This is a genomic window from Staphylococcus shinii (assembly GCF_017583065.1).
In the GTDB taxonomy this organism is placed as follows: Bacteria; Bacillota; Bacilli; order Staphylococcales; family Staphylococcaceae; genus Staphylococcus; species Staphylococcus shinii.
On the sequence record NZ_JAGEVL010000001.1, the window covers coordinates 115,343 to 576,715 of the forward strand.

The 461,373-nt window shown below is 32.3% G+C and carries 428 protein-coding genes, 2 other RNA genes, 6 pseudogenes, 4 riboswitches and 3 other annotated features (2 of these 443 only partly in view); of the genes and pseudogenes, 301 read left to right on the forward strand and 135 right to left on the reverse strand.

Features of this window, described 5'->3' with window-relative positions:
• Positions 1 to 496 carry the 5' end (the start) of a S1C family serine protease gene (locus tag J5E45_RS00595; RefSeq protein ID WP_069792213.1) on the reverse strand. Its footprint begins 803 nt before the window's first position, so 496 of the gene's 1,299 nt are visible here — the first part of the coding sequence; it begins with the start codon at positions 494 to 496; its stop codon lies off the left edge, out of view.
• Between the two features lie 166 nt (positions 497 to 662).
• Between J5E45_RS00595 and J5E45_RS00600 the strand changes: the two genes are divergently transcribed.
• From J5E45_RS00600 to J5E45_RS00610, 3 genes are all read left to right on the forward strand, one after another.
• Positions 663 to 1,283 carry a lysophospholipid acyltransferase family protein gene (locus tag J5E45_RS00600; RefSeq protein WP_069792251.1) on the forward strand — a complete coding sequence of 207 codons (621 nt, stop codon included), beginning with the start codon at positions 663 to 665 and terminating at the stop codon, positions 1,281 to 1,283.
• Between the two features lie 177 nt (positions 1,284 to 1,460).
• The gene (nagE, locus tag J5E45_RS00605) at positions 1,461 to 2,951 is read left to right on the forward strand and encodes an N-acetylglucosamine-specific PTS transporter subunit IIBC (protein ID WP_069792212.1); all 1,491 of its coding nucleotides are present in this window, start codon (positions 1,461 to 1,463) and stop codon (positions 2,949 to 2,951) included.
• A gap of 198 nt (positions 2,952 to 3,149) precedes the next feature.
• Positions 3,150 to 4,271 (forward strand): HAD family hydrolase, encoded by a 1,122-nt coding sequence (locus tag J5E45_RS00610; protein ID WP_069792211.1) that lies wholly within the window; start codon positions 3,150 to 3,152, stop codon positions 4,269 to 4,271.
• A 276-nt stretch (positions 4,272 to 4,547) separates the two neighbouring features.
• On the opposite strand, the gene serA is transcribed toward J5E45_RS00610, so the two are convergent.
• From serA to J5E45_RS00625, 3 genes are all read right to left on the reverse strand, one after another.
• Positions 4,548 to 6,164: a phosphoglycerate dehydrogenase gene (gene serA / locus J5E45_RS00615; protein WP_039067092.1), complete on the reverse strand. Its 1,617-nt coding sequence runs from the start codon at positions 6,162 to 6,164 to the stop codon at positions 4,548 to 4,550.
• Positions 6,157 to 7,317 (reverse strand): pyridoxal-phosphate-dependent aminotransferase family protein, encoded by a 1,161-nt coding sequence (locus J5E45_RS00620; RefSeq protein ID WP_107549626.1) that lies wholly within the window; start codon positions 7,315 to 7,317, stop codon positions 6,157 to 6,159. Before J5E45_RS00620 ends, serA begins: the two co-directional genes overlap by 8 nt.
• Positions 7,318 to 7,483: 166 nt before the next feature.
• Positions 7,484 to 7,924 (reverse strand): SACOL1771 family peroxiredoxin, encoded by a 441-nt coding sequence (locus J5E45_RS00625; protein WP_101049569.1) that lies wholly within the window; start codon positions 7,922 to 7,924, stop codon positions 7,484 to 7,486.
• Positions 7,925 to 8,003: 79 nt separating this feature from the next.
• On the opposite strand from J5E45_RS00625, the gene J5E45_RS00630 reads away from it, so the two are divergent.
• The gene (locus J5E45_RS00630) at positions 8,004 to 8,744 is read left to right on the forward strand and encodes a glycerophosphodiester phosphodiesterase (RefSeq protein WP_107549627.1); all 741 of its coding nucleotides are present in this window, start codon (positions 8,004 to 8,006) and stop codon (positions 8,742 to 8,744) included.
• Positions 8,745 to 8,833: 89 nt separating this feature from the next.
• Here J5E45_RS00630 and J5E45_RS00635 read toward each other — a convergent pair whose 3' ends face one another.
• The 3 genes from J5E45_RS00635 to J5E45_RS00645 all read right to left on the reverse strand — a co-directional run bounded on the left by J5E45_RS00635 (position 8,834) and on the right by J5E45_RS00645 (position 10,877).
• On the reverse strand, positions 8,834 to 9,346 hold the full coding sequence (locus J5E45_RS00635) for a GNAT family N-acetyltransferase (RefSeq protein ID WP_107549628.1): 513 nt from the start codon (positions 9,344 to 9,346) through the stop codon (positions 8,834 to 8,836).
• 208 nt (positions 9,347 to 9,554) lie between these two features.
• Positions 9,555 to 10,157 carry a 30S ribosomal protein S4 gene (gene rpsD, locus J5E45_RS00640; RefSeq protein WP_002483023.1) on the reverse strand — a complete coding sequence of 201 codons (603 nt, stop codon included), beginning with the start codon at positions 10,155 to 10,157 and terminating at the stop codon, positions 9,555 to 9,557.
• A gap of 255 nt (positions 10,158 to 10,412) precedes the next feature.
• On the reverse strand, positions 10,413 to 10,877 hold the full coding sequence (locus J5E45_RS00645) for a GAF domain-containing protein (RefSeq protein ID WP_107549629.1): 465 nt from the start codon (positions 10,875 to 10,877) through the stop codon (positions 10,413 to 10,415).
• Between the two features lie 224 nt (positions 10,878 to 11,101).
• On the opposite strand from J5E45_RS00645, the gene ezrA reads away from it, so the two are divergent.
• The 9 genes from ezrA to J5E45_RS00690 all read left to right on the forward strand — a co-directional run bounded on the left by ezrA (position 11,102) and on the right by J5E45_RS00690 (position 20,953).
• A complete protein-coding gene (gene ezrA / locus J5E45_RS00650) occupies positions 11,102 to 12,793 on the forward strand; it encodes a septation ring formation regulator EzrA (RefSeq protein WP_039067102.1) in 1,692 nt (563 codons plus the stop codon).
• Between the two features lie 170 nt (positions 12,794 to 12,963).
• Positions 12,964 to 14,100, forward strand: coding sequence for a cysteine desulfurase family protein (locus J5E45_RS00655; protein ID WP_039067123.1), 1,137 nt, complete (start codon positions 12,964 to 12,966; stop codon positions 14,098 to 14,100).
• Complete coding sequence (gene thiI, locus J5E45_RS00660) at positions 14,097 to 15,320, forward strand: tRNA uracil 4-sulfurtransferase ThiI (protein WP_069792207.1); 1,224 nt, start codon at positions 14,097 to 14,099, stop codon at positions 15,318 to 15,320. Before J5E45_RS00655 ends, thiI begins: the two co-directional genes overlap by 4 nt.
• Before the next feature lie 46 nt (positions 15,321 to 15,366).
• Positions 15,367 to 16,140 carry a sulfite exporter TauE/SafE family protein gene (locus J5E45_RS00665; RefSeq protein WP_039067105.1) on the forward strand — a complete coding sequence of 258 codons (774 nt, stop codon included), beginning with the start codon at positions 15,367 to 15,369 and terminating at the stop codon, positions 16,138 to 16,140.
• 281 nt (positions 16,141 to 16,421) lie between these two features.
• A complete protein-coding gene (sppA, locus tag J5E45_RS00670) occupies positions 16,422 to 17,414 on the forward strand; it encodes a signal peptide peptidase SppA (protein WP_039067106.1) in 993 nt (330 codons plus the stop codon).
• A gap of 8 nt (positions 17,415 to 17,422) precedes the next feature.
• Positions 17,423 to 17,965, forward strand: a complete 543-nt coding sequence (locus J5E45_RS00675; RefSeq protein WP_069792206.1) for an RDD family protein — start codon at positions 17,423 to 17,425, stop codon at positions 17,963 to 17,965.
• Positions 17,966 to 18,056: 91 nt separating this feature from the next.
• Positions 18,057 to 18,551 carry a thiol peroxidase gene (gene tpx, locus J5E45_RS00680; RefSeq protein ID WP_039067108.1) on the forward strand — a complete coding sequence of 165 codons (495 nt, stop codon included), beginning with the start codon at positions 18,057 to 18,059 and terminating at the stop codon, positions 18,549 to 18,551.
• A 169-nt stretch (positions 18,552 to 18,720) separates the two neighbouring features.
• Positions 18,721 to 19,668 (forward strand): class I SAM-dependent methyltransferase, encoded by a 948-nt coding sequence (locus tag J5E45_RS00685; RefSeq protein WP_039067109.1) that lies wholly within the window; start codon positions 18,721 to 18,723, stop codon positions 19,666 to 19,668.
• Between the two features lie 85 nt (positions 19,669 to 19,753).
• Positions 19,754 to 20,953 (forward strand): acetate kinase, encoded by a 1,200-nt coding sequence (locus J5E45_RS00690; protein ID WP_039067111.1) that lies wholly within the window; start codon positions 19,754 to 19,756, stop codon positions 20,951 to 20,953.
• Between the two features lie 200 nt (positions 20,954 to 21,153).
• Here J5E45_RS00690 and J5E45_RS00695 read toward each other — a convergent pair whose 3' ends face one another.
• Together J5E45_RS00695 and J5E45_RS00700 are read right to left on the reverse strand one after the other, a co-directional pair.
• Positions 21,154 to 22,332: an esterase-like activity of phytase family protein gene (locus J5E45_RS00695; protein ID WP_208181454.1), complete on the reverse strand. Its 1,179-nt coding sequence runs from the start codon at positions 22,330 to 22,332 to the stop codon at positions 21,154 to 21,156.
• Between the two features lie 246 nt (positions 22,333 to 22,578).
• Positions 22,579 to 23,082 (reverse strand): universal stress protein, encoded by a 504-nt coding sequence (locus J5E45_RS00700; protein WP_017722132.1) that lies wholly within the window; start codon positions 23,080 to 23,082, stop codon positions 22,579 to 22,581.
• Positions 23,083 to 23,224: 142 nt separating this feature from the next.
• On the opposite strand from J5E45_RS00700, the gene ald reads away from it, so the two are divergent.
• On the forward strand, positions 23,225 to 24,340 hold the full coding sequence (gene ald, locus J5E45_RS00705) for an alanine dehydrogenase (RefSeq protein WP_101049556.1): 1,116 nt from the start codon (positions 23,225 to 23,227) through the stop codon (positions 24,338 to 24,340).
• A 119-nt stretch (positions 24,341 to 24,459) separates the two neighbouring features.
• Here the strand turns inward: ald and J5E45_RS00710 are convergent, their stop codons facing one another.
• Both J5E45_RS00710 and J5E45_RS00715 read right to left on the reverse strand, forming a co-directional pair.
• Positions 24,460 to 25,089, reverse strand: a complete 630-nt coding sequence (locus J5E45_RS00710; protein WP_208181455.1) for a copper homeostasis protein CutC — start codon at positions 25,087 to 25,089, stop codon at positions 24,460 to 24,462.
• Complete coding sequence (locus tag J5E45_RS00715) at positions 25,086 to 26,138, reverse strand: M24 family metallopeptidase (protein WP_101049552.1); 1,053 nt, start codon at positions 26,136 to 26,138, stop codon at positions 25,086 to 25,088. Before J5E45_RS00715 ends, J5E45_RS00710 begins: the two co-directional genes overlap by 4 nt.
• Positions 26,139 to 26,346: 208 nt before the next feature.
• Here J5E45_RS00715 and J5E45_RS00720 point away from each other — a divergent pair, with 208 nt between their 5' ends.
• A complete protein-coding gene (locus J5E45_RS00720) occupies positions 26,347 to 27,036 on the forward strand; it encodes a metal-dependent hydrolase (protein WP_208181457.1) in 690 nt (229 codons plus the stop codon).
• 73 nt (positions 27,037 to 27,109) lie between these two features.
• Here J5E45_RS00720 and J5E45_RS00725 read toward each other — a convergent pair whose 3' ends face one another.
• Entirely contained in the window at positions 27,110 to 27,523 is a 414-nt protein-coding gene (locus tag J5E45_RS00725; protein WP_039069880.1) for a universal stress protein, read from the reverse strand.
• A gap of 226 nt (positions 27,524 to 27,749) precedes the next feature.
• On the opposite strand from J5E45_RS00725, the gene J5E45_RS00730 reads away from it, so the two are divergent.
• The 8 genes from J5E45_RS00730 (at position 27,750) to pyk (ending at position 39,618) form a co-directional block, all read left to right on the forward strand.
• Positions 27,750 to 29,042 (forward strand): DRTGG domain-containing protein, encoded by a 1,293-nt coding sequence (locus tag J5E45_RS00730; RefSeq protein WP_119585857.1) that lies wholly within the window; start codon positions 27,750 to 27,752, stop codon positions 29,040 to 29,042.
• A gap of 26 nt (positions 29,043 to 29,068) precedes the next feature.
• Positions 29,069 to 30,004: a DHH family phosphoesterase gene (locus J5E45_RS00735; protein ID WP_101093724.1), complete on the forward strand. Its 936-nt coding sequence runs from the start codon at positions 29,069 to 29,071 to the stop codon at positions 30,002 to 30,004.
• Between the two features lie 21 nt (positions 30,005 to 30,025).
• Positions 30,026 to 33,229 (forward strand): DNA polymerase III subunit alpha, encoded by a 3,204-nt coding sequence (locus J5E45_RS00740; RefSeq protein WP_208181458.1) that lies wholly within the window; start codon positions 30,026 to 30,028, stop codon positions 33,227 to 33,229.
• 256 nt (positions 33,230 to 33,485) lie between these two features.
• Positions 33,486 to 34,718, forward strand: a complete 1,233-nt coding sequence (gene ystJ, locus J5E45_RS00745) for an NADP-dependent malic enzyme (protein ID WP_208181459.1) — start codon at positions 33,486 to 33,488, stop codon at positions 34,716 to 34,718.
• 78 nt (positions 34,719 to 34,796) lie between these two features.
• The gene (gene accD / locus J5E45_RS00750) at positions 34,797 to 35,663 is read left to right on the forward strand and encodes an acetyl-CoA carboxylase, carboxyltransferase subunit beta (protein ID WP_039069843.1); all 867 of its coding nucleotides are present in this window, start codon (positions 34,797 to 34,799) and stop codon (positions 35,661 to 35,663) included.
• Complete coding sequence (locus J5E45_RS00755) at positions 35,656 to 36,600, forward strand: acetyl-CoA carboxylase carboxyltransferase subunit alpha (protein WP_039069845.1); 945 nt, start codon at positions 35,656 to 35,658, stop codon at positions 36,598 to 36,600. Before accD ends, J5E45_RS00755 begins: the two co-directional genes overlap by 8 nt.
• 268 nt (positions 36,601 to 36,868) lie before the next feature.
• Positions 36,869 to 37,837 carry a 6-phosphofructokinase gene (gene pfkA / locus J5E45_RS00760; RefSeq protein ID WP_101049544.1) on the forward strand — a complete coding sequence of 323 codons (969 nt, stop codon included), beginning with the start codon at positions 36,869 to 36,871 and terminating at the stop codon, positions 37,835 to 37,837.
• 20 nt (positions 37,838 to 37,857) lie between these two features.
• Positions 37,858 to 39,618 carry a pyruvate kinase gene (pyk, locus tag J5E45_RS00765; protein ID WP_069792196.1) on the forward strand — a complete coding sequence of 587 codons (1,761 nt, stop codon included), beginning with the start codon at positions 37,858 to 37,860 and terminating at the stop codon, positions 39,616 to 39,618.
• A 257-nt stretch (positions 39,619 to 39,875) separates the two neighbouring features.
• Here the strand turns inward: pyk and J5E45_RS00770 are convergent, their stop codons facing one another.
• Complete coding sequence (locus J5E45_RS00770) at positions 39,876 to 41,234, reverse strand: amino acid permease (protein WP_039069395.1); 1,359 nt, start codon at positions 41,232 to 41,234, stop codon at positions 39,876 to 39,878.
• A gap of 353 nt (positions 41,235 to 41,587) precedes the next feature.
• Here J5E45_RS00770 and J5E45_RS00775 point away from each other — a divergent pair, with 353 nt between their 5' ends.
• The 28 genes from J5E45_RS00775 (at position 41,588) to J5E45_RS00910 (ending at position 74,578) form a co-directional block, all read left to right on the forward strand.
• Entirely contained in the window at positions 41,588 to 42,706 is a 1,119-nt protein-coding gene (locus J5E45_RS00775) for a citrate synthase (protein ID WP_039069394.1), read from the forward strand.
• A gap of 113 nt (positions 42,707 to 42,819) precedes the next feature.
• Positions 42,820 to 44,085 (forward strand): NADP-dependent isocitrate dehydrogenase, encoded by a 1,266-nt coding sequence (gene icd / locus J5E45_RS00780; protein WP_039069393.1) that lies wholly within the window; start codon positions 42,820 to 42,822, stop codon positions 44,083 to 44,085.
• Between the two features lie 510 nt (positions 44,086 to 44,595).
• Positions 44,596 to 45,306 carry a response regulator transcription factor gene (locus tag J5E45_RS00785; RefSeq protein WP_039069392.1) on the forward strand — a complete coding sequence of 237 codons (711 nt, stop codon included), beginning with the start codon at positions 44,596 to 44,598 and terminating at the stop codon, positions 45,304 to 45,306.
• Complete coding sequence (gene pnpS / locus J5E45_RS00790) at positions 45,306 to 46,994, forward strand: two-component system histidine kinase PnpS (RefSeq protein ID WP_039069391.1); 1,689 nt, start codon at positions 45,306 to 45,308, stop codon at positions 46,992 to 46,994. The genes J5E45_RS00785 and pnpS overlap by 1 nt, the downstream gene beginning before the upstream one ends.
• A gap of 403 nt (positions 46,995 to 47,397) precedes the next feature.
• Positions 47,398 to 50,028, forward strand: a complete 2,631-nt coding sequence (polA, locus tag J5E45_RS00795) for a DNA polymerase I (RefSeq protein ID WP_039069390.1) — start codon at positions 47,398 to 47,400, stop codon at positions 50,026 to 50,028.
• Positions 50,029 to 50,043: 15 nt separating this feature from the next.
• On the forward strand, positions 50,044 to 50,916 hold the full coding sequence (mutM, locus tag J5E45_RS00800) for a bifunctional DNA-formamidopyrimidine glycosylase/DNA-(apurinic or apyrimidinic site) lyase (RefSeq protein WP_069792194.1): 873 nt from the start codon (positions 50,044 to 50,046) through the stop codon (positions 50,914 to 50,916).
• Between the two features lie 15 nt (positions 50,917 to 50,931).
• The gene (gene coaE / locus J5E45_RS00805; protein WP_039069388.1) at positions 50,932 to 51,552 is read left to right on the forward strand and encodes a dephospho-CoA kinase; all 621 of its coding nucleotides are present in this window, start codon (positions 50,932 to 50,934) and stop codon (positions 51,550 to 51,552) included.
• A gap of 280 nt (positions 51,553 to 51,832) precedes the next feature.
• Entirely contained in the window at positions 51,833 to 52,858 is a 1,026-nt protein-coding gene (gap, locus tag J5E45_RS00810) for a type I glyceraldehyde-3-phosphate dehydrogenase (RefSeq protein ID WP_208181462.1), read from the forward strand.
• Between the two features lie 336 nt (positions 52,859 to 53,194).
• A complete protein-coding gene (gene nrdR / locus J5E45_RS00815; protein WP_017724710.1) occupies positions 53,195 to 53,665 on the forward strand; it encodes a transcriptional regulator NrdR in 471 nt (156 codons plus the stop codon).
• Complete coding sequence (locus tag J5E45_RS00820; protein WP_039069386.1) at positions 53,666 to 55,045, forward strand: replication initiation and membrane attachment family protein; 1,380 nt, start codon at positions 53,666 to 53,668, stop codon at positions 55,043 to 55,045.
• Positions 55,046 to 55,969 carry a primosomal protein DnaI gene (dnaI, locus tag J5E45_RS00825; protein WP_039069385.1) on the forward strand — a complete coding sequence of 308 codons (924 nt, stop codon included), beginning with the start codon at positions 55,046 to 55,048 and terminating at the stop codon, positions 55,967 to 55,969.
• A gap of 350 nt (positions 55,970 to 56,319) precedes the next feature.
• Positions 56,320 to 58,257: a threonine--tRNA ligase gene (gene thrS, locus J5E45_RS00830; protein ID WP_039069384.1), complete on the forward strand. Its 1,938-nt coding sequence runs from the start codon at positions 56,320 to 56,322 to the stop codon at positions 58,255 to 58,257.
• A gap of 60 nt (positions 58,258 to 58,317) precedes the next feature.
• A riboswitch (Lysine riboswitch) is annotated at positions 58,318 to 58,492 on the forward strand.
• A 215-nt stretch (positions 58,493 to 58,707) separates the two neighbouring features.
• Complete coding sequence (locus tag J5E45_RS00835) at positions 58,708 to 60,198, forward strand: amino acid permease (protein WP_039069383.1); 1,491 nt, start codon at positions 58,708 to 58,710, stop codon at positions 60,196 to 60,198.
• 61 nt (positions 60,199 to 60,259) lie between these two features.
• Positions 60,260 to 60,388 (forward strand) — a sequence feature (ribosomal protein L20 leader region).
• 23 nt (positions 60,389 to 60,411) lie between these two features.
• Positions 60,412 to 60,939 (forward strand): translation initiation factor IF-3, encoded by a 528-nt coding sequence (gene infC / locus J5E45_RS00840; RefSeq protein WP_039069398.1) that lies wholly within the window; start codon positions 60,412 to 60,414, stop codon positions 60,937 to 60,939.
• A 29-nt stretch (positions 60,940 to 60,968) separates the two neighbouring features.
• A complete protein-coding gene (gene rpmI, locus J5E45_RS00845) occupies positions 60,969 to 61,169 on the forward strand; it encodes a 50S ribosomal protein L35 (protein ID WP_002507378.1) in 201 nt (66 codons plus the stop codon).
• Between the two features lie 61 nt (positions 61,170 to 61,230).
• Positions 61,231 to 61,587 (forward strand): 50S ribosomal protein L20, encoded by a 357-nt coding sequence (rplT, locus tag J5E45_RS00850; protein ID WP_039069382.1) that lies wholly within the window; start codon positions 61,231 to 61,233, stop codon positions 61,585 to 61,587.
• Between the two features lie 199 nt (positions 61,588 to 61,786).
• Positions 61,787 to 62,398 carry an NUDIX domain-containing protein gene (locus J5E45_RS00855; RefSeq protein WP_039069381.1) on the forward strand — a complete coding sequence of 204 codons (612 nt, stop codon included), beginning with the start codon at positions 61,787 to 61,789 and terminating at the stop codon, positions 62,396 to 62,398.
• Positions 62,399 to 62,410: 12 nt separating this feature from the next.
• Entirely contained in the window at positions 62,411 to 63,331 is a 921-nt protein-coding gene (locus tag J5E45_RS00860; protein WP_208181464.1) for a hypothetical protein, read from the forward strand.
• Between the two features lie 170 nt (positions 63,332 to 63,501).
• Positions 63,502 to 64,812: a trigger factor gene (tig, locus tag J5E45_RS00865; RefSeq protein WP_039069379.1), complete on the forward strand. Its 1,311-nt coding sequence runs from the start codon at positions 63,502 to 63,504 to the stop codon at positions 64,810 to 64,812.
• A 185-nt stretch (positions 64,813 to 64,997) separates the two neighbouring features.
• Complete coding sequence (gene clpX / locus J5E45_RS00870) at positions 64,998 to 66,260, forward strand: ATP-dependent Clp protease ATP-binding subunit ClpX (protein ID WP_039069378.1); 1,263 nt, start codon at positions 64,998 to 65,000, stop codon at positions 66,258 to 66,260.
• Positions 66,261 to 66,489: 229 nt separating this feature from the next.
• Positions 66,490 to 67,077, forward strand: a complete 588-nt coding sequence (yihA, locus tag J5E45_RS00875) for a ribosome biogenesis GTP-binding protein YihA/YsxC (RefSeq protein ID WP_039069377.1) — start codon at positions 66,490 to 66,492, stop codon at positions 67,075 to 67,077.
• 174 nt (positions 67,078 to 67,251) lie between these two features.
• Positions 67,252 to 68,586, forward strand: a complete 1,335-nt coding sequence (gene hemA, locus J5E45_RS00880) for a glutamyl-tRNA reductase (protein WP_069792193.1) — start codon at positions 67,252 to 67,254, stop codon at positions 68,584 to 68,586.
• 21 nt (positions 68,587 to 68,607) lie between these two features.
• Positions 68,608 to 69,444 carry a cytochrome C assembly family protein gene (locus J5E45_RS00885; protein ID WP_039069375.1) on the forward strand — a complete coding sequence of 279 codons (837 nt, stop codon included), beginning with the start codon at positions 68,608 to 68,610 and terminating at the stop codon, positions 69,442 to 69,444.
• A 49-nt stretch (positions 69,445 to 69,493) separates the two neighbouring features.
• A complete protein-coding gene (gene hemC / locus J5E45_RS00890; protein ID WP_208181617.1) occupies positions 69,494 to 70,426 on the forward strand; it encodes a hydroxymethylbilane synthase in 933 nt (310 codons plus the stop codon).
• Between the two features lie 18 nt (positions 70,427 to 70,444).
• Positions 70,445 to 71,131 carry a uroporphyrinogen-III synthase gene (locus J5E45_RS00895; RefSeq protein WP_039069374.1) on the forward strand — a complete coding sequence of 229 codons (687 nt, stop codon included), beginning with the start codon at positions 70,445 to 70,447 and terminating at the stop codon, positions 71,129 to 71,131.
• Positions 71,121 to 72,101 (forward strand): porphobilinogen synthase, encoded by a 981-nt coding sequence (hemB, locus tag J5E45_RS00900; protein WP_039069373.1) that lies wholly within the window; start codon positions 71,121 to 71,123, stop codon positions 72,099 to 72,101. The genes J5E45_RS00895 and hemB overlap by 11 nt, the downstream gene beginning before the upstream one ends.
• A 13-nt stretch (positions 72,102 to 72,114) precedes the next feature.
• Positions 72,115 to 73,398, forward strand: a complete 1,284-nt coding sequence (gene hemL / locus J5E45_RS00905; RefSeq protein WP_039069372.1) for a glutamate-1-semialdehyde 2,1-aminomutase — start codon at positions 72,115 to 72,117, stop codon at positions 73,396 to 73,398.
• Positions 73,399 to 73,492: 94 nt separating this feature from the next.
• A complete protein-coding gene (locus J5E45_RS00910) occupies positions 73,493 to 74,578 on the forward strand; it encodes an AbrB family transcriptional regulator (protein ID WP_039069396.1) in 1,086 nt (361 codons plus the stop codon).
• Positions 74,579 to 74,696: 118 nt separating this feature from the next.
• Here J5E45_RS00910 and J5E45_RS00915 read toward each other — a convergent pair whose 3' ends face one another.
• On the reverse strand, positions 74,697 to 75,275 hold the full coding sequence (locus tag J5E45_RS00915) for a DNA-3-methyladenine glycosylase I (protein WP_039069371.1): 579 nt from the start codon (positions 75,273 to 75,275) through the stop codon (positions 74,697 to 74,699).
• Positions 75,276 to 75,333: 58 nt separating this feature from the next.
• Positions 75,334 to 75,574: a binding site (T-box leader), on the forward strand.
• Positions 75,575 to 75,616: 42 nt separating this feature from the next.
• Between J5E45_RS00915 and J5E45_RS00920 the strand changes: the two genes are divergently transcribed.
• The 6 genes from J5E45_RS00920 (at position 75,617) to J5E45_RS00945 (ending at position 82,679) form a co-directional block, all read left to right on the forward strand.
• Positions 75,617 to 78,247 (forward strand): valine--tRNA ligase, encoded by a 2,631-nt coding sequence (locus tag J5E45_RS00920; protein ID WP_107549581.1) that lies wholly within the window; start codon positions 75,617 to 75,619, stop codon positions 78,245 to 78,247.
• A gap of 11 nt (positions 78,248 to 78,258) precedes the next feature.
• Entirely contained in the window at positions 78,259 to 79,524 is a 1,266-nt protein-coding gene (locus J5E45_RS00925; RefSeq protein ID WP_039068324.1) for a bifunctional folylpolyglutamate synthase/dihydrofolate synthase, read from the forward strand.
• A gap of 247 nt (positions 79,525 to 79,771) precedes the next feature.
• Positions 79,772 to 80,590, forward strand: coding sequence for a squalene/phytoene synthase family protein (locus J5E45_RS00930; RefSeq protein ID WP_039068323.1), 819 nt, complete (start codon positions 79,772 to 79,774; stop codon positions 80,588 to 80,590).
• Between the two features lie 279 nt (positions 80,591 to 80,869).
• Positions 80,870 to 81,571 carry a prepilin peptidase gene (locus tag J5E45_RS00935; RefSeq protein WP_208181465.1) on the forward strand — a complete coding sequence of 234 codons (702 nt, stop codon included), beginning with the start codon at positions 80,870 to 80,872 and terminating at the stop codon, positions 81,569 to 81,571.
• Between the two features lie 2 nt (positions 81,572 to 81,573).
• Positions 81,574 to 82,251 (forward strand): RadC family protein, encoded by a 678-nt coding sequence (gene radC / locus J5E45_RS00940; RefSeq protein ID WP_039068321.1) that lies wholly within the window; start codon positions 81,574 to 81,576, stop codon positions 82,249 to 82,251.
• A gap of 146 nt (positions 82,252 to 82,397) precedes the next feature.
• The gene (locus J5E45_RS00945; RefSeq protein WP_039068320.1) at positions 82,398 to 82,679 is read left to right on the forward strand and encodes a hypothetical protein; all 282 of its coding nucleotides are present in this window, start codon (positions 82,398 to 82,400) and stop codon (positions 82,677 to 82,679) included.
• Between the two features lie 243 nt (positions 82,680 to 82,922).
• Here J5E45_RS00945 and J5E45_RS00950 read toward each other — a convergent pair whose 3' ends face one another.
• Positions 82,923 to 83,099, reverse strand: a complete 177-nt coding sequence (locus tag J5E45_RS00950; protein WP_101049511.1) for a hypothetical protein — start codon at positions 83,097 to 83,099, stop codon at positions 82,923 to 82,925.
• 149 nt (positions 83,100 to 83,248) lie between these two features.
• On the opposite strand from J5E45_RS00950, the gene J5E45_RS00955 reads away from it, so the two are divergent.
• From J5E45_RS00955 to J5E45_RS01070, 24 genes are all read left to right on the forward strand, one after another.
• Entirely contained in the window at positions 83,249 to 83,707 is a 459-nt protein-coding gene (locus J5E45_RS00955) for a DUF4930 family protein (RefSeq protein WP_039068319.1), read from the forward strand.
• A gap of 70 nt (positions 83,708 to 83,777) precedes the next feature.
• Positions 83,778 to 83,939, forward strand: coding sequence for a hypothetical protein (locus J5E45_RS00960; protein ID WP_172643883.1), 162 nt, complete (start codon positions 83,778 to 83,780; stop codon positions 83,937 to 83,939).
• Between the two features lie 978 nt (positions 83,940 to 84,917).
• Positions 84,918 to 85,760, forward strand: a complete 843-nt coding sequence (mreC, locus tag J5E45_RS00965) for a rod shape-determining protein MreC (protein ID WP_039068318.1) — start codon at positions 84,918 to 84,920, stop codon at positions 85,758 to 85,760.
• Entirely contained in the window at positions 85,760 to 86,284 is a 525-nt protein-coding gene (mreD, locus tag J5E45_RS00970) for a rod shape-determining protein MreD (protein WP_208181467.1), read from the forward strand. Before mreC ends, mreD begins: the two co-directional genes overlap by 1 nt.
• 29 nt (positions 86,285 to 86,313) lie before the next feature.
• Positions 86,314 to 86,387: a sequence feature (ribosomal protein L21 leader region), on the forward strand.
• A gap of 12 nt (positions 86,388 to 86,399) precedes the next feature.
• Entirely contained in the window at positions 86,400 to 86,708 is a 309-nt protein-coding gene (rplU, locus tag J5E45_RS00975; RefSeq protein WP_017724677.1) for a 50S ribosomal protein L21, read from the forward strand.
• 2 nt (positions 86,709 to 86,710) lie between these two features.
• Entirely contained in the window at positions 86,711 to 87,031 is a 321-nt protein-coding gene (locus J5E45_RS00980; protein ID WP_039068316.1) for a ribosomal-processing cysteine protease Prp, read from the forward strand.
• Positions 87,032 to 87,043: 12 nt separating this feature from the next.
• On the forward strand, positions 87,044 to 87,328 hold the full coding sequence (rpmA, locus tag J5E45_RS00985; protein ID WP_017724675.1) for a 50S ribosomal protein L27: 285 nt from the start codon (positions 87,044 to 87,046) through the stop codon (positions 87,326 to 87,328).
• Positions 87,329 to 87,459: 131 nt separating this feature from the next.
• Entirely contained in the window at positions 87,460 to 88,755 is a 1,296-nt protein-coding gene (gene obgE, locus J5E45_RS00990) for a GTPase ObgE (protein ID WP_208181468.1), read from the forward strand.
• 12 nt (positions 88,756 to 88,767) lie between these two features.
• Positions 88,768 to 89,223, forward strand: a complete 456-nt coding sequence (locus tag J5E45_RS00995; RefSeq protein WP_017724673.1) for an ACT domain-containing protein — start codon at positions 88,768 to 88,770, stop codon at positions 89,221 to 89,223.
• A 12-nt stretch (positions 89,224 to 89,235) separates the two neighbouring features.
• On the forward strand, positions 89,236 to 89,838 hold the full coding sequence (ruvA, locus tag J5E45_RS01000; RefSeq protein ID WP_208181470.1) for a Holliday junction branch migration protein RuvA: 603 nt from the start codon (positions 89,236 to 89,238) through the stop codon (positions 89,836 to 89,838).
• A gap of 31 nt (positions 89,839 to 89,869) precedes the next feature.
• Positions 89,870 to 90,874, forward strand: coding sequence for a Holliday junction branch migration DNA helicase RuvB (gene ruvB / locus J5E45_RS01005; protein ID WP_039068313.1), 1,005 nt, complete (start codon positions 89,870 to 89,872; stop codon positions 90,872 to 90,874).
• A gap of 2 nt (positions 90,875 to 90,876) precedes the next feature.
• Positions 90,877 to 91,902: a tRNA preQ1(34) S-adenosylmethionine ribosyltransferase-isomerase QueA gene (gene queA / locus J5E45_RS01010; RefSeq protein ID WP_039068312.1), complete on the forward strand. Its 1,026-nt coding sequence runs from the start codon at positions 90,877 to 90,879 to the stop codon at positions 91,900 to 91,902.
• 20 nt (positions 91,903 to 91,922) lie between these two features.
• Positions 91,923 to 93,062: a tRNA guanosine(34) transglycosylase Tgt gene (gene tgt, locus J5E45_RS01015; RefSeq protein ID WP_039068311.1), complete on the forward strand. Its 1,140-nt coding sequence runs from the start codon at positions 91,923 to 91,925 to the stop codon at positions 93,060 to 93,062.
• A gap of 18 nt (positions 93,063 to 93,080) precedes the next feature.
• Complete coding sequence (yajC, locus tag J5E45_RS01020; RefSeq protein WP_039068310.1) at positions 93,081 to 93,341, forward strand: preprotein translocase subunit YajC; 261 nt, start codon at positions 93,081 to 93,083, stop codon at positions 93,339 to 93,341.
• A gap of 413 nt (positions 93,342 to 93,754) precedes the next feature.
• Entirely contained in the window at positions 93,755 to 96,031 is a 2,277-nt protein-coding gene (secDF, locus tag J5E45_RS01025; RefSeq protein ID WP_208181471.1) for a protein translocase subunit SecDF, read from the forward strand.
• A 234-nt stretch (positions 96,032 to 96,265) separates the two neighbouring features.
• On the forward strand, positions 96,266 to 98,545 hold the full coding sequence (gene recJ, locus J5E45_RS01030) for a single-stranded-DNA-specific exonuclease RecJ (protein ID WP_107548665.1): 2,280 nt from the start codon (positions 96,266 to 96,268) through the stop codon (positions 98,543 to 98,545).
• A 12-nt stretch (positions 98,546 to 98,557) separates the two neighbouring features.
• A complete protein-coding gene (locus tag J5E45_RS01035; protein ID WP_039068307.1) occupies positions 98,558 to 99,076 on the forward strand; it encodes an adenine phosphoribosyltransferase in 519 nt (172 codons plus the stop codon).
• Positions 99,077 to 99,535: 459 nt separating this feature from the next.
• A complete protein-coding gene (locus J5E45_RS01040; protein ID WP_039068306.1) occupies positions 99,536 to 101,725 on the forward strand; it encodes a RelA/SpoT family protein in 2,190 nt (729 codons plus the stop codon).
• Between the two features lie 12 nt (positions 101,726 to 101,737).
• A complete protein-coding gene (dtd, locus tag J5E45_RS01045; protein ID WP_039068305.1) occupies positions 101,738 to 102,190 on the forward strand; it encodes a D-aminoacyl-tRNA deacylase in 453 nt (150 codons plus the stop codon).
• Positions 102,187 to 103,062, forward strand: coding sequence for an N-acetylmuramoyl-L-alanine amidase family protein (locus J5E45_RS01050; protein ID WP_039068304.1), 876 nt, complete (start codon positions 102,187 to 102,189; stop codon positions 103,060 to 103,062). The genes dtd and J5E45_RS01050 overlap by 4 nt, the downstream gene beginning before the upstream one ends.
• A 326-nt stretch (positions 103,063 to 103,388) precedes the next feature.
• Positions 103,389 to 104,651 (forward strand): histidine--tRNA ligase, encoded by a 1,263-nt coding sequence (gene hisS, locus J5E45_RS01055; RefSeq protein WP_101049497.1) that lies wholly within the window; start codon positions 103,389 to 103,391, stop codon positions 104,649 to 104,651.
• A 12-nt stretch (positions 104,652 to 104,663) separates the two neighbouring features.
• On the forward strand, positions 104,664 to 106,430 hold the full coding sequence (gene aspS, locus J5E45_RS01060; RefSeq protein WP_039068302.1) for an aspartate--tRNA ligase: 1,767 nt from the start codon (positions 104,664 to 104,666) through the stop codon (positions 106,428 to 106,430).
• 64 nt (positions 106,431 to 106,494) lie between these two features.
• Positions 106,495 to 106,685, forward strand: a non-coding RNA gene (ssrS, locus tag J5E45_RS01065) — 6S RNA.
• Between the two features lie 162 nt (positions 106,686 to 106,847).
• Positions 106,848 to 107,618, forward strand: a complete 771-nt coding sequence (locus tag J5E45_RS01070; protein ID WP_039068301.1) for a tRNA threonylcarbamoyladenosine dehydratase — start codon at positions 106,848 to 106,850, stop codon at positions 107,616 to 107,618.
• Positions 107,619 to 107,720: 102 nt separating this feature from the next.
• Here J5E45_RS01070 and J5E45_RS01075 read toward each other — a convergent pair whose 3' ends face one another.
• The gene (locus J5E45_RS01075; protein ID WP_039068300.1) at positions 107,721 to 108,998 is read right to left on the reverse strand and encodes a replication-associated recombination protein A; all 1,278 of its coding nucleotides are present in this window, start codon (positions 108,996 to 108,998) and stop codon (positions 107,721 to 107,723) included.
• An 86-nt stretch (positions 108,999 to 109,084) separates the two neighbouring features.
• Between J5E45_RS01075 and cymR the strand changes: the two genes are divergently transcribed.
• From cymR to J5E45_RS01090, 3 genes are all read left to right on the forward strand, one after another.
• Entirely contained in the window at positions 109,085 to 109,504 is a 420-nt protein-coding gene (gene cymR, locus J5E45_RS01080; RefSeq protein ID WP_017724657.1) for a cysteine metabolism transcriptional regulator CymR, read from the forward strand.
• A 134-nt stretch (positions 109,505 to 109,638) separates the two neighbouring features.
• A complete protein-coding gene (locus tag J5E45_RS01085; RefSeq protein WP_017724656.1) occupies positions 109,639 to 109,821 on the forward strand; it encodes a CsbD family protein in 183 nt (60 codons plus the stop codon).
• A gap of 35 nt (positions 109,822 to 109,856) precedes the next feature.
• Positions 109,857 to 110,024 (forward strand): hypothetical protein, encoded by a 168-nt coding sequence (locus tag J5E45_RS01090; protein ID WP_172643882.1) that lies wholly within the window; start codon positions 109,857 to 109,859, stop codon positions 110,022 to 110,024.
• Positions 110,025 to 110,404: 380 nt separating this feature from the next.
• On the opposite strand, the gene J5E45_RS01095 is transcribed toward J5E45_RS01090, so the two are convergent.
• A complete protein-coding gene (locus J5E45_RS01095) occupies positions 110,405 to 111,403 on the reverse strand; it encodes an LLM class flavin-dependent oxidoreductase (protein ID WP_039068299.1) in 999 nt (332 codons plus the stop codon).
• 288 nt (positions 111,404 to 111,691) lie between these two features.
• Between J5E45_RS01095 and sal the strand changes: the two genes are divergently transcribed.
• From sal to holA, 33 genes are all read left to right on the forward strand, one after another.
• On the forward strand, positions 111,692 to 113,323 hold the full coding sequence (sal, locus tag J5E45_RS01100; protein ID WP_208181472.1) for a Sal family ABC-F type ribosomal protection protein: 1,632 nt from the start codon (positions 111,692 to 111,694) through the stop codon (positions 113,321 to 113,323).
• Between the two features lie 60 nt (positions 113,324 to 113,383).
• Entirely contained in the window at positions 113,384 to 114,529 is a 1,146-nt protein-coding gene (locus J5E45_RS01105) for a cysteine desulfurase family protein (protein WP_069792182.1), read from the forward strand.
• Positions 114,530 to 115,642, forward strand: a complete 1,113-nt coding sequence (gene mnmA, locus J5E45_RS01110) for a tRNA 2-thiouridine(34) synthase MnmA (protein ID WP_069792181.1) — start codon at positions 114,530 to 114,532, stop codon at positions 115,640 to 115,642.
• Between the two features lie 135 nt (positions 115,643 to 115,777).
• A complete protein-coding gene (locus J5E45_RS01115; protein ID WP_208181473.1) occupies positions 115,778 to 116,443 on the forward strand; it encodes a tetratricopeptide repeat protein in 666 nt (221 codons plus the stop codon).
• A 3-nt stretch (positions 116,444 to 116,446) separates the two neighbouring features.
• Positions 116,447 to 118,834: an SF1B family DNA helicase RecD2 gene (gene recD2 / locus J5E45_RS01120; RefSeq protein ID WP_039068295.1), complete on the forward strand. Its 2,388-nt coding sequence runs from the start codon at positions 116,447 to 116,449 to the stop codon at positions 118,832 to 118,834.
• A gap of 348 nt (positions 118,835 to 119,182) precedes the next feature.
• On the forward strand, positions 119,183 to 121,813 hold the full coding sequence (alaS, locus tag J5E45_RS01125) for an alanine--tRNA ligase (RefSeq protein WP_069792179.1): 2,631 nt from the start codon (positions 119,183 to 119,185) through the stop codon (positions 121,811 to 121,813).
• A gap of 68 nt (positions 121,814 to 121,881) precedes the next feature.
• Positions 121,882 to 122,142 (forward strand): IreB family regulatory phosphoprotein, encoded by a 261-nt coding sequence (locus J5E45_RS01130; protein WP_208181474.1) that lies wholly within the window; start codon positions 121,882 to 121,884, stop codon positions 122,140 to 122,142.
• Positions 122,143 to 122,145: 3 nt separating this feature from the next.
• Positions 122,146 to 122,574, forward strand: a complete 429-nt coding sequence (gene ruvX, locus J5E45_RS01135) for a Holliday junction resolvase RuvX (protein ID WP_039068293.1) — start codon at positions 122,146 to 122,148, stop codon at positions 122,572 to 122,574.
• A gap of 16 nt (positions 122,575 to 122,590) precedes the next feature.
• Positions 122,591 to 122,917, forward strand: a complete 327-nt coding sequence (locus J5E45_RS01140) for a DUF1292 domain-containing protein (RefSeq protein WP_017724645.1) — start codon at positions 122,591 to 122,593, stop codon at positions 122,915 to 122,917.
• A 651-nt stretch (positions 122,918 to 123,568) separates the two neighbouring features.
• Complete coding sequence (locus J5E45_RS01145; RefSeq protein ID WP_039068292.1) at positions 123,569 to 124,207, forward strand: O-methyltransferase; 639 nt, start codon at positions 123,569 to 123,571, stop codon at positions 124,205 to 124,207.
• Positions 124,207 to 125,130 (forward strand): peptidase U32 family protein, encoded by a 924-nt coding sequence (locus J5E45_RS01150; protein WP_039068291.1) that lies wholly within the window; start codon positions 124,207 to 124,209, stop codon positions 125,128 to 125,130. The genes J5E45_RS01145 and J5E45_RS01150 overlap by 1 nt, the downstream gene beginning before the upstream one ends.
• 13 nt (positions 125,131 to 125,143) lie before the next feature.
• On the forward strand, positions 125,144 to 126,412 hold the full coding sequence (locus tag J5E45_RS01155) for a peptidase U32 family protein (RefSeq protein ID WP_069792178.1): 1,269 nt from the start codon (positions 125,144 to 125,146) through the stop codon (positions 126,410 to 126,412).
• Entirely contained in the window at positions 126,412 to 127,035 is a 624-nt protein-coding gene (gene udk / locus J5E45_RS01160) for a uridine kinase (RefSeq protein ID WP_039068289.1), read from the forward strand. The genes J5E45_RS01155 and udk overlap by 1 nt, the downstream gene beginning before the upstream one ends.
• Before the next feature lie 27 nt (positions 127,036 to 127,062).
• Positions 127,063 to 127,539, forward strand: a complete 477-nt coding sequence (greA, locus tag J5E45_RS01165; protein WP_017724640.1) for a transcription elongation factor GreA — start codon at positions 127,063 to 127,065, stop codon at positions 127,537 to 127,539.
• A 296-nt stretch (positions 127,540 to 127,835) separates the two neighbouring features.
• Positions 127,836 to 128,558: a 5-oxoprolinase subunit PxpB gene (pxpB, locus tag J5E45_RS01170; RefSeq protein WP_080750291.1), complete on the forward strand. Its 723-nt coding sequence runs from the start codon at positions 127,836 to 127,838 to the stop codon at positions 128,556 to 128,558.
• 1 nt (position 128,559) lies between these two features.
• Positions 128,560 to 129,558: a 5-oxoprolinase subunit C family protein gene (locus J5E45_RS01175; protein ID WP_101049485.1), complete on the forward strand. Its 999-nt coding sequence runs from the start codon at positions 128,560 to 128,562 to the stop codon at positions 129,556 to 129,558.
• 2 nt (positions 129,559 to 129,560) lie between these two features.
• Complete coding sequence (locus tag J5E45_RS01180) at positions 129,561 to 130,001, forward strand: acetyl-CoA carboxylase biotin carboxyl carrier protein (protein ID WP_069792176.1); 441 nt, start codon at positions 129,561 to 129,563, stop codon at positions 129,999 to 130,001.
• Positions 130,002 to 130,024: 23 nt separating this feature from the next.
• Positions 130,025 to 131,383: an acetyl-CoA carboxylase biotin carboxylase subunit gene (locus J5E45_RS01185; protein WP_039068285.1), complete on the forward strand. Its 1,359-nt coding sequence runs from the start codon at positions 130,025 to 130,027 to the stop codon at positions 131,381 to 131,383.
• Positions 131,383 to 132,141, forward strand: a complete 759-nt coding sequence (gene pxpA / locus J5E45_RS01190) for a 5-oxoprolinase subunit PxpA (protein ID WP_208181475.1) — start codon at positions 131,383 to 131,385, stop codon at positions 132,139 to 132,141. Before J5E45_RS01185 ends, pxpA begins: the two co-directional genes overlap by 1 nt.
• Positions 132,142 to 132,144: 3 nt before the next feature.
• Positions 132,145 to 133,377: an NRAMP family divalent metal transporter gene (locus tag J5E45_RS01195; protein WP_069792174.1), complete on the forward strand. Its 1,233-nt coding sequence runs from the start codon at positions 132,145 to 132,147 to the stop codon at positions 133,375 to 133,377.
• A gap of 229 nt (positions 133,378 to 133,606) precedes the next feature.
• On the forward strand, positions 133,607 to 134,293 hold the full coding sequence (gene mtnN, locus J5E45_RS01200; protein WP_069792173.1) for a 5'-methylthioadenosine/S-adenosylhomocysteine nucleosidase: 687 nt from the start codon (positions 133,607 to 133,609) through the stop codon (positions 134,291 to 134,293).
• A 15-nt stretch (positions 134,294 to 134,308) separates the two neighbouring features.
• A complete protein-coding gene (locus J5E45_RS01205; RefSeq protein ID WP_069792172.1) occupies positions 134,309 to 134,836 on the forward strand; it encodes a YqeG family HAD IIIA-type phosphatase in 528 nt (175 codons plus the stop codon).
• Positions 134,837 to 135,943 (forward strand): ribosome biogenesis GTPase YqeH, encoded by a 1,107-nt coding sequence (gene yqeH, locus J5E45_RS01210; RefSeq protein ID WP_069792171.1) that lies wholly within the window; start codon positions 134,837 to 134,839, stop codon positions 135,941 to 135,943.
• 12 nt (positions 135,944 to 135,955) lie between these two features.
• Positions 135,956 to 136,753: a shikimate dehydrogenase gene (aroE, locus tag J5E45_RS01215; RefSeq protein ID WP_069792170.1), complete on the forward strand. Its 798-nt coding sequence runs from the start codon at positions 135,956 to 135,958 to the stop codon at positions 136,751 to 136,753.
• A gap of 11 nt (positions 136,754 to 136,764) precedes the next feature.
• The gene (yhbY, locus tag J5E45_RS01220; protein WP_039069611.1) at positions 136,765 to 137,055 is read left to right on the forward strand and encodes a ribosome assembly RNA-binding protein YhbY; all 291 of its coding nucleotides are present in this window, start codon (positions 136,765 to 136,767) and stop codon (positions 137,053 to 137,055) included.
• On the forward strand, positions 137,055 to 137,627 hold the full coding sequence (gene nadD, locus J5E45_RS01225; protein WP_039069610.1) for a nicotinate (nicotinamide) nucleotide adenylyltransferase: 573 nt from the start codon (positions 137,055 to 137,057) through the stop codon (positions 137,625 to 137,627). The genes yhbY and nadD overlap by 1 nt, the downstream gene beginning before the upstream one ends.
• Positions 137,617 to 138,201 (forward strand): bis(5'-nucleosyl)-tetraphosphatase (symmetrical) YqeK, encoded by a 585-nt coding sequence (yqeK, locus tag J5E45_RS01230; protein ID WP_101049476.1) that lies wholly within the window; start codon positions 137,617 to 137,619, stop codon positions 138,199 to 138,201. The genes nadD and yqeK overlap by 11 nt, the downstream gene beginning before the upstream one ends.
• Entirely contained in the window at positions 138,202 to 138,555 is a 354-nt protein-coding gene (gene rsfS / locus J5E45_RS01235; protein WP_039069608.1) for a ribosome silencing factor, read from the forward strand.
• Positions 138,556 to 138,557: 2 nt separating this feature from the next.
• Positions 138,558 to 139,274: a class I SAM-dependent DNA methyltransferase gene (locus J5E45_RS01240; RefSeq protein WP_107549095.1), complete on the forward strand. Its 717-nt coding sequence runs from the start codon at positions 138,558 to 138,560 to the stop codon at positions 139,272 to 139,274.
• A gap of 48 nt (positions 139,275 to 139,322) precedes the next feature.
• Positions 139,323 to 140,045, forward strand: coding sequence for a helix-hairpin-helix domain-containing protein (locus J5E45_RS01245; protein ID WP_237282753.1), 723 nt, complete (start codon positions 139,323 to 139,325; stop codon positions 140,043 to 140,045).
• An 85-nt stretch (positions 140,046 to 140,130) separates the two neighbouring features.
• Entirely contained in the window at positions 140,131 to 140,592 is a 462-nt protein-coding gene (locus tag J5E45_RS01250; RefSeq protein WP_017724623.1) for a ComE operon protein 2, read from the forward strand.
• 154 nt (positions 140,593 to 140,746) lie between these two features.
• Positions 140,747 to 142,807, forward strand: a complete 2,061-nt coding sequence (locus tag J5E45_RS01255) for a DNA internalization-related competence protein ComEC/Rec2 (protein WP_232785865.1) — start codon at positions 140,747 to 140,749, stop codon at positions 142,805 to 142,807.
• A 72-nt stretch (positions 142,808 to 142,879) separates the two neighbouring features.
• Entirely contained in the window at positions 142,880 to 143,854 is a 975-nt protein-coding gene (gene holA / locus J5E45_RS01260; RefSeq protein ID WP_208181476.1) for a DNA polymerase III subunit delta, read from the forward strand.
• A 359-nt stretch (positions 143,855 to 144,213) separates the two neighbouring features.
• Here holA and rpsT read toward each other — a convergent pair whose 3' ends face one another.
• Positions 144,214 to 144,465: a 30S ribosomal protein S20 gene (gene rpsT / locus J5E45_RS01265; protein WP_017724620.1), complete on the reverse strand. Its 252-nt coding sequence runs from the start codon at positions 144,463 to 144,465 to the stop codon at positions 144,214 to 144,216.
• A gap of 320 nt (positions 144,466 to 144,785) precedes the next feature.
• Between rpsT and lepA the strand changes: the two genes are divergently transcribed.
• The 18 genes from lepA (at position 144,786) to recO (ending at position 161,861) form a co-directional block, all read left to right on the forward strand.
• A complete protein-coding gene (gene lepA, locus J5E45_RS01270) occupies positions 144,786 to 146,609 on the forward strand; it encodes a translation elongation factor 4 (RefSeq protein WP_107548912.1) in 1,824 nt (607 codons plus the stop codon).
• A 98-nt stretch (positions 146,610 to 146,707) separates the two neighbouring features.
• The gene (gene hemW / locus J5E45_RS01275; RefSeq protein WP_101093747.1) at positions 146,708 to 147,832 is read left to right on the forward strand and encodes a radical SAM family heme chaperone HemW; all 1,125 of its coding nucleotides are present in this window, start codon (positions 146,708 to 146,710) and stop codon (positions 147,830 to 147,832) included.
• A gap of 100 nt (positions 147,833 to 147,932) precedes the next feature.
• Entirely contained in the window at positions 147,933 to 148,913 is a 981-nt protein-coding gene (gene hrcA, locus J5E45_RS01280; protein WP_039069601.1) for a heat-inducible transcriptional repressor HrcA, read from the forward strand.
• A 26-nt stretch (positions 148,914 to 148,939) separates the two neighbouring features.
• Entirely contained in the window at positions 148,940 to 149,551 is a 612-nt protein-coding gene (gene grpE / locus J5E45_RS01285; protein ID WP_208181477.1) for a nucleotide exchange factor GrpE, read from the forward strand.
• Positions 149,552 to 149,606: 55 nt separating this feature from the next.
• Positions 149,607 to 151,451 carry a molecular chaperone DnaK gene (dnaK, locus tag J5E45_RS01290; RefSeq protein WP_039069599.1) on the forward strand — a complete coding sequence of 615 codons (1,845 nt, stop codon included), beginning with the start codon at positions 149,607 to 149,609 and terminating at the stop codon, positions 151,449 to 151,451.
• Positions 151,452 to 151,597: 146 nt separating this feature from the next.
• Positions 151,598 to 152,734 (forward strand): molecular chaperone DnaJ, encoded by a 1,137-nt coding sequence (dnaJ, locus tag J5E45_RS01295; RefSeq protein ID WP_069792164.1) that lies wholly within the window; start codon positions 151,598 to 151,600, stop codon positions 152,732 to 152,734.
• A 3-nt stretch (positions 152,735 to 152,737) separates the two neighbouring features.
• Positions 152,738 to 153,676 carry a 50S ribosomal protein L11 methyltransferase gene (gene prmA, locus J5E45_RS01300; RefSeq protein WP_039069597.1) on the forward strand — a complete coding sequence of 313 codons (939 nt, stop codon included), beginning with the start codon at positions 152,738 to 152,740 and terminating at the stop codon, positions 153,674 to 153,676.
• Between the two features lies 1 nt (position 153,677).
• Positions 153,678 to 154,430, forward strand: a complete 753-nt coding sequence (locus tag J5E45_RS01305) for a 16S rRNA (uracil(1498)-N(3))-methyltransferase (protein ID WP_208181479.1) — start codon at positions 153,678 to 153,680, stop codon at positions 154,428 to 154,430.
• A 246-nt stretch (positions 154,431 to 154,676) separates the two neighbouring features.
• Positions 154,677 to 154,853, forward strand: coding sequence for a 30S ribosomal protein S21 (gene rpsU / locus J5E45_RS01310; protein WP_002483157.1), 177 nt, complete (start codon positions 154,677 to 154,679; stop codon positions 154,851 to 154,853).
• A gap of 304 nt (positions 154,854 to 155,157) precedes the next feature.
• Entirely contained in the window at positions 155,158 to 155,841 is a 684-nt protein-coding gene (locus tag J5E45_RS01315; RefSeq protein ID WP_039069615.1) for an NfeD family protein, read from the forward strand.
• A 12-nt stretch (positions 155,842 to 155,853) separates the two neighbouring features.
• Complete coding sequence (floA, locus tag J5E45_RS01320) at positions 155,854 to 156,837, forward strand: flotillin-like protein FloA (protein ID WP_069792163.1); 984 nt, start codon at positions 155,854 to 155,856, stop codon at positions 156,835 to 156,837.
• Between the two features lie 16 nt (positions 156,838 to 156,853).
• Complete coding sequence (locus tag J5E45_RS01325) at positions 156,854 to 157,522, forward strand: hypothetical protein (RefSeq protein ID WP_069792162.1); 669 nt, start codon at positions 156,854 to 156,856, stop codon at positions 157,520 to 157,522.
• Between the two features lie 386 nt (positions 157,523 to 157,908).
• Positions 157,909 to 158,856 carry a PhoH family protein gene (locus J5E45_RS01330; protein ID WP_039069594.1) on the forward strand — a complete coding sequence of 316 codons (948 nt, stop codon included), beginning with the start codon at positions 157,909 to 157,911 and terminating at the stop codon, positions 158,854 to 158,856.
• Positions 158,857 to 159,318 (forward strand): rRNA maturation RNase YbeY, encoded by a 462-nt coding sequence (gene ybeY / locus J5E45_RS01335; protein WP_039069593.1) that lies wholly within the window; start codon positions 158,857 to 158,859, stop codon positions 159,316 to 159,318.
• Positions 159,319 to 159,326: 8 nt separating this feature from the next.
• Positions 159,327 to 159,665: a diacylglycerol kinase family protein gene (locus tag J5E45_RS01340; protein WP_069792161.1), complete on the forward strand. Its 339-nt coding sequence runs from the start codon at positions 159,327 to 159,329 to the stop codon at positions 159,663 to 159,665.
• A 100-nt stretch (positions 159,666 to 159,765) separates the two neighbouring features.
• Positions 159,766 to 160,170: a cytidine deaminase gene (cdd, locus tag J5E45_RS01345; RefSeq protein ID WP_069792160.1), complete on the forward strand. Its 405-nt coding sequence runs from the start codon at positions 159,766 to 159,768 to the stop codon at positions 160,168 to 160,170.
• Entirely contained in the window at positions 160,170 to 161,069 is a 900-nt protein-coding gene (gene era, locus J5E45_RS01350; protein ID WP_208181481.1) for a GTPase Era, read from the forward strand. Before cdd ends, era begins: the two co-directional genes overlap by 1 nt.
• A 33-nt stretch (positions 161,070 to 161,102) precedes the next feature.
• Positions 161,103 to 161,861, forward strand: a complete 759-nt coding sequence (gene recO, locus J5E45_RS01355; protein WP_039069589.1) for a DNA repair protein RecO — start codon at positions 161,103 to 161,105, stop codon at positions 161,859 to 161,861.
• Between the two features lie 608 nt (positions 161,862 to 162,469).
• Here recO and J5E45_RS01360 read toward each other — a convergent pair.
• On the reverse strand, positions 162,470 to 163,861 hold the full coding sequence (locus J5E45_RS01360; RefSeq protein ID WP_039068423.1) for a glycine--tRNA ligase: 1,392 nt from the start codon (positions 163,859 to 163,861) through the stop codon (positions 162,470 to 162,472).
• Between the two features lie 330 nt (positions 163,862 to 164,191).
• Between J5E45_RS01360 and ccpN the strand changes: the two genes are divergently transcribed.
• The 30 genes from ccpN (at position 164,192) to gcvPB (ending at position 191,825) form a co-directional block, all read left to right on the forward strand.
• Positions 164,192 to 164,824 (forward strand): transcriptional regulator CcpN, encoded by a 633-nt coding sequence (gene ccpN / locus J5E45_RS01365; RefSeq protein ID WP_101049455.1) that lies wholly within the window; start codon positions 164,192 to 164,194, stop codon positions 164,822 to 164,824.
• A 14-nt stretch (positions 164,825 to 164,838) separates the two neighbouring features.
• Entirely contained in the window at positions 164,839 to 165,660 is an 822-nt protein-coding gene (locus J5E45_RS01370) for a pyruvate, water dikinase regulatory protein (RefSeq protein ID WP_039068422.1), read from the forward strand.
• Positions 165,661 to 165,706: 46 nt separating this feature from the next.
• Positions 165,707 to 167,491: a DNA primase gene (dnaG, locus tag J5E45_RS01375; protein ID WP_208181483.1), complete on the forward strand. Its 1,785-nt coding sequence runs from the start codon at positions 165,707 to 165,709 to the stop codon at positions 167,489 to 167,491.
• Between the two features lie 131 nt (positions 167,492 to 167,622).
• The gene (rpoD, locus tag J5E45_RS01380) at positions 167,623 to 168,729 is read left to right on the forward strand and encodes an RNA polymerase sigma factor RpoD (protein WP_017724596.1); all 1,107 of its coding nucleotides are present in this window, start codon (positions 167,623 to 167,625) and stop codon (positions 168,727 to 168,729) included.
• Between the two features lie 210 nt (positions 168,730 to 168,939).
• Positions 168,940 to 169,617 carry a tRNA (adenine(22)-N(1))-methyltransferase gene (locus tag J5E45_RS01385; RefSeq protein ID WP_039068419.1) on the forward strand — a complete coding sequence of 226 codons (678 nt, stop codon included), beginning with the start codon at positions 168,940 to 168,942 and terminating at the stop codon, positions 169,615 to 169,617.
• Entirely contained in the window at positions 169,618 to 170,721 is a 1,104-nt protein-coding gene (locus J5E45_RS01390; protein ID WP_101049453.1) for a Nif3-like dinuclear metal center hexameric protein, read from the forward strand.
• A gap of 276 nt (positions 170,722 to 170,997) precedes the next feature.
• The gene (locus J5E45_RS01395; RefSeq protein WP_039068417.1) at positions 170,998 to 172,338 is read left to right on the forward strand and encodes a DEAD/DEAH box helicase; all 1,341 of its coding nucleotides are present in this window, start codon (positions 170,998 to 171,000) and stop codon (positions 172,336 to 172,338) included.
• 9 nt (positions 172,339 to 172,347) lie between these two features.
• On the forward strand, positions 172,348 to 173,238 hold the full coding sequence (locus tag J5E45_RS01400; protein WP_069792157.1) for a deoxyribonuclease IV: 891 nt from the start codon (positions 172,348 to 172,350) through the stop codon (positions 173,236 to 173,238).
• A 225-nt stretch (positions 173,239 to 173,463) separates the two neighbouring features.
• On the forward strand, positions 173,464 to 174,237 hold the full coding sequence (locus J5E45_RS01405) for a metal ABC transporter ATP-binding protein (protein ID WP_039068415.1): 774 nt from the start codon (positions 173,464 to 173,466) through the stop codon (positions 174,235 to 174,237).
• The gene (locus J5E45_RS01410) at positions 174,234 to 175,094 is read left to right on the forward strand and encodes a metal ABC transporter permease (RefSeq protein WP_039068414.1); all 861 of its coding nucleotides are present in this window, start codon (positions 174,234 to 174,236) and stop codon (positions 175,092 to 175,094) included. Before J5E45_RS01405 ends, J5E45_RS01410 begins: the two co-directional genes overlap by 4 nt.
• On the forward strand, positions 175,084 to 175,497 hold the full coding sequence (locus tag J5E45_RS01415; RefSeq protein WP_208181485.1) for a Fur family transcriptional regulator: 414 nt from the start codon (positions 175,084 to 175,086) through the stop codon (positions 175,495 to 175,497). Before J5E45_RS01410 ends, J5E45_RS01415 begins: the two co-directional genes overlap by 11 nt.
• A 258-nt stretch (positions 175,498 to 175,755) precedes the next feature.
• Complete coding sequence (locus J5E45_RS01420; RefSeq protein WP_017724588.1) at positions 175,756 to 176,355, forward strand: superoxide dismutase; 600 nt, start codon at positions 175,756 to 175,758, stop codon at positions 176,353 to 176,355.
• A 121-nt stretch (positions 176,356 to 176,476) separates the two neighbouring features.
• Positions 176,477 to 178,528 (forward strand): peptidoglycan D,D-transpeptidase FtsI family protein, encoded by a 2,052-nt coding sequence (locus J5E45_RS01425; protein ID WP_039068412.1) that lies wholly within the window; start codon positions 176,477 to 176,479, stop codon positions 178,526 to 178,528.
• Positions 178,529 to 178,650: 122 nt separating this feature from the next.
• Positions 178,651 to 178,800 (forward strand): 50S ribosomal protein L33, encoded by a 150-nt coding sequence (gene rpmG / locus J5E45_RS01430; RefSeq protein WP_002483181.1) that lies wholly within the window; start codon positions 178,651 to 178,653, stop codon positions 178,798 to 178,800.
• A gap of 128 nt (positions 178,801 to 178,928) precedes the next feature.
• Complete coding sequence (locus J5E45_RS01435) at positions 178,929 to 179,471, forward strand: 5-formyltetrahydrofolate cyclo-ligase (RefSeq protein WP_039068411.1); 543 nt, start codon at positions 178,929 to 178,931, stop codon at positions 179,469 to 179,471.
• Between the two features lie 11 nt (positions 179,472 to 179,482).
• Positions 179,483 to 180,940 carry a rhomboid family intramembrane serine protease gene (locus J5E45_RS01440; protein WP_039068410.1) on the forward strand — a complete coding sequence of 486 codons (1,458 nt, stop codon included), beginning with the start codon at positions 179,483 to 179,485 and terminating at the stop codon, positions 180,938 to 180,940.
• Positions 180,918 to 181,118, forward strand: a complete 201-nt coding sequence (locus tag J5E45_RS01445) for a YqgQ family protein (RefSeq protein ID WP_237282755.1) — start codon at positions 180,918 to 180,920, stop codon at positions 181,116 to 181,118. The genes J5E45_RS01440 and J5E45_RS01445 overlap by 23 nt, the downstream gene beginning before the upstream one ends.
• 407 nt (positions 181,119 to 181,525) lie before the next feature.
• On the forward strand, positions 181,526 to 182,512 hold the full coding sequence (locus J5E45_RS01450; RefSeq protein WP_039068409.1) for a glucokinase: 987 nt from the start codon (positions 181,526 to 181,528) through the stop codon (positions 182,510 to 182,512).
• Positions 182,512 to 182,835, forward strand: a complete 324-nt coding sequence (locus tag J5E45_RS01455) for an MTH1187 family thiamine-binding protein (protein ID WP_039068408.1) — start codon at positions 182,512 to 182,514, stop codon at positions 182,833 to 182,835. Before J5E45_RS01450 ends, J5E45_RS01455 begins: the two co-directional genes overlap by 1 nt.
• Position 182,836: 1 nt before the next feature.
• Positions 182,837 to 183,460 carry an MBL fold metallo-hydrolase gene (locus J5E45_RS01460; RefSeq protein ID WP_101093755.1) on the forward strand — a complete coding sequence of 208 codons (624 nt, stop codon included), beginning with the start codon at positions 182,837 to 182,839 and terminating at the stop codon, positions 183,458 to 183,460.
• A 98-nt stretch (positions 183,461 to 183,558) separates the two neighbouring features.
• Positions 183,559 to 184,533: a competence type IV pilus ATPase ComGA gene (comGA, locus tag J5E45_RS01465; protein WP_039068406.1), complete on the forward strand. Its 975-nt coding sequence runs from the start codon at positions 183,559 to 183,561 to the stop codon at positions 184,531 to 184,533.
• Positions 184,505 to 185,572, forward strand: a complete 1,068-nt coding sequence (gene comGB / locus J5E45_RS01470) for a competence type IV pilus assembly protein ComGB (protein ID WP_208181486.1) — start codon at positions 184,505 to 184,507, stop codon at positions 185,570 to 185,572. The genes comGA and comGB overlap by 29 nt, the downstream gene beginning before the upstream one ends.
• 19 nt (positions 185,573 to 185,591) lie before the next feature.
• Positions 185,592 to 185,909 carry a competence type IV pilus major pilin ComGC gene (comGC, locus tag J5E45_RS01475; protein ID WP_208181491.1) on the forward strand — a complete coding sequence of 106 codons (318 nt, stop codon included), beginning with the start codon at positions 185,592 to 185,594 and terminating at the stop codon, positions 185,907 to 185,909.
• Positions 185,890 to 186,333: a competence type IV pilus minor pilin ComGD gene (gene comGD, locus J5E45_RS01480; protein ID WP_256093161.1), complete on the forward strand. Its 444-nt coding sequence runs from the start codon at positions 185,890 to 185,892 to the stop codon at positions 186,331 to 186,333. Before comGC ends, comGD begins: the two co-directional genes overlap by 20 nt.
• On the forward strand, positions 186,320 to 186,619 hold the full coding sequence (locus J5E45_RS01485) for a hypothetical protein (RefSeq protein ID WP_069792151.1): 300 nt from the start codon (positions 186,320 to 186,322) through the stop codon (positions 186,617 to 186,619). The genes comGD and J5E45_RS01485 overlap by 14 nt, the downstream gene beginning before the upstream one ends.
• Positions 186,591 to 187,034: a competence type IV pilus minor pilin ComGF gene (gene comGF / locus J5E45_RS01490; RefSeq protein ID WP_039068403.1), complete on the forward strand. Its 444-nt coding sequence runs from the start codon at positions 186,591 to 186,593 to the stop codon at positions 187,032 to 187,034. The genes J5E45_RS01485 and comGF overlap by 29 nt, the downstream gene beginning before the upstream one ends.
• Before the next feature lie 179 nt (positions 187,035 to 187,213).
• Positions 187,214 to 187,714: a shikimate kinase gene (locus tag J5E45_RS01495; protein WP_069792249.1), complete on the forward strand. Its 501-nt coding sequence runs from the start codon at positions 187,214 to 187,216 to the stop codon at positions 187,712 to 187,714.
• Positions 187,711 to 187,817, forward strand: a riboswitch (glycine riboswitch). Its footprint overlaps the gene before it by 4 nt.
• A gap of 81 nt (positions 187,818 to 187,898) precedes the next feature.
• Complete coding sequence (gene gcvT / locus J5E45_RS01500) at positions 187,899 to 188,990, forward strand: glycine cleavage system aminomethyltransferase GcvT (RefSeq protein WP_107549069.1); 1,092 nt, start codon at positions 187,899 to 187,901, stop codon at positions 188,988 to 188,990.
• A 17-nt stretch (positions 188,991 to 189,007) separates the two neighbouring features.
• Positions 189,008 to 190,360, forward strand: coding sequence for an aminomethyl-transferring glycine dehydrogenase subunit GcvPA (gene gcvPA, locus J5E45_RS01505; protein WP_208181493.1), 1,353 nt, complete (start codon positions 189,008 to 189,010; stop codon positions 190,358 to 190,360).
• A complete protein-coding gene (gene gcvPB, locus J5E45_RS01510) occupies positions 190,347 to 191,825 on the forward strand; it encodes an aminomethyl-transferring glycine dehydrogenase subunit GcvPB (RefSeq protein WP_069792149.1) in 1,479 nt (492 codons plus the stop codon). The genes gcvPA and gcvPB overlap by 14 nt, the downstream gene beginning before the upstream one ends.
• 146 nt (positions 191,826 to 191,971) lie before the next feature.
• Here gcvPB and J5E45_RS01515 read toward each other — a convergent pair whose 3' ends face one another.
• On the reverse strand, positions 191,972 to 192,358 hold the full coding sequence (locus J5E45_RS01515; RefSeq protein ID WP_039068398.1) for a rhodanese-like domain-containing protein: 387 nt from the start codon (positions 192,356 to 192,358) through the stop codon (positions 191,972 to 191,974).
• A 172-nt stretch (positions 192,359 to 192,530) separates the two neighbouring features.
• Between J5E45_RS01515 and J5E45_RS01520 the strand changes: the two genes are divergently transcribed.
• Positions 192,531 to 193,361 (forward strand): lipoate--protein ligase family protein, encoded by an 831-nt coding sequence (locus tag J5E45_RS01520; RefSeq protein ID WP_069792148.1) that lies wholly within the window; start codon positions 192,531 to 192,533, stop codon positions 193,359 to 193,361.
• Positions 193,362 to 193,515: 154 nt separating this feature from the next.
• On the opposite strand, the gene J5E45_RS01525 is transcribed toward J5E45_RS01520, so the two are convergent.
• Together J5E45_RS01525 and J5E45_RS01530 are read right to left on the reverse strand one after the other, a co-directional pair.
• Positions 193,516 to 193,737, reverse strand: coding sequence for an SA1362 family protein (locus J5E45_RS01525; protein ID WP_039068396.1), 222 nt, complete (start codon positions 193,735 to 193,737; stop codon positions 193,516 to 193,518).
• A 22-nt stretch (positions 193,738 to 193,759) separates the two neighbouring features.
• Entirely contained in the window at positions 193,760 to 194,347 is a 588-nt protein-coding gene (locus J5E45_RS01530; protein WP_039068395.1) for a hypothetical protein, read from the reverse strand.
• A 103-nt stretch (positions 194,348 to 194,450) separates the two neighbouring features.
• Here J5E45_RS01530 and J5E45_RS01535 point away from each other — a divergent pair, with 103 nt between their 5' ends.
• From J5E45_RS01535 to J5E45_RS01645, 23 genes are all read left to right on the forward strand, one after another.
• Positions 194,451 to 195,509 carry a M24 family metallopeptidase gene (locus J5E45_RS01535; RefSeq protein ID WP_208181494.1) on the forward strand — a complete coding sequence of 353 codons (1,059 nt, stop codon included), beginning with the start codon at positions 194,451 to 194,453 and terminating at the stop codon, positions 195,507 to 195,509.
• 28 nt (positions 195,510 to 195,537) lie between these two features.
• The gene (gene efp / locus J5E45_RS01540) at positions 195,538 to 196,095 is read left to right on the forward strand and encodes an elongation factor P (RefSeq protein ID WP_017724564.1); all 558 of its coding nucleotides are present in this window, start codon (positions 195,538 to 195,540) and stop codon (positions 196,093 to 196,095) included.
• 543 nt (positions 196,096 to 196,638) lie between these two features.
• Positions 196,639 to 197,130 carry an acetyl-CoA carboxylase biotin carboxyl carrier protein gene (gene accB / locus J5E45_RS01545; RefSeq protein ID WP_039068393.1) on the forward strand — a complete coding sequence of 164 codons (492 nt, stop codon included), beginning with the start codon at positions 196,639 to 196,641 and terminating at the stop codon, positions 197,128 to 197,130.
• A complete protein-coding gene (gene accC / locus J5E45_RS01550) occupies positions 197,130 to 198,488 on the forward strand; it encodes an acetyl-CoA carboxylase biotin carboxylase subunit (RefSeq protein ID WP_101093760.1) in 1,359 nt (452 codons plus the stop codon). Before accB ends, accC begins: the two co-directional genes overlap by 1 nt.
• Positions 198,489 to 198,500: 12 nt before the next feature.
• On the forward strand, positions 198,501 to 198,863 hold the full coding sequence (locus J5E45_RS01555; protein WP_069792146.1) for an Asp23/Gls24 family envelope stress response protein: 363 nt from the start codon (positions 198,501 to 198,503) through the stop codon (positions 198,861 to 198,863).
• A 131-nt stretch (positions 198,864 to 198,994) separates the two neighbouring features.
• Positions 198,995 to 199,381, forward strand: a complete 387-nt coding sequence (nusB, locus tag J5E45_RS01560; protein ID WP_017724560.1) for a transcription antitermination factor NusB — start codon at positions 198,995 to 198,997, stop codon at positions 199,379 to 199,381.
• 14 nt (positions 199,382 to 199,395) lie between these two features.
• On the forward strand, positions 199,396 to 200,736 hold the full coding sequence (gene xseA, locus J5E45_RS01565; RefSeq protein WP_208181495.1) for an exodeoxyribonuclease VII large subunit: 1,341 nt from the start codon (positions 199,396 to 199,398) through the stop codon (positions 200,734 to 200,736).
• Positions 200,726 to 200,971, forward strand: coding sequence for an exodeoxyribonuclease VII small subunit (locus J5E45_RS01570; protein WP_208181619.1), 246 nt, complete (start codon positions 200,726 to 200,728; stop codon positions 200,969 to 200,971). Before xseA ends, J5E45_RS01570 begins: the two co-directional genes overlap by 11 nt.
• On the forward strand, positions 200,964 to 201,848 hold the full coding sequence (locus tag J5E45_RS01575) for a polyprenyl synthetase family protein (protein ID WP_039068388.1): 885 nt from the start codon (positions 200,964 to 200,966) through the stop codon (positions 201,846 to 201,848). The genes J5E45_RS01570 and J5E45_RS01575 overlap by 8 nt, the downstream gene beginning before the upstream one ends.
• Positions 201,849 to 202,229: 381 nt before the next feature.
• A complete protein-coding gene (ahrC, locus tag J5E45_RS01580; RefSeq protein WP_017724556.1) occupies positions 202,230 to 202,682 on the forward strand; it encodes a transcriptional regulator AhrC/ArgR in 453 nt (150 codons plus the stop codon).
• 22 nt (positions 202,683 to 202,704) lie between these two features.
• The gene (gene recN / locus J5E45_RS01585) at positions 202,705 to 204,381 is read left to right on the forward strand and encodes a DNA repair protein RecN (RefSeq protein ID WP_039068387.1); all 1,677 of its coding nucleotides are present in this window, start codon (positions 202,705 to 202,707) and stop codon (positions 204,379 to 204,381) included.
• Positions 204,382 to 204,457: 76 nt separating this feature from the next.
• Positions 204,458 to 205,354 (forward strand): phosphate acyltransferase, encoded by an 897-nt coding sequence (locus J5E45_RS01590; RefSeq protein WP_039068386.1) that lies wholly within the window; start codon positions 204,458 to 204,460, stop codon positions 205,352 to 205,354.
• Positions 205,355 to 205,667: 313 nt separating this feature from the next.
• Positions 205,668 to 206,729, forward strand: coding sequence for a butyrate kinase (gene buk, locus J5E45_RS01595; protein ID WP_208181496.1), 1,062 nt, complete (start codon positions 205,668 to 205,670; stop codon positions 206,727 to 206,729).
• A 10-nt stretch (positions 206,730 to 206,739) separates the two neighbouring features.
• Entirely contained in the window at positions 206,740 to 208,161 is a 1,422-nt protein-coding gene (gene lpdA / locus J5E45_RS01600; RefSeq protein ID WP_208181497.1) for a dihydrolipoyl dehydrogenase, read from the forward strand.
• Between the two features lie 16 nt (positions 208,162 to 208,177).
• Entirely contained in the window at positions 208,178 to 209,176 is a 999-nt protein-coding gene (locus tag J5E45_RS01605) for a thiamine pyrophosphate-dependent dehydrogenase E1 component subunit alpha (RefSeq protein WP_069792139.1), read from the forward strand.
• Positions 209,169 to 210,152: an alpha-ketoacid dehydrogenase subunit beta gene (locus J5E45_RS01610; RefSeq protein WP_039068382.1), complete on the forward strand. Its 984-nt coding sequence runs from the start codon at positions 209,169 to 209,171 to the stop codon at positions 210,150 to 210,152. The genes J5E45_RS01605 and J5E45_RS01610 overlap by 8 nt, the downstream gene beginning before the upstream one ends.
• A gap of 12 nt (positions 210,153 to 210,164) precedes the next feature.
• Complete coding sequence (locus tag J5E45_RS01615) at positions 210,165 to 211,457, forward strand: dihydrolipoamide acetyltransferase family protein (RefSeq protein WP_039068381.1); 1,293 nt, start codon at positions 210,165 to 210,167, stop codon at positions 211,455 to 211,457.
• Between the two features lie 218 nt (positions 211,458 to 211,675).
• Positions 211,676 to 212,113 carry a bacilliredoxin BrxB gene (gene brxB, locus J5E45_RS01620; RefSeq protein ID WP_208181498.1) on the forward strand — a complete coding sequence of 146 codons (438 nt, stop codon included), beginning with the start codon at positions 211,676 to 211,678 and terminating at the stop codon, positions 212,111 to 212,113.
• A 12-nt stretch (positions 212,114 to 212,125) separates the two neighbouring features.
• A complete protein-coding gene (locus J5E45_RS01625) occupies positions 212,126 to 213,118 on the forward strand; it encodes an aromatic acid exporter family protein (RefSeq protein WP_101049417.1) in 993 nt (330 codons plus the stop codon).
• Positions 213,119 to 213,552: 434 nt separating this feature from the next.
• The gene (locus J5E45_RS01630; protein WP_107548876.1) at positions 213,553 to 214,683 is read left to right on the forward strand and encodes a M20/M25/M40 family metallo-hydrolase; all 1,131 of its coding nucleotides are present in this window, start codon (positions 213,553 to 213,555) and stop codon (positions 214,681 to 214,683) included.
• Between the two features lie 74 nt (positions 214,684 to 214,757).
• Positions 214,758 to 216,167, forward strand: a complete 1,410-nt coding sequence (gene gndA, locus J5E45_RS01635) for an NADP-dependent phosphogluconate dehydrogenase (protein WP_039068377.1) — start codon at positions 214,758 to 214,760, stop codon at positions 216,165 to 216,167.
• Positions 216,168 to 216,385: 218 nt separating this feature from the next.
• Entirely contained in the window at positions 216,386 to 217,399 is a 1,014-nt protein-coding gene (locus J5E45_RS01640) for a LacI family DNA-binding transcriptional regulator (RefSeq protein ID WP_208181499.1), read from the forward strand.
• A gap of 1 nt (position 217,400) precedes the next feature.
• Positions 217,401 to 219,050, forward strand: coding sequence for a glycoside hydrolase family 13 protein (locus tag J5E45_RS01645; protein WP_208181500.1), 1,650 nt, complete (start codon positions 217,401 to 217,403; stop codon positions 219,048 to 219,050).
• Between the two features lie 315 nt (positions 219,051 to 219,365).
• On the opposite strand, the gene J5E45_RS01650 is transcribed toward J5E45_RS01645, so the two are convergent.
• Together J5E45_RS01650 and zwf are read right to left on the reverse strand one after the other, a co-directional pair.
• Complete coding sequence (locus J5E45_RS01650) at positions 219,366 to 220,238, reverse strand: AraC family transcriptional regulator (protein WP_208181502.1); 873 nt, start codon at positions 220,236 to 220,238, stop codon at positions 219,366 to 219,368.
• A gap of 397 nt (positions 220,239 to 220,635) precedes the next feature.
• Positions 220,636 to 222,120: a glucose-6-phosphate dehydrogenase gene (zwf, locus tag J5E45_RS01655; protein WP_039068373.1), complete on the reverse strand. Its 1,485-nt coding sequence runs from the start codon at positions 222,118 to 222,120 to the stop codon at positions 220,636 to 220,638.
• Positions 222,121 to 222,270: 150 nt separating this feature from the next.
• Between zwf and rnz the strand changes: the two genes are divergently transcribed.
• Entirely contained in the window at positions 222,271 to 223,191 is a 921-nt protein-coding gene (gene rnz / locus J5E45_RS01660; protein ID WP_039068372.1) for a ribonuclease Z, read from the forward strand.
• An 89-nt stretch (positions 223,192 to 223,280) separates the two neighbouring features.
• On the opposite strand, the gene proC is transcribed toward rnz, so the two are convergent.
• Positions 223,281 to 224,096, reverse strand: a complete 816-nt coding sequence (gene proC, locus J5E45_RS01665) for a pyrroline-5-carboxylate reductase (protein ID WP_208181503.1) — start codon at positions 224,094 to 224,096, stop codon at positions 223,281 to 223,283.
• A 138-nt stretch (positions 224,097 to 224,234) separates the two neighbouring features.
• Here proC and J5E45_RS01670 point away from each other — a divergent pair, with 138 nt between their 5' ends.
• A complete protein-coding gene (locus tag J5E45_RS01670; RefSeq protein ID WP_039068370.1) occupies positions 224,235 to 224,984 on the forward strand; it encodes an SDR family NAD(P)-dependent oxidoreductase in 750 nt (249 codons plus the stop codon).
• Positions 224,985 to 225,423: 439 nt separating this feature from the next.
• Here the strand turns inward: J5E45_RS01670 and J5E45_RS01675 are convergent, their stop codons facing one another.
• Entirely contained in the window at positions 225,424 to 226,338 is a 915-nt protein-coding gene (locus J5E45_RS01675) for an aldo/keto reductase (protein ID WP_069792133.1), read from the reverse strand.
• 158 nt (positions 226,339 to 226,496) lie between these two features.
• Here J5E45_RS01675 and J5E45_RS01680 point away from each other — a divergent pair, with 158 nt between their 5' ends.
• The 3 genes from J5E45_RS01680 (at position 226,497) to xerD (ending at position 228,520) form a co-directional block, all read left to right on the forward strand.
• A complete protein-coding gene (locus J5E45_RS01680; protein WP_039068368.1) occupies positions 226,497 to 227,039 on the forward strand; it encodes an NUDIX hydrolase in 543 nt (180 codons plus the stop codon).
• Positions 227,040 to 227,142: 103 nt separating this feature from the next.
• Positions 227,143 to 227,589: a ferric iron uptake transcriptional regulator gene (gene fur / locus J5E45_RS01685; protein ID WP_039068367.1), complete on the forward strand. Its 447-nt coding sequence runs from the start codon at positions 227,143 to 227,145 to the stop codon at positions 227,587 to 227,589.
• Between the two features lie 43 nt (positions 227,590 to 227,632).
• Positions 227,633 to 228,520 (forward strand): site-specific tyrosine recombinase XerD, encoded by an 888-nt coding sequence (gene xerD, locus J5E45_RS01690; RefSeq protein ID WP_039068366.1) that lies wholly within the window; start codon positions 227,633 to 227,635, stop codon positions 228,518 to 228,520.
• A 75-nt stretch (positions 228,521 to 228,595) separates the two neighbouring features.
• On the opposite strand, the gene J5E45_RS01695 is transcribed toward xerD, so the two are convergent.
• Positions 228,596 to 229,102: a DUF309 domain-containing protein gene (locus J5E45_RS01695; protein WP_039068365.1), complete on the reverse strand. Its 507-nt coding sequence runs from the start codon at positions 229,100 to 229,102 to the stop codon at positions 228,596 to 228,598.
• A gap of 92 nt (positions 229,103 to 229,194) precedes the next feature.
• Here J5E45_RS01695 and J5E45_RS01700 point away from each other — a divergent pair, with 92 nt between their 5' ends.
• The 6 genes from J5E45_RS01700 to J5E45_RS01725 all read left to right on the forward strand — a co-directional run bounded on the left by J5E45_RS01700 (position 229,195) and on the right by J5E45_RS01725 (position 234,813).
• Positions 229,195 to 229,929 carry a segregation and condensation protein A gene (locus tag J5E45_RS01700; RefSeq protein WP_039068364.1) on the forward strand — a complete coding sequence of 245 codons (735 nt, stop codon included), beginning with the start codon at positions 229,195 to 229,197 and terminating at the stop codon, positions 229,927 to 229,929.
• On the forward strand, positions 229,919 to 230,461 hold the full coding sequence (gene scpB / locus J5E45_RS01705; protein ID WP_172643886.1) for an SMC-Scp complex subunit ScpB: 543 nt from the start codon (positions 229,919 to 229,921) through the stop codon (positions 230,459 to 230,461). Before J5E45_RS01700 ends, scpB begins: the two co-directional genes overlap by 11 nt.
• Positions 230,454 to 231,191, forward strand: a complete 738-nt coding sequence (locus J5E45_RS01710; protein WP_039068362.1) for a pseudouridine synthase — start codon at positions 230,454 to 230,456, stop codon at positions 231,189 to 231,191. The genes scpB and J5E45_RS01710 overlap by 8 nt, the downstream gene beginning before the upstream one ends.
• 130 nt (positions 231,192 to 231,321) lie before the next feature.
• Positions 231,322 to 232,044, forward strand: a complete 723-nt coding sequence (locus J5E45_RS01715) for a response regulator transcription factor (RefSeq protein WP_039068361.1) — start codon at positions 231,322 to 231,324, stop codon at positions 232,042 to 232,044.
• A complete protein-coding gene (locus tag J5E45_RS01720; RefSeq protein ID WP_107549815.1) occupies positions 232,031 to 233,806 on the forward strand; it encodes an ATP-binding protein in 1,776 nt (591 codons plus the stop codon). Before J5E45_RS01715 ends, J5E45_RS01720 begins: the two co-directional genes overlap by 14 nt.
• A 258-nt stretch (positions 233,807 to 234,064) precedes the next feature.
• A riboswitch (FMN riboswitch) is annotated at positions 234,065 to 234,201 on the forward strand.
• A gap of 66 nt (positions 234,202 to 234,267) precedes the next feature.
• The gene (locus J5E45_RS01725) at positions 234,268 to 234,813 is read left to right on the forward strand and encodes an ECF transporter S component (protein WP_039068360.1); all 546 of its coding nucleotides are present in this window, start codon (positions 234,268 to 234,270) and stop codon (positions 234,811 to 234,813) included.
• 345 nt (positions 234,814 to 235,158) lie between these two features.
• Here the strand turns inward: J5E45_RS01725 and J5E45_RS01730 are convergent, their stop codons facing one another.
• Entirely contained in the window at positions 235,159 to 235,407 is a 249-nt protein-coding gene (locus tag J5E45_RS01730) for a ferredoxin (RefSeq protein ID WP_026113585.1), read from the reverse strand.
• Between the two features lie 110 nt (positions 235,408 to 235,517).
• Between J5E45_RS01730 and J5E45_RS01735 the strand changes: the two genes are divergently transcribed.
• The 4 genes from J5E45_RS01735 (at position 235,518) to ypdA (ending at position 240,478) form a co-directional block, all read left to right on the forward strand.
• The gene (locus J5E45_RS01735) at positions 235,518 to 236,480 is read left to right on the forward strand and encodes a helix-turn-helix domain-containing protein (protein ID WP_208181505.1); all 963 of its coding nucleotides are present in this window, start codon (positions 235,518 to 235,520) and stop codon (positions 236,478 to 236,480) included.
• Positions 236,470 to 237,852, forward strand: coding sequence for a RecQ family ATP-dependent DNA helicase (locus J5E45_RS01740; protein WP_101049407.1), 1,383 nt, complete (start codon positions 236,470 to 236,472; stop codon positions 237,850 to 237,852). Before J5E45_RS01735 ends, J5E45_RS01740 begins: the two co-directional genes overlap by 11 nt.
• A gap of 146 nt (positions 237,853 to 237,998) precedes the next feature.
• Positions 237,999 to 239,270, forward strand: a complete 1,272-nt coding sequence (locus J5E45_RS01745; protein WP_420882513.1) for a LysM peptidoglycan-binding domain-containing protein — start codon at positions 237,999 to 238,001, stop codon at positions 239,268 to 239,270.
• 221 nt (positions 239,271 to 239,491) lie between these two features.
• Positions 239,492 to 240,478, forward strand: coding sequence for a bacillithiol disulfide reductase YpdA (ypdA, locus tag J5E45_RS01750; protein WP_039068356.1), 987 nt, complete (start codon positions 239,492 to 239,494; stop codon positions 240,476 to 240,478).
• A 124-nt stretch (positions 240,479 to 240,602) separates the two neighbouring features.
• On the opposite strand, the gene J5E45_RS01755 is transcribed toward ypdA, so the two are convergent.
• Entirely contained in the window at positions 240,603 to 241,577 is a 975-nt protein-coding gene (locus tag J5E45_RS01755; RefSeq protein ID WP_039068355.1) for an asparaginase, read from the reverse strand.
• Positions 241,578 to 241,655: 78 nt separating this feature from the next.
• Here J5E45_RS01755 and cmk point away from each other — a divergent pair, with 78 nt between their 5' ends.
• The 25 genes from cmk to J5E45_RS01880 all read left to right on the forward strand — a co-directional run bounded on the left by cmk (position 241,656) and on the right by J5E45_RS01880 (position 266,947).
• Entirely contained in the window at positions 241,656 to 242,315 is a 660-nt protein-coding gene (gene cmk / locus J5E45_RS01760) for a (d)CMP kinase (RefSeq protein ID WP_107550127.1), read from the forward strand.
• A gap of 293 nt (positions 242,316 to 242,608) precedes the next feature.
• Entirely contained in the window at positions 242,609 to 243,790 is a 1,182-nt protein-coding gene (gene rpsA, locus J5E45_RS01765) for a 30S ribosomal protein S1 (protein ID WP_039068354.1), read from the forward strand.
• Positions 243,791 to 243,970: 180 nt separating this feature from the next.
• Positions 243,971 to 245,281, forward strand: a complete 1,311-nt coding sequence (gene der / locus J5E45_RS01770) for a ribosome biogenesis GTPase Der (RefSeq protein WP_069793045.1) — start codon at positions 243,971 to 243,973, stop codon at positions 245,279 to 245,281.
• Between the two features lie 16 nt (positions 245,282 to 245,297).
• A complete protein-coding gene (locus J5E45_RS01775) occupies positions 245,298 to 246,296 on the forward strand; it encodes an NAD(P)H-dependent glycerol-3-phosphate dehydrogenase (protein WP_069793046.1) in 999 nt (332 codons plus the stop codon).
• 169 nt (positions 246,297 to 246,465) lie between these two features.
• Entirely contained in the window at positions 246,466 to 246,738 is a 273-nt protein-coding gene (locus J5E45_RS01780) for an HU family DNA-binding protein (protein ID WP_002483248.1), read from the forward strand.
• Positions 246,739 to 247,059: 321 nt separating this feature from the next.
• Positions 247,060 to 247,632, forward strand: coding sequence for a hypothetical protein (locus tag J5E45_RS01785; protein ID WP_039068351.1), 573 nt, complete (start codon positions 247,060 to 247,062; stop codon positions 247,630 to 247,632).
• A gap of 1 nt (position 247,633) precedes the next feature.
• Positions 247,634 to 248,335, forward strand: a complete 702-nt coding sequence (locus tag J5E45_RS01790; RefSeq protein ID WP_039068350.1) for a demethylmenaquinone methyltransferase — start codon at positions 247,634 to 247,636, stop codon at positions 248,333 to 248,335.
• A 25-nt stretch (positions 248,336 to 248,360) separates the two neighbouring features.
• Complete coding sequence (locus tag J5E45_RS01795; protein WP_176723096.1) at positions 248,361 to 249,314, forward strand: polyprenyl synthetase family protein; 954 nt, start codon at positions 248,361 to 248,363, stop codon at positions 249,312 to 249,314.
• 151 nt (positions 249,315 to 249,465) lie between these two features.
• Entirely contained in the window at positions 249,466 to 249,915 is a 450-nt protein-coding gene (gene ndk, locus J5E45_RS01800) for a nucleoside-diphosphate kinase (protein WP_069793047.1), read from the forward strand.
• A gap of 357 nt (positions 249,916 to 250,272) precedes the next feature.
• Positions 250,273 to 251,439: a chorismate synthase gene (aroC, locus tag J5E45_RS01805; RefSeq protein WP_069793048.1), complete on the forward strand. Its 1,167-nt coding sequence runs from the start codon at positions 250,273 to 250,275 to the stop codon at positions 251,437 to 251,439.
• Between the two features lie 38 nt (positions 251,440 to 251,477).
• Positions 251,478 to 252,545, forward strand: coding sequence for a 3-dehydroquinate synthase (gene aroB, locus J5E45_RS01810; RefSeq protein WP_069793049.1), 1,068 nt, complete (start codon positions 251,478 to 251,480; stop codon positions 252,543 to 252,545).
• Between the two features lie 9 nt (positions 252,546 to 252,554).
• The gene (gene aroA / locus J5E45_RS01815) at positions 252,555 to 253,853 is read left to right on the forward strand and encodes a 3-phosphoshikimate 1-carboxyvinyltransferase (RefSeq protein WP_069793050.1); all 1,299 of its coding nucleotides are present in this window, start codon (positions 252,555 to 252,557) and stop codon (positions 253,851 to 253,853) included.
• A 4-nt stretch (positions 253,854 to 253,857) separates the two neighbouring features.
• Positions 253,858 to 255,105, forward strand: coding sequence for a tetratricopeptide repeat protein (locus J5E45_RS01820; RefSeq protein ID WP_039068344.1), 1,248 nt, complete (start codon positions 253,858 to 253,860; stop codon positions 255,103 to 255,105).
• 19 nt (positions 255,106 to 255,124) lie between these two features.
• Positions 255,125 to 255,685, forward strand: a complete 561-nt coding sequence (locus tag J5E45_RS01825) for a YpiB family protein (protein WP_039068343.1) — start codon at positions 255,125 to 255,127, stop codon at positions 255,683 to 255,685.
• Between the two features lie 4 nt (positions 255,686 to 255,689).
• A complete protein-coding gene (locus J5E45_RS01830; RefSeq protein WP_208181507.1) occupies positions 255,690 to 256,292 on the forward strand; it encodes a DUF1405 domain-containing protein in 603 nt (200 codons plus the stop codon).
• A 36-nt stretch (positions 256,293 to 256,328) separates the two neighbouring features.
• Positions 256,329 to 257,024, forward strand: a complete 696-nt coding sequence (locus J5E45_RS01835) for a zinc metallopeptidase (protein ID WP_069793051.1) — start codon at positions 256,329 to 256,331, stop codon at positions 257,022 to 257,024.
• A 399-nt stretch (positions 257,025 to 257,423) separates the two neighbouring features.
• Positions 257,424 to 257,741: a nucleotide pyrophosphohydrolase gene (locus J5E45_RS01840; RefSeq protein WP_039068340.1), complete on the forward strand. Its 318-nt coding sequence runs from the start codon at positions 257,424 to 257,426 to the stop codon at positions 257,739 to 257,741.
• A gap of 31 nt (positions 257,742 to 257,772) precedes the next feature.
• A complete protein-coding gene (gene bshA, locus J5E45_RS01845) occupies positions 257,773 to 258,921 on the forward strand; it encodes an N-acetyl-alpha-D-glucosaminyl L-malate synthase BshA (RefSeq protein ID WP_039068339.1) in 1,149 nt (382 codons plus the stop codon).
• Positions 258,914 to 260,113, forward strand: coding sequence for a CCA tRNA nucleotidyltransferase (locus tag J5E45_RS01850; protein WP_069793052.1), 1,200 nt, complete (start codon positions 258,914 to 258,916; stop codon positions 260,111 to 260,113). The genes bshA and J5E45_RS01850 overlap by 8 nt, the downstream gene beginning before the upstream one ends.
• A complete protein-coding gene (locus tag J5E45_RS01855; RefSeq protein ID WP_208181508.1) occupies positions 260,106 to 261,077 on the forward strand; it encodes a biotin--[acetyl-CoA-carboxylase] ligase in 972 nt (323 codons plus the stop codon). Before J5E45_RS01850 ends, J5E45_RS01855 begins: the two co-directional genes overlap by 8 nt.
• Positions 261,078 to 261,106: 29 nt before the next feature.
• Complete coding sequence (locus J5E45_RS01860; protein ID WP_208181509.1) at positions 261,107 to 263,806, forward strand: helicase C-terminal domain-containing protein; 2,700 nt, start codon at positions 261,107 to 261,109, stop codon at positions 263,804 to 263,806.
• Positions 263,807 to 263,898: 92 nt separating this feature from the next.
• Complete coding sequence (gene asnS / locus J5E45_RS01865) at positions 263,899 to 265,191, forward strand: asparagine--tRNA ligase (protein ID WP_208181510.1); 1,293 nt, start codon at positions 263,899 to 263,901, stop codon at positions 265,189 to 265,191.
• Between the two features lie 85 nt (positions 265,192 to 265,276).
• Positions 265,277 to 265,963 carry a DnaD domain-containing protein gene (locus tag J5E45_RS01870; protein WP_039066471.1) on the forward strand — a complete coding sequence of 229 codons (687 nt, stop codon included), beginning with the start codon at positions 265,277 to 265,279 and terminating at the stop codon, positions 265,961 to 265,963.
• Positions 265,953 to 266,612 carry an endonuclease III gene (gene nth, locus J5E45_RS01875; protein WP_039066472.1) on the forward strand — a complete coding sequence of 220 codons (660 nt, stop codon included), beginning with the start codon at positions 265,953 to 265,955 and terminating at the stop codon, positions 266,610 to 266,612. The genes J5E45_RS01870 and nth overlap by 11 nt, the downstream gene beginning before the upstream one ends.
• Before the next feature lie 5 nt (positions 266,613 to 266,617).
• A complete protein-coding gene (locus tag J5E45_RS01880; RefSeq protein WP_069793056.1) occupies positions 266,618 to 266,947 on the forward strand; it encodes a YpoC family protein in 330 nt (109 codons plus the stop codon).
• 225 nt (positions 266,948 to 267,172) lie between these two features.
• On the opposite strand, the gene J5E45_RS01885 is transcribed toward J5E45_RS01880, so the two are convergent.
• Positions 267,173 to 269,347 carry a transglycosylase domain-containing protein gene (locus tag J5E45_RS01885; protein ID WP_208181511.1) on the reverse strand — a complete coding sequence of 725 codons (2,175 nt, stop codon included), beginning with the start codon at positions 269,345 to 269,347 and terminating at the stop codon, positions 267,173 to 267,175.
• Positions 269,344 to 269,970 carry a Holliday junction resolvase RecU gene (gene recU / locus J5E45_RS01890; protein ID WP_208181513.1) on the reverse strand — a complete coding sequence of 209 codons (627 nt, stop codon included), beginning with the start codon at positions 269,968 to 269,970 and terminating at the stop codon, positions 269,344 to 269,346. The genes J5E45_RS01885 and recU overlap by 4 nt, the downstream gene beginning before the upstream one ends.
• Before the next feature lie 250 nt (positions 269,971 to 270,220).
• On the opposite strand from recU, the gene J5E45_RS01895 reads away from it, so the two are divergent.
• The 9 genes from J5E45_RS01895 (at position 270,221) to J5E45_RS01935 (ending at position 279,835) form a co-directional block, all read left to right on the forward strand.
• Positions 270,221 to 270,559, forward strand: coding sequence for a DUF1798 family protein (locus tag J5E45_RS01895; RefSeq protein ID WP_039066477.1), 339 nt, complete (start codon positions 270,221 to 270,223; stop codon positions 270,557 to 270,559).
• Entirely contained in the window at positions 270,556 to 271,122 is a 567-nt protein-coding gene (locus J5E45_RS01900; protein WP_039066479.1) for an SLOG family protein, read from the forward strand. Before J5E45_RS01895 ends, J5E45_RS01900 begins: the two co-directional genes overlap by 4 nt.
• Before the next feature lie 10 nt (positions 271,123 to 271,132).
• Positions 271,133 to 271,489: a cell division regulator GpsB gene (gene gpsB / locus J5E45_RS01905; protein ID WP_039066480.1), complete on the forward strand. Its 357-nt coding sequence runs from the start codon at positions 271,133 to 271,135 to the stop codon at positions 271,487 to 271,489.
• 139 nt (positions 271,490 to 271,628) lie between these two features.
• Positions 271,629 to 272,003: RNase P RNA component class B (rnpB, locus tag J5E45_RS01910), an RNA gene on the forward strand.
• A 167-nt stretch (positions 272,004 to 272,170) separates the two neighbouring features.
• Positions 272,171 to 273,304 carry a THUMP domain-containing class I SAM-dependent RNA methyltransferase gene (locus J5E45_RS01915; protein WP_039066482.1) on the forward strand — a complete coding sequence of 378 codons (1,134 nt, stop codon included), beginning with the start codon at positions 272,171 to 272,173 and terminating at the stop codon, positions 273,302 to 273,304.
• A 38-nt stretch (positions 273,305 to 273,342) separates the two neighbouring features.
• On the forward strand, positions 273,343 to 274,248 hold the full coding sequence (gene rarD, locus J5E45_RS01920) for an EamA family transporter RarD (RefSeq protein WP_069793061.1): 906 nt from the start codon (positions 273,343 to 273,345) through the stop codon (positions 274,246 to 274,248).
• Between the two features lie 285 nt (positions 274,249 to 274,533).
• A complete protein-coding gene (locus tag J5E45_RS01925) occupies positions 274,534 to 275,169 on the forward strand; it encodes an SDR family oxidoreductase (protein ID WP_039066485.1) in 636 nt (211 codons plus the stop codon).
• Positions 275,170 to 275,492: 323 nt separating this feature from the next.
• Entirely contained in the window at positions 275,493 to 278,933 is a 3,441-nt protein-coding gene (locus J5E45_RS01930; protein ID WP_208181515.1) for a dynamin family protein, read from the forward strand.
• A gap of 20 nt (positions 278,934 to 278,953) precedes the next feature.
• Complete coding sequence (locus J5E45_RS01935) at positions 278,954 to 279,835, forward strand: 5'-3' exonuclease (protein ID WP_208181516.1); 882 nt, start codon at positions 278,954 to 278,956, stop codon at positions 279,833 to 279,835.
• Positions 279,836 to 279,955: 120 nt separating this feature from the next.
• Here the strand turns inward: J5E45_RS01935 and J5E45_RS01940 are convergent, their stop codons facing one another.
• A complete protein-coding gene (locus J5E45_RS01940; RefSeq protein WP_039066489.1) occupies positions 279,956 to 280,360 on the reverse strand; it encodes a ribonuclease HI family protein in 405 nt (134 codons plus the stop codon).
• Positions 280,361 to 280,532: 172 nt separating this feature from the next.
• Between J5E45_RS01940 and J5E45_RS01945 the strand changes: the two genes are divergently transcribed.
• Positions 280,533 to 281,105: an RBBP9/YdeN family alpha/beta hydrolase gene (locus J5E45_RS01945; protein ID WP_237282773.1), complete on the forward strand. Its 573-nt coding sequence runs from the start codon at positions 280,533 to 280,535 to the stop codon at positions 281,103 to 281,105.
• 16 nt (positions 281,106 to 281,121) lie between these two features.
• Here J5E45_RS01945 and J5E45_RS01950 read toward each other — a convergent pair whose 3' ends face one another.
• Positions 281,122 to 281,826 carry a queuosine precursor transporter gene (locus tag J5E45_RS01950; protein ID WP_039066492.1) on the reverse strand — a complete coding sequence of 235 codons (705 nt, stop codon included), beginning with the start codon at positions 281,824 to 281,826 and terminating at the stop codon, positions 281,122 to 281,124.
• Between the two features lie 254 nt (positions 281,827 to 282,080).
• On the opposite strand from J5E45_RS01950, the gene J5E45_RS01955 reads away from it, so the two are divergent.
• The 20 genes from J5E45_RS01955 (at position 282,081) to arsB (ending at position 302,312) form a co-directional block, all read left to right on the forward strand.
• Positions 282,081 to 282,275, forward strand: coding sequence for a zinc-finger domain-containing protein (locus J5E45_RS01955; protein ID WP_080750252.1), 195 nt, complete (start codon positions 282,081 to 282,083; stop codon positions 282,273 to 282,275).
• A gap of 16 nt (positions 282,276 to 282,291) precedes the next feature.
• Entirely contained in the window at positions 282,292 to 282,549 is a 258-nt protein-coding gene (locus J5E45_RS01960; protein WP_039066494.1) for a NifU N-terminal domain-containing protein, read from the forward strand.
• A gap of 17 nt (positions 282,550 to 282,566) precedes the next feature.
• On the forward strand, positions 282,567 to 283,685 hold the full coding sequence (locus tag J5E45_RS01965; protein WP_039066495.1) for a conserved virulence factor C family protein: 1,119 nt from the start codon (positions 282,567 to 282,569) through the stop codon (positions 283,683 to 283,685).
• Positions 283,686 to 283,727: 42 nt separating this feature from the next.
• Positions 283,728 to 284,162 carry a bacilliredoxin BrxA gene (gene brxA, locus J5E45_RS01970; RefSeq protein WP_039066497.1) on the forward strand — a complete coding sequence of 145 codons (435 nt, stop codon included), beginning with the start codon at positions 283,728 to 283,730 and terminating at the stop codon, positions 284,160 to 284,162.
• Between the two features lie 269 nt (positions 284,163 to 284,431).
• Positions 284,432 to 285,388: a thymidylate synthase gene (locus tag J5E45_RS01975; protein ID WP_039066498.1), complete on the forward strand. Its 957-nt coding sequence runs from the start codon at positions 284,432 to 284,434 to the stop codon at positions 285,386 to 285,388.
• A gap of 100 nt (positions 285,389 to 285,488) precedes the next feature.
• Positions 285,489 to 285,974 (forward strand): dihydrofolate reductase, encoded by a 486-nt coding sequence (locus J5E45_RS01980; RefSeq protein ID WP_039066500.1) that lies wholly within the window; start codon positions 285,489 to 285,491, stop codon positions 285,972 to 285,974.
• 9 nt (positions 285,975 to 285,983) lie between these two features.
• Positions 285,984 to 286,823 (forward strand): DegV family protein, encoded by an 840-nt coding sequence (locus tag J5E45_RS01985; protein WP_039066501.1) that lies wholly within the window; start codon positions 285,984 to 285,986, stop codon positions 286,821 to 286,823.
• A 126-nt stretch (positions 286,824 to 286,949) separates the two neighbouring features.
• Positions 286,950 to 287,477, forward strand: a complete 528-nt coding sequence (gene msrA / locus J5E45_RS01990) for a peptide-methionine (S)-S-oxide reductase MsrA (protein WP_039066502.1) — start codon at positions 286,950 to 286,952, stop codon at positions 287,475 to 287,477.
• On the forward strand, positions 287,470 to 287,898 hold the full coding sequence (gene msrB, locus J5E45_RS01995) for a peptide-methionine (R)-S-oxide reductase MsrB (RefSeq protein ID WP_069793068.1): 429 nt from the start codon (positions 287,470 to 287,472) through the stop codon (positions 287,896 to 287,898). The genes msrA (J5E45_RS01990) and msrB overlap by 8 nt, the downstream gene beginning before the upstream one ends.
• 14 nt (positions 287,899 to 287,912) lie before the next feature.
• Positions 287,913 to 288,413 carry a PTS sugar transporter subunit IIA gene (locus tag J5E45_RS02000; protein ID WP_039066504.1) on the forward strand — a complete coding sequence of 167 codons (501 nt, stop codon included), beginning with the start codon at positions 287,913 to 287,915 and terminating at the stop codon, positions 288,411 to 288,413.
• Positions 288,413 to 288,634 carry a YozE family protein gene (locus J5E45_RS02005; protein WP_029377293.1) on the forward strand — a complete coding sequence of 74 codons (222 nt, stop codon included), beginning with the start codon at positions 288,413 to 288,415 and terminating at the stop codon, positions 288,632 to 288,634. Before J5E45_RS02000 ends, J5E45_RS02005 begins: the two co-directional genes overlap by 1 nt.
• Positions 288,635 to 288,790: 156 nt before the next feature.
• A complete protein-coding gene (locus tag J5E45_RS02010; protein ID WP_208181518.1) occupies positions 288,791 to 290,266 on the forward strand; it encodes a S41 family peptidase in 1,476 nt (491 codons plus the stop codon).
• Between the two features lie 21 nt (positions 290,267 to 290,287).
• The gene (locus tag J5E45_RS02015; RefSeq protein ID WP_208181519.1) at positions 290,288 to 290,797 is read left to right on the forward strand and encodes a GNAT family N-acetyltransferase; all 510 of its coding nucleotides are present in this window, start codon (positions 290,288 to 290,290) and stop codon (positions 290,795 to 290,797) included.
• Positions 290,798 to 290,807: 10 nt separating this feature from the next.
• A complete protein-coding gene (locus tag J5E45_RS02020) occupies positions 290,808 to 291,881 on the forward strand; it encodes an undecaprenyldiphospho-muramoylpentapeptide beta-N-acetylglucosaminyltransferase (RefSeq protein WP_107549101.1) in 1,074 nt (357 codons plus the stop codon).
• 14 nt (positions 291,882 to 291,895) lie between these two features.
• On the forward strand, positions 291,896 to 292,510 hold the full coding sequence (locus J5E45_RS02025; protein ID WP_039066510.1) for a phosphatase PAP2 family protein: 615 nt from the start codon (positions 291,896 to 291,898) through the stop codon (positions 292,508 to 292,510).
• A 530-nt stretch (positions 292,511 to 293,040) separates the two neighbouring features.
• Positions 293,041 to 293,703, forward strand: coding sequence for a response regulator transcription factor (locus tag J5E45_RS02030; RefSeq protein WP_039066511.1), 663 nt, complete (start codon positions 293,041 to 293,043; stop codon positions 293,701 to 293,703).
• A complete protein-coding gene (locus tag J5E45_RS02035) occupies positions 293,700 to 295,055 on the forward strand; it encodes a HAMP domain-containing sensor histidine kinase (protein WP_208181520.1) in 1,356 nt (451 codons plus the stop codon). Before J5E45_RS02030 ends, J5E45_RS02035 begins: the two co-directional genes overlap by 4 nt.
• Before the next feature lie 351 nt (positions 295,056 to 295,406).
• A complete protein-coding gene (locus J5E45_RS02040) occupies positions 295,407 to 298,208 on the forward strand; it encodes a 2-oxoglutarate dehydrogenase E1 component (protein WP_069793072.1) in 2,802 nt (933 codons plus the stop codon).
• 13 nt (positions 298,209 to 298,221) lie between these two features.
• Positions 298,222 to 299,493, forward strand: a complete 1,272-nt coding sequence (gene sucB, locus J5E45_RS02045; RefSeq protein WP_039066515.1) for a dihydrolipoyllysine-residue succinyltransferase — start codon at positions 298,222 to 298,224, stop codon at positions 299,491 to 299,493.
• A gap of 1,529 nt (positions 299,494 to 301,022) precedes the next feature.
• On the forward strand, positions 301,023 to 302,312 hold the full coding sequence (arsB, locus tag J5E45_RS02050) for an arsenite efflux transporter membrane subunit ArsB (RefSeq protein WP_039066519.1): 1,290 nt from the start codon (positions 301,023 to 301,025) through the stop codon (positions 302,310 to 302,312).
• Between the two features lie 238 nt (positions 302,313 to 302,550).
• Here arsB and J5E45_RS02055 read toward each other — a convergent pair whose 3' ends face one another.
• Positions 302,551 to 303,099 carry a helix-turn-helix domain-containing protein gene (locus tag J5E45_RS02055; protein WP_069793073.1) on the reverse strand — a complete coding sequence of 183 codons (549 nt, stop codon included), beginning with the start codon at positions 303,097 to 303,099 and terminating at the stop codon, positions 302,551 to 302,553.
• Between the two features lie 255 nt (positions 303,100 to 303,354).
• A complete protein-coding gene (locus J5E45_RS02060; protein ID WP_208181521.1) occupies positions 303,355 to 304,233 on the reverse strand; it encodes an AraC family transcriptional regulator in 879 nt (292 codons plus the stop codon).
• A 120-nt stretch (positions 304,234 to 304,353) separates the two neighbouring features.
• Here J5E45_RS02060 and J5E45_RS02065 point away from each other — a divergent pair, with 120 nt between their 5' ends.
• The 7 genes and pseudogenes from J5E45_RS02065 (at position 304,354) to J5E45_RS02095 (ending at position 310,638) form a co-directional block, all read left to right on the forward strand.
• Positions 304,354 to 305,220 (forward strand): sugar phosphate isomerase/epimerase family protein, encoded by an 867-nt coding sequence (locus J5E45_RS02065; RefSeq protein WP_039066524.1) that lies wholly within the window; start codon positions 304,354 to 304,356, stop codon positions 305,218 to 305,220.
• Positions 305,221 to 305,298: 78 nt separating this feature from the next.
• The gene (locus tag J5E45_RS02070) at positions 305,299 to 306,189 is read left to right on the forward strand and encodes a sugar phosphate isomerase/epimerase family protein (protein ID WP_069793075.1); all 891 of its coding nucleotides are present in this window, start codon (positions 305,299 to 305,301) and stop codon (positions 306,187 to 306,189) included.
• Positions 306,189 to 307,334: a Gfo/Idh/MocA family protein gene (locus tag J5E45_RS02075; RefSeq protein ID WP_208181523.1), complete on the forward strand. Its 1,146-nt coding sequence runs from the start codon at positions 306,189 to 306,191 to the stop codon at positions 307,332 to 307,334. Before J5E45_RS02070 ends, J5E45_RS02075 begins: the two co-directional genes overlap by 1 nt.
• Positions 307,335 to 307,360: 26 nt before the next feature.
• Positions 307,361 to 308,368 (forward strand): annotated as a pseudogene (locus J5E45_RS02080) (Gfo/Idh/MocA family protein).
• A 136-nt stretch (positions 308,369 to 308,504) separates the two neighbouring features.
• Positions 308,505 to 309,083: pseudogene (locus J5E45_RS02085) on the forward strand (dihydrofolate reductase family protein).
• Between the two features lie 33 nt (positions 309,084 to 309,116).
• Positions 309,117 to 309,935 carry an ATP-binding cassette domain-containing protein gene (locus J5E45_RS02090; RefSeq protein ID WP_039066529.1) on the forward strand — a complete coding sequence of 273 codons (819 nt, stop codon included), beginning with the start codon at positions 309,117 to 309,119 and terminating at the stop codon, positions 309,933 to 309,935.
• Position 309,936: 1 nt separating this feature from the next.
• A complete protein-coding gene (locus tag J5E45_RS02095) occupies positions 309,937 to 310,638 on the forward strand; it encodes an ABC transporter permease (protein ID WP_119605256.1) in 702 nt (233 codons plus the stop codon).
• A 103-nt stretch (positions 310,639 to 310,741) separates the two neighbouring features.
• Here the strand turns inward: J5E45_RS02095 and J5E45_RS02100 are convergent, their stop codons facing one another.
• A complete protein-coding gene (locus J5E45_RS02100; protein ID WP_039066532.1) occupies positions 310,742 to 310,942 on the reverse strand; it encodes a hypothetical protein in 201 nt (66 codons plus the stop codon).
• A gap of 217 nt (positions 310,943 to 311,159) precedes the next feature.
• Here J5E45_RS02100 and J5E45_RS02105 point away from each other — a divergent pair, with 217 nt between their 5' ends.
• The 6 genes from J5E45_RS02105 to J5E45_RS02130 all read left to right on the forward strand — a co-directional run bounded on the left by J5E45_RS02105 (position 311,160) and on the right by J5E45_RS02130 (position 318,571).
• Positions 311,160 to 311,972, forward strand: a complete 813-nt coding sequence (locus tag J5E45_RS02105) for a VOC family protein (protein ID WP_069793080.1) — start codon at positions 311,160 to 311,162, stop codon at positions 311,970 to 311,972.
• An 18-nt stretch (positions 311,973 to 311,990) separates the two neighbouring features.
• Positions 311,991 to 312,194: a DUF6501 family protein gene (locus J5E45_RS02110; RefSeq protein WP_039066534.1), complete on the forward strand. Its 204-nt coding sequence runs from the start codon at positions 311,991 to 311,993 to the stop codon at positions 312,192 to 312,194.
• Positions 312,195 to 312,357: 163 nt separating this feature from the next.
• A complete protein-coding gene (locus tag J5E45_RS02115; protein WP_039066536.1) occupies positions 312,358 to 313,149 on the forward strand; it encodes an ATP-binding protein in 792 nt (263 codons plus the stop codon).
• A gap of 12 nt (positions 313,150 to 313,161) precedes the next feature.
• On the forward strand, positions 313,162 to 315,051 hold the full coding sequence (locus J5E45_RS02120; protein ID WP_208181524.1) for a vWA domain-containing protein: 1,890 nt from the start codon (positions 313,162 to 313,164) through the stop codon (positions 315,049 to 315,051).
• Positions 315,052 to 315,174: 123 nt separating this feature from the next.
• Positions 315,175 to 316,518, forward strand: coding sequence for a branched-chain amino acid-like transporter carrier protein BrnQ3 (gene brnQ3, locus J5E45_RS02125; protein WP_208181525.1), 1,344 nt, complete (start codon positions 315,175 to 315,177; stop codon positions 316,516 to 316,518).
• 463 nt (positions 316,519 to 316,981) lie between these two features.
• Positions 316,982 to 318,571, forward strand: coding sequence for a BCCT family transporter (locus tag J5E45_RS02130; protein WP_338061891.1), 1,590 nt, complete (start codon positions 316,982 to 316,984; stop codon positions 318,569 to 318,571).
• A 283-nt stretch (positions 318,572 to 318,854) separates the two neighbouring features.
• On the opposite strand, the gene J5E45_RS02135 is transcribed toward J5E45_RS02130, so the two are convergent.
• From J5E45_RS02135 to J5E45_RS02145, 3 genes are read right to left on the reverse strand one after another with little or no spacing between them, the layout of a single operon-like run.
• Positions 318,855 to 319,985, reverse strand: a complete 1,131-nt coding sequence (locus J5E45_RS02135) for a toxic anion resistance protein (protein WP_069793082.1) — start codon at positions 319,983 to 319,985, stop codon at positions 318,855 to 318,857.
• 30 nt (positions 319,986 to 320,015) lie between these two features.
• Positions 320,016 to 320,639: a 5-bromo-4-chloroindolyl phosphate hydrolysis family protein gene (locus tag J5E45_RS02140; protein ID WP_039066544.1), complete on the reverse strand. Its 624-nt coding sequence runs from the start codon at positions 320,637 to 320,639 to the stop codon at positions 320,016 to 320,018.
• Between the two features lie 13 nt (positions 320,640 to 320,652).
• Positions 320,653 to 320,922, reverse strand: coding sequence for an acylphosphatase (locus tag J5E45_RS02145; RefSeq protein ID WP_039066545.1), 270 nt, complete (start codon positions 320,920 to 320,922; stop codon positions 320,653 to 320,655).
• 359 nt (positions 320,923 to 321,281) lie between these two features.
• On the opposite strand from J5E45_RS02145, the gene msaA reads away from it, so the two are divergent.
• Positions 321,282 to 321,590, forward strand: a complete 309-nt coding sequence (gene msaA, locus J5E45_RS02150) for a regulatory protein MsaA (protein ID WP_069793083.1) — start codon at positions 321,282 to 321,284, stop codon at positions 321,588 to 321,590.
• Between the two features lie 182 nt (positions 321,591 to 321,772).
• Positions 321,773 to 321,973, forward strand: coding sequence for a cold shock protein CspA (cspA, locus tag J5E45_RS02155; RefSeq protein WP_001831260.1), 201 nt, complete (start codon positions 321,773 to 321,775; stop codon positions 321,971 to 321,973).
• Positions 321,974 to 322,144: 171 nt separating this feature from the next.
• Here the strand turns inward: cspA and lysA are convergent, their stop codons facing one another.
• From lysA to J5E45_RS02205, 10 genes are all read right to left on the reverse strand, one after another.
• Complete coding sequence (gene lysA, locus J5E45_RS02160; RefSeq protein ID WP_101093790.1) at positions 322,145 to 323,410, reverse strand: diaminopimelate decarboxylase; 1,266 nt, start codon at positions 323,408 to 323,410, stop codon at positions 322,145 to 322,147.
• A 3-nt stretch (positions 323,411 to 323,413) separates the two neighbouring features.
• Positions 323,414 to 324,487, reverse strand: a complete 1,074-nt coding sequence (locus J5E45_RS02165) for an alanine racemase (RefSeq protein ID WP_101093791.1) — start codon at positions 324,485 to 324,487, stop codon at positions 323,414 to 323,416.
• Positions 324,484 to 325,641, reverse strand: a complete 1,158-nt coding sequence (locus tag J5E45_RS02170) for a M20 metallopeptidase family protein (protein ID WP_039066553.1) — start codon at positions 325,639 to 325,641, stop codon at positions 324,484 to 324,486. The genes J5E45_RS02165 and J5E45_RS02170 overlap by 4 nt, the downstream gene beginning before the upstream one ends.
• Positions 325,642 to 325,916: 275 nt before the next feature.
• On the reverse strand, positions 325,917 to 326,636 hold the full coding sequence (gene dapD, locus J5E45_RS02175) for a 2,3,4,5-tetrahydropyridine-2,6-dicarboxylate N-acetyltransferase (RefSeq protein WP_101093792.1): 720 nt from the start codon (positions 326,634 to 326,636) through the stop codon (positions 325,917 to 325,919).
• A gap of 22 nt (positions 326,637 to 326,658) precedes the next feature.
• The gene (dapB, locus tag J5E45_RS02180) at positions 326,659 to 327,381 is read right to left on the reverse strand and encodes a 4-hydroxy-tetrahydrodipicolinate reductase (protein WP_039066557.1); all 723 of its coding nucleotides are present in this window, start codon (positions 327,379 to 327,381) and stop codon (positions 326,659 to 326,661) included.
• The gene (dapA, locus tag J5E45_RS02185; RefSeq protein WP_101049340.1) at positions 327,378 to 328,265 is read right to left on the reverse strand and encodes a 4-hydroxy-tetrahydrodipicolinate synthase; all 888 of its coding nucleotides are present in this window, start codon (positions 328,263 to 328,265) and stop codon (positions 327,378 to 327,380) included. Before dapA ends, dapB begins: the two co-directional genes overlap by 4 nt.
• A 1-nt stretch (position 328,266) precedes the next feature.
• Complete coding sequence (locus tag J5E45_RS02190) at positions 328,267 to 329,256, reverse strand: aspartate-semialdehyde dehydrogenase (RefSeq protein WP_039066561.1); 990 nt, start codon at positions 329,254 to 329,256, stop codon at positions 328,267 to 328,269.
• Positions 329,257 to 329,307: 51 nt separating this feature from the next.
• Entirely contained in the window at positions 329,308 to 330,510 is a 1,203-nt protein-coding gene (locus tag J5E45_RS02195; RefSeq protein ID WP_101093794.1) for an aspartate kinase, read from the reverse strand.
• Positions 330,511 to 330,599: 89 nt separating this feature from the next.
• Positions 330,600 to 330,778: riboswitch (Lysine riboswitch) on the reverse strand.
• Between the two features lie 189 nt (positions 330,779 to 330,967).
• A complete protein-coding gene (locus J5E45_RS02200; RefSeq protein ID WP_039066563.1) occupies positions 330,968 to 331,798 on the reverse strand; it encodes an aldo/keto reductase in 831 nt (276 codons plus the stop codon).
• Positions 331,799 to 331,989: 191 nt separating this feature from the next.
• The gene (locus tag J5E45_RS02205) at positions 331,990 to 333,594 is read right to left on the reverse strand and encodes an ABC-F family ATP-binding cassette domain-containing protein (protein ID WP_039066564.1); all 1,605 of its coding nucleotides are present in this window, start codon (positions 333,592 to 333,594) and stop codon (positions 331,990 to 331,992) included.
• Positions 333,595 to 333,737: 143 nt separating this feature from the next.
• Here J5E45_RS02205 and J5E45_RS02210 point away from each other — a divergent pair, with 143 nt between their 5' ends.
• The 6 genes from J5E45_RS02210 (at position 333,738) to phoU (ending at position 339,603) form a co-directional block, all read left to right on the forward strand.
• The gene (locus J5E45_RS02210) at positions 333,738 to 334,637 is read left to right on the forward strand and encodes a CvfB family protein (protein ID WP_039066565.1); all 900 of its coding nucleotides are present in this window, start codon (positions 333,738 to 333,740) and stop codon (positions 334,635 to 334,637) included.
• Between the two features lie 393 nt (positions 334,638 to 335,030).
• Entirely contained in the window at positions 335,031 to 335,984 is a 954-nt protein-coding gene (locus J5E45_RS02215) for a PstS family phosphate ABC transporter substrate-binding protein (protein WP_039066567.1), read from the forward strand.
• Positions 335,985 to 336,116: 132 nt separating this feature from the next.
• The gene (gene pstC, locus J5E45_RS02220; RefSeq protein WP_039066568.1) at positions 336,117 to 337,046 is read left to right on the forward strand and encodes a phosphate ABC transporter permease subunit PstC; all 930 of its coding nucleotides are present in this window, start codon (positions 336,117 to 336,119) and stop codon (positions 337,044 to 337,046) included.
• A gap of 1 nt (position 337,047) precedes the next feature.
• On the forward strand, positions 337,048 to 337,962 hold the full coding sequence (gene pstA / locus J5E45_RS02225; RefSeq protein ID WP_017724428.1) for a phosphate ABC transporter permease PstA: 915 nt from the start codon (positions 337,048 to 337,050) through the stop codon (positions 337,960 to 337,962).
• A 107-nt stretch (positions 337,963 to 338,069) separates the two neighbouring features.
• Positions 338,070 to 338,945, forward strand: a complete 876-nt coding sequence (gene pstB, locus J5E45_RS02230; RefSeq protein ID WP_039066571.1) for a phosphate ABC transporter ATP-binding protein PstB — start codon at positions 338,070 to 338,072, stop codon at positions 338,943 to 338,945.
• A 7-nt stretch (positions 338,946 to 338,952) separates the two neighbouring features.
• Positions 338,953 to 339,603, forward strand: coding sequence for a phosphate signaling complex protein PhoU (gene phoU, locus J5E45_RS02235; protein WP_039066574.1), 651 nt, complete (start codon positions 338,953 to 338,955; stop codon positions 339,601 to 339,603).
• Positions 339,604 to 339,676: 73 nt separating this feature from the next.
• On the opposite strand, the gene pepF is transcribed toward phoU, so the two are convergent.
• Complete coding sequence (gene pepF, locus J5E45_RS02240; RefSeq protein WP_208181526.1) at positions 339,677 to 341,485, reverse strand: oligoendopeptidase F; 1,809 nt, start codon at positions 341,483 to 341,485, stop codon at positions 339,677 to 339,679.
• Positions 341,486 to 341,728: 243 nt separating this feature from the next.
• Here pepF and J5E45_RS02245 point away from each other — a divergent pair, with 243 nt between their 5' ends.
• On the forward strand, positions 341,729 to 342,079 hold the full coding sequence (locus J5E45_RS02245; RefSeq protein ID WP_039066577.1) for a hypothetical protein: 351 nt from the start codon (positions 341,729 to 341,731) through the stop codon (positions 342,077 to 342,079).
• A gap of 78 nt (positions 342,080 to 342,157) precedes the next feature.
• Here the strand turns inward: J5E45_RS02245 and J5E45_RS02250 are convergent, their stop codons facing one another.
• Complete coding sequence (locus J5E45_RS02250) at positions 342,158 to 343,165, reverse strand: ABC transporter substrate-binding protein (RefSeq protein ID WP_208181527.1); 1,008 nt, start codon at positions 343,163 to 343,165, stop codon at positions 342,158 to 342,160.
• Positions 343,166 to 344,130: 965 nt separating this feature from the next.
• On the opposite strand from J5E45_RS02250, the gene J5E45_RS02255 reads away from it, so the two are divergent.
• Positions 344,131 to 344,652 (forward strand): HdeD family acid-resistance protein, encoded by a 522-nt coding sequence (locus J5E45_RS02255; RefSeq protein WP_039066578.1) that lies wholly within the window; start codon positions 344,131 to 344,133, stop codon positions 344,650 to 344,652.
• A 335-nt stretch (positions 344,653 to 344,987) separates the two neighbouring features.
• Here J5E45_RS02255 and J5E45_RS02260 read toward each other — a convergent pair whose 3' ends face one another.
• The 12 genes from J5E45_RS02260 to J5E45_RS02315 form a co-directional block, all read right to left on the reverse strand.
• Positions 344,988 to 346,247 (reverse strand): aminoacyltransferase, encoded by a 1,260-nt coding sequence (locus J5E45_RS02260; protein WP_039066579.1) that lies wholly within the window; start codon positions 346,245 to 346,247, stop codon positions 344,988 to 344,990.
• 28 nt (positions 346,248 to 346,275) lie between these two features.
• Positions 346,276 to 347,538: an aminoacyltransferase gene (locus J5E45_RS02265; protein ID WP_039066581.1), complete on the reverse strand. Its 1,263-nt coding sequence runs from the start codon at positions 347,536 to 347,538 to the stop codon at positions 346,276 to 346,278.
• Between the two features lie 464 nt (positions 347,539 to 348,002).
• Positions 348,003 to 348,662 (reverse strand): type 1 glutamine amidotransferase domain-containing protein, encoded by a 660-nt coding sequence (locus J5E45_RS02270; protein ID WP_039066582.1) that lies wholly within the window; start codon positions 348,660 to 348,662, stop codon positions 348,003 to 348,005.
• Positions 348,663 to 348,778: 116 nt separating this feature from the next.
• Positions 348,779 to 349,507 carry a tryptophan synthase subunit alpha gene (gene trpA, locus J5E45_RS02275; RefSeq protein WP_208181528.1) on the reverse strand — a complete coding sequence of 243 codons (729 nt, stop codon included), beginning with the start codon at positions 349,505 to 349,507 and terminating at the stop codon, positions 348,779 to 348,781.
• Complete coding sequence (trpB, locus tag J5E45_RS02280) at positions 349,500 to 350,714, reverse strand: tryptophan synthase subunit beta (protein ID WP_069793094.1); 1,215 nt, start codon at positions 350,712 to 350,714, stop codon at positions 349,500 to 349,502. Before trpB ends, trpA begins: the two co-directional genes overlap by 8 nt.
• 2 nt (positions 350,715 to 350,716) lie before the next feature.
• The gene (locus J5E45_RS02285; protein WP_039066587.1) at positions 350,717 to 351,346 is read right to left on the reverse strand and encodes a phosphoribosylanthranilate isomerase; all 630 of its coding nucleotides are present in this window, start codon (positions 351,344 to 351,346) and stop codon (positions 350,717 to 350,719) included.
• Entirely contained in the window at positions 351,343 to 352,125 is a 783-nt protein-coding gene (gene trpC, locus J5E45_RS02290) for an indole-3-glycerol phosphate synthase TrpC (protein WP_039066589.1), read from the reverse strand. Before trpC ends, J5E45_RS02285 begins: the two co-directional genes overlap by 4 nt.
• Complete coding sequence (gene trpD, locus J5E45_RS02295) at positions 352,109 to 353,125, reverse strand: anthranilate phosphoribosyltransferase (RefSeq protein WP_101049320.1); 1,017 nt, start codon at positions 353,123 to 353,125, stop codon at positions 352,109 to 352,111. The genes trpC and trpD overlap by 17 nt, the downstream gene beginning before the upstream one ends.
• Positions 353,094 to 353,690, reverse strand: coding sequence for an anthranilate synthase component II (locus J5E45_RS02300; RefSeq protein ID WP_039066592.1), 597 nt, complete (start codon positions 353,688 to 353,690; stop codon positions 353,094 to 353,096). The genes trpD and J5E45_RS02300 overlap by 32 nt, the downstream gene beginning before the upstream one ends.
• Positions 353,687 to 355,093 carry an anthranilate synthase component I gene (locus tag J5E45_RS02305; protein ID WP_208181529.1) on the reverse strand — a complete coding sequence of 469 codons (1,407 nt, stop codon included), beginning with the start codon at positions 355,091 to 355,093 and terminating at the stop codon, positions 353,687 to 353,689. The genes J5E45_RS02300 and J5E45_RS02305 overlap by 4 nt, the downstream gene beginning before the upstream one ends.
• A gap of 592 nt (positions 355,094 to 355,685) precedes the next feature.
• Positions 355,686 to 355,898 (reverse strand): hypothetical protein, encoded by a 213-nt coding sequence (locus J5E45_RS02310; RefSeq protein ID WP_208181530.1) that lies wholly within the window; start codon positions 355,896 to 355,898, stop codon positions 355,686 to 355,688.
• A gap of 233 nt (positions 355,899 to 356,131) precedes the next feature.
• Complete coding sequence (locus J5E45_RS02315; RefSeq protein ID WP_208181531.1) at positions 356,132 to 356,602, reverse strand: GNAT family N-acetyltransferase; 471 nt, start codon at positions 356,600 to 356,602, stop codon at positions 356,132 to 356,134.
• A gap of 1,026 nt (positions 356,603 to 357,628) precedes the next feature.
• On the opposite strand from J5E45_RS02315, the gene J5E45_RS02320 reads away from it, so the two are divergent.
• On the forward strand, positions 357,629 to 359,131 hold the full coding sequence (locus tag J5E45_RS02320; protein WP_208181532.1) for a glycosyltransferase: 1,503 nt from the start codon (positions 357,629 to 357,631) through the stop codon (positions 359,129 to 359,131).
• A gap of 220 nt (positions 359,132 to 359,351) precedes the next feature.
• Here J5E45_RS02320 and J5E45_RS02325 read toward each other — a convergent pair.
• The 3 genes and pseudogenes from J5E45_RS02325 to J5E45_RS02335 form a co-directional block, all read right to left on the reverse strand.
• Positions 359,352 to 360,487, reverse strand: a pseudogene (locus tag J5E45_RS02325) (IS3 family transposase).
• A 156-nt stretch (positions 360,488 to 360,643) separates the two neighbouring features.
• On the reverse strand, positions 360,644 to 361,282 hold the full coding sequence (locus tag J5E45_RS02330; RefSeq protein ID WP_208181621.1) for a LysE family translocator: 639 nt from the start codon (positions 361,280 to 361,282) through the stop codon (positions 360,644 to 360,646).
• A gap of 416 nt (positions 361,283 to 361,698) precedes the next feature.
• Positions 361,699 to 362,868: pseudogene (locus J5E45_RS02335) on the reverse strand (MFS transporter).
• Between the two features lie 162 nt (positions 362,869 to 363,030).
• Between J5E45_RS02335 and J5E45_RS02340 the strand changes: the two are divergent.
• Positions 363,031 to 363,888, forward strand: a complete 858-nt coding sequence (locus J5E45_RS02340) for a LysR family transcriptional regulator (RefSeq protein WP_208181534.1) — start codon at positions 363,031 to 363,033, stop codon at positions 363,886 to 363,888.
• 896 nt (positions 363,889 to 364,784) lie between these two features.
• Here the strand turns inward: J5E45_RS02340 and J5E45_RS02345 are convergent.
• From J5E45_RS02345 to J5E45_RS02360, 4 genes and pseudogenes are all read right to left on the reverse strand, one after another.
• Positions 364,785 to 365,082: pseudogene (locus J5E45_RS02345) on the reverse strand (hypothetical protein).
• Positions 365,083 to 365,148: 66 nt separating this feature from the next.
• Positions 365,149 to 365,871 carry an HAD family hydrolase gene (locus J5E45_RS02350; RefSeq protein ID WP_208181536.1) on the reverse strand — a complete coding sequence of 241 codons (723 nt, stop codon included), beginning with the start codon at positions 365,869 to 365,871 and terminating at the stop codon, positions 365,149 to 365,151.
• A gap of 187 nt (positions 365,872 to 366,058) precedes the next feature.
• Positions 366,059 to 367,105 (reverse strand): M42 family metallopeptidase, encoded by a 1,047-nt coding sequence (locus J5E45_RS02355; RefSeq protein WP_208181537.1) that lies wholly within the window; start codon positions 367,103 to 367,105, stop codon positions 366,059 to 366,061.
• A gap of 119 nt (positions 367,106 to 367,224) precedes the next feature.
• Entirely contained in the window at positions 367,225 to 368,151 is a 927-nt protein-coding gene (locus J5E45_RS02360) for a D-2-hydroxyacid dehydrogenase (RefSeq protein WP_208181538.1), read from the reverse strand.
• A 352-nt stretch (positions 368,152 to 368,503) separates the two neighbouring features.
• Here J5E45_RS02360 and J5E45_RS02365 point away from each other — a divergent pair, with 352 nt between their 5' ends.
• Positions 368,504 to 369,595: a prephenate dehydrogenase gene (locus tag J5E45_RS02365; protein ID WP_208181539.1), complete on the forward strand. Its 1,092-nt coding sequence runs from the start codon at positions 368,504 to 368,506 to the stop codon at positions 369,593 to 369,595.
• A gap of 224 nt (positions 369,596 to 369,819) precedes the next feature.
• Here J5E45_RS02365 and J5E45_RS02370 read toward each other — a convergent pair whose 3' ends face one another.
• A complete protein-coding gene (locus J5E45_RS02370) occupies positions 369,820 to 371,082 on the reverse strand; it encodes a Y-family DNA polymerase (protein ID WP_039066608.1) in 1,263 nt (420 codons plus the stop codon).
• Positions 371,083 to 371,232: 150 nt separating this feature from the next.
• Here J5E45_RS02370 and J5E45_RS02375 point away from each other — a divergent pair, with 150 nt between their 5' ends.
• Together J5E45_RS02375 and J5E45_RS02380 are read left to right on the forward strand one after the other, a co-directional pair.
• A complete protein-coding gene (locus J5E45_RS02375) occupies positions 371,233 to 371,418 on the forward strand; it encodes a 2-hydroxymuconate tautomerase (RefSeq protein WP_039066609.1) in 186 nt (61 codons plus the stop codon).
• A gap of 460 nt (positions 371,419 to 371,878) precedes the next feature.
• On the forward strand, positions 371,879 to 371,971 hold the full coding sequence (locus tag J5E45_RS02380; RefSeq protein WP_107531577.1) for a type I toxin-antitoxin system Fst family toxin: 93 nt from the start codon (positions 371,879 to 371,881) through the stop codon (positions 371,969 to 371,971).
• A 242-nt stretch (positions 371,972 to 372,213) separates the two neighbouring features.
• Here the strand turns inward: J5E45_RS02380 and J5E45_RS02385 are convergent, their stop codons facing one another.
• Entirely contained in the window at positions 372,214 to 373,194 is a 981-nt protein-coding gene (locus tag J5E45_RS02385; RefSeq protein WP_208181540.1) for an LCP family protein, read from the reverse strand.
• A gap of 139 nt (positions 373,195 to 373,333) precedes the next feature.
• Between J5E45_RS02385 and msrA (J5E45_RS02390) the strand changes: the two genes are divergently transcribed.
• Positions 373,334 to 373,849, forward strand: coding sequence for a peptide-methionine (S)-S-oxide reductase MsrA (gene msrA / locus J5E45_RS02390; RefSeq protein WP_039066612.1), 516 nt, complete (start codon positions 373,334 to 373,336; stop codon positions 373,847 to 373,849).
• Between the two features lie 156 nt (positions 373,850 to 374,005).
• Here msrA (J5E45_RS02390) and J5E45_RS02395 read toward each other — a convergent pair whose 3' ends face one another.
• From J5E45_RS02395 to parE, 12 genes are all read right to left on the reverse strand, one after another.
• Positions 374,006 to 374,920, reverse strand: a complete 915-nt coding sequence (locus J5E45_RS02395; protein WP_208181541.1) for a D-ribose ABC transporter substrate-binding protein — start codon at positions 374,918 to 374,920, stop codon at positions 374,006 to 374,008.
• Positions 374,921 to 374,933: 13 nt separating this feature from the next.
• Entirely contained in the window at positions 374,934 to 375,878 is a 945-nt protein-coding gene (locus J5E45_RS02400) for an ABC transporter permease (protein WP_069793113.1), read from the reverse strand.
• Positions 375,865 to 377,355 carry a sugar ABC transporter ATP-binding protein gene (locus J5E45_RS02405; RefSeq protein WP_208181542.1) on the reverse strand — a complete coding sequence of 497 codons (1,491 nt, stop codon included), beginning with the start codon at positions 377,353 to 377,355 and terminating at the stop codon, positions 375,865 to 375,867. The genes J5E45_RS02400 and J5E45_RS02405 overlap by 14 nt, the downstream gene beginning before the upstream one ends.
• A gap of 14 nt (positions 377,356 to 377,369) precedes the next feature.
• Positions 377,370 to 377,759, reverse strand: coding sequence for a D-ribose pyranase (gene rbsD / locus J5E45_RS02410; RefSeq protein ID WP_069793115.1), 390 nt, complete (start codon positions 377,757 to 377,759; stop codon positions 377,370 to 377,372).
• 42 nt (positions 377,760 to 377,801) lie between these two features.
• Positions 377,802 to 378,767 carry a LacI family DNA-binding transcriptional regulator gene (locus J5E45_RS02415; RefSeq protein WP_208181622.1) on the reverse strand — a complete coding sequence of 322 codons (966 nt, stop codon included), beginning with the start codon at positions 378,765 to 378,767 and terminating at the stop codon, positions 377,802 to 377,804.
• Positions 378,768 to 379,257: 490 nt separating this feature from the next.
• Positions 379,258 to 381,783 carry a bifunctional lysylphosphatidylglycerol flippase/synthetase MprF gene (gene mprF, locus J5E45_RS02420; protein WP_208181543.1) on the reverse strand — a complete coding sequence of 842 codons (2,526 nt, stop codon included), beginning with the start codon at positions 381,781 to 381,783 and terminating at the stop codon, positions 379,258 to 379,260.
• A gap of 452 nt (positions 381,784 to 382,235) precedes the next feature.
• Complete coding sequence (locus J5E45_RS02425) at positions 382,236 to 383,462, reverse strand: AI-2E family transporter (protein WP_039066625.1); 1,227 nt, start codon at positions 383,460 to 383,462, stop codon at positions 382,236 to 382,238.
• Between the two features lie 365 nt (positions 383,463 to 383,827).
• A complete protein-coding gene (locus J5E45_RS02430; protein ID WP_039066627.1) occupies positions 383,828 to 384,919 on the reverse strand; it encodes an acyltransferase in 1,092 nt (363 codons plus the stop codon).
• Positions 384,920 to 385,297: 378 nt separating this feature from the next.
• A complete protein-coding gene (glcT, locus tag J5E45_RS02435; protein ID WP_039066628.1) occupies positions 385,298 to 386,161 on the reverse strand; it encodes a glucose PTS transporter transcription antiterminator GlcT in 864 nt (287 codons plus the stop codon).
• Between the two features lie 140 nt (positions 386,162 to 386,301).
• A complete protein-coding gene (gene alsT, locus J5E45_RS02440) occupies positions 386,302 to 387,744 on the reverse strand; it encodes a glutamine transporter AlsT (protein ID WP_039066629.1) in 1,443 nt (480 codons plus the stop codon).
• A gap of 237 nt (positions 387,745 to 387,981) precedes the next feature.
• Entirely contained in the window at positions 387,982 to 390,384 is a 2,403-nt protein-coding gene (parC, locus tag J5E45_RS02445) for a DNA topoisomerase IV subunit A (protein ID WP_208181544.1), read from the reverse strand.
• Positions 390,381 to 392,375 carry a DNA topoisomerase IV subunit B gene (parE, locus tag J5E45_RS02450; RefSeq protein ID WP_172643863.1) on the reverse strand — a complete coding sequence of 665 codons (1,995 nt, stop codon included), beginning with the start codon at positions 392,373 to 392,375 and terminating at the stop codon, positions 390,381 to 390,383. The genes parC and parE overlap by 4 nt, the downstream gene beginning before the upstream one ends.
• 200 nt (positions 392,376 to 392,575) lie before the next feature.
• Between parE and plsY the strand changes: the two genes are divergently transcribed.
• Both plsY and J5E45_RS02460 read left to right on the forward strand, forming a co-directional pair.
• Positions 392,576 to 393,184 (forward strand): glycerol-3-phosphate 1-O-acyltransferase PlsY, encoded by a 609-nt coding sequence (gene plsY, locus J5E45_RS02455; protein ID WP_039066634.1) that lies wholly within the window; start codon positions 392,576 to 392,578, stop codon positions 393,182 to 393,184.
• Between the two features lie 293 nt (positions 393,185 to 393,477).
• Complete coding sequence (locus tag J5E45_RS02460) at positions 393,478 to 393,774, forward strand: HesB/YadR/YfhF family protein (protein WP_017724387.1); 297 nt, start codon at positions 393,478 to 393,480, stop codon at positions 393,772 to 393,774.
• 212 nt (positions 393,775 to 393,986) lie between these two features.
• Here the strand turns inward: J5E45_RS02460 and menI are convergent, their stop codons facing one another.
• The 3 genes from menI to J5E45_RS02475 form a co-directional block, all read right to left on the reverse strand.
• Positions 393,987 to 394,445 (reverse strand): 1,4-dihydroxy-2-naphthoyl-CoA hydrolase MenI, encoded by a 459-nt coding sequence (gene menI, locus J5E45_RS02465; protein ID WP_039066635.1) that lies wholly within the window; start codon positions 394,443 to 394,445, stop codon positions 393,987 to 393,989.
• 350 nt (positions 394,446 to 394,795) lie between these two features.
• Positions 394,796 to 397,498, reverse strand: coding sequence for an aconitate hydratase AcnA (acnA, locus tag J5E45_RS02470; protein ID WP_069793118.1), 2,703 nt, complete (start codon positions 397,496 to 397,498; stop codon positions 394,796 to 394,798).
• A 283-nt stretch (positions 397,499 to 397,781) separates the two neighbouring features.
• Positions 397,782 to 399,425 (reverse strand): BCCT family transporter, encoded by a 1,644-nt coding sequence (locus J5E45_RS02475; RefSeq protein ID WP_039066638.1) that lies wholly within the window; start codon positions 399,423 to 399,425, stop codon positions 397,782 to 397,784.
• A gap of 204 nt (positions 399,426 to 399,629) precedes the next feature.
• Here J5E45_RS02475 and mscL point away from each other — a divergent pair, with 204 nt between their 5' ends.
• Entirely contained in the window at positions 399,630 to 399,983 is a 354-nt protein-coding gene (mscL, locus tag J5E45_RS02480) for a large conductance mechanosensitive channel protein MscL (RefSeq protein ID WP_039066639.1), read from the forward strand.
• 125 nt (positions 399,984 to 400,108) lie between these two features.
• Here the strand turns inward: mscL and sbcC are convergent, their stop codons facing one another.
• The 8 genes from sbcC to sosA form a co-directional block, all read right to left on the reverse strand.
• A complete protein-coding gene (gene sbcC / locus J5E45_RS02485) occupies positions 400,109 to 403,138 on the reverse strand; it encodes an exonuclease subunit SbcC (protein WP_208181545.1) in 3,030 nt (1,009 codons plus the stop codon).
• Positions 403,139 to 404,269, reverse strand: a complete 1,131-nt coding sequence (gene sbcD, locus J5E45_RS02490) for an exonuclease subunit SbcD (protein WP_208181546.1) — start codon at positions 404,267 to 404,269, stop codon at positions 403,139 to 403,141.
• Between the two features lie 364 nt (positions 404,270 to 404,633).
• Positions 404,634 to 405,101: a CcdC family protein gene (locus J5E45_RS02495; RefSeq protein WP_039066643.1), complete on the reverse strand. Its 468-nt coding sequence runs from the start codon at positions 405,099 to 405,101 to the stop codon at positions 404,634 to 404,636.
• A 244-nt stretch (positions 405,102 to 405,345) separates the two neighbouring features.
• On the reverse strand, positions 405,346 to 405,531 hold the full coding sequence (locus J5E45_RS02500; RefSeq protein WP_039066644.1) for a hypothetical protein: 186 nt from the start codon (positions 405,529 to 405,531) through the stop codon (positions 405,346 to 405,348).
• A gap of 961 nt (positions 405,532 to 406,492) precedes the next feature.
• Positions 406,493 to 406,732, reverse strand: coding sequence for a YneF family protein (locus tag J5E45_RS02505; protein ID WP_039066645.1), 240 nt, complete (start codon positions 406,730 to 406,732; stop codon positions 406,493 to 406,495).
• Positions 406,733 to 406,938: 206 nt separating this feature from the next.
• The gene (gene tkt, locus J5E45_RS02510) at positions 406,939 to 408,927 is read right to left on the reverse strand and encodes a transketolase (protein ID WP_039066646.1); all 1,989 of its coding nucleotides are present in this window, start codon (positions 408,925 to 408,927) and stop codon (positions 406,939 to 406,941) included.
• A gap of 76 nt (positions 408,928 to 409,003) precedes the next feature.
• Entirely contained in the window at positions 409,004 to 409,252 is a 249-nt protein-coding gene (locus tag J5E45_RS02515; RefSeq protein WP_039066647.1) for a DUF896 domain-containing protein, read from the reverse strand.
• A gap of 125 nt (positions 409,253 to 409,377) precedes the next feature.
• Positions 409,378 to 409,611 carry a DNA damage-induced cell division inhibitor SosA gene (sosA, locus tag J5E45_RS02520; protein ID WP_039066649.1) on the reverse strand — a complete coding sequence of 78 codons (234 nt, stop codon included), beginning with the start codon at positions 409,609 to 409,611 and terminating at the stop codon, positions 409,378 to 409,380.
• A gap of 142 nt (positions 409,612 to 409,753) precedes the next feature.
• On the opposite strand from sosA, the gene lexA reads away from it, so the two are divergent.
• Positions 409,754 to 410,377 (forward strand): transcriptional repressor LexA, encoded by a 624-nt coding sequence (gene lexA / locus J5E45_RS02525; protein WP_039066651.1) that lies wholly within the window; start codon positions 409,754 to 409,756, stop codon positions 410,375 to 410,377.
• 196 nt (positions 410,378 to 410,573) lie between these two features.
• Here the strand turns inward: lexA and J5E45_RS02530 are convergent, their stop codons facing one another.
• The 3 genes from J5E45_RS02530 to rpsN form a co-directional block, all read right to left on the reverse strand.
• A complete protein-coding gene (locus J5E45_RS02530; RefSeq protein WP_392437519.1) occupies positions 410,574 to 411,512 on the reverse strand; it encodes a CAP domain-containing protein in 939 nt (312 codons plus the stop codon).
• A 95-nt stretch (positions 411,513 to 411,607) separates the two neighbouring features.
• The gene (guaC, locus tag J5E45_RS02535) at positions 411,608 to 412,585 is read right to left on the reverse strand and encodes a GMP reductase (RefSeq protein WP_107549019.1); all 978 of its coding nucleotides are present in this window, start codon (positions 412,583 to 412,585) and stop codon (positions 411,608 to 411,610) included.
• Between the two features lie 190 nt (positions 412,586 to 412,775).
• Complete coding sequence (rpsN, locus tag J5E45_RS02540) at positions 412,776 to 413,045, reverse strand: 30S ribosomal protein S14 (protein WP_017724370.1); 270 nt, start codon at positions 413,043 to 413,045, stop codon at positions 412,776 to 412,778.
• 153 nt (positions 413,046 to 413,198) lie between these two features.
• Here rpsN and rpmG (J5E45_RS02545) point away from each other — a divergent pair, with 153 nt between their 5' ends.
• Positions 413,199 to 413,348: a 50S ribosomal protein L33 gene (gene rpmG / locus J5E45_RS02545; RefSeq protein WP_017724369.1), complete on the forward strand. Its 150-nt coding sequence runs from the start codon at positions 413,199 to 413,201 to the stop codon at positions 413,346 to 413,348.
• Between the two features lie 401 nt (positions 413,349 to 413,749).
• Here rpmG (J5E45_RS02545) and J5E45_RS02550 read toward each other — a convergent pair whose 3' ends face one another.
• On the reverse strand, positions 413,750 to 415,237 hold the full coding sequence (locus J5E45_RS02550; RefSeq protein ID WP_039066654.1) for a catalase: 1,488 nt from the start codon (positions 415,235 to 415,237) through the stop codon (positions 413,750 to 413,752).
• 223 nt (positions 415,238 to 415,460) lie between these two features.
• On the opposite strand from J5E45_RS02550, the gene J5E45_RS02555 reads away from it, so the two are divergent.
• From J5E45_RS02555 to J5E45_RS02565, 3 genes and pseudogenes are all read left to right on the forward strand, one after another.
• On the forward strand, positions 415,461 to 416,909 hold the full coding sequence (locus tag J5E45_RS02555) for an amino acid permease (protein WP_119586205.1): 1,449 nt from the start codon (positions 415,461 to 415,463) through the stop codon (positions 416,907 to 416,909).
• Between the two features lie 273 nt (positions 416,910 to 417,182).
• Complete coding sequence (locus J5E45_RS02560; RefSeq protein WP_039066657.1) at positions 417,183 to 417,497, forward strand: hypothetical protein; 315 nt, start codon at positions 417,183 to 417,185, stop codon at positions 417,495 to 417,497.
• 502 nt (positions 417,498 to 417,999) lie between these two features.
• Positions 418,000 to 418,733: pseudogene (locus J5E45_RS02565) on the forward strand (transposase); the annotation flags it as partial.
• On the opposite strand, the gene J5E45_RS02570 reads toward J5E45_RS02565, so the two are convergent.
• From J5E45_RS02570 to J5E45_RS02585, 4 genes are read right to left on the reverse strand one after another with little or no spacing between them, the layout of a single operon-like run.
• Complete coding sequence (locus J5E45_RS02570) at positions 418,725 to 419,531, reverse strand: Cof-type HAD-IIB family hydrolase (protein ID WP_208181548.1); 807 nt, start codon at positions 419,529 to 419,531, stop codon at positions 418,725 to 418,727. The pseudogene J5E45_RS02565 and the gene J5E45_RS02570 sit on opposite strands and share 9 nt — an antisense overlap.
• A gap of 44 nt (positions 419,532 to 419,575) precedes the next feature.
• On the reverse strand, positions 419,576 to 420,496 hold the full coding sequence (gene thrB, locus J5E45_RS02575) for a homoserine kinase (protein WP_039066661.1): 921 nt from the start codon (positions 420,494 to 420,496) through the stop codon (positions 419,576 to 419,578).
• A gap of 1 nt (position 420,497) precedes the next feature.
• Positions 420,498 to 421,559: a threonine synthase gene (gene thrC, locus J5E45_RS02580; protein WP_039066663.1), complete on the reverse strand. Its 1,062-nt coding sequence runs from the start codon at positions 421,557 to 421,559 to the stop codon at positions 420,498 to 420,500.
• 5 nt (positions 421,560 to 421,564) lie between these two features.
• On the reverse strand, positions 421,565 to 422,845 hold the full coding sequence (locus J5E45_RS02585; protein ID WP_039066664.1) for a homoserine dehydrogenase: 1,281 nt from the start codon (positions 422,843 to 422,845) through the stop codon (positions 421,565 to 421,567).
• Between the two features lie 188 nt (positions 422,846 to 423,033).
• Here J5E45_RS02585 and J5E45_RS02590 point away from each other — a divergent pair, with 188 nt between their 5' ends.
• A complete protein-coding gene (locus tag J5E45_RS02590) occupies positions 423,034 to 424,401 on the forward strand; it encodes an aspartate kinase (protein ID WP_039066665.1) in 1,368 nt (455 codons plus the stop codon).
• Positions 424,402 to 424,482: 81 nt separating this feature from the next.
• Here J5E45_RS02590 and J5E45_RS02595 read toward each other — a convergent pair whose 3' ends face one another.
• Together J5E45_RS02595 and J5E45_RS02600 are read right to left on the reverse strand one after the other, a co-directional pair.
• Positions 424,483 to 425,076 carry a hypothetical protein gene (locus J5E45_RS02595; protein WP_039066667.1) on the reverse strand — a complete coding sequence of 198 codons (594 nt, stop codon included), beginning with the start codon at positions 425,074 to 425,076 and terminating at the stop codon, positions 424,483 to 424,485.
• 113 nt (positions 425,077 to 425,189) lie between these two features.
• Positions 425,190 to 425,645, reverse strand: coding sequence for a sugar phosphate isomerase family (locus J5E45_RS02600; RefSeq protein ID WP_039066932.1), 456 nt, complete (start codon positions 425,643 to 425,645; stop codon positions 425,190 to 425,192).
• Positions 425,646 to 425,931: 286 nt separating this feature from the next.
• Between J5E45_RS02600 and J5E45_RS02605 the strand changes: the two genes are divergently transcribed.
• Positions 425,932 to 426,795, forward strand: a complete 864-nt coding sequence (locus J5E45_RS02605) for an NERD domain-containing protein (protein ID WP_208181549.1) — start codon at positions 425,932 to 425,934, stop codon at positions 426,793 to 426,795.
• Between the two features lie 356 nt (positions 426,796 to 427,151).
• Here J5E45_RS02605 and nucI read toward each other — a convergent pair whose 3' ends face one another.
• On the reverse strand, positions 427,152 to 427,688 hold the full coding sequence (gene nucI, locus J5E45_RS02610) for a thermonuclease NucI (RefSeq protein ID WP_039066670.1): 537 nt from the start codon (positions 427,686 to 427,688) through the stop codon (positions 427,152 to 427,154).
• Between the two features lie 277 nt (positions 427,689 to 427,965).
• On the opposite strand from nucI, the gene J5E45_RS02615 reads away from it, so the two are divergent.
• Complete coding sequence (locus tag J5E45_RS02615) at positions 427,966 to 428,157, forward strand: hypothetical protein (RefSeq protein WP_039066671.1); 192 nt, start codon at positions 427,966 to 427,968, stop codon at positions 428,155 to 428,157.
• A gap of 61 nt (positions 428,158 to 428,218) precedes the next feature.
• Here the strand turns inward: J5E45_RS02615 and J5E45_RS02620 are convergent, their stop codons facing one another.
• The 7 genes from J5E45_RS02620 to J5E45_RS02650 all read right to left on the reverse strand — a co-directional run bounded on the left by J5E45_RS02620 (position 428,219) and on the right by J5E45_RS02650 (position 434,574).
• Positions 428,219 to 428,821, reverse strand: coding sequence for a response regulator transcription factor (locus J5E45_RS02620; RefSeq protein WP_039066673.1), 603 nt, complete (start codon positions 428,819 to 428,821; stop codon positions 428,219 to 428,221).
• Positions 428,818 to 429,912 carry a sensor histidine kinase gene (locus J5E45_RS02625; protein ID WP_039066675.1) on the reverse strand — a complete coding sequence of 365 codons (1,095 nt, stop codon included), beginning with the start codon at positions 429,910 to 429,912 and terminating at the stop codon, positions 428,818 to 428,820. Before J5E45_RS02625 ends, J5E45_RS02620 begins: the two co-directional genes overlap by 4 nt.
• Positions 429,909 to 430,643: an ABC transporter permease gene (locus tag J5E45_RS02630; protein WP_039066677.1), complete on the reverse strand. Its 735-nt coding sequence runs from the start codon at positions 430,641 to 430,643 to the stop codon at positions 429,909 to 429,911. Before J5E45_RS02630 ends, J5E45_RS02625 begins: the two co-directional genes overlap by 4 nt.
• Positions 430,633 to 431,520: an ABC transporter ATP-binding protein gene (locus tag J5E45_RS02635; protein ID WP_069793444.1), complete on the reverse strand. Its 888-nt coding sequence runs from the start codon at positions 431,518 to 431,520 to the stop codon at positions 430,633 to 430,635. The genes J5E45_RS02630 and J5E45_RS02635 overlap by 11 nt, the downstream gene beginning before the upstream one ends.
• A gap of 263 nt (positions 431,521 to 431,783) precedes the next feature.
• Positions 431,784 to 432,644, reverse strand: a complete 861-nt coding sequence (locus J5E45_RS02640) for a GyrI-like domain-containing protein (RefSeq protein WP_202847824.1) — start codon at positions 432,642 to 432,644, stop codon at positions 431,784 to 431,786.
• A gap of 286 nt (positions 432,645 to 432,930) precedes the next feature.
• Positions 432,931 to 433,128 (reverse strand): hypothetical protein, encoded by a 198-nt coding sequence (locus J5E45_RS02645; protein WP_069793443.1) that lies wholly within the window; start codon positions 433,126 to 433,128, stop codon positions 432,931 to 432,933.
• Positions 433,129 to 434,145: 1,017 nt separating this feature from the next.
• Positions 434,146 to 434,574, reverse strand: a complete 429-nt coding sequence (locus J5E45_RS02650; protein WP_039066682.1) for an Ohr family peroxiredoxin — start codon at positions 434,572 to 434,574, stop codon at positions 434,146 to 434,148.
• Between the two features lie 849 nt (positions 434,575 to 435,423).
• Here J5E45_RS02650 and J5E45_RS02655 point away from each other — a divergent pair.
• On the forward strand, positions 435,424 to 435,603 hold the full coding sequence (locus J5E45_RS02655; RefSeq protein WP_039066684.1) for a hypothetical protein: 180 nt from the start codon (positions 435,424 to 435,426) through the stop codon (positions 435,601 to 435,603).
• A 1,072-nt stretch (positions 435,604 to 436,675) separates the two neighbouring features.
• Here J5E45_RS02655 and glnA read toward each other — a convergent pair.
• The 4 genes from glnA to hflX all read right to left on the reverse strand — a co-directional run bounded on the left by glnA (position 436,676) and on the right by hflX (position 441,157).
• Positions 436,676 to 438,016 (reverse strand): type I glutamate--ammonia ligase, encoded by a 1,341-nt coding sequence (gene glnA / locus J5E45_RS02660; RefSeq protein WP_069793441.1) that lies wholly within the window; start codon positions 438,014 to 438,016, stop codon positions 436,676 to 436,678.
• Positions 438,017 to 438,036: 20 nt separating this feature from the next.
• Positions 438,037 to 438,405, reverse strand: coding sequence for a MerR family transcriptional regulator (locus J5E45_RS02665; RefSeq protein WP_069793440.1), 369 nt, complete (start codon positions 438,403 to 438,405; stop codon positions 438,037 to 438,039).
• Between the two features lie 261 nt (positions 438,406 to 438,666).
• Complete coding sequence (locus J5E45_RS02670) at positions 438,667 to 439,905, reverse strand: methionine gamma-lyase family protein (RefSeq protein ID WP_208181550.1); 1,239 nt, start codon at positions 439,903 to 439,905, stop codon at positions 438,667 to 438,669.
• Positions 439,906 to 439,921: 16 nt separating this feature from the next.
• Positions 439,922 to 441,157, reverse strand: coding sequence for a GTPase HflX (gene hflX, locus J5E45_RS02675; protein ID WP_208181551.1), 1,236 nt, complete (start codon positions 441,155 to 441,157; stop codon positions 439,922 to 439,924).
• A 104-nt stretch (positions 441,158 to 441,261) separates the two neighbouring features.
• Here hflX and J5E45_RS02680 point away from each other — a divergent pair, with 104 nt between their 5' ends.
• Entirely contained in the window at positions 441,262 to 441,735 is a 474-nt protein-coding gene (locus J5E45_RS02680) for a glutathione peroxidase (protein WP_039066688.1), read from the forward strand.
• 469 nt (positions 441,736 to 442,204) lie between these two features.
• Here the strand turns inward: J5E45_RS02680 and hfq are convergent, their stop codons facing one another.
• From hfq to J5E45_RS02770, 18 genes are all read right to left on the reverse strand, one after another.
• Positions 442,205 to 442,429: an RNA chaperone Hfq gene (hfq, locus tag J5E45_RS02685; RefSeq protein WP_039066690.1), complete on the reverse strand. Its 225-nt coding sequence runs from the start codon at positions 442,427 to 442,429 to the stop codon at positions 442,205 to 442,207.
• 1 nt (position 442,430) lies between these two features.
• A complete protein-coding gene (miaA, locus tag J5E45_RS02690; RefSeq protein WP_208181552.1) occupies positions 442,431 to 443,378 on the reverse strand; it encodes a tRNA (adenosine(37)-N6)-dimethylallyltransferase MiaA in 948 nt (315 codons plus the stop codon).
• A gap of 19 nt (positions 443,379 to 443,397) precedes the next feature.
• On the reverse strand, positions 443,398 to 444,324 hold the full coding sequence (locus J5E45_RS02695; protein ID WP_039066692.1) for an alpha/beta hydrolase: 927 nt from the start codon (positions 444,322 to 444,324) through the stop codon (positions 443,398 to 443,400).
• Positions 444,325 to 444,518: 194 nt separating this feature from the next.
• Positions 444,519 to 446,192, reverse strand: coding sequence for a glycerol-3-phosphate dehydrogenase/oxidase (locus J5E45_RS02700; protein ID WP_039066693.1), 1,674 nt, complete (start codon positions 446,190 to 446,192; stop codon positions 444,519 to 444,521).
• Between the two features lie 144 nt (positions 446,193 to 446,336).
• Positions 446,337 to 447,839: a glycerol kinase GlpK gene (gene glpK / locus J5E45_RS02705; protein WP_039066695.1), complete on the reverse strand. Its 1,503-nt coding sequence runs from the start codon at positions 447,837 to 447,839 to the stop codon at positions 446,337 to 446,339.
• Between the two features lie 181 nt (positions 447,840 to 448,020).
• The gene (locus J5E45_RS02710; protein ID WP_039066697.1) at positions 448,021 to 448,839 is read right to left on the reverse strand and encodes an MIP/aquaporin family protein; all 819 of its coding nucleotides are present in this window, start codon (positions 448,837 to 448,839) and stop codon (positions 448,021 to 448,023) included.
• Positions 448,840 to 449,010: 171 nt separating this feature from the next.
• Positions 449,011 to 450,045, reverse strand: coding sequence for a S66 family peptidase (locus J5E45_RS02715; RefSeq protein ID WP_069793436.1), 1,035 nt, complete (start codon positions 450,043 to 450,045; stop codon positions 449,011 to 449,013).
• A gap of 160 nt (positions 450,046 to 450,205) precedes the next feature.
• Positions 450,206 to 450,739 (reverse strand): glycerol-3-phosphate responsive antiterminator, encoded by a 534-nt coding sequence (locus J5E45_RS02720; protein WP_069793435.1) that lies wholly within the window; start codon positions 450,737 to 450,739, stop codon positions 450,206 to 450,208.
• 11 nt (positions 450,740 to 450,750) lie between these two features.
• Positions 450,751 to 452,721, reverse strand: coding sequence for a DNA mismatch repair endonuclease MutL (mutL, locus tag J5E45_RS02725; RefSeq protein WP_069793434.1), 1,971 nt, complete (start codon positions 452,719 to 452,721; stop codon positions 450,751 to 450,753).
• A 12-nt stretch (positions 452,722 to 452,733) separates the two neighbouring features.
• Positions 452,734 to 455,373: a DNA mismatch repair protein MutS gene (mutS, locus tag J5E45_RS02730; protein ID WP_202847826.1), complete on the reverse strand. Its 2,640-nt coding sequence runs from the start codon at positions 455,371 to 455,373 to the stop codon at positions 452,734 to 452,736.
• Positions 455,374 to 455,808: 435 nt separating this feature from the next.
• Positions 455,809 to 456,297, reverse strand: a complete 489-nt coding sequence (gene thiW, locus J5E45_RS02735; RefSeq protein WP_039066704.1) for an energy coupling factor transporter S component ThiW — start codon at positions 456,295 to 456,297, stop codon at positions 455,809 to 455,811.
• A 41-nt stretch (positions 456,298 to 456,338) separates the two neighbouring features.
• Positions 456,339 to 456,698, reverse strand: coding sequence for a YlbF/YmcA family competence regulator (locus tag J5E45_RS02740; RefSeq protein WP_069793432.1), 360 nt, complete (start codon positions 456,696 to 456,698; stop codon positions 456,339 to 456,341).
• Complete coding sequence (gene miaB, locus J5E45_RS02745) at positions 456,698 to 458,239, reverse strand: tRNA (N6-isopentenyl adenosine(37)-C2)-methylthiotransferase MiaB (RefSeq protein ID WP_039066706.1); 1,542 nt, start codon at positions 458,237 to 458,239, stop codon at positions 456,698 to 456,700. The genes J5E45_RS02740 and miaB overlap by 1 nt, the downstream gene beginning before the upstream one ends.
• A gap of 475 nt (positions 458,240 to 458,714) precedes the next feature.
• Positions 458,715 to 459,011, reverse strand: coding sequence for a thiamine-binding protein (locus tag J5E45_RS02750; RefSeq protein ID WP_039066708.1), 297 nt, complete (start codon positions 459,009 to 459,011; stop codon positions 458,715 to 458,717).
• Between the two features lie 108 nt (positions 459,012 to 459,119).
• Positions 459,120 to 460,016: an NAD(P)/FAD-dependent oxidoreductase gene (locus J5E45_RS02755; RefSeq protein ID WP_069793431.1), complete on the reverse strand. Its 897-nt coding sequence runs from the start codon at positions 460,014 to 460,016 to the stop codon at positions 459,120 to 459,122.
• Positions 460,017 to 460,081: 65 nt separating this feature from the next.
• Positions 460,082 to 460,471 carry an RrF2 family transcriptional regulator gene (locus J5E45_RS02760; protein WP_039066711.1) on the reverse strand — a complete coding sequence of 130 codons (390 nt, stop codon included), beginning with the start codon at positions 460,469 to 460,471 and terminating at the stop codon, positions 460,082 to 460,084.
• A 75-nt stretch (positions 460,472 to 460,546) separates the two neighbouring features.
• On the reverse strand, positions 460,547 to 461,167 hold the full coding sequence (locus J5E45_RS02765; RefSeq protein ID WP_069793430.1) for a poly-gamma-glutamate hydrolase family protein: 621 nt from the start codon (positions 461,165 to 461,167) through the stop codon (positions 460,547 to 460,549).
• Positions 461,168 to 461,284: 117 nt separating this feature from the next.
• Positions 461,285 to 461,373, reverse strand: partial view of a poly-gamma-glutamate hydrolase family protein gene (locus J5E45_RS02770; RefSeq protein WP_069793429.1) — the end only. The gene runs 544 nt beyond the window's last position; only the last 89 of its 633 coding nucleotides appear in the window; its start codon lies beyond the right edge, outside the window; the stop codon is at positions 461,285 to 461,287.

The window sequence follows — 461,373 nt, forward strand, 5'->3', positions numbered from 1 at the left end:
CTTTAATTTCGCTCGCGCCATCTATCACATGGTTATTAGTAACGATGTACGCAGAACCATTATTTTTTTGATAAATTACGCCTGATCCTACACCAGCTTCTTGCGCTTTCGAAGATTTACCTTTTAGTAAATCATCTAGGTTTTGAGCTTTTTGCATATTGATGACACCAACAATTGATGGGGAGACATCATTAATCATTTGATTGACGGAATCATACTTATCACTTTTTCCATCAAGTGTGTTTCCGCCATTTCCAGTATTTGATGCTTCATTAACAGATGAGCCATTATCGTTTAAAACTGTAGTTTCCATAAGTTTACCGACGCCTAATACGATAAGGGCCCCAATGATGCCTGCGACTAAGGCAACTATAACTGTTCTAAACCATGGAAATTTAGGTTTTTGCCTTATTCTCTTATTTGGGGTGTATTGCGTTGCATTTTGTTGATTATTTTGGTTGTTGTTTGTATTTTGATCATTGTTAAATTCTGACATATTCTACCTCCAGTTATTACTATATATCCTATTATGAAAGTTTTGTGCAACTTTTTCTAGTATACCACTATACGACTTTAGACTGAAATATAAATCTTCTTGTCCATAGTCATACTAAATGATAAAATCAATGAGTAAAGATAAGCAAAATGAAGTAGGTGCAAAAATGTATAAATTTATAAGTGGTTTGTTGAAGTTTATTATTATAAAATTGAGTAATTCATTAGAAGTTCAAGGAAAAGAAAATATACCGCAACTTCATAGGTATGTAGTGACTTGTACTCATGAAAGTTATAACGAAGTAATTATGTTAGGAACAGCAATTTATCCAAATCAAATACATTATATGGCTAAAAAAGAACTATTTAATAATAAATTATTTGGTAAATTTTTATCGTCATTAAATGCATTTCCAGTAGATAGAGATAATCCTGGTCCAAGTACATTAAAAAAACCGATAAAACTGTTAAAAGAGAATAAAACAGTGGGTATTTTTCCTACAGGACATCGCATGAAGTATGATGAAGGTTCGCCAATGAAAAGAGGCGCCGTTACTATTGCGATGATGGCTCAAGCGCCAATCTTACCTGCAGCTTATGTCGGACCTAAAGAAATAAAAGGATTAGTTACTGGAAAGGCAATTATTAGATTTGGTGAACCAATAGAAACTAAAAATCTTCCAAAAGACATGAAGCGTAATGAAAAATTAGAGTATTTAACTAAAGAATTAGAGCAAAGAACGATTCAATTACAATCAGAATTAAATGAGTATGTAAAAAATAATTAACTAAAACATTAGTATGTTGAAATAATTAAACTTTTTAATTTTGATACGTAATCTTTAAATCATATGTTATTATATAACTGTACAATAACAGTTAGTAAAGAGTTTACAAACACCGCGTGGACAATATTGTGCATGTGGTGATTTTTTTGGGAATTTATTTTGAAATGGGGAATATTTATGTATAGTTTCTTTCAACGTTTAGGAAGATCGCTTATGTTACCTGTAGCTGTCTTGCCAGCAGCAGCCATTATCGTTGGTATAGGTAATGCTTTAACTGCACTTGGTGTATTACCTACAGTAGCTGGCTTTTTCTCTACAGCAGGATCAACGATTCTTGAACAATTGGGTATTTTATTTGCAATTGGTGTTGCATTAGGAATGGCGAAGAAGAATGATGGAGCAGTTGCACTTGCAGCAGCCGTTGGTTTCTTTTTAACGACAGTTGTACTTAGTCCAGAAAAGTTAGCGCCGTTGTTAGGCGTGAAAGAATCTGGTGTAAATGTAGCATTTGAACAAATGAACAATCAAAATGTTTTAATTGGTTTAGTTATTGGTTTAGTAGCAGCATATACGTATAACAGATTTAGCACAACGGAATTGCCAACAGCTTTATCATTCTTTAGTGGGAAACGTTTGGTGCCTATTTTAACTGCATTCTTTAGTATATTTATAGCAGTTATTATGTTATTTGTTTGGCCAATTGTGTATTCAGGAATTGTTACTTTTGGAACATGGATCTTGGATTTAGGGCCTGGTGGGGCATTTCTTTATGGCTTTTTCAACCGTCTCTTAATTCCAACTGGGTTACATCATGCATTAAACGCGGTATTTTGGTTTGATTTAGCGGGTATTAATGACATTGCAAAATTCCAAACTGGGGATGGCGCAGTTCAAGGTGTTACAGGACGTTATATGGCTGGTTTCTTTCCAGTGATGATGTTTGGTATCCCAGCAGCAGCATTAGCGATGTATCACACTGCTGAGACAAAACAGAAGAAAAGAGTTTACGGTCTAATGTTTGGTGGAGCTATTTCAGCATTTTTCGTTGGTGTTACCGAACCTATTGAATTTTCATTTATGTTTGTAGCACCGGTATTATTCTTAATACATGCTGTGTTAACAGGTTTATCTTTGTTTATTGCAGCGTTATTTCATTGGACAGCAGGTTTCTCATTTAGCGCAGGGTTAATCGACTTTTTATTATCATTGATTAATCCAGTAGCAAACCATCCGATGATGTTAATGGTACAAGGTGTTGTATTCTTTGTTATCTATTACGTCGTATTTAGATTAGCAATCAAATGGTTGAAACTCAATACACCTGGTCGTGGTGATAACTTATTACCTGATCCGACATCCGATGAAGCTACAACAGGGGATACCGCAAATCCAACTGGAACTTCAGGAAAGACACAAACGAATAAGTATTCAAAGACAGCTAGACAAATCTTAGAAGGCTTAGGTGGTAAAGAAAATATTGTAACATTAACAAACTGCGCTACACGATTACGCATGGAATTACATGATAATAATGTGATTGATGAAGCGAAAATCAAAGGCGCTGGAGCTGTTGGCGTAACAAAGAGTGGTAAACATAATACACAAGTTATCATTGGAACTCAAGTACAACAAGTTGCTGATGAAATTGAACTTCAAATGGAAGAATAAAATAGTGATATTTTAAACATTTAACAATCTGAAATGCATAATATAGTTTCAGAATTGTTAAGTGTTTTTTTATAAAAATTACCATAGAAAGTTCTATTAATTTGTTTAACAAAACGCTGTAAATGCATTGCTCTTTTGTAAGTAAAATAGTACGATATAATAGTATCAGAATTTTCTGATTAAAGGAGAGTAGGTAGTATGAAGTCGGTATTATTTGATGTTGATGGCGTTTTTTTAAGTGAAGAAAGGTGTTTTGATGTATCGGCATTAACTGTATATGAAATGCTTATGAGTAAAGATTATATTGGTTTAGATCCCTCGATACAATTTAAAGATTTAAGTGATGAACAAATCACAGAAATTAGGGAGATTGTATTCTATCATGATGAGATATTAACTAAGTTAAAATCACTTGGCTTAAACTCTAATTGGGATATGCTATTTGTTGTAATAGCAATACATTTCATTGATATTTGTAAAACTTTATCAGATGATGTGTTGGAGGAAATTTTAAATCCCGAAAGTTTTGAACAAGCAACATTACAAAAATTAGGGGAGCAAATTTCTAATATAACATTGAATTTTGATGCACCATTATCATTTTTAGAACATGTGCGTACTGGCAAAGATAATATTTATCAAGACTTGGTTAAGTACGCAAGTGAACAATTAGACACTCAACAAACAGCACTATTTGAGCTGAAAAGTCCATTTTGGTTACTTTCACAGGAAATCTATCAAGAATGGTACCTAGGTAATCAACTTTATAATGAAGTTGAACAAAAATTGAATCGTTCAGACTTTAAAAAAGGTTACATATATAATGAAGTAGTATTAAGGCCAGTGGCTGAAATTAAGCAATTGTTAGAAGACTTAAAAGCCGCAGGATATCATATCGCAATTGCCACAGGTAGACCACGTACGGAAACGTTAGTTCCATTTGATGCAATTGGTATTAAAGATATCTTCGAAGATAAACACATCGTTACAGCAAGCGAAGTATTAATCGCTGAAGATATTTATCCTGAGTTGAAACCTTTAGGTAAGCCGAACCCATTTAGCTATTTAGCAACACTTGAAGGCAATTTCGAAGCGGATTATAAAAAGTATGCAACTGATCAAGAAAATCGAGTTATTAAAAACGAGGTATTTGTAGTAGGGGATTCATTAGCTGATTTGTTAAGCGCTAAAAAAATAGGTGCAACATTTATTGGTCCTTTAACTGGATTGAAAGGTCAAAGTGCACGTGAAGAACTAGAAGCTTATGAAGCAGACTACATAGTCGATCATGTGGGCGAGATAAGAAATATTTTATTATAATGATTATTGACACATTGCAAAGTTATTTTCTGAAAAAGATTATAAATTTGTATATGTGTCATTTTTTATATTCAAATAAGTTTACGACCAATATTTTAACACTCATAAAGTTGAAAATATTAAACTCATTGTACGTGAAATAGTTGAGCCGGTGTTACATTTATATTTTTAGCAGTATTTAATCGAAACTGAATAACAAAAAAGCGCGAGTAAGAAATTTGAATTAAATTCCTTATTCGCGCTTATAGTATTACATTTATTTATAACGAAAGTTAACTAAATATTATAATTAATATTGTTATCAATTTCTAATTCTACACTTCTAATCAAATTGAAACCTTCAATTTGGTATAAACCGTCAATGACATCTTCTGTTACTGGGTGGTCTATTGATAAAATCATGAGTGCGTTACCGCCTTGATTAGTACGCCCAAGATGCATAGAAGCAATATTGATACCATATTCACCTAAGATTTGGCCGGTACGTCCTACAATACCAGGTCTATCATTATGATTAATAACAAGTTGATGTTGTTCAGGTTTAAAGTCTACTGGATAGTCATTAATACGAACAATTCTTGGACCATAACCGTTTAACACAGTAGCACCAATCTTGATTTGTTTGTCTTTATTGATAAGTGTTAATTCAATATAGTTACTAAAACCACGGTGTTTAGTATTTTTTTCAATATTATAAGATACACCTTGTTCATTTAGAAGCACTAATGCATTAATCAAGTTAACACGTTCAGCTAAATCTCGTTTTAATACACCTGATACTAAGGTTCTAGTTAATAAACTTGTGTCATCTAGCGCGATGTCACCTTCGTATTTAATGTGGAGTTCACGAGGTGCTTTTTCAAGTAATTGGATACCAACTTCACCTGTTAATTTGCTTAATTCGATATATGGCTTTAACTCATCGTTAATTTCGCTATAAGTCATACGTGGCGCATTAATTGCATTTAATACGTTACCATTTTCAAAAATATCTACGATTTCATTAGCAACTGATACAGCTACTTTTTCTTGTGCTTCAACTGTAGACGCACCTAAGTGAGGCGTAACGATAATTTTTTCATTTTCTACAAGAGGGGATTCAGTTGCTGGTTCAGTTTCAAAAACATCAATCGCAGCACTTTGTATTTGATTATTATCTAAAGCCTCTAATAATGCTTCTTCATCAATAATACCACCACGTGCTACATTGATAATTTGCAATGTTGGTTTTGCTTTTTCAAAAAATGCTTTACCAACGATGCCTTTTGTTTTAGGTGTTAATGGTGTGTGTACAGTAACGAAATCTGCTTGTTCTGCAATTTCTTCAACTGTTGCACGTGTTACGTTTAATTCTTTAGCTTTATCTTCTGATAAATATGGGTCAAAGGCTAATATATTCATACCGAAACTTTGTGCGCGTTTAGCAACACCAAGTCCAATTCTACCTGCACCGATTACACCAAGTGTTTTATTAAAAAGTTCTGTACCTCTATAAGTTTTACGGTCCCATTTTCCATCTTTTAATGATTGGTGCGCTTGAGGGATATTTCGAGCCATTGATAAAATCATTGCCATCGAATGTTCAGTGGCAGAAATAGTATTACCATCTGGCGCGTTGATTACTATAACACCGTTTTTGGTAGCGGCATCTACATCGATATTATCTACACCCACACCTGCACGTGCAATTACCTTAAGGTTAGGTGATGCTTCAATAATAGCTTCAGTAACTAGAGTTTGACTGCGTACAATCAACCCTTGGTAATCTTTAATTTCTTCGATTAATTCATTTTCAGTTAATTCTGTATTGATGTTAACTTCGAAATCCTTATGGTCAATTAAACTTTTTAAACCTTCTGGTGAGATTGGATCAGAGACTAAAATTTTATACATAAGCTTTGACGACCTCCATATACTTAGTGATTGCTTTGCCAACATAAGATTCATTTCTAAATTCTGTTAACAGAATCTCTAAAGCTGAAACTACTTGTAAAATATCAAATGGAGAGATTTGCCCCATATGACCAATACGTAATATTTCACCTTTTAAGTGACCTTGACCGCCAGCAATTGTTATAGCAAAACGATTTTTTAATTCATTTTTGATGAAATTTAATTCATCTTTTGTTTTAGGTGTAAATGCAGTGACAGTAGGCGAAGCATGTTCGTCTTTGACTAGTAAATCTAATTCTAGTGCTTTCAATGCTTCTCTCAGGCTATCACGTATTGCATAATGACGTGCGACTACGTTGTTAAAACCTTCTTCTTCAACTAATTTCGCATACGCGTTCACACCTCTGAATAGCGAAACGTTAGGTGTGAAAGGAGTTGAGTTCTCAGACTGTGATTTTAAATATTTATTCAAGTCCAAATAAAATCGAGGTGTTGTCACTTCACTAAAGCGTTGTTTAGCACGGTCATTATAAGCTACAAATGCTAAGCCAGGTGGTAACATAATAGCTTTTTGACTACCTGAGATAAGGACGTCAATTGCATCACGTTGTAAATCAACGTCTACTGCACCAATACAGCTTACGCCATCGACAACAAAATAGATAGTGTCATCGTAAGCTTTAAGTGCATGGCCTAATTCACTTACAGGATGCAATACAGCTGTTGAAGTTTCACAATATTGGCTATAAACAGCCGTAATATTAGTGTTTAAAGATTTTAAGAAATCTATGAAGTCAGGTACATTAACTGCTTTACCCCATTCGACTTCAAAAATATGTACATTATTGTAATAAGTTTCTGCAATTTGTTTAAAACGATTACCAAATGCGCCAGATACAATAACAACAATTTCATCATCTGGATTTGCAAGATTTAGCATGCTTGCTTCTAGTGAACTTGTACCACTGGAAGTAAGTATCATTACATCATTTTGCGCGCCGAATATTGGTTTAAGGGCACAAAATGCTTCTTCAGCAATTGCTTCGAAATCACTTGATCGATGACCGACCATAGGTGACTGTGTAGCATGTAAAATTTGTTCTGGTACTGGTGTAGGTCCTGGTGTTAGTAACAAAGGATGATAATATTTCATGAGTAATTCCCCCAATGCTTAAGATTGTACAAGTTTAGCAAATTTTCAGACAATATAAAAGTGCAAATATTTAAAAAACAGACAGAATAGACATGTTATTAAGAGAATGTAAGGGTATTCATTGCTAATTTAATCATATTCCGTCACACATAAAATTTTTTTAAAATTATTTTATTTTTGGTTCTATTTTTACAGAAACGTTGCCCTTAATAGAATTGGAAATCATACAATTGTTGTCTGCAACCTTTAATAGTTTAGGTAACTTTTGAGACAAAAGTTCTTTTTGATTTTTTTCAACTGAAATAATTGGGTAATGGATAATTGTATCCATACGGAATTTTGCATTTTCAAAAATTGCTGTTCCAATAGAAGATTGTTCTATTGTAATATTATCAAAACCAGAACGTTCTAATACAGCTGCGAGTGAGATAATGTAACATGAGGAAGCAGCAGACACTAATAACTCATCTGGATTTGTGCCTGTACCATTACCACCAAGCCCAGAGGGGATTGATATTTGCTCGCTTAAAATATCGCCTTTGAGGTCACCGACTGATTCACGACCACCTGACCAATTTGTTTGTACTACAAATTCATGTTGTACCATATAGATTGACCTCCAGTATAATTATGATAACTTTAGTTTAGACGATTCTAAGAGATAATGAAAGTGGGGCATTGTAAGAATGCATAACTATTTAGAAGATAGCAAGGTAATGTTAATTGCACATCGTGGGTTTTCAACTGATTTTCCAGAAAACACACGAGCAGCATTTGAACCTGCTTTAGAAAGTAATGTCGATATGCTTGAAATAGATATACATAGAACAAAAGATAATTATTTAGTTGTGATTCATGATCACACAATAAATCGTACATCGAATGGGAAGGGTAAAGTAAAAGACTATACTTTTAATTCATTAATGCAATTTGATTATGGTGTAGTTAAGCATATAAAATTTAAAGGACAACATTTGATGACGTTAGAACAAGTATTGGTAATAATTAAACATTATCCACAAAAGCTTTTAATTGAAATTAAACAACCTCATTTTTATCCAGGTATTGAGCAACAATTAATACATATGCTAGAAAAACATGATATTCCTGACGAAAAAGTGCTTATACAATCTTTTGATCAAAAGTGTATTCGTAATCTCCATAAAATGAAGGTGGGGTTTAAGCTTGGCGTTTTAATCAGCAAAAAGAAATACTGGTATAGGATGCCAAATTTCGACAAAATTGCAATTTATGCGGATTATGTAAATCCCCATTATTCTTTGGTTAATCATAAATTTATTACTGCTGCACATAGCTTTGATTTGTCTGTTATGCCTTACACTGTTAATGAACCAAACGTTGCTAAAAAATTAATCATGTTAGGCGTTGATGGTTTGATTTCTGATAATCCGACAAAATTAACTTAATATAAAAAATATGTGCACTCTGTAGATAAATTGAAGTCAACTAAGTGCACATATTTTTATAATAACTATAGGAGGGAGATTGTTTGCGGTTAATCATTATCGTGTGTATTAATCCAATGCTTTTTAAGTAAGCCCATAATATGACAATCACTATATTTTCCGCGAGTATAAAAGTGTTCTTGTAGTGTACCTTCAATGACGAAATTTTGACTCTTATAAATATGGACAGCTTTTTCGTTTTGAACATCTACAAAAAGGTAAATTTTATGTAAGTTCAACACTAGAAATGCATAATCGATTGCTTTTTTAAATGCATTTTTTGCATACCCTTGGCCACTATAGCGAGGATCAACAATAATTTGAATCTCACAATTACTATGAACAAAGTTAATTTCTACTAATTCTACGACGCCGATTCGAATATTGTCATGTTCTATGATAAAACGACGCTCAGATTCATCCAATAGGTGTTTTTTATATAATGATTGAAGTTCACTTAATGATTGGTAAGGTTCTTCAAACCAATAGGACATAATTGAATATTCATTATTTAAATGATGTACAAATTCTAGGTCAGTTTCTTCTAAAGCTCTAATAATCAAATTATACACTCCTTTAATTCTATATGCTCATCATACTCAAATCTAGCATGATTGTAAACGTTGACTATATTTTAGTGCATAGGATGTGTAGAAAAATTCAATTTTCCTTAATGAAGTGATATAGATACAAGGAGAGAGGGATGTAAGATTAAAAAGCAATAAAAAAACCAAGAAATCAATAAGATTTCTTGGTTCGACATAATCACGCTTATCTTGAGTAGTACTCAACGATAAGTTGTTCGTTGATTTCAGCAGGTAATTCACTACGTTCTGGAACGCGGATATATTTACCTTTTAAGTTGTCTGCATCAAATTCTAAATAATCTGGTACAAAGTTGTTAATCTCAACAGATTCAGCGATGATATCTAATTTTAAAGATTTTTCGCGAACTGAGATTTCTTGACCAGGTTTTAATGTGTATGATGGGATATCAACACGTTTACCATCAACTTCGATGTGACCGTGGTTAACGATTTGACGAGCTTGACGACGTGTACGTGCTAAACCTAATGAATATACAACTGCATCTAAACGAGCAGCTAATAATTGCATGAAGTTTTCACCGTGGACACCGTGTTGGTTACCAGCAATTTCAAAAGTGTTACGGAATTGTCTTTCAGTCATTCCATATAAGTAACGTAACTTTTGTTTCTCACGTAATTGTAATGCATATTCTGATAATTTTTTACGTTGGTTAGGACCATGTTGACCTGGTGCGTATGGACGCTTCTCTAATTCTTTACCAGTACCACTTAATGAGATACCTAAACGACGTGATTTTTTCCAGTTTGAACCTCTAAATCGAGCCATAGTAGACTCCTCCTTTTTCTTTTTTGTTGTTATGAAAAAACAAAAAAGAGTGTTGCATGCTTATTTGGATATATTGTTTTATGTGTCCTCGCCTCATAGCTACGGTTACACGGCACGTCCGCGTTGGGAACAACATAGCGCCAAATAATATACAACTGCTAATTTCGTTTATTCACACAAAGAACATTGTACCACGATATTACTAACTGTCAACAACTAATGAGGATTTTAATAATAAGTATTTGTCAATTACGCTTATGCAATTTGATTTTCAATAATTTTAACAATGTTTTGTAATGATTTCTTATCTGGTTCTGAAAAACGGTTTGTGATTGGCGCATCTATATCCAATACACCAATTACTTGTTCATTTTGATGAATAGGAACTACAATTTCTGATTTACTGTTAGCATCACAGGCTATATGTCCTGGGAAGGCATTAACATCTGCAACTAATTGTGTTTCATCTTGAGCAACTGCAGTACCACACACACCATTACCTATAGCAATGTGAACACATGCTGGGTGACCTTGGAAGGGACCCAAAATTAATTCATTATTTTCTATTAAATAAAAACCAACCCAATTGACTTGATCTAAGGAATCATTTAATAAAGCAGACACATTACTAAGGATAGCAATTAAATTTGATTCATCTTCTATTAAACTAGAAACTTGTTTTTCTAATAAATTATAATTAGTTTCTTTAACCTCTGACATACAAAAACCTCACTTTTTACTTTTCATTTAGTATAAAGACTGTTTTAATAGTAATCAAACAAATGATTTGTAAGGGCTTTTTTTTAATAACTTGATACATATAATTACTAGAGGTGGATTTAACGCAAATATTGAAATATTCATATGAATTAATTCATTTTCTCTTTTAATGCATAGGTAAATTACGTTATAATAAATAGTGATAAAATAGGAGGAGAAAACGTATGGTATTGTATATCATTTTAGCAATTATTGTCATAATACTGATTATTGTTGGTGTATTGTTCTATATGCGTTCAAACAAAAGCCAAATTATTGAAAAGGCAGAAGAGCGAAAAGTAAAAGTAGAACAATTACCTTATGATGAAAGTTTATCTCAGTTATCTGAGCTAAATTTAACTGGTGAAACAAAATCTACATATGACAATTTAAAACAATCATCATTAGATAGTAAAAATCAATATTTAGTGCCAGTAGAAGAAAAAATTCATAACGCAGAAGGTTTGTTAGATAAATTTAAGTTTTCACAAGCGCAAACCGAAGTGGATGAGGCCCACGAAATGATGGATCAATATGAAGCGAACTATAATGAACTTACTACAAAAGTAGAAAATATTATAGGACTACATAAAGAAAGCGATCATTTATACGAAGAATGCACAACAGATTATCGTGAAATGAAACGTGATGTATTAGCAAATAGACATCAATTCGGTGAAGCAGCTGCGCCACTTGAACAAGAAATTGAATCGTTTGTACCTGAAATGGAGACTTACGAAACCTTAAAAACTGAAGGCAACTATAATCAAGCACATGACCATATTAAAACGTTAAATGATGATATGAATTATTTAAAAAAAGATATGGATGAAATTCCTGATTTGATTAGAGAAGCACAAAAAGAATTACCTGGCCAATTTCAAGACCTTAAATATGGCTGTAGAGACCTAAAAGTTGAAGGTTATGATTTAGACCATGTGAAAATTGATAGTACATTACAGACATTGAAAACAGAACTTAGCTTTGTTGAACCAATGATTAGTAGATTAGAGCTTGATGAAGCAAATGAAAAGCTTAATAGTATTAATGATCGATTAGATGAAATGTATGATTTAATTGAACATGAAGTAACGGCTAAAAATGAAGTGGAAGAAACAAAAGAAGTTATCACTGATAATTTATTTAGAGCTAAAGAAATGAATTATACACTACAAACTGAAATTGAATATGTTCGTGAAAATTATTATATTAACGAAAGCGATGTTCAAAACGTAAGACAGTTTGAAAATGAAATTCAAAATATGATTGCTGTATATGATGACATTCTTAGAGAAATGTCAAAATCAGCAGTACGGTATAGTGAAGTTCAAGATAACTTGAAATATATCGAAGAGCATGTTGATGTTATCAATGAGAAACAAGAAAAATTACAAAATCATTTAATTCAATTACGTGAAGATGAAGCGGAAGCAGAAGAAAATATCTTGCGCGTACAAAGTAAAAAAGAAGAAGTATATAGAAAATTACTTGCTTCAAACTTGCCAAGTGTACCAGAACGCTTTATCATCATGAAGAATGAAATTGATTACGAAGTAAGAGAAGTAAATAAAAAATTCAGTGTACGACCAATACATGTTAAACAGTTAAAAGATAAAGTCTCTAAAGTTGTACTACAAATGAACAAATTTGAAGATGAAGCGACCGATGTGCTTGTGAACGCTGTTTATGCTGAAAAATTAATTGAATACGGTAACCGCTATCGCAAAGACAGTTCGAATATAGATAAGAGTCTTAACGAAGCAGAACGTCTCTTTAAAAATAACCGTTACAAACGTTCAATAGAAATCTCTGAGCAAGCTTTAGAAAGTGTAGAGCCAGGAGTTACAAAACAAATTGAATCAAAAGTTATCGGTTAAGGTCAGTTATAGCTCATATAAAATAGTAAGTTGACACGGAATGATTTAACATTTCGTGTCTTTTCTTTTTATTAAAAGCGAGTATAATGCTAAAAGGGAAAACAAAAAACGCAGACAAAATGTTAAAAATTGAATCGTTTATAATATATATAATGAATGGAGTGAACGCGGTGATATATTTAGATAATGCTGCGACTACAAAGCCCAATCAAGATGTATTGGACACCTTTGTTAAAGTGAATCAGTCACTATACTTTAACCCTAACAGCCCACATCAATCAGGATTACAGGCAGAACAATTATTACAGCAATCAAAACAACAAATTAAAGACCTATTTGATTTGAAACAGACATTTGATATTATCTATACAAGCGGTGCTACTGAAAGTAATAATATAGCAATTAAAGGTATCGCATATAAGAAAAAAGTATTTGCCAATGAAATTATTACTTCAGTATTAGAACACCCTTCAGTTTTAGAAGTAGTTCGTTCGCTTGAAGCAGAGGGGTTTATAGTTAAATATGTGAATGTTTTAGATGATGGGCGAATAGATTTGGCACATTTAGAAACGTTAATGACTGACAATGTGGGATTAGTAACTTGTATGCATGTTAATAATATTATGGGGCAAATACAACCTATTGAAGATGTAGCTAAAATTGTCCACCAATATCCTAAAGCACATTTACATGTAGATGCAGTGCAAGCTTTAGGAAAAATACCACTTATATTTGAGGGCGTAGATACGCTCAGTTTAAGTGGACATAAATTTAATGGATTGAAAGGTCAAGGCGTACTTTTTGTGCGTAATATTCACCAACTAGAGCCTATTGTACATGGTGGAGGTCAAGAGTACGGTGTAAGAAGCGGCACAGTGAACTTGCCAATGAATATTGCAATTGTAAAAGCGATTAAAGCAGCCGTAAATCAAACATCTATTTTAAATAGCCAGTTGCGTAGTTATCATGATGAACTCAGTCAGTTCTTAATTAACTTTACTGGAGTTAAGATTAATTCACTACAAGAAGGTGCGCCTCATATACTGAATATTGGCTTACCAGGTGTTAAAGGTGAAGTTTTAGTGAATGCATTTTCTAAAAATGACATCATGTTATCGACAACAAGTGCCTGTTCATCTAAAAAAGCGAGTCTTAACGAAGTGTTATTGGCTATGAATGTACCTGTGAAACAAATTGAAGGTAGTATTCGAATTTCTATGGGAAGTCATACTACATCAAAAGATATACAAGAGTTTAAAGATAAATTCAAATTAGTTTATGAAGAAGTGAGGGAGTTATTAGTATGATATATGATCATATATTAGTGAGGTACGGCGAGCTAACGTTAAAAGGAGCTAACCGTAAAATATTTGTGAACAAATTACGTTCAAATGTAAAGCGTGCGTTAATGCCATTACAAGGATACATGGTAAAGGCAAATAGAGATAGAATGTATATAGAACTAGCGGAAGGTGCAGATATTGAAGAAATGTGCAATAGATTAAAAAAAGTCTTTGGTATTTATTCAATAAGCCCTGTATTAAAAATTGATAAAACAGTAGAAGCGGCAAAAGAGTTAGCTGTTCGATTTGCTAAAGAGTATGAGCAAGACGATACGTTTAAAATTGATGTAAAGCGTTCGGATAAAAACTTCCCATATGACACATATGAATTACAAAGAACTTTAGGTGGAGCTGTATTAAGTGAAACTGATCATTTAAATGTAGATGTTCACAATCCAGATCACGTGATTAAAGTTGAAGTGCGTTTAGATGCTATATACATGTATGATCAAGTGATTGCAGGCTCTGGCGGATTACCTGTTGGTACTGGAGGTAAAACTTTATTAATGCTATCTGGTGGTATTGATTCTCCAGTTGCTGGTGTAGAAGTTATGCGTAGAGGCGTTACTGTAGAAGCGATACATTTCCATAGTCCACCGTTTACAAGTGAAAAAGCAAAAGAAAAAGTAATCGAATTAACGAGAATTTTATCAGAACGTGTTGGACCAATTAAATTACACATCGTGCCATTTACAGCACTACAAAAACAGGTGAACAAAGAAGTTCATGAACGTTATACCATGACTTCAACACGTCGTATGATGATGCGAGTAGCTGACAAAGTGGTGCATGATATTGACGCGCATGCGATTGTAAATGGTGAGAATTTAGGCCAAGTTGCAAGTCAAACATTAAAGAGTATGTATGCGATAAATCATGTCACATCTACGCCTGTATTACGTCCTTTACTGACTTTAGATAAAGAAGATATTGTTAAAAAAGCTAAAGATATAGGTACATTTGATGTATCTATCCAACCGTTTGAGGATTGTTGTACAATTTTCACTCCTAAAAATCCAGTTACTGAACCGGAGTTAGAAAAAGTAGAAAAATATGAAAGTGGTTACGATTTTGAACCACTTGTACAACAGGCTGCGGACGAAATTGAGACATTATATATTACAAGCGATTACCAAAGTGAGAAAGATTCAGCTACACAAGCGCTAGCTGATGATCTATTTTAGCTTTAAAAATTAATTAATTAATTAATTAAACAAGGGGAGTGATGGGATGTTGGAATGGGACATATCTATCGTAATCATCATTATTCTTTTAGGCTTTTTGGCGGCATTTATTGATGCTGTTGTAGGTGGTGGCGGGTTAATTTCTATTCCTGCACTGCTAGCTGTAGGTATGCCGCCGTCTATGGCCTTAGGTACAAATAAATTAGCGAGTGCATTTGGTTCAATGACAAGTGCTTTTCGATTTTTACGGTCAGGTAATGTAGATTTAAAGATTGTAGGGAAATTATTTCCAATTGTATTTATTATGGCAATGGGAGGCGCAAGTATTGCAACATTCTTGCCTTCTCAATTATTAAAGCCTGTCGTAATTGTCGTATTAACAGTTGTGATGATTTATACAATCATGAAAAAAGATTGGGGTAATGTACGGACTTTCACAAAACTAACTATACCTAAAGCGATTTTATTTACATCTTTAATGGGTTTGATTGGTCTTTATGATGGCTTTCTTGGCGGCGGTACGGGGTCATTTATGCTATTCATATTACTAATGTTTGGTTTTGATTTTTTAGGTGCAGCAGGGAATGCTAAAGTACTCAATTTTGCATCTAATTTAGGCGCATTAATTCTTTTTATCTTTTTAGATCAAGTAGATTATTTTTATGGCTTTATCATGGCAGCTAGTATGATTTGTGGGTCTTATATCGGAGCGATGTTTGCTATTAAAAAAGGCGTTGGCTATGTTAAAGGCTTATTCATTATTGTTACTGCAATTTTGATTTTGAAAAATACATATGATTATATCATGCAAATAATATAAAAGAATCTAATTTCTGACAACTAAGCAATAGTAAAACGTGACTTAAGCAGTTATTAAGTAGAAAAATATACAAATGTAATACACAATTTTTTGAAATTGAATTGTTGCAAAATTTATATTCACCGTATGACAAGGCAGAACACTGAAATCAACTTTACGTTTACGATTTCTGTTCTGCCTTGTTTTCAATTGTTTGGTAAAAAGGTATACATTAATGAATTAATTGTGTTTAAATTAAGCGTGAGATAACAAGATTATTAAAATATAGGAGTGACGATTAAATGTCGAAAAAACGCATTATTGCTATTATAATTGCAATTGTTATAGTGGTTGGTGGTATTGTTATGAGCTCGATATCAGCTTTTGTAACCACAATGTTTAATGATTCGTCTTCTACAGCGATGGATCCCTTTACAGAAAAAATAGAAAAAGAAGGTGATTCGAGCAAACGTATTGCACATTTAACATTAAATGGAGAAATCGCTGAAGGCACGGGTGGTGGATTATTTGGTGAAAGTGGCTATAATCATGAGTCTTTTCTTAAACAGTTAGATAACGTGAAAAAAGATGACACTATTAAAGGTATGTTATTAACAGTCAATACACCTGGCGGTGGCACCTACCCAAGTGATGAAATATACGAAAAAATAAAAGAAATTAAACAGAAGAACAAAAAAGTTTATGTACATATGGAATCGATGGCAGCATCAGGAGGCTATTATATTTCAGCGCCTGCCGATAAAATTTATGCAGGACCACAATCAATGACAGGTTCTATCGGAGTAATCATGTCCAGTGTCGATTATTCGGAATTACAAAAGAATCTAGGAATAAAACAAAATGTAATTAAATCTGGCGACCATAAAGATATTTTAAGTAGTTCAAGAGAGATGACTTCAGAAGAAAGAAGCATCTTACAATCTGTATTAGATGATAGCTTTGATCGTTTTGTGAATATTGTTAAAGATGGCAGAGATATGCCAGAGAATAAAGTTAGGAAGTTAGCTGACGGCCGCATTTATAGTGCACAACAAGCAAAAAGTAACGGTCTGATTGATGAAATAGGTTATGAAGATAAGACTATAAAAGCTTTACAGAAAGATATTAAATCTAAAGATGCTGAAGTATTTGAATATACAGAAGGCGGTGGATTCTTCTCATCATTTTCAGATATGAAGATGAGCGTTTCTAAGTTTACAGATAGTTTTAAAGATATTAAGTCAGTAATCAATAATGATACTAAAACTGAACCTATGTATCTTTACGAAGGTTAGGTGTGACCATGGAAAATATACAAAATGAATATAGAGATAAAGAAAAAATAAACAATGACAACAGGGAAGTCGAAACAAGTGATCTTTACCATGCACAAATTTCCAAAGCATTATACGCAGGATTTGGAATAAGGTTTTGTGCATTTATCATAGATTTACTGATTATTTTTGGTATAGAGAGTTTTGTTTTGAAACCTATTTATCATTTTACAAACATGGATTCTTTAAAGTTGTGGATTGATTATTTTAGTGTCGGACACTTGCTAAATGCATTAGTATTTTACTTGTATTTTGTACTACTTACAAAGTATTTTAAACAAACATTAGGGAAAATGATATGTAATATAAGAGTTGAGCGTATAGACAGACAACGTTTGACTTGGCCAGATGTATTTTTTAGAGAGTGGATAGGACGTATTATTAGCGGTGTATTTATGAATTTGCCATACTTAGTAGTTATATTTACAAACAAACATAGAGGTATTCACGATTATTTTGCAGATACAGTCGTTATAAAAAATAAATTAGATAAATTGTTTTATTTGAAGTAGTTTAACACAATTTATAAGTTGAATAGTTTATTTCAGAAACACAAACAGTTATAATTACAGAGTAAACACTTTTAATTTAGGAGGCGTTCTAATGGCGCAAATTACATTCAAGCAAGATCCAATTACTTTATTAGGTTCACAAGTGAAAAAAGGAGAAATTGCACCCGATTTCACTGTATTAGATAATGATTTAAATGAAGTAAACTTATCAACTTACGATGGTCAAAAAAAACTTATTAGTGTTGTACCATCTATAGATACTGGTGTTTGCGATCAACAAACACGTAAATTCAATGAAGAAGCTTCAAAAGAAGACGGCGTTGTATTAACTGTTTCTGTTGATTTACCATTTGCACAAAAAAGATGGTGTGCCTCAAACGGATTAGATAATGTTATTACATTAAGTGATCATAAAGATTTATCTTTTGGTAAAAACTATGGCGTTGTGATGGAAGAATTACGTTTGCTTGCACGTTCAGTTTTTGTCTTAGATAAAAATAATAAAGTTGTATATACTGAAATTGTTTCAGAAGGTACAGACTTCCCAGATTTTGATGCTGCTTTAGAAGCTTATCGTAGCATTTAAGTCGATTAATTTTATTTAAAATATCATATGTTAAAATATTGTTATACGGAGAAACAGTATCATTGACATTATAAAATTTACTGTCCATAATTATTTGGTAAAATAAGTTAGCTGAAACTAACTTGATTTCAATTAAATTATGGACAGTTTTTTTAGAAAGGACTATTAAATGACACAAGAAGAAACAGTAATGGAGAAGTTATTCCAGACATTAGATGAAAAAGCTAAATCGTTAAACGAAGATAATGGACAAAGTTTTATTGAGAATTTAGGACTTGCAATGGAATATGTTTATACAAATGAGAGAGACTTGCTAGAACAAGCTACTTTGCAAGATAGAAGAAAAGCATTTCAATTTGCTTATCTAAGTTTGATGCAAAATGAAGATATACAAGCGAATCATCAAATTACACCAGACTCTATAGGCCTGATCCTAGGCTTTCTTTCTGAACGTTTCTTGAAAAATAGTGAAGCTATGCATATCGCCGATCTTGCTAGTGGAGCAGGGCATTTAAGTGCATCTGTGCATGAAGTGCTTTCAGATCATACATTAATGCATCATTTAGTAGAAGTTGATCCAGTATTATCTAGAGTAAGTGTACATTTAGCCAATTTCTTAGAAATACCATTTGACGTATACCCACAAGATGCGATTATGCCATTACCATTTGAAGATGCAGATGTTGTTATTGGTGATTTGCCGATTGGATATTATCCAGTAGATGATAGAAGTAAAAAAATGTCGCTTGGTTTTGAAGAAGGACATAGTTATTCACATTTCTTACTTATAGAACAAGCTATTACAGCAATGAAACCGTCTGGTTATGCCTTTTTAGTTGTACCAAGCAATATTTTTGAAGGTGAAAATGTGAAACAGTTACAAAATTTCATTGCTACAGAAACAGAGATGCAAGCTTTTCTAAATTTACCTGCTACACTATTTAAAAACGAAAAAGCGCGTAAATCTATACTTGTGTTACAGAAAAAAGAAACGAATGTAACCAAATCTGTAGAAGTTTTACTAGCAAATATTCCTGATTTCAAAAGTCCACAACAATTCCAAGGATTTTTACAAGATCTAAATGCATGGATGCAAGAAAATCACCCTGAAAATTAAGCTGTAATATTCTTGTATTTGAACTGTATTAATGATTAAATAGATATGGATATTAAAAACTTAAAAAAATGGAGGCATTATGCTTATGTCAAAATTAATTTTGGCCATTAACGCTGGTAGTTCATCTTTGAAATTTCAACTTATTGAAATGCCGGAAGAAAAAATTGTAACTAAGGGACTTATTGAACGTATTGGACTAAAAAATTCTATTTTCACTATTGAAGTGAATGGGGAAAAAATAACTGAAACAAAAGATATCGATAATCATGAAGATGCTGTTAATATTATGTTAGAAAGTTTCAAAGAACATGGTATTATTGAAAGTATTTACGATATTGATGGTACTGGACACCGTGTCGTTCATGGTGGTGAAGTATTCCCAGCTTCAACTTATGTAGATGACGAAGTTGAAAAACAAATTGAATCATTAAGTGAGCTTGCGCCATTACACAACCCAGCCAATTTAATGGGAATTCGTGCATTCCGTAAATTACTTCCTGAGATACCACATGTTGCTGTGTTTGACACTTCATTCCACCAAACAATGCCAGAAAAATCTTATCTATATAGTTTACCGTACCAATATTATGAAGATTTTGGAATTCGTAAATATGGCTTCCATGGTACGAGTCATAAATATGTATCACAACGTGCTTCAGAAATCTTAGGTAAACCAATTGAAGAATTACGCATTATTTCATGTCATATCGGAAATGGTGCTTCTATTGCCGCTATTGATGGTGGGGAATCTGTAGATACTTCTATGGGCTTCACGCCATTAGCAGGTGTGACAATGGGAACACGTTCAGGTAACATTGACCCAGCATTAATTCCATTCATCATGGAGAAAACTGGTAAAAATGCCGAAGAAGTCTTAAATACTTTAAATAAAGAATCTGGTTTATTAGGTATTTCAGGAACTTCTAGTGATTTGAGAGATATTATTGATGAAGCTAAAGAAGGTAAAGAGAGAGCACAATTAGCACTTGATGTATTTGCTTCTCGTATCCATAAATACATCGGTTCATATGCAACGCGTATGCACGGCGTAGACGTGATTGTATTTACAGCTGGTGTTGGTGAGAACTCAGACCCAGTTAGAGCAAAAGTATTAGAAGGTCTAGAATTTATGGGTGTTTATTGGGATGCTAAGAAAAATGAATCAATTCATGGTGAAGAAGGATTTATTAACTACCCACATTCACCGGTTAAAGTAATTGTTATCCCAACGAATGAAGAAGTTATGATCGCACGTGACGTTGTAGAATTTGGTGACGTTAAATAATTTTTATAACAATAAAATCTTAAAGGTTAGACTAAATACAATAGCAAATATAATTCGTTGTATTCATCTAATTCTGTTTAGAAACAAATGGTGTATTTCATAGGCCACTTTTAAAAATTAAAGCACCACGAAAATCTCATGCTATGCATAAGATTTTCGTGGTGCTTTTTGTGAATAATAATATATCTAAAGTGCTGGAATCAATCTTTATTATTTAATACTTCAAATACAATGATTTGTGATACTTGAGATTTGTTAAAGTTATTATCTGATACAATTACAAGGGAATCATTACCATTTGCTAATTTTTTCCCAAACGTCATGCCTTCGATATTATCTACTTTATCTAATTGTTCATTATTTAAATTAGCGACTAATTTCTTTTTAACAGGTGTTACTTGACTATTTTGCAAAGCAGTTATGTTTTTTATGTCAGATGCGTGATTAACATCTATTTTATAAATACGTACATAGTTTTTAAATGAACCATCGGATGACTGGACACTGGCTCTTTCTAATGTTAAAAATTCATGATTATTAATTGCTAATATCTCTGAAACCCCGTTTTCTGCAGTTTTAACGTTGTCTTGCGCGTAAGGTACTGAATCAACTGGGTAGGCATATTCAGATAATACGTTGCCTTGGCGGTCGTATTGTGTGATACGTGATAAGGCACCTGAATTGGCTGTAGGAACTGGACCGTCTTGTATTAATGGTGCTTCCATAGAAGTCCATATAGAATTTCCATCAACTGAAAACGTACTGCCTTCAAGGGCTAGGTTATTACGGAATCCTTTTTTTGTTTGAGTATCCATTTTTAATGAGTCACTAATAGGTACTTCAGAAATAAAATCACCTTTTAAATTACTAAATCTGATAAAAGGATTTAATCCTAAACTTCTATCACCTTCGCTTGTATATAAAATATTGTTCGTCCAAGGGTCAAAACGGATTGATTCTGGGTCTGCAACAACATCCTTAGATTTGTTATTAAATTGTTTTTTACTTATATAATTATTTCCGTTTTGCTGTTTTAACGTATGAACATTTTTTATGTTTATGTTATTCAATTGACGATGATTATAATTTAAATTTGCTTCATAAAATCTGGATGGGTTATGCTCCGAGCGATCGTCACTAAGTAGGTACCACTTATTAGATTTAGGGTTGTATGTAATGCCTGATATACCACCAATTTTGGTGTTATTGTAGGTTTGATTATGTGGTATCGTTTTACTATCTATAAGTTTGAGTTGATCAACATGGCGGGAAGATGACCCGATGTCAATTTCACTTGATGCAAAAGCATTAAATGAAATCATACTTATCATTATAAAAGCTAGAAATGTAAATAAGATGGCTTTTTTGAGCTGTTGCATAATTACTTTACTCCTTTCAAATGTTTGTTAATTAAAGGATAAGTCATTATTGTGAAGTCCTCTTGAATTTTGGATAACAATGTTGTAAAAGTGAATGTTATTAAAGTATTATTTATGTAGTGTTAATAACTTAATCAAAAAAAACAGGATAAAGTGTCCAATTAGTGTGAACAAACTATCCTGCTTCAAACATTATTATGTTATACGTGAATAATACAATGTATAACATTCACTATTCGTATCAACTTAACGAGCTTGGTATTGTGATCTGAATTCATCAGTAGCAACTTGTGGTTGGAAGTCTTCAGGAAGTTCTTCTGTACGTACAACTAATACATCACAAGGAGAATGACGCACAATAGCCTCAGACACAGAACCAACAATGAATCTTTCTACGGCATTTAAACCAGACGTACCACACATAATTAAATCTGCATCGACATCAGCAGCTAATTTTTTAGGAATAATTGCTTTTGGTGAACCGAATTCTAAACGTGTTTCAACATCAGTTACACCTGCATTTGTAGCGACTTCTTTATAACCTTTTAACAAATCTTCAGAGAAATTTTTAGATTTCTCAGTGAATTGCGCATCATATACTTCGTATGAAGAATATGTTCTTGAATCGATCACATTCACAACAGTAAGTTTTGAATCGTTACGTTTTGCTACGTCTACAGCCTTGTTAAATGCCCACTCTGCCTCATGTGAACCATCGACTGCTATTAAAATATTTTTATAAGTTAGCATCGTAATTACCTCCTTATTTTTCTTACATATATTATACCACTGTTTACAGAATATTAACACAATTTGTATGTTGTAAAACTACCCTAAACTATGATTGCGCTTTCATCGGATACGCGTTACTATGAATTTGGAGGTGGATGAAATGATTATAGGTATTCCTAAAGAGATTAAAAATAACGAAAATAGAGTGAGTTTGTCGCCGAGTGGTGTACATGCACTAGTTGAACAAGGTCACACTGTTATCGTTGAAAAATCTGCAGGTTTGGGTTCATATTTTGAAGACGTGGACTACACTGCAGCAGGGGCTAAAATTGTTAATGAGCAAGCAGAAGTTTGGAACGTAGATATGGTCATGAAAGTTAAAGAACCACTAGCAGAAGAGTTCCAATATTTTAAAGAAGGCTTAATTTTATTTACTTATTTACATTTAGCGAACGAACCAGCGTTAACGCAAGCTTTATTAGATAATAAAGTTGTTGGTATCGCATATGAAACCGTGCAATTGCCAGATCGTTCGTTACCACTGTTAACTCCAATGAGTGAAGTAGCGGGGCGTATGTCTGCTCAAATTGGAGCTGAATTTTTACAAAAATATAAAGGCGGCATGGGTATACTACTTGGTGGCGTACCGGGCGTTTCTAAAGGACGCGTATCAATTATCGGTGGGGGTCAAGCAGGTACAAATGCTGCAAAAATTGCGCTTGGACTAGGCGCAGATGTTACGATTTTAGATGTTAATCCTAAACGATTACAAGAATTGGAAGACTTATTTGATGGTCGAGTACACACAATCATGTCTAATCCTTTAAATATAGAGCAATGTGTGAAAGATAGCGATTTAGTCATTGGTGCGGTATTGATTCCTGGAGCTAAAGCTCCAAACCTTGTTACTGAAGACATGGTTAAAGAAATGAGAGATGGTGCTGTCATAGTTGATATCGCAATTGATCAAGGTGGTATATTCGAAACCACTGACCGTATTTCTACACATGATGATCCAACATATAAGAAACATGGTGTAGTACACTATGCAGTAGCAAATATGCCTGGCGCAGTACCTCGTACATCAACAATCGCTTTAAATAATGCAACGTTACCTTATGCACAACAAATCGCTGGAAAAGGCTATTTAAAAGCATTACAAGATAACGAAGCATTGTCGTTAGGTTTAAACACAATTAATGGTGAGTTAACGAACAAAGGTGTAGCTGAAGCATTAAAATTATCGTATACCGATATTGAAAGTGCATTAAAATAATTATATAAAAAATAAAAACTGGTAAACCGATGTGAATTAACACATTATGGGCATTACCAGTTTTTTATTACTAAATATTTTGTCCAAATCTTATAAATCGTCATATTGATTAAAACGTATTAGACAATTTTTGTCCCGTGAACTTCTTGAAAAGGGAAGGATTCAAGAAGTTCTTGTAAATTATCCTTATTTAATCCGCCACCAGGCATGATTTCAATATTACCACCTGAATTAACGACTAATTTACCTAAATGATTTAAATTATCAAAGATATCAGTATCACTTGGACCGCCATGGGTTAGCAATCTGGTGAATTTAAGATCAATTAGTTGGTGTAGCGCTTTGATTTGACCGTGCTCATGAATTTCATCGAATGCCATATGACAAACTACAGGAATAGAATCAGCAATTTGTTTTAATGTTTTCATTTGCCATTCATTTAAGACTGAATCTTGCGTCAAACAACCAAATACAAAATAATCAACATTAAATTGCTTTAATGTCTTTATATCACGTTGCATAATCTCAAAATCATATAGATTATAGACAAAATCTCCGCCACGTGGCCGAACCATTATTGCTATTTCAACGCGATTTGCGTGACATATTTCTGTAGCAATTTCTACCATACCAACACTTGGCGTTGTGCCACCAACAGTTAAGTTGTCACACAGTTCAATGCGATTCGCACCGTTGCTGATTGCTTGTTCGACTTGCTGAATTGTTTCAACTACTGCCTCTTTAATCATTTTTCGTATCCAGTCAAGCTTTCATGTCCATCTTCAGTAACAAGAATATCGTCTTCTATACGCACGCCCGCTACACCGGGTACATAGATACCTGGTTCTACTGTAACTACCATACCAGCGACAAATTGATTTGTATTTGAACTAGAAACATCTTGATATTCATGTTCTTCTAAACCTAAACCATGACCTAACCTATGTGGAAAGTATTCGCCGTAACCAGCGTCACTAATGATATTGCGTGCGATATCATCAACATCTTTAATTGTTACACCAGGTTTGATTGCTGCAATAGCCTCTTGTTCTGCTTTTAATACGATATTATAAATTTCTTGTGCCTCATCACTTGGTGTGCCAAATTTAACGGTTCTTGTCATATCACTGCAATAATTATCGTAAATTACGCCTAAATCAAATAATACAAATTCATCATTTTGAAGTTGACGGTCACCTGGAGTTCCGTGAGGGGAGGCTGCATGGTCGCCAAATAATACCATCGTATCAAAACTCATTTCATTAACACCATAAGCCTTGATTTCATTTTCAATATGATTAACAACTTGACGCTCTGTGACACCTTCTTTTAAAAATGCTACTCCGATTTCAATACATTTATCGGCGAGTTCACATGCTTTCTTAATAGTAGCAATTTCATTTTCATTTTTAACATTGCGTAACTCTTTAATTGTTTGATCGATATCGCCAAAATGTTGGACACCAAAGGCATCTATGAGCGCGCGTTGACGATGTAGTGTTAAATGTTCCGCTTCAACAAGTAATTTATTTATTTTAAGAGGATATTTATCCAAACCATTTTCAGTATCTAAATAACCAATAACTTCTCCTTCAAATGGCGAATTTTTAACATCTTCCATTTCTAATTGTGGGCAAAATAATATTTGTTCCCCGTTAGCTTTAATTAATAAAGCTAATAATCGTTCATGAGGATCACTTAAGTAGCCTGTGAAATAAAAGATATTAAGTGGTGTAGTAATCCAAGCTGCATCAGCTTGTTGTGTTTGCAATTCTTTAGTAATCTGTTCTAATTTCATTATTATTCATCCTCCTAAAATTATAATCATTTCAATTTTATGCCACTTCATGAAGGAATTCAAAAGTTAAATATTATAATAATCATATTTCATTCACTTATGTGTTGGTTAAATATGCTACATAACGATTTTAAATGAATTAGTGTGTTATATAAGAGTGATATCGTGGTATAAGTAGAATAAATAGATTTATGGGAGGAATTAAAAAATGAAACTTTCATTTCATGGACAATCAACAATATATTTCGAAGCGAACGGCAAGAAGGTCATTGTGGATCCATTTATAACGGGTAATGGTATGTCAGATTTAGATGCATCTACTTTGGAAGTTGACTATATCATTTTGACACATGGTCATGTTGATCATTTTGGGGATACGATTGAACTTGCTAATAGAAACCACGCAACTGTCATTGGATCTGCAGAATTAGGAGATTATTTAACTACATATCATAATGTAGAGCATGTAAGACCAATGAATATAGGTGGTAAGGCAGAATTAGACTTCGGAAGTGTGAAATTTGTACAAGCATTCCATAGTTCAAGTTTAACGGATGATAATGGTGTGCCAGTCTATCTAGGCATGCCAATGGGAGTGATTATTGAGGCAGAAGGTAAGACAATTTACCATACAGGTGATACAGGGTTGTTTAGCGATATGAAATTAATAGCTGATCGCCATCCAGTTGACGTATGCTTTATTCCTATTGGTGATAATTTCACAATGGGAATAGACGATGCTAGTTATGCAATAAATACATTTATAAAACCAAATATTACTGTGCCAGTACACTATGATACATTTGAGCTTATTGAACAAGACCCTAATGCATTTAAAGAAGCTGTAACAACAAGTGAAGTTCAAATTTTGAAACCTGGAGATGCCGTACAGTTTTAAATTAAAATAAAACTTAAAACATATTATATATAAAAAGCCTGAAGTACTTTATAGAACTTCAGGCTTTTTATAATTACTTTACTATTAATACAGGGATGCGTGCTCTTTTAGCCACCTTATGACTTACACTGCCTAATACAAACTTTTTCTTATCTTCGGCTTTACGGTTACTAAGAACAACAATTTCATATTTACCACTATTAGCTTCTCTGACTAGTTGCTCTTTGGCATTGCCACGGACGATAATTTCATCATATTCAATACCGTGTTCTTTTAAAGCGTTACGTGTACTTTCTAAACCTTCACTACGTTTTTCTACAAGTTTATCTAAATGAACACCGGATTTGATTGATGCTTGGGCATCCTGTTCGCTAATTGCATTTAAAATTGTAACCTTTGTACCTTCTCCTGCTAATTTTGAAACTTCATCAAGTGCTTTTTCGTTTTTAAGTGTTGTATCAACACCAAGTAAAATATTTTTGAACATTGTTCATCCCTCCTTAACTTCATTCTAATAAAAGTTTATTGATAAAGCCAACTAAAATATTGGATTTAACATATTAAATTATTAATAAAGCTGTTTTATATAATTTTGAAGAAACCTTTTTACTTAAATCCATATAAATTATTTTATTTGGTTCGTTACATCGCATTTTTAGTTATAAAAAGTTATAATATGATAGAAACTGTTCAAAATAAATGAGGTTATTGAAATGACAAAGCATGAACAAATTTTATCATATATAGAATCTCTAGCAGTTGGGCAAAAAATTTCTGTTAGAAAAATTGCGAAAGATCTCAACGTTTCTGAGGGAACAGCTTATCGCGCTATCAAAGATGCTGGCCAAATAGGTTTAGTAGCTACAATTGATAGGGTTGGTACTGTTCGCATTGAGAAGAAATCACGAGAACAAATTGAACAATTAACTTTTGCTGAAATTGTAAAGATTATAGATGGACAAGTACTAGGTGGTAGAAATGGATTAATTAAAACACTTACAAAGTTTGCGATTGGCGCGATGGAAATAGAAGATGTTGTAAAATATTTAAGTAATCATACTTTACTCATTGTAGGTAACCGTAAAGACGTACAATTAGCAGCATTAAAAAGAGGGAGTGCAGTACTTATTACAGGTGGGTTTAACACTTCACCCGAAATAATCAAATATGCAGATGAACACGATTTACCTATACTATCGTCGAATTATGATACATACCTAGTTGCAAATATTATTAATAGAGCAATGTATAATCAAATGATTCGCAAAGAAATTTTGGTCGTGGAGGACATAGTTAAACCTGTAAATGAAGATACAGTAGTCTTTGATCATATGTCTCTTAATGACTATAAAGTTAAGGCAAGTGAAACGGGACATTCAAGATTTCCGGTTATAGATGACGAATGGCGACTTGTTGGGATAGTTACTAGTAAAGAGATTATAAAGATGGAAGAAAATGATACACTTGCACAATTTATGACCAAAGCGCCAATTAACGTTCAATTGTCAACGACTGTTGCTAATTGTGCGCATATGATGATATGGGAAGGTATTGAGTTGTTACCAGTGATCACTCCAAGTAAGAAGCTTATAGGAGTTATTACAAGAAAAGATGTACTGACAGCTATGCAATTACTAAGTAGACAACCTCAAGTCGGTGAAACAATCAACGATCAAATTGCAAAGCATATTACGATTGCTAATGATGGTATACAAGTGCAAACCACCCCATTACTAACTAACCAGTATGGTACATTAAGTAAAGCAGTTTTTGTAGCAATCATAGAAGAAACTGTACGTTATGAAATGAGAAAACTAAAAAAACTGGAAGTTATGATAGAAAGTTTGAATATTATATATATCAAAACCGTTCAAATTGAGTCAGAAATACATGTACGTTATGAAATGTTAGATGTCGGAAGAAATTTTGCTAAATTAGAGACGACAATGACAAGCGATGGTCAGCAAGTAGCTAAAGCTATGATTATATGTCAGATGATAGATTAAATACAAAATTGAAAAGGAAGATAGAGATGACTAAAGCATTTAACCAAATTATGCAAGAAATCGAAGCAGCAGAAACAATTATTATACATAGGCATGTAAGACCTGATCCAGATGCCTATGGCTCACAATTAGGATTAAAAAATTATCTAAAATTAAAGTTTCCTGATAAAAGTATATATGCAGTTGGAGAGTCCGAACCTTCGCTAGACTTTATAGGTACATTTGATGACGTAGCTGATGAGCAATACAAAAATGCACTAGTTATTGTTTGTGATACTGCTAACGCACCTAGAATTAGTGATGAACGTTTTAACAAAGGGCGTAAGTTAATCAAGATTGATCATCACCCAGCGGTGGATCAATATGGTGATATTAATTACGTGAATGATCAAGCGTCATCAACAAGTGAAATTATATTTGATTTTATTGAACATTTTAATGATTTATCAATTATAGATGGTTCGGTGGCAAGGGTACTTTATCTAGGTATTGTAGGGGATACGGGACGTTTCTTATTTAACAATACAACTTCTCATACAATGAACGTTGCGAGCCAATTATTGACCTTCCCATTCAGTCACAATGAGGAACTTAATAAAATGGGTGAAAAAGATCCAAAATTATTACCTTTCCAAGGTTATGTCTTACAACATTTTGACTTGAACGAAAAAGGGTTTTGTAAAGTTATCATTACTAAAGACATCCTTGAAAAATTTGATATTGCAGCGAATGAAGCATCATTATTTGTAAACACAATTGCAGATATACAAGGTTTGAAAATATGGGTATTTGCTGTAGATGAAGGTACCGAGATTAGATGTCGTATCAGATCTAAAGGCATCATAATTAATGATGTAGCTAGTGACTTTGGTGGCGGCGGACACCCAAATGCTTCAGGTGTATCTGTAAGCGATTGGAACCATTTTAACGAATTGGCAGACGCGTTAAATAATAAATTATAGAAAGATTGGAGGTATTTGCTGATGGTAGTACATTTAAATGTTCATACGACGTATGATTTGTTGTATTCGAGTTTGAGAATTAAAGATGTCGTTGCTAAAGCTGCTAAAGAAGGTTACACAGCATTAGCTATAACAGATACAAATGTATTATATGGTTATCCACAATTTTATGATGCGTGTATCGCAGCAAATATTCATCCTATCTTTGGTATGACACTCAATGTTACCGATGGATTAGATGTCGTTGAAACAATAGTATTAGCGCGAGACAATAAAGGCCTTAAAGATTTATTTAAGTTATCTTCTGCTATAAAAATGAAAGAAAAAACAGAAACACCTTTAGAATGGCTGAAAAAATATGTTGAACACCTTGTTGTTATTTTTAAAGACGTTTCGTCATCTAATGAAGCTTTAGTAACAAAATTAGAGGGTCACTCACATATATATGTCAATCACACGAGCCTTTATACATTTGATTTGCCAGTAGTATGGGCACAAAGTACGCGCTATCTAAATAAACAAGACGCAGAAACACTTACTGCGCTATCAGCTATTAAAGATAATAGTAAACTAGACTTAGTTAGTGAACCGATAGATTATGATGCACATCTATATTCGAAAGTAGAGCTAGAATATTTAGAATTGAGTGAAACTGTATGGGAACATACAAATCAGCTTGAAACTATCTGTCAAGCAGAAATGGTTTACAATCAGTCACTCTTACCTAAATTCGAAACACCGAATAATACACAGTCAAGTCAATATTTATGGCAAATATTAGAAACTAAATTAAATGACTTGAATTTAAACCAAGCGCATTTTGATATTTATAAGCAACGTTTATTACATGAATATAAAGTTATTACTGATATGGGATTTGAAGATTATTTTTTAATAGTAAGTGATTTGATTCATTATGCTAAGACGCATGATGTATTAGTAGGGCCAGGACGTGGCTCAGCGGCTGGCTCTTTAGTCAGTTATTTATTAAACATTACAACGATAGACCCCATTCAATATAATCTATTATTCGAGCGCTTTTTAAATCCAGAACGTGTAACCATGCCAGATATTGATATAGATTTTGAAGATACACATCGAGAAAAAGTGATCCAATATGTCCAAGAGAAATATGGTGATAATCATGTAGCTGGTATCGTTACTTTTGGTCATCTCCTCGCAAGGGCTGTGGCTAGAGATGTGGGTAGAATTATGAGTTTTGATGAAATAACTTTGAATGAAATATCGAAATTAATCCCGCATAAATTAGGCATCACATTAGATGAGGCTTACCAACAAGAAGACTTTAAGCAATTTGTTCATCGTAATCATCGCAACGAACGTTGGTTTGAAATATGTAAAAAACTAGAAGGACTCCCGCGTCACACTTCTACACATGCGGCAGGTATAATTATAAATGATCATCCACTTTATGATTATGCGCCACTTATATTAGGTGATACAGGATTGTTGACGCAGTGGACAATGACTGAAGCAGAAAGAATCGGATTGTTGAAAATTGACTTCTTAGGATTAAGAAACCTCTCAATAATCCATCAAATCATAAAACAAGTTAAATATGACATGCAAATCGACATTGATATAGAACAAATACCTTTTGATGATCAACAAGTATTTCAATTGTTATCCCAAGGCGATACAACTGGTATTTTCCAGTTAGAATCCGATGGGATTAGAAATGTATTAAAGAGGTTACAGCCTGAACATTTTGAAGATATAGTTGCCGTCACCTCACTTTATCGTCCTGGCCCAATGGAAGAGATACCAACTTATATTTCTCGCCGACATAACCCGGATAAAGTACAATATTTACATCGAGATTTAGCACCAATATTATCGAAGACTTATGGTGTCATTATTTATCAAGAACAAATCATGCAAATTGCGAGTAAATTTGCGAATTTCAATTATGGCGAAGCGGATATTTTACGTCGAGCTATGAGTAAAAAAAATCGTGCTGTACTTGAAAGCGAAAGACAACATTTTGTAAACGGTGCGATGAAAAATGGTTATGAAGAAGTATTGAGTAAACAGATTTTTGATTTGATTTTAAAATTCGCTGATTATGGCTTCGCTCGTGCTCACGCAGTAAGTTATTCAAAAATTGCGTATATAATGGGATATTTAAAAGTACATTACCCAAACTATTTTTATGCGAATATATTAAGTAACTCAATTGGCAGTGAGAAGAAAACTGCACAAATGGTTGATGAGGCAAAACATCAAAATATCAATATCTTAGCGCCCAATATTAATTATAGTCATTGGTTTTATAAAGCGACTAAAAAAGGGATATATTTATCGCTTGGTACGATTAAAGGTATAGGATATCAAAGTGTCAAACTAATCGTGGAAGAACGAAAAGAAAATGGTAACTACAAGGATTTCTTTGACTTTACAAGACGCATACCTAAAAGAATTAAATCTAGGAAATTATTAGAGGCATTGATACTTGTAGGTGCTTTTGATACATTAGGTAAAAATCGTGCTACATTATTACAATCTATAGATCAAGTGTTAGATGATGTGTCAGATGTTGAACAAGATGGGTTTATATTTGATGTACTAACGCCAAAAACGAATTACGAAGATAAAGAAGAGTTGCCAGACAAAGTGCTAAGTGATTACGAAAAAGAATATTTAGGGTTTTATGTATCAACACACCCTGTTGAGAAAGCATTTGAACAAAAACAATATTTGGGTATTTATAAATTAGCCAACGCTAGAGATCATCAACCTATTTTTATTCAAATTGATAGCTTTAAAAAGATTAGAACTAAAAATGGTCAAAATATGGCTTTTATAACATTGAATGACGGTATCAATAATTTAGATGGCGTTGTTTTCCCTGAAACATTTAAAAAATACGAAACTGAATTGAACAAAGATCAAATGTTAATAATAAGTGGGAAATATGAAAAAAGAAATAATAAACAGCAACTTATTATAAATAAAATTGAATCAATTGAAAGTTTTGAACAATCAAAATTTCACCATGCACAAAAAATTGTTATTCGTAACCTTGACGATGAGTTAGGGATAGATCAAATTTTAACGAAAGATACAAATGAAAGTAATATTCCTGTACAATATTTTGATGAAAGTCAAAATGCAATAAAGACAATCGGCTTTATTCCTAGAGAAAATATTATAATAGAAAAATTGATTCAACACTTTTCACCATGGGATATTCGAATTATTTAACTTTAATAGCGCTATAAACTATGGTATAGTAAACTGATGGTTGAGCATAAATTTACCATCAGTTTTTATTTTCTATAAATTAAGATTCTAAAAATATATAATAATTTAGCTGTGTATATATTTTTATTACAAATAATAACTTCAAGAGTAAATTGGCAAAAATGTTAACGATATCATTTGTAATTTGAGTTGCTTTGTAATAAAAATATATATGAAATGATATTTATACTAATCGAATGTAAAGGGGTAGGTTTACATGACTTTGAGAGACGACGCTTTAGAAATGCACAGAAGAAATCAAGGGAAATTACAAGTTTCACCGAAAGTAAAAGTTACGAATAAAGAAGAGTTAAGCTTAGCTTACTCTCCAGGCGTAGCAGAACCATGTAAGGAAATTCATGAAGATAAACGTAAAGTTTTTGAATACACAATGAAAGGCAATACGGTAGCAGTTGTAACTGATGGTACAGCAGTTTTAGGTTTAGGTGATATTGGTCCTGAAGCGAGTATACCTGTTATGGAAGGTAAAGCTGTACTCTTTAAGAGTTTCTCTGGAATTGACGGGGTGCCAATTGCATTAGACACAACTGATACCGATGAAATAGTTAATACAGTGAAATTACTAGAGCCTAATTATGGCGGAATAAATTTAGAAGACATTTCTGCGCCACGTTGTTTTGAAATTGAGGAACGTTTAAAAAAAGAAACAAAAATTCCTGTTTTTCATGATGATCAACACGGTACAGCAATCGTTACAGTTGCAGGTATGATTAATGCGTTAAGAATTGTAGGTAAAGATTTATCTGACATTAAAGTAGTATTAAATGGCGCTGGTGCAGCAGGTATAGCTATTGTGAAATTACTTTATTCTTATGGCGTAAGAGATATGATTATGTGTGATTCAAAAGGTGCGATTTATGAGGATCGTTCGTTTGGAATGAATGATACGAAATCTTACGTTGCAAGATGGACAAACAGGGATAGAATTGATGGTAGCTTAAGTGATGTAATTAAAGATGCCGATGTATTTATTGGTGTATCAGTAGCAGATTTATTATCAAAAGAAATGGTAGAATCTATGGCAGATGACCCTATTATCTTTGCTATGGCAAATCCAAACCCAGAAATCAACCCTGATGTAGCAAAAGAAGCTGGAGCTAAGGTGATTGGTACAGGTCGTTCAGATTATCCTAACCAAATTAATAATGTGTTAGCGTTCCCAGGAATTTTCAGAGGTGCATTAGACGTAGAAGCTACACACATCAATGAATCAATGAAACAAGCAGCGGTTGAAGCAATTGCTAATCTAATTAATGCAGATGAGTTAAACCCGGATTATTGTATTCCAGGTCCTTTCGATAAACGTGTAGCACCTTCAGTGGCAAGAGAAGTTGCGAAAGCTGCAATGGAATCAGGTGTTGCTAGAATAGACGTTAATCCTGAAGATGTTTATGACAAAACAATGAAATTAACAGACTTAGATAAATAATATTCATAAACGCTGATCACAAATATTATTCAAGAATAGTATTGAATTGAGATCGCGATGGTTAAGTGGAGGTTTACAATGTTTAAAGATTTTTTCAATAGAAGCAGTAAAAAGAAAAAGTACGTAACTGTATCTGATTCGAAACAAAGTGATGTACCAGCAGGGATTATGACAAAATGTCCTAAATGTAAAAAAATTATGTATACAAAAGAATTAGCGGAAAACTTAAATGTTTGTTTTAATTGCGATCACCATATTGCTTTAACAGCGCATAAACGCATTGAGGCTATTTCAGATGAAGGTACGTTTACTGAGTTTGATAGAGGAATGACCTCAGCTAATCCATTAGACTTTCCGAGTTATGAAGAGAAAATTCATAAAGATCAGCAAAAGACTGGTCTAAATGAAGCTGTAGTTACAGGAACAGCACAGTTAGATGGTATTACCTATGGCGTCGCTGTAATGGATGCTCGATTCAGAATGGGCAGTATGGGATCAGTGTTAGGTGAGAAAATTTGCAGAATTATTGAACACTGCATTGAAAATCGATTGCCGTTTATTTTGTTCTCGGCAAGTGGCGGGGCAAGAATGCAAGAAGGTATTATTTCATTAATGCAAATGGGTAAAACTAGTGTATCGTTGAAGAGACATTCTGACGCTGGTTTATTATATATTTCCTATATAACTAACCCGACAACAGGTGGCGTCTCTGCAAGCTTTGCATCTGTTGGTGATATCAACATCAGTGAACCTAAAGCATTGATAGGTTTTGCAGGCAGACGTGTAATTGAACAGACTATTAATGAAAAATTGCCTGATGATTTTCAAACATCTGAGTTTTTATTAGAGCATGGACAATTAGATAAGGTTGTTCATAGAAAAGAAATGAGAACGACGCTCTCTAATATTCTAAAAATGCATCAAGAGGTGAAAATAAATGCTTGATTTTGAAAAGCCACTTTTTGAAATAAAAAATAAAATCGAATCCTTAAAAGAATCTCAAGAAAAAAATGACGTGGACTTACAAGAAGAAATAGAAATGCTTGAAGCATCTTTAGATAGAGAAACTGAAAAAGTTTATACTAACCTTAAACCCTGGGACCGTGTACAATTAGCGCGTTTACAAGAGCGTCCAACATCATTAGACTATATTCCATATATTTTTGATTCATTTATTGAATTACATGGAGATAGAAATTATAGGGATGACCCAGCGATGATTGGTGGCATAGGTTATTTGAATGGTCAACCAGTCACTGTTGTAGGGCAACAACGTGGTAAAGATACAAAAGATAATATTTATCGTAATTTTGGTATGGCGCATCCAGAAGGTTATCGTAAAGCACTTAGATTAATGAAGCAAGCTGAAAAATTTAATAGGCCGATTATTACTTTTATCGATACAAAGGGTGCATACCCAGGTAAAGCTGCAGAAGAACGTGGTCAAAGTGAATCTATTGCGCGAAATTTAGTGGAAATGGCTTCGTTAACTGTACCTGTTATTTCAATTGTTATTGGTGAAGGTGGTAGTGGTGGTGCTTTAGGATTAGGTATTACTAATCGAATATTAATGCTTGAAAATAGTACATATTCTGTAATTTCTCCAGAAGGCGCGTCAGCATTATTATGGAAAGATAGTAACCTTGCAAAAATAGCAGCTGAAACAATGAAAATCACTGCAGAAGATTTACATGAATTAAAGATTGCAGATGAAGTAGTTAAAGAACCTTTAGGTGGCGCACATCAAGATATTGAAAAACAAGCTCAAAATATTAAACGCACTTTTGAGATACATTTAAAAGAATTAAGTTCATTCAGTAAAGAAAAACTCGTGGAAGATCGTTATCAAAAATTCAGAACGATAGGTTCTTATAAAGAATAATATAAAGACAAAGCGAAGTTCTAATAATTTAGAGCTTCGTTTTGTTTTTGTAAATAATTACCATTTAATTTGTTTAATTATTTTAAATAAAAGGTATTATATAAAAGGTCTAAACTTCTATTTATAATCAAAATAAAGGAAACGCTTTCTAAATGATTCGTTAGATTAAAAACGTTTACATTAGTCGCAAAGCCTTATTTTAATGGCACCAAGCGTAATTTTATGGTATTTTTAGAATAAGAAATACATGTTAGAAAGGTATGTCGTCATGAAAAAAATTGCAGTGTTGACAAGTGGTGGAGATTCTCCAGGCATGAATGCAGCAGTAAGAGCTGTAGTTAGAAAAGCGATTTACAATAACATTGAAGTTTATGGTGTTTACCAAGGCTATCAAGGTTTATTAAACGATGATATCGAGAAACTTGAACTCGGTTCAGTGGGAGACACGATTCAACGTGGCGGAACTTTTTTATATTCAGCAAGGTGTCCTGAATTTAAAGAAGTAGAAGCTCGTAAAAAAGGTATTGAGAATTTACGTAAAAGAGGCATCGAAGGACTTGTAGTTATTGGTGGAGACGGTAGCTATAGAGGTGCACAACGTATAAGTGAAGAATGTGAAGAAATTCAAACGATTGGAGTTCCAGGTACGATTGATAATGATATCAATGGTTCTGACTTTACGATTGGATTTGATACAGCATTAAATACCATAATTGATTGTGTTGATAAGATTCGAGATACTGCATCAAGTCATGCAAGAACATTTATCATTGAAGTTATGGGCCGTGATTGTGGTGATTTAGCACTTTGGGCTGGTCTTTCGGTCGGTGCAGAAACAATCATTGTTCCTGAAGTTGAGACTGATATGAAAGACGTAGCTGAAAAGATTGACAATGGTATCAAACGAGGCAAAAAACATTCAATTGTTATGGTTGCTGAAGGTTGTATGTCAGGTGAAGTTTGTGCTCAAGAACTAACTAAATACATTAATGTTGACGCTCGTGTTTCTGTGCTTGGCCACATCCAACGTGGTGGAAGTCCAAGTGGTGCAGATAGGGTTCTAGCTTCACGTCTTGGTGGTCATGCAGTGGATTTACTGTTAGAAGGTAAAACTGCAATTGGCGTTGGGATTAGAAACAATGAACTTACTGATACGTCATTTGAAGAAATATTTAGATCAAATGAACATGAATTTGACTTTGAAACTTTTGAATTAACGAACGAATTATCTATATAAAATACTGGGAGGAAATAATAATGAGAAAAACTAAAATTGTTTGTACAATTGGACCTGCGTCAGAATCAGAAGAAATGCTTGAGAAATTAATCAAAGCTGGAATGAATGTGGCGCGTTTAAACTTCTCTCATGGTGATCATGCAGAACATAAAGCGAGAATTGATACTATTCGCGAAGTTTCTAAGAGATTAGGAAAAACAGTTGGGATTTTACTAGACACTAAAGGTCCTGAAATTCGTACACACAACATGAAAGATGGCGTGATTGAACTCGAAAAGGGAAATGAAGTAATTGTTAGTATGACTGAAGTAGAAGGCACTTCAGAAAAATTCTCAGTAACTTATGATAATCTTATCAATGATGTAGACGAAGGTTCTTATATTCTATTAGATGATGGTTTAATCGAATTACAAGTTAAATCAATTGATAAAACTAATGGTGAAGTTCTTTGTGACATATTAAATACTGGAGAATTAAAAAATAAAAAAGGTGTTAACTTACCAGGCGTAAAAGTTAGTTTACCAGGTATCACTGATAAAGATGCTGAAGACATTAAATTTGGTATCAGTGAAGGTGTAGATTTTATTGCTGCAAGTTTCGTACGTCGTCCAAGCGATGTATTAGATATTCGTAAATTATTAGAAGCACAAAATAATACAAATATCAGCATTATTCCTAAAATTGAAAACCAAGAAGGAATTGACAATATCAAAGAAATTCTTGAAGTTTCTGATGGCTTAATGGTTGCTCGTGGTGATATGGGTGTTGAAATTCCACCGGAATCAGTGCCAATGGTACAAAAAGACTTAATTAGACAATGTAATAAATTAGGTAAACCTGTAATTACAGCAACTCAAATGTTAGACTCTATGCAACGTAACCCACGTGCTACACGTGCGGAAGCTAGTGACGTTGCCAATGCAATTTATGATGGCACAGATGCTGTTATGCTTTCTGGCGAAACAGCTGCAGGACAATATCCTGAAGAAGCTGTCAAAACTATGCGTAATATTGCTGTTTCAGCAGAAGCTGCTCAAGATTATAAAAAATTATTATCTGACCGTACTAAATTAGTTGAAACTTCACTAGTAAACGCAATTGGTGTATCAGTTGCGCATACTGCTTTAAACTTAAATGTTAAAGCGATTGTTGCCGCAACAGAAAGTGGTTCAACTGCGCGTACTATTTCTAAATATCGTCCGCAATCAGACATTATTGCCGTTACACCTAGTGCAGAAACAGCACGTCAATGTGCATTAGTTTGGGGCATCCACCCAGTAGTTAAAGAAGGACGTAAGACAACTGATGCATTATTAAATAATGCCGTAGCAACTGCAGTTGAAACTGAAAGAGTTCAAAATGGTGACTTAATTATTATCACTGCTGGTGTACCAACAGGTGAAAAAGGTACTACAAACATGATGAAATTACATCTTGTAGGGGACGAACTTGCTAAAGGTCAAGGCGTTGGAAGAAACTCAGTTGTCGGACAAACACTAGTTGTGAATGACGCTAGTGAATTAGAAGGTAAAGATTTATCAGAATCAATTATCGTTACAACTTCTGTAGATGAAACGCTTGTACCTTATATTGAGAAAGCAATTGGTCTTATTACAGAAGAAAATGGTATTACATCACCAAGCGCAATTATTGGATTGGAAAAAGGAATTCCTACAATTGTAGGCGTTGAAAATGCTACTAAAAATATCCAGAATGATGTTTTAATTACTGTAGATGCTAATCAAGGTAAAATCTTCGAAGGTTATGCAAACGTACTATAATTTAATAGATGTTTAGTTTGGTAACTTAATTTAAACTATATTAAATCTAGAGTATGTTTACTTAGATTTATAATAAAAGGACGAAGCCATAAATTAGATGGCTTCGTCCTTTTTGTGGTATTACCAAGTTTAAAGCAGGTTATACTAAACAGTATTCATACTCATATAAATTGTGTTGAGTATAGACACAAAAAAACGGAACATCAATAGATGTCCCGTTTTTTGCGGTTTATCTGGTGTTACTGTTTATAAGCTTATTACTGCTTACGTGACACTTGTTTATAACGTAGATACATAAGAGTTAATAAGACAAACCAAATAGGTGTTAAAAATACTGCTATTCTTGTATCAGTATTTACAAATAATAAACAAAATACTAATAAGAAGAAAGTTAAAATAACATACCCCATATATTTTCCACCTGGTAATTTAAATGTTGCTCTTTTATGTAGTTCAGGATTTCTACGATGGTAATTGATATATGCTACTGTGATTAATCCCCAAACAACAATAAATAATACGGTTGAAACGGTTGTGATATATGTGAAAACAAGTGTGGCATTTGGAATGATATAGTTTAATAGTGCTGCGATCATAAGCAATGCACACGATACAAATATTGCAATATGCGGCACGCCATTTTTATTTGTCTTTTCAAAGTAAGGTGGCGCTTGTTTTTGCGTTGAAAGTCCAAATAACATACGACTATTTGAGAAGATACCACTATTACAAGAAGAAGCCGCAGCTGTTAATACTACAAAGTTAATGATTCCTGCTGCAAAAGGAATACCAATTAGTGCGAACAATCTCACGAATGGACTTTCCTCAGGGTTAATTTGGTTCCATGGGATAATAGACATGATAACAGCTAACGCGCCTACATAGAATACTAATATACGAATAGGAACACTATTTACAGCTTTAGGCAATGTCTTTGTTGGATCTTTTGTTTCTCCGGCTGTTACTCCTATAAGTTCAATACCTACAAATGAGAACAATGCCATTTGGAAAGACATTACGAAACCACTCATACCTTTAGGGAATATTCCGTTGTTATATAAATTTGATAATGATGCATGTCCAAATTGCGTATCGTAAGCCATAATAATCATTATTGCACCAACTACTATTAATGCAATGATGGTAAATATTTTAATAAGCGCAAACCAAAACTCTAATTCACCAAATAATTTGGCACTTAATAAGTTTAGTGACATTAAGACAAGTACACAAAATAATGCACTTATCCAGTTAGGTATATTTGGAAACCAAAAACTCACGTATTTTGCAACAGCAGTTACTTCTGCCATACCAGTAATGATCCAACAGAGCCAATATGTCCAACCTGTTACAAAACCTGCAAATGGACCGATATAATGGTTTGTGACATCTGCAAATGATTTGAAATTTGTGTTTGTTACTAATATTTCTCCCAATCCACGCATAAACATAAAAAGCATAAAGCCAATTATGATATATGTAAGTAAAATAGAGGGGCCAGTTAACGCAATAGTCTGACCTGCTCCTAAAAATAGTCCTGTACCAATTGCTCCCCCGATTGCAATTAGCTGGATGTGACGATTACTTAGTTCTCTTTGTAATTCATGATTAGCCATAAAATTATACTCCTTTATTTAGTTAATTATTATTATGCTATGCAATATAAAATAAAACAACTATTTTTTTATATAGAGTCTATGGTGTTTAGTATAATAATACATTAATTATTTGTTATTAATCTTGATAACCAATTAAAAAGCTATAAAAATTGAAGTGAGCCACTTTCCATATTAAAATGAATTTATAACAATGTAAAAGATAGAAGTGTGTTATAGGGCATATAAACAAATAAGTATTTCATATTGATTTGGTAAGAAAATATACTCAAAATATTCACAAAAGAGTCAATGTTGGATATAATGAATTTTGAAAGCCATTTCATAATGAAATAGAAAAGGGGAATTTATATATGGCAGAGTTACAGAAAGGTTTAGAAGGGGTAATTGCATCTGAAACAAAAGTAAGTTCTATTATCGATAGCCAATTAACTTATGCTGGTTACGATATTGATGACTTAGCGCAGAATGCTGAATTTGAAGAAATTATCTTCTTATTATGGCATTATCGATTGCCAAATGAGGATGAATTAAAAGACTTAAAACAAAAACTGTTTGAATATATGACTTTAAATCCTAGAGTGTATAACCACTTTAAAGAATACGCGACAGGCAACGTTCATCCAATGACAGCTTTAAGAACTTCAGTTTCATATATTGCTCATTTTGACGAGCATGCTGAAGATGAAGAAGAAAGTCAAACACTGGATCGTGCTGTACGTATTCAAGCTAAGATTGCTTCATTAGTCACGGCATACGCACGTGTTAGAGAAGGAAAGGAAATTGTAAAACCAAGTAGTGATTTAAACTATGCGGGTAATTTCTTGTATATGTTAAGAGGAGAATTACCTTCTGAAATTGAAATTGAAGCATTTAATAAAGCACTTGTTTTACACGCGGATCATGAGTTGAACGCATCGACATTTACAGCTAGATGTGCAGTATCATCATTATCTGATATGTATTCAGGCATCGTAGCAGCTGTTGGTTCATTAAAAGGGCCACTTCACGGTGGTGCAAATGAACGTGTAATGAGCATGTTATCTGAAGTGAAGTCTATTGATGAAGTCGATGAATATATTGATAATAAAATTAAAAATAAAGAAAAAATTATGGGCTTTGGTCACCGCGTATACAAAGATGGCGACCCAAGAGCTAAATACTTAAAAGAAATGAGTAGAAAAATCACTTCAGAAACAGGCCAAAGTCAATTGTTTGATATTTCAGTCAAAATTGCAGATAAAATGAAAGCTGAAAAAGGATTGATAGCAAATGTCGATTTCTTTAGCGCGACTGTATATCATAGTATGAATATTGATCACGATTTATTCACTCCAATTTTTGCAGTAAGTAGAACTTCTGGTTGGATCGCTCATATCTTAGAACAGTATAGAGATAACAGAATTATGCGTCCAAGAGCTAAATATATTGGTGAAACAAATAGAACTTATGAGCCAATTGAAAAAAGATAAATTTTTAATTGAATAAATAATTCTATTTATAAAAATTGAAATTATTAACAATTCATGTATGATATTGGTTAGTACTACTAAAATAGAACTCAAAATTACGGAGGTTTTTTTACATGGCAGGAGAAAAAGTAGTTAAAACAAATGAAGGTTTAACAGTACCAAATAATCCAACTATTCCATTTATTATTGGTGACGGCATCGGCCCTGATATTTGGAATGCAGCAAGCCGCGTAATTGACGCTGCAGTTGAACAAGCTTATAACGGCGAAAAGAAAATCGAATGGAAAGAAGTATTAGCTGGCCAAAAAGCATACGATGAAACTGGCGAATGGCTACCTAAAGAAACACTTGAAACAATTGAAGAATATTTAATCGCGATTAAAGGCCCATTAACTACACCAATTGGTGGTGGAATTCGTTCACTGAATGTTGCTTTACGTCAAGAATTGGATTTATTCACATGTTTACGTCCAGTACGTTGGTTCCAAGGCGTCCCTTCACCTGTAAAACGTCCTGAAGATACAGATATGGTGATCTTCCGTGAAAATACTGAAGATATCTATGCTGGTATTGAATTTAAAGAAGGTACACCAGAAGCAAAAAAATTAATTGACTTTTTACAAGACGAAATGGGTGCCAAAAACATTAGATTCCCTGAAACATCAGGTATTGGTGTGAAACCAGTTTCTAAAGAAGGTACAGAACGTTTAGTTCGTGCATCAATTCAATATGCTATAGATAACAACCGTAAATCATTAACACTAGTACATAAAGGTAATATCATGAAATTTACTGAAGGTGCTTTCAAACAATGGGGTTATGATTTAGCGCATAATGAATTTGGAGATAAAGTATTTACATGGCAACAATACGATGAAATCGTTGAAAAAGAAGGTAAAGATGCTGCAAACGCTGCACAAGATCAAGCTGAAAAAGATGGTAAAATTATTGTTAAAGATTCAATTGCCGATATCTTTTTACAACAAATTCTAACTCGTCCAGCTGATCACGATGTAGTGGCTACGATGAACCTAAATGGTGACTATGTATCAGATGCGTTAGCTGCACAAGTTGGAGGTATTGGTATTGCTCCTGGTGCTAATATCAACTATGAAACTGGACATGCTATTTTCGAAGCTACACATGGTACTGCGCCAAAATACGCTGGATTAAACAAAGTGAATCCATCATCTGAGTTATTAAGTGCTGTATTAATGTTAGAGCATCTTGGATGGCAAGAAGCTGCTGATAAGATTACAAGTTCAATCGAAAAAACGATAGCTTCTAAAGTTGTAACTTATGACTTTGCTCGTCTAATGGACGGGGCAAAAGAAGTGTCTACTTCAGAATTCGCAGACGAATTAATTAAAAACTTATAATTCTATATAACAAAGCTAATATGCTTTGAATTAGAATCACTAGTTAAGTCTGAGACATGATAAGATGTCTCAGGCTTTTCTTTATCTAGTTATCTCGATGGATAGTAAAGAAATTATTATAGTAAAATTGATTATTTCTTCTCTCTATAAGTTTAAAACTTATAGTATAAAAAGAGTAAACTAGAGTAAGTCAGCTTTTTTTGATTAAATGTAAAAGTGTAATTTTTTAATGACTTTTAGCTGATATTTGTTTGACTATCATATAATAAGTGTTCATATTATGAATTAAATGTTAAGATTTTATTAACTAAGGGTAATTAGAATAGTGTAATCAATCAAGTGACTTGGCTAGATACTCTGTATGTTCTAAAGTCACAAATATCGTATGTATATTGGCGTAGTTTGCTAATAAGTGCATTGTAAAGTTTTTGTTAAAAAATTTTAAACTATGTTATTTTTATTAAAATATAAGTTATAATTAATTTGTAAACACAATTATGGAGGTATACTATGTCACAAAAAGTACTTGTAGTAGATGATGAACAATCAATCGTAACCTTATTAAAATATAATTTAGAACAAGCCGGATACATAGTAGAAGTTGCTTATGATGGAGAAGATGCATTAGAAAAAGTTAACTCTACAAACCCTGAATTGATTGTGTTGGATGTCATGCTTCCTAAAAAAGATGGTATAGAAGTTTGTAAAGCAATACGTTCTGATAAAAATTTAGTGCCTATTCTGATGTTAACGGCCAAAGATGATGAATTTGATCGTGTGTTAGGCCTTGAATTAGGGGCTGACGACTACATGACTAAACCATTTTCACCAAGAGAAGTGGTAGCGAGAGTGAAGGCAATATTAAGAAGATCAGCGATTGTTAATGAAGCAGTGCCAGTTGAAAATGATGAAGATGATATACTGATTGGATCAATAAGAATCAGACCAGAATATTTTGAGGTATATAGAGAAGACGAATTGCTAGAATTGACTCCAAAGGAGTTTGAATTGTTATTATACCTTATTGAAAGACAGGGAAGAGTTATCACTCGTGAGCACATGTTGAATTCAGTTTGGAATTATGAATTCGCAGGAGACTCTAGAATTGTGGACGTACATATTAGTCATTTGAGAGATAAATTAGAAGAAAATCCTAAACAACCAAAACTCATTAAAACAGTTCGAGGGTTGGGCTATAAATTGGAAAGACCTAAAGTCTAATGCTCAAGTTTCACCAAAGACTTTTATTTTTATTATGTACCATCGTTATTATTAGCTTTTTAATATTAGGCACTATTATCACACATGTAATCCATAATACTATTACAACTGGACAAGAAGGCGATCTAGAACACCAAGCACAACATTTTGTGAATCTCTATAATGATGATAAAAAAGAAGAGATGAAAGATGTTGCTAAAAGCGAAGAACTTACAGTGTATATTAAAGAAAATAACGATGTCTTGTTTTCGACAAAACAAGGGACGCAAATTAATAATGATATAAATAATCCCGCTATTCCTTCTAAACTGACATATGATAAGCAAAATGATGACCATAGATTTACCTTTAAGACATCTATAAATAATAAAGATGTTTTAATTAGTGGTATAAACAATGAGATTTTAGAAATACAGATTGAAGTCTGGAAATATATAGCGATTATTGGTTTGTTTGTATTAATTATTATATTTTTAGTTGTAAGAAGCATTAATCGAACATATATTAGACCGATTAATGAAGTGACTTACGCCACAAATCTATTGGCTGAAGGTTATTATCATGTAAGGGTACCAGAAAGCAATGTCAAAGAGACAAGAGAATTGTTTGTAACTACTAATGAGCTAGCACGTAGGTTGCAAAGACTTAATCATAAACAGAAACTGCAATCAAATAGGTTGAAAACAACTGTTGAAAATATCCCGAGTTCAATATTAATGATTGATAAATATGGTGAAATTGTTGTAGCAAATAAATCGTTTTATCATGTATTTACACCAGATGAAGCTGTTGAACATAAAAGTTATGTTGATTTTACCGATATTAAATTACAAAGGTTAATTACTGAAGCTTTTAAAGTTGAGAAACCTATTTATGACCAAATTAAATTAACTATCAATCAAGTGCACGAGAAATATTTTGATACAGCTTGTGTTCCAATATTATCAAGAACAAGGAAAAACCTTTACGGTATGGTCATTGTTTTACACGATATAACGAATCTTAAAAAACTTGAGAATTTAAGGCGTGAATTTGTAGCTAATGTATCGCACGAATTGAAAACACCTATTACGTCAATTAAAGGATTTGCGGAAACGTTATTAGACGGTGCTAAAAATGATGAACAAACACTCAATGACTTTTTAAAAATTATCTCTAAAGAGTCCGACCGTATTGAGACTTTAGTATTTGATTTATTAGATTTATCACATGTAGAACAACAGACAGAAATAGAAACTGCGTATATGAGTTTGTCTGACATAGCACAAACAACAATTAAGAACATACAAAAGATTGCGGAAGACAAAAACATAACTATAATTAATGAAATTGATTCTGATATTGTTATTGATGCAAATCAAGATAAAGTATCTCAAGTTGCGCTTAACTTATTATCAAATGCGATTAGTTATTCTAAGGAAGATAGTGATGTGATAATCCGTGTTTATAAAGAAGACCAAAAGCGTATCATGGAAGTGCAAGATTTTGGAATTGGAATAAGTGAAGAAGATCAAAAACATATTTTTGAACGTTTTTATCGCGTTGATAAAGCGAGAAGTAGAGATTCAGGTGGTACTGGGCTGGGTTTATCTATCACTAAGCACATTATGGAAGCGCATGGCGGTAGGATTAATGTCTATAGTACACTTGGAGAAGGTTCTACATTTAGAGTCACTTTTTTTAAATAGTGATGATAAATAAAAATTTATGAATATGACAATTATCAATTAAGCATATTGCAAGCAAAATATAAAAATGCATCGTATCTAAACACTGAACTGACACTATTTGTAGTTTAGCTTAAGGTATATAAGTGAGGAATCGACGTCTGAATTTTAAAATCGACGTCGGTTTTTTATGTTTTTTTAAATGGTAGAAACTGCGTGAAATTGAACAGTTAAGCGTATATTTAAAAGGGATAAACATGTTAAGCTAGTATTAGAGCTAAGAGAATTTTTCATAATAAATGATAGTAGCAATATATTTACAATTAATATGTTGATTATAAAAAAAGTATAATAACGTTTCGATATAGGTAAGTTAGTGATTTATGCTAAAATGTTAAATAAATATGTGTTGGAGGTTAAAATAGTGAATAAATTAATTCTAATTGATGGTAATAGTCTAAGCTTTAGAGCTTTTTATGCTTTACCACTATTACAAAATAAAGCAGGTATACACACTAATGCCGTGTATGGATTTGCAATGTTACTAGAAAAGATAATCAAAGAAGAACAGCCTACACATTTTCTTGTTGCATTTGATGCAGGAAAAACTACATTTAGACATGATAAATATAGTGAATATAAAGGGGGACGTCAGAAAACGCCACCCGAACTGAGTGAGCAATTTCCTTATGTAAGGCAGTTATTGGATGCTTACCAAATTAAAAGATATGAATTAGAAAATTATGAAGCAGATGATATCATTGGAACATTAAGTAAAGAGGCAGATAGCGCACAATTTGAAACTATTATTGTTACAGGTGATCGCGACTTAACACAACTAGCAACGGACGATGTTACAATTTATTACACAAAGAAAGGTGTGACTGATGTTGATCATTACACGCCTGATTTTATTGCCGAAAAATATGATGGTTTAGTCCCAAATCAAATCATAGATATGAAAGGTTTGATGGGTGATGCATCAGATAATATCCCAGGTGTTGCGGGTGTCGGCGAAAAAACTGCAATTAAGTTATTAAAACAGTTTTCAACCGTGGAAAATGTTTATGAACATTTGGATGAAGTTTCTGGCAAGAAATTGAAAGAAAAACTAGAAAATAGTAAAGACGATGCGTTGATGAGTAAGGAACTCGCAACAATTAATTGTGAAAGTCCTATAGAGATTTCGTTAGAAGATACAAAGTTACCAGAAAATCCAGATACTTCAGCTAAAATTGATCTATTTAAAAAATTAGAATTTAAACAATTGCTTGAGCAAATAGATGTTGATGGGACACATTCTACAGCTGAAGAAAAAGAACTAAATGTAGAATCTGATTTTACAAATATTAACTTTAAAGCTTTAACTTCTGCTACTGTACATTTTGAATTAGATGGTACTAATTATTTGAAAGATGATATTTTGAAATTTGCATTGTTTGATGGTGAGCACCATATTGTTATTGATGCAACAACTATTCATGATTATCCTGAACTTATAACTTGGTTAGAAGATGATACAACAGAAAAAAACGTTTATGATGCAAAAAAAACATATATTGTTGCACATAGGTTAGGTATAGATATTAAAAATATTATTTTTGATGTAATGCTTGCAAGTTATATTATCGATCCTTCTCGAGCTATTGATGACGTTAACTCTGTAGTTACCAATTACGGTCAGCACTATGTTCAACAAAGTGTTGAAGTATATGGTAAAGGTAAAAAAAGACATTTACCTGAAGATGATGTATTGAATCATTATGTTGCAACTGTGATAGAAGCAATTAGTCAAGTTAAACCAATCATGCAAGAACAATTAATCGAATATAACCAAACAGATTTATTAGACAATTTAGAATTGCCATTAGCGCGCATATTAAGTGATATGGAAGAAACAGGGATTTACACTGTTGCTAGTGACTTGGAAGAAATGGAAAAAGAAATTCAGACTAAATTAGATGTACTGATTGACAATATTTATCAAGCTGCAGGTGAATCATTCAATATTAATTCACCAAAGCAATTAGGTGTCGTATTGTTTGAAACATTAGAGTTACCGGTAATTAAGAAAACAAAAACGGGATATTCTACTGCAGTAGATGTACTAGAACAATTACAAGGACAACATCCAATTATAGAATATATATTAGAATACAGACAACTTGCTAAGTTACAATCTACTTATGTCGAAGGTTTACAGAAGGTTATAAGTGATGATAATCGTATTCACACGAGATTCAATCAAACATTAGCACAAACAGGTAGATTATCGTCTATCGATCCAAATTTACAAAACATTCCTGTCCGTTTAGAAGAGGGGAGAAAAATAAGAAAAGCATTTAAATCTAGTGATGATAACAATGTTATTTTTTCTGCGGATTACTCGCAAATTGAACTCCGTGTACTAGCTCATATTACACAAGACGAAAGTATGAAACAAGCATTTATTAATGATGACGATATTCATACGGCAACAGCGATGAAAGTATTTGATGTAGAGCCTGATGAAGTAGACGGCATGATGCGTAGACAAGCTAAAGCAGTTAACTTTGGTATTGTTTATGGCATCAGTGATTATGGTTTGAGTCAGAGTTTAGGAATAACTCGGAAACAAGCTAAACAATTTATTGATGACTACTTAGATAGTTTCCCTGGCGTGAAACAATATATGGAGGATATCGTTAAAGATTGTAAAGCACAAGGCTATGTAGAAACCTTGTTACACCGTCGTAGATATATTCCAGATATCACAAGCAGAAATTTCAATTTGCGAGGTTTTGCAGAGAGAACCGCAATGAATACCCCAATTCAAGGTAGTGCTGCTGATATAATTAAATTAGCTATGGTTAACTTTGATAAAGAAATTAAGCATACTGATTTTCACGCAAAGTTATTATTACAAGTACATGATGAATTGATTTTTGAATTACCGAAAGATGAAGTTGAAGCATTCAGTAAATTTATAGAAGAAATCATGGATAATGCCCTTGAACTAGATGTTCCATTAAAAGTAGAATCTAGTTATGGGGCAACATGGTATGATGCAAAATAGAAAGAAGGTACTTAAATGCCTGAACTCCCAGAAGTAGAACATGTAAAAAGAGGTATTAAACCGTTTGCCACCGGTCAAAAAATTGAATCTGTTATATTTTCCGAGAAAGTTAAGGAAGGTAAGGCAAGCCAACGCGAAACTATAATTAAAGGTATGGCATTAGATACATTCCAAAAATTCACGGAACAATATGTGATTAAAGAGATTGAACGTCGTAGTAAATATATTGTGTTTCACCTAGAAAAAGGTGAAGAAGAAAGGATACTCATCAGTCATTTAGGTATGGCTGGTGGATTCTTTGTGGTTGATAAAATTGAAGATATTAGTGTGCCAAATTATAGAAAACATTGGCATGTTATATTTAAGTTAGATAACGATAAACTACTAGTTTATTCAGATATTAGAAGGTTTGGAGAAATTAGAAATGTACCTGATTTCGAGGCTTATCCTTCATTTTTAGAAATTGCTCCAGAACCTTTTGAAGAAGAAGCAAAAGGGCATTATATAGCTTGGTTTGATAAAAAAACATATCAAAATAAGCCGATTAAACAAATGATTTTAGATCATAGAGTAATCTCGGGGTGTGGCAATATTTATGCGTGCGAAGCATTGTTTAGGGCAGGTATACATCCAGCTCGGTTATCAAAATCATTAAATAATCAAGAACGCGACATATTGTTTTACTATGTTCGAGATGTGTTAGAATCGGGTATAAAATATGGTGGAACAAGTATCTCCGACTATCGTCATGCAGATGGTAGTACTGGAACGATGCAACAACATCTTAATGTTTATAAACAAAAGGTTTGTAAGGTTTGTGGGAATGACATAGAAACCCAAGTAATTGCAACTAGAAACAGTCATTACTGCCCTACTTGCCAAAAATAAAGGAAGAGTGAGAATATGCCAAAAGTTATAGGACTAACTGGTGGTATCGCATCAGGTAAATCAACCGTTTCAGAGCTTTTAACTGCACACGGGTTTAAAGTTGTTGATGCAGATATTGCATCAAGACAAGCTGTGGGAAAAGGAACTAAAGGACTAACACGTGTCAAAGAAGTATTTGGCGATGAAGCAATAGATGAAGATGGTAATATGAATAGATCATATGTTGGTGAAGTTATTTTTAATCAACCAGAAAAAAGGTTGATTTTAAATGAAATTGTTCATCCAATTGTTCGTGATATAATGGAGAAAGAAAAAGCCATATATCTTGGGCAAGGTTATAACGTGATTATGGATATTCCATTATTATTTGAAAATGACTTACAGGAAACTGTAGACGAAGTGTGGTTAGTGTATACTTCTGAAAGCATTCAAATAGATCGATTGATGGAACGTAATGATTTATCAATGGAAGAAGCAAAAGCACGTGTATACAGTCAAATATCAATTGATAAAAAACGAAGAATGGCAGATCATGTCATAGACAATAGAGATACCAAATTAGAACTTAAACAAAACTTAGAAGATTTATTGCTTGAAGAAGGTTACATTGAGAGTGATACTGAAGAAGCACAATAATTGAATTGTAAAACCATCCAATTTTCATTATAAAATTGGATGGTTTTTTACGTATGAACACCGAAGGATAGTATTTATAATGTATCTTGAGCCAAAAAATTTAGCTATGTTTTTGATTTAAAAAGAGAATCGGTTATAAAATATATGTATTTGTATTACTATAAGCATAGATTACTTAACATAAAGAATTTTATAATTGTTTTAGAAAACGCTTTCTTATAAACGGATTTATGTTATACTATTTCCATAAAGTATAACACTAAAACGAGGGGTGCTTCGAATGACGACAAATATTGCAATTAACGGAATGGGTAGAATAGGTAGAATGGTATTGAGAATTGCGCTCAATAATAAAGATTTAAATGTAGTAGCGATAAATGCTAGCTACCCAGCTGAAACAATTGCTCACCTAATTAACTATGATACAACACATGGTCCATATGATTTAAAAGTAGAGCCGACGGAAGCAGGTATTAAAGTGAATAATCATGTGATTCAATTGGTATCTGATAGAAATCCAGAAAATTTACCTTGGAAAGAATTAAATGTTGATATAACTATAGAAGCAACAGGTAAATTTAATCATGGAGATAAAGCAATTGCGCATATTCATGCAGGAGCTAAAAAAGTATTGTTAACAGGACCATCAAAAGGTGGCGATGTGCAAATGATCGTCAAGGGTGTAAATAATGATCAATTAGACATAGAACAATACGATATTTTTAGCAATGCTTCATGTACAACAAATTGCATTGGACCAGTTGCTAAAGTTTTAAATGATGAATTTGGTATTCAAAATGGATTAATGACTACTGTTCATGCTATTACTAATGATCAGAATAATATTGACAACCCTCATAAAGATTTAAGACGTGCACGTTCATGCAATGAAAGTATTATTCCAACTTCCACAGGCGCTGCAAAAGCGTTAAAAGAAGTATTGCCTGAATTAGAAGGTAAATTACATGGTATGGCTTTAAGAGTACCAACTAAAAATGTATCTTTAGTAGACTTGGTTGTAGATTTAGATACAGACGTAACGAGGGAACAAGTTAACAAAGCATTTAAAGACAATGATTTGCAAGGTGTTATTTCAACTGAAGATGCACCATTAGTATCAATGGATTTCAATACGAACCCACATTCAGCCATCATTGATACGCAAAGTACAATGGTTATGGGTGATAAGAAAGTTAAAGTGATTGCATGGTACGATAACGAGTGGGGCTATTCAAACAGAGTCGTGGATGTTGCAGCTCAAATTGGTCATTTACTTAAAAGTGATGTTGCAGCTGTAACACACTAAAATGGGTTCATACCATTAACAATAAATATGAATATGAAAGTAATAATTTAAAAACTCCTTCTAAATTAATGCGCTTAAATATGCGCTAATTTAGAAGGAGTTTTGTTAATGTTAGTTGCTTAATGATCAATTACTACATGTGTATATTTAAACATATAGTGTAATAAACGCAAGTTATTTAGGTGGGAATTGTCGCAAGTTGAAAATGTGTAAGACTTAATTTGAAAAAATTTGCCATTAATTACCATATCCTAAATTGTGTAATAGCGATTCTTTTGTGACATGCATATTTATAGTATAATAGAAAATAATCATAAATGAGAGGGTGATAATTCGATGAAATGCCCGAAATGTAATTCGACTCATTCTCGTGTTGTAGACTCTAGACATGCAGATGAAGTTAATGCGATTCGTCGTAGAAGAGAATGTGAAAATTGTGAAACAAGATTCACTACCTTTGAACATATAGAAAAAAGACCGCTTATCGTGGTGAAAAAAGATGGCACACGAGAGCAATTTTCTCGTGAGAAAATATTGAATGGTTTAGTGCGTTCTTGCGAAAAAAGACCAGTTCGCTATCAACAATTAGAAGATATTACCAATAACGTTGAATGGAAGTTGCGTGATGAGGGACATGCTGAAATTTCTTCTAGAGAAATAGGGGAACATGTAATGAATTTACTTATGCATGTAGACCAAGTCTCGTACGTACGATTTGCATCTGTTTATAAAGAATTCAAAGATGTTGACCAATTATTACAATCAATGCAAGGTATATTAGTTAATAATAAACGGAGTGATTCATAAATGGGGTTACAATCATATGATTATGGATTGAGACCACATGATAATTTTACTGTCGTGCGTGAATTTTATTTAAACAATAATCATTTAGAAATATTGAATAGATTGTTTACGCCGATGATTGGCGTCAACGCTACAGGACTATATCATTATTTAAATCAATTCGTGAAACACGAAGAAGATGCGGTATTGACACACTATATTATTATGAGTGAGTTAAAAATTAATCTATTAGAATTTAGAAAAGAAATGGATTTGTTGGAAGGTATTGGTTTGGTAAAAACTTATGTAAATCATAATGAACAACACTCCTCATTTGTTTATTTCCTTAACCAACCCCCGACTGCAAAACAGTTTTTCAGTGACCCCATGTTATCAGTTTATCTGTATAGTGAGGTAAGTAAACAACGATATCAACAATTAAAACATCACTTTGAAACCAAAAGTTCTGTAGACTTAAATAGCTATCAAGATGTAACGCGTACATTTACTGATGTTTTTAAAATACCTAATAAAGCGTTAGCGCAAGATACAGAACACATCCAAGATGATAAGCCGTATGGAGGTATAGACCTTACACACGTTCACTTTGATTTTGAAACATTATATGATTTGTTGCAAAATCATTTTATTAGTTCAAAAATAGTTACGAATGATGCTAAAGCGTTAATAACACAAATTGCAACATTATATGGTTTGACGCCTGAATCAATGAAACGTATTATTTTAAAATCGATAACTAGTGCGCAAGAATTATCTTTTGAAGAATTAAGAAAACATGCACGTACTTATTATTTAATGGAACATGAACAACAGTTACCAAATTTACAAGTTAAATCAGAAAAAGATAATGTTCCTTCAAAAATAAACACTTCTGAAGAAACATCAAGTCAACCTGATAATTGGTTGGTACAATTGGAGCAAACAAGCCCAATTGATATGTTAGCATCGTGGTCAGAATCAGAACCTACAACACAGCAAAAATTCATGGTTGAAGAATTGATTGAACGTGAAAACTTATCTTTTGGTGTTATTAATATTCTATTGCAATTTGTTATGTTGAAGGAAGATATGAAATTACCTAAAACTTATATTTTTGAAATAGCATCAAATTGGAAGAAAAAAGGTATTAAAACGGCTGAACAGGCATATGAATATGCAATGAAAGTTAACCAACCTAAAAAAGAATCTTATCCTACCAAAAATAGATATAAACAAAAACAATTAGCTTCTAGAGAAATGACACCGAAATGGTTAGAAGAGCGAGATGAGAAACCAGAAAAAGATAACCAACAGCATAACGATGAAGAAGATGAGAAGCTAAAAAATGACAGAGAACGATTTTTAAATCAATTAAAAAATAGATGGAAGGAGGGCGAATAAATGAAATCTTTTAATAATATCATGGGAGAGTCAGATGATTTATCAAAACGTATAGAAAAAATAAAAAAAGATGTGATTAATGATTCTGATGTTAAACGCTTTTTAAATGAGCACCAATCAGAATTGACAAATGCCATGATAGATGAAGACTTAAATATTTTACAAGAATACAAAGACCAAGTGAAACACTATGATGGACATGCTTATAAGGATTGTCCCAACTTTGTAAAAGGTCATGTTCCAGAACTATATATTGAAAGTAACCATATCAAAATTCGTTATTTACCTTGCCCGTGTAAAATAAAGTATGATGAAGAAAGGTTTAACTCTCATCTAATTACTTCGCACCATATGCAACGTGATACTTTAGACGCTAAACTTGAAGATATTTACATGGATAGAAGAGATAGATTAGATGTTGCAATGGCAGCAAACAAAATTTGCGATAAAATTACGAAACACGATCCTCAAGTTAAAGGATTATACTTGCACGGCCCATTTGGAACAGGGAAGTCTTTTATTTTAGGCGCCATTGCGAATCAGTTAAAAACAGAAAAAATTCCTTCTACTATTGTCTATTTACCTGAATTTATTCGCTCACTTAAAGGCGGTTTTAAGGATGGAAGTTTTGAAACAAAATTATCCAGAGTACGAGAAGCGAATATTTTAATGTTAGATGATATCGGTGCTGAAGAAATTACACCATGGGCTAGAGATGAAGTAATAGGACCTCTATTACATTACAGAATGGTACAGGAATTACCAACATTCTTTAGCTCTAACCTAAGCTTTGAAGAATTAGAGTATCACCTTTCAGTAACACGTGATGGTACTGAGAAAACGAAAGCAGCCCGAATCATGGAACGTATCAAAACTTTGGCGACACCTTATTATTTAGAAGGAAAAAATTATAGGAACGATTGAAATCTAAAATAAATGTTGTATAATATAATTAAATCTAAATCAAACGAAATGAAACGAAGATACGATTGATATTTCACTACTTCACAGAGAGCCATTAGATGTTGAGATATGGTAAGTATATTTATTGATTACTCCTTCGTCAGTGATGTTGTAATGAACATCCGGCTCAAGACCGTTATCTTACGTAGAGAGAAGCTATTTTGTAATTATGCAGAAAAGCTTTAATTTAGGGTGGTACCACGAAGACCTCGTCCCTTTTTAGGGATGGGGTCTTTTTATTTTCTCTGCGATTATTGATAAATTGTATTTCGCTTTGGTTTAAGTGCTTGAATAAATAGGAGGAATGTTAAATGGACCAAATTAATATAAAATTTCCAGATGGTAATGCGAAAGTGTTTGATAAAGGCACAACAACAGAAGATATAGCACAATCAATAAGTCCAGGATTAAGAAAAAAAGCCGTAGCTGGAAAGTTGAATGGCCAATTAATTGATTTAACTAGACCAATTGAAGAAGATGGCGATATAGAAATCGTTACACCTGGTACAGATGAAGCTTTGGAAGTGTTACGACATTCAACAGCCCATCTTATGGCGCAAGCATTAAAACGTTTATATGGAAATGTGAACTTTGGGGTTGGTCCCGTAATCGAAGGCGGTTTTTATTATGACTTTGATATGGAAGAAAGTCTTTCTTCGGATGATTTTGAGAAAATTGAAAAGACAATGAAACAGATCGTTAACGAGAATTATCCAATTGAACGTAAGGTTGTTTCTCGTAATGAAGCTAAAGCATTTTTCTCAGAAGACCCTTATAAATTAGAACTTATAAATGCAATTCCAGAAGATGAAAATGTCACACTATACACTCAAGGTGAATTTACAGATTTATGTCGTGGCGTGCATGTACCTTCAACTTCAAAAATTAAAGAATTCAAACTGTTATCGACAGCTGGAGCTTATTGGCGTGGTGATAGTAATAACAAAATGTTACAACGTATTTATGGGACAGCGTTTTTCGATAAAAAAGATTTGAAAGCACACTTACAAATGCTTGAAGAAAGAAAAGAACGTGATCATCGTAAAATTGGTAAAGAACTAGAGCTATTCTCAAACAACCCATTGGTAGGCGCAGGTTTACCACTTTGGTTACCAAATGGTGCAACAATCCGTCGAGAAATTGAACGTTATATCGTAGACAAAGAAGTGAGCATGGGTTACGACCATGTTTACACACCAGTTATGGCTAATGTTGATTTATATAAAACATCTGGTCACTGGGATCATTATCAAGAGGATATGTTCCCAACAATGAAACTTGATGAGCATGAAGAAATGGTGCTTAGACCAATGAATTGTCCACACCATATGATGATTTATGCTAATAAACCACATTCATATCGTGAATTGCCAATAAGAATTGCTGAATTAGGCACAATGCATCGTTATGAAGCAAGTGGAGCTGTGTCAGGTTTACAACGTGTACGTGGTATGACTCTAAATGATGCGCATATCTTTGTTCGTCCAGATCAAATTAAAGAAGAATTTAAACGTGTTGTTAATCTAATTATTGATGTATATAAAGACTTTAACTTTGAAAACTATAGCTTCAGACTAAGCTATAGAGACCCAGAAGACAAAGAGAAATACTTCGATGACGATGAGATGTGGAATAGAGCAGAGAGCATGTTGAAGGAAGCTGTTGATGAATTAGGCTTGGATTATGAAGAAGCCATCGGTGAAGCTGCATTCTACGGCCCTAAATTAGATGTACAAGTACAAACTGCAATGGGTAAAGAAGAGACATTGTCCACAGCACAACTTGATTTCTTATTGCCACAAAAGTTTGATTTAACTTATATTGGTAATGATGGAGAACAGCATAGACCAGTTGTTATTCATCGTGGGGTTGTTTCAACTATGGAACGTTTTGTTGCGTTTTTAACTGAAGAAACAAAAGGAGCTTTCCCAACTTGGTTAGCACCTAAACAAGTAGAAATCATCCCTGTAAATGTTGATTTACATTATGATTATGCGAGACTTATTCAAGATGAGCTCAAGTCACAAGGTGTTCGAGTTGAAATTGATGACAGAAATGAAAAAATGGGTTATAAAATTAGAGAAGCACAAATGCAAAAAATTCCATACCAACTTGTCGTAGGTGATAAAGAGGTAGAAAATAGTGAAGTGAATGTGAGGAAATATGGCTCACAAGACCAAGAAACTATAGAGAAAGATGAGTTTATTTGGAACTTGGTCGATGAGATAAGATTGAAAAAACAAAGATAGCCTTGAAAGTAATATAGAAATCATGTATATTACAGGTTAGTGAGTTAAATATAAAATTAAATTTGAGTTAGAGGTTGCATTTTTAAAGAGTAAGTATTCAGAAGCCGTATGGGGCGTATGTTGAATTCATGAAAGGTAAAAATGCCGAAACTGGTATTGACCATTTACACAATATCAGTTGGGACAGTTATCGAAAGAAACTGGACTGTCACATATGTGATGTGCTACCTATATAAATGCTATTATTAAAATGGTTGCATATCTAATAGGTATGCAACCATTTTGTTTTGGTTGAATGATTAAAATTAATACTTTTACGGGATTGAGTGAAAATTATTGTGAATGCGGTTTTGCAAATGTTTGACACTGCGTTTAGATTTTTCATAGTAAAAATTGAATTCTTTAATCATATAGTAAGTTAACCTCTAAGTTTAAAGAAAGGACACTTCTATGGCAAAACAAGAAAATCAAAGCAATGGAGTTCAAAGAGGACTAAAAGATCGTCATATTTCCATGATTGCGATTGGTGGATGTATTGGAACAGGGCTATTTATGACTTCAGGTGGAGCGATTCACGATGCCGGAGCCTTAGGTGCATTACTGGCCTATGCAATTATTGGGGCGATGGTCTTCTTCCTTATGACGTCATTAGGAGAAATGGCGACATATTTACCAGTGTCGGGATCATTTAGTACTTATGCAACACGTTTTGTTGATCCTTCTCTAGGATTTGCATTAGGTTGGAATTATTGGTTCAATTGGGTTATTACGGTTGCGGCAGATGTTACAATTGCAGCACAGGTTATACAATATTGGACACCCTTAGCTGGTATGCCAGCTTGGGCTTGGAGTTGTCTATTCTTATTAATTATTTTTGGTCTTAATGCATTATCTGTCCGCGTATATGGGGAAAGTGAATACTGGTTCGCATTAATTAAAGTGGTTACAGTTATCATATTCATCGGGATAGGTCTACTAACAATTTTAGGTATTATGGGTGGAGAATTCGTTGGTTTTGATACCTTTACTAAAGGTGGCGGACCAATACTTGGTGACGGTTTAGGTGGCAGTTTGTTGACTATCTTAGGCGTATTCTTAGTTGCTGGATTCTCATTCCAAGGTACTGAATTGATTGGTATCACTGCGGGTGAATCAGAAAATCCAGAGCGTGCTGTTCCAAAAGCAATTAAACAAGTATTTTGGAGAATACTGATTTTCTATATTTTGGCAATTTTTGTAATCGGTATGTTAATTCCTTATGACAGTGCAGCATTAATGGGTGGTGGCGATGATATTTCAACATCTCCATTTACACTTGTATTCCAAAATGCCGGACTAGCATTTGCGGCATCATTTATGAATGCGGTAATCTTGACTTCGGTCCTGTCTGCGGGTAACTCTGGTATGTATGCATCAACGCGTATGCTATATTCAATGAGCAAAGATAAATTAGCTTATCCAGTATTTGGTAAAACAAATAAATATGGTGTGCCTTATGTATCATTATTGGTTACAGCACTTATTGTAATTGGTATATTTGTATTACAACATTTAAGTGGTGACGCGTATGAATATATTGTTGCTGCAAGTGGTATGACTGGTTTTATTGCATGGGTCGGTATCGCAGTCAGCCATTATAGATTTAGAAAAGCATTTGATAAACAAAATTATGATAAATCAAAATTAAAATACAAAGCTAAGTTATTTCCATTTGGACCAATATTTGCAGGCGTACTTTGTGTGCTTGTTATTATTGGGCAAGACGTTGACTTTATAAAAACGGGCGATTTCAATCTAAATAGATTTGTTATAACTTATATGGGTATACCTGTATTTTTAGCATTCTTCATTTATCATAAGTTGAGATACAGAACGAAAATCGTTCCGTTAGAACAAGTTGATTTACGTCAAGATGTAGAAATGGACAAAATTAATAAATAGTAAAAAAAACAGTTGACTAATGTTATTATTGTTGTTATGATAGGTAACGTTAAATACGAAACGAACCAAGTAGAAGCTCCCGCTTCTCACCTGTTGCGACGCAAAAGCTGTTGGCAGGTCTTATATACGCATGATGTAGTCATGTGTAGAGAAGAGCGGGTATATTATATACTCGCTCTTTTTTCTTGGGATAATTTCGTAAAAATCTTGGAGGTGTCAACCATAGCAAAAGATCAGACTCAAGTTAACGAAAAGATTCGTGCAAAAGAATTACGTTTAATCGGTCAAGACGGAGAACAAATTGGTGTGAAAACTAAGACAGAAGCTCTTGAAATGGCAGATAGAGTAGGTTTAGATGTAGTTATCATGGCTCCGAATGCTAAACCACCTGTTGCTAGAATTATGGATTATGGTAAATATAAATTCGAACAACAGAAAAAAGAAAAAGAAATGAAGAAAAAACAAAAAACAATTAACCTTAAAGAAATACGTTTAAGCCCAACGATTGAGGAACATGATTTCCAAACTAAGTTGAAAAATGGACGTAAATTCTTAGAAAAAGGCGACAAATGTAAAGTTTCAATTCGTTTCAGAGGTCGTGCGATTACGCATAAAGAAATTGGTCAACGTGTTTTAGAGAAATTTGCAGATGAATGTAAAGATATCGCTACAGTTGAGCAAAGACCTAAAATGGATGGACGCCAAATGTTTATTACATTAAGTCCAATCAATGAAAAATAATAAAAAGATATTACAGGAGGAAATGAATCATGCCTAAAATGAAAACACACCGTGGAGCAGCTAAACGTGTTAAAAGAACTGGTTCAGGTAAATTAAAACGTTCTAGAGCTTTCACATCTCATATGTTTGCAAACAAAACAACTAAACAAAAACGTAAATTACGTAAAGCGTCATTAGTATCTAAATCAGATATGAAACGCGTAAAACAATTATTAGCTTACAAAAAATAATGACTAAAATGTCATAACGTATCAATTTGAATATTGAACATATTTAGAGGAGGAATTTATTATGCCACGAGTTAAAGGTGGAACAGTAACAAGAGCGCGTCGTAAAAAGACGATTAAATTAGCTAAAGGTTACTTCGGTTCAAAACGTACATTATATAAAGTTGCAAAACAACAAGTTATGAAATCAGGTCAATACGCATTCCGTGACCGTCGTCAAAGAAAACGTGATTTCCGTAAATTATGGATTACACGTATCAACGCAGCAGCTCGTCAACACGACATGAGTTATTCAAGACTTATGAATGGTTTGAAAAAAGCTGAAATCGACGTTAACCGTAAAATGCTTTCAGAAATTGCTATTTCAGACGAAAAAGCTTTCGCTGAGTTAGTAACTAAAGCTAAAGATGCTTTAAAATAGTATCTAAATTATAGAGGGAGTGCGACAGAAATACTATTATAAAAAATAGATTTCTGTCGCACTCCCTATTTTTGGTTAAATCATATGACATAAGCGGTAATAAATTTATTTATCTGCATTTTAGGATGCGAATTATCATTTTGATAAATAACTATCATTTGATAAAATAGCTTAGAGGTCATAAATGGAGGAGAAACTAATGTCTAAATTCGATGAAATGATTACAGTAGTCCCAAGAAAAATTTTATTTAACGATGAAAAGAATAAATTCAATGGTTTCTTAGATAAAAATACTGTTAAAGGGCAAGAAATTTTTGACACACTTTCTAAATTTGAAGTTAAACGTCGTGGAGATATGGAAGAAGACCCATCATTTAAGCAATTAATTTCTTATTGTTTATTGGAAAATGAGAACGATGAGTTATTAGTATACGAACGTTTAACTGGCGGAGGAGAATCCCGTTTGCATGGTCAGTCATCTATCGGTGTAGGCGGCCATATGAATGATGTTAAAGGTGCTGAATCAATTAATGAAGTGTTAAGAGTTAATGCGCAACGAGAATTAGAAGAAGAAGTAGGCTTGTCAGAAAGTAAATCACAGAATTTAGCTTACATAGGTTTTATCAATGATGATACAAATGAAGTCGGCGAAGTCCATCTTGGCGTTGTGTTCAAGATTCATGTGAACAGTAACGACGTAGAAGCTATGGAAACTGATACGCTACGTATAAAATGGGTAGATCAAAGTAAAATTGAAGATTATGATGAGTTTGAAACATGGAGCGCTTTAATATTACAAGCTGTAAAATAGGGGTGTTTAAAGATGTCTGATATCATTCCTTTTCCGCGTTCGAAAGATAAATTAGTGAGAGAAATTAAGCAATCTTTTAATAATAATGACTTTGAGCATACTTATAACTTATTTGAAGACTTTGAAGAGCAATTTGAATTAGATGAACAAATGTCTTTATTGAAATGTTCAATGTTATATAAAATGGGGCATTTTCTTGAATTACGTGAAGAGGCTATTATTTTATTAAAACAAGGCACAACTAAGTATGATGACTTGATGATATATTATATTAAAAGTTTGAATGGTCTAGAGCAGTATTTTGAAGTAGTGGAGGTCATTAATCAAATTATTGATGAAGTCCGTGACCATAGAACACGTATGGAACTATTTCCAATTAAAGAATTTGCTTTAAGCCAAATTGATAAGCATAACGAACATGCTACACATATGTTGCAAAATTTTGATGCTATCTCACTTAGAGAACAAATAAATACTATATTAACATTAATTGATCATAACCAATTTAGGTATCAAGAAACAATCGTTAATATTATCAATGAAATGACGCTCCCCCCAAATGTGGTAAGTATAATGCTTGAATATTTACGTTTCGCTGGTTACAATCAGACCATTCAAATTCAAAAATTTGGGTTTAATATAGTTGTTCTCCCAGCAAATTTATCTGGCTTAGAACATACGGTGTTCAAAACAAATATAATACCAAAAGTAATTAATCAAATTGAAGATAGTACGCCGCAATTGATTGAAGAAGCGCTTCGCTTAATGAATAATCATGCGATTTTATTCTATCCATTAGAGTTAAAACGCATAGCATTAGAACCAGTGTGGATTGAAGCATACGTAAATTATTTTAAATCCATGCTAGGATTAGAAAATTTAGATATGTCAAATGAGGTTGTGAAATTTATAACTAATATTGATAGTTTATAATAATTAATCATTTGATTTTCGGGTAATTGAAGAAAGTGGCTATAATAAAAATTTTCAAGTTTACAATTTAAATCACGTGTTATAAACACAGTGTTTGTGTAGAGCATAGACGTGTGCTATAATAGTGAAGTTGAAAAAATAAAATAGGATAATCATGGAGGTTTTTATACATGACAGCAACTTGGGAAAAAAAGGAAGGTAACGAAGGCGTTTTAACCGTTACAGTTCCAGCAGAAAAAGTAGACAAAGCAATTGATCAAGCTTTCAAAAAAGTGGTTAAACAAATAAACGTACCGGGCTTCCGTAAAGGGAAAGTACCTCGTCCAATCTTTGAACAACGCTTTGGTGTAGAAGCATTATATCAAGATGCAGTTGATATCTTATTACCAGAAGCTTATGGTGAAGCTATAGATGAAACTGGCATAAAACCAGTTGATCAACCAGAAATTAATGTAACATCTATTGAAAAAGGTAGCGAAATGACATTTGAAGCAAATGTTGTTGTAGAACCAGAAGTACAATTAGGTGATTACAAAGGTTTAGAAATTGAAAAACAAAACGTTGAATTAACTGAGGAAGAATTACAAGAATCAATCGATCATCAATTAGGTCACTTAGCTGAAATGGTAGTTAAAGAAGATGGCGCTATTGAAAATGGCGACACAGTTAATATTGATTTCGACGGCTATGTTGACGGTGAACAATTTGAAGGTGGACAAGCTGAAGGCTATGACCTTGAAATTGGATCAGGTTCATTTATTCCAGGATTTGAAGAGCAATTAGTGGGTGTTAAAACTGGAGAAGAGAAAGACGTTAACGTTACTTTCCCAGAAGAATACCATGCTGAAGAATTAGCTGGTAAAGAAGCTACTTTCAAAACTAAAGTAAATGAAATTAAATTCAAAGATGTTCCAGAACTAACAGATGAAATTGCTAACGAATTAGATGCAGAAGCAAACACTGTTGACGAATTCAAAGAAAACTTACGCAAACGTCTAACTGAACAAAAAGAAACTGATGCTGAAAATAATCAAAAAGAAGAAGCGATTAACAAAGCAGCAAACAATGCTACAATTGATGTTCCAGAAGCAATGATTAACACTGAGTTAGATCGTATGGTTCAAGAATTTGGACAACGTATGCAACAACAAGGTCTTAATCTAGAAACTTATTTCCAAATTTCTGGTCAAGATGAGTCACAATTAAGAGAGCAAATGAAAGATGATGCAGAAGAACGTGTTAAAACAAACTTAACATTAACTGCTATCGCAGATGCAGAAGAAGTTGAAGTATCTGATGATGACATTGACAAAGAATTAGAAAAAATGAGTGGACAATTTAATATCTCTGTTGAAGATATTAAACAAACGCTCGGTAATACTGACATTGTTAAAAATGATGTACGTATCCAAAAAGTGATTGACTTATTAGTTGATGAAGCTAAATTAGTAGAACCATCTAAAGATGACTCAGAAGCGTAACTAAATATAGAGTGAGCAAATTATTTTGTGAATTATATGTTAGTCGTTTAATATAGTAAACTAGTAGCAGATGCATTCAAAAATGTATCTGCTACACTATTTTGTGCAAATAACTTGTGAAAGCTGCAAGTTGCATATTAGAATACTATCTAGTATAGTCTTTAGGGAATAGGGGTGTAAATAGAATGTTCAAATTCAATGAAGATGAAGAAAATTTAAAATGCTCTTTCTGTGGTAAAGATCAAGACCAAGTAAAAAAATTGGTTGCAGGAAGCGGCGTGTATATTTGTAATGAATGTATTGAGCTATGTTCAGAAATAGTTGAAGAAGAATTAGCTCAAGCAGAACCTGAAGGTTTAACTGAATTACCAACACCTAAAGAAATTATGGACAAATTAAATGATTATGTTATAGGACAAGAAAAAGCTAAAAAATCATTAGCTGTTGCAGTCTATAATCATTATAAACGTGTCCAACAATTGGGTCCTAATGAGGATGAAGTAGAACTACAAAAAAGTAACGTAGCTTTAATTGGTCCAACTGGTAGCGGTAAAACACTTTTAGCACAAACATTAGCTAAAACATTAAATGTTCCATTTGCCATTGCAGATGCTACTAGTTTAACTGAAGCTGGTTATGTCGGCGATGATGTTGAGAACATTTTACTTCGTTTAATACAAGCAGCAGATTTTGATGTAGATAAAGCTGAAAAAGGTATTATTTACGTCGATGAAATTGATAAAATTGCAAGAAAATCAGAGAATACATCAATTACCCGTGATGTTTCTGGTGAAGGTGTACAACAAGCCTTACTTAAAATTTTAGAAGGTACAACTGCAAGTGTCCCACCTCAAGGTGGAAGAAAACATCCAAACCAAGAATTAATTCAAATTGATACAACAAATATCTTGTTTGTACTTGGTGGTGCGTTTGACGGAATCGACGAAGTTATCAAGCGTAGATTAGGTGAAAAAGTTATTGGTTTCTCAAGTAGTGAAGCTTCTAAATACGATGAAGATGCTATTCTTGAACAAATTAGACCAGAAGATTTACAATCATATGGTTTGATCCCTGAATTTATTGGACGTGTGCCAATTGTAGCTAACCTTGAAACGTTAGATGTCGATGCATTGAAAAATATCTTAACACAACCGAAAAATGCGTTAGTTAAACAATATACTAAAATGCTTGAACTAGATGATGTGGAGTTAGTGTTTACAGATGAAGCGTTATCTGCGATAAGTAATAAAGCAATAGAACGTAAAACAGGTGCACGTGGACTGCGTTCAATTATTGAAGAGGCTTTAATCGACATTATGTATGATGTACCATCTACAGACGGTGTTGTAAAAGTAGTTATTACTGATCAAACAATAACTGAAGAAAAAGATCCTGAACTATACGATAAAGAAGGTAACCTTGTGAACAAGGAACAAACTTCTGCGTAAACTATCTATATATGTTAGCTTGGCAAAACAAACAAACTTTGAACTAAGTTTTAGGTAAATGCTTTTTTACTTTGTTTGTTACTGCCAGCATCATATTTGAGGCCGACACGTTTATGACGTCAGGCCTCATTTTTTTATGAAAATAATACGATGTTTTAAAAATACATATTCATATTAGACTTATTGTAATATAATTAACAAGTGAATTTATAAGAAAAGAGGGTCGATAATGAAGATTAATCCTAACGAAATAGAATTATTAATTAGTGCTGTAAAACCAGAGCAATATCCAGAAACTGGACTAAGTGAAGTTGGCTTAAGTGGTAGATCTAACGTTGGTAAATCAACTTTTATAAACAGTATGATTGGCAGGAAAAACATGGCGCGTACATCACAACAACCAGGTAAAACACAAACATTAAATTTTTATAATATAGATAACCAACTTGTATTTGTAGATGTGCCTGGCTACGGGTATGCAAAAGTAAGTAAAAAACAACGCGAAGCTTTTGGAAAAATGATAGAAAAATATATTTCAGGAAGAGAAGAATTAAAATTAGTTATACAACTTATAGACTTAAGACATAACCCGACTGAGGATGATATCTTAATGTATAACTATTTAAAATATTATGAAATCCCAACATTTGTAGTAGCTACAAAAGAAGATAAAATTGCCAAAGGTAAAGTTCAAAAACATTTAGCAAATGTACAACAGAAATTAGAAATGGAACCTGAAGATGAAATAATAAGCTATTCTTCAATCAAAAATAATAACCAACAACAGATATGGGATATTATTGCCAAATATCTATAGTAGCTACTAATAAGAGTGATTAAAACTTTTAAGTTGAAGTTATATTTAGGTTTAATTATGACAACAATTTGAATGTAAATTATAATTCTTCTAATTTACTGGTGCAAGTTACTTAACTCAAGCTATAATTGTGTTATAATTTACTTATTGTAATATGTATGGAGGGCGTTATAAATGCATTTAATTGCGGTTAGCATAAATCATCGCACAGCAGATGTAGCACTTAGAGAAAAAGTTGCTTTTAAGGATGATGCCATACGTTCAGCCAATGTTGGTTTATATGAAACGAAGTCTATATTAGAAAACGTGATATTGTCAACTTGTAATCGTACAGAAGTATACGCTGTAACAGATCAAATTCATACAGGTCGCTATTATATTCAAAGATTTTTAGCGAGATCGTTTGGTTTTGATGTTGAAGAAATTAAAGAAATGACTGAAGTAAAAGTGGGGGACGATGCAGTAAAACATTTATTGCAAGTTACTTCAGGATTAGATTCTGTAGTTCTTGGAGAAACACAAATTCTTGGACAAATAAGAAATGCATTTTTCATTGCTCAAGAAGAAGATACAACAGGTACAATCTTTAATCATTTATTTAAACAAGCAATTACTTTTGCGAAAAAAGCACATAATGAAACAGATATTGCTGACAATGCAGTAAGTGTTTCATATGCTGCAGTTGAACTTAGTAAAAAAGTGTTTGGCAAAATTAATAACAAGCAAGCTTTAATCATTGGTGCAGGGGATATGAGTGAACTATCACTCCTTAATTTAATTGGTTCAGGTGTAACAGATATTACGATTGTGAATAGAACTTTGAGCAAAGCTCAAAACTTGGCAATGAAACATAACGTGAAATTTGAAGCAATGGCATCTTTACCACAACTTTTAGCAAATGTGGACATAGTAATTAGTTCAACGAGTTCTGATGAATATATTGTAACGAATCGTATGTTACAATCATGTGCATCTGAACGTAAAAATGATTCATTAGTATTAATTGATATTGCAGTTCCTAGAGATATTGAACCTACAATCGATGCGATAGAAGATGTGTTTAATTATGATGTAGATGACTTAAAAGGATTGGTAGATGCCAATTTGAGAGAACGTCAAAATGCAGCTGAGCAAATTATGCAAAGCATTCCAAATGAAATTGCAGCGCATAATGAATGGGTGAATATGTTAGGTGTTGTGCCAGTTATTCGAGCATTAAGAGAAAAAGCTATGAATATTCAAGAAGATACTATGGACAGTTTAGATCGTAAATTACCAGGTTTATCAGAAAGAGAACGAAAAATAATTTCTAAACATACGAAAAGTATTATCAACCAAATGTTGAAAGATCCTATAAAACAAGCTAAAGAATTAAGTAGTGATAAGAAAAGTACCGAAAAATTAGAGCTATTTCAAAACATTTTTGATATTGAAGCTGAAAATGCATATGAGCCTAAAAAGGAAACTACTAATAAGGTGTCAAACAGCCAAATCTTAAGTTTTGAATAAGCATATTCAAATGGTGATGATATGCAAGAAATTATGTTCATAAGATTAAATGAACTTATATTATTATTTTATTTTTTTAGTATCGCTTGTTACTTTTTCGATTTTATCAAGAAGTTTTATAAAGTAAGAAGAATTGGTTTTGTTACATTAGGGGTTGTTTGGGTGTTACAAACAATCTCTTTATCATTTTATATAAACGTTACGAAACAAGTACCATTGGGTAATATTTTTGATGTGTTTTTTGCACTAGCATGGTTGATTATTTCTATTTCCATTGTGATTAGTGTCATTAAACAAATAGATTTTTCCATTTTTTTATTTAACTTAATTGGTTTTGTCTTTATTGCTATGAGCACTTTTCAACCAATGCATTACCATGGTACAGGTGAAAAATTAAACTTAATCAATGAATTGCTTATTGTACATGTGACATTTGCAATTATTAGTTACGCATTATTTGCCTTTGCCTTTGTAAATAGTATTTTATACTTAATTCAGTATAAAAATTTAAAGCAAAAGCGATTTGATCAAAAATATTTTAGAATTGCAAGTGTCGCTACGCTTGAACAAATAGTATTTTATAGTAGTCTAATTGGTTTTTTATTTATCATTTTGAGTATTATCTTAGGTGCCCAGTGGGGCTTCAACGCTTTAGGGTTAAATATCTTAATAGATCCTAAAGTTGTTATGTCAATAATAATCACTTTGTTATATGGTATTTATATCATTTTTAGAGTGAAGCATACGTTAACTAAACATAAATTAATTTATTTTAATATCATCTTATTTTGTTTGAGTATGGTAAATTTATTTTTTGCTTCACATGTTTCTGATTTTCATCAATGGACAGGAATATAATTATAAAAATTAAATGATAAATAGTTGTATTTTTAGGAGGTTGCGCATGATGCGTAAGTTAGTCGTTGGTTCAAGAAGAAGTAAATTAGCTTTGACACAAAGCCAACAGTTTATAGATAAATTAAAAGCAATAAAGCCTGATTTAGATATCGAGATTAAAGAAATAGTAACTAAAGGTGATCGAATAATAGACAAACAGTTATCAAAAGTTGGTGGGAAAGGATTATTTGTTAAAGAAATACAAAACGAATTGTTCGACCACACAATAGATATGGCGATTCATTCTTTAAAAGATGTACCAAGTGTTATACCGGAAGGTTTAACGTTAGGTTGTATACCAGATCGTGAAAATCCATATGATGCCTATATAGCAAAAAATCACGTTAAATTGCACGAACTTCCTGACAATAGTATTGTAGGTACTAGTTCATTGCGTCGTGGTGCACAAATTCTTGCAAAATATCCTAATTTACAAATTAAATGGATTCGAGGTAATATTGATACAAGGTTAAGTAAATTAGAAAATGAAGACTATGATGCCATTATTCTTGCTGCTGCTGGTCTTAGACGTATGGGGTGGTCTGATGATATCGTCACGACTTACCTAGATAAAGAAACGTTAATTCCTGCAATTGGGCAAGGTGCGTTAGGGATTGAATGTCGTTCAGATGACAAAGAATTACTAGATTTGTTAAGCAAAGTGCACAATAGTGATGTTGCGTCGTGTGTGACTGCTGAAAGAACATTTTTAACACGTATGAACGGTAGTTGCCAAGTGCCTATCGGTGGCTATGCAACTAAAGAGAGTGATGGTGATGGTACAATTGAGTTTACCGGATTAATTATGTCGCCTGATGGCAAAGAACGTTACGAACACACAGAGCGAGGTACAAATCCAGTTGAGCTCGGTGAAAAAGTTACTGAAGTATTAAATGCGCAAGGCGCTTATGAAATAATTAAAGCACTAAACGAAGAACAATAATCCTTCGAGGTGAAAATAATGAGACCAGTTATAGTTATGACACAAACCAGTGAATTTAAAAGAAATGATGCTTGTATCTTACACAGACCGTTTATTCGTGTACAGCCATTATCATTCGATTTAAATTTATTGAATGTGAACTATGACTGGCTTATTTTTTCGTCCAAAAATGCGGTGAAGTTTTTTCAACCATATCTAACACGTGTTAAAGTGGATAAAATAGCAGTTATAGGTGAGAAAACTGCAGACTACTGTAAATCGCTAGGATTGAAGGTGTCGTTTTGCCCTAAAGACTATTCACAAGAAGGGTTTCTCGAATCGTTTTGTGCTGATGAAGGAAGTAAAATATTGTTGCCTTCAAGTAGTGCGGCGAGGTCGTTATTACAAGATGAATTGCATAACCAAAAATATATAGTTCAGAAAATTGACTTGTATAAACCAGTTCCACATACTGATAATATCTGTGAAGTTAAAATGATGATTAAAAAAAATGAAATCGATGCTGTAGCTTTTGCAAGCTCTTCGGCTGTACGTTACTTTTTTAATCATGAAGAACCAGTGAACTTTGAACATTATTTCGTAATTGGATTGCAAACATTGGAGACTTTATGTGAATATGATGCAAAAGGTACAGTATCAGAAATTCAAACACTTGAATCATTAGTTAACAAAATAATAGAAAGTTGGGAAACAAATGCAATTTGATAGACATAGAAGATTACGTAGTAGTAAATCAATGAGAAGTATGGTGCGTGAAACACATATAAGAAAAGAAGATTTAATTTACCCTATTTTTGTTGTAGAACGTGATAATGTTAAAGAGGAAATTAAATCAATGCCAGGCATATACCAAATAAGTTTGAATCTACTAGGTGATGAAATTAAAGAAGCTTATGATTTAGGTATCAGAGGCATTATGTTTTTCGGTGTACCAAATGAAAAAGATGCTGTAGGTACTGGCGCTTATGACCATAACGGTATAATACAAGAAGCGACTAGAAAAGCCAAATCAATGTACAGTGATTTATTGATTGTAGCAGATACTTGTCTATGTGAGTATACAGACCACGGACACTGTGGTGTTATCAATGAAGAAACGAAAGATGTCGACAATGATAAATCATTGCCTTTATTAGTAAAAACAGCAATTTCTCAAGTTGAAGCAGGAGCTGATATTATTGCCCCAAGTAATATGATGGATGGCTTTGTAGCAGAGATTCGTGAAGGCTTAGATAAAGCAGGTTATCATAATGTACCTATTATGAGTTATGGTATTAAATATTCATCGAGTTTCTTCGGGCCATTCCGTGATGCAGCTGAATCTGCACCACAATTTGGCGATCGCAAAACATATCAAATGGATCCAGCAAACCGTAGAGAAGCTTTAAGAGAACTTGATAGTGATTTAAATGAAGGTGCAGATATGATGATTGTTAAGCCTGCATTAAGCTTTTTAGATATTATTAGAGACGTTAGAAATACAACAAATGTTCCTGTTGTTGCATATAATGTAAGCGGTGAATACAGCATGACTAAAGCTGCGGCAATTAACGGGTGGATAGACGAAAAGGCTGTAGTCATGGAACAAATGATTTCTATGAAACGCGCGGGTGCAGATATGATTATTACTTATTTCTCAAAAGACATTTGTCGATATATAGATGAAGAACAATAGGAGGATGAATAAAATGCGTTATAGTAATTCTGAAAAAGCAATGGAAAAAGCTCAACATTTAATGCCTGGAGGCGTAAATAGTCCAGTTAGAGCTTTTAAATCTGTAGATACGCCAGCGATTTTTATGGATCATGGTGAAGGTTCAAGAATATATGATATTGATGGCAATGCTTACATTGATTATGTATTGAGTTGGGGACCGTTAATTTTAGGTCATAAAAATAAGCAAGTTATTGATAAAATTCATGAAGCAGTTGATAAAGGTACAAGTTTTGGTGCGTCTACAACATTGGAAAACAAATTAGCAGAACTTGTTATAGATCGTGTGCCATCAATCGAAAAAGTACGTATGGTTTCATCTGGTACAGAAGCAACATTAGATACCTTGCGTTTAGCTCGCGGCTATACTGGAAAAAATAAAATTATTAAATTTATTGGTTGTTATCACGGCCATAGTGATTCTTTACTAATTAAAGCTGGTTCGGGCGTTGCAACTTTAGGTTTACCAGATTCTCCAGGTGTCCCTGAAGGTATTGCTAAAAATACAATTACTGTGCCTTATAATGATTTAGAGGCAATTAAAGTTGCATTTGAAGAATTTGGCGACGATATCGCAGGCGTTATTGTAGAACCTGTTGCAGGTAATATGGGTGTCGTTCCACCGGTCGAAGGCTTTTTACAAGGTTTAAGAGATATTACCACTAAATATGACTCATTATTGATTTTTGATGAAGTTATGACAGGTTTTAGAGTAGGTTATAACTGCGCACAAGGCTACTTTGATGTGACACCAGATTTAACTTGTTTAGGTAAAGTAATCGGCGGTGGATTACCAGTAGGCGCTTTTGGTGGTAAAAAAGAAATCATGGATCATATTGCACCTGCAGGCGATATTTATCAAGCCGGTACTTTATCAGGTAATCCATTAGCTATGACTAGTGGTTATGAAACATTAGTGCAACTTAAACCAGAAACATATGATTATTTTAATAAATTAGGTGACCAATTAGAAGCAGGATTAAAAACAGTGTTTACAAAACATAATGTGCCAATCACTGTAAATCGAGCAGGTTCTATGATAGGATATTTCTTGAATGAAGGGCCTGTTACAAATTTTGAAGAAGCAAACAATAGTGATTTAGAAATGTTTAGCCAAATGTACAGAGAAATGGCTAATGAGGGCGTGTTTTTACCACCTTCACAGTTTGAAGGCACGTTCCTCTCAACAGCGCACACCGAAGAAGATATTAAACAAACAATAGAAGCGTTCGATACTGCTCTAAGTCGAATTGTATAAAGCTTAAATTATGCCCGAACAACCATAGCGTTGATCGGGTTTTAATATGGATAGCTCAGTTAAGTATGACGATAACTATGAAAGTTGTGAGAACATGAGTAAGCAATTAAGAAATAATATCATCGTTTTATCGCTAGCTATTTTATTAAGTCTAATCTTAAATTCAGCAAATATATTGTTACCATTTATGTTTGGACCTATAATTGCCAGTGTCATTTGTGTTAGATGCTTTCACATGGAAGTTGAATGGCCGTTTTGGCTAAGTCAAATTGGGTTGGTATTATTAGGTGTCCAAATAGGATCAACTTTTACTGAAAATGTGATATTTGATATCAAAGATGATTGGCTGACCATTATATTAATCACAGTTATGCTATTAGGGCTTGCATTAATAATAGCCTTTTTCTTTAAAAAAATTGCTAATGTAAATACTGAAACTGCAATTTTAAGCGTGATTCCAGGTGCGTTAAGTCAAATGCTTATAATGGCAGAGGAAAATAAGAAAGCGAATATTATGGTAGTCAGTTTAACGCAAACATCAAGAATTATATTTGTTGTTATTCTTGTGCCATTTATTTCGTATTTCTTTCAAGGCAGTGGCGATAATCGTTCTGCAAAGGATAGTGTAGTCAATACACTAACCGAAGCATTGACTATTCCCAATATACTTTTATTAGCACTTGCAGTATTTTTAGTATATGTCATTATGGGGAAAATTAATTTTCCGACCAGACAATTACTTGCACCGATATTAGTACTTATCTGTTGGAATTTATTAACTGGCGTTACATTTACCTTAGACAATTATATTATTGCGGCAGCACAAGTTATTTATATGATACGTATTGGTATACAAATTGCTAAATTATTAGACCAAATGAAAGGTAGAATTGCTGTAGCAATTGCATTTCAAAATATACTATTAATATTACTGACTTTTGTAATGGTGTTACTTATTGCAATGGTTTCCGACCATTCTGTTAATGAATTATTTTTAGGTGCTGCGCCAGGCGGTATGAGTCAAATCGTGTTAGTTGCAATTGAAACTGGTGCAGATGTAGCATTGATTTCAAGTTATCACATCTTTAGAATATTCTTCATACTATTCCTAATTGCTCCTTTACTAAGTTATTTCCTAAAATACAGAGTAGCGAAAGATTCTATTAATAAGAAATTTTAAAAATTACGATGAAATATAATAAAACCACAGTAAACACTATGGGTTTGCTGTGGTTTTATCTATAAATGATAAGTATAGAACGTATTTTCAATTATATAAGTAGTGTATTGGAAAATATTTAATCGAAACCTTTTCCGTTATATACTTTAGGATTATTCGGACAACTTTGAAGATGTGCGTTGTATAGACCTGCAGCTTCTAAAAAAGAAAAAACAGTAACAGGACCTAAAAATTTAAAGCCATATTTTTTAAGCTGCTTTGACAGTTCAGTAGCACGTTCATCGACAGTAATGCGATCACTTGCCATAGTATAGCCACAATCAATTGGTTTATGATCTACGAAGGACCATAAAAAGTCACTAAAGCTTCCATAATCCTTTTCTATATCGAAATAACCTTGTGCTTGGCTAACAATTGCTTCTATCTTTTTCCGATTATGTACGATATTGGGAAAAGTCATTAAGCGTTCAATATCGTCAGTTGTCATTTTTGAAATTTTAATTGGATCAAAATTGTAAAATGCTTGTTCATAAGATTCTTTTTTCTTTAAAATAGTTAACCATGAAAGACCAGCATGTTGGGATTCAAGTGCAATTAATTTAAATAATTTCAAACTATCATAAATTGGTTGTCCCCATTCCTCATCGTGATAGTGGAGGTATAGTGAATCTTTGGTTCCAAATGCGCATTCATTCATAAATTTCACTCCAGTGCATTGACTTATTTTAACATCCATTATACTATAATTAAGTAAAAGAATATTGTCTACTGGGAAGAGTAAATAAGCTGAAATTTATAAGAGAGTACATGGTTGGTGTAAATGTATAATTTAACTTATTGAAGGTAGCCCACATTGAACTTTAGCTGAAATATAATTCTTAAATAATTATAGTATAGGCTAAAGCGTGTTTGAGCGTTAATCATATAATTAAGTGCTTGAAATTACATTTATAATTTCTTGAATTTAGGTGGTACCACGGAATATCCGTCCTATATTGATAGGGCGGGTATTTTTATTTTTAAGGAGGATTTTAACGTATGGAAATGAAACCAAAATATAATCCGAACGAAGTCGAGTCCGGACGTTATGACCAATGGGTTAATAATGGTTACTTTAAAGCAAAAGAAGATAGTTCAAAAGAGACATATACAATTGTAATTCCACCACCGAATGTAACTGGTAAATTACATTTAGGGCATGCGTGGGATACGACATTACAAGATATATTGACACGAATGAAACGTATGCAAGGTTACGATACTTTATATTTACCTGGTATGGACCATGCAGGCATTGCTACGCAAGCGAAAGTTGAAGCAAAATTAAACGAACAAGGTTTATCACGACATGATTTAGGTCGAGAAAAATTCCTTGAACAAGCTTGGGATTGGAAAGAGGAATACGCTACTTTTATCAGAGAACAGTGGGCAAAACTTGGCCTAGGTTTAGATTATAGTAGAGAACGTTTCACGTTAGATGAAGGTTTAAGTAAAGCTGTGAAAAAAGTATTCGTTGATATGTATAACAAAGGCTTGATATACCGCGGTGAATATATTATAAATTGGGATCCAATCGCACGTACTGCTTTATCTGACATTGAGGTAATACATGAAGATGTTGAAGGTAAGTTTTATCATTTTAAATATCCATATGTAGATGGTGATGGATTTATTGAAATTGCTACAACACGTCCTGAAACAATGTTAGGTGATACTGCAATTGTTGTAAATCCTAATGATGAGCGTTATAAAGATGTTATAGGCAAGAAGGTTATTTTACCTATTCTTGGTAGAGAACTACCTATATTAGCAGATGAATATGTTGATATTGAATTTGGTAGTGGTGCAATGAAAGTAACACCAGCACATGACCCTAATGACTTTGAAATTGGAAATCGTCATGATTTAGAACGTATTATCGTAATGGATGAAGCAGGCAAAATGAATGATAAAGCTGGCAAATATCAAGGCATGGATCGATTTGATTGTCGTGAACAATTAGTTAAAGATTTAGAAGCTGAAGACCTTGTTATTAAAATTGAGGCTCATGAGCATTCAGTAGGTCATTCAGAGCGTTCTGGTGCAGTTGTAGAACCATATTTATCAACGCAATGGTTTGTTAAAATGAAACCACTTGCTGAACAAGCACTAGATAATCAAAAAACAGACGATAGAATTGATTTTGTTCCTGCACGTTTTGAAAAAACTTTTAATCGTTGGATGGAAGAAATTAGAGATTGGACAATATCACGTCAACTTTGGTGGGGACATCAAATTCCAGCTTGGTATCATAAAGAAACGGGTGAAATATATGTAGGTGAATCAGCACCTGAAGATATTGAAAATTGGACCCAAGATGAAGATGTATTAGATACATGGTTCTCAAGTGCGTTATGGCCATTTTCTACGTTAGGTTGGCCAGACACGGAAGCTGAAGACTTTCAACGTTACTTCCCAACTAATGCATTAGTGACTGGGTATGACATTATTTTCTTCTGGGTTGCGAGAATGATATTCCAAGGTTTAGAATTTACTGGTAAACGTCCTTTCAATGATGTACTATTACATGGATTAGTTAGGGCGGAAGACGGTAGAAAAATGAGTAAATCACTAGGTAATGGTGTGGATCCTATGGATGTCATTGATGAGTATGGTGCAGATAGTTTAAGATACTTCCTAGCTACTGGTTCATCGCCTGGTCATGACTTACGCTATTCTACGGAAAAAGTTGAATCTGTATGGAATTTCATTAACAAAATATGGAATGCTGCGAGATTTAGTATCATGAATATTGGTGAAGACTTTAAGGTAGAAGAAGTAGATTTATCAGGTAACCTTTCTCTTGCAGATAAATGGATTTTAACTCGATTAAATGAAACCATTGCTAATGTTACTGATTTAAGTGATAAATATGAATTTGGTGAGGTTGGGCGTACTCTTTATAACTTCATTTGGGATGAATTCTGTGATTGGTATATTGAGATGAGTAAGATACCTATGAATGGTGAAGATGAAGCGCAAAAACAAGTTACACGTTCAGTGCTTACGTATGTGCTCGATAATACAATGAGAATGTTACATCCATTTATGCCATTTGTTACAGAGCAAATTTGGCAAAATCTACCTCATGAAGGTGAAACAATCGTAAATGCATCTTGGCCAAAAGTGAATGATGCTCTTACTTTTGATGACAGTAAAGAAACGATGCAACAACTCGTTGAAATTATTAAATCAGTAAGACAATCACGCCTTGAAGTAGATACACCTCTGTCAAAAGCAATTCCAATCTTCATTAAAGCGAAAGATGACAATATTAAAGATACACTGTTAAACAACTCAAATTATATTGATAGATTCTGTCATCCAAGCGAATTGACAATTGATACAGATATTGAAATTCCTGAAAAAGCTATGACTTCTGTTACGACTGCTGGTGAAGTTGTGTTACCATTAGAAGGTCTAATAGATATGGATAAAGAAATTGAGCGTTTAGAGAATGAACTCTTGAAATGGGAAAAAGAGCTTGATCGCGTGAATAAGAAATTAGCAAATGAAAACTTTGTCAATAAAGCACCTGAAAAAGTTATTAATGAAGAACGTGAGAAAAAACAAACGTATCAAGAAAAATATGATGGTGTAAAATTACGAATTAATCAATTAAAAGCATAGGAGTCCTTAAGATGAATTACCTAGATAGCTTATATTGGATACATGAACGAACTAAATTTGGCATTAAACCTGGCGTCAAACGTATGGAGTGGATGTTAGATAGACTGAACAATCCTCAATTTAATATAAATGGTATTCACGTTGGTGGTACAAATGGTAAAGGATCCACGGTGTCATATCTACGTTCAGCACTTGTTGATAACGGATATGAAGTAGGGACTTTCACATCGCCATTTATTGAAACGTTCAACGAACGTATTAGCTTGAATGGTGTGCCAATAAGTGATGATGATATTGTTAAATTAGTTCAAAAAGTAAAACCAGTAAGCGAAGCCTTAGAAGTGGAAACTGACCTTGGAACTGCAACCGAATTTGAGATTATTACAACTATGATGTTTTTATATTTTGGTGAAATCCACCCAGTTGACTTTGTAATTATTGAAGCGGGATTAGGTATTAAAAACGATTCTACTAATGTTTTTAAACCAATCTTATCTATATTAACAAGTATAGGTTTAGACCATACTGATATATTGGGTGACACATATGTAGATATTGCAAAAGATAAAGGTGCGATTGTAAAACCGAACACACCTATCATTTATGCTGTAAAAAATGAAGAAGCACTCAAAGTTATTCGCGATTATGTTGAACAACAAAATGCTGAAGGTATTGAGTTGGATAGAGATATTAGTATTATATCCGAAGATGAAGAATTCACTTATCGCTATAAAGATTATGAACTTGAGACGCTTTTATTAAATATGTTAGGTGAACATCAAAAAGAAAATGCCGCGTTAGCAATTACCGCACTCATCGAATTAAATGAGTCAGACATCGTTGATTTAGATTTCAATAAAATGATTGATGGTATTGAGTCAGTGAGTTGGACAGGCCGGATAGAACAAGTGAAAGAACGTCCGTTGATGATTGTCGATGGCGCGCATAACGTTGAAAGTGTAGAAGCGTTAATAAGTACAATGAAAAATTATTATCACACTGAAAATATTGATATTTTATTTTCTGCAATCAAAGGTAAACCTTTAAATGCTATGGTTGATCAACTTAAAACGATTGCTTCTACATTCTATATAACAGATTTTGATTTTCCGAAAGCTTTAACAAAAGAAGCAATCTTTGATGAAGTTCGATTTGACCAAAAAGCACTTGTTGACGATTATGTGAAATTTATCGAATCTTATAATGGTGATGGTTTAATCATTACTGGAAGCTTGTATTTTATAAGTGAAGTAAAAGCTAAAGTCGATTTCAGTTAAATATAAAATTTTTATTAAATAAGCGAACGGTTTAACAGTTTATTGACCGTTCGCTTATTTTTGTTTCAAATAAAAGAAAAGTTATAACTAAATATAGTTATAACCAAGAGCTAAAAGTTAGTTTGAAAAATTGGCTCTTTGACAATTTTTTGACGAGAGAAATTCGATTAACTTTAGTGATGCGCATTTCCTATTTTATTTTGTAATTGTATGATAATATTTAAAAAAGGGGAGGTATTAGATTAAAATGACTGAAAAGAAATTCCCAAAAGATGCAATGCGTGTTTTAAAAGAAACAAGTCGCACTTTTTATATTCCGATAACTTTTTTGGAAAAAGAATTAAAACATACTGTAGCATCTGCCTATTTAGTATTAAGAGCTATTGATGAAATTGAAGATCATGAGGAATTAGATAACGGTTTAAAACATTCAATACTGATGCAAGTGAGCGAGTTATTTAAAGCGCCATTTGATGAAGTAAAATACATGCAAATTCTTGAACCAGTAAAAGGTAAAATGCCTGAAGTTACTTTAAGATTAGGTGAGTGGATAGAAGCTTGTCCTAGTAAGACATTGCCAATTGTATTAGATGCTTCTAGCGAAATGGCTTTTGGTATGGCGAAATGGGCGAAAGCAAATTGGGACATTCATACCAAAGATGATTTAGATGATTATACATATTACGTAGCGGGCCTTGTCGGTGTCATGCTCTCACAATTATGGGATTTATGTGCAAATGTTAAAACAGATAGAGAATTGGCTATTGGATATGGACGAGGCTTACAAGCTGTCAATATTCTTAGAAATGAACAAGAAGATTTTGCAGAACGCGGAGTTAGTTTTATGCCTGATGATTGGACACGAGATGATTTGTTTAATTACGCAGAAGATAATTTAGCAAAAGCGGATGCATATATGAAAGACATTAATAAAAAAACAATTTTACTATTTTGTCGTTTGCCATTAGCGCTTGCTCATAAATCACTTAAAGCAATGAAAAATGGTAGAGAGAAGATATCTAGAAAAGAAGTTGAAGAAACTGTAGATGAAATTCAAAAAGATTAGATGCTAACAATGTTTTTGAATAGTTAAATTTTATTAACATTACAAAATTAAATACCAATATCAGCTTTATACATATAAAACCAGCTCATTAAATTTTCGAGCTGGTTTTATTATTCGAACATATAATTCACAAATGAACTATCATATGATGATTAAAATATTAACGCTAATTACAAAATTTGCTTTGTTAGGTAAGTGTTGTTGAAATTATTTAATTATTGTTATTTTTCTTATTGGTTTTATCGATTGGTGCTATAATGCTTATTAGGAGGTGAAGTGTTGGTAACGCTACTTTTAATTTATCCTATATTGTTTAGTTTTTTATATCAACTATGTTTTGTAGAAAAGCTGGAATTAAGTTATCTCACACTCCGTTCAAGGTGTGATGATTGTCTCAAAGAAATAAGACTTTTGGAATTGATACCGGTTTTAAGCTTTATTTTTTTAAGAGGTACTTCAAGTTGTTGTAATCGAAAAATAAATATTTTTTACTTGATTGGTGAGTTACTCTCTTTGATTCCTCTCTTTTACATATTTTATGTACCTCATAATTTAATTGATAACGCTACTTTACTATTAATTTATTTATTTCTACTCATCTTAGCTATATATGACCTTAAGACATACACAGTTCCATTGCATGTGATAGTCGTTTTTGCTATTTGTATTTGTTTTATTACTCCTCTTCACATCATGTCATTTCTCTTCGTAACAAGTTTACTTCATGTATTTTATATACTATTTCATAATGCCATTGGTTATGGTGATATAATTATTTTCTCTTTGCTAGCATTAGCTTTGCCTTCTATTGAATTTTCAATCATACTTTTATTTACATTTATCTGTGGCGGTCTTTTTGCCTTGTTCATATTAATTGTATTTCATAATGAAAGTTCAAAAATTCCGCTTATTCCTTTTATTTATCTCGCATTTAATATAACACTATTAACATATCAAAATTTTATCTTTGGAGGTTTTTAGTTATGAAGATAAAAGAACTGGCCAATAATCAAAAACCTAGAGAAAGGTTGCTAAACAATGGCCCAACCCATTTATCTGATGCTGAATTATTAGCTATTTTAATTAATACTGGTAGGAAAGGATGTTCAAGTTTAGATATAGCTAATGAATTATTGAAATCAGTAGAAACTTTAAAACAGTTAAAGGCATTATCTATTAATGATTTAAATAAAGTGAAGGGAATTGGTTTGTATAAAGCATTAATTCTAAAAGCAGCATTTGAGCTTGGAGAACGCATGCATTCAGGTAGTTTAGAAGAAAAAATACAAATTACTAGCCCTCAAGATGTTGCTAATTTTATGATGGGTAAAATGGAACATTTAACTCAAGAAAAATTTATTGCATTATTTCTTAATTCTAAAAATGTAATTATCAAGCAGAAAACGATATTTATTGGGACATTAAATTCATCAATTGTTCACCCTAGAGAAATTTTTAGCGAAGCAGTAAAATGCGCTAGTAACGCCATTGTAGTATTACATAACCACCCGTCTGGTGACACTACGCCATCTAAAGAAGATATTAGAACAACTGATAGACTAAGAGAATGTGGAGTAATTCTTGGGATAGATGTACTAGACCATATTATTATTGGGGATCATGCATATCTGAGCATGGTAGAGGAAGGGTATTTTGATTAAGTCTAAATGCCTGTAGTTCTTTATTTGGAGATATATACATGTATAGTATAAACTTCTTATTATAATACGCGTTCCACTTAATTTTAGCTTTCTGGAATTGATTACTTACGGTATAATCGAGTTGTTAATTAAGGAGGAGTTGTGAAGTGGGAACAATATTATTGATTGGCTTATTGCTGCCTGTAATTTATTTAATGCAGTTAGTTAAAAATCAAAAACCTATAGACTTTAAAAGTACTAAAAAAACAGTAATCATTTCAATTGTAGGGATTTTATTAACTACTATGTTATTCTTTATTTTTAATACGAATCATACCTCTTTTTGGTTATACTTAATCGGGGCATTAATTATCGCAATTATATGGGCGCTACTATTGTGTGGATGTTATTATTTTTATCAAGTGTTATCAAACAATGTTAAAAAATAGGTATAACGTTTGGGAAGCATTAATTTGTATATTATGGTTATAGTAAAATTATGTGTGAGCACAACGAGATCAAAAAGAACGGAGAAAGAAGTCAAATCTAACTTTTGACTTCTTTCTCCGTCATAAAAGCAGGTAAACTCCTTACAAAAAATAAAAATGTATATTTAAGTAAGAATCTTATCAGCTACTGGAATGATTTATACCTGTGATAACATGCATAGATTGTGTTCTTTATACTCTGATTTATATAAAACTAAAGTAACTATTAAAGTTCTCCATTATCCAAAGAATACCTTGATAACCTAGATATATACAAAGTACGATAATTCCAACGTATATTAAAAATCTTAAAATTGATAAACCTACTCTAAATAATAATATAACTAAGAGGGCAAGTAGGATTATAGATATAATACTCATAATTATATTTCACTCCCTTTGTACATAATTGTACTATGAATAAAGCACGTATGCATCAGTCTATGGTTAACTTTTGAATACTACTACAGACTGATGATATTTAAATTAATTGATTTTATAATATAGAGTGAATTATAGGAGGGTGGTTCATGCGGTTTATTTTTAGTATTATTAAAAATTTTATAGCTATTATAGCCATTATAGTCATTGTTTTCTTCGCATTGAAATATGCGCCGTTTTTAAAAGACCAACAATGGAACCCAGTGCATAATAACGAGCCACCTACTAGCAACATGCAAACAGAAGGTGATTTAACAGGCGGTCAACGTTATTCTGTAGAAGATAATGATATATTAAAAAATGTGCCTCGTAGTCAGGCTAAGAATGTATTTGATTGGATAGATAAGAAAGAATTTATGTCTGTATCAGGTATTGGTAGAATGGGGTATAGTGATAAATATTTAGCAGGTCAACGTGGTGATGAATTTATTATTTATAAATTTGGCTCAGACTCTATTCGTGTTTATAAAACAGAAATAGAGATGGAACAAGACCTTAATCAACTTGGGGAACATATCGAATTGCAACCACCATCTAATTACGAGTAAGTGGTTTGAATTCTCAGCTAAAATGCGTTAGCCTTATATAAGTAAAAACGTAAAAGGTTGGTGTCTAATTATGAGTGAACAGTCTAAAGATAAAAAAGTAGATGAACAAGCAAAAGCACAAAATTTATTCGCACGTTGGCGTAAAGAAGAAACTTTATATAAAGAAGACGAAAAAGAGGCTGAAAAAGAAGCTGAAAAATCTAGTGAAACAAGTGACGAAGAAGAAAAATAGCTATATTTTCACTGGTACTAAATGGGTGTTAAGAAGTTTCTAATACATGATTTTTAATTAATTGAAACTGTAAGCCTGGCTCCTTAGTGATGTGTGACCACTTTATATTTAAAAGTCTCAATTTAAAAATTGTAATGGTAGATAGCGTAAGTTCTATTCTATTTATTATAAAAATTATATCGAAAGAGACTGGGAGACAAATCCCAGAAGAATAGCACTCAGATGAATTGAATTAAATCATCTGAGTGCTTCTTTTTGGCTTGTTCCTCAAGGGTCTCGCCAAAATACTTTTGGAAAATAAGACCCTTACGTATAATTTAATAAAGACTACTAAATTAAATTAACGAGGTGCCTTATATATAAAGATTATAATATGACTCAACTTACACTACCAATGGAAACTTCAGTTCTTATCCCCACAAGTGATATGTCACGACATGTTAATAAAATCGTTGAAACAATCCTTGAAAATGAATTCGATGAATAATTCAAACATCATCGTGGCGCTACATCATATCATCCTAAAATGTTTTTTTAGTTGTGTACAAAATGATAATATACAAAAAGTTGATACTAAATAAAGCCATTCATAGTTTGTATTCAGAACAAAAAATTAAGAAAGCGAATGTTACGGCAATATAATATTTACGATATAGTAAATAGCTATTTAATGATCTTATTTTGGAGTTTGTTCTTTTAGTGGATAACAAATTTAGCTAATATATATTTTTGAATTTAAAATTTTTGAAAAAACGAGACTTTAATGCACTATTTGGTTTGAAACTTGTTATAATACAAATTAACATTACATTTTATGTTTTAAAGTAGAATTTTAGCATGATTTTTCTAGCGTTCTTTATATTAAATAGGGGTTTAGAATTTTATTTGCGAATAATAAGGTTACCACTTTATTTCAATCTACGAGTAATATAAAATGATATAAAGTAGTAAAATAGTCGGGTAATAGAGGTGTTTAGGTTGTCAAAGTTTTTTAAAAACAACAAGTTGATTGTTATTTTATGTGCAATCATTGTGTTTATTGCCTTAATTGGTGTATCTTTACGTTCGCAATCACAATCACCAGTAGAACAATACGTAGGAGATTCAGTTGCATTCGGTCAAAGGGCGGTTAGTTATCCTGTTCATTTCGTAACAGGTTCAATCAATAACCTTTTTGCGAAAGATAGTTCGAAAGAACAAAACAGTAAGGTTAAGCAATTAGAAGCTGAAAACGAAAGACTGAAATCAGAGAATAAAAAGTATAAAAAAGAACTGGATATAGAAGACATATCTAAATTCGAACCAATTTCTAGTACGGTGTTATCTAGAAATCCAGACCAATGGATGAATACATTAGTTATTAATCAAGGTGCTAAAGATGGAATAGAAAATAATATGGCCGTGATGACTTCAGAAGGTCTAGTAGGTCGAATCTCTAAAGTAAATCAATTTTCATCACAAGTAGATTTGATTTCAACAAACACACGCGCTAATCGTTTATCAGTTAATATCCAACATGATGATAAAAATGTTTTTGGATTAATCGATCATTATGATTCTAAAAACGAAGAATTAATTATTACTGATATTAATAACAAGGATAGTGTGAAAAAAGGAGATAAAGTTGTTACAAGTGGTTTAGCTGATCAATTACCAAGTAGCATTTACATAGGTGAAGTTTCAAAAGTAGAAAATGATGAATACGGCTTATCAAAAGAAGTAAGAGTGAAAACAGCAGCGAATTTATCAGATTTAAATCATGTATATGTAGCTAAAAGAGACCCTAAGACAATACCGGATAATGAAAGTGGTGATAATTAATGCGTGCATTATACTACTTTCTTATCGGTATTGTATTATTTTATATTGATACTGCAATAGGGTTAATTATACCAATGCAAATTGGCACGAAAGATATTATATTTGTCCCACACCTGACTCTAATGTATTTACTAATAATATGTGTTTATAGAAGTTTTGGTGTAGCTATTATTTTATCTACTGTGTTAGGCCTAATTACTGATTTATATTTTGGTAGTTTTTATGGGTTGTATTTATTTGGTTATATATTGTTCGTTGTAATTCAAGACTTTTTCTTTAAAACATTTTATAGAGACTATACGATGTTGTTCTTTGTGGTTTTATTAAGTACAATATTCCTAGAAATCTATGTAGCTATTATTTATAGCGTACTAGGATTAATAGCATTTAATTTATTTGAATTTTTACTTTATAGATTAATACCTACATTAGGGCTTAATTTTATATTACTCATTATTTTCTATCCAATTATTATTAAATTCTTTAGAAAAGTACAATTGAAGATTGACAGTAAGAAACCCTAATGCTAAAATGCAGTAGTTGAGTAGTTTTTAGCTACATACAACCGCTCGGATTTAGGTTAAAGAACATGTATGTCACCTAAATTTGGCGTGACTTAAATTATAGGAGGTGCAAAGTATGTTTGCTATTATTGAAACAGGTGGAAAACAAGTTAAAGTAGAAGAAGGACAAGAAATCTTTGTTGAGAAATTAGATGTTAACGAAGGTGATTCTTTCACATTTGACAAAGTATTATTCGTAGGTGGAGACGCAGTTAAAGTTGGTGCGCCAACAGTTGAAGGTGCTTCAGTTACTGCTACTGTTAAAAAACAAGGTCGCGGTAAGAAAATCACTGTATTCACATATAAACGTCGTAAAGACTCAAAACGTAAAAAAGGTCATCGTCAACCTTACACTAAATTAACTATCGACAAAATCAACGCATAATTATGATTACTGTTGATGTTACATTGAACGATGTCGGTCAAATCACTGATGTTATCATGGATGGCCATGCAGAACATGGCGAGTATGGACATGATATAGTTTGTGCAGGTGCATCCGCAGTGCTTTTTGGAAGTGTTAATGCTATAATGGGTTTAACAACTGAGAAGCCCGATATCGATTACAATGATGACGGTGGACATTTCCATGTTAGAAGTGTTGATACTTCTAATGAACAAGCGCAATTAATTCTTCAGGCAATGTTAGTTTCATTGCAAACAATTGAAGAAGAATATAAAGAAAATATCAGATTAAACTATAAGTGAGGTGCAATCATAATGTTAAAATTAAATTTACAGTTCTTCTCATCTAAAAAAGGACTTGGTTCTACAAAAAACGGACGTGACTCAGTTTCTAAACGTTTAGGAGCTAAACGTGCTGATGGTCAACACGTTACAGGTGGATCAATCTTATTCCGCCAACGTGGTACTAAAATTTATCCTGGTGAAAATGTAGGTCGTGGTGGCGACGATACATTATTCGCTAAAATCGACGGCGTTGTTAAATTTGAACGCAAAGGTCGCGACAAAAAACAAGTTTCTGTATACGCAGCAGCTGAGTAATTTGTCATCGTTAACACCAGAAGTGATCACTTCTGGTGTTTATTTTTTGTCTTTATTTTCTAGTTAATGAGATAATGATATAATGTATAGAATAATAAGAAAAATAAATTTTAAGAAAAAGAGGTGAAATCATGTTTGTCGATCAAGTTAAAATATCACTTAAAGCAGGTGATGGTGGTAATGGTATAACAGCATACCGCAGAGAGAAATATGTTCCATTCGGTGGCCCGGCAGGTGGTGACGGTGGCGACGGTGCATCTATTATATTTGAAGTAGATGAAGGTTTGAGAACGTTATTAGATTTTAGATACCAAACACATTTCAAGGCTAAAAGAGGCGACGCCGGTCAAAGTAGTAATATGCATGGTAAAAATGCTGAGGAACTCGTACTAAAGGTGCCACCTGGCACGATTATTAAAAATGTTGAAACGGAAGAGGTTTTAGCTGATTTAGTTGAAAATGGTCAACGTGCAGTAGTGGCTAAAGGTGGTCGAGGCGGTCGTGGTAATTCTCGTTTCGCATCTCCTAGAAACCCAGCACCAGATTTCAGTGAAAATGGTGAACCGGGTGAAGAAATTGATGTTACTTTAGAATTAAAATTACTAGCTGATGTTGGTTTAGTTGGCTTCCCTAGTGTAGGTAAATCTACTTTATTATCTATTGTATCTAAAGCTAAACCTAAGATAGGCGCATATCATTTTACAACAATAAAACCTAACCTTGGTGTTGTTTCTACGAAAGACCAAAGAAGTTTTGTAATGGCAGACTTACCAGGATTGATAGAAGGTGCGTCTGAAGGTGTTGGATTAGGTCACCAATTTTTAAAACACGTTGAACGCACAAAAGTAATTGTTCATATGGTAGATATGAGTGGCTCTGAAGGTCGTGATCCTTATGAAGACTACAAGGTTATCAATGAAGAATTAAATGCCTACGAACATCGTTTAGAGGAGCGACCTCAAATTGTGGTTGCTAATAAAATGGATATGCCTAATGCAGAAGAGAATTTAGAAGCATTTAAAGAAGCTTTGAATGATGATTTTCTGCACATTATCCCACTTTCCACATTTATGCATGACCATATTGATGAACTGCTTTATGCTATAGCAGACAAATTAGAAGAAGTAAAAGACATTGACTTCAGTAAAGATGAAGAAGAAGATTTAGGTGTCAATAGAGTGATTTACAAACATACACCTAGTCAAGATAAATTCACAATTACACGTGATGACGATGCTGCGTACGTTGTAAGCGGTAAAGCAATCGAAAGAATGTTTAAAATGACAGACTTTAACAGTGATCCTGCAGTACGTCGATTTGCACGTCAAATGCGTTCTATGGGTATTGACGAAGCGTTGAGAGCACGTGGATGTAAAAATGGAGATATTGTTAGAATCCTTGGTGGAGAATTTGAATTCGTTGAATAGGAGTGCTTGAAAATGGACAAAAAAGATTATAAAAAGTTTTACTTAATTCGCGAGGATGTATTACCGGAATCTGTTGTAAAAACCTTAAAAATTAAAGAAGTTTTGAAAAATGATCCGTCATTGTCCATATTTGAAGCAGTTAAACAATTCGATTTATCAAGAAGTGCGTTTTACAAATATAGAGATACAATATTTCCTATTGATGAAAAAATGGAATCTACACGTGAATTCACATTAATATTATATGTGAATGATATCGTAGGAATGTTGGCAGAAGTTTTAAATACTTTATCAAGTTTAAGTTTGTCAGTGTTAACAATTCATCAAAGTATACCAATGGAAAGTAGAGCGACGATTACACTTTCATTAGATGCTAAAGGCACAAATTTAGAAATTGATGATGTTATGGAAGCGTTGCGAGTTATTGATCACGTTTCTAAAGTAGAATTAATTAGTATGACTATATAAGGAAGTGTAACTATGTATGCATATATTAAAGGGACATTAGCAGTTTTGAATCCTACACATGTAGTTGTGGAAGCTTCTGGTGTAGGATATGAAATTCAAACACCCAATTCTTACCGTTTTCAAAAGTTTATGGATCAAGAGGTTGTCATTCATACGTCATTAATAGTTAGAGAAGATGCTCAACTTCTTTATGGATTTATAAACCAAGAAGAAAAAGATATGTTTTTAAGCTTAATTAAAGTAACGGGCATCGGTCCAAAATCTGCGTTAGCTATATTAGCGAGTAGTTCGCCTAATGAGGTTAAGATAGCGATAGAGAACGAAAACGATTCTTATTTAACAAAATTCCCTGGTATTGGTAAAAAAACAGCACGTCAAATCGTATTAGATCTTAAAGGGAAAGTTCAAATAAATGAAGTAGATAGTAGTCAAATATTAAATGTTGAAGCATCACTCAGTGATAATACACCGATTATTAAAGAAGCGCTCTTAGCATTGGAAGCATTAGGATACTCAAAACGAGAGTTAACAAAAGTGGAAAACGCATTAGCAAAAGAGACGTTCGAATCTGTAGATGATGCAGTTAAAAAAGGTTTACAATTATTGATTTCATAATTATAAATAATATTTAAAAGGGGTGTAAACAATGGACGATAGAATGGTAGATCAGTCTATGCATGATGAAGAATCTTCATTTGAGTTTTCATTGCGACCGACTAAATTACGTCAGTACATAGGTCAATCAACGATTAAATCGAATTTAGAGGTGTTTATAAAAGCAGCTAAGATTAGACAAGAACCATTAGACCATGTGCTATTGTTCGGGCCCCCTGGATTAGGTAAAACGACATTGTCTAACATTATTGCAAATGAAATGGATGTCAATATTAGAACAATTTCCGGTCCTTCTATAGAAAGACCAGGAGATTTAGCTGCAATTCTGTCTAGCTTGCAACCTGGTGATGTTTTATTTATAGATGAAATTCATAGACTAAGCAGTGTAGTAGAAGAAGTTCTGTATCCAGCAATGGAAGATTTCTTTCTAGATATTGTTATTGGCAAAGGTGAAGAAGCGCGTAGTATACGTATAGACTTACCGCCATTTACATTAATTGGTGCGACCACACGCGCCGGTAGTTTGACGGCGCCGTTGAGAGATAGGTTTGGTGTACACCTGAGATTAGAATATTATAAAGAACATGAATTAAAAGAAATTATTGTGCGTACTGCAGAAGTACTTGGTACTTCAATTGATGAAGAAAGTGCTATAGAGTTAGCAAAACGTAGTCGAGGCACACCTAGGGTGGCCAATAGATTATTAAAACGCGTTCGTGATTTTCAACAAGTCAATGATGACGAAGTAATCTGTATTGAAACCACAAAAGCATCCTTGCGATTGTTACAAGTTGATGATGAAGGACTAGACTATATAGATCATAAAATGATGAATTGCATTTTAGAGCAATATAAAGGTGGTCCTGTTGGGCTAGATACAATTGCTGTTTCGATTGGCGAAGAACGAGTTACCATCGAAGATGTGTACGAACCTTTTTTAATTCAGAAAGGATTTATCGAACGCACACCCCGAGGTCGTAAAGCAACACCATATGCATTTGAGCATTTTAGTAAGACGAATGGAAAGAGGGAATAAGTTTGGATATTGAAGCATTTGATTATCATTTGCCTGACTCATTAATTGCACAAACGCCTCTGAAAAACAGAGATGAAAGTAGATTGCTAATTCTTGGCAGACAATCTGGTAATATTGAACACCAACACTTTAAAGATGTTATTGATTATTTAGAAAGCGGTGATACGCTTGTATTAAATGATACGAGAGTAATGCCTGCAAGGTTATTTGGTTTAAAAGAAGAAACTGGTGCCAAAGTAGAAATGTTGATGCTTACTCAAATCGAGGGTAATGATTGGGAAGTGTTACTGAAACCTGCAAAAAGGATTAAAGTAGGTAATAGATTAACATTCGGTGAAGGCAAAATCGTAGCTGAGTGCATAAAAGAGCTTGATCAAGGCGGTCGTATTATGAGACTGCATTATGACGGCATCTTACAAGAGCGCTTAGATGAATTAGGTGAAATGCCTTTACCCCCTTATATTAAGGAACGTTTAGACGATCAGGACCGCTATCAAACTGTATACGCAAAAGCATCAGGTTCTGCAGCAGCACCAACAGCGGGGCTCCATTTTACAGACGAATTATTAGCCCGTATTAGAAATAAAGGTATTAATATTGCTTTCATCACATTACATGTTGGACTAGGCACATTTAGACCAGTTAGCGTGGACAATATAGATGACCATGAAATGCATAGCGAGTACTATCAAATGGATCAAGAAACTGCCGCACTATTAAATGAAACAAAAGAAAAAGAGCATCGTATTATATCGGTTGGTACGACATCTACAAGAACATTAGAAACAATTATGCAATCAAATGAGGAATTTGTAGCTCAAAGTGGTTGGACGGATATATTTATCTTCCCAGGGTTTACTTTTAAAGCTATTGACGGACTGATTACTAATTTCCATTTGCCAAAATCTACACTTGTAATGTTAGTTTCGGCGTTTAGTTCGAGAGATAATATTTTAAATGCTTATAATCAAGCAGTTTTGTCAGAATATAGATTTTTTAGCTTCGGAGATGCAATGTTAATTATTTAGGGAATGAAAGGAGCGTTTATATGCCAGCAGTAACATATGAGCATATTAAAACTTGTAAACAATCTGGTGCGAGATTAGGTATCGTGCACACACCTCACGGCTCTTTTGAAACACCAATGTTTATGCCCGTTGGGACAAAAGCAACAGTTAAAACGATGAGTCCAGAAGAACTAAATCAAATGGAAGCGAAAATCATCCTTGGAAACACATATCATTTGTGGTTACAACCTGGAAATGATATCATCAGAAAGAGTGGGGGATTACATCAGTTTATGAACTGGAATGGTCCGATACTGACTGATTCTGGTGGTTTCCAAGTATTTAGCTTAAGTAATTTAAGAAAAATTAGTGAAAAAGGCGTAGAGTTCCGTCACCATACAAACGGGTCGAAATTGTTTTTGAGTCCTGAAAAAGCTATGGAGATTCAAAATGATTTAGGATCTGATATCATGATGGCTTTTGATGAATGCCCACCTATGCCTGCTGAATATAAATATGTGAAAGACTCAATTGAAAGAACAACTAGATGGGCAGAACGTTGCCTGAAAGCACATAAGAGACCTGAAGATCAAGCCTTGTTTGGGATTATACAAGGTGGAGAATATAAAGATCTTAGAAAACAAAGCGCTGAAGAATTGGTTGCTTTAGATTTTCCTGGATATGCAATTGGCGGCTTGTCTGTAGGCGAACCTAAGCCAGTTATGTATGATATGGTAAAGCATACGGAACAATTTATGCCGAAAGATAAACCGCGTTATTTAATGGGTGTGGGTTCACCAGATGCATTAATAGAATGTAGTATTAGAGGTATGGATATGTTTGACTGTGTGCTGCCAACACGTATTGCACGTAATGGTACTTGTATGACTTCTCATGGTCGTGTGACTATTAAAAATGCTAAGTATGCAGAGGATTTAGGGCCACTTGACGAGAATTGTGATTGTTATACTTGTAAAAATTATAGTAGAGCATACATAAGACATTTAATAAAAGCAGAAGAAACTTTTGGTATCCGTCTTACTACTTATCATAATTTACATTTCTTGCTTAAATTAATGGAAAATATCCGACAAGCAATACGTGAAGATCGACTTCTTGATTTTAAAGAAGAATTCTTTGAACAGTATGGACTAAATGTTGAAAACCCAAAAAACTTTTAAAAAGGGAGAAATAAAATAATGCAATTTACTTCATTGATATTACCAATTTTATTATTAGTATTAATGTGGTTCTTTTTAATTAGACCACAACAGAAAAAGGCTAAAGAGCATCGTGAAATGATTAGCCAAATTACATCTGGTCAACGTGTAACAACTATCGGCGGTATCAAAGGTACTGTACGTAGTGTTGATGAAACTACAGTTGTATTAACTTTAAATGGTAATGGTACTGAAATCACTTTAGAAAAACCTGCTATCAAACAAGTTGATCCTTCGTAACAAATAACGTATTGATACATGGGAATGTATTAATTTCGAAAATAAAAACAAACCAATTGCTAATGATTAGCTTTTGGTTTGTTTTTTTATTTTAATTCTAATTAAATATGTAAAATAAATGCCACAACTTGATTTACTTAAAGGCCAATTTATACAGCTCGTGTTATACTTTGTAATATATTCTACACATTATTTAATTAATAGCGTAGAAACTTCTAAAGTTGTTAATCCTAATGTTTATAACGCTTGCAATTAAATTTTCTTTTAATATTTAATAGAGTTAGTTTTTACACTGGATGTAATATGTTAAGATATATAGGTCGTTCAGATAATTTAATGAAGTTTAATAAAACTTGCAATAATTGATATTAGAAGCGTATTCTTAAAACATAAGCTTAGAATGAGGTGTTCAAGTGAAGAAAAGTAATAGAATAGTTGCGTTTATATTACTTGTAGTCCTCCTGTTTGCAGGCATGGGACTCACGTATAAGAGCGTAGTTAAGGATGTTAATCTTGGTCTTGATTTGCAAGGTGGATTTGAAGTCTTATACCAAGTAGATCCTTTACAAAAAGGTGATAAAATAGACGATAAAGCGGTAAAAGCTACGGCTAAAACGCTTGAAAATCGTGTGAACGTATTAGGGGTCTCAGAGCCTAAGATACAAGTAGAAGATAAAAATAGAATTCGCGTACAACTTGCCGGTGTTAAAAACCAATCCCAAGCCCGTGAGATATTATCTTCTCAAGCAAATTTAACAATTCGTGATGCTGATGACAATATCAAATTAACTGGTAAAGATATTCAGCAAGGTTCTGCAAAACAAGAATTTAAACAAAACACGAATCAACCAGCGGTTACATTTAAATTAAAAGACAGTGATAAATTTAAAAAAGTAACTGAAGAAATTTCTAAAAAAGATGAAAATGTAATGGTTGTGTGGTTAGACCATGAAAAAGGCGACACTTATCATAAAGAAATGAATAAGGAAGATCCTAAATATGTTTCTGCAGCTTCAGTAGATCAACCAATAAATTCTGATAGCGTTGAAATTTCAGGCGGCTTTAATGGTGAAGAAGGCGTAGAAGAAGCGAAACAAATTGCGGATTTACTAAATTCTGGTTCACTACCAGTTGATTTAAATGAAATATATTCAAATTCTGTAGGTGCTCAATTTGGCCAAGATGCTTTAGATAAAACGGTATTTGCTGCTGCAATCGGTATTGCTATTATTTATCTATTCATGTTAGGATTTTATCGTTTGCCTGGTTTAGTGGCTGTTATTGCGTTAACAGCATATATTTATTTAACGTTATTAGCGTTTAACTTTATTTCAGGGGTATTAACTCTCCCAGGCCTTGCAGCTTTAGTACTCGGAGTTGGTATGGCTGTCGATGCTAATATAATCATGTATGAGCGGATAAAAGATGAACTTAAGATTGGACGCACACTTAAACAGGCATATAAAAAAGCGAATAAGAGCTCTTTCTTAACTATCGTAGATGCTCAGTTGACAACAGTTATTGCTGCTGCTGTACTATTCTTCTTTGGTGAAAGTTCAGTTAAAGGTTTCGCTACAATGTTACTATTAGGTATTTTAATGATATTTGTAACAGCTGTATTCCTATCGAGATGGTTGTTATCGTTACTTGTGTCATCTAATTATTTCAAAAAATCAACTTGGCTATTTGGGGTTAGCAAGAAAAAAATATTTGATATCAACGATAAAAAAGAAATTCATGATTTGAAAACGCCATATGAACGTTGGGACTTTATGAAACTTGCTAAACCATTGTTAGCGTTGAGTGTACTTATTATCGTAGTCGGTGCAATAATTTTATTTGTCTTTAAGTTAAACTTAGGTATTGATTTTACAAGTGGTACACGTGTTGACTTTGAATCTGATAATAAAGTTACTGAAACTAAAGTTAAAAATACATTAGAAAACAATGATTTCACACCTAATCAAGTATCCTTAGGTGAAAATGGTAAAACAGCTACGGTTCAATTCAAAAAAGATTTATCTAAAGATGAAGTATCTAAAATACAGGATACGATAGATGATCAATTTGGTCACAAACCAACTGTTAATACGGTTTCACCAGTAATAGGTCAAGAACTTGCTAAAAATGCTATGCTCGCATTGCTATATGCTGCTATAGGTATTATTATCTATATTACATTTAGATTCGAATGGCGCATGGGACTTTCATCAATTCTTTCATTGTTACATGATGCATTTATGATTGTTGCAGTGTTCAGTTTATTTAGATTAGAAGTAGATATTACATTTATAGCAGCTGTGCTAACTATTATAGGGTATTCAATAAATGATACTATTGTTACGTTTGATAGAGTTAGAGAAAACTTGCATAAAGTAAAAGTGATTACTACAAATGCTCAAATTGATGATATCATTAATAGATCGATTCGTCAGACAATGACGCGTTCTATAAATACGGTATTAACTGTAGTTATTGTGGTTATTGCATTATTATTATTTGGTGCTCCAAGTATCTTTAATTTCTCATTAGCATTATTAATTGGACTAATTTCAGGCGTATTCTCTTCCGTATTTATTGCTGTACCGTTATGGGGCATTATGAAGAAACGTCAACTTAAGAAATCTGATAACAATAAGCTTGTAGTTTATAAAGAGAAAAAATCAAATGACGAAAAAATCTTAGTATAATTTAAAATTAAATTTCAAAAGACCACAATTTTTGCAAATGCATTAATTGTGGTCTTTACTTGTTTAAATCACTTATGAAAAGATATGAATTGGTCTATGTGTAAATAGTTTGTTTTTAACGTTATATGATTATTTTACTATCAAATGGTCGATTTAAACGATTCTATAAATGAAACTACTTTTTATTTTGGTATATCTTTTGTATAATGACTTGTGGAAATGAGGGAGAATAGTATGATTAAATCAAAATATACTTGGGATGTTAATTTGCCAGAATATGAAATTGCAGAAGCAGATTCTTCGGATTTAAAGCTAACTCCTATTGTAAAAAAAATTCTAGAGAGTAAAGGATTAACAGAGAAAAACGCAATTCATAATCTCCTTAACAGTACTCCTGTAATGCATGACCCAATGTTAATGAGTGATATGGATAAAGCAATAACACGAATTAATTTAGCAATAGATCAAAACCAAAAGATTTTAGTCTATGGCGATTATGATGCAGATGGCGTTACCTCTACAACGATTTTAGTGAATACGCTGAAAGAATTAGGCGCACATGTAGGTTGGTACATACCGAATCGCTTTTCCGAAGGTTATGGACCTAATGAAATGGCCTTTAAAAACGCATATGAAGAAGGCATATCATTAATTATCACAGTGGATAACGGCATACAAGGTCACGATGAAATTCAAATGGTGCAGGATTTAGGTGTTGATGTAATTGTAACTGATCACCATGAAATTGGTCGCACAATGCCCAATGCATACGCAATAGTTCACCCTATGCACCCAAAGTTTGACTATCCGTTTAAGTATTTATGTGGCGCGGGGGTCGCATATAAAATGGCGCAAAATCTATTGGAAGAACCTCCAGCATATTTCTTAGGGCTAGTTGCGATTGGAACAGTAGCTGATTTAGTATCATTAACAGATGAAAATAGAGCTTTAGTTCAAAAAGGATTAGAAGTGTTAAACAATCATTGCCCACCATCTGTAAAAGCTATACTAAGTCAAGCAGGTTATAGTGATAGTATTACAGAAGAAACGATCGGTTTTATTATAGGGCCAAGACTAAATGCCGTAGGTAGGCTTGAAGACGCTGGTCTTGCCGCAGAATTATTGATGACTGACTCTGATGAGGAAGCAGAATTTCTTGCTGAACAAGTTGAGTTTTTCAACCAAGAGCGAAAAGATATCGTAGCTCGAATTACTGAAGAAGCGCTAGCAGCAGCGGAAATTCAAGTTAATCAAGGAGCGAAATTTTTACTTTTAGCCCAACCTGATTGGCATGAAGGTGTATTAGGTATTGTCGCTTCCAAAATAGTAGAAACTTATAGCTTACCAACTCTAATTTTAAACGTAGATGAAGCGCAAGATCATGCTAAAGGTTCTGCACGTAGTATTGAACAAGTGTCCATGTTTGAAATTTTAAATGCACATACTGATTTAATAACAAAATTTGGTGGGCATCACATGGCTGCAGGTATTACTATGCCGATTGAAAATATTGATATGTTACGTAATGGTTTAAATGATTGGATGGAACAATTAGCAAGTACAACTTCATTGGAACCCCGTAGAAAAGTTGATGTGAAAATTGATGAATCGGATATTACTATTAAAAATATTCAAGATATACAAAGATTACGTCCGTTCGGTACTGATTTTTCTAGTCCCTGTTTTGAGTTAGAAGATATTATAGTTAATCAAAGTAAAGCGATTGGCCAAGATAATAAACATTTAAAATTAGTTATGGGTGATAGTAAGTTACAAGCCATATTTTGGCAAAATGGTCACTTAGTTAAGGAATTGGGAGAGCAACAACCAATTAATGTAATTGGCACGTTACAAATTAATGAATGGAATGGCTTCCAGTCCCCTCAATTTATGATACAAGATTTGGCTAGTAATAATTTACAAATTTTAGATTATAGAAGTAAACGTAATATTAGTAATTTCGAACAGGATACTAAGGATGTCGCATATTTAATTCATAATAAGAATGAAAAATTAGGTGACCACTATTATTATTATGGCGAAGCGATTCAACAACATTATGATAAGTATGTGTTTCGTGATTTACCAACGTCTATTCAAGAAATTAAAGATACGCTTAAAACCGTAAATGTTTCACAAATTTATTTAGTTTTAAACCACGAACGTTCAATATACTTTGAAGGTATGCCAAAAATGGAAACGTTCAAACAATGTTTTAAAGCATTAGCCACTAAACGTGAAACTAATTTAGCTAAAGACGGAATGCAATTATGTGAGTTTTTAAATATACAACCGAGTATGCTTAAATTTATCTTAAAAGTTTTTCTCGATTTAGAGTTTATAAAAGACGAAAATGGTATAATTAAGATGAACAGTGTTTCCACAAAGAGAGAGATTGAATCCAGTAAATATTACCAAGGTCGATTAGATAGAATAGAAGTTGAAAAAGTTCTATTATACGATGACTTTAGTAACTTAAAAAAATGGATTAAATCAGAGCTGATAGATAACTAGGAGGAAGTTTGCATGGATTTAAAACAATATGTGTCTGAGGTTGAAGATTGGCCCAAATCAGGCGTTAATTTTAAAGATATAACAACGATTATGGATAATGGTGAAGCATATGGTTATGCTACTGATCAGATCGTAGAATATGCTAAAGATAGAGATGTTGATATTATCGTTGGACCGGAAGCACGTGGTTTCATCATTGGATGTCCAGTGGCTTATTCAATGGGGATAGGTTTTGCACCAGTAAGAAAAGAAGGCAAATTACCAAGAGAAGTTATTCGCTATGAGTATGATTTAGAATATGGAACAAACGTACTTACTATGCATAAAGACGCGATTAAACCAGGGCAACGCGTATTAATCACAGATGACCTACTTGCGACAGGTGGAACAATAGAAGCGGCTATTAAACTTATAGAACAATTAGGTGGTATTGTGGTAGGTATTGCATTTATTATTGAACTTAAATATTTAAATGGAATCGAAAAAATTAGAGATTATGATGTTATGAGTTTAATTTCATATGATGAGTAATCAGTATAATTAAGCCAAAGGTTAGATATTACTAACGTTAGTTAAAATAAAAATGCATCTTCATTTTTACGAATGGAGGTGTATTTTTTTAATTTAATATAAGTGCACCAAACGAAAAGTGAGAAACAGTTCTGTGTCACTAGAATCAACTAAATTTGAGAATATTATTTCGAATGTATTAGCTATATAGGGTAAAATGGCATGAGTTACTAATGATTTTGAAAATAATATAGCTTAAATCCGTATATATAAGATAAAATAAAACCATATTTTACTATTAGTATGGCATACTCATTTATTTATTTATTAACATGTAGTATTATATAACTATTATACATAATTTGGCCGAATAACGTGAAAAAACGTTACAATCATAATTAAATGAAAATTAATTGAAGCTAACGAAATATAATACTGGGTATCTAATAGCGATTAATATTTAGTATAGGGGTGTCTTAAGTGAACAATGAATATCCATATAGTGCCGATGAAGTACTATCCAAAGCAAAATCATATTTATCTAAGGAAGAGTATGAATATGTGTTAAAGAGCTACCACATTGCCTATGAGGCACATGAAGGCCAATTTAGAAAAAATGGTTTGCCGTATATTATGCATCCAATTCAAGTTGCGGGTATTTTAACTGAAATGCATTTAGATGGCCCAACCATTGTTGCAGGTTTTTTACATGATGTTATAGAAGATACGCCTTATACATTTGATGATGTGAAGGGTATGTTTAATGAAGAAATTGCAGTTATTGTCGAGGGTGTAACTAAATTAAAAAAAGTGAAGTATCGATCAAAAGAAGAACAACAAGCAGAAAATCATAGAAAATTATTTATAGCGATAGCTAAAGATGTGCGAGTAATCTTAGTTAAATTAGCAGACCGCTTACATAACATGAGAACGTTGAAAGCAATGCCTAGAGAAAAGCAAATTCGAATTTCAAAAGAAACGCTTGAAATCTACGCACCTTTAGCACATAGACTAGGTATTAATACAATTAAATGGGAATTAGAAGATACAGCATTGAGATATACAGATTCTGTTCAATATTTCAGAATAGTAAATCTTATGAAGAAAAAACGTAGTGAGCGAGAAGAATATATTCAAAATGCTATTAATCAAATACAAAATGACTTGTCGAACATGCATATTGTTGGGGACATAAACGGGCGTCCAAAGCATATTTATAGTATTTATAGGAAAATGGTAAAACAGAAAAAACAATTCGATCAAATCTTTGATTTATTAGCAATTAGAATTATTGTCAATTCCATTAATGATTGCTACGCTGTGTTAGGTCTGGTTCATACACTATGGAAACCCATGCCAGGAAGATTTAAAGACTATATTGCCATGCCGAAACAAAATATGTACCAATCCTTACATACTACTGTAGTAGGGCCGAATGGTGATCCGCTTGAAATTCAAATTAGAACTTATGAAATGCACGAGATTGCAGAGCATGGTGTGGCAGCGCATTGGGCTTATAAAGAAGGTAAAAAGGTTACTGAAAAGTCTCAAAATTTTAATAAGAAATTAAATTGGATCAAAGAATTGGCAGAAACAGATAATACTACTTCTGATGCAGAAGAATTTATGGAAACTCTTAAATTTGATTTACAAAGTGATAAAGTTTATGCCTTTACGCCTGAAAGTGATGTCATTGAATTACCATACGGTGCAGTACCAATTGATTTTGCTTACGCTGTTCACAGTGAAGTAGGTAATAAAATGATTGGTTCAAAAGTAAATGGCAAAATTGAACCGATTGACTATGTGTTGCAAACAGGAGATATTGTTGAGATAAGAACAAGCAAGCACTCATATGGTCCTAGTCGTGATTGGTTGAAAATTGTAAAATCATCAAGTGCTAAGAGTAAAATTAGAAGTTTCTTCAAAAAACAAGACCGTTCTTCAAACATTGAAAAAGGTAAGTTTATGGTCGAGGCTGAAATTAAAGACCAAGGCTATAGAGTAGATGCAGTTTTAACAGATGAAAATATCGAAGTTGTTAACAATAAATACAATTTTGCTAATGAAGATGATTTATTTGCCGCAGTTGGTTTTGGTGGTGTGACAGCGTTGCAAATTGTCAATAAACTAACTGAAAAACAACGTATTTTAGACAAACAAAAAGCATTAAATGAAGCACAAGAGATTACTAAATCAGTACCTATTAAAGAAGATATAACCACGGATAGTGGTGTCTATGTTGAAGGTATTGAAAATGTTTTGATTAGACTATCAAAATGTTGTAATCCAATCCCTGGTGATGATATTGTAGGATATATCACAAAAGGCCATGGTATAAAAGTGCATCGTACAGATTGTCCAAATATCAAAAATGAAAATGAACGTTTGATTCATGTAGAATGGGTACGCTCTAAAGATTCGACCCAACGTTATCAAGTAGATTTAGAAGTTTCTGCGTATGACCGAAACGGTCTGCTAAATGAAGTGTTACAAGCGGTAAATTCAACACAAAGTAATTTAGTGAAAGTGTCTGGACGTTCTGATATCGATAAGAATGCAGTGATTAATATCAGTGTAATGGTTAAAAATGTGAATGAAGTATATCAAGTTGTAGATAAGATTAAACAACTTGGAGATGTATATACTGTAACAAGAGTTTGGAATTAGAGGTGTAACTAAATGAGGGTAGTAGTCCAGAGAGTCAAAGAAGCTTCAGTTTCAAATGATTCTATAGAAAACAAAATAAATAAAGGCTACTGTTTGCTTGTGGGTGTGGGTAAATCCTCAACAGAAGCAGATATAGCTACATTAGCCAAAAAAATCCTTAATGCAAGACTATTTGAGGATGAGGATGGAAAATTAAATTTAAACCTTCAACAAATTGGTGGAGAGATTTTATCGATTTCACAATTCACACTTTATGCAGATGTGAGAAAAGGTAATAGACCTGGGTTTACACAATCTATGCCTCCAGAACGCGCTAATGAATTATATGAAAAATTAAATGAAACACTCCGTTCTTATGGAATAAATGTGTTAACAGGTGAATTTGGAACTGATATGTTAGTTAATATTGCCAATGATGGGCCTGTAACAATTATTTATGAAAGTCAGGATGGCAAAATCATATGAAAAAAATCAATACTTGGCTAGAAAAAAATAAGCTTAAAAATTTCCCCGCGCTAATTGTCGTTGTAACATTTGTTGTCTTTATCATTATGATTATCTCTTTCTTAAATCATAATGATGAGGATAGTAGTAGTATCTATGTTATAGAAGATGCAGAACTAAGAACTGGTCCAAGTTCAGCTTATCCAGTTATTAGTAACATCGATAAAGGACAAAACTTCCAAAAAATAGGTAAGACAGGTAAGTGGTTAGAAGTAGAATCTGCTAACAAAAAAGAAAAAGGTTGGGTAGCAGGATGGCATACAAATTTAGATATTGAAGCAGATGCTAATCATAACGCCAAACCTTTAAAAGATAAAACGATAGTACTTGATCCTGGTCACGGTGGTAGTGATCAGGGAGCATCAAGTAATACAAATAAAAAAAGTATCGAAAAAGTATACACTTTAAAAACCGCTAAAGAGCTAAAATCACTTTTGGAAAAAGAAGGTGCTACGGTTAACATGACTCGTGAAACCGATAAATACGTTAGCTTGGATGAGCGGAATATAAAAGGTGATGCTTATATTAGTATACATAATGATTCACTAAAGTCATCTAAAGCAAATGGTAGTACAGTTTATTGGTTCAAAGATAATCAAAAAGCATTAGCTGAAACATTAAGTGCCAGTTTGCAAAAGAGAGCATTACTGACGAATAAAGGTGCTAGACAGGAAAATTTCCAAGTATTGAGACAGACTGACATTCCAGCCGTATTATTAGAATTAGGTTACATTAGTAATCCTACTGACGAAGATATGATTACGGATCAATTACACAGACATATACTTGAAAAAGCAGTTGTAGATGGCTTACGTGCATATTTTTCAGAATAAAAAGGTTGCATAATCTTCATAAACTGGTTATTATTAAGTATGAATTCTATATTAAAACCGATATGATTCTTGAATTTTCTTTACGAAATGGTAGCAAAATATGCGAAGAGACATAATTCATGGCTGAAAAATTATGCATAGTAGTTTAGAAAAATTGAACACAAGAACAGGTGCTTTGATAAAAGCCGTGTAGCGAGCGTTATTCGTATGAAGTGGATTATAAGTATAACATTTATAATCAATTAGGGTGGCAACACGGAAATTCGTCCCTTGTATGACTTATTAGTCATGCAAGGGTTTTTTTATTGCATAAAAGGAGAGATTCTATGATAAATATACCTAGAGGGACGCAAGATATTTTACCAGATGAAACAAAAAGATGGCGTTTTATTGAATCAAGATTAGATGAATTAATGGAAGTTTATAATTATCAAGAAATTCGTACACCAATTTTTGAAAGCACAGAATTATTTGCACGAGGTGTAGGTGATTCAACAGACGTCGTTCAAAAAGAAATGTACACTTTTAAAGATAAAGGTGACCGAAGTATTACTCTACGTCCAGAAGGCACGGCAGCCGTAGTACGTTCTTATATTGAAAATAAGATGCAAGGTTTACCTAATCAACCGATTAAATTATATTATAACGGTCCGATGTTTAGATATGAACGTAAACAAAAAGGACGCTATCGCCAATTTACTCAATTTGGCGTTGAAGCGATTGGTGCTGAAGACCCAGGTATAGATGCTGAAGTGTTAGCAATGGCTATGCACATTTACCAATCATTTGGATTGAAACATTTAAAACTTGTAATTAACAGTATAGGTGATATTGAATCACGTCATGAATACAATGATGCACTAGTTAAACATTTTGAACCTGTAATTGACGATTTTTGTAATGACTGTAAAGCTCGTTTACACACAAATCCAATGAGAATATTAGATTGTAAGGTTGACAAAGATAAAGAAGCCGTTAAAACTGCTCCTAGAATTACTGAATTTTTAAATGAACAATCTAAACAATATTATACTGATGTCAAACAACATTTGGATGACTTAGGTGTAGCTTATGTAGAAGATCCTAACTTAGTTCGAGGTTTAGATTATTATACACATACAGCATTCGAATTAATGATTGATAATCCAAATTATGATGGTGCGATCACAACGTTATGTGGCGGTGGACGCTATAACGGTTTACTTGAATTATTAGATGGACCAAGTCAAACAGGTATTGGATTCGCATTAAGTATAGAAAGGTTATTACTAGCATTAGATGAAGAGCAAATCGAACTTGATGTTAATCATGATTTTGATTTATTTATCGTAACTATGGGTGAAGAAGCGGATCGTTATGCAGTGAAATTACTTAATGATTTACGTAGAAATGGGATTAAAGCGGATAAAGATTATTTACAACGTAAGGTTAAAGGGCAAATGAAACAAGCCGATAGATTAAAGGCAAACTATACTATTGTTATCGGTGAGCAAGAATTAGAAGATAATAAAATAAATGTTAAAAATATGCTTTCAGGTGAAAGTGAAACTATTCGTTTAGATGAAATCATAAATTATTTTAAAAACTAAGGAGAAGATATCATGAGTAAGCGCACAACATACTGCGGTTTAGTAACTGAATCATTATTAGACCAAGAAGTAATATTAAAAGGTTGGGTCCACAACCGTAGAGATTTAGGTGGTCTCATTTTCGTTGATTTAAGAGACCGTGAAGGATATGTACAAGTCGTATTTAATCCTGATTTTTCTGAAGAGGCATTAAAAATAGCTGAAACAGTGAGATCTGAATATGTAGTTCAAGTTAAAGGTATCGTAAAAAAACGTGATCCTCAAACAGTGAACCCGAAAATTGCTACAGGTCAAGTAGAAGTACAAGTTTCAGAAATTGAAATTATAAACAAAGCAGAAACACCTCCATTTGCGTTGAATGAAGAAAATCAAAACGTGGATGAAAATATCAGATTAAAATATAGATATCTAGATTTAAGACGTCAAGAATTAGCACAAACATTTAAGATGAGACACCAAACTACACGTTCAATCAGACAATACTTAGATAAAGAAGGCTTTTTTGATATTGAAACGCCTGTATTAACTAAGTCAACACCTGAAGGGGCACGTGACTATCTGGTACCTTCACGTGTACATGACGGTGAATTTTATGCATTGCCTCAGTCACCTCAACTTTTTAAACAACTATTAATGATTGGCGGTTTCGATAAATATTATCAAATCGTAAAATGTTTCCGTGATGAAGACTTACGTGCCGATCGCCAACCTGAATTTACACAAGTCGATATTGAAATGAGCTTTGTAGATCAAGAAGACGTTATGGAAATGGGAGAAGAAATGCTACAAAATGTAGTGAAAGATGTAAAAGATGTTGAAATTCCAAGACCATTCCCTAGAATGACGTATGATGAAGCAATGCAACGTTTTGGTTCAGATAAACCAGATACTCGCTTTGATATGGAATTGATAGATGTATCAGAATTAGGAGAAATCATGGATTTCAAAGTGTTTAAAGATGCTGTGACTAATAATGGTCAAGTTAAAGCGATAGTTGCGAAAGGTGCGTCAGATCAATATACAAGAAAAGATATTGATGGTTTAACTGAATTTGTAAATATTTATGGTGCTAAAGGTTTAGCATGGGTGAAAGTCGTTGATGAAGGTGTGAACGGCCCAATTGCTAAATTCTTTGAAGCAGACCATGTTACTAAGCTACAAACATTAACTGAAGCGCAACCAGGTGACTTAGTATTGTTCGTAGCAGATAAACCAAGTGTTGTTGCACAGAGTTTAGGTGCGTTGCGTCTTAAGTTAGCTAGAGAATTAGATTTAATTGATGAATCTAAATTAAACTTCCTATGGGTAACAGATTGGCCTTTATTAGAATATGATGAAGACTTAAAACGTTATACTGCAGCTCATCACCCATTCACAGCACCAAAACAAGAAGATATCGCTAAATTAGATACTGAACCTGAAAATGCACAAGCTAACGCTTATGATATTGTATTAAATGGTTATGAATTAGGTGGCGGATCTATCAGAATTCATAATGGTGATTTACAAACTAAAATGTTTGAAGTACTAGGCTTTACCGAGGAACAGACGCAAGAACAATTTGGATTCTTGCTAGATGCATTCAAATATGGTGCGCCACCACATGGCGGTATCGCACTTGGTTTAGACCGTCTAGTAATGTTATTAACAGGTCGTACAAACTTACGTGATACAATTGCGTTTCCTAAAACGGCTTCAGCTACATGTTTATTAACAAATGCACCAAGTGAAGTTTCTGAAAGCCAATTAGAAGAATTGTCATTACGAATTAGACATTAATTTTTGTTATAAGCTTTTATTCTTGCTAATTTCAAATATTGTGTTATTATTAATCCCATAAGATAGTCATCTGTAGTGTTCGTATGTTTGCTTTATATTTGGGCCTAACACACTTTGATCCGGGAGCCCAATGGGTTTTCTTGCAGCGCACACGCCTCATTAGGAGGACTTGCAAAACAAGAAACAGGGCACCCACCTGTTTTAAGCAGGCCGAATGATCAAGCATTTTATAACTACGGCACTTATGGACTCTATCGGTACGCAAGACTTCGGTCTTGCGTATTTTTTTGATATAAAATACAAAACTTGATATTTTTAATTAAATTGAAATAAAATAAATGTATTAAATTCAATAATAGAAACAGAATTTTAAACGAAAAACTATATTTAATCGCTTTTATTATTAAGGAGAATGGCATGAAACATCAATTTTCAAGAAATGAATTGGCTTATGGCCAAGAAGGTTTAGAATTATTAAAACAGAAAACTGTGGTGATTTTAGGTGTTGGAGGAGTTGGATCATTTGCTGCCGAAGCTCTAGCACGCACAAATATTGGACACATCATTTTAATAGATAAAGATGATGTAGATATCACTAATGTGAATCGTCAATTACATGCATTAACAACAACTGTTGGACAAAGTAAAGTTACTTTGATGGAAGAACGTATTAAATTGATTAACCCAGAATGCAAGGTAACTTCATTACATATGTTTTATACAGAAGAAACATATGAAGCGTTGTTCAATAATTATGATATTGATTACTTTGTTGATGCAAGTGATACCATCATGTATAAAGTGCATTTAATGAAAGAATGTTTGGAAAGAGGTATATCTGTTATTTCTAGTATGGGTGCCGCAAATAAAACAGATCCGACTCGATTTAAGATTGCTGATATTTCTGAAACATATATGGATCCAATGGCTAAAATCATTCGTCGTAAATTGAAAAAATTAGGTATATATAAAGGAATACCTGTCGTATTTTCAGATGAAAGCCCCATAGTTATAAGAGAGGATGTTAAAGATACTGTAGGTGATGCAAACGCACCAACCAGAAAGGGACAAATCCCACCATCTTCGAATGCATTTGTACCAAGTGTAGTTGGTTTGATTAGCGCCAGCTATGTCGTTAATGATATTTTAAAAGATATACCCGTATCGCGTATTAAAGATAAAATATAAAATTATAGCTAGTATTCTAGTTATCCAACACTTTATATTAAAAAACAGAGATTGAGATTATGACATCTCAATCTCTGTTTTTCTAGCTTAAATCCAGAATTTTTAATTTTTTTGTTGCGCTTGGGTAATATTTTCATAAACCGATTTGAATTGTTGCTCACTTTTAGAAGTTGTTTTCGGTTCATAATAAATTCTGTTTTTTAATTTATCAGGTAGATATTGTTGAGGAATAAATCCACTATCATAATTATGAGGATACTGATAACCGATAGCACGTCCTAGTTCTTTAGCGCCAGCGTAGTGTCCATCTTTTAAATGATCAGGAATTTGTCCTATATGACCTTTGCGTATATCAGAAAGAGCAGCATCAATAGCAGCGATACCTGAATTAGATTTAGGAGATAGGCAGAGTTCAATAACGGCCTGACTTAAGGGTATTCTAGCTTCAGGAAAGCCTAAGCGTTCAGCTGATTCGATAGCAGCTAATGTGCGTTGTCCCGCGCTAGGAGATGCGAGGCCAACATCCTCATAACTTATTACTAGCAACCGTCTAACGATTGTTGGTAAGTCGCCTGCTTCAATTAAGCGTGCTAAATAATGAAGTGCAGCATTTACATCACTACCGCGAATTGATTTTTGAAACGCACTCATCACATCATAATGCATGTCGCCATCTTTATCACTTACAAAAGCTCCTTTTTGCAAGCAATCCTTAGCGTCTTGTAAGGTAATGTGACGTTGGCCATCTGTAGTTTCGGAACTTAAGACTGCTAATTCTAAGGCGTTTAAAGCACTTCTCACATCACCTTGGCTTTGAGTAGTGAAATAGGACATTGCATCTTCGTCCACTATAGGATTATAACTTGCTAGGCCACGTTCTTCGTCATTTAAAGCTCTATCCAGTGAAGTTCTGACATCATCTTCATCTAGTGGATAAAGTTCAAATATTTGAGCTCTTGAGCGAATAGCAGGATTTATTGCGTGATATGGGTTTGAAGTTGTAGCTCCAATCAGCACAATTTTTCCATTTTCTAAATGTGGTAATAGGAAATCTTGCTTAGCTTTATCTAAACGATGGATTTCATCTAATAATAAAATAACTTGTCCAGACATTTTAGCTTCTTCAACTATAAGTTGCATATCTTTTTTTGTATTTGTAACTGCATTTAATTGACGGAATTTAAATTGAGTACTTCCTGATATAGCTTTAGCAATACTTGTTTTACCGATACCAGGTGGTCCATAAAAAATCATGGAGGATAATCTTTTTGTTTCTACCATCCTTCTTATAATACCTTTTGGACCTACTAAATGCTTTTGAGATATAATCTCATCAATATTACTTGGACGCATTCTTGAAGCTAGTGGTTCGTTTGACACAATGTTTCACACCTTTCTAATTCTATATTAACTTAAAAAGTGATAGAATGTTATTATATAGTATTCGAATTAAGTGAGGTAATATAATGAAAATTTCAACTAAAGGAAGATATGGGTTAACACTAATGATATCTCTTGCTAAAAAAGAAGGTCAAGGGTGTGTGTCTTTAAAATCTATTGCGGAAGAAAATAATTTGAGCGATTTGTATTTAGAGCAATTAGTCGGTCCATTGAGAAATGCCGGGTTAATTCGAAGTGTTCGTGGTGCAAAAGGTGGTTACCAGTTAAGAGTACCATCTGAAGAGATAACAGCGGGTGACATTATTCGTTTATTAGAAGGTCCAATCACATTCGTTGAAAGTATTGATTCAGAACCACCTGCTCAAAAACAACTTTGGATTAGAATGAGAGACGCAGTAAGAGATGTGCTAGATAATACATCATTAAAATATTTAGCAGAATATAAAGATACAAATAATTTAGATGGCTATATGTTCTATATCTAAATTATACCGAAATATAGTTTTGTATTGATGCTATAACAATTTTAGAAAATATTTATTAATCAATGTTTGAGATGTTTATTTATTAAAATTAGTGGTATGTACAATATATATACACCATCAAGGAGGTAAATTACATGGCAGACGAAAACAAAGTAGAACAAGCAAAAGGTAATGTGAAAGAAACATTAGGTAACGTTACTGATAACAAAGACTTAGAAAACGAAGGTAAAGAAGATAAAACTTCTGGTAAAGCTAAAGAATTTGTAGAAAATGCAAAAGATAAAGCTAATGATGTTATTGATAAATTTAAAAAATAATCTATAGTTAATGACTATTAAAGGAGAGATTTTAAATGGCTGAAAACTTTTTAGATAAAGCAAAAGAAACTGCAAAAAATGTATCAGATAAATTAAAAGATACAGATAATGAAAAAGCAAAACAAGCATCAGAACAAATCGATAAATTCACTGGCGGCAGTGATGATGATAAAAAAGATGACAAAAAAGACGATAAAAAATAATATTTGTGGAAACAAAATTATTTAAAAGAGGGTTAGGGCATAATATTGTCCTGCCCCTTTTTATTTGCAATTTAAACATTAATAATAATGCCTACTAACAGTGGATAAGGGCTAGGTTTAAGCTTTCCATTGTTTAGTAGGCATTAATTTTTATGATAAGTTGTGACGATTTGCGAAGCACAATAATATAGCGTGTGTCAATTTAACCTTAATAACCTAAATTTTATATTTTGAAATTTGACTAAGATGAATTTAAAAATATAAAAATTGATAAAGTAATTAAAACGTTAATGTTTATACTTCATATATTCATCCACTTAATTACTGTTTGGACGAATATTAAACATTGAATTGTGAAAAGTCTTGGCTTATTTAATAAATTATATTTCTTCGACAATTGTTTTTAGTTTTTTATAAGAATCTAACTGTGCGTCTTGATCATAAATATAACTAATCGCCATCAGTTCATCTATTTCACCGTGTTCTTTGATAAAGTCTTGAATTTTAGCTTTAACTGTCTCTTCAGACCCGATTAAGGATTGTTGCATTCTTTGTTTTGCAATTTCATATTCTGTAGGTGTTAAAAGCCCTTTTAAATCATCAGTTGGTGGTTGCACAGGTTGCATTCTACCTCTTGTGATACTTACCATAACTTGTGCTTGTGTTGTTGCTAAGTATTCAGCTTGCTTGTCTGTATCTGCAACTATAGCATTGAGACAAACAATAACATAAGGTTCACTTAATATATCAGATGGTTCAAAAAGTTCTTTATATATTTGAATCGCGTCTTTCATTTGTTGCGGTGCAAAATGGCCAGCAAAGACATAAGGTAGCCCCTTACGTGCGGCTAAATGCGCGGAATCAGTAGATGAACCAAGTATATAAAGTGGTACTTGCTTATTAACAGCTGGGTAGGCACGTACATATCCTTGCTGATTAGCTGGGCCAAAGTAAGTTGCAAGTTGTTCAACTTCTTCAGGGAATTCATAAACGCCGTTATGTTGATCTCTACGTAAGGCGCTAGCAGTCATCATGTCTGTTCCTGGCGCACGTCCTAATCCAAGGTCTACACGGTTTGGGAAAACAGTTTCCATTGTTCCAAATTGTTCTGCAACAACTAATGGTGCATGATTTGGTAACATAATACCACCAGAACCGACACGTATTTTTGAAGTGTGTTCTAGTGTGTGCTGAATTAATAATGCAGTTGCCGAACTAACTAGATTAGGAGCGTTGTGGTGTTCAGCTATCCAATAACGTTCGAATTCAAGTGCTTCTAAATCTTGCGCAAGTTTAACCATATCTTTGATTGCTGCTTGATCATCTTGACCTTCGCGGATTGGTACTAAGTTAAGCGCAGATAATTTTAAATTGTTCATTTTATATCGTAATCCTCCTTGAGCTTGTTAATACAAAGTAGTATAACAGGCGATTTAAAACTTGCGTAAGAAATTGCTCATTGTTATACTTATACAAAATTAAAACGTTAGGTGGCTTAATTAAGACAATGGATAAATCTCATAAGAAATATACAAACCAATTAAATATAAATAAAAGTTATGGGATATGACCCTGTCTAAATTACGTGAAAATACTTAAACAACCACATACAAAGTAATATATAACACGGTAAAGATATGTCATGTCCTAAAAGTGGAGGAATTGATATGTCTTTTTATTATGAACAAAAACCATTTGAACAGTATGGACGAATGCTGATTGATAAGGTGCTAATTGAGATAGAAGAAGGAGAACATGTTGCATTTTTAGGAGATAATGGTGTTGGAAAATCAACACTCTTGCATGCGCTTAAGGATACCTATAAAGAAAGTGCTTATTTAATGGAACAAGATATGACTGATTATTATGAGATGACAGCAATGGATTTTATCCTATTTCTAAAACCACAATTAGCTCAATTGAAAAAAGAAATACGATATAATTATGAAAAAATAAGTGATTACGTTGCATTGGAAGGCTATGAATTTGAACAAGAAATCATTACGCAAGCAAAATTATTTGATTTAACGGAAATCGACTTAGATAAAAAGATTGCGTCGCTTAGCGGAGGACAGCAAACACGTGTAGCGATATTAAAAGCATTCTTATCAAAAAAATCGTTAATATTACTTGATGAACCTACTAATCATCTTGATATGACAATGCTAGATAATTTGATAACGAATATAAATAAATCTAAACAGACTATCGTTTTTGTGTCTCATCACAGAGGTTTCATCAATCAAACGGCATCACACATTTATCAAATAACGCGTAACGGAACGAGAAAATTTCAAGGTAATTATGATCATTATAAACAAGTTGTAGATTTGGCTCATCAATCACAAGTCAACGCTTATGAAAAACAACAAAAAGAAATCATAGCACTTGAAGCGACTATTAGACGAGTGAATGAATGGCACTCAGCTTCACAAAAATCAACTAGTGTGCGCGATCCAATACAACAAAAAAGATTAAGTAAATTAGCTCAAAAAGCTAAAGTAAAGGAATCACAACTAAAACAAAATATTAATGAAAAACAAATTGAAGCACCCGAAAATGATAATAGGGATTTTCATTTTAATGAGCAAACGCGTTTACGAAAGCGCAGCTTAATAAGATTTGAAAATGTTAGTATAACTATAAACCGACAGGAAATTTATAGGAATGCTAACTTTGAAATGAAAAATAAAGAAAATATACTTTTAACGGGTCCGAATGGTAGTGGCAAATCATTATTTATCGCAATGATTAAACAAGATATAAAACCGGATAAAGGTGATATATATATTACACCATCGCTTAAAATGGCTAGTTTTGATCAGCAAAATAACAACTTGAACTTTAACAGCAGTCCATTGGACATGGTGATGGCATTGGACAGTGTAACTCGTAGTGAAGCGCAAACGATTTTAGCTTCTTTTGATTTTAATAAGGAAAAACTTTATCAACCTATCGCATTTTTATCCATGGGTGAGAAAAGTAGATTACAGTTTGTATTATTATATTTCTCTAACCCACATCTACTTATTTTAGATGAACCAACCAATTATTTTGATATAGCTACACAAGATTTAATATTAAAAATGATTGAAAGTTTTCAAGGTCAAGTACTTATCGTTACACATGATCAGTATTTACAATCAAAAATCACTGCTACGCACTGGCATATTAATGATAAGCGATTGCAAAATATGTCATTGAATAGTAAACAACCATCAGATATTAAAAACACTATGAAATTATTAGAGGATTTTAAAGATATTGATGAAAATGGTCATTTTGAAACAGACAACTAGAAAAATTAATTATATGGTGCTATCATTGGAACATTGATAAAAATTTAAGGAGTGTCAAGCATGGAAGTATACGCAGATTATGCTGCTACAACACCAGTTAAACAAGAAGTAATTGATAAAATGATGGATATTTATTCTGTTCATTATGGTAATCCGTCTTCCATTCACAGTATAGGAAGAGATGCACGAAAGTATTTAGATGAAGCACGTCGTACAATTGCATCTTCTTTTAACGCAAAACCAAGTGAAGTGATTTTTACAAGCGGTGCGACAGAATCTAATAACACTGCTATTAAAGGGATGGCTTATGACCAGATGGACAAAGGAAAACATATTATCACTTCCAAAATTGAGCACCATTCTGTACTCCATGTATTTGAGCAACTAGAAAAAGAAGGTTTTGAAGTCACATATTTAGATGTTGATAAACAAGGTATAATAAACCTTCAGCAATTAGAAAATGCTATTACAGAACAGACGATTTTAGTTTCAATCATGTTTGTTAATAATGAAGTAGGTACTGTCGAACCAATGTACGATATTGAAGAAATTATTGGTAAATCCAATGCACTGTTTCATGTTGATGCAGTACAAGCGATTGGTCATTTAGAAATAGATTTTCATGAATTTGATATTGATGCTATGAGTATTACTGCACATAAATTTGGTGGTCCTAAAGGCGTTGGCATACTACTATTAAAAGAAGGTACTTCATTAAAATATCAACAATTAGGTGGAGAACAAGAGGGTAAACGTAGAGCTGGTACTGAAAATTTACCGCAAATTGTTGGATTAGCTGAAGCTGTTACGCTTGCAAACCAATATAGAGACGAAAACAATGTACATTTAATGAATCTTAAAAATTTATTCTTAGTTTCATTACAAGAACGCTCAATCCCATTTGAATTAAATGGTTCTATGACAGATTCAACTGGTCACATTGTAAATTTATATTTACCATTTATAGATGTAGAAACAATGCTGACTTTATTAGATTTATCCAATATATATGTTTCATCAGGTTCAGCTTGTACTGCAGGGACTACAACACCATCACATGTATTACAAGCAATGTATGATGAAGAAGATAATCGAGCAAAACATTCTGTAAGATTTAGTTTTAACGAACAAACAACTGAACAAGAAATAAAATATATAGCTACAGAAATTCATAAAATTTATCATAAATTTAAGGAGGACGTGTAAGTGTCAAATAAAGATACACGAGTTGTTGTTGGGATGTCTGGTGGCGTAGATAGTTCCGTTACAGCACATTTGTTAAAAGAACAAGGTTATGATGTCATAGGTATATTCATGAAAAATTGGGATGATACTGATGAAAATGGCGTATGTACAGCTACTGAAGATTATAATGATGTCATCGCAGTATGCAATCAATTAGATATTCCATACTATGCAGTGAATTTTGAGAAAGAATACTGGGATAAAGTGTTTACGTATTTCCTAGATGAATATAAAAAAGGACGTACGCCAAACCCTGATGTAATGTGTAATAAAGAGATTAAATTCAAAGCATTTTTAGAACACGCATTAAAACTCGGTGCTGACTATGTTGCCACAGGTCATTATGCACGTGTGCGTCGTCATGAGGATGGCCACGTTGAAATGTTAAGAGGCGTGGATAACAATAAAGATCAAACTTATTTTTTAAATCAATTATCACAAGATCAATTATCTCGTGTAATGTTCCCAATAGGTGATATCGATAAAAAAGAAGTACGTCGTATTGCTGAAGAACAAAATTTAGCAACTGCTAAAAAGAAAGATTCAACAGGTATTTGTTTTATTGGAGAACGTAATTTCAAAGAATTTCTTTCACAATATTTACCAGCACAATCTGGAGAAATGCGAACACTACAAGGTGAAAAAATCGGTACGCATGCTGGATTAATGTATTATACAATCGGACAACGTCATGGCCTAGGTATTGGTGGAGACGGTGATCCATGGTTTGTAGTTGGTAAAAACTTAAATGACAACGTATTATATGTTGAACAAGGTTTCCACCATGAAGCATTGTACAGTGACTACTTGATTGCATCAGATATCTCATTTGTAAATGATGTTGACTTGGAAAATGGATTTGAATGTACTGCAAAATTCAGATACCGCCAAAAAGATACTAAAGTATTTGTGCAAAAAGAGAGTGATAACGCAATTCGAGTAGTATTCGATGAACCTGTTCGTGCGATTACTCCTGGTCAATCTGTTGTGCTATATGATGGGGATGTCTGTCTTGGTGGTGCTACAATTGATGATGTTTTCAAAGAATCTGGACAATTAAGTTACGTTTTATAAACCAAAAGATGAAGTATTATTTAGAAATCGTTAGTAGACTATATAATATAGTATCTAGCGATTTCTTTTTTTAAAATTAATATTTCAAAAAAATGAGTAAATGTTATAATTAATAGTCAGAAAAGAGGGTTAAAGTTGAATCAAGAGCAAATATATAAATTAATTAAACAGGGTAACTTTGAAGAAGCACTTAAAGCATTATTTGAAAATATAGAAGCTAGTCCAAAAGAAGTTGAAAATTACATAAATGCCGGAATATTATTGGCTGAAGCGGGAGAAGTAGAAAAAGCTGAAAAATTCTTTCAAAGAGCAATCACTTTAGATCCGGTAAACGGTGCAATTTATTATAATTTAGGTAATGTATATTACAATGAAGGTCGTTTTAATGAAGCGATAAAATTATACCAACAAGCGCTGAAATTTAACGTTGATAAAGTTGATACAAATTACATGATTGGAATGTCTTTCAATCAACTAGAAGCATTTAACGAAGCTTTACCATTCCTAATGACTGCAGCGGAACAAGATGACCGTGATGATGCTGAGGTACAATTCCAATACGGGCTTGTGTTATGTCATTTAGAAATGTTTGAACCAGCTATTGACCAGCTAAACCGAGTATTAGCAATCGATAAAAAACATGCAGATGCGCTTTATAATTTAGGTTTAGCCACTTATATGCAAACGGAGAATACTGACGAAGCTATTCGTCACTTTGAAGCGGCTGTCGATGCTAATCCAGATCATGTCATGAGCCATCATGCTATTAAAACTTTTAAATCTATCGCAGAGGAGGAATAACTTATGGAAAACCCTACACTATTTAATAATTCAATGATTAAAGGGACCGTTGATGCGATTTTGTTTCAAAACAAAGAAAATTTTTATACGGTTTTAAAAGTTGATACAATTGAATCCAACGAGACATTCGATTCAATGCCTACAATTGTAGGGTTTTTTCCAGATATTGCAGAAGGTGACGTTTATACATTTAAAGGGCAAGTAGTTACACATGCGAAATATGGTAAACAATTAAAAGCTGAAACTTTTGAAAAAGAGTTACCACAAACCAAAGAAGCGATTATAAGTTATTTATCAAGTGATCTTTTTAAAGGAATAGGTAAAAAAACGGCTCAAAGTATAGTAAATAAATTAGGTGAGAATGCGATTAGTGACATTTTAAATGATCCAAGTATATTGGAAAAAGTACCTAGTTTACCTAAAAAGAAACAAAAACAAATCGCTGAACAAATCGCAAGTAATCAAGAAACAGAACAAATTATTATTCGACTTCATGATTTGGGTTTTGGGCCAAAGTTAGCAATGGCTATATACCAAGCATATTTAGGCGAAACGCTCAACGTAGTTGAAAACAAGCCTTATCAACTTGTATATGACGTCAAAGGTATCGGTTTTAATAAGGCGGACATATTAGCGCGTAATGTTGGCATTCAATTTAACGATGCAGAACGTCTTAAAGCAGGGTTGCTTTATGTCTTAGAAGAAGAATGCATAAAACAGGGTCATACTTATTTACCAACTAATAATGTACTAGAGATGACACAAGATATGTTGTCACAACCACCAGGCGAGTTAATAGAAATACAACAATTAGAACAAGTGTTACAGGATTTAGTCAATGACACTAAATTAATCCAACAAGAAAATGAAGTTGCGATTCCAAGTCTATACTATTCAGAACTGAAAAGCGTTCAAAATTTATACCGTAATTTTAGTTATACAAATAAACTTAAAGAAATTGAACAATCTGATTTGCTACTTGAAATCGGAGAAATTGAGGAACGAAATAAAGTAACATATGCAGATTCTCAAAGAGAAGCCTTGCAAACAGCTATTAATTCTAAAATCATGTTGCTAACCGGTGGACCAGGCACAGGAAAAACTACTGTCATTAAAGGAATTGTTGAACTGTATGCAGAGTTGCATGGTTTGTCATTAGATTATGATGATTATCAAAATGATGATTATCCAGTAGTCCTAGGTGCGCCAACTGGCCGAGCATCAAAACGTTTGTCAGAGTCAACTGGATTGGAAGCTATGACGATACATCGTCTAATAGGTTGGAATCAAGATACACAACCGGAAGATATTTTGGATAATGAGATTTCTGCAAAACTTATTATTATAGATGAAATGTCCATGGTTGATACATGGTTATTCCATCAGTTTTTGAGTGCTGTACCTATCGATGCGCAAGTTATACTAGTCGGGGATGAAGATCAACTGCCATCTGTCGGACCAGGTCAAGTATTTAAGGATTTAATTGATTCGAAAGTGATTCCTCGTGTGAATTTAACTGAAGTTTACCGCCAACAAGATGGTTCAAGTATTATTGAATTAGCGCATAGGATGAAACTAGGAGAAGCAATTGATATTACACAAAGATTTCATGATCGTAATTTTATAAACTGTACAACAGAACAGATACCCTCTGTTGTCGAAAAAGTAGTATCAAGTGCAGTGAATAAAGGTTATGATATGAGTGATATTCAAGTATTAGCTCCGATGTATAAAGGGTCTGCAGGTATTAAGAAACTAAATACAATATTGCAAGATATCTTGAACCCTAAAGAACAGGATACTCGAGAAATTGAGTTTGGTGATATTGTTTTTAGAAAAGGTGATAAGGTATTACAACTTGTTAACCGACCAAGCGATAATATATTTAACGGTGATATTGGGGTTATTGTAGGCATCTTCTGGGCTAAAGAAAATGCATTAAACAAAGATGTTTTGGTGGTTGATTTTGAAGGTAACGAGATTACATTTGTTCGCCAAGACTTAATGGAATTAACGCATGCTTATTGTACATCAATCCATAAGTCACAAGGTTCAGAATTTCCAATCGTTATTATGCCGATGGTTAAACAGTACTTTAGAATGCTACAAAAACCCATATTATATACTGGTTTAACACGTGCCAAACAGTCACTTGTGTTCTTAGGAGATCCACAAGCATTTGATATTGGTCTCAAGACTCATGGCCAAGTGAGAATGACACAATTGTGTACTTTTCTTAAAATGTACTTTAATAATGATGAAGAAACTGAAAGTGATGATGTCAGTAATTCTTTTGATGCTGATATTATTTTATCTGAAGAAAATATATTTAAGATAAATCCAATGATTAATATGGGAGAGTTTTCCCCATATGACTTCGTTGAAGATTGACATTGTCGTTGAAAATAAATACAATATAAATAACTTCGCATGAAGATAAGTAAACTATGTTTTATCCCAAGAGATGTACTGGTTGGTGAAAAGTACAATGAATATAGTTGAAAGCTACTTTGTGTCAGTAAGCATAATAACTAATTGAGTGATAAGTGTATGTTAGTAAATTTGTTAAGACTGTTGAATTACATAATTTTAACAATGACGTCTATAAAGATTTACTGATGCTTATAACTAGGGTGGTACCGCGAAACGTTCGTCCCTTTTATGAGGATGGGCGTTTTTTATTTTCATTTTTTATGAATTACTGTTATAACTTGAGTTGAGATGGAGGAAATTTAAGGTATGAAAAACTTAAAAGCAAGTGAAATTAGACAAAATTTTATCGATTATTTTGTAGAACAAGGTCATATGGTTGAACCATCAGCACCATTAGTTCCAATTGATGATGATTCTTTACTATGGATTAATTCTGGTGTAGCAACGTTAAAAAAATATTTTGATGGTAGGGAAACGCCAAGAAAACCACGTATTGTGAATTCACAAAAAGCAATTAGAACAAATGACATTGAAAATGTAGGGTTTACTGCACGTCATCATACATTTTTTGAAATGTTAGGTAATTTCTCAATTGGTAATTATTTTAAAAAAGAAGCAATTGAATTTGCATGGGAATTTTTAACTAGTGAGAAATGGATGGCAATGGACCCTAAATTGTTATATGTGACTGTACATCCAGAAGATATTGAAGCGTATCGTATATGGAATGAAGACATTGGCTTAGAGGAAAGTAGAATTATTAGAATTGAAGGAAATTTCTGGGACATTGGTGAAGGCCCTTCAGGTCCTAATACAGAAATTTTCTATGATCGTGGAGATAGTTATGGTAAAGATGATCCAGCTGAAGAAATGTATCCAGGTGGAGAGAATGAGCGTTTCCTTGAAGTGTGGAATTTAGTGTTTAGTGAATTTAACCATAATAAAGACCACACATATACACCACTCCCAAATAAAAACATTGATACGGGTATGGGATTAGAAAGAATGGCATCATTAGCTCAAAATGTACGTACAAATTATGAAACAGATTTATTTATGCCAATAATCCGTGAAGTAGAAACGTTATCAGGGAAAAAATATTTAGAAAAAGATGCATACGATGTGGCATTTAAAGTTATATCAGATCATATTCGTACGATTGCATTTGCAATCGCTGACGGTGCATTACCAGCTAACGAGGGTCGTGGTTATGTATTACGTCGCTTGTTACGTCGTGCTGTAAGATTTAGCCAATCTTTAGATATCAATGAACCATTTATGTATCAATTAGTTGATATAGTTGCTGATATTATGGAACCATATTATCCAAATGTAAAAGAAAAGTCTGGCTTTATTAAACGTGTAATTAAATCTGAAGAAGAACGTTTCCACGAAACATTGGAAGAAGGGCTTGCTATTTTAAATAATCTTGTGGCTCAAGCAAAAGAACAATCTAATGAAATTAGTGGTAAAGATGCTTTTAAACTTTATGATACTTACGGGTTCCCTGTAGAACTAACTGAAGAGATTGCAACACAAGAAAATTTAACAGTAGATATGGCCACATTTGAGTCTGAAATGCAGCAACAAAGAGATAGAGCTAGACAAGCAAGACAAAATTCACAATCAATGCAAGTGCAAAGTGAAGTATTGAAGAAAATTACGACTGAAAGTAAGTTTGTTGGTTATGATGTAATGGACAGAGCTACTACAATAACTGATATCATTTATAATGGCGAATTAGTTGATACTGCAGAAGCTGGTGAGATCGTTTACTTCATCCTTAAAGAGACGCCATTTTATGCAGTAAGTGGTGGTCAAGTTGCCGATCAAGGTAAAGTAAGTAATGAAAACTTTGAAATTGCAGTAACTGAAGTTACAAAAGCACCTAATGGTCAAAACTTACACAAAGGTGAGATTCAATTTGGTACAGTAAAAACAAATGCAGAAGTGTCCGCAAGCGTTAACCATAAAGACCGTAGTGCAATTAAGAAAAATCATAGTGCAACACATTTATTACATGCAGCCTTAAAAGAAGTATTAGGCGAACACGTTAATCAAGCTGGTTCATTGGTTGAAGCAGAGCGTTTAAGATTTGATTTTTCACATTTTGGTCCAATGACTCAAGAAGAAATTGATCAAGTGGAACGCAGAGTTAATGAAGAAATATGGAACAGTATTGAAGTTAATATCCAAGAAATGCCTATTGAAGAAGCTAAACAAATTGGTGCAATGGCATTATTTGGTGAGAAATACGGTGATGTAGTTAGAGTAGTAAATATGGCACCGTTCTCAATTGAGTTATGTGGCGGTATTCATGTTAATAATACATCTGAAATCGGTCTATTTAAAATCGTGAGTGAATCTGGTACTGGTGCTGGAGTTAGACGAATAGAAGCTTTAACTGGTAAATCAGCTTTTCTATATTTAGAAACAATACAAACGCAATTTAATGCTGTTAAAACTCAAGTAAAAGTAAAAACAGATGACCAAGTATTAGATAAAGTAATACAAATGCAAACAGAAGAAAAAGAATTAGTGAAACAACTAGAACAAAAAAATAAAGAAGTTACTTCACTGAAAATGGGAGACATTACAAACCAAGTTGAAGAAATTAACGGTTTGAAATTCCTTGCTACCGAAGTTGAAGTGCCAAACGCTAAGGCTATACGTGAAACGATGGATGATTTCAAATCAAAATTACAAGATACAGTGATTGTATTAATTAGTAATGTAGATGGTAAAGTATCTTTAGTAGCGACTGTGCCCAAAACACTTACTGATAAAGTAAAAGCTGGTGACATTATAAAAAATATGGCGCCAATTGTTGGAGGTAAAGGTGGCGGTCGCCCTGACATGGCTCAAGGTGGCGGTACTCAGCCAGAAAACATAACAGAAGCATTACGATTTATTAAAGATTACATTAAATCCCTATAACTTCAAGTCATTCTCATGTAGAATGTGAATTAAGTACTTTTTTATTCGATACAAAAGGAGTGTAATAAATGGAAAATTTTGATAAAACTATGAAATTTAATTATGATGAAATTCCAAAAGAAGATGTCAAAACAGTGTTACAAAATGTCTATAATACGTTAAAAGAAAAAGGATATAATCCAGTGAATCAAATCGTAGGTTATTTACTATCGGGTGATCCGGCTTATATTCCGCGTAATAATGAAGCTAGAAATCAAATACGTCGCATAGACCGTGATGATATTATGGAAGAATTAGTTTCTAGTTACTTACAAAAGAAATCTAACTAATAAATGTTAAAACATAAAATCATTGGATTAGATGTAGGTAGTAAAACTGTTGGCATTGCAATAAGTGATCTGATGGGTTGGACAGCCCAAGGATTAGATACACTCCGTATAGACGAAGAAAAAAATGAATTAGGTATAAATCAACTTGTAGATATTATACAAAAAGAGAAAGTTGGTACCGTAATTGTCGGATTACCAAAAAACATGAACAATTCTATTGGATTTCGAGGCGAGGCTTCGTTACAATACAAGGAGCAACTTCAAGAAGCACTGCCATCATTAGAAATAATCATGTGGGATGAACGCTTAAGCACTATGGCTGCAGAACGTTCACTGCTTGAAGCAGATGTTTCTAGACAGAAACGAAAGAAAGTAATTGATAAAATGGCTGCAGTCTTTATTCTGCAAGGCTATTTAGACTCATTACAATAAAAAGGAGCGTTTAATTATGACTGAACACAATCACGATTCTCAATTAGAAATTAACAACGAGGAAGAATTACTTACTCTATACGATGAAGAAGGTAACGAAGTTTTATATCGTAAAGTATTAGAATTCTTCCACCCAGAATTTAAAAAAGAATATGTGATTCTTGCTGAAGAAGGCGCAGAATCTGACGATGATGATTTAATAGAATTGGTACCAATGATCAATGAACCAGATGAAAATGGTGAAGGTGGTAAATTCTTACCTGTAGAAACAGATGAAGAATGGGACATGATTGAAGAAGTAGTTAATACTGAAATGGATGATCATGATCACGACCACGAATAATAAAGAATAATTAATTAAAGTGTAAATACGCATAAGAGCTTGGGATATAAATCTCATGCTTAAAATAAAGGGTTAATCCGTAACAAAATGGATTAGCCCTTTTTATATTAAAATATTATAACTTTGGCCGTGTATGCTTGTTTAGGGTTTAGTTTGAGCGTATAAGTTGAGTCTGTAATTTAATCTTAATACTGTACCTTCATATATCAGCACGATAATAAATTATGTGTTTTAATACAAGGAATTATGAAGTTTCGTATAATAAAATTATCCGTACATAATTTGAGAAGGGATGCTTTTTATATTAATGTTCTAAAACGACTTCAATTTCAATAGAAATTTCAATTTTAAACTCAATTAAAACTAGTTATATTTATACCGGATTTTCAAATATATTTTTGCTTATTTAGTATTCACTATGACTTTACACTTATATTCTTTATGCGTTTGTGATAAAATATATAAAGTTAAATTTGTGCGTACATACATAAAAGAAAAAGTTTTATAGTGAATCATTATTAAAATTAAATACGCAAATTGAATTTAGGATTTAATATTTTGTTTAAATTATTTAATCAGTCATTAAGTGACTGATTTATTTTATTGCTTGAATCCAAAGTATGATTTTACAACAAAGGAAGTTATGAAGAAATGGATAATAATCAATCCTATTTATTAAATTTACACAAGCAAACAGATGAAAATATAGAAACTCTTAGAACGTTTGCCGAGGAAAATAGTGTCCCAATCGTAGACCGACTAACACTTGAAATGATAAAACAAGTAATCAGGTTACATAAACCTATTAACATATTGGAAATTGGTACCGCTATCGGATATAGCGCAATGCAATTTGCTTCGATATCTAAAGAAATTCATGTAACGACAATAGAACGTGACGAAGAAATGATAAATAAAGCGAAAGAAAATATAGATTTATATGCGTTTAATAAACAAGTGAAACTGGTGGAAGGTAATGCATTAGAACAGTTCGATAATGTGAATGATCGTACATTTGATATGATATTTATAGATGCAGCAAAAGCGCAATCGAAGAAATTCTTTGAACTTTATACTCCAATTTTAAAAGATGGTGGCGTCGTCATTACAGATAATGTTCTATACCACGGTTTCGTTTCTGATATATCGGTAGTACGCACACGTAATGTACGCCAAATGGTTAAAAAAGTTATAGAGTATAACGAATGGTTAATCAATCATGAAGGTTACACAACTAATTTTTTAAACATAGATGATGGTTTAGCAATTTCAATTAAAGGAGAATCATAATGACAGAATTATTAGTTACACCCAAATCTGTTAAACATATTGAAATATTAATTGAAAAAGGCGCTGATGCATTTGTGATAGGCGAGCAGAAATTTGGTCTGAGGCTTGCAGGCGAATTTAATAGAGAAGCCATGAGAGAAGCTGTTAAATTGGCGCACAATAATAATAAAAAGGTTTATGCAGCAGTAAATGGGCTATTTCATAATTACCATCTTAATGCCGTTGAATCTTATATAGAGTTTTTGCACGAAATCAACGTTGATCGCATTATTTTTGGTGACCCCGCTGTAATTATGTTTGTTAAAAAGCACGATAATCCAATTCCACTTAATTGGGATGCTGAAACGTTAGTGACAAATTATTTTCAGTGTAATTACTGGGGTAAAAAAGGTGCTAAACGTGCACAGTTAGCAAGAGAATTGAATTTAGAAGAAATACTAAATATTAAAGCCAATGCAAATGTGGAAATTGAGGTACAAGTACACGGTATGACATGTATGTTCCAGTCTAAGCGTATGTTGTTAGGCAACTATTACACTTTCCAAGAACGACAATTAAAAATTGAACGTAATCTAGCAGCTGATGAACTATTATTATATGACGAAGAACGTGATAACAAATATCCAGTGTTCGAAGATTATAATGGGACGCATATTATGTCTCCACATGATATATGTTTAATAGAAGAATTAGAACCCCTATTAGAAGCTGGTATAGATTCATTAAAAATAGATGGTATATTACAGTCAGAAGAGTATATAAATATATGTACAGAGCAATATAGAGAAGCCATTGATTTGTATAATGAAGATTCTGAAGCATATGAAGACGAAAAATTTATGTTAGTTGACCCTATTGAAGCAATACAACCAGAACATCGCCCATTTGACGAAGGTTTCTTATATAAACAAACAGTATATTAATGGAGGTTGAACAGTGAAAATTTTAGAAGAAATTAACATTCAAAATAAACCTAAAATGAAAAAGCCTGAACTTCTTGCACCAGCTGGAAATTTAGAAAAACTGAAAATCGCCGTACATTATGGTGCAGATGCTGTTTTTCTTGGAGGACAAGCTTATGGTTTAAGGTCAAATGCAGATAATTTTACATTAGCAGAAATAAAAGAAGGCGTAGAATTTGCTCAATGTTATGGTGCTAAAATTTATGTTACTACAAATATAATCGCTCATGATGAAAACATGGAAGGTTTAGATGACTATTTACGCGACTTAGCTTTAGTGGGTGTCACAGGGATTATTGTTGCAGATCCGCTAATTATTGAGACTTGTAAAAGTGTCGCGCCAGAGCTAGAAATTCATCTATCCACCCAACAATCTCTTTCGAATTATAAAGCAGTCCAATTTTGGAAAGAAGAAGGTTTAGACAGAGTTGTATTAGCGCGTGAAACGGGCGCAATGGAAATGAAAGAGATGAAAGAGAAAGTAGATATCGAGATTGAATCATTTATACATGGAGCTATGTGTATTGCTTATTCGGGGAGATGTACTTTAAGTAATCATATGACTGCAAGAGATTCAAACAGAGGTGGTTGTTGTCAAAGTTGTCGTTGGGATTATGATTTACTGCAAGTGGAATCTGATGGAGAACTAGATCTATATTATGGTGATGAGGAAGTCACACCATTTGCAATGAGCCCGAAAGACTTAAAGCTAATAGAATCTATTCCTAATATGATGGATATTGGCGTTGATTCTTTGAAAATAGAAGGACGCATGAAATCGATTCACTATATTGCTACCGTTGTTTCGGTATATAGAAAAGTGATTGATGCTTATGCAAACGATCCTGAAAATTTCAAAATTAAACCGGAATGGTTGGTTGAATTAGATAAATGTGCCAATAGAGATACAGCTTCTGCTTTTATAAAAGGTACTCCTGGTTATGAAGAGCAGATGTTTGGACACCAGAATAAGAAAAATTCAGCTTATGACTTCTGTGGATTAGTATTAGATTATGATGAGAAAACTAAGATTGCAACGATTCAACAACGAAATAAATTTGAACCTGGGCAAGAAATAGAATTTTTCGGCCCAGAAATTGAGACTTTTCGACAAGTTGTAGATACAATTTATGACGAAGAGGGTAATAAACTTGATGCTGCCCGTCACCCATTACAAATTGTGCAAATTAAAGTTAATCATCCAATTTATGCAAATAACATGATGAGAAAGGAAATTGGATAATGAAAAGTACAACAATAATCGGTATAGCTGGTGGGTCTGGATCAGGTAAAACATCAGTCACAAATGAAATTATGAAAAATTTAGAAGGCCATAGTGTTGCACTATTGGCTCAAGACTATTATTATAAAGACCAATCACATTTAACTTTTGATGAACGTTTAGAAACCAACTATGACCATCCTTTTGCTTTTGATAATGATTTATTAATTGAAAATTTAACTGACTTAAGAAATGGTAAACAAGTTGAAGTGCCAACATACGACTACACAAATCATACGAGAAGCGATGAAACGATTGCATTTGAGCCAAAAGATGTTATTATCGTAGAAGGTATATTTGCACTTGAAAACAAAACATTAAGAGATTTAATGGATGTAAAAATTTATGTCGATACAGATGCTGATTTACGTATATTAAGACGTCTTCTTCGAGATACTGAAGAAAGAGGACGTACAATGGATTCTGTAATCAATCAATATCTAAATGTAGTTCGACCAATGCATAATCAATTTATAGAACCTACAAAAAGGTACGCAGACATTATTATTCCAGAAGGTGGAAGTAATAAAGTAGCGATCGATATAATGACAACTAAGATTCAAACATTAGTAAGTAAACAATAGTATTTATATGTAAAGGAAGATGACATAATGGAAAATCAAAAACAATATCCAATGACTCAAGAAGGATTTGAAAAGTTAGAAAACGAACTTGAAGAATTAAAAACTGTAAAACGACCTGAAGTCGTTGAAAAAATTAAAGTTGCGCGTTCTTTCGGTGATTTATCAGAGAACTCAGAGTACGATGCAGCCAAAGATGAGCAAGGTTTTATTGAACAAGATATCCAACGAGTAGAACACATGTTACGTAATGCACTTATTATCGAAGATAACGGTGATAATAACCAAGTACAGTTAGGTAAAACAGTAACTTTTGTAGAATTACCAGGCGATGAAGAAGAAGAATATCAAATTGTAGGTTCTGCAGAATCTGATGCGTTTAAAGGAAAAATCTCTAATGAATCACCAATGGCAAAAAGTCTGATTGGTAAAAAATTAGATGATGAAGTACGCGTGCCGCTACCAAATGGTGGAGAAATCAACGTAAAAATTGTTAATATTAAATAATATAATTAAGTACCCCCTAACAAAGTTTTAAATGTTGGGGGGTACTTAAAATATATTGAAGTATTTCGAGCTATTTCAGTAAAATGATTTCAAATAAAATTTATATAATAATGATAAAAACCAGCTCTGTTGAATACTTGAATATTAAGGTTTTATGTATTTGTATTTATTATTATAGTTGATAATTATTTGCTATTAAACAAGAATTTAAAATAAGTGATATAATAGCAATGTTAATCTCATAATTAATTTTTTATTTAAAATTAATTGTAGAAAGCATAAAGGAGGCTACGTTTCTGGAGTATAAATTAATAAATGAGCAAGCAATAATGATTTACTTTGAAGCACAAATAGATCTAGATACTTTTAATAAAGTTCAACAAGTAGTAAACCATATTAAAAATCAAAAACACCCTGCAATTATAGATATAGTACCGAGTTATAGAGCAATTATGCTTAATATTGATATTACACAATATGATGTTCAACAAGTAGTTAAAGAACTTAAATTGGATCAATCAGACAATGAATTGGAAGCGCATACAAAGAGGGAAACTAAGCAAATCAATATCCCTGTACTTTACGGTGGAGCATATGGTCAAGATTTAAGTGAAGTTGCTTCATATAATAATTTATCAGAAGAAGAAGTTGTGCAATTACATACAGATAATACATATTTAATATACATGCTTGGATTTATGCCTGGTTTTCCATTTTTAGGAGGTTTGAATCCACAATTACATACTCCAAGAAGGCAGGAACCAAGAACAAGTATACCTTCTGGTTCAGTAGGTATTGCTAATAATCAAACTGGTTTATATCCAAAGGAATCACCGGGAGGATGGCAGATAATTGGTCGCACACCAATTCGAGTATTCGATATTAATCGTTCTCCAATGTGTTTATATAATTCGGGAGATACAATTAAGTTTTATTCAATTGATGAAGAAACATTTGAGCATATACAACAGTCACAACTACAAGATGATTTTGAAATTGCAAAGTGGGTGAATATATAGTATGAGTATTAAAATATTAACTCCTGGTTTATTTAGTACAGTTCAAGATTTAGGCAGAGTTGGTTATCAAGACCAAGGTTTTTCAACAGCTGGTGCACTAGATACTTATGCTTTAAGAATAGGTTATACATTAATAGGCAATGAAGGACCGGCCATTGAATTCACGATAATTGGGCCGACAATACAATTTCTAAACGATAATACATTTGTGTTAACAGGTGGGCATTTTGAAGCAACATTAAACGATCAAGCTATCTCTCATCAAACAGTTATTTTTGTTGAGAAGGGTGATGAATTAAAAATAGGTTCAGTTGTTGATGGGGCAAGAGGATATATATTGTTCGGGAACCCACTCGAAATACCAAAAGTAGCCAATAGTTATTCAACACATACTAGAAGTAAGATAGGTGGCTATCATGGCAGAGCATTAAAGTCTTCTGATGTAATCACATGTCAACAAAATAAAATGTACACAGAGCGGATAGGTTTGAGTTGTCCAGTTGATACGTTAAATCAAGAATTAATTCATATAATAGAAGGTCCTCAAATAGAGCGTTTTAGTGATGAAGCTAAACAAAAGTTAGTAAACGAAAACTTTGAAATTTCAGAAAAATCAGACCGTATGGGTTTTCGTTTACAAGGTGAAAATATTGCACCAATAGAATCTGCAGATATCATTTCTGAACCTTTAGCTTTGGGTAGTATACAAGTCCCGAATGATGGTAATCCAATTATTTTATTAAATGATAAACAAACAGTGGGTGGTTATACTAAAATTGCAACAGTGTGTGCTGCTGATTTACCGATTCTTGCACAGAAAAAACCTAATGAAACCATCAAGTTTGAATGGATAACGGTAGAAGCAGCTACAGAGAAATTAAAACAAAAAGAACAAGAATTTAATAAAAAACAAAAACAAGTATTAAAATCACCTATTTTTGATATATCTCAGCTGAGAATGACTTCAAATCGTATTAATAAATTGCTTAAAGGAGAATAATAATGAATTTAGAAAAAGTAGAACAATTAATTAAATTAGTTAAAACAAATGATGTTAAGAAATTCACATATAAAGATTTTGAACATGAAATATCCATAGATTTCACAGAAGGTGTAACTAATAATGTTGTTTCAAATCAACCATCGAATCAGTCAAGTGAATCATATTCAAATGATACATCTAATGATGAGTCAAATGAATCAAGTTACCAGACAGTCAAATCACCTATGGTCGGAACATTTTTCTTGCAAGATGAGAAAGAGTTAACTAATCCAATCATAAATATTGGTGACGAAATTAAAAAAGGAGATACGATTGGTTATATAGAGGCGATGAAAGTTTTAAATGAAGTGATAAGTGATGTTTCTGGCGTGGTTGACGAAATTCTTGTGGAACATGGATCTAATGTTGAATATAACCAACAAATTATAAAAGTGAAATAAGTTTTAAAAAAGGGGTGTTTGTATTGTATCGTTGTTTAATTGCAAACAGAGGTGAGATAGCAGTAAGAATTATTCGAGCATGTAGAGAACTTAATATTGAAACAGTTGCTATCTACGCTCTAGGTGACGAGAAAAGTTTGCATGTCAGTTTAGCGGATCAAGCAGTTTGCATTGGAGAAGCTAATCCATTAGAAAGTTATTTAAATCAAGATAGAATTATAAGCGCAGCTAAAATTACTGGCGCGAATGCGATTCATCCTGGTTATGGATTTTTATCAGAAAGTTCCTCTTTTGCACGAAAAGTGGAAGATAATGATATTTACTTTATAGGTCCTACGCAAAAAACAATGGAAATGATGGGGGACAAAATTACAGCGAGACAAACTGTCGATAACGCAGGGGTGCCTATTATTCCTGGGTCAACTAAAGCTGTAGAATCAATTGAAGAAGTGCAAAACATTGCACAAGAAATTGGCTATCCACTCGTATTGAAAGCTGCTAGTGGTGGTGGTGGTAAAGGAATTAGAATTGTTAAATCGGAAGATACGCTAACTAAATCTTTTAAAGAGGCAAGAAGTGAAGGAAAAAAATATTTCGATGATGATCGAATTTATGTAGAAGCCTTTATACCAGTTGCAAAACATGTTGAAGTTCAAGTGATAGGTGATGGAAACGAGAATTACATACATTTAGGGGAAAGAGATTGTTCAGTACAGAGGAAAAACCAAAAGTTAATTGAAGAATCACCGTGTGCAGCCATAACTGAGGAAATGAGAGAATCAATGTGTTCAGACGCAGTTAAGGTCGCAAAAGCTTCGAACTATAGAAGTGCTGGTACTATAGAATATTTAGTTACTAAAGATGCGTACTATTTCATTGAGATGAATGCACGAATTCAAGTAGAACATACTGTAACTGAAATGAGAGCAAATCGTGATTTATTACAAGCGCAACTTTATTTGATGCAACACGGGACATTACCATTTAATCAAGAAGATATTATTTTTGATGGTCATGTAATCGAAGCTAGAATTAATGCTGAAAACCCAGAAAAGCAATTTCAACCTTCGCCAGGTACTGTTCAAGCTTTACATTTACCCCAAGGATTTAATATTCGGGTAGATAGTTTGTTATATCATGGTTACACAGTTTCTCCTAATTATGATTCGTTAGTTGCTAAAGTAATTGTTAAATCATCGAACCGCCAATTAGCGATTAAAAAATTAAAAGTCGCGCTTGATGAAATGGTTATAGATGGGTTTACAACTACTGCTGATTTTCTATATGCTGTACTATCATATCCTTTATACGCAGAAGGGAATGCTGAAGAAGTAGATATCAAGTTTTTAGATAGGCATCAAATCATTAAGGAGGTAACATAATGAAAGTAGATTTAAATTGTGATTTAGGCGAAGCGTTTGGTAATTATTCTTTTGGTGGAGATAAAGATATTATACCGCTAATCACATCTGCAAATATTGCTTGTGGTTTTCATGCAGGTGATCAACATGTTATGAACCAAACGATAACACTCGCAAAAAAACATAACATTGGAATTGGTGCACACCCAGGTTTACCGGACTTGCAAGGATTTGGTCGTAGAAATATGGACATTACACCGAAAGAGATTTATGATATTGTAGTTTATCAACTAGGTTCGCTTTATGGATTTTGTAAAATACATGATGTTTCAATGAACCATGTAAAACCTCATGGTGCACTATATCAAATGGGGGCAAGAGATAAAGCTATTGCACAAGCTATTGCGCAAGCAGTTTATGACTTTGATAAATCACTGGTGTTTGTTGGACTTTCAAATACACTGCTTATATCTGAAGCTAAATCAGTAGGGCTAACAACTGCTTCAGAAGTTTTTGCTGACAGACGCTATGAAGATGATGGACAACTTGTAAGTAGAAAAGATGCTGATGCGCTTATTACAGATGCAAATGAAGCTATCGAACAGGTTATAAATATGGTAAAATCACAAAAAGTTATTACCAAAAATAACAATACAATAGATATAGAAGCTGATACTATTTGCGTACATGGGGACGGTGCGCATGCGCTTGAATTTGTATCGCAAATAAGAGAAAGATTGACGAAAGAAGGTATTTCTATTTCAAGGCTGGAGGGCTAAATTATGGGGGATAAATTAAAGTCAGATGAGCAAGAATTTAAGTTTACTAAGAATCATAAAAGACTACTATTAGGGTCAGTATTTTTAATGGCGACTTCCGCAATAGGGCCAGCATTTTTAACACAAACTGCTGTCTTTACTGCACAGTTTGCTTCAAGTTTTGCGTTTGCAATTTTGTTATCAATAATTATTGATATAGGTGCACAAATTAATATTTGGCGTGTGCTAGTTGTAACCGGAAAACGTGGACAAGAGATAGCTAATGAAATATTCAATGGACTAGGGACATTTATTTCAATTCTTATCGCAATAGGTGGCCTCGCATTTAATATTGGTAATATCGCTGGTGCTGGGCTGGGATTAAATGCCATATTTGGGTTAGATGTTAAAATTGGCGCAGCCATTACCGCCGTTTTGTCAATTGGCATTTTTATCAGTAAAGGCGGACAGAAAATTATGGATGTAGTTACAATGTTCTTAGGTGTATTAATGATTATTGTAGTAGCCTTTGTTATGTTTAAAGCTAATCCACCTTATGCTGAAGCGGCTAAGCATTTAGTAATGCCAGAACAACCGCTTGCACTAGTATTACCTATTATTACTTTAGTCGGCGGAACTGTTGGTGGTTACATCACTTTTGCAGGAGCACATAGAATATTAGACTCAGGTATTCAAGGTAAAGCATATTTACCATTTGTAAACAAAGCAGCCATCTCAGGTATTTTAACGACAGGTGTTTTAAGGACATTACTATTTTTAGCAGTGTTAGGTGTAGTAGTTACTGGCGTAACATTAAACTCAGAAAATCCACCAGCTTCTGTGTTTGAACATGTCTTAGGACCAATAGGACGTAATATCTTTGGTATTGTATTATTTGCTGCAGCTATGTCCTCAGTCATTGGTTCTGCGTATACGAGTGCTACGTTCTTAAAAACACTTCACAAATCAGTGTATAATAAAACAAATATTATAGTAATTATTTTTATTGTTATCTCAACTTTAGTTTTCTTATCACTTGGCAAGCCTGTAACATTATTAATTGTTGCAGGGGCGTTAAATGGTTTGATTTTGCCAATTACATTAGGTACAATATTGATTGCTAGTAAACGTAAATCTATTGTTGGAGATTATAAACACCCAACATGGATGCTGATTTTCGGTATTGTTGCAGTTGTTGTAACTATTGTCACTGGGGTGTTTTCACTACAAGGACTAACTGAATTATTTGGTAGTTAATAAATAATTTTATATACCCTGTAAGTAAAGTCGTTGACGGATACTTACAGGGTTTTAACTATTGAAAATATAATAATTAAATGTGATAGAAATAATTTAGATTAACAATCGAAATATATAATGAATTGAATATTTAAAGTTCAAATAAAAACATAGAACTAATATCGAGCTATTACGCTAAATGTGGTAGAATAACTAAGGCTAGGATTTTAAGACGAGGTGAATGAATGTGATTGGTATTATAGGTGCTATGGAAGAAGAAGTAGCAATCTTAAAAGATAAAATAGAAAAATTAGAAGAACTTAAAATTGCGCATGTAATTTTTTATAAAGGGAAATTACAAGGTAAAGACATAATTCTCACACAAAGTGGTATTGGTAAAGTGAATGTAGCGATTTCAACTACATTATTAATCAATCAATTTAAACCTGATCTAATCATTAATACAGGTTCTGCCGGTGCATTAGATAAAACATTAAATGTAGGAGACGTCGTCGTAAGTGATATGGTAGCCTATCATGATGCTGACGCACGAGCTTTTGGCTATCAACTAGGACAAATTCCACAAATGCCAGCACAATTTGTGGCAGATAAAGATTTAATACACAAAGCAACAGAAGCTATTGAGCAACAACAAATCAAAGCCCAAACAGGTTTGATTGTTAGTGGCGATAGTTTTATTGGGACAAGTGAACAACGAATGGTAATTAAAACAAACTTTCCACAAGCTATGGCAGCAGAAATGGAAGCTACTTCGATTGCACAAACTTGTTATCAATTTAACATGCCATTCATCATTACTCGAGCAATTTCGGATTTAGCAGATGGCGATGCTGGTATTACATTTGAAGCATTTTTAGAAAAAGCAGCAATATCTTCAAGTGAAATCGTGGAACGCTTAATTAAAACTATATAAAAAGGTGAAAATAAAATGGGTATGATAAAGCATTATTTTATGCCAAATGAATATGTTCAATCTATATTTCAAATAGATATTGAAAAACTTGCAGCATCTGGTGTTAAAGGTATAATTACAGATTTAGATAATACGCTCGTAGGTTGGGATGTAGCTGATCCTACAGAAGCTGTTAAACAGTGGTTTGAACAAGCGAAAGAAGCAGGCATCACAGTGACGATTGTTTCTAATAACAATAAACAACGTGTCGGAAGTTTTTCACAATCATTAAAAGTTGACTATATATTTAAAGCAAAAAAACCAAGAGGTAGAGCATTTAATCAAGCTTCAAAATTAATGAAATTGAAACCTTCTGAAATTGTAGTAATAGGGGATCAAATGCTAACAGATGTTTTTGGTGGTAATAGAAGAGGTCTATTTACAATTATGGTTGTCCCTGTTAAACAAACAGATGGTTTTATAACAAAGTTCAACCGGTTAATCGAGCGAAGATTGTTACAACATTTTAGAAAAAAAGGTTATATCACATGGGAGGAAAACTGATTGGCTGAAACTGAAATATTAAAATGTATTGGTTGTGGCGCTCCATTACAAGCTGAAGATCCAAATGCGCCGGGTTATGTACCAGAACATAATTTATACCGCGAGGATGTCATTTGTAAGAGATGCTTCAGATTGAAAAATTACAACGAAGTACAAGATGTAGGTCTAGAAAGTGAAGACTTCCTAAAATTACTTAATGGCTTAGCTAACAGAAGTGGAATTGTTGTCAATGTTGTTGATGTATTTGACTTTGAAGGTTCATTTATTAATGCAATTAAACGTATTGTAGGTAACAAAAAGATTATTTTAGTAGCCAATAAAATTGATTTATTGCCTAAACAAATTAATAAGCGTCGTGTGAAAGAATGGTTGAAAAAGACCGCAAGAAAATATGGCTTAGAAGCTGATGATGTGGTGCTTATTTCTGCTGAAAAAAATGATGGAATTGAAGAGTTGTTAAATTCAATCAATTTATTGAGAAATAATGAAGACGTATATATTGTAGGTACAACAAACGTCGGAAAATCAACACTTATTAACAAATTAATTGAACGCAGTGTTGGTGAAAAAGATGTAGTAACAACTTCAAGGTTTCCAGGTACGACATTAGATATGATTGATATTCCATTGGATGATACTTCTTTCATGTACGATACACCTGGGGTTATTCAAGAACATCAGATGACGCATTATGTCACTGAGAATGAACTTAAGACAATTATGCCGAAAAAGGAAGTTAAACAACGTATATATCAATTGAATGAAGGGCAAACTTTATTCTTTGGTGGTTTAGCACGAATTGATTATATAAGTGGTGGCAAACGCCCACTGGTTTGTTATTTTTCTAATGATTTAAATATTCATCGCACTAAAACTGAAAATGCAAACGAGTTATGGCGTAATCAGTTAGGTGATGTACTTGCACCACCAAATAACCCAGAACACTTTGACTTACAAAATGTTAAAGCGGTAAGGTTAGAAACTGGAAAAGAAAAACGCGACGTGATGATTTCTGGTTTAGGGTTTATTACAATTGATGAAGGTGCTAAAGTTATAATTCGCGTACCTAAAAATGTTGATGTAATATTAAGAAATTCAATAATGTAAGGGGGAATAAACATGAAATATGCGGTAATAGGTAATCCAATAGCACATTCATTATCCCCAATTATGCATAATGCAAATTTTGACGCGTTAAACATTCCATCATCTTATGAAGCAATTAACATACCGGAAGATCAATTTCATTTAATCAAAAAAATTATTGATGAAAAAGCACTTTCTGGATTTAATGTGACGATTCCTCATAAAGAAAATATTTTGCCATATTTAGATGAAATAGATGAGCAATCTAAAACAGTTGGTGCCGTGAATACGGTGAAAATCGTGAATGACAAGTGGATTGGTTACAACACAGATGGTATTGGGTATGTAACCGGGTTGAAACAAGTATATCCAGATTTGGAAAATGCCTATATATTAATTTTAGGTGCGGGCGGTGCAAGTAAAGGTATTGCAAATGAATTAGTTAAGCATGTACACTCTAAATTAACAATTGCCAATCGGACTTTGCAACGTTTTGAAAATTGGGATTTAGATGTGAACCAAATTACTTTAAAAGAAGCTGAAAAAGCACTAGATGAATTTGATATTGTGATCAATACAACACCTGCTGGTATGCATGAAAATAAGGAAGTAGTTATAAATTTAGATAATTTAGATTCGCGAACTTTAGTTAGTGATATTGTGTATGTACCTTTTAAAACGCCTATTTTAGAAATAGCAGAAGCGAAAGGAAATCCCATTCACAATGGTCTTGATATGTTTGTATATCAAGGCGCAGAAAGTTTTAAAATATGGACTAATGAACTACCTCAAATCCAAATTATGAAAGAGGCAGTTTTAAAGCATTTATAAAGGAGTTAATTATGTTAACAGGTAAGCAAAAAAGATTTTTACGTAGTAAAGCCCATAATGTCGACCCAACTTTTCAAATAGGTAAAGCCGGTATAAATGATAATATGGTAGATCAACTTCAAGATATTTTAGAAAATAGAGAATTAATTAAAATACATGTGTTACAAAATAATTTTGAAGATAAAAATGATTTAGCACAAACTTTAAGTGATGCAACACGTAGTGATATTGTGCAGGTAATCGGGTCTATGATTGTGTTGTATAAAGAATCTCAAGACAATAAGCAAATTCAATTACCATAATGTCAAAATCAATCGTAATATATGGTGGGCAGTTTAACCCGATTCACCTTGCCCACATGGTAGTGGCTAGTGAAGTTAATGATGTCATTAAACCGGATGTATTTTATTTTTTGCCAAGTTATATGTCACCTTTAAAGGTTCATGATGATTATTTAGCCGCAAATCATAGGGTAACAATGATTCATAATGTTATTAAAGAACTTGGATTCGGCGAAGTTTATCTAGACGAAATAGAGCGAAAGGGACAGAGCTATACATTTGATACTGTTCGTTCTATATTATCAGAAAACCCAAAGGCTGAAATATATTTGGTGATTGGCACAGACCAGTATAATCAACTAGATAAGTGGTATAAAATAGATGAATTGAAAACGCTTATCACTTTTGTAATTGTTAACAGAGAAAAGTCGCAACAAAGCGTTGATTCAGGGATGATATCAGTTACAATCCCACGTATTGATATTAGTTCAACATTAATTAGAGATAGAATAAAATCTAATAAGAACATTCAAGTTTTAGTTCCTCCAAGTGTTGAGCAATATATCCGAGAGGAAGGATTATATGAAAATTGACCAAGCAGTTGAAATCGTTAAAGGAAAATTGCCTGAAAAAAGGTTTAATCATTCATTAAGAGTAGCAGAAACAGCTGTGAAATTAGCAGATATTTATGATGGTGACAAAGATAAAGCAGAACTTGCAGGTATTTTACATGATTATTGTAAGTACGATGATTTAGGTTCAATGTATCAAATTGTTACTCAACATAATTTAGATCGTAATTTATTAAGTTACGGTTCTGAAATACTACATGGTCCAGTTTGCGCAATAATTATGAAAGAACACTACGACGTTGAGGATGAAGAGGTATTACTTGCCATTAAAAACCATACGACTGGCCGTGCTCAAATGACGAAAACCGAAAAACTTGTATTTATTGCTGATTATATAGAACCAGGCCGTCAGACCCCAGGCGTTGAAGAAATTAGAGATTTAGCATACAATCAAGGTAGCTTAGATAAAACAATATATGAAATATCTAAGCGAACAGTGTTGTATTTAATTAATAAAGATATTAATGTATATGACGCTACGATTGCATGTTTAAATTATTATAATTACAGTGACGAAAGAGTAAAGGATGATTAGATGAAATCAGATCAGTTATTAAAGCTAGCTGTCGAAGCAACAGAGAATAAAAAAGCAGAAGATATTATTTCATTAAAAATGAAAGGTATCAGCGATATGACAGATTATTTCGTAGTTTGTCACGGAAATAATGAAAAACAAGTTCAATCAATTGCACGCGCAGTTAAAGACGCAGCTAACGAAGCAGAAATTGAAGTTAAGCGTATGGAAGGCTTTAATGAAGCGAGATGGATTCTTATTGATTTGGCAAATGTAGTCGTACACATTTTTCACAAGGACGAAAGAGATTATTATAACATTGAAAAATTATATAGAGACGCGCCATTAGAATCACATAGACAGGTAGCGTATTAGTCATGTCTCAATACGAAGAAATGAGCTTGTTTTATGATCAGTTAACGCTTGATCAACCCTATGAATCTTGGTTAGAAATTGTAAATTATTTTGCAGAAAATAAAGGTTCTATCTTAGATATAGGATGTGGAACAGGCAATTTAACATCTTTGTTCAATGAATTTAAACAAGTGACTGGTATGGATCTTAGTATTGATATGCTTGCAATAGCAGCACAAAAATCAAATCATGTTAATTGGTTAGAAGGCGATATGACTGATTTTCAACTCAACAAATCATTTGATGTTATCACTATTTTTTGTGATTCATTAAATTATCTGCCAACGACAGAGGATGTTGTTGCTACTTTCAAACGTGTTTTCGAACATTTAGATGATAATGGTGTATTTATGTTTGATGTACACACAAGTTTTAAAATGGATACTTTATTTAACAATCAAAGCTATGTTGATGAATCGGAAGATATCTTTCTTGGATGGGAAGCTATTAAAGGCGAGGAACCATTAAGCGTATGGCATGATATGTCATTTTTCATTAAACAATCTGATAATCAATATAGTCGATTTGATGAATCACATTATCAGCGTACTTATTTAGAAACAGAGTACAATGACATGCTAACACAAGTAGGTTTTAAGCATATTCAGACATTTGTAGATTTTGAAATTGATAATCATGATGCTGAGGGACATCGCTTGTTCTTCATTGTAAAAAAATAAAAGTAAAATCACTCCTTTGTACGTGTATTGTATAAAGGAGTGATTTTTATGTTTTCACAATGGGAAAGATGGAAAGGAATTATTAGCAAAAATAAAATTTTATTTAGCGTTATTTCGATTGCTTCATTATTGGTAATCATTTATTTATGCAATATGTTCATTCATATGGATAATAATGAGTTAAATGAAGTTTCATCAATACCTATTAACAAGATAAATAAAGATGGTAATGAACTACAATCTGAAAAAGCTGAAGTTAATATGAACCGCAAAGAAAAACTACAGAAATCCGAAAATGAAGTTATTATTGTAGATATAAAAGGTGCGGTTAAACACCCTAATATTTATAAGATGAAACGTACAGATAGAGTTAAACAGCTGTTAGATAAAGCACAAGTTTTGGATAATGCAGATCTATCAACAATTAATCTTGCAGAAAAATTGTTAGATCAAAAAGTTATATATATTCCAAAAAAAGGAGAAATTGTAGCGGCAAATACCAACAGTTTACGTAATTCTAATGACCTTCGCCAAGGCCAAACGCTAGCTTTGAAAACTGAATTGAACGATAGCCAACAAGAGAAAATAAACTTAAATAGTGCTAGCGAAACTCAATTGCAAAGTGTTGATGGTATTGGCCCAACCAAGGCTAAAGCTATTATTGAATATAGAGAACAGCATGGAAACTTTGCATCAGTAGAGCAATTAAAAGAAGTTAAAGGCATAGGTACAAAGACGCTAGAAAGAATAAGTGATTTTTTTGTGGTTTAAGTTTTTGTTGCATTTTTAAATGATACAAATTAACCTATAATTAAATCGAAATTATATTTTAATCATAATACGGGGGGCTATCATCATGGATCGCATTAAATGGGAAGAATATTTTATGGCACAAAGTCATTTGTTGGCATTACGTTCTACATGTCAACGCTTGTCAGTAGGTGCTACTGTTGTAAAGGATAATAGAATTATAGCTGGAGGATATAATGGGTCTGTATCGGGTGAAGTTCATTGTATTGATGAAGGTTGTTTACTAGAAGATGGCCACTGTATACGTACGATACATGCTGAAATGAATGCATTATTGCAATGTGCCAAACAAGGAGTGTCAACTGACGGCGCAACAATTTATGTCACGCATTTTCCATGTTTAAATTGTACGAAATCAATTATACAAGCAGGGATTAAAACAATTTATTACGCTGAAGATTATCATAATCATGATTATGCGTTGAAACTATTAGATCAATCAGGTATCGAACATACGAAAATTCCTTTCAACCAAGAACATGTAGCACAATACTTAATGAATCAATAACTTTTTGATTTTTTATGCAATAGCATATTTAGTTGGTATTTTATGGCTACATGTCAAATTACTGTCGACGTTGATCTTTATAATCATAATATTAATCGCTGTAAGAAAACGGTTAAAATGGTTTCAAATACTATTTATTCTATTAATACCAGTATTGTCAACTTCTTATTTTCAGCACCATTTAAAAGTTACGATTGAACAACGAACTTTTTTAACGAAGCAAACCATACATACACAAGCTTATTTTACAAATAAGCCAGTTTTGAACAATCAAAAGTTAATAGGAAAAGTTAAAATAGGAAAACGTACATTTAAATATTATTATCGAATAAAAAGTAAAAACGTTGGTAAAATTCAAGCAAAAATTGTTCGACAAAAATGCTATATCGATACTACAATTCAGTCGTTGAACAATCACCCTTACAGCCAACTTTCACTTTTTATAAATAATATAGATTTAGATAGTTGTAGTAATTCCAAAATTACTTATTCAAATATATTAGCTTACCATAAGCAGTATGTATTAGATCGACTTAAACATTTTCAAATTAAATATCCGGGCAAAATTATAGCACTTATAAGTGGAGATACAACAGCAATTAGTGATGACGATATTGAGAAATATAAAGAAATTGGTATATACCATTTATTAGCCATTAGCGGAACGCATATAGGGGCGTTAGTAAGTATAATTTATTTTTTGTTGAAACCTATAAAATGTCCAATAGTTATCGTAAAATCAATAATTTGTGTTGTTTTACCATTGTATGTGTTTTATACAGATTTAGCGCCGAGTGCAATAAGAGCGGCCATGACTTGTCTCTTATTAATATTATTATCTAAATCACTTGCAAGAAATGCGCTTAATTTATTATCTGTAGCGTTCGTTTTGATGACTTCGTTTTATCCTCCTTTTGTTTATCATATAGGCTTTCAATTCTCTTTTCTCATTACATTTTTTATTTTGTTTGCTCTTCCAATATTAGAAAATGCTCATTGGGTTAAAAAAACCATATATATATCTTTAATTGCACAACTCGGCTCCTTTATAATAAGTGCGATTTATTTTAATCATATTCAATGGATTGGTATAATTAGTAATCTGTTTTTTGTACCTTTTTATACGTTTATTTTGTTTCCGTATGTTATTTTTATATTCCTCCTCATACATTTACCATTTGAACTAAGCTTCTTTATTAAGCTCCTAAATTTTTTGATGTCGATTCATGATCTAGTCATGGGTCTTTTTATACATGTGAATATTTATAAATGGTATATTCCTGAACTTAATGAACTATATACTACTTTAACTTTTATAACTGTTTTTATAGCACTAGTTTTGTTAGTTCACAAATATTATACCTGTTTCATCATAACCGTGAGTATTTTATATATCATTTCTACAATAATACCTCACGACAATTCTTATAAATTAACAATGTTAAATGTGAAGCAAGGTGATGCATTTCTATTCGAGACAAATAAACGCGAAAGCATACTTATTGATACTGGTGGAAAATTGATGCAGTCAGGCATAAAAGAAAATCACAATATTGCTAAATATCATATTATCCCTACATTAAAAAAGCACCGACTTAAAACTATAAATTATATTATTATTACACACCCTCATATTGATCATATGGGAGAATTAAGTTATTTAATAACTAAGTATAAGATAAATAATATAATCATAAATACAAGAAGTTTTGAGAAAAATAAACTAAAACTTTTAATCAAACAATGTGAAAGAAATCATGTAAAACTTATCGATTTTAAAAATATACAACGATTTAAACTAGGTAAGGCAAATATTTCTTTACTTGATTCAACTATTAATCATTCAGAGGATTTAAATGAGCAGTCTATTATTACCTATATTGAATATAATAAAATAAAAATGTTATTTATGGGAGATGCTACCATTAATAATGAACAATTGCTTTTACGCAAATATAAATTACCAAAGATAAATATATTAAAAGTAGGCCATCATGGCAGTAAAACAAGCACTAGTGATGAATTGTTACAAAAAATAAGACCAACTATTTGTCTAGTATCTGTAGGGAAGAAAAATCATTATCATCTGCCTAATCAAGAAATTATAGCCAAGTTAAAAAGATTGGGAGCACAAGTTTTTCAATCAAGTGAATATGGAGAGGTAACTATAAAATTGAAGTCAAAACTAACTATAAATACTGAGATAAATCAATGATTTTAAGTAGAGAGATCAATTGTACCATGCTATAATGATTAAATGTGTAATAGTGAAGAAAGGGTGCTAAAAATGAGCGATAAGATTATTACAATTTACGGTGAAGTACCTGAACTTATTGAAAAGAAGTCAGCTGATATCATTGCCCGTTACTTAAATGCCCCTAAAGATGATTTTAATTTTGTTAAATATAATTTATATGAAAGTGATTTATCTCCTATAATTGAAGAAACATTAACCTTACCATTTTTTTCTGACAAAAAAGCAGTATTAGTTCAAAATGCATATGTGTTTACAGGCGAAAAAGCGCCAAAAGACTTAAATCATAATACTGATCAACTTATTGAATTTATTGAAAAATATGATGGTGAAACATTAATAATATTTGAAGTCTATCAATCAAAGTTAGATGAAAGAAAAAAGTTAGTTAAAACTTTGAAGAAACATGCCAATTTAATCAAGATTGAACAAATGACTGAAGATGAAATTAAAAAGTGGATAAAAAATGAACTTCACGAAAATTACAAAGATATAAAACAAGATGCGTTAGACTTATTTTTAGAACTTACGGGTATTAATTTTAATATTGTAAAACAAGAGCTTGAAAAAGTAATACTATTTTTAGGCGATAGGGCTACGATAAATAAGCAAGATGTTCATCAAATTGTTAATAGAAGTTTAGAACAAAATGTCTTTTTATTAACTGATTATATTCAGAAAAATAAAAAATCTCAAGCTATACAATTGGTGAAAGACTTGATAGCAATGAAGGAAGAACCCATTAAATTATTAGCATTAATTACAAGTAATTATCGCTTGTTTTATCAATGTAAAATTTTAGGGCAAAAAGGCTACAGCGGCCAACAAATAGCTAAAACAATCAATGTACATCCATACCGAGTTAAACTAGCTTTGAACCAAGCAAGAAATTATCAATTAGAGAAGTTATTAAACATTATTGATACATGTGCAGAAACGGATTATAAATTGAAGTCCTCATATCTGGATAAACAATTAATTTTAGAACTTTTTATTTTGTCACTCTGATCATATAGGATTAATTATGCTTATTTTTAATTAATTGAAGACTGTTGTTCATATTGTTGTAAATGGTAGCAGCGAATTGTTTTAAATTTAGCTTTAGTTAAAGATTAAGAGTATATATAGGATTTGACTGCTGATGATATCTTTTGTTTTGTCAGTAGTTTTTTGCTTATTACTTTGGCAAGTTAAAAATAGGAAGTAATATTCTCAATATGGGAGAGATAAGTTTGAAGTGTTATTTAGAAGAATAACTCTAAAAATCAGCTCACAATAAATTTTAAAAACAACAAAAAACAAACCAAATGCTAAAAGCATTTGGTTTGTTTGATTAGTAGATTCGAGCAGTTGCTTGAATCTGTTTATTATTTAGCAGCTGTCATCAATGAAGACTTGATACGAGCAGCTTTGTTAGTGTGGATTAAGTTGCGTTGAGCAGCTTTATCTACTTTTTTCAAAGCAAAACTCACTAAGTCAGCTTTGTTATCAGCACCAGCTTCTATAGCTGAATGAGCTCTTTTAACTGCTGTACGCATTTCATTTTTTTGAGAAATATTACGAGCTTCAGCAGTGTGTGTTGTGTTAACACGTTTAATTGCAGATTTAATGTTTGGCATGTGTGTCACCTCCTAAAAGTGATCTTCGCTATCAAAGTTAATTTGATTACAACAAGAAATATTTTATCAAAACAAGCAACTTTCTGCAATCATTTATTTATCTAAGGCGCGTAAAATAGATATAAATGATACAATATACTATAGAAAGATAAGAAAGCAACACAAAAATTCAATTTAATTTCGCTTAAGAATGTTATGAATAAATAAGTATTACTGTTAAAATGCTTTGCAAGTTTGCAATTAACTATTAAAAACGTTATTATATCAAAGAATGTCATACATATTACGGGCTAGAATTATGAAAGTGAGAAGGATAATACATGGATAAACAAGAACGCTATAATCGACGTAAAAATATTAGAAACTTTTCTATTATTGCACATATAGACCATGGTAAATCTACGTTAGCTGATAGGATTTTAGAAAATACAAAATCAGTTGAAACTAGAGAGATGCAATCTCAATTATTGGATTCTATGGATTTAGAAAGAGAACGCGGTATAACTATTAAATTAAATGCAGTACGCTTGAAATATGATGCTAAAGACGGTGAAACATATACGTTTCACTTAATCGACACACCAGGACATGTCGATTTTACTTATGAAGTGTCTAGATCACTTGCAGCATGTGAAGGTGCGATATTAGTTGTGGATGCAGCACAAGGCATAGAGGCACAAACTTTAGCGAATGTGTACTTGGCACTTGATAATGATTTAGAATTATTACCAGTTGTCAATAAAATAGATTTACCAGCAGCAGAACCTGAACGAGTAAAACAAGAATTAGAAGATGTTATCGGTATCGATAAAGATGATGTCGTACTAGCAAGTGCAAAATCAAATATTGGTATTGAAGACATTTTGGAAAAAATCGTTGAAGTTGTGCCACCTCCAGAAGGAGATCCAGAAGAACCTTTAAAAGCACTTATATTCGATTCAGAATATGACCCATATAGAGGAGTTATATCTTCTATTAGGGTGGTGGAAGGTATTGTAAAAGCAGGAGACCGTATTAAGATGATGGCTACTGGTAAAGAATTCGAAGTTACTGAAGTGGGTATCAATACACCGAAACAATTGCAAGTTGACGAATTGACTGTCGGTGATGTAGGTTATATTATCGCCAGCATTAAGAATGTAGATGATTCACGTGTAGGGGATACCATCACTCACGCAAATAGACCTGCAGCTCAACCTTTACAAGGTTACAAAAAAATGAACCCAATGGTCTTCTGTGGCCTGTTCCCAATAGATAACAAAGATTATAATGATTTAAGAGAAGCATTAGAAAAATTACAGTTAAATGATGCCTCATTAGAATTTGAACCAGAATCATCACAAGCTTTAGGATTTGGTTATCGTACAGGTTTTTTAGGTATGCTACATATGGAGATTATCCAAGAGCGTATTGAACGTGAATTTGGAATAGAACTTATTGCTACAGCACCTTCAGTAATATATGAATGTATCTTAAAGACGGGTGATGAAGTAACGGTAGATAATCCTGCAAACATGCCTGATAGAGATAAGATAGAAACAATATATGAGCCATTTGTGCGCGCGACTATGATGGTGCCAAATGACTACGTAGGTGCAGTCATGGAACTATGCCAACGTAAACGTGGTCAGTTTATAAATATGGAATATATGGATGATATCCGTGTGAATATCATTTATGAAATTCCATTATCAGAGGTAGTGTTTGACTTCTTTGATCAGCTAAAATCTAATACTAAAGGCTACGCTTCATTCGATTATGAATTTATCGATAATAAAGAAAGTGATCTAGTGAAGATGGATATCTTGTTAAATGGCGAGAAAGTTGATGCTCTAAGCTTTATCGTGCATAAAGAATTTGCATACGATCGTGGGAAAGCCTTAGTTGAGAAACTTAAAACGCTGATACCTAGACAACAGTTCGAAGTTCCTGTACAAGCAGCCGTAGGACAAAAAATCGTAGCAAGAACGAATATTAAATCAATGGGTAAAAATGTTTTGTCAAAATGTTATGGTGGCGACATTACTCGTAAGAGAAAACTTTTAGAGAAACAAAAAGCTGGTAAAGCTAAAATGAAAGCAGTAGGTAATGTAGAAATCCCTCAAGATGCTTTCTTAGCTGTACTTAAGATGGACGAAGATTAATATAAATTAAAAATTGGGGCCTTAAATCCAAAAGATTTATGGCCCAGTTTTTTGTGATTATTTTAAGTCTTCAATAAACGAAAGAAGGTGCACGCAATATGGAAGTGAAAAGTGCATATATCCATATTCCATTTTGTGTAAGAATATGTACATATTGCGATTTCAATAAATATTTTATACACAATCAACCGGTGGATGAATATTTAGATTGCTTAATTAAAGAGATGTGCGATAGCGAGGTTAGAGTTTTAGAAACTGTATTTGTAGGTGGTGGAACACCGACAGCCTTAAGTTATAAGCAACTCAAGCGGTTACTAATTGCAATTACTGATATATTCGAAATTAAAGGCGAATTTAGTTTTGAAGCTAATCCAGATGAATTAACACTTGAAAAAGTTCAATTATTAAAAGATTTTGGTGTTAACAGACTATCTATGGGTGTCCAAACATTTAAACCTGAACTATTAGAAATATTAGGTAGAACGCATCATACTACTGATATATATCAAGCTGTTACTAATGCGCGTGCGGTAGGCATTCCCTCTATAAGTTTAGATTTGATGTACCATTTACCACAACAAACGTTAGAGGATTTTAAGGATAGTTTAGAAAAGGCATTGGCCATGGATATTGATCACATTTCAAGTTATGGGCTTATATTGGAACCTAAAACACAATTTTATAATATGTATAAAAAAGGTAAGTTGAAAATTCCTAATGAAGATATTGGTGAAGAAATGTATGAATATCTAATTGAGAGAATGAACAAGTCTGATTTACATCAATATGAAATTTCAAATTTTGGGAAAATAGGCCATGAATCAGAACATAATAAAGTTTATTGGAAAAATGAAGGGTATTATGGTTTTGGTGCAGGTGCAAGTGGCTATGTGAATGGTGAACGTTACAGTAATGTTAATCCTGTAAATCACTATATAAAAAAAATAAAGAACAATGAAAGACCTATATTACAATCAACTTCCCCAACAAAAACAGAACAAATGGAAGAAGAAATGTTCTTAGGTTTGAGAATGAATAAAGGTGTAAGTAAAAGTAGGTTTTTTGAAAAATTTGATCAAACAGTTGAGCAAGTTTATGAGCAAGCGCTTAAAGATTTAATTCAAAAAGAGCTTATCGTTGAACAAGATGACTATATTTCTATGACTGATCGTGGAAAAGTTGTTGGAAACTTAGTATTTGAAGCGTTTTTACTTAATGTATAAAAATTTATAAAAATCCAGTGCTTTAACATTGACTTACTTTGACCAATTTGATAAATTATAATTAGCACTTGAAACAAAAGAGTGCTAATGAGGTGAAAACATGATTAGTGATAGACAATTAAGCATACTAAATGCAATTGTTGAAGATTATGTTGATTTAGGTCAGCCAATTGGTTCAAAAACACTGATTGAACGGCATAAATTGAATGTTAGTCCTGCTACTATTAGGAATGAGATGAAGCAATTAGAGCTTCTCGAACTAATAGAGAAGACGCATACGTCGTCAGGGCGATATCCTTCAGAATCAGGTATCAGATATTATGTGAATCAATTATTACAGGAAACATCTCATCAACAACAAACAAAAATTCAACGTTTAAGAGATTTATTAGTTGAAAATCATTATGATATTGCGACTTCACTCAGTGATTTTGCAAATGAACTTTCAAATCAATCTCAATATACAACGTTGGTAATGCGTCCAAATCATAAAAAAGATATTATTAACAACATTCATTTGTTTAGAGCAAATGCTTATTTGGTTATAATGGTCGTTGTATTCTCATCAGGTCATGTTGAAAACTTACATTTAGCATCTCAAGTTCCATTATCAAATAATGAACTTACAAACATTTCTAATTTTGTTACAGCTAAATATAATGAGTGGAATAATCACCATTTCGAAAATGATTTAAATGCTTTTGTGAAATCAGATATTGAGAAGGATTTTATAAAAGACATGCTGAATACAATAGATATTCATTTTGATAATCAAAGTAATGGCATTTTTATGGGCGGAAAGGTTAAACTCATAGATGCGTTGAATGAAACGAACGTATCATCAATTCAACCGATTCTACAATATATAGAATCAAATAAAATCACTCAATTACTTGATGAAATGTCTAATTCAGCTATTAATGTCAAAATTGGTCATGAAATCGAATCAAGTTTAAGTGATATTTCAATCGTAACAAGTGAATATCACATTGATGATAGACTTAAAGGTCAAATTGCGGTTATCGGACCAACGGCAATGAATTATCAGAACGTAATCAGATTACTAAATACGATTTGGTAATTAACAATTGTATTGGAGGGCAGACAATGACAGAAAAAAATGAATCAGTTTTCGACCAAAATGAAGATGTAAATGAACAAACATCAGAAGAAAACACGGTTGAAAGTACTGATGAAACTACAGAAACATCAAAAGATAATCTGCAGGAGGACGATTCACAAAATATCTCAGAAGACGTAGATCCTAAAGATGAAGAAATTCAACAATTGAAAAAAGATGTTCAAGAAAATGAAGAAAAATATTTGAGATTATACGCTGAATTTGAAAACTATAAGCGTAGAATTCAAAAAGAAAACCAAACAATGAAAGAGTATAAAGCGCAAGACGTTTTAAATGATATCTTACCAACAATAGATAACATTGAACGTGCTTTACAAATTGATGGCGAAGATGAACAGTTTAAATCACTTAAAAAAGGTGTAGAAATGGTTCATGAAAGCTTATTAAATGCATTGAAAAATAATGGTTTAGAAAGAATTGAAACTGAAGGCCAACAATTTGACCCTAACTTTCACCAAGCAGTAGTTCAAGATGATAACCCTGATTTTGAATCAGGACAAATTACTCAAGAGCTACAAACTGGATATAAGTTGAAAGAAAGAATTTTAAGACCTTCAATGGTTAAAGTAAATCAATAAATTATTTTATTGTTGAAAACACCAAATTTTCAAACATAACAGGAGGAATTTATTTATGAGTAAAGTAATAGGTATTGACTTAGGTACAACAAATTCATGTATTGCAGTATTAGAAGGCGATGAGCCAAAAGTAATTCAAAATCCTGAAGGTGCTAGAACAACACCATCTGTAGTTGCATTTAAAAATGATGAAACTCAAGTAGGTGAAGTTGCTAAGCGTCAAGCAATCACTAACCCTAATACGATTCAATCTATCAAACGTCATATGGGTACAGATTACAAAGTAGACGTTGAAGGTAAATCATATACACCACAAGAAATTTCAGCAATGGTATTACAAAACCTTAAAAGTACAGCAGAAGATTATTTAGGCGAAAGCGTAGATAAAGCGGTTATCACAGTTCCTGCATATTTCAATGACAGTGAACGTCAAGCTACTAAAGACGCTGGTAAAATTGCTGGTCTAGAAGTTGAACGTATTATTAACGAACCAACTGCAGCTGCATTAGCTTACGGTTTAGATAAAACAGAACAAGACCAAAAAGTACTTGTATTTGACCTAGGTGGCGGTACTTTTGACGTTTCAATCCTTGAATTAGGTGACGGCGTATTTGAAGTACTTTCAACAGCAGGTGACAATAAACTTGGTGGGGATGACTTCGACCAAGTAATTATCGATCACTTAGTTGCAGAGTTTAAAAAAGAAAATGGCGTTGACTTATCAAAAGATAAAATGGCTTTACAACGTCTTAAAGACGCTGCTGAAAAAGCTAAAAAAGACTTATCTGGTGTTTCTCAAACACAAATTTCATTACCATTTATTTCTGCTGGGGAAAACGGCCCATTACACTTAGAACTTACTTTAACTCGTTCTAAATTTGAAGAATTAGCAGATTCATTAATCAGAAGAACTATGGAACCAACTCGTCAAGCAATGAAAGACGCTGGTTTATCTAGCTCTGATATCGACGAAGTTATCTTAGTTGGTGGTTCTACAAGAATACCGGCAGTACAAGACGCAGTGAAAAAAGAAGTAGGTAAAGACCCTCATAAAGGTGTTAACCCTGATGAAGTAGTAGCAATGGGTGCTGCAATTCAAGGTGGCGTAATCACAGGTGATGTTAAAGATGTAGTATTATTAGACGTTACTCCATTATCTTTAGGTATCGAGATTATGGGTGGACGTATGAACACATTAATCGAAAGAAATACTACAATTCCAACATCAAAATCACAAGTATACTCTACAGCTGCAGATAATCAACCAGCAGTTGATATCCATGTATTACAAGGTGAACGTCCAATGGCAGCGGATAATAAAACACTTGGTAGATTCCAATTAACAGATATCCCAGCAGCACCTCGTGGCGTACCACAAATCGAAGTTACATTTGATATCGATAAAAATGGTATTGTAAATGTTACTGCAAAAGACTTAGGCACTAACAAAGAACAAAATATTACAATTCAATCAAGCTCAGCACTTTCAGATGATGAAATCGATCGCATGGTTAAAGATGCAGAAGAAAATGCTGAAGCAGATAAAAAACGTCGTGAAGAGAGTGACTTAAGAAACGAAGCAGATAGCTTAGTATTCCAAGTTGAAAAAACAATCACTGATTTAGGTGAAAACATCAGCGAAGAAGATAAGACAAATGCTGAAGATAAAAAAGAAGCATTAAAATCTGCGCTTGAAGGCGAAGATACAGAAGATATCAAAGCTAAAAAAGAAGAATTAGAACAAGTTGTTCAAGACTTATCAACTAAAGTTTACGAACAAGCTGCACAAGCTCAACAACAAGCTCAAGGTGAAGATGCTAATGCTTCTCAAGACAGCAATGTTGAAGATGCAGATTTTACAGAAGTTAAAGATGACGACAACGAAGATAAGCAAAAATAAGTGTAGTCATGGACTAAATAATTGTTATTGATAGAAATATATGACACAATTGCTTAGCCAAATTAAGTCAAAGTCAATTGAACATTGGCTTTGACTTTTTCCTTTTTTATAAAAGATTTAATAAAACCGTAAAAGGAGAGATAGCAATGGCCAAAAGAGATTATTATGAAGTCTTAGGCGTGAGTAAAAGCGCTTCTAAAGATGAAATTAAAAAGGCTTATCGTAAATTATCGAAAAAATACCATCCAGACATAAATAAAGAAGAAGGTGCTGATGAGAAATTTAAAGAAATCTCAGAAGCATACGAAGTTTTAAGTGATGACAATAAACGTGCCAACTACGACCAATTTGGTCATGACGGACCACAAGGTGGTTTTGGTGGACAAGGATTTGGCGGTCAGGACTTTAGCGGATTTGGAGGCGGCGGTTTCGAAGATATTTTCAGTTCGTTCTTCGGAGGCGGCAGACAACAACGTGATCCAAATGCACCAAGAAAAGGTGATGATTTACAATACACAATGACCGTTACTTTCGATGAAGCAGTTTTTGGTAGCGAAAAAGAGATTTCAATACGTAAAGATGTTGCTTGTCATACATGTGATGGTGAAGGAGCTAAACCAGGTACTAAGAAAAAAACATGCCATTATTGTAGTGGTGCAGGCCATGTTTCTGTTGAACAAAATACGATACTTGGCAGAGTTAGAACTGAAAAAGTTTGTCCAGTATGTAGTGGTTCAGGTCAAGAATTTGAAGAACCATGTCCAACTTGTCACGGAAAAGGTACTGAAAACAAAAATGTTAAAATCAGCGTAACAATACCTGAAGGTGTTGATAACGAACAACAAATTAGATTAGCTGGGGAAGGTGCACCAGGTGAAAATGGCGGACCGCAAGGCGACTTATATATCGTCTTTAGAGTTAAACCTTCAGAAAAATTTGAAAGAGATGGCGACGATATTTATTATTCTCTAGACGTTAGTATTGCTCAAGCAACGTTAGGTGATGAAGTTAAAGTTCCAACGCTAAACGGTAGCGTAATGTTAACTATTCCTGCAGGTACTCAAACAGATAAGCAATTCCGTCTTAAAGAAAAAGGTATTAAAAATGTACATGGTTATGGTTATGGCGACTTATTTATAAATATTAAAGTAGTTACGCCAACTAAAGTGAGTGAACGTCAAAAAGAATTACTTAGAGAATTTGCAGAAATTGATGGTGAAGAAATTTCAGAGCAGCCATCAAATTTTAGAGATAAAGCTAAAAGATTCTTTAAAGGAGAATAATATATGAACTGGACTGAAGTATCAATTATCATTAATCACGAGGCATCATCAATAATCTCTGATATATTAGAAGATTTTGGTTCAAATGGCGTAGTTATAGAAGACTCTAAAGATTTGGAACATGCTTTTGAAGATAAATTCGGTGAAATTTATGCATTAAATGCCAATGATTATCCTCAAAAAGGAGTAAGAATAAAAGCATATTTCAATGAAATTAAATATACAAAAACGTTAAAAACAGAACTTATTAATGCGATTGAGCAAGTTGCCTCTCTGGATTATTCGTTCTTTGAATACACAGAACAAACGTTGCGTGAGCAAGATTGGGAAAATGAATGGAAAAATTATTTCCACCCATTTAGAGCTTCTGAACAATTCACGATAGTTCCTAGTTGGGAAACATATCAAAAAGAAGACCAGAGTGAATTGTGCATTGAGCTAGACCCTGGTATGGCGTTTGGCACAGGCGACCATCCTACCACTAGCATGTGTTTAAAAGCTATAGAAACATATGTGAAGCCAAGTGATTCTGTTATTGATGTCGGCACTGGTTCAGGTATATTAAGTATTGCTGCTCATTTATTAGGTGTTAAACGGATTAAAGCATTAGATGTAGATGAAATGGCAGTGAGAGTTGCTAAAGAAAACTTTGAGAAAAATAATTGTGAACATGCAATTGAAGCTACAACTGGAAATTTGTTACAAGAAGAAACTGAAAAATTTGATGTTGTAATTGCTAATATACTAGCTCATATTATTGAAGAAATGATAGATGATGCTTATAATACTTTAAATAAAGATGGGTATTTTATAACGTCTGGTATTATAGAAGAAAAACATGAAGCGATTGTAGAACAGATGGAAAACGCTGGTTTTAAAGTGATATCTATTAATCATGAAAATAGCTGGGTCTGTATCGTAGGACAGAAAGTGAGCGATTAACATGCAAAGATATTTTATTAATCAAAACGCTGATTCCCTTCAGCGTTTTTCCATTATCGATAAAGGTGACATCCATCATATTACGAATGTAATGAGGCATCAAATTGATGATGAAATTATTATTACCTTTTTGGATCAATTTGTTTATAAATGTAAAATTATAAATATAGCTACTGATGAAATTGATATTGAGCTAGTTGAACGAATTGATATAGATTCAGAATTACCTCAAAATATTACCGTATGTAGTGGTCTGATCAAAGCGGATAAATATGAATGGTTGTTACAAAAGGCAACTGAACTTGGTGCTAGTGAATTTTTAGCAGTAGGAATGAAACGTTCCGTGGTAAAATTAAATGAAAGTAAGGTAACTAAGAAATTAGAGCGTTGGCAGAAAATTATTAAAGAAGCTGCTGAACAAAGTTATAGATTAGTAATACCTTCTATCGATTATAAAGCATCACTAAAAGAAGTTTTTCAACAAATTGATGTTTATGATTATATTTTAATAGCATACGAAGATGCTGCCAAGCAAGGTGAAAGTAGTAACTTAAAAAAAGTGGTAAAACAATTTCAGCCTAATGATCGTGTTTTAGTGGTTTTTGGACCTGAAGGCGGATTAGCCGAAGAAGAGTTGACACTATTTAATGATAGTGCATATCAAGTAGGGCTTGGTCCTAGAATATTAAGAGCTGAAACAGCCCCGTTATATGTATTGAGTGTAGTCAGTTATGAAGTTGAACTGTTTGATTAATTTTATATAAAAGTTTTCGGACTTAATTAACATATTAAACCTAACGACAGTTTTATTGATATTAATAATTTTTACAAAGAAATTTAAAATACTGCTAAAAAGAAGTGTTAGAATAACGTTAAATTAAAAAAATGTAAATTTTACTAATTGACCACATTAATCAGATATATTATACTAAGTTATACATGGTTAGTACCATGTCATGATAATAAAGTTTCGTTGATATTTGGAGGGAGGGAAATACACATGTCTAAAACAGTAGTCAAAAAGAACGAATCACTTGAAGATGCGTTACGTCGTTTCAAACGTACAGTTTCTAAAAGCGGTACAATTCAAGAAGTACGTAAACGTGAGTTTTACGAAAAACCTAGCGTTAAACGTAAAAAGAAATCAGAAGCTGCACGTAAACGTAAATTCAAATAATTAATTGTTTCGTTGACTCCCTCAACACCAACATTAATTATAAACCAAATTAGCCTTTAGTTGATGACCAACTAAAGGCTATTATTTTTATCTAAGCTCCTAATATAACGATAGTTATTTACAGTCATTACCACTACAAATTATTAGCATTTCTTAGTATATTCTAACAATCAAGGAACACATGAAATTTAATTTGTCGATTATGAAATTTTATGGTGTAAACGCTATAATCACGTATTAATTTCATGTATAATTAAATTGAGAGCGAGGTGATAGAGTGATTCTTTCAAGTAGTTTACATACAATATTTTCTGCTAATTTTGTTGAAAGTGGGACCTGGATTGACGATGTGGCTAACTTCATTGTAAATCCAGTAGTTGCGTTAATTTTAACATGTATTATCTTCCTAGGTTTTTTATACCAATTGTATTCAAATAGAATTAATATAATAGGGATTGTCGCCACATTAACTTTATTGATATTCTTTTTAGGATTTTATATAAAAGGAGACGTCAATTTATATTCTGTAATTTTATTTGGCATAGGCGTTATATTTGTAATAATTGAACTTTTTGTAGTCGGCGCAGTTATCGGTATTATCGGTATGGCACTTATAGTTTTTAGTATTATTACTTTAGGAGATAATTTAGTTTATATGATTGCCAATGTCGTCGTTGCATTAATACTATCAATTATTGAATGGGTGATACTTGTGAAGATATTTAAACGGAAAATTCCATTTTTAGACAAGGTTGTATTGAAAGATTCTACAAATGCAGAAGCAGGCTACACTTCACACGAAGATCGCTCTCATTTAGTTGGGAAAACTGCAACAACTTCAACTGATTTAAGACCTGCAGGGATTATTACTTACAACAATGAACGTATTGATGCAGTATCTGATGGTTCTTTTATTTTAAGAAATAAACAAGTCACCATTTTAGAAGTAGAAGGTACAAGAGTTGTTGTGAGAGAAAACGAATCATAAAGGAGAGAAAGTATGATCGGATTAATTATTATTGTCGCTATAGTAGTAATAGCATTATTGTTACTATTTTCATTTGTCCCAGTCGGATTATGGATTTCAGCAATCGCTGCTGGTGTTAAAGTAGGAATCGGTACATTGGTAGGTATGAGATTACGTAGAGTATCACCAAGAAAAGTTATTTCACCACTTATTAAAGCACATAAAGCAGGGCTTAACTTAACTACAAATCAACTTGAATCCCATTATTTAGCTGGTGGTAACGTTGACCGTGTAGTTGACGCGAATATCGCAGCACAAAGAGCAGATATTAACTTACCATTTGAACGTGGCGCTGCTATTGATTTAGCTGGTCGTGATGTTTTAGAAGCTGTACAAATGTCAGTAAATCCAAAAGTTATAGAAACTCCGTTTATAGCTGGTGTTGCTATGAATGGTATCGAAGTAAAAGCCAAAGCCCGTATTACAGTACGTGCTAATATTGCTCGTTTAGTTGGTGGTGCCGGCGAAGAAACAATCATCGCTCGTGTAGGTGAAGGTATTGTTTCTACAATTGGTTCAAGTGAACATCATACAGAAGTATTAGAAAATCCAGACAATATTTCGAAAACTGTTTTAAGTAAAGGTTTAGATTCTGGTACTGCTTTTGAAATTTTATCAATTGATATCGCTGATGTTGATATTAGTAAAAATATCGGTGCAGACTTGCAAACTGAGCAAGCACTTGCAGATAAGAATATTGCACAAGCTAAGGCTGAAGAACGTCGTGCTATGGCCGTAGCGCAAGAACAAGAAATGAAAGCGAAAGTACAAGAAATGCGTTCTAAAGTTGTTGAAGCCGAAGCTGAAGTACCATTGGCAATGGCAGAAGCTTTACGTTCTGGAAATTTAGGCGTAAAAGATTATTACAACTTGAAAAATGTTGAAGCAGATACAGGTATGAGAAATTCTATTAACCAAAGTACAAATCAACAAGATGATGAATCACCGGATAAATAACTTTAGGGGTGATTAAATGAATATAGGTATTATTATTTTTGTAATATCTGTGATTGTAACAATAATCGGAGCTATTAATGATAATAGCCATAAAGATAGACAAAATCAAAAGCCACCAGTAAATAAACGACCAAACAGTAATGGTGAGCAACCGAAAAAAGGCGGATTCTTAGACGAAATAGGTAAAACATTTAAAGAGATTGAAAAACATATCAATGAAGATCCTATGTCACAAAAAAGAGAACCCGAGCAAATGTCTCAACCTGATCATTCTCAATCTTCACCAACAGAAACACGTGCAGAAAAAATGGAATCACCAAGTTCTGAACGTAAAACAAGAAAAGATAATGAAACTGAAGCAGATAAAGTAAAACGAGCTCAACAACAACAAGATGATAAGCTACAAAAAGAGCTTGAAGCTGATTTAATGGGACAAATACAAGATGTTCGAACTGAAATCGATCGTGAAAATGAGAAAAGACTTCAGAGAACTGAGAAACAAGCACGTGAAATTATTGCAGATAAATACTTATCTGAAAGAACGAAAAGATTTCGTTTGAAACAATTAATGAATGCACATGCTATTCAAAGTCCTGCTAATAATGATCAGTTTAGATTTGCCGATGATGAAGTTGTGAATGGTATTATTTGGTCAGAAGTACTGGAAAGACCTAAAAGGTTATAATTTAATATTTAACGTCTTATAAAAATCAACATATGTAGGTTTTTTATAAGGCGTTATTTTTTGTTACAAAATACTGTACAAATAAAACCTTTTTAACTATTATTGAATAATTACTCAATTTGAGTGCTACTTAATTTATTCAATTAGATAGAATGTAAATCTTCTGTTAAAATTGTAGAAATCACTTACGATTCAATTCACTTTAAAATATTATCTGTCATTTTCGTGATATAATGAAGATGTAACTTGAATAGTAAGTTTGAATCATTAAAATTCAAATGAATAAATATCTGAAATGATTTATTGTTTATTAAAAACTTTTTGTAACTTAAAATCTAATAGGATAAAATAAGAAGTAACGAATATATTTGTAAAGGAGTACTTATATGCCTGGAATTATTCAAATAGATGACAATAACGAAGCGCAAGCACTCATTGGTAATAATGATGAGCACCTTAAATCAATTGAGGAAGGCTTTGATGTCATTGTGCATGCTCGAGGACAAGAAATCGCTGTAAAAGGTGAGCAAGTTGAGCATGTCGAGAAAGCAGAATCCGTACTAGTAAACTTACTGAAAGTCATCCAACAAGGTGTTTCGATATCTATCAAAGATGTAGAAGCTGCTGTGAAAATGGCGCAAAATGGTACGATTCAATACTTATTAGATTTATACGAAGATGAAATAACTAAAGATGCATATGGCAAAACGATTCGTGCAAAAACAATGGGACAACGTATGTATGTCAATGCAATGCACCATAATGATTTAGTTTTTGGTGTAGGACCAGCTGGTACTGGTAAAACATTCTTAGCAGTTGTTTATGCGGCAAAACAATTACGTAAAGGTAACGTAAAACGTATTGTACTTACTAGACCTGCCGTTGAAGCTGGAGAATCATTAGGCTTCTTACCTGGTGATTTAAAGGAAAAAGTAGATCCATATTTAAGACCGTTATATGACGGCTTGAATACAGTTTTAGGAAGAGAACAAACTGCCAGATTTATAGAAAGAGGCATAATTGAAATTGCTCCATTAGCCTATATGAGAGGTAGAACGTTAGATGACGCTTTTGTCATATTGGATGAAGCTCAAAACACTACTCATGCCCAAATGAAGATGTTTTTAACCAGATTAGGTTTCGGTTCTAAAATGGTAGTAACTGGAGATAAAACGCAAATAGATTTACCAAAAGGTGTTAAAAGCGGTTTGAAAGAAGCTATTAAAAAGTTAGAAAATGTAAAAGGATTGAGTATTCATAATCTTGACCAAAGCGATGTTGTGCGTCACCCATTAGTAAGTAAAATTATTGATCGTTATGAGGGAGAAGAATAAATGTTTACGATAGATTTTAGTGATCATACAGAATTAGTGCAAAATGAATGGTTAACACAAATAGATGAATTGCTTACTTTTGCAAAAAAACAGGAAAATATTGAAGAAGAAGCAGAATTATCTGTAACATTTGTTGATAAAGAAGAGATTCAAGAAATCAACAAAATGTATCGTGACAAAGATAAAGTAACAGATGTTATCTCTTTTGCATTAGAAGAGGATGAACCAGAAATAACTGGTCTTGATATGCCAAGGGTATTAGGTGATATTATTATTTGTACTGATGTTGCGAAAGAACAAGCTAATAATTATGGTCATAGCTTTGAAAGAGAACTTGGTTTTCTTGCACTACATGGTTTTTTACATTTATTAGGCTACGATCATATGAATGAACAAGATGAGAAAGAAATGTTCGGCCGACAAGAACAAATACTTAATGCTTATGGATTAACAAGAGATTAGAGGCGCATATGAAACGATTTAGTTACGCTTTTCATGGTATGTTAGTGTTAATAAGAAAAGATTATAAATTTTCATTACATCTTTTATTGGCTTTAGCAGTTATTATCGCGGGTTTTGCTTTTAAAATTAATGAAGTAGAATGGCTCTTTATCATTATATCAATTGGGCTAGTGCTTGCGTTTGAGGCAATTAATACCGCTGTAGAATATGTCGTAGACTTGGTTACCAGTGACTATCATGTTTTAGCGAAAAAAGCTAAAGATGTTGCTGCTTTCAGCGTAGTACTTGCTTCTCTCGTTGCCTTAGTTATAGGACTCATTATTTTCTTACCATATGTATTTAAATAGTAGTGCAATTCGGTGAATATTGTTTATACTAATAAGACGTAACTATTAACAAAATTAAAATATTTGAGGATAACTTATTATTAAGTAGGGGAGATAAACTATGACATACCAATCACATTATTTTACAGAAGTAAGAAACGCTCAAGCAAATGCATATGCGCCATACAGTAATTTTAAGGTTGGTGCGTATTTAAGGACTAAAGATGGAAAAACGTATTATGGTGCTAATGTAGAAAACGCTGCTTATCCTATGTCTATATGCGCAGAAAGATCTAGTTTAGTGGCTGCAATTGCAGATGGTTATCGACCAGGGGATTTTGAGTCAATTACTGTTACTGTTGATGCAGATGAGCCTTCTTCGCCATGCGGATCTTGTAGACAGGTGATGAAAGAACTATGCGATGATGATATGCCAGTGTACATGACAAATCATCACGGGGACATGATAGCGTCGACAGTAAATGAACTATTACCATTAGGATTTTCAGGAAAGGATTTAAATTAATGACAGAACATAAATCAGGATTTATTTCAATTATAGGTAGACCCAATGTTGGTAAATCAACTTTTGTAAACCGTGTAATTGGACATAAAATCGCAATAATGTCTGACAAGGCACAAACTACTAGAAATAAGATACAAGGAGTTATGACACAAGAAGATGCTCAGATTATCTTTTTAGACACACCAGGTATTCATAAACCTAAACATAAATTAGGTGATTACATGATGCGTGTGGCTACAAACACCTTATCTGAAATTGATGCCATTATGTTTATGGTGAATGTTAACGAAGATATCGGACGTGGTGATGAGTATATTATGGATATGCTCAAAACTATTAAAACACCAGTATTCTTAGTTTTGAATAAAATTGATTTAGTACATCCAGACGAACTGATGCCACGAATTGAAAAATATAAAAAATATTTGGATTTCACTGAAATTGTGCCGATTTCAGCTTTAGAAGGACACAATGTGGAGCATTTTATTGATGTATTAAAATCTTACTTACCAGAAGGACCTAAATATTATCCGGACGACCAAATTTCAGATCACCCAGAACAATTTGTAGTCGGTGAACTTATTCGCGAGAAAATTCTACATTTGACAAGCGAAGAAATACCGCATGCTATTGGGGTTAACGTAGACCGTATGGTTAAAGAAGATGAGGATAGAGTGAGGATTGAAGCTACTATTTTCGTAGAAAGAGACTCGCAAAAAGGTATTGTGATTGGAAAAGGCGGTAAAAAGTTAAAAGAAGTAGGTAAACGTGCACGTCTCGACATAGAACGTTTACTAGGTTCTAAAGTCTATTTGGAACTATGGGTTAAAGTTCAGAAAGATTGGCGTAATAAAGTAAACTTTATACGTCAAATGGGCTATTTAGAAGATCAAGATTAAGGCAAAGAATTTTTTGGAAGTCGGTGTGCTATTATGTTGATTAAACAAAAAGGTATAATCATTAAAACAGTTGATTACGGCGAATCCGATAAAATTATAACAATTTTAAACGAACATGGCGCAAAGGTACCTTTAATGGTAAGGCGAGCTAAAAAGAGTAAGAGTGGTTTACAAGCCAACACCCAATTATTTGTGTATGGCTTGTTTATTTATTCTAAGTGGAAAGGCATGGGAACATTGAGCTCCGTCGATGTGATTGAACAAAATTATCACTTACGTTTAGATATTTATGAAAGTAGTTTTGCTAGTTTATGTGCCGAAACAATTGATCGTTCACTTGAAGCAGATGAAGTTTCTAAATATAGCTATGATCTTTTACATTTTGTTTTGGATAAAATTAAAAATGGTGTGTCAGCGCAACTGATGTCTGTAGTTGTTTTATTAAAATGTATGAACCGTTTCGGATTTAATGCTACATTCGATAAGTGTGTTGTTACTGGCAATGATGATCAGTCCCAATTAATAGCATATAGTTTTAAGTTTGATGGAGCCATTTCTCAAGGTGTTAAATATCAAGATTCACATGCAATGTTGTTATCTAATAAGACGCTTTATTTGCTAGATGTTCTTCAAAAATTACCAATTAATCAAATGAGTTCACTTAGTATTCATGACGATGTTGTCGATGAGATGTCTGAATTAATGATACTATTATATAAAGAATACGTAGGAATGTATTTTAAAAGTCAAAAACTAATCAATCAATTACATAGATTAGATAATTTATCTTGATTACGTCCTATAAGCATTGGCTCTTATCAGTTTGCATATAAAATCAACTAAATAAACATAAATTAGACTAAGTATGAAAGCACTTCTAATATAAGATATAATAATCTTGTATTAGGGTGTTTTTTTAATTTTTAAGTATAGTTCATATAAACAGTCAAAAGTAAAAACGCTATAGCTTTTTACTAAATGATATATATCCGAATAAAAGAAAAGTCTTACTTTTAATAAACTATAATTATGTTATGTAACCCTATAATATAATTATATAAGATCAAAAACCTATTATAAGGATTGACGATAAAGTAGATAGAAACATCAACCTTATGATACTTACTATAAAACTTTCGAAGTTTAAGGGAAGTAAAGCTATTAAATTTAGATAAAAGTTAAATCTAGCTTTTGTTATCTGTGAAAACAATTAAAATGAAAGCAGTGGTATGGACTAATACGTTAAATGCTCAACAAAAACTAATTAAACACTCTATGTTCATGCTTACCAATTTAGTAAAATCATTACACAAAAATCTCTTGGTATAAATATATATAAATAAACCAAACGCTATATTTAACGTTTGGTTTATTTTTAAGTAATATTAAGTATAATAAAATTAAAATTTAACTTTTTCAGCTAAGAAAGCATTTAATTCTGTGATTGGCATACGAACTTGTTCCATAGTGTCGCGGTCACGTACAGTTACTTTTTCATCTTCTAAAGAATCAAAGTCGAAAGTAATACAATATGGTGTACCGATTTCATCTTGACGACGGTAACGTTTACCAATTGATTGAGACTCATCGAAGTCTATAGAGAAGTTAGCGCTCAATTCTTCAAATACTTTAATTGCATCACCAGATAATTTTTTGCTCAATGGTAATACTGCTGCTTTATATGGAGCAAGCGCAGGGTGGAAGTGTAATACTGTTCTAGAATCTTTACTACCTTCAACACCTTCTTCATCATAAGCATCACATAAGAATGCTAATGTTACACGGTCAGCACCTAATGATGGCTCAATACAATAAGGGATATATTTTTCGCCTGTTTCTTGGTCGTGATATTGGAAATCTTCACCTGAATGTTGGCTATGCTGTTTCAAGTCGAAATCAGTACGGCTAGCGATACCCCATAGTTCACCCCAGCCAAATGGGAAGCGGTATTCAATGTCAGTAGTTGCATTTGAGTAGTGTGAAAGTTCGTCAGCATCGTGGTCACGTAAACGTGTAGCTTCTTCGCTTAAGTTTAAATCTTTAAGCCATTGACTTGCGAAAGTCTTCCAATAATTTTGCCATTCTATTTCTTCACCTGGTTTACAGAAGAATTCTAATTCCATTTGTTCGAACTCACGTGTTCTGAAAATGAAGTTACCTGGCGTGATTTCATTACGGAATGATTTACCTACTTGACCAATACCAAATGGTAATTTTTTACGCATTGTACGTTGTACGTTTTTATAGTTTACGAAAATACCCTGTGCAGTTTCAGGACGTAAGAAAATTTCGTTTGTAGAATCTTCAGTTACACCTTGGAAAGTTTTGAACATTAAATTGAATTGACGGATATCAGTCCAGTTAGCTGTACCACTTACAGGACAAACGATACCTTCCTCATCAATAATGCGTTTCATTTCATCGAAGCTTAAACCATCGGCAACAAAATTTTCATCGCCTTTTTCATTTGCCATGTAATCTTCGATAATTTTATCAGCACGATAGCGAATTTTACTATCTTTGTTATCAATCATAGGATCGTTAAAGTTACCAAGGTGACCAGATGCTTCCCATGTTTTTGGGTTCATTAAAATTGCAGCATCAATACCTACGTTATATGGGGATTGAGTGATGAATTTTTGCCACCAAGCTTTTTTAATATTATTTTTTAATTCTACTCCTAGTGGACCATAATCCCATGTATTTGATAAACCACCGTAAATGTCACTACCAGGGAATACAAATCCTCTATGTTTTGCTAATGAAACAATTGTTTCCATATCTTTTGCCATAAAAAATACACTCCTTTTAACATAAAAACGTCCCAAGGCACGGAAAATAAAATCTTATCTGTGCCTTGGGACGAGTTAATCATTTTTAATCACATATTCAAGATATGCGCTTGTTTACTGAATATTATTAACCCGCGGTTCCACCCAAGTTAGTGTGAACACTCGCTTTTACAAATCATTTAATTGTAGCCATTAATTTTTGTTAAGCTTTCACTATCCTTAACTCGCTTTAAATCTAATTTTAATGTATTGGCAGTTTATAAGCAAGTAAATATATGTATTTGTAGCAATTTAAATTTCAATGTATAATTGAATAAATTGATTAAAGGGGTGAGCGTTATAGAACTGAGTAAAAGGCAACAGCAAATTGTTGAAATTGTGAAGAATAATGGCCCGATTACTGGTGAACGTATAGCTGAACAACTGAATTTAACACGCGCGACTTTAAGACCTGATTTAGCCATTTTAACGATGTCTGGTATTTTAGAAGCTAGACCACGCGTTGGCTATTATTATTCTGGGAAACCGAAAAATAAATTAATAGCCGATGAACTAAAACAATATGTAGTTAAAGATTACGCATCTCACCCAGTAGTAGTAAAGAGTGAGATGACTGTTTATGATGCGATATGTACTATATTTTTAGAAGATGTTAGTACACTATTTGTAATTAACAACAATGGTGATTTTATGGGAGTTTGTTCACGTAAAGATTTATTGAGAGCATCAATGATTGGAGAAGATATACATACAATGCCAGTGAATATTATTATGACACGCATGCCAAATTTAAGTTACGTTTTAGAGGACGAAAGGGTAATATTTGCAGCAAATCTCATGATTGAAAAGGAAATCGATTCTTTACCTATTGTGGTTAAAAAAGAAAATGGTAAATATGAAGTTAAAGGTCGTATTTCAAAAACAACAATAACTAAAATCTTTGTCTCATTATTAAATGAATAGGTGGTATTAAATTAATGGAAAATATTAGAATAATAGTCGCATCTGACTCAGTAGGTGAAACAGCAGAATTAGTAGCAAGGGCCTGTATTTCACAATTTAATCCAAACCAATGTGATAGTGAAATTAGCAGATACCCATATATTGAAGCATTAGAAAACGTAGATGAAGTGATTTCTGTCGCGAAAGATACAGAAGCCATTGTAGTTTATACATTAGTAAAACCAGAAATAAGAAAATATATGGAAGCAAAAATCAGTGAATTTAATATTAAATCTGTAGATATTATGGGGCCGTTAATGAATATTTTATTAGATAAAATTGATGAACAGCCATATTTTGAACCGGGACTTGTCCATCAGTTAGATGAAGCCTATTTCAAGAAGATTGATGCTATCGAATTTGCAGTTAAATATGATGATGGTAAAGATCCTAAAGGTTTATCGAAAGCAGATATTGTTCTGTTGGGGATTTCAAGAACATCCAAAACACCATTATCTCAATATCTTGCCCATAAAAGTTACAAGGTCATGAATATTCCTATTGTTCCAGAGGTCACGCCGCCAGATGATTTATTTAATATTGATTCATCTAAATGCATTGCTTTAAAAATTAGCGAAGAAAAATTAAATAAAATTCGTAAAGAACGTCTAAAGCAGCTTGGGTTAGGAGACAGTGCTAGATATGCAACTGAACAACGTATTGAAGAAGAACTTAATTATTTCCATAATTTAGTTGAAAGAATCGGTTGTCCGGTAATTGATGTATCAGATAAAGCGATTGAAGAAACTGCTAATGATATTATTAGTATTATAGAGCAAAATAGTTTCAAAAAATAAATAAAACATTTATAATAGTGTAACTAATGTCTAATAGGTGATTATTTTGCGAATCGAACAATCCACAATTAATGAAATAAAAGAAAAAACTGACATTCTCGACTTAGTTAGCGAGTATGTAAAGTTAGAGAAAAGAGGACGCAATTATATAGGTTTGTGTCCTTTTCATGATGAAAAGACTCCATCTTTTACCGTTTCAGAAGATAAGCAAATTTGTCATTGTTTCGGTTGTAAAAAAGGGGGTAACGTTTTCCAATTCACACAAGAGATAAAAGATATATCATTTACTGATGCTGTGAAAGAATTAGGAGAGCGCGTTAATATTAAAGTTGAAACAGAGTCATCTGGTGTAAACCAAGAGACTTCGCACCAAGTTGCCTCAGACGATTTGAAAATGATTGAAATGCATGAGTTAATGCAAGAGTATTATCATTATGCACTGAAAAAAACAGTTGAAGGTGAAGCAGCCCTAAATTATTTGAAAGAACGTGGTTTTACTGACGCGCTGATTGATGCAAGGAAAATTGGCTATGCGCCTAAAAATTCTCATTTTTGTCATGATTTTCTAAAGAAAAAAGGGTACGATATTCAACTAGCTTATGAAGCTGGATTGTTATCTCGAAACGAGGAAAATTTTAGTTATTATGACCGTTTTAGAGATCGTATTATGTTTCCGTTAACTAATGCACAAGGACGGACTGTTGGCTATTCAGGCAGAACATATACAAATCAAGAACCAAAGTATTTAAATAGTCCAGAAACACCAATATTTCAAAAGCGTAGATTACTATACAACGTTGATCACGCTAGAAAATCCATCAGAAAAACTGATGAATTAATTTTATTGGAAGGTTTTATGGATGTTATTAAAGCTGATCAAGCTGGGCTTAAACAAGTTGTTGCTAGTATGGGTACACAAATATCACAAGAACATATAGCATTTATCAAAAAGTTAACGTCTAATGTTACATTAATGTTTGATGGTGATTACGCAGGTACAGAAGCTACATTAAAAACTGGACAAATACTGTTACAACAAGGTTTCAATGTATTTGTAGTGCAATTACCTAAAGATATGGATCCTGATGAGTATATTGGAAAGCATGGCACCGAAGCATTTAATTACTTTGTAGAGCATGAGAAAAAATCATTCATTATTTATAAAGTGCATACTCATCAAGACGAAATTGAAAATAATGATTTAGCGTATGAGCGATATTTAAAGGAAATCACTAATGATATTTCTTATATGAGTTCTACTATTTTACAGAAAAAGATATTGCAAGAAGTTTCGGAATTGTTTAAAGTTAGCTTGGATAGTCTAAATAATGTAATAGGACAGCAACAAGATTATTATCAACCTCAAGATTATCATGTGCCATCCGTGCCGCAATTCAATAATTTAAATAAGAATGAGAAAGCAGAACGCGCTTTACTTAAACATTTTATGAATGATAAAGATATTTTTTTAAATTATCACAAATTACTTCAATTAGAAGACTTTACAAATGAATATTTTAAGCGTATATTTAATATTTTACACGAGTTTTACTCTGAAAATGATACGTTCAATATTAGTGATGTATTACAGTACATTGATTCCAATGAAATTAAAGAAGCATTTATATCATTAGATAACTATTTGATAAATGAAGAACCTTTTGAACATGAAATTGATGACTATATAAATACACTGACAACTAATAGAAATGAAGAAACGATTGAATCGCTTAATCAAAAGCTCCGAGAAGCTTCGAGATTGGGTGATTTAGAACTGCAAAAATATTATTTAGAAAAAATTGTAAATCACAATAAAAATAGAATGAATTGAAAAATATGTACTTGTCTGTATGTTTATAACACTTTAATGTGTATACGATACAATGTTTTGAGTAGATTTCACTAATTTTATCTATAAAATATTTTGATATCAAGTTGATATTATATTCGGGAGGCCTTTTCATGTCTGGAAATAAAGTTAAAGTTAAAAAACAAACCATTGACCCATCTCTAACTTTAGAAGATGTAAAAAAACAATTAATTGAAAAAGGTAAAAAAGAAGGGCACCTAAGCCATGAAGAAGTTGCTGAAAAATTACAAAACTTCGAAATGGATTCTGACCAAATGGATGAATTATTTGATCAATTAACTGATAACGATATTAGTTTAGTTAATGAAAAAGATAGTTCTGATAAAGATTCTAAATTGAATCTAAATGATTTAAGTGCACCTCCAGGCGTAAAAATAAATGATCCAGTTCGTATGTATTTAAAAGAAATTGGACGCGTAGATTTATTAAATGCTCAAGAAGAAATTGAATTAGCTAAAAAAATTGAGCAAGGCGATGAAGTTGCTAAATCTCGTTTAGCCGAAGCTAACTTACGTCTTGTCGTTAGTATTGCGAAGAGATACGTAGGTCGTGGAATGCTATTCTTAGATCTCATTCAAGAAGGTAATATGGGATTAATTAAAGCTGTTGAAAAGTTCGATTTTAATAAAGGGTTTAAATTTTCAACTTATGCAACGTGGTGGATTCGTCAAGCAATCACACGTGCCATTGCTGACCAAGCCCGTACAATTCGTATCCCTGTTCACATGGTTGAAACAATAAACAAGTTAATCCGTGTTCAGAGACAATTATTACAAGACTTAGGCCGTGATCCTGCTCCTGAAGAAATCGGTGAAGAAATGGACTTACCTCCTGAGAAAGTAAGAGAAATACTAAAAATCGCTCAAGAGCCGGTATCATTAGAAACACCAATCGGGGAAGAAGATGATAGTCATTTAGGTGACTTCATTGAAGACCAAGAAGCACAAAGCCCTTCTGATCATGCTGCTTATGAGTTATTAAAAGAACAATTAGAAGATGTATTAGACACATTAACTGATCGTGAAGAAAATGTATTGCGTTTACGTTTTGGATTAGACGATGGTAGAACACGTACACTTGAAGAAGTTGGTAAAGTATTTGGTGTTACAAGAGAACGTATTCGTCAGATAGAAGCAAAAGCACTTAGAAAATTAAGACATCCAAGTAGAAGCAAACGTCTAAAAGATTTTATGGACTAATTTTTAGCGCTTGAGACTAATCAACTACGCATTTATCAATGTCGTTACGTCTCTATGTACACATGTACAGTAGCTCATGGAGTGTACAATACGCTATCCAATAGCTTTAAAAACTAAGTCAGTGATAAAAGGAGCGGGAATTCGAGATCAAATTTAAAATTTTGATTTCACTTCCGCTCCTTTTTTACATATTAAAAGAGGAGCACTTTTATGATTCCATTAAACCAAAGATTACAAAGAGTAAGTAATTATATTAAAGGTGACTATTTAGCAGATATTGGTTCAGATCATGCTTATCTACCAATTTTTGCTATAAAAAATAAATTAACTAAAAAAGCAATAGCAGGCGAGGTCATTAAAGGACCTTTTGATGCCTCTAAACGTAATGTTAGTGAACATCAACTCAGTAACCATATCGATGTACGACTAGGTGATGGGTTAACAGTTATACAACATGAAGATGCAATTACTTCAATTACTATTTGTGGCATGGGCGGACCTCTAATAGCCAAAATTATTAGTGATGGCGCTGATAAATTGCATAACAAACCAAGGTTAGTGTTACAAAGTAATATACAGTCAAGTGCTATTAGAATCAAACTTACAGAATTAAATTATGGCATAATAAATGAAGAAATCATGGAAGAAAAGGGCCATATATATGAAATTATTGTTGCTGAGTATTTTGAAAATAAACCAACTATGACTCGAGCAGAATTAAAATTCGGCCCTGAATTAGTTAAAGATAAAAATGATTTATTTAACAAAAAATGGGAACGTGAAAAAGAAGCGTTATTAAAAATAAAAAATAATTTGAATCCTAATACTCATGCTAAACGTTTAAATGAGATAAATGATGAGTTAGATCTAATTAACGAGGTGTTATAAATGATTATCGATGAATTATTAAAAACCGTTAATACGCATGTACCTTTTAATACAGCTGAATCATGGGATAACGTGGGTTTATTAATTGGTGATAAGGCTAACAAAGTAACAGGTATATTGACAGCACTAGATTGTACTGAAGAAATTGTTGATGAAGCGATAAAGAAAGGCTATAATACAATTATTTGTCATCATCCTCTTATTTTTAAAGGCATAAAAAATATTACTCAACAAGATGGTTATGGGTTAATCATACGTAAATTAATTCAACATGATGTTAATCTTATTGCATTACACACTAACTTAGATGTTCACCCACAAGGTGTAAATGCGATGCTTTCTAACAAATTAGGCTTAAAAGAGCAACAAATTTTAAACCCTGAAACTATATCTTATTATAAGGTGCAAGTATTTATTCCTGAGGAAAACTTAAACAATTTTAAAGATGCATTAAGCGAAGCAGGCGTTGCTCAAGAGGGAGACTATCAATATTGCTTTTTTGAAAGTAAGGGCACTGGTCAATTTAAGCCAGTAGATAATGCGAATCCGCATATTGGTGAAAAAAATCAAATTGCTCATGTAGATGAATATAAATTGGAATTTATGATTGAGCATCAGCAAAGAAGTTTAACACAAGATTTAATAACGCAACACCATCCATATGAAACGCCGGTTTATGATTTTATAGAGCTAAAAAAACAAGCGAATTATGGTTTGGGTATGATAGGTAAACTTAGTGAAGCGATGACAGCGAGAAAATTTGTGGACCATGCTAAATCACAATTAAAAATGCCAAGCGTACGTTTTTCTGGTGATATCAATGCTAACATAGAAACAGTAGCTATTATTGGTGGTTCAGGTATTGGATTTGAGTACACAGCTAAACAAAAAGGCGCTGATATCTTTGTAACGGGCGATATTAAGCATCACGATGCATTAGACGCTAAAATCGCAGGTGTTAATTTATTAGATATTAATCATTACAGTGAATATGTAATGAGAGAAGGATTATGCCAACTTTTAGAAGATTGGCTAAATACTGAAAGCAAATATTTTAATATTGAAGCGTCTGTGATTAATACAGACCCATTTGAATATTTATAACAACAATCCGTGGCTGAGGCGTAATCAATGCTTCAGCCGTTAATATGAAATATTACATGACAATTAAAATATAATTGATATTTGACAAACATAATTTATTAAAGTAAGCATTCTTAGAGAGAAATATTAGGATGTTGCTATAAAATTATATTGATATTACTACTGACAAACATTTTGTGGCAATTATTACCTATTTGACCTGATATAATAATTTAGTTCAAAATTATACGGTAATGCTTTATAATGGATAAGATGAAGATTTAAGGAGGCCAAGACATGGCAAATCACCCATTTGAAAAATTTAATTTAGAACCAAGTCTGATTGACGCTGTGAAAGATTTGAATTTTGATCAACCGACTGAAATTCAAAGCCGAGTAATACCAAAAATAATAAAACAAGTAAATTTAATCGGCCAATCACAAACAGGGACAGGTAAATCCCATGCGTTTTTATTACCGTTAATCAATTCAATAGATACAGAATACAAAGAACCACAAGCAATTGTTGTAGCTCCTACAAGAGAATTAGCGCAACAACTTTTTGATGTTGCTAGCCATATAACAAAATTTAAAGAAGATGTGTCAGTAAAACTATTCATAGGTGGCACAGATATTGAAAAAGATCGTAGTCGTGCAAAGAATCAACCACAACTTGTTATCGGTACGCCTACACGTATAAATGATTTAGCTAAACACGGGGATTTACATGTACACTTAGCATCCTACTTAGTCATTGATGAAGCAGACTTAATGATAGATTTAGGGCTAATAGATGAAGTTGATCATATTGCTACAAGATTAGATGAGAAAGCGCATATTGCAGTGTTTAGTGCGACAATACCTAAATCGTTACATCCATTTTTAAATAAATATCTTGAAAATCCCGATTTTGTTGAGATAGAAAATACAGAAAAGAACAAAAAAAATATAGAATTCTATTTAATTCCGACAAAAGGCGAAGCTAAAATAGAAAAGACTTTAAAGTTAATTGACATACTAAACCCATATTTATGTATCATTTTCTGTAATAGTAGAGACAGTGCTGATGAATTAGCTAACCAACTCAATGCGGCTGGTTTGAAATTAGGTATGATTCATGGTGGACTTTCACCTAGAGAACGTAAACAACAAATGAAACGTATTAGAAATTTAGAATTCCAATATGTGATAGCTAGTGATTTAGCATCACGTGGCATTGATATTGATGGTGTAAGTCATGTAATTAACTTTGATGTACCAAATGATATTGATTTCTTCACACATCGTGTAGGACGTACTGGTAGAGGACAATATAAAGGCGTTGCAATTACTTTATACAGTCCCGATGAAGAAAATAATGTTGCGCTAATCGAACAACGTGGTTATCATTTTGAAAACGTAGATATTAAAGACAATGAATTAAAAGCAATTAAAGCTCATAATTTACGCCAATCACGTAAAAATAAAGATGATCACTTAACAAATCAATTAAAATATAAAGTTAAAAGCAATAAGAAAAAAGTAAAACCAGGTTATAAGAAGAAATTCAAACGTGATTTGGATGATTTAAAACGTAAAGAACGTAAGCAATTTAGTAAACAAAAGAGTAGACAAGAAAGAAAAAATAAAAAAGGATAGGTGAATTTTATGTTATTAGGGTCTCATGTATCGATGAATGGTAAAAAAATGTTAGAAGGTTCAGCCGAAGAAGCTCAAAAGTTTGGTGAGTCTACATTTATGATTTATACAGGTGCGCCACAAAATACAAGAAGAAAACCTATCGAAGAATTAAATATTGAAAAAGGGCATGAAGTAATGAAAGCTCATGGTCTATCAAATATTGTTGTGCATGCACCTTATATTATAAATATCGCTAACACAATTAAACCACATGTCTTTGAACTTGGTGTGGAGTTCTTACAAAGTGAAATAGAACGTACACAAGCACTAGGCGCAAAAGATATAGTATTACACCCAGGTGCTCATGTTGGCGAAGGTACAGATGCAGGTATCAAAAAGATAATAGAAGGTCTTAACGAAGTTCTAACGAATGATAACGATGTTAGAATAGCATTAGAAACAATGGCTGGTAAAGGATCTGAGATTGGCAGAAATTTTGAAGAGATAGCTAGAATTATTGATGGCGTAGATCATAATGAAAGATTATCAGTATGTTTTGATACATGTCATACACACGACGCCGGTTATAATGTCAAAGAAGATTTCGATGGCGTTTTAAATGAATTTGATAAAATTATAGGTGTTGATAGAATTAAAGTTGTGCATGTGAATGATAGTAAAAATGATATTGGCGCACATAAAGATAGACACGAAAATATCGGATTTGGTTATATTGGTTTTGATGCGCTTAACTATATTGTACATCACGATACTTTTAAAGAGATTCCGAAAATATTAGAAACACCTTATGTAGGTGAAGATAAAAAGAACAAAAAACCACCTTATAAACTAGAGATTGAAATGTTAAAACAACAACAATTTGATCCGGATTTAAAGAATAAAATTTTGCATCAATAATGATTTTCCTTGAAAATGGGTTAGAATGTAAAGATTTTAATTAAATATTCTTGCACTTTAAAATCAGAAAAAGATTAGCAATTTATTTAACCGTAACAAAAAAGAGTAATATGTGAAATCTGATGATTTAATTAGAATTCACATGTTACTCTTTTTTATTAATTCGGAAACATTACTATTTACATAATTGATATCTCGATGTATAGTATAGAACGAGGTGAAAACATGTCTACACCAGTATTCGAATTAAAAAATATAGATTATTATTTTGACAACAAACAGGTGCTTGAAAATATAAACATTAAAATTAATCGAGGAGAGTTTGTTGCAATTGTAGGACCTAATGGTGCTGGAAAATCAACTTTACTAAAAATTATACTTGGCTTATTACCAATTCAAAAAGGGCAAATCTATGTCGATGGTAAAGACTATAATGGTAATCAGTCTTTACTAAAAATTAGTTACGTTTCCCAAAAAGCACAGGCATTTAAAGCTGGGTTCCCTGCTAGTGTTAAAGAAGTTGTTATCAGTGGGCTTACCAAGCGTAAGAAATTATTTCAGTGGTTCAATAAAAAAGATGAACAAAGCGTAAAAGCTGTTCTATCTCGTCTTAACATTGAACATTTAATTGATAAAAATATAGCTGAATTATCAGGTGGCCAACAACAACGAGTGTTAATTGCACGAGCGTTAATTAGTGAACCATCAGTACTAATTCTGGATGAACCAACTAGTGGTATTGATGCAAAACATGTGAGTGAATTTTATGAAACTTTAGATACACTAAAACATGAAGGTGTAACCATCATACTTGTTACACATGATATTGGGGTTGTGGCAGATACAGCGACTGAAGTGGCATGCTTGAATAAGCATTTACATTTTCACGGAACAACTGAAGACTTTAAATCATTAGACGAAGTTGAAATATCAAAAATTTATGGTCACCCTATCCAATTTGTTGATCATCAGCATAGTAGGGAGTGTTGTTCATCATGATTGAAGCCTTACTAAATTTTGATTTTATGAGATATTCACTTGCAAGTGGGTTACTTATCGGTTTGATTGCACCATTAATTGGTGCTTTTATTGTGGTCAGGAGACTATCATTAATTGCAGATGCATTAAGTCATGTTACGCTTGGTGGTATTTCATTTGGGATGTTTATTGTAACCGTAATGCCAACTTTGGCATTTATTAACCCAATGTGGTTTGGTATTTTATATGCGGTAATCGGTGCATTACTCATTGAAAAGTTACGAACATCTTATAGTAACTACCAAGAAATTGCTATTCCAATTATTATGAGTGCTGGTATTGCGTTAAGCGCAATATTTATTTCACTAGCAGATGGCTTCAATCAAGAAATTGTAGGATTATTGTTTGGCTCTATCAGTGCTGTAACCTTAAGTGATCTATTTACAATTATTGTAATTGTCATCATTGTCCTTGTATTTATACTTTCTTTTTACAAAGAATTATTTATATTATCCTTTGATGAAGAATATAGTAAAGTAATAGGAATACCTAAATGGATTCAATTTATATTTATTATTATTGTAGCAATGGTTATTTCTGCCTCTATGCGTGTGGTAGGTATCTTATTAGTGAGTGCATTGATCACTTTACCTGTGGCAATTTCTATGCGACTCACAAAAGGTTTTAAACAGTTAATCATTTTAAGTGTTGTTATTGGAGAGATTTCAGTTATTGGAGGGCTCGTATTAGCATTTTACATGAATATATCCCCTGGTGGTGTAATTGTAGTATTCCTTGTACTTATACTCGCTATTACGATGATGTATCAGAAATTTAAAACAAGAACAATAAAAGGAGATGCTAACGATGAAAACTGAAGAAGCTATTAGTATCATTAAAAACCACGGTCACAAATATACAAATAAAAGACGTGAAATGCTCGATATATTTGTCTCAGAAGATAAATATATTAACGCTAAATTAATTCAACAGGAAATGGATAAAAATTTCCCTGGGATATCATTCGACACAATTTATCGTAATTTACATTTATTTAAAGATTTAGGCATTGTCGAAGGTACGGAATTGGATGGTGAAATGAAATTTAGAATTGCTTGCACAAATCATCACCATCATCATTTTATATGTGAATCATGTGGCGATACTAAGGTGATTGATTTTTGTCCGATTGAACAAATTAAAGCATTTCTTCCTAAAGTAGATATCCATACGCATAAATTAGAGGTTTATGGCGTGTGTGAAACTTGCCAACAAGCTTGATTGTAAATTGTACAAAAAAGATTCGAAATACAAAAAATTTTCCATAAATCATAGGTCTTTCGTATGAATTAAATTGAATTTTTAAAATTGTTGAATAAACATGTTTAAATAAGGTCAATTTGAGATATACTAATAGAGTAACTAAAGATGACAAATATTATTCAATAACTTTTCAATTAAACTTTAAGCAGATTAATTGTTGTTATCATAATTAGTTGTTATGCTTTATTTAAAGATTAATTAGGAGGATGATTATTTATGGCTTTTGAATTACCAAATTTACCTTATGGTTTTGATGCATTGGAACCACACATTGATCAACAAACAATGGAAATTCACCATGGCAAACACCATAACACTTATGTAACTAAATTAAATGCAGCAGTAGAAGGAACTGATTTAGAATCTAAATCAATCGAAGAAATTGTTGCAAACCTAGACAGTGTTCCAGAAAATATTCAAACAGCTGTTCGCAATAATGGTGGTGGACATTTAAACCATTCATTATTCTGGGAATTATTAACTCCAAACTCAGAAGAAAAAGGTACTGTTGTTGATAAAATTAAAGAACAATGGGGTTCTTTAGATGCATTTAAAGAAGAATTTGCAGATAAAGCAGCAGCACGTTTCGGTTCAGGCTGGGCATGGTTAGTAGTTAATAACGGTAACTTAGAAATCGTTACTACACCTAACCAAGATAATCCAATTACTGAAGGTAAAACACCTATCTTAGGATTAGATGTTTGGGAACACGCTTATTATCTTAAATACCAAAACAAACGTCCAGACTATATCAGTGCATTCTGGAACGTTGTAAATTGGGAAAAAGTTGATGAATTATATAACGCAGCTAAATAATTGAGCTAGCGATTATGACGGCCTTTTACTAGGTCGTCATTTTTTTAATTAAAATAATAGAAATATTCGCTAATTTCATATATCATTTGTAGTGAGAACTTTTGAATTGAGGTATGCTGTTTTGTTAAAAAGATTAAAAGAAAAGTCAAATGATGAAAAAATTAGAAATACAATGAATAAAAGAATTAGCTTTATATTTGGTGTGATTGTATTTATTTTTGCAGTAGTTGTCTTAAGGTTAGGTTATTTACAAATTGCACAAGGTTCTCATTATAAGCAACTGATTAAAAATAGCGAAAATTTAACAGTTAATGAAGCCGTACCAAGAGGGCGCATATTAGATAGAAATGGTAAAGTCCTTGTTGATAACGCTTCTAAAAAAGCGATTACATACGCGCGTGGTAGAAAAACTTCGCAAACAGAGGTTTTAAAAATTGCAAAAGATTTATCAGATTTAATTAAAATGAACACTGACAAAATAACAGATCGAGATAAACAAGACTATTGGATTCAATTACATCCAAATAAAGCGAGAACATTAATGCAAAGCGAACAAGCATTACTTGATGATGGAAGTATTTCTCAAGATGACTATGACGAAGCTTTATATAAAAAAATTGGGGAAAAACAAACTAACACATTAAGTGACAAAGATTTACAAGTCTTAGCTATTTATAGAGAAATGATGTCTGGTTCAGCTCTTGATCCACAGATGATTAAAAACGAAGATGTGACTGATGAAGAATACGCAGCGGTATCACAAAAATTATCTGATTTGCCAGGTGTAAATACGACAATGGATTGGGATAGAAAATATCCTAATGGTGATACATTAAGAGGTATTTTTGGAGATGTATCTACTACTGAAGAAGGTATTCCTAAAGAACTAACTGAGCAATACTTGGCTAAAGGATATTCTCGTAATGATCGAGTAGGAAAATCATATCTAGAATATCAATATGATGACATTTTAAAAGGTAAGAAAAAAGAGATGAAGTATACCACTGATAAATCAGGTGAAGTCATCGATTCCAAAGTGATTAATCCAGGTTCCCGTGGAGATGATTTAGTACTTAGCATTGACATTGACTTACAGAAAAAAACCGAAGAATACCTAGAGAAACAAATATCTAAACTGCGTAGTGAAGGCGCTAAGGATATGGACAACGCATTAATTGTTGTACAAAATCCTAATAACGGCGATATTTTAGCAATGGCTGGTAAACAAATTGATAAGAACGGCGATTTAACAGATTATGATATAGGCACCTTTACATCACAATTTGCTGTTGGTTCATCTGTAAAAGGCGGTACTTTATTAGCTGGTTATCAAAATAATGCAATTAATGTTGGTGATCAAATGGTCGATGAGCCATTGAAATTTGCTGGTGGTCTGACAAAACGCTCTTACTTTAACCAAGATGGTAGGAAAACGATAAATGATAAAGAAGCACTAATGCACTCATCTAACGTTTATATGTTCAAGACAGCCTTGAAGATGGCTGGATCGCCATATTCAGCGAATATGACATTACCAAACGACATCTCTGAAGCAGGTCAAAAGCTTCGTAAAGGCTTAAACCAAGTAGGGCTAGGCATTAAAACAGGTATTGATTTACCGAACGAAACAAACGGACAAATTGAACCATTAACAGATAATCCAGGTAATTTCCTTGATTTAGCAATAGGACAATATGATACCTATACACCTCTACAATTAGCCCAATATGTTTCTACAATTGGTAATAATGGTTATAGAGTTCAACCACATATTGGATTAGAAATTAGACAGGCAACAAATAAAGATACTTTAGGGCCTGTTAAAGAGAAAGTTAAAGGTAAAGTCCTTAATAGAGTAAATAACTCTGGGGAACAAATTAAGCAAATCCAAGATGGCTTTGAAATGGCATTTAATGAAAAGCCTGGTACAGGTTATCAAAGCTTTAACGATACTGAAGTTCCATCTGCAGGTAAAACAGGTACAGCTGAAGTTTTCCAAAACGGCGAATCAAGAGTAAATTCAACGTATGTAGGTTATGCACCAATTAAAGACCCTAAACTTGCGTTTTCAATTGTGTATACAAACCAACCTGTACCTGAACCATGGTTAAATGGTGGGGACTTAGGTAGAGATGTTATAAACTACTATTTCAAAGAACGAGCTGAAAAATAAAATAAGCGCTTTTGTTATAAATACTGATATAGTCGTCTTTATTGAAAAATAATACTTTTCAATTTTATAAGTAAATGGTATGATTAATAGGTCGTATTTTGAAAAGGTAAGGAGGAATTAGCATGCGCGTAAACGTAACTCTAGCTTGTACAGAATGTGGAGAAAGAAACTACATTACTACAAAAAATAAACGTACTAATCCTGAACGTATAGAAATGAAAAAACACTGTGCACGTGATAACAAGCACACTATGCATCGTGAAACAAAATAATTAATATTTTAAACCAGATTCTGATTCAGGATCTGGTTATTTTTTGGCTTATTCTAAAAAGCAGTTGAATGACATTACAAATTTTTAACGTTATAATAATAAAAGTATGTATTATGGAAGGTGCTCATATGTCAAAAAAAGCTTTGCGTCAAAAAAATATTAATTTAATGAAACAATTTATGCAACAAGCAAATAAGCAAGAGGCGGATCAGTATCTAAGAGATCATTTTTTTAAAACTGATGAATACAGTCTGTCACAACGAATTGGTATTGTACTATCAATGCCACATGAAGTGAATACATATCCTATTATTAAACAAATGATAGACGACGGAAAAACTGTTTTTGTACCTGAAACTAATTATCAAATAAAGGACATGACGTTTAAACATGTAGATGATTTAAACCACATTGGTCCGGACGACAAAGGTATCAATCATGTAAATACAAAAACCGAAATTACCAATAAGTTAGATTTACTAGTAGTACCCGGAGTCGTATTTAATAGCACTGGTTATCGCATTGGTTATGGTGGCGGATATTTTGATAAATTCTTAAGTAATAATAAGCAACCAACTATTAGTTTACTTTATGATTTTCAATTGAATTCGTTTGAAACAGAAGCGCATGATGAGCCCGTTGAAAAATTAATCATAGCAACAACTAAATAATGGAGGCAAATATGGTTACCGAAAAACATTATTGGAAGTCCATATATACTTGGATTAAATATCTGAATTATCATGTTGTTCATACTAATAAAGATAATGATGAAATTTGGCTAGCGAATAAGAAATCAGAAAGTATTGTAATATTTAAATATGGCGCTAATTCAACTCAAGATGTTCGATTTGATAAAACTCGAATTCAAGAAAACCAAAATAATATCATTACTTTTTTAGGATTTGAACCGAAGAATTATGAATTATATATTTTTACAGATAAAATGTTTACAGATGAGAACTTAAACGAAACTCATCCGGTTAAATTTAAAGTTAAAATTATTAGAGAAACAGAGCATGTTGAAAGAATTATGCCAAACTTTTTGGTAAAAAAAATGTATAATCGTACAACAAAGCATACAAAATCGTACTATAAAAAACGAGCTCTAAATAACAATCCTATTGAAAAACATATGCTTAAGTTTGCCCCCGTTACATATACTCTAATAGCAATTAATATTATTATTTGGTTAGCTATGACATTGTTTTTAAATCGTTTCTCAGATTTAAAATTATTAGATGTTGGTGGACTTGTTCATTTTAACGTGGTGCACGGTGAATGGTATCGATTGATTAGCTCTATCTTTTTACATTATAATTTTGAACATATTTTAATGAATATGTTGAGTCTATTTATATTTGGAAAAATTGTAGAAGCCATCGTTGGCCATTGGCGAATGTTTGTAATATATATAGTCGCTGGTTTATTCGGTAACTTTGCATCACTATCTTTTAATACTGATACAGTTTCCGTGGGCGCTAGCGGCGCTATATTTGGAATGATAGGAGCAATTTTTACGTTTATGTACGTTGGAAAACAATTTAACCGTAAATTAATTGGTCAATTATTAATTGTACTTGTCATTATGATTGGGTTATCGTTATTTATGCAAAATGTAAATATTGTTGCTCATGTAGGAGGCTTCATTGGTGGTTTATTAATAACATTAATAGGCTATTATTTTAAAACAAATAAAAATCGGTTTTGGTTTCTGCTAATATTAATACTAGTATTATTTATAGCCTCTCAAATAAGAATTTTTACGATTAAAGAAGATAATATATACAATACGATTATTACAAACGAAATGAAACAAGGAAATTATGATGATGCAAAAGATATGGTAAAGCATACTATTAATAAGAAATATGCTGATGATGGAACATATTATTTAAGCGGTCTTATTAAAGCAACCTTAGATTCGAAAGCAGAAGGTATTGCAACATGGGAAAGGGGGCTAAGAGAATACCCTAACTCAGGCCTCTTAAACTACCAATTAGCAATTGCGAACAGGTCACTTGATAACAAAGATAAAGCGAAGAAATACATAAAAGCTGCGTTAAAATCTGACCCTAGTAACAATGATTATATTAATTTAAATAAAGAATTGAGCGATGATAGTGATTCAGCAAATTAATACATTTTATGACGTGCAGCAACTCCTTAAAAAATTTGGTTTTATCGTATATTTTAAAGATAAGGCAGACATGTATGAAATGATGGAACAAGAAATTCAATCACTATATAATATAGGTCTTATTTCAAACGATGATTATTTAAAATGTCGAATAATTATTAATCAAAGAAAAAAATAAACGTACAAAGATTTTAGGTCGAGGCAAATGTTGTCTCGGCCTAAAATAATATATGTATAACAAATTACCTTAACCTAGCATAAGCATTATAAAGATGATCTAAATCCAATGTTTTTATATTGTACGTATAATTGTTTTTTAGTTATAAAAGATATAAATCACAAGCATTTTGCACTGTTAAGTAAGTTGCTTCATAATTATTGCAATTGAGAATTGATTAAGATTAAAATGTAAATAAGGAAATATAAATCTAATTTTAGTGGTTTATAAAGGTTAGATTCAAAGAGTTTTAGTATCTGGAACTTTTGTTGGTGTAAAATCTCCAAAAACCTTGATATATAAGATTTTTTGAACTACAGTTAAAGGAAGTGCACCCTTTTAATAAATCAGAGAAGGATGAAAATTAAATGAACAAAATTATATTAGCAGCAGATATTGGTGGAACAACATGTAAACTAGGAATTTTTGACGAAAATCTTAATCGTTTATCAAAATGGTCAATCGATACAGATACTTCAGATACTACAGGGTATTTACTATTAAAAAATATATATGATTCTTTCATACAGTATATAGATAAATCAGAAAACACTTTCTCAGACGTTTTAGGTATTGGGATTGGTGTACCTGGACCTGTGAATTTTGAAACAGGCGAAGTAAATGGTGCAGTCAATTTATACTGGAAAGATACAGTAAATGTGCGAAATATTTTCAAACAATTTGTAGATTGTCCAGTTTATGTTGACAACGATGCAAACGTTGCTGCTTTAGGCGAAAAGCACAAGGGCGCAGGTAACGGCGCTGATGATGTAGTTGCTATTACACTTGGTACTGGATTAGGCGGAGGCATTATTTCAAACGGTGAAATTGTACATGGTCATAACGGGTCTGGCGCTGAAATAGGTCATTTCAGAGTAGATCATGACCAACGTTTCAAATGCAATTGTGGAAAATCAGGCTGTATAGAAACAGTGGCATCTGCTACAGGCGTAGTAAACCTTGTTAATTTCTATTATCCTAAATTAACATTTAAATCTTCAATTTTACAATTAATCAAAGATAATAACGTGAGTGCTAAAGCAGTCTTTGATGCTGCCAAAGCTGGTGATCAATTCTGTATTTTTATAACGGAACGCGTCGCTAATTATATTGCTTATTTATGTAGCATCGTCAGTGTAACAAGCAATCCGAAATACATTGTCCTAGGTGGGGGGATGTCTACTGCAGGATTGATACTAATAGAAAATATTAAAACAGAATATCATAATTTAACATTTACTCCTGCTCAACAAAATACTGAAATTGTACAAGCCCAGCTTGGAAATGATGCAGGTATTACAGGAGCTGCAGGTTTAATTTATACTTATATAATTGAAAAGGATGGTGTTAAATAATGGCTATCGTAGATGTAGTTGTTATACCAGTCGGAACAGAAGGACCGAGTGTAAGTAAATATATTGCCGAAATTCAAAGTAAATTAAAAGAATATAAAGCGCAAGGGAAAATTGATTACCAATTAACGCCAATGAACACATTAATTGAAGGCGATTTAAAAGATTTATTTGAAGTTGTACAAGCGATTCATGAATTACCATTTGATAAAGGACTAAGCCGTGTATGTACTAACATAAGAATTGATGACCGTCGAGATAAATCACGTAATATGAACGAAAAAGTTAAGGCTGTACAACAATATTTAAACAACGGAGGTAACTAGAATGAAAATTTCGAGTTTATCTTTAGGTTTAGTTGAAACAAATGTATATTTTATAGAAAATGATACAAGTGTGATCTTAGTTGATCCTGCCAATGATAGTGATTTGATTATCAAAAAGTTAAATCAAATTAATAAAAAATTAGTAGCTGTATTGCTTACTCATGGTCATTTTGATCATATTGCTGCTTTAGACGATATTATTGAGAAATACAATGTGCCAGTATTTATGCATAAATCGGAATTTGATTTCTTAACAAATACAACTAAAAATGGTTCAGAAAAGTTCAAACAATATGGATTACCTAATGTAATTAGCCATGCTACGCCACAATCACTAGAAGAAGGCGATGCTAATGTAGCAGATTTCAATTTCAAAGTGTTACATACTCCTGGTCATTCTCCTGGTAGTTTAACGTTTGTCTTTAATGAGTTTGCTGTTGTTGGAGACACATTATTTAAACAAGGTATAGGAAGAACAGATTTATATAAAGGTGATCACGAAACATTAGTTAACTCAATATTAGATAAATTATTTGAATTAGACGATGATTTACCTTTATTCCCGGGTCATGGACCATATACTACAGTGGAAGATGAACAATTGAATCCTTATTTACATGGTTAAATTCTTTTGGATTAAGCACGCTCATATTAATATTAGTCATGAAAAATAAAAGTAATTCTCACACCTCTTACGTGTATATATGTAGGAGGTGTTTTTTATTGAAATTATTGTTTAATAGTATGATTGAAAAGGCGATTAATTCTAACGCGTCAGATATTCATTTTATCCCTGCAGATAAAGAAGTTTTGATTAAATTTAGAATCGGTGACGAATTGAAGTCAATAGAGACATTGCAATTAAATAATTATTTGAAATTACTAACCTATATGAAATATCAAGCTGGCTTAGATGTCTCTAAACATAATACTGCACAGAGTGGTAGATATATTTATAAATTAAAGCAAATTTATTTCCTTAGAATTTCTACGCTTCCTTTATCTCTTGGAAATGAAAGTTGCGTTATTAGAATTATCCCGCAATACTTTCAAAAGCATAAAAACAATCAGAACATAACTCATCTATACAATCTAATGAATAAAAAACAAGGATTAATTTTATTGAGTGGTCCTACTGGCTCAGGAAAGAGTACGTTAATGTATCACATGTTGATGTATGCTAAAGAGCATTTAAATTTAAATATTATTACGATTGAAGAACCTGTTGAACAATTAATAAATGGTATAACACAAATATCATTAAATGAAAAAGCAGGGATAAATTATGAGAATTCTTTTAAGGCGATACTGCGCTGTGATCCAGATATTATTTTAATAGGAGAAATAAGAGATGCAAACGTAGCTAAATATGTTATACAAGCCAGTTTAAGTGGTCATTTAGTGCTTTCGACAATACATGCCAGTAATTGCAAAGGTGTAATATTAAGGCTGCTAGAAATGGGTATAACAGTCCAACAGCTTATACAGTCAATCGTTAGTATATTAAATCAAAGGCTTATCACTACTAACGAAAATAAAAGAGAGCTTGTATATGAACAGATAACCAAAGCAGATATCTATCACTTCTTTAAAAATAGTTATACATTACCTGAAGGTTTCCATAATTTGTCTTATAAATTAAATAAAATGTCAAAAGAGGGAATGATTTGTGAAACATCAATGGAACGTTATCTCTAAATTTATCCCTTGTGTTATTTTAAGTGAAAAGGACAAAATAACATTATTATCAAAACTAAAAGATTTACTGGAACATGGATTTACTTTAAGCGACTCATTTAATTTTTTATTACAGCATACTAATATTAGGTCTCTAAGCATTAAAGCGCTAATCAAGGAAGAATTACAACATGGAGCAGATTGTTCTCAAGTACTTAAATTATTAAGGTATCCACAAACAATTGTTATGCTAATTTATTTTGCTGAGATGTTTGGTGATTTAACAGTGACTTTACCCCATGCGCAAGAATATTTAATGAAAAATTATAAAACTAAGAAGCGCTTACTTAAAACATTACAATATCCTCTGCTTTTACTATCTATATTTACCATTATGCTCATAGTTCTAAATCATACTATTATTCCAGAGTTTCAAAATTTATATCATAGTATGGGAGTGGAAATTTCTTTAACACAACGATATTTATCTTTTATAATATTGAATCTTCCTTCTTTTTTATTTTATTTAATTATTGTTGCACTAATATTCATAATTCTATTTTACTTAGTGTATGTAAAACTCCCAATAAACCATAAACTTAAGATAATGTTATCAATACCAATAGTTTCAAAATTTTATAAACTTTATAAAACATTTCGATTGTCTTCAGAGTTTTCACTATTTTATAAAAATGGGATTAGTCTTCATAAAATTGTTGATATATATTCCCAACAAAAAGACGACAATTATTTAACTTATCTAGCTGACGCGCTCTCAACTGGCACACAGAGAGGTTTGAATTTGAGTGAAATTTTAACAAAATTATCATGCTTTGAAGATGAATTAGTTATTTTTATAGAAGAAGGTGAGAAAAAAGGACATCTTGAAGTTGAATTAAAATTATACAGTGAAATTATTATTGATAAAATTCAGCAATCTATGCAATTCATTATCAAGTTTATACAACCATGCATATTTTTAATAATAGCAATTATGATTGTGTCATTATATTTAGTCATTATGTTACCAATGTTTGATTTAATGCAAACAATAAAATGAAATGAGGTTTTAACGATATATGAATATTTTTAAAAACAAATTTAATAAAAAAGCATTCACGCTTATTGAAATGTTACTGGTTTTGCTAATAATAAGTTTATTATTAATATTAATTATACCTAATATAGCTAAACAATCCTCGCATATACAGACTAAGAGTTGTGAAGCACAGCTTAAAATGATAGATAGTCAAATTGAAGCCTATAGCTTAAAGTTTAATAAGAAGCCATCTACTATGGAAGAACTCGTTAATGAAGGTTATATTAAAGAGAATCAAAAGCAATGTAAATCAGGCACTTTAATATCAATTGACAATGGTGAAGCAGTTGCTAGTTAGTAAGGGATTTACTTATGTTGAAATGTTATTTGTTTTAAGTATTATAAGTATACTTATATTTTTACAAACGCAGCGAGTAACTTTTGACAAAAATGAGTTGAGTTCAGCTAATTTAAAAGTAAATAATTTAATTATGCAATTTAATTATTTAAAGTCTAAAGCAATCAAAGATCAACAGTCTATAACATTGTTATTTAATGACTTTTCTACTCAAATCCGCGTAAAAGAACAAACTATGAAAAATTCTACTATTGATTTACCTCCCCATACGTATATACATCCGCGTACAAATTTAAACTATATTAACTTTGATAAAAACGGAGAGGTAAACAAATTTGGTTCGTTATATCTGAGTTTCGATAAATCTTTATATAAAATTATATTTCACATAGAAAAAGGACGCTTGAGATATGAGAAAGTATAATTTCTACGGTTCATTATTTATAGATGCGTTATTGTCTTTTTCAACAATAATTTTGATATGCATGTTGTTTATTCCCATGATGTTACAACTTTCTAAAGAAGTCCAAAACAAAATAACTGATATGGAGATGAAGAGGGTTATATTAAACTCACTATATCATTATGACAGATCAGCTTTAAAAAAAGGAATAGATTTAAATTCTTATCATTTAAAGCTGGCTAATCAAAAACTTTGTATAATAAAAAAAGGAACGAAATATGAAAAATGCTATGGTAAAAAAGATTAAAGCATTTACGTATATTGAAGTTTTGTTCGCACTATTAATTACTATATTGATATTTACAATACTGCCTTCAATATTTAAAACGACGCACTTTATCGAATCACATTTTACAAATCAAATAAACCTAGATTTAGAATTTTTTGCTGCTGATTTAACGCGTGATTTATTAAAAAAAGATTCTCAAATTATAGTAAATGACATACGAAAAAATACAGTAGTCATAAAAAATAATAATAAAGATATGATATATGAATTAAAAAATGATAAGATTATAAAAAGTATTAACGGTAAAGGAAATATAACTTTATTAAACAACGTTAAATCTGCTGAATTTAAAGTAATCAATTTTAAAACTTTAAAAATTAATCTACAGATAATTGAAAAAGGGAATTTCTATGAAAGACAATTATATATTTAACAATAATGCATACATCTATCCTTTTGTGCTGGTAATATTTATGCTATATTTATCTTTAATTACAATTTATGTATTTCAGATTGGGATACAATTAAAAACTTTAGATAACATAGAGAAATATTATGAAAATCAAATTAATTTATTTATGAAGAAGGAAGATATTTTTGAATAACATTAAAATGGAACCGTTGATATTAATTGGATTTATGGGAACTGGTAAGACAACTTTAGGTAAATATCTTTCAAAACATAATCAACTATCCTACATTGACTTAGATGCGTACATAGTGCAACAAGAAAATCAGTCTATACCAAATATTTTTAAACAAATAGGTGAAGCAGGTTTTAGAGAATTGGAATATAAGTATCTAAAAGAATGTATAAACCACTATAATATTATTTCGACTGGTGGTGGAATTATTGAAGGTGATCAAACATTCGACTTTTTAAAACTACAAAGAAGAGTAATATGGTTAGATTGTGACTTGAACATTGTTTATAATAGAATCAAAAATGACAGCAATAGACCTAATGCAAACAATAAATCTCTTTTTGAATTAAAAAACTTGTATTCTTCAAGGGTTTCAAGATATAATGAAATCGCATTCATAAAATTAAATAGCAGTAAATCTCTTCACTCATTGCAATGTGAGATTATGGAAGAGGTAGTTTGCGAATGATCAGTATTGGAGAGAATGGTTAGTTATAATAGTTATAACTTTAGTCCGTCGCCGAAGGTGCAAGTTTAACGAAACTCTCAGGCAAAAGGATAATACTGTGACGCATTCCTGGAGAATTTAAACAGGGTAGCTTAGTCTACCCTGTTTTTTTAATATATTTACTTAAATAATAGGAGGTTTCTTCATGTCTAATGAACTGAAAAAAACACCGCTTTATCAAACTTTTGTAAACAGCGGTGCTAAAATCGTAGAATTTGGTGGATGGGCTATGCCAGTCCAATTTTCAAGTATTAAAGAAGAACATAATGCTGTTAGAACAGAAATCGGTTTGTTTGATGTAAGTCATATGGGTGAAATTCTGATAAAAGGTAGTGATGCTGCAAAGCTAGTACAATATCTCCTTTCTAACGATACTGAAAATTTGACTACTGATAAAGCTCAATATACTGCACTATGCAACGAAAATGGCGGTATTATTGATGATTTGATCACATATAAATTAGATGAAAATCTATACTTATTAGTAGTAAATGCTGGTAATACAGATAAAGACTTTGCTTGGATGAAAGAGAATGCCGAAAAATTCGATGCAGAGGTAATTAATGTTTCGAATGATTATGGTCAATTAGCAATTCAAGGTCCAAATGCACGTGACTTAGTTCAACAACATGTTGATGTAGATGTATCTTCAATGAAACCTTTCGAATTTAAACAAAATGTAGCATTTTACGGTAAAAACGTAATTTTATCACAATCAGGATATACTGGTGAAGATGGTTTTGAAATTTACTGCGATGCTGATGATGCCCCTTATTTATGGAATAAACTATTAGAACATAAGGTTGTGCCATGTGGTTTAGGAGCTAGAGATACATTAAGGTTGGAAGCTGGATTACCTCTACATGGGCAAGATTTAAGTGAAGATATCACACCATATGAAGCCGGAATCGCATTTGCAGCCAAACCATTAATTGAAGCAGACTTCATTGGTAAAAGTGTTCTTAAAGAGCAGAAAGAACACGGTTCAAAACGTAGAACAGTCGGTTTAGAAATGATTGAAAAAGGTATTCCTAGAACTGGCTATGAAGTATTGGATTTAGATGGTAATCAAATTGGAGTGGTTACTTCGGGTACCCAATCACCTTTAACTGGTAAATCAATCGGTTTAGCTTTAATTAATCGTGATGCTTTTGAAATGGGGAAAGAAGTGTTAGTTCAAGTAAGAAAGAGACAAGTAAAAGCAAAAATTGTTAAGAAAAATCAAATAAGTAAATAATACAAAGGGGTGTTACTGTGAGTCATCGTTATATTCCATTAACAGAGCAAGATAAGAAAGAAATGTTAGAAACCATTGGTGCAGGTTCAATTGCACAATTATTTGGTGATGTGCCTAATGATATATTATTAAACAGAGAATTAGCTATCCCAGACGCTGAGGCTGAGACTTCATTGACAAAGCGTTTAAGTAGAGTTGCAAGTAAAAATATCACTAAAGAAACACACACTTCATTTTTAGGTGCAGGTGTATACGATCATTACGCACCAGCAGTAGTAGATGCGATGATTTCTCGTTCAGAATTTTATACTGCATATACGCCGTATCAGCCAGAGATTTCACAAGGTGAATTACAAGCAATTTTTGAATTTCAAACATTAATATGTGAATTAACCGAAATGGACATTGCAAACTCATCTATGTATGACGGCATTACAAGTTTTGCTGAAGCATGTATTTTAGCTTTTAATCAAACGCGTAAAAACAAAATCGTAGTTTCTAAAGGATTACATTATCAAGCATTACAAGTTTTAAACACATATGTAAAAACACGAGAAGAGTTTGAAGTCGTAGAGGTAGACTTAGATGGCACTATTACAGATTTAGAAAAATTAGAAGCAGCTATAGATGACGACACAGCAGCAGTAGCTGTGCAATATCCTAACTTCTATGGTTCGATTGAAGATTTAGAAAAAATCCAATCATTTATAGAGGGTAAAAAAGCCTTGTTTATCGTTTATACCAATCCTCTAGCTTTAGGGTTACTAACGCCTCCAGGTAGTTTTGGTGCTGATATTGTAGTAGGTGATACACAACCGTTTGGTATACCTGCACAATTTGGTGGCCCTCATTGTGGTTTCTTTGCTACAACTAAAAAATTAATGCGTAAAACACCTGGTCGTTTAGTAGGACAAACAGAAGATGCAGATGGACATCGTGGCTTTGTTTTAACATTACAAGCACGTGAGCAACATATACGTCGTGATAAAGCCACTTCAAATATTTGCTCAAATCAAGCATTGAATGCATTAGCTTCCTCAATTTGTATGTCTGCTTTAGGAAAAGAAGGTATTTATGATATCTCAGTACAAAACTTTGAAAACGCAAACTATGCAAAAGAACAATTTAGACAAGCAGGTTTAGAAGTGTCAAATGGAACTTCGTTTAACGAATTCGTAGTAAAATTTGATAAACCAGTTAAAGATATCAATGATGCACTTATACAAGAAGGAATCATTGGAGGTTTCGATTTAAGTGACGTAACAGAATCATTTGAAAATCATATGTTGATTGCTGTAACAGAATTGAGAACAAAAGATGAAATTGACACATTTGTTAAGAAAGCAGGTGAACTAAATGGTAGTAAGTAAATCGAGTCCATTAATATTTGAACGTTCTAAAAAAGGCCGTTATGCGTATTCATTACCTAAAAAAGAAATAGATAATGGTGCTGTTGAAAATTTATTAGATGATAAATTCATTAGAAAAAATAAAGCTGAACTACCAGAAGTTGCTGAATTAGATTTAGTGAGACATTACACAGAGCTTTCAAATAAAAACTTTGGTGTAGATTCAGGGTTTTATCCATTAGGTTCGTGTACTATGAAATATAATCCAAAAATAAATGAAAAAATTGCTAGAATCCCGGGATTTGCAGAATCACATCCATTACAAGATGAATCACAAGTTCAAGGCTCTTTGGAGATTATTCATAGTTTACAAGAAGAGTTGAAAGAAATAACAGGTATGGATGAAGTAACGTTACAACCTGCTGCTGGCGCACATGGTGAATGGACTGCTCTAATGATTTTCAAAGCATATCATCAAAAGAATGGAGAAGGTCATCGTGATGAAGTTATTGTTCCTGACTCTGCACACGGAACTAACCCAGCTTCAGCTGCATTCGCAGGTTTCAAGTCTGTAACTGTTAAATCAAATGAACGCGGCGAAGTAGATATTGATGACTTAAAACGTTTAGTTAATGATAAAACAGCAGCTATTATGTTAACAAACCCTAATACTTTAGGTATTTTTGAAAAAAATATTATGGATATTCGTAATATTGTTCATGAAGCTGGCGGATTATTATATTATGATGGTGCAAATTTAAATGCCATTATGGATAAAGTTAGACCAGGCGACATGGGATTTGACGCAGTGCATTTAAACTTACACAAAACGTTTACAGGACCACATGGTGGTGGTGGACCAGGTTCTGGACCAGTAGGTGTTAAAAAAGAACTTGCGAGCTTCTTACCAAAACCAATGGTTGTTAAAGAAAATGATATTTATAAATATGACAATGATATAGAAAATTCTATTGGCCGTGTTAAGCCTTTCTATGGTAACTTTGGGATTTATTTAAGAGCATATACTTACATTCGTAGTATGGGAAATAAAGGCCTTGAAGAAGTTTCTGAAGCTGCCGTATTAAACGCGAATTATATTAAAGCAAGGTTGAAAGAGCATTTTGAAATACCTTACAGCCAATATTGTAAGCATGAATTTGTGTTAAGCGGCTCTAAACAAAAAGAACATGGTGTTCGTACATTAGATATGGCTAAACGTCTATTAGATTTTGGTGTACACCCACCGACAATCTATTTCCCACTTAATGTTGAAGAAGGTATGATGATTGAGCCAACAGAAACTGAGTCAAAAGAAACTTTAGATCACTTCTGCGATACAATGATCCAAATCGCAAATGAGGCTAAAGAGAACCCAGACGTTGTATTAGAAGCACCGCATACAACTATTATTGATAGATTAGATGAAACAAAAGCAGCAAGAACTCCAGTGTTAAAGTTTGAAAACCTGCGTTCAGAAAAAGAATAGTCAGTTTACACTAACCAATGATAGTATATTAAATCTATATAAATGTAAAAATCGGACTGGTATAAAACCAGTTCGATTTTTTGTGCAAAATAAAAAGCGTAGTCAACATCAAATGTTAACCCGCTTATTATTTAAAAGCTATAAAGTTATTTTTTAGATTTAATTTTACCAGTCCATTTTTTATATCCACCTTTTAACATGTAGATATCCGTGTAGCCGTTTTTCTTTAAAGTTCTGGCTGCTCGATAACTGGCAATGCCATTCGCATCACAAAGATAGATAGGTTGATCTGTTCGTAAACCTTGGAATCTTTGTTTAAACATTGTAATTGGAATATTACGTGCACCATTGATGTGTCCGTAATCATAATCCACTTTTTCTCTTACATCAATAACTTGAGCTTTGCGCAAACCATCATGGAACTCATTTTGGTTTAATTCTGTGACTGCTCTTTTATTTAGAAGATAATTGATTAGCATGTAAGCGATGATAATTATTAAAACTGCTAACGCTATAAACCAAAAGTTACTCATCTTGCATCCTCCCTAATTAACCGATATTATATATTATAAGACTGTTAGCACAATTTATCAAAATATTTTTCTTACGATAAATAGTTATTGCTGACAAACTTGGACAATTATTGAAAACGATAACACAAAATTGCTGTTATCACAATTTAATTTAGCGATAGGAGTTTTGAAAGTGACAGAAACATGGAATTTTATAAATACTGGTAGCAAAGACCCATATTATAATATGGCAATGGATGAAGCTTTACTTAATTTTGTATCTAGAGGAGAGATAGATCCAGTAATTAGATTTTATACATGGGACCCTGCGACTTTATCAGTTGGTTATTTTCAAAGGCTAACTAAAGAAATAGATATTGAAAAAGTGAACGCTAAAGGTTATGGCCTTGTACGCCGTCAAACAGGCGGTAGAGGGGTGTTACATGACAAAGAGCTTACATATAGTGTTATAGTCCCAGAATCACATCCTGAGATGCCTTCAACAGTAACTAATGCATATAGAGTTATTTCAGAAGGATTGCTAGAAGGTTTTAAACATTTAGGCTTTGATGCTTCTTTTGCTATTCCAAAATCAAAAGAAGAAAGAGCGAATTTAAAGCAACCAAGAAGCGCAGTTTGTTTTGATGCGCCTAGCTGGTATGAATTAGTCGTAGAAGGGCGTAAAATTGCTGGAAGTGCACAAGTTCGCCAAAAAGGAGTTATCTTACAACACGGTTCCTTGTTACAAGATGTAGACATAGATGACTTGTTTGATATGTTTGTATTTAAAAATGATCGGCTTAAAGATAAAATGAAGCAAGCATTTGTAGAAAAAGCTGTGGCAATTAACGATATTTCAAATCGTCATATTACTATAGAAGAGATGGAAGTAGCATTTGAAATAGGCTTTAAAAAAGGATTGAATATTGACTTTAAACCATTAGTACTTAATGAAAAACAACAAAATGAAATAAATGAGTTAATTGATAAATATAAATCTGACGAGTGGAATTACCGTAAATAGTTTGGTATACGTTGTTCATTCAATAAATTAAAGTAATATAGGTTTACAAAATATTTTTTAAAATATCTAAATTGTAAAATGAACCCCGAAAAGGTATCTATTTAAAAGAAACTTTTCGGGGTTCATTTGTAAAACCGTATTTCCAAAACGATTGTTATTTTTTCTTTTTATTTTGTCTTTTATACTTACGTTGAGCACGTTTGTATTTACGCTGATCTTCAGTTAAGAAGAAGAAATAGTAGATTGCGTATATAATACCACCAAAAATGGCTAAGCTAATGACCATTCTTACAAAACTGAAGATAAAAGCATCAAGATTGAGTACTAATCCTACGATTGCAATTGCGATAACGATGTAAAATATTGCTTGTTTCAACTAAAACACTCCTATGTGATTGTTAACTTTGATTATCTTTAATACTGATAGTTGATAAAGATTTTTGTCCTTTTTGAATCTTTTTCTTATCTTTGGCGTCGTAACCATCTTTAATATCACTAAACGCTGAATTTAAGTCTTTGTCCAATTTAGTTATATTTTTATTTTTGGTTTTATCTTCACTATCCATCTTTTCTTTATCGACATCGCTTTTATATGTCGTAAATGCGCTATTCATCTTGTTTTTAATATCTACAAGTTTATCTTGTACTTTTTTATCACCTTTATTTTTTGATACATCACTTTTAATATCATTATATTGATCAATTACTTTAGCGATATCTTGATAATATGTAGAAGATGCTTTTAAATTAGCTGCTTTCTTTTTATTGCTTTTCGCTTTACCAATATCCTTTTTATCTTTCTCTAGCGCTACAATTTTATTTTGCTCTTTGCTAATTTCTTGTTTTAATTCTTGAATGTTTCCCTTTAACTTATGATTTTCATCGCGAAGTTTGGTCGTCTTTTCTTCTAAAGGACCAAGATTTTGACTTCCGCAACCAGCAAGTATACATGAAGCACATAAAATAGCCACTATTTTTTTCTTCATAACTCTCTCCTAATTCAAAAACTATAAATTTATACAATAATTATGCTATCATTTTAATGTATAAAAAGAAAATGTACAAACTTATTGTATAGGAGGATGACAAATGACAAGAATTGAAAAATTAAATAGCGCTATTAAATCAAAACATTTAGAAGCGGTAGTCGTACTTTCTGACTTTAACAGACGTTATTTATCCGGTTTTACTAGTACAAGTGGCGCGTTAATTATTACGAAAGATAACAACTTATTGCTTACTGATTTTAGGTACATTGAACAAGCGACTGCTCAAGCCCCAGAATTTAAAATCATCAAACAAGAAGGAAGCTTAATTGATGAAGTCAAAAAGCAGCTTGAAAAGTTAGACGTACAAAATGTTGGATTTGAAGGCAACTTAGTCAGCTACGATACATATCTTCAATTGAGTAAATCATACATTAGTTTAATTAGTATTTCAGGTATGATAGAAAAAATACGTGAAGTTAAAGATGAATCAGAAATTGAGTTGATCCAAAAAGCAGCAGATATAGTTGATGAAGCATATGAATATATTTTAACTGTGGCAAAAGCTGGTATGACTGAACAGCAACTAAAAGCAAAATTAGAAAGTAAAATGTTAGAACTAGGTGCTGAAGGAACTTCATTTGAAACAATTGTAGCTTCTGGTGAACGTGGTGCGCTACCTCATGGTGTTGCTAGTGATAAAGTTATAAATTCAGGAGAATTAATTACATTAGATTTCGGTGCATATTACAAAGGGTATTCATCAGACATCACTCGTACATTTGCGATAGGTGAGCCTGATCCAAAACTCAAAGAAATATATAATATTGTGTTAGAGGCAAACCAAAAAGGCATTGACGCCGCTAAAAAAGGTATAACTGGTAAAGCATTAGATGCTATCGCTAGAGATTATATAACCGAAAAAGGTTATGGTGAGGCGTTTGGACATTCGCTTGGTCATGGTATTGGATTAGACGTTCACGAAGGTCCTAACCTTTCTAGGAAATCAGATACGCCATTAGATATAAATAATTGTGTTACAATTGAACCTGGTATATATTTAGATGGATTAGGTGGCGTTCGTATTGAAGATGACATTTTAATTAAAGAAAATGGCTGTGAACGCTTTACTAAATCTCCCAAAAACCTTATTATTTTATAGAAGACCTTATAATTGAGGAGGAAACTGAATGATTTCGGTTAATGATTTTAAAACAGGCTTAACAATATCAGTAGATAATGGCATTTGGAAAGTTTTAGATTTCCAACATGTTAAACCAGGAAAAGGTTCTGCGTTTGTACGTTCTAAGCTACGTAATTTAAGAACTGGTTCGATTCAAGAGAAAACATTCAGAGGTGGCGAAAAAGTAGAAACTGCTATGATTGAGAATCGTCGTATGCAATATCTATATGCCGATGGAGATACGCATGTTTTCATGGATAATCAAACATTTGATCAAACAGAGCTACAAGGAGATTATTTACAACACGAATTAAATTTCTTAAAAGCAAATATGGAAGTCCAAATTCAAACTTACGGTAATGAAACACTTGGCGTTGAATTACCAAAAACAGTTGAACTTGTAGTAACAGAAACTGAACCAGGTATTAAAGGCGACACAGCAAATGGTGCCACTAAATCTGCTACAGTAGAAACAGGATATACATTAAATGTCCCTTTATTTGTTAATGAAGGTGACACACTTGTAATTAATACTGGTGACGGCAGTTACATTTCTAGAGCCTAATATTTTTATTATTTAAAAATGACATGTACTTAAAGTAATGAGTAAAAACCTTTCCAATATATTGGAAAGGTTTTTTATGGTTATTATAAATATAAAAGGTTATATTAGATAATATAATGTTTATGAATACTATAATTTCTATAATTAAACTGTTAAATTATAAATACTTAACTTTATATTTAATGTTCAATTTGAGTATGATTTAGTGCGTTCAAGTGCGCGATAAATCAAATGAAGTGTGTTGAACTATTATCAAGCCTAAAGTATCATTAATAACAATGTATTTATAGTGTAAGTTACATATGAATAAGAAAGGCTAAGTTACAATATTTTTATTTAATATAAAGATTTCATTTCTTTATTGATTAATCAAAGACAACACATCTTATTTATAAATTTAAGGTTTTTGCAAACTTATAGGCATATAGTACACGATAAAAGTTAATCAGTTTATTATAGAAAGTATGTATATGCTTGAATTGAACATATCACTAAAGTAAAATAAACTAGGTAAATGAAAACAATCTGAAGGAGTCAGTATTTATGAATTTTAAAGAAATTAAAGAATTAATAGAAATTCTTGACCAATCTAGCTTGACTGAAATTAATATTGAGGACAAAGGTAATATTTTAAATTTAAAAAAAGAAAAAGAAACTGAAATTATAACACCTCAAATTTCACAACAACCGATGCAACAAATAACACCACAACAAGGCGTGGCATCAACTCCTGCAGGAACACAAGGCGCTGATGAAACAAGCACAAATAATAACGCAAACACTAATGCAGTAGAAGATAACTTACAAACTATTAATGCCCCAATGGTTGGTACGTTTTACAAATCACCGTCTCCAGAAGAAAGTGCTTACGTGCAAGTTGGAGATTCTGTAACAAATGATTCAACAGTATGTATATTAGAAGCTATGAAATTATTCAATGAAATACAAGCCGAAGTCAGCGGTGAAATTGCTGAAATCTTAGTAGAAGACGGTCAAATGGTAGAGTATGGCCAACCGTTATTTAAGGTAAAATAATGAATAAAATTTTAATAGCAAATCGAGGGGAAATTGCAGTAAGAATTATTCGTGCATGTCATGATTTAGGTTTACAAACTGTGGCTATATATTCTGAAGGAGATAAAGACGCCTTACATACTCAAATTGCTGATGAAGCATACTGCGTCGGCCCAACCCAATCTAAAGATTCTTATTTAAATATCCCAAACATTTTATCCATTGCAACATCTACAGGCTGTGACGGCATTCATCCTGGATATGGTTTTTTAGCAGAAAATGGCGATTTTGCTGAATTATGCGATGCATGTCAACTTAAATTCATTGGACCAAGCTTTGATTCTATTCAAAAAATGGGAATCAAAGACGTAGCTAAAGAAGAAATGAAACGTGCTGCAGTACCAGTTGTTCCTGGCAGTGAGGGGCTTGTTTTAAATATTGAAGACGCGAAAAAAATTGCAAATCAAATAGGCTATCCAGTTATCATCAAAGCTACTGCCGGTGGTGGTGGCAAGGGTATTAGAGTTGCTCGTGATGAGAAAGAATTAGAAACTGGCTTTAAAATGACGCAACAAGAAGCGGAAACTGCTTTTGGTAACAGCGGTTTATACTTAGAAAAATTCATTGAGAATTTCAGACATATAGAAATACAAATTATGGGAGATAGCTATGGCAACGTTGTTCATTTAGGTGAACGTGATTGTACAATTCAACGTAGGATGCAAAAACTTGTTGAAGAAGCACCATCTCCAATATTAACTGAAGAAAAAAGACAAGAAATGGGTAACGCTGCAGTAAGAGCTGCAAAAGCAGTTAATTATGAAAACGCAGGTACTATTGAATTTATATATGACTTAGACTCTAATGAATTTTATTTTATGGAAATGAATACAAGAATTCAAGTTGAACATCCAGTTACCGAAATGGTTACAGGTGTAGACTTAGTTAAACTACAATTGAAAATTGCAATGGGCGAAAAATTACCATTTAAACAGAAAGATATTAAAATTGAAGGACATGCAATGGAATTCAGAATTAATGCTGAAAATCCATATAAAAACTTTATGCCTTCGCCAGGTCAAATCACTCAATATTTGGCTCCAGGTGGATTTGGCGTAAGAATTGAATCTGCATGTTATACTAATTATACAATTCCTCCATACTATGACTCTATGGTTGCAAAACTTATTGTTCACGAACCAACTAGAGACGAAGCAATCATGACAGGTTTACGCGCACTAGGCGAATACCTTGTATTGGGGATAGACACAACGATACCATTCCACGTTCGACTATTAAACAATGATATCTTTAGAAGTGGAGAATTTAATACTAATTTCTTAGAAACATATAATATTATGGATGATGAATCTAATTAGGGGGTAAGTGAAATGGTCAAAGTATCAGAGTCCACACATTCCAATTTAGGGAAAATTGAGATTGCGCCCGAAGTTTTAACAGTTATAGCAAGTATAGCAACATCTGAAATCAAAGGTATTCAAGGTCATTTTAAAGAGTTAAAACATACAAGTATTGAAAATATAAGCAAGAAACAATTAAGTAGAGGTATAAAAGTAGATACAAGAGAAGATGGCATTTATATAGATGTATATTGCACTTTGTCCTATGGAATTAATATCTCAGAAACAGCTAAAAAAATACAACAGGCTATATATAATTCATTAACAACAATGACCACAATTGAACCTAGCCAAATTAATATCCATATCACGCATATCGAACCAATAAATTAAAATTAAATAAAGCAAATTTACTTTATAAATACATTTTGTGAAAATCTGAAATAACCGTTTATTTTGAAATGCGTCCTATTTTTCTATTCACAAATGATTTACAAATAACACTATGCTTAAGGGAGTTTATAATGAGTCGTAAAGAATCGAGAACACAAGCTTTTCAAACTCTATTTCAACTTGAAATGAAAAATAATGAATTAACTATTGATGAAGCAATTAGTTTTATTAAAGATGATAATCCTGATTTAGAATTTGATTTTATCAACTGGCTAGTAACGGGTGTAAAAGATCATGAATCAGTCTTAGATGAAAAAATCCAACCGCATTTAAAAGATTGGACTTTAGATAGATTACTAAAATCTGACCGCATTATTTTAAGAATGTCCACTTATGAATTGTTAAATAGTTCAACGCCACAAAAAGTAATCATCAACGAAGCTGTGGAATTAGCAAAACAATTCAGTGATGATGATCATTATAAATTTATAAATGGTGTATTGAGCAATATTGAATAAAAGAGTGATATAACATGACAGAATATTTGAGTGTATCAACACTTACTAAATATATTAAGTATAAATTTGATCAAGACCCACACTTACAATCCGTTTTAATTAAAGGAGAATTGTCTAATTTTAAAAAGCATAGTAGTGGTCATCTCTATTTCAACGTCAAAGATAACAATAGTGTTATTAGTGCAATGATGTTTAAAGGAAGTGCCTCGAAAATTGATTTTGAACCTAAAGAAGGTGACGAAGTGCTTTTAGAAGCGCGCGTGTCAGTATACGAACGCCGTGGGAATTATCAAATTTATGTCAATAAAATGCATTTAGATGGCGTTGGTAACCTATACCAAAGATTAGAACAACTAAAGAAAAAACTTACTAAAGAGGGTTATTTTGATCAAAATAACAAAAAACCCATACCTAAGTTTCCTAAGAAGATTGCAGTATTAACAGCAGGCACAGGTGCAGCAATTAGAGATATTCATACTACAATCAACAGTAGATACCCTTTAGCAGAACAAATACAGATCAGTACCCTTGTACAAGGTGAACAAGCGAAAAATGATATTATTAATAATATACAACAGGCTGATGAAATAGGTGTCGACACAATAATTATTGGGCGCGGCGGAGGTTCTATTGAAGACTTATGGAACTTTAATGAAGAGGATGTTGTTAAAGCAATATACGCATGTACTACGCCTATCATTTCCGCAGTTGGCCATGAAACCGATTTTACACTCAGTGATTTTGTTGCAGATATTCGTGCAGCTACGCCAACACAAGCAGCAGTTATGGCTACACCAGATCAATATGAATTACGTCAATACTTACAACAAATAAATTTATCACTTACACGTTTTATAAAACAGCATTTACAACAACAAAGAAAACATTTAGAACATGTATCATCTTATTACAAATTTCAAACGCCAACATTGTTGTATGATCAACAAATTCAAAAACGAGATGATTTAGAAAAACAACTTAATTTATCGATGAATTTAGCAATTAAAAATCATCAACAGCAATTACAACTATTATTGAATAAGTTTAATCTTAAAGGTTTTAAACAAAATATAAATAGAGAACAATTAACAAACGCTCAAAAGCGAGATGATTTAAATAAAGTTATGAATAATTTTATTCACAACCAAAAAAATAATTTAGCTAGAAAATTAGAAAGTCTTAATAATTTGAGTCCTACAAATACCATGTTACGTGGTTATACAATTGTTAACAAGGATAATAACGTTATTACAAGCACTAGTGATTTAGCTGAAAATGACAACATAGTATTAACAATGAAAGATGGCGTTGTTGATGCTCAAGTTAAGAAAGTATGGTGTAATGATGAGCAATAGTAATACACAAAGTTTTGAGGAAATGATGAAAGAGTTAGAAAATATCGTACAAAAGCTTGATAATGAAAATGTATCATTAGAAGAATCTCTAAACTTGTATCAACGTGGCATGAAATTATCAGCAACTTGCGATGAAACATTAAAAGACGCCGAAAAGAAAGTCAATGAATTAATGGCAGATGAGCAAACTGTTAATAATGATGATGTCGTGAAGGAAGATAATGAAAATGAATAAAAAAATGGAAAACTTAACAAAGGAAGTTAACCAACTATTATCCGAAGCGATTCCGAATTCAGATTTAAATACAAATTTAGAAGAAAGTATGCGTTACTCATTAGAAGCTGGTGGAAAGCGTATTAGACCAGTGTTATTGCTTTTAACATTGGATATGCTATCCAATGATTATAGAGCTGGACTTTCTTCAGCACTTGGCTTAGAAATGATTCATACTTATTCTTTAATACACGACGATTTACCACCAATGGATAACGATGATTATCGCAGAGGTAAACTTACAAATCACAAAGTATTTGGTGAGTGGAAAGCAATATTAGCTGGTGATGCACTCTTAACCAAAGCATTTGATATTATTGTGAATGATGAATCAGTCGATGATACTTCTAAAGTCAAATTACTTAAACGTTTAGCTTTTGCTAGTGGACATTTAGGTATGGTAGGCGGCCAAACTCTAGATATGCAAAGCGAGGGTGAGGGCGTCAAAGTAAATATTGATACACTTGAACAAATTCATAACGCCAAAACAGGGGCGTTGCTCAAATTTGCAGTGATGGCCGCAGTAGATATTGCAAAGCCTGAATCAAATGTTGCTGATGCATTAGAATCATTTAGTGAACACTTAGGATTAATGTTCCAAATTAAAGATGATTTATTAGACGTATATGGCGATGAAGCGAAGTTAGGTAAAGCAGTTGGTAGTGATATTGATAACGATAAGAGTACATATGTATCATTATTGGGGCAACAAGGAGCCGAGGAAAAAATGACATATCATACCCAAGAAGCTTATGATTGTCTAAAACAATTACCAGATAAGTACAATATCGAAAATTTAACATATATTATTGAATTATTTAATAATCGTGAATCTTAATGGATTCTTGTAGAGGGCGAGGATACGAAATCATCTTTCAAATTTTGATTTCCATTCCGTCCTCTTTTTAATTACGGTTAATATTCACTATAAAAAGAAAGTTAATATAAACTTCGTTTGGTGAGAGTTTAAACTGAATTTAGAAAACAAGGGTAATTTTTAATTATTAGTTTATCACATACTATTCAATAATTATTCATTACTTTTATAATTATCATTGTCATACAACAGTTATTTAAATATATTTAACGCCGTTACTTCACCTTTGACATGCAGATTTATCGTTTTCATTTAAGTAATATTTCAACTATCTTTAGTAGTAGTATTTATATGCATGTGTTAAAATAAATGTATAAATATTCGTTTATAGAGGTGCTATATATGGCTAAAAAATCAGTAAGACATATTAAAATTAGAGAAATAATTTCAAACGAAAAAATCGAAACACAAGATGAATTAGTAAAACGATTAAATGAGTACGAATTAAATGTCACTCAAGCTACAGTTTCCAGAGACATTAAAGAATTACAATTGATAAAAGTCCCCACACCAACAGGACAGTATGTTTATAGTTTGCCAAATGATAGAAAATATCATCCTCTAGAAAAACTGGGCCGTTATTTAATGGATTCTTTTGTAAATATAGATGGCACAGGTAACCTATTAGTTTTAAAAACATTGCCGGGAAACGCTCAATCAATCGGTGCAATCTTAGATCAAATTGATTGGGAGGAAGTTTTAGGTACTATTTGTGGTGATGATACTTGTTTAATTATCTGTAGAGATGAGTTAGCAAGCGAAAAAATCAAAACGCGCATCTTTAATTTATTATAAGTGTAAGGAAGTGTTTAGAAGGATGCTACAGACTTTATCTATCAAACAATTTGCAATCATTGATGAACTAGAAGTTCATTTTGGCGATGGCTTAACAGTATTAAGTGGTGAAACTGGCGCAGGTAAATCAATTATTATCGACGCCATTGGACAACTGATTGGTATGCGCGCGTCATCAAATTATGTAAGGCATGGTGAAAAGAAAGCTATTATTGAAGGCATATTTGATATTGACGAAAGTAAAGAAGCCATTTCAATACTTGAAGCTTTGGATATCGACATAGATGAAGATTTTCTATTAGTTAAAAGAGAAATTTTCAGCACTGGTAAAAGTATTTGTAGAGTTAACAATCAAATCGTCACTTTGCAAGATTTACGTAAAATTATGCAAGAATTGTTAGATATTCATGGTCAACATGAAACACAAACTTTATTAAAACAAAAATATCATCTACAATTACTCGATAACTATGCTGAAAATCAATACAAAAGCCTACTTGAACAATACGTTGACACTTATGATCAATATAAAGCTAAAAAGAAAGAGCTTGAAGAGTTAGAATCTGCCGATCAAGCTTTATTACAACGTCTCGATTTACTTAAATTTCAGTTCGAAGAAATCCAAGAAGCAAACTTGGTTGACGGTGAAGTTACACAACTTGAATCAGACATTAAACGTATACAAAACTCAGAAAACCTAAGTTTAGCTTTAAATAATGCGCATCTAACTTTAACTGATGAGCATGCGATTACAGACCGTCTATATGAATTGAGTAATCAATTACAATCAATAAGCGATATTTTACCTGAAAAATATGATGAACTTAAAGAAGAAGTCGATCAATTTTACTACACTTTAGAAGATGCTAAACATCAATTGTATGATGAATTGACTAATACTGAATTTGATGAACACTATTTAAATGAACTTGAGGCTAGAATGAACGTCTTGAATGATTTGAAAAGAAAATATGGTAAAGATATTAGTGAATTAATTAAATATCAAGACAAATTAGCGAATGAAATTAATAAAATCGAAAACTATGAAGAAAGTACTTCTCAGTTAAGACAAGAAATTGAAAAATTATATGAAAATGTAATTAAATTAGGTTCAGAATTATCCCAAAAACGTCGTGTTGTGGCTCAAACACTTCGCGATCACATCGTGGATGAAATTCAAAATTTACAAATGAAGGATGCTAATTTAGAAATTTCATTTAAACCTTTAGATGTTCCTAATAGAGAAGGCATTGAATTTGTAGAGTTTTTAATCAGTCCTAATAAGGGTGAACCTCTTAAAAGTTTAAATAAAATTGCATCTGGTGGGGAGCTATCGCGTATTATGCTTGCGCTTAAAACTATTTTTGTTAAAACACGAGGACAAACGGCAATATTATTCGATGAGGTAGATTCTGGGGTTTCAGGTCAAGCAGCACAAAAAATGGCTGAAAAAATGAAAGGATTAGCCAAACATATTCAAGTAATTTGTATTTCTCATTTGCCACAAGTAGCATCAATGAGCGATCATCATCTATTTATCAGTAAAGATTCAGTAGATGACCGAACTACTACACATGTTCAGGAGCTTTCAGGTTCAGAACGTATAGACGAAATAGCGAGAATGATTTCAGGTGCTAGTGTAACAGATATCACACGTCAAAATGCTAAAGAAATGATAGATCAAAATCAACATGCCTAACGGCGTACATTTTAATTAATTATTTATAGTAATATCGAATATAATTACTTCATAAAATGAGAAAGGTGTTGATTTTATGCAATATCAACATTTAATTGATTCTTCATATAATTTAAAAGGTAATGTTGCGATTTTATATGCAAATGATGAAAAAATGTTATCTGTTGTCATGAAAGCACTTGTTTTAACAAAAATTGATGTATATTTATATGACACACAAGATGCTACAGAGATAATCCGTTCATTCGATATGGATGCACAATTACTCAATCGAATTCATATTCTTACTTTTAGCAATGACAATGAACTTTTTAAACAATGTGCTGATGATTTGTCTACTGGTAAAGTATCAGTATTAGTCAAAGGTAATTTAATGTCATCAACATTATTATCCTTTGTTCTTAGTAATAAAAGCTTTATTGCTCAGCATGGATTTTTAAACCATGTTGCATGTTTTAACGTGCCAAATTATCATAAAACATTAATGTTAAGTGATGTAGCATTAAACATTAATCCTTCGGTAGAAGAAAAGAAACAAATAATTAATAATTTAGCTCATTTTTCTAAAGCGCTTGGTTATGACCAGTTTAAAGTTGGTATTCTTTCTTCTGTTGAAAAACCTACCAAAAAAATCTTATCATCTACTGATGCTGAAAAGCTCAAGAATATTTATAGCAGAGCAACACCTGAGTATTTATATGTAGATGGTCCATTTGCTTTTGATAACGCAATTAGTATGGAAAGTGTTATTAAGAAAAATATCAAGTCACAAGTTGCAGGCGATGTAGATGCTTTATTGGTATCACATATAGATGTTGGTAACGCACTATACAAATCCTTTACTTATTTTGCAGGAGCACGTGTAGCCAGTTTAGTCCTAGGAGCAAAGTTCCCGATTGTGTTGACTTCGAGAGCAGATACGAAACAAAATAAACTTGACTCATTAATACTAGCATTAAAAATATTAAACTAATATATTGATTACAAGAATTAACTAGGTGACTCAAACTAGTTAAGAATCATAGGTAGCAATTATCTCGAAACAGATATTTGAAAAAATTAAATCAGCAAATTTTCTTTCATTTTCAATTCCTAATTCAACTTCAAAAATAGGTTATTAATTTTATAATGTAAGAAGTTGATGTAATATATAAGTAGATAATATAATTTATAAATACAATAAATTAGTTTGAGGCACTCAATATCCAACTATCTAACGTAATTGATTTTAAGTATTTAGGTCTAATGTCTAAGAGGTTTCTTATTTTCCAAAAGAAGGTGCTGCAATGGCTCGAATTCTAGTTTTAAATTTAGGTAGTACATCATCAAAAGTTGCGGTATATGAAGCGCATAAGTGTATGTGGCATGAAACAATTCGACATGATATACAGCTTACATCTGCATCATTAATAGAACAAAAACCAGCAAGGCTCAAGGAAATTATATCTTCTTTAAATCACACATCAGATTACACATTAAAAAGTTTTGATGCAATTGCATGTAGAGGTGGATTACTAAAACCATTGCAAGGTGGCGTTTATCATATAAATAACGAAATGTATAACAATCTTAAGGCATTTAAATATGGTGTACACGCATCTAATTTGAGTGGTATGATTGGTTATGAATTAGGAAAAGAGCTGAACATCCCTGCATTTACGATAGATCCCGTCGTTGTTGATGAGTTAATAGATATTGCAAAAGTTACAGGCTTAAAAAATGTTGAACGACGTAGTATATTTCATGCATTAAATCAAAAAGCTGTTGCTAGATTATATGCATCATCGATTCATAAAACGTATGAAGATGTAAATGTTATCGTTGCACATATGGGTGGAGGTATAACCATTGGCGCACATAAAAATGGGCATGTAGTAGATGTAAATGAAGGGTTGTTAGGTGAAGGTCCTTTTAGTCCAGAACGTGCCGGTTCAATACCCAATGATCAACTCTACGCATTTGGATATAAACATAATTTCACACCACAAGAGATGAATCACTTTTTAAGTAAAAAAGGTGGTTTCATTAGTATGTTCAAAACAAATGATTTAAAATTATTATCGGATAAATATGATTCAAACTCCGAAGTTAAATTAGCATTTGATGCGTTAGCATATCAAATTTCTAATGCTATTGGAGCTCGGTCAATTATTTTCCGCGGACAGGTAGATCAAATTATTTTAACGGGTGGTTTAAGTTACAGTAAATTATTAGTTCAAAAAATAATATCATTCGTTGATTGGATTGCACCTGTAACAATATATCCAGGCGAAAAAGAAATGGATACATTGGCGTTACGTACATCAAACGTACTAGACGGAAAAGAAAAGGTTAAAGCTTATAGTTAGGAGTATTAATATGTCAGAAGAAAAATATGATTTAGTCATTCTTGGTGGAGGTACTGCGGGTTATGTATCTGCGATAAGAGCTTCACAATTAGGAAAGAAAGTGGCACTTGTAGAAAAATCATTACTTGGTGGCACTTGTTTACATAAAGGATGCATTCCGACAAAAGCATTATTAAAATCTGCAGAAGTTATGCGTACAATCACAAACGCAACTGATTATGGCGTGGATGTTGAAGGGTTCAAATTGAATTTTGCGCGTATTCAAGAACGAAAAAATGAAGTAGTAAACCAAATGTTTAGCGGCGTTAACCATTTAATGGAACATAACAGTATCGATGTATTTAATGGTACAGGTAGGATATTAGGACCTTCTATATTCTCGCCACAAAGTGGCACGATTTCTGTAGAATACGAGGATGGTGAATCTGAATTAATACCCAATAATAATGTCCTCATAACTACAGGATCACAACCTATGTCTTTATCTTTTCTACCGTTTGATCATAAAGTTGTCCTTTCTAGCGATGATATCTTGCAATTAGAACAATTACCAAATAATCTAGCTATTATTGGTGGCGGAGTTATCGGTTTAGAATTTGCTTCTTTGATGACAGATTTTGGTGTCGATGTAACTGTAATTGAGGCAGGTCCGCGCATTTTACCGACTGAAAGTAAAATAGTTGCCAAAACTTTAAGAAAAGAATTAACGGATAGAGGCGTGACATTTTATGAAAATATACAACTATCCGAATCAGATATAACAGTAGACGAAGATCGCATTATTATCACATTAAATGGTGAAGCAGTACAATTTGAAAAAACATTAATTTCTATTGGTAGGCTGCCTAATACTGAAGATATTGGATTAAATAATACAAAGATTAAATTAACAGATAAAAAGCATATTAGTGTTAATGAATATCAACAAACTGATGATAAACATATCTATGCAGCAGGCGATTGTATCGGTAAATTACAATTGGCCCATGTCGGCTCTAAAGAAGGCGTCATAGCAATTGAACATATGTTTGATCAATCACCACTTCCAATTGATTATAATAAAATGCCAAAATGCGTTTATACTCAACCTGAAGTAGCAAGTATTGGATTAAATATAGACCAAGCCAAATCAGAGAATATTAAAGCAAAATCAATTAAAGTACCTTTCAAAGCTATAGGTAAAGCAGTTATTGAAAACACCTCTAACCAAAGTGGCTTTTGTGAAGTTATCATCGATCAAGAACAAGATACTGTATTAGGTCTTAATATGATAGGACTCCATGTTACAGAATTAATTAACGAAATATCACTATTCCAATTTATGAATGGTTCAACTTTAGAACTTGGGTTAACAACACATGCACATCCATCATTATCTGAAGTATTGATGGAGTTAGGCTTAAAGGTTGAAAATAGATCGATTCACGTTTAATTTAGGAGGAAATAAGATGTTTGATTATAAATCAGTTGGACTAGAAGAGTCTGATTTAAAAGCAATGTATAAATGGATGGATTTAGGGCGTAAAATAGATGAACGTATGTGGCTATTAAACCGTGCAGGTAAAATACCATTTGTTATTAGTTGTCAAGGACAAGAAGCAACTCAAATAGGTATGGCATATGCTATGCAAGAAGGTGATATTTCTTCACCTTACTATAGAGATTTAGCGTTTGTTACCTATATGGGGATGACAGCTTTAGACTCGATGTTAGCAGCATTTGGTAAACGTGATGATATAAGTTCAGGTGGAAAGCAAATGCCGTCACATTTTAGTAAACGTGAAAAAGGTATTCTATCCCAAAGTTCGCCAGTTGGCACACAAATTGTACATGGTGTTGGAGCAGCATTAGCTTTGAAAATGGATAATAAACCAAATATTGCTATGGCTACAGTGGGTGAAGGTAGTTCAAACCAAGGTGATTTCCATGAAGGCTTAAACTTTGCAGGCGTACACAAATTACCGTTTGTATGTGTTATTGAAAATAATAAATATGCTATTTCTGTACCAGATTCTCTACAATATGGTGCTGAAAAATTATCTGATCGCGCTATTGGTTATGGTATGCACGGTGAACATGTAGATGGCAACGACCCAATTGCGATGTATAAAGTCATGAAAGAAGCTAGAGAACGAGCATTAAATGGTGGTGGTTCTACATTAATTGAAGCCATGTGTACAAGAATGACAGCCCATTCTTCAGATGATGATGATAAATATCGTACTAAAGAAGAGCGTGAAGAATTAAAATCATTAGACTGTAATCTTAAATTTAAAACATTTCTTCTTGAGGAAGGCATTATAAACGAACAATGGTTAGAAAAAGTTGATAGTGAACATAAAGAAATTGTAAACCAAGCAACTAAAGAAGCCGAAAAAGCACCTTATCCGTCGCCAGAAGAAACATATACACATGTCTATGAAGAAGGGAGTTTAGACAATGCCTAAATTAAGTTACTTAGAAGCAATCCAACAAGGGCTCGACCAAGCTATGGAAAAGGATAACGATGTATTTGTATTAGGAGAAGACGTCGGAAAAAAAGGTGGCGTATTTGGTGTCACTTTAGGTTTACAACAAAAATATGGTGAAGCACGTGTTTTAGATACGCCGTTAGCAGAGTCAAATATCGTAGGAACAAGTATTGGTGCAGCTATGTTAGGCAAACGTCCTGTTGCAGAAATACAATTTGCCGAGTATATTTTACCTGCGACAAATCAAATTATGAGTGAAGCTGCAAAAATGAGATATCGTTCAAATAATGATTTTCATTGCCCTATTACGATTCGTTCTCCATTTGGCGGCGGTATTCACGGTGCGCTTTATCACTCGCAAAGTGTAGAATCTATATTTGCTAACACACCAGGGCTCACAATTGTTATCCCATCTACACCATATGACGCGAAAGGGTTATTATTAGCTTCAATTGAGTCAAATGACCCAGTACTATATTTCGAGCATAAAAAAGCTTATCGTTTACTTAAAGAAGAAGTTCCTGAATCATATTATACAGTTCCAATTGGTAAAGCAGATGTTAAACGTGAAGGCGATGATATTACTGTGTTTACCTATGGTCTCTGTGTGAATTACTGTATCCAAGCAGCTGATATGTTATCAGAAGATGGTATCAATGTAGAAGTTGTGGATTTACGTACAGTTTATCCTTTAGATAAACAAACGATTATTGAAAGAGCAAAATTAACAGGTAAAGTTTTATTAGTAACAGAAGATAATTTAGAAGGTAGTGTTATTTCTGAAGTAGCTGCTATAATAGCAGAAAACTGTCTGTTCGACTTAGATGCCCCAATAATGAGACTCGCTGGTCCTGATGTTCCAGCAATGCCATTTGCGCCAACACTCGAAGACGAGTTTATGATTAATCCAGATAAAATAAAAATCAAAATGCGTGAACTCGCAGAATTCTAAGGAGGCACAATCATGGAAATAAAAATGCCTAAACTCGGTGAAAGTGTTCATGAAGGTACTATAGAACAATGGCTTGTTTCAGTAGGAGATAAAGTTGAGGAATATGATCCTTTATGTGAAGTGATTACTGATAAAGTAACTGCAGAGGTGCCTTCATCATACGCAGGTACAATAACCGAAATCAAAGTTGATGAAGGCGATACAGTAGCGGTAGATGAGATTATTTGTCTATTAGATACTGGTAACGAGCAAAATGAATTCGAACAAGATCAAACAACTGAGAATCAATCTGAAGACATTAAAGAAGATTTAACCAACAAACAAACAAGTAGTAACAATATCCAAAATGATTCAGCTTCAACTACTGCTAAATCTCATATAGATGGACCAAAAAATAACGGCCGTTATTCACCAGTAGTCTTCAAATTAGCGTCTGAAAACCAAATTGACTTAGATCAAGTTGTAGGCACAGGTTTTGAAGGGCGTGTAACAAAAAAAGATATAGAAAAAGTTATTAAAGAAGGAACAAACAAATCACCTTCTACGATTGTAGCGCCAAAAGATTCTCCTAAAGTATCGCAACAATCAGCGTATAATGATCCATCACCAGGTTCATCAATTCCAGTTAATGGAGTACGTAAACAGATAGCTCAAAATATGGTAAATAGTGTTAACGAAATACCTCATGCTTGGATGATGGTAGAAGCAGATGCAACTAACTTAGTTAAAACACGTAATTATCATAAGCATAGCTTTAAAGAAAGTGAAGGCTATAACCTTACGTTCTTTGCGTTTTTCGTTAAAGCAGTTGCTGAAGGGTTAAAAGCATATCCCTTATTAAATAGTAGTTGGCAAGATTCTGAGATAGTTATGCATAAAGATGTTAACATCTCTATAGCAGTCGCAGACGAAGATAAATTATACGTGCCTGTGATTAAAAATGCTGATGAAAAGTCAATTAAAGGTATTGCTAGAGAAATTAACGAATTAGCTCAAAAAGCACGTAACAAAAAACTACGTTCAGAAGATATGCAAGGTGGTACATTTACTGTAAATAATACAGGTACGTTTGGCTCAGTATCTTCTATGGGTATAATTAATCATCCTCAAGCAGCAATACTACAGATTGAATCTGTGATTAAAAAACCGGTAGTTATTGATGATATGATTGCCATAAGAAACATGGTTAACTTATGTATTTCAATCGATCACCGCATTTTAGATGGCTTGCAAGCAGGTAGATTTATGAACTTCGTAAAAACACGTATTGAACAATATTCAATAGAACATACAAGTATCTACTAATAACATACAACTTAATAAAGTTGATAATATTTTAGGCTGAGACACAAAGTATATGTCTCAGCCTAAAATATTATAGTGATTTCTTATCAATTTTTTAAAAAATCTTTTGAACAATTAAAGTCATTTAAAATATGGTGATATTTAAACACACTAGTTGAAGTATTAACTATATATTAGTAGAATAAAAGTAATAATTAGAAATGAAAGGTGAATTTATTATGGACTTAAACTTTGATTTATATATGACAGATGTAGTTAATCAAGCACGTAACGAAATTGAAGAAGCAGGTTATGAACAATTAACATCTGCCGAAGAAGTAGATAACGTTTTAAAACAAGAAGGTACAACGTTAGTAATGGTCAATTCTGTTTGTGGATGTGCAGGTGGTATTGCAAGACCAGCAGCTGCGCATGCATTACACTATGATAAATTGCCAAACCGCCTTGTTACTGTTTTTGCAGGTCAAGACAAAGAAGCTACACAACAAGCTAGAGATTATTTTGAAGGTTTTGCACCTTCAAGTCCATCATTCGCCTTAGTCAAAAATGGTAAAGTCACAGAAATGATTGAAAGGCACCAAATCGAAGGTCACGATGTGATGGATGTGATAAACCAATTACAAAATTTATTCGACACTCACTGTGACGAAAAATAGAGGTCTTATTAGATGATGAGTTTAAATCCATATCGAATCGGATTTAGAACAATTAAGACTGCAGTTGGAATGGCACTAGGAATCATAATTGCTAAATTAATGGGTTTAGATAATTTTGCTTCCAGTGCCATTTTAGTTGTTTTGTGTATCAAACATACTAAAGTGCATTCATTACAAGCAATTGTTTCTCGTTTTGTATCATGTCTTATGGTTCTAATTCTAGGTTCTATTGCTTTTAATATGTTAGGACAAAGTGCGATTGTTTTAGGTCTTATTGTACTGTTTTTTATACCGTTAACAGTTGTATTTAAAGTTCAAGAAGGTGTCGTAACAAGTTGTGTTATCTTATTACACATCTTTAATGCGTCAGTCATTGATTTGCAATTGTTTTATAATGAGATTCTTCTTTTAATCGTAGGTCTAGGAATTGCATTCTTAATGAACGTCATTATGCCTAGTTTGGACAGTAATTTAAAACATTATAAACAAGAAATTGAACAACAATTCACTTACATTTTTGAACAGTTTAGCAATACTTGTAAAAAGCCAAATAATAATGTTAACATCGCATTTGATGAATTAAAGTATACAATCCGCAAGGCAAAATCTATCGCTTTTAGAGATGTTAAAAATCATTTTGTAAGAAATGAGAACTCATATTATCATTATTTTGATATGCGCGAAGAACAATTAGAACTTTTACGTCGTATGTCTATAATTATCGAAAATATTGAAACCAAAGACTGTTTATTATCTAAAATATCTAATTTGTTTGCCGAAGTAGCTACCAATGTAAATAGCAATGATTACACTGTGTTGCGGCTACACTCGTTATATGAAATAAGATTAGAATTAAACAAATTAGAACTACCAACTTCGCATGAAGGATTTAGAACACGTGCGAATTTACTACAATTATTGAATGAATTAGAAGCATATTTAGCTGTTAAATCGCAATTTGGCTCACTACGTTTGCACAGTGATCAAAAACCAGCAGCTACATAAAAAGCTCGCACAAGTTATGAGGTTGGTTTGAGTTTATATACTCAACCGTAACTCTTATCATGTGCGAGCTTCGTGTATTTTCAAGAGATTGAGACACTACATTTATACTTACACTTAATTAATGATTAATTTACTAATGGAACGACACTTGTTAATATCAATGCAAGTACAACAGCTACTAACATTACTACGATAATAACTCTCAACACTTTATTATTGTTCAACATATATTCCTCCAAATCATTGAAAATAGGATTGATCTGTATCCTTTTCATTTATAACATTTAACCAATTATATTCAAATTTAAATTAGTTTTATATTGTCATTATAGCATATGATCAGTATTAACACAGAGCCATATTAGTTTTACTACTACATATATTTCGTTACACTAAATTAGCAGATACATAAATATAAGAATGGGGAATTATAAATGATAAATAAACAACGACTTATAAATACTTTCTTAGAATTAGTACAAATCAATTCTGAAAGTGGTAAGGAACAAGCTATACAACAATTCCTTAAAGCCAAATTTGAAACTTTAAACGTTATTGTAGAAGAAGATAAAGCAAGTGTTAACGAGGGTTTGGGAGCTAATAATTTAGTGTGTACGTTAAAAGCTACAGAAAATATGGACAATGTAGATAAAGTGTATTTTACAAGTCATATGGACACAGTAACACCAGGCGTTGATATTAAACCACAAATCAAAGAGGATGGATACATATATTCTGATGGTACAACTATTCTAGGCGCTGATGACAAGGCTGGATTGGCAGCTATTTTAGAGCTTGTACAAACAATAAATGACCATGAATTATCACATGGTCAAATACAATTTGTTATAACAGTAGGTGAAGAATCTGGATTAGAGGGAGCGAAAGCATTAGACTATACATTATTGGATGCTGATTATGGTTATGCAATTGATGCAAGTGTTGATGTTGGAAAGACGGTTACACACGCTCCTACACAAATGAAAGTAAATGCAACGATATATGGTAAAACTGCACATGCAAGCACACCTAACAAGGGTATAAGTGCAATTAATATTGCAGCAAAAGCAGTTAGTGAAATGAAGTTAGGTCAAATAGATGAGTTTACGACCGCTAATATCGGACGCTTTGAAGGGGGCTCTGCTACAAATATTGTTGCAGATAAAGTTACACTTAAAGCAGAAGCGCGTTCACATTCAGAGACAAGTATACAAACTCAAGTTGAACATATGCAGTCTGTTTTCAAAGAAACAGCTCAAAAATATGGTTGTACTGCTGATGTTGAAATAATAAAAAGTTACCCAGGTTTTGAAATTGCAGATGAGGCACTAGTGACTAAAGTAGCTAAATCGAGCGCTGTCGCTTTAGGATTAGCTCCTGAAGCTGTAATAGCTAGCGGTGGTTCGGATGGCAACATCATAAATCAGTTAGGTATTCCAACTGTAATTTTAGGAGTAGGGTATGAGAATATCCATACCACTGACGAACGTATGCCAATCAGTTCATTAAACTTGTTAGCAGAACAATTAATTAAGATTATTGAAATAATTAGTCAGAAATCTTAAAACTGATTAAGTGAATATTCTTACGTCTTTATGATACAATATACTAGAAAACTTTAATAAGAGAGGTTAGTAATATGACACAACAAATTGGTGTAGTAGGTTTAGCCGTAATGGGTAAAAACCTTGCTTGGAATATTGAATCACGTGGATATAGCGTTTCTGTTTTTAATCGCTCATCTGCAAAAACGGATGAAATGGTTACAGAATCTGAAGGTAAAAACATACATCCAACATACTCTATAGAGGAATTTGTTAATTCTCTAGAAAAACCCCGCAAAATTTTACTAATGGTTAAAGCTGGCCCTGCAACAGACGCAACAATTGATAGCTTGTTACCATTATTAGATAACGATGATATCTTAATTGATGGTGGTAATACGAACTATCAAGATACTATTAGACGTAATAAAGCACTTGCTGAGAGCGGTGTTAACTTTATTGGAATGGGTGTATCTGGTGGTGAAGTTGGTGCGTTAACTGGACCTTCATTAATGCCAGGCGGTCAAGAAGACGCATTCGATAAAGTCAGTCATATTTTAGAATCAATCTCAGCTAAAGCTGATGACGGTGCTGCTTGTGTCGCTTATATCGGCCCTAATGGTGCTGGTCACTATGTAAAAATGGTGCACAACGGTATTGAATACGCAGATATGCAATTAATTGCAGAAAGTTATGCAATGATGAAAGATTTACTAGGCATGTCTCATGAAGAAATTTCAAAAACTTTTAAAGATTGGAATGCTGGCGAATTATCAAGTTATTTAATCGAAATTACTGGTGATATCTTCACTAAATTAGATGAAGGTAAAGACGAAGCTTTAGTAGAACAAATTCTTGATACTGCAGGCCAAAAAGGCACAGGTAAATGGACATCAATCAACGCTTTAGAATTAGGTATTCCATTAACAATTATTACTGAGTCAGTATTTGCTCGTTTTATTTCTTCAATTAAAGAAGAGCGTGTTAATGCTTCTAAACAATTAAATGGTCCAAGTGCTAAATTCGAAGGTAACAAAGATGAATTCCTTGAAAAAATTCGTAAAGCGCTATATATGAGCAAAATTTGTTCATATGCACAAGGTTTTGCTCAAATGAGAAAAGCTAGTGAAGATAACGAATGGAATTTAAAATTAGGCGAATTAGCTATGATTTGGCGTGAAGGTTGTATTATTCGTGCACAATTCTTACAAAAAATTAAAGAAGCATATGATAATGATACTGAATTACAGAACTTATTATTAGACCCATACTTTAAAGATATTGTAACTAATTATCAAGATGCATTACGTGACGTAGTTGCAACTGGTGTTCAAAACGGTGTACCGACGCCAGGTTTCTCTGCAAGTATTAACTATTATGATAGTTACCGCTCAGAAAACTTACCAGCTAACTTAATCCAAGCTCAACGTGACTATTTTGGAGCACATACTTATGAGCGTAAAGATCGCGATGGCGTATTCCATACACAATGGATTGAAGATTAAGATTAACGTTTGATTTTATTAATATAAACTACCCGTAGCTAGAGACATATGTCATTAGTTACGGGTAGTTTTTTATATACTGTATTACTTTATAAATATAAAAACAACCAATTATGCAAGCGTTTGCATAATTTCTTTGACATGCCGAATATCTTTAATTATTATAAATGTTAGTAACATAAATTTTTTATTATGCAACTAAATAAAGGACGGCATATATGGTCACTATTAAAGATATTGCTCAAGCAGCAAATGTTTCAGCTTCAACCGTTTCAAGAGTAGTTAGTGGTAATCCTAAAATTAGTAAGCACACACGTGAAAAAGTTAAGGACACTATGAAATCGTTGAATTATCTACCAAACCAAGCGGCAAGAACCTTGGCAACTAAACATTCGAATACAATTGGCATTATACAAAAATCTGGTTCCATTAAAGACAGACAAAACCCATTTGTTTTAGACGTGCTTTCAGGTATTTTTAGTGAATGCAAAAATCATGGTTATTCAACAATTCCAACTACAAACACTCAGAGCAAAGGAATAGAACTAGAAGTACAGGAAATGATTCATTATCATTCTGTAGATGGTTTTATAGTGCTTTATTCCAAAAAAGATAATCCTATAATTGATATATTAAAAGCACATGCTCTGCCGTACGTAGTCATTGGCAAGTCATTGACAAATGATGAGGTCATACATATAGACAATGACAATGTGCGTGCCTCAGAATTATTAACACGACATTTAATTGATAAAAGGCACAAAAACTTTTTGTTTATTGCAGAATCTGGTGACTACGAAGTTGTAAAAGATAGGATAGCAGGACATCTAAAAGCTATAGAACAAGAAAGCTTAGTTACTGATATTGTATATTTTGATAAAAATCGTGAACATATCAGATCATATTTTCAAGGGCTCATTGATTATCGTGCATTACCGTCAGTCGTAATCACCTCTGATACGCTATTAAATCATTTAGTATTAAGTATTTTTTATGAGTTAAAGTTGCATATCCCTACAGACATCCAAACGGCAACATTTAATGATTCTTATTTAAATGCATTTGCATCTCCGCCGCAAATAACAGTTGATATCTATCCCAAATTACTCGGCGAAGTAGCAGCAGAATCATTACTAAACGTTATACAGGGACGAGAGATAGTAGGATTTAATAAATTAATACAAACAACAATTATTGAACGTGAATCAACCACAACTATTCAGGAGGTATAGTATGAACAAACAATGGTGGAAAGAAGCAGTAGCGTATCAAGTTTATCCAAGAAGTTTTAATGATTCTAACAATGATGGGATTGGTGATTTGCCTGGTGTTATTGAACAGTTAGATTACCTAAAAGACCTAGGAATTGATGTAATTTGGTTAAGTCCTATGTATAAATCACCTAATGATGATAACGGCTATGATATTAGTGATTATACTGATATCATGGATGAATTTGGAACAATGGATGATTTTAATTTATTGTTAGACAGTATACATCGACGTGGTATGAAATTGATTCTTGATTTAGTAGTTAACCACACTTCTGATGAGCATCCGTGGTTTATAGAATCTAAATCTAGTAAAGATAACCCTAAACGTGATTGGTATATTTGGCAAGAACCAAAATCGGATGGGACAGAACCTAATAATTGGGAAAGTATATTTAATGGTTCTACATGGGAATATGACGAAACAACAGGTGAATATTATTTTCACTTATTTAGCAAAAAACAACCCGACTTAAATTGGGATAATGAAGAGGTTCGTCATGCTATTTTCGAAATGATGAATTGGTGGTTTGAAAAAGGAATTGACGGTTTTAGAGTGGATGCTATAACTCACATTAAAAAATCATTTCAAGCAGGTGATTTACCTGTACCAGAAGGCAAAACTTATGCACCTGCATTTGACGTGGATATGAATCAACCTGGAATTCAAAGCTGGTTGCAAGAAATGAAAGATAAATCTTTAAGTCAGTATGACATTATGACAGTAGGTGAAGCGAATGGTGTCAATCCTAATAATGCAGTGGAATGGGTAGGAGAAGAAGAAGGTAAGTTTAATATGATATTCCAATTTGAGCATTTAGGATTGTGGAACACTGGCGATTCTAAATTTGACGTCAAAGCTTACAAAGACGTTCTGAATAGATGGCAGAAACAATTAGAAAATATAGGTTGGAACGCATTATTTATAGAGAACCATGACCAACCTCGTCGCGTATCAACATGGGGAGATGATCAAAATTATTGGTATGAATCGGCTACAAGTCATGCCTTAGTGTATTTTTTACAACAAGGCACGCCTTTTATTTATCAAGGACAAGAAATTGGAATGACAAATTATCCTTTTGAGAGCGTTGAAACATTTAATGATGTCGCAGTAGTAAACGAATATAATATTGTAAAGTCGCAAAACGGAGATGTATCTGCATTATTGGAGAAACATAAAATGGAAAACAGAGATAATTCAAGGACGCCAATGCAATGGAGCAATCAAACAAATGGCGGTTTTTCTGAACATAGACCTTGGTTTCCAGTAAACCCAAATTATAAAAAAATTAATGTTGCTAATCAGCAACAAGATCCAAACTCAATATTAAACTTTTATAAATCATTAATTGTTTTAAAAAAATCTGATGATATATACACATATGGTACGTTTAACTTAGTAGATAAGAATAATGAACAAGTATTTGCTTATACGAGAACTTTAAGCAACAAACAAGTATTAATTGTAGCTAATTTAACAAATCAAACCGCTAAACTTAAATATGATGAATCATTAAATCAGAATAATATTTTACTTCATAATTATAAAGATAAATCAATAAATATTAATGCTATCAAGCCTTTTGAAGCATTTGTTGTTTCCATCTAATAAATAACTTTTGATAAAAGTATAAACCAACTAATAAAGGATCGCTTATAAAAAAGTATAGGTTAACGTGACCTAAATTAATAATAAGATAACACTTTCCTATACTAAAAATGATGTTTTAATTGTATTAGATGTTTGATTTGGTTGTGCTTTTAATTTAAAATTTGGTAACTTTTGAAATATTATGGAAAATATATCTATTTAAATTTTACTACTAGCAAAGCGCTTGTCTTTGATAGTAGTATTTTATTTGAGTATTTTTGAGATATTCATACTTACACAAAACATATTTTCAAATATTCACAAGAACACTACTTAATAATCATCAGTTAAATATTGTTCTTGATCAACAGGCATCCATAATTGAACTTTAGTAAATGGGTCGTCAAATGAAATATCAAAAGGATAAATCTCTACATAAAGACTATTATGTTCGTATGGTAAAGTCATCTGTAAACTAGTTTCAATATAATACCAAGCTTCATTTACAACGTAATCAAGTTCACCTTGCAAATTAAATTTTGCGTATTGTCTTTCCGGTAAAAAACGACTTTCTAGATGAGCAGGGTATCTTTCACTTGGAACGCCAACAAATATTTCCATACCTTCATCTAATGGGCAGTTAACGACAAACAAGTCATGAGGACTAATATCATTATAGCGTTGAAGTTCTATTATTTTCCCGTCATTAAGTAAATCTTCTAAAAAATCTGGTACTTTAAATGGATTTTCTAAATCATCTGAATCCACAAACTGAGCATAACCGACTAATGAAATACCTTGTGTATCTTCTAAACGATAAGCATTCGGTGGCTTTTCTGTTGTTGTAAGTTTGATATAAAGCCTAGCTTGCATTTTTAATTCATCACGTTTTGTATTTACTTGTATAGGCGAGACACCATGAAAGTCACTGAAGTCATTAGCAAATTCATTTGTATTAGTGTAATTATACTTTTTTGCAACATCTACTAAACGACTTGAACCACTAATAATTTCTTTAGCTGCCAAGGTCATTCTACGAGCTCTAGCGTATTCAGTGGGTGATTGACCAACTATCATTTTAAACGATTGATCAAGATGATAAGGTGAAAGACCAACGTAATCACTGAGTGACTGCAAATGAAAAGGCTCTAGCAAATGATCCTCAATATAAACAATTGCCTGTTGTATTTGCTTGATAACGTCCAAAACTTTCACTCCTAATTTTCAATTAACTACATTTCAATTTTAAAAACTATTTAATGCTATATCTATATATTTTACATATTTACTAATTAAGTATATTCTACATCATTTTCGATGCACTTACATCTGAAAAATATTTAATAGGGTAAAATGTAAATAACTGTTCTTAATCTACTTTTCACTTCAATAAATTAAATAATAACACAAAAAAGATATAAGAAAAAAGAGAGCGAGACCGAAATCAAATATTTATAATTGATTTCACGTCATGCTCTCTTTATATAAATCTGTTAATAACCTAAATTGATAGAATAGTTAATATAGTGAACTCTAAACTGTGGTACCTTAAAAAAGATAATATTTGTGTTATTTAATAATCTATGATTCACACAAATATAATTTAATGAATATCATCCCACCAATGGAAGCCATCTCTACTTAATAATAAATCACTTTCTAACGGACCATTAGAACCTGATTCGTAATTAGGGAATTCTGGTTCATTTTGGTTCCATTCTTCTTGTATTGCATCTACAAACTTCCAAGTAGATTTTAACTCTTCCCAATGTGTAAAGTTTGTAGCATCACCATTTAAACAATCGAAAAGTAAGTTTTCATACGCATCTACTGTATTCATCTTATCTTGTGCACTCATTGCGTAAGATAATTGTACAGGTTCTGTTTCAATGCCTTGAACATTTTTCTTAGCATTCAAATGTAGCGATACACCTTCATTAGGTTGGATATTAATAACAAGTAAATTTGAATCTAATTTTTTATCTGTTTCATAATATAAATTCATAGGAACTTCTTTAAATTCAACAACAACTTGAATCGTCTTGCTCTTCATTCGTTTACCAGTTCTAATATAGAACGGCACGCCAGCCCATCTAAAATTGTCGATAGTTAATTTTCCTGATACAAATGTAGGCGTTGTAGAATCTTCAGCAACTCTATCTTCATCTCTATATTTAGGAACTTTATTACCGTCAATTGTACCCTCGTCATATTGCCCACGAACAAAGTTGTGTCGCACTTCTTCTGCTTCAAGTTTACGTAATGATTTTAATGCTTTAACTTTTTCTGCTCTAATGTCTTCACTATTTAAGCTGATTGGCGCTTCCATAGCAAGTAGGGCGACCATTTGTAACATGTGGTTTTGTACCATATCTTTTAGCGCACCACTAGACTCATAATAGCCACCTCTATCTTCGACACCAAGCACTTCTGAAGATGTGACTTGAATATTAGAAATATATTTATTGTTCCAAAGCGGTTCAAACATTGCATTGGCAAAACGTAACACTTCAATATTCTGCACCATATCTTTGCCTAAGTAATGATCGATACGATAAATTTCTTCCTCTTTAAACGAACGACGTAATTGCTCGTTTAATTGTTCAGCTGATGCTAAATCTGTACCAAATGGTTTTTCAATAACTAAACGTTTGAAGCCTGTTGTATCTGTTAATCCAGATGATTTCAAATAATCTGAAATTACACCGAAGAATTTAGGTGCCATAGCTAAATAAAATAGTCTATTTCCATTTAGCTGGAATTCATTGTCGAGTCTATTACTTACTTCTAGTAATGATTGATAACTCGCTTCATCACTAACATCATGCTTATGATAAAAAACGTGTTCCATAAATTTATCTAAATGTTTTGTATCTTTAACATGTTCTTGTATTGATGACTTCACTTGATTACGGAAATCATCATTTGTTAAGTCTCTTCTACCAATACCAATTATAGCAACTTGCTCATTTAAATTTTCTTGTTGATATAAATGGAACAATGACGGGAATAATTTTCTATGACTCAAATCCCCAGTTGCACCAAAAATTGTTATTAAGCATGGAATGTCTTTATTTTTAGTATTCAAGATCAAAACCTCAATTCTTTTTATAAATCTGTATTTATTATAGAACAATAATCAAACATGTTCCTACCATTTTGCTTAAAAGAATTTATTTTTAATATATTTTTTATTCTTTTCTGTGATAAAATGTGAACAAGAAGAGGAGGCATATGCATGGAAATCACATTTTTTGGTACGAGTGCTGGTCTACCAACAAAAGAACGTAATACACAAGCTATTGCTTTAAATTTGGAACCATATTCCAATAGTATCTGGTTATTTGATGTAGGTGAGGGTACACAACACCAAATCTTACACCATTCTATAAAATTAGGTAAAGTTGATCATATTTTTATTACGCATATGCATGGTGATCATATTTTTGGGTTACCCGGTTTATTAACAAGCAGATCTTTTCAAGGGGGCGAAGGAAAGCCTTTAACTGTCATTGGACCAAAAGGAATTAAAGCATTTATAGAAACGACTTTGCAGTTATCTGAATCAAAATTAAATTATCCAATTACATACATAGAAATAGAAGATCATTTGTCGTATCAAAACAATGGCTTTAATGTAGAAGCCCATATGCTAAATCATGGTATACCATCATTTGGTTATCGAATAGAAGCGCCTTATACATCTGGAAAAATTGATGTAGCTGCCCTTAAAAAAATCGGACTTGAGCCAGGACCTAAATACCAAGAAGTTAAAAACAATGAAACTTTTGAATATAACGGCGAAATCTATACTTCGAAAGATTTTAAAGGAGATGCGACCAAAGGACCGGTTATCGCCATTTTTGGTGACACTATGCCATGTAACAATGAAGCGATTATTGCAGATAAGGCAACGGTCATGGTCCATGAAAGTACTTATATTGAAGGTGACAAATCTTTAGCAAATAATTACCATCATAGCCATATCGAAGATGTGTTTGATTTAATAGAAACAGCACAAGTGGAATATAGTTTAATTACACATTTGAGTAATAGATATACTCTGGATGAAATAGAGGAGATTAGTTTATCACTTAAATCAAAACCTTCAACGCCGCCATTTACTTTCGTTAAAGATTTTGATTCTTGGACATTTTAATTATTCATATAAAAAAGTGGTTGAGACCGAACAAATGTCTCAACCACTTTTTATTAATTTTTAACAAACGTCTATTTAGCTAAAGATGATTATTCATCATCTTGATTTGATAATTCAACACTTCGATTGACTGCTGCTTTTAAACAGTCTTCAAACACACTTTCTAAGTCATGTTGGCTTAACGCATTTAATCCAGCTTGTGTTGTACCGCCTTTAGAAGTGATATTCTTTCTTAGTTGTTCCATACTTAATTCTGAACGTTCAATCATTTTACTTGTTCCAATTATTAAATTACGAATAGATTCTTCGACTTGTGCTTTTTCAAGACCTAATCTAGTCCCAGCAGTAACGTACTGTTCAAAAACGTGATATAAAAATGCTGGTCCACTTCCAGTAATCGCAGTCACTTGATGTAAGTTATCTTCAGAGACTTCTATTGCTGAACCAAATGCATTAATTAAACTATCAACTTCTTCTTTTGATTTTGCACCAAAGTTATTAGAAAAACTAATACCCGTCACAGAATGACCTACGTGCGCATTCGTATTTGGCATAATACGTGCAACCGGGCTATCAAAATCTAATTTTTCGCGAATATAACTAATTGGTAAACCAGCCATAATTGATATAAACTTATTATTTTCAACAATATAAGGTTTAATTCTATCTGCTAATTCATCAAAATCATACGGTTTTGTCCCTAAGAATACATAATCTGCGTCTTTTAATAAAGCTTTATCATCATAGCTGTAATTGACGCCTAATTCATCAGCATATTCTTTTAGCGCAACTTCATTTGAACGATTTGTTAAATATATATCGTTAGAATCAATAACATTTGAATTAACGATACCTGTAAAAATTGCATGTGCCATATTACCAGCACCATAAAATACTAGTTTCATGTGAACATTTCACTTCCTCTAAGTTTTTATGTATCCATACTAACATAGTTTTAACATATGGCTAATATTTATAAGTGACACATCAAAATATTTTCATTTATACTAGAATTAAATTAACAAAAGGGTAGGAGTGTCTATATGATTGGTAAACATTATGTTTTAACTGGAGGGACTAGTGGATTAGGACAATCTTTACTAGAATTATTATTAAAAAAACAGGTACACGTAACTGTGCTGACACGTAATCCACAAAAAATCGAGGGAAAGTATGACACTTCATTATTAACAGTCTTAAAATGTGATTTACAGTCTCAAGAACAAATTTTAAATCTCAAAAATCAATTTGATGATAAAAGTATTGACGGCATTATCTATAGTTCAGGATTAGGCTACTTTAAATCAATTGAACAACATACAACAGAAGAAATGCTTGAGACTTACAATTTAAACGTAGTTAATTTCAATACTTTATTAGCTACGTTACAACCATTTTTTAGCATGTTTCCTACAATTGTTGGTATTGGTAGTCAATCTGCATTTTTAACCCAAGCTTACGCAGCCCATTACGGTGCCAGTAAAGCAGCATTTAATCAAGTACTTAATGCATTGCGTATCGAAAAACCAAATTACCACGTATTGACTGTCAACACAGGACCAATTGCCACGCCGTTTCACGCGAAAGCAGACCCGTCATTAGCCTTTGCTCAAAAATACAAGAGTATCATGCTTGACCCTAATGAATTAGCCCATAAAATCATAAAAGGGATGCTCAGTACAAAACAAGAAATTAATGAACCTAAATGGATGCATTTGTTTTTACGAATATATCAAATTGCGCCAAGATTCGTCGAAAAACATTTCACATTCCTGTTTAAAAACAAAATGTAAAGAACCACTTCTCTAAAGAGCCACTTCTTGTAAGGGTTAGTGGCTCTTACACCTGAGTACGTACTCAGGTGTTCCGCTTTTTAAGAGTTAGTGGGACTTATGCATGAGCATAAGCTCATGTGATTTATTTCTGAAAACACGTCATCTCAAGTTCTCATTGAAAATCCCTCTAAAACGATTCATAGTCTTATAAGAATAAAAATTGTTTGATTTTGTGGACGCCACATCATTCGGATACTATCATTTGCGGGAATAAGAACTGGAGTTTTCATTGATAGGGTAAGTTGAGTGATATTATAATCTTTATACAAAAGGCACCCCATAAGTTAGATTTTCAGTCTAAATTTTGGGGTGCACATCATTTTTAAATACGGATTAGTCCTTTAACTTGAGAATTGGGATATATGTCTCAGGCTTTTTGTACACACGTTTTAGCTCATTATTTCAAATGTTGTGTATATTCTAAATTTTTAACTCTTTCACGAGCAGCTTTTAATTGTTCTAAACTAATATCTCTTGAAAGCTGATAGTTCTTCACATTCTCATCTAATTGATCCACGCTACTTGCGCCAACTATAATCGAACCTAGGGCGTCATGCGAAGTAAGGTAATTAAATGTTAAACCTGTTAAATTACTTTCTATTTCTTTAATAGAAGCAATTGTTTCTCCTAATTCTTGATAACTATAATCAAAAATACCTTCAGCAAACTTATCATCTAAAGCTTGATTACTATTAGAAGTTAATAATCCTTTGAATACTGGCCCACGTGCGAGTACTTTCACTTTTTGTGCATGTATATCATCCAATAATGCTTCTGGTCTATTATCAATTAAGTTAAATTGTGACATTAGCGTTTCAATATCACTATGCTCCAAATAATAATCAATTACATTTGGGCGTATAGAAGAAATACCATAAGCACGCACTAAACCTTCTTGTTTTAACTCATCAAATGCACTTATCGTTTCATCTAAAGGATCATCAATTGTTCCCCCGTGTAATTGATACAAATCTAAATGATCTAATCCTAAACGTTTTAGTGAGGCTTTTACGGCTTCTTTAATATATGCTTTTGACGGATCCCAAAAAGTAGAACCATCTTGAGCCAAATGATTACCAACTTTTGTACCTATAACAATATTATCTCTATCTTGGTATTTTTTTAATGCCTTGCCAACAATATCTTCATTGATACCTTTATCATAAATATCTGCTGTATCAAAATAAGTAATGCCATGTTCTATCGCGCGATCAATAATTGGTTCTGCTTTATTATAATCAGTACCTAAACTCATACAACCCAAACCTAATTCTGAAACCTCGATACCACTTCTTAATACATTTTTTTGCATGTCGTTTCTCCTTTCGATACACTTAAATCATAGGGTGTAAAAACAATATATGCAATATTACTTAATTTGATGTGTATATTAACTGTAATAGTGCTCCCTACATACTACCGTATATATCTTAACAATAACTCAAATCAAATAAAAGGAACGTGATTAAAATGAACCTATATGAAAAGACCATACATAGTACATCCATTTATCAAGGAGCCATTATTGATTTAGAAGTACACGATGTTGAATTACCCGATGGTAAAACATCTAAACGTGAACTTGTTTATCATAATGGCGCTGTAGCAGTTTGTGCAGTAACACCTGAGAATAAGGTGTTACTTGTTAAACAATTTCGTAAACCAGCTGAAAAACCTTTATTAGAAATACCAGCAGGCAAACTTGAAATAGATGAAGTACGCACAGAAGCTGCTAAGCGTGAATTAGAAGAAGAAACAGGTTATATCGCTGAAGAGCTAGAACTAATAACTGAGATGTACGGATCTCCTGGCTTTTCAAATGAAAAAATATCAATCTATTTGGCTAAAGACTTAAAAGTAGGTCAAATGAATCTAGATGACGATGAATTTATTGAATTAGAACAATACTCTCTATTAGAAATCAAAGACATGCTTAAAAACAAACAATTTGAGGATGCTAAAACTATTATTGCATTGCAATACTTACTCCTTAATTATAATGATTATAAATAAGAAACGTGTATACTTGCGTATTTTATCAATTACTGGTATTTTATATATAAATCATTATACAAATTAAAATGATTATAATTATTAGTAGGGGAGTGAGGCTTCCGTGGAAGAACGTCTAAATCGCGTGAAGCAACAATTACAACAATCTTCATATAAATTAACGCCACAACGTGAAGCGACGTTACGTGTATTAATTGAAAATGAGAAAGATCATTTAAGTGCTGAAGATGTATATTTAAAAGTAAAAGACAAAGCACCTGAAATAGGTTTAGCTACTGTCTATCGTACACTTGAATTATTATCCGAACTTAAAGTAGTTGATAAAATTAATTTCGGAGATGGTGTTGCTCGATTTGATTTGCGCAAAGAAGGTGCAAAACATTTCCATCATCATCTTGTTTGTATGGAATGTGGTAAAGTTGAAGAAATTGAGGAAGATTTATTACCTCAAGTAGAGGAACGCGTTGAACAAGATTTTAATTTTAGAATTCTAGATCACCGTTTAACGTTTCATGGCGTGTGTTCAAATTGCCAAGCTCAAGGTAAGTAATCGCGTACGCACAAAAAACCTTTTATGAATAGAGGTGTTAAGCTTGGACGATATAATTGAAGAATACTTAAAATTTATACAATTAGAAAAAGGATTGAGCACGAATACAATAGGTGCATATCGTAGAGATTTAAAAAAATACAAAGCTTTCATAGAACTTCAAAAAATTAGCCACATTGACTTCGTTGATAGACAAGCTGTTCAATTATGTCTTGGTCATTTACATGATGATGGAGCATCCGCAAAATCTTTAGCACGTTTTATATCAACGGTTAGAAGTTTTCATCAATTCGCGCTAAGAGAAAAATATGCTGCAAAAGATCCAACTGTACTAATTGAAACACCTAGATATGACCGTAAGTTACCTGATGTACTAGAAATTAATGAAGTGTTAGCGTTATTAGAAACACCAAACCTATCAAAAAATAATGGCTATAGAGACCGCACGATGTTAGAGCTTCTATATGCAACAGGCATGCGTGTCTCTGAATTAATTCAAATTGAACTTGAAGATATCAATTTAATTATGGGATTTGTTAAAGTATTTGGTAAAGGGAATAAGGAACGTATCATTCCATTAGGTGATGCTGTTATTGATTATTTGACTACATATATAGATACAGTAAGGCCACAATTATTAAAAAGAACCGTCACTGATGTATTATTTTTAAATATGCATGGTAAACCATTATCTAGACAAGCGATATGGAAAATGATCAAACAAAATGGGGTCAAAGCAAATATAAATAAATCTTTAACGCCGCATACTTTAAGACATTCATTTGCTACCCATTTATTAGAAAATGGTGCAGATTTACGAGCTGTTCAAGAAATGTTAGGGCATTCCGACATTTCTACAACGCAACTTTATACACACGTATCAAAATCACAAATCCGCAAAATGTATAATGAATTTCATCCACGTGCATAAACACAGACCAGTTTATTCGTAGAATAACTAGCCTGTGTTTTTATATGTCTAATATTCAAAATTGAACTTATATCGTTACCTTTTGGAATTTTTTCTTTCTTGAAGCGCTTGTAGACGCGCTGCATGAACTTCAGTTCTATCTCTTTCTAAATGATGATTTACTATATAACTATCCTCTATAGTATAATCAGTCATCGTAAAGTTAGGGTATGACTTTAATATAGCTTGTTGCATAGTAGAAGTTAATGGCAATTGTATTGGTACAAAATTATCGTTATTTTTAGCTGCTTTGATTAATTCTAAAAGCATCGTTTTATACGATTCTATTTCAATGCCTAAGTCTATTGCATCAGTATATGCTTCGATTACATTTAACGCTTTACTAAATGATCTCATGGCACCTTTATAATTAGCTCGACGAAAATGATAACACCCTGTTGCTAGTAAGATTAAACTTACGACGGCATCGTCTTTACGAAAGTGTTCGTTGTCTTTCCATGCTTCTTCTAATATGTCGTGACACAAAAAGTAGTGTTGTTTCGTGTGAAAGTGAAAATAAAAATCTTTTAAAGCTTTTTCCATATTAAAACCGCTCCAAATTTAAATGTTTACAATAAACATGCTATAATATTTTAGTGAATTACGCACTTAACTTGCGATATGAGGTAGATAAAATGTATGAAGTAAAGTTAGATGCCTTTAATGGTCCATTAGACTTATTATTGCATCTTATTCAAAAAATTGAAATCGATATTTATGATATTCCAATGAAGGAATTAACTGAACAGTATATGCAATATATTCATGCGATGAATCAGTTAGAAATAAATATTGCAAGTGAATACTTAGTGATGGCTTCTGAATTACTTGTGATTAAAAGTAAGTTGCTTTTACCACAATCAAATGAAGAAGAAACTTTAGATGATGACCCACGTGATGATTTAGTCGGTCGTTTAATAGAATATCAAAATTATAAAGCATACACAGAAATTCTAAATGAAAAGAAATCAGAACGTGCTTACTATTTTTCGAAGCATCCAACCGATTTGTCACATTTAGAATCCACAGAAACATGGGATTCAGAAAATACAATAGATTTAACAGAATTAATCATTGCCTATCAGAAAGTAAAAAATAGAGTGGAATTTAATACACCTAAAACTGTTGATATACACAAAGAAACATTTACTATTCAGCAGGCTACAACACAAGTTTCTGAACGTTTAAAGCAACATGATTCTTTTAATTTCTTTAGTTTGTTTAATTTTACTGAACCCGTTGAAATGGTTGTAACACATTTTCTAGCAATACTTGAAATGTCTAAATCTGGTATTGTTAATATTGAACAACCCAAAAGTTTTGATGATATCAATATTTTAAGAGGGGTAAACTATGGCATTGAACGTTAAAGGAATCCTAGAATCACTACTTTATACAGCTGGTGATGAAGGTTTAGATAAGAAACAATTACTTGAAATTTTAGAAATAGATGAAGCTACTTTATCAGAACTTGTAAATACATATGAATCTGATGGTCTATTGATTCAACATTATGGTCAAACTTATGTATTAACAACTAAAAAAGAAGCTTCGGAATATATCGAAAAATTAATTGAACAAAAATCAAAAATGAAGTTATCACAAGCCGCAATGGAATCTTTATCTATTATTGCCTATAACCAACCTTTATCACGAAGCGATATTGAAATGATTAGAGGTATTAATTCCGATGGCGCTGTTAAAACTTTAATTGCTAGAGGTCTTGTAGAAGCAAAAGAACAAGCTGATTCAAGAAGTCAACAGCTCTATACCACCGAATTATTTCTAAATGTATTTGGTATTGAGCATTTGGATGATTTACCTACGACAGATGAAGAAGATGAAGAAATCGAAGCATTCTTCAGTAATTTAGTGAACCAAAAAGGAGAAAATAATGAATAAAGAGACAGAAAGACTACAAAAACGTATCGCTAATAGTGGTTACACATCACGCCGTAAAGCAGAAACGCTTATTACAGAAGGTAAGGTTAAAGTTAATGGGACAGTAGTTACTGAATTAGGCACAAAAGTGAAAACTTCAGATAGTATAGAAGTTGAAGGAATTAAACTCGAACAAGAAGATAAGTTATACATTCTATTTTATAAACCAGCGCAAGTGATTACAAGTGTGTCTGACGATAGAGGTAGAAAAGTCGTAACAGATTACTTTAAAGAAATTAAAACTAGAATATACCCTGTTGGCCGATTAGACTATGACACTTCAGGATTACTTTTATTAACAAACGACGGGGAATTTACAAATTTAATGACGCACCCTCGCTATAAAATAAAGAAAAAGTATGTGGTAAAATTAAAAGGATACTTAATGAGAGAAGAAGTTAAAGCTTTAGAACAAGGTATAAAATTAGAAGACGGTGTCACACAACCTGCTATTGTAAAAGTGAAGAATCAAGATAAAGATAAAAATAATACACTCGTTGAAATTACAATTACAGAAGGACGCAACCGCCAAGTTCGACGTATGTTTGAACATTTTGGGCATCAAGTATCTAAACTTCAACGTATTGAATTTGGTCCACTAGACTTAAAAGGTTTAAACGCAGGTGAAGGCAGAGTATTAACACCACACGAAGTTAAAACGATTCGCCACCTTGCAGAGCACGGTAAATAAATATTAATTTCACTTCTTCTATGGTTATGAGAATTTTTTCACAAACTTTGAAGTCACAGTCACTTTTCATGTCTAACCTATGATATAATATTGTTGAATTTGAAAGTAGCAGTGTGGGAGGTATATATGCATGTCAAACGAAATACTTATCGTAGACGATGAAGATAGAATCAGAAGATTATTAAAATTATATCTTGAAAGAGAGTCTTTTGAAATACACGAAGCAAGTAATGGTAATGAAGCATATAAAATGGCTGTAGAACATGATTATGCTTGTATTTTATTGGATTTAATGCTACCAGAAATGGACGGAATCACTGTAGCATCTCGTTTAAGAGAACATAAAGAAACACCCATCATTATGTTAACTGCAAAAGGTGAGGAAACTAATAGAGTAGAAGGTTTTGAATCTGGCGCTGACGATTATATCGTAAAGCCATTTTCACCACGTGAAGTTGTGTTACGTGTCAAAGCATTATTAAGACGCACACAAGTTGCATCTACTGAACAAAGTGAGCCTCACGCAAGAGATTTAATAGAATTCGATCACTTAGTTATAGACAATGATGCGCACCGAGTGTTAGCTGATGGTAATCAAGTGAACTTAACGCCTAAAGAATATGAGCTATTAATCTTCTTAGCTAAAACACCGAATAAAGTATTCGATAGAGAACAATTATTAAAAGAAGTTTGGCATTACGAGTTCTATGGAGACTTGCGTACAGTAGACACGCACGTTAAACGTTTAAGAGAAAAATTAAATCGAGTATCAGAAGATGCAGCTTATATGATACAAACTGTATGGGGCGTAGGTTATAAATTTGAAGTCAAATCAAATAATGAACCTACTTAATAGTGTAGTTGTAAAACTGTGGTTAACTATAATTTTTATAGTAACTACAGTTTTAATTCTATTAAGTGCAGCTCTTATAACGTTTATACAGTCTTATTTTACTCAAGAAACAGAAGATTCTTTATTAAAAGATGCCAAAAGAATAAGCCAACTTGTTGAAAGTTCTGACGATAGAGCTACTGCTATCGAACATAGTCGAAAATTAATTGAAGGCCCCGTTGGTTTAATTATAATGAATGATAAAGATAAAGATAACCACGGCAATGATATTACTAAAAATGAAATGTTCAAAGAAATTAAAAATAATAAAGATTATGAGCGTGTCTTTGACCACGGCAAACAAATTTCAGAACATGTTACTGTCAATCTTAATGGTAAACAACGTACATATGTATTAATTGGTTATCCAACAAAAAATATTGAAACAGAAAATAGTCCAAACAGTGAATATAGTGGTGTCTTTATTTACCAAGACTTAAAGACAATAGAAGAAACCAATAATGTTATTACAGTTATTATCTTAATCATTGCTATTATCTTTTTAGCAATAACAACTGTATTTGCATTTTTCCTATCGTCACGTATAACAAAACCACTACGTAATTTGCGAACGCAAGCTCTAAAAGTCTCTAAAGGCGATTATGCTCAAGTTGTCCCAGTCAATTCCAAAGATGAAATCGGGGAATTATCCCGTACGTTTAATACGATGAGTTCTGAAATCCAACAGCATATTGACGCATTATCCTCCTCTAAAAATATTCGCGATAGTTTAATCAACTCTATGGTTGAAGGTGTTTTGGGATTTAATGATAAAAAAGAAATTATTATTTCTAATAAATTAGCCAATACAACTTTAAAAATGTTAGATGAATATGCGTTAGAAAAATTAGATGAACAAAATGAGCTTACTTTTAGTAGTAAAAAAACACAGTTTGAGGTTTATGAAATAAATACACGTTATTTTGTAATTATTACCAGTTATATAGAACAAATACAGCCAGATGGCAGAAGTGGCATCGTAGCTATTATTCGCGATATGACAAATGAGCATAATATGGATCAAATGAAAAAAGACTTCATTGCAAATGTCTCTCACGAATTACGTACACCTATTGCTTTATTACAAGGATACACCGAATCCATTGTTGATGGCATCGTAACTGAACCTGATGAAATTCACGAATCATTATCTATCGTTTTAGATGAAACTAAAAGGTTAAACAGGTTAGTAAATGAATTATTAAATGTAGCACGTATGGATGCTGAAGGCTTGACTGTGGATAAAACCATTCAACCAATTGATCCATTGCTCAATAAGATGCAACAAAAATACCAAAAGCAAGCCAAAGATTTAGAATTAAATATGAGTTTAAATCCAGATACACATCAACATTTATGGTATTTCGATTCGGACAGAATTGAGCAGGTTTTAACTAATTTAATTGACAATGCATCTAGATATACTGAACCCGGAGATGCAATTAATATAGAAATAGATGAAACTGATTCAGAGCAAATACTATATATATCTGACACTGGCTCAGGCATAGCCCCTGAACATCTACAACAAGTATTTGATCGCTTTTACAAAGTGGACACTTCACGTAAGCGTGGCAAACAGGGAACTGGGTTAGGATTATTTATCTGTCGTATGATAATCGACTCACATGGAGGTACTATTGATGTAAAAAGTGAACTAGGTAAAGGGACTATTTTTATTATTTCATTACCTAAACCAGAAACTGACAGAGACAATACTTAAGTTTTGCTGCTAATTGAATGAATAAATAACAAATAATTATTTTTCATATTAGAAGTTGAAAGTAATAGTATATATCCATAATATTCTTACGATTAATTCATTTGTGTGTAGAATTTAAAACTGCCAGCAAAGTTGAACACTTTGTTGGCAGTTTTTATACTCGTATCATCCATATTATTAATATCACTAATATATTTTAAGCAAGTCTATTGTTTTTATCTGAGTAATAAGCTATGATAAATTTATAAAATTTAAGAAATTCATCTTCGGGGTAGGGTGCAATTCCCAACCGGCAGTAATATAAGCCTGCGACCCATTTTTCTAATTAATAGATTAATGGCTGATCTAGTGAGAATCTAGAGCCGACAGTATAGTCTGGATGGGAGAAGATGGAGGGTTTATTTGTTGTGCAATTACATCCTCCTATTCTATGAAAGATGAATGGAAGGAGATAATTTAATATGCAACAACAAACCAAACGCCTCATCACAATCAGTATGTTGAGTGCAGTAGCATTTATTTTAATGTTTATTAAGTTCCCAATACCGTTTTTACCACCATATTTAACATTAGATTTTGGTGACGTGCCTGCTTTATTAGCAACATTTACTCTAGGTCCAGTAGCTGGACTTATTGTAGAGTTTGTTAAAAACTTACTCAATTTTCTATTTAATGTTGGTGATCCAGTAGGCCCAGTAGCTAACTTTTTAGCAGCATCAAGTTTTTTATTAACAGCTTATTTTATCACTAAACATAAAGATGTGCTTAAGTCCCAAATTATAGGACTTAGTGTAGCTACATTGGTAATGACAATCGTCCTAAGTATACTAAATTACTTTGTTTTATTACCTTTATATGGCATGATTATGAATTTATCCGATGTAGTAGAAAATGTTAAAATAGTAATTGTATCGGGTGTTATACCTTTTAATATTATTAAAGGCGTCGTTATCTCAATCGTCTTTATTCTTTTATATAATCGCTTAAAAAACGTTTTACCACGTTAAAAATTTTGTATAACTTGTCATCAAATATAGTAAAAGCCCTTCAAAATTGACACTTAATAAGTGGAAAAATGAAGGGCTTTTTTATTTTGCATATAAACGTAAATGTTAACTCGTAAAATTATAAATAAAGTTACTATAATAGATTGAAAAGTGTGTAAATGAAAAGTAATTTTACTTACTACATTCGAATTCATTATAATTGCCAAACTCTTGTAGTATGACTGAATAGAAAAACTCGAGACATCGATTAATGTCCCGAGTTAAAATTCAAATATGTCTAAGTTGTCAATTGAAGTCACAGGATTAGTAGATAATCACTTTTTTACAGTTAAATTAAATCTAATTCTATTCAAACTTTAATGCATCACCATCAAATGGTTCTTCTTCAATTTTAATAGAATCAGTAGGGCATCCGTCTATTGCGTCTTCCATATCTTCATATAATTCTTCTGGCACTTCTGCAGTACCTTGGTTATCATCTAGTATAACATAAGCGATACCTTCGTCATCATAGTCATATATATCAGGGGCAGCGGCACCGCAAGCACCACATGCTATGCATGTGTCCATATCAACAATTGTATATTTAGCCAATTTCTTCGCCTCCTTTGACAAAAATGCTACAATAATTACACAAATATTATTGTAATCACTGTTTATCATTTTTTCAAATGTTTTCGATTTATAAAAGTGAGGGAGCACCCATGTATAATTTAATTCATTTTGCATATACAAAGTCACATAATTACAAAACCGAAAAAAGTATATTTAATATTATCACAGGTAAAAAGTCGCATCAAACCTTTTTCGATGCCTGTAGTCAACAACTCTTATCATTGTATCATAGTATGCCCAAACTAAAATATCCATTATTCGAACAATATTCTAGTAATTCTAACATCCAAGAACAACAAATTCAAAATATCATTAGCCATCCTCGACATACTTATGATAGTTTGTTAAATACTTTCAATGCGATACAATTGTTGACTCAAACATTATCGAATACCCAACATAACAATTATCAATTTATACCTATTACACAACATAGAGTAGTTCACCAGAAAGTTAAATATTTATATAAGAAAATTTCTGACGGCCATTTAGAAAAATCATTTATAGCAGAACTCACATTACTTTTTCAATCTTTAACTAAAAAAAATAATGACATATATATTCATTATTATTTACAAGGGTTTGAAGAAAGTATGTACACAAGACAACAAATTAGTTTAATTGAAGAAATATCACAAGAAATGCTTTTTGAATTAGAAATGAGGGATTTAATTACTTTAATGTTTGAAATAGAGAACGAAGAAAAATACCCACTATTACATAACTTAATTATTCTTCCAACATTATTAAACAAAACCCAAAAAACATATTTAGGAATACAAAATGGATTAAACTTCAAACAACTTGCTGCGCAGCAAAATGTTAAACCTAATACAATCGATGATCATATTTTAGAATTGTTTATCAAAGGATACATAACCGATTACGATAGTTATTTAGACCATATAGAATACAAACCATTTATGACTTATTATATAGCTAATCGCAGTGAGAGACTGCGCAACTATAAGGACACTTTCTCTGAACTCAGTTACTTTGAAATTAAATTAATTATTGTTGGTGTCGAAAGAGGTGAACTAAATGTTACATGAAGACTTAAAAAAATGGTTTGGATTTGAATCATTCAAACCAGGTCAAGAAGAAATTATTAACAACGTACTTAATAACGTCGACACTTTAGGCATTTTACCTACTGGTAGTGGTAAAAGCTTATGTTACCAATTACCAACCTATATAAAACAAAAAACAACATTAGTTATTTCTCCGTTAATTTCATTGATGGATGACCAAGTTATGCAACTCAAGTTACAGGGCGAAAAAAATGTATGCTGTATACACTCGGGCATGGATGAAAATGAAAAGCAACAAAATATTAATTGTTTGAAACAAAGTAAGTTTATATTTTTAAGCCCAGAATTTATATTACAAAGTTACAATTTTAAATTAATTAAAGATTTAACTATCGGTATGATTGTATTAGATGAGGCACACTGTTTATCAGAATGGGGTTATGATTTTAGGCCTCATTACGCGCTTATAGGAAAAATCGTAAATCATTTTCAAGAAGCTACCGTATTGGCATTAACTGCAACCGCACCTTCTTACTTAACTTTTGATTTAGAACAAATATTAAATAAATCATTTTCAGTTATAAAAAATAGTATGAATAGAGATAATATTTCTCTAACGCATAAAAATTTTGCTGATGATGATGAAAAATTAAAATGGCTATTACCTACATTAGAGCAGTCAGGTCCAACAATTATTTATGTGTCCTCTAAAAAAATGTGTCTATCACTAGCTCAAAGTATATATAATTATGGCTTTTTAACTGGTATTTATCACGGCGACCTATCCTACCAAGAAAGACATACCGTACAACACCAATTTATTAATAATGAAATCCCTATTATTGTAGCTACAAGTGCTTTTGGAATGGGAATTAACAAAAAAGATATCAGAACAATTATTCACTTTCATTTATCTACAAGTCCATCTAGTTATATGCAAGAAATAGGTAGGGCAGGTCGTGATGGTAAACAAAGCCAAGCAATAAGTCTTTACCAACCTGATGATAGCTATCTTTTAGAAACGTTATTATTTACAGATATAATTAACATTGAAGATGTAAATGCATATGAATTATCTCAGTTCCTACCACCAGAAAAGTCAGATATACTTGATGTACTACGTACACAGTATACTTTTGCCCAATTACGTAATATCTTTGATATGGCTTATAAGCGCAAAAAGACAGGTTATATACGTATGTTAGGCTATAAAAATATCGATCAATGTAGAAGGTCTTATTTAATTGAATTTTTTGATGAAAGTTTGGTAGAAAAACCTGAATTATGTTGTGATAATGATTGTGAATTAAAATTAATAAATATAATAAATAGAAAAAAAGTAAAAAGAAAAATGGATTTTAATGAAAAAATACAAAATTTGTTTAAAAAATAGACAATTACTTTACTTCACATTTTCAATCAAGCTATAATACGACATATACACTTATTTAACAGTATTTTTTCTAAAAAATTTATACATATTTACGTTCTGTTAGGGTAAAACAGTATATAATTAAACAAAAAGGAAGGATGATGAATTTGTCTAAAAACAATTTTAAAGATGATTTTGAAAAAAATCGTCAATCTATTGATCCAAAAGAACATCAAGATAATACCAAGGATTCAGTTAACAATTCGGTTGACAATGTAAAAGAGGAAGTTTCTGATAAAACAGACGAACAATTCCCTCCAAGAAATGCACAACGTAGACAACGTAGAAGAGATACTGCTACAAACCAAAGTGAAGACGAACAGACTAACCAAACAGACCAACAAGAACATAGTGAGGATGATGCGTTTGGTAGTGAGCAGTATAACGATGGCAATTCAACATCTGACCCAACTGTAGGACGTGAAACTGACGATCCTTCACAAAACAACAATTTAAATCATGAAGCTGCTAATGATAAAGCAAACACTAATGATCATGAGTATAACAATGATAATAACGCTTCGCCGAACCGCGAAAGTTCTAAGAAAAAAGGTGCTGCTGTAGCAGGTGGAGCAGCAGCTGCTGGAACTGGTGCTGCTGCTAGCCATTCAAAATCAAGCGGTGGTAATAGTGGTAACGGTAACGGCGGCAACGGTGGTAACGGTGGTAATAACAACAATGACGATGACGACAACAAGAAGAAAAAAGGTGGTTTATTAGGTAAATTACTACCTATTCTTGCTGCTATCTTAATCTTAGCTGCTATTGCTATATTCGCCGGTATGGCACTTACTGGAAACAACGACGATAGTAACAACAACGATGATAAAAAAGTCGCTGATAATAAAGATAAAGATTCTGATAAAGACTCTGACAAAGATAAAAAATCAAATGACGATAAAGCTAACAAAGATGATGACAAAAATGCCTCTTCTGACTCAGATGACAACAGTAATTCTTCAGATGATGGTAATAGCGATTCTGATCAATCTGATTCTGACTCTCAAGACCAAGCAAATAGCGATCAAAACCAAGCAAATAGCGATCAAAACCAAAATGATCAAAACCAAGCTAATCAAAGTGATCAATCACAACAAAATCAACAAGGCAGTCAATCACAACAAAATGATCAAGCCAATACACAAAATGGTTCAACTGAACAATCTCAAGGTTCATCAAATAATAACCAACAGAATGACCAAGCTTCAACTAATAATTCTGGACAACAAACACATGTTGTAAATGGCCAAAATCTTTATAGAATTGCCATCCAATATTACGGCGAAGGTTCTCCAGAAAATGTAGAAAAAATTAGAGAGGCTAATAACTTACAAGGTAATGACATCCATAATGGTCAACGTTTAGTTATTCCTCAATAAAAAATAAGTATTTATTTCATAATTCAAAATGGATACCAGTAATAATCCATTCATATAAAAAAGATCTCACTATGCGTTAATTCTTGTAGTGAGATTTTTTTATTTTCTCAATATATTTATAGAGCCAAATAATTTTGTAATAAAATTTTCAATTTCTTTCATTTGGTTTTTTTAAAACTATTGGTATAATATATGGGTGGTAAAAGGAGGACGAAGGAAGAATGCAAACTGTTGAAAGTATAATTATAGGCGGCGGCCCTTGCGGACTTAGCGCTGCTATTGAACAAAAAAGAAAAGGTATAGATACATTAGTTATAGAAAAGGGGAACGTTGTAGATGCTATTTATAATTACCCAACACATCAAACGTTCTTTTCTTCAAGCGATAAATTAAGTATTGGGGATGTACCATTTATAGTGGAGGAAAGCAAACCACATCGTAATCAAGCATTGGTTTATTATAGAGCTGTTGTAAAACATCATCAACTTCGTATTAATGCTTTTGAAGAAGTCCTCACAGTAAAAAAAATAAATAATCGTTTTACAATAACGACTACTAAAGATGTATACCAATGTAGGTTCCTTACTGTAGCTACAGGTTATTACGGACATCATAATCAACTTGAAGTTGAAGGCGCTGAGCTTCCAAAAGTTATGCATTACTTTAAAGAAGCACACCCTTATTTTGATCAGAATATAGTAATTATTGGCGGTAAAAATTCTGCTGTTGACGCAGCATTGGAATTAGAAAAAGCTGGCGCAAACGTTACGGTCATTTATCGCGGTAGCGATTATCCTAAAGCAATTAAGCCATGGATATTACCGAACTTTGAATCTCTCGTCCGTCACGAAAAAATTAATATGGCATTTGATTCAAATGTGGTTAAAATAACTGAAGATAGTGTTATTTATGAACAAAATGGACAAACATTAGAAATAGCTAATGATTATGTTTTTGCGATGATAGGATACCACCCAGATTATGAATTCTTACAATCTATAGGTATTGAAATTAACGAAAATGAATATGGCACTGCGCCTGTCTATAATAAAGAAACATATGAAACAAATGTAGAAAACTGCTATATTGCAGGTGTTATTGCTGCAGGTAACGATGCAAATACAATATTTATCGAAAACGGTAAATATCACGGTGGTATCATAACTCAAAGTATTTTATCTAAAAAACAAACACCACTTGAATCATAAAACGATTATTGCCTAATCACTGTTTAACTATGTATTTATAAAATTTCTTATTAAATAAAAAAAGTGCAGTCATTTATAATTTACTATAAGTGTCTGCACTTTTTTATTTATATATAACAATTCATTATAACTGTGATTCGAAATACTTTTTCAATTGTTCTGAAGATAATTGATTACTTAAGCCTACAAGTAGTTTTAAACGCGCTTTAGGACCATTTAAGCCATTTGAAAAAATAACGCCTTTATCAGCTAAAGTTGCACCGCCACCTTCATATGCGTATATAGGCCCAACGATACCATTGAATGATCTAGAAACTAGAACAATTGGTATATTTTTACGTAAACAATTATCCAAACCTTCTAAACTAGTTGGTGGTAAATTACCTTGTCCAAGTCCTTCAATAATAATACCGTCTACATTATTTTGGCTATAAAAAGACAACACATCACTGTGCATCCCCATATATGCCTTAACCAAAGGAATGTTTAAATTATGGTTAATTTCATTAAGGATTAGATGCTCAAAAGGTTTGTGATGAAATTGTACACTGTTTTTAGTTACCACACCTAAAGGGCCATGGTTAGGACTTTGGAATGTATTCGTATTAGAAGTATGTGTTTTCGTTACATTGCGAGCAGTATGTATCTCATCATTAAAGACAACCATAACACCCATGTTTGTAGCTTCATCACTTGTTGCCACTCTGATTGCAGATATGAAATTATATAATCCATCAGAACCAATTTCGTTTGAGGAACGCATTGCACCTGTAATTGCTATAGGTTTAGAAATAGCAACAGTTAAATCTAGTAAGTATGCAGTCTCTTCTAATGTATCTGTACCATGCGTGATGACAAAAGCATCATAACTTTCATTTTGAGCTGCATCTTCAATTAATTCTTTTAATTTTTCAACATATTTAATGTCCATGTGTGGTGACGGAACATTAAAAGGTGTAATTTCAGTTACATCAGCATACCTTTCTATTACATCCTTATGATTGGATATAGGATTGTCAGTATTTGTAACTACTTTATTAGCTTCATCTTGTGACATGCTAATAGTGCCACCAGTATGAATAACAAGAACTTTTTTCATGCGGGCATTCCTCCTATTTATAAAGTACATATTTATGATAAAATATTATTCATAAAACAACAAGGAAGGGTTACTAAAATGAAATTATTAAATATCGCACTTGATGGACCTGCAGCAGCAGGAAAAAGTACAATTGCTAAGCTTGTTGCTGGTGAATTATCTATGATTTATGTAGATACTGGTGCAATGTATCGTGCAATTACTTATAAATACTTACAACAAAATAAAATTGAGGACTTTAATCAATTAATCGATACTACAGAGTTATCACTCACTTACGATGAAATCAAAGGTCAAAGAGTCATTTTAGATAATCAAGATGTCACTGATCACTTAAGAGAAAATAATGTGACAAGTCATGTATCTTATGTGGCATCAAAAGAACCAGTTCGTACTTTTGCTGTAAAAAAGCAACAAGAACTAGCAGCTAAAAAAGGTATTGTCATGGACGGTAGAGATATCGGAACTGTCGTATTACCGAATGCTGATTTAAAAGTTTACATGATAGCTTCAGTAGAAGAACGGGCATTGCGTAGACAAAAAGATAATGAGCAAAGAGGTATTGAATCCAATCTAGAACAATTGAAAAAGGAAATTGCTGACAGAGACCATTACGATATGAATCGTGAAATTTCTCCTTTGATGAAGGCTGATGATGCTATTACTGTGGACACAACAGGTAAAAGTATTGAAACCGTAACAGCAGAGATATTATCTTTAGTAAAATCATTAGATTAATTGTAGTAGTCTCAGATTTGTTATCAATCTTTTCATATAGTGTAAAAAGGTTATACAATGAGAAAAGTGGGTATATAATATACGTGCATTATTATAATAAACAGAATTACTATACTATATAAATAAATGTAAAATACAGGTGAATTTTTTGTTATTTTTGTTAGCTTGAAAATCCCTATTTTACAAAATATTAACAAATTAAAATCGTTCCCTCGAATAAAGGGGAATTTCTTGACAATTCTGTCAGTTTATAAGATGTTATAATTATGTAGTGTAATAAGGAGGCAGACAAGATGACTGAAGAGTTCAACGAATCAATGATTAACGAGATTAAAGAAGGGGATAAGGTTACTGGTGAAGTTCAAGAAATTGAAGAAAAACAAGTAATCATTCATGTCAACGGTGGTAAATTTAATGGTATAATCCCTATTAGTCAACTTTCAACGCATCATATTGATAATCCAAGTGATGCTGTAAAAGTAGGCGATGAAATCGGCGCATATGTTACGAAAGTAGAATATGACGAAGAAAATGAAACGGGCGCTTATATTCTTTCAAAACGCCAACTCGAAACTGAAAAATCATATGAATTTTTACAAGAACAGTTAGATAATAATCAAACTATTGAAGCTAAGGTCACTGAAGTTGTGAAAGGTGGCTTAGTAGTAGATGTTGGTCAAAGAGGATTTGTGCCAGCCTCATTAATTTCTACAGATTTCATTGAAGATTTCTCTGGTTTTGAAGGACAAATTTTAAAACTTAAAGTTGAAGAATTAGATCCTGCAAATAATCGTGTCATTCTTAGTCGAAAAGCAGTAGAGGCATTAGAAAACGCAGAGAAAAAAGATAAACTACTAGAGTCACTTAGTGAAGGTGACGTTATTGAAGGTAAAGTAGCGCGTTTAACTAATTTTGGTGCTTTTGTTGATATCGGGGGCGTGGACGGTCTTGTACACGTTTCAGAATTATCACATGAGCACGTTAAATCACCTGAAGACATTGTAGCTATTGGAGATAGTGTGAAAGTTAAAATTAAATCTGTCGATAAAGATTCTGAACGTATTTCACTATCTATCAAAGATACATTACCAAGCCCTTTTGAAGCAATCAAAGGCGAAATCAATGAAGGTGAAGTTATTGAAGGTACAGTTGTTAGATTGACAAACTTCGGTGCTTTCGTAGAAATTCAACCTGGCGTACAAGGATTAGTTCACATTTCAGAAATTAGTCATTCCCACATCGGTACCCCTGGCGAGGTATTACAACCAGGTGAAGCGGTGAGCGTAAAAATATTAAGTGTAGATCCTGAAAACGAACGCATTTCATTATCTATAAAAGCAACATTACCAGATGAAAATATTATTGAAAGCGATAGTGCAACTACGCAATCTTATTTGAATGATAATTCAGAAGATGAAGATAATCCTACACTTGGTGATGTGTTTGGAGATAAATTAAAAGATTTCAAATTTTAACATTATGAGTAATAGCAATTTTAAATCTTGTCCTAGTATATGATAGGGCAAGATTTCTTTTTTTGTTATTCAAATTCCCCATTAGAAATCTAAAACAAAAATGTTGATTTAATATTTCTTTTGATTTAATTACCCCTTATGATAGAATTATAGAGATTAAAGAAGAGAGGAAGTTAGTTTATGACTAAACCTATAGTAGCAATTGTAGGCAGGCCAAATGTTGGTAAATCTACAATTTTTAACAGAGTCGTAGGTGAACGTGTTTCAATCGTAGAAGATACACCAGGTGTTACTCGCGATAGAATTTATTCATCAGGTGAATGGTTAACTCACGATTTTAACATTATTGATACTGGTGGTATCGAGGTTGGAGATGCTCCATTCCAAACACAAATTAGAGCACAAGCTGAAGTTGCAATCGATGAAGCCGATGTAATTATCTTTATGGTAAACGTAAGAGAAGGCTTAACTCAAAGCGATGAAATGGTTGCTCAAATGTTATATAAATCAAAAAAACCGGTAGTATTGGCAGTTAATAAAGTTGATAATCCAGAAATGAGAAACGAAATTTACGATTTCTACTCACTTGGATTTGGGGATCCGTATCCAATTTCTGGTTCCCACGGACTAGGTTTAGGTGATTTATTAGATGAAGTGGTTAAACACTTTAAAGAAGAAGAACCTGACCCGTATGATGATGATACAATACGTTTGTCAATCATTGGTCGTCCAAATGTTGGTAAATCAAGTTTAGTAAATGCAATTCTAGGAGAAGATCGTGTAATCGTATCAAACGTAGCTGGTACAACTAGAGATGCTGTTGATACCGAATATAGTTATGATGGTCAAGATTATGTATTGATAGATACTGCAGGAATGCGTAAAAAAGGTAAGGTCTATGAAAATACAGAAAAATATTCAGTATTACGCGCATTAAAAGCGATTGAGCGTTCTAATGTAATCTTAATTGTTATTGATGCAGACCAAGGCATCATCGAGCAAGATAAACGTGTTGCAGGGTATGCACACGAAGAAGGTAAAGCAATTGTAATTGTTGTAAATAAGTGGGATACCGTTGATAAAGAAACAAATACTATGAAGAAATTTAAAGACGAAGTTCGTAAAGAATTCCAATTTTTAGATTATGCAGAAGTTGCGTTTGTCTCCGCAAAAGAGAAGCAACGTCTCAGAACATTGTTCCCATATATTAAAGAAGCTAGTGAAAATCATAAAAAACGCGTTCAAAGTTCAACACTAAACGAAGTGATTACGGATGCAATTTCTATGAACCCTACACCAACTGATAAAGGTCGACGTTTAAATGTATTCTATGCTACACAAGTCGCTATTGAACCACCGACATTTATTGTCTTCGTTAATGATGTTGAGCTATTGCATTTTTCATACAAACGTTATTTAGAAAATCAAATTCGAGCTGCATTCGGCTTTGAAGGTACACCAGTACACATTATAGCAAGAAAAAGAAATTAATTACCGGGGGGATTCCATGTCTAAAGTAACTGTCTTTGGTACAGGAAGTTTTGGTACGGCATTAGCAAATGTCTTAGCTGAAAACGGACACCAAGTTTTAATGTGGGGAAAAAATGTACAAACAATCAATGAGATTAATTCGCAACACATTAATAGCAAATACTTAAAAAATGCGCAGCTCAATGACACAATAGAAGCAACATTAGATATTAATAATGCTGTATCATTTTCAGATGTTTATTTAATGGCTTTACCAACTAAAGCAATGAGAGAAGTAGCGAAATCAATTGATGCGCTATTAACATCTAAGAAGACCTTTATCCATGTTGCTAAAGGAATTGAAAACGAGACATATAAACGCGTTTCTGAAATGTTAGAGGATTCAATTTCATCAGAGCATAACGCAGGAATTGGGGTGCTATCTGGGCCAAGTCATGCTGAAGAAGTTGTAATCAAGCAACCAACTACTGTAGCAGCTTCATCTAAAACACCTGAAGTCAGTCAATTAACACAAGATCTTTTTATGAATGATTATCTACGTGTTTATACAAACGATGACTTAGTAGGTGTTGAATTGGGTGGTGCGTTAAAAAATATTATTGCAGTAGCTAGTGGTGTTATATCAGGTATGGGATTTGGTGATAACGCTAAAGCAGCACTGATGACTAGAGGCTTAGCTGAAATTAGCCGCTTAGGTGAGAAGTTAGGCGCAGATCCGATTACATTTCTAGGTTTAGGAGGCATTGGCGATTTAATTGTAACATGTACTTCAACGCATTCTAGGAACTACACACTTGGTTATAAATTAGGAGAAGGTAAATCATTAGATACAGCTTTAAACGAAATGAACATGGTTGTCGAAGGTGTCTACACAACAAAATCTGTTTACCACTTAGCTAAAGAGGTCGGAGTAGACATGCCAATTACTGCTGCTCTCTATAGCGTATTGTTTGAAAACAGACCTGTTGATGAAAGCGTTAAAGACTTGATGGGACGTGGAAAAAAAGCAGAATAACGAAGTATTATTACACTTTTTAGTTAATTTATATCAATTAACTGTCAAAATCCTATTATTTCAACGTTTTTTGCGCATAAATCATTGCAGTAGCAGTAATCGTTGTGTTAAAGTCATAGCATAATGATATTAAGTTATCATTATTAACCCTAGGGGAGGTGAATTCATAATGAACAAGACAGATTTAATCAATGCTGTTGCAGAACAAGCCGACTTAACTAAAAAAGAAGCTGGTTTAGCTGTAGATGCAGTATTCGAATCAATTCAATCATCACTTTCTAAAGGTGAAAAAGTACAATTAATTGGATTCGGTAACTTCGAAGTACGCGAACGCGCTGCTCGTAAAGGCCGTAACCCTCAAACTGGTAAAGAAATTGATATCCCTGCAAGCAAAGTTCCAGCATTCAAAGCTGGTAAAGCATTAAAAGATGCAGTAAAATAATTCTTTACTTAAAGTAAAGCCCTTTTCAAGGGGCTTTTTCTTTTTATATAGGGGATTTTTTATAAAGCTTCAAATCATATATCTTTTAACTTTATAATTGTGATATCATTCGAAGTAGCGATTTTAAATAAATGTAGAGATACAATTACAGAAAATTAATGAATTTATTAAATAATTTACATATAACAATTACTCGATTTTACAAATATATGAGTATTTTCAACATATATTACATAAATATCTTTTACTTTGATTTACGTTGATTTTATTTTTCTCTATATAATGTTAATATGTATATGGATAATAACGTGAGGTGTGAACATGGAAACGACATTCAGCATTTTAGAAACTCAAATTGCACAGCGGCTCAGCAGTGTAAATCATTACGAACCAATTTATATCAATCAAGCATTAGCAGAAATACTTGATTCTTATGAGATACCTCAAGAAGCTAAATTAGCTTGCCTCACAATAGATACTGCGATGCGTCACTTAGACGAAGTTTCAACTACGTTATCGTCTAAAAAATCTATTTTAATCGGCGACTTATTAAGCGCTCATTTTTATACATTATTAGCAAAACTAAATGATCCAATTTATCAAAAAGAAATTAGTACAGCAATTGTTGTAGTGAATGAAATGAAATCTTCTATTCATCATGCCGCAATTGATAATAACGTTATTAGTGACTATATTTTAAAAATTGAAAATACTTTTCCACTTATTACGATTAAAAGATATGTCTCTGATGTTAATATTAATTTTATCAATGACAAAATGATAGCGAGTTTAGTTGAACATCACCCTTCTTACTTAAGCGAATTTTCTAAAGAAAAACTAGATGGTTTTATAGATAAATTAAAAGCTGAAATACATTCAAAAAGAGGTAATTAACATGGCAGATAATAAAGCAAAAAAAGAACAAGTACACAATGTTTTTCAAAATATTTCTGGTAAATATGATCGACTTAACAATATTATTAGCTTTGAACAACACAAAACATGGAGAAAACGTGTTATGAAAGAAATGAACGTTAAATCTGGTAGCAAGGCACTGGATGTATGTTGTGGTACAGCTGATTGGACTATCTCATTAAGTAAAGCGGTAGGGCCAGCTGGTGAAGTGATCGGAGTTGACTTTAGTGAAAACATGCTTGAAGTAGGTAGAAGTAAAACATCAGATATGCATAACTTAAAACTTGTACATGGTGATGCTATGAATTTACCCTTTGAAGACAACGAATTTGATTACGTTACTATTGGTTTTGGTTTAAGAAATGTTCCTGATTATTTAGCAACTTTAAAAGAACTGAACCGTGTTTTAAAACCTGGTGGAATGGTTGTTTGTTTAGAAACCAGTCAGCCGACGACACCTGTTTTCAAACAGTGCTACAAACTTTATTTTAAATTCGTAATGCCTATATTTGGTAAAATATTTGCGAAGTCTAAAGACGAATACGAATGGTTACAACAATCTACATTCGATTTTCCAGATAAAGAAAAATTGAAACGCTTGTTTACACAAGCTGGTTTCAGCAACATAAAAGTCCGTAGCTTTACAGGTGGCGTTGCAGCAATGCACCTTGGCTATAAATAAAATGAATCAACCAAAGGTGATTAGCGTGGCAAAGTTAAACATGAACAGCGAAATTAAAAAAATTGAAAAACAGTTAGAACAGTCTATAAAAAGCAACGACAAGATTCTTGAGTCAGCGTCATATCATTTGTTCTCGTCAGGTGGCAAACGAGTCAGACCCGCTTTTGTAATTTTAAGCAGCCAATTTGGTAAAGAAAGAAATGAAAAAGTCTACCGTGTTGCCGTGGCGCTTGAACTTATCCATATGGCAACATTGGTACATGATGACGTTATAGATAAAAGTGATAAACGAAGAGGCAGCTTGACTATAGCAAAAAAATGGGACCAAAACACAGCCATACTCACAGGCAACTTCTTATTAGCTCGCGGACTTGAGCATATATCTAACGTAGAAGACAATCGTGTACATAATGTTATATCAAATGCGATTGTAGAAGTCTGTATGGGTGAATTATATCAATTCCAAGATCAGTTCAATGGTAATCAAACAATCACCAACTATTTGCGTAGGATTAACCGTAAAACTGCATTACTTATTCAATTATCCACTGAGGTAGGGGCAATCGCTTCAGGAGCAGATGCTAAAACAATTCACAATTTGAAAATGATAGGACATTATATTGGTATGAGCTTTCAAATCGTCGATGACCTCCTAGACTTTACAAGCACCGAAAAAAAATTAGGGAAACCAGTTGGTAGTGATTTAATGAACGGTCATCTTACGCTTCCAGTGCTATTAGAGATGAAAAAAAATGAAGAATTTAAGTCACTCATACAACAATTAAATGCAAATAGTAGCCAAGAAACATTTGATTATTGTATTAATCATGTGAAAAATTCTAATGTTATACAACAGGCTCAGGCAATCAGCGACAAATATTTAGATAAGGCACTTTACTTAATCGACCAATTAGAAAACGAAGATTCAAAACCACTATTTAAGAAGCTAATTAAAAAAGTTGGGAAAAGAAATGTGTAACTTGTGTGAAAACCATTGAAAGCGCTTTAATTAACTGTTAATATATTAATGTGCTTCAAAACATACTTTTATTTTGATACATATGCAATTCTATATGTTTTTGAAAAATTAAAGTACATTGATACATAACAAACAGGGGGATAAACACACAATGGAAAGAACATTTTTAATGATTAAACCGGATGCAGTGCAAAGAAATCTAATAGGGGAAATTATTTCTCGTATTGAAAGAAAAGGACTAAAACTTGTAGGTGGTAAGTTTATGACTGTACCACAAGCACTTGCTGAGGAACATTATGCAGAACATACAGACAAACCTTTCTATAAACACTTAATTAGCTTCATTACATCAGCCCCAGTATTTGCAATGGTTGTTGAAGGTGAAGATGCTGTACACGTTGCTCGCCACATCATCGGCAAAACAAATCCGTCTGAAGCAACTCCAGGTACAATACGTGGAGACTTAGGTTTAACAGTAGGTAGAAATATTATTCATGGTTCAGACTCAGTAGGATCAGCTAACAAAGAAATTAATCTTTGGTTTAAATCAGAAGAATTAAGTGATTATATTGAATCGCGTGAAGAATGGTTATATGAATAATTGAAATACTTCTAAAATAATTCGAAAAAAAACTTATTTTAGAAAATAAAAAAGCGATGACTTTTACTGATATAAAGTGAAAGTCATCGCTTTTTTATATTTTTTTGTCGAATTACAGTATTCTTTTAAAGCTTTATGCATGATAAATCATTTAAAATTATGGTATCGTAACCATTTAAAAACAAAATTTAATATTAATAAAAATGTTTAAATGTTACACTGAAAAATAACATTCTAACGGCAAAAATTTAAGAAGAATCATCATTTGTAAATTTTTCTGTTAATTTGAACAATTGAATATGATAAGATATAGAACATATATCAATTTAAAGTATTAAAGAACGGAGTGGGTAAAGTATGAGATATTTAACTTCTGGTGAGTCACACGGACCGCAGTTAACTGTAATTATTGAAGGTGTTCCAGCAAACTTAGAAATCAATGTTGCTGACATTAACGAAGAAATGTTTAAAAGACAAGGCGGATACGGACGCGGGAGACGCATGCAAATTGAAAAAGATTCTGTTGAAATCGTATCTGGTGTAAGAAATGGCTATACTTTAGGTAGTCCTATCACGCTTATAGTCACTAATGATGATTTTACACATTGGAAAAAAATCATGGGCGCAGATCCAATCAGTGAAGAAGACCAAGATAATATGAAGCGTGTAATTACTAAACCTCGTCCAGGACACGCAGATTTAATTGGTGGTATGAAATATAACCATAGAGATTTAAGAAATGTCTTAGAACGTTCTTCAGCAAGAGAAACAGCTGCACGAGTAGCTGTTGGTGCAGTTTCTAAAATATTACTAAAACAATTAGATATTAATTTTTACAGTAGAGTAGTAGAAATCGGCGGTATTAAAGATGATTTAGAATATGATATCGATACAATTAAATCTAATATTGATAAAAATGATGTGCGTGTCGTTAATGATGAAATTGCGCAAGCCATGCGTGATAAAATTGACGCAGCTAAAAAAGCCGGCGATACAATTGGTGGTGTGGTTCAAACTATTATTGAAGGTGTGCCTGTTGGTATTGGTAGTTATGTTCATTACGATCGTAAACTTGATGGCAGAATTGCACAAGGCGTAGTAAGTATTAACGCTTTTAAAGGTGTAAGTTTCGGAGAAGGTTTCAAGGCCGCCGAGAAACCTGGCAGCGAAATACAAGATGAAATATTATATGATACGGAAAATGGTTATTATAGAGGGTCAAATCACTTAGGTGGTTTTGAAGGTGGTATGTCAAATGGTATGCCAATTATAGTCAACGGTGTAATGAAACCTATTCCTACACTTTACAAGCCTTTGAACTCAGTAGATATCAATACTAAAGAATCATTCAAAGCGTCAATTGAGCGTTCTGACAGTTGTGCTGTGCCTGCTGCAAGCGTCGTTGTTGAAAACGTAGTCGCTTTTGAATTAGCAAAAGCATTACTAGAAGAGTTTCAATGTAATCATATTGAGCAATTACAATCTCAAATCAAGGAACGTCGCTTATTAAATATTGAATACTAGTCAACAAATTAAAATTTAAGAAATAATAAGGTGATTATATGAAATTAGAAACGACTTATAAATCTAATAACTATCCAATTATTATTGAACATCATGCTCTCGATCAATTACGTGATTATATTAAAAATTATAAAGATATCGTCCTTGTTATAGATCAAAAAGTTGAAAACGAATGGAGTCATATTACTAACTTCATCGCCACTGAATATGAAGCACATAAACTTATCATACCTTCTGGTGAAACAACAAAAACACTAGCATTTTATGAAGAAACGATTGAATCGTTGTTAAGTAAACAATTAACAAGAAATACTTGTTTAATAGCTATTGGCGGAGGCGCCACTGGTGATTTTACTGGGTTCCTAGCTGCAACTTTATTAAGAGGTGTTGATTTCATACAAGTACCAACTACCATCTTAGCTCATGATTCAAGTGTTGGTGGTAAGGTAGGTATTAACTCTAAATATGGTAAAAATCTTATTGGTGCTTTTTATAGACCTAAAGCAGTCATTTACGATTTAAACTTTTTAAATACATTACCATATTCAGAAATTTTAAGTGGTTATGCAGAAGTTTATAAACATGCTTTATTAAATGATATTGAATCGGTAAATCATATTGAATCACAATACCCAGACGAACAAGCACTTAAATCACTTAATGAAATCGAATATTATCTATACAAAGGTGTTCAGACAAAATTAAATATTATTGTAGCAGACGAGAAAGAATCAAACGTGCGTAAATTTCTTAACTTAGGACATACATTCGGTCATGCCGTTGAATATAAACTTAAAATTCCGCATGGTCACGCCGTTATGATAGGCATTGTCTTTCAATTTATAGTTGCGAATATAACACTTAATAAATCATTTGATGTTGCACATTATGTAAATTATCTTAGTGATTTAAACTATCCATTAGATGTCATTAATGCTTTAGATTTTGAACCTTTATATCAACTAATGCTTAACGACAAGAAAAATGATGAACAAGGTGTGCAAATGGTACTCCTCAACGATATTGGAAATCCAGTTGTGAAGCACATTGATTACACAACGCTTTCTCAAGCCTTTGAAACATTTAAAACATATTTTAATAAGTAGGTGACTGATTTGGTAAATAGTAAGACGATAGATATTAATGGACCGTTAGTCGGTGAAATTGAAGTACCTGGAGATAAATCCATGACACATAGAGCGATTATGCTCAGTTCTCTAGCCTCAGGAAAATCAACAATATATAAACCTTTGCTTGGTGAAGACTGTTTGCGTACGGTTGAAATATTTAAATTATTAGGCGCTGATATTAAAGTATCTGAAGATAAAATAGAAATCGATTCTCCAGGATATAAACATTTCAAAACACCACATCAAGTTTTATACACAGGGAATTCAGGTACAACTACACGTTTAGTTGCTGGGTTACTGAGCGGTCTTGGAATAGAGACTGTGTTATCAGGTGACGAATCTATAGGGAAACGACCAATGGATAGAATTATGAAACCTTTAAAATTAATGCAAGCTAATATTACAGGTATTGATGATAACTATACACCTTTAATTATCAAACCTGCTAAAATCAAAGGTATTTCATACGAAATGGAAGTTGCCAGCGCACAAGTTAAAAGTGCGATATTGTTCGCAAGTTTATTCGCTGAAGAACCAACGACAATCAAAGAATTTGATACTTCTAGAAACCATACGGAAACGATGTTCCAACAATATCACATCCCTGTTTCAACAAGAGATAAAATGATAGATATACCCGAGCGCGGTATTGAGCATATTAAACCTACAGATTTCCATGTTCCTGGCGATATATCTTCAGCAGCGTACTTTATTGTAGCTGGCTTGATTACACCCGGAAGTGATATTACAATACACAATGTTGGCATTAACCCAACTCGTTCAGGTATTATTGATATCGTGACACAAATGGAAGGGAATATTACCTTATTCAATCAAACTGATGGGCCAGAACCAACTGCATCCATACGAGTACAATACTCTCCGGACATGAAACCTATTCATATTGATGGTGATTTAGTGCCTAGAGCAATCGATGAGATTCCTATCGTTGCTTTACTTTGCACACAAGCTAATGGTACAAGTATAGTTAAAGAAGCTGAAGAACTAAAAGTAAAAGAAACTAATAGAATCGATACAACTGCAAATATGTTGAATTTACTTGGTTTTATGTTACAACCTACGAATGATGGTATAATTATCCATCCATCAGCTTTAGAACAAACTGCAACTGTCGATAGCTTTACGGATCACCGTATTGGTATGATGTTAGCAGTTGCCTCACTATTAACCGATAAGGAAATTACAATAAATCAATTTGATGCAGTTAATGTTTCTTTCCCAGGATTCTTATCAAAGTTAAAACAATTAGAAAAAGAGGGATAAAAGTATGGAAGATATCTATAAATTAATAGATGATATCAACTTACAAAAATTAGATAACCTAGACACCCGTGTTAATGATGCATTAAGTTCTCCAAAAGACGATGCTTTATTTATTCTAGGTGAAACATTATACAATTATGGATTGATGCCGCAAGGTTTAGAAGTATTCCGTACGCTTTACCATAAATATCCTGATGAAAGTGAGTTATTAATATACTTTATTGAAGGATTAATGGCTGAAAACCACACAGATGAAGCTTTAGAGTATTTAAGTGAAGTTGAAATATCAACAGAGCGCTTAATGCTAGAAGCAGATTTATATCAACAATTAAATATGCTTGAAGTCGCAATCAGTAAACTTGATGAAGCGATTGACATTGAACCAAATGATCCAATTATTCATTATGCACTTGCTGAAATACTATACTTTGATGGTCAATACTTACGTGCAACTTCAGAATACGAGACCGTACTTGAGACGGGAGAATATGAAGTGAACGGTGTAAATTTATTTTCTCGTTTAGCCGATTGCAGTTTGCAAAGTGGTAACTATAGCGATGCTATTAAAATGTTTGATGAAATTAATGAAGATGAGATGGATTCAGAAGATTATTTCAAAAAAGCTATTGCTTATGAAAAAAATGACCTCTCTCAAGAAGCTATTAAATTAGTTCAAACATTATTATCCAAAGACCCTGATTTTCTACAAGCATATTTCTATTTACAACAGTTATATGAAAATGAACACAACCATGCCGATGCGATTGAAATCGGTAAAGAAGGGTTAAGATTAACACAATTCTATAAAGAATTGATGGTATCAACTGGTAGTATTCAATTAGAACATGGGGACGCTAATGAAGGTGTCCAATTACTGATTCAAGCACTCGAAGTAGATAATGCATATCAAGAACCATTATTAATATTAAGTGATTTATATAGACAAGAAGAAGATTATGAGTCGCTTATTGGTTTATTAAAATATGTAGACGAAGAAGATTTAGACCCAGTATTTATGTGGCATCTCGCATATGCATTGGGGCAAGAAGAACGTGATAAAGAAGCACAGCATTTCTTTGAATTAGCATACGACACATTACAAACTCAATCTGCATTTTTAAGTGACTATTATTTTTACGTAATAGAAATCGGTCAAATTGAGTTAGCTAAAAAATTATTAGACCAATTACTTGAATTAGAACCAACCAATGAGATATGGCATGATGAAGCAGAAAGATTGGCGTCTTTTTAAGTACAGGAAGGTGAGTTAAATGTTTGATACCCTACAACAATCAAAAGCAACTTTCATAGAATATTTACTCTTTCAATATGAGTTCAAGTCTAGGATTAGTGTATGGGTATTAAACTTACTCAAATCTTCGCCAGAATTACTACAAAATGTTCATTTTGTAGATGAACGTATCGATACACATAATACGCTTGAAATCTCTATGTTAAACTCTGAGCAACAGGGTATTAAATTTAAATATAAAGGCCAACAAATGATTAATAGTAATGAAATTTTTGAGCGTATCGCTCACAATCAATTGTCGTTTGATATTAAATTGAATTTTAATGATGAACAAGATAGGGAAGCGAGATTAGATGACTTACTAATCAAACAATTACTACATTCGCCATATTATGCATTATATATTCAAGACATCTATCAAATCCCACTTTCAAAACAAAGTGAAGCTTCTATTATCACGCATTTACAAGATAATATTGATTTAAGCTTACAATTACATGATAGTGATTTGTTTTATCAATTATCACAAATACTTAATACTTTTAAATTAAGAAATGTAAATATAACAACGAAGGATTGACAGTATGAATATAAAATCACTTTGGGAATTAATGTTGTATCATAAAGGTATACTTTACTTTTTACTTTTGTGTAACTTGTTAGGTACAATCTATGGCTATATTTGGTACGGTGAGCAATTAAGTATTACTGAACCTCACTTCAAAATATTTGTACCAGATAGTCCAACCGCTTCACTATTTTTATGTTTCGTAATTATTGCTTTCATATTAGGTAAGAACATCCCAGTGTTTGAAGCCCTAGCTTTCGTCTCACTTATTAAATATGGCGTTTGGGCAGTTATAATGAATATAATCATGTTTATTCAATATGACACAATTACAATCACAGGGTGTATGCTCATACTTTCACATGGCATTATGGCTATCGAGGCATTGTTATTTTATCCAAGATTTAAAATTTCAATAACTGCCTTTGTTATTGCTATGATATGGGTATTTCACAATGACATTATAGATTATGTGTTTATGCAATATCCTTATTATGATTTTATTGCAAGTCACTTAGAAGGTGTTGCCTACCTAGCATTTTGGTTAAGCTTAATTCCATTAATACTTTATTTATATTTAACTCGATTTAAAAAAGATAAAATATTTGACCACCATTGATGTTCACAGTAAAATGTTTATAAAGGAGTGAGGTTTTTGTCTTTTATCTATATGATTATATACTTTGTTATTTTAATGGTGTTACCTCTATGGGCACAACATAAAGTTAAATCTAATTACGAAAAATATTCACAAGTTAGATCAACAAGTGGAAAGACTGGTCAAGAAGTTGCTTTAGAAATCTTGCATGCAAATGGTATTTATGATGTAGATGTGGTTGAAGGAAAAGGTTTCTTAACTGACCACTACGATCCTAGGAAAAAAGTACTTGTATTATCGCCAGCCAACTTTAGTAGACCTTCTGTTGCTGGAACAGCTATTGCGGCGCACGAAGTCGGCCACGCAATCCAACACGCGCAAGGTTATTTCTTCCTAAGATTCAGAACGTCGTTAGTACCACTCGCTAATCTCGGTAGTTCAATTGGATATTTAGCCGTTTTTGCTGGTATCGTTTTAACGAGTTTACAAAGCACTTTAGGTTCAACTGCACTGTGGATTGGTATTGCATTCATGTCATTTGCAGTCCTTTTCTCTATCGTTACATTGCCTGTGGAATTCAATGCAAGCAGTAGAGCAATGAAACAAATTCAAAGTTTAAACATTGTTAACGAAAAGGAATATCGTCATGCTAAGAAAGTACTGACAGCTGCAGCAATGACTTATGTTGCATCAACTGCAGTAGCATTAGCAGAACTTGCAAGATTTATCCTTATTGCTAGATCTAGTGAATAGTTATATAAATTAAAGTGATGTAGAAGCTTTTTAAATAAGGATTCGTTACTTTGGCTTAGATTGCTAATAATTAAACAGCTTATTAGAAAGCTTGATTTTTATATTAGATCGCAAATATTAATCTAATATTTTGAGGCTGGGACATTTGTAAATGTCTTAGCCTCCTTTTTTATGCTAAATTTGATTGATTGTTTTGTTTAACCCAGGTCCAGTACGTTAGTTCATTTTTGACATCATATAAAACATCACAAAAGTCTTATACAATTACAAAAATCCTACTCAACAATCAATTAGTTTAAATATGTATGACATAAGTCTTAACTGTTGCAGGAATAATGCATGAAACATAAAATTAGTCTATACTATATAAGAAACCTATAGGAATGTGAGGCGTTTAAAATGAAGTCTATGAAAGATATGCAAATAGAAGTTGATGACTATATTGGTCAATTCAAAACTGGATACTTTTCTCCTTTGGCAAACCTTGCGCGTTTAACTGAAGAAGTAGGTGAACTGTCGAGAGAAATTAACCATTATTATGGTGAAAAAAAGAAAAAATCGTCAGAAGCTGAAAATACAATTAAAGCAGAACTAGGTGACAATTTATTCGTATTAATGTGTATTGCGAATTCTTTAGATATAGATTTAACAGAAAGCTTTAATGAAACAATGGAAAAATTTAATACTCGAGATAAAAATAGATTCGAACGTAAATAATATAAACAATTAAGAAAGGATGTCCCGCCTTATGAAAATAGGCATCACTTGTTATCCATCTATGGGTGGTTCAGGCATTATAGCTACAGAGTTAGGCATAAAACTTGCTGAACGTGGACATGATATTCATTTCATCACTTCCAATATTCCTTTTAGAATACGTAAACCATTACCAAATATCACATTTCATCAAGTAGAAGTGAATCAATACGCAGTTTTTCAATACCCACCTTACGATATTACGCTAAGTACAAAGATAGCAGAAGTCATAAATGAGTATGATTTGGACCTATTACATATGCATTATGCAGTTCCTCACGCAGTATGTGGTATTTTAGCAAAACATATGTCTAACAAAGATATAAAAATTATGACTACACTACATGGTACAGATATCACCGTTTTAGGCTATGATCACTCATTAAAAAATGCCATTAAATTTGGAATAGAAGGTAGTGATATTGTTACAAGCGTAAGTCAATCACTCGCAGAGCAAACGTACGATATCATTGAAACTGATAAGCGCATTGTTCCAATATATAACTTTGTTAGAGAGAAAGAGTTTCCTGTTAAACCTGATCAACCAACACAGGATGATGACCGCTTGAAATCTTGCTATGGTATAAAACCAGATGAAAAGGTATTAATACATGTATCTAACTTTAGAGCCGTTAAACGAATTGATACAATTATAGATACCTTTGCAAAAGTTCATCAAGCTTTACCTTCAAAGTTAATTTTGTTAGGCGATGGCCCAGAATTGATGGATATGAAGAAGAAAGCACGGGATTTAGGTATTGAAGATGCCGTTTTATTTTTAGGTAAGCAGAATTGGGTAAGCGAGTTTTATCAAATATCAGACTTGGTATTACTTTTGAGTGAAAAAGAAAGTTTCGGACTAACTTTATTAGAAGCAATGAAATCTGGAGTCGTACCTATTGGTTCTAGTGCAGGAGGCATAAAGGAAGTTATTAAACATGATGAAACTGGCTTTATAGTAGATGTCGGGGATAGTACACAAGCGAGTGAATATGCAATTCAATTATTAACAGATATAAAACTCTATAAAAACATCCAACAAAATATGTTAAAAGATGTGTCAGCTCGGTTCTCATCTGATTTAATTGCTGATCAATATGAATATTATTACAAAAAAATGTTAGAGGGTAACAATGACTAATACTTTATTTGAAAAAGCTAAACCCATTTTAGAAAATTTACAATCGCATAGTTTCCAAGCATACTATGTAGGCGGTTCTGTCAGAGACTATATCATGAATAAATCAATCCATGATATTGATATCACAACAAGTGCCACTCCGGATGAAATCGAGTCGATATTTGAAAAAACCATCCCCATAGGTAGGGAACATGGTACGATTAATGTTGTTTACCAAGGCGAACAATATGAAGTGACCACCTTTCGAGCTGAAGGTGAATATATCGACCATCGCCGACCAAATGAAGTTTATTTTGTTAGAAATTTATTCGAAGACGTAAAGCGTAGAGATTTCACGATGAATGCGATTGCTATGGATATGCATTATCAAATTCATGATTATTTTAATGGTCAACAAGATATTGCTGATAAAGTAATCAGAACAGTGGGTAATCCATCAGAGCGCTTTAATGAAGACGCACTTCGTATCATTAGAGGGTTACGTTTTCAGTCTCAATTAGGTTTTCAATTAGATACTGATACTTTTAACGCAATGAAGCAACATATTTCAGATATCAGTCATTTATCAATTGAACGCATCGTCGTTGAACTTAAGAAGTTAATGCTTGGCAATGCGATTAAACAAAGTTTTAATAATCTAAAACAATTTCAAGCATTTTCTTATATGCCGTTCTTTAAACATTTTGATTTGTCAAAAATCATTATAGAACAACCTATGCCTCTCACAGTTTTTATTGCATTATTAAAAGTTCAACAACCTAATACGACTTCAAATATTTCTGATTTAAAAATGAGCAATCGAGAGAAAAAATATATTAATAAAATCATTGAAATAATAGAGGATATTCCTAAAGTGCAAACAAAATTGCAACTTAAATTATTTGTTTATGATTATGGTAAAGAAGATATATTAGAAGTATTGAGTTATGCTGATACTTTAAAAGTGAATAACATAGCAATGAATTCTCCATTCATTATAAATAGTAGAACAATTGTAGAAGTAGCGCAAACGCTGCCAATACACTCGAGAAAAGAAGTAGATATCAACGGCAAAGATATTTTAACAGTAACTGATAAACCAAGTGGACCATGGCTCAAAGCAACGTTACGAGAAATTGAACAGGCTATTATAGCAGGTGAAGTAAACAACTATCAACCTGAACTAATAAAGTGGGTGAAAACGCATGTCTAAATATAGTAAAGAAGTTATACACATGTTATATCAATATCATTATGAATATATTTCAGGCCAATTTATCGCTGAACAATTATCCATTTCCAGAACTGCTGTTAAAAAAGTTATAGATCAACTTAAATCAGAAGGTTGTCAAATTGAATCCATAAATCATAAAGGTCATCGGTTAATGCAACTACCAGATAAATGGTATAGTGGAATTGTTATACCTAGTATAAACACGCAACAGCTATTTAAACATATTGAAGTTTTCGAAAATGTAGATTCCACACAATTACTAGCTAAACAAAAGCTAGTTGGAAATACTGATACTTTTTTAATACTCAGTGACGAACAGACAAAAGGCAAAGGACGTTTTAACCGTCCATGGCTATCTACACGAGGAAAAGGTTTGTGGATGTCGATTGTATTGCGTCCCAATGTTCCATTTGATATGATAACAAAATTCAATTTATTTATGGCTTTAGGCATTCGCGATGCAATACAATCTTTCAGCAACGCCTCAGTTTCTGTTAAATGGCCAAACGATATCTATATTAATAATAAAAAAGTTTGTGGATTTTTAACAGAAATGGTAGCAAATAGTGATGGTATAGAAGCGGTTATATGTGGTATTGGTATAAACATGAATCAAACACAAACTGATTTCGATGGTGAGCTTTCGCAAAAAGCTACGAGCATGCGTATACAAGGAAATAAAAAAATAAATCGCTATGAATTTTTACAACTACTTATTCAACAAATAGAATATCGTTACGCACAATTTTTAAAAGAACCTTTTGCTACAATTCGCCAAGAATATATAGAAGTCTCAAATATTTGGAATAAGCAATTAAAATTCACTGAAAATGGTGATCAGTTCCTAGGCGAAGCAGTAGACATTGACGATAACGGCTATTTAAATGTTGATGATGAACATAATCAACAACATCAATTGATGAGTGCAGATATTGAATTATAAACAAAATAACGATGAAAGGAGGAACCGATATGACAAAACCGTGTTATGCTGTTGTCGACTTAGAAACAACAGGTAATCAATTAGATTACGATGAAATTATTCAAATAGGTATTACATTTGTGCGCGAAAACAAAATTATTGGCACTTATCATTCAATGATAAAAACAGATTTAGAAATTCCTCCTTTTATTCAAGCTTTAACTTCAATAGAAGAAGAAATGTTAAATCAAGCGCCTTATTTTCATGAAGTTGCCGAGGATATATACAAACAAATAGAAGGTTGTATATTTGTCGCACATAACGTTGCATTTGATTTAAATTTCATAAAAAAATCTTTTAAAAATTGCAATATTAAATATCGTCCAAAAAAAGTTATGGATACCTTAGAATTATTTAAAGTTGCATTTCCAACAGACAAAAGCTATCAATTAAGCGAATTAGCGGAGACTCACGGCATTGTTTTAACAAATGCGCATCGGGCAGACGAAGATGCTGCTACAACAGCAAAATTAATGATTATGGCTTTCACTAAATTTGAATCACTACCATTAGATACACTTAAACAACTCTACTATCTCAGCAAAAACTTAAAATATGATTTACATGATATTTTATTCGAAATGGTACGTAATCATAGTATACAGTCATTAGACAACCAATATGAGCAATTTGAACAGATTATATATAAAAAACAAATCGACTTTAAAGCGCCGACCGTTAACTTTAGTGGTACATTAAAAGAACTCTACACACACGTAACAAAAGAACTAGGTTTAACGTACCGTCCACAACAATTATATCTGTCTGAAATCATTCTAGAACAACTCATGCACAGTGAAAAAGCAATGATTGAGGCGCCTTTAGGAAGCGGGAAGTCATTTGCTTATTTGCTAGCTTCTCTCATGTACAACATTGAAACAGGCAAACATGTAATGATTTCTACTAATACAAAACTATTACAAAATCAATTATTGGAAAAAGACATCCCAGCATTAAAACGTGCGCTAGATTTCAAAATAAACGCAACTTTAATTAAAAGTAAGCGCGATTATATTTCATTAGGCTTAATTAGCCAAATATTAAAAGAAGATTCTAGTAACTATGAAGTTAGTATTTTAAAAATGCAATTACTTATATGGATTACAGAAACAGCTACTGGTGATATACAAGAGCTAGATTTAAAAGGCGGCCAGAAAATGTATTTCGAACAAAAACTGGAAACGTATGTACCTGTTCGAAATGACATTAATTATTTCAATTTTATTAAACGCAATGCACAAAATATTCAAATAGGTATTACAAATCATGCCCATTTAATACATGCCGCACATGATAACTCAATTTATCAATTATTTGATGACTGTATTATAGATGAGGCTCACAGATTACCAGATTACGCCTTAAATCAAGTTACAAATGAACTCAGTTATTCAGATATTAAATATCAGCTAGGCTTAATTGGTAAGACAGAAAATGAAAAACTACTTAAATCTATAGATAATTTGGAACAGCAAAGAATATTAGAAAAACTAGATATACCACCAATAGATGTATTTGGTTTAAAAACTACTGTAAATGAAATTCATGACTTGAATGAACAGTTGTTCTCGACTATGTATGATATTATTCAAGCTTCAGAAATCCAGGATGACGAAGTTCATAAATTACATTTCGTTTATCATTTTGACGTCACGCCAATTTTAAATGATTTACATGCTATTATTCATAAATTAAATATGACATTAGAATTTTTCAATGGAATGAGCCATAAATCAATTAAATCTGTGCGTAAACAATTTTTATACATTAATGATCGTTTTAAAGAAATAGAGCACAGTCTCAAAAATAACCATACCAGCTATCTTTCAATCAAAAACTTAAATCAAAAATCAACAATTAAGTTAAATGTGAAAGATTATGGAGTAAAAGAAATACTGACAAAACAAGTGTTAGACAAATTTAATTCACTTACTTTCATATCAGGTACATTAACTTTCAACCATACGTTTGATAACTTCAAACATTGGTTTAACAAAGATATAGATTTTAATACTTATGAAATAGACTCTACAGTGATGTCTCCTAATCAAACTACAGTGTTCATACCAAATGATGTTACTTCTTATAATTATAAGAGTATTAATGACTATGTCAGTTCAATCGTCAATTATGTGATTGAGTACGTAAACATCGTAGAATCTAAATGTTTGATACTTTTCACAAGTTATAAAATGATGCATATGGTACAAGAATTATTAAATGAATTACCTGAATTTGAGGATTATGTCGTATTAACGCAACAACAAAATCAAAATTATAAAATCGTTCAACAATTTAATAGTTTTAATAAAGCGATATTACTGGGCACAGGTACCTTTTTTGAAGGATTTGATTTTGAATCAAATGGAATTAAATGTGTCATGATTGCTAAATTACCATTTATGAATCAAAACAATACTAAATATTGGCTTATGGAATCAGAGTTCACTTCAACTTTTAAAGAATATGTTTTACCGGATGCAGTTACTCGATTTAGACAAGGTCTTGGCAGATTGATCCGTAGTGAAAATGATAAAGGAATTATTGTGTCTTTTGATGATCGTTTAATCAGAAGTAACTACAAACAATTTTTCGAGCAATCTTTAGAAAGTTATCGTCAAAACAAAGGAGATATTAAACAATTTTCAAGCATCCTAAAAAAATTAAAAAAAGATGAGGATAACTCATAAACATAGCGTTCACAACTAGAACTTATATATGGATTTTGTTAAAATATATAAGGATAAAGCATAGAAAACTACAATATAATAGGAGACTGGTTATGAATATAACGATAAAAGAAGCAAAACAGTATATCGACCAAGAAGTTACAATAGGCGCTTGGTTAACAAACAAACGTTCAAGTGGTAAAATCGCATTCTTGCAATTAAGAGACGGGACTGGATTTATGCAAGGCGTTGTTGCCAAAGCAGCAGTTGATGAAGATACTTTCCAAAAAGCTAAAGAAATCACTCAAGAAAGTTCACTTTATATCACAGGTGTTATCAGCGAAGATAATCGTTCAGATATCAGTTATGAAATGCAAGTTACATCTATTGAAGTTATTTCAGAAGCACACGATTATCCAATTACACCAAAAAATCACGGTACAGAATTCTTAATGGATCATCGTCACTTATGGTTACGTTCAAAAAAACAACACGCAGTTATGAAAATAAGAAACGAAATTATTCGTGCAACTTATGAATTCTTTAACGATAATGGTTTCACAAAAATTGATCCACCAATATTAACTGCAAGTGCGCCTGAAGGTACAAGTGAGTTGTTCCATACGAAATATTTTGATCAAGATGCATTTTTATCTCAAAGTGGCCAGCTTTATATGGAGGCAGCTGCTATGGCTCATGGAAGAGTATTTTCTTTTGGACCAACATTCCGTGCTGAAAAATCAAAAACACGTCGCCATCTTATTGAATTTTGGATGATTGAACCAGAAATGGCATTTTGTGAACATTTTCAAAGTTTAGAAATACAAGAACAATATGTTACACACGTTGTTAAATCTGTCTTAAATAACTGTAAATTAGAATTAAATGCATTAGAGCGCGATACTTCAAAACTAGAAAAAGTAGCAACACCATTCCCACGTATCACATATGATGATGCTGTTGTTTTCTTAAAAGAACAAGGTTTTGATGATATTGAATGGGGGGAAGATTTCGGTGCCCCACATGAAACTGCAATTGCTAATCATTATGATTTACCAGTATTTATCACAAATTATCCAACGAAAATTAAACCATTCTATATGCAACCAAACCCTGAAAATGAAGACACTGTCTTATGTGCTGATTTAATCGCACCAGAAGGTTATGGGGAAATTATCGGAGGTTCAGAGCGTATTAACGATCTTGAACTACTTGAACAACGCTTAAGTGAATTTGAATTAGATGCTGAAAGCTACAGCTACTATTTAGATTTACGTCGTTATGGCAGTGTGCCTCATAGTGGATTTGGCTTAGGCTTAGAAAGAACTGTAGCTTGGTTATCAGGTGTAGAGCATGTTCGTGAAACTGCTCCATTCCCACGTCTATTAAATCGTTTATATCCATAAGCATTATATATCTCAATATTCGTCCAGTCTAATATTTATGGCTGGACGTTTTTATAACGCAATTTATGAAAAGGAGGGCTTATGTTTGAACAGTGAACAACTTAAAGTTAGACCAGTGGTTATTAGACAAGAACTATTAAATCATTATGACCAATTAGGTATAAATGAAACTGAATTAGTGATTTTAATTAAACTTATACATGCTTCAGAAATATCTAACAAACAGCCTTCCATTGAATCGCTACAACAAGGGACATCGCTAGATTCCAGAGCAATTACTTCTGTCATTCAAAGTTTAATTCAAACCGATTTGCTCGAACTTAAGGTGAATAAAGATGAAGAAGGTAAATTCACTGAATATATGAACCTGGATCCATTTTATAATAAATTAAGCGAAATCATGGAAAAAATGGAAGTTCAACAAGACAAAGAAAAATCTAAAGTAGATTTTAATACACTATTCCAACAAATTGAACAAGCTTTTGCAAGACCGTTATCACCGTTTGAAATGGAAACTTTAAATCAATGGTTAGATGTTGATAAACATGATTTAAGTGTGATTCAAGCAGCACTAGATGAAGCAACTAGCCAAAACAAATTAAGTTTTAAATACATGGATCGTATTCTGCTCAATTGGAAGAAGAATAATGTCAAAACGATAGAAGACTCAAAAAAAATTAGCCGGCAATTTAATCAACCTAAAATGAAACACACTGTAACAAACGTACCCAAATTTGATTGGTTGAATGGAGAGAACCCAAATGATAAGTAACAAAAAAGCATTAGAAATGGTGGATGTTATTGCTGAGATGTTTCCAAATGCTGAATGTGAACTAAAGCATGATAATCCATTTGAGTTAACCATTGCAGTATTATTATCTGCTCAAACAACAGATATTTCTGTAAATAAATTAACAGATAAACTTTTTCAAAAATACAAAACACCTGAAGATTATTTAAATGTTAATATTTCAGAATTAGAAAATGATATACGCACAATCGGTTTATATAGAAATAAAGCTAAAAATATACAAAAATTATGTAAGTCACTTTTAGATAAATTTAACGGTGAAGTTCCACAAACACATAGAGAATTAGAAAGTTTAGCTGGCGTCGGTAGAAAAACAGCCAATGTGGTTATGAGTGTTGCTTTTGGTGAACCATCTTTAGCTGTTGACACTCATGTTGAACGTATTTCCAAACGTTTAGGTATCTGCAGATGGAAAGACAATGTCAGACAAGTAGAAGATAAATTGTGTAAAGTAGTTCCAAGAGAGCGTTGGAATAAAACACATCATCAACTCATCTTTTTTGGACGTTATCATTGCCTAGCAAGAAGCCCTAAATGTGATGTCTGTCCATTATTTGAAGTGTGTAGAGAAGGACAAAAACGCTATAAAGCCAATGTGAAAGAGGCGTAAATATAATGATTACAAAAGAAGATTTTACAAGTTTAGAAGAACAACTTGATTATTTTGCAAAAATGAAACAACTAAAATCAAATGAAGCGAAAGCATTATTGGATGATTATTTTGATTTAATTGAACATTATTTTAAGCAAATAAATAATATTGACAATCTTCAATTTCAAGAATTGGAAAATTATCCTGTGGTGCCGATGAATTTTGAAGAACGCTATAATTATATGATTGCAAGAAAATATCATTTTATGGGTTACAGTCAAATGAAAACATTAAAGTCAGAACTTATTAAAATGAATGCATCCTATCAAATTCGTAACCAAAATAAAAAATAATTAGTTTGCATGGTGTCTATAAGGAAATGCTTTATTTCCTTTGAAAACTCCATGCATTTTTTTCTTAAAAAAGTATGGTAAATAAGCACTCAAAATAAAAAGCACACTCAACGCTAAACTTAGCGTCGAGTGTGCTTAAAATCTAAGGAGGGGTGGAAAGTAATCATTTTTTAAACGATTTCGCTAATCCACCTTTACCTTAGGCTAATTATATTTAATTAAGTACTATCTTGCAGCACTTTGGCGGTTTGTACTATTTGAAGAACTACTAGAACTATCACTATCACTGCTATTTGAGCTTGATGAAGAACTACTGTCTTCACCTTGTCCTTGAGGTTTATTCGATGTTGTATTATCATCTGGACTGCCCTTAACAGATAATGAGTCTTTCGAATCTCCACTTACTGAATCAGGTTTATTAAAGTCTTTACCATCTTTTGGTGAAATGTTATCCATAACATCTTCTAATAGATATTGTGGATATTCTTGTTCTTCATGGCCAACAAAGGAGTTTGTACCACCTTGTTTAACTTCACTGAATCCCATCCATACAGACATACTGTATTTTGGAGTAAACCCGTTAATCCAAACATCTTTAGCAGCATCGTCTGGTAGGTTGTATTGTTGGTAAGTTTGTTCACCATAAGTACCTGTACCAGTTTTTGCGGCTATGTTAACGCCGGAAATATTATGCCCATAAGCTGAGCCGTAAGCTTCAAATGTGCCTTTTAATACTTCTGCCAACATATAAGAAGTTGAATCTTTCATTGCTTTTTTACTTGTAAAATCATATTGAATCGTTTCGCCATTTTCTTTTTCAACTTTTTTAATTGAATGGGCGTTATTGTATTCACCACCATTTGCAATTGCTGCAAAGGCAGAAGCTAATTGAGTAGGAGAGAATTCTGAAGATGAACCACCTAGAACTTCAGATGGACCGATATCTCCTTCATAATCTAGACCTACATTTTTAGCAAAGTCTTTAGGTGCATCATTACCAGCGTTTTCTTTTGTTGACTGCCATGCTTTAAGTGCTGGTATGTTGAAACTTTGACGCAATGCATCATAAAGTTTGACTTTGCCATGGCTCTCAGTATCATAGTTTCTGAAAGTAACACCATCTACTTGATATGCATCCTCATCTTGAATTGCATGGTTTGTTGCCCACGACATGTTCTCAATTGCCGGACCATATGCTAAGAATGGTTTAAGTGATGAACCAGTAGGGTGGGCGTCAGTCGCTAAGTTTCTATCTACGATATCTTTATAATTTCTGCCACCTGATATAGCTACTAGGCCACCATTTTCACTATCTACTATAGAAGATCCTACTTGTTGATCATCATTTTTGTAATAGCTACCGTTGTTAATCCGGTCTTGTAATGTTTGTTGAACATTTTTATCCATATTAGTATAAATCTTAATACCACTGTTTAACACAGATCCTAAATCTTGATCTTTAAACTCTTTGTTGTTCATAAGTTCAGATTTTACAAAGTTAATATATGAATCATATTCTGGATTTGAGTTATCTTCACTTACCTCACGTTCTTCAGAAGAACGTTGAACTAGGTTATCTTCAACAGAAGTATTTTGTGCTTTTTCTTTCTGTTCTTTTGTAATTCTATTATGGTATTCCATTAAATAAAGAACAGTGTTTTTACGTGATTCTGCTTCTTTTGGATGGTCGTAGATGTTATAAGTATTTGGTACCTGTGGTAAACCAGCAAGATAAGCAGATTCAGCTAAATTTAAATCTTTCAAATCTTTGTCGAAATAATATTTAGCAGCGGCCTTAACACCATACACACCGTCAGAATAGTAGATTTTGTTTAAGTACATTTCGAATATTTCATCTTTACTGTACTCTTGTTCTAATCTATAAGACAAGTATGCTTCTTGCGCTTTACGTGCTATTGATTTTTGATCAGTTAAAAATGAACGTTTGACAACTTGTTGTGTCAGTGTCGAAGCACCTTCAGCTCCAAAACCACCAGTTACGTTTTTTGCAACTGCACCGAACAGTCGTTTATAGTCTAGTGCCCCATGATCATAGAAACGGTTATCTTCTGTAGCTAATACCGCTTCTTTCATTGTTTTTGGCACCTCATTTAAATCAACGTGTTCTCGTCGTTGTCCGTTATCTAACGTCTTAACCAAGTCACCGTCTTTATCATAAATCTTTGCTGGAATAGGGTCTTGTAATTTTGATTCCGTAAATGCTGGTGCTTTCCAAGCATAATACGCAAATAACAAGATACCAATTAATGCTAAAACGATAAATGCAATAATTAGAAACCCAATTATCTTAATTATCGTTCGTTTTATATTCCTATTCTGTTTTTGCTCAGACTTTCCATTCTTATTGTTAGACTGGGAAGTCTTCTTTTTCTCCGTCATACGCGGTCCTCACTTTCATCTAATATCAACTTATCAACTGTTTTGAGATAATTCAATCGTGGTTGATACTGATAAGGAATATAGTAACCATTTTTTCTTATTTCTTCAACCGTTATCGACTTTTTAATTTCGTTAATGTGTCTTTCCCAAAACATTTTGAAATTAGAATATGGAAGCAAATAAACTTCATCGAGCGTTTTAAAACGAATTAATAAAAAAACAATTCCATTTTGTCTATAACATGCATCCATATGCTTCACTTGGTGATAGTGCATGTTGTTTAAAGGAAAAGAAGTTTTATTTTTCGTTTCTTTCGCTTCAAAGTCTAGATATCGGCCATTATAAATACCGTTATAATCGGTAGTCGACGGCGTTCTGAAATAAGCCTCATTAATAACAGCTTTACTTCTCATCGGATAGTGAACATTTACTATTTGAACAGGGGTGGGTTTCTTATGTATTACAGCCATACCATGATTCAAATAATAAGTATTCGACAATTCTATATCGTTTTCTAGCGACATACCTCTGCCACCATAGTCAATTTTACTAGTTTGACCCCGATGAGTTCGTCCGTCTTGAGACTTATTTCCATTAAATGGCTTTCCATTTGGGTAATTCATTTATTTTCACCACTTTAGTTTGGTAATAGAAAACTTGCTTCATTGTACATGTGTACGGCAATTTTTTCCAAACTATGAAATTTGAACCAATGTATTTACAAATACATCAAATACATTTTAACGCGCTTTGACCAATTAAACAATATTTGAAACAAAATATTATAGTAATATAAGGTAAATGTTAGGCTACACTTTAAAAATGACTGAAAATTAATTTTATGGTAAATTTGAATAGTAGGGGGAAGTCTCAATGCAACAAATTGTTACGCAACTATTAAATGATGTTTTGATAATGCAAGAAAGATATGAATCCGTGAAAGCATCAGGAGAAGATTACGACTTTTATTCTACTGTTGTTCCGTTTACCACTAAGATAGACCAACGCTTAAACACTCTTTTAAATCGAGAAACACAAATCCTTCAATTACAGTATATGAACAAAAAGAAATTTGATCTTTTAATTTCAAATATCGAATCACTTTCTGTTGAGTGTCATTTTAAACGTACAAGCCGTAAATTATTTACAGAAAAAGTAAAAGCTGTACAATATGATTTAAGTTATATTCAAAGAAATGGGTTTTCGTTATGATAAAAACGGTATATGTGACTGGTTATAAATCTTTTGAGCTCAATATATTCAAAGATGATGCGCCAGAAGTTACCTATTTAAAAAAATTTATCGAACATAAATTAAATCAGTTGATTGAAGAAGGATTAGAGTGGGTATTAATACAAGGACAGATGGGTGTAGAATTATGGACGGCAGAGGTGGTGCTTGAGTTGAAGACGAGCCACCCTGATTTAAAATTAGGTATAATAACGCCATTTTATGGACATAGCGAAAGATGGAACGAACAAAATCAAGCTAAGTATAATAATATTATACAAAAAGCAGATTTCGTTGATAGCGTGTTCCATGCTCCATATGAAGGCCCATATCAGTTTAAACAAACGGACCAATTCATGTTAGATCATACAGATCAAACACTTTTAATTTATGATGAAGAGCAAGAAGCTAGTCCTAAGTTCTTTAAGCACATGTTAGTTGATTTTATGGAAAAAACAAATTATACTTGTGATATTGTGACGTTTGATGAATTGACTGAGTTTATCAACGACTTACAGTGGTCTCAAGAACAAAGTTTTGAATGAGGTGGAAAAAATGTCAGATGTTTCATTAAAATTATCAGCAAAAGATATTTATGAAAAAGATTTTGAAAAAACTATGACTCGCGGCTATAGAAGAGAAGAAGTAGATGCTTTTTTAGACGATATTATAGCAGATTATCAAAAAATGGCAGATTTAGATAATGAAGTTGTAAAACTTTCAGAAGAAAACAATAAACTTAAAAAAGAATTAGAAGAGTTACGTTTACGTGTTGCTACATCGAGACCACAAGAAAATAAAAATTTCTCTTCAAACAGTAATGCAACTACTAACAAAAATAATAACAACAATAACAATGTTGATATTCTAAAACGGATATCTAACCTAGAAAAAGCAGTTTTTGGAAAATAACATATACATGCATCAAGCTGATGAAATGTTATTAGCGTAGATTTCATGTCATCTACATAAAGATAAGTTTTGAAAAAATCAAAACTTATCTTATTTTATTTGTTTAACATCTAAAATAATGATATACTTCTTGGGATGGTGTTTCGGGTAATCGCTATAGCGATATAGAGGAAAGTCCATGCTCACACAATCTGAGATGATTGTAGTGTTCGTGCTTGATGAAACAATAAGTCAAGGCATTAAGTTGACGGCAATGAAATAACCTAAGTTTTAGGATACGGTTAAATTAGTTTGAAAGTGCCACAGTGACGTAGCTTTTATAGAAATATAAAAGGTGGAACGCGGTAAACCCCTCGAGTGAGCAATCCAAATTAGGTAGGAGCACTTATTTAGCGGAATTCAACGCATATTTAAGGCATACTTTAGAGAGTATGTAGACAGATGGTTACCACCAGCGTACGAGTGTTTCTAGTACACGCTCGCAGTACAACGGTACAAAACATGGCTTACAGAAATATCATCACTAGACCCAAGCTCTCCCAATATAGGAGAGCTTTTTTAATTGATTAAAGTAAATTGAAATAATTATTAAGTCACTATAGAACTTAATGCGATGCCATATCTATTTAAAATAACTTTTGATAAAATAAAATAAAATCTTTAATAAGAAGGAGCAAAACAATGTATCAATTATTAGCTGTATGTCCAATGGGATTAGAAGCAGTTGTAGCCAAAGAAATTCAAGAATTAGGTTATGAAACTACTGTTGAAAATGGCAAAATCTTCTTTGAAGGTGACGAAACTGCAATTGTTAAATGTAACTTATGGTTACGCACAGCCGACAGAATCAAAATAGTAGTTGGACAATTTAAAGCTACGACTTTTGATGAACTATTCGAAAAAACAAAAGCGCTGCCTTGGGAAACATTGATTGAACAAAGTGGTAACTTCCCTGTACAAGGTCGTAGTGTTAAATCAACTTTATACAGTGTTCCTGACTGCCAAGCAATTGTTAAGAAAGCAATTGTTGAGCGCTTAAAATATGCTTATCAAGAACGTGGATGGTTAAGTGAAAATGGAGCAAAGTATCCAGTTGAAGTATCTATTTTAAAAGATGATGCACTTTTAACGATAGATACTTCTGGTTCGGGTTTAAATAAACGTGGTTATCGTTTAGCACAAGGTGAAGCTCCAATTAAAGAAACGCTAGCAGCAAGTTTAATACGTCTAGCTAATTGGACAGGCGATACACCTTTAGTCGATCCATTTTGTGGGTCAGGTACAATCGCAATTGAAGCTTGTTTAATCGCGCAAAATATCGCTCCTGGTTTCAACCGTGATTTTGTATCAGAAAAATGGGACATTATGCCAGATAGTTTATATGATGAAATGAGAGACGAAGCAGATCAACAAGCAAATTATGATCGCGAGTTGGAAATATATGCTTATGACATAGATCCTGAAATGATTGAAATTGCTCGTAGAAACGCTGAAGAAGTCGGACTCGCTGATATTATACAATTTAAGGTTAAGGACGTTAACACATTAACATTAGATGATGAAAAACCATACGCTTTAATTGGTAACCCACCATACGGTGAACGTATAGGGGATAGAGATAAAGTAGAAGAAATGTACCGTTATATTGGTTCACTTATGCAAAAGCATCCACAAATATCAACTTATGTACTTACAAGCAATACTGAATTCGAATTTTTAGTTAATAAGAAAGCAACAAAACGTAGAAAATTATTTAATGGTTATATTGAATGTACATATTATCAATATTGGGGAGATAAGAAACCTCGCAAGTAACCCCCGCATAGTTTAACCATTAGAAAGAGGTGTTACAATTGAATACAGAATTCAAAAAAGGAATTATCTTTGCATTTGGGGCATACTTCTTGTGGGGTATATTACCGATTTATTGGGGATTAATAGACGATATAGGGGCGTTTGAAATATTAGCGTTTCGAATTGTATTATCAATGATTTTCATGTTACTCATCGTTGTTTTCACTAAAAATACAACACCATTCAAGCATGATATTCAACGGTTATTTACGAATCCAATACAACTCGTTGCGATTATAGTAGCAGGCTATGTAATCACTATAAATTGGGGTACTTTTATATGGGCAGTAACAAACGGACATGTGTTACAATCTAGTTTAGGTTACTACATAAACCCACTTGTAAGTATTTTACTTGCCTTAATATTTTTAAAAGAACGTTTTAACAAACTTGAATGGATTGCCATAGGACTTGCCGTTATAGGCGTGTTATATATGACATTAAAAATCGGTGAATTCCCTGGTATTTCATTGTTGTTAGCAGGTTCATTTGGAGTCTATGGATTGATTAAAAAACTTGTCCCAATTGATGCCATAAGCAGCATCACAATCGAGTGTATTGTAACAGCACCTGCTGGTTTTATCTATTTATGGTATATATGGCACCATGGTAGCCTTACATTTGGTATGAATGTTTCTTCTTTTTGGTTGATATTCTCAGGAGCCGTTACAGCAATTCCACTTATATTGTTCTCAGCTGGCGCCAAACGCATACCGTTATCATTAACTGGCTTCATACAATATGTTGGACCTACTTTAATGTTCTTAATCGGTATATTCCTATTCAAAGAACCATTTGATTTAGATCAACTCATTACATTTATCTTTATTTGGGTCGGTATTATAATCTATAGTATTTCTCAATACGTAAAAATCAAAAAAGATAAAAACCCAGTAATTAATTAAAAACTCAACTAAAGCAATATCTCTAGCACAAGGGCAACTTATTACATTTATGTGTGTAAATCGTCCTTGAACTAGAGATTTTATTTATCCAAGAATATAATTCATCCCTTTTAATAACCTTATTTTAACGTTTATTTAATTAAAAATAGGATAACTATAATATTGTGAGTGTAATCATAAGAAGTGAATTATTTAGAAATAATTATTATAATATACATAACACTATAAAATAATAAGAGAAAAATAAGGTCTCGTTTAATAACTAAAATTGACAGGAGTGATTAGATGACAAGAGTATTGATACTAGGCGCTAATGGTGCGATTTCTAAAGCAGCTATCAACTCATTTTTAGAAAATACAACATATACCTTAAGATTATTTTTAAGAGACGCAAATAGATTACCTGACTATGCGTCAGACCGTATACGCGTTCGTGAAGGCGATGCAACAAATTTAGATGACGTTACTAATGCAATGGAAGATGTTGATATTGTTTTCGCTTCTTTATCAGGTGATTTAGATCAAGAAGCACAAACTATTGTCGACGCCATGAAAGTAAATAAAGTAAAACGACTTGTATTCGTTACATCACTTGGTATATACAATGAGATTCCAGGTAATTTTGGCACATGGGTGCAAACTCAAATTAGTGAATCATTACCAGTCTACAAAAAAGCTGCAGACATAATTGAACAATCAGGACTTGATTACACAATATTTAGACCAGCTTGGTTAACTGATATCAATGAGATTGATTACGAAATCACTAAAAAAGACCAACCATTTAATGGAACTGAAGTATCTAGAAAAAGCGTTGCTGCGGTGGCTGTACAAATTGCCAAAAACCCAGAACTTTATTTAAACGAAAACATTGGTATCAATAAACCAAATACAAATTTCGATAAACCAAGATGGAAATAGTTACTTTAAAACTATTCAATTAAAAGCCAGTCTAAGACACAAATATTCGTCTTGGGCTGGCTTTTGTAAATATTCAGTCTTTTAAAATGTTATATTAAGCAAATTAACTCAATAAATTAATTATTATAAAAAATTATCGTATCCTTTTTAGGATTTTTATAAAATCAATAAGAGTTTTTGTGTCTTCTACCTATAACAACTTTAATTAAATAGTAGTATTTTCAATTTAAAGCAACTTATTTTAAAATACTCACTTTAGACAAGTAATGATTTGTTATACAATAAGTATTAATTACACATAAGTAATAAAGGGGATACGAAACATGTCTAATACTAAGCAACTCGATATTTTATATAAATTAAAAAAAGAAGTAGAAAAATCTAAAAATGCTAGATTGGTGCATATTATCAATCAAGTAATCAAAAAGGTGTTTTTAGAACAATATACCGCTACTTTTGTAGGCCATTTTTCAGCTGGAAAATCCACATTAATCAATTTACTACTAGAAGAAAATATATTACCAAGTTCTCCTGTGCCTACTACTAGTAATACCGCAATAGTCTCTGTCGCAGAGAATCCAGGAATTATTGCAAATCTAAGTAACCAACAATATACATTATTAAATAATTATGCTGATGTTAAAAAAATGAATCGCGAAAATTTCGATGTGGAATCGGTAGAAATTAAATTCCCGTCTGATAAATTTCGAAAAGGATTCACATTACAAGATACACCTGGTGTTGACTCTAATGTATCTAGCCACCAATCAAGTACAGAAGAGTTTATGTATACGAGCAATGTACTCTTCTATACAGTAGATTATAATCACGTGCAATCTGCTTTAAATTTTCAATTTATGAAGCAACTGAATCAAGCAGGTGTCCCTGTCGTATTTGTAATTAACCAAATTGATAAGCATAATGAAGATGAAATCAGTTTCGACACGTTTAAATCACGTGTTGAAAAATCTATAACAGAATGGGAAATCGACTTAGATAAAACCTTTTATGTTTCTAAATTTAATCACGAACATAATGAAATTGAAGCACTTTCAGATTACCTTGTAGAAAAAGATAAAAATCGTGAATCGATGGAGGATTATGTTAGTCGTATCGTTAAATTCATCACAGAAGAACAACTATCATATATTAAATATGAAATCCAAGACCTTTTAGATAAATTGGATATCTTTGAAGCGGACTTTGAACAAGCTTATATCAATTTCAAGCAACATCAACAGGTCAGTGAAGAAGCAAAACTATTAAACAATCCTGAAGAATTATATGAATTTTTAAAACAAAAAAGAAAAGCAATTATCGATAATGCTTATATTATGACACATGATACAAGAGAAACTATTCGAGTTTATTTAGAAAGTCGCACCAAAGATTTCACAGTTGGTGGTTTGTTTAATAAAAAGAAAAAAACACAGGAAGAACAACATCGCAGATTAAATCAGGCTCTCGAACAATTACAAGAAAAAGTTAACCAGGAAATTAGGCAACCACTTAGAGAAGATATGTCCTTTTTAACTCGTTTTATAAATGATTCTGAAATAAATGAAGCTATATTAAATCAACATTATGAACTTCCAGCATCATTAATAACTGATTTGTATCAAACACAGATTACTATTAGTAATCAGTATGTATTAACATTTTGTGATGACTTAATGAAATCATTGAAACAATATATCGGTAAAACATCTGATCCTTTATTCAAAGAAGCTATAAATCATGCTCAGGCAGATGACATTGGAATAGAGCAAGAAGATGATTATAATGATTATGAAAAATTTATGGAAATGCGTAATTTAAGAGAATCACTTGAAACTCAAAATTACTTACATTATTACATCCATATCGATGACTCACTTGATAAACTTATCGACCGAAAAGAGATCACATATACACCAAAAGCAAATAAAGTAAAATCCGTTCATCATTCAAAATCAAAAACTTCTACAGAACCAAACCATGAAGATAAAACACAAAATATTAAACATGCGCTTGAAATCATTCAAGATGTTCCGTTATTCGAACAAACCAAACAAAATATAGATGATACACTGGTTCGATTAGATAACAAAATCGTCAAAATAGGTGTATTCGGAACATTTAGTGCTGGTAAAAGTAGCTTAATTAATGCTTTGTTAGGTGATAATTATTTAGTGAGTTCACCAAACCCGACAACAGCTGCTATGACAGAGTTAACATATGGCCACGATAGCCAAATCACGTTAAAATCAGCTGAACAACTTTTAGAAGAAATCAATCAAGTTTTTGAAGTGGAAAATATTACGTTTGATAGTATTGAGGCGCTTTTAAATAAAAATACAAATAAATTAAAAGCATCATTAGAAAAAAATAAATTAGCTTTTGTAAATGCTGTAGAAAATCATTATGACATGTATCAAGACATGTTAAAATATGGTTTAACACACACAATCAGTCAAGACGAAATTAAAAAATGGAGCGCAGAAGATGAATATGCTACATTTGTTAATACTGTTCACTTAAAACTACCGATAGATTGGTTAAAAGATAAGATTATAGTAGATTCACTTGGGTTGCACTCTAATAATCAACGTCATACTAACGAAACTGAAAAAGTATTAACATCTGCTGATTTAATATTATATGTTAGTTATTTTAATCATTCATTTACAGATAATGATAAGCGCTTTATTGAACATATGAAAGCAATGAACCAGTTAAACGAAAATCAAGCGTTTAAAATGATAATTAATGCAACCGACTTAGCAGAAACAGAAGATGATTTAAATGCGGTCATCGAATACGTAGGTGATGCATTAACCCAAGTTAATATGGATTCAGATATCTTTGCTGTTTCAAGTAGAGAAGCATTAAAAACAAGTGACATAGGCATCGAAAGACTTAAGAAGAGCATTGAGCATTTTGTTAAAATAGACTCCAAAAACATTTTACAAAAACAAATGATAGGTCAACTTAAACATATTTCTGAAGCATACGAACAAATGATTGAAGCGTTTCATAATGATAAAGCAGAAATTAAACAACGTAATCAAAAGTTAAAAAATTATGATAAAACAACAATTTTCAAAAATAATCTACTTCAAATTGCTGAACAACGAACATCAAACGAGGTAGATGACCAAATTTATCATTTAAATGAACGTCTAAAATTACAATTACTAGACGAAGTAAAATCTATCTACAATGGTCAAATGACTAAAAATGCGAATTTCAACGAAGAAAAACGCCAATCGACAAAATTGTATTTAGATCAAATTCATCAGCGTTTATATTTGGAGCAATCATTGCTAGTAGAACGTATTAAAAAATATTTCCATGAACAATTACACACTGAAATTGCACCATTAAAGCAAAAATTACAACAGTTGCATGTGTTTATAGAACCTGAATTTGATAACAGTGAAATTGAGTTAGACGACCCTTACTTAAAAATCGATTTAACTCATATGATTGATGCATTACCAAAGTCACTTTCTAAAAGGAATATTTTACAACCTAAAACGCAAAGCACTATTCAAGAACAAATTGCACAAGAAACAATTAATTTATTAGCGCCTTGTATTGCTAATTTAAGGCAAGCTGTTAATGAAACAGTGATACAAATGCTAAATAATGCTGAAAATAAATTTAATCAGTTTGAAAATGATGCACATAGTCAAATTAAGGAACTTTTATCTTTTGAAGTAGATGATGCATTCATTCAACAATTACAAGAAACTAATGAAAATTTAAAACCATATATGTAATTAGAGGAAGAGGTACTTTTATGTCCAAAAAAATATTATTAATTGATGGCATGGCTTTACTATTTCGTCATTTCTTTGCCACAAGTCTCCACAAACAATTTATGAGAAACTCTTTAGGCACACCTACAAACGGCGTTCAAGGGTTTGTGCGTCATGTTTTTACTGCAATAAATGAAATTCAACCCACACATGTAGCTGTGTGTTGGGATATGGGTAAATCTACTTTCAGAAACGACATGTTTGATGGTTACAAACAAAATCGTCCTGCACCACCAGACGAACTGATACCCCAATTTGACTATGTTAAAGAAGTATCTAACCAATTCGGTTTTGTTAATATAGGCGTTCAAAATTTTGAAGCAGATGATGTTATTGGCACTTTAGCAGAAGCCTATTCTGATCAAAACCAAGTCTATATCGTGACAGGGGATAAAGATATATTACAATGTATTAACCCAAATGTTGAGATTTGGTTAACTAAAAAAGGATTTAATATCTATAATCGCTATACATTAAATAGATTCCAAAACGAATATGGTTTGAACCCAACGCAACTTGTAGATGTAAAAGCATTTATGGGCGACACGGCGGACGGTTATCCAGGTGTGAAAGGCATCGGGGAAAAAACAGCAATCAAACTAATTCAAAGCTATGGCTCGGTTGAATCTGTTATTGATGCATTAGATCAATTAACACCAGGCCAACGTAATAAAATAGAAACTGATATGAACAATCTTAAACTTTCAAAAACCTTAGCAAAAATCCATACGCAAGTTCCTTTAAATACTAATGAATTACTGGATGATATGGCATTTGGTACCGAATTATCAAAAGTTTTAAATATATGTAACGAACACGAATTATATGTATCTGGTAAATATCTAGCTACACATTTTAGTTAAAATCTAATACTTACAACAAAGACTTATAAACTATAAACAGAGCGGGCAAATGAGATTAAGTGAAAACTTAGAACTCATTTGCCCGCTCTCTTCATTATGAATAAATTACAAATGAAAAACTTATTTTTTATTTTGTTTTGTTATTTTATAAAGTTCATTTTTAGCGTGATGATTTGCCTCTTTATTTTGATTTCTAGGTACCCATCTAACAAAAAATAATTCAAAATTCTGTTCTAATTGCAACATCTTATCGTAATAAAGTTTGAATTTTTCATTTTTAACACTGCCTTTATTAATACTATCTTCGATAAGTTTCGAATCTGTAAATACTAATGCTGTAGATATATCATGTTTAGTAGCACATTCCAAAGCAAATATTAAAGTAGCCCATTCAGCACTATGATTATCCATAACACCTAAATCTTTTGTATAGTGAAAACGCTCGTTGTCAATTACTAAAACGACCGCACATGCGCTTACGCCAGGGTTACCAGCCGTAGCAGCATCAAAATAAATTTTTGCCATAATTTCCACCTTTATCTTTCAATTTGTATTTATTTTATCAAAACAAGCATATTTATACTATTTACGTGGTAATTAAATGTTTGTGAAAGTATATAATATGGCTTATACTTAATATATATTTATTCCTACTCAAAAAGTCGGATTTCGAAGGAAGTTGATATATTTGAAAAATATGTTTATTATACATGGTTATCAAGCGACTACTGAAAGTCATTGGTTTGAGTGGTTAGCTAATGAAATGAAACAATTTGGTTATTCTACAGAAATTGTTTATTTACCAAATGCGAATCAACCTAATTTAAAAGAATGGATTACAGCTATACAAAATAACTTAAAAAATAAGTTAGATTCAGAAACAATTATTGTTGCACATAGTTTGGGTGTTATAACTATACTTGATTATTTGTCTAGGCTACAACATGGTCCGACTATTAAAGGGCTATACCTTGTTTCTGGTTTTAATGAGCAACTAAAAAATTTGCCGGAACTTAATCACTATATATCACAAACTCAGATTGATTTCCATAATATTAATGCACAAAACATCGTAACGATTGCTGGCAGCCATGACCCAATTGTCAATGTTGAAGCAACCGACAGATTATCTCGTGAATTAAATACGGAAACATTGCATGTGTCACACGAAGGTCATTTCCTTGATAGTGATGGATATAAAACTTTCGATTTTCTAAAAGACCAAATCACTTATTCATTAACTAAAAAAACCTCTAGAATTGGTAGTTAACCAATTCTAGAGGTTTTTAGTAACCTTCATCTAATTTGTTTATTTTACCTTTACGGTACATTGATTTAGCCCAATAACCAAAAGGAACGTTAAATATTGTTGAAATTACTTTCAATAAATAAGTAGTTATAAAAATTTCGAAAACTGCAGCATTTGGCATAGTTCCGATAAATGCAATTGATACAAATAATGCAGTATCAATAATATTACTAATGATTGTACTACCGTAAGCCCTAATAATAAATGTTTTATCTGAACTAAAAAGCTTTTTAATTAAAGTAAATAGTAATACGTCTAAATGCTGCCCGATAATATAAGCTATCACAGAGCCCAATGCGATTCTCGGCACAACATTAAAAATAGTTTCTAATGCTTGTTGTGAACTATCAATTGGTGATGGTGTGAAATGCAAAGACATTTGCATAACGATAATCATAACCAATGTAGAACTGAAACCTATCCAAATTGCACGTTTTGCAACTTTCCTACCATAAATATCGTTTAATATGTCAGTTGCAAGGTAAATAGAAGCGAACATGACATTACCCAAAGTTGCAGAAATCGTAAATATATCTACAGTTTTAATTACTTGAATGTTTGCAATAATCGTACCTATTGCAACCCACGCAATCAGGCCATGTTTACCAAATAATCTATACATGGCTACTAATAAAAGAAAAGTTACTAAAAACGTTACTACTCCAAATATTTCATTAAACAATTTATTTTCCTCCTAAATTTTGTTGATGCGGGTGTTTAGAAACCGCAAAAATAAACAACTAAATAATTTTACCAAATAAAACGAAAAATACAAGTGACTTTAATAAATTTTATGAACATTAGTAGATAAAAATTTGTGTATAAATTTTAAGATTAAACAAACATTGTCACAAATGATATAATGACCCTAAGTGTCAAAACCTTGTAATTTTAATGTATTTATTAGGGACATTTTATTTATAGAATAACAGGAGAGTGACGAGTATTCTAACTTATTCTGAAAGAGAAGCAATTAAAGCAATTGATCATTTAACGAATACGTATTGCAATAAATGCTTACTTAAACACCACATTAACAAAACTCAAGGAAAAACACATGCCCACCATTTTTGCATATCAGAATGTTCGGTAGGGAAAGAAATTAAACAATTAGGCAATGAGCTGCAATAATTAGGAGGAATTTCAAATGGAAATCGTAGAGGTAGCACAAACACCAAATCCAAATACAATGAAAATCGTTTTACAATTATCAGGTGAAGACTATAAACCTAGTACTTATACTTCTGTTAAAGATGGACAACCTGATTTTATCAACGCGATACTTGAATTAGAAGGCATCAAGTCTATTTTTCAGGCTATGAATTTTATTTCAGTAGATAAAAAATCTGATTTCAATTGGGACGACTTATTACCAAGAGTAACTGAAACATTAGAAAATATTTAATAAGGAGAGGTTCTTAAATGGAAATCGTACGTGTTGAACCTACGCCAAGTCCTAACACGATGAAAATTGTATTAAACGAAAAAAGAAAAGATAATAAATCAAATACGTATACTACTATCCAAGATGACCAGCCAAATTTTATCAATGACGTATTAGAGGTAGAAGGTATCAAATCGATATTTTACGTTATGGATTTTCTTGCAATAGATAAAAAGCCGAAATACGACTGGGAATCATTATTGCCTAAAGTCACTGCTACATTAAATAATGACGTATCCGAAGTAGAAGAACCTATGCCAGATGAACATTTTGGAGAAGTTAAGGCTGAAGTTTTAAAATTCAAAGGCATACCTTACCAAGTGAAACTTACAACTAATGCAGAGGAAAAACGCAAGCAACTACCAGAAATTTTTATAGATAGTATGCTTGCAGCCCAAAAAGAGGACGATAATATTGTCTTTCAACGTAAGTGGGAAGACTTAGGAGTTCGTTACGGCGAATTCGATGAGATTATGTCAGAAGTGTTTGAAGAGATATTAGCTGTTTATCCTGCTGACAAATTAGAAACACTTGTCAAAGATGCATTAAATACGGATGTAGTGATTCCCGAAAAGCATTATCAACATGTATCCCTTGAAACCTATCAAGCTACGGAGGATTGGAAAGAACGCTTAAGAATGTTGAAGTCTTTTCCTACACCGACAGAACAAGACTTTCCATTATTAGGTGATGCTGTTAGCGAGGAAGAAAAAACGCCTTTAAGACGTGAAGCTATCGTCTTACTTGGTATGGTAGAAGATAAAGCTGTATTACCATACTTATTCAAAGGTTTACGCGACAAAAGTCCAGCAGTAAGACGGACTGCTGGTGATTGCTTGAGTGATTTAGGGTTTAAACAAGCATTACCAGAGATGGAAAAAGCATTAGATGACCCGCAAAAAATTGTTAGATGGAGAGCAGCTATGTTTATCTTTGATGAAGGTGGTCCAGAACAATTAGATGCTCTACACGCACATGAAAACGATCCAGCTTATGAAGTTAAACTCCAAATTGAAATGGCAATTGAAAGAATCGAAAATGGAGACCAAGCCCTAGGATCAGTTTGGAAACAAATTGCTAACAGAAATAAAGTATGATTGTTAAAATATTTATTATCAGATTTTTAAGGAGTGTTTGAAATGAATGCATATGAAGCATACATGAATGAACTTGCTACACAGATGCGTAGCGAATTAACAGGGCGTGGCTTTGAAAGTTTAGAAACTTCAGATGACGTAACGAACTATATGAATAACATTTCTGCAGAAGATACTACATTCGTTGTAATTAACTCAACATGTGGGTGTGCTGCCGGTTTAGCTAGACCAGCAGCTGTAACTGTAGTAGAGCAAAATGAAAAAAAACCAACAAATAAAGTAACTGTTTTCGCTGGCCAAGATAAAGAAGCTACTGAGACGATGCGTAATTATATTCAACAAGTGCCATCAAGCCCATCGTATGCATTGTTTAAAGGCCAAGAATTGAAACACTTTATCCCTCGCGAACATATCGAAGGTAGAGATATTCAAGATATATGTATGGATATCAAAGATTCATTTGATGAACACTGTTAAAGTGGAGAAAAATTTTCATACAGTGTACAGAGTACACTAATTAATCCTATTAAAATGCCAACTTACGACATATCTATTTTTTAATATTGAGATATGACTAAGTTGGCGTTTATTTTTAAAAATAATGCGACTTTTATAACGTTTACACTGAAATGTTGTATAATTTACATAACATACGATATTTTTACACAATCTATAGTAAATTCTTTTAATTGTTGCTAATATCCAATAAGATTAAATAAAAATATAATTGAAAGGAGTGTGCTACTATGTTAAATAGTTTTGACCAATCTTATCATAATCTGTGTGAAGAAATTCTAGAGATAGGTAAGCAGAAAAACGATCGCACAAATACAGGCACAATTTCTAAATTCGGACATCAGCTTAGATTTGATTTAGCAAAAGGGTTTCCTTTACTAACAACAAAAAAAGTTTCATTTAAATTAATTGCTACTGAATTATTATGGTTTATAAAAGGTGATACGAATATCAAATATTTACTCCAATACAACAATAATATTTGGAATGAATGGGCATTCGAAAACTATGTGAATTCATCTGATTATCACGGACCAGACATGACCAATTTTGGTCATAAAGCACAAACTGATGATGCTTTTAATGCAATATATAAAGAAGAAATGCAGAAATTTAAACAACAAATATTAAATAATAATGATTTTGCCGCAAAATACGGTGATTTAGGTAACGTTTATGGGAAACAATGGCGTGATTGGGAAGATAAACAAGGGAATCATTTTGATCAGTTAAGAACAGTTATTGATCAAATTAAGAGTAACCCTAATTCACGTAGACATATCATTTCTGCGTGGAATCCGACTGAAATTGATACAATGGCTTTACCACCATGTCATACAATGTTCCAATTTTACGTTCAAGATGGAAAGTTAAGTTGCCAATTATATCAGAGAAGTGCTGATATATTTTTAGGCGTACCATTTAACATTGCTAGTTATAGTCTGTTAACACACTTAATAGCAAAAGAATGTGGTTTAGAAGTTGGAGAATTTGTGCATACTTTTGGCGATGCGCATATTTACTCAAATCATATCGATGCAATAGAAACGCAATTATCACGCGATAGTTTTGAACCACCTAAACTTAAAATCAATTCCGATGCCTCGATTTTCGATATAAATTATGAAGATTTAGAAATTGTAGATTATGAATCTCATCCTGCTATTAAAGCACCAATTGCAGTTTAAAACATAAGCTATTGTTTAAATTAATAAGCCTTTTGCTATATAATTAAAATCATGGAATTTATAGATTCTTATTTAGAATTTCACTATTAGGAGGAAAATTATGACACTGTCAATACTAGTAGCTCATGATCAGCAACGTGTCATCGGCGTAAATAATCAATTACCTTGGCACTTACCTAGTGATTTAAAACATGTTAAAGCATTAACCACAGGCAATACGCTTGTCATGGGGCGCGCAACATTTGATTCTATTGGGAAGCCGCTTCCTAATAGACGTAATGTTGTTTTAACAAGAAACAAAGCATTCCATCATGAAGGTGTAGATGTTATACATTCCATGGAAGAAATTGACGATTTACCGGGACACGTATTCATTTTTGGTGGTCAGTCTCTTTTTGAAGAAATGATCGATAAAGTTGATGATATGTATATCACTGTGATAGAAGATAAATATAATGGCGATACATTTTTCCCGCCATATACCTTTAAAGATTGGGAAGTTGAATCATCAGTCAAAGGGGAAATTGATGACAAGAATACAATTCCTCACACTTTTTTACATTTGACGCGTAAGAAAACTTCATAGGAGGAAATTATGATGCAAAAGAAAATTGTTACCGATTCAACATCTGATTTATCGCACGCGTATTTATCTGATAATGATATACATGTGATACCGCTTAATTTAACAATCAATGGTGAAGCCTATGTTGACCAAGTAGATATCTCTTCTGAAGCTTACATTCAAAAAATGCAAGAAGATGCAGATGTTAAAACTAGCCAACCAGCAATTGGTAAATTTATTGAAATGTATGACAAACTAGGTGCAGATGGTTCTGAAATTATAAGTATCCATATGACTTCAGGTTTAAGTGGCACATACCAAACAGCACTACAAGCAAGTCAAATGAGTGATAGTAAGGTGACAGTCATTGATTCTAAATCTATTTCCTTTGGATTAGGCTATCAAGTACAACATATTGTAGACTGGAATAATGAAGGATATACCACAGAAGATATCGTTACTAAAATTGCCGAACTACAAAAGAATATAAAACTTTATGTTGTAATAGGACAATTAAATCAACTAATCAAAGGTGGCCGTATTAGTAAAACTAAAGGCTTAATAGGTAATATGATGAAAATCAAACCAATAGGTACACTTGAAGATGGTAAAATCGAATTAATTCACAATTCCAGAACCCAAAATGCAAGTGTACAATTTTTAAAGAAAGAAATTAGTGCATTTATAGGCGACAGAAATATCAAATCAATTGGTATTGCCCATGCAAATATTATTGAATTCGTAGATAAAGTAAAAAAACATTTTTCAGAAGAATTCAATTTTACACAGTTCGACACAAACGTAACAACACCTGTGATTAGTACTCATACAGGTCAAGGTGCAATTGGTCTCGTTGTGTTAAGGTCCTAAAAGCCATTAAAAGATTGCTATGAATATACTTGAAGCAATATGTCTTAGTTAATAAATAAACAATTTTATAGCGTATCTCTTAAAATAATGGTAACTTTATGACAAAATAGACTTAGGAGGTATATTATGGCTTATGCGACATTAGCTGGAGGTTGTTTTTGGTGTTTAGTTAAACCATTTACTTCTTACCCAGGTATCGAGAGTGTTGTTTCTGGATACAGTGGTGGTCATACTGATAACCCTACTTATGAAAGTGTAAGTACGAATCAAACAGGTCACGTAGAAGCAGTTCAAATCACCTATAATCCGGAAATTACTTCCTTCGAAAATGTACTAGATGTTTATTTTAAAACATTTGATCCAACAGACAATGGCGGTCAATTTTTTGATAGAGGCGAACATTATGAGCCAGTAATTTTTTATCATGATGAAACACAAAAAAAGGCTGCCGAAGCAAAAATACAACAACTAAATGAACAAGCAATTTTTGATAACCCAGTTATCACGCCCATTAAACCGTATAAAAACTTTTACCCTGCAGAATCTTATCATCAAGATTATTACAAAAAAAATCCGTTACATTATGAACAGTATCAACGGGGTTCAGGACGCAAAGGTTTTATAGAAAAGCATTGGGGGAAACAAAATGATTAAAAAGAGTAAAAATGATTTAAATGAAATGGAGTACTTAGTTACACAAGAAAATGGTACCGAACCTCCATTTCAAAACGAATATTGGAATCACTTTGATAAAGGTATCTATGTAGACAAAATTTCCGGAAAACCATTATTCACTTCAGAAGAAAAATTTGAGTCAGATTGTGGTTGGCCAAGTTTTTCAAAAGCAATTGATGATGAAGAAATTATTGAACTTGTAGATAAAACATTCGGCATGGTAAGAACGGAAGTACGTTCAGAAGATGCGAATAGTCATTTAGGTCATGTTTTTAATGATGGACCAAAAGAAAGTGGTGGTCTGAGATATTGCATTAACTCTGCAGCAGTACAATTTATACCATATGATAAACTAGAAGAACTAGGCTATGCAGATTTAATACCACATTTTGAAAAATAAGGAGCGAACTAGATATGTTTAAAAAATTATTCGGTAAAGGTAAAGAAGTAAATAAAGATAGCGCTATTTATGCACCACTTTCTGGAGAATATGTAAAAATTGAGGATATACCAGATCCAGTATTTGCTCAAAAAATGATGGGCGAAGGTTTTGGCATTAATCCAACAAATGGAGAAGTTGTTTCACCAATTGATGGTAAGGTAGACAATGTTTTTCCTACAAAACATGCTATTGGTCTTAAAGCTGAGAATGGCTTAGAATTACTTGTTCACATTGGTTTAGATACTGTTCAATTAGATGGTCAAGGGTTTGATATCCTTGTCGAAAGTGGAGATACCGTAAATGTTGGAGACCCACTACTGAAATTTGATTTAGACTACATTAAAGAACATGCTAAATCTGTTATTTCTCCAATAATTATTACAAATTCTGATAATACATCTTCAATTTCTGTTTCTGATGTAACTACAGTTACAAAAGGTGAAACTAAAATTGTTGATGTAACAATGAACTAATGAAAGACCATTCTTTTTATCAATTTGCACTTACAGCACGAGGTCGTAGAGATGCAAAAGGTGAATTAGCAGAAGAGATTTTTGATGACTTATCTTTCCCTAGACAAGAAAAAGATTTTCATATACTTTCTGAATATATTGAAACTCGAGGAGATTATACAGTTTCATTAGCCGTATTTGATGATTTATATGAAGAATATACAGAGTGGCTAAAATTTTAATACTTAAATAATTGAGAAAATATAGTGAAGTATATTAAAATATTTAAGTATCATTTACAGGGCTGGGATTAAACTAAATGGTTCAATCCCAGCTAATTTTATTTTATAGCAAATGGATAATATTTTTATTTTTACATATGTATTGGAAGTGATTAAATGTCAGAGCATAAGGACATAAACGAACAAAATATTAGCGATAACGAAGATAAAGTTCAACAATCTACTTCAAAAACCTTTAAATTCAAGCGTAGCCATTTCATCTTACTGTTGTTGGGCACAATGCTTATCACAGCTGTGATTACTGTTTTCGCTACAATTGGAATCAGCAATTGGAATAGTGGCTTAACGGATAACCAAAGGCACGAAGTACAAAAAATAGAAGAAGTATATAAAACTTTAAACAATGAATACTACAAAGATACAAACCCCGAAAAGCTTTCTTCTGCAGCAATCGATGGTATGGTTAAAGATTTAGATGATCCTTATTCAGATTATATGACTAAAGATGAGACAAAATCATTTAATGAAGATGTTTCTGGAGACTTTGTTGGTATCGGAGCAGAAATGCAAAAAAAAGGTGATAAAATTGAAATCACAAGCCCGATGAAACAATCTCCAGCAGAAAAAGCAGGTATACAACCAAAAGACGTAGTTAAAAAAGTAGATGGCAAATCAATAAAAGGTCAGCCTTTAGAAGCTATTGTTAAAAAAGTAAGAGGTAAACAAGGTACAGAAGTTACTTTAACTATTGAAAGAGCTAAGCAAACACATGACATTACAATTAAACGTGATAAAATTCATGTAAAAAGTGTTGAATATGAAAAACATAAAAACGTTGGTGTCTTCACAATTAATAAATTCCAAAATAGCACTTCTGGCGAACTAAAATCAGCACTTATTAAAGCACATAAAGATGGTGTACGTAAAATCGTTCTTGATTTACGCAATAATCCTGGCGGTCTCTTAGATGAAGCTGTTAAAATGGCTAATATTTTTATAGATAAAGGAGAAACTGTAGTTCAACTTGAAAAAGGCAAACACAAAGAAGAAATACAAACTTCAAATGACGCTTTGAAAGAAGCTAAAGATATGGACGTATCTATTTTAGTTAATAAAGGGTCAGCCAGTGCTTCAGAAGTGTTTACTGGTGCTATGAAAGACTATGATAAGGCAAAAGTGTATGGTTCTAAAACATTCGGTAAAGGTATTGTACAAACCACACACGAATTTGATGATGGTTCTTTATTAAAATTTACTAATATGAAATGGTTAACACCAAAATCTCATTATATTCACGGTAAAGGTATTGAACCTGACACTAAGCTAAATGAACCTGCGTACCAATCTTTAAATGTAATTCCCAACGATAAAGTATACCAATTGGGTGATAATGATAAAAACGTTAAAACAATAAAGATAGGTTTAACTGCTTTAGGCCATGAAACGTCTAATGAATCAACTGAATTTGATAGCTCATTAGAAAATGCGATTAAATCTTTCCAAAAAGAAAACGACTTAAAAGTGAATGGCACTTTTAATAAAGAGACAAATGAGAAGTTCACACAACAATTAGTAAATAAGGCAAATGAAGAAGACACTGTTCTCAATAAACTTTTAAAAATAATAAATTAATATTAGAGAGGTATAAGTTTCATGATTAGAATCGCTAATAAAAATGATTTGTTAAGCATATTAAATATTGTTGGAGAAGCTAAAGTAATAATGCAACAAGATAACAACAACCAATGGGATGAACATTACCCTTTAAAAGAACATTTTGCAGTAGATTTAGAGAAAGAGTCACTCTATGTACTAGAAGAAAATAATGAAATTTATGCGTTTATTGTTGTCGACCAAGATCAAGCAGAATGGTATGATAATTTAGAATGGCCTGTAAATAGACAAGGTGCATATGTCATACATAGGCTTGCAAGTTCGGTGAGCTATAAGGGTGCTGCAACACAACTATTTAATTTCGCTGTTAATCTTGCGCTTGACCATGATATTCATGTGTTGTTGACAGATACTTTTGCATTAAACAAACGTGCGCAAGGTCTATTTAATAAGTTTGGATTTAGCAAAGTAGGCGAAGTAGAAATTGATTACCATCCTTTTAATAAAGGAGAACCATTTTATGCCTATTATAAAAAATTAGAAGAATAGAGGTAATAATATGACGAAAATCGCATTTACTGGTGGAGGCACAGTTGGCCATGTATCCGTTAATTTAAGTTTAATCCCAACTGCACTTGAAGAAGATTACGAAGCTTTTTATATCGGTTCAAAAAAAGGTATTGAACGTGAAATGATAGAATCTCAATTACCATCTATTAAATATCATTCGATATCAAGCGGTAAATTGAGACGATATATATCATGGGACAATATCAAAGATGTATTTAAAGTTTTAAAAGGTATATTAGACGCAAGACGTGTATTAAAAAAAGAAAAACCTGATTTATTATTTTCTAAAGGTGGTTTCGTCTCTGTACCTGTAGTTATAGCTGCTAAATCATTAAAGATTCCTACTATTATACATGAATCTGATTTAACACCAGGTCTTGCAAATAAAATTTCACTCAAGTTTGCGAAGAAGATTTACACCACATTTGAAGATACCTTACAATATTTACCTAAAGATAAAGCAGATTTTGTAGGGGCCACTGTTAGAGAAGACCTTAAAACTGGAGATAAAAAAAGAGGTTATCAACTTACAGAGTTCAATGATAACAAGAAAGTATTGTTAGTTATGGGTGGTAGTTTAGGTAGTAAAAAACTTAATAGTATTATTAGAGAGAATCTCGAAGCTTTACAAGCTACTTATCAGATTATACATTTAACTGGTAAAGGCCTAATCGATGAACAATATTCGAATCAAAAAGATTATATTCAATTTGACTTTGTTAAAGATGATTTAACTGATTTACTCGCTATTACTGATACAGTGATTAGTCGCGCTGGGTCAAATGCAATTTATGAATTTCTAGCACTTCGTATACCAATGCTTCTAATACCATTAGGACTTGAGCAATCACGTGGCGACCAAATTGATAACGCTGAAAACTTTGAAGCTAAAGGTTTCGGTAAGACGATTCCTGAAAATGATTTAACAGAACAAAAATTAATAGATCAATTAAATAACATCGAAGCAAATCGCGATGTAATAATTAATCAAATGCAAACGTATAAAGAAAGTTTTACACGACAAGATTTATTTAGAAAAATAATTAAAGACGCATTAAGTTAATGGAGGTTTATGCAATGAGTCGTTGGAAAAGAATATCATTACTCATCATTTTCACATTAATATTTGGCATCATTGCATTCTTTCACGAATCCAGATTAGGAAAGTGGATTGACAACGAAGTTTATGAGTTTATATATTCTTCTGAAAGTTTTATCACTACAACTATGTTTCTTGGTGTTACTAAAATCGGAGAAGTATGGGCAATGATATGTTTATCGCTTTTATTAATAGCCTATTTAATGTTAAAACGCCTAAATATTGAAGCGTTATTTTTTGCAATTGCTATGAGCTTATCAAGTACACTTAATCCACTGTTAAAAAATATCTTTGATAGAGAACGTCCAACTTTACTTAGACTTATCGATATCTCTGGTTTCAGTTTCCCAAGTGGACATGCTATGGGCTCTGCAGCATTCTTTGGAAGTACCATGTATATTGCCAATCGAACAATGAGAGGAAAATCAAAGGCTTTCATGATCGGATTATCTGCTTTATTTATTATTATGATCTCAACTTCGCGCGTGTACCTTGGAGTTCATTATCCTACCGATATTATCGCAGGTATCATCGGTGGCGCATTCTGCGTAGTTCTATCATCATTAATATTACGTCACAAATTAAAAATTTAAATCTTTTTTATCAAATGCTCTCCGAAGTGCTAACTTTGTGAGAGCCTTTTTGTGTTATCCTAATAAAACAAAAGCTCAAATAGTCCAAGTAATATAAACTGAGATATTCTCAACATAAAAAGACAGTTAAATGATAATGAAATCATTTAACTGCCTAATATGTGTCAAAATTTATTATAAAAACCGATTTTACTAAGTAAAACCGGTTTTTATATTCACGTTGTCTCGCAACGTTAGTCTTTTACGGGCATATAAAAGGGGATATTTTTGAAAATGATCAATCCAAATAAGAACGAAATATGTGTGGGGGGGAATGTCTTACTTTTGGAATTGATAATCATTTTCAATTACATTATACAATACTGAGAATGATTGTCAATTAAAAATCCAAAATTTTTTTATTTCTTAAAAAAACTTTATAAACTAGCGTCAATCGTATTAATTCACGAGTACTTTTAATATATAATTATTTTTAGTATGACTTTCTACAATTGACTATTTCATTTAATATATAACTTGAGGTGCTACTTATGACAAAAATTTTAATAGTGGAAGACGAACAAAACCTAGCTCGCTTTATTGAACTTGAACTCGAGCATGAAAACTATGAAGTCGACATCGAATACGATGGACAACCTGGTTTAAACAAAGCATTAACTAATGATTATGATTTAATCCTATTAGATTTAATGTTACCAAACATAAATGGTCTCGAAATATGTAGACAAATTCGTCAACAACAAACAACACCCATTATCATTATTACAGCAAAAAGCGATACCTATGATAAAGTAGCTGGACTAGATTATGGCGCAGATGATTACATTGTAAAACCGTTTGATATAGAAGAATTATTAGCTAGAATCCGTGCTATGTTACGCCGCCAGCCACAAAAGAATGTAATTAATATCAAAGGTATTATCATTGATAAAGATGCATTTAAAGTGACTGTCGATGGCCATCCTTTAGATTTAACTAAAACAGAATATGATTTGTTATATCTATTAGCAAATAATAAAAATCACGTGCTACAAAGAGAACAAATTATCACAGATGTATGGGGATACGATACAGAAGTAGAAACGAATGTCGTTGATGTTTATATACGATATTTAAGAAATAAACTTAAACCTTTTAGTAAAGATAAATGCATAGAGACTGTACGTGGCGTTGGGTATGTGATTAGACAATGAAGCAGCGTAAACTAAAAACAAAATGGATGATGATTACTACAACCATCACATTTTTAACTATATTCATATTTAGCCTAATTATAATATTCTTTTTAAGTAGCTCACTCAGACATAATGAATTAAGTGAAGCTAATCGCAGTTCTGAAGATATTGTTCAATTATTTGAATCTAAAAACATTAATCATATAACGCCATTAGATTTAAATGCTTCATTGGGAAATTTTCAAAAAGTAATACTTTATAACGATGATGAAAAAAAATTGATTGAAACTTCAAATGATGAGTCGATTACTTTCTCACCAGAAGTAGTTCCTAAAGATAGGAATAATATTGTTATTAAGAAACATCAAAATACAGACTATTTAATTATAACCGATCATATAGATTCGCCTAAATTCAAGGGCTATAGTGTGATTGTACATTCTTTAGAAGATTACAACGCACTCGTTAACTCACTTTACTTTATTGCATTAATATTTGGTATAATCGCAACATTTATTACAGCAATCATTAGTTATTTCTTTTCATCACAAATTACAAAACCATTAATATTAATGTCTAATAAAATGCAACAAATACGTCGAGATGGTTTCCAAGAAAAAGTTGAGTTGTCTACAAACTACGAAGAAACTGATAACTTAATCGCTACCTTCAACGAAATGATGTTTCAATTAGAGGAATCTTTTAATCAGCAAAGACAGTTCGTCGAAGATGCTTCTCATGAACTTCGAACACCTTTGCAAATCATACAAGGTCATTTGAATTTAATTAATCGCTGGGGCAAAAAAGACCCTGCTATTTTAGAAGAGTCTTTAGATATCTCATTAGAAGAAATGTCTAGAATCACAAAATTGGTTGAAGAATTGTTATTACTAACCAAAGAAAATAGTAATAGTCGAGATGGAGACATTGAAAATGTAGAAATCAACGCAGAAATCACGTCACGAATCAAATCCTTAAAACAACTTCATGAAGATTATACTTTTGAATTTGATGCTTATTCTAAGCCACTAAATATAAAAATTGACCGTTATCAATTAGAACAAGTTTTGATTATTTTTATCGATAACGCAATGAAATATGATCAAGTTAACAAACATATTCATATTCAGACGAAGTTACGGAATAAACAAATATCTATAGAAATTACAGATCATGGTGTTGGGATTCCTAAAGAAGATATCGAATTTATCTTTGATAGATTTTACAGGGTTGATAAATCACGTTCACGTAAACTAGGTGGTAATGGTTTAGGATTATCAATCGCCAAAAAAATTATAGAATTAAATCACGGTAAGATTCACGTAGATAGTGTAGTAGGTCAACATACAACTTTCAAAATTATATTTTAGCAATGCTTGTTTAGCGTTTAAAATAATATAGTCATTAACAATAATATAGTCATTAACAATAATATAGTCATTAACAATATTATCTAATATTAACTTTAGACTGGATGATGCTAATCTATTGCTAGTTAAAAATATGTTAATGGCGCTTTTCAAGCAATAAAATACACTTATGAAGTAGTTTTTCACTGTCGTAAATATTAACTGGAGATGCCATAGAAGTCTTATTATTATAATTAGATTTCTATGGCACCTCCTTTTTTCAGATAAGTGAGTTATTGGTACTTTAATTTGTATATATTTAATGCTATTATTGATTTGTAAGCGTTTCAACTATTTTGTGGAGGGTGTAATATGAGCAACGAAAGTCAGGTTTCCGAGGCACCTGTAAATTTCGGAGCAAATCTTGGATATGTTTTAGATTTATATGATATATATCTAAATGATCCTAGTGCAGTTCCTGAAGATTTGCAAGTCCTTTTTAGTACAATTAAAAACGGTGAAGCAAACATCACAACAAATAATGAAGGTCAGAGTAACATAACTAAAGGGGATAGCACAATCAAACGTGTTATGCGCCTTATCGATAATATTCGTCAATATGGGCATTTGTTGGCAGATATTTATCCTGTTAATAGACCTGAAAGAGAAAATGTTCCCAAGTTAACAATCGAAGATTTTAATTTGGACAAAGAAACACTTGAATCTATTTCAGCTGGAATTGTTTCTGACCATTTTAAAGACATCTATGATAATGCATACGAAGCAATTGTGCGTATGGAAAAGCGTTACAAAGGTCCAATTGCCTTTGAATACACACATATTAATAATAATAGAGAACGTGTATGGTTAAAACGTAGAATTGAAACTCCATACAAAGCAACATTAAATGATAATCAAAAAATTGAACTATTTAAAAACTTAGCCCACGTAGAAGGTTTTGAAAAATATTTACACAAAAACTTTGTTGGAGCTAAACGCTTCTCCATCGAAGGTGTAGATACTCTTGTGCCTATGCTACAACAAACATTAAGAATTGCGAGCGACGAAGGCATTCAAAATATCCAAATCGGTATGGCCCATCGTGGAAGATTAAATGTTTTAACACATGTTCTAGAAAAGCCATATGAAATGATGATTTCTGAATTTATGCACACAGATCCAATGAAATTCTTGCCTGAAGATGGCAGTTTAGAATTAACATCCGGTTGGTCTGGTGATGTTAAATATCATCTTGGCGGAGTGAAAACAACGCAATCATATGGTATTGAACAAAAAATCTCATTGGCAAACAACCCAAGTCATTTAGAAATCGTATCACCAGTAGTCCTTGGTAAAACACGTGCTAATCAAGATACAACTGATAAACCAGGCTCAATAACTACCGAATTTAAAAAATCTATGCCTATATTAATTCATGGTGACGCCGCTTATCCTGGTCAAGGTATTAACTTTGAAGCTATGAACTTAGGTAATTTAGATGGTTATTCAACAGGTGGTTCACTTCACATTATTACAAATAACCGTATTGGCTTTACAACCGAACCTCAAGACGGACGTTCTACAACATATTCTTCAGATGTTGCAAAAGGATATGACGTTCCAATCATGCATGTAAATGCTGATAATGTTGAAGCAACAATTGAAGCAATTGAAATTGCTATGGCGTTCAGAAAAGAGTTCAATAAAGATGTAGTCATCGATTTAGTAGGTTATCGTCGATACGGACACAATGAAATGGATGAACCATCAATCACAAACCCACTACCATATCATGAAATACGTAAACATGAGTCAGTTGAAATCTTATACGGAAAACAACTTGTCAGCGAAAATATCATTTCAGAAGATGAAATGAATAATATCATTGACGATGTCCAAAAAACTTTAAGAGCTGCTCATGATAAAATTGATAAAAACGACAAAATGGACAACCCAGAAATGCAAAGACCTGAAAGTTTAGCTGAACCAATACAAAACGACGATTCTGAGTTAAGCTTTGAGCAATTAAAAGAAATTAATGACGCAATGCTTACTTATCCTTCGAACTTCAATGTATTGAAAAAGCTAAATAAAGTGCTAGAGAAACGTAAGGAACCATTTGAAAGTGAAGATGGATTAGTTGACTGGGCTCAAGCAGAACAATTAGCTTTTGCAACTATCACTCAAAATGGAACACCAATACGTTTGACTGGTCAAGACAGTGAACGTGGCACATTCAGTCACCGTCACGCTGTGTTGCACGATCCAGAAACCGGCGAACAATATGTACCATTACACAACGTACCTGATCAAAAAGCAACCTTTGAAGTACGTAACTCTCCATTATCAGAAGCTGCAGTTGTAGGTTTTGAATATGGCTATAATGTGCAAAATAAATCATGTATGACAATTTGGGAAGCACAATACGGGGACTTTTCAAATATGGCTCAAATGATTTTCGACAACTTCTTATTTAGTTCTCGCGCTAAATGGGGAGAACGTTCAGGATTAACTTTATTCTTGCCTCATTCATTTGAAGGTCAAGGTCCAGAACACTCATCTGCACGTTTAGAAAGATTTTTACAATTAGCTGGTGAAAATAATTCAACTATCGTTAATTTATCTAGTTCAAGCAACTACTTCCATTTATTACGTGCACAAGCAGCGAATTTAGGTACACAGTCTATGAGACCATTAGTGGTTATGTCACCTAAGAGCTTATTACGTAATAAGACTGTTGCAGATCCTATAAGTAAATTCACTTCCGGTAAATTCGAACCAATTTTACCAGAAGATCACGATAAATCAGCAGTGAAAAAGGTTATTTTAGCATCAGGTAAAATGTTTATTGATTTAAAAGAATATTTGGCAAAAAACCCAAAAGATTCTATTTTAATCGTAGCAGTAGAAAGACTTTATCCTTTCCCTGCCGATGAAATTAATGCATTATTAAACGAATTACCTAATTTAGAAAATGTAGCTTGGGTACAAGAAGAACCTAAGAACCAAGGTGCATGGTCATTCGTTTATCCTTATCTAAAAGAATTAACAACTGATAAATACGATTTAAGTTATCACGGTCGTATCCAACGTTCAGCTCCTGCTGAAGGTGATGGTGAAATTCACAAACTCGTACAAAATATGATAATCGAACAAAGTACAAACATTAACTAGGGGGAAGTTAAGCATGCCAGAGGTAAAAGTTCCAGAATTAGCAGAATCCATAACAGAAGGTACCATTGCAGAATGGTTAAAACAAGTCGGTGATAGCGTAGATAAAGGTGAAGCTATTGTTGAATTAGAAACAGACAAAGTAAACGTTGAAGTTGTCTCAGAAGAAGCAGGCGTGCTTCAAGAATTATTAGCTGACGAAGGTGACACAGTAGAAGTTGGCCAAGCAATTGCAGTAGTTGGGGAAGGAAGCGGTAATAATACTTCCGAGTCATCAACAAAACAAGAAGATACTAAAGCAACTGACAATTCAAATAAAGAACAACAATCATCTGAATCATCTGAATCAACTGGAAGTAAATCAGAAGCGTCATCACAAGATAACGGACAACGAGTAAATGCTACACCATCTGCGCGTAAATACGCCCGTGAAAAAGGTATTGACTTATCTGAAGTATCACCATCTTCTAACGATGTGGTGAGAAAATCTCATGTTGATCAAAGTCAAAAACAATCAAATACTCAACAATCACAACCAGCTGCTAAAGAAGAAACTAAAAAACCAGCGCAACAAAACCCATCAAAACCAGTTATTAGAGAAAAAATGTCTCGTCGTAAGAAAACAGCTGCCAAAAAATTATTAGAAGTATCTAATAATACAGCTATGTTAACTACTTTTAACGAAATCGATATGACAAATGTTATGGACTTACGTAAACGTAAGAAAGAACAATTCATCAAAGACCATGATGGTACAAAACTTGGTTTCATGTCATTCTTTACAAAAGCAGCTGTAGCAGCGTTGAAAAAATATCCAGAAGTAAATGCTGAAATTGATGGCGATGACATGATTACTAAACAATATTATGATATCGGGGTTGCAGTTTCTACAGAAGACGGTTTACTTGTACCATTTGTTAGAGATTGCGACAAGAAAAATTTTGCTGAAATTGAAGATGAAATTGGTAACTTAGCTAAAAAAGCGCGTGACAAAAAACTTGGTTTAGATGATATGGTTAACGGATCATTTACAATCACAAATGGCGGTATCTTTGGTTCAATGATGTCTACACCTATCATTAACGGTAGCCAAGCCGCAATTTTAGGTATGCATTCAATTATCACTCGTCCAATTGCTATCGATGCAGATACAATTGAAAACCGTCCAATGATGTACATCGCTCTAAGCTATGACCACAGAATCATTGATGGTAAAGAAGCTGTAGGTTTCTTAAAAACAATTAAAGAATTAATTGAAAATCCAGAAGATTTACTACTAGAATCTTAATCCACAACACAAAATAGTTTACTAACCCTAATACAACGGCGTTTATCGTCGTTGTATTTTTATGTTTATATATAATTTAAAAAACACCTAATAAAAAACTATCAAAATTACATAGAGCCATATATTAAAAATGCATAGAAAACAAAAGGGAGTATCATATAAGCATAATTTTCAAATTCATAGGGATCAAAGTCAGAAATACTAATATTACGTTCAAAAGGCCTTTAAAAAGCAAATTCTAAATATATAACACTTAGGAATTTAAAACAGACACTTTTGGAATTATAAAACATTCACAATATAAAATTGTTATTATGTAACGTAAGATATAGGTTTAAAATTATCTATAAAAAAGGAATGATTTTATGACTTTTAAAAGCGCTTTGAAATTCGGTATCATTATGTCATTAGTCATGTGCACAGCATTTTATATTATCCCGCCACCTGAACACATTTTAGGGAAAATAGTTTATTCATTAATTACTACATGCATAGGTTTATTACTAGTTTATTTTATAATAGGCAAAGAAAACATGAAAAAAAGATAATACTGAAAGTTCATAAACAAATTCTAAATCTAATATTTTATTATCTTTGTGTAATAGTCAGCTCCATAGGGAAGCACACGAGCCCAAAAATAAAAGATAAGGAGACGCTCAACGAAAACATGTACAAAAAACGGGCGATAAAGTTAGAGGCAGTGACAATTAAATTGTCACTGCCTTAATGATGATAATGTAAGCAACTGACTTATAGCCGGACCGCACAGTTCAGTTAAATCAAATATTTTTTGTTCCAATAAATTAAAGAAATAAAGGATTTAATAAATAAAAAATCGCAATGATTAACAACATACATCCAACTATTTTATTTTGCTTTTTAAAATAAATATAACTAAGTATAAATAAATTTACTGATAAAATAAACGTCGATACACCCTTACTAACATATATAAAATTAAAGACTATTAAAACATTAAGGAAGATTGATATTAAAGACACAGACAATAATACTTTTTCAATTTTATTAAACCTTTGCTGCATTTAAAAACCCCTTATTGTTAAAAAGTTTATCCCGAATCAAACATATTTAATGAGAATTAATATCCTCTAATAGTAATTCATTGCAACAGTAAGATAACAAAAAGGTTTGAATTTGTTAATAAATTACCAACCAATTTCATAACTAAATAGCTATAACAATATAGCTATTTAGTTATGTTGATGTTACTCTGTATAGGTTAATAAATTGTATTTAGCGCTTAGAAATGAAAAGTCAGATAATCATAAGCATTATTTGCTTTATATAAGAATAATATCGTAGATATTAATATCAAACTATATTAATCAATACATATCTCTATAAGAAAATTGTATTGCGCATTGAATTGCAAAAACAGGAAAGTAGGGATAAAACGATGTATCATCATAAAACAAAATATATAACAATTTTAGAGCTTGACCTCACACTAATTTTCAAACCAAGCTCTGCTATAACGAACCATCTAATAAAACGAGGAGTGTGCCGCTATGACAATATTAGCAATTAGTATTTTTGTTATTACTTTAATTTTTGTTATTTGGCAACCAAAGGGCTTAGATATAGGCATATCTGCTTGTATTGGTGCGATTTTAGCAATAGTAACTGGTGTCGTTAGCTATGCTGATGTAATAGAAGTTACAGGGATTGTTTGGAATGCGACATTAACGTTCGTTGCTATTATATTAATTTCACTGATTTTAGATGAAATTGGATTCTTTGAGTGGTCTGCTATACATATGGTTAAAGCTTCACATGGTAATGGATTAAAAATGTTTATCTATATCATGATATTAGGATCAATAGTTGCAGCATTTTTCGCAAATGATGGAGCTGCCCTTATACTAACTCCTATAGTACTTGCTATGGTACGTCATTTAGGTTTTAGTAAGAAAGTGATTTTCCCGTTTGTCATTGCCAGTGGTTTCATTGCCGATACAACTTCTATACCACTTGTTGTGAGTAATTTGGTCAATATCGTTTCTGCAGATTATTTCAACATTGGATTTTTAGAGTACTTTTTAAGAATGTTTCTACCAAATATTTTTTCATTGCTAGCCAGTATAGTTGTACTTTGGCTATATTTTAAAAGTTCAATACCAAATAAATTCAATTCTGATAATTTAAAAGAACCGCATACGGCAATAAAGGATAAACGACTTTTCAAACTTTCATGGATAGTGCTTGCTATTTTAGTTATAGGCTATTTAATTAGTGAATTTATTGCCATACCGGTTTCAATTATTGCTGGTTTAGTAGCATTAATATTTATTATACTTGCTCGAAAATCAAAAGCAGTACACACAAAAAAAGTAATAAAAGAAGCACCTTGGAACATCGTGGTATTCTCTATAGGAATGTATCTTGTTGTGTTTGGTCTCAAAAACGTAGGCATCACAATAATACTTGCTGATATTTTAACTCATATTTCAAGTTTTGGTTTGTTTAGTAGTATTATGGGGATGGGCTTTATAGCCGCTATATTATCTTCAATTATGAATAATTTGCCTACAGTTTTAATTGACGCACTCGCTATCAGTCAATCGAGCGCTACTGGTATAATTAAGGAAAGTATGATTTATGCCAATATAATAGGGTCAGATTTAGGGCCTAAAATAACACCAATCGGGTCGTTAGCTACGTTATTGTGGCTTCATGTACTCACAAACAAAGGTGTAAAAATATCATGGGGTACTTACTTTAAAACAGGTATTATAATTACTTTACCTGTTTTATTCTTCACACTTTTAGGTTTGTATCTAACTTACCTTGTTTTTTAACCAACTGTCGCAATATTATTCTAATATCTTTCTTTAATTTTCAGTGTAAAATAGGCAATGATTTGTTCCGACTCCAGCGGGAAGCGAACTAGCCGAACACTACATGTTAAGGCAGTGCCCGCGGAAAACGCCCACAAAAACCTGTCGACAGCCTTTACTATACACTATATGTATGGTTTTTAATATTTTTGTTTTTAAAAAAGTGCCTACACATAAAATTGCGTAGGCACTTTTTGATTTAATAATGAATGATCATGTTAAGTCTCAATGTTGAATCATGCTCATTTAAATATTTATGAAACAGGTTCCCATTAAATTTTATTGATTCATCCTTTTTTACAACAACTCGTTCGTCGCCTAATACAAGCGTCAATGTCCCATCAAATACAGTAATATATTCATTTGCACTAGAGCCACGTGGTTCTCCATTCACGGTGCCCCCAGGCTCTATTATAACCATATGACTTTCAAACTTTTTAGCAATATCAAATTTGAAATAAGGGTAAATGCTATATTTATCTTCTGAAGATGTTAATGGTTGTATGTCATGAATTGTAATTTTTTTTACAAATTCCTCATTATCTTGTGTCAGTTCTGCAAAAGATACTTTTAGTCCGTTAGCAATTTTCCACAATGTAGTAATAGATGGTATTGACTCTTTACGTTCTATTTGTCCTAACATCGTTTTGCTAACCTCTGTAAGGACTGATAAATACTCTAATGAATAACCATTTTGCTTTCTAAATAATTTTAGATTTTCTGCGATAATATCATTGATTTCTTTCATTTAAAAACACCTCAACATACAATATAACGTATAAAACCTACAATATAAAGTTTTGTTTATCAACGTCTGTTCAGACGTTATAACGCATTAACAGGTAGGGGAGGTAGTGGATATTTGTGTATAAGCTGTCATAACAATGTTTTAAGATTTTTTGTAAAATTACGTAACTCATACAAAACTTCGTACCATCTTAATATATTTTATTTAAAGTACAGCTTGCTATATTTATGAAATGTATTATATTTTTAAGTTTACTTAACCATTAGTTAAATGTTGTTGATAATAATTTTTAGGGCTACATCCATATATTGTTTTAAAACGTCTATAAAAATTCGAGTAATCACTAAAACCACATAAAACTGCTACTTGTTGAGGGCTTTCTCCTTTTTTTAACATTCTTTGTGCATTTTGTAACCTTATTTGTAATAAATAGCGATATGGTGGATATCCTACTATTCGTGTAAAATACTGTGTTATTTTATAACGGCTAACATAGAATTTCCTTTCTAAGTCTTCTAGAGAAATCTGATCAGCATAGTGTAACTCCATATAGTCTAATACCTGTCTCACTAACTGCATTTGTGGATCATCGTCCATTTTTATTTCAGCATTTTCTATCGACACTCTGTTGAGGAGCACAAAAAATTGAGTCAACATTGATTCTTCAGCAAGCTTCTTACCATATTTATTATTTTCTTGCTCATTCAAAAGACCTTGTAATAAATAATAAAGCTCACGCTTTTGTACTTCTGTTAACTGTAGTAAATGTTTAAAGTTAGGTGATTTGGTATCAAAACATTGCATTAAATTACATTCAGGAGTGGAAAGTGACTCTAATAACTGCGCATCGAACCTCAGACCAATACGTTCAGCATGTCCATCCATCTGTTCATTCAACTGATGAAATTCGTACGGTGTTATTATCAACATGGAACCAACGTCTAATTGATATTGCTCTGCTTCAATCGTGTACAGCATATTTCCGGATAATGAAAAGAAAATTTCGTAATGGTCATGATAGTGTAGCTCATTGCCAAAGTGGCCATCACTAATTTTATGCCACACTGCATATTCTCCCTCGAATGGTAGTGAAATAGTATCAAATTTTAGTTTAAGTGTTTCATCGTCTAACATTGATATGCCTCCCGCTCAAAATACAATATTTTTATCTTTTTTTACAATGTTTAAAATTTTCTAATAATTTATACTCACATTATAACACTTAAATTTGTTTATTATGAAAGGATGATTTATATGGTTAAACCACAAATTGGCGTACAGATGATGATGTTAAAGCAAAAAGTAGAAGAAGATGGCATCTACAATGTATTGCGAACGATTCATGAACTTGGGTACCACGCTGTAGAGGTTTCACAAATAGAAATGACTGCTCATAACATTGCTGAAATGCAAAAAGCCATCGAAGACTTTGATATGAATATTGCAGCTATGTCATGTGGGGTAGAAGATATTTCGTCCGAACAAAAATATCCTGGTGACACTTTACAAAATGATTTTGAAAAGATTGTTGCGGATTGTAAGGCAGTTAACTGTAATATTTTAAGAATTGGTATGTTGCCGATGAATTATATGGGCTCAAAGGACAGCATACTTAACTTTGCAAAAATTTGCGATGACTATGCACGACGACTAAAAGCGGAAGGCATTGATTTATATTATCATGCACATAATCTTGAATTTGTTCGCTATGACGGGCAATTTATGCTTGATCTAATGCGCGATAATACATCAAATCTAGGCTTCGAATTAGATGTGCACTGGATATGGAGAGCTGGGCTTAACCCTATAGACGTTATACCAAATTATGCACAACGTATTCGTGCAATCCATTTAAAAGATTTTCGTGTAGGTGAAATAGATATGAATCAATATCCCGGCGAAGGTCATGAAAAGATATACTATATGCTACATATGATCACTCAATTTGCAGAACTAGGAGAAGGTACTTTACCACTAAAAGACATTATTGAAGTTGGGTTAGAAAGTGGTAGTGAATACTTCTTCGTAGAACAAGATGAACTGTATGGTGCCGACCCTTATGATTGTTTAGTAACAAGCCGAGATCATTTATTCGAATTAGGTTATAAACATTGGTTCTAATATCTGATTACAATTACAGACAATATGTAAGCGATTACAATTATGTTCGTTAATTTTAAAACAAATGGAGGAAAATTCATGTTAAATAACATTGCTATATCAGGTTTTTCTGATGAAATTTCATCAGATTTAGACACACAATTGCAAAAGGTATCAGAATTAGGTATGCGTTACATTTCATTACGTGGTATTGATGACGAAAATATAGGGGATTATACAGTCGAAAAAATAAAGAATTATGTTATTCCAAAATTAAATGAATGGAATATCTCAGTCTCATCTATCGGTTCTCCAATCGGCAAAATTTATGTCCAAGATGAAGAAGCATTTGAAAAGCAATTAGTCGTCTTAAAAAACATGTGTGAAATCGCTAATGCATTGTCTTGTAAGTATATTAGGATTTTCAGCTTTTATATACCTAAAGAACAAGATTTTGATGAATATCAACATTTAGTCATTAAAAAATTAAAAGCATTTGCAAAAATAGCAAAGCAATATAACGTCGTTTTACTGCATGAAAATGAAAAAGATATTTTCGGTGATATTGCTCGTCGTTGTAAAGTCATCCTTGATGAAGTAGGGTCTGACCATTTTAAAGCGATTTTCGATTTTGCCAATTTCGTTCAATGTGGGGAAGATACGCAAGCATGTTATGAACTCTTAGAACCTGACATTGAATACATCCACATCAAAGATGCGGTCTATAAAGACAGTATTAACGTTGTTTGTGGTACAGGCGATGGCCAAATTGAGTCTATTCTTAAACAGGCGATAAATCATGGCTATAAAGGTTTCTTAACATTAGAACCTCACCTGGTCGTATTTGATGCAATTAAAGACTTAGAAATAGAGCATTCTACTGAAACTATCCAAAATACAGCTGCAAAAGATGGCGCTGAAGGATATCAAATTCAGTATGAAGCACTTTTAGAAATTTTAAAAAATATTGAAAATAAGGAGAATGTATAATGACAAATATTCGTTTAGGCATAATTGGATTAGGAGCGCAAGGAAATACTTATGCTAACTTTATTAATGAAAATAAAGTGAAAAATGTAGTTATAGGAGCCATTTGTGATATCGATCCTGATAAAAAAGCACTTGCTACCGAAAACTATCCAGATATTCCTTTTTATAATGACTATATTGATTTATTAGAAAGTGGAGACGTTGATGCTGTTGTGACGACTGTGCCACATTATTTACACACTGAAATAGGTAAAGCTGCATTAAATAGAAATATACATGCACTATTAGAGAAACCAGCTGATATCTATGCCGAAAAAGTAAAAGAAATTAGTGACTTAGCCGCTTCTAAACCCGAATTAACATTTGGTATTTTCTTTAATCAAAGAACTAACCCGCTTTATCAAAAAGTTAAATCCTTAATTGATAATGGAGAAATTGGACAAATTAGACGTACAAATTGGATCATTACTACTTGGTGGCGTCCACAAGCATATTATGATCAAAGTCCATGGCGTGCAACTTGGGATGGAGAAGGCGGCGGTGTGTTAGTTAACCAAGCACCACATCAAATTGATTTATTGCAATGGTTATGCGGATTACCAGAAAAAGTGTATGCCAACGTAAAATATGGCTATCAGAGAAAGTTAAATGTTGATGACGATGTGACAACAGTACTAGATTACGGTAACGGAGCGACAGGTGTTTTCATCACGTGTACGCATGACGTTATCGGCACTGACCGACTAGAAATCACAGGCGATAAAGGAAAAATTTTAGTCGAAGATAGTAAGAAAATAACTATTAAACGCTTAAAACAATCAGAAAACGAAATGAATCAAACGATGACTTGGGCTGATGTAGCAGAAATCTTCAAAGGTGACGGTATAGGAGACATCTACGAGACAGATACTTTCGAATTTGATAGTGTATGGGGCGAACAACATATCAGTGTACTTGAAAACTTCGCCGCAAATATTATTGATGATACACCACTTATAGCGCCTGGCAGTGATGGTATTAATGGCGTTAACTTCGTAAATGCAATTTATCTTTCTAGTTGGTTAGGCAAAGAAGTAACAGTTCCTGTAGATCCAACAGAATTCAAAAATGCTTTACAACATAAAATTAATTCAGAAGATAAATAAACCCACCTATAATAGGAGATGGTCAAATGCTGAAAGTTGGTGTAGTCGGTTTAGGCGATATATCACAAATTCACATACACGCAATACAACAAAATCCTAAAGCAGAATTAATCGCGGTTTGTGATGAAGATGCATCATTAAAAAACAAGGCGCCTTACGGCAATTTTTATAATGATTTAAATAGTATGTTAGATTCAGAAATGTTAGATTGTGTTCATATATGTTTGCCTCACCATTTACATGTGTCAGCTACTACAACATGTGTTAAAAAAGGCGTCCATGTATTACAAGAAAAGCCTTTAGCTATTAACGCCAAAGAAGGACTTGAATTAGTCACGTTAAAACGCCAGTATCCAAAAACCAAGATTGGGATTTGTTTTCAAAATAGATATAACGATACCTTTCAAACATTACAACACATTGTTAGAAGCGGACAGTACGGCGAGGTCATTGGTGTAAAAGGACTAGTTACATGGTTTAGGCCTGAATCTTATTACACAGAAAAACCTTGGCGTGGACAAATGGCTTTGGCAGGCGGCGGTGTTCTAATTAACCAATCTATTCATACATTAGACTTAATGCAATTACTTTGTGGGGATATAGCATCTATTAAAGGAACCGTATCACAATTATTGGATTATGATATTGAAGTAGAAGATACAGCATCTGCACATATTAAATTTGCAAATAATGCAAACGGTATGTTCTTTGCTACTAATGCCAATTTTGGAAATTCAAGCGTAGAGTTACAGGTTATATTTGAAAATGAAAAATTAACTATTAAAGATAATATACTTACGCGTATGAATAAACAGGGTTATAAGATTCAAATTGAGGAAGATGAAAAACTAGCTGGTGATAAATCGTATTATGGACCTAGCCATAGTAAACTAATTAACCAATTCTACAATTGTATTATTGAAGATACTGATGACTATATATAACCTAGAGACGCATTAGCATCTATTGCCATGATTGATGCTATACAGAAATCTTCCAAATCAAACAGCGTTATTCATTTTACAAGTAATTAAAAATTTTTTGTTATTCATTTTTATTGCACATCGATTTTTTTATCGTTGTGCATTTTTAATTCTAATATATTTATATTAAAATTATTATCAATTGAATTTATACATATATTTCCATATACTAAATATAATATAAATAATGGTAGGTGTTAATGTGGATAATCGGTCGAAAGTGATTTTAGACCTCGCTGTAAGTTTAGATAGTTATATTGAAGGACCAATTGGTGAAATTGATTGGCGTATTATGGACCCAAAAATGAATTTCAGTGCTTTTTTAAAACAGGTTAGCGCTATCATATATAGGCGAAAAAGCTATGATTTGTAGGGGAATTATACACCTCAATTAGGTAATCGACAAAACGGAGACGATGCTATGTGGGAAGAGATTCATAGTAAACAAAAATATGTATTTACGCACCAAAAAAATCTTGTTTCTGCAAACGCCGAATATATACATTCAGAGGATATGCTAATAAGTATAGATAAAGTCAAAGCACAAGAAACTAAAGATATTTGGTTATATGGCGGTTCAAGTATTATAACTTCTTTTATAAATAATAACTTAATAGATGAATATCGCTTATCTATACACCCGTTTGTGTTAGGTTCAGGAAAACCTTTATTTGAATATTTAGTAGATAGAGTTAACCTGATACATATAAAAACTAATACATATCAAAGTGGCGTCGTGCAACTTATATATAATAAAAACAAATAATGATAGCTGAGTATTGTATAAAGGAGTATGTATATGGCTGAAATAGCAGTAGCAATGGATCAGGTAACCTTAAAACTTAACAATAAAACAATCATCAATAATTTATCATTCCAAATACCCAAAGGTTCAATCACTTTATTAAAAGGGAAGAATGGCGTCGGTAAAAGTTTGACACTCAAATTGATGACACAACTAATAACACCAAATTCTGGTGTCATTAATGTTTCTGGCTATACAAGTTATGCGCCTGATAGTTTCCCTAAAAACATAAAACTAACAACAAAGTCATTTCTAACAACGATTCAAAATTTAAATATGAAGCGGAAATCTGACAACCATACAGTCGATGATTATTTAGCACTATTAAATCTATCTTCACTTCAAAACACTAAATTACATCATCTTTCAAAAGGCTCTTTACAAAAAGTGAATATCATCCAAACCCTATTAACGGATGCAGATATATTAGTATTTGACGAACCATTTTCAGGTTTAGATAAAATGTCAAAAGCACAATTTTTAACTCGTTTACAACATTTATCGAAAACTAAAACAATAATTATTACAGATCATGATTCTAATATTGAACAAACCATTGCGACTCATATATTGAGTTTAGATGATTATACATTTATGCCACAATCTAAGTACCGTGTGTTAAAATCGATTACGATTACTAACCAACAACATGTTAATGAAATTATTGAACATGAGCTGACGTCATGGGTATGGGCTAAAATAACTTCTAATCCCCAATATATAACTTTGCAAGTTGACAAACAAAATTTAAATATCGTTTTACAACATTTATTAAAGCATAATTGCGAAATCATCGAAGTAAAGGATCTTTAAAATGCTATATTCTTTTTTAAAATACGAACACCTAAAATTTTTAACATCATATCAATTTATTGCACCAGTATTTACATACTTACTGTGGGTCATTGGCATTTATATCTATAGAGATATGCCAGTCTTATCAAGTTATGGTTCTACTGCGATTGGTTTATTTATAATCATGACATGGCTGACCATTATTAATTTCGGACGTGATACTTTAAATGAGCGTCATATTTTCTATATACAATTAAAATCAAAGACTACTTATTTGTTAATAAAAATACTATATTTATATTTACTTAGTACATTGTTCATTATTTTCTCATTAATCTATCCACTTTTACTTAATGTGTTTGATAAAACTGTTTCATTTAATCTTGTTTTAATTGGTGTAATTGTACATTTATTGTTAAGTATGTTTGGCATTGTATTAGGGGCTTTTATTACTAATACGAAAATCGCCACTAAATCTTATAGATGGTTATTAACAATATTTATTATGCTCATCATTTTCACTAAAGATGTACTTATTACAACTTTTCCATTTACCAAATGGTTTCTCTGGGTGTTACCACCAATTAGTAATCTTTTAAATCAAATGAATAGTGATTATTTGTCATTTCTTAATACCAATTTCCTACTCTTATGTTTATTTGCTGTAATTTATATTTTAATAACACTTAAATTACTTATTATTCTATTCAAAAAGACCTAAACAATTTACTATATAAGAGACCCCTACAAGTTAGAGTGTATTACAAACTTGCAAGGGTCTCTTTTTATTGATTTAAATAGTTAAAATATAACTTAAATCACAATTAAGCAATATAAACAAATAGTTCAATAATAGCAATAATTAAAAATACCAAAAATACCACGCCGTAAATATTATTCTTTTTAGCGCTTTTTGCATTTTGAGATTTTTGTTTCGCTTTATTGTTTACGTTAGTGAAGAAGGTAATACCAGAATAAACTGCAATAAGTACGGTTATACCAAACACAAACCATATACCACCCATAATGACAAACCTCCTTTATTAATAATCAATATACTACTAATCTATTTCATAAGATTAAAATCATGATATATACCTATATTAATACATTTTTTTAGTTCATCCAATGTATATTCTAAAAATTTAATTAATATACACATTTGCAGTAAACTTCATCGTATAAATAACACGTAAAATAAGTTATAATGATTGAAAAGCTATGAATAAAGGGGTTAATATAATGAATGGTCTTAGAAGTGTAACCACAGGGACAGATAATTTAGAAAAAACTAAAACTTTATTTAAAGATGTATTAGGTCTAAATGTTGCAGATAAAGGACAGGCTCTCCGTTTTGGTGATGCAGAACTAAACTCTGGCACACGTATTCATTTTGTAGAAATACCAAACTATACGAACCAAGAAAATCATATTGAAAATATTGGCTTACGTTTACCAAGTGACGAAGGTTTAGATGAATATCAAACTATCTTAGATGACCATCAAATTGATCATAGTGAAATTACTGATTTAAATGGGCATAAGTATTTTGAATTTAAAGACCATAATCATCAGATATTCAATATTTATTCAAATGAACATAATACGGGTGCACCTCTAGGAATGCCTACATTTGATAGCACTGTTAACCCACTACATCAAATTCAGGGGCTAGGCCCTGTACTGCTTAAAGTAAATGAAATACTACTAACTCAATCTATTTTGACAAAAGTGTTTGGTCTTACACATTTCGCAGAATATGCACCATACCATGACGCTGACTATAAAGTACAAGTTTTCCGAATTGGAGAAGGCGGTTTAGGTGGAGAATTACATTTACACGCTACTGATGAAGATTTAAAAATGCCAAAACATGGTATTGTAGAACAAATTGAGTTTGCAACTGAATCCAAAGCTCAATTCCAAAATGCATTACAACAACTTGAGTCTATAGGTATCCCTTACCAATCGTTAGATCAAGAAGGCGAAAAATCCTTAAGAATTAGTGAAAAAAGTGGTATCACTTTTATATTGACTTTAGAAATTAAATCATAGAAAGAGGAATGTTTATTTATGTTACACGAAACATGGAAAGAAAATACACCAGTTAAAAAAGTTGAAGTTATTCACACAAACGCAAAGAAATTTACAGTTTCTGATATGCTTACTGTTGGGAAACAATATGACGTTATCAATGAAACCGAAGAATATTACCAAATTATTGATAACTCTGGGCTTGTTGGTGGTTATTACAAAGAATATTTCAAAGAAGTATAAAATTAATTGATAAATCACACGCTCATATTATGTTGCGTGTTTAAATAATTTTTTAACGAATAGGGCTAGGGCAAAATATGATGATGTATTCATGCCCCAGTCTATTTTTAATGATTTCTTATAAATAAATAAGCCATACTTTATATAGAGGAGACAATTCATAATGACAAGAACAAACTATATTAATAGAGATGAAACAGTCTTTAACGATGCAGAAGCATTGATGCAGTTAAACAAAAATATTTTATTAAAAGGGCCAACAGGGTCTGGTAAGACGAAATTGGCAGAAACACTAAGCGAAACAATGAATCGACCAATGCACCAAATCAATTGTTCAGTTGATTTAGATGCAGAGAGCTTACTTGGTTTCAAAACTATCCAAACTAACGATAACGGTACGCAAGAAATTGTCTTTATAGATGGACCTGTAATTAAAGCCATGAAAGAAGGCCATATATTATATATTGATGAAATTAATATGGCTAAACCTGAAACGTTGCCTATTTTAAACGGTGTGCTAGACTACCGTAGAAAACTGACGAATCCATTTACAGGTGAAGTCGTTAATGCAGCACCAGGATTCAACGTCATTGCAGCAATTAACGTTGGGTATATAGGAACTTTACCAATGAACGAAGCATTGAAAAACCGCTTTGTTGTCATTCAAGTAGACTATATCGATGGCGATATTTTAAGTGATGTCATAAAACAGCAAAGCCAGTTAACAGATACTGTGTTAATACAAAAAATCATTAAATTTAATGAAGACTTACGTACAATGACAAAACAGGGTCAAATTTCAGAAGAAGCGGCTAGTATTCGTGCATTAATAGATTTAAGTGATTTAGCTACTATTATGCCAATCGAACGTGCAATTCAACGAACAATAATAGATAAATTGGAAGACGAGCGAGAACAGCAAGCTATTTTAAACGCAGTAGAATTAAATTTTTAGTGAGGGATAAACATGAGTGATCGTTTTATAAAATTTAATGACGAACAGCTAGATGCTAAACAAGTGATGATGCTTCAGGATTTAGCGCGTCTTTTACTGAAAAATGAGCAAACACAAGTTAAAATTCAAAAATTCCCTTATTATGATCCAATTAACAATACTTTAATTACCAGTTCATTTTGGTCACATAGAGAGGAACAAGTTGAAACTACAGGATTAAAAACTGACGTCATGCTCGCTGCTTATGGCTACCAGATGATGGATGAACAGATTGTGAATCATGTTATCCAGAATAAAGAGTTCAAACACCCTAAATTTTATCAACAGCTTTTCAAACTACTCGAAGATCAGCGCATTTTAAGTACGATAGCAAAAGAACGTCCATCAACAAAATCTGCTATTCAGATGCGCAATGAAATTAGACTAAACTACACCAAGACACAAATAAATGTATATAGAACCAAAACAACTTTTACAGATTTATTATTTTTATATCTAGAAGCATCTTTTATAACAGAAAATTTTTATGATATACCGCAAATACACCCGCAAATTGATGATGTATTAAATAATATGTATATGTACTTACCGAACTTTTTCTATAACACGACTTCTGAAGATAATATGTATTTAGCTGAGAGAATCATGTTTCAAATTGATGATATATTAAAAGAAGATATGCTTAATGAATATTACCATCTACCTAAAAAAGTTTATGAGTCTATACAAGCACTTCAATTCGAGGATTTGACTAGAACAGACGCAAGTAATACTGATGGTACCTCAAACGAAGAGAAAGATGAAGATTCAGTAAGTGAAGAGATGGAATCAAATAATCAAGATAGCGCTTCACAAGGTGGTGCATATTTAGAAATGGAATTACATGAAGGGGAAAACAGCGAAGTCATGGGTGATAATGATAATGCGCGTGAAGGTGATACCGGTGATGATATGACTGATATGCAAACCAAAAAAGGTAAAGGTTCATCTAATAATATAGAAGACGATCAAGGCGGTTCTGTTGGACATAATCAAGCTTTCGCCTTAAAAGGAATTAACGAAAATGTAGAAATTAAATGGAACATCCCTGAAATCAAACCTGAATATCTCCATGAATATCACGAAGTTGAATCTGATGTACAATTTGAAATTAAAGATTTAATTCAAATCATACAAAAAACGATTGATAGAGAATATCAAGATGAACGACATAATTTAACAAAAGGTAGATTACAAAAAAATCTACTCAACTGGTTTATAGACGATCAATATAAGTTGTTTTATAAAAAACAAGACTTAAGTCAGTCATTCGATGCTACGTTCACATTATTAGTAGATGCTTCAGCCAGTATGCAAGATAAAATGGAAGAAACAATTAAAGGGGTCGTCTTATTTCACGAAACCTTAAAGAGCCTCAATGTAAAACATGAAATATTAGCATTTAATGAAGATGCCTTCGATGCGGACGAAGCAAACCAACCTAACATTATAGATGAGATTATCACATACACTCGTTCTATGATGGATAAAGATGGGCCAAGAATCATGGCGTTAGAGCCACAAGATGATAACAGAGATGGTGTTGCTATTAGAATTGGTAGCGAAAGACTCATGCGTCGCTCCCACAACCAACGTTTCTTAATCGTATTTTCAGATGGAGAACCTTCTGCATATAACTATAGTCAAGATGGTATATTAGATACCTATGAAGCGGTTGAAACAGCTCGTAAAATGGGTATTGAAGTATTCAATGTATTTTTAAGTCAAGAACCTATTACAGAAGATATTGAGCAAACGATCCATAATATTTATGGGCAATACGCTTTATTTGTAGAAGGGGTTGAAAATCTTCCTTCCCAATTATCACCATTATTGAAAAAACTTTTATTAAAATCGTTTTAAATAGGCTATTTTTGACAAATAATAACCGATATATTTAAATATTCTGAAATTTATATAGACGATATCTAATTAACCGTGATAGAATAGATAATATTATTTTATTGGTTAGAAGGAGTAAGTCATATGAATAAAAATACATGGATTATAGGTTTTACATTGTTCGCAATGTTCTTTGGAGCAGGTAATCTTATTTTCCCACCAAATTTAGGCTTAGATAGCGGACAGTATTTCTGGCCATCAATCTTAGCATTTGCTTTAACAGGTATTGGACTACCACTATTAGGCGTTATCGTAGGCGCATTAGATAAACAAGGTTATATTGGATCATTAAATAAAATTTCACCTAAGTTCTCTATCATATTCCTAGTCATCATTTATCTTACAATTGGACCACTGTTCGCGATTCCTCGTACAGCGTCGACATCGTTTGAAATGACAGTGACACCGATTGCACACACAAATAGTAGTTTAGCATTGCTTATCTTTACTATTATATATTTCTTGATAGTTCTATATTTATGTATTAACCCAACTAAAATGGTAGATCGTATTGGTTCGCTATTAACACCTTTATTATTGATTACTATTTTAGCAATGATTATCAAAGGATTTGTTGATTATGGTAGCAATTCACATAGTCAAGCTGCTGAAGCATTTACATCGAACTTTGCAGGTTTCTCACAAGGGTTCACAAATGGTTATCTTACTATGGATGCTATTGCAGCTATAGCTTTCTCAATGATTGTCGTTAATGCAGTGAAATCAACTGGTATTACACATGCCAATCAAATTTTCAAACAAACGTTAATGGCAGGTATAATTGCAGCTGTAGCTTTAATGTTTATTTATATTTCTCTAGGATTTATAGGTAATCATATGGCAGTACCTCAAGAAAAAATAGCGAGCTTAACTGCAAACGATCAAAACATCGGTACATATTTATTAACAACTATGGCCAGTGTTGGATTTGGGACATTTGGTAAATATTTATTAGGTATTATTGTGGCGCTTGCTTGTCTCACAACAGCTTGTGGTTTGATTGTGTCCGTATCAGAATATTTCTATAGAATTTTCCCAAGGATTTCTTACAAAATATATGTGATTGGTTTTACACTAATTAGCTTTATTTTAGCTAACCAAGGGCTTAACTCGGTCATCACAATGTCTGTACCAGTGTTGAGTATTGTATATCCAGTAGCAATCACATCAGTGTTACTTATTTTATTAGCACGTTTTATACCAACAAAACCAATTGCACAACAAATTCCTGTTGCTATCGTTACAATCGTTTCTATCTTAAGTGTCATTCATACACAAGGGTGGCTAAAATTGAGTTTCATTGATAGCTTGCCATTAAAAGAGTATTCACTTGAATGGTTCCCAATCGCTGTAGTGACAACAATCATAGGTTACATTGTAGCTACAATGGTTAAAAATCAAAAACCAATTGTTTATGAAAAAGAATAATATTTAAAATAAAAGCAAGTCAGCGCTTAAATTAGTGTTGGTTTGCTTTTTTATGTAATTAATAGCTAAATAGAAGCTTCTATTTAGCCATTAATATATCGATGAAGATAATTTATAAATCTAAAACCTTAAAATAAATTTCAAAAGTCTATTTGATTAGTTTTAAAAAGTAAGCTATACTCTTTACTTCAAGTGTTTCATTAAAAAGCAATATAAGGGTTTTATGGTGATAGATAACCTGTATTTACATAAGTACCAAATCGTGTATTTCATAGAATATGATTTTTTAATATAGATAAAACTAAACTTAATTAAATTATTTGTGACTTCATGCCTCTCATATTTTAGATTCATCTTTACTATTTAATATACCAAGAAGTATCTTATCAAAATTATTGAAAATAACATCACATACTCAATATGCATATTGTTTAAAACACGTATAATAGAGGGGTCGAATAATATTAAATATTCACAATGGAAAGATAAGTTAGATTGGCCAGTATTTCTAATTAGTGGGGGCATCCTAGTTTTATTTGTACTGATGTCTTCTGTTTTTACGCAGGCAACTTCGAATTTCGTACAAAAGGGATTCCAAATCTCCATTACTTATTTCGGAGCTTTTTGGCAAATATTACTTCTTGCAACATTTGCAGTAGGTGCATTTTTAGCATTTTCAAAGTATGGTCGTGTTCGACTAGGTAACGCTTCTAAACCAGAAATGGGTTATTTTAGATGGGCTGCTATTGTAATAACGTCAGGCTTAGGCGCTGGGGCCATTTTCTGGGCTGCAGCAGAACCGATGTATTATTTTATTGATGTACCACCAACAATGGATTCCGACATTAAAAATGCCAGTACTCTAGCCATATCAGCTGCTATGGCACAAAGTTTTACCTCTTGGGGTTTTACGGCATGGGCAGTTTACGGGGCCATTAGTGGTATTATTATCATGTATGCGCATTATAATAAACATTTAAAAATGCGTCCTCGAACGCTACTATATCCAATATTTGGTAATAAAATAGAAAAAAATAAAATTGGATGGCTTATCGATGTTTTTTGTATTTTAGGTGCTGTTGCTGGTACTATTGGAACAATTGGATTCTTCGGCTTTCAATTTAGTTACTGGTTACATAGTATTTTTGGTATACCAGATAACATAGTTACTCAAATATTATCTGTCGCAGGTTTAATGGTTATTGTAATGATTTCTGCAACTACCGGTATCGAAAAGGGAATTCAATTTTTAAGTAAATTAAATGTCTGGCTAGCGCTAGCACTTGCAGCATTTATATTATTGTTAGGCCCTGGGCATTTTATTATAGATACATTTATTTCTTCATATGGCGTTTATATAACTCATTTTCTAGAAATCAGTACATTTAGAGGCAATGATAAATGGGCTGGCGCTTGGATGTTATTTTTCTTTGGTTGGTTTATAGGATATGGGCCTTTAATGGGAATGTTAGTTGCTCGTGTATCTAGAGGTCGTACAATTAGAGAAATATTTTTACTTGTATCAATAGTAGCAGCAGTAGTTTCTCATGTATGGTTTTCTATTCTTGGCGGTAGTGGCCTATTTTATGAGACAAAAAACAGTGGTACAATCAGTGGGCCATTAACAGATAACGGACTCCCAGCAGCAGTTATTTCAATTGCATCTCATTTACCATTAGGCACTGTAATGGTCATTGTTTTATTATTATTGACATTAATATTTGTTATCACTACTGCTGATACGATGTCTTATTCAATTTCGATGTCTGTTACAGGAGAAGGCGATCCACCAAAAATAATAAGGCTCTTTTGGGTTGTCATTATGGGCGTTATATCAATTATTTTAATTAATATAGGAGAAGGTAGTATCAATGCTATTCAATCTTTCATAATTATTACAGCAGTTCCAATATCAATTATCATGTTGCCAGCAGTTTGGACGGCACCAAAAATTGCACATAAATTAGCTATTGAACAAAATATAGCAATTAAAAAAGAAACTTCAGAAAACAATATTTTAGCTGAAAAATCTTCTAATAATGACATAAAATAATAGTAAAGTATAAGCATGTACTAGAAGTGTTTTTGTTTAACACTAAAATAATATCAAGTTAAAAGTAAGCTTATACTAAATTTAAAAAGGGCGTATCCGTATATAAAAAATGGATACGCCTTTTCCTATAACAAATTATTTTTGACGTAGAACGACTATATCTGAGAATACGCTTATAACCAGATATTTTACTACTTTATCTACTACTCCATAAAAAAAACCGAGACATCTACTTATGTCCCGGAGTCATTTCTCAAAATAACTACTTAATTAAATGTAGAAACTATTTATTTTGTTTCATATCTAAAAGTTGATTTTGTAATTCAGATTCTAATTGATTTAATTCAGATTCAGCTTGTTTACGTTTATTACGACCTTGTTCTTGAATCTGTAGTGTTTGTTCTATTGTTTCAATAATATCATTTTGTGTTGTTTTTAGAGTCTCAATATCAACGACGCCACGTTCATTTTCAGTAGCAGTATCTAGAGCATTTTGTTTCAATAGTTCAGAGTTTTTTAATAATAAATCATTTGTCGTATCAGTAACGGCTTTTTGAGCTGATACTGCATTTCGTTGTCTCATTAAAGTTAATGCAATTGACATTTGATTTTTCCACAATGGAATACTTGTAAGAATCGAACTTTGTATTTTTTCTGCTAATGCTTGGTTAACATTTTGAATCATACGTATTTGAGGAGCCGTTTGTATAGCAATTTGCCTAGATAGTTGTAAATCATAAATACGCTTGTCTAATCGATCGATAAATTGTTCCATATCCGATGCAGCTTGAACATCCATTTGATTACCTGTTGATTTTGCCTGCGCTCTTAATTTAGGCACTTCCTCTTGTTGCAGATCATGCTGTTTCTTTTTTGCTGCTTCTATATACAGTGATAATTCATCAAAATAGTCTTTATTCATATTATATAATTCATCTAGCATATCTACATCTTTTACTAAGTTATTTTTATGCTTATCTAACTCAATTGATATACGATCTATTTGCGAGCCAACCGATTGCATCTTTGAAAAAACTTCATTTACAGAGGCTTTTGTCCTTCTAAATAGACGTTTTAATTTTGATTGGTTTTCTGAATTTAGCTCGTCAGGGTTTACTGATTTCAGTTTACTCATTAGCCCATTCAATGATTCACCGACTGGTCCAACGTCAGTTGTTTTAACTTCATTTAATATACGATGTGAGAATTGGGACATATGAGATTGTGCTTCTGTACCATAATTTAATAAAGCATCATGATCCATTGGTTTTATTTTTTCGCTTAATTCATTAATCTTTTGTTGATCCTTTTGATTATATTGCCTAGAATTTACGACTTCAGATTCACTTGTAGAATTTTCTTCTATATATTTGTCTAATGGATGTGAATTTATATAGTCTTGTTCTCTTGCCATAAAATCTCTCTCCATTCTTATTGTGATTTACTATTTTTTATTTCGGCTTTGTTCTATCTTGTTTAGTTCCATCTCTATATCTAACTTACTATAATCCTCGTCATTAATTCTTCTTAAATCAGCTACTAATGTCCTTTTCACTTCATCCAAAGTAATTCTTGTTTGTTCTAATTTTTGTTTTTCTTCTTTACTTTTCTTAGGTGATTTAGATAATCTTGTATATGCTTCAATTAAATTTAATGCATTATCAATATGTGAATAAAAGAAACTTTCGACTTTAAAAAATGAACTTGGTTGCTGTTTAACTGCATAAAATATAGCTCGAGATATCCGATAAATTTCATTTACTTGCCTAAAGTCTTTGATAGATCTGACATTGACAAATGATTTAAATATACGTCTAATTTTATCTTGAGCATTATTCAATTGACCATTGACAAAGTGATAATCTCGACGAGTTAAACCAATTTCTTTTAAATATTTTCTAGAAGTTAAACGTTGAGTAGGGAAGTAAAACGTTATAAATGTTGCTACAGAAATCAACAAATCAAAAATAAAATAAATATCTAAGGCAAATATACTAACAAACCATGCGATAACTGCTGCTGGTAAAGCAATAATTGTCCCGAAAATACGAGAAATATTATATCTCAAACTTCATCTTCCTTTATATAGTTTTAAAATCTTTCAATGATTGCTCAATTTCTATCTCTTCAGTAGTAAAGTCTTCAACATGAGATGCTGGGGAAGCACCTTCAGTAACTGCGTTAATAAATTGTGTTAAAGATTGCTCATCACCTTGAGCATATATATCAACGTAATTATCTACATTTTCAACGGTACCAACAATATGATATTGTTGCGCTATCTTTTGGGTATAATAACGAAAACCTACACCTTGTACCATCCCAAATACTTTAATGTGTTTGCGTTTCATAAAATCACCTCTTAATTAACATTATACGAAATTTAACGCTACAAAACTAATATTTAAGTTTATAAATTGATAGTCTATCGGCCAAAAGTATGAGCCAGATAACTTGATTTTGTATCTTAACTCGTTAAAATATTACACATAGGCAAAAATTGTACGTCTCTAAATCAAAGTATGAACGTCTATATTTAGTTTTATTTATATCTATTTATAAACATGGGGGATTTAATTTAGAGTATATGTGTGATCGAAATACATACATAAGTATAAGCACTTTGTTCTATAGGTCTAAATAGCGAGGTGCGAAATTAGTTACGCCAAAAAAGTGATTTAGACTATATATGAAAGGGTGAAGATTTATAATGTGGACAGTTGCAAAAATTCGAGCTGATTATGAAGGCTGGTGGTTATTTAGTGACTGGACTGATCATATTGTAGAACAGTATGACTTCGAGACTTACGACGAAATGTTAAAATTTTATACATCATTAATTTTAAAGAGCAAAAATACGTTTGATAATTATTTAGTTGGAAAACATAATATTCATGCTTTTTATAACAATTGCGAATTAGGATTTTGTGAAGATTGCGATGAAGATTTACAAATATTCTATAGTTTTATAGTTTTAAATAAAAATGAAGTTTATTTTAATTTACCTATAATTGAATAAACAATTAATTAACGTTTGCCTTGCAATTCAACTGAAAATATCCTATAATATTAGTCAAGCAATTGTTTTATTCCATATTGCAAAGAATATTGTACTAACAGGCTTATACTGTTTCATTGTATTTTTTGTAATATGCGAATAACGCATATTGAATGAATATTAGTCTTGGAGGTTTCACATTTATGAAACAAGGTACAGTAAAATGGTTTAACGCTGAAAAAGGATTTGGTTTTATCGAAGTTGAAGGAGAAAACGACGTATTCGTACACTTCTCAGCAATTAACCAAGAAGGTTACAAATCATTAGAAGAAGGTCAATCAGTTGAATTTGAAGTAGTTGAAGGCGACCGCGGTCCTCAAGCTGCAAACGTTGTAAAACTATAATATAGATTGCAATATTGACTATTTAAAGAACCTTGTTAAAGGTTCTTTTTTTTATAGTCGCGGTTATATTTAATTACGGTAGCTTAATTTATATTATTTCATACCAGTATATACTAAATAAAAAGTGGTTCCATCAGCCTAAAGTAGGGGATAGAACCACTTTTTTTTAATTTATTTCGTATCATTAATGATTAATTGACGTAATGATTGACGTTTAATAACTTCTCTAGCTTTACCGTCTTTCAAGAAAAATACAGAAGGCTTCTGCATTTGGTTATAGTTTGAAGCCATAGAATAATGATAAGCACCTGTAGATAAAACTGCTAAATAGTCACCACGTTTTACTGTACTAGGTAATTTTGCGTCCTTGATAATAATGTCGCCTGACTCACATAATTTTCCTGCAATCGTAACTGTTTCATCTTTAGGGTCATTTCTATTAACAAGTAGTGCTTCATATTGTGCATCGTATAATGATGTTCTAATATGATCGCTCATACCTCCATCAATAGAAACGTACTTATTAACATTGGGGATTTCTTTAATTGTTCCAACTTCATATAAAGTGATACCAGCTTCACCGACAATAGAACGCCCAGGCTCAATACCGATTTCTGGGATAGGGTAATTAGCTTGTTTAGCAATCGCTTTAACAGCAGCAGTAATTTCCTCAATGCCTTCTTCGATAGGGAAGCTTACATCTCCTTCAACATATTTAATACTGAAGCCACCGCCAAGATTTATTAGCTCTACTTCGATATCATTTTCTTTCAACCATTGAACCACAAGTTTTGTAGTCTCAATCATTGCTTCTGTACCTTCAATTTGCGAACCTACATGAAAATGAACACCTTTAAGTTTTAAGTGTTTTGAAGTTCTAACTTTCTGTACACCTTGAATAGCTAAACCATGCTTAATAGATAAACCGAATTTACTATCTTCTTGTCCTGTTTGTATAAATTCATGCGTATGTGCTTCAACACCTGGATTTAATCTAATAACTACATTGACTTCTTCACTTGCGTAACGGTCAATAAGATCAATTTCTTCCAATGAATCTATAACGATATAGCCAACTTTACTTTCTAAAGCATATCGAATTTCATGTTTCGTCTTATTATTTCCATGAAAGTGGATATGTTGGGGATCAAACCCAGCTTCTAAAGCCGTGTATAGTTCACCTTCAGAGACAACATCTAATTCAAGATTTTCTTCTTGGACCAATTTAACCATTTGTAAACAAGTAAATGCTTTAGATGCATATGAAACATTATAATTTAATCCACTTTTTTTAAAAGCTTCATGAAAACGTCTCATTTGATTTCTAATTTGTACTTCATCATAGACAATTGTAGGCGTCCCAAAACTTTGCGCTATTGTTTTAAGACTTGTACCTCCCATTGTAAGTTCGCCACTATCATTATATTCTACTACCATAATTTATCTATACTCCTTTATTAGTGAGTCGTGATTCATTGCACTAAGTTGCTCGGAATTGGCACCGACACCTTTAAACGTATATTCATCAACACGTATATCATTATTATATAATATAACTTCATCTCGTGCACTCACACTATCATCGACTTCTACAAACATATGACTCATCATCAATGCACGTATAGGGAAACGTTTGCCGTTTATCATCGCTTCATGCTTCGCTCTGGATTTAAGAATACCATCACCATAACCAATATCAACCACTGCTAGTTTAGTTTGGTCTCTTGTAGCTTCAAACGCAAAACTATAACCACAGTAATCACCTTGATTTACTTCTCTTACTTGAATAATATTGCCTTTAACCGTTAATGATTGTTGAATGACTGTTTCGTCTATCGTACTATACGGTCTTGATCCGTACAAAGCAATACCTACACGTGCATGTGTATGATTAGGAAATATACCTTCTTCTCTATAATAACTTGCGCTATTTTGAGCATGAATCATATCAAATTGGTAGTTTTCAGCTAATAAGGCTTCTACAATATCTAACCACGCCTCACGTTCAATTTTATAGTCAGTCACATCAAATTCATCTGCATAACCAAAATGAGTCCACAAACCCACGATGTTCATTTTATTTGTATTTTGGTTTTGCTCATGATGTGAAAGTAGTTCTTTAATTTCAGCTACCGTCTTCAAACCTGAACGATGTAATAAATTTTCATACTCCACATGTACTTGTATATTATATAGTTCATTTAAATTCTCATAATAAAACGATAGGGAGGGTAAAGTCATTTGTATGTTATAAGCACGTACTTTATCAAATTCATAGACAGCATTCATTAAAAATATAGTTGCATCAGGAGCAAGTTTACGAATCCGTATAGCTTCTCTTAATGAAGTCGTGCTAAATGTATTAATGCCTATCGCCAAAAATTGTGTCACTGCAAACTCTAATCCATAATGATATGCATTGTTTTTGACCACTGCCATCAATTGGTTGTCTTGTTTTACATTTTCAGCATTTTTTCGAAATTTTGCTGTATCTACAGACCAAATAGCTGTCATTGTGCGCGCACCTCACTGTAAGATCTTAATATTTGTTCATAATAATCAGCAATCCTAATGAGCATGTGCTCATTAAAATTTAAATTAGAGGTATGTAAACCTGTAACATAGCCTTTAGATTCATCACGTACACCTACAAAAACAAAATAGCTTGGTGCTAACTGGCTATAAAAACTAAAATCTTCACCAAATAAATATGGCGTAGGTTTATCAATTACTTCAAAATTCGCATTTCTCAAACCATTTTCTACATGTTTACGTAAATTTGAATCATTATAAGTAGGTGGGTAACCTTCTTCAAATTTCACTTCACATTCAACATTGAATAATAATTTTACACTTTTGGCAATTTTAGCCATTTGCTGTTTGACGATTTCTAAATCATTAACATCATAAGTACGAATAGTGCCTTCTAGATAGCCATGACTTGGAACAGTATTAATAGCTTCTCCAGCTTCAAAATGACCCATATGGACGATATTTCGTTTCAAACCATTCAAATGATATTGTTGAATTTGACCAACTTGGCTTAGTACATGTTGCAATGCTTCTCCACAAGAATATCCTTGTTCTTTGTCTGCTACGTGACTTGATAAACCGTTTAAATAAAATCTATATTCTGTAGCGCTCGCAGTAATTTCTTCATCTCTAATTACAACGTGCCCTTCATTTTCAAATGGCATAACATGGACACCAAACACAGCTTCAATAGGGTAACGATTAAAAGCGCCGGCTCTAATTAATCGATTAGCGCCACCACCCGTTTCTTCAGCAGGCTGAAAGATAAATACAATATTTTGAGGAAGTTCGCCACAATCAGCTACAGCCTTACAACGTTTAACAAATAGCATTAACGCTGTGGTATGTCCATCATGACCACATGCATGCATCACGTTGTCCGTTTTACTTTTAAAATCTATATCATTTTCTTCGAAGATTGGTAACGCGTCTATATCCGCGCGATAAGCAATTGTGTGTTCGCCATTACCAGGTAAATACGCAATAACACCTGTATCAAGTGGTCTTTGATACTCGACTCCTAATTCATCTAAAAAGTTAGCAATATATTCAGTCGTTTCATACTCATGTAAACTCAATTCTGGATATTGATGCAAATAACGCCTATGTGTTGTAACAAATTCTAACTCATTCATCAAAATCAAATCCTTCTAGTTAAAGTTATATTTAGACTTTATTTAATTCACGAAAGTCTATTATGTATCATTTAATATTATAAAAATGAGGAGGTAAGACGACCTTATTATATATGATGTCGCTACCACATATAATAAGTTGAGACATTATAATGAATTTTATATCGTCTCGTCTATACCTCCCAATTATCTATTTAAATATTCACTTAAAGTTACAATTTAAATTTTACCTCTATGTAAATACGTAAGTGAATATATTTTGTTTTAATTAAGTATTAATCATTTAATTTTCTTAACGCTGAAACGATTTCGCGTTTTGAATCCTCAACTTCGCTTGTTTGTTTAATGACTTTAGCAGGTGTACCAGCTACTACAGAGCCTTCAGGTACATCTTGTGTAACAATTGCGCCAGCCGCAACAATAGAACCTTTACCAACGCGAACGCCTTCAAGAATTACCGCATTGGCACCAATTAGCACGTCGTCTTCAATAACTACAGGTGATGCGCTTGGTGGTTCTATTACTCCTGCTAATACTGCGCCAGCTCCAACGTGAACATTTTTACCAGTAGTAGCACGTCCACCAAGCGTTGCATTCATATCTACCATAGTACCTTCACCAACTACAGCTCCGATATTAATTGTAGCGCCCATCATGATTACTGCACCATCTTCAATAATCGCTTGTTCGCGAATAAAAGCGCCAGGTTCAATTCGTGCATTAGTATTTGTTAAGTCTTTCAATGGAATTGCAGAGTTGCGACGATCCATTTCAACTTCTAATTCATCAATACTTGATTGGTTGCTTTCGTAAAATTGTTTCCATTCGTCAGCTTCACAAAAGATTACTTTTGAATCAGTTGAACCAAAAACTTTAAAATTTTGAGGGAAACTCACATTTTCAAAGTTTCCATTTGCATACACTTTTAGTGGTGTAGATTTTTTTGCATCACTTATAAATTGGATAATTTCTTCTGCCGTTAAATGTTGTACCATAATTAAATACGCTCCTTAAGGTTTATAGGTTGTCAAATGTATAATAGTCATTTGCTTTGTTAATCAGTTTTTCTGCTGCGCCAATTGCACCATTGGCAAAAATATCTTTAGACTGTGCACGATGAGTTATTTCAATCGTTTCATCTGTACCAGCAAAGAGTATGTCATGTTGTCCTACAATAGTACCTCCACGAATTGAATGAACTCCAATTTCATCTTGAGTACGCTTTTCATTATTTTCATGTCTATCATAAACTGGTGTAGATTGTGTACGTAATGATTCAATAACATCGTAAAGTTTAACTAACGTACCACTTGGTGCGTCAACTTTTTTATTATGGTGAGCCTCTGTAAGCTCAATATCAAAGTCTTCGAGTAATGGTACAGCAGCTTCTAAAATTTTAGTTAGTGCGTGAACGCCATAACTCATGTTTGCACTGAAAAATACAGGCATACGATTGCTTAGGTCTTGCAGTTTATTAATGATTGTATCTTTTTCACCAGTGGTAGCAATAACTAATGGTAAAGTGAAGTCCTCTTCTAATAGAGGTAATAATAATTCGGGATTTGAAAAATCAATGGCAACTTCTGCGTCTTTAACATCTGCAATATGCTGGTAAGTAGGGTAAGGATAGTCTTTAGATTTATCTCTTACAATCACCCCTACAATTTCATGTCCTTTTTCCTCGGCTAGTCTAGCAACACGTTGATTCATTGCGCCGTAGCCAATAAGTACTATTTTCATGCATTTTCACCTGCTTTAAATTGTTCATAAGCTTGTTCTAATGTTTCACGTTCACTGTCTTCAAGTGGAACTAACGGTAAACGCACTTCATAATTTCCAAATCCTTCTAACGCAGTTAACGCTTTTACTGGAATAGGGTTTACGTCTACTGATAAAGCATCTAGCAAAGTTTGAATTGGTTGAAATTGTGTTTCAATATTTTCCCCATTTTGTTTAGCGTCGTATAACGCTTGGAATGATTTTGGAATAACATTTGCGACAACTGAAATCACACCGTGCCCATCTTTATTAAAATATTCAACTACATTATCGTCATTTCCACTATATAAAGCGAACTCATCAAGGTTAAGACGGTTTTTTAAATCATCTAAATAATCAAAATCGTTTGTTGCATCTTTTAATGCGACAATATACTCATTTTGACTTAAAGTTTCAACAGTTTCTGCTTCTATTGTCATGTTCGTACGAGAGGGAACATTGTATAAAATCACTGGTAATTTAACCGCATCAGCAATTGTCGTAAAATGCGCAATTAAACCACGTTGATTTGTTTTATTATAGTAGGGCGTAATCAACATAATTGCATCTGCACCCAATTCTCTAGCACGTACGGAAGCTTGAATAGATTTTTGTGTATTGTTAGTACCTGTTCCTGCAATTACTGGTACTCGACCATTTACATGGTTGATGACATTTTCTAATATTTGTTCTTTCTCATCGTCAGTAAGTGTAGGATTCTCTGCTGTAGTACCATTGACTACGATAGATTTCGTATCGTTCTCTATTAAATAATCAACATGTCTTCTAATGGCTTCATAGTCTACTTCATTGTGTGTGAATGGTGTTGCTAAAGCTACACCAACACCTTCAAAAATATGTCCCATCTTATTTAACTCCTTTCAAGCTCATCACTTGTTCAAGAATCTGTACTGCATTTAACGCTGCACCTTTCAATAAGTTATCGGAAGTACACCATACATGGAATGTATTATCTAAACTATCATCACGACGAATACGTCCTACAAAAATTTCATCTTTATTAGTAGAATGTATCGCTAATGGGTATTCGTTATTCTGTGGATTGTCTATAAGTACAACACGATCATCATTTTCAAATAACGCTTGTATTGCTTCAACCGTCGCTTCTTTTTCTAATGTAACGCTCATGTGTACGCTATGGCTATCTTGTACTGGTACACGAACACAAGTCGCTGTAACCTTTAAATCATCTGCATTTAAGATTTTACGTGTTTCATCAATCATTTTTTGTTCTTCTTTTGTATACCCATCTTCAAGGAAACTATCTATATGAGGTAATACATTATTATAAATTGGATGTGGATATGCTTCAGGCGCTTTGCCATTTGCACCTTCTGCTAAATCTGCTTTACCTTTAACACCTGATCCAGAAACTGCTTGATAAGTTGTGTATGCTACGCGTTTCAAACCGTAAGTTTCTTGTAATGGTTTAAGCGGAACAACTGATTGAATTGTAGAACAGTTAGGATTTGCAATGATTTTTCTATCTAGTTTAGGTTCATTGACTTCTGGCACAATTAAATCAATGCCTTCAGCCATTCTCCATTGACTAGAGTTATCAATAACGATAGCGCCTGCTTCTTCAAAGATAGGTGAGTAGTGCTCACTTGTACTTCCGCCAGCACTCATCAATACATAATCAAATGATTCTTTAGCCGCATCTTCAGTCAACTCTCTAACTATATACGTTTGACCTTGGAATTCTACTTGTTGTCCAGCCGAACGTGCTGATGAAAATAGCACCAATTCATCAAATGGTATTTCTTTTCTATCTATAGTTTCTAACATTTTTCTTCCTACTAAACCAGTTGCACCTGCGATTGCTAATCTTGTCATATACAATACACTCCAATATTATTTTTTTAATAGTACTATAATTTTGAAAATTCAGATATCAAAAATTTGATAAAGAGTTTGAACAGCACGTTCACCATTCATAGCATCAATAACACATGAAATGCTAATTTCTGAAGTTGTTGTTTGATAAAATGATATATCATTTTCAATTAATGTTTTGAATGCTTTTGAAGCTACGCCCGACATGTCTCTCATGCCAGAACCAATTAAAGAGAGTTTAACGTAATCTTCGTTTATCTTAAAGTCTAACGCACTAAACGATTCTTTTAAAGACTCTAATATCGTTGAAATTTGAATGGCATCTGTGTCTTTTATCGTAAATGACATTTGTAACCCTTCCAAATTAATGATTTGCGAGATCATATCAACATTAACGGAACCATCTTCTAAATGATTAAATAATGCAGTTAATAATTTATTATCGGGTAGGGGATAACTAATTGTAACGTGCATCATATGTGTATCTAACGCAACGCCTGTAACGGCTTTTCTTTCTAATATTTCAGTTTGGGGCATAATCCATGTTCCTTTCACATTTGATAAAGTTCTTCCTAAGTAAAGTGGGATACTATAATTGTTTGCCAATTCTACACTTCTTGTTTCAAGTACGCCTGCGCCTAAAGCACTCATCTCCATCATTTCTTCATATGAGACATAGTCTAAACGTTTTGCATTTTTGTATAGCCTTGGATCTGTCGCATAAACGCCATCAACATCTGTATATATTTCGCACGCTGTGTTATTGCTAGCTGCTAACGCGACTGCTGTAGTATCCGATCCACCACGACCTAGTGTAGTCACTTCAAAGTTATCATTTATACCTTGAAAACCTGCTATGACTAAAATGTCATTTTCAGTAAATGCTTGCTCGAATGTGTCAGGGTCAATTTCTGCTATGCGACTTTTTAAATGATGACCAACCGTTTTAATACCAGCTTGATAACCAGTCATTGCTTTAGCGTTAATTCCAATATCATTTAAAACCATCGATAAATAAGAAACCGTTTGTTGTTCTCCTGTAGTAAGTAAGAGAGCAAGTTCTTGGTCTTTAGGACTACTAGTTAAAGTAGAAACGTTTGCCATTAGTTCATCTGTTGTTTTACCCATAGCACTTACAACCACAATTAATTGTTCACCTTGTTCAACTCTTAATCTAAGCATTTCAGCAATATTTTTAATTTTAGTAAAATCACTTACTGAAGAACCTCCAAATTTCAAAACACTTCTTTCCAATTTCTATATCCTCCTCAACGAATAGGGGAGAATCACAGTATTATAAAAAAAGAACAAGTTCGGAATGCGAACCTGTTCTATAATATATATACAAGTGATGCACTCCATTATTTTAAAATAATGACAGACTCTTAGCTCTTAACCATAAAGTCCAACGTGTTATAAGCTGCTATTATAACTGTTTCGGCATCTCACCCTTTCAAAATTAGCTGCTAGCAGGCAGGTTCTTCTAATAATTACTAATGATTGATGCGCCTCATCAAAACCATATTTAATTTTTTGTTTATGATACACATTATACATAGGCATCCATATACTGTAAACCGCTTTTACGAAGTTTTTTTAATTTACTGAAAAATCCAACACTTTATAAATTATTTTTGCAACTTATGTGTAAAAAGTATTGAGTATTAACTCAAATTTATTTTCACTTTTTAATAATCATAGCAAAAACAGCCTAAAATTCTTCATATACTGCTGGATCTTGTCCTTTTAATCTGCCGTCTTTTTGAGTTAAAGCATTTATTTTTTCTATATCATCATGCTCTAAAGTGAAATCAAAAACTTCTTTATTTTGAATTTGTCTAGCAATAGAAGTTGCTTTTGGAATAGGTACTACACCATTTTGAATATGCCATCTTAAAATAATTTGAGGAATGGTTTTATCGTATTTTTCTGCTATCACTTCAATATCCTTATCATTTATAACTTCTGAAGCACGACCAAGAGGGCTCCATGCTTGCGTGATAATTCCTTTTTCATTATGATAGCTAATCATATCTTGTTGATTAAAATAAGGATGTAATTCTATTTGGTTAACTGAGGGCAGGACGCCTGTTTCTTGTTCTAACGTTTCAATGTGTTCAGGCAAGAAATTACATACACCGATAGATTTAATTAGCCCAGCATTACGAGCATCAATCATAGCTTGCCAAGCCTCAATAAATTTACCATGTCTTGGATTTGGCCAATGTATTAAGTATAAATCGATATATTCCACATTCAAACGATAAATCGATTCTTGAATAGCAATCATTGCCGCATTGTAGTCTTGATAACGTCCAGGAAGTTTAGAAGTTACAATTATTTGGTCTCTTGAGACATGACTCTGTTCAATCGCTTTACCGACAGTGCCTTCATTCTCATAATTGTATGCAGTATCTAATAAACGATAACCTTGATTTAACGCACTAACAATCGCATGCATTCCTGATACACCATTTAATTTATATGTGCCAAATCCTATTTGTGGTATTATCTTTCCATCAATCATATCTAAATTTTGCATTTTCAAATTCCTCCTAGCTTAAACTTATAATGATTATATAATTCTTGAAAAGCATTTCAAAGTAATTGGCCCATACAACATTTGTTTTACAATCATCAAAAGGGGAGTAATAAAAAGTCTGCCAGATTATAATTATAACCCGGCAGACAAATATATTTTCATATTTTTAATTATTATTTAACAATCGTTAATTATTTTGTTAATACACCAGTTTCTTCTAAATAAGCTTGGTATGATATCTCTTTAGATACAGCTCCAGCTGGATTTAAGTCGATGACACGGTTTGCGATTGTATTAATAAATTCAAAGTCATAAGAAGTGAAAATAAGCGACCCTTTAAAGTTTTTCAAACCATCATTAACAGCAGTAATACTTTCTAAATCTAAGTGGTTTGTAGGCTCATCAAGTAATAATACGTTTGCGCTTGATAACATCATTTTACTTAGCATACAACGTACTTTTTCTCCACCTGATAATACACTTGCTTTTTTCTTAACTTCTTCACCACTAAATAACATACGACCTAAGAAACCACGTAAGAACGTTTCAGTTTGCTCATCCTCAGGGGCGTATTGACGTAACCAATCGACAAGATTCATGTCTACACCTTCAAAGAATTCTGAGTTATCTTTAGGGAAGTAACTACGAGATGTAGTAACACCCCATCTTACTGTACCTTCATCAGGTTCCATTTCTCCGGCTAGTATTTTCAGTAATGTTGATTTAGCAAATTCACTATCGCCAATTAACACAGCTTTATCATTTGGATCCATAGTAAACGAAATGTTATCAAGAACTTTAACACCATCTATTGATTTTGATAGGTTTTCTACAAATAATAAATCATTACCAATTTCACGTTCCGGTGTGAATTTCACAAATGGGTAACGGCGAGAAGAAGGTTGAATATCATCGAGTTCAATTTTCTCTAATTGCTTTTTACGACTTGTCGCTTGTTTAGATTTAGAAGCGTTCGCAGAGAAACGCGCAACAAAGTCTTGTAACTCTTTAATTTTTTCTTCTTTTTTCTTATTTTGATCTTGAGCCATTTTCATAGCTAATTCACTTGATTGATACCAGAAGTCATAGTTACCAACATAAACTTTAATCTTTCCATAATCTAAATCAGCAATATGTGTACATACATTATTTAAAAAGTGTCTATCATGTGATACAACGATAACAGTATTATCGAAATTAATAAGGAAATCTTCTAACCAACTGATAGCGGGAATATCTAGTCCGTTGGTAGGCTCATCTAATAATAGTACGTCTGGTTGACCAAAAAGACTCTGTGCTAATAATACTTTAACTTTTTGATTATTTTCTAATTCTGACATCTTCTTGTCTTGCAAGTCGGCTTTAATACCAAGACCAGAAAGTAGGGAACCGGCATCTGCCTCTGCATTCCAACCGTCCATTTCTGCGAATTCACCTTCAAGTTCAGCAGCTCTGATACCATCTTCATCACTGAAATCTGGTTTCATATAAATTTCGTCTTTTTCTTTCATTACTTCATATAAACGTTCATGACCTTTAATAACAACATCTAACACACGTTCATCTTCAAAAGCGAAGTGATCTTGTTTTAATACTGCTAAACGTTCATTTTTACCCATTGAAACATGGCCAGTTTGAGCATCTAATTCACCTGATAAAATCTTTAAGAACGTTGATTTACCAGCTCCATTTGCCCCAATCAAACCATAGCAATTGCCATCTGTAAACTTAATATTTACATCTTCGAATAATTTACGATCGCCAAATCGTAAACTTACATCAGTAACTTGTAACATGCATTTACTCCTTTTCGTTAATCTACCGGACAAATTATAACACACTTAGCTTGTACTTTCGACCATTCTCGCTATACTGATGCTTGTTTCCTTATAGCATGTTATAATAAGAAAGAATAAATTTATGTACGAAGGAGAAAAGTATGGCCCAAGATGAAAAAGATATAGTAGGTTCAATAGAATTTCTTGAAGTTGTTGGTATAGAAGGCTCAACATATCAATTAAGAGGACCAAATGGCGAAGACGTAAAACTAAACCAATCTGAAATTAACGAAGAAGATGAATTACAAATAGGAGAAGAATATAGTTTCTTCATCTATCCAAACAGATCAGGAGCATTATTTGCCACACAAAATATGCCTGATATCACAACAGATAAGTATGCTTTTGTTAAAGTGATCAAAACAGACCGCGATGGCGCGCATGTAGATGTCGGTTTACCAAGAGAGGTATTAATTCCTTGGGTAGATTTACCAAAAGTAAAAGAAGTATGGCCAATACAAGGTGATGAGTTATTTGTTACTTTACGTGTGGACAGAGACAACAATATGTTTGCGCGTTTAGCAACTGAAACTATTGTCGAACAAATGTACACCCCTTCATTTGAAAATGAAAAACAAAACCAAGTTATCGAAGCTAGACCATATCGTCTATTAAGAATTGGTAGTTTCTTACTATCTAAAGATGGATATAAAATATTTGTTCATGAATCTGAACGTAAAGCAGAACCACGTCTTGGTGAAAATGTAAAAGTACGTATTATTGGCCAAAATGATAAAGGTGAATTAAACGGGTCATTTTTACCATTAGCTCACGAAAGACTGGATGATGATGGGCAACACATTTTTGATTTACTTGTAGAATATAACGGTGAACTACCATTTTCAGACAAATCAAGTCCAGAAGCCATTAAAGAGATTTTCAACATGAGCAAAGGATCATTTAAAAGAGCGATTGGTCACCTTTACAAAAACAAAATTATTAATATTGAAAGTGGTAAAATAGCATTAACTCAAAAGGGCTGGGACCGAGTAGAAAAATAGTCCACGAAGTTAAATGTAAAAACTATATTCAACAATTACCTTGATAACACAGAACATAGAATATAATTAAATCAAATTATTCTTTATAAGAAGTACACCTTATAACCTGAAAATACTACGGTAAAGTAGTTATTTTCAGGTTTTTTAGCGTTTATATTACAAACCCTAAATTTTCGTAATATATCACTTACGCTAAAAACAGTGCTATCAAAGCATTTTTAGTACTAATGCATATTATCATATTCCAAATATAAACATTGTAAACGATGTAAATGTTTTCTTAACGAAACATTTACACTAACTATATTTGTATTTAATAAATTGTGTGTAGTATAGGAACTGTAATAAATACATATAACTTTTGGGTTATTCACTTATTAGGAGGATGTTTCAATGAAAAAATGGCAATTATTTGGTACTACAGCAATCGGCGCTTCACTTTTATTAGGTGCTTGTGGTGGCGGTAACGCAGACTCAGGTAAAGGCGAAGGAGAAGTTAAGGGCGATGGCTCTTCTACAGTAGGTCCAATCATTGAAAAACTAAATGAAAAATTTGCTAAAGATAATTCAGATGTAACAGTTTCTTCTGGTACTTCAGGTACAGGTGGCGGCTTTGAGAAATTCATAGCAGGGAATACTGATTTTTCAAACGCTTCTAGACCAATCAAAGATGAAGAAAAGAAAAAACTAGATGATAAAGGCATTAAATACGATGAATTCAAAATTGCTCAAGATGGTGTAACGATTACCGTAAACAAAGATAATGATTTCGTTGATGAACTTACAAAAGAACAACTTAAGAAAATCTACTCAGGCGAAGCAAAAACTTGGAAAGATGTTAATTCAGAATGGCCATCAAAAGAAATTAAAGCTTTCTCACCTGACCAATCACATGGTACTTACGACTTCTTTACTGAAGAAGTAATGGATAAAGGGGATATCAAGGCTGAGAAAAACGCTGATACAAACGTAATAGTACAATCAGTTCAAAACAATGAAAATGGTGTTGGTTACTTTGGTTACAACTTCTACGAACAAAATAAAGATAAATTAAAAGAAGTTAAAGTTAAAGATGATGAAGGTAAAACTACCGAGCCAACTAAGAAAACAATCCAAGATGGTTCTTACGCTTTAAGTAGACCATTATACATTTACACAAATGAGAAAAAATTAAAAGATAATGAAGGATTCCAAGACTTTATGAAATTTGTACTTGAAGACAAAGGTAAATCAGCTGAAGATGCAGGTTTCGTAGCATTACCTGAAAAAGATTACAAAGAACAACAAGATAAATTAAAAGATATTATTGGTAAAGAAAGCAAAGACAGCAAAAAAGAAGACAAATAATTTTTAATTAAATCGATAAGGGTTGGGATTCTGGAATGGACACAAAGTAAACTTTGTACACTACTTTGTCATCACACTTCCAGTCCCAACTTTTTTAAATAATTGGGAGTTTACAAGAAGGAAGGAATTCACATGGCGAATAATAACCTCTCCGTAAGTGAAATGATAGCAAAAAATAATGCTAAAAAGAATGGTACAAGCGATAAAATTGCACCAATCATTTTAGGCATTATTGCAGTTTTCTCTATTTTAGCAACAATTGGCATTATCGTAACACTGTTAACAGAAACAATCACATTTTTCACACGCGTTTCATTAGCAGACTTTTTCCTTACAATGGAATGGAATCCATTTTCATCAACACCTAAATATGGTATCTGGGCGTTAATTTTAGGAACATTAAAAATTACAGCCATCGCTACCGTTGTTGCAGTACCACTTGGTTTAGGTGCAGCATTGTATTTAAGTGAATATGCTTCACATAGAGCAAGAAGCATTATTAAACCAATATTAGAAATACTTTCCGGTATTCCGACAATCGTATTCGGTTTCTTCGCTTTAACTTTTGTTACACCACTATTACGTTCTATATTCCCGGAATTAGGAAGTTTCAACTCTATCAGTCCAGGATTAGTCGTAGGGGTCATGATTATACCGTTAATCTCAAGCATGAGCGAAGATGCCATGTCTTCTGTTCCAAACAAAATGCGTGAAGGTGCTTTAGGTCTCGGCGCAACAAAATTCGAAGTCGCAACTAAAGTAGTATTACCAGCAGCTACATCAGGTATCATGGCATCAATTGTTTTAGCTATATCACGTGCTATAGGCGAAACAATGATTGTATCTCTTGCAGCCGGTAGTACACCAACTGCTTCATTGGATTTAACTGGTTCTATTCAAACAATGACTGGTTATATCGTACAAGTAGCTACAGGGGACGCAACATTTGGATCAGATATTTATTACAGTATATACGCTGTAGGTTTCACGTTATTTATTTTCACTTTAATCATGAACTTATTATCACATTGGATCACAAAACGTTTCAGAGAGGAGTATTAATATGGCTGAAACAAACAATAGCAAAGTACTTGTCGATCAAAACACCGTTGAGAAAAAACTCTCTGGACGCTTATCCGTTAATAAAATTAATAAATGGGCATTTTTTGCTTGTACGATGATCGGTTTACTTGTCTTAGCAGCATTAATCATAGATACACTCTTTAAAGGCGTAGGGCATCTGACACCATCATTTTTCACAAGCTTCTCATCCTCAACACCATCGATGGCAGGTATAAAAGGTGCCTTAATAGGAACAGTATGGTTGATGATTACAATCATCCCAATTTCTATTATTTTAGGTGTCGGAACTGCAATTTATTTAGAAGAATATGCTAAAGATAATGCATTTACAAATTTTATTAAAGTTAGTATTTCAAACTTAGCTGGTGTTCCATCAGTGGTATTCGGTTTACTAGGTTTAACTATTTTTGTTCGAGGCATGGGTATCGAAGCTTTAGCGCTAAGTAATTCTATCTTAGCCGCTGCGCTGACAATGTCGTTGTTAATTCTGCCTGTAATTATTGTAGCTAGCCAAGAAGCTATAAGAGCAGTACCTAATTCAATTAGGGAAGCTTCATACGGGCTAGGTGGTAATAAATGGCAAACGATTCGTCGCATTGTATTGCCAGCAGCAATACCTGGTATATTAACAGGCTTTATACTTGCTCTATCTAGAGCATTAGGTGAAACTGCACCATTAATCCTCATCGGTATACCAACTGTGTTGTTACAATTACCATCAAGTGTATTTGATCAGTTCCAAGCATTACCAATGGCAATCTACAACTGGGCTAAATTACCTCAGGCAGAATTCCAAAACGTAGCTTCAGCGGGAATAATCGTATTACTAGTCATCTTATTATTGATGAACGCTATCGCAATATTCTTAAGAAATAAATACAGCAAAAAATATTAATTTAGTAATCGAATACAAGATTTTATCTAACTAGGCTATAAAAATGGGAATATGCTAACATTTTTTCGAAAATGTTAGCTCTTAGCCTTAAAAAAGGAGTTTTAATTATGACTAACAAACAAATTAAAGATAGAAATGATGATTTACAATCACATACGAACCGTAATGACACACCTATAGCAACAATAGATCCAAATGCATCAGATAATAAAATATCTGATACGCAAAAAAATATTGTGTATTCTACTAAAAACTTAGACTTATGGTATGGTGAAAACCATGCTTTAAAAAATATTAATCTCGATATTTTAGAAAATAATGTAACTGCTATTATCGGGCCTTCTGGTTGCGGTAAATCAACATATATCAAAGCATTAAACCGTATGGTAGAACTGGTACCATCTGTTAAAACAGCAGGAAAAATTTTATATCGTGATAATAATATTTTTGATGATAAATATTCTGTTGAAAAATTAAGAACAAATGTTGGTATGGTATTCCAACAACCAAATCCATTCCCTAAATCAATTTATGATAATATCACATACGGCCCTAAAATTCATGGTATTAAAAATAAAAAAGTTTTAGATGAAATTGTAGAAAAATCATTACGTGGCGCAGCAATCTGGGATGAATTAAAAGATCGTTTAGATACAAACGCATACAGTTTATCAGGCGGACAGCAACAACGTGTTTGCATCGCTCGTACGTTAGCAATCGAACCAGATGTCATATTGATGGATGAGCCAACTTCTGCTTTAGATCCTATTTCTACATTAAAAGTTGAAGAACTAGTGCAAGAATTAAAAGAGAAATATTCGATTATTATTGTGACCCATAATATGCAACAAGCAGCTCGTGTCTCTGATAAAACTGCATTCTTCCTTAATGGCTATGTAAATGAATACGATGATACTGACAAGATTTTCTCAAATCCTTCTGACAAACAAACAGAAGATTATATCTCTGGCAGATTCGGATAATTTAAGTATGGCGATTATTAGACGCAAATATGAAGGCCAACTCGACGATTTAATCAAAGACTTACGTCGACTTGGTCTTCATGTATATCGTAATATTGAATATGCATTAACGTCATTAAGTGAAGAAGATCGTAATTATGCTAGACAAACTATAGCCAAAGATAAAGATATCAATGCGATTGAAACTGAAATTAACGAAAAAGTTATCATGCTTATAACTAAGCAACAACCCATTGCCAGCGATTTGCGTTTAATGATGGCAGCAATGAAAATTGCTTCTGATTTCGAACGTATCGGGGACAACTCAGCTAACATTGCTGAAATTAGACTTAGAGCTAAGATTATTGATAATTACGTCCTCACAAGACTTAATACAATGGGAAAACTCGCGCTTTTAATGTTAAAAGATTTAAACGATGCTGTAAGAGACAATGATATTACTTTAATTAAAGAGATTATCGAAAGAGATGTAGATATTGACGATTTATATAGAAACATAGTCAATACGACTTATTTAATAGATAATGATCCTTTTGTAGCTGGCCAAGCGCATTTAGCTGCAAGATATCTAGAACGTATAGGAGATCATATTACTAACATAGCTGAAAATATTTACTTTTTCATCACAGGAGATCGCTACGAATCGTATAATAAATAAAATAAGGCTCAATAGTCGCAAAGTGTTAAATACTTATGCGACTATTGAGCCTTTTTATATCATCCTACACACTTTAATCTTGCTCGATTTCATCTGTAAGTTTTTCTAATTCATCAACAAGGCTACCTATATAACCAATTGTTGATTTCAAAGGAGCGTCTGTACGAATATCAATACCAGCGATATCTGCGAGCGCTACGGGCGATTTACTACCACCAGCCTTCAACGTTTCTAACCAAGCATCGACTGCAGGTTGTCCTTCATTTTTAATGCGTTGAGACATAACTGTACCAATTGTTAAGCCGGCAGAATACGTATAAGAATATAATCCCATATAATAGTGGGGTTGTCTCATCCATGTCAACTCTGTACCTTCTGTTAATTTGACACTATCACCAAAGAATTGGCCATATACATCTAACATAATTTGATTGAGTACAGGAGCCGTTAATGATTCTCCATTATCCACTTTATTATAGACTTCACGTTGATAAGCTGCTTCTAATAAATGTGTAACCATATTATGATAATAAGTTCTTGAAACAATCGAACCTATTACCCAACGTTTAAATTTAAGATTATCACTATTTTTGAACAGATAATTAGACATAAGCATTTCATTCATTGTTGACGGTGCTTCAACAAAATACATCGAAGCTTCTGATTCTAAATAATTTTGGTGATTCTGTGCCAAAGTAAAGTGACCAGCATGGCCAAGCTCATGTGCTAGAACAAAGGTTTCAGTCATTTTACCTGTCCACGAAATAAAGATATACGAATGTGATGCATAAGGACTTGCACAAAATGCACCAGTATCTTTACCTTTATTTTGAGCAAAATCTATCCATCTATCATGGTACGCAGATTCAACCATTTTTAAGTAATCTTTTCCCAATACTTCTAAAGCACCATAAATATATTGCTTAGATTCTTCAATTGAAATTTCTGGTTCGTAATTTGGATCAATAGATACTTTTAAATCTTCAAATCCCATAATTTCTAGGCCGTGAACACGTTTGATTAACTTAGCATATTTTTGCATTATTGGTGCCAAATCACTCATAATTACATCAATTTGACGATTAAACATATCACGTGTTACTTCTTGATCCTGTAACAAATAATCAATAACGGAATCATAGCCTCTTAAATCAGCTTCTATTTTCTCTTGCTGAACTTGCATATTGTATGTAGCAGCAGTAGTATGTTGATATTTACGTAATGCATCGCTGAAATACTTGAAACTTGTCTTTCTAAATGTTGCATCAGGATTATCTTCGTACTCATTTTCAAATGTTGCATAATCTAAAGGATAAATATGATTATTATGCTTAAAAGGTTCAAAGTTTATGTCCAACATTTTAGTAGTACCATACAATTCATAAGCACTATCAAAAGTGGGGGACAAACTTGCTAATACCTTTTCTACTTCTGGTGATAATTCATATGCTTTTTTAGATTTAACTTTAGTAAGAAAATGAGGGTATTTCGACGTATTAATTAGTTCATTTAAATCTTGTTCGGGTAATGCTATAATCTCCGAGATTACGAATGATAACTCACTTGCAATTTTGCCATAAGATGTAGATAATTTCGCGCTAAGCGTCTGTGATTGTTCATTGGCTGTATCTACACTTAAGCGTAATTCTGCATAATTAGCCATTCTGTCTAATTGAATTAATATTTCAGAATAGTCATCTAAAGCTTGTTCAATTATTTGTATATCATTCATTTGATTAATATATTGCACATTAAATGCTTTAGCGGACTCAATTGTATCTGTTAAATTTTGATAAAATGCTTCATCTGAGATAAATAAATCTGAAATATCCCAAGTTTCTTCTAATGGCACTTCTTTTCTGAATGGTAATGTTTCAGTCATTGAATCACTCCTAAATTTTATTAATATTCACAGTTTATTATACATGAAACTCCCATAAGAAATACAACTGTAAGTTTAATAAAATTCTAAGAAGGGAAGAGTGGTAGAATAGTTTGACGACAGAAGAATGCGTAGATATTATTAGATTATACTCCCATAGCATGACACTATTTATATGAAAGTATAGTACAATTAAATTAATACTACTTAAAACCAAGTTTTCAAATATAAGGAGTGCAACATATGACAATTTTTGATATGCCTAATTTTTTATGGATTACAATTGTTGCAGTTATAGTCGTGACTGTTTTTTGTAATCTCGTATTAAATAAATGGTTTGCTACAGCTGTACTCACATTTATAGTATTAGCAATAGTAGCCTTTTTAATTCCTAATTTCCAAGACATTACATATGAGCCTTTACTTGGATTTGCAGCGTTTATGGCTGTACTAAGTTTAATCATCAGCTTCTTGGTGTGGTATTCTACAAGAAATTGGAGACGTAAACGTAGAGAGAAAAAAGCGAAAAAAGCGATTCGTAAACGTGGGGGGATACCACAAGACGAAATTGAAAATTACAGAGAAAAAAGATAAGTATAACAAAGAGGAATTGTAGCGATTTACGTTACAATTCCTCTTTGTTATTATCACTAAATAGGTTAGTGGTGGGGGTTATTTGTAAGCATTCTGTATCTGCTTAAGTTGATCAATAGTTAAACCGATGCCACCTTCACCGAAAAACCAACTATTTGCTTCAAATAGTGTAACATCATCATTTTTAATTGCTTTGGAATTTTTTATAACATCATTTTGTAACGATTGTGGTATCGTTTTACTTTGTCCATTAGCTTTTTTTGTTCTATCAATAACAAATAATTTATCAGGATTAATTTCATTTAAGTATTCATTAGAAATAAGTATACCACTTGAGTTTGCTTTCATTTGTTTATCAGCATGCTTAATTCCTAAATCTTGGTTTAAGAAACCTCCAAATCTACCAGTAGAACCATATGTTTTTAACCCTTTATCATCAACGTTTAAAAACAAGACTGATTCATCGCCAATTCGTTTTTTGGTTTCAGCAACTTTGTCATCTAGTTGTGTAACTAATTTCTTTACCTCTTTTTGCTTTTCGAAAATCTTACCAATATTTTTAGTATTATTCTTAATAGAAGCTATGTAATCATCATTTTGCGGACTTATAAAAACAATTTTAGCATTTGGAGCAGCTTTCTTCATTTCTTCCAAAGTTTTAGTATGCGCTTGTCTAAAAGAAGCAAAAATAACATCTGGTTTAGACTTTGCTAACTCATCATAATTAGGTTGTCCAGGATTCCCAAGATTTTTATATTTACTATTCTTAAATGATTTTAGTCTATCTGGTAAAAATGAAGCTCCTTGTCCCTTAGCAATAGCAACTATATGATTTTCTAATTTTAATTGTTGCATTACATCTAACGCGCCATAATCCATTACTACAACTCGTTTAGGATTTACAGGAACCTCTACAACTTCATGTTTCATTTCGCCTCTATTATGATCTTTATTTTTATCTTTAAACTCATAAGAAGTTTTAATTTTAACAGTTTGTTTTGTTTCTTTGTCACTGTGAGCATTACTACAAGCACCTAAAAATAAAAAACAAAAAGTTGTTAGCGTAATTAATATAAATTTATTCACGTGAAAATCCTCCTTTAATCTAGTAGTTAATTATATATTAATTGAAAACTATTATCAATTAGAATTTTAGTAATTATTAAGAACTGAAGGATTGTATGAAATTTGTAGCAACTTTAAATAATCATTGCGATTGTTTAAACAATACATAAATAAAGAAACGAAATAAACATTAGACTAATATTAAAAAATCAAACTTGTAATTTTCGTAAATGCAGATGGTTTAATTATTTAAGTAACAATATCATATTAGTATTTAACAAATAGTTATACTAAAATAAAATAGTTAGTAGTTGGCAAATGATAAACAGGACTAAATATCATGAAATAGGGTCAAGAACTTAAATTATATCAAAACACATATAACTTCCTATAATATATATTATGTAAACTAAAATAAATTTCAAATTTAGAGCCACTATATATATCAATTTATTTTAATTCCATTATTTACTTTGCGTATTAAGTCACGTTTGTAAATTTGCATATTGCGTTACCACAAAATATTAACTAGATACATATATAAAACGGTATGTATTTTATATACCATAAGTCATAACATAATTTACTTTTAGTTATCAGTTTACAAACTCACTCCAAAGATCCTATATATACAAGATAATTAATGCTTCACAGTATCTGTTAAACACACAATATAACATCAAATGAAACATAGATGCTTATTTGCAATTAGTCGATAATGGATGCACGGAGATGTTATTCAATGCTCAGAAATCCAAATCTCAGCGTCAAAATTCTGACAAATAATAGAAAAAACATTCTAAAGTAAGCGATTTCTTTAACATATGCCGTTTTCCCTAGAAGAACTTGCACTCCTTAATTATATGGTTTGATCTTATTGTTATTAATATAGGGTTACATAACATAATTATAGTTTATTAAAAATTAGTGTTTTTTTGTTTTATTTGGGTATATATTATTTAGTAAAAACTTTAGGAGTGAGATTTATGCAACAATCTTCAAATATTAAATGGTCCAGTTTAGCCATTGGCGTCATTTTTCTTATTATTGGCGTGTTTATCATAAGTTTTCCAGAAGAAAACTTATTTACTATAACATGGTTAATTGGTTTATTATTTATAATTAATGGGTTTTTAGAAATATTCGTAAGACAAGTAATCAAAAATGCAACACAGCAAAGATCTACATTGCTAATCTTACTTGGAATTATTAATATTATCCTTGGTTTATTAATTCTGTTTAATGTAGTAACAAGTACGACTTTTATTGTTTATTTATTTGCAATTTGGTTTATTATTAACGCAGTTTTCAATATTTTTAATGTAACGCCTGTAGAAAAATCAAATAAAAGCTTTCATTTAATTTCAATTCTTCTAAATATTGTAGCTATCATATTTGGTATTATATTACTGTTTAACCCACTCATAGCAGCATTTATTATTGCAATATTTATAAGTGCAGTATTCTTTATTATAGGTATCACTTATATTATAGATGCATTATATTAGTCATTTTTTCTCACTCTAAAAACTATTATTTAGAGTGAGAAAAAATTTGTAATCAAAAACACACTAAAACAGAGTGTTTTAGTGTGTTTCAAAATATTAATTCAAAATAATATAATAACTATTTTTACTATAAAATCATTTATATGCATAGATATTGAAATTGTTTTACCCTATGCTATACTAAAATACGTGGAGTACAACCAGAAATATACTTCTAAGATTATTCCACATTATAGTTCACTGTTATATTGGAATGCCATCCTAATATAACCAATTTCAGAACGAAAGAAAGCATACTGATTAGGGCTTACATCATCAGCATGCTTTCTTTTTTATTATTTTCTTATCTTTTTTCTTAAATTATTCAGTGTATTAAACAACCAATATTTCGATTTCTTGATTGGTTTGTAAAAATCACCGATTAATTCTTCAATTTGTACATTAAAACCACGTTTAAAGCGATAAACACCATAATCCTCGCTATTTTCAGTAAAATCGCCTGATAGTCCATAAAAATTATAACGTCCATATCCATGATCAAAACAATAATTCAACATAAACCAGTGCATCATATAAGGTCCCATGTATTGGTTATATTTTTCTGAAGAACCACCTGAGAAATAATTTACTTCATACGCATTTGCAAAGTATACACCAGCAGCTAGATTCAATATTGCCCCATCAGTTAATCTTAATTCACTTGCATGAAGCAATTCCTTTTTATCATGATTAATTTGCTTGTCTAACTCTGTAATTTTCTTTAGTTGCTTGTCTGATTTGTTTTCATTTTGCATCATTTGGTCTCTACGTGCTTCTTTTTCATTAATACCCTCTTGCGTACTATTGATATATTCATCTAAATCAATATATGCCAATGGTACTAATGCTTTATCGCCATAATTATCGATAAAATTATAAAAATATTCATCTGTTTTTGAGACAAATCCAGCACGTTCTTCGGTTTCGCGATAAAGTTCTAAGAACGTTCCAAATTCTTCTCTTGGTAATAATCTTACTTTCACACCGTAATTAATCGCTTTATTAATGTTTCGCTTACGTTGGCTATCGAATTGTTTTTTTAATGAAGCTGGCGTTTCACCATCAAGATTTAATACACCCATCCATCTCACTTGACTTGATGTATCGTATTCCGTTGTAAAACCATGATGTGTATAATTATGAGCTTTAAATAAATTTACTAACGCATCATTTTTATCTTCATTCGGTAAAGGATTAATATCTTTATCATAAATTTGATAAATCCAATATGGATCCATTTTTACATACAAGCAATTATGCTGTTGCAAATATGTATCTAATTCTCGCAAATAGAAATCTACTAAACCTAAATCATTGTAATCCATCACCGGTCCGCGATTTGAATAATAAACATAGCTTCCCATTGTAGGGATTTTAGAGAAAAGACTAGCAGCAATAACTTGATTGTCGTCATCTTTTAAGCCTAATAAAACAACTTGAAATCCATCTTCTTCTCTTGTCGCAATATTTTCTTTCACTTGAAAGTAATGACTCTCTAGTGCTGGATTCTGTACAAAATTGTCATATTCTTTGACAGTTAACTCTGTAAATTTCATTCTAGCTTAGTTCCCTTCTTTTAAATGTTTATTTCTTTTTATCTTTAATTTTCTTTAATGTCGTATAAATTTTGTACATTGGTTTATTGATTGGTTTAATAAAATCACCAACATATTCTACTACCTCTGCATTAAATCCTTTTTTGAATTTCACTACACCAGCATCTTCTGCATCTTCTGTGAAATGACCACTAATGCCATAAAAATTATACCTATCAATATTATGGTCGATAGCATAGTTAATCATTTTCCATTGAATGGCATAACTACCAGCAAAATGCCTAAACTCGTTTGACGTTCCCCCTGCATAATACACAACTTCATAAGGATTAACGATGAAATATGCTGCTGAGATTGGTAGTTCATTACCATGTTTCTCTTGTAAAGCTTTAGCTTCATCAATTTTTTGTTGATTCGCTATAAGTTGTTGCTCTAGATTATCTTTTTTATTATACGCCTTTTTATTTTCAGGTCTTTTCTCGATATCCTTTACAGCTTTATTGATATCTTTGCTTAATACCTCACGTTCAGCTTGCAATTCTTCAATATATTCATCGAAATCCATATAAGCTAAAGGTACTAGCACACGATTTTTATAGTATCTTAATCTATTATAGTAAAAATCATCGTCTCTATCGTCAAAATCTTTAGTTTCTGATGTATCTTCCATAAATGAGCGGAAAATTGGCAACTCATCTTCCCCTAAGAATCTAACTTTCACGCCATTTTTTTGTACTTTTTTAGTATTTCGTTTACGTAAACTATCCATACCGTTTAGTACATCTTTAGCAGTTTTACCTGCTAAGTCCAGTACAGAGTGAAATCTAATTTGGATAATTGAATCGAAACCTGTTAAAAAACCTTGATGCTTGTATCCAAGTTGTTTCATTTTATCGAAAATCCAATCATGGCCTGCATTTTCCAATACTTCACCATCATGATTACGATATTGATAAGCTAAATAAGGGTCAACTCTTAAATAAAGCGCATTATGTTTTTTTACATATTTTGATAATTCATTGAAAAAATAATGTACTAACTCTTTATTTTCAAAATCTATAACTGGCCCTCTATTAGTGTAAAAATATTTAAAGAATTTCATTACTGGTACCGCAGTTAATAAGCAAGCTGCGATAACTTCGTTTTCATTATTTTTTATGCCTACTAAATGTGTTTCAGTACTTTCTGCAATTTTTAATTCATAATTACCTACCATTTGTGTAAAATGACTATTTGGCATTTTATCTGTAAATGCACCAAACTCTTTTGCAGTTAAATTCGTAAATTTCATTTTTGTATACTCCTAATTGTCTATAATTCTTTTTCGAGTTAAACTTCAATCTTAATTATTATACAATATTCATTCATAAAACAAAATCAAAACCCTGTTCATAAAGCTTTATATTCATTGTCTGTCTTACAATTATTATCGTTACTTCTATTCTAACAAAGTATTTCCATTTAATCTTTCATCAGCATTAGTTTAATTATTAAAAAGTATTATAATATTCATTTACTTACTAAACAACATCTTATAACAATAGGATGGTGAAATGATATTTCAGCTTTATATTAAGCTATTAAGATAAGTAATCATACATAAACTGCTTTAATTCAGCCTTCTTCAACTATGATTAACTTCAAATGTTATTGTCTGTTTTGTTATTTCTTAAAATATAATAAAAACTGGGAAACTTAATAAGTCTCCCAGTTTTTTATTAGTGCAAATAAATAACTAATTCATTATCATTGTGTTTATTTTAATGCGTCTCGTAGTGCTTTACCGATAGCAACACTTGATTGTGGGTTTTGGCCAGTGATAAATTGACTATCTGTTTCTACATGCTCGCTAAAGTTTTCTTTAGTTATGAATTTAGCGCCTTGATTTTCTAATTCTGTTTGAGTTAAGAATGGCACTTTATTTTCTAAGCCCATTGCACGTTCTTCTTCATCTGTAAACGAAGTAAGCGTAACCCCGTTAACTAAGAAATTACCTTGTTTATCTTTGGCACCAACAAATGCACTTGGCCCATGACACACTGATGAAATGATTTTATCTTCGTCTTTAAAATCAGCTAATATCGATGATAATTGTTGATTGTGTGCATAATCAAATACCGTGCCGTGACCACCAGGTAAATATACAGCGTCATATTGAGCTACGTCTATTTCTGCAATGCTTGGCACATCTTTAATTTTTGCTACAAATTCTGCATACTTATCTAATTCATTATTCTGTGTTGAATTTGGATCTAATGGAACAGCTCCACCTTCAATAGAAGTTAAATCTACAGCAATGTCTGCTTCAGTTAATATATTATAAGGCTCGCTCGCCTCTTCTAACCATAATCCTGTTGGTGTTCCATCATCATATTGGTCTCTACTTGTTAGTATGAATAAAACTTTTTTGCTCATTTTATATCACCTCTTCATAAAATAAGAATTATCTTTGATAAAATATATACCAATAATCCTCTGATAATCTGTTACCCTTATTTTAACAAAATTATACATAAAATTATTGTGGAATTTTATTGATTAAGTGCATTTCTTATAGATTTTAAGTAATTCAACATATTTTTTTCACTATCATTTTCAAATCGTTTAACAATTTCGCTACCTATAACTACACCATCTGACGCCTCTGTAATATCTTTAACATGTTCAGGTGTTCGTATACCAAACCCAGCAACTACGGGCACCTTAGATTTAGATTTTATTTTTTTTATTCTATCTTTTAAATCTGGATGAAACTTACCATTTTCACCCGTTGTAGCATTCATCGTTACAGTATAAATAAAACCTTCTGCTTCTTTAGCGATTTGATTACTTCGAGATTCAGATGTTGTCATAGCGATTAATGAGATGACTTTTGTTTGTCTTTGTGGGTGTCGTGCTTTAAATTGTTGCACTAATTCATGTGGTAAATCTGGTATAATTAATCCATAAACACCCGCACGCGCACATGCTTGTAAAAAGTCTGCCTCACCATAATAGTTGATGATATTATAATATGTCATTAACACATAATCACTTTCGATTTCATTACGATGTTCTGTGAGTTGATCCAAAATAAATTGTATATTTACTCCTTCTTGGATTGCTTTGCTACCAGCATCCATAATCACTGGCCCGTCAGCAACTGGATCTGAAAAAGGGACACCCACTTCAATAATATCTGCACCGACATTACTCAGTGTTTTTACATTTTCAATAAAATGCTTATTTCCCATTACATATGGTATAAATAATTTATGCATGTGTGTCACCTTCCTGTTTCATATAATTTCTAATCGTTTCCATATCTTTATCACCGCGACCTGATACTGTAACAACAAGGATTTCATCTGAGTCCATAGTTGGTGCTAAAGTTTCAACATAACTTAAAGCATGCGCACTTTCAATAGCAGGAATAATACCTTCAGCTTTAGTGAATCTAACAAGTGCATCCATTGCCTGTTTATCACTTGCAGTTGCATACTTCACTCTGCCGATATCATGATAATACGAATGTTCAGGGCCCACGCCAGGATAATCTAATCCAGCTGAAATAGAGTGCGCTAATTCAATTTGACCATGCTCATCTTGAATCAGATACATCTTCGTACCATGTAACACGCCTTCTTTACCTTTATTTATTGCTAATGCATGTTTGTCAGACTCAAAACCTTCACCAGCTGCTTCGACGCCATATAACTTCACATCATCTTCTACGAATGGGTAAAACGTTCCAATTGCATTTGATCCCCCGCCAACGCAAGCAACAATGGCATCAGGCAAGCGCCCTTCAATCTCTTGTACTTGTGATTTAATCTCAGTACCTATAATTTTTTGGAAATCTCTTACAATAGTAGGAAATGGATCTGGGCCTAAGGCAGAACCTAATAAATAATGCGTATCTTCTACATGACTAACCCAATATTGTAATGCCTTGTTCACTGCATCCGACAGCGTTCCTTGACCTTCTGTTACTGGTTCTACTTTGGCACCTAATAATTCCATGCGAAAAACATTTAATGATTGTCTTTTAATATCTTCTTCACCCATAAATACAACAAGCTCCATATCAAACAACGCCGCTACCGTTGCACTAGCCACGCCATGTTGACCTGCACCTGTTTCAGCAACTAGTTTGTTTTTTCCCATACGTTTAGCCAACAACGCTTGCCCAAGTGCATTATTAATTTTATGTGCACCAGTATGGTTTAAGTCTTCACGTTTCAAGTAAATTTTGGCACCACCTAATGATTCTGAGTATGACTTAGCATAAGTCAATGGTGTTTCACGGCCTACATAATCTTTTAAATAACCATCAAGTTCTTCTTGGAATTTAGGATCTTCTTTTGCTTCTTGATAAGCTTTTTTAAGTTCTTGTACTGCCGGCATTAAAGTTTCCGGTACATACTGCCCCCCATAATTACCAAAGAAACCAAATTCATCTACTTCTGTTTGAATGTTTTTAACCATAATTAATTAGCTCCTTTTACTAGTTCTATTATTGATTGCATTTTACATATATCTTTATCGTTATTTGTTTCTATGCCACTAGCAATATCATAACCACCATGTTGCAGCGATAGTTTTTCAATCTTTTGGATATTTTCATAATTGATCCCACCTGCAATCAAATAATCAATATCTCTAATAACTTCCAACATTTTCCAATCATACACTTTACCTGTACCACCATAATTTTGTGATGGTGTGTCTATAATAAATTGGTCTATTACATATTTATAATATTCAATTGCTGTCAGTAATGATGCACTATCTTGAGCTGGCAAAGCTTTAATAATTTTTATATCTTTATCTTTTTGTCTTATATACGAAATGGTAGACAATGGTTCCTCACCGTGCAATTGAATTGATGTGATACCAGTTTCTTCTATTAAACTATCTATCACCTTATATTCAGGATTCACCAAGATAACGACTTTTTCTTTATCTTCAGGGATAATATCTGTAAATTGCTTAATAGTTTGGATATCAACAAATCGCTTACTTTTGGAAAAATGAATAAACCCTATAGCATCGATGTCCATATCTTTTGCTTTTTTCACATCAGCTAATTGACGAAAACCACAAAATTTCAACTTCATTTCTTCACCTTATTTAATTTTAATCCTGGTAAAAACTGGCTCAAATCATCACATTTCATTAACGATTCACCAATCAATAAACCATCAATACCAGAATCTACTATATTAGCTACATCTTGTTCATCACGAATGCCACTTTCTGAAATATAATAATAACCATCTTTTTTATTTTCTAAAATTTCATTAGTATGCAAAACATCTGTGACAAACCTTTTTAAGTCTCGGTTATTTACGCCAATAATCTGTGGATTCAATTGATAAGCACGTGATAACTCTTCTTTATCATGCACCTCAACAAGTACTTCTAAGTTTAATGACGTTGCATATTGATATAACTCTTTTAATTGCTGATCGGTTAAGACATTGACAATCAATAGAATAATTGAAGCGCCTGCTTTTTTAGCTACATCTATTTGTACTTTATCTACGACAAAGTCTTTGCATAATACTGGTAAGTCAGTTTGCGTAGTCAAGGATTGTAAACGTTCATAGCTACCACCAAAATACTGCTCATCAGTTAATATTGATACTGCGTTTGCTCCGTTTACTTCATAATCTTTAACTTGCTGCACTAAATCTCTACCAGGTAATTCATTTAATGTTGGGCTTTTAGATTTAATTTCTGCAATAACTGCTAAACGATTCGATTCATCTATTTGTGCTTTAAATGTAGTTTTATGTGAAATATCTACATCATCAAGTGTTTTTAATTTTTCTTCATAATAGCCCTGTTTGAGCAAATCCTTTTTATATAATACGATTTCATCCAATATAGTCATACGTTTTTCCTCCCATTTTGTTATATTGTGCTAATGCTTCACCTTTATCAATCAATTTCTGTGCTTTACTTACACCTTCTTGAATTGTAGTCACTTGCTCAGATACATATAATGCAATACCAGCATTCAATACAACGACATCTCTTTTGGCACTACGATCTGTTCCATTTAAAATATTTTTAGTGATTTCTAAATTTTCAGCTGGTGTACCACCGATTAGATCTTCATTTGGCGCATAATCTAACCCAACATCGTTAGCATTTAAAGTGTATGTTTTAACACTCTCATTTGCGTTCACTTCATATATAATATTGTCTCCAGACAAGGTAGCTTCATCCATACCGTTCGCCCCATACACTACAATTGCTTTTTTGCGTCCTAAATCTGCTAACGTTTGAGCAATCTTGTCTAGTTTTGAAGTTTCATAGACACCCATAACTTGATAATCTAATTTAAAAGGATTTATCATCGGTCCTGTTATATTAAAAATTGTTGGATTGCTCATATGTTTTCTTATAGGTTGTATTTGCTTCATAATTGGATACGTTTCTGTCGCGCTCAAAAACGCTAAACCTGTATCGTCCAATTGGCTAGGTGTCTGTCCTACAGAAGTCGTTTGAATTTGCATAGCATTTAGTAAATCTGTACTACCTGATGATGATGTAACACTTTTATTACCATGTTTAATAACTGGAACATTGGCACTCGCAATTATAAAAGAGACAGTAGTTGAAATATTGAAGCTATTAGATTTATCTCCACCAGTACCGCACACACACATACTATTTGGATAGTAAGGCTGTTGATCATACATAGAATGAATCAAACTTTTAACAATGTATGTTAACTCTTCCTGTGTGATATTCTTTTCTGAAAATGAAGCTAAGTATTCTATTTTCACTTCATCTTTCACATCTTCAGAAAGAAGTAACTCGATAAACGCATTCATTTGTTGTTGATTTAATGGTTTATATTGTTTGAGTAATGCTTGTAATTCCATGCTTTCCAACCTCCTCTACTATATTTAAAAAGTTTTTAATAATTTGTTCTCCAAATTCAGTTGCGAATGATTCAGGGTGATATTGAATACCATAATGTAATAACTGCATATGTTCGAATGATTGAATACAATCTTTCGTTTTTGCTGTAATCGATAAAGATTCAGGCATCGTCTGTGGGTTGCTAATAAGTGAATGATATCTCATTATTTCAGAATATTCTGGAATATCAGTATATAACTTTGTTTCTTTTATAATTTGCATTTGATCTTTTTTACCATGCATAATATTTTCACTTTGAATTACATCACCCTGATGATAACAAGTTAACGCTTGTGCACCTAAGCACACACCTAATATAGGTTTGTTTTCATAGTGCTTAATAATATTTATTAGATTATCCGTATCTAATGGATGACCCGGCCCAGGCGATATCACTATACCATCAACATTCAAATTATAAATACTTGGATCATCTGGATACTTAATAATCACTTCTTTATGCTGGGCTATCATATCCACTAAGTTATAAGTAAAAGAATCATAGTTATCGACAATTAATATCATGGTGATACCTCCAATAAACTTTTTGCTTTCAGTTTCGTTTCTTCCAGCTCTTTTTCAGGTACAGAGTCATATACTACACCACAGCCTGCTTGAACATTCACATGTGTTTCATCAATCATCATTGTTCTTATTGCTAATGCAAAATCTAAATCATGATTACAATTAATATAGCCAATACCACCACTATAAACGCCACGCTTATATGGTTGTGATTCATAGATGCGTTGGATTGCTCTGAGTTTTGGTGCTCCCGACACTGTGCCTGTAGGTAATAAACTTGCAATTACAGTCATTGGTGAATAATTATTTTTTAATTTACCAGTTACTTCACTCACAATGTGCATTACATGTTCATAGCGTTCGATTGTCATTAGTTTTTGAATTTTTGATGTGCCTGTCTGACTTACTCTATGAATGTCATTTCTTCCTAAATCAACTAGCATGCTATGCTCACTTAATTCTTTATCATCATTTTTTAACTGCGCTTCATTTAATTGATCTTCATCTTCGGTAGCGCCTCTTTTAATTGTTCCAGCAATTGGATTAGTGATTACAGTTTCACCATGTACCTTTACAAAACTCTCAGGCGAACTTCCGACAATGATAGGTTGATCCATATTCATATAATACATATACGGACTTGGATTTTGCCGTTTTAAATTTTGATATAGCTGATACGATAATGGTTGTAGTTGTTGACCAAAAAAGTGTTCATAGCTATAAATAATTGATGGTACAACTTGGAACATGTCGCCTTGTTGAATAAGTGTTTTCATATGTTCAACCGTTTCAATAAATTGCGTTGGTTGCATATTGGATTTTATGTCCTTATCTATTGAAAGATGTTCAATTTGTGTTGTATAAATTTTAATTTGTTGCAACTCTGCCACACGACGTTGCACACGTTCTTGTAATTGTGAGTCATTATCATTAGAAAATAAGTTTGTCGCTATAACATATAAATGTTCTTTATAATGATCAAAAATATAAACATCCTCTACCATATGAAATTTCGTATCGTGTTGTGGGTGGTCTGCTAATTCAATTTGCTTTAATACCGGAAATTCATGTCTTACTAAATCAAAACTACATGATCCAACAAATCCGGAGATAAATGGTAACTGTGCCAATATTTCGTTATCTATCGCCGTTTTGTATTGATCAATAAGTTCCTTCATCTTGTCATATGGTTGGTTACGTTCTATGTTTATTCCATTCGGTGTGTCTACAGTCATTGCATCATTGTCCAAAGTAATAGATCCATACGTGTCGAAAATGACAATAGAATAACGCCCTTTTAATTGAGATTGATCTGAACTTTCTAGAATTATTTTATTATTTCTTAATCTTGCTAGAGCTTCCGGGGTAACTTCAGCATTTAATTTTTGATATTGTACTTTCATATTACTTTCCTCCTTATAAAAAAATCAGCATCCTTAAACAATGTTCAAGGACGCTGACGCGCGGTACCACCTAAAATTAGTAGATAATCTAGTTTCTTAAAAACCATCTACTCTCTCTTTGTTATATTCATTTGTAATCCAACAAAACCCAATTTCAGTATATGTAGGTGTTAGTTCGCATCAACCACTAACTTTCTGTAACTACCTAATCATCACTTACTTCATTTTGTCTTCCAATTTAGTTCAATTTTAGTATAAAAAAACACCACGGTAACGCATACTGTAAGGACGCGTTACCGTGGTGCCACCTTAGTTAACAAATTCATTGTTCACTTTAATTGCTATTTAATTTTCATTTAAAAGCCCAATTCACAATATATGCAGTGCTAATTTCCATCAACCATTAGCTTTCTTATTGCTACATCACATATTTGCTACTTTATCTTTCAAATGGCAACTTTTGTTGCGATAAGTAATTAAGTAAAATCCTACTAGTATAAATCGAATTTGTCAACATTTAAATTTAATTTGTGAATTTTACTGTCGTTTTCCACGGTATATCAGTTGCTGAAAAACTTTGTATTTACACTTTTTATCGTAATCTATCTTCGTTATTTTGATATTTTTCATAATTATCTTTCGGTGCTACTTTTTTAATAATATTTGCACCTATTGCAAATAAAAACAAGAATATAATTGGATGATATGGTATCTTATGATTTGCAAATGTTACATAAGCAGCATATAGCGATACTAAAAGCCAAAATATAGTAAATAATACAGCTCTCAAACTCGGTTTTTTCATAGTTTATAATCTCCCAAATTTTATTTGCTTTTTTAAAACAAAATTTCAATTATATTTTGTTTTAGTTAGTCACTCTCTATTTTAAAACTATCACAGCAAGATGCAATAGCTAAAGTGAAAATTGTGGTTAGATGGTGTGAAAGACAAATTTAAAATTAGCAAGCTAGAATGTGTTTTCACTTACTTTCTCTTTGTATTAAACAATAATTGGCATCATTTCTTTCATTGTATCTTTAAATAAATTTCCTCATAGATACAATATGTAATGACTCATTATTCGGCTTATCAATAGTATAATCATCGTATATAAAGTAACCGCTATCTTTATAAATTTTAATATTCTTTTTAATATTCATACGAACTTTACATATAATTTCTGATACATCATTACTTTTAGCATATGTTTCTAGTGACTTTAATAGGTTCTTTCCTACGCCTTGTCCTTGACATATAGGATCTACAGATAGGCGATAAAAATTCATTTGATAATTATCTATTTTAAATCTAGCCATTGCCACTGGTTCATCTGACTCATATGCGATTAAAGCTTTTTCTCCTTCTTGCGATAAGGCTTTAGTAATACCGTTTTCTGTTTCCTCTAAAGCGCTAGATGGGATTATATCATTTTTGTATTCTGAAAACGCTCTAATCATCAACTTGTGAATTATAGGTGCATCAGAAATTATTGCTTGCTTAAAATGCATCTTTATTCATCCTCTCTTTGCTTAGAAACTGTTATAAACAATTGGATTCATATTCTTAATTAAAAAAACTACAAATTAAAGCATATGCTTTATCTCTCCAATAAATAAAAGAGCGAAGTATAGGCTAAAACCAATAAGTAAAAAACCTGCAACTATAGATATCCATTTAGTAAATGTATGATTCACAAATTTTCGCGTATAGCTAATTATTCCCATTAATATAATGTCATGAATCAATATTCCAAATAATATACCGGAAGCTACCAATAGAAATTGATATCCACTCACATTATTAATTGCTGTGGTAAGGGCAGTGCCAAATACTCCAATCCAAAACACTATATTTTATTTAAAATAATTCAATAACTACAACGTTTGCAAGTTAAACAATTTGATGTATTTTATGATAGTTTCATTACAACATTTATTTTCATTAAACAATGAATTGTATATATCCGAAAAAATTGCAAACTTTTTTGTCTAACTCCTTTTATTATTTACAATATAATCAAACAACAAACTTTATAATATTTAAATTATTCAATCCTTTTTTAAATAATCTAACTCTAGTGAAATATTATTCCACTAATTTCATCTATTTAATTTGTATTGGGCAATTTTTTTAAAAACATTATTTTTCAAGCACAACAAACAAAATAATTTTATCAATTGTGCAAATTTTATATTAAATACTTATATTGTTTGCTAATATGAATACATACTTTATTTTATTCTTACTGGGAAGCTGAATTTTATTAAATTCATTAGAATAAATATAGAACATGAATGTTTTGATAATTCATCTCAAAATATAAAGGAGGTTAATATAGAAGAAATATTTCTATAAAGTAAATGTAATGATGGTTAATTAGAAATTCTACAAGGCAATACTTAGAAAGTATTGCTCACTATTATTAAAGGGAAATTAAAGCCTCAAATCGAAGTATTATGTTAAATTTTACATTGTTCATAATATAAAATTGTTGTGATTAAACGGGGCTCTTATTATTTAAGGAGTTTAAAATAATGATATACACAGTTACTAGTACACTTCCTCCAGTACACGGCGGAAGAACAAAATCTTTATTGGGAAGAACAAAATTTTTAGATAAAGAATTAGGTGTTCCTTCTACAATTTTAACTACCAATTACAATCCTAATTATAATGATGTATATGAATCATTTTTAAAAGAAGAGAAAGTCACTAAAAACATAAAATATGAAAACATATACGACTGGTTAGCAAATTATAAGTTACTAACATCACCTCGAAGCAAAATACTAAAGAAAACCAAATATATAGAAACACCACTTGAAATGCACGATTTAAAATATAAGTTTGGGAAAACTAATAATATTGTACGTTACTACGATAGTGACGATTCATATGTTTTATATAGAAGATATTTTAAAGACAGTAATATATTAGAGTTTGAAGACTTTATGTCTCCTATTAGTAAGAAAAGAATTCAGCGTTGGCAATATAACAATTATGGAGTATTACATAAAAAAATCTACTACTCTCCTAATAGTTATAAAAAAATTGCCGAAGAATTTTTTGATGCAAATGAAATGATTTATTGTAAGAAATTCTTTGAAGATAATGATGCTAACAATATAATTCAAATACAAACATATAAAGATTATTGGCCACACAAAACATTTAAAACTGAAAAACAATTATTCCAGTATTATTTTGATAACAAATTCAGTGAAAATGATACAGTGTTTTGTGATGCTAGATTACTTGATAAACCATTACTCAACAAAAAAATCAACACTAAGAATATACTTGTTTTCCACAGTAGTCACATGAATGCTGATAAGGTTGAACAATCCTATAAATTTGCACTAGAAAACCATCATAAAGTATCTAAATATTTACTTTTAACTAATAAACAAAAAAATGATATACAAAACGTTAGCAATATTAGCTCAGATAAAATTTCTGTAATACCCCACTTTATAAACTCTAATCCATATTCTAATAATGTAGTGAAAGAAGATAGGTTTGTGTTTATAGGAAGAATTGCTGAAGAGAAACAAATTGATCATATACTAAAAGCATATTCTAAGTTTTTAGAAAGTGGTTACAATACTTCATTGGATATTTATGGACGAGGAGAATTTGGTCAAGTTTCAGTAATTGAGAATTTGATATTCGATCTTGGCATCCAAAACAAGGTGCATATTCATGGTTTTACAAATGATCCTACATCTAAATTTCAAAAATCTAAAGCTTCACTGTTAACTAGCTCCTTTGAAGGATTCGGCCTGTCTGTAATGGAAAGTATAAATGTGGGGTGCCCTGTCATTTCATACGATGTAAAGTACGGACCCTCTGAAATAATTGATCATGGTAAAAATGGCTACCTTGTAGAAAAAAACAATATAGAACAATTAACTAAATATATGATAGATATTATTGAAAATCCATTAACCAATGTTAAAACGAAACCTGAATTAACTTTTGATAGCGCCAAAAATAATTATAAACAATTGTTTAATTCAATAGGCTATAACTTTTAAATTTATAGTAAGATTGTACTTATATAATGATCCTTAGAAAAATTGAGGTTGATACTAAGTAAGTTTAAGATATCTTTAATAAGAAACTCATATTTTAACAAATCATTTCTACTTAATATAAACCATTATTTCTAAATTTTACCCTTAAGATATAATTAAAGACCACCACCTATATGGCGCTGAACCCTTAGAATGGGAATTTAATAAAAACACAATGGTTCTAGGCTGCTAATTCCCTATATTTTATAGGGGATAAGTATCCTAGTTTTTGTTGAATTCGATTATTATTATAGTTTTTAATGTAATTTTCGACAATATCTATTACAATTTGGTTAGAGCTATTGAGCTCATTGTTTATGTAGAAAGTTTCACACTTTAGCGAGGAATGGAAATTTTCTATCGGGGCGTTATCAGCTGGTGTTCCCTTTCGGGACATACTTCTGATAATGCCTTTTTCTTTGCATAATTGATAGTAAGAATAGGATGTGTAAACACTGTCTTGGTCACTATGTAGTATGCAATTCTCAGGCATATCTATTTGATTCAATGTATCATTTACTAAGCTTTGACCCTGTTTGTTATCTATTTTATACGCCACAATTTCTCCGTTATAAACATCCAAAATTAAAGATAAATACAACATAGAGTTGCCGAAAGGTAAATAAGTAATATCAGTTGTTAATACTTCCATTGGTTGGTTAGCTTTAAACTGTCTTTGCAATAAATTATTTGTTTTATAATAAGGTTTACCAATTTTTTAGATTTTTTAGGTCTAACTCGGCAGTTCAGATTATTTCTCCCTCATGATTCTCTGAACGCTTTTATGATTAACTGGTACTGTAGACAATTGATTAATTAAAACTGTAATTTTTCGATAACCGTAGGTGAAATTATTTTCTTCACATATTTCAATAACCTTTTGAGTCACTTTATCTTTTTCATTGTTCTTATATTTCCATCTATAGTATGTCGATTTAGGTATTTCTAAAACATCAAGTATCATTTTGATTGAATACTTATACTTTAATTGATCAACTAATTCTACAATTACTTTTGGTACCACTTCCTTTCCAATTCCTTGTACTTTTTTAATATCTAATTCAATATCTTTTTCTTATTATCTAACTTTAATTGTTCTACTTCTGATAATTCTTTCACTCCTTTGCCATAAGCATATTGCTTGCCTCTTTGTTGGTAAAATCTATAAGTTTCACCATTTCGATACCATCGCCACCAAGTTTTACCTGTGTGTTGTTTTGATATTTAATGCTTCCATAATTTTTTTACAGTATATTCAGCTTCTTTCATTTCAATAGTTTTATATTTTGTTTCTATTGAATAAGACATTACTTTCATAGAAAAAACACCTACGTATGATTCATTTTAAATGAATTCAACGAAAGTGTTTTTATTTCATTCCCACTATTTGGGGTCAGTTCAATATAAGGCGTGGTCTTTTTGTCTAAGTTGTACCAATAAATTATCTGAATGAGAGATTCACCTATATTTGTACTAAATTAAATGTTTCACTTCACCTATAAATAAATAACCGAAGTAAAGACCGAATGCTATAAGCAAAAATCCAGCTATAATTGATGTCCATTTAGTAAAAGTGTGATTAACAAATTTACGTGTATAACTAATAATTCCCATTAATATAACATCGTGAATCAATATTCCGAACAAAATTCCTGAAGCTACTAATAAAAACTGATATCCACTTACATTATTAATTGCTGTGGTAAGGGCAGTGCCAAATACTCCAATCCAAAACACTATATTTGATGGAGTAACAGCCATCATAATCCCTCTACCATATGATTTAAATAATGATTTCTTTCTTAAATTTGTATTCGATATTTCTAATGGCTGTTTTGCTTCTTTTATGCTCTCTATTCCTATATATAATAAAAATAAAAAACCTATAAGCCACATTACTGTTTCTACTGCTGGGAGTATTAATATTTCTGAAAAACCAAAATAAATTATTAGTATCATAATCAAGTCTACTGTCATACCACCTATACCAACAAACCAACCATGAAAAAAGCCGTTTTTCAATCCTTGCTTAGACATTTCAATCGTCATAGTTCCAGCTGGTAAGGATAAGGTTATTCCTAAAATCATGTAAGATATAAAAAGTGATATCATATTTGGCAAAACCCCTTTATTACACTTGTATGTACGCTTTATTTACTTTTCCAATACTGTTATTACCTCAAATGACATATTGATTTTAGTTTTTCTATGTATAATTAAAAGGAATATTTTGTCATAGGCACCCTAAATGACAGATTTTTCAGTTTATTATACGCATATGTTTTAGGTAACTTTAAAACCAACCAGTAAACATCACGCCTAAATAATTGTATCACTAAATCTTTCGATTGCAATTAATTTTTATACGATTATACGTATAAAAATTAATGAATTCAGTCGGAGATTTTAAGGATTTAAAATGGAAGTATTTAATAAATAGACAAGACTGTATCCATATAAAATCATTAGAAGCTTTTATTAATGTGGTGAAAAATGATTTATGAATATAATATTAAAAATTAGTTCTATTAATAATTTTCCTCCTTTTTAAATGTAAACTTTTCTTTTTCTTTAAAGATGTTTACCAATTGTATGCATGCTCCTAACATAACAAAAGTGAATGCACAATAAATTAAAGCATTCACTTTTACTCCCTGTGATAACAATACTCCGCCTAATGCAGCACCGATAGCACTACCTAAATAGTTCACAGAACTGTTTAATGCTACAGCTGTACTTCCGTTATGTAAATGTTTTTGTAATAAAATATGTTGTTGTGGAGCTTGTGTTGCCCATCCTGTTCCCCCCACAGTAAGAATGGTAACAGTCCTAAAACAGGAATTTTTATTAGTCTTAGTATTATTACAATGCTCACACCTAAAACACAAAGTATAATCAACATTAGTATCTTAGTATTTTTAAATTTATCGATAATCAACCCTATGCCAAAACTACCAATCAATCCCCATACACCCCAAATAGTTAAGAAAATTGTGATATTTTCCGACTCAAGTATTTCACTAATGACTTGTGAAAGATAAGTGTATAAACCTAGACTCGCAATTGCAGCACATACAGTAACAGATATTACACTGATTACCTTTATGTCTGTAAAAAGAGAAAATCTCTCTTTTAAGTTAGGCGATGCTGGCATTTTAAAGTTTGGAAGCAAAGTATAAATACTTATAAGTGATGCGATGCTTACAAAGGTAATTATTCCAATTGCAAATCTCCAACTTTTAAGATTGGACACTTGTAATCCTAACGGAACGCCAATGACCGCACCAATGCTCATACCCCCAACTATAAATGATAAAGTTTTACCTTTATCTTTATAATCCACTAAATAACTACCTGAACTTACAGCTATTGGTGAGAAAAGACCAGCTGATAAACCTGCTAAACTTCTTGATAACATATATATTGAATAGTTAGTTGATATCATAGTAATTACATTGGATGTCGCAAATGTTATTAAAGCAATTAATAATATTTTTTTCACTGAATATTTTGCTAAAATTGTTGAAAAAAATTGGTGCAGATAAGGCAAAAAACAACGTAAATACAGTTACTCCTTGTCCTATTTCTTCACCACTCTTATTAAAACTTTTCGCCATATCAGGTATTAAACCTGCTACGATATATGTATCCATGCCTAATGCAAACATGCCTAGTGCTAAAACCCATATTTTCTTCATAATTTATCCACCCTATTTTAAGATTTTATTTAAGTTATTTAGTTTAAAAGCATTTCCCAAAATCATTATTTTGATATTTTCAGTGTAGTATTATATTGTTTTTAGAGGAATAATGATTGTATTAAGAGTGGATTAAAGAAAAAGTTAATAGGGAGTAGATTTATGAACATAGATTATATAGAAGACTTTATTAAAGTCGCAGAATTTCAAAGTATCAACCATGCTTCTAGTATACTTAACATTAGTACACCAGCTCTTAGCAAGAGAATAAAGCATATAGAAAATTATTTTGGCTGCGATTTATTTTATAGAACTTCACGTGGCATTTTTTTAACCGATAAGGGAAAGATAGTTTTAAAAAAATTAACTGAAATCAAGTCGCATTTAGAAAAGTTAAAAATACAAATAACAGATCCAATAAATATACAATTGAGAATTGGTTTGTTACCAAGTTTTTCATTATACAAGTTAGATAATTTTCATAAAAATGTATTAAGTGAAAATTCAATTGTAAAAATTGAAAATAATACACAAATATTACTAAAGCATCTTCACAATGGAGATATAGATGTATTAATTGGAGACATCTCCTCTACGACTGCCAATCATCTATTTACAAAACCTTTATACATCAAAAAATATATGATTGCTTTTTCAAACGACAATGTTTTAAGTAAATTAGATTGTATCAATACATCGCATCTAAAAGAGTATAAAGTTTTTTTACTTAGTCCACCCTGTGACACTTTAACATTTGTGAGAAAAAACTTTTCCGAACTACAATTAGATATTGAGCACAAACCAAACTTAGAATCATTGTTTGCTAGTGTGAAAACTAACCAAGGTGTTACTATTATCCCTCAGTCGTTAACAACAAGACTAGATAGTATGGATATAAATTATCGACCCTTAGAGGGTTATGACCGAGCGATAGGATTAATAGCCTATAAAGAAGAATTAATTGATAATGTCTTTAAATTTCTAGGAAAATATGATATTAGTCGTTTTGAAACAATATAAAAATAATGGTACCGTTTTATATTGCTAAAAACGAAAGTTAAATAAAGAATATATTAAAAAAGACAATGTAGATTTGTAACTTTCGCATTCAAAGTTATTCGAATTGTTAGTATATATGGGTACTTCTGATCCAGTTGGTGTTTAAATATATTAATTGATAGGAAATTGCCTATGTCGATAAACAGTCCTCAAAGATACCATTACCGAAGAATGTAAATTGACAAAGTTATAAATCATTATTAATGAGGTGTTTTTATATGACTAAAGTCTCAAACATATTATTAACGGCAGTTTTATGTACTATATATGCCCTAGTAATAATATTTCTAGTTTCAAATAATACTTTAAGTACAATACTTTTGCCTGCAGGTTTATTTATAATAATTTATGGCATTAGTAAACTTGAACAGAAATTAACAGAAAATGATAAGTAGGTTTAAAAAAATGGTGATTAGAAAGAAGTTGAATTTTTATTCATCAACTTGTCAAAAGTATTTATACTCGTATTTTCACAGATAATATAATAATATAGTCTCCTATCTCTCAGACGTTAATTTGACCTAAAGAAATGGTACAGAAAGTAAAAGACTTTCTTGTTCACACCATGACCACAGCAACAAGTGATTAAATTTTACTGTATTTCTTTAGTGGCTTCGCAAACGTGACAGTAAGTAAAATAGACGGACAAGTTACACAAAAACCCCTCACTACTGAGAATAGTGAGGGGTTTTGTACATCAAATTCAGATATTGATGCTAAATATATTATAGTATCGCGAGAAACTAGCATGCAAAGTGCTTATTTTATGAAATATATTTGTTTGTTAATCATATTAATAAATGAATTTCACATCATTTGTACGTATGTTTATAACCACTTATTACTCATATTTCAAATTAATTTAAGCCTTTTCCTTCCATCTTATCTAGTTCTTTTTCCATTTTTTTCTTCTTATCTTTTTGTGCGCTATCCCATTGGCCAAATAGAAACAACAATCCTATAACGCCAAATATTATAGCTCCCCATATATTTAACCCCAGCTTTTCTGTTAAATACAAATAAATGAGAACGATTACAAATATAACAGGCACAATCGCCCCCCACTATTTTATTTCCTGTTCTAGATAAAAAATATTGAATTGCCAATAACACCGCATAAAATATTGCTGGTGATAATGTTGATAAAATATTCAAGACAAATCATGCTCCTTACTATTTAAAAAATACAAAGTAATCTTTAATATAATCTAGGTTAATAACTTACTTATATTCTTCTATGAGTTTCATAACAAGACTTTTTATATCGTCATTATAAATTTCAACGTCATCTATTTGATAACCTTCTAAATCATTTTCAGAAGTTAACCAAATTGGTTTCATACCTGCAGATAATGATCCTAATACATCGTTATGAAGTGAATCACCTATAAACAACGTATTTTCAACTGATACTTTAAAAGCCTTAGCGACATATTGAAATGATTTTTTATCAGGCTTTTCAATATTTATTTCTTCTGAAATATAAACGTTTCCATCAAATGTTTTTTCAAAATCTAGCCGCCTTATTTTTTCTCTTTGTTCCAAAATTTTACCATTTGTTAGAATACCTATTTTCTTATAGTTTTTTAAAATGTTAAGTAGTTCAATAAGTTCATAATCCGGTGTTATATAAGATAATATATAATTAAAAAATGTTGCGAAGTACTTTTTAGCTTCTTCGTAACTAATATTGATATTAAATGTTTCCAAAGTTTTTATTAACCTTAAATACCGTAGTTGATCTAAAGTGATTTGGCCAGAATCATGCTGTACCCAATAGTATTCATCATAGTATATCAACATGCGATTAAATTCTTCGTATTCAAGATTTTTAGTATAGTCAAATTCTTTAAATACTTCTTTATTAGCATTATTCCAATATTTATTAAATGAATATAGTGTATTATCTAAATCAAATAAAATTAATTCAATTTCATTATTCATCCTTCCACCTCAATAATACAATTTATATTAGTATTTTATTTAATATTACCTTTAGACATATAATTCATTTCCTTAATATTCTACTGATAAAATTCACTATATTAACGTATGTTCAAACTATATTTTCCAACATCTATCGCTATATACAAACTGCTCAGGTTACAGTTCTCTTCGAAACATATCTAAATTATTGTATGTGTGATTGTATAGGGGCTAAACAATATGCATGAAGTAATGCTTGGGTTGCTTTTAACGAATCTATATGCGTACGCTCTAGTGCATGTGAAGATTCAATACCTGCACCAAATAAGCCATGTCTGATATCAGCGCCTGCCTTTAATGCTGCAGAGGCATCCGAACTATAATACGGATAAATATCTACTTTATAAGGGATGTTGTTAAGTTGGCATAAATTAACTAGTTGTTCACGTAACGCTTTATGATAAGGGCCTGATGCATCTTTCGCACAAATTGATACTGTATATTCATCAGATGTTTGGCCATCACCCAACGCTCCCATATCAAAAGCTATAAAATCAACAATTTTTGGTGAAATTGAAGCATTTGCCCCATAACCAATTTCTTCATTGTTTGAAATATAGAATTGTGTCGTATGAGGTAGTGTTAAGTTTTCATTATTAATTGTTTTTAAAAACTCTAAAATCATTGCCACACTAGCCTTATCATCTAAATGACGTGATTTTATAAACCCTGATGATGTGATTTGAGTCCTTGGATCAAAACTTATAAAGTCTCCTACATCTATACCTAGACTTTCAGTGTCTTTTTTTGACATCACTTTTTCATCTAATCTAACTTCCATGTGTTCAACATTTCTTGGTATATCGTCATTATTACGATACACATGGACACTCGTCTCATGTAAACAGATAGTACCAGTATAAGTTTGTCCTGACGAAGTTTCTATTTCACAATATTCTCCTTCAATTGCGTTATAACTAAAGCCACCAATCAAGTCCAAGGCTAATCTTCCATCTTCTTTAATTTCTTTTACCATAGCACCAAGCGTATCAACATGTGCAGTGATACATTTTTGGGCTTCATCGTTCTCACCTTTCACAGTGATCAGCAATGCCCCTTTGTTCGTTAGCATTGTTGTATAACCTAAATGGTCAACTTCGTTTTTAACGTAATTAATTGCCTTGTCTGCGTGTCCTGATGGGCTATTAATTTCTGTTAATGCTTGAATTGTGGTGAAAATTGATTCAGTCATGCAATCCCCTCCTAATATATATATGTCCATTTTAACTTTTATCTTCGAAAATTGGTATAATTGTACAAAAATCCTTAACAGTTATAATTAAAATCAACTTGTTTAATTCTTAACTAAATTTAGTATCCTTTACTGAAATCAACTTGATTAGATACTGATTCATTATTTTCTAATTTTTTCAATGTGTTACAAAAACACGATATGGCATCATCTATATCTGTTAATGCTGAAATATGGGGTGTAACCGTAACATCTTCTCTTTGCCATAACTCAGAATTCTCTGTTAATGGTTCTGACTCAAAGACATCTAATACAGCATGTCTTAACTTTCCCTCATTTAAAGCATCTAGTAATTGGTCAGTATCAACTACTTTCCCTCTACCTACGTTTATAAAATAAGCATCGTTTAAATAATTAAAGAAATGTTGGTTTAATAGTTTTTCTGTATTTTGTGTTAGTGGCAAGGTACTAATTATATAATTTGAATGTTTAAGTATTGTATGAGCATTTTCTATATTACTTATTTGATTAAAATATGCTTTATCTTGGCCACTATTTGAAATGCCATTTACAGTTGCTCCAAATGTTGAGAATACTTCGGCAATCTTTTGACCAATTTCACCTGTACCTAGTATTGTTATAATTTGATCTTTCAATGAAGCTGGTGATTTAACAGACCAAACTTTAGCTTTTTGCTGTGCTTTGAATCGAGAGTGATATTGTAAATCAGCTAATATATAACTCAAGCAATACTCACTCATTTTTTCTCCAAAATCACTGATTGTTCTAGTTAACAAAGTATTATCCCAACCAGAAATAGCTAAATAATTATTCACGCCTGCGTTAAATGTGTGCGCCCATTTGACTTTAGAAGGTTCAAAGTTTTCATGCGGAGCAAACCCTACATATGTATCTGCCCAATTCATATCTTCTTGTGAAATAATCTCGGTCGATTTAAAACGTAAATTATACTGCTCTAGCTGTTTCAAAAATGGATAAAAATCAGATTGATATGAACCTGCAATTAAAATGTTTTTTATTTTCAAAATTTACACTCCCTTTATTTTTTGAAGATCATTATAAATCGCCTTATTTTAAAAATTATCACTATGCTTATCATATATTACGTTGTTCATTGTTTACTTTCTCTTACTTTAGCATAATTCTATTTGATTTATGTTCTTATGTTTCACATATTCATTTCTAATCTATTTATTTTAGGTAATATTTCATATTGTCAGCTCTAATAATTCATTTTCAATAAAATTATCACTACGATTTTAAAGTTGTTAAAATATAATTAGTGATTAGGCAAAAATTTCATCACGTATTGCGTATTAGTAATACCTACTATACAATATTACTATTCTGAAAATTTTGATAGAGGTGATTCGCTTAATGAAACAAATACTTTTCGTTGGCCTAGGCCTAATCGGCGGCAGTCTAGCGAGTAATTTAAGATACTATCATAATGATATAGAAATTACAGCATTTGATGCTGATACATCTCAATTAGATAAAGCTTTATCTATTGGTATCATTGATTTTCAATCGACAGACTATAAATCAAGCGTCGAAAATGCAGATATCATTATATATGCAACACCCGTACAACAAACAATAAAATACTTACAAGAATTACCAAGCTATCAATTAAAGAAAAATGTTATTATCACAGATACTGGTAGTACAAAATCAACGATTCAACAGTATGAACAATTTCTTTTAAAATACGGTATTCACCTTATTGGTGGCCATCCAATGGCTGGTAGTCATAAATCTGGTGTATTAAATGCAAAAAAACATCTGTTTGAAAATGCTTTTTATATACTCGTGCATAATGAACCAGCTAATGATCTAGCTTTTGAAGAAATCCAAGATCTATTAAAAACAACTGATGCTAAATTCATTTCAACAACTGCAGAAGAACATGATTTTGTAACTGGTATCGTTAGTCACGTCCCTCATATTATCGCTTCAAGTTTGGTTCATTTAAATGCTCAACATGTAGGTGATTCTGCTTTAGTGAAAACATTGGCTGCGGGTGGTTTTAGAGATATCACTAGAATTGCAAGCAGTAACCCAATTATGTGGCGTGATATTACAGTTGAGAATAAAGACACTATATTAAGCATCCTAAAGGAATGGAAAGATCAAATGGGTGATGTTATATCGTTAATTGAGCGTAATAATGCTGAAGACCTCCACGCTTTCTTTAATGATGCTAAAATTTATCGTGATGAACTTCCCCTTAAACAACAAGGAGCGCTTTCCGTGGAGTATGATCTATATGTCGATATTCCGGATAAACCAGGTATGATTAGCAAAGTGACAAACATTCTGAGTTTACATAATATTTCTATAAGCAACCTTAGAATTTTAGAAGTTCGCGAAGATATATACGGTGCATTGCGCATTAGTTTTAAAAACCCTGAGGATCGTAAAGCTGGTGCTGAGGCACTCAATGATTTTGATACTTATATTGATTAATATATGAAATTTTATAAGTGGGAGTATGAAATCATTTTTGATAAATTGGATTTCATACTCCCACTAATTTAATAGTTTAAACAGCGGTTTTTATGTTTATCTGAGTTATTGCTCATGCATAAGCCCCCAGTAGAATTTTTCTTGGAATACAAGCGTTTCTACGCTTATATAAGAATTACTAATTTTCATGACATGAAAAAGTAGTTCTATAGAGAAGTAGAACTTTACATTTTATGCCCTGCCATAAGACCAAGACGACCATGTTTTGTACCTGCCTCTGTATATGATACTGCTTTAGATACAATTCCTCGTCCAAATTTTCGATGTAACGCATCTATGGTTTTAGCTAGCTTTTCATTTCTTTTTCTTTCATACTCATCAATGAATAAATTCAATTGTCTGTCTTTCTCATCGATAAACTGGGTTAATGAAATACTTACTGTACGGAATAATGCATGATGGTCACATAATTTATCGGCAAAACGCTCAACTACTTTATACATATTATCTTCAAGATTTGTTGGATCTTCTAACGTATATTGTTTACTTATACTTCCTTCATCACTATATCCAAATGAAAAATGAATCGTCTTAGCCAATTGATTTCTCCCTCGAACGCGGCTAGCGACATCCTCAATCAATTCGCGCATAACTACTTTGGCTTCGCTGTAGCGATAATCTCTCATGAGTATTTGACTCTTACAAATAGATGGATTCATCACTTTATATTTATCTCTTACTCTACTTTGGTCAATACCATTTGCATGTAAATGTAAATCGATACCAATGACACCTAAGTCTCGTTTTAAATACGCGTGTGGATAATGTGCTAGATCACCAACAGTAAAAATTCCTCTTTTATTCAATTTAGCTTCTGTTCTTCTACTAATCCCCCAAAATTTGCTGAGCGGTTGAATTGGCCAAAGCTTTTTAGGTACATCTTGATAACGCCATTCTGCAATTAAACTATCGTTATGTTTGGCTTCTATATCCATTGCAATTTTACTCAACAACATATTTGAACCTATACCGATTGAACAATTAATACCTGTTGCTTCTTTAATTTCCATTTGTAATTTTTGACAGAATGAAGGCACCGTACTACTAAATCTATGATAGCTATTCGTAACATCCATAAAAAATTCATCTATACTATATTGATGCAAGTCTTCTGGTGCAATATATTGCAATGCAATTTTTGATATTGCTATAGAAACTTCCAAATATTTTCGCATACTTGGATTAATTATATAAATATCGTTTCTATGTGGTATTTCAAATAATCTAGATCCAGTTTTGATACCTAATGCTTTTAGTGGTCCTGTGGCAGCTAACACAACTGAGCCTTGTCTTTTAGTATCAGCAACCACTGCTAATTTTTCAGTCATAGGGTCTAATCCCTTTTGAATACAAGATACACTCGCAAAAAAACTCTTTTGATCTATACACAATACATCTCTTTCTTCTACTAGATTATAATCATACATATCAAACAACCTCCCTCAATTAACTCTATTATATACGAACACTTGTTCTTAATCAACAACAATAAGAACAAGTGTTCTATATATCTTATTTTATAATTTTTAGAATTTTCGTGATATAATATCTTTAAATTAGTTTAGGAGGAATTACATATGCCAATCGTAAATGTGAAATTATTAGAAGGTCGTTCAGATGAACAACTCAAAAACTTAGTAAGTGAAGTAACAAATGCAGTTGAAAAAACAACTGGTGCTAATAAAGAGGCAATCCAAGTAGTTATAGAAGAAATGAAGTCATCACATTATGGGGTTGCTGGAGTTAGAAAATCTGACCAGTAGTATAAACCGTTCTATTACTAGAATATGGCTTTACCTTGTCTAAAAGTAAAAATTTTACAATAAAAAGCGCGAGACAGAAATCTAATTTATTTAAAATTATTTCGCCTTCTCATCTCTAGAGATAAAAGCTTTCCCTGAACTCATGCATAAGTCCCACTAGCTCTTAAAAAGCGGAACACCTGAGTAAGTACTCAGGTGTAAGAACCACTAACTTAATAAATTAAGTGTGTTTCTTCAGATAAGTGGGGTTAATGATTACTTGAGCTAAAGCTCATGCATAAGTCCCACTAACTCAATAGCGGAACACCTGAGTAAATACTCATGTGTAATAACCACTAACTTAATAAATTAAGAGTGGTTATTTAGAGAAGTGAGACTTTATTGTATATATACAGATGATATAATAATTAAGTCGCCTATCTCTCAGGCGTCAATTCGACGTAGAGAGGAGGTGTATTATTTGTTAATCTTTTTCGTTCACATCATCGCGCCAGTCATCAGTGGCTGCGCCATCGCATATTTTACTTACTGGCTAAGTAAACGCGATAGATAATTAAAAGGCGACAATAGCCAACACCAAAAAAATCCCCCTCACTATGACAGTAGCGAGGGGGATTGGTGTATTAATGTTAATCTTTTTCGTTAAATATATTATAACATCATACTGAGTAATAATGCAAAAAAATTCACCAGTTCTATACTTCTTACTAGGCATCTTTTAATCGGACAGAGACTAATGAAATATGATAAAAGTGCTGCATTACTTCTTTGTTTCAAACTTATATAACAACAAAACTATTCATCTAAGAATTTCTTAACTTCTTCTTTGTTTTTCGCTTTATCAATTTCTAAAGCACTACCATCTGTTGGTGATTGAATATCTTGATACGTCCCCTTAATTGGTAAGGTTATAGAATCTACATTTTTATCACCACGAATACCGAAGTTTAATCCTGACTGCACCAATGCAGAATCTGGCATATTAGTATTTAAGTAACCTCTTAAAATACCTGCAACTCTTGGTAACTTGAGCAGTGAGTCTACGCTCACAAGTTCTTCTTTTAAAGACTGCATTACTTGTTGTTGTCTACGAACGCGTCCAAAATCTCCTTCAGCGTCATGTCTAAATCTCGCATATCCTAAGAGCTCTTTACCATTTAAACGATGATGACCTTTTTTCAACGATACACCGATATTTTTCGACATATCTTTTTCAACATCAATTGGCACACCATTCGGTTCTAGTTCATCTATCATTTTTTCAAAACCAGTAAAATCTAAAACAGCGTAATATTCAGGATCAATCCCTAAATTTTTCTTCAACGTTTGTCTCAATAATTCTGGTCCACCGATAGAGTATGCAGAGTTAATCTTATGTTGACCACTTCCTGGTATGTCAGCATAGATATCACGCATTACAGATACCATCTTCATTTTTTTATTAATATAATCGTATTGAGCAATCATGATAGAATCTGTTCTAGAAATTCCTCCATCTTCGGCATCTGCTCCTAAAACCATTACCGTAATCTTACCGTCATTTTTAGCGGCACCATTAAATTTCTCTTGTTTTAATGTTTTACCGTGGTCTTTAGCATAATTGATTCCGGAATTATAACCATGCACAGCATAACCTACGATGATTGCTAAAATTACAATAAAAATCAAAATGATTATTGGTAATTTCCTAATCCGCTTCTTTTTAACCCTACGCATAGGCGCTTCTTTAGTGTTATTGCTTGAGTTTGTATTACTTCTTTGTTTGTCTTCATTCATTAGTATCAACCTTATATCTTCAAAATTGCACTGCTATGTACTATAATTAACATATATTAAAGTTATATAAAAAGAGTATAAAAATCAAGTGATATCTTTATATATGGTACTAAGGTCTAATACGGAAAGGATGTTAAGCATGAATATTAATAAAGCATACTTCGCTGGAGGTTGCTTTTGGTGTATGGTTAAACCTTTTGATACATTTGAAGGCATAGAAAAAGTAACTTCTGGTTATATGGGAGGACATGTAGATAATCCTTCATATGAGCAAGTCAAAAGTGGTAATACCGGCCATTTGGAAACTGTTGAAATCGAATATGATGTCGCACTGTTTTCCTACAACAAATTATTAGAGATTTTCTTTTCTGTAATAGATCCATCTGATGAAGGCGGACAATTCCAAGATAGAGGTTCACAATACAAAACTGCTATTTTCTATACAAATGAAGATCAAAAAGAACTGGCAGAAATTTATATTGAGAAATTAAAAGATACTATGGATAAAGACAAAGCGATTGCAACACAAATTCTACCCGCTTCTACATTTTATGAAGCAGAGGCTGAACATCAAGATTTTTACAAAAAGAACCCTGAACGTTATGCAAAAGAACAACAAGATCGTCAAAATTACGAAAAAGGATTAGACATCTAATTTGTCTCAGAATTTTTATCATTCTCTTTGGCAACAGCGGTTCAAAGTGACTATGATTCAATGTAAATGTGTTTTCCTAGTCAATGTGTTCCAACACCATAAATTATTTAAAGCCGGAGTAGTATTTGCTACATCCGGCTTTATTATAGGTTGTCGCTAATTTTGTTTTTTCATTTCTAATGGTATTTTGTTCTTCTTCTCTACTTTCTTACCATCAAATAAGTGCATTACTGTTTTAATACTTTCTTCCCCCATTAAACTTGGTTGTTGTGCCACAGTAGCATATAATTTATTATTTTCTACCGATTTGATTGCGTCCTCGTTACCATCAAATCCAATAACTTTGATATCCTTATTGCCAACCGCTTCTACAGCACCTAATGCCATTTCATCATTTTGTGCAAAAATAGCTTTGATATCTGGATGTGCTTGTATAATATTTTGCGTTACATTCAATCCCTCTGTTCTATTGAACTTAGCACTTTGTTTCGATACAACATCAAGTGATTTATCTGCTACATTATGAAATCCTTTACCACGTTCTCTCGTTGCGCTTGCACCAGGAATACCTTCCAATTCAGCAACTTTCGCATTTTCACCGAATTGCTCTACAATCAGTTGACCACCCATTTCCCCACCTTTAACATTGTCTGAGGCAATAAATGATGCAACTTCTCCTTTGGCAACCTCTCTATCCAAAGTAATTACTGGGATATTTTGATCATTTGCAATTTGTATACTACCTGAAATCGCATCTGAATCCGTTGGGTTAACAATAAGGTAGTCTACATTTTGTTGAATCAAATCATCAATATCATTTGATTGTTTTGCTGCATCATCTTGTGCATCAGCAAATTTCACTTTAACTCCTTGCTTTTTAGCTTCATCCTCAATACCATCTTTTATTTTCACAAAGAAAGGATTATTTAACGTAGATATACTGACACCGATAACAACTTCAGATTTTTTCTTATTTGACTTATCATTGTTATTACTTTCTAATGGAGATTCTAGTGAACATCCTGCTAAAAATATCAACATTGTGATAGCGCTAATAAATAACTTTTTCATTAAATTACCTCCCTTATGATTTATTCTTTCTATCTATTAGCACTGCAATAATAATTACAACACCTTTAACGACTTGTTGATAAAACGAAGATACACCCAATAGATTTAAACCATTGTTTAACACACCTATAATTAGCACACCAATTAATGTACCGAGTATGCGCCCTTTACCACCTGTAAGCGAAGTACCACCAAGTACGACAGCTGCAATAGCATCCAATTCATATGACATGCCGGCTGTTGGTTGTGCAGAATTTAAACGAGATGTTAATATAGCTCCTGCCATCGCAGACATTAAACCAGCTAAACTATATATCATAACCTTCAACTTATTGACTTTAATGCCTGAGATAAATGCCGCTTTTTCATTACCACCCATAGCATAAGTCTGTCTACCAAACACCGTTTTATGTAAAATAATATATAAAATAATGAATGTGATAAACATGGTCACTGCTGGTACAGGTATACCTAAAAAATAGCCACGTCCGAATAATTGAAATGCATAACTACCATTTAAATTTGTAATCGGATTGCCATCAGTGATAACAAGTGTGAGCCCCCTAAAAACGGTCATTGTTGCTAACGTTGCAATAAATGGTGCCATCTTACCTAAAGTGATTAAAATCCCATTAATCGCCCCTAAAATAGCTCCGAAGATACAACCTATTAACAACGCAACAATTGAGTCAACACCAGACACCATTAATATGGCAATCATCGCACTGGATAACGCAAGTGTGGACCCAACTGATAAATCTATCCCCCCTGTTAAAATAACAAATGTCATGCCAAATGCTATCAAACCGTTAATGGATACTTGTCTTAATAAATTAAATAAATTGGATGGTTCTAAAAAAGCACTGTTTAATACGCTTATGATAATGACTAATAATATTAATCCGATAAACGGTATGATTTTTTCTAAATATGAAAAAGATAACTTAGATTGATTCATTTATTTTCCCTCCAGTAGCTAAAGTCATAATACGTTCTTCAGATAAAGATGCCTTATCTAATAACCCTGCAATATTTCCTTCATGTACAACAGCAACATTGTCACTCATGCCAATAACCTCAGGTAACTCTGATGAAATCATAATAATCGACATTCCTCGTTCAGTAAGTTCATTCATTAATTGATATATTTCTCTTTTAGCACCTACATCAATTCCTCTAGTTGGCTCGTCTAAAATTAGCACACGTGGTGCTGTAGCTATCCATTTCGCTAACACTACTTTTTGTTGGTTACCACCAGACAAATCTACACAAGCATCATCTTGTTTACCTTTAATATTTAATCGCTTAATCATTTGCTGCGTATATTGTTCCATTGAACGCTGAGCAAGAAAGCCTGATTTTGAAAAGCTTTTTAACGCAGGTAACGATATATTCTCTAAAATAGAGTCTTGTAATACTAACCCTTCTTCTTTTCTATTTTCAGTAATAAAAGCTAAACCATGTTGTATAGATTGGTTAGGGTTATTCATATAAATATTTTTACCATTTAACTCTACTTGCATAGTTCCTTTATCTAAACCAAATAACACGCGCATAATCTCTGACCTGCCAGCACCCATTAACCCACTAAAACCTAAAATTTCTCCTTTATGCAATTCAAAGTGAACCGATTTTAAATCATGTTCATTTGAATTCAAGTTATTCACAGATAGCACTAATTCACCTTGCTTATAATTTCTTTCAGGATATTGGTTATCTAAATCTCTACCTATCATCGCCTTAACGATTTGTGAATGTGTGGTAGATTCAGTAGCAGCAGTTAAAATAGAACGACCATCTCTCATTACAGTAATACGGTCAGAAATGCTGAAAATTTCTTCCATTCTATGTGAAATATAAACAAAAGATACGCCTTCACTTTTTAACTTTTTGATTTGTTCAAATAATACTTCGATTTCATTATTTGTTAATGCAGCAGTTGGCTCATCCATTATGATAACTTTAGCCTCTTGCATAAGTGCTTTGCTAATTTCTAACATTTGTTGCATTCCAACAGACAAATCCCCTGCTAATTGATTTAAATCAATCGTAATATTCAATTTCTTAAATATCTCTTGTGCCTGTCGCTTCATAGCTTTATTATCAACAATGCCGAAAAATTTAGTTGCTTCTTTTCCTAAAAATAAATTTTCTAGTACCGTCAAATTGGGCCAAATATTCAATTCTTGTTGTATAAATGCGATGCCATGATTTTCGGCATCTTTAGTATTCTTAAAATGGATTGGTTGTTCATTTTCTACTACTGTGCCACCATCCGCTTCATAGACACCTGTAAGAATTTTCATTAATGTACTTTTACCAGCACCATTTTCGCCCATTAACGCATGGACCTCTGCATCAGCAATTTCAAAATCCACACCCAACATCACGTCGTTTTGTCCAAAGGATTTATATATTTGATCCATATTAATCATTATTAATCACTCCTTTAAAATAGAACGCCACTTTTTAATATTGCATTAGCATAAGGTTTAGCTTCACCAGTTCTTATAACAGCTTTAACTTGCGTGCTATCCACTTTCAACTGTTCATGAGATTTAGTGTTAATATCGACATTTTCTGCCATCAATTGTATGTAGAGCTCATCGTTTTGCTTAATCATTTCATTAGCAATCGTTACTTGCTCTATTACCATATGATTTTTTATTAAGCGAAATACTTCTAAGAATGATGGTTTCCCAAATTCTAAGGCAAGGTCTATTTTCTTAACTTCCTGTGGTACTGGCAGACCACAATCAGCAATAATAATTTGATCTGTATGACCTAAATCACTTAGCACCTTTGAAATTTCACTATTTAAAATACCTGTTTTATACATCAAACCACTCCTTTATTTATGTAACCCGTTACATGTTACGCATTAATGACGTGTACTCGATCTCTTTATTACGGAAATGGCTACTTTTTCTAGTTCGACATAATCTTGGCGATTATACAATTTAAGTAACTTTGACATTGCTAGCTCTCCTAAACGATAAGCCGACTGATCGATTGTACTAATTTGAGGAAATGTCATTGTTGAAAATGGTATATTATCATACCCTACAATTTGAACATCCTTTGGAATTTGTAAATTATGTTGTTGAAGTATACCCATCACTCTAATTGCTAACAAATCATTACTACAGATAACGCTGTCTATGTTTTGTTTCCTAATTAAATTAATAAATGAACCTTCATCGTTTAAATCCTGAGCTGAATAAGTTCTATGGTTAATACGCTGTTCTTTAAAAATTGACATTATTCCTTCTACACGGTGTTCAAATGCATCAATAGTTAAATCTTCATGTACAACTAAGGCACGGTTACAGCCACCTTCAATCACTAATTCTGCTTGGCGTTGTCCTCCTTCATAATGATCAGTTGAAACACCCGTAATTTCATCATTAGTACGGTCGACAAATACAAAAGGCATATGAATAGGTTCTAATATTTTCTCAATTATATTTTCGTTAAGTGCAGTAGTGATCATACCTGCGCAATTATGAGATATAAATGTTGTTAAATAGGCCTTTGCTTTTTCAGTATCATTATCACTGTTACCAATTAACACTTGATAGCCATGTTCAACAGCAACATCTTCAACGCCTCTTGCAATCAATGTAAAAAACGGATTACTTATATCTGGTAATAGCAATCCAATCATTTTAGATTTCCTTTTATATAATGTCCTTGCTGCTTCATTTGGTTGGTAATTAAGCTCTGCAATTGCACGATCAATTTGCAATCGTGTTTGCGCCTTAACATACCCCGTATTATTAATCGCTCTAGAAACGGTTGCAACTGAGCAGCCCGCTAATTGCGCTACATCTTTTATCGTTGTCAGTCAAATCACCCCTTTTGTGTAACCGTTTTCATACTACCACATATTTCCACTATTTAATAGCATAATTGCATGATTAATTTATTAAATTATTTTTATTTAAAATAAAAACCTAGTTTTAATCTAAGTTATTTGTCACTAAAAAAGAAAATCATTTATATGAATTCATCACCTCAGAAAAGTAATAATACATATAAATTTTAATAAGGAAATGCACGTATAATATGTTCATAATAAAGTGAATAAGATTTCAATACAGTATTGAAAGCGTTTTCTAATGATGATATATTTATATTGTACCTTTAACAAAGGGGTAACGAGAAATTCAAATATAGTTAGAATCAAAATGATATTTAAAAAGGTAACAATTGTTAGTTTATTAAAGTAGTTAATGACTTCTCCAAAGATTAACTACACAAACCATTAAGCACTATTAAACTCCTTAAAAAGCACCCCACATGCATATGACATGTGGGGTGCTTCATGTTGTAGTCTAACTATTTTTCCTAATGACCCGCATAACTTTTAACATACTGATCCATAATGAGTGGCGTTTACGATAAACGAGGAATCTTGGTTCCCATTTTGGATTAAATTTCTCTTTATATCTTCTGAGACCTTGAAATCTGTATAGCCCATTGAAATGCTCAAATACACGGCCAGCGATTCTTTCACCATAAAAAGAATAAGGGATTTGTCCAACATTAGATAATGTCGCCATTCCCATATTAAAATGCTCATAATTATTAGCTTTTGACCAAAGTAACATATTCAAATATAAACTATCCATTAACGGTAACTCAATATTTGGTTTCCAACGTATTAAATCAACAGAAATAACACCATTATAATAAGTTGGCATCAATGTGCAGAAAGCAATAAGGGATTGATTATTATCTTTTAACACGCCTATTGGGGCTTGAGATAGATAATGTTCATCAAAACTTCCAACAGAAAAATGCATTTCATTTTTGTCAGCTAACCATTCATCACTAATAACTTTTAAATCAGCAATCATTTGTTGTGAAAATGGTGGTTCCACCACTTCAAATGAATACCCCAAATCATCAAGTTTATTTAGCGTAGCTCGCAACCCACGCTTTTTCTTCCCTGATGTTGTAAATGTCGTTAAATTTATAACAGCTTCTTCACCTAATTTAAAGAATTGGTTACCAAAACTATGATAGAGTGACATATGTTTATCCGTTACTTGATAAAAAATAATATCATAACCTAAATATTCCGCTTCTTGATAAAATGCTTCTAATAAACTATAAAATGATTCTTTATTACCAATTGGATCACCTAAAATAATATACGTATTATTTTGATAACGATACATTACAAAAGCATCCTCGTTGTCATTTATAAAAAATTTCTTATCTCCACTGTACATTAAGTGACTTAAATAATTTCCATTATATTTATTAATAATCGACTCGCATGTAGTGATATTATCTCTACTATTTGATGATCTATATCTATATTCAAACCACCATACAATAACGCCTACTATAATTGCTACTAATAAAATAGTAATCCAGAAATAATATCTCAAAATAGAAGTCAACATTTCAATATGATAAATATCTAAAGAATAGAACGTACTCTTAATTACAAGATGATTAATATAGAGTATTATTGCACCTGTAATAATACTTAATAATAACTTGGAATATCTAAACGGTCGTTTGATAACCCGAGCCCGTTTATAAAACACAAGCAATAACACAAAGATCACTGTAAGCCAACTTAATAGTATAAATGATGCATAAGTATAAGCTGTTGCAATAAATATAAACAATACAGAAATAATTGCGAATAGTATTGCACGTTTAGATAATTTATATACACCTATGACATTTAATAATAATAGCAAACAAGCACAAGTATGAATTGAAACAATAATATAATAGATATAGTGGTTTGGATCATATAATCCATCATAAATAATTGTTAAATTATTCAAAAAGAATACTAGACTCGTAAATAGCAATAAAAGTGCCATAGCAAAAGATGGTATACGTGCAATGATGTCCTTTTGATATGAGCCTAACAAAGACGTCATATCTTTTACTGGCACTAATATACGTGAACCTTCCCAGTAACGTTTGGCGGTACTACGGAATTCAAATGTAGATAAAATCAGTGCAATAAGCACAGGAAATAAATAATAAGCAAAACGATAAAGTAATAAACCTAATACGATTGCTTCCTCATCAATATTTAATGCCTTCAAACCTAACAGTACAACTAAATCAAATGTACCAAATCCACCAGGAATAAAACTGATTAATCCCGATAATGCCGCTAGAATAAAAATCCCCATAAAAGTAGCAAAAGGTATTTGAACACCCACAATAGCCATTGCCATGTATAACACTAATGCTGCAACAAACCATTCAACACCTGAAACAATTGTGCAATATACACCGAGCAATCTATGTGTTTTTTGTACAGGTTTTAATATAGTAAACACAACAAACATAGGTAAAAACAATGCTACCACATACATTAACCATTTAATCCATGGGTACGGTGTAAAAATATGTGAAATATCAAAGACATGAATAACTACTAATATGGAAAGTAAACTCAAACCAGTTAACATTGAAACCAAAACAATAGAAATGGTATGTAGCAAAGCTTTTTTATCATCGGTTGTATTTTTATAAAATAAGAAACGTACACTCGCTCCTATAAATCCACCAAAGCCGACAACAGCATTCAAAGCATTGACTGTATAACCAATTCTAATCGTTTTAGGCAAACCAATTTTTAGCTTTAATGTTTTAGCTAAGATTACATCATACATTGAAAGCACTATAATAGACGCCCCACCACTAAGGAACAGCGCTACAAGCCAAAATCGGTTTATTTTACTAAAGGATTTTATTGTTTCTTTAAGATTAATATGTGAGAGCTCTTTGTACAAAGTAATCACTACAATGGTAAATAACGTTAACGCAAATGCAATTTTTAATAAAGAAAATAATTTACTTCTCAGTTCTTTTGACATCTTTTCACTTCGCTTTTAATAATCTAATCATTCCATAAAAATATAGCACAAGAACAAAACATAATAAATAATTTTTTTAATAATAATAACTAACAAAACTGTTAGACGTACTATTAGGTGTACTACTTGATTTTTACTGTAATAAATTAAACTCTAATAAATAAAATGAAATTTTTAATAATATAGTATTGCAGTACATAACTTGTATATATTGCAATAAGCTAACTCAGTATATTAGTAATATATAAATAAACGATTAAAGGGCGAGACAGAAACCATATTTAAAAATTGATTTCATCGTCTCGCCCTTGATAGTTTTTATAATTGTAATCTATAAATGTTTATCACTTTGTAATTTAGTCGCACCGCTTCAGTTTGAACATTTAATGATATAAATGCGAAATAAAAATAGCATTTATTTTCAAAAAACAATGAACAAAACTTACAGTGGTTTAACGAATTTCTTCGTCTGTAGTAATTTCATATTCTCCAGCGTCTTCACCATAATACTTATTGTATCTACGTTTAAACATAGCGTATAAATGTGAAACCAACACTTTTAATATAGCATAAGCTGGGATACCTAAAATCACACCTACAATACCTAATAAGTTACCTGCACTTAATAAGATGAAAATAATTGTTAATGGGTGTATTTTAAGTGTTTTACCCATGACATTAGGTGAAATTAGATGTCCTTCTATAAACTGAACAGCGGTCCAAACTACAATCAATTTCAATAGCATAATTGGGGAAGTGATTAACGCAATGATTATTGCTGGTGATATCGCAATTGTAGGTCCTATGTATGGCACTACACTTGTAACAGCAGCAATTGATGCTAAAATCAAACTATAATCTAACCCGATAATGCTATAACCTATAAATAATAAAATACCAATACAAAATGAAACGATGATTTGACCTTGAATATAAGAACCAACTTGAACACTCATTTTGTCTAGTAAATCATGATAATCTTTTCTAAATTTAGGTGGCATTAATTTTGTAGAAAACTCTTTGAAACGATGACCATCTTTTAACATAAAGAATAACACAAATGGTGTCGTTGCAATTACTACACCAACATTTACAATCGCCTCAGCAAAATTCTTAATCTTTGAACCAAATCCATTAAAGTAATCTGAAACCATAGATGGCAATTTGTTAGCCAGCGCATCTAATTGCTCTTGAATTTGACTGTAGAAATTCGATATCAATGAATACTTAGTAACGCTATCTATAAATTGATTGACCTTATCCACATATGACGGAAAATTATTACCAAAACTTCTAAATTGCGACCCTATGACAGGTATTAAAAGGTTAATAACAAGTGCTATTACACCTACAATCAATAGGAATAATATGATTACGCCCCATACTCTAGAAATATTATACCGTTCCATTAAATTAACTAATGGGTTCAATAGATAATATAGAATAACTGAAACAATGATAGGTGCTACAATAGTATTAAAAACGATAATGAATGGTTTGAAAATATAAGATACTTGATCAAATATAAATATAGCTATGCCTACTAATATTAAAATTAACAAACCAAAAAGTAAGTCTTTCCCACCTGCAAACTTCATGAAGCGAGTTTCAGGAAAACTAAGCTTTAATTTATCTTTACTTTTCTTCTTTTCTTGTTGTACATTGTCTTCATTCGACATATAACTCACCATACCTTAAATTAATTCTTAAAAATAATAATTACTTATTAATATTATAAAAAGACGTACAAAACTCTATCACGAACAGCTTTAATAGTTTGTTGTACTATGCTTAATAATAACACATTCTTTAAATAACAATCATCTATTATACTAAATTATAATTGTCATAGCGCTTCTGCATGGATTATTCACTATTCCTATATAATTAAACGCATTTTCCAAATATTTCTCAATAATTATTAAACCAACAGTAACATTGAATATAGGAAGGGCTATTGTCAAAAATGCCCTAAATATATTATTTAATTCAAAAAAAGAGGGAGCCCTTATGGCCCCCGTTAAATAATGTTTTATCATTAATTTTACGTCGTTACTTCATTACTAGTATCACTATTACCTCGCAAATTAGCAGGAGTTTTATTAGCTTTCTTTTTCGGAATTGGCACAATATAATTACCAAATGGTAACTTACTAATTAAGTAAACGATGAATACAGATACAGCCACCGCTGCTATAAATACCCCAACAAACTTACTTTGAGCATCAATATTTTCAACAATAGGTAAACGTTTCACAAATTGGATTGCTACATAATGTACTAAATAAACTCCCATAGAGTAATTGCCTATTAACGTTAGCGTACGTAAAACAATTTTATTTTCTTTCACATATTCAAACATATAATTAAGAAATATAATAAAGAATGGGATATATATTATATTTGAAACATGTATAGAACTGTGTAAATTGTCTAAATCAATACTGATTAATAAATCAATAAATAATATGCCAATAATAATAGAAAGTAACACTTTATATCTAAATATCAGTTCTTTTATTTCATTGTAAAATTTCGCATAAACAATACCTAAAATGAAAAAAGATATCCAATTCATAATAAAAAGCTTATCATTAACAAATCGTTCTAGTCCTCCGCCATCAATTGCAACAGGACCCATCATTATCCAAACTATATTAGCTATAGTTGCAACTACGAATAAAGTAAGAATTGGCCACCCTTTTTTAAATTTGTGTACGAATGGAAATAAAAAGTAAAATTGGATTACAGTTAATATGAAATATAGATGGAAATTTGCTTTACCGAATATAAAATAATTGATTAGTTTACCATCATCTTCTAAATTATGTAAAAAATAAGCCCTATATAACAAATAAAAAACTGTCCATATAATATATGGGATTAAGATTTTGCTAAATCTTGATTTTATAAAATAATTCAAGCTAAAGCCTCTATGAATAACAGAAATAGTTAATAAAAAAGCACTAACTACCGCGAAAATAGGCGTGCCTAACCTTGCAATTTGGTTTATATAACCTAACCCGTCTGATGTAAACGAGCCTCCTGAAAGTGAGATACTATTAACTGTATGAATGGCAACAACAAGCATAGCCGCTACAGACCTAATTATAGGAATTTCATCATAGTATTTAATACGAAAACATCCCCTTTAAACATAACAACTTGAAAACTAATTTTATGATTTTTAATTATTATAGTAAAGCGAATTTGTATTTATAAATAAAAATATAATACTTTCATTACGTACTATTAAAAAACTTAACATTAAATTTATAAAATAATACTAATTACACATTTATTTTTTTACAAAAACGCAATTTTGCCTTAAGGAAAATTCTAAATTAATTATTATTAGAAAAAAATACGACAGCACCATAATATAGTGTTGTCGTATCTTTCATTCTGAAATTATCCCAAGCTAGCATTTTTATATAGGCCTATATTTAAAGTACATTTGACGACCTGACTTCATTTTTTATATTTTCTGAATAGCAAACACTAGCTATAAACTTTAAACATTAGTTTCGTTAGTATGGTCGGCATCAATCATAAAATGGTAGACATGCAAAGTTAAATAAATAACTTCAGCCTCATATATTTTAATGCCCAATTCCTGTTGCAACATTTTCATTATTTTCAAAGCGATATTGAAACATAAAGGATACTGAGTTTTCAATAACTCTTCAAAAGCATTTGTTTTCTGCAAATTTTCACCAGTTCTCAATCTTTTAATTAAAAATTGAATATGTCTAATAAAGCGTTGGTACTGGACTGTGTCTTTTTCTATCTCTTGTTTTAAATCATGTTCTAAAATAAATATACTTTTATTAATCAAACGATTAATCAGTTCCATTTCACGTATAGATAAAGTTTCTGTATTAGAAGCTATATGTAACGCTATAAAACCTATTTCATCTTCTGGAAAATTCACATCTAATACATGGTTTAAACGATCGATTACTTTCTCAGCGATACCATATGCCTCAGTATATAATTGCTTTGTCTCTACAACAAAAGGGTTATTTATTAATTGATTTTGTTTCAATCGATTATATGCAAATATAATATGATCTGTTAAAGATATGACCAATTTTTGATTATCTACCTTCATTACTGAATTCGTTATAATATTAACAGCTTCAATGACTGCTTGAATTAATGTGTCATCAGCTTGCTCAACCAGTGATTTATAATGATCTTGTTGAGACTTTTGGTCTAAAATATACGTTTTCTCAACTGTTTGATTTTCTTGCAAAGTCATGCCACTTTTTTTATTAAAACCAATGCCCTTAGCAATGAGCACATATTCTTCTTGTGCCTTTTTACAGATAATAACATTATTATTTAAAACCTTAGTTATCAGGTAATCACTCACATGAATCATCCTTCTTTTTCTGTCATTCAATATTATATAGTGGATTTTCAAAAATTGAAAGACATAAAAGAGCCTTTCAAATTCCCACTAATAAGTGATCTATTTGAAAGGCTCTATATGTTAATATGAATAATATTTAATTATTTTTTCATGCCCCAACTTTCAATACCAAACAAATTAATTTCTAATTCTTCAGGTTTGAAAACAGGTTTTTTACCAGCTCTACGTTGACGTTGGTAATCGTTCATAACGGCAAAAGCAATATTCGATAATCCTATAATCGCCACTAAGTTAACAATTGCCATTAAGCCCATAAATACATCGGCAGTACTCCAAACAGTTTCAGTTTTAATTACTGAACCAACAAATACTAGTACAACAACTAAACATCTAAATATAAATAATATAGTTTTATTTTTAGATAAAAATTCAATATTAGATTGACCGTAGTAATAATTACCTACTACAGATGAAAATGCAAACAATGTGATAGCGATTGTTAAGAATATACCGCCTCCACTACCCAAATGTTCATTTAGAGCAGATTGTGTAACCGCAACACCTTGTGCTGCATTGTCTCCAAATTCTAAACCTGTGTATAGTAAAATCATGATTGCTGTAGAAGTACAAACTAACATTGTATCAAAGAATACGCCTAACGATTGAATTAAACCTTGCTTCACTGGGTGTGGCGCAGCAGCTGTCGCAGCAGCATTAGGTGCTGACCCCATACCAGCTTCGTTTGAGAACAAGCCACGTTTTACACCTTGAAGGATTGCTGCTCCAACTGCACCACCAGTTGCTTGCTCAAATCCAAACGCACTTTTAACGATAGTTGTTATCATTGGTATAATTTGGTCATAATTAAATACCAATATCACAACAACTAAACCAATATAAATAATTGCCATAAATGGTACGATTATTGAAGATAATTTAGCGATACTACGCACACCACCAAAAATAATAGCAGCCGTAACAATTGCTAAAATAATACCAGTTACAATTGGACTTACATTATATTGCGTCTTTAAAGATTCTGCAATTGTGTTTGACTGAACTGTATTAAACACAAATGCAAATGTAACTGTGATTAGCACAGCAAAGACAACACCTAGCCATTTTTGATTTAAACCTTTAGTTATGTAATACGCTGGGCCTCCACGGTAGCCACCGTCCTCATCAGGAACTTTATACACTTGAGCTAAAGTTGCTTCTATAAAAGCACTAGCAGCACCGATAAAAGCAATAATCCACATCCAAAATACCGCTCCTGGGCCACCAAGTACAATTGCAGTTGCAACCCCCGCAATATTACCAGTTCCAACACGAGATCCAGCACTAATTGCAAATGCTTGGAATGGTGAAATCCCTTTCTTACCATTATCTAAAGTTTCAGGTTTCTCACCAATTGCACGAAACATTTCTGGAATCCATCTTAATTGAACAAATTTTGAGCCAATTGTAAAAAATATACCGGCTGTTATTAACAATCCAATTAAATACTGCGACCAGATTAAATCATTCCCGACTTGAACAAATGTTTTGAACCAATCTGGAATTAAACTATCAAAATCTCTCAATTTAATCCCTCTCATCTATGTATATTTAATTTCAAAATTAGAGCAAGAGATTTATAGCTATATTCATAGTAATACACCTTAAATTATTACTATGAGTTTAAGTGAAAAAATATGAATAACAATAACTAAACACATCTTTTCCTTACGCTATAAACCTCTTTTTTAATTATTTATTGCACCTAACTGGTATTTTATCACTATACAGTTGTATTTACTAACAATTTTTTATAAGATATTTTATTTTACTTCTAAATCTTTTATTTCACCGAAATCGCTAGTATCTACGATAAAGCTACCATTTGTATATTGTTCTGATAAGTGGATATCTTTTATTGAGCCAGTTTCTTGCTGTTTGTCAGAGTATATTGTATAAGTTTTTTGGTCTGGTTGAATGACTGCAGCGTCTATAATGCGGTGTGGCGCTTTCTTCAATTCTTTTAATAATGTAATACCACGTTGGGCACGTTTAGCTATTTGTAACACTTTAAAGCTGATGCGTTTTAAAGATCCACGTTGTGTCGCCATTAATATCGTATTATTTGAAGTTACAATATCTGTTAATACCGTATAATCTTCATCTTTTAAGTTAATAGATTTAACACCTGCAGCTCTCAAGCCTGTATCAGAAAGTTCATCACTATCGTAAGTAAGCGACATGCCTTTATTTGTTACCACAGTAATCAATTGCGGTTCTGATATACGCATAACACTTATAATTTCATCATTATCTTTCAATTTCATGGAAACAAGTGGTTTATTATAGCGTGTTGTTTTGAACATGGATACGTTACTCTTTTTAATCATACCATTACGTGTCGCTAATATATAAAACGCTTCTGGTTTAAAATCACTTTCACAATAAGCGTTTATAACGTGCTCGCCTTCATCAAGTGGCACAATTTGAGAGACATGCTGCCCTAAATCTTTCCATTTTATATCAGCTAACTTATGAACTGGTATAAATAGATAGCGACCTTTATTTGTAAACACTAGCGCTGTATCTAAAGTGTTGGCTTCTTCATATTTCATAATCGAGTCGCCATCTTTAGTACCTACTTCGCCTACGCCACTTGCATTAAAACTACGTAATGAAGTTCGTTTAATATAACCATGTTTAGTAATACTCATAATCACAGTTTCACTAGGAACCATCACTTCTTTATCAATTTTAATCTCTGAAATCTCAGCTTCTATAGAGGATAGACGATTTTGTTTAAATCTGTTACGAATTTCGGTTAATTCCTCTTTAATTACATTTAATAATGCATCATGATTATCTAAAATATTTCTCAAACGCTCAATTAATGCTTTCAATTCATCATGTTCTTGTTGTAACTGAACAATATCTGTATTCGTCAAACGATACAATTGTAATGTCACTATCGCTTCCGCTTGAGCTTCAGTAAAGTCATATTCAGCTACCAAATTATCTTTAGCATCTTTTTTATTTTTTGAAGCTCTAATAAGTTTAATCACTTCGTCTAATATAGATAAAGCTTTCATTAAACCTTCAACGATGTGCATTCTACTCTCAGCATGGTCTAGTTCATAACGTGTACGTTTCGTTACAACATCAATTTGATGATTTAAATAACTATCTATAAATTGACGAATACCCATTAATACTGGTCGTCCTTCACTAATAGCAACCATGTTAAAGTTATATGAAACTTGTAAATCTGTATTTTTATAAAGGAAATTAGCTACGGCTTCACTATTAATATCTTTTTTCAATTCGATTGCAATACGTAATCCTGTACGGTCAGTTTCGTCTCTAACTTCGACGATGCCATCAACCTTTTTATCAGCACGTAATTCATCCATTTTTTTAACCAATGCACTCTTATTAACTTCATAAGGTACTTCTGTAACAATTAGTTGTTTTCTACCATTTCTTAATTCTTCAACCTCAACCTTCGAACGAACTACGATCTTCCCTTTACCTGATTCATAAGCTTTCTTAATACCATCCACACCTTGGATAATACCGCCTGTTGGAAAGTCAGGGCCTTTGACATATTTCATCAATTGATTCACTGTTATGTCCGGGTTATCAATAAATTTAAGTGTTGCTTGAATCACTTCTCCTAGGTTATGTGGTGGAATATCTGTAGCATAACCAGCAGAAATCCCAGTACTACCATTTATCAATAAATTAGGAAGTCTTGCAGGCAAGACCATCGGTTCCATTGTCGTATCGTCATAGTTTGGCATAAATGGCACAGTTTCTTTGTTAATATCTCTTAAAAGTTCTTCTGAGAGACGACTTAATTTTGCTTCAGTATAACGCATTGCAGCAGCTGGGTCATTATCGATACTACCGTTATTACCTTGCATTTCTATAAGTACATGACGTAGTTTCCATCCTTGACTTAAACGCACCATCGCATCATATACAGACCTATCACCGTGTGGATGATACTGGCCTATAACATCACCGACAGTTTTAGCACTTTTACGAAAATTTTTGTCGTAAGTGTTACCGCTTGAATACATTGCATATAAAATACGTCTTTGAACAGGCTTGAGACCGTCACGAACGTCTGGCAATGCACGCTCTTGAATGATGTATTTACTATATCTACCAAAACGATCGCCAATAACATCTTCTAGCGATAAATCTTGAATTACTTCACTCAATTTACTTCCTCCTCATTAGGCGCTTCCTGTTCCAATATTTGAATTTCATTATTATCTAAAATACTTTGTTGTTCTTGTAAACCAAATTCGACATGATTTTCAATCCATTCACGTCTTGGTGCAACTTTGTCACCCATTAGTGTTGTAACACGTTTAGATGAACGTAACTCATCTTCAACTTGCACTCTAATCAATGTTCTTGTATCAGGGTTCATAGTCGTTTCCCACAATTGGTCAGCATTCATTTCACCAAGACCTTTGTAGCGTTGCAATGAGAAACCTTTTCCTAATTTTCGTTGCAATTTTTCTAATTCTTCATCTGTCCAAGCATATTCTACTTTTTTAGATGCACCTTTACCTTTTTCAAGTTTATAAAGTGGTGGTAACGCAATAAATACACGGCCAGCTTCAACTAATGGTTTCATATATTTAAAGAAAAATGTTAATAATAACACTTGAATATGCGCACCATCTGTATCGGCATCTGTCATAATAATGATTCTATTATAGTTACTATCTTCAATTTTGAACTCATTACCGACACCAGCGCCAATAGTATGAATAATTGTGTTAATTTCTTCATTTTTAAAGATATCATCAAGGCGTGCTTTCTCAGTATTTATTACTTTACCTCTAAGCGGTAAAATCGCTTGATATTTACGGTCACGACCTAACTTTGCAGAGCCACCCGCTGAATCACCTTCGACAAGGTATAATTCTTTTTTCTCCGTATTTTTACTTTGTGCAGGTGTAAGCTTACCAGATAGCAAAGTATCTTTACGTTTATTTTTCTTACCTGAACGCGCATCTTCTCTAGCTTTACGCGCTGCTTCTCTAGCTTGTTGCGCCTTTAAAGCTTTTTTAACTAATGATTTAGATAATTGACCCTTTTCTTCCAAATAATACGGTAGTTTGTCAGCTACGACTGAATCTACTGCACTTCTGGCTTCAGGTGTGCCCAGCTTAGATTTAGTTTGTCCTTCAAATTGTAACAATTCTTCAGGAATTCGAATTGAAATAATCGCAGTTAAACCTTCTCTTATATCATTACCATCTAAATTTTTATCTTTATCTTTTAATTCATTAATACGACGTGCATAATCGTTAAACACACGGGTCATAGCTGTTTTAAATCCAACTTCATGTGTCCCACCATCTTTTGTACGCACATTATTAACGAAACTTAATATACCTTCTGAATATTGATCGTTATACTGGAATGCAACTTCCACTTCAATATTATTAGCTTCCCCAGAGAAATCTGCTACATCATGTAATACTTCTTTCCCTTCATTGACATAAGCAACGAATTCTTTAATACCATCTTCATAATGGAAGATATCTTCACGTTCTTTGCCTGCTCTTAAGTCTTTTAGAGTGATTCTCAAACGTTTAAGTAAAAATGCTGATTCTTGTAGCCTTTCACTTAAAACTTCATAATTGAATGACGTAGATGCTTTAAATATTTCTGGGTCTGGCTTAAATGTTACTTTAGTACCAGTCTTTTTAGTCTTACCATGTTTTTTCAAACCAGTTGTTGGTTTCCCGCCATCTGCAAAACTTTGAGTATATATGTTACCATCTCTATAAATTTCAACTTCTAACCATTCACTCAAAGCGTTGACAACTGAAGCACCAACACCGTGTAAACCACCAGAAGTCTTATATCCGCCTTGTCCAAATTTTCCACCTGCATGAAGTATCGTAAAAATGACTTGAACAGTAGGTTTTCCAGAAGTATGAATACCAGTAGGCATTCCACGTCCATTGTCTTCTATAGTAATGCTCTCATCTTTATTTATCGTAACAGTGATTTCGCTACCGAAACCATTTAATACTTCATCGACGGAATTATCGACAACTTCATATACTAGATGATGTAATCCACGTTTATCGGTAGAACCAATATACATCCCAGGTCTTTTTCTAACGGCCTCTAGTCCCTCAAGTACCTGAATGGAATCATCCGAATAATTATTTTTTTTATTCATTGCCAATCGTTTCGCCCTCCTACAAACGTACGTTCGTTTTTAAAACTATACATTAGTTATTCTTATATAAATCTTGATAAATTGCAAGTATCAAATCAATTTTCAATAGATAAATGCTTTTCATTTAAAATTTTTATTCGTATTATGATGGTCTTATGTGGTAAAATAATTTTAATGTCATTAAAGGATGTGGATTATATATGATGATTATAATCATGTTAATACTAAGTTACCTCATTGGTGCTTTTCCAAGTGGCTATGTAATAGGTAAATTATTTTTCAAAAAAGATATTCGACAATTTGGTAGTGGCAATACTGGCGCAACAAATAGCTTTAGAGTACTAGGAAAACCTACAGGGTTTTTAGTTACTTTTCTAGATATTTTTAAAGGATTTATTGTTGTCTTTTTCCCACTATGGTTGCCTGTTCATGCGGAAGGTACAATTAGTACATTTTTCACAAATGGACTTATCGTAGGTGCTTTCGCGATTCTAGGTCATGTATATCCAGTTTATCTTGGTTTTAAAGGCGGTAAAGCCGTTGCTACAAGTGCTGGTGTCATACTAGGAGTTAATCCTGTCTTATTATTAATATTAGCAGTAATTTTCTTTGGAATATTATATTTAACAAAGTATGTATCACTCTCAAGTATCATTGCATCAATTTGTTGTGTTATTGGTGCATTATTAATTCGAGATTATATCCTCTTTGTTGTTAGTATTGGTGTAGGCGTGCTACTGATAATTAGGCACCGTACTAATATTGTAAGAATATTTAAAGGTGAAGAGCCTAAAATAAAATGGATGTAACTATTACAAAAGTCGCAGTATAAAAACAAATAAACTTTTCAAACAAACGCTAAGCTGGGACATTAAGATGTTTCCAGCTTTTTAACATTGTATCTATTATACTACGTAAACAATGTTTTATCATGTATTTCTATAGTTCATATTTTCGTAAATCATTTATCGAAATTAATTGAAAAATTATGTTATACTACTTTTAACGTTACTCAAAGTGGGTAATATATAAATTACTAATGTAAAAATTAGTAACCAACGTTCATAAGTGAAAGCTTATGGATCGAAAGGAGACTTTTATTATGGAAATAGAACTTTCAGATAATGCTGTATCTTGGTTTAAGGAAGAACTAGATTTACCAGAAGATGACAAAGTCTTACAATTCTTTGTACGTTATGGCGGAGAATTCCAATTAAAACAAGGGTTTAGTCCCGCTTTCAGCGTAGACAAGAAAAATGACGTAGAAATTGGTTACGAAAACCATTACGATGGACTAGATGTCGTAATCGCTGAAAAAGATTTATGGTATTTTGAAGACCACAATTTATACATTGATGTTAGTAACAGTATTGATGAAATTTCATATGCCACTAAATAAATATTAAATTGTCCTATGGAGTTTTCTAATTCATTTGGCTTTAATTTTATTAATAAGCGTATGAAATATTTATACATTTTTAAATAAATCATGATATATAGTAATAAAAAAGCGTTCGGGTACCCCCAAACGCTTTTTTATTTAATTTAATTTTAGTATTGTTAATTCTCTTAAGCATTTCACTATACTAGTGATTTAATGCAACACCTACATTATATGCCTTTAATAACTTCTAAATTCTCGCCTAACTTATTTCTTTCAGCGACGTCGCTATAAACAGCGTGCCATTCAGGGAAATATCTATCTAATCGTATTGGCTTGAAATCTTCTTTTTTAATACAAGTCAATGTAGTTGATCCTGTGGTAGCTAATTCTCCCGCTTCATTATATATTTCGTAGCAATATACAGATCGTAATCTAGAATACTTTTCAACCCATGTTTTAATTTTTACCGTTTCTGGATAAAAAATTGATTTGATATATTTAATATCCAAATCAACAACTGGAGAAATGATACCTGAATCTTCCATGGCTTTATAACTAAAACCTAATTTAGAGATATAATCTGTACGCGCTACCTCAAACCAAGTTGGATAGTTACCATGATAAATCACACCCATTTGATCAGTCTCTGAATAGCGTGATTCAATTTGTGTCATACTGTAAATCATTATAAACGTCCTCTTTTCAATTGTTCATGTTATATATTATTTACTATTAAATATTAACATAAAAATTTCAGTATAGCATTTTACCAGTTTATCGCTTAGAATGCTGAGAAAAATTACTTATAACCTATTACCTATTCTATATTCATTTACCCTACGTCACTTAAAGATAATGCTATTTCAAAATATGGCTAATCTATCCGTAAATTTATAATATAGTTATAACTTTAAAGCAATGCATCATACACATATTTATACGTCTTTAATTATAATTTTGAGGCTGAGACATATCTATATATGCCTCAGCCTCGTCTAAATCTTTATTATTTAATTAATACTTCTAACCTTAAAAATTATTCAGCTAATTTATTTCTTAATACTAATTGAAGAATACCACCATGACGGTAATAATCCATTTCAACATTAGAATCGAAACGAGCCATTGCTTCAAACTCTATTACATCGCCGTTTTCTTTCTTAGCTTGTACTTTTACGAAATCATGCGGTTTTACATTTTCATCAATATCTACTGAAATAACTTCAGTACCATCGATACCAAGGCTATCCGCAGATTCGCCTTCTTTGAATTGTAATGGTAAAACACCCATCATTACTAAGTTTGAACGGTGAATACGTTCATAACTTTGTGCGATAACTGTTTTAACACCTAGTAAGTTTGTACCTTTAGCCGCCCAGTCACGAGATGAACCCATACCGTAATCATTACCAGCTAAAACAACTAAACCAGTGCCGTCTTCTTTGTATTTCATAGCAGCGTCAAATATTGGCATTTGTTCGCCTGTTGGCCAATAAGTTGTGAAACCACCTTCAGTGCCTGGTGCTAATTGGTTTTTAATACGGATATTCGCAAATGTACCACGTACCATTACTTCATGGTTACCACGACGAGAACCATACGAGTTAAATTGACGAATAGGAACGCCATGGTCAAGTAAATATTTACCTGCAGGCGTATCTTTACCAATTGCACCCGCTGGAGAAATATGGTCAGTTGTTACTGAATCTCCAAATTTACCCATAACTCTTAAGTCTTTTAATGAATCAATTGTGCCTGGTTCTTTAGAAAGACCTTGGAAGAATGAAGGATTTTGGATATAAGTTGATTCAGGATCAAAGTCATATAACGGTTGATCCGTAACATCAATTTCATTCCACATTTCATTATTATTATATACAGTTTCATATTCTTCTTTAAATAGTTTTGGAGTAACAACTGTATCAACAGTGTCTGAAACTTCTTTAATTGATGGCCAAATATCTTTTAAGTAAACATCTTCTCCATCTTTACCTTTACCAAGTGGTTCATTTTGTAAATCGATATCCACAGTTCCTGCTAGTGCATATGCAACAACTAATTGTGGTGAAGCTAAATAGTTAGCTTTAACTAATGGGTGGATACGACCTTCAAAGTTACGGTTACCTGATAATACAGAAGAAACAAGTAAATCTTCGTCAGCAATTGCTTTTTCAATTTCTTCTAGTAATGGACCAGAGTTACCGATACAAGTTGTACAACCATAACCAACAAGGTTAAAGCCTAAATCATCAAGATATTCAGTTAAGCCTGAATCTCTTAAATATCCAGTAACAACTTTAGAACCTGGCGCTAATGATGTTTTAACATATTCAGGGACTTTCAACCCTTTTTCTACCGCTTTCTTAGCAACTAGCCCTGCACCTAACATAACATATGGGTTAGATGTATTTGTACATGATGTAATCGCTGCAATCGCTAAATCACCAGTTTTCATTGTAGTTGATGTACCATCCTTGAATTCGATTGTTGCAGTTTTATCGAATTCACTTTCATCAAAACCGTGACCCTGGTTACCTGCTGGTGCAGTAACTGATTTTTCAAATTCTTTCTTCATGTCGCTTAAGAAAATTAAATCTTGCGGACGTTTTGGTCCTGATAATGATGGTTCAACAGTAGATAAATCTAATTCAACTACATCAGTATATTCAGGGTCCTCTTTTTCAACAGTAAAGAACATGCTATTTTCTTCTAAATATTTTTTCACTAGATCAATTTGTTCATCAGTACGTCCTGTTAGGCGCATGTATTTTAATGCTTCTTCGTCTACTGGGAAGAAACCACAAGTAGCACCATATTCTGGTGCCATGTTAGCAATTGTTGCACGGTCTGCTAATGGTAAGTGTTGTACACCTGGACCAAAGAACTCAACAAATTTTCCAACTACACCTTTTTTACGTAATTCTTGAGTTACACGTAAAGCTAAATCTGTTGCAGTCGCACCTTGAGGTAATGCGTTAGATAATCTAACACCGATTACTTCAGGAATTGGGAAATATGATGGTTGACCAAGCATACCAGCTTCAGCTTCAATACCACCTACACCCCAACCTAATACACCAAGACCATTAATCATTGTTGTATGTGAGTCAGTACCTACTAATGTATCAGGGAAAGCTACTGTTTCTCCATCTACATCACGTGCATGAACAACATTAGCTAGATATTCTAAGTTCACTTGGTGAACAATACCAGTTGCTGGTGGTACAGCGCTATAATTGTTAAATGCTTTTGTAGCCCAATTTAAAAATTGATAACGTTCATAGTTTCTTTCAAACTCTAATTTCATATTGCGCTCTAATGCGTCTGGATTTGCATAGCTATCAACTTGAACTGAGTGGTCAATAACTAAATCTACAGGTACTTCAGGATTAATTTTATTTAAATCTCCACCTACATCATTCATTGCTTTACGTAATGACGCCAAGTCAACAACTGCAGGTACACCTGTAAAGTCTTGTAAGATAACACGAGAAGGTTTGAAAGGTACTTCGCCTTCAGTTCCATTAGTAAATTCTGATAACGCTTTAATATGTTCATCAGTAATTACAAAGCCATCCTCTTGTCTTAATACAGATTCTAGTAATACTCTAATTGAATATGGCAATTTTGAAACTTTCGTTAAACCTTGTTCTTCTAAAGTATTCAAATCATAAAAAGTATATGATTTGCCATTTAACTCGAACGATTTTTTCGATTGTTGTTTGATATTAGAAGCCATATAAATCCCCCTTGAAATTTTTGTAATATATATGCCGTTATTTAAATTGTATAATTATATGTGCTTTAAAACAACTAGCTAGGGCAAGAAACATCTATAATTTAGATTTGAATTTTCAATCAGTATGTATAAGGAAAACTTATCTTAACTTTGGTGTGTAATAAGTTATTATTATCAATTGAGAATCATTATCAACCTTTCGTCACATGTTCCTCATTATATTTTATAAATAAAAAAAGCTGAGTATCCAAATGGATACTCAACTTTATATTCTAAAGCGATTTTATTGATCTGCTTTTTCTGCATTTCTAAGTGGTTTACGTTGTTCAATAATATCGTCTTCATAATCTTCTTGTTGATGCTGTAAGTAATCTTGTAATCTATGTTTATTAGGCGTCAATGTTAAACCTAAGAATTTACGTTCTTGGTTAGCATCTTTATAGAATGAAATCATCATCATTATTACTACAAATGAGAATGGCAAGGCACTTATAATGGCGGCACTTTGAATTGCGTTCAGTGCTTCCGCGCCGTTTCCTCCACCTGCAAATAGTAATACAAAGGCGATTAGCGATTGTGCAGCGCCCCACGTCAATTTGACAACATTTGATGGCTCTAATGAACCATAAGTTGTTTGCATACCTAATACAAATGTTGCAGAGTCTGCCGATGTAATAAAGAATGATGCAATTAATACTAAAGTTACAATAGATAATATCATTCCAATTGGCATTTCATGAAATACTCCGAAAAGTTGTGTTTCAGCAGTCATATCAAATAATTCTGGATTTTTCTTACCAGTTTCAATGCCTAATACGCCAAACACACTGAACCAAACGAAACTTATAAGTGTCGGTACTAACAGTACGCCACCAATAAATTCACGTATAGAACGTCCTTTAGATACACGCGCAATAAAAATACCTACGAATGGACTCCAACTTAACCACCAACCCCAATAGTAAAGTGTCCAACTAGACATCCATTCACGTTTTTGAGGGTTTTGTGCCGCTGTATCAAATGTATTTAATAAGAATGAGTTTAACAAACTCCCTGTTGAACTTGTCATCATATTCAAAATCAATACTGTCGGACCAATAATGAGCACAGCAATCATCAAGATTGCACCTAAACTAATGTTTAAGTTACTTAAATACTGAATACCTTTACTCAGTCCAGACCAAGCACTCATCATAAATAAGATTGTTACTACAACTATGATTATAGCTTGTACCCAAACATTGTTTGGTATACCGAATAAGTAATTAAGACCTCCATTAATTTGTAACGCGCCCATACCTAGTGATACGGCCACACCTACTACTGTAGCAAATACAGCAAGTACATCAATGATTGTCCCAATTGGTCCTTCAACTTTGTTACCTAAGATAGGACGTAATGTTCTTGAAATAAGTCCTGGTTCGCCTTTTCTAAATTGAGCGTAAGCTAGTGCTAATGCAACAACACCATATATTGCCCATGCATGGAATCCCCAATGGAAAAATGTTGAACGTAATGCTTCTGTATATGCTGCTGTTGTTTTTGGATCTGCATTTGGCGGAGCTGCAAAATCAGCCATTGGTTCTGCTGCACCGTAGAATACAAGTCCAATCCCCATACCAGCACTGAATAACATCGCAAACCATGAAATTGTGTTAAATTCAGGTTTGTCATTTGGTTTACCTAATTTTAATTTCCCAATAGGGCTGAAAATTAGAAATACACAGAAGAAAACTATAAACGTTGTAAGAATTAAGTAATACCATCCAAGTTTATCTGTAATCCATAGTTTAATCGTATTCGTAACATAATCAAATTGTCCCGGTAAAACTGCACCAATAATAACAACAATTGCTACGATAATCGCACTATAGATAAAAACAGGAGATATCTTCTTACCATCAGGTTGGTTACTAGAAGAATTCATAATTAATTACTCCCTTTCTTATCCTATTAAATTTTCAAGCCAAATAGAACTTTCATTTTTCAAAAAGATTCTATTTAAGTATTAACCACGTATTAGAATAACAAAACAATGCATTAATATCAAATTTCATTAAAAAAACTATTCTCTTACTTTTAAATATATTGTATAATAATCTTTAAAATTAAATAAAAGGGAGTTTACCATATGTTTCAAGAGTTTAAAGAATTTGCATTAAAAGGCAATGTCTTAGATTTAGCGGTAGCTGTAGTTATGGGAGCAGCATTCAACAAAATTGTTACAGCTTTAGTTTCATTTATCATTATGCCATTAATCGGATTGATTTTTGGTACAGTTGATTTCGCTGAGAGCTGGTCATTCATGGGAATTAAATACGGTATGTTCGTTCAGTCAATCATAGATTTTATCATTATTGCATTCGCATTATTTATTTTTGTGAAGATTGCGAATACGCTAATGAAAAAAGAAGAAGAAGAAGAAATCGAAGAGAATACAGTTTTACTTACTGAAATTCGTGATTTATTACGTGAAAAAAATTAATTTAATATACTAAAAAAACGAGAGTCCTAGCAGAATAAAAACTACTAGAACTCTTTTTATTTATCTTATTTCATTAAAATCTTTATACTTTTTTATTTTGAAAACGTGTTGCCACATAATATTACTTATTGTTTCTTAAAAGTTGTCACACTTTGATATTGTTCCGTAACCACTTCTAAAATGAGTGGAATTCTTTGTTTCAATTCACTTACATGTGAAATAATGCCCACCATTCTGCCTGTAGATTTTAAACTTAACAGTGTATCTAAAGCTGTTTCTAAAGTTTCTTGATCTAATGTTCCAAATCCTTCATCGACAAACATAGAATCTAGTGCAATACCACCTGACTCTTGTTGAACAATTTCACTTAAGCCTAATGCTAAAGCTAAAGAAGCTTGGAAGGTTTCCCCTCCAGATAATGAGCTAATATGCCTAGATTGATTAGAGTGTGCATCAAAAACATCAATCTCAAGTCCACTGTATCCTTGTGAAACCTGTGACTTACGTACTAGTTGATAGCGTTGACCCGTCATTAAAGATAAACGTTGATTGGCTTGCGCAAGGATTCTTTCTAAATAATAAATCAAAACGTAATTTTCTAATGTTAATTTTTGTTCATTTTTCCCCGCTAAAATTTCTGCTAATTGAAAAATTTCTTGTTGTGTTTTTAATTCACTTTCTAATTTACCAATTATTTCTTTTATTTCACTGATTTTTTTATTATTAAATGTGATTTTATATTCATGTTGACTCAATTCAGAAGAGATTAATTCAAACGCTTGCTGCTGTTGTTCGAAAGCTTCAGTTAGTTGTTGTGTATCTTCTAATTTTTTATCAGAAATTTCATCTTTTAGTTGCGAAATAACTAATTCAAAAGATTGTTTTGATTTATTAAATTCAGTTATTTCATTTTCTAGTGATTCTTTTTCTTTAACTTTAGAAACTGTATTATATACTTGTTCTATGTCTGTGAAACCAATCCGATTCATTTCATCGTCAATTTTCACATTTATATTATTGATTTCTTGTTCAATTTCAGACGAGCTATTATTTAAATGATTTTTGTTATTTTGTTCTAAAGCAAGTTCACTCTTGTATTGTTGTATGCTATTTTCCAATTCTTCCAAGTTTTTTTCATATTTTTCTATTTCACTTTGATAGTTTTCAAATATTTTTATAAAAGCATCTACATTAGTAAAACCTGTAGTATTTTCAAAATCATTTATAGCTATTTCATTTTCTTTCAAGTTATGTTGTTTAGTTTTCTTATCTAATTCTAACTGATGGAATTGTTGTTCATATTGTTGTTGTAATTCTTTTAATTCAACAATCTCTTCATTTTCTTTTTCAATCTTTTGTTTTTGCGCTATTTTTTTCTTAACTTCTGTTTCAAGTTCATGATAATTTGTATTTTCTAGTTTCTCTTTATCAAATTTCGCCAACTGTTCTTCAATATAATTTAGTTCACTTTCAACTTTAATTTTATCTTCAGTTGTAGCATTTTTCTTTTGTTCTAATTGAGCAAGACTTTGGTGACGTGCAGTTAAATCATCAAAATCAATATGTTGCGTTATAGTATGTACTTGATTACCACAAATTGGGCATGTGTCTCCAACATTTATTGCTGATTGCAAAGTACTAATCAAATCTTGCTTATTATTTAAATCTATACTTGTTTTATCTATTTTTTTATAAGCAACCGTTAGCTGTTGAAGCTCATCATTTAACTTTTCACTGTAATTTGCTTTTTGATGTTTTCTTTCTTGTAATTGTAGGTATTCTTTTTTATCAAGTTCATTTTGCTTTAGTACTGCAACTTCATTATTTAAACTGTAAATTGTTTCATTTATTTGTTCTATTTTCTTATAATTCGGTACCCTGCCGTTTATTTTTCCTTTAATTTCTTCTAATTGCTGTATTAGTGCTTCTAGCTTTGTTTGAAGTGATGCAAAACCTTCTTGAAGTGATTGTTGCTCTTCATAAGCCACTTTGTACTTTTGAGATCTCTCAAAGAAAAGTTTCGTTTTTTCAATAAAGTTTTTACTATCTGTTATTTTTTCTGACTCATTTTTATGTGCATCTAACTGTTCATCTGCTTTTTTTATTTGAATTTCAAGCTCTGAAATAATTTCTTTTTTCTCATTGATATCTTCTTTTATTTTTTGTTGTTTTGTATATAATTTATCTTTAGATTCTAATAAATTAGCAATTGGCCTTACCTCATTAATTGCATTCAATCGCTTAATTTTTTCATTTATATCATTTTCTTGAGTTAATAATTGCTCATAATTTTGTTGATTTTCTGCTAATTTATTTAATGTTTCTTCTAATTTTTGATTATTTTTCAAACAAGCTTCAGCATCATTTAGTTTAGTTTTATGTTCATCCTTTTGTTGTTTTAATTTATTTTGCTTTTGCTTTGCTTTTTCATCAAATACATCTAATACTTCAAGCACCTGATTTGTTTGTCTTGGGTTAATGGATTTATATTCAATTAATGTTTCATCATTGAACGTTTCTAAATCCAACCAATTTGTTTCTAATAAATGATATCTCTGTTCTATTTGTCCTCTAACTTCTTTAACATCTTCAGATAAGTTTTTTTGTATTTCTTCAAAACGCTGGCTATTAAAAAGTGTCCTTAATATTTCTTGTTTTTCAGAGCTTTTTGATAATAAAAATCTTTTAAATTCGCCTTGAGGTAAAATAAATAGCTGTCTAAATTGTTCAGCATTCACGCCCAACAATTCTTTAATAAATTGATTACCATTTGTTATTTTACTTTCCCTAAGTCCATATGTTTCAGCTTCCATTTCATACACGGCAAGCTGACCAAGCGTTTTGTTTTTATTACCCTCTTTGACAAATGCACCTTGTCTTTTTATTTTGAAATATTGATTCCTTAATTTGAATTCAAATTCTACTATCATAGGCTTTTTACTTTCAGCAAAATGACTTCTTAAATCACTCTCTTTTCTATCTTTTGTAGAAGCTTCTCCAAATAAAGCGTAAACGATAGCGTCAAAAATCATAGTTTTTCCTGAACCAGTTTTACCGCTAATTAAAAACAATTGATTATTATTCACATGATTAAAATCAATTGTTTCATTTAAAAAAGGACCAAAATTATTTAATTTAAGTGTCATCGGTCTCATTTAATTAGAACCTCCTTCTAACATTGCACGCATGACATACTCAATTTTTTGCTTTTGATTGGTGGTTAATTGTTCATCCGTTATACTTTGATAAAAATTATCTATAATAGTTCCATCATCAAGCTTTTGTATTTCAATATTTTCATGATACATCGATGTATTAAATTCAAAGGTTTGATTAGTCAGTGATAGTGTATTCGGATAAATTTGTTTTAAATGCATCATCGGATCATTCACATGTGACATATGCTTTAATTTAAAATGCATATAATTTTCTTTATTTTTAACTTTTAATTTTTCTTGTATTGCATCCTCATAATCTCCTTCTATTACTTCCAATTGTCTCAAAGGCTTCAAAGGTATAAATTTATCTTTTATATCATTTTCATTTATTTCAATAATTCTATAACCTTTAGGCTGATTTACTTCTGAAAATGAGTATTGTAATATAGATCCACTATAATTTATAAAATTTGAGTCAATACTGAATGGATGGTGTAAATGGCCTAATAGTACTCTATCGAATTGCTGAAATACCTTTTCCTCAACTGATTCTACTGTTCCAATTGTTAATGGTCTCTCAGAATCTGAACGTATACCGCCTTGCACCGTTAAATGGCCTATGAACATATTTATTCTATGTTCATCAATTACTTCATTCATTTTCTTCAAAGCATGTGCAAGTGCCTGTTGATGCGTTTCAATTTCTTCATCATCGAAGTAGTATTGCATTTCATTAATTGTTGCAAATGGTAATGTATAAAAGTCTACATCACCTATTGAAATAGGATTTTGCATATCATTCAAACTCGTACGAATATACATATTTGATTTTTCAAACCATTTAGCACCATAATTCAATCTTTCTTTACTATCATGGTTGCCACTAATTAAAATTAATGGGATATTCATTTCAAGATTCAAGACATCAATCGTATGCTCCAACAACTGAATTGTATTTTTATTAGGATAACTCGTGTCGTATAAATCGCCAGCGACTACAATTACATCAGGTTGTTCTTTACGCATCGCCTCAATAAATTGTTCTAATATGTATGATTGATCTTCTAACAATGATTTACCATTTAAAATTCTACCTAAATGCCAATCGGCCGTATGTACAATTTTCACGTCAACACTTCCTTTCAGAACGTTAGTTCGTTATTTTATTATATTATCATCTATTATACTTCAAGCATATTAAAAATGAAGGGAGTAGCCGAGAAATCCAATTTATTTAAATAAACTTAGCCTTTATTTCCCCTATATAAATGACTAGGGTTAAAAGGGATGAAGGAAAAGATTTATCTGTGCATACGCTCTTGTATAATCACTGATAATTTTCAAAAGTGGAACACCTGAGTAATGACTCATGTGTAAGAGCCACTAACTTAATAAATTAAGAAGTCCTCTTTAAAGAAGTCCTCTTTAAGTTACTGCCAATATAAAAATTAAGGCTGAAACAATTAAAATTTGTCCCAGCCTCACATATAACTTATTGTATTAAAGTTCTTTTCACTTTTTTATATTTGTATAACATCGCTAAACGCCAAGGTACAATCATACAAAATGCAAGCAAGAAAAACATTCCCGCAATTTCTCCAGGATCTATCTGATTACTTATAAATATTTTAATAATAGTACGTACTAAAAGTAACGTTATAAGAATTATAGGAAAGGCTTTTGAACGTTTCATATAAATTTCACTACCTTGTGTTTCAAACCTGGATGTCCAAATTAAAATTGTAGAAAATAAAACACCCAGAATAATACATTCTATTATTTCAAAACCAGTTAATCTAAAGTATGGAACAACGTACATTAATGCGCCCGTTGCCATAAAAAAAGGAGGTAATATAATTTTCTTTTCATTTACTGGAAAATGTTGTGCTTTCATCCGAACAATTATAACACCAATTCCCATTAGAAATGCAAATACAATTGAAAATATTAAATACAACATGCTTACACCTACTTTAAGTTTCTACAAGATGATATTCACTTTGGTTAGTATATCATTTAAATTAATAATAATCAGTATTTGTACGCTCATTTTTATTTACTATTAATCATTAGCATATATATTATATCTTAGCATTTTTTACATTGCTAAAAAATAAACATAGTTCATTCAAATATCATTATAAATACAAATAAAAGTACGATAAGATAAGCCTTTTTAAAAGCTCATCTTATCGTACTTTTATTTAATAAGCATGTGTTTGGTTACATGCCGATAATGCATCATTTAAAGTGTATCTAAGATAATTCATATCATGAATTTGCATCGCATTATGATATTTCTTAAATGCTTCATCGGTCGGAAAGTTAATATGCATATTTGCTAGTCGATCAAGTACTTCTTTATCTTCCATGTCATAAGCATCCTTCACTTATCGATACCTCCCTTATATATCCATTATAACAAATCATATTTGAGAATCAATTATTTTCTGAATATTTCAATAAATTAATACAGCTATATTATTATATAAACTTAATACCAATACTTTCAAATACAAAATCATTAAAACAAAGTTTTATTATTTACTTTTCTTTATACAACTACATTTAAGTAACATTATTTAAAATATAATCGTAAAATATTGATTAACGTAAAATAGAACAGTAAAATGAATTTTTTACTGTCTATGTATAATGATTATAATATTTCGTTATTAATTTAGATAAATAAGCAACCAAATCCTTATAAATTCAAAATTTGAGCACTTTTATTAACTTTCAAAAATTACATCATTCCCCTATAAATGAATCACTTACTTTTCATATTCTTTTTTTCTAATATAAAATATGATAATAATAACCTATATAGCCTAAAACACAATTTTCTCAATCATATTTTCAGGCATTGAAACAATGTAAAATGCTAGGAGCGATGTAAATTCTTTTACTTGTATCTACATTGGTAAATGCTAGTGAACTTGCAAAAACTCCAAGACTATCCGCGACAGGTCCACCAATTAAATTTGATATTAGAGTAATAGCACCAGTACCTACTATGATTTTAATTTAAAACGTTAAACGTTTTTCTTGCTACTGCTTTTGCCTTTTGATTGGCGTCATATTTTTCAAGATCAATTGTTTTATATTTTCTAATAATTGGTTAACTTCTTCATTTGGTTGTAAATTTTTTGATCTATAGACTAAAATTACACCTATAGTTTAGGTGTGCTGAAAATGTTTTATATAAATTAATATACGATAATTCAGTGAATAATTGAATCTTTCTTATAAGCAGCTAATTCAACCATAATGTATATAAATTATATAACCTTAAAAAATAAGAGCTGATAACTACTTAATACAAGTAGCTGTCAGCCCTTTAATAACACCTTATTTAGGTTTTTTCATTTGTTCTTGTTGATTTTTATTCATCATCGTCATCATTTGATTAATTTTCTTTTGAGATGGTTTTTGACCCATTTGCATCATCATCATACGTAGCATCTCTTCATTAATTGGTGGGTTCTTTTTAAGATAATCCATCATATATTTTCTTGCAAGGAAAAATCCACCGACTAATCCTAGAATTAGTGCTAACACGATTAATAATATTGCTAACCAAGTTGCCATTGTTTCACCCACTTTCCTATCCTAATGAATTTTACTAAAATTAGCGCCCCTTTTCAAGAGCAACTCAATTAATATAACGTTTCGACTTATGTATTATACCAATTAAAAAATAACTTTGTAAATATAAGTATATTTTGTTATCAAAAATAAAAATTGGTATGAGAACCTAGGCTCTCATACCAACAAATTAAGCTTAGTTACATAAATTAAAATGTTTGAATTTGATTCAATACATTTTCTTTTGTGAAGCCATATTTTTCAACAACTAAGTCTCCAGGCGCACTAGCACCGAAACCGTCGATACCGATAACTTTACCTTCAGTACCTACATACTTATGCCAACCAAGTGGTGAAGCCATTTCAATAGCTACACGTTTAGTAATTGATGATGGCATTACTGATTCTTTATATTCAGCAGTTTGTTGATCGAATGCATTCCAGTTTGGCATAGATACAACGCGTACACCTTTACCTTGTGCTTCTAAGTCTTTAGCCGCTTCGACTGCTAAGTTAACTTCGGAACCAGTAGCTAATAATAAGAATTCTGGCGCTTTATCGGATTCAAATACTACATAAGCACCTTTACGTACACCCTCTTCTACTGTTTCTTTTGGTAAATCCATAGTAGTAAGATTTTGACGAGTTAAAACAAGTGAAGTTGGTGTATCTTCAGATTCTAATGCTACTTCCCAAGCTACACGAGTTTCGTTACCATCCGCTGGGCGAATAACATTCATGTTTGGAATAGCACGTAAACCAGCTAGTTGTTCAATTGGTTCATGTGTTGGACCATCTTCACCAACTGCAATTGAATCATGTGTAAAGATAAATGTTGAGTTTAATCCCATGATTGATGAAAGACGTAAAGCTGGTTTTAGGTAGTCGCTAAATACGAAGAAAGTTGCACCGTATGGGTGTAAACCACCATGCGCAGCCATACCATTTACTGCAGCGCCCATTGCAAATTCACGAACACCAAACCAAATATTTTTACCTTCTGGTGTATCTTTATCAAAATCTGTTGCATCTTTTACATTTGATTTATTTGAACCAGCTAAGTCAGCTGAACCACCAAAGAATGACGGTACAGTTTTGCTTAAAGTTTGAATTACTTCACCAGAGTCAGCACGTGAAGCACCACTATGCCCAGCTTCAAAGTGTGGTAACTCATCTCTATAGTTTTCTGGTAATTTACCACTGATAGCCAATTTAAATTCTTCAGCTAATTCAGGATATTTATTACTATATTCTTCAACAAGTTTATTCCATGCTTCTTCTTTTTCGTTAGCACGTTTCAACATACTTTGTTGGAAAATTTCATAAACTTCTTCTGGAACATTGAAACGTTTTTCAGGGTCTAAACCATAGTTCTCAAGCGCTAATTTTCTTTCATCTTCACCAAGAGGTGCACCGTGAACACCATGTGAAGCTTGTTTATTAGGCGCACCATAACCAATAATTGTTTTAATTTCAATAATTGTTGGTACATCTTGAGATTTAGCTTCTTCAATCGCTTTATCAATTGCGTCTAAATCATTACCCTCTTCAACTAAAATGTGTTTCCAACCATAGGCTTCAAAACGGCCTTTAACATCTTCAGAAAAGGCTTTATTTAAATCTCCGTCTAATGAGATATCATTTGAATCATATAAAACAATCAATTTGTCTAATTGGTTATGTCCTGCTAATGAAGCTGCTTCGTGAGAAACACCTTCCATTAAATCGCCATCTGAAGCGATTACATATGTGTAATGGTCAACAACTTTAGCATCTTCTTTATTAAATTTACCTGCTAGATGCTTTTCAGCCATAGCCATACCAACAGACATAGCGAAACCTTGTCCAAGTGGACCAGTTGTAACTTCTACACCATCAGTGTGTTTAAACTCTGGATGTCCTGGCGTTTTAGAACCCCATTGTCTGAATTCTTTTAATTCTTCTAATTCTAAGCTACCTGAAACATGTAATAAGCTATATAATAGCGCAGAACCATGTCCAGCTGATAATACAAAACGATCTCTATCAAAGAAATTTTTTGATTGGGGATTAAAATTCAAGTGGCGTGTCCATAACGTGTATGCCATAGGAGCAGCACCCATTGGTAATCCAGGGTGTCCTGAATTTGCTTGTTCAACTGCATCGATACTTAGCGCTCTAATCGTATCTACCGCTAATTGATCTTTTTCTTTATTCATCTAAATGACTTCCTTTCTTCTAGCAAGTTTCTATCTCATTATACCTTATTTGGTATCTTTTTAACAAAAAATTGATTTAGTTTTTATCTTCTTTATTTTTAGAATCTAATATATTTTTCACTTTATCAGGAGTAACATCGTTTCCTTCAGGATCTATGACTCTTGTATTTTCAATTTGCTGCTTAAATTTTTCTCTAAATGAATCTAAGTAAGCTTTTCTCAATTTGGATTGTTCTTTAGCTTCTTTTTCAGTCAAACCTTTTTCTTTTTTCTTTTTTGCTAATTCATTTATGCGTTGTAAATCTACACCGTCTTTATCAGCCATAATAAACCTCCGATATTATTTATATAAAAAAATATAACAAAAAAATGAACGAAACTAAATTGTTTCGCTCAAAAAAATCACTATATAATTATTTATATTAAACGGCGTCTATGTCACTAAAACTATTAGTGAACAGCTGCCACCACTTGTTGTGAAGTTTGTTCGCTTTGTAATTTAGCTTCATTGTTATTCTGTTCGCTATTTACCGATTGACTTGTCATTTGATGGTCAGTCATTTCGTACGTCTGTTCTGAATTTGCACTATTATGTGCGCTTAATATAAATAAGGCGCAAAGTATCATTGTCACCGTTAGTACTATAACATAAGACTTTATTTGCGAGTTATATTTCTTCATCATTCCTAACCACTCCTAGAACGTTTGTTTGTATAGTTACTTTATCAGAACGTCTGTTCTATGTCAACATCCAAACGAACAAATGTTTGTAAAAATGCTATAAGCATGCTATAATTGACCTAAATTAAATTAGGGAGTGCCTATTATGAGAGAGTTAACTAAACGACAAAATGAAATTTTTGAATATATCAAGCAAACCGTTCAATCCAAAGGGTATCCACCAAGTGTTAGAGAGATTGGGGAAGCTGTTGGATTAGCCTCTAGTTCTACAGTTCACGGGCATCTATCTAGACTAGAAGAAAAAGGTTATATTAGAAGAGACCCAACTAAACCACGCGCTATTGAGATTGTGTCAGAGCAGTTAGGTGAATCAATTAATATGGAAGAAACAATTCATGTTCCTGTGATAGGGAAAGTAACTGCGGGTGTACCTATTTCTGCAGTCGAAAATGTCGAAGAATACTTCCCACTACCTGAACATTTTACTTCAACCCATAATAGCGATATATTCATTTTAAATGTTGTAGGAGAGAGTATGATTGAAGCTGGCATTCTTGACGGTGATAAAGTTATTGTAAGAAGTCAGACTATCGCAGAAAACGGCGATATCATTGTTGCAATGACAGAAGAGAACGAAGCGACTGTTAAACGTTTCTATAAAGAAAAAAATCGTTATCGCTTACAACCTGAAAATAGCACCATGGAACCAATTTATCTTGATAATGTAACTGTATTAGGAAAAGTAGTTGGATTATTTAGAGAAATGTAATTGATATTTATACCAATGATAACACTCTCAAAAAAAAGAGGATGCGCTTATCGCGCACCCTCTTTTTTTTCGTCTTTTTTCTCTAAAACGTCTTTTACTTTTTCAAGTATATCTTCTGTTTTATCTTTTTTGTTTGTTGTCATAACTTTTCATCCTCACATGATAACAGATACCCTCACACAATAAATAATAAACATTATCCAGTATAATTTTCTGTCCAATAAGGCTGGCGGTCTTTATTAAAGTCGACACCTACACCAAGTGTATCAAATTCTTTTTTAAGAATATTTTTTCTGTGTCCTAATGAATTCATTAGCCCTTGATGAGCATAAATACTACTTGTTTGACCATATGCCAAGTTTTCACCTGCTGCATTAAAATCGTGTCCGTCTGCTTCCATACGATCAAATGGTGTATTACCTGATAAATTATTATGATCAAAATAATTATGCTTAGCCATATCTTCACTGTGTTTTCTGGCAGTATCAGAAATACTAGAAGAGTATTTAAGTGGCTCTAACTCATGCTGTACTCGTTCCGCATTTACTAAATCGAAGTTTTGTAATTCAAAGCTTTGAGCTAGTCCTTCCGATGGTGCGCCATATTGTTGTTGTAATCGGTTCTCCATTTTTTCACTAACTTGTAAAAGTGCTGTTAAGTTATTGTTCTCATGTTTATCATAAAAAGCTGTTGTATATATTTTATCTTTGTGAAAATTATCAAATTCATCATCTTGAACATCAAACTTCACATTTCCTTTTTGCTTATCAGTAATCGGTTTACCTATACGTTCTCTTACCGTCTCTTTTGGTGTGCCATATTTAATTTTTGATTTAGACGATATGACGTTTTGGTTACTATATAGTGCATTTACTTTTTCATCTATATAACTAATCATCACAAATCCTCTATAATCATCCGAATAATATGTGTGCCAATTTGTACCATATTCATTAGATGTGACACGTTGCGCGCTTCCTAGCTTTTCTTCTACAGCATCCTTAGTCATATTCATTTGGATGTTATTAACTGCAAATTCTTGTTTGCTGGGTACTTTCAACGCACCATCACTTGTTGTTTTTGATGAAGACCAATCGGCAACTTTATTTTTCAATTGTTGTTGTACTGTAATCATCGGTGCTGGCTCTTTGATAGGTAGGACTAGAATAATCACTAAGAAAGCAAGTACATACAAGAATAATTTTCTGATATTTTACACCTACTAATATTTTAGTCTCTATCACCGTTAAAAATTGAGTTTCTTACAATTACGTAATCAACTTTTCTTAACGATTTAAGGTCAGTACCACCTGCATATGAAATTGAACTTTGTAAGTCTTGTTGCATTTCTATTAATGTATTAGATAATGAACCTTTGTGTTCAACAAACATTTTTTTACCTTCTACATTTTTATGCTCTCCTTTTTGGAATTCAGAAGCGCTGCCGAAATACTCTTTATATAATTTACCATCTAATTCAACTGTTTCGCCAGGTGATTCTTCATGTGCAGCAAATAGCGATCCTACCATTACCATAGATGCGCCAAAGCGTATAGATTTCGCAATATCACCGTGCGTTCTAATACCACCATCAGCAATAATTGGTTTTCTTGCCGCTTTACTACAGTGATTTAATGCTGATAATTGCCAACCGCCTGTACCAAATCCTGTTTTAATCTTAGTTATACAAACTCTTCCTGGTCCAATACCAACTTTGGTAGCGTCTGCACCAGCGTTTTCTAATTCGCGTACACCTTCTGGAGTACCAACATTACCTGCAATTACAAATACTTCAGGAATATGTTGTTTAATATGTTTAATCATATTGATTACAGAATCTGAATGACCATGTGCAATATCAATTGTAATATAATCTGGAATTATTTTTTCATTAGCTAATTGCTCTACAAAATCGAATTCCCGTTCTTTAACACCTACAGAAATTGATGCAATCAAACCTTTTTCATGCATTCTCTTCGTAAATGGGATACGTGCCGCTTCATCAAATCTATGCATTATATAGAAATAATCATTTTCAGCAAACCATTCAGCTAACTCTTCATTCATCACTGTTTGCATATTTGCTGGAACAACTGGTAATTTAAAGCTCTTCGGCCCAAATTGGACAGTAGTATTGCATTCAGAACGACTATTTACAATACATTTATTCGGTATTAGTTGGATATCTTCATAATCAAAAATTTTCACCGTTAACAAACCCCTAACATTTTTAATAAAACAATTATTTAATGGTAAGATTTTCATGATGTATTCAATAAATATATAGAGAATAATAGATATATTCACTATAATTCCCGAACAATAACTTTTTATTCATCTTTACCAATAGATAATATACATTGTTTTAAACTAAATGTAAATGGACTTAGGTCGTAAATTACCAACTTGCTTTTTTCACACCTGGAATTTGTCCTTTATGCGCATGTTCACGTAAGGCTATACGTGACATTCCAAATTTACGATACACGCCTCTTGGTCTTCCTGTAACTTTACAACGACGTGTTAACCTTGTAGGTGATGAATCTCTTGGTAATTTTCTTAAAGCCTCATAATCACCTTTAGCTTTTAGTTCTTTACGTAACTCATAATATGCTTCAACTAATTGTTCTCTTTTTTGTTCTTTAGCTATTTTTGATTTCTTTGCCATTGTTTTAACTCTCCTTATTATAAATCGAAATCATTACGTTTTATATAATAACATACTCATTATATTTTTCAACTTAAAAGTATTTGAAATTATGTTCTTTATGTGCTAGAATTTTAAAACGTAATCATTCCTGTTAAGAAAGAGGTGTTAACTTTGCGCGTAAATATTACATTAGCATGTACAGAATGTGGCGATCGTAACTATATTTCTACAAAAAATAAACGTAATAATCCTGAGCGTATTGAATTAAAAAAATTCTGCCCTAGATTAAATAAATATACGTTACATCGTGAAACAAAATAATTTCTCCGCTAAAATTATCTTTTAAATACGACAATTTAAATGCAACAGTCTGTTGTAATGATATTTAGCTTATAGTACTAGAATTATCTTTATTAAATTATGATGACTTATGATTGCCAGCTACATTTTTATAATTGTGGCTGGCATTATTTATTTTCATAGAAAAAACACCTCCGTATGATTCATTTTAAATGAATTCAACGAAAGTGTTTTTATTTCATTCCCACTATCTAGGGTCAGTTCATGCTTCACCTAAGGTTTGTTTTGTCTATGTTCTGAAGAGACCCATCACGAGCCTCTTTTCCACATGTAAGTAAATACTTCTATACTAATCATCATTTTCAAAAGGATTGGGAACACTTATTTTAAAAGTATTCGTACCTCATTGTTTTTCTACATTATTAATCTTTAATTTCTAAATCTACGTCATTAATGTCAATACCTAAAGCTTTTGCAACGCCTTTACCATATTCACTATCCGCTTTGTAACAGTGACGGATATGACGATGTTGTACTTCTAATGTCGTACCTTGCATCTCATTTGCAGTATTTTCAAAAATACGTTCTTGTTGTTCTTTAGATTGTAATCTAAATAAGCGTCCTGGTTGTTCAAAGTAGTTATCGTCGTCTTGTCTGAAATCATATTCATAGGCTTCGCCTTCAACTTTTAATCCAGGTTTTTTGAATTCAGGTTGATCTTCAAATGAACCATCACTATTTGGATAATAGTGAGTGCCTCCGCCTTGGTTGTTATCTAAAATTCTCATTTGCCCATCTCTACTAAATGGACAAATATTTTCAACGCCGACACCTTTTGGTTGGTTTACCGGTATTTGCCAATGGTTCACACCTAATCTATAACGTTGCGCATCGCCATAAGAGAATAAACGACCTTGTAACATTTTATCTGGTGAAAAATCTAAACCAGGGATAATATTAGTAGGTGCAAATGCGGCTTGTTCCACGTCTTGGAAGTAGTTATCAGGATTACGGTTAAGTTCCCATTCTCCTACTTCAATTAAAGGATAATCGCCTTTATACCACACTTTTGTTAAATCAAATGGGTTATCTTTATGATTTCTCGCTTGTTCCTCCGTCATAACTTGGATGTACATCTTCCATTTTGGATAATCTTTATTTTCAATTGCTTCGAATAAATCACGTTGTGATGATTCTCTGTCGTCTGCAATAATTTTCGCTGCTTCATCAGGTTGTAAGTTTTCAATGCCTTGTTGTGTTCTATGATGGAATTTAACCCATACACGCTCACCTTTATCATTATACATTGAATAAGTATGAGAACCAAAACCATGCATGTTTCTATAGCCTTTTGGAATACCACGATCAGACATCAAAATTGTAACTTGATGTAACGCTTCAGGTAATGACGTCCAAAAATCCCAATTATTTTGCGCACTACGCATATTTGTTCTTGGATCACGTTTAACTGCATGATTTAAACTCGCGAATAATTTAGGATCTCTGAAGAAGAATACAGGCGTATTATTACCAACTAAATCCCAATTCCCTTCATCTGTATAGAACTTTAAAGCGAATCCACGAATGTCACGTTCTGCATCCGCTGCTCCTCGCTCACCTGCTACTGTTGAAAAACGTGCAAACATTTCAGTTTGTTTACCAACTTCAGAGAAAATACTCGCTGAAGTATATTGCGTTATATCATTAGTAACTGTAAAAGTACCAAATGCACCTGATCCTTTTGCGTGCATACGTCGTTCTGGAATCACCTCTCTATCAAAGTGAGCCATTTGTTCTAAAAAATACCAATCTTGCATTACTAGTGGGCCTCTTGGTCCTGCAGTCATACTATTTTCTCTATCAGAAACTGGCGCGCCAAATAGGCTAGTTAATTTTTTATTGTTGCTCATCACATTTCCCCCTCATTCTCTCTAAATAATAATAATTATTACCTAGTATTCATTTTAATGTAAAGTGTTTTTAAAAGCAACATTTCGACCATTAATTAATTAGACTATTTTCACAATATTTAAACATTTTGTGACTTTGGCTCATAAAAAGCATTGCTTGTGTCTGTCAAAAGCATTAAAATGGAATGTATATAAATTTTAATTAACTATTAGGAGACTTATTATGGCACAAAATAATATGAATCGTGGTTTAAACTCTCGACATATTTCGATGATAGCAATTGGCGGCGCCATCGGTACCGGTCTTTTTGTTGCTACTGGTAATGTAATTTCCCAAGCTGGTCCTGGTGGTGCTATATTAGCTTATTTAATCATAGGAGTAATGTTGTATTTCTTAATGTCCTCCATTGGTGAATTAGCTACATTCTACCCTGTTTCAGGGTCTTTTAGTTCTTACTCTACTCGATTTGTAGATAAGTCGTTAGGATTCACGATGGGATGGCTATATTGGGCAATATGGTTACTCGTTACAAGTGTGGATATTATTATTTCTGCAAGTGTACTTAATTATTGGGACACGTTCCAATTTTTCAGTCCAGTGACCTGGAGTATTATCTTTTTATGCTTACTTTTCTTATTAAATATATTTTCAGTTAAAGCATTTGGTGAAACTGAATTTTGGTTATCATTAATTAAAGTAATAACGATTATCGTCTTTATTGCCATCGGCGTTCTAACTATTGTTGGCATTTTAGGTGGTAAAACTTATGGACTATCTAATTACACTGCAGGCGAAGCGCCGTTCGTTGGTGGTTTTTCAGGTTTCTTAGGTGTACTACTCGTTGCAGGATTTTCAGTTGGTGGTACAGAAGTAGTAGCAGTAACTGCAGGTGAATCATCTAACCCTGATCGTTCAATGCCTAAAGCAATCAAACAAGTTTTTTGGAGAATATTATTATTCTATGTATTATCTATTGCTGTTATTTCAGCAATCATACCTTATACTGATCCTTTATTACTAAATGAAAGCGAATCAGTATCTCAAAGTCCATTTACGATTGTCTTTGACCGTGTGGGAATTGCTTTTGCAGCATCTGTGATTAATGCGGTTATCCTAACTTCATTATTGTCAGCAGCTAATTCAGGTATCTATACGACTAGTAGAATGTTGTACTCAATGGCCGAAGACAAACAAGCGCCAAGATTCTTAGCGAAATTAAACAAAACAACAAAATTACCTATAGTTGCCTTATTCACAACTTTCATTATTGTATTAGCTGTGATTATATTAGCTCAATTCAAATCAGATATTGTGTTTACATTACTTAATATTATAGGTTCATTAGTTATTGTTATTTGGGCAGCTAGTATTTTAGCTCAGATTAGACTTCGCTTAGCAATTAAAAAGCAAAACAAAGATCCTAAAGATATACTGCCTTATAAAGCGCCATTTTATCCTTTGGGCCCTATCATTGTAATCCTTGCCTTATTATTCTTATTTGGCGGAAATTCTTTCGGTGCGGTATTATCAGGAGATATTGGTGCATTATTTAGAAATATAGTACCTATTGTCATTCTAGTTTTAATATATTTAGTACATAAATTCATTAGAAAAACTAAAATTGTAAAACTCGAAGAAATTGACTTAAAACGTCATGATTTAAATGGATAGAAAATCCTTAATATAACTAGCACACTAACAACTGAAATATGATATTTCAAAATCATAAAAACAGGGATACGAACGCATTTTTAAATCGTTGATATCGTATCCCTGTTTTTTTATGTTATATAGCAACTTTATTTAAAAATGCATAGATTCATCAGATTAATACCACAATCTTTTTATCAATTCTTTCGAAATACATAAGACTCTGTTATTTTCAGTTATATAGAAGTATAGTATAATGGTAATAAATAATGACGTAATTTAGAGGTGGAGAATATGATTGGACAAACGAATTTATTTGACGATATTTTAGAAACTGAAGAACGCTTCGTTATAGTTGTGCAATCACTTGAGGATAGGCATCAACGCTTGATTAAACGTACTTTAAGAGAGTATAGTAGTTTAGATCATTCACAAATGGAAAGCCTTTTTGAACATTTGAAAGACCTATTCTTACAAGAAGACTTTGAAGAAAATCAATCTGCTTTTGCAATAACTGTTTATACTAACTTAGATTATGCTGCAGACCATGTATATGCACACGTCAAGCGACATCGTGGCAAAAACGAATGGACGCATACTGCAAAGTGATCTAAAGCATACATCAAGATGCGCAACTCATCAATCATCTTTCTATAACGAACTATTATAATGACACAGATTACATTGATTTAAGCATAGTAAATAACACTTTTTTACTGAAAAAGCATATTAATCAAAACGACTTTATTGATTGTATACCAAATAAACTATCTTTTATAGAAAGGTTACCTTAAATTACTTTATAAAGTTAGTATAAAGCCATTATCTATAAAATAGAGAGGTTGGGACATAAATCCCAGAAAAACAGCACTCAGATGATTTAATTCATCTGAGTGCTTTCTTTGTATTCAATACTTCGTATTGTTGGCTCGCTTTCCTAGGGGACAGCTTCAGCCTGTAGTCTTCAGCCTGTAGTCTTCAGCTTGTCCTGTTCCCTCAAGAGTCTCGCCAAAATACGTCTCATTCATATGTAATTTTACATAAAAACACTTTAAAAAATAAGGCCCTTTCCTATAATTTAATAAACACAATTAAACTAAATTAACGAGAGGTGCCTTTTTTAACTTTAATTAAAGAGACCTACGGTCATTTACCTGAATATATCGTAGCTGATGCTGGTTATGGTAGTGAACCTAATTATATGGCAATTATAGATGAATTTAATAGAACACCGCTCATAACTTAAGGCATGTTTATTAAAGATAAAACCAACAAATATAAAAGTGACATTTTTAATACTCAAAATTGGAAATATGATGAAATCAATGATGAATTTATATGCCCGAATCATAAAAAACTTGGTTTTAAAAGGTATGCCTATCGCTATGTTAAATATGGATTTAAGAGAGATTTTAAATTATATGAATGCGATAATTGTTCAGAATGTCCACTGAAGAACAATTGTATGAAATCAAATTCAAAATCTAATAAAAAAATAATGAGAAATTATAACCGGGAATATTTCAAAGCCCAAATCAATAAAAAGCTTTCAGAACCAGAAACAAAAGAAATCTACAATCAAAGAAAAATTGATGTAGAACCTGTTTTTGGATTTATGAAGGCTATTTTGGGTTTCACTCGAATGTCGGTTAGAGGCATAAATAAAGTCAAAAGAGAACTTGGATTTGTATTAATTACACTTAATATAAGAAAAGTATTTGCTCAACGAGCTAACTATAATCAAAACAATAATGAAAAAGGCAATTTCTATATTATTTCAATAGAATTGCCTTTTTTCACTTGTCTAAGAACTTTATGTCCCAGACTGTCTATTTTTTATTTTAATATATTTCTTAAAGCATGGGGTATCCCGTTATCACTGTTGCTTAAAGTTACCTCATCAGCAACCTTTTTAACATCATCGTTAGCATTTCCCATAGCTACAGCGTGGCCAACAACCTTTAACATAGAGATATCATTGGCACTATCACCAAAAGCAATCACTTCTGATAGGTCAACTTGTACTTTTTTACATAAATCGGTAACAGCATTTCCTTTTGATACACCACTAGCCATAAATTCTAAGAAATAAGGTTTACTTGTAGTAACATCAATTTCTTCATTAAAATGACCGGCCAAATCTTTATTAAGACCTGTAATCGTAGGTACATAATCAATGCCCATAACTTTAGGCACATCTTCTTGAATAAAATTCTTTAAGTCATCTACACGTTTCATAGGTAACCCAGTTAGTTCTGATTCAATATTCATATACTCGTGTTCACCTTCGTAAACAATAAATCCGTCTTGATAAGTTAATACAAACAAGCCATTTTCTCTACAATAATCGACTATAAAATCAAAGTTTTCTTTAGAAACAGTACGACTTACTTCTACCTCTTCTGTATTAACATTTACAGTCTTCCCACCATTATAACTAATTACATAACTTTGGAATTTGTCTAATTGTAAAGTTTTAGCAGTCGGTAACATACCTTCTGTAGGGCGTCCTGATGCTAATACAACATTGTATCCTTGCTTTTGTATATCAATTAAATAGCTTTCTGTTTCAGGACTCATTTGATTTTCATGGTTCATCAATGTATCATCCATATCCATTACTATCATTTTATATTCACTCATGTTGCTTGTCTCCCTTCAACGTCTTCACTCTATATTACAACAAATTATTGACGTTGGTACAATACTTTAAGTTCGACACCTGTTTCATTAATTGTCACTAACTCTGAACGACAATTTTCAAATGTTCTTTTTAATTCTCTAACCAATTCACCACTACGTTCTGGACCAATCATTGTAAGTACTGTTGGACCTGCACCACTTATCACTGTAGCGTATGCTAAATACTGTTTTGCCAGTCCTTTAATAGTCTGAAATTCAGGAATTAAATCTTGTCTATAAGGTTCATGAAATCCATCTTGCTCCATCATTTTTCCAGCTAGTACATAATTATGTTGAATTAGCGCGCTAATCATCGTGTTGCTAATTGCACTATTTTGAACAGCCTTTTTATGTGAAAACGTATCAGGTAAAGCATTTCTTGAATCAATTGTTCTTAATTCATAAGAAGGCACTGTGATAATGATATCTACTTTAGGTGTATCAATGTAAGAAACATCAGTTACTTTAGTTTCTGGATTATAGTACCCTAACACTAAACCACCGTAAATCGTCGGCGCGACATTATCTGGGTGACCTTCAAACTCAGTAGCTAGTTGCAATAATTCATATTTCGATAATTCAATATCACCAAAATAGTTTGCTATGTATAAGGCACCTACTAATGCAGATGCCGAAGAACCTAACCCTCTAGCTAAAGGAATCTCACTTCTCATTTCTACTTCTAATGAAGGTAAAACCACGTTATATTTATGCGCAACCTTTTGTGCAATTTGGTAAATATAGTGGCTATTATCTGTTGGTAATCCTTCTACATTAGGACCAATATGATTAAACGACCAATAACCATTATCACTTATTTTTACATCTAAGTATAAAAATTTATTTAAAGCCATACCAATTGAATCAAATCCGACACCTAAATTTGCAGTAGACGCCGGGATTTTCAAATGTAACCTTTCGCTCATGCTAAAGTGCCCCTTTGATATATTCTAGAATACTTTCTCTATCATTTGGCAATGGTTTAATTGGATTATCTAACAAGGAAATTGCAGTATCTGGATCTTTCAAACCATTACCTGTTAACACAGAAACTACTTTTTTGCCTTGAGGTAATTTACCTGCTCGATGTAATTTGATAAGTCCAGCAATCGAAGCGTTACTAGCTGGTTCACTAAACACACCTTCGTTACGTGCCATCAATTGATATGCTTCTAAAATTTCTTCGTCAGTAACACTATCAATTTGTCCATTGGATTCTTCAAGTGCAGCAGTCGCTTTATCCCAACTTGCAGGATTACCAATTCTGATTGCTGTTGCCACTGTATCAGGGTTTTTTACTACTTTATTTTGAACGATTGGTGAAGCTCCTTCAGCTTGAAAACCAAACATTTGAGGTAGTTGCGTACCATTTGCTTCATGGTAATCTTTAAAACCTTTCCAGTATGCAGAAATATTTCCGGCATTACCTACTGGAATAGATAAAATGTCCGGTGCTACGCCATCTAATTGTTGAATTACCTCAAAAGCACTTGTTTTTTGACCTTCAATACGATATGGATTTACTGAGTTAACTAGCGCAATTTCTCCATTTTTAGCAATTTCTTGAACAATTTCTAAAGCTTCATCAAAATTACCTTCAATTGATACAATTTCAGCGCCGTACATCACAGCTTGTGATAATTTTCCTAAAGCAATTTTACCTTCAGGAATAACTACGATTGCTTTTAGTCCAGCACGTGCCGCATATGCAGCTGCTGAAGCTGATGTGTTACCAGTTGAAGCACAGATTACAATTTTCTTACCTTCCTCTTTCGCTTTGGCCATTGCCATGACCATACCTCTATCTTTGAATGAACCAGTTGGATTGGCACCTTCATATTTAACATGTAACTCAATACCAAGCATTTTTGACATATTTTCGCAATAAATTAATGGTGTATGACCTTCATTTAATGATAATGTTGGTGTTTTTTCAGTTACTGGTAAATAATTTTTAAATTCCTCTACTAAACCTTTCCAATTCTTCATATTAATTAAACCCCTTCTACTGGATATATTTTCTTAACGATATAACCTGAATCTGTAATTGATGCTTCTGGATTTTCATCAATTCCGATAACTGCGATACCTACTGTATGAGCGTCACGTTCAGTTACCGCTAACGATTTATGGAAAGGTAATTCACCTTTAAGTAAAGTTTCTACTTTATTCACATCTTCACCATCTGTTTGCACGACAACATAGTAACTTTCTTTCTCCTTAATTGAAATCGTATCTCCATCATCCATAATTGCTTTGGTTTTTTCAGTTTTCAATTCAAAATGTGGTGGTAAAGTGTGTAAATTCGTGTCGAAGTTTAATGTTACGTTTAACAAGTCACTTACAACTGCACTTCCGGTTGCTAGACTACCAGCGCCTTTTCCATAAAACATTGTTTCTCCCACTGCATCACCAATCACATAAATTGCATTAAATTCATCTTCAACAGCAGCTAATTGATGGGTTTTGTTTATAAGTGTAGGTGAAACAGAAGCTTGTACTTGACCATGCTCATATATCCCTTTACCAATCAGTTTAATCTTATAGCCAAGTTCATCAGCAACTTTAATATCTGCAGGTTCAACATCACTAATACCATGTCTTACCACGTCATCTAAGTTAATCACTTGGTTAAATGATAAGTATGAAGTAATGACAACTTTTCTAGCAGCGTCGATACCTTCAACATCATCTGTAGGGTCCGCTTCTGCAAAACCTAATCTTTTAGCTTCATCTAACGCGTCTTCGAATGACGTTTCTTCTTTTGTCATTTTACTTAAAATAAAATTAGATGTGCCGTTTAAAATGCCCATAAATTTACTAATATTATTAGCATTTAATCCATTGTTAATTGCGTTTACAATTGGTATACCACCTGCGACACTAGCTTCATATTTCAAAGCTACATCATTTTCTTGTGCTAAGTCTTCCAATACATTTAAATGTACCGCTAATAAATCTTTATTTGCAGTCACAACGTGTTTCTTTTGACTTAATGCGCGCTTCAACCAATCCACCGTTGGCTCAATACCGCCCATGACTTCCACTATAATATCGATTGAATCATCGTTCAAAATTTCATCAATGTCTTCAGTTAAATTATAATTCGACACATTGATTGGACGTTGTCTTGATTTATCTCGAACCAATATGTGTCGAATATTAATGTTTTTATTCATTGTTTCTTTTATTTGTTCACTATTTTCTTCAATAATTTTTACTACACCAGAACCTACAGTTCCTAACCCTAGTAAGGCTACATTTAATTCCTTCATAATTTCATTCCTCCGATTGTTCTTCTAAAAAATACAGATGTACAGTTGAAAAATACTTGAATATGGTATAGTATAAATTCATTCATTATTTTTGTAAAGGTGAAAATTTAGATCCTATATCTATCCTATCACTCTCGTAATAAAAACTAAACAAAATTTTCTGATTTTTTAGAAAGGTTGTATGTCTCATGAAAGTTGCCAAGTTTGGAGGAAGTTCTGTATCTACTGCAGATCAAATCAAGAAAGTATTAAATATCGTTAATTCCGACGAGGATCGGAAGATTACCATCGTCTCAGCACCAGGTAAGCGACATAAAGAAGATGTTAAAACAACTGATTTACTTATTCGCTTATACGAAAAAGTTATTGATGATTTAGATTACATTTCTAAAAAAGAAGAAATTATTCAGCGTTATGCTGATATTATTTATGAATTAAAAATGAGTGATAACTTATTAACTACTATTGATCAAACATTAGAAAATTTCATTGCTACATTAAAAGATAAACCTTCACGTTTATTAGACGCTTTACTTTCATGTGGTGAAAATTTCAATGCACAATTAATTGCAGAGTATAACAATAGTCAAGGTATACCAACTCGCTATATATCTCCTGGAGAAGCGGGCATTCAAGTTACTGATTTGCCTCAAAATGCACAAATTTTAGACCAATCATATGAAGCACTATATAATTTAAGAGCATATAATGAAAAATTAATCATCCCAGGATTTTTTGGTGTTTCAAGACAAAATTATATCGTAACGTTTCCTCGTGGTGGTTCTGACATTACTGGCGCCATAGTTGCAAGAGGTGTGCGAGCTGACTTATACGAAAACTTTACTGATGTTTCAGGTATTTTTAGAGCAAATCCGACAATTGTTAAAAATCCTGAAGTCATAGATGAAATCACTTATAGAGAAATGCGAGAACTGTCTTATGCAGGATTTGGCGTCTTCCATGATGAAGCATTACAGCCACTACATAAAGATAGAATCCCTGTCGTTATAAAAAACACAAATCGCCCAAATGATACAGGGACATTTATACGTCATGACAGAGAAATTAATTCTAATAATATAGTGAGTGGTATTAGTTGTGACAAAGGCTTTACTGTATTAAATATCAAAAAGTATTTAATGAACAGGCAAGTGGGATTTACTCGTAAAATATTAGGCGTGTTAGAAGATTATAATATTTCTTTTGACCATATGCCTTCAGGTATTGATAGCATCAGTATCATTATGCGTTCTAAAGAAATCCACAACAGAGAAGAGCAAGTACTTAACGATATTCGCGATAAATGCGACGTTGATGAATTAAGTGTAGAACACGATTTAGCCATCCTAATGATCGTCGGCGAAGGCATGCACAGAATCGTTGGTACGGCTAACACAATTACGCATGCATTAGCAGAATCTAAAATTAATTTAAAAATGATGAATCAAGGAGCTTCGGAGATTTCCATTATGTTTGGTATTGATGTAGCAGATGCAGATAAAGCTGTGAAATCAACTTATGAATATTGTTATAACGGGAAGTGCTTAAAAGTATAGCATTGCATATTTATTAACAATCAAAAATCCTTCAAATCCATTTTGTCTCCCTATCAGGACTGACGAATGATTTGAAGGATTTTATATTGCTTTTTTCTCTGAAATAAGTGCTTGGTTAATACGTTCATCACCGACAACCAACCTCAATATTACAAATTGATAATAACTTAGTGAATCAATTACATTTCTATAATTTGGAAGTTGATGGTAATCTATTGGATCTAATAGTTCATACATTAACACGATTTCTGGTTTAATATAATCTACGTCCCATTTGATAGAATGAAAATAAATATTTTTCTCTGGTAACCTTATATTGTGGTTCCATCTAAACATCCACTCTTCATCTTTAACATCATATACAATTATAGTCATAATCAATGTATCACCATCATATATATTTGCGTGAGTTATTTTTGAGAAATCTACTGCTGTATAATCAGAAGTACTATGAGAAGCATCATGCAATAATGTTCGGTATTCATTTGGAATATATTTCAAGACTTCCCCTAAAAACTTTCTCTCTACACTAATGTCCACTTTATTATCTAAATTAAATGAATCATGTAAAAACAGTTGCTTTGCTATTTCACCGTTATATTTAATTAAATTTGGTACATTTATGTTTAAAATTTCAACAATTCGCCTTATTGATTTATTTTTTTCATTTTCCAAATGTGCACCTCCTGACAAAAAGTAAGCGTTTCCAATAATTAACATTATATAGTTTGTCCTTAAATATTTCAATGTATTAAATACAAAAACGTGAAATAAAACACAAAATATTTTTAAAAACTACCTACCAAGGTATAATCATGATGCGAATGGTTATCTAAAACATCTGGCCTATTTAATAGAAAAATATCGTTAGCATTTGTGTTAAGTGTTTTTTGAATGTCAGCAATAGCAGGTATCGTCTGGTATAAATCATTACCTAATATAAACGGTGCAGTGATGAAATAATATCGAATACGATATTTGGAAAAAGTTTGTACTACATCTGAACCAACAATGATATGAAATGCACTATCAACTACGCCATTAGGTACAATAATATTGAAATTTGTATATTTAGATACATATTTAATTATATCTGTAGAGTAACTGATTACAGATATTTTGATATCATAGGAGGAAAGTTCATCTAAAATTTTATATGCAAAAGGATGATTATCAAAAGCTATAATATCCTCATGTTTAATTGTTCGAGTAATATGCTCGAGATATTCTTTTATTGTACTCAAATCACTGTTCACCATCTTCCTCATTTTATATTGCGTATAATTTATTATAGCTATTAATCCTCTTAAGTTAAACCGTTATCTATTTTAAAAAATACCACTTAAGTACTCAAAAGATACGAAAGGAATTAATTTACAAATATATATTATGTACAGGTTGGTTATAATATATTAATATGAATATAATTAAAGTAACTATATATGAATTGGTTAATAGCATTTGTAGAAAATTAAATAAAAGCGTAAAATGAGCTATGTTAAAAAATTTAATAAGATTAGGATGATATTCATGTTTTTACCACTTATATTACTAATAATAATTGTACTACTTATTATTATAGTATTTATAGATCATCGTGTTATGCAGAATAAGCTTGAAACTGAAACTTATGCTAAGGATCAATTAGTAACTAAAATAAGTACAGTTACTCGTGAAAATACAAATCTAAAAAACAAAATGTTGGATATAGGTTCAAATAATGACACGCATCACCATGGTCTCAGAAAAGCTAAACAAGATTTAACAGTCATTTTAAATGAACAAAAAGAGCAAGGTGTTATAGCATATTTCGATATTATTGCTACTGGTAATTTAGCTGTTAAGCACCCATTATTTGAATATGCAAGAGCTTTTGATTATATTGTTTTTACTGAAAAAGGAATCTTTAATATTAATGTAAAAAATTGGAAACAGAAGACTTTCTATCATTTTACTTCTGATTCAGCAGAGCAAACTGAAATTGAAAATGAGAATTCTGTGCATCAAATTGTAGGAAGATATATTGCCAACCAATTTCATGGCCAGTTTCAATCATCTCGTTCTACGACCTATACATTTATAGAACGTATTAAAGAAAATTCTGTCATTTATGACTTTTACAATTATGATCCTTATGAGCAAGCTTCTAAAAACACTCAAGCATTAGAATCAAAAATCCAAGAACGTTTAAATCAACAAATTCCAAACGTTGGTCTCGTATACTTCACAGATGGTAGTGTGAATTTAATTGATGGCCCAGCAATTAGAAATAATTACGTTGAAACTGTTTCTTCTAAATCTTCTTTACAAGAAATTATAAAAGAAACTTTACATTTAAAAAATGACGTATTAACTAAAGAACAATATGATAAATTAGTCGCACGTTTTAGCTAATTTAACAAAATAGATCTTAGGTGATAGTTCGCCTAAGGTCTATTTATTTATACTTGTATAGTTATTTTCAAAATATCACTGATCTTTCAGACCAAAGTTACCTCTTTTATCAATTGATTTATTTAACATAATAAACACCACCAATGTTTAATTTATATATTATAATCTTTTTAGTGTAATATGGAAGTAATTTGGGACGATTTCTGTGGAAAGATTACAGACTAAGGCTGTGCTCGGGGAAAACGTGCACAAAAAAACTGCCAACAAAGTCGGAAACTTTGTCGACAGTCAGGTCTGTTTTATACTTTATCTATCTGCTAAGTAATACAAAGGTATATCAGCTACTTAAAATAAGTTTATTTACTCCAAAGGTTTATTTGATTATTTTTAGCCTGTGTTTCAGCTTTTTTAAATACCTCTCTATACTTTCCATTTGGAGAAAAATATTTTTCTCTAGCTAATCCTTTTTTCACCAATTCTTCATTAAACATTGTTTTATCATCAAGCCATACATATGCTAATGTTCTTCCATAACGATCTTCTTTTTCTTTATCATATTCTAAATAAATATCTTTATTCGTTAAATGTTTCTTAGAATAATCGGAAGCTTCTTTACCGTAAGGCTCTACAGGCGTATTAGGTTTAACAGTTTCTGGCGTATCCATACCTATTAACCTTACCTTCAATTGTTCATTGTCACTGTTTTTAGCCACTAAAGTGTCTCCATCTACAACACGGTCAACATGAACCTTTTCCGAATTATCAGGGCCTGAAGATGTGTCACTACTACCATTCTCTTGAAATGGTCCCGTATGATTAATAAATTGAAATGCTAATACACCCAATACAATTACTATTGCAATCAACGATGTCATTTTCTTTTTCGATTTCACTGTTGCACCCACTTCTTTTTAATTGTCCAAATCATCATATAGAAAAAAGAGCAATGCGTCAATATTACAAATGTGTTTTCTATGGGGGAAACACATTATTAGGCTATTTACGTCATATATAACATCTATTGTATAAAAAATTAATTATGACAAAAAACTATTTTTACAATATTATCACCCAAATATTGTAGAATAGAAGTTCAATGAAATATATTTGATTTTATTTATCTATTCAAATAACTCATGCTATAATACTTGATGAATAGGAGTGAACAAGTTGAGTATATTTAAAGAGAACATGATAACGATTATCGCAGTTGTCATAGCTATAATTATCGGTATGGTGTTACAATATCAATTTCAATTACCACTAATGGTGTCAGCAGTCGTAGCTATTTGCTTAGGCCTCTTAGTTGGTTTCATCGTATTTGTAATCCAAGCAATTGTCACTAAAAATAAGCATAAATAAATTTAACTGCCGCATAATAAAATGTCGGCAGTTTTTTTATCTGCTTTGATATTAAGCAATTTTATATCCATCCTTTATGTTTAGCAATATGCCATGCATCATAACGATTTTCAGCTTCTAACTTGTCGATAATAATCGAAGTATAGTTTCTAATCGTACCATCTGATAAAAATAAATTGATAGCAATCTCTTTACTTGAATGACCTTTCCCTATTTCCTTCAACACAAGTTGCTCTTTAGGGGTAAGCGGGTTTCTTTCGTTAAAAATTGTAGTCATCAATGATTCGCTATATTCTTTCTCATCATTCAACACTTTATAAACAGTAGTCACTAACTCCTCAATAGATCTTTCTTTTAAGACATATGCGTCGACATCATTTGAAACAGCTGATTCAAAATAACCCGGCCTTTTAAATGTGGTCACAATAATTACTTTAACATCTAATTGTTTATTTCTAATATGGCTAAGTATCTCTAAACCAGTTAGTCCTGGCATTTCTATATCGAGAATTGCTACATTTGGTTTCTCAGATTCAATATAAGCCAATGCCTGCTTACCATTGCCAGTACTAGCTACAACTTCTATATTATCGTTTAAATTGATTAATTGGACCATAGCTTCTCTTAACATCGTTTGATCCTCTGCCAACACAATTGATATCATGTGCCCTCACCCCTATAAATTTTAACTGCAATTTGCAGTCCATCTTGAGATTTCACTTCCATTTTACCTTTCATTAACGCAACTCGCTCTTTTATACTTACTAAGTCATCATCTTTGATGTGACCCATACCAATGCCATTATCTTTAATAATTAATGTTATTTCATTATCCTTTTCATTCAATTCCCCGTAAACTGCAGTAGCATTAGAATGTTTAATTATATTATTAATAGCCTCCCTTAATATCATCGCTAAAAGAGACTGCTTAGAAGGGTTGATTCTGCTCGCAATCTCTACATTGACAAATTCAAAGGTCAAATTAGCATTTAATAATAAGTATTTAACCGAAGATACTTCATCTTCAAATGATTGTACCTTTAAATCATTGACAATTGCACGCACTTTATCTAAAGATTCTTTAGATAAAATATTTACCTCTTCTAACTGAACTTTAGCTTTCTCAACATCGCTATCAATCAATTTCATTGCTAATTCTGACTTTAAACTCAAACTGGCAAACACATGGCCTAAAGTATCATGTAAATCTTGGCCAATTCGATTTCTCTCTTGTTCCGCAATTAAAACGTTAATATGTCTATTTTTCTCTTCTAACGTATTTTTAACTTTGATACTTTCTCGTTGTTTAAAATTTCCTAACGTTATGATAATAATGGCTAAATACATAATGAATATAGTTGCTAAACTTTGAAAATATAATGTAAATATTAAAAATATATTTATTAATATTGCGATGATAAATATAAAGAATTCTTTTGAATTTATAGATTTATCAAAAATATAAGGAATCACGAACGCACTAAAGAAAAAGAACAAACTAATTGCAGGTCCAACGCTATACACAAAGTAAGTAATACCTATATAATGTAATATAAAAAATGAGAATATCAAGTTTCTTGGAAATACTACAGTAAATAATGCTACTGAAACATATGAAATTGTAAAAATAATAAATACAATTACATATAACCAATATGAACCTCTAACATCAAATGTAAATAGAGGTATAATCGGGAAAATTAAATATACTAAACTTGATAAATCTATTACATTAATTTTTAATTTTTTTATCATACGTCCACATCTTTTCTATTTTGGATTATTAAACCCATTGCTAGAAAGAGTATACTATATATGATTAAAACCAAAAACGATAAATAGTTTAGACCAACTCCATTTCCAAATTCGTAGGCAACTTGTTTTAAATGGTAAGTGGGCGTAACATATGCAATTTTACGCATCCAAGATGGAAATTGACTAACTGGAAACCATAACCCACCAAGCACAGCCAAACCTAAATAAAGAATATTACCAATGCTACTAGCTTTTTGTATTTCATTGATTTGAGCTAATAATATGCCTACAGTTAAAAATGAACTTGCTCCTAACCATAAAATAAATCCTGAAAATATCCATTCGAATAATGTCATTGTTACCCCATTTACTATATAGGCGACGACAAATATTAAAGTAATAGATAAAATAAATTGAAACATCATTTTAAAAATTTTAACTGAATAGTATTGATATGCATGTAATGGTGTGCGCATTAAATTCTTATACCAACCTGTTGTTTTTTCATTTATCAAATCGATAGGGAATTGTATTAAACAAAAACTTGATAAACTAAATGCTGTCATACTATACATGTATTCTTTATAAAATAATTGTTCTGCATCTTTTGGTAAATCTAAAATTGAAGTAAATAACAAATAAAAGCACAATGGAATAAGAATCGATAAAACTAAATATACTTTTTTTCTAAACAACAACCTTAACTCTATTAAAAAATATTTAGCTACCATAAGCTTCCACCTCTTTTTTACTATCTTTATTAAAAATTGTATCTAGTAAACTCGCTTTAGTTATTTCAATTTCATTTAAATCAATATTTATACTATTTAGGTATTCAACTATTTCTCTAACGTTAGTTGTTTCAATCTTTACTTTATTATAGTTAAACAACACATGGCACTTAAAAAAACTTTCTATATCCTGTATTTTTACTTTATATTTAATTGGTAAATTAATCATTGATAGTTGTTGACGTTCACGTATTTTATCAGGATGATCATTTAATAAGACTTCACCTTTTTCTAACACAATTACTTTATCAGCCATGCGCTCAACTTCTTCTATATAATGGGAAGTATAGAATATAGTAACTCCTTCTTTTTTCAGATTTGTAATAATATCCCAAAAATGAGTTCTCATTTGTACATCCATTGCACTTGTAGGTTCATCTAAAAATACGCATGTTGGTTTTCCTATCAATGATAAAGCAAAATCAAGTATCCTCTTTTGCCCCCCAGAAAGTTTGTGAGCATATTGGTCGAGTTGCTGCTCATTAAAACGTGTCATAGCACAAAAAGTTTCGGAATCGATTGGGTCTTCATATAAACCAGAAAACAAACTGTATAATTCTTTAACTTTAATAGATTCAGGAAAGTTTGTCTTTTGAAACATAATACCTAAATTTTTGCTATTTAATAGTTTATTTTGATCAATAATTTGTCCACTATTTGGTTTTTTATCTCCGATAACCATGTCAATAAGGGTTGATTTGCCAGCACCATTACTCCCAATTAATGCAGTACACTCACCTTCTTCTATATTAAAAGTGACATGGTCTACGACATTAATTTTTCTATAATTTTTAGTTAATTCTCGGATTTTTATCATCACTGACACTCCTTTCAAAATTTATAATTATTGTACAAAATAAAGTGATATAAAATTAGTGTGTGATGTCACAACTTTACGATGACAAATGTCATTAATTACTTTTATTAATAGTAATCTTATTTACATAATAAATATACCGTTAATAAATATAGCTAACCTCATACCTATTATGAGATTAGCTATATTTTCTCTATTATTTAAGTGTCTATTAAATCACATACAGTTCATTTTGAATCAGAAAATAAAATTTAATGAAACCATTAATTATTTATGGCCACCCATATTTCACTATATGCAAAATCTTGTTCATTATTTTTAAATTTAGTAAATGAAAACATAGGTAAATCAGATAATTCGTACTCTGAATCAGGTAGCCATTCAGAATAAATTTTAGCGTAAGTATCCTGTAAAACGCTTGGATACTCGCCTTCATTTTCAAAAACAATCCATTTACTTTCATTAAAGTTTAAAATTTCTAATTGCTCACTTGGATCACTTTCAGTAGTTACAATACCAATCATATGTGTCAATTTGCCTTGTTCTTTTGCAAACGATTCGTCAGCATCATATGATACGTTTACAATTTCTTTAGGTTCTAGATTTTGTAGTTGATGCATTTCTTCTTTTTGTGAATTTGTAATACTCTTTGCCAATTCTACAATTTCCTCATTAACTCCTTCAAATTGCATAGGCACTCGTTTTTGAACGCCGACAATATTAAATTCAGGTTGCTCTACGATTCTTGTTTTCATGTTTATTCCTCCTTTTGTATTAATAGAAAATGAAAGTTTAGGAAATGATATTAAAATTTGATGTTCATAAACTTGCGATGGTAAGTAACCACTCCAAGCTTTAAACGCTCTTGTAAAGCCATCTATTGAATAACCATATTTTATTGCTACAGCCGTAACTGAATACTTATTTAGTAAATCTTTATTGGCAAAATATAATTTTCTCTTCTTTATATATTCCGACAAACTCATCTCAGACAAAAATATAAATAAATTTCTGTAATGTTGTTCAGGTATGCCGATATAATTTGATATTTCAGCTAAATTTAAATTATTAGTTAAATTATTATCTATATAATCTATAGACTCATTTAATTTATTTATAATCATTTCCATCACCTTTCAAATACATAGTAATCAATTTTTAAAAATTTCACTCGACTATTCAAATATAAAATATATCGGTTATATTTGATTACTTTAAATTTAGAACTCTGTTTATTATCAATGAAAGTAAAATCTAATCTTAAATCGATTCCGACTTTTTTAGTTTCATATATGATACTTATGCTAATATACACATAGTTAATAACCTAAATAAAAAACTCCCTTTAAAGTTTTCACTTTTTCAGTGTCTACTTTAAAGGGAGTATATCAAAACGTCTTAGTCTAAATATTAAAGTTCTTTTATAAAAGTTAAGATTGCATGAAATTCTTGTTCATTCGCTGAAAAAGTACGTTCTTCAATTTCTCGCACTGTAGAGTTCAATAGTTTATAACCAGCAACTTCATCATCTTGTAAATAAGCATTAATACTTGTTTCTAATTCCTTTAACGATGTTGCTTTTAACGTAGATAATTTAACTTCTTGCATATTGCCATCCCCTTTAGAATATTAAATTTATATTGTTTATATCATACTATTTAGGAGAATGACATTCAAACAATAAAACATAGCTATGCGCGTAATTTAATAAAATAATTTATGCTTAATATAGCTCTATATTAAGCAACATACCGCTTATTTTAAAATTAAAGTTCACTAAGTATGATTGAGGTGATTATTTTCTTTAAAACAAAAGAAGTGCGTGCGTTCATTATCTATTTCACAGTATGTCTTACTTTATTTATATTATATTTGATACCATTTTCGCACGCAATATTTGGTTAATAGCTTATATGAAAATTGAGCTATTTGATTGAAATAACACAGTAACTTAAACTGAGTTATTTCAATCTTTTTTTATCCATACAAATCAATTTTCAATACTAGTTGTATAAATCTTTATTTCGTGCAATAGTTTTTAATTACTGTTAACCTTCTGTTACATTAGCCAATTGTGAACTTAAAAGCTCTCCGATTTTCTTAAATTTTTATTATATTTTCCCTTTCTTTTCTACTTGGATTTTGTCTTAATTTATATGTAGCTTCTATACTATCTACTTTCACTTTAAATTCAATCATTCCATTTCATAATAATTAGGAATATATTTCTCTCTTTATAGTAAAGGGTTATAAAAAAACAATCTGCTAGTAATTTTATTCAATCCCATTAATCATTATATATTTCGCTTTGCAAAATATTTCAATAAAACAATCTTATATACGGCATTCAAAATAATCTACTTTAATAAATATAAAACACTCCCTAAATATACAACTTTAATACGATTAAAGTGCTTATTATAAGGAGTGCCTAAGATTAAAATGGCTTTTGATAATCTATTTTCGAACTAGGGAGTTCTATATATAGTTTACCATTGTCATGTCAACTACATATATTAGGGAAACCCCTAAATAAAAAACCATCTCTTTTAATCTGACATACTAATTCTAAAACCATCGTACTAAACATATCACATATTTATAGATAGTTTATAACGTTGCTTTTTAATTAACACTTACATTAATTTCAATATCTATTGTTTCTTTCAATGCTTTTGAATACGGACAATAATTATGTGCTTTTTTAACATATAATTCTGCTTCTTCCTGGTTAAGATCTTTGACTGTTACATCTAATTCAGCAGCTAATTTAACGCCACCGTCTGTTTTGTCCGGTAATAAATACGCTGTTGCGCGTACTTCTGGTTCAATTGATCCTTTACCATCATTTTTTAAAATATGCATAAGTGCATTGTTGAAACATGAGCTATATCCAGCTGCAAACAGTTGCTCTGGATTTGATTCAGTAACTCCATTACCTCCCATTTCTTTCGGGACAGCTAAATCTTGATAAAACGTATTGTCTTCACTAAAAACTTTGCCATCTCTGCCGCCATTGCTAATTACAGTAACTTCATATAATGGTTTTACCATTCCAATCGCTCCTTTTAACTTAATAAATTATGCTTGTATTAATGAATTAATCTCAATTCATTAATAATATATCATTGATTTTAAAATATTAAAAATTAAAAAATTATCTAAATAAAGTTAAATCAAATAAACAACAATTTTATTCAAATAAACTTAGTGTTTGCGTGTGACCGTTTACTTGGTATATGTACCTCTCTTTAGTTTGTATTTATCAATCTATAAAAACAACGAAATTTAATTATAGAATCGTTATACATTTTAAATATTAACTCAACTTAAAACAGTCTCTTCATAATAAACGCCTCATTTTTTCACACACCAAAAACCCCTCTATCATTATTAAAAGTTTAGGGACTAACATAATAAATAGTATGTGGAGGTTTGAATGCATATATTTTTTGGAGTAGTGCCTTTAATATAACCTTTCAATTCTATTTCAAATCCATTAAAATAAATAAATTTTAAAATGTATATACATGGAAAAGCGACAATAGTACCGCAGATTATAACTGTATTTTAAAAATCTTATTATTACACTTTATATAACTAATCAAATAACTAATCAAGCCAATTATTAACCTATTAATTAGAAAAATGATAAGTTAAAATCCCCCTCTTATCATTAAAAATCGAATAACTAAAATAATAGAGAGGTCAAAAATGTAATTGAGCATAATATTTGAGCATAATATTCAAGCGTATATTTATAATCTTTTCATAAAATTTATATCATTATATTTATTGAATAAGCTAAAAAGCTTTCTACAGGGGAATCACTTTAATATCTTTATCTTTATATATGTAATATAATTGATTATTCTAGAAATTATATAATCAAGGAGGTTATATATGAACTATAAAAAAGAACTCGACAAAATAGGTTGGAATAAAAAAGAAGTAAAAAATAGGGTTGAGAGCTTGATAGAAGATGAAGTTATAAGCAAAAAAGAAGATGCTGCTAAAAATATAGAGGATATAGTTGAAAAGGAAAACAATAATTCCACACTTAATGAATTTTTAAATAAATAAAAAAACAGCCTATCTAAGCAGATAGGCTAATTTATTATAGTTTGTGAAGCGTTCTACGTCGCTTGATAGTTATATACCCTGATTCTTTTATTGGAAACTTATTATAAATAACAAACGCCCCACTACTTAGCGAAGCGTAATTTTCCCTACAAAACTTATCCCTATATCTTGCGGCATAGAGCCTATGGATATAAAGTTTATTTCATTAAATAAAATACTTTAGAATAAATCAAGTTGAATATACACATTTTATAATTATAAAAGTACTTACTATAAACGTTTTAAACTCATAGAATTTTACTGTAATTCATATTCTTGCACCCACTTCTGCACCAAACTCATTGTTTTGTTAAAGTGAGTGCAGAACAAGCAACCTACCTATTTACCTAGGTGGTTTATTTTATCTACACAATATTTTTCAAATTAACCTTACTTAAACAAGTTATTTCATATAAATGTAGTTTTTATTCACACACTAAAAACACCCCCTTATTATTAAAAGTTGAGGAGCCTAAAATAATAGTAGGAGGTGCAAAGGTTTGAATGAGAATAAGATTCGGGAGTGCATTTATAATATAGCCCTTCAAATTCTTTTTAAACATTATACTTATATTATTTTTATAAAAAATCGTTCCTAGTATTTGTTTTTTCCTTTAGTAACTTGGGATTTTTTCGGCCATTTATAATTAATAAAATCTTTGGCATGCCTTTTTGGATGAACACACCAATATTTTTAGTGAATTCAATAATAAATATCGCATATTGTGCGCCTTATGGTTAGCCATCAGGAAATCTATTACCAATATACTTAACTCCCCAATTTACACCGTCTATTACTTAATTTATATATACTCCTCATTTTATATTAAAGTCTTTTAATATTTTTTCTTGATTTTTAGCTTTCTTGGTTACAACAAACGTATTAAGGAAATGTTTTAAAAACCTCTGCACCCAATCTGCACCCAAAACGCTCAACAAGATAAAAATAGGTGCAAAAAAACAACCCGAAATCATCCTATTAGAATGACACGAGTTGTTTATATACCTAGTGTTTAACCCCTTTGTTTAGCACCTAGTATTGTTTCATATATTGTTCTCTTTCCCATTCAGAAACTTGAGTTCTGTAGTAATCCCATTCAATTGATTTAGAATTTATGAATTGATTATAAATATGATTACCAAGCGCTTCTTTGATTGGTTCGTTGTTCTTCATAGCTTTAATTGCTGTATATAAAGTTGAAGGTAAATCTTCAATGCCAACTGCTTCACGTTCTTCACGGTTCATTTCATAAATATTTTGGTTAACTGGTTCTGGTACTTCTAATTTGTTTTTAATACCATCTAAACCAGCTTGTAAGATTGCTGCTAATGCTAAGTATGGATTTGCTGCTGGGTCGACTGAGCGCACTTCTACACGTGTGGATAATCCACGAGATGATGGTACACGGATTAATGGAGAACGGTTTTTACCACTCCATGCAATATAACAAGGTGCTTCATAACCTGGAACTAATCGTTTATAAGAGTTTACTAGCGGGTTACATACGCCTGTAAATCCACGTGCATTTTTCAAGATACCTGCAACAAAGTGGAATGCATCTTTAGTCATTTGCATATCACCATCTGGATCATAGAACGCGTTCTCTTTTCCTTTAAACAATGACATGTTAAAGTGCATTCCGCTACCATTCACACCAAATAATGGTTTTGGCATAAACGTTGCATGTAGGTTATGCTGACGTGCAATTGTTTTTACAACAAGTTTAAATGTTTGGATATTATCACATGCTGTAATTGCATCTGCATATTTGAAGTCAATTTCATGTTGCCCTGGTGCAACTTCATGGTGGCTCGCTTCAATATCAAAGCCCATGTCTTCTAATTCTAATACGATGTCACGACGACAATTCTCACCTAAATCTGTTGGCGCTAAGTCAAAATATCCACCATCATCATTTAATTCTAATGTTGGTTCACCTTTTTCATCTAATTTAAATAAGAAAAATTCAGGTTCAGGCCCTAAGTTTAATTCTGAGAACCCTAAATCTTTCATTTCATTTAATACACGCTTTAAGTTCGCACGAGGATCACCTTCAAACGGTGTACCATCTGTTTTATACACGTCACAAATTAAACGAGCAACTTTACCTTGTCCAGCAGTCCATGGGAAAATAACCCATGTATCTAAATCTGGGTATAAATACATATCAGATTCTTCGATACGTACAAATCCTTCAATTGAAGAACCATCAAACATCATTTCGTTATCTAAAACTTTTTCTAATTGGCTAACTGGTACTTCAACGTTTTTAATAACACCTAAAATATCAGTAAATTGTAATCTTAGGTATCTTACATTTTCTTCTTTAGCAAACTTATAAATATCTTCTTTGGTAAATGAACGTTTTGGCATTGTAAATGTCCCCCATTATTTTATTTGATAAAACGTGATAAATCTCCACGGTTTATCGGAATTGCTTCTCGCTGTGGTTTCTGAGTGGCTTCAACTATCATTTGTTTTCTTGTTTCTTGTTCATCATCAGTAAGGTGATCTTGATCATTTTTTATAATTTGTTTTATTCCTTTTATATTAAAACCTTTTTCAATCAAGTTTTTAATTTCTAAAAGTCGTTCCAAATCATTTAATGAAAAAAGTCTTTTGTTCCCCTCTGACCTATGTGGTTTAAGCAGTTCATGTGTTTCATAGTAACGAATTTGCCTTGCAGTCAATTCGCTTAATTTTGTTACAACACTCATAGGGAAAACCGGCATACTTCGTCTTAATGTATCATTTGACTTCAATCCGATCACCTCTATTTTTGAACTTGTAATAAATTTAGCATAATATCTAAATTAATTCAAAGATATGTAAGGTTTTCTAACATATACTCCAATCCGTTGATATAACTACTCTCAACACTATCACTATCCATTACTCAAATAAATTTTTAGAAAATTCCTTAAATTTTTTCAAAAAAACACCATATATTTTATCTATGATTACTAAAATTAACACTCAATTTCAGTTCATCGCAAAATAAAATATATGGTTAAAGTTATTATTTATACAAGTTGTTGCGTTCTTAATTTTTGTGCCGCTCTTGATACAGCTAATTTAACATGTTCATATGTTAAACCACCTTGCACATAAACTTCGTATGGTGGTCTTATCGGACCATCTGCTGATAATTCTATAGAAGATCCTTGTACAAAGGTGCCTGCTGCCATAATTACATCATCTTCATAGCCTGGCATGTATGCAGGCTCTGGACTGAAATGTGCATTTATTGGAGAAGCTTGTTGAATACTTTGACAAAATAGAATCATTTGCTCTTTTGTATCAAATGACACAGTTTGTATTAAGTCAGTTCTAGTAATATCATAACGTGGTGTCGTACGCATATCCATTTTTTCTAATAATAAACTGGTAAACAATGCGCCCTTTAAACTTTGACTCACTACGTGAGGCGCAAGAAAGAATCCTTGATACATTTCTTGAAGTGAATTTAAGGAAGCACCTGCTTCTTTACCTATTCCTGGCGCAGTTAATCGATAACCACATCTTTCGACTAACGTTTTTTTACCTGCGATATAGCCGCCTATTTTGGCTAACCCGCCTCCTGGATTTTTAATCAACGATCCTGCTATTAAGTCTGCACCACATTCAATAGGTTCACGTTTCTCAACAAATTCTCCATAACAATTATCAACAAAGACAATCACTTCCGGATATTTCGCTTTGATTTGATTAATAGCTCTTTCAATTTTTGCTAAATCAATAGATGGTCGTTGATCATAACCTTTAGAACGTTGAATCGCAATGACTTTAGTTTGAGGTTTAATATTATTTAAAACAGCGTCAATATCAATGTCATCTTGTTTTAAATCCACTTTACTGTATGCAACACCGTGTTCTTTTAAACTTTCTATCCCATTACCATTAATACCAATTACTTCTAACAATGTATCATATGGGTCGCCTGTAATATATAAAAGTTCATCTCCATATTTCAAAACACTCTGTAAGGCAATTGTAATCGCGTGCGTACCAGAAATAATTTGAGGTCTTACAATGGCATCTTCCGCTTTAAAAGTGTGTGCATAAATTGCTTCAAGGTGGTCTCGACCTATGTCATCATAACCATAACCTGTCGTACCTTGTAAGTCGTTTTCTGTTGCTTTGACTGCATGAAAAGCATTTAAAACCTTTTCTTGATTCTCATAGGCAACATCTTCAATGTTTTTAAAATAAGGTATTAATGTTTCTTCAGTTTCTGCAATCAGTTGTTTCATCTCTTCCATTAATCATTACTTCCTTCTACTCTTTTTTATAGCCTTTCACTTCATAAGTCGCAGTTGCGTCATTAAAATTCAATTCAGATACCAATGTGTGTTGTTTTAAGAAATATAAATGATCGGCATCTGAACTAGGCACATGCTCTTCATAATAAGTTAATACTTTTTTCACTTCATTATATAAAAGTTCTTTAACCTTTTCTACATCTTCTTGTTCTTTACTTGAAACGAACACATGTGGTTTATTTGTTGCTGGCAATGTCCCTTCGTGTAAATCTTTTTTATTAAAAATAATTGCTTGAGGGATTTGCCCCATTTCTAAATCACCAATAATTTGGTTCACCGTATCATATTGGCCTCTGTATTCTGGATGACTACTATCTACTACATGTAATAGTAAGTCTGCATTTTTGGCTTCTTCCAAAGTAGATTTAAAAGCAGCAATGAGCGTTGTTGGTAATTTTTGTATAAAACCAACCGTATCAGAAATAATGAGATTAAAGCCATCGTTAATTTGAATTTGTCTCGTTTTAGGATCAAGCGTTGCAAACAATAAGTTCTTTTCGTATGTTGTTTCTTTAGCTAACGCGTTAAACCATGATGATTTACCAGCATTTGTATAACCAACAAGCGCAACTTGAAAAACGTGATTTTGTTCACGTTTATTACGATAACGTTCACGATGTTCTACTACGGTTTCTAACTGATGCTTGATTTCATTCATTCTTGTCCTTATGTGTCGACGATCCATTTCAAGCTTTGTTTCACCAGGACCTCTTGTACCGATACCGCCACCTAAACGTGACAAACTACGCCCATGTCCTTGTAATCTAGGCATTAAATAATCTAATTGAGCTAGTTCTACTTGTAATTTTCCTTCTTTACTACGCGCTCTTAAAGCAAATATTTCTAATATAAGCTGTGTTCTATCAATAATTTTCACGTTTAAATTACCATTAAGTGTCTTAGATTGCGCAGTGGTCAATTCATCATTTGCCACGATAACATCAATATCGTGAAATTCAACGTATGCTTTTATCTCATCTAATTTACCCTTACCAACGTAGTACTTATTATCAAAATTTGTTCTATTTTGAGTAAATTGCTCTTGAACATCCAACCGACATGTTCTAGATAGAGATGCCAACTCTTCCATCGTAGATTCAAAATTATAATTATTGTCTGTTTGAGCATGAACTCCAATCAATATTGCTGTTTCTAATTTTTGTTTAGTTGTATGCGTTTGATATTGGGTCATAACATGCACCTCTTTTCCAAGTTTTCTTAGCCATTCTATCATAGTGCCAATATAAAGACTATAAACTCAAATTGTGTTAAATTAATAAGAAGAGGTGAATTAAAATGACTATATATGATATAGAAGTTAAAAAACCAAATGGAACATCGTATCAATTAGATGCTTATAAAGATAAAGTTATGCTGATTGTGAATACTGCTAGTGAATGTGGTTTCACACCTCAGTTTGAAGGTTTACAAGAATTATACGAGAAATATAAAGAACAAGATTTTATCGTTTTAGGGTTCCCTTGCAACCAATTCGGCGGGCAAGAACCTGGTAGCGGAGAAGAAGCAACACAAAACTGTAAAATTAACTATGGCGTTTCTTTTCCAATGCATGAAAAAATAGATGTTAAAGGAGATAACCAACATCCACTTTTCAAATTTTTAACAGAAGCGCAAAATGGGTTGTTCAACGAAAAAATAAAATGGAATTTCACAAAATTTTTAGTTGATAAAAAAGGAAATGTTGTTAACCGCTTCTCTCCACAGAAAAAACCAAACCAAATTGAATCTGATATTGAAGCTCTACTTTAATTCAATACAAAATATCTAGAATTAAACGATTAAACTAATATTTTAATAATTATAATTACATGATGTCACATTTTAATCATGCGGGTTTATAAATTAAACTTTAAAGTAATTATTAATGTAGACTTAATAATTAATGCTTATGATATAACACTAGAGACAGGGGTATGAATAATACCTCTCCTTAAAATAAGAGAGTTAATCCTTAACGGCTTAACTCTCTTATTATTTATAAGTTCATAATTTTAACCGCGCATGCCTTTAGTTTATAATTTGCCCCGTGCACTTTCACTCATAAATTTTCTCCGATGGTCAAAACGTTATAAAGTTTCATAAAAACAAATAAACGCCAATTTCTATTATATTTTTATAGAAACAGACGTTTATTCTTTAGACAGAGATATTTACACCCCTGTCCTTCTACTTATACATAAAGTATCATATTAAATTTTGCTTTTTTAATACGTAGTGTTTATGCTTCTTCGTTAGTGTTTGAATCGTCAATTGTAAACGTACTTATAGCATGTTTGTAAATTAAATGCTGTTTACCTTGAGATAATAAGCACACTAAATAGTTGTCATAATCTTCGATAATACCTTTCATTTGAAAACCGTTCACTAAAAAAACAACTACCTTTGTCTGATCAGCCTTAAATTGCCCAAGGAATTTATCTTGGATGTTCTCTGTTGTATTCATATTATGTTCTCCTTTTCTGTATTTGGACTGAAACCTCTTCTAACATCAATGATAGTGACATTTTCTCTCTATCTAACCACAACACGTCAAGCTTGTTTTTAAACCAGGTCATTTGTCGCTTAGCGTAATTTCTAGAATGCTGTTTTAATTTTTCAGTTGCCTCATCCAAACTCAATTCTTGTTTGATGACCGGTACAATTTCTTTATATCCTATCGCTTGCATACTTTGACTAGTTTCATATCCATTGTCAACGAGTTGTTGCACTTCACTAACTAATCCACGTTCCAACATTATATCTACGCGTTTATTAATTCTTTGATATAATATGCCACGCGACATTTCTATCCCTAATAATAATGTATCATAATTTTCAGTAAATTGTTGCACTTTCTTGCGAGAACTTAAAAGTTTTTTTGTTTTTAAATAATACTGTATTGCTCTTCTAACTCTTTTACGATTATTTGGGTGTATGTCCTGCGCTGACGCCTCATCAAATGATGCCAAGTACTGATGTAGTTCCTCATTTGAAAGTTGATCAAGCTCAGATAATTTCGCTTCAATTTCCAAGCTTTTCTGCTCAGAGATAGTTTCATCTTCAAAATCATAATTATAGATAAGAGATTGAATATACAGTCCTGTCCCCCCTGCAATGATAGGCACATGCCCTCTGGCTGTAATTTCTTTTATTAATCGTTGCGCTCTATTTTTAAATTCATAGGCAGAAAAGTTTTCATCCGGTTCTAAAATATCAATCATATGATGCGGGATACCTGACATTTCGTCTTGTGTGATTTTAGCAGTTCCAATATCCATTTGTTTATAAACTTGCATTGAATCACCACTAATAATCTCACCATTCACTTTTTTTGCTAATTCAATACTAAATTCTGTTTTACCTACAGCTGTTGGCCCTACTAATACGATTAAAAATGGTTTGTCGTTTTGCACGTGTATCAACTCTCTTTATCTATTTGTACTTTTTTAAAATTTGTCTCTCTATCCACTCATACATATGTTGCCATGTTTCTGTATAATCTTGCTCAAATAGTATTTCATGTCTTTTATTTTTATACAGGTGTACTGTAATATGCTTAACTCCTGCTTTTTTATATAAATTGCCTAGTTTTCTAATTCCTTTGCCATATTCACTCAACGGGTCATCTTTACCAGATATTAATAAAATTGGGAGGTCTGGATTAACCTTCTTCATATTTTTGCCACTACTTGTCAGTAACATATGTTTCATTGTTTCGTAGATTAATTGGTTAGATACCAAGAAACCTGTATAAGGATCTTTGATAAATTGTTCCACTTCTTCAGGATTACTAGATAACCAATCACTTGTTGTTTGCTGATTAACTATATCTTTGTTAAATGTTCTATACATAATACGATTTAGCCAATTTAAACGACGTCTTTTTCCTGAAAGCAATGTAATTAATTTCAAAATCATTCTTAGTAATGCAGCTTTAAATTTAGGGTATTGCGTAGTTCCTGATAAAATTAATCCTTGTGCTGCATCGGGATATTTTTGAACAAAAATGCGAGCAATAATTGAACCCATAGAGTGACCGATTACAATGTAAGGAATATTATAATAATGCGCGCACATTGTTTGTGCTATTTCATATGTATCATCTGCTACTTGAGACATATTATCAATATGTCCTCTATCACTCTCTTCAAGCTCTTTACCATGACCTCTATGGTTATGACGTAATACATCGTAACCTTGCTGATTTAACGATTCAACAAGAGGATCGTATCTATCCATATGCTCAGCCATACCATGTAGTAAATGTACGATACCAATCGTTTCATTTTTAGCTTTATCCAATTTAACTTCTAGCATTGTCCCGTCTGAAACCGTTATTTTAAATTCGTTTTTACTCATGTCGTTAGCCCCCCATACCATACGATTAATATTCATTATATTATACAATATACCCTCAAAATATTATGTTATCAAATACTAAGCTATGCGTTAAGGCGTTAGTTACAATGACTATTGCATAAAAAACAGCTACCAACTCATCAGAGTCGGTAGCTGCTTTCTTCTCACACTTTGTAGCACAAGATAATTGATAATTATTCTTTTACAGCCGGTTGTTGGTTACCAGTTTGTGCTTCATCAATAGCAATTTGCAATTCTTTTGTATAAGCTTCTTTTTGAATATTAGTATATCCTAATAAGTCACTCATAACTTCTATAACTTGCTCTTTATAATTTAATACGTCATCAATTTTGAAATAAAGTTTACCTGTACGACGAATAAAGAAGTCTGTTGGACGATATACCATTTCATTTTGTATTGAATAAATTAATTCAGTATAAATGTCTAATGGCAATCCCGTATCTTGATGTTGAGCTGTTTGTGCTATTTTGAATAATTCTTCGACGTTAGAACCATATTTAGAAGCAAAGTGACGTGCTGTTGCTTCATCTATTTGGTATGACTTAGCTTCTTTAACTTTTTGGTCAATGAATTGTTCAAAGTTTTTACTGCCACCAACATCACCACCAGAAATTGGTAAATGTTTTGTAGCACATTTAGCAAATTTAAGACCATATTGCTCTTTCAAGCGTTTTGATAATAAGTCTACAATTTCTAATGCCATGTGACGGTAACCAGTTAATTTACCACCAGCGATTGTTAAAAGACCAGATTTCCCTTCCCAAACTTCATCCTTACGTGAAATTTCAGATGGGTCTTTACCTTCTTCTAGAATTAATGGTCTAATTCCAGCCCATGATGATTCAATATCTTCATCTTTAACATCTACATCTGGGAACATGTAATTAATTGCACCAATTAGGTAGTCTCTGTCTTCTTGAGTAGCAAGTGGCGAAGCTTTATCGTTGTTGTAGAATGTATCTGTAGTACCTACATAAGCTTTACCTTCACGCGGTATAGCAAAAATCATACGACCATCTTTTTCGGTATCAAAATAAACGGCTTGACCTAATGGGAATTTAGATTGATCGATTACAATGTGAACACCTTTAGTTAAACGTAACTGTTTATTATTTCTAGCATAGTCACCACTACGTACTTCGTCTACCCATGGTCCACTCGCATTGATAACTTTTTTAGCTTTAACAGGGTAAGTTTCATTGTTAATTTGGTCTTCTACTTGAATACCATTAACTTGTTCGTTGGAATCATATGTGAAATGTATTGATTTTGTATGGTTAATAATTGTTGCGCCTTTTTCTTCTGCGCGTTTCATAACTTCAATTGTTAAACGTGCATCATCAGTACGGTACTCAACATAAGAGCCCCCACCTTTAAGGCCAGATTTTTTAACAAGTGGTTCTTTTTCTAAAGTTTCTTTAGCGTTTAGCATTGTTTTACGTTCTGCTTTTTTAACACCAGCTAATCTATCGTACATAGTTAAACCGATAGCAGTAGTAAATTTACCCATTGAGCCACCTTTATGCATTGGTAAAAGCATACGCTCAGGTGTTGTCACGTGTGGGCCATTTTCATATACAATTGCACGTTCGCGACCAGTTTCTGCTACAACGCCAACTTGGAGTTGTTTCAAGTAACGTAAGCCACCATGTACTAATTTAGTAGAACGTGAACTTGTACCTTGTGCAAAATCTTGCATTTCTACTAAAGCAACTTTCATACCTCTTTGACTAGCATCTAAAGCAATACCTGCTCCAGTAATACCGCCACCAATAATTACAACGTCAAAATCTTTATTTTTCAAATCTTTCTTGATCTGTTCTCTTTTTAATGTTGATAAACTCATAAAAACTAGGCCTCCTAAAATAATAAAAAAAGAGAGACTCATCCCATACATATATAATTGTACGAACTGAATCTCTCATTTCTCATCTCTGTATTATTAACTTACCCTTATTGTAGCATACATAACAACTTTTAGTCTATTTTTTTATTCATCTTCTAATTTAAAGACTTGCGTTGCTTCTACAGCTTTTTTCCAGCCTTTATATAATTTTTCTCTTTCTTTTTCTTCCATATTAGGAGTAAAGTCTTTTTCAAGCTTCCAACGGTTAGCAATTTCGTCCTTACTATCCCAGAATCCTACCGCAAGTCCTGCTAAGTAAGCTGCACCTAAAGCTGTAGTTTCATTAATTTCTGGACGTTCTACGCCAACATTTAATAAGTCAGCTTGGAATTGCATAATGAAATTATTTTTTACAGCGCCACCATCGACACGTAGATTATTCACTGTAATGGCAGAATCTTTTTCCATTGCTTCTAACACATCGCGTGTTTGATAACATAATGATTCTAATGTTGCACGGATAAAGTGTTCTTTTTCTGTACCACGTGTTAAGCCGAAGATTGCACCTCGTGCTTCCGCATCCCAATAAGGTGTGCCTAAACCAACAAATGCTGGTACGACGTATACACCTTCTGAAGATTCAACACGTTCTGCGTAATTTTCTGATTGAGGCGCAGAATTAATCATTCTAAGACCATCACGTAACCATTGGATTGCAGAACCAGATACGAAAATAGAACCTTCAAGTGCATAATTTACTTTACCATCTATTCCATATGCAATAGTTGTTAACAAACCACTCTTAGATGTAACAGCTTCTTCGCCAGTATTCATTAACATGAAGCCGCCTGTACCGTAAGTGTTTTTTACGTCACCACGGTTAAAACAAGCCTGTCCGAATAAAGCAGCTTGTTGGTCACCAGCAATACCAGAAATCGGTACTTCTTTACCAAAGAAATGGTAATCAATAGTATTTGCATAGACTTCACTTGATGCTTTTACTTCAGGAAGCATGGAATTTGGAATTTCTAAGATATCAAGTAACTCTTGGTCCCATTCTAAGTCATGAATGTTATAAATTAATGTACGACTTGCATTTGTGTAATCTGTAATATGTGCTTTACCGCCAGATAATTTCCAAACTAACCATGAATCGATTGTTCCAAATAATAGTTCATCATTATCAGCTTTTTCTCTTGCGCCTTCAACATTATCTAAAATCCATTTTACTTTTGTACCTGCAAAGTAAGGATCTAATAATAAACCAGTTTTTTCTCGGAATTTGTCTTCTAGACCTTGTTCTTTTAAATCTTGGCAAATACCTTGAGTTTGACGAGACTGCCATACAATTGCATGATAGATAGGACGTGATGTTTCTTTATCCCATACTACTGTTGTTTCACGTTGGTTAGTAATACCGATACTAGCGATTTGGTCTGCCCCGACGTTTTCTTCATTTAAAACTTCCGCGATAACCGCTAAAACAGATGTCCAAATTTCATTTGCATCATGTTCTACCCAACCTGATTTAGGGAAGAATTGTTTAAATTCGCGTTGTGCTACACCTTTGATTTTACCATCTTGGTCAAAAAGAATTGCTCTTGAACTCGTAGTTCCTTGGTCAATTGATAAGATATATTTTTCCATAATTATAATCTCCCTTTTATCATGTTCGCTTTTCACATAGTATATGTAAATTTTGACGTTGACATATCTATTTTACACATTGCCAAATATCATTCTCAACAAACATGCTTTTATTACTTAATATTGTATATTATAAAGCCTGTTTATATTTTAACTTATAAACAGGACTGTTGAAACTTAATTAATAAACCGATTCGATACCTTTTGCACTTTTAGATTTATTTAACACAACCCCAAGTGCGATTGTAACTATTAATAAGACTATTGCTACAACTGACATCATATCAAATGCACCTTTATAAACTAGTCTATAGATTACTGCACCAATCATACCACCCGTAACTGGGCCTAAAACAGGTACAATTGCATAACCCCAATTTGAATTACCTTTACCAGCGATTGGTAATATTGCGTGTGCAATACGAGGACCTAAGTCACGTGCTGGGTTAATTGCATAACCTGTTGGCCCGCCTAAACTTAAACCGATTGCAATAATCAAACTACCAACGATTAATGGATTCAATCCATCAGCTATTTTATTCATACCAATAAACATTAATCCTAATGTTAGAGCAGCAGTACCAATAATTTCACTCAAGAAGTTTGCAAAATAGTTTTTAATTGCAGGCGCAGTTGAGAATACTCCTAATTTTGCGCCTTGATCTTCTGTTTGTTTCCAATGTGCTAAATACATTAACCAAACAACGATACCACCAACGATACCACCTAGAATTTGGCAAACAATATATCCCGGAACCATACTCCAACTTAAAGCACCGTCCATAGCGAATGCAAGTGTTACTGCGGGGTTAAGGTGTGCGCCTGATATATTACCAACAGCGTAGACACCCATTGTAACTGCAAGTCCCCAGCCTAATGCAATAACAATCCAATCCGCACCGTTACCAGCACTTTTTTTCAAATTGACGTTGGCACAAACGCCACCCCCAAATAATACCAATATTGCTGTTCCCAAGAATTCAGCAAAATATACACTCATAGAGACTCCTCCTAAAAATAGATAGAGAGACCCCTACAATTATAGCCAGTTGCGAACCACCGGTTTAATTACTGTAGAAATCTCCCATCTCTGTTCTAATTATTAACTTGAATTCATCTTACAACGTTTTTGTAAGCGTTGTCAAACTTTTTGTTAAAATTTCGTCACAAATTAATCATCAGTAACAGCATTTTCAGTAATAAAAAATTGTTTCGTTTCACAGTTAATTTCTGCTTGAACGCCATAAGGTAACATATGTTTTGGTTCGTTATGACCAAATGACAAATTATATAATATAGGCAGTTGCTTAAACGGGTCTATATTGAAAAAAGTCAATATTACGTCTTTATATTGTTCATAATAGGTATTGTTAAACGGTTTACCGAATATTATACCGTTAATTCTATGAAACACACCTTTTTCAAATAATTGAAACAACATCTCTCTAAATTCAGTAGGCAAGGGCATATCTTCCGAAGTTTCTAAAAATAAAATAGCCTGTTCAAAATCATTTAATTTTGGAAATAATTCCGTTTCTTTAATGTCTACGAGCGTTTCTAAATTCCCGCCAATTAAATGTCCTTTGATTTTATCTTGTCCTTGAAGCAATTCATAGCCATGTTGTTGAACAGTTGATCTCGCAATTGTTTTATTTTCAATGTTCCAACTTAATCCATAGGGTCTAATGTATTTCGCTGGTACCACTTCACCAATTGGCTCGGTGTTAAACCAATTCTTTTCTATATCCTTTATCGTATAACAATCCATACTCATATTCTCTGCAAAATCCGTTAATAAGGCTGGACCATAAAAACTAATCACTCCCATTTTATAAAACATCATATGTATGGTTGTTGAGTCTGAATACCCCGTGAAAATTTTCGGATAGTATTGGATTTCTTCACAATCTACATAGGGCCATATTCTAATCGCATCGTCTCCGCCAATACAACTTATAATTGCTTTAACTTCTTCATCTTTTATTGCCTCATTTAAATCTGCGGCACGCAGTTCAGGATGCTGTCGTATATACGCATTACCTTTTAACGCATGTGGCATTATTTTCACTTTCAAATCGAAAACTTCTTGTAATCTTTGGATTCCTTGATACGTTCGCCATAGAATCACATCATCACCTGCGATACCTGACGACAGAGATACAATAGCAACCGTATCACCACGTTTTAACTTTTGCGGTTTTATCATAATCTATTCCCCTTTTAATAAATCTATAAAAAGCTAGCTCATTTAATACAGCAGTGAGGTTATCTTATGCTTAAATGGCTAGCTTTTAAATTTAATCTATTAATTTTTGAAAATATGATTCACAATTGTTTTAACTTAAATTAATTAAAACAATATCACCTTACCATAAATGTCTATCACTTGTAGTAATGTACTTAGCACCGTTTTCGACCGCGACTTCAACTTCATCTAATTTATTAATCAATCCTCCAGCTATTACAGAAGTATTAGTTTCTTCATTAATAATTTGAATTGCTTTAGTGGCTATTCCAGGTAAAACTTCGACATAATCAGGTTCTACGCGTTTAATTAGCTCAATACTTCGAGATAAAGCGTGACTATCTAATATAAACACTCGAAAAACAGTTGTTGTATTTAATGATTTCGCTTTATTGATTACTTTTGTTTTTGTAGAAACAATACCTTTAGGATGATAATTTTGTATGATATATTCGCATGCAAACTCATCATGGCTCATACCTTTAATTAAATCGATATGCATATACGTCTCAATTTTATTCTTCTTAAGTAATTCCATGATGCTTTTAACATGTCCAATATGTGTATCTAGTAACACGCATTCTTTATAATCTGTTTGCATCATTTTCTCCAAGTCTTTCATTGATCGAATAGCTGGTAAAATATGTGGCTTCATCCACTAACCTCCTAGATAATTCGTTTGAACAGTCGCTCTAATTCATAGTTTGAAAAGTTTATAATAATCGGCCTACCGTGTGGACAAGTAAAGGGATCTTCAGTTTCTCTTAATTGGTTAACTAAATCAGCCATTTCATTATTTTTCAAATAATGATTGGCTTTAATGGATTGCTTACAACTCATCATGATTGCAGCTTCTTCACGTATTTTTTTAACGTTAACTTTTTTATGTTCCAATACATATTCAATCATATCTTTTATAATTTCTTCCGCTTCAGACGCTGGGAACCAAACTGGATAGCTATCTACTATATAATCATTACCACCAAATGGTTCCAAATGCACGCCAACTTTATCTAATTCTTCTTTATGTTGGTTGATAATCATCAGTTCGTCTTTAGAAAAGTGGAACGTTAAAGGAATTAATAAATTTTGAATTTCATTTGATACTTCGCCAATTTTATCTCTGAAATACTCATATTTAATTCGTTCTTGAGCAGCATGTTGATCTATCATATACATACCTTGTTCATTTTGGGCAATTATATATGTGCCATGTACTTGGCCAACAACTTCCATATAAGGGACACGTCTTGAGGCATCTTTACTAACACTACCTTTAATATCTTGGTTTGCGATACCTTGATCAAAAGTGTCAGCTTGGTCGTTATGAGGGAGCGTTGATTGTTGTTCAAAAGTTTCCATTTCATTTAATAACGCTCTTTGCGATTTTACATAATCATCATTATTAAAATCCGTTTCTTGTATGGTTGATTGAACCTCATCATTTTGTGTGTGATTGGTATTGTATCTTGTTTGCATTTCAGATTGTGGTTCACTAATTTCATCACCTTGTATCTCATCATAGCGAGATTGTTGCTGCAATTCATGCTGATGTTGTTTACGCTTTTCAAAGTCCATTTTTTGTTGTTCAAACTTATCTAACACTTTATTTTTCTTAGTGATTTTATCCATATCATTTTGCGGAATCAAAATACGATCTTGAAACGCCTCACGTATTTTTTCAACTATTAACTCAAAGAGTTGGTCTTCTTTAGAAAGTCTTACTTCTAATTTAGTCGGATGTACATTGACATCTACTAATATAGGGTCCATTTCTATATTAATGTAACAAATAGGGAATCGACCAATCATCAATAGCGTATGATAACCTTCCTGAATTGCCTTATTAAGTAAAAAGTTTTTAATATATCTACCATTTATAAAAATAGAAATATAATGTTTATTACTTCTAGAGTGTTCAGGTTTTGCGACATAACCTTCTAAATGGTAATCACTCGTATCTCCAGTAATATGAACTAAATCTTTAGCTACTTTCATACCATATATTTCAGCCATAACTTCATTTGTACGGCCAGAGCCATTTGTTTTAATGATAGTTTTACCATCAGAAATCAATGAAATACGTATATCAGGATGACTCATTGCCATACGATTCACAATATCCGTTATTTTACCTAATTCAGTATATAAACTTTTAATATATTTGAGACGTGCAGGTGTATTATAAAATAGTGATTCAACTAAAATATCTGTACCACGTTTAGCTTTTGCTGGTTTTTGATTAAGGATTTCACCATTTTCAACATAAATTTCTTGCCCTTCTTCATTATCTGTACAAGTCTTCAGTGTCACTTTCGACACTGAAGATATACTTGCTAAGGCTTCTCCTCGGAAACCTAACGTACGTATATGGAACAAATCATCATCTTGATCTAATTTACTCGTAGCATGGCGATGAAATACGAGACCTAAATCCTCAATCGCAATTCCTGTACCATTATCCACTACACGTATAGACTCAACACCAGACTGCACTACTTCTATATTGATTTCGGTCGCTTGGGCATCAATGGCATTCTCTAATAATTCTTTAACTACTGATCCTGGACGTTCAACAACTTCTCCAGCAGCAATTTTATTTGCTAATGATGTCTGTAACTCTTTAATTTTACCCATTTGACTTCACCTCTATTTCAATTGTCTTTGTAATTCACTTAGTTTCACAAGTGCTTCTATAGGCGTCATATTAGATAAGTTCAATGTCTTAATTTCATTTTCAACTTCACTTTGTTTTGCAGATGTATCGAATAAATCAAATGCCGCCTGTTCAAATTGACTTTGCTCTTCATTAGTAGATGATTTAACTTTTGGTGTTTGCTCTTCATATGTTGCTTGAGATTCACTTACTGAATGCTTAAATGACTCGTCGCTACTATTTTCTAATTCTACTGTAGTATCTTGTTTATTACTTTGTTCAAAAGCATCTAATATCACTTGAGCTCTATCAATTACTGCATCTGGTAAGTTTGCTAATTTAGCTACTTGTATACCGTAACTATCATCAACTGCACCATCTTTCACCTTATGAAGGAATATCAATTCACCATTATATTCATTTGCTGCAACGTGTACATTTTTCAGACATGACAACGACTGATCTAGTGTAGTCAATTCATGGTAATGTGTTGAAAATAACGTCTTAGCATTTGAAGTATGTGCAACATATTCAATCATGGCTTGAGCTAATGCCAAACCATCATAAGTAGATGTCCCACGCCCTATTTCATCAAAAATAATCAGGCTATCTGCAGTAGCATGAGCAAGTGCTTTTTGTGCTTCTAGCATTTCAACCATAAAAGTACTTTTACCTGAAACTAGGTCATCTGCCGCTCCAATTCTAGTGAAAATCTGATCAAAAACAGGTAACGTTGCCGATTCGCAAGGCACATAAGCACCCATCTGAGCCATGATACTAATAATAGCCACTTGTCTCATATATGTTGATTTACCCGACATGTTTGGACCAGTAATCAAATATATAAATGCATCCTGATTTAGCGTACAATCATTTGGCACGTAGTCATTATGATCCATCACGCGCTCTACTACTGGATGTCTTGAATTAATAAGCTCTAACGTTTTATCTTCACTAAAAGTAGGTCGTGCGTAATTGTATTTCTGAGCTATTTCTGCAAAACTTTGTAAACAATCAAGTTCAGATATAACCTTTGCTTGTTTTTGTAATCGTTCTGTATATGATTTAATTTGTTCCCTAAGCTGTACAAATAGTTGATATTCTAATTCAATTGCTTTGTCTTCAGCGCCTAAGATAATATCCTCTTTTTCTTTCAATTCATCTGTAATAAAACGTTCGGCATTAGAAAGTGTTTGCTTTCTGTGATAGCCATAAGCAGCCGGGTCAAAACCTTGTAAGTTAGCTCTTGTGATTTCAATAAAGTAGCCAAATACTTTATTGAAACTAATTTTCAGTGACTTAATGCCTGTTCTTTCGCGTTCTTTAGCTTGTAATTCTGCTAACCATGTTTTTCCATTTTTTGAAGCTTCTAAATAACCATCTAATTCATTGTTAAAGCCAACTTTAAACAAGCCGCCTTCTTTAACTGAAATCGGTGGTTCTTCTTTTAAACTTTCTTCTAATAATCTTAGTAAATCATCTAAAGGTTCTAATGCTTTAAACTGTTCAGTCATTTGTTCGTCGAAATCTTCTAATAAATGTTTAATATTTGGGATTTCTGAAATTGAGTGCTTCAGCTGAATTAAATCACGTGCATTGACGTTGCCATAGCTAACACGTCCCACTAATCTCTCAATATCATATACTTGATTTAAATGACTGCGTAAAGTGTCTCTTTCAATAAAATGATTTATAAATTGACCAACTGTGTCTAAACGGGACTCAATTTGTGATTTCTGAATAAGCGGACGATCGATCCATTGCTTTAAGCGTCTAGCACCCATAGGTGTTTTAGTTTCATCCATCAACCATAATAAAGTACCTTTTTTAGTTTTTAACCGTATGCTTTCGGTCAATTCTAAATTACGTTTTGCGTAGAAATCCATTTTCATAAAGTCAATAGCTTCATATTTAATTACCGTTTCAATATGTGATAAATCTCTTTTTTGCGTATGGTGGATATAATCTAATAGTAGTTGTGTTGCATTAAACAAGTGTGTTTCAGTCATATTATTAACTTCATAAGATGCATTAGAAATATCTGATAACACGGTAATTGTCTCAGTGGTTAAACTAATTTGACGTTTTAAAGTTTCACCAATTTCTTCATCAACAACGATTTCATTAGGGTTAATTGTTGTAATTTCATTAATTAATGTTGCTTCATCTTCAAAATGAGTAGCCTTCAATTCACCCGTAGATACATCACAATAACTTAACGCATATGATGATGCACCTTGAATAAAACTTAATATATAGTTGTTTTGCTTTTCATCGACGCCACCTTGATCCATCACTGTACCTGGTGTAACTATACGCACTACTTCACGACGGACCATGCCTTTTGTCTGTCTAGGGTCTTCCATTTGTTCACAAATAGCTACCTTATATCCATTACTAATCAAAGTTTCAATATAACCATCCGCAGAATGATAAGGCACACCACACATTGGTATTGGGTCTTCCTTTTTAGCGTCACGTTTTGTTAATGTTATTTCTAATACTCTAGATGCCACTTTAGCATCTTCGAAAAACATTTCGTAAAAATCTCCTAATCTAAAAAATAAGAGACAATCTTGATATTGCGATTTTATTTTTAAATATTGTTGCATCATTGGCGTTTGATTTGTCATATTAATATGTCACAGTCCTTTTTTTAATTCTTATGTATTTGTGTTTACTTAAATTATGTTGGTTTATAAATTAAAATAATGATTAATTTTCATCAATAGTCAGGCACATTTAATTAGCTAATATACATGTGATATCGTGCATTTTGAAATACTTTTCATTGATTTTTTTAATCATACCCGCTCATTTTCTTTAACTAATTTAGTTAATTTAACTCTTAAATTTTAACATATGTTTTCGATTTTCGCCTATTTATTAAATTAATAGATAGATTCCAACTGATTAACTAAATCTTTCTGTGCTTTAAAACTTATGAGCACAAAAAAATTAAGACAACTTTGTAAATGATTGATTTAGTAGATCTACTTAAGCAGCAAATCTATCAATTCAAAATCATATTAGTAACAAAGTGCCTTAACTTTATCTATTAAGATTGATTATAAATATTTTTTTAATATACCTTTTCTTTTCAATATCATTAAAATGATATAGCTGATGATGGCACCTATGACACTCGATACAATAAAGGCTGTCATTAAAGGTTTAACAGCAAAGTTTGAAAAGCCTAAAATCCATGCTAATGGTATGCACATTATACTACCAATAATGCCTGTACCTATTACTTCTCCCACTGCCGCCATAAAGATATGTTTACGATAAAAATAGAAACCACTAGCAAGCAACACACCTACCATACTTCCTGGAAAGGCAAAGAAACTTCCTGTACCAAAAATCATACGTATGATAGATGAAATAAAAGCTTGCGCAAGACCAAACCATGGCCCTACAAGTACAGCACACAAAACATTAACTAAATGCTGAATTGGCGCTGCTTTAACTGGCCCTAATGGAATTACAATAATACTACTTAACACAACATTTATCGCAATAAAAATTGCAGTTAGCGTTAACTTTCTCGTCTTCATATGGCTCATTTCCTTTCCAACAAGTCCCACCACGATCTCTGTTAATCTTTATCTTCTAGTTGTTGATTTAAACGATCTGACATGGTACTAATCATCATTTGTAATAAATCATTAGCTTCGGTCTGTGATTCTCTAAACTCTTCTACAATAGGCAAAATATTAATATCTTCTTCAATATGCTGAATTTTATCCTCAGAAGCTTTTAATGCTTGTGTCTTACCGTAGTTTTGTAAATTAACCGATTGCTTTTGGTTTTTCTTTAATTCTTTCATTCGCTGTTCTATATTTTTGTTTTGATGTATTTGCGATTCAACGTTATGATATTCTTTAACTGTATCTAAAGCTTTAATGCGTTCACTAATACGATCCGCTTCAGCTAATATTTCTTCTTTTTCATACATTATGGTGTCACCATCGCTTGTTTACTTACATTTAAAAATGTACCATTAAGAGAAAATTGTTTCGCTTCATCTACTTGTACATCTACAATTTGGCCAATCATAGATTTAGGCGCTTTGAAGTTGACTAATTTGTTTTTTGAAGTGTAACCAGCTAAAACTGTATCATCTTTTTTACTTGAGCCTTCACATAAAACTTGTACAACTTGGCCTTCATATTGTTGCATAGCACGTTCAGAATAGTATGCAACCTTTTTATTTAATTGTTGTAATCTATCTTTCTTCACGTCTAAAGGTACATTATCTTTCATTTTAGCTGCCGGCGTACCATCTCTTTGAGAATAAATATACGTATATGCATGTTCAAATTCAACTTCATCGTAAAGCGTTAATGTTTCTTCGAATTGTTCATCTGTTTCATTTGGATAACCAACGATGATATCGGTAGTTAAAGCAACATTAGGGATTCTTGACTTGATACGATTAACTAAGTCTAAGTAACTTTCGCGTGTATATTTACGCCCCATAATTTTAAGAACAGCATTGTTACCCGATTGAACCGGAAGATGAACATGAGGAACGATATTTCCACCGTTAGCAATAACCTCAATCATTCTATCTGTAAAGTCCCAAGGGTGACTCGTTGTAAATCTGACTCTTGGAATATCAATTTTAGAGATATCCTCTAACAAATCACCTAATCCATATGCCAAACCATCTATATCTTTACCATAGGCATTCACGTTTTGGCCTAATAATGTAATTTCTTGGTACCCTTGACGTGCTAAATCTCTTACTTCCTCAATAATATCTTCTGGTCGTCTACTACGTTCCTTACCTCTTGTGAATGGAACGATACAGTATGTACAAAATTTATCACAACCATACATAATATTTACCCATGCTTTGATATTGCCTTCTCTTACTTTTGGAAGGTTTTCAATAACATCGCCTTCTTTTGACCAAACTTCTACTACCATCGCTTTTGATAAATAAGCTTCTTCGAGTATTTCTGGTAAACGATGAATATTATGCGTTCCAAAAATCATATCTACATTTTGATAGGATTTTAAGATTTTATTTACGACAGATTCTTCTTGAGACATACATCCACATACACCAATAACTGTTTCTGGTTTCTCTTTTTTTAAATGTTTTAAGTTACCGATTTCACTAAATACTTTATTTTCTGCATTTTCACGAATTGCACATGTATTAATTAAAATTACGTCTGCCTGATTAATATCTTCTGTTGGTGTATAGCCTAATGCACCTAAGATACCAGCCATTACCTCTGTATCATGAGCATTCATCTGACAGCCATACGTTTTAATTAAAAATGTTTTTCCTTGCCCCATATTTCTATATTTCTCATCTATTTGAAAATCACGGTTATAATTAATTTCTTCTTTTCCACGTTTACGCGCTTCTTTTAAACTTGGCGGTTGATAAACGTGTTCAAAATACTTGCTATAGTCTTTTTCCTTTTTATCTCGTTCCGCTAAAATATCTATAGAAGTACTTTTTCTTTGTTCTTCATTCACTCTACAAAATCCTTTCTATATCATAAAAACTAAGAACAAGTATTTTAAAATATCCCTCAAGATATTGTTTTTCAACCTTGACGTTCAAAGTTCTATAAATTAATCCATAGTCATTATTACATTATATTAAATTTGACTCAAAAGTGCAAAAAGACTAACAAATAATCACACTTTTGCACAATATTTTCAATAATAAAATCATCAAATTAAAATTAAACGCTATAAAATACAAATAAAGGAGTGGGAAAGAACTCCTGACAGAAATCATATGTTTCTTAAATGATTATGTCTGGGCTCCGCTTCCTACTCCCTTAAATATAATTAAGTTCTAATTCACTTGTCACATGCATTCTATTTATAAATCAGAGCATTAATGTAATTCTAATTAATTTTCATCAGCTAAATATAACTACACATTATAAACAAATACCGTATTTGCAGTTGATCTTTTAGTGTAATCTCCGAGTATTAAATATTAGACTTCGTCGTATTTTCCAGTAAGTGTCTCAATAGTAATTCCTTCTGGCACATGATAAAACTTAATTTGGCTTATTGTACTTGGTATCTCTAATTCAACCATACGCTCGTTTAATTTTTGAATTAAAATTAAGCACTCATTCATTTCACCTTGAACAGTGGTTTCTAAAGGCCCCACTCTATACGTTAAGCCTGAATCGTCAATGACTTTAATTGCTTCATCTACATATGGAATAACATCTTCTCCATTGGCGGTTTTAGGAATAATCTGAACACTCATTAAAGTATCATTCATGTTATTACAACCCCTTAATCATTTAATTTATTGTCAGTTTATCAAATTATAAGTTTAAGGCATAGTTATAAGTGATTAAACATATTAAAACATTATAGTGCTAGTTTATCAAAAATCTTCTTCTATCTGTTGCATCATCATCATTTTTGCCACCATACCGCCATTAGCAGCTGAATCTAATAATTGACCAGCAAAATTATCTTTAGTTTCGCCAGCTACATATAAACCTTCAACAGATGTTTTACCGAACATATCCGTTTCAAATTTACCATCTTCGTCTCGGATGACATTTAATCGATCTAGGAAATCAAATTGTGTATCCCAATACATTCTAGCAAATGCACCTTCTACCGAAATAATTTGCTCATCGTTTAACTCAATGCCCTTTAACTGTCCATCGTTTCCTACCAGTCTTACAATTGGTTCTGTATAGATATTAATCCCTTTTTTATCTAACAATACTTTGTCTTCTTGAAGGATATCTTTTTCTCCATTTGTAAACACGACTAGGTCTTGTGAAAAGTTACTTAACAGTTTGACCATATGAACCATCATTTCACCTGAATAAATAACAGCAAGTTTTTTATTACGCATTTCGTAACCATCACACCAAGGGCAATAAAATACTGTTTGACCATAAAAATCATTAAAATTAGCGATATCTGGACTTTGTTCTCTTAAACCTGTTGCTACTAATACTTGTCTTGCATTAAATGTTTGAAATTGTGTTTTAACTTCAAATCCTTTATCTATTTTCTCTACTTTTTCTACACGCTCTTCCAAGTAAGTAACATCTTTATATTTAGTTACATCTGCTTTAGCTTTTCTTTTGAATTCGGTTGGCTTAACACCATCTTGCGTTAAATAACTATGAGACTCATTAGTAACTCTATTTCTTGGATTATTTGCATCTATAACTAGCGTTTGCTTCATACCTCTACCAAAATTTAGTGCAGCATTCAATCCTGCTGGTCCTCCGCCAATAATAATTACATCATAATACATTTGACTCACTCCTTTACAACTTTTACAGACTTTTAATATCTATAATTAAGTTAAAATGTAAGAACTTAGCTATTAGCCAAGTCCTTTAATGTTTTATCTTCTAAATTGGTAATTAAACTATGCTCTGCCTCGTCCATAATTTGTTTAATTGGACATTCTTTAGCATGATTAAAACTATCTTCCAATAAGCTTTGCTTGCCGTCAATAGTAATAATCACATCATAAATCGAAACGTGTTCCCAACCATTCTTTAATTGATAACCACCTTTTGCACCACTACTAGCTGATATGATGCCAACTTTTACAAGGCGTGTCAAAATTTTAGATAAATATGTGGTTGAGACTTTGAGTACTGTTGCTAAATCTTGCACTGGAATCCTTCTTGATTCACCGTCGCTTTTAATCATATATAGTAGCGCATGTAATGCATAGTCTGTCGCTTTAGAACATTTCATATTTTATCAACTTCCTAATTGTAGATATTCTAAATCTACAATAACTTAATTAACGATAAATTACAAGGGCTGTTACTAAACGCCCTGTATCGATTTCACAATCGCAGTGGTAAATCTATCCATAAATTGACTCCAATTGTGCTTATCTTCACGACTTTTTTTATTAAATTTTTGGTTGTCAAAACACATTTTTCTTAATCCAGGAGTTAACTCTAATTGTACGCCTGCACCTGTTTTACAACAATTAATAATATTATCATCATGAGCACCTGAAATATGTCCTGGTGCTTGCTCTACACTTATATTCAATTGTTCAAATTGTCTAGTCATTTTATGAATAAGTTTTTGATCTTTTCCTCCGATATAGACAATGTTTTCATCACCTTCACAACCATGAATTGCTACTGCATATGTTTTGTTCTTTATCATTTCCATCAATACAGACTGATCATAATTTCGAGAAGTTACATGTAAATCTTCATTCCCTTTTGATTTAGTACCTTTAAAAGAAAAATAATCATACTCACCTTTTTGCGCAGTTAAATCAGCAATTTCAGTTGTACCTGGTTCGATACCTCCACCATGTATCGCAGTAATAATTACTTGACTATCTAAGTCACGCGTTACAACTTCCCAGTCCTTATTTTCAATTGTCTCCGCTTCTAACTCTGACATTGAATTATACTTATCAGCCATATAAAAACCCCTTCCAAAGTTTCTATATTTGTATTTCCCTCACATCATTCCTATTAACTTAAGATTTTGTAAAGGGCAACTTAATATTTTTAATTATCCAACGCAATACAATTATAATTATTTTGTTTCTTCTATATTGGTTATCGCTTTATTTACAGCTGTCGAAAATACATACATAAACTGTGACCAATTCTGCCTATTTTCTC

Coding starts and splice junctions, on each gene's coding strand:
- accD (WP_039069843.1), top strand. CDS start 34,797: ATGTTTAAAGATTTTTTCAATAGAAGCAGTAAAAAGAAAAAGTACGTA.
- yajC (WP_039068310.1), top strand. CDS start 93,081: ATGCAATTTACTTCATTGATATTACCAATTTTATTATTAGTATTAATG.
- J5E45_RS02110 (WP_039066534.1), top strand. CDS start 311,991: ATGTTACACGAAACATGGAAAGAAAATACACCAGTTAAAAAAGTTGAA.
- ruvB (WP_039068313.1), top strand. CDS start 89,870: ATGGACGATAGAATGGTAGATCAGTCTATGCATGATGAAGAATCTTCA.
- rpmA (WP_017724675.1), top strand. CDS start 87,044: ATGTTAAAATTAAATTTACAGTTCTTCTCATCTAAAAAAGGACTTGGT.
- pyk (WP_069792196.1), top strand. CDS start 37,858: ATGAGAAAAACTAAAATTGTTTGTACAATTGGACCTGCGTCAGAATCA.
- hemW (WP_101093747.1), top strand. CDS start 146,708: ATGGAAGTGAAAAGTGCATATATCCATATTCCATTTTGTGTAAGAATA.
- J5E45_RS01130 (WP_208181474.1), top strand. CDS start 121,882: ATGGAAAATTTTGATAAAACTATGAAATTTAATTATGATGAAATTCCA.
- J5E45_RS00720 (WP_208181457.1), top strand. CDS start 26,347: ATGAAACTTTCATTTCATGGACAATCAACAATATATTTCGAAGCGAAC.
- J5E45_RS00620 (WP_107549626.1), bottom strand. CDS start 7,317: ATGAAATATTATCATCCTTTGTTACTAACACCAGGACCTACACCAGTA.
- floA (WP_069792163.1), top strand. CDS start 155,854: ATGATCGGATTAATTATTATTGTCGCTATAGTAGTAATAGCATTATTG.
- J5E45_RS01085 (WP_017724656.1), top strand. CDS start 109,639: ATGGCAGACGAAAACAAAGTAGAACAAGCAAAAGGTAATGTGAAAGAA.
- rplU (WP_017724677.1), top strand. CDS start 86,400: ATGTTTGCTATTATTGAAACAGGTGGAAAACAAGTTAAAGTAGAAGAA.
- hemC (WP_208181617.1), top strand. CDS start 69,494: ATGCGTAAGTTAGTCGTTGGTTCAAGAAGAAGTAAATTAGCTTTGACA.
- J5E45_RS01445 (WP_237282755.1), top strand. CDS start 180,918: ATGATAGTGATTCAGCAAATTAATACATTTTATGACGTGCAGCAACTC.
- recN (WP_039068387.1), top strand. CDS start 202,705: ATGCTACAGACTTTATCTATCAAACAATTTGCAATCATTGATGAACTA.
- pstC (WP_039066568.1), top strand. CDS start 336,117: ATGGCGAATAATAACCTCTCCGTAAGTGAAATGATAGCAAAAAATAAT.
- dnaI (WP_039069385.1), top strand. CDS start 55,046: ATGAAATCTTTTAATAATATCATGGGAGAGTCAGATGATTTATCAAAA.
- dapA (WP_101049340.1), bottom strand. CDS start 328,265: ATGGGACATATTTTTGAAGGTGTTGGTGTAGCTTTAGCAACACCATTC.
- radC (WP_039068321.1), top strand. CDS start 81,574: ATGAAGATAAAAGAACTGGCCAATAATCAAAAACCTAGAGAAAGGTTG.
- brnQ3 (WP_208181525.1), top strand. CDS start 315,175: ATGAATAAAAATACATGGATTATAGGTTTTACATTGTTCGCAATGTTC.
- J5E45_RS01195 (WP_069792174.1), top strand. CDS start 132,145: ATGGGGGATAAATTAAAGTCAGATGAGCAAGAATTTAAGTTTACTAAG.
- ahrC (WP_017724556.1), top strand. CDS start 202,230: ATGGCTAAAAAATCAGTAAGACATATTAAAATTAGAGAAATAATTTCA.
- J5E45_RS01895 (WP_039066477.1), top strand. CDS start 270,221: ATGCAACAAATTGTTACGCAACTATTAAATGATGTTTTGATAATGCAA.
- J5E45_RS01325 (WP_069792162.1), top strand. CDS start 156,854: ATGAATATAGGTATTATTATTTTTGTAATATCTGTGATTGTAACAATA.
- tgt (WP_039068311.1), top strand. CDS start 91,923: ATGCCAGCAGTAACATATGAGCATATTAAAACTTGTAAACAATCTGGT.
- J5E45_RS01095 (WP_039068299.1), bottom strand. CDS start 111,403: ATGAACAATTTAAAATTATCTGCGCTTAACTTAGTACCAATCCGCGAA.
- J5E45_RS02530 (WP_392437519.1), bottom strand. CDS start 411,512: ATGATTACAGTACAACAACAATTGAAAAATAAAGTTGCCGATTGGTCT.
- nth (WP_039066472.1), top strand. CDS start 265,953: ATGATAAGTAACAAAAAAGCATTAGAAATGGTGGATGTTATTGCTGAG.
- J5E45_RS02095 (WP_119605256.1), top strand. CDS start 309,937: ATGCTATATTCTTTTTTAAAATACGAACACCTAAAATTTTTAACATCA.
- J5E45_RS01090 (WP_172643882.1), top strand. CDS start 109,857: ATGGCTGAAAACTTTTTAGATAAAGCAAAAGAAACTGCAAAAAATGTA.
- J5E45_RS02385 (WP_208181540.1), bottom strand. CDS start 373,194: ATGAATGAAGACAAACAAAGAAGTAATACAAACTCAAGCAATAACACT.
- rplT (WP_039069382.1), top strand. CDS start 61,231: ATGCCACGAGTTAAAGGTGGAACAGTAACAAGAGCGCGTCGTAAAAAG.
- msrA (WP_039066502.1), top strand. CDS start 286,950: ATGGCTTATGCGACATTAGCTGGAGGTTGTTTTTGGTGTTTAGTTAAA.
- J5E45_RS01630 (WP_107548876.1), top strand. CDS start 213,553: ATGATAAATAAACAACGACTTATAAATACTTTCTTAGAATTAGTACAA.
- parE (WP_172643863.1), bottom strand. CDS start 392,375: ATGAATAAAAAAAATAATTATTCGGATGATTCCATTCAGGTACTTGAG.
- J5E45_RS01050 (WP_039068304.1), top strand. CDS start 102,187: ATGAAAAAAATCAATACTTGGCTAGAAAAAAATAAGCTTAAAAATTTC.
- J5E45_RS02200 (WP_039066563.1), bottom strand. CDS start 331,798: ATGCAAAATTTAGATATGATTGATGGAAAGATAATACCACAAATAGGA.
- msrA (WP_039066612.1), top strand. CDS start 373,334: ATGAATATTAATAAAGCATACTTCGCTGGAGGTTGCTTTTGGTGTATG.
- J5E45_RS01840 (WP_039068340.1), top strand. CDS start 257,424: ATGAAGTCTATGAAAGATATGCAAATAGAAGTTGATGACTATATTGGT.
- greA (WP_017724640.1), top strand. CDS start 127,063: ATGGAAAATCAAAAACAATATCCAATGACTCAAGAAGGATTTGAAAAG.
- J5E45_RS00820 (WP_039069386.1), top strand. CDS start 53,666: ATGGGGTTACAATCATATGATTATGGATTGAGACCACATGATAATTTT.
- arsB (WP_039066519.1), top strand. CDS start 301,023: ATGACAATATTAGCAATTAGTATTTTTGTTATTACTTTAATTTTTGTT.
- J5E45_RS00740 (WP_208181458.1), top strand. CDS start 30,026: ATGGTAGTACATTTAAATGTTCATACGACGTATGATTTGTTGTATTCG.
- tkt (WP_039066646.1), bottom strand. CDS start 408,927: ATGAATAAAGAAAAAGATCAATTAGCGGTAGATACGATTAGAGCGCTA.
- recO (WP_039069589.1), top strand. CDS start 161,103: ATGTTGATTAAACAAAAAGGTATAATCATTAAAACAGTTGATTACGGC.
- nrdR (WP_017724710.1), top strand. CDS start 53,195: ATGAAATGCCCGAAATGTAATTCGACTCATTCTCGTGTTGTAGACTCT.
- J5E45_RS01390 (WP_101049453.1), top strand. CDS start 169,618: ATGATTATCGATGAATTATTAAAAACCGTTAATACGCATGTACCTTTT.
- J5E45_RS01885 (WP_208181511.1), bottom strand. CDS start 269,347: ATGACGGAGAAAAAGAAGACTTCCCAGTCTAACAATAAGAATGGAAAG.
- ezrA (WP_039067102.1), top strand. CDS start 11,102: ATGGTATTGTATATCATTTTAGCAATTATTGTCATAATACTGATTATT.
- rpsD (WP_002483023.1), bottom strand. CDS start 10,157: ATGGCTCGATTTAGAGGTTCAAACTGGAAAAAATCACGTCGTTTAGGT.
- ybeY (WP_039069593.1), top strand. CDS start 158,857: ATGTTTACGATAGATTTTAGTGATCATACAGAATTAGTGCAAAATGAA.
- nadD (WP_039069610.1), top strand. CDS start 137,055: ATGTCAAAATCAATCGTAATATATGGTGGGCAGTTTAACCCGATTCAC.
- J5E45_RS00725 (WP_039069880.1), bottom strand. CDS start 27,523: ATGTTCAAAAATATTTTACTTGGTGTTGATACAACACTTAAAAACGAA.
- lexA (WP_039066651.1), top strand. CDS start 409,754: ATGAGAGAGTTAACTAAACGACAAAATGAAATTTTTGAATATATCAAG.
- J5E45_RS01980 (WP_039066500.1), top strand. CDS start 285,489: ATGACACTGTCAATACTAGTAGCTCATGATCAGCAACGTGTCATCGGC.
- J5E45_RS02650 (WP_039066682.1), bottom strand. CDS start 434,574: ATGGTAAAACCATTATATGAAGTTACTGTAATTAGCAATGGCGGCAGA.
- glpK (WP_039066695.1), bottom strand. CDS start 447,839: ATGGAAAAATATATCTTATCAATTGACCAAGGAACTACGAGTTCAAGA.
- J5E45_RS02165 (WP_101093791.1), bottom strand. CDS start 324,487: ATGACAGCTATTTGGTCTGTAGATACAGCAAAATTTCGAAAAAATGCT.
- J5E45_RS01755 (WP_039068355.1), bottom strand. CDS start 241,577: ATGAAAAAAGTTCTTGTTATTCATACTGGTGGCACTATTAGCATGTCA.
- J5E45_RS01415 (WP_208181485.1), top strand. CDS start 175,084: ATGAAAACTGAAGAAGCTATTAGTATCATTAAAAACCACGGTCACAAA.
- J5E45_RS00695 (WP_208181454.1), bottom strand. CDS start 22,332: ATGCAACAGCTCAAAAAAGCCATCTTATTTACATTTCTAGCTTTTATA.
- brxB (WP_208181498.1), top strand. CDS start 211,676: ATGGACTTAAACTTTGATTTATATATGACAGATGTAGTTAATCAAGCA.
- nusB (WP_017724560.1), top strand. CDS start 198,995: ATGAGTCGTAAAGAATCGAGAACACAAGCTTTTCAAACTCTATTTCAA.
- J5E45_RS01175 (WP_101049485.1), top strand. CDS start 128,560: ATGAGTATTAAAATATTAACTCCTGGTTTATTTAGTACAGTTCAAGAT.
- J5E45_RS00785 (WP_039069392.1), top strand. CDS start 44,596: ATGTCACAAAAAGTACTTGTAGTAGATGATGAACAATCAATCGTAACC.
- J5E45_RS01625 (WP_101049417.1), top strand. CDS start 212,126: ATGATGAGTTTAAATCCATATCGAATCGGATTTAGAACAATTAAGACT.
- J5E45_RS02750 (WP_039066708.1), bottom strand. CDS start 459,011: ATGAATGATACTTTAATGAGTGTTCAGATTATTCCTAAAACCGCCAAT.
- J5E45_RS02330 (WP_208181621.1), bottom strand. CDS start 361,282: ATGATATCACTTTTTATATCTTACATGATTTTAGGAATAACCTTATCC.
- rsfS (WP_039069608.1), top strand. CDS start 138,202: ATGAAATCAGATCAGTTATTAAAGCTAGCTGTCGAAGCAACAGAGAAT.
- J5E45_RS00860 (WP_208181464.1), top strand. CDS start 62,411: ATGTCTGATATCATTCCTTTTCCGCGTTCGAAAGATAAATTAGTGAGA.
- J5E45_RS01820 (WP_039068344.1), top strand. CDS start 253,858: ATGGAAGATATCTATAAATTAATAGATGATATCAACTTACAAAAATTA.
- J5E45_RS00910 (WP_039069396.1), top strand. CDS start 73,493: ATGAGTAAGCAATTAAGAAATAATATCATCGTTTTATCGCTAGCTATT.
- J5E45_RS02005 (WP_029377293.1), top strand. CDS start 288,413: ATGAAAGACCATTCTTTTTATCAATTTGCACTTACAGCACGAGGTCGT.
- J5E45_RS01850 (WP_069793052.1), top strand. CDS start 258,914: ATGACTAATACTTTATTTGAAAAAGCTAAACCCATTTTAGAAAATTTA.
- J5E45_RS00775 (WP_039069394.1), top strand. CDS start 41,588: ATGGCAGAGTTACAGAAAGGTTTAGAAGGGGTAATTGCATCTGAAACA.
- lepA (WP_107548912.1), top strand. CDS start 144,786: ATGGATAAACAAGAACGCTATAATCGACGTAAAAATATTAGAAACTTT.
- J5E45_RS01340 (WP_069792161.1), top strand. CDS start 159,327: ATGAAACGATTTAGTTACGCTTTTCATGGTATGTTAGTGTTAATAAGA.
- J5E45_RS00665 (WP_039067105.1), top strand. CDS start 15,367: ATGTTGGAATGGGACATATCTATCGTAATCATCATTATTCTTTTAGGC.
- J5E45_RS02355 (WP_208181537.1), bottom strand. CDS start 367,105: ATGACTGAATCAATTTTCACCACAATTCAAGCATTAACAGAAATTAAT.
- J5E45_RS00950 (WP_101049511.1), bottom strand. CDS start 83,099: ATGAGTATTATATCTATAATCCTACTTGCCCTCTTAGTTATATTATTA.
- J5E45_RS01680 (WP_039068368.1), top strand. CDS start 226,497: ATGAACCTATATGAAAAGACCATACATAGTACATCCATTTATCAAGGA.
- J5E45_RS01695 (WP_039068365.1), bottom strand. CDS start 229,102: ATGGAAAAAGCTTTAAAAGATTTTTATTTTCACTTTCACACGAAACAA.
- J5E45_RS02260 (WP_039066579.1), bottom strand. CDS start 346,247: ATGAAATTTACAGAGTTAACTGTCAAAGAATATGACAATTTTGTACAG.
- J5E45_RS01420 (WP_017724588.1), top strand. CDS start 175,756: ATGGCTTTTGAATTACCAAATTTACCTTATGGTTTTGATGCATTGGAA.
- xseA (WP_208181495.1), top strand. CDS start 199,396: ATGACAGAATATTTGAGTGTATCAACACTTACTAAATATATTAAGTAT.
- J5E45_RS01035 (WP_039068307.1), top strand. CDS start 98,558: ATGGATTTAAAACAATATGTGTCTGAGGTTGAAGATTGGCCCAAATCA.
- J5E45_RS01140 (WP_017724645.1), top strand. CDS start 122,591: ATGACTGAACACAATCACGATTCTCAATTAGAAATTAACAACGAGGAA.
- hemA (WP_069792193.1), top strand. CDS start 67,252: ATGCATTTAATTGCGGTTAGCATAAATCATCGCACAGCAGATGTAGCA.
- J5E45_RS02425 (WP_039066625.1), bottom strand. CDS start 383,462: ATGTCGAATGAAGACAATGTACAACAAGAAAAGAAGAAAAGTAAAGAT.
- J5E45_RS02010 (WP_208181518.1), top strand. CDS start 288,791: ATGTCAGAGCATAAGGACATAAACGAACAAAATATTAGCGATAACGAA.
- J5E45_RS01960 (WP_039066494.1), top strand. CDS start 282,292: ATGGAAATCGTAGAGGTAGCACAAACACCAAATCCAAATACAATGAAA.
- J5E45_RS02025 (WP_039066510.1), top strand. CDS start 291,896: ATGAGTCGTTGGAAAAGAATATCATTACTCATCATTTTCACATTAATA.
- J5E45_RS00980 (WP_039068316.1), top strand. CDS start 86,711: ATGATTACTGTTGATGTTACATTGAACGATGTCGGTCAAATCACTGAT.
- J5E45_RS01965 (WP_039066495.1), top strand. CDS start 282,567: ATGGAAATCGTACGTGTTGAACCTACGCCAAGTCCTAACACGATGAAA.
- recJ (WP_107548665.1), top strand. CDS start 96,266: ATGATTAAATCAAAATATACTTGGGATGTTAATTTGCCAGAATATGAA.
- aspS (WP_039068302.1), top strand. CDS start 104,664: ATGAGTAAGCGCACAACATACTGCGGTTTAGTAACTGAATCATTATTA.
- J5E45_RS01405 (WP_039068415.1), top strand. CDS start 173,464: ATGTCTACACCAGTATTCGAATTAAAAAATATAGATTATTATTTTGAC.
- J5E45_RS01105 (WP_069792182.1), top strand. CDS start 113,384: ATGGAAGTATACGCAGATTATGCTGCTACAACACCAGTTAAACAAGAA.
- efp (WP_017724564.1), top strand. CDS start 195,538: ATGATTTCGGTTAATGATTTTAAAACAGGCTTAACAATATCAGTAGAT.
- aroE (WP_069792170.1), top strand. CDS start 135,956: ATGAAATATGCGGTAATAGGTAATCCAATAGCACATTCATTATCCCCA.
- aroC (WP_069793048.1), top strand. CDS start 250,273: ATGAGATATTTAACTTCTGGTGAGTCACACGGACCGCAGTTAACTGTA.
- J5E45_RS01400 (WP_069792157.1), top strand. CDS start 172,348: ATGTTATTAGGGTCTCATGTATCGATGAATGGTAAAAAAATGTTAGAA.
- comGC (WP_208181491.1), top strand. CDS start 185,592: ATGAATATTTTTAAAAACAAATTTAATAAAAAAGCATTCACGCTTATT.
- gndA (WP_039068377.1), top strand. CDS start 214,758: ATGACACAACAAATTGGTGTAGTAGGTTTAGCCGTAATGGGTAAAAAC.
- plsY (WP_039066634.1), top strand. CDS start 392,576: ATGATGATTATAATCATGTTAATACTAAGTTACCTCATTGGTGCTTTT.
- J5E45_RS01915 (WP_039066482.1), top strand. CDS start 272,171: ATGTATCAATTATTAGCTGTATGTCCAATGGGATTAGAAGCAGTTGTA.
- J5E45_RS00710 (WP_208181455.1), bottom strand. CDS start 25,089: ATGATTAAAGAGGCAGTAGTTGAAACAATTCAGCAAGTCGAACAAGCA.
- J5E45_RS02055 (WP_069793073.1), bottom strand. CDS start 303,099: ATGAAAGAAATCAATGATATTATCGCAGAAAATCTAAAATTATTTAGA.
- J5E45_RS01615 (WP_039068381.1), top strand. CDS start 210,165: ATGGAAATAAAAATGCCTAAACTCGGTGAAAGTGTTCATGAAGGTACT.
- J5E45_RS02560 (WP_039066657.1), top strand. CDS start 417,183: ATGATTGGACAAACGAATTTATTTGACGATATTTTAGAAACTGAAGAA.
- J5E45_RS02245 (WP_039066577.1), top strand. CDS start 341,729: ATGACAATTTTTGATATGCCTAATTTTTTATGGATTACAATTGTTGCA.
- J5E45_RS02700 (WP_039066693.1), bottom strand. CDS start 446,192: ATGAGTTTATCAACATTAAAAAGAGAACAGATCAAGAAAGATTTGAAA.
- proC (WP_208181503.1), bottom strand. CDS start 224,096: ATGAAACTAGTATTTTATGGTGCTGGTAATATGGCACATGCAATTTTT.
- trpC (WP_039066589.1), bottom strand. CDS start 352,125: ATGACTATATTGGATGAAATCGTATTATATAAAAAGGATTTGCTCAAA.
- J5E45_RS00895 (WP_039069374.1), top strand. CDS start 70,445: ATGAGACCAGTTATAGTTATGACACAAACCAGTGAATTTAAAAGAAAT.
- J5E45_RS01610 (WP_039068382.1), top strand. CDS start 209,169: ATGCCTAAATTAAGTTACTTAGAAGCAATCCAACAAGGGCTCGACCAA.
- era (WP_208181481.1), top strand. CDS start 160,170: ATGACAGAACATAAATCAGGATTTATTTCAATTATAGGTAGACCCAAT.
- gcvT (WP_107549069.1), top strand. CDS start 187,899: ATGTCTAATGAACTGAAAAAAACACCGCTTTATCAAACTTTTGTAAAC.
- J5E45_RS02035 (WP_208181520.1), top strand. CDS start 293,700: ATGAAGCAGCGTAAACTAAAAACAAAATGGATGATGATTACTACAACC.
- rpmG (WP_002483181.1), top strand. CDS start 178,651: ATGCGCGTAAACGTAACTCTAGCTTGTACAGAATGTGGAGAAAGAAAC.
- J5E45_RS02070 (WP_069793075.1), top strand. CDS start 305,299: ATGTTAAATAACATTGCTATATCAGGTTTTTCTGATGAAATTTCATCA.
- J5E45_RS00885 (WP_039069375.1), top strand. CDS start 68,608: ATGCAAGAAATTATGTTCATAAGATTAAATGAACTTATATTATTATTT.
- J5E45_RS02710 (WP_039066697.1), bottom strand. CDS start 448,839: ATGAGTGTATATTTTGCTGAATTCTTGGGAACAGCAATATTGGTATTA.
- J5E45_RS02120 (WP_208181524.1), top strand. CDS start 313,162: ATGAGTGATCGTTTTATAAAATTTAATGACGAACAGCTAGATGCTAAA.
- J5E45_RS02655 (WP_039066684.1), top strand. CDS start 435,424: ATGAACTATAAAAAAGAACTCGACAAAATAGGTTGGAATAAAAAAGAA.
- J5E45_RS02015 (WP_208181519.1), top strand. CDS start 290,288: ATGATTAGAATCGCTAATAAAAATGATTTGTTAAGCATATTAAATATT.
- bshA (WP_039068339.1), top strand. CDS start 257,773: ATGAAAATAGGCATCACTTGTTATCCATCTATGGGTGGTTCAGGCATT.
- mutM (WP_069792194.1), top strand. CDS start 50,044: ATGCCTGAACTCCCAGAAGTAGAACATGTAAAAAGAGGTATTAAACCG.
- ndk (WP_069793047.1), top strand. CDS start 249,466: ATGGAAAGAACATTTTTAATGATTAAACCGGATGCAGTGCAAAGAAAT.
- ystJ (WP_208181459.1), top strand. CDS start 33,486: ATGACTTTGAGAGACGACGCTTTAGAAATGCACAGAAGAAATCAAGGG.
- rpsT (WP_017724620.1), bottom strand. CDS start 144,465: ATGCCAAACATTAAATCTGCAATTAAACGTGTTAACACAACACACACT.
- J5E45_RS02715 (WP_069793436.1), bottom strand. CDS start 450,045: ATGATAAAACCGCAAAAGTTAAAACGTGGTGATACGGTTGCTATTGTA.
- J5E45_RS02550 (WP_039066654.1), bottom strand. CDS start 415,237: ATGAGCAACAATAAAAAATTAACTAGCCTATTTGGCGCGCCAGTTTCT.
- J5E45_RS02210 (WP_039066565.1), top strand. CDS start 333,738: ATGGCCCAAGATGAAAAAGATATAGTAGGTTCAATAGAATTTCTTGAA.
- ruvA (WP_208181470.1), top strand. CDS start 89,236: ATGTATGCATATATTAAAGGGACATTAGCAGTTTTGAATCCTACACAT.
- J5E45_RS01385 (WP_039068419.1), top strand. CDS start 168,940: ATGATTCCATTAAACCAAAGATTACAAAGAGTAAGTAATTATATTAAA.
- J5E45_RS01790 (WP_039068350.1), top strand. CDS start 247,634: ATGGCAGATAATAAAGCAAAAAAAGAACAAGTACACAATGTTTTTCAA.
- dapB (WP_039066557.1), bottom strand. CDS start 327,381: ATGAAAATAGTACTTATTGGCTACGGCGCAATGAATCAACGTGTTGCT.
- gcvPB (WP_069792149.1), top strand. CDS start 190,347: ATGGTAGTAAGTAAATCGAGTCCATTAATATTTGAACGTTCTAAAAAA.
- J5E45_RS00630 (WP_107549627.1), top strand. CDS start 8,004: ATGCATAACTATTTAGAAGATAGCAAGGTAATGTTAATTGCACATCGT.
- J5E45_RS02605 (WP_208181549.1), top strand. CDS start 425,932: ATGTTTTTACCACTTATATTACTAATAATAATTGTACTACTTATTATT.
- J5E45_RS01675 (WP_069792133.1), bottom strand. CDS start 226,338: ATGCAAAAAAATGTATTAAGAAGTGGTATCGAGGTTTCAGAATTAGGT.
- yihA (WP_039069377.1), top strand. CDS start 66,490: ATGAAGATTAATCCTAACGAAATAGAATTATTAATTAGTGCTGTAAAA.
- comGF (WP_039068403.1), top strand. CDS start 186,591: ATGAAAAATGCTATGGTAAAAAAGATTAAAGCATTTACGTATATTGAA.
- J5E45_RS00755 (WP_039069845.1), top strand. CDS start 35,656: ATGCTTGATTTTGAAAAGCCACTTTTTGAAATAAAAAATAAAATCGAA.
- J5E45_RS02370 (WP_039066608.1), bottom strand. CDS start 371,082: ATGTATGATTATAATCTAGTAGAAGAAAGAGATGTATTGTGTATAGAT.
- J5E45_RS01715 (WP_039068361.1), top strand. CDS start 231,322: ATGTCAAACGAAATACTTATCGTAGACGATGAAGATAGAATCAGAAGA.
- J5E45_RS00735 (WP_101093724.1), top strand. CDS start 29,069: ATGACTAAAGCATTTAACCAAATTATGCAAGAAATCGAAGCAGCAGAA.
- J5E45_RS02300 (WP_039066592.1), bottom strand. CDS start 353,690: ATGATATTAATTGTCGATAACTATGATTCTTTTACTTATAACTTAGTG.
- trpA (WP_208181528.1), bottom strand. CDS start 349,507: ATGCATAAATTATTTATACCATATGTAATGGGAAATAAGCATTTTATT.
- sal (WP_208181472.1), top strand. CDS start 111,692: ATGTCTTTTTATTATGAACAAAAACCATTTGAACAGTATGGACGAATG.
- grpE (WP_208181477.1), top strand. CDS start 148,940: ATGACAGAAAAAAATGAATCAGTTTTCGACCAAAATGAAGATGTAAAT.
- J5E45_RS00600 (WP_069792251.1), top strand. CDS start 663: ATGTATAAATTTATAAGTGGTTTGTTGAAGTTTATTATTATAAAATTG.
- J5E45_RS00700 (WP_017722132.1), bottom strand. CDS start 23,082: ATGCTAACTTATAAAAATATTTTAATAGCAGTCGATGGTTCACATGAG.
- J5E45_RS01240 (WP_107549095.1), top strand. CDS start 138,558: ATGTCTCAATACGAAGAAATGAGCTTGTTTTATGATCAGTTAACGCTT.
- J5E45_RS02340 (WP_208181534.1), top strand. CDS start 363,031: ATGAACATAGATTATATAGAAGACTTTATTAAAGTCGCAGAATTTCAA.
- J5E45_RS01880 (WP_069793056.1), top strand. CDS start 266,618: ATGATTACAAAAGAAGATTTTACAAGTTTAGAAGAACAACTTGATTAT.
- clpX (WP_039069378.1), top strand. CDS start 64,998: ATGTTCAAATTCAATGAAGATGAAGAAAATTTAAAATGCTCTTTCTGT.
- J5E45_RS00995 (WP_017724673.1), top strand. CDS start 88,768: ATGGACAAAAAAGATTATAAAAAGTTTTACTTAATTCGCGAGGATGTA.
- J5E45_RS02740 (WP_069793432.1), bottom strand. CDS start 456,698: ATGTATGAAAAAGAAGAAATATTAGCTGAAGCGGATCGTATTAGTGAA.
- rnz (WP_039068372.1), top strand. CDS start 222,271: ATGGAAATCACATTTTTTGGTACGAGTGCTGGTCTACCAACAAAAGAA.
- J5E45_RS01720 (WP_107549815.1), top strand. CDS start 232,031: ATGAACCTACTTAATAGTGTAGTTGTAAAACTGTGGTTAACTATAATT.
- J5E45_RS02315 (WP_208181531.1), bottom strand. CDS start 356,602: ATGCATTTTAAGCAAGCAATAATTTCTGATGCACCTATAATTCACAAG.
- tig (WP_039069379.1), top strand. CDS start 63,502: ATGACAGCAACTTGGGAAAAAAAGGAAGGTAACGAAGGCGTTTTAACC.
- thrC (WP_039066663.1), bottom strand. CDS start 421,559: ATGAAGAATTGGAAAGGTTTAGTAGAGGAATTTAAAAATTATTTACCA.
- J5E45_RS00685 (WP_039067109.1), top strand. CDS start 18,721: ATGACACAAGAAGAAACAGTAATGGAGAAGTTATTCCAGACATTAGAT.
- J5E45_RS01515 (WP_039068398.1), bottom strand. CDS start 192,358: ATGAGTAACTTTTGGTTTATAGCGTTAGCAGTTTTAATAATTATCATC.
- J5E45_RS01575 (WP_039068388.1), top strand. CDS start 200,964: ATGAATAAAAAAATGGAAAACTTAACAAAGGAAGTTAACCAACTATTA.
- J5E45_RS02505 (WP_039066645.1), bottom strand. CDS start 406,732: ATGGCAACTTGGTTAGCAATATTATTAATCGTGTTAGCACTAATTCTA.
- J5E45_RS01985 (WP_039066501.1), top strand. CDS start 285,984: ATGATGCAAAAGAAAATTGTTACCGATTCAACATCTGATTTATCGCAC.
- thrS (WP_039069384.1), top strand. CDS start 56,320: ATGGACCAAATTAATATAAAATTTCCAGATGGTAATGCGAAAGTGTTT.
- glnA (WP_069793441.1), bottom strand. CDS start 438,016: ATGCCAAAACGTTCATTTACCAAAGAAGATATTTATAAGTTTGCTAAA.
- J5E45_RS02460 (WP_017724387.1), top strand. CDS start 393,478: ATGGAAATAGAACTTTCAGATAATGCTGTATCTTGGTTTAAGGAAGAA.
- J5E45_RS01590 (WP_039068386.1), top strand. CDS start 204,458: ATGCAATATCAACATTTAATTGATTCTTCATATAATTTAAAAGGTAAT.
- J5E45_RS02170 (WP_039066553.1), bottom strand. CDS start 325,641: ATGAATGAGTTAGAATTTGTTACAACACATAGGCGTTATTTGCATCAA.
- J5E45_RS01780 (WP_002483248.1), top strand. CDS start 246,466: ATGAACAAGACAGATTTAATCAATGCTGTTGCAGAACAAGCCGACTTA.
- J5E45_RS02620 (WP_039066673.1), bottom strand. CDS start 428,821: ATGATATCAATTGTGTTGGCAGAGGATCAAACGATGTTAAGAGAAGCT.
- mutS (WP_202847826.1), bottom strand. CDS start 455,373: ATGACAAATCAAACGCCAATGATGCAACAATATTTAAAAATAAAATCG.
- dnaJ (WP_069792164.1), top strand. CDS start 151,598: ATGGCCAAAAGAGATTATTATGAAGTCTTAGGCGTGAGTAAAAGCGCT.
- J5E45_RS01700 (WP_039068364.1), top strand. CDS start 229,195: ATGTATGAAGTAAAGTTAGATGCCTTTAATGGTCCATTAGACTTATTA.
- J5E45_RS01830 (WP_208181507.1), top strand. CDS start 255,690: ATGAATATAAAATCACTTTGGGAATTAATGTTGTATCATAAAGGTATA.
- J5E45_RS01855 (WP_208181508.1), top strand. CDS start 260,106: ATGTCTAAATATAGTAAAGAAGTTATACACATGTTATATCAATATCAT.
- pxpA (WP_208181475.1), top strand. CDS start 131,383: ATGAAAGTAGATTTAAATTGTGATTTAGGCGAAGCGTTTGGTAATTAT.
- J5E45_RS00730 (WP_119585857.1), top strand. CDS start 27,750: ATGACAAAGCATGAACAAATTTTATCATATATAGAATCTCTAGCAGTT.
- J5E45_RS00770 (WP_039069395.1), bottom strand. CDS start 41,234: ATGGCTAATCATGAATTACAAAGAGAACTAAGTAATCGTCACATCCAG.
- J5E45_RS01530 (WP_039068395.1), bottom strand. CDS start 194,347: ATGAAGAAAAAAATAGTGGCTATTTTATGTGCTTCATGTATACTTGCT.
- J5E45_RS01460 (WP_101093755.1), top strand. CDS start 182,837: ATGAAAATTTCGAGTTTATCTTTAGGTTTAGTTGAAACAAATGTATAT.
- aroB (WP_069793049.1), top strand. CDS start 251,478: ATGAAATTAGAAACGACTTATAAATCTAATAACTATCCAATTATTATT.
- serA (WP_039067092.1), bottom strand. CDS start 6,164: ATGTATAAAATTTTAGTCTCTGATCCAATCTCACCAGAAGGTTTAAAA.
- hflX (WP_208181551.1), bottom strand. CDS start 441,157: ATGACCCAATATCAAACGCATACAACTAAACAAAAATTAGAAACAGCA.
- J5E45_RS01450 (WP_039068409.1), top strand. CDS start 181,526: ATGAACAAAATTATATTAGCAGCAGATATTGGTGGAACAACATGTAAA.
- J5E45_RS01785 (WP_039068351.1), top strand. CDS start 247,060: ATGGAAACGACATTCAGCATTTTAGAAACTCAAATTGCACAGCGGCTC.
- hrcA (WP_039069601.1), top strand. CDS start 147,933: ATGATTAGTGATAGACAATTAAGCATACTAAATGCAATTGTTGAAGAT.
- J5E45_RS01555 (WP_069792146.1), top strand. CDS start 198,501: ATGGTCAAAGTATCAGAGTCCACACATTCCAATTTAGGGAAAATTGAG.
- sosA (WP_039066649.1), bottom strand. CDS start 409,611: ATGATGAAGAAATATAACTCGCAAATAAAGTCTTATGTTATAGTACTA.
- prmA (WP_039069597.1), top strand. CDS start 152,738: ATGAACTGGACTGAAGTATCAATTATCATTAATCACGAGGCATCATCA.
- pnpS (WP_039069391.1), top strand. CDS start 45,306: ATGCTCAAGTTTCACCAAAGACTTTTATTTTTATTATGTACCATCGTT.
- sppA (WP_039067106.1), top strand. CDS start 16,422: ATGTCGAAAAAACGCATTATTGCTATTATAATTGCAATTGTTATAGTG.
- pstA (WP_017724428.1), top strand. CDS start 337,048: ATGGCTGAAACAAACAATAGCAAAGTACTTGTCGATCAAAACACCGTT.
- J5E45_RS01250 (WP_017724623.1), top strand. CDS start 140,131: ATGGATCGCATTAAATGGGAAGAATATTTTATGGCACAAAGTCATTTG.
- J5E45_RS01180 (WP_069792176.1), top strand. CDS start 129,561: ATGAATTTAGAAAAAGTAGAACAATTAATTAAATTAGTTAAAACAAAT.
- yhbY (WP_039069611.1), top strand. CDS start 136,765: ATGTTAACAGGTAAGCAAAAAAGATTTTTACGTAGTAAAGCCCATAAT.
- J5E45_RS01435 (WP_039068411.1), top strand. CDS start 178,929: ATGTCAAAAAAAGCTTTGCGTCAAAAAAATATTAATTTAATGAAACAA.
- rpsU (WP_002483157.1), top strand. CDS start 154,677: ATGTCTAAAACAGTAGTCAAAAAGAACGAATCACTTGAAGATGCGTTA.
- J5E45_RS01070 (WP_039068301.1), top strand. CDS start 106,848: ATGAAACATCAATTTTCAAGAAATGAATTGGCTTATGGCCAAGAAGGT.
- accB (WP_039068393.1), top strand. CDS start 196,639: ATGAATTTTAAAGAAATTAAAGAATTAATAGAAATTCTTGACCAATCT.
- J5E45_RS02630 (WP_039066677.1), bottom strand. CDS start 430,643: ATGGTAGCTAAATATTTTTTAATAGAGTTAAGGTTGTTGTTTAGAAAA.
- rpmI (WP_002507378.1), top strand. CDS start 60,969: ATGCCTAAAATGAAAACACACCGTGGAGCAGCTAAACGTGTTAAAAGA.
- accC (WP_101093760.1), top strand. CDS start 197,130: ATGAATAAAATTTTAATAGCAAATCGAGGGGAAATTGCAGTAAGAATT.
- sucB (WP_039066515.1), top strand. CDS start 298,222: ATGCCAGAGGTAAAAGTTCCAGAATTAGCAGAATCCATAACAGAAGGT.
- J5E45_RS02270 (WP_039066582.1), bottom strand. CDS start 348,662: ATGAGCAAAAAAGTTTTATTCATACTAACAAGTAGAGACCAATATGAT.
- yqeK (WP_101049476.1), top strand. CDS start 137,617: ATGAAAATTGACCAAGCAGTTGAAATCGTTAAAGGAAAATTGCCTGAA.
- asnS (WP_208181510.1), top strand. CDS start 263,899: ATGAATATAACGATAAAAGAAGCAAAACAGTATATCGACCAAGAAGTT.
- J5E45_RS01930 (WP_208181515.1), top strand. CDS start 275,493: ATGTCTAATACTAAGCAACTCGATATTTTATATAAATTAAAAAAAGAA.
- J5E45_RS02310 (WP_208181530.1), bottom strand. CDS start 355,898: ATGAAAAAACCGAGTTTGAGAGCTGTATTATTTACTATATTTTGGCTT.
- J5E45_RS02320 (WP_208181532.1), top strand. CDS start 357,629: ATGATATACACAGTTACTAGTACACTTCCTCCAGTACACGGCGGAAGA.
- J5E45_RS02555 (WP_119586205.1), top strand. CDS start 415,461: ATGGCACAAAATAATATGAATCGTGGTTTAAACTCTCGACATATTTCG.
- acnA (WP_069793118.1), bottom strand. CDS start 397,498: ATGGCTTCTAATATCAAACAACAATCGAAAAAATCGTTCGAGTTAAAT.
- J5E45_RS02285 (WP_039066587.1), bottom strand. CDS start 351,346: ATGAAGTTGAAATTTTGTGGTTTTCGTCAATTAGCTGATGTGAAAAAA.
- J5E45_RS01305 (WP_208181479.1), top strand. CDS start 153,678: ATGCAAAGATATTTTATTAATCAAAACGCTGATTCCCTTCAGCGTTTT.
- pepF (WP_208181526.1), bottom strand. CDS start 341,485: ATGACTGAAACATTACCATTCAGAAAAGAAGTGCCATTAGAAGAAACT.
- J5E45_RS01975 (WP_039066498.1), top strand. CDS start 284,432: ATGTTAAATAGTTTTGACCAATCTTATCATAATCTGTGTGAAGAAATT.
- J5E45_RS00675 (WP_069792206.1), top strand. CDS start 17,423: ATGGAAAATATACAAAATGAATATAGAGATAAAGAAAAAATAAACAAT.
- thiW (WP_039066704.1), bottom strand. CDS start 456,297: ATGAAGACGAGAAAGTTAACGCTAACTGCAATTTTTATTGCGATAAAT.
- recD2 (WP_039068295.1), top strand. CDS start 116,447: ATGGAAAACCCTACACTATTTAATAATTCAATGATTAAAGGGACCGTT.
- J5E45_RS00835 (WP_039069383.1), top strand. CDS start 58,708: ATGGCAAAACAAGAAAATCAAAGCAATGGAGTTCAAAGAGGACTAAAA.
- J5E45_RS02475 (WP_039066638.1), bottom strand. CDS start 399,425: ATGAATTCTTCTAGTAACCAACCTGATGGTAAGAAGATATCTCCTGTT.
- cymR (WP_017724657.1), top strand. CDS start 109,085: ATGAAAATTTCAACTAAAGGAAGATATGGGTTAACACTAATGATATCT.
- gpsB (WP_039066480.1), top strand. CDS start 271,133: ATGTCAGATGTTTCATTAAAATTATCAGCAAAAGATATTTATGAAAAA.
- cspA (WP_001831260.1), top strand. CDS start 321,773: ATGAAACAAGGTACAGTAAAATGGTTTAACGCTGAAAAAGGATTTGGT.
- dapD (WP_101093792.1), bottom strand. CDS start 326,636: ATGGTACAACATTTAACGGCAGAAGAAATTATCCAATTTATAAGTGAT.
- J5E45_RS01710 (WP_039068362.1), top strand. CDS start 230,454: ATGAATAAAGAGACAGAAAGACTACAAAAACGTATCGCTAATAGTGGT.
- J5E45_RS01485 (WP_069792151.1), top strand. CDS start 186,320: ATGAGAAAGTATAATTTCTACGGTTCATTATTTATAGATGCGTTATTG.
- J5E45_RS02375 (WP_039066609.1), top strand. CDS start 371,233: ATGCCAATCGTAAATGTGAAATTATTAGAAGGTCGTTCAGATGAACAA.
- J5E45_RS01925 (WP_039066485.1), top strand. CDS start 274,534: ATGACAAGAGTATTGATACTAGGCGCTAATGGTGCGATTTCTAAAGCA.
- J5E45_RS01670 (WP_039068370.1), top strand. CDS start 224,235: ATGATTGGTAAACATTATGTTTTAACTGGAGGGACTAGTGGATTAGGA.
- J5E45_RS00920 (WP_107549581.1), top strand. CDS start 75,617: ATGGAAATGAAACCAAAATATAATCCGAACGAAGTCGAGTCCGGACGT.
- obgE (WP_208181468.1), top strand. CDS start 87,460: ATGTTTGTCGATCAAGTTAAAATATCACTTAAAGCAGGTGATGGTGGT.
- udk (WP_039068289.1), top strand. CDS start 126,412: ATGAAAAGTACAACAATAATCGGTATAGCTGGTGGGTCTGGATCAGGT.
- cmk (WP_107550127.1), top strand. CDS start 241,656: ATGAAATTATTAAATATCGCACTTGATGGACCTGCAGCAGCAGGAAAA.
- J5E45_RS02640 (WP_202847824.1), bottom strand. CDS start 432,644: ATGATTATAAATAAATTAAATGAGTCTATAGATTATATAGATAATAAT.
- alaS (WP_069792179.1), top strand. CDS start 119,183: ATGAAAAACTTAAAAGCAAGTGAAATTAGACAAAATTTTATCGATTAT.
- mutL (WP_069793434.1), bottom strand. CDS start 452,721: ATGGGTAAAATTAAAGAGTTACAGACATCATTAGCAAATAAAATTGCT.
- tpx (WP_039067108.1), top strand. CDS start 18,057: ATGGCGCAAATTACATTCAAGCAAGATCCAATTACTTTATTAGGTTCA.
- trpD (WP_101049320.1), bottom strand. CDS start 353,125: ATGGAATTACAAGCATTACTCAAACAATATAAACCATTAAATCAACAA.
- mreD (WP_208181467.1), top strand. CDS start 85,760: ATGCGTGCATTATACTACTTTCTTATCGGTATTGTATTATTTTATATT.
- hfq (WP_039066690.1), bottom strand. CDS start 442,429: ATGAATACAACAGAGAACATCCAAGATAAATTCCTTGGGCAATTTAAG.
- msrB (WP_069793068.1), top strand. CDS start 287,470: ATGATTAAAAAGAGTAAAAATGATTTAAATGAAATGGAGTACTTAGTT.
- thrB (WP_039066661.1), bottom strand. CDS start 420,496: ATGAGCGAAAGGTTACATTTGAAAATCCCGGCGTCTACTGCAAATTTA.
- J5E45_RS01245 (WP_237282753.1), top strand. CDS start 139,323: ATGTTTTCACAATGGGAAAGATGGAAAGGAATTATTAGCAAAAATAAA.
- J5E45_RS02405 (WP_208181542.1), bottom strand. CDS start 377,355: ATGATTAATATGGATCAAATATATAAATCCTTTGGACAAAACGACGTG.
- rpsN (WP_017724370.1), bottom strand. CDS start 413,045: ATGGCAAAGAAATCAAAAATAGCTAAAGAACAAAAAAGAGAACAATTA.
- J5E45_RS02265 (WP_039066581.1), bottom strand. CDS start 347,538: ATGAAATTTACGAATTTAACTGCAAAAGAGTTTGGTGCATTTACAGAT.
- J5E45_RS01145 (WP_039068292.1), top strand. CDS start 123,569: ATGGATAATAATCAATCCTATTTATTAAATTTACACAAGCAAACAGAT.
- J5E45_RS00690 (WP_039067111.1), top strand. CDS start 19,754: ATGTCAAAATTAATTTTGGCCATTAACGCTGGTAGTTCATCTTTGAAA.
- icd (WP_039069393.1), top strand. CDS start 42,820: ATGGCAGGAGAAAAAGTAGTTAAAACAAATGAAGGTTTAACAGTACCA.
- pfkA (WP_101049544.1), top strand. CDS start 36,869: ATGAAAAAAATTGCAGTGTTGACAAGTGGTGGAGATTCTCCAGGCATG.
- J5E45_RS02105 (WP_069793080.1), top strand. CDS start 311,160: ATGAATGGTCTTAGAAGTGTAACCACAGGGACAGATAATTTAGAAAAA.
- J5E45_RS01645 (WP_208181500.1), top strand. CDS start 217,401: ATGAACAAACAATGGTGGAAAGAAGCAGTAGCGTATCAAGTTTATCCA.
- J5E45_RS02400 (WP_069793113.1), bottom strand. CDS start 375,878: ATGAATCAATCTAAGTTATCTTTTTCATATTTAGAAAAAATCATACCG.
- hemB (WP_039069373.1), top strand. CDS start 71,121: ATGCAATTTGATAGACATAGAAGATTACGTAGTAGTAAATCAATGAGA.
- J5E45_RS00715 (WP_101049552.1), bottom strand. CDS start 26,138: ATGAAATTAGAACAGATTACTAAAGAATTGCAAACACAACAAGCTGAT.
- ypdA (WP_039068356.1), top strand. CDS start 239,492: ATGCAAACTGTTGAAAGTATAATTATAGGCGGCGGCCCTTGCGGACTT.
- J5E45_RS00955 (WP_039068319.1), top strand. CDS start 83,249: ATGCGGTTTATTTTTAGTATTATTAAAAATTTTATAGCTATTATAGCC.
- J5E45_RS00645 (WP_107549629.1), bottom strand. CDS start 10,877: ATGTCAGAGGTTAAAGAAACTAATTATAATTTATTAGAAAAACAAGTT.
- trpB (WP_069793094.1), bottom strand. CDS start 350,714: ATGGTTAAAAACATTCAAACAGAAGTAGATGAATTTGGTTTCTTTGGT.
- J5E45_RS01900 (WP_039066479.1), top strand. CDS start 270,556: ATGATAAAAACGGTATATGTGACTGGTTATAAATCTTTTGAGCTCAAT.
- phoU (WP_039066574.1), top strand. CDS start 338,953: ATGGCGATTATTAGACGCAAATATGAAGGCCAACTCGACGATTTAATC.
- J5E45_RS00855 (WP_039069381.1), top strand. CDS start 61,787: ATGTCTAAATTCGATGAAATGATTACAGTAGTCCCAAGAAAAATTTTA.
- J5E45_RS01935 (WP_208181516.1), top strand. CDS start 278,954: ATGTCCAAAAAAATATTATTAATTGATGGCATGGCTTTACTATTTCGT.
- J5E45_RS00925 (WP_039068324.1), top strand. CDS start 78,259: ATGAATTACCTAGATAGCTTATATTGGATACATGAACGAACTAAATTT.
- der (WP_069793045.1), top strand. CDS start 243,971: ATGACTAAACCTATAGTAGCAATTGTAGGCAGGCCAAATGTTGGTAAA.
- J5E45_RS02365 (WP_208181539.1), top strand. CDS start 368,504: ATGAAACAAATACTTTTCGTTGGCCTAGGCCTAATCGGCGGCAGTCTA.
- hisS (WP_101049497.1), top strand. CDS start 103,389: ATGATAAATATACCTAGAGGGACGCAAGATATTTTACCAGATGAAACA.
- J5E45_RS02590 (WP_039066665.1), top strand. CDS start 423,034: ATGAAAGTTGCCAAGTTTGGAGGAAGTTCTGTATCTACTGCAGATCAA.
- recU (WP_208181513.1), bottom strand. CDS start 269,970: ATGAATTACCCAAATGGAAAGCCATTTAATGGAAATAAGTCTCAAGAC.
- J5E45_RS02495 (WP_039066643.1), bottom strand. CDS start 405,101: ATGTTGTATTTAATATTTTCAATTGTATTTGCATTTCTAATGGGAATT.
- J5E45_RS02305 (WP_208181529.1), bottom strand. CDS start 355,093: ATGAAAGTACAATATCAAAAATTAAATGCTGAAGTTACCCCGGAAGCT.
- menI (WP_039066635.1), bottom strand. CDS start 394,445: ATGATTTACAGTATGACACAAATTGAATCACGCTATTCAGAGACTGAT.
- J5E45_RS01740 (WP_101049407.1), top strand. CDS start 236,470: ATGTTACATGAAGACTTAAAAAAATGGTTTGGATTTGAATCATTCAAA.
- J5E45_RS01330 (WP_039069594.1), top strand. CDS start 157,909: ATGCCTGGAATTATTCAAATAGATGACAATAACGAAGCGCAAGCACTC.
- J5E45_RS01735 (WP_208181505.1), top strand. CDS start 235,518: ATGTATAATTTAATTCATTTTGCATATACAAAGTCACATAATTACAAA.
- mscL (WP_039066639.1), top strand. CDS start 399,630: ATGTTTCAAGAGTTTAAAGAATTTGCATTAAAAGGCAATGTCTTAGAT.
- J5E45_RS02635 (WP_069793444.1), bottom strand. CDS start 431,520: ATGATAAAAATCCGAGAATTAACTAAAAATTATAGAAAAATTAATGTC.
- J5E45_RS00625 (WP_101049569.1), bottom strand. CDS start 7,924: ATGGTACAACATGAATTTGTAGTACAAACAAATTGGTCAGGTGGTCGT.
- J5E45_RS01495 (WP_069792249.1), top strand. CDS start 187,214: ATGGAACCGTTGATATTAATTGGATTTATGGGAACTGGTAAGACAACT.
- J5E45_RS02680 (WP_039066688.1), top strand. CDS start 441,262: ATGACTATATATGATATAGAAGTTAAAAAACCAAATGGAACATCGTAT.
- J5E45_RS02100 (WP_039066532.1), bottom strand. CDS start 310,942: ATGGGTGGTATATGGTTTGTGTTTGGTATAACCGTACTTATTGCAGTT.
- J5E45_RS02205 (WP_039066564.1), bottom strand. CDS start 333,594: ATGTTACAAGTTACTGATGTAAGTTTACGATTTGGCGATCGTAAATTA.
- J5E45_RS01775 (WP_069793046.1), top strand. CDS start 245,298: ATGTCTAAAGTAACTGTCTTTGGTACAGGAAGTTTTGGTACGGCATTA.
- J5E45_RS02585 (WP_039066664.1), bottom strand. CDS start 422,845: ATGAAGGAATTAAATGTAGCCTTACTAGGGTTAGGAACTGTAGGTTCT.
- J5E45_RS01370 (WP_039068422.1), top strand. CDS start 164,839: ATGGAAAATATTAGAATAATAGTCGCATCTGACTCAGTAGGTGAAACA.
- J5E45_RS01640 (WP_208181499.1), top strand. CDS start 216,386: ATGGTCACTATTAAAGATATTGCTCAAGCAGCAAATGTTTCAGCTTCA.
- J5E45_RS01945 (WP_237282773.1), top strand. CDS start 280,533: ATGTTTATTATACATGGTTATCAAGCGACTACTGAAAGTCATTGGTTT.
- J5E45_RS00610 (WP_069792211.1), top strand. CDS start 3,150: ATGAAGTCGGTATTATTTGATGTTGATGGCGTTTTTTTAAGTGAAGAA.
- ruvX (WP_039068293.1), top strand. CDS start 122,146: ATGTTAAAACATAAAATCATTGGATTAGATGTAGGTAGTAAAACTGTT.
- J5E45_RS02720 (WP_069793435.1), bottom strand. CDS start 450,739: ATGAAGCCACATATTTTACCAGCTATTCGATCAATGAAAGACTTGGAG.
- holA (WP_208181476.1), top strand. CDS start 142,880: ATGAGCGATAAGATTATTACAATTTACGGTGAAGTACCTGAACTTATT.
- J5E45_RS01825 (WP_039068343.1), top strand. CDS start 255,125: ATGTTTGATACCCTACAACAATCAAAAGCAACTTTCATAGAATATTTA.
- coaE (WP_039069388.1), top strand. CDS start 50,932: ATGCCAAAAGTTATAGGACTAACTGGTGGTATCGCATCAGGTAAATCA.
- J5E45_RS02030 (WP_039066511.1), top strand. CDS start 293,041: ATGACAAAAATTTTAATAGTGGAAGACGAACAAAACCTAGCTCGCTTT.
- J5E45_RS02395 (WP_208181541.1), bottom strand. CDS start 374,920: ATGAAAAAGTTATTTATTAGCGCTATCACAATGTTGATATTTTTAGCA.
- J5E45_RS00915 (WP_039069371.1), bottom strand. CDS start 75,275: ATGAATGAATGCGCATTTGGAACCAAAGATTCACTATACCTCCACTAT.
- J5E45_RS02695 (WP_039066692.1), bottom strand. CDS start 444,324: ATGAGTAAAAACGAATTTAAAATAACGGTTTCAGACGGGACAATGCTA.
- pstB (WP_039066571.1), top strand. CDS start 338,070: ATGACTAACAAACAAATTAAAGATAGAAATGATGATTTACAATCACAT.
- J5E45_RS02020 (WP_107549101.1), top strand. CDS start 290,808: ATGACGAAAATCGCATTTACTGGTGGAGGCACAGTTGGCCATGTATCC.
- nagE (WP_069792212.1), top strand. CDS start 1,461: ATGTATAGTTTCTTTCAACGTTTAGGAAGATCGCTTATGTTACCTGTA.
- lpdA (WP_208181497.1), top strand. CDS start 206,740: ATGTCAGAAGAAAAATATGATTTAGTCATTCTTGGTGGAGGTACTGCG.
- J5E45_RS02765 (WP_069793430.1), bottom strand. CDS start 461,167: ATGGCTGATAAGTATAATTCAATGTCAGAGTTAGAAGCGGAGACAATT.
- J5E45_RS02135 (WP_069793082.1), bottom strand. CDS start 319,985: ATGGCAAGAGAACAAGACTATATAAATTCACATCCATTAGACAAATAT.
- J5E45_RS02065 (WP_039066524.1), top strand. CDS start 304,354: ATGGTTAAACCACAAATTGGCGTACAGATGATGATGTTAAAGCAAAAA.
- J5E45_RS00960 (WP_172643883.1), top strand. CDS start 83,778: ATGAGTGAACAGTCTAAAGATAAAAAAGTAGATGAACAAGCAAAAGCA.
- rpsA (WP_039068354.1), top strand. CDS start 242,609: ATGACTGAAGAGTTCAACGAATCAATGATTAACGAGATTAAAGAAGGG.
- brxA (WP_039066497.1), top strand. CDS start 283,728: ATGAATGCATATGAAGCATACATGAATGAACTTGCTACACAGATGCGT.
- J5E45_RS02515 (WP_039066647.1), bottom strand. CDS start 409,252: ATGGCTGATAAAGACGGTGTAGATTTACAACGCATAAATGAATTAGCA.
- lysA (WP_101093790.1), bottom strand. CDS start 323,410: ATGGTAGTAGAATATAATGATAGTGGCGAACTTACAATGGGAGGTACA.
- hemL (WP_039069372.1), top strand. CDS start 72,115: ATGCGTTATAGTAATTCTGAAAAAGCAATGGAAAAAGCTCAACATTTA.
- J5E45_RS01455 (WP_039068408.1), top strand. CDS start 182,512: ATGGCTATCGTAGATGTAGTTGTTATACCAGTCGGAACAGAAGGACCG.
- gap (WP_208181462.1), top strand. CDS start 51,833: ATGACGACAAATATTGCAATTAACGGAATGGGTAGAATAGGTAGAATG.
- cdd (WP_069792160.1), top strand. CDS start 159,766: ATGACATACCAATCACATTATTTTACAGAAGTAAGAAACGCTCAAGCA.
- rbsD (WP_069793115.1), bottom strand. CDS start 377,759: ATGTATAAAACAGGTATTTTAAATAGTGAAATTTCAAAGGTGCTAAGT.
- dnaK (WP_039069599.1), top strand. CDS start 149,607: ATGAGTAAAGTAATAGGTATTGACTTAGGTACAACAAATTCATGTATT.
- J5E45_RS01570 (WP_208181619.1), top strand. CDS start 200,726: ATGAGCAATAGTAATACACAAAGTTTTGAGGAAATGATGAAAGAGTTA.
- ald (WP_101049556.1), top strand. CDS start 23,225: ATGATTATAGGTATTCCTAAAGAGATTAAAAATAACGAAAATAGAGTG.
- J5E45_RS01535 (WP_208181494.1), top strand. CDS start 194,451: ATGACAAGAATTGAAAAATTAAATAGCGCTATTAAATCAAAACATTTA.
- J5E45_RS02115 (WP_039066536.1), top strand. CDS start 312,358: ATGACAAGAACAAACTATATTAATAGAGATGAAACAGTCTTTAACGAT.
- J5E45_RS02755 (WP_069793431.1), bottom strand. CDS start 460,016: ATGTATTATGATGTAATTATTATTGGCGGAGGACCAGCAGGATTGAAT.
- J5E45_RS02255 (WP_039066578.1), top strand. CDS start 344,131: ATGCAACAATCTTCAAATATTAAATGGTCCAGTTTAGCCATTGGCGTC.
- J5E45_RS02670 (WP_208181550.1), bottom strand. CDS start 439,905: ATGGAAGAGATGAAACAACTGATTGCAGAAACTGAAGAAACATTAATA.
- J5E45_RS02350 (WP_208181536.1), bottom strand. CDS start 365,871: ATGAATAATGAAATTGAATTAATTTTATTTGATTTAGATAATACACTA.
- J5E45_RS02040 (WP_069793072.1), top strand. CDS start 295,407: ATGAGCAACGAAAGTCAGGTTTCCGAGGCACCTGTAAATTTCGGAGCA.
- J5E45_RS01150 (WP_039068291.1), top strand. CDS start 124,207: ATGACAGAATTATTAGTTACACCCAAATCTGTTAAACATATTGAAATA.
- J5E45_RS01410 (WP_039068414.1), top strand. CDS start 174,234: ATGATTGAAGCCTTACTAAATTTTGATTTTATGAGATATTCACTTGCA.
- J5E45_RS01360 (WP_039068423.1), bottom strand. CDS start 163,861: ATGGCAAAAGATATGGAAACAATTGTTTCATTAGCAAAACATAGAGGA.
- J5E45_RS02060 (WP_208181521.1), bottom strand. CDS start 304,233: ATGTTAGACGATGAAACACTTAAACTAAAATTTGATACTATTTCACTA.
- J5E45_RS02625 (WP_039066675.1), bottom strand. CDS start 429,912: ATGATAAAAAAATTAAAAATTAATGTAATAGATTTATCAAGTTTAGTA.
- mprF (WP_208181543.1), bottom strand. CDS start 381,783: ATGTCAAAAGAACTGAGAAGTAAATTATTTTCTTTATTAAAAATTGCA.
- J5E45_RS02000 (WP_039066504.1), top strand. CDS start 287,913: ATGTTTAAAAAATTATTCGGTAAAGGTAAAGAAGTAAATAAAGATAGC.
- J5E45_RS02570 (WP_208181548.1), bottom strand. CDS start 419,531: ATGAGTGAATATAAAATGATAGTAATGGATATGGATGATACATTGATG.
- J5E45_RS01605 (WP_069792139.1), top strand. CDS start 208,178: ATGTTTGATTATAAATCAGTTGGACTAGAAGAGTCTGATTTAAAAGCA.
- sbcC (WP_208181545.1), bottom strand. CDS start 403,138: ATGAGACCGATGACACTTAAATTAAATAATTTTGGTCCTTTTTTAAAT.
- J5E45_RS02190 (WP_039066561.1), bottom strand. CDS start 329,256: ATGACAAGATTAGCAATCGCAGGTGCAACTGGTTTAGTAGGAAGAAAA.
- J5E45_RS01205 (WP_069792172.1), top strand. CDS start 134,309: ATGGGTATGATAAAGCATTATTTTATGCCAAATGAATATGTTCAATCT.
- J5E45_RS02215 (WP_039066567.1), top strand. CDS start 335,031: ATGAAAAAATGGCAATTATTTGGTACTACAGCAATCGGCGCTTCACTT.
- J5E45_RS01725 (WP_039068360.1), top strand. CDS start 234,268: ATGCAACAACAAACCAAACGCCTCATCACAATCAGTATGTTGAGTGCA.
- J5E45_RS01860 (WP_208181509.1), top strand. CDS start 261,107: ATGACAAAACCGTGTTATGCTGTTGTCGACTTAGAAACAACAGGTAAT.
- dtd (WP_039068305.1), top strand. CDS start 101,738: ATGAGGGTAGTAGTCCAGAGAGTCAAAGAAGCTTCAGTTTCAAATGAT.
- J5E45_RS01440 (WP_039068410.1), top strand. CDS start 179,483: ATGGTTACCGAAAAACATTATTGGAAGTCCATATATACTTGGATTAAA.
- thiI (WP_069792207.1), top strand. CDS start 14,097: ATGATATATGATCATATATTAGTGAGGTACGGCGAGCTAACGTTAAAA.
- buk (WP_208181496.1), top strand. CDS start 205,668: ATGGCTCGAATTCTAGTTTTAAATTTAGGTAGTACATCATCAAAAGTT.
- J5E45_RS02760 (WP_039066711.1), bottom strand. CDS start 460,471: ATGAAATGTTCTAAAGCGACAGACTATGCATTACATGCGCTACTATAT.
- J5E45_RS01395 (WP_039068417.1), top strand. CDS start 170,998: ATGGCAAATCACCCATTTGAAAAATTTAATTTAGAACCAAGTCTGATT.
- msaA (WP_069793083.1), top strand. CDS start 321,282: ATGTGGACAGTTGCAAAAATTCGAGCTGATTATGAAGGCTGGTGGTTA.
- J5E45_RS01940 (WP_039066489.1), bottom strand. CDS start 280,360: ATGGCAAAAATTTATTTTGATGCTGCTACGGCTGGTAACCCTGGCGTA.
- J5E45_RS02075 (WP_208181523.1), top strand. CDS start 306,189: ATGACAAATATTCGTTTAGGCATAATTGGATTAGGAGCGCAAGGAAAT.
- J5E45_RS02090 (WP_039066529.1), top strand. CDS start 309,117: ATGGCTGAAATAGCAGTAGCAATGGATCAGGTAACCTTAAAACTTAAC.
- J5E45_RS02645 (WP_069793443.1), bottom strand. CDS start 433,128: ATGCAAGAAGTTAAATTATCTACGTTAAAAGCAACATCGTTAAAGGAA.
- J5E45_RS00930 (WP_039068323.1), top strand. CDS start 79,772: ATGACTGAAAAGAAATTCCCAAAAGATGCAATGCGTGTTTTAAAAGAA.
- rpoD (WP_017724596.1), top strand. CDS start 167,623: ATGTCTGGAAATAAAGTTAAAGTTAAAAAACAAACCATTGACCCATCT.
- J5E45_RS02145 (WP_039066545.1), bottom strand. CDS start 320,922: ATGAAACGCAAACACATTAAAGTATTTGGGATGGTACAAGGTGTAGGT.